The sequence below is a fragment of the Actinoallomurus acanthiterrae genome (assembly GCF_054775715.1).
Map to the genome: position 1 here is coordinate 10030496 of NZ_BAAHCO010000001.1, position 449307 is coordinate 10479802.

Annotated in this window: 420 protein-coding genes, 2 tRNA genes, 3 rRNA genes and 6 pseudogenes (2 of these 431 only partly in view); 203 read left to right on the top strand and 228 right to left on the bottom strand. The window is 70.9% G+C overall.

The genetic code is table 11. The annotated features are described in order from the left end of the window. Positions 1 to 611, bottom strand: the 5' portion of a protein-coding gene (locus ACYVF7_RS47295; RefSeq protein WP_460352699.1) for an LLM class F420-dependent oxidoreductase. It extends 232 nt beyond the left edge of the window; the window shows 611 of its 843 coding nt (coding positions 1–611); the start codon lies at positions 609 to 611; its stop codon lies off the left edge, out of view. A 108-nt stretch (positions 612 to 719) separates the two neighbouring features. Here ACYVF7_RS47295 and ACYVF7_RS47300 point away from each other — a divergent pair, with 108 nt between their 5' ends. Then, positions 720 to 1622 carry a LysR family transcriptional regulator gene (locus ACYVF7_RS47300; RefSeq protein WP_460352701.1) on the top strand — a complete coding sequence of 301 codons (903 nt, stop codon included), beginning with the start codon at positions 720 to 722 and terminating at the stop codon, positions 1620 to 1622. A 61-nt stretch (positions 1623 to 1683) separates the two neighbouring features. Here the strand turns inward: ACYVF7_RS47300 and ACYVF7_RS47305 are convergent, their stop codons facing one another. Both ACYVF7_RS47305 and ACYVF7_RS47310 read right to left on the bottom strand, forming a co-directional pair. Next, positions 1684 to 3582, bottom strand: a complete 1899-nt coding sequence (locus ACYVF7_RS47305; protein ID WP_460352703.1) for an N-acetylmuramoyl-L-alanine amidase — start codon at positions 3580 to 3582, stop codon at positions 1684 to 1686. Between the two features lie 99 nt (positions 3583 to 3681). Continuing rightward, a complete protein-coding gene (locus ACYVF7_RS47310) occupies positions 3682 to 4167 on the bottom strand; it encodes a MarR family winged helix-turn-helix transcriptional regulator (RefSeq protein ID WP_460352704.1) in 486 nt (161 codons plus the stop codon). A gap of 116 nt (positions 4168 to 4283) precedes the next feature. On the opposite strand from ACYVF7_RS47310, the gene ACYVF7_RS47315 reads away from it, so the two are divergent. From ACYVF7_RS47315 to ACYVF7_RS47335, 5 genes are all read left to right on the top strand, one after another. Beyond that, positions 4284 to 5849: an FAD-dependent monooxygenase gene (locus ACYVF7_RS47315; RefSeq protein ID WP_460352705.1), complete on the top strand. Its 1566-nt coding sequence runs from the start codon at positions 4284 to 4286 to the stop codon at positions 5847 to 5849. Positions 5850 to 5990: 141 nt separating this feature from the next. After that, on the top strand, positions 5991 to 6458 hold the full coding sequence (locus tag ACYVF7_RS47320) for a GntR family transcriptional regulator (RefSeq protein ID WP_460352706.1): 468 nt from the start codon (positions 5991 to 5993) through the stop codon (positions 6456 to 6458). Beyond that, positions 6455 to 7363 carry an ABC transporter ATP-binding protein gene (locus ACYVF7_RS47325; RefSeq protein ID WP_460352708.1) on the top strand — a complete coding sequence of 303 codons (909 nt, stop codon included), beginning with the start codon at positions 6455 to 6457 and terminating at the stop codon, positions 7361 to 7363. The genes ACYVF7_RS47320 and ACYVF7_RS47325 overlap by 4 nt, the downstream gene beginning before the upstream one ends. After that, positions 7363 to 8370: a hypothetical protein gene (locus tag ACYVF7_RS47330; RefSeq protein ID WP_460352709.1), complete on the top strand. Its 1008-nt coding sequence runs from the start codon at positions 7363 to 7365 to the stop codon at positions 8368 to 8370. Before ACYVF7_RS47325 ends, ACYVF7_RS47330 begins: the two co-directional genes overlap by 1 nt. 119 nt (positions 8371 to 8489) lie before the next feature. Beyond that, complete coding sequence (locus ACYVF7_RS47335) at positions 8490 to 9695, top strand: alpha/beta hydrolase family protein (protein WP_460352711.1); 1206 nt, start codon at positions 8490 to 8492, stop codon at positions 9693 to 9695. Between the two features lie 33 nt (positions 9696 to 9728). On the opposite strand, the gene ACYVF7_RS47340 is transcribed toward ACYVF7_RS47335, so the two are convergent. The 3 genes from ACYVF7_RS47340 to ACYVF7_RS47350 all read right to left on the bottom strand — a co-directional run bounded on the left by ACYVF7_RS47340 (position 9729) and on the right by ACYVF7_RS47350 (position 15069). Beyond that, positions 9729 to 12443, bottom strand: coding sequence for a putative bifunctional diguanylate cyclase/phosphodiesterase (locus tag ACYVF7_RS47340; RefSeq protein WP_460352713.1), 2715 nt, complete (start codon positions 12441 to 12443; stop codon positions 9729 to 9731). Positions 12444 to 12887: 444 nt separating this feature from the next. Further along, on the bottom strand, positions 12888 to 13796 hold the full coding sequence (locus tag ACYVF7_RS47345; protein WP_460352715.1) for a 2-hydroxyacid dehydrogenase: 909 nt from the start codon (positions 13794 to 13796) through the stop codon (positions 12888 to 12890). A gap of 82 nt (positions 13797 to 13878) precedes the next feature. Next, a complete protein-coding gene (locus ACYVF7_RS47350; protein WP_460352716.1) occupies positions 13879 to 15069 on the bottom strand; it encodes an ROK family transcriptional regulator in 1191 nt (396 codons plus the stop codon). A gap of 160 nt (positions 15070 to 15229) precedes the next feature. On the opposite strand from ACYVF7_RS47350, the gene ACYVF7_RS47355 reads away from it, so the two are divergent. Next, positions 15230 to 17950, top strand: coding sequence for a glycoside hydrolase family 3 C-terminal domain-containing protein (locus ACYVF7_RS47355; protein ID WP_460352718.1), 2721 nt, complete (start codon positions 15230 to 15232; stop codon positions 17948 to 17950). A 70-nt stretch (positions 17951 to 18020) separates the two neighbouring features. Here ACYVF7_RS47355 and gatB read toward each other — a convergent pair whose 3' ends face one another. From gatB to ACYVF7_RS47395, 8 genes are all read right to left on the bottom strand, one after another. Further along, the gene (gene gatB, locus ACYVF7_RS47360; RefSeq protein WP_460352719.1) at positions 18021 to 19520 is read right to left on the bottom strand and encodes an Asp-tRNA(Asn)/Glu-tRNA(Gln) amidotransferase subunit GatB; all 1500 of its coding nucleotides are present in this window, start codon (positions 19518 to 19520) and stop codon (positions 18021 to 18023) included. Between the two features lie 26 nt (positions 19521 to 19546). Next, a complete protein-coding gene (gene gatA / locus ACYVF7_RS47365) occupies positions 19547 to 21037 on the bottom strand; it encodes an Asp-tRNA(Asn)/Glu-tRNA(Gln) amidotransferase subunit GatA (RefSeq protein ID WP_460352721.1) in 1491 nt (496 codons plus the stop codon). Between the two features lie 2 nt (positions 21038 to 21039). Beyond that, entirely contained in the window at positions 21040 to 21393 is a 354-nt protein-coding gene (gene gatC / locus ACYVF7_RS47370; RefSeq protein WP_460352723.1) for an Asp-tRNA(Asn)/Glu-tRNA(Gln) amidotransferase subunit GatC, read from the bottom strand. A 185-nt stretch (positions 21394 to 21578) separates the two neighbouring features. After that, positions 21579 to 23675: a putative bifunctional diguanylate cyclase/phosphodiesterase gene (locus tag ACYVF7_RS47375; RefSeq protein ID WP_460352724.1), complete on the bottom strand. Its 2097-nt coding sequence runs from the start codon at positions 23673 to 23675 to the stop codon at positions 21579 to 21581. A 226-nt stretch (positions 23676 to 23901) separates the two neighbouring features. Then, positions 23902 to 26070, bottom strand: coding sequence for an NAD-dependent DNA ligase LigA (gene ligA, locus ACYVF7_RS47380; protein ID WP_460352726.1), 2169 nt, complete (start codon positions 26068 to 26070; stop codon positions 23902 to 23904). A 171-nt stretch (positions 26071 to 26241) separates the two neighbouring features. Further along, positions 26242 to 26835, bottom strand: coding sequence for a hypothetical protein (locus tag ACYVF7_RS47385; RefSeq protein ID WP_460352728.1), 594 nt, complete (start codon positions 26833 to 26835; stop codon positions 26242 to 26244). Further along, positions 26828 to 27676, bottom strand: coding sequence for a leucine-rich repeat domain-containing protein (locus tag ACYVF7_RS47390; RefSeq protein ID WP_460352730.1), 849 nt, complete (start codon positions 27674 to 27676; stop codon positions 26828 to 26830). Before ACYVF7_RS47390 ends, ACYVF7_RS47385 begins: the two co-directional genes overlap by 8 nt. Beyond that, positions 27655 to 30153, bottom strand: a complete 2499-nt coding sequence (locus ACYVF7_RS47395; protein ID WP_460352731.1) for an NACHT domain-containing protein — start codon at positions 30151 to 30153, stop codon at positions 27655 to 27657. Before ACYVF7_RS47395 ends, ACYVF7_RS47390 begins: the two co-directional genes overlap by 22 nt. A gap of 178 nt (positions 30154 to 30331) precedes the next feature. Here ACYVF7_RS47395 and ACYVF7_RS47400 point away from each other — a divergent pair, with 178 nt between their 5' ends. Next, positions 30332 to 30844: a GNAT family N-acetyltransferase gene (locus ACYVF7_RS47400; RefSeq protein WP_460352733.1), complete on the top strand. Its 513-nt coding sequence runs from the start codon at positions 30332 to 30334 to the stop codon at positions 30842 to 30844. Between the two features lie 58 nt (positions 30845 to 30902). Continuing rightward, positions 30903 to 31304: a PPOX class F420-dependent oxidoreductase gene (locus tag ACYVF7_RS47405; protein WP_460358507.1), complete on the top strand. Its 402-nt coding sequence runs from the start codon at positions 30903 to 30905 to the stop codon at positions 31302 to 31304. A gap of 8 nt (positions 31305 to 31312) precedes the next feature. On the opposite strand, the gene ACYVF7_RS47410 is transcribed toward ACYVF7_RS47405, so the two are convergent. Next, positions 31313 to 31855: a hypothetical protein gene (locus tag ACYVF7_RS47410; RefSeq protein WP_460352735.1), complete on the bottom strand. Its 543-nt coding sequence runs from the start codon at positions 31853 to 31855 to the stop codon at positions 31313 to 31315. On the opposite strand from ACYVF7_RS47410, the gene ACYVF7_RS47415 reads away from it, so the two are divergent. Further along, entirely contained in the window at positions 31848 to 32057 is a 210-nt protein-coding gene (locus ACYVF7_RS47415) for a hypothetical protein (protein WP_460352736.1), read from the top strand. The two genes, ACYVF7_RS47410 and ACYVF7_RS47415, sit on opposite strands and share 8 nt — an antisense overlap. Positions 32058 to 32101: 44 nt before the next feature. On the opposite strand, the gene ACYVF7_RS47420 is transcribed toward ACYVF7_RS47415, so the two are convergent. After that, on the bottom strand, positions 32102 to 33163 hold the full coding sequence (locus ACYVF7_RS47420; protein WP_460352738.1) for a methionine synthase: 1062 nt from the start codon (positions 33161 to 33163) through the stop codon (positions 32102 to 32104). Positions 33164 to 33215: 52 nt separating this feature from the next. Beyond that, a complete protein-coding gene (locus ACYVF7_RS47425; RefSeq protein ID WP_460352740.1) occupies positions 33216 to 34151 on the bottom strand; it encodes a pentapeptide repeat-containing protein in 936 nt (311 codons plus the stop codon). A 160-nt stretch (positions 34152 to 34311) separates the two neighbouring features. On the opposite strand from ACYVF7_RS47425, the gene ACYVF7_RS47430 reads away from it, so the two are divergent. Both ACYVF7_RS47430 and ACYVF7_RS47435 read left to right on the top strand, forming a co-directional pair. Further along, positions 34312 to 34656: a hypothetical protein gene (locus ACYVF7_RS47430; RefSeq protein WP_460352741.1), complete on the top strand. Its 345-nt coding sequence runs from the start codon at positions 34312 to 34314 to the stop codon at positions 34654 to 34656. Beyond that, positions 34634 to 35155: an acyl-CoA thioesterase gene (locus tag ACYVF7_RS47435; protein WP_460352743.1), complete on the top strand. Its 522-nt coding sequence runs from the start codon at positions 34634 to 34636 to the stop codon at positions 35153 to 35155. The genes ACYVF7_RS47430 and ACYVF7_RS47435 overlap by 23 nt, the downstream gene beginning before the upstream one ends. Here the strand turns inward: ACYVF7_RS47435 and ACYVF7_RS47440 are convergent. Beyond that, the gene (locus tag ACYVF7_RS47440; protein WP_460352744.1) at positions 35113 to 35514 is read right to left on the bottom strand and encodes a nuclear transport factor 2 family protein; all 402 of its coding nucleotides are present in this window, start codon (positions 35512 to 35514) and stop codon (positions 35113 to 35115) included. The two genes, ACYVF7_RS47435 and ACYVF7_RS47440, sit on opposite strands and share 43 nt — an antisense overlap. A gap of 90 nt (positions 35515 to 35604) precedes the next feature. On the opposite strand from ACYVF7_RS47440, the gene ACYVF7_RS47445 reads away from it, so the two are divergent. Beyond that, positions 35605 to 36174, top strand: coding sequence for a TetR/AcrR family transcriptional regulator (locus ACYVF7_RS47445; RefSeq protein ID WP_460352745.1), 570 nt, complete (start codon positions 35605 to 35607; stop codon positions 36172 to 36174). Here ACYVF7_RS47445 and ACYVF7_RS47450 read toward each other — a convergent pair. Both ACYVF7_RS47450 and ACYVF7_RS47455 read right to left on the bottom strand, forming a co-directional pair. Beyond that, positions 36117 to 36281 (bottom strand): DUF397 domain-containing protein, encoded by a 165-nt coding sequence (locus ACYVF7_RS47450; protein ID WP_460352746.1) that lies wholly within the window; start codon positions 36279 to 36281, stop codon positions 36117 to 36119. The two genes, ACYVF7_RS47445 and ACYVF7_RS47450, sit on opposite strands and share 58 nt — an antisense overlap. Beyond that, positions 36265 to 37104 carry a helix-turn-helix domain-containing protein gene (locus tag ACYVF7_RS47455; protein WP_460352748.1) on the bottom strand — a complete coding sequence of 280 codons (840 nt, stop codon included), beginning with the start codon at positions 37102 to 37104 and terminating at the stop codon, positions 36265 to 36267. The genes ACYVF7_RS47450 and ACYVF7_RS47455 overlap by 17 nt, the downstream gene beginning before the upstream one ends. Before the next feature lie 116 nt (positions 37105 to 37220). Here ACYVF7_RS47455 and ACYVF7_RS47460 point away from each other — a divergent pair, with 116 nt between their 5' ends. Further along, positions 37221 to 37640, top strand: coding sequence for an ATP-binding protein (locus ACYVF7_RS47460; protein WP_460352750.1), 420 nt, complete (start codon positions 37221 to 37223; stop codon positions 37638 to 37640). Between the two features lie 16 nt (positions 37641 to 37656). On the opposite strand, the gene ACYVF7_RS47465 is transcribed toward ACYVF7_RS47460, so the two are convergent. After that, entirely contained in the window at positions 37657 to 38265 is a 609-nt protein-coding gene (locus tag ACYVF7_RS47465) for a TetR/AcrR family transcriptional regulator (RefSeq protein ID WP_460352752.1), read from the bottom strand. A gap of 99 nt (positions 38266 to 38364) precedes the next feature. Between ACYVF7_RS47465 and ACYVF7_RS47470 the strand changes: the two genes are divergently transcribed. The 3 genes from ACYVF7_RS47470 to ACYVF7_RS47480 are packed head-to-tail and all read left to right on the top strand — an operon-like array spanning position 38365 to position 40041. Then, the gene (locus ACYVF7_RS47470; RefSeq protein ID WP_460352753.1) at positions 38365 to 39105 is read left to right on the top strand and encodes an HD domain-containing protein; all 741 of its coding nucleotides are present in this window, start codon (positions 38365 to 38367) and stop codon (positions 39103 to 39105) included. Positions 39106 to 39145: 40 nt separating this feature from the next. Beyond that, a complete protein-coding gene (locus tag ACYVF7_RS47475; protein WP_460352755.1) occupies positions 39146 to 39577 on the top strand; it encodes an ester cyclase in 432 nt (143 codons plus the stop codon). Continuing rightward, positions 39577 to 40041, top strand: coding sequence for a nuclear transport factor 2 family protein (locus ACYVF7_RS47480; RefSeq protein WP_460352757.1), 465 nt, complete (start codon positions 39577 to 39579; stop codon positions 40039 to 40041). The genes ACYVF7_RS47475 and ACYVF7_RS47480 overlap by 1 nt, the downstream gene beginning before the upstream one ends. Here the strand turns inward: ACYVF7_RS47480 and ACYVF7_RS47485 are convergent. Further along, a complete protein-coding gene (locus ACYVF7_RS47485; protein WP_460352759.1) occupies positions 40036 to 40419 on the bottom strand; it encodes a hypothetical protein in 384 nt (127 codons plus the stop codon). The two genes, ACYVF7_RS47480 and ACYVF7_RS47485, sit on opposite strands and share 6 nt — an antisense overlap. Further along, a complete protein-coding gene (locus tag ACYVF7_RS47490; RefSeq protein ID WP_460352761.1) occupies positions 40416 to 41777 on the bottom strand; it encodes a flavin monoamine oxidase family protein in 1362 nt (453 codons plus the stop codon). The genes ACYVF7_RS47485 and ACYVF7_RS47490 overlap by 4 nt, the downstream gene beginning before the upstream one ends. Before the next feature lie 126 nt (positions 41778 to 41903). On the opposite strand from ACYVF7_RS47490, the gene ACYVF7_RS47495 reads away from it, so the two are divergent. Continuing rightward, a complete protein-coding gene (locus tag ACYVF7_RS47495; RefSeq protein WP_460352763.1) occupies positions 41904 to 42566 on the top strand; it encodes a DUF7002 family protein in 663 nt (220 codons plus the stop codon). Here ACYVF7_RS47495 and ACYVF7_RS47500 read toward each other — a convergent pair. Continuing rightward, complete coding sequence (locus ACYVF7_RS47500; RefSeq protein ID WP_460352764.1) at positions 42553 to 43497, bottom strand: LysR family transcriptional regulator; 945 nt, start codon at positions 43495 to 43497, stop codon at positions 42553 to 42555. The genes ACYVF7_RS47495 and ACYVF7_RS47500 overlap by 14 nt on opposite strands. 73 nt (positions 43498 to 43570) lie before the next feature. Here ACYVF7_RS47500 and ACYVF7_RS47505 point away from each other — a divergent pair, with 73 nt between their 5' ends. Further along, positions 43571 to 43957, top strand: coding sequence for a RidA family protein (locus tag ACYVF7_RS47505; RefSeq protein WP_460352765.1), 387 nt, complete (start codon positions 43571 to 43573; stop codon positions 43955 to 43957). Here the strand turns inward: ACYVF7_RS47505 and ACYVF7_RS47510 are convergent. Together ACYVF7_RS47510 and ACYVF7_RS47515 are read right to left on the bottom strand one after the other, a co-directional pair. Then, positions 43936 to 44532 (bottom strand): hypothetical protein, encoded by a 597-nt coding sequence (locus ACYVF7_RS47510; RefSeq protein WP_460352767.1) that lies wholly within the window; start codon positions 44530 to 44532, stop codon positions 43936 to 43938. The two genes, ACYVF7_RS47505 and ACYVF7_RS47510, sit on opposite strands and share 22 nt — an antisense overlap. A 111-nt stretch (positions 44533 to 44643) precedes the next feature. Then, positions 44644 to 45189: a helix-turn-helix domain-containing protein gene (locus ACYVF7_RS47515; RefSeq protein WP_460352768.1), complete on the bottom strand. Its 546-nt coding sequence runs from the start codon at positions 45187 to 45189 to the stop codon at positions 44644 to 44646. Between the two features lie 51 nt (positions 45190 to 45240). Between ACYVF7_RS47515 and ACYVF7_RS47520 the strand changes: the two genes are divergently transcribed. Then, positions 45241 to 46401, top strand: a complete 1161-nt coding sequence (locus ACYVF7_RS47520) for a pyridoxal phosphate-dependent aminotransferase (RefSeq protein WP_460352769.1) — start codon at positions 45241 to 45243, stop codon at positions 46399 to 46401. 22 nt (positions 46402 to 46423) lie between these two features. On the opposite strand, the gene ACYVF7_RS47525 is transcribed toward ACYVF7_RS47520, so the two are convergent. After that, complete coding sequence (locus ACYVF7_RS47525) at positions 46424 to 46888, bottom strand: MarR family winged helix-turn-helix transcriptional regulator (RefSeq protein WP_460352770.1); 465 nt, start codon at positions 46886 to 46888, stop codon at positions 46424 to 46426. 109 nt (positions 46889 to 46997) lie between these two features. Here ACYVF7_RS47525 and ACYVF7_RS47530 point away from each other — a divergent pair, with 109 nt between their 5' ends. Then, a complete protein-coding gene (locus tag ACYVF7_RS47530; RefSeq protein ID WP_460352772.1) occupies positions 46998 to 47945 on the top strand; it encodes a quinone oxidoreductase family protein in 948 nt (315 codons plus the stop codon). Positions 47946 to 47980: 35 nt separating this feature from the next. Here the strand turns inward: ACYVF7_RS47530 and ACYVF7_RS47535 are convergent, their stop codons facing one another. The 5 genes from ACYVF7_RS47535 to ACYVF7_RS47555 form a co-directional block, all read right to left on the bottom strand. Next, on the bottom strand, positions 47981 to 49462 hold the full coding sequence (locus ACYVF7_RS47535; RefSeq protein ID WP_460352774.1) for a class II fumarate hydratase: 1482 nt from the start codon (positions 49460 to 49462) through the stop codon (positions 47981 to 47983). Next, positions 49459 to 51174 carry an NAD-dependent malic enzyme gene (locus tag ACYVF7_RS47540; RefSeq protein WP_460352775.1) on the bottom strand — a complete coding sequence of 572 codons (1716 nt, stop codon included), beginning with the start codon at positions 51172 to 51174 and terminating at the stop codon, positions 49459 to 49461. Before ACYVF7_RS47540 ends, ACYVF7_RS47535 begins: the two co-directional genes overlap by 4 nt. A 264-nt stretch (positions 51175 to 51438) precedes the next feature. Then, positions 51439 to 52476 (bottom strand): FAD-dependent oxidoreductase, encoded by a 1038-nt coding sequence (locus ACYVF7_RS47545; RefSeq protein WP_460352777.1) that lies wholly within the window; start codon positions 52474 to 52476, stop codon positions 51439 to 51441. A gap of 10 nt (positions 52477 to 52486) precedes the next feature. Beyond that, the gene (locus ACYVF7_RS47550; RefSeq protein ID WP_460352779.1) at positions 52487 to 53653 is read right to left on the bottom strand and encodes a hypothetical protein; all 1167 of its coding nucleotides are present in this window, start codon (positions 53651 to 53653) and stop codon (positions 52487 to 52489) included. A gap of 11 nt (positions 53654 to 53664) precedes the next feature. After that, positions 53665 to 54624: a 2-hydroxyacid dehydrogenase gene (locus tag ACYVF7_RS47555; protein ID WP_460352781.1), complete on the bottom strand. Its 960-nt coding sequence runs from the start codon at positions 54622 to 54624 to the stop codon at positions 53665 to 53667. Between the two features lie 520 nt (positions 54625 to 55144). Between ACYVF7_RS47555 and ACYVF7_RS47560 the strand changes: the two genes are divergently transcribed. The 3 genes from ACYVF7_RS47560 to ACYVF7_RS47570 are packed head-to-tail and all read left to right on the top strand — an operon-like array spanning position 55145 to position 57824. Next, entirely contained in the window at positions 55145 to 56032 is an 888-nt protein-coding gene (locus ACYVF7_RS47560; RefSeq protein ID WP_460358509.1) for a TauD/TfdA family dioxygenase, read from the top strand. Next, the gene (locus tag ACYVF7_RS47565) at positions 56029 to 56883 is read left to right on the top strand and encodes an HAD family hydrolase (RefSeq protein ID WP_460358512.1); all 855 of its coding nucleotides are present in this window, start codon (positions 56029 to 56031) and stop codon (positions 56881 to 56883) included. The genes ACYVF7_RS47560 and ACYVF7_RS47565 overlap by 4 nt, the downstream gene beginning before the upstream one ends. Next, a complete protein-coding gene (locus tag ACYVF7_RS47570) occupies positions 56880 to 57824 on the top strand; it encodes a threonine ammonia-lyase (RefSeq protein ID WP_460352783.1) in 945 nt (314 codons plus the stop codon). Before ACYVF7_RS47565 ends, ACYVF7_RS47570 begins: the two co-directional genes overlap by 4 nt. A gap of 1 nt (position 57825) precedes the next feature. Here the strand turns inward: ACYVF7_RS47570 and ACYVF7_RS47575 are convergent, their stop codons facing one another. The 3 genes from ACYVF7_RS47575 to ACYVF7_RS47585 all read right to left on the bottom strand — a co-directional run bounded on the left by ACYVF7_RS47575 (position 57826) and on the right by ACYVF7_RS47585 (position 62529). Beyond that, positions 57826 to 60519 (bottom strand): NACHT domain-containing protein, encoded by a 2694-nt coding sequence (locus ACYVF7_RS47575; RefSeq protein WP_460352785.1) that lies wholly within the window; start codon positions 60517 to 60519, stop codon positions 57826 to 57828. A 50-nt stretch (positions 60520 to 60569) separates the two neighbouring features. Further along, the gene (locus ACYVF7_RS47580; protein ID WP_460352787.1) at positions 60570 to 61241 is read right to left on the bottom strand and encodes a hypothetical protein; all 672 of its coding nucleotides are present in this window, start codon (positions 61239 to 61241) and stop codon (positions 60570 to 60572) included. Positions 61242 to 61713: 472 nt separating this feature from the next. Continuing rightward, the gene (locus tag ACYVF7_RS47585; protein ID WP_460352788.1) at positions 61714 to 62529 is read right to left on the bottom strand and encodes an LLM class F420-dependent oxidoreductase; all 816 of its coding nucleotides are present in this window, start codon (positions 62527 to 62529) and stop codon (positions 61714 to 61716) included. Positions 62530 to 62638: 109 nt separating this feature from the next. On the opposite strand from ACYVF7_RS47585, the gene ACYVF7_RS47590 reads away from it, so the two are divergent. The 4 genes from ACYVF7_RS47590 (at position 62639) to ACYVF7_RS47605 (ending at position 64112) form a co-directional block, all read left to right on the top strand. Continuing rightward, on the top strand, positions 62639 to 63079 hold the full coding sequence (locus ACYVF7_RS47590; RefSeq protein WP_460352790.1) for a hypothetical protein: 441 nt from the start codon (positions 62639 to 62641) through the stop codon (positions 63077 to 63079). After that, the gene (locus tag ACYVF7_RS47595; protein ID WP_460352792.1) at positions 63079 to 63243 is read left to right on the top strand and encodes a transcriptional regulator; all 165 of its coding nucleotides are present in this window, start codon (positions 63079 to 63081) and stop codon (positions 63241 to 63243) included. Before ACYVF7_RS47590 ends, ACYVF7_RS47595 begins: the two co-directional genes overlap by 1 nt. A gap of 31 nt (positions 63244 to 63274) precedes the next feature. Then, positions 63275 to 63385 carry a hypothetical protein gene (locus ACYVF7_RS47600; RefSeq protein ID WP_460352793.1) on the top strand — a complete coding sequence of 37 codons (111 nt, stop codon included), beginning with the start codon at positions 63275 to 63277 and terminating at the stop codon, positions 63383 to 63385. Between the two features lie 61 nt (positions 63386 to 63446). Continuing rightward, positions 63447 to 64112 (top strand): DUF6461 domain-containing protein, encoded by a 666-nt coding sequence (locus tag ACYVF7_RS47605; RefSeq protein ID WP_460352795.1) that lies wholly within the window; start codon positions 63447 to 63449, stop codon positions 64110 to 64112. Positions 64113 to 64149: 37 nt separating this feature from the next. Here the strand turns inward: ACYVF7_RS47605 and mnmA are convergent, their stop codons facing one another. Beyond that, the gene (mnmA, locus tag ACYVF7_RS47610) at positions 64150 to 65241 is read right to left on the bottom strand and encodes a tRNA 2-thiouridine(34) synthase MnmA (RefSeq protein WP_460352797.1); all 1092 of its coding nucleotides are present in this window, start codon (positions 65239 to 65241) and stop codon (positions 64150 to 64152) included. Between the two features lie 130 nt (positions 65242 to 65371). Here mnmA and ACYVF7_RS47615 point away from each other — a divergent pair, with 130 nt between their 5' ends. Together ACYVF7_RS47615 and ACYVF7_RS47620 are read left to right on the top strand one after the other, a co-directional pair. Further along, complete coding sequence (locus ACYVF7_RS47615) at positions 65372 to 65995, top strand: hypothetical protein (RefSeq protein WP_460352799.1); 624 nt, start codon at positions 65372 to 65374, stop codon at positions 65993 to 65995. Positions 65996 to 66228: 233 nt separating this feature from the next. Next, positions 66229 to 67230 (top strand): DUF695 domain-containing protein, encoded by a 1002-nt coding sequence (locus ACYVF7_RS47620; protein WP_460352801.1) that lies wholly within the window; start codon positions 66229 to 66231, stop codon positions 67228 to 67230. Positions 67231 to 67240: 10 nt separating this feature from the next. Here the strand turns inward: ACYVF7_RS47620 and ACYVF7_RS47625 are convergent, their stop codons facing one another. Together ACYVF7_RS47625 and ACYVF7_RS47630 are read right to left on the bottom strand one after the other, a co-directional pair. After that, positions 67241 to 68395 carry a cysteine desulfurase family protein gene (locus tag ACYVF7_RS47625; RefSeq protein WP_460352802.1) on the bottom strand — a complete coding sequence of 385 codons (1155 nt, stop codon included), beginning with the start codon at positions 68393 to 68395 and terminating at the stop codon, positions 67241 to 67243. A 64-nt stretch (positions 68396 to 68459) separates the two neighbouring features. After that, complete coding sequence (locus ACYVF7_RS47630; protein ID WP_460352804.1) at positions 68460 to 69152, bottom strand: SDR family oxidoreductase; 693 nt, start codon at positions 69150 to 69152, stop codon at positions 68460 to 68462. A gap of 70 nt (positions 69153 to 69222) precedes the next feature. On the opposite strand from ACYVF7_RS47630, the pseudogene ACYVF7_RS47635 reads away from it, so the two are divergent. Both ACYVF7_RS47635 and ACYVF7_RS47640 read left to right on the top strand, forming a co-directional pair. Further along, positions 69223 to 69809 (top strand): annotated as a pseudogene (locus ACYVF7_RS47635) (TetR/AcrR family transcriptional regulator). 32 nt (positions 69810 to 69841) lie between these two features. Then, on the top strand, positions 69842 to 70360 hold the full coding sequence (locus ACYVF7_RS47640; RefSeq protein ID WP_460352805.1) for a TetR/AcrR family transcriptional regulator: 519 nt from the start codon (positions 69842 to 69844) through the stop codon (positions 70358 to 70360). A 171-nt stretch (positions 70361 to 70531) separates the two neighbouring features. Here the strand turns inward: ACYVF7_RS47640 and ACYVF7_RS47645 are convergent, their stop codons facing one another. After that, positions 70532 to 71242: a hypothetical protein gene (locus tag ACYVF7_RS47645; protein ID WP_460352806.1), complete on the bottom strand. Its 711-nt coding sequence runs from the start codon at positions 71240 to 71242 to the stop codon at positions 70532 to 70534. 7 nt (positions 71243 to 71249) lie between these two features. Between ACYVF7_RS47645 and ACYVF7_RS47650 the strand changes: the two genes are divergently transcribed. Beyond that, on the top strand, positions 71250 to 71642 hold the full coding sequence (locus tag ACYVF7_RS47650; protein ID WP_460352808.1) for an MFS transporter: 393 nt from the start codon (positions 71250 to 71252) through the stop codon (positions 71640 to 71642). A 44-nt stretch (positions 71643 to 71686) separates the two neighbouring features. On the opposite strand, the gene ACYVF7_RS47655 is transcribed toward ACYVF7_RS47650, so the two are convergent. Next, positions 71687 to 73642 carry a LamG-like jellyroll fold domain-containing protein gene (locus ACYVF7_RS47655; protein WP_460352810.1) on the bottom strand — a complete coding sequence of 652 codons (1956 nt, stop codon included), beginning with the start codon at positions 73640 to 73642 and terminating at the stop codon, positions 71687 to 71689. Positions 73643 to 73807: 165 nt separating this feature from the next. On the opposite strand from ACYVF7_RS47655, the gene ACYVF7_RS47660 reads away from it, so the two are divergent. After that, complete coding sequence (locus tag ACYVF7_RS47660) at positions 73808 to 75334, top strand: glycoside hydrolase family 10 protein (protein ID WP_460352811.1); 1527 nt, start codon at positions 73808 to 73810, stop codon at positions 75332 to 75334. A gap of 51 nt (positions 75335 to 75385) precedes the next feature. Here the strand turns inward: ACYVF7_RS47660 and ACYVF7_RS47665 are convergent, their stop codons facing one another. The 3 genes from ACYVF7_RS47665 to ACYVF7_RS47675 form a co-directional block, all read right to left on the bottom strand. Beyond that, on the bottom strand, positions 75386 to 77269 hold the full coding sequence (locus ACYVF7_RS47665; RefSeq protein WP_460352812.1) for an N-acetylmuramoyl-L-alanine amidase: 1884 nt from the start codon (positions 77267 to 77269) through the stop codon (positions 75386 to 75388). A 157-nt stretch (positions 77270 to 77426) separates the two neighbouring features. Next, entirely contained in the window at positions 77427 to 79073 is a 1647-nt protein-coding gene (locus tag ACYVF7_RS47670) for a hypothetical protein (RefSeq protein ID WP_460352813.1), read from the bottom strand. 92 nt (positions 79074 to 79165) lie between these two features. Further along, the gene (locus tag ACYVF7_RS47675; protein ID WP_460352815.1) at positions 79166 to 80650 is read right to left on the bottom strand and encodes a DUF2079 domain-containing protein; all 1485 of its coding nucleotides are present in this window, start codon (positions 80648 to 80650) and stop codon (positions 79166 to 79168) included. A 173-nt stretch (positions 80651 to 80823) separates the two neighbouring features. On the opposite strand from ACYVF7_RS47675, the gene ACYVF7_RS47680 reads away from it, so the two are divergent. Both ACYVF7_RS47680 and ACYVF7_RS47685 read left to right on the top strand, forming a co-directional pair. Further along, positions 80824 to 81381: an RNA polymerase sigma factor gene (locus tag ACYVF7_RS47680; RefSeq protein WP_460352817.1), complete on the top strand. Its 558-nt coding sequence runs from the start codon at positions 80824 to 80826 to the stop codon at positions 81379 to 81381. Next, entirely contained in the window at positions 81378 to 82304 is a 927-nt protein-coding gene (locus tag ACYVF7_RS47685; RefSeq protein WP_460352818.1) for a hypothetical protein, read from the top strand. Before ACYVF7_RS47680 ends, ACYVF7_RS47685 begins: the two co-directional genes overlap by 4 nt. Before the next feature lie 100 nt (positions 82305 to 82404). Here ACYVF7_RS47685 and ACYVF7_RS47690 read toward each other — a convergent pair whose 3' ends face one another. Then, entirely contained in the window at positions 82405 to 83109 is a 705-nt protein-coding gene (locus ACYVF7_RS47690) for a GntR family transcriptional regulator (protein WP_460352820.1), read from the bottom strand. Between the two features lie 181 nt (positions 83110 to 83290). Between ACYVF7_RS47690 and ACYVF7_RS47695 the strand changes: the two genes are divergently transcribed. From ACYVF7_RS47695 to ACYVF7_RS47715, 5 genes are read left to right on the top strand one after another with little or no spacing between them, the layout of a single operon-like run. Continuing rightward, positions 83291 to 84574 (top strand): MFS transporter, encoded by a 1284-nt coding sequence (locus ACYVF7_RS47695; RefSeq protein ID WP_460352822.1) that lies wholly within the window; start codon positions 83291 to 83293, stop codon positions 84572 to 84574. After that, positions 84571 to 85416, top strand: coding sequence for a putative hydro-lyase (locus tag ACYVF7_RS47700; protein WP_460352824.1), 846 nt, complete (start codon positions 84571 to 84573; stop codon positions 85414 to 85416). Before ACYVF7_RS47695 ends, ACYVF7_RS47700 begins: the two co-directional genes overlap by 4 nt. A gap of 2 nt (positions 85417 to 85418) precedes the next feature. Then, positions 85419 to 86180 carry a LamB/YcsF family protein gene (locus ACYVF7_RS47705; protein WP_460352826.1) on the top strand — a complete coding sequence of 254 codons (762 nt, stop codon included), beginning with the start codon at positions 85419 to 85421 and terminating at the stop codon, positions 86178 to 86180. Between the two features lie 11 nt (positions 86181 to 86191). After that, positions 86192 to 86806 carry a 5-oxoprolinase subunit B family protein gene (locus tag ACYVF7_RS47710; protein ID WP_460352827.1) on the top strand — a complete coding sequence of 205 codons (615 nt, stop codon included), beginning with the start codon at positions 86192 to 86194 and terminating at the stop codon, positions 86804 to 86806. After that, complete coding sequence (locus ACYVF7_RS47715) at positions 86803 to 87657, top strand: 5-oxoprolinase subunit C family protein (protein WP_460352828.1); 855 nt, start codon at positions 86803 to 86805, stop codon at positions 87655 to 87657. The genes ACYVF7_RS47710 and ACYVF7_RS47715 overlap by 4 nt, the downstream gene beginning before the upstream one ends. 43 nt (positions 87658 to 87700) lie before the next feature. On the opposite strand, the gene ACYVF7_RS47720 is transcribed toward ACYVF7_RS47715, so the two are convergent. From ACYVF7_RS47720 to ACYVF7_RS47750, 7 genes are all read right to left on the bottom strand, one after another. Then, a complete protein-coding gene (locus tag ACYVF7_RS47720) occupies positions 87701 to 88651 on the bottom strand; it encodes an electron transfer flavoprotein subunit alpha/FixB family protein (protein ID WP_460352830.1) in 951 nt (316 codons plus the stop codon). A gap of 11 nt (positions 88652 to 88662) precedes the next feature. Next, a complete protein-coding gene (locus tag ACYVF7_RS47725) occupies positions 88663 to 89442 on the bottom strand; it encodes an electron transfer flavoprotein subunit beta/FixA family protein (protein ID WP_460352832.1) in 780 nt (259 codons plus the stop codon). Positions 89443 to 89642: 200 nt separating this feature from the next. Continuing rightward, positions 89643 to 91262 (bottom strand): serine/threonine-protein kinase, encoded by a 1620-nt coding sequence (locus tag ACYVF7_RS47730; protein ID WP_460352833.1) that lies wholly within the window; start codon positions 91260 to 91262, stop codon positions 89643 to 89645. Positions 91263 to 91325: 63 nt separating this feature from the next. After that, complete coding sequence (locus ACYVF7_RS47735) at positions 91326 to 91988, bottom strand: hypothetical protein (protein WP_460352835.1); 663 nt, start codon at positions 91986 to 91988, stop codon at positions 91326 to 91328. 285 nt (positions 91989 to 92273) lie between these two features. Further along, positions 92274 to 93905: a serine/threonine-protein kinase gene (locus tag ACYVF7_RS47740; protein ID WP_460352836.1), complete on the bottom strand. Its 1632-nt coding sequence runs from the start codon at positions 93903 to 93905 to the stop codon at positions 92274 to 92276. Between the two features lie 30 nt (positions 93906 to 93935). Continuing rightward, positions 93936 to 95576, bottom strand: a complete 1641-nt coding sequence (locus ACYVF7_RS47745; RefSeq protein ID WP_460352838.1) for a serine/threonine-protein kinase — start codon at positions 95574 to 95576, stop codon at positions 93936 to 93938. A gap of 55 nt (positions 95577 to 95631) precedes the next feature. Beyond that, positions 95632 to 96435, bottom strand: a complete 804-nt coding sequence (locus ACYVF7_RS47750) for a serine/threonine-protein kinase (protein ID WP_460352840.1) — start codon at positions 96433 to 96435, stop codon at positions 95632 to 95634. 195 nt (positions 96436 to 96630) lie between these two features. Here ACYVF7_RS47750 and ACYVF7_RS47755 point away from each other — a divergent pair, with 195 nt between their 5' ends. Then, on the top strand, positions 96631 to 98100 hold the full coding sequence (locus tag ACYVF7_RS47755; protein ID WP_460352842.1) for a hypothetical protein: 1470 nt from the start codon (positions 96631 to 96633) through the stop codon (positions 98098 to 98100). 68 nt (positions 98101 to 98168) lie between these two features. On the opposite strand, the gene ACYVF7_RS47760 is transcribed toward ACYVF7_RS47755, so the two are convergent. The 7 genes from ACYVF7_RS47760 to ACYVF7_RS47790 all read right to left on the bottom strand — a co-directional run bounded on the left by ACYVF7_RS47760 (position 98169) and on the right by ACYVF7_RS47790 (position 103342). Beyond that, entirely contained in the window at positions 98169 to 98696 is a 528-nt protein-coding gene (locus ACYVF7_RS47760) for a YbaK/EbsC family protein (RefSeq protein WP_460352844.1), read from the bottom strand. A gap of 77 nt (positions 98697 to 98773) precedes the next feature. Then, positions 98774 to 99616 (bottom strand): M55 family metallopeptidase, encoded by an 843-nt coding sequence (locus tag ACYVF7_RS47765; RefSeq protein WP_460352845.1) that lies wholly within the window; start codon positions 99614 to 99616, stop codon positions 98774 to 98776. 56 nt (positions 99617 to 99672) lie between these two features. Continuing rightward, positions 99673 to 100062, bottom strand: a complete 390-nt coding sequence (locus ACYVF7_RS47770; protein ID WP_460352847.1) for a hypothetical protein — start codon at positions 100060 to 100062, stop codon at positions 99673 to 99675. A gap of 13 nt (positions 100063 to 100075) precedes the next feature. Beyond that, complete coding sequence (locus tag ACYVF7_RS47775; RefSeq protein ID WP_460352849.1) at positions 100076 to 100891, bottom strand: heavy metal-binding domain-containing protein; 816 nt, start codon at positions 100889 to 100891, stop codon at positions 100076 to 100078. 5 nt (positions 100892 to 100896) lie between these two features. Continuing rightward, positions 100897 to 101754: a heavy metal-binding domain-containing protein gene (locus tag ACYVF7_RS47780; protein WP_460352850.1), complete on the bottom strand. Its 858-nt coding sequence runs from the start codon at positions 101752 to 101754 to the stop codon at positions 100897 to 100899. 92 nt (positions 101755 to 101846) lie between these two features. After that, positions 101847 to 102626: an enoyl-CoA hydratase/isomerase family protein gene (locus ACYVF7_RS47785; RefSeq protein ID WP_460352852.1), complete on the bottom strand. Its 780-nt coding sequence runs from the start codon at positions 102624 to 102626 to the stop codon at positions 101847 to 101849. A gap of 86 nt (positions 102627 to 102712) precedes the next feature. Further along, the gene (locus ACYVF7_RS47790) at positions 102713 to 103342 is read right to left on the bottom strand and encodes an HNH endonuclease family protein (protein ID WP_460352854.1); all 630 of its coding nucleotides are present in this window, start codon (positions 103340 to 103342) and stop codon (positions 102713 to 102715) included. A 193-nt stretch (positions 103343 to 103535) separates the two neighbouring features. Here ACYVF7_RS47790 and ACYVF7_RS47795 point away from each other — a divergent pair, with 193 nt between their 5' ends. Both ACYVF7_RS47795 and ACYVF7_RS47800 read left to right on the top strand, forming a co-directional pair. Beyond that, complete coding sequence (locus tag ACYVF7_RS47795) at positions 103536 to 106532, top strand: DEAD/DEAH box helicase (RefSeq protein WP_460352856.1); 2997 nt, start codon at positions 103536 to 103538, stop codon at positions 106530 to 106532. Beyond that, positions 106532 to 107335: an SWIM zinc finger family protein gene (locus ACYVF7_RS47800; protein ID WP_460352858.1), complete on the top strand. Its 804-nt coding sequence runs from the start codon at positions 106532 to 106534 to the stop codon at positions 107333 to 107335. The genes ACYVF7_RS47795 and ACYVF7_RS47800 overlap by 1 nt, the downstream gene beginning before the upstream one ends. A gap of 218 nt (positions 107336 to 107553) precedes the next feature. Here ACYVF7_RS47800 and ACYVF7_RS47805 read toward each other — a convergent pair whose 3' ends face one another. Further along, positions 107554 to 107982 (bottom strand): hypothetical protein, encoded by a 429-nt coding sequence (locus ACYVF7_RS47805; protein ID WP_460352860.1) that lies wholly within the window; start codon positions 107980 to 107982, stop codon positions 107554 to 107556. A 231-nt stretch (positions 107983 to 108213) separates the two neighbouring features. On the opposite strand from ACYVF7_RS47805, the gene ACYVF7_RS47810 reads away from it, so the two are divergent. Further along, positions 108214 to 108879: a zinc-binding dehydrogenase gene (locus tag ACYVF7_RS47810; protein WP_460352861.1), complete on the top strand. Its 666-nt coding sequence runs from the start codon at positions 108214 to 108216 to the stop codon at positions 108877 to 108879. 271 nt (positions 108880 to 109150) lie between these two features. Here the strand turns inward: ACYVF7_RS47810 and ACYVF7_RS47815 are convergent, their stop codons facing one another. Together ACYVF7_RS47815 and ACYVF7_RS47820 are read right to left on the bottom strand one after the other, a co-directional pair. Then, positions 109151 to 109423 carry a hypothetical protein gene (locus ACYVF7_RS47815; RefSeq protein WP_460352863.1) on the bottom strand — a complete coding sequence of 91 codons (273 nt, stop codon included), beginning with the start codon at positions 109421 to 109423 and terminating at the stop codon, positions 109151 to 109153. Then, positions 109354 to 110223, bottom strand: coding sequence for a serine hydrolase domain-containing protein (locus tag ACYVF7_RS47820; protein ID WP_460352865.1), 870 nt, complete (start codon positions 110221 to 110223; stop codon positions 109354 to 109356). The genes ACYVF7_RS47815 and ACYVF7_RS47820 overlap by 70 nt, the downstream gene beginning before the upstream one ends. Before the next feature lie 195 nt (positions 110224 to 110418). Here ACYVF7_RS47820 and ACYVF7_RS47825 point away from each other — a divergent pair, with 195 nt between their 5' ends. The 3 genes from ACYVF7_RS47825 (at position 110419) to ACYVF7_RS47835 (ending at position 117786) form a co-directional block, all read left to right on the top strand. Further along, positions 110419 to 111378 (top strand): GbsR/MarR family transcriptional regulator, encoded by a 960-nt coding sequence (locus tag ACYVF7_RS47825; protein ID WP_460352867.1) that lies wholly within the window; start codon positions 110419 to 110421, stop codon positions 111376 to 111378. Further along, positions 111375 to 116345 (top strand): HEAT repeat domain-containing protein, encoded by a 4971-nt coding sequence (locus ACYVF7_RS47830; protein ID WP_460352868.1) that lies wholly within the window; start codon positions 111375 to 111377, stop codon positions 116343 to 116345. Before ACYVF7_RS47825 ends, ACYVF7_RS47830 begins: the two co-directional genes overlap by 4 nt. A gap of 67 nt (positions 116346 to 116412) precedes the next feature. Next, positions 116413 to 117786 (top strand): FAD-binding oxidoreductase, encoded by a 1374-nt coding sequence (locus ACYVF7_RS47835; RefSeq protein ID WP_460352870.1) that lies wholly within the window; start codon positions 116413 to 116415, stop codon positions 117784 to 117786. A 7-nt stretch (positions 117787 to 117793) separates the two neighbouring features. Here ACYVF7_RS47835 and ACYVF7_RS47840 read toward each other — a convergent pair whose 3' ends face one another. Both ACYVF7_RS47840 and glgP read right to left on the bottom strand, forming a co-directional pair. Further along, positions 117794 to 118375: an HdeD family acid-resistance protein gene (locus ACYVF7_RS47840; RefSeq protein ID WP_460352871.1), complete on the bottom strand. Its 582-nt coding sequence runs from the start codon at positions 118373 to 118375 to the stop codon at positions 117794 to 117796. 159 nt (positions 118376 to 118534) lie between these two features. After that, positions 118535 to 121132, bottom strand: coding sequence for an alpha-glucan family phosphorylase (gene glgP / locus ACYVF7_RS47845; protein WP_460352872.1), 2598 nt, complete (start codon positions 121130 to 121132; stop codon positions 118535 to 118537). Positions 121133 to 121600: 468 nt separating this feature from the next. On the opposite strand from glgP, the gene ACYVF7_RS47850 reads away from it, so the two are divergent. Genes ACYVF7_RS47850 through ACYVF7_RS47860 form a run of 3 tightly spaced genes read left to right on the top strand, consistent with a single transcriptional unit; the run spans position 121601 to position 126766 of the window. Further along, positions 121601 to 123607: an alpha-1,4-glucan--maltose-1-phosphate maltosyltransferase gene (locus ACYVF7_RS47850; RefSeq protein WP_460352874.1), complete on the top strand. Its 2007-nt coding sequence runs from the start codon at positions 121601 to 121603 to the stop codon at positions 123605 to 123607. After that, a complete protein-coding gene (gene treS / locus ACYVF7_RS47855) occupies positions 123604 to 125343 on the top strand; it encodes a maltose alpha-D-glucosyltransferase (protein ID WP_460352876.1) in 1740 nt (579 codons plus the stop codon). Before ACYVF7_RS47850 ends, treS begins: the two co-directional genes overlap by 4 nt. A gap of 37 nt (positions 125344 to 125380) precedes the next feature. Then, positions 125381 to 126766, top strand: a complete 1386-nt coding sequence (locus tag ACYVF7_RS47860; RefSeq protein WP_460352877.1) for a maltokinase N-terminal cap-like domain-containing protein — start codon at positions 125381 to 125383, stop codon at positions 126764 to 126766. A gap of 111 nt (positions 126767 to 126877) precedes the next feature. On the opposite strand, the gene ACYVF7_RS47865 is transcribed toward ACYVF7_RS47860, so the two are convergent. After that, positions 126878 to 127096 (bottom strand): hypothetical protein, encoded by a 219-nt coding sequence (locus tag ACYVF7_RS47865; protein ID WP_460352879.1) that lies wholly within the window; start codon positions 127094 to 127096, stop codon positions 126878 to 126880. Between the two features lie 114 nt (positions 127097 to 127210). On the opposite strand from ACYVF7_RS47865, the gene ACYVF7_RS47870 reads away from it, so the two are divergent. Together ACYVF7_RS47870 and ACYVF7_RS47875 are read left to right on the top strand one after the other, a co-directional pair. Continuing rightward, positions 127211 to 127969 carry a GntR family transcriptional regulator gene (locus tag ACYVF7_RS47870; protein ID WP_460352881.1) on the top strand — a complete coding sequence of 253 codons (759 nt, stop codon included), beginning with the start codon at positions 127211 to 127213 and terminating at the stop codon, positions 127967 to 127969. A 102-nt stretch (positions 127970 to 128071) separates the two neighbouring features. Further along, positions 128072 to 128863: an AfsR/SARP family transcriptional regulator gene (locus tag ACYVF7_RS47875; RefSeq protein WP_460352882.1), complete on the top strand. Its 792-nt coding sequence runs from the start codon at positions 128072 to 128074 to the stop codon at positions 128861 to 128863. A 113-nt stretch (positions 128864 to 128976) separates the two neighbouring features. Here the strand turns inward: ACYVF7_RS47875 and ACYVF7_RS47880 are convergent, their stop codons facing one another. After that, positions 128977 to 129870, bottom strand: a complete 894-nt coding sequence (locus tag ACYVF7_RS47880) for an esterase/lipase family protein (protein WP_460352884.1) — start codon at positions 129868 to 129870, stop codon at positions 128977 to 128979. 223 nt (positions 129871 to 130093) lie between these two features. On the opposite strand from ACYVF7_RS47880, the pseudogene glgB reads away from it, so the two are divergent. From glgB to ACYVF7_RS47895, 3 genes and pseudogenes are all read left to right on the top strand, one after another. Further along, positions 130094 to 132293 (top strand): annotated as a pseudogene (glgB, locus tag ACYVF7_RS47885) (1,4-alpha-glucan branching protein GlgB). 86 nt (positions 132294 to 132379) lie between these two features. Further along, positions 132380 to 133045: a TMEM175 family protein gene (locus ACYVF7_RS47890; protein ID WP_460352885.1), complete on the top strand. Its 666-nt coding sequence runs from the start codon at positions 132380 to 132382 to the stop codon at positions 133043 to 133045. 108 nt (positions 133046 to 133153) lie between these two features. Beyond that, positions 133154 to 135082 (top strand): Xaa-Pro dipeptidyl-peptidase, encoded by a 1929-nt coding sequence (locus tag ACYVF7_RS47895; protein WP_460352887.1) that lies wholly within the window; start codon positions 133154 to 133156, stop codon positions 135080 to 135082. Positions 135083 to 135209: 127 nt separating this feature from the next. On the opposite strand, the gene ACYVF7_RS47900 is transcribed toward ACYVF7_RS47895, so the two are convergent. After that, positions 135210 to 135692 (bottom strand): hypothetical protein, encoded by a 483-nt coding sequence (locus tag ACYVF7_RS47900; protein WP_460352888.1) that lies wholly within the window; start codon positions 135690 to 135692, stop codon positions 135210 to 135212. A 348-nt stretch (positions 135693 to 136040) separates the two neighbouring features. Then, positions 136041 to 136460 carry a PIN domain-containing protein gene (locus ACYVF7_RS47905; protein ID WP_460352889.1) on the bottom strand — a complete coding sequence of 140 codons (420 nt, stop codon included), beginning with the start codon at positions 136458 to 136460 and terminating at the stop codon, positions 136041 to 136043. 79 nt (positions 136461 to 136539) lie between these two features. Between ACYVF7_RS47905 and ACYVF7_RS47910 the strand changes: the two genes are divergently transcribed. After that, a complete protein-coding gene (locus ACYVF7_RS47910; RefSeq protein WP_460352890.1) occupies positions 136540 to 137262 on the top strand; it encodes an SDR family oxidoreductase in 723 nt (240 codons plus the stop codon). A gap of 15 nt (positions 137263 to 137277) precedes the next feature. Here the strand turns inward: ACYVF7_RS47910 and ACYVF7_RS47915 are convergent, their stop codons facing one another. After that, positions 137278 to 138066 (bottom strand): NUDIX domain-containing protein, encoded by a 789-nt coding sequence (locus ACYVF7_RS47915; protein ID WP_460352892.1) that lies wholly within the window; start codon positions 138064 to 138066, stop codon positions 137278 to 137280. Between the two features lie 192 nt (positions 138067 to 138258). Here ACYVF7_RS47915 and ACYVF7_RS47920 point away from each other — a divergent pair, with 192 nt between their 5' ends. The 3 genes from ACYVF7_RS47920 to ACYVF7_RS47930 all read left to right on the top strand — a co-directional run bounded on the left by ACYVF7_RS47920 (position 138259) and on the right by ACYVF7_RS47930 (position 142569). Beyond that, on the top strand, positions 138259 to 140250 hold the full coding sequence (locus ACYVF7_RS47920) for a glycosyl hydrolase family 18 protein (protein ID WP_460352893.1): 1992 nt from the start codon (positions 138259 to 138261) through the stop codon (positions 140248 to 140250). A gap of 77 nt (positions 140251 to 140327) precedes the next feature. Next, positions 140328 to 142043 (top strand): signal peptide peptidase SppA, encoded by a 1716-nt coding sequence (gene sppA, locus ACYVF7_RS47925; protein WP_460352894.1) that lies wholly within the window; start codon positions 140328 to 140330, stop codon positions 142041 to 142043. A gap of 34 nt (positions 142044 to 142077) precedes the next feature. Continuing rightward, complete coding sequence (locus tag ACYVF7_RS47930) at positions 142078 to 142569, top strand: flavin reductase family protein (protein ID WP_460352896.1); 492 nt, start codon at positions 142078 to 142080, stop codon at positions 142567 to 142569. A 542-nt stretch (positions 142570 to 143111) separates the two neighbouring features. On the opposite strand, the gene ACYVF7_RS47935 is transcribed toward ACYVF7_RS47930, so the two are convergent. Continuing rightward, a complete protein-coding gene (locus ACYVF7_RS47935) occupies positions 143112 to 143273 on the bottom strand; it encodes a hypothetical protein (RefSeq protein WP_460352898.1) in 162 nt (53 codons plus the stop codon). 1107 nt (positions 143274 to 144380) lie between these two features. On the opposite strand from ACYVF7_RS47935, the gene lanKC reads away from it, so the two are divergent. The 4 genes and pseudogenes from lanKC to ACYVF7_RS47955 form a co-directional block, all read left to right on the top strand. Next, a complete protein-coding gene (gene lanKC / locus ACYVF7_RS47940) occupies positions 144381 to 146939 on the top strand; it encodes a class III lanthionine synthetase LanKC (RefSeq protein ID WP_460352899.1) in 2559 nt (852 codons plus the stop codon). Between the two features lie 7 nt (positions 146940 to 146946). After that, complete coding sequence (locus ACYVF7_RS47945) at positions 146947 to 147063, top strand: SapB/AmfS family lanthipeptide (protein WP_460352900.1); 117 nt, start codon at positions 146947 to 146949, stop codon at positions 147061 to 147063. A gap of 54 nt (positions 147064 to 147117) precedes the next feature. After that, complete coding sequence (locus ACYVF7_RS47950) at positions 147118 to 148809, top strand: ATP-binding cassette domain-containing protein (protein ID WP_460352902.1); 1692 nt, start codon at positions 147118 to 147120, stop codon at positions 148807 to 148809. A 1021-nt stretch (positions 148810 to 149830) separates the two neighbouring features. After that, positions 149831 to 150373: pseudogene (locus ACYVF7_RS47955) on the top strand (ATP-binding cassette domain-containing protein); the annotation flags it as partial. 279 nt (positions 150374 to 150652) lie between these two features. Here the strand turns inward: ACYVF7_RS47955 and ACYVF7_RS47960 are convergent. The 3 genes from ACYVF7_RS47960 to ACYVF7_RS47970 form a co-directional block, all read right to left on the bottom strand. Continuing rightward, the gene (locus tag ACYVF7_RS47960) at positions 150653 to 151258 is read right to left on the bottom strand and encodes a LuxR C-terminal-related transcriptional regulator (RefSeq protein WP_460352904.1); all 606 of its coding nucleotides are present in this window, start codon (positions 151256 to 151258) and stop codon (positions 150653 to 150655) included. 309 nt (positions 151259 to 151567) lie between these two features. Beyond that, positions 151568 to 152710, bottom strand: coding sequence for an imidazolonepropionase (gene hutI / locus ACYVF7_RS47965; RefSeq protein ID WP_460352906.1), 1143 nt, complete (start codon positions 152708 to 152710; stop codon positions 151568 to 151570). A 140-nt stretch (positions 152711 to 152850) separates the two neighbouring features. Then, positions 152851 to 153435 (bottom strand): TetR/AcrR family transcriptional regulator, encoded by a 585-nt coding sequence (locus tag ACYVF7_RS47970; RefSeq protein WP_460352907.1) that lies wholly within the window; start codon positions 153433 to 153435, stop codon positions 152851 to 152853. Positions 153436 to 153598: 163 nt separating this feature from the next. Here ACYVF7_RS47970 and ACYVF7_RS47975 point away from each other — a divergent pair, with 163 nt between their 5' ends. Next, positions 153599 to 155038, top strand: coding sequence for an FAD-dependent oxidoreductase (locus ACYVF7_RS47975; RefSeq protein ID WP_460352909.1), 1440 nt, complete (start codon positions 153599 to 153601; stop codon positions 155036 to 155038). On the opposite strand, the gene ACYVF7_RS47980 is transcribed toward ACYVF7_RS47975, so the two are convergent. Next, entirely contained in the window at positions 155017 to 158100 is a 3084-nt protein-coding gene (locus ACYVF7_RS47980; RefSeq protein ID WP_460352911.1) for a BTAD domain-containing putative transcriptional regulator, read from the bottom strand. The genes ACYVF7_RS47975 and ACYVF7_RS47980 overlap by 22 nt on opposite strands. Before the next feature lie 83 nt (positions 158101 to 158183). Beyond that, a complete protein-coding gene (locus tag ACYVF7_RS47985) occupies positions 158184 to 158780 on the bottom strand; it encodes a TetR/AcrR family transcriptional regulator (protein ID WP_460352912.1) in 597 nt (198 codons plus the stop codon). A gap of 95 nt (positions 158781 to 158875) precedes the next feature. On the opposite strand from ACYVF7_RS47985, the gene ACYVF7_RS47990 reads away from it, so the two are divergent. Then, positions 158876 to 159742, top strand: a complete 867-nt coding sequence (locus tag ACYVF7_RS47990; RefSeq protein ID WP_460352913.1) for an NAD(P)H-binding protein — start codon at positions 158876 to 158878, stop codon at positions 159740 to 159742. Between the two features lie 46 nt (positions 159743 to 159788). Here the strand turns inward: ACYVF7_RS47990 and ACYVF7_RS47995 are convergent, their stop codons facing one another. The 3 genes from ACYVF7_RS47995 to ACYVF7_RS48005 are packed head-to-tail and all read right to left on the bottom strand — an operon-like array spanning position 159789 to position 161801. Further along, a complete protein-coding gene (locus ACYVF7_RS47995; protein WP_460352915.1) occupies positions 159789 to 160337 on the bottom strand; it encodes a multicopper oxidase family protein in 549 nt (182 codons plus the stop codon). Beyond that, on the bottom strand, positions 160253 to 161428 hold the full coding sequence (locus tag ACYVF7_RS48000) for a multicopper oxidase family protein (protein WP_460352916.1): 1176 nt from the start codon (positions 161426 to 161428) through the stop codon (positions 160253 to 160255). Before ACYVF7_RS48000 ends, ACYVF7_RS47995 begins: the two co-directional genes overlap by 85 nt. Next, positions 161421 to 161801 (bottom strand): hypothetical protein, encoded by a 381-nt coding sequence (locus ACYVF7_RS48005; RefSeq protein WP_460352917.1) that lies wholly within the window; start codon positions 161799 to 161801, stop codon positions 161421 to 161423. Before ACYVF7_RS48005 ends, ACYVF7_RS48000 begins: the two co-directional genes overlap by 8 nt. Before the next feature lie 110 nt (positions 161802 to 161911). Here ACYVF7_RS48005 and ACYVF7_RS48010 point away from each other — a divergent pair, with 110 nt between their 5' ends. Continuing rightward, positions 161912 to 162808 (top strand): LysR family transcriptional regulator, encoded by an 897-nt coding sequence (locus ACYVF7_RS48010; RefSeq protein ID WP_460352918.1) that lies wholly within the window; start codon positions 161912 to 161914, stop codon positions 162806 to 162808. Between the two features lie 87 nt (positions 162809 to 162895). After that, entirely contained in the window at positions 162896 to 163336 is a 441-nt protein-coding gene (locus ACYVF7_RS48015) for a YybH family protein (RefSeq protein ID WP_460358514.1), read from the top strand. A gap of 142 nt (positions 163337 to 163478) precedes the next feature. Here ACYVF7_RS48015 and ACYVF7_RS48020 read toward each other — a convergent pair whose 3' ends face one another. From ACYVF7_RS48020 to hutH, 4 genes are all read right to left on the bottom strand, one after another. Continuing rightward, positions 163479 to 164804 (bottom strand): formimidoylglutamate deiminase, encoded by a 1326-nt coding sequence (locus tag ACYVF7_RS48020; RefSeq protein ID WP_460352920.1) that lies wholly within the window; start codon positions 164802 to 164804, stop codon positions 163479 to 163481. Positions 164805 to 164851: 47 nt separating this feature from the next. After that, a complete protein-coding gene (locus ACYVF7_RS48025; RefSeq protein WP_460352921.1) occupies positions 164852 to 166045 on the bottom strand; it encodes an allantoate amidohydrolase in 1194 nt (397 codons plus the stop codon). A 167-nt stretch (positions 166046 to 166212) separates the two neighbouring features. Next, positions 166213 to 167880, bottom strand: coding sequence for a urocanate hydratase (hutU, locus tag ACYVF7_RS48030; RefSeq protein ID WP_460352923.1), 1668 nt, complete (start codon positions 167878 to 167880; stop codon positions 166213 to 166215). Between the two features lie 19 nt (positions 167881 to 167899). After that, positions 167900 to 169453 carry a histidine ammonia-lyase gene (hutH, locus tag ACYVF7_RS48035; protein WP_460352924.1) on the bottom strand — a complete coding sequence of 518 codons (1554 nt, stop codon included), beginning with the start codon at positions 169451 to 169453 and terminating at the stop codon, positions 167900 to 167902. Positions 169454 to 169530: 77 nt separating this feature from the next. On the opposite strand from hutH, the gene ACYVF7_RS48040 reads away from it, so the two are divergent. Then, positions 169531 to 170298 carry an IclR family transcriptional regulator gene (locus ACYVF7_RS48040; protein WP_460352926.1) on the top strand — a complete coding sequence of 256 codons (768 nt, stop codon included), beginning with the start codon at positions 169531 to 169533 and terminating at the stop codon, positions 170296 to 170298. 208 nt (positions 170299 to 170506) lie between these two features. Beyond that, the gene (locus tag ACYVF7_RS48045) at positions 170507 to 172036 is read left to right on the top strand and encodes an RtcB family protein (protein WP_460352928.1); all 1530 of its coding nucleotides are present in this window, start codon (positions 170507 to 170509) and stop codon (positions 172034 to 172036) included. A 13-nt stretch (positions 172037 to 172049) separates the two neighbouring features. Here the strand turns inward: ACYVF7_RS48045 and ACYVF7_RS48050 are convergent, their stop codons facing one another. From ACYVF7_RS48050 to ACYVF7_RS48065, 4 genes are all read right to left on the bottom strand, one after another. Continuing rightward, positions 172050 to 173078 (bottom strand): trypsin-like serine peptidase, encoded by a 1029-nt coding sequence (locus ACYVF7_RS48050; RefSeq protein ID WP_460352930.1) that lies wholly within the window; start codon positions 173076 to 173078, stop codon positions 172050 to 172052. A 135-nt stretch (positions 173079 to 173213) separates the two neighbouring features. Further along, complete coding sequence (locus tag ACYVF7_RS48055; protein WP_460352932.1) at positions 173214 to 173630, bottom strand: glycine betaine ABC transporter substrate-binding protein; 417 nt, start codon at positions 173628 to 173630, stop codon at positions 173214 to 173216. Further along, positions 173630 to 175057, bottom strand: coding sequence for a serine/threonine-protein kinase (locus tag ACYVF7_RS48060; protein WP_460352934.1), 1428 nt, complete (start codon positions 175055 to 175057; stop codon positions 173630 to 173632). Before ACYVF7_RS48060 ends, ACYVF7_RS48055 begins: the two co-directional genes overlap by 1 nt. A 192-nt stretch (positions 175058 to 175249) precedes the next feature. Further along, positions 175250 to 175960, bottom strand: coding sequence for a TetR/AcrR family transcriptional regulator (locus ACYVF7_RS48065; RefSeq protein WP_460352936.1), 711 nt, complete (start codon positions 175958 to 175960; stop codon positions 175250 to 175252). A gap of 92 nt (positions 175961 to 176052) precedes the next feature. On the opposite strand from ACYVF7_RS48065, the gene ACYVF7_RS48070 reads away from it, so the two are divergent. Both ACYVF7_RS48070 and ACYVF7_RS48075 read left to right on the top strand, forming a co-directional pair. Beyond that, positions 176053 to 177486 carry an MFS transporter gene (locus tag ACYVF7_RS48070; protein ID WP_460352937.1) on the top strand — a complete coding sequence of 478 codons (1434 nt, stop codon included), beginning with the start codon at positions 176053 to 176055 and terminating at the stop codon, positions 177484 to 177486. Further along, the gene (locus tag ACYVF7_RS48075) at positions 177483 to 177833 is read left to right on the top strand and encodes a nuclear transport factor 2 family protein (RefSeq protein ID WP_460352938.1); all 351 of its coding nucleotides are present in this window, start codon (positions 177483 to 177485) and stop codon (positions 177831 to 177833) included. The genes ACYVF7_RS48070 and ACYVF7_RS48075 overlap by 4 nt, the downstream gene beginning before the upstream one ends. A gap of 166 nt (positions 177834 to 177999) precedes the next feature. Here the strand turns inward: ACYVF7_RS48075 and bla are convergent, their stop codons facing one another. Continuing rightward, complete coding sequence (gene bla / locus ACYVF7_RS48080) at positions 178000 to 178935, bottom strand: class A beta-lactamase (RefSeq protein WP_460352940.1); 936 nt, start codon at positions 178933 to 178935, stop codon at positions 178000 to 178002. Between the two features lie 82 nt (positions 178936 to 179017). Here bla and ACYVF7_RS48085 point away from each other — a divergent pair, with 82 nt between their 5' ends. Together ACYVF7_RS48085 and ACYVF7_RS48090 are read left to right on the top strand one after the other, a co-directional pair. Further along, the gene (locus ACYVF7_RS48085; protein WP_460352942.1) at positions 179018 to 179944 is read left to right on the top strand and encodes a LysR family transcriptional regulator; all 927 of its coding nucleotides are present in this window, start codon (positions 179018 to 179020) and stop codon (positions 179942 to 179944) included. Further along, positions 179941 to 180846, top strand: a complete 906-nt coding sequence (locus ACYVF7_RS48090) for a serine hydrolase (protein ID WP_460352943.1) — start codon at positions 179941 to 179943, stop codon at positions 180844 to 180846. Before ACYVF7_RS48085 ends, ACYVF7_RS48090 begins: the two co-directional genes overlap by 4 nt. Before the next feature lie 28 nt (positions 180847 to 180874). Here ACYVF7_RS48090 and ACYVF7_RS48095 read toward each other — a convergent pair whose 3' ends face one another. After that, the gene (locus tag ACYVF7_RS48095) at positions 180875 to 181912 is read right to left on the bottom strand and encodes a DMT family transporter (RefSeq protein ID WP_460352945.1); all 1038 of its coding nucleotides are present in this window, start codon (positions 181910 to 181912) and stop codon (positions 180875 to 180877) included. A gap of 245 nt (positions 181913 to 182157) precedes the next feature. Here ACYVF7_RS48095 and ACYVF7_RS48100 point away from each other — a divergent pair, with 245 nt between their 5' ends. After that, positions 182158 to 183339, top strand: a complete 1182-nt coding sequence (locus ACYVF7_RS48100) for a protein kinase domain-containing protein (protein ID WP_460352947.1) — start codon at positions 182158 to 182160, stop codon at positions 183337 to 183339. A 52-nt stretch (positions 183340 to 183391) separates the two neighbouring features. On the opposite strand, the gene ACYVF7_RS48105 is transcribed toward ACYVF7_RS48100, so the two are convergent. The 5 genes and pseudogenes from ACYVF7_RS48105 to ACYVF7_RS48125 all read right to left on the bottom strand — a co-directional run. Continuing rightward, positions 183392 to 184219, bottom strand: coding sequence for a helix-turn-helix domain-containing protein (locus ACYVF7_RS48105; protein ID WP_460352948.1), 828 nt, complete (start codon positions 184217 to 184219; stop codon positions 183392 to 183394). 127 nt (positions 184220 to 184346) lie between these two features. Further along, positions 184347 to 185308: pseudogene (locus ACYVF7_RS48110) on the bottom strand (ABC transporter substrate-binding protein). A gap of 4 nt (positions 185309 to 185312) precedes the next feature. Next, on the bottom strand, positions 185313 to 185990 hold the full coding sequence (locus ACYVF7_RS48115; RefSeq protein WP_460352950.1) for an ABC transporter permease: 678 nt from the start codon (positions 185988 to 185990) through the stop codon (positions 185313 to 185315). After that, positions 185987 to 186676, bottom strand: coding sequence for an ABC transporter permease (locus tag ACYVF7_RS48120; protein ID WP_460352952.1), 690 nt, complete (start codon positions 186674 to 186676; stop codon positions 185987 to 185989). The genes ACYVF7_RS48115 and ACYVF7_RS48120 overlap by 4 nt, the downstream gene beginning before the upstream one ends. Before the next feature lie 32 nt (positions 186677 to 186708). Next, positions 186709 to 187470: pseudogene (locus tag ACYVF7_RS48125) on the bottom strand (ABC transporter ATP-binding protein); the annotation flags it as partial. Between the two features lie 488 nt (positions 187471 to 187958). On the opposite strand from ACYVF7_RS48125, the gene ACYVF7_RS48130 reads away from it, so the two are divergent. Then, positions 187959 to 189398 carry an aromatic amino acid ammonia-lyase gene (locus ACYVF7_RS48130; protein ID WP_460352953.1) on the top strand — a complete coding sequence of 480 codons (1440 nt, stop codon included), beginning with the start codon at positions 187959 to 187961 and terminating at the stop codon, positions 189396 to 189398. On the opposite strand, the gene ACYVF7_RS48135 is transcribed toward ACYVF7_RS48130, so the two are convergent. The 5 genes from ACYVF7_RS48135 to egtA are packed head-to-tail and all read right to left on the bottom strand — an operon-like array spanning position 189392 to position 194788. After that, positions 189392 to 190402, bottom strand: coding sequence for a LacI family DNA-binding transcriptional regulator (locus ACYVF7_RS48135; protein ID WP_460352955.1), 1011 nt, complete (start codon positions 190400 to 190402; stop codon positions 189392 to 189394). The two genes, ACYVF7_RS48130 and ACYVF7_RS48135, sit on opposite strands and share 7 nt — an antisense overlap. Before the next feature lie 9 nt (positions 190403 to 190411). Further along, entirely contained in the window at positions 190412 to 191365 is a 954-nt protein-coding gene (gene egtD / locus ACYVF7_RS48140) for an L-histidine N(alpha)-methyltransferase (protein WP_460352956.1), read from the bottom strand. Between the two features lie 50 nt (positions 191366 to 191415). Further along, positions 191416 to 192150: an ergothioneine biosynthesis protein EgtC gene (gene egtC / locus ACYVF7_RS48145; protein WP_460352957.1), complete on the bottom strand. Its 735-nt coding sequence runs from the start codon at positions 192148 to 192150 to the stop codon at positions 191416 to 191418. Next, positions 192150 to 193439, bottom strand: coding sequence for an ergothioneine biosynthesis protein EgtB (egtB, locus tag ACYVF7_RS48150; RefSeq protein WP_460352958.1), 1290 nt, complete (start codon positions 193437 to 193439; stop codon positions 192150 to 192152). Before egtB ends, egtC begins: the two co-directional genes overlap by 1 nt. Beyond that, a complete protein-coding gene (egtA, locus tag ACYVF7_RS48155) occupies positions 193430 to 194788 on the bottom strand; it encodes an ergothioneine biosynthesis glutamate--cysteine ligase EgtA (RefSeq protein ID WP_460352960.1) in 1359 nt (452 codons plus the stop codon). The genes egtB and egtA overlap by 10 nt, the downstream gene beginning before the upstream one ends. A gap of 198 nt (positions 194789 to 194986) precedes the next feature. On the opposite strand from egtA, the gene ACYVF7_RS48160 reads away from it, so the two are divergent. The 5 genes from ACYVF7_RS48160 (at position 194987) to ACYVF7_RS48180 (ending at position 199761) form a co-directional block, all read left to right on the top strand. Beyond that, positions 194987 to 195874, top strand: a complete 888-nt coding sequence (locus ACYVF7_RS48160) for an amidohydrolase family protein (RefSeq protein ID WP_460352961.1) — start codon at positions 194987 to 194989, stop codon at positions 195872 to 195874. 5 nt (positions 195875 to 195879) lie between these two features. Next, positions 195880 to 196377: a cysteine dioxygenase gene (locus tag ACYVF7_RS48165; protein ID WP_460352963.1), complete on the top strand. Its 498-nt coding sequence runs from the start codon at positions 195880 to 195882 to the stop codon at positions 196375 to 196377. A gap of 91 nt (positions 196378 to 196468) precedes the next feature. Further along, on the top strand, positions 196469 to 197647 hold the full coding sequence (locus ACYVF7_RS48170; protein ID WP_460352965.1) for an RNA polymerase sigma factor: 1179 nt from the start codon (positions 196469 to 196471) through the stop codon (positions 197645 to 197647). A gap of 156 nt (positions 197648 to 197803) precedes the next feature. Next, positions 197804 to 198463: a helix-turn-helix domain-containing protein gene (locus ACYVF7_RS48175; protein WP_460352967.1), complete on the top strand. Its 660-nt coding sequence runs from the start codon at positions 197804 to 197806 to the stop codon at positions 198461 to 198463. Continuing rightward, the gene (locus ACYVF7_RS48180; RefSeq protein ID WP_460352969.1) at positions 198460 to 199761 is read left to right on the top strand and encodes an MFS transporter; all 1302 of its coding nucleotides are present in this window, start codon (positions 198460 to 198462) and stop codon (positions 199759 to 199761) included. Before ACYVF7_RS48175 ends, ACYVF7_RS48180 begins: the two co-directional genes overlap by 4 nt. Here ACYVF7_RS48180 and ACYVF7_RS48185 read toward each other — a convergent pair. Further along, complete coding sequence (locus tag ACYVF7_RS48185; RefSeq protein ID WP_460352970.1) at positions 199747 to 200652, bottom strand: aminoglycoside phosphotransferase family protein; 906 nt, start codon at positions 200650 to 200652, stop codon at positions 199747 to 199749. The genes ACYVF7_RS48180 and ACYVF7_RS48185 overlap by 15 nt on opposite strands. A gap of 195 nt (positions 200653 to 200847) precedes the next feature. Here ACYVF7_RS48185 and ACYVF7_RS48190 point away from each other — a divergent pair, with 195 nt between their 5' ends. The 4 genes from ACYVF7_RS48190 to ACYVF7_RS48205 all read left to right on the top strand — a co-directional run bounded on the left by ACYVF7_RS48190 (position 200848) and on the right by ACYVF7_RS48205 (position 205571). After that, positions 200848 to 201978, top strand: a complete 1131-nt coding sequence (locus tag ACYVF7_RS48190) for an RNA-guided endonuclease InsQ/TnpB family protein (RefSeq protein WP_460352972.1) — start codon at positions 200848 to 200850, stop codon at positions 201976 to 201978. Positions 201979 to 202559: 581 nt separating this feature from the next. Next, the gene (locus ACYVF7_RS48195) at positions 202560 to 203117 is read left to right on the top strand and encodes an RNA polymerase sigma factor (RefSeq protein WP_460352974.1); all 558 of its coding nucleotides are present in this window, start codon (positions 202560 to 202562) and stop codon (positions 203115 to 203117) included. Then, positions 203114 to 204280, top strand: a complete 1167-nt coding sequence (locus tag ACYVF7_RS48200; RefSeq protein ID WP_460352976.1) for a CU044_5270 family protein — start codon at positions 203114 to 203116, stop codon at positions 204278 to 204280. The genes ACYVF7_RS48195 and ACYVF7_RS48200 overlap by 4 nt, the downstream gene beginning before the upstream one ends. A 106-nt stretch (positions 204281 to 204386) precedes the next feature. Beyond that, positions 204387 to 205571 carry a hypothetical protein gene (locus ACYVF7_RS48205; RefSeq protein ID WP_460352977.1) on the top strand — a complete coding sequence of 395 codons (1185 nt, stop codon included), beginning with the start codon at positions 204387 to 204389 and terminating at the stop codon, positions 205569 to 205571. A gap of 100 nt (positions 205572 to 205671) precedes the next feature. Here the strand turns inward: ACYVF7_RS48205 and ACYVF7_RS48210 are convergent, their stop codons facing one another. From ACYVF7_RS48210 to ACYVF7_RS48220, 3 genes are all read right to left on the bottom strand, one after another. Next, positions 205672 to 206385, bottom strand: coding sequence for a rhomboid-like protein (locus ACYVF7_RS48210; protein WP_460352979.1), 714 nt, complete (start codon positions 206383 to 206385; stop codon positions 205672 to 205674). 128 nt (positions 206386 to 206513) lie between these two features. Then, the gene (locus ACYVF7_RS48215; RefSeq protein ID WP_460352981.1) at positions 206514 to 206915 is read right to left on the bottom strand and encodes a hypothetical protein; all 402 of its coding nucleotides are present in this window, start codon (positions 206913 to 206915) and stop codon (positions 206514 to 206516) included. Between the two features lie 62 nt (positions 206916 to 206977). Beyond that, complete coding sequence (locus ACYVF7_RS48220; protein ID WP_460352982.1) at positions 206978 to 208564, bottom strand: MFS transporter; 1587 nt, start codon at positions 208562 to 208564, stop codon at positions 206978 to 206980. A 224-nt stretch (positions 208565 to 208788) separates the two neighbouring features. On the opposite strand from ACYVF7_RS48220, the gene ACYVF7_RS48225 reads away from it, so the two are divergent. Beyond that, on the top strand, positions 208789 to 209376 hold the full coding sequence (locus ACYVF7_RS48225) for a TetR family transcriptional regulator (protein WP_460352984.1): 588 nt from the start codon (positions 208789 to 208791) through the stop codon (positions 209374 to 209376). 97 nt (positions 209377 to 209473) lie between these two features. On the opposite strand, the gene ACYVF7_RS48230 is transcribed toward ACYVF7_RS48225, so the two are convergent. Beyond that, on the bottom strand, positions 209474 to 210199 hold the full coding sequence (locus ACYVF7_RS48230) for an SDR family oxidoreductase (RefSeq protein ID WP_460352985.1): 726 nt from the start codon (positions 210197 to 210199) through the stop codon (positions 209474 to 209476). Between the two features lie 84 nt (positions 210200 to 210283). Between ACYVF7_RS48230 and ACYVF7_RS48235 the strand changes: the two genes are divergently transcribed. Beyond that, entirely contained in the window at positions 210284 to 211351 is a 1068-nt protein-coding gene (locus ACYVF7_RS48235; RefSeq protein ID WP_460352987.1) for a LysR family transcriptional regulator, read from the top strand. A gap of 1125 nt (positions 211352 to 212476) precedes the next feature. Here the strand turns inward: ACYVF7_RS48235 and ACYVF7_RS48240 are convergent. Then, positions 212477 to 213136 carry a response regulator gene (locus ACYVF7_RS48240; protein WP_460352988.1) on the bottom strand — a complete coding sequence of 220 codons (660 nt, stop codon included), beginning with the start codon at positions 213134 to 213136 and terminating at the stop codon, positions 212477 to 212479. After that, positions 213133 to 214380 (bottom strand): sensor histidine kinase, encoded by a 1248-nt coding sequence (locus ACYVF7_RS48245; RefSeq protein ID WP_460352990.1) that lies wholly within the window; start codon positions 214378 to 214380, stop codon positions 213133 to 213135. Before ACYVF7_RS48245 ends, ACYVF7_RS48240 begins: the two co-directional genes overlap by 4 nt. Before the next feature lie 233 nt (positions 214381 to 214613). Here ACYVF7_RS48245 and ACYVF7_RS48250 point away from each other — a divergent pair, with 233 nt between their 5' ends. The 3 genes from ACYVF7_RS48250 (at position 214614) to ACYVF7_RS48260 (ending at position 217694) form a co-directional block, all read left to right on the top strand. Next, complete coding sequence (locus ACYVF7_RS48250) at positions 214614 to 215972, top strand: cytochrome P450 (RefSeq protein ID WP_460352992.1); 1359 nt, start codon at positions 214614 to 214616, stop codon at positions 215970 to 215972. Between the two features lie 397 nt (positions 215973 to 216369). Next, positions 216370 to 217011 carry a DUF4360 domain-containing protein gene (locus ACYVF7_RS48255; protein WP_460352994.1) on the top strand — a complete coding sequence of 214 codons (642 nt, stop codon included), beginning with the start codon at positions 216370 to 216372 and terminating at the stop codon, positions 217009 to 217011. A 38-nt stretch (positions 217012 to 217049) separates the two neighbouring features. Beyond that, positions 217050 to 217694, top strand: a complete 645-nt coding sequence (locus ACYVF7_RS48260) for a DUF4360 domain-containing protein (RefSeq protein WP_460352996.1) — start codon at positions 217050 to 217052, stop codon at positions 217692 to 217694. Between the two features lie 58 nt (positions 217695 to 217752). On the opposite strand, the gene ACYVF7_RS48265 is transcribed toward ACYVF7_RS48260, so the two are convergent. Further along, positions 217753 to 218406, bottom strand: a complete 654-nt coding sequence (locus ACYVF7_RS48265; protein WP_460352998.1) for an NAD(P)-dependent oxidoreductase — start codon at positions 218404 to 218406, stop codon at positions 217753 to 217755. Positions 218407 to 218568: 162 nt separating this feature from the next. On the opposite strand from ACYVF7_RS48265, the gene ACYVF7_RS48270 reads away from it, so the two are divergent. Then, on the top strand, positions 218569 to 219801 hold the full coding sequence (locus ACYVF7_RS48270; RefSeq protein WP_460353000.1) for a hypothetical protein: 1233 nt from the start codon (positions 218569 to 218571) through the stop codon (positions 219799 to 219801). A gap of 115 nt (positions 219802 to 219916) precedes the next feature. Beyond that, positions 219917 to 220315 (top strand): winged helix-turn-helix transcriptional regulator, encoded by a 399-nt coding sequence (locus ACYVF7_RS48275; protein ID WP_460353002.1) that lies wholly within the window; start codon positions 219917 to 219919, stop codon positions 220313 to 220315. A gap of 70 nt (positions 220316 to 220385) precedes the next feature. Here ACYVF7_RS48275 and ACYVF7_RS48280 read toward each other — a convergent pair whose 3' ends face one another. Genes ACYVF7_RS48280 through ACYVF7_RS48295 form a run of 4 tightly spaced genes read right to left on the bottom strand, consistent with a single transcriptional unit; the run spans position 220386 to position 222447 of the window. Then, positions 220386 to 221078, bottom strand: coding sequence for an SMI1/KNR4 family protein (locus ACYVF7_RS48280; RefSeq protein ID WP_460353004.1), 693 nt, complete (start codon positions 221076 to 221078; stop codon positions 220386 to 220388). Positions 221079 to 221088: 10 nt separating this feature from the next. Then, positions 221089 to 221526, bottom strand: a complete 438-nt coding sequence (locus ACYVF7_RS48285; protein WP_460353006.1) for a zf-HC2 domain-containing protein — start codon at positions 221524 to 221526, stop codon at positions 221089 to 221091. A 43-nt stretch (positions 221527 to 221569) separates the two neighbouring features. After that, on the bottom strand, positions 221570 to 221662 hold the full coding sequence (locus ACYVF7_RS48290) for a DUF397 domain-containing protein (protein WP_460353008.1): 93 nt from the start codon (positions 221660 to 221662) through the stop codon (positions 221570 to 221572). Continuing rightward, the gene (locus ACYVF7_RS48295; protein ID WP_460353010.1) at positions 221659 to 222447 is read right to left on the bottom strand and encodes a helix-turn-helix domain-containing protein; all 789 of its coding nucleotides are present in this window, start codon (positions 222445 to 222447) and stop codon (positions 221659 to 221661) included. The genes ACYVF7_RS48290 and ACYVF7_RS48295 overlap by 4 nt, the downstream gene beginning before the upstream one ends. Before the next feature lie 219 nt (positions 222448 to 222666). On the opposite strand from ACYVF7_RS48295, the gene ACYVF7_RS48300 reads away from it, so the two are divergent. From ACYVF7_RS48300 to ACYVF7_RS48350, 11 genes are all read left to right on the top strand, one after another. After that, positions 222667 to 223032, top strand: a complete 366-nt coding sequence (locus ACYVF7_RS48300) for an ATP-binding protein (RefSeq protein WP_460358516.1) — start codon at positions 222667 to 222669, stop codon at positions 223030 to 223032. Between the two features lie 1018 nt (positions 223033 to 224050). Further along, positions 224051 to 224584, top strand: coding sequence for a helix-turn-helix domain-containing protein (locus ACYVF7_RS48305; RefSeq protein ID WP_460353012.1), 534 nt, complete (start codon positions 224051 to 224053; stop codon positions 224582 to 224584). Between the two features lie 12 nt (positions 224585 to 224596). After that, positions 224597 to 225175: a PIN domain-containing protein gene (locus tag ACYVF7_RS48310; RefSeq protein WP_460353014.1), complete on the top strand. Its 579-nt coding sequence runs from the start codon at positions 224597 to 224599 to the stop codon at positions 225173 to 225175. A gap of 239 nt (positions 225176 to 225414) precedes the next feature. Next, positions 225415 to 225927, top strand: a complete 513-nt coding sequence (locus ACYVF7_RS48315; RefSeq protein WP_460353016.1) for a GNAT family N-acetyltransferase — start codon at positions 225415 to 225417, stop codon at positions 225925 to 225927. 63 nt (positions 225928 to 225990) lie between these two features. After that, the gene (locus tag ACYVF7_RS48320) at positions 225991 to 226800 is read left to right on the top strand and encodes an inositol monophosphatase family protein (protein WP_460353018.1); all 810 of its coding nucleotides are present in this window, start codon (positions 225991 to 225993) and stop codon (positions 226798 to 226800) included. A 77-nt stretch (positions 226801 to 226877) separates the two neighbouring features. Further along, positions 226878 to 227795 carry a hypothetical protein gene (locus ACYVF7_RS48325; RefSeq protein ID WP_460353020.1) on the top strand — a complete coding sequence of 306 codons (918 nt, stop codon included), beginning with the start codon at positions 226878 to 226880 and terminating at the stop codon, positions 227793 to 227795. A 27-nt stretch (positions 227796 to 227822) separates the two neighbouring features. Next, the gene (locus ACYVF7_RS48330) at positions 227823 to 228473 is read left to right on the top strand and encodes a Type 1 glutamine amidotransferase-like domain-containing protein (RefSeq protein WP_460353022.1); all 651 of its coding nucleotides are present in this window, start codon (positions 227823 to 227825) and stop codon (positions 228471 to 228473) included. Between the two features lie 112 nt (positions 228474 to 228585). Then, positions 228586 to 228918 (top strand): hypothetical protein, encoded by a 333-nt coding sequence (locus ACYVF7_RS48335; RefSeq protein ID WP_460353024.1) that lies wholly within the window; start codon positions 228586 to 228588, stop codon positions 228916 to 228918. A 208-nt stretch (positions 228919 to 229126) separates the two neighbouring features. Then, positions 229127 to 229591, top strand: a complete 465-nt coding sequence (locus tag ACYVF7_RS48340) for a hypothetical protein (protein ID WP_460353026.1) — start codon at positions 229127 to 229129, stop codon at positions 229589 to 229591. Positions 229592 to 229948: 357 nt separating this feature from the next. Beyond that, the gene (locus ACYVF7_RS48345) at positions 229949 to 230755 is read left to right on the top strand and encodes a DUF6745 domain-containing protein (RefSeq protein WP_460353028.1); all 807 of its coding nucleotides are present in this window, start codon (positions 229949 to 229951) and stop codon (positions 230753 to 230755) included. A gap of 10 nt (positions 230756 to 230765) precedes the next feature. Beyond that, on the top strand, positions 230766 to 231203 hold the full coding sequence (locus tag ACYVF7_RS48350) for a hypothetical protein (protein WP_460353030.1): 438 nt from the start codon (positions 230766 to 230768) through the stop codon (positions 231201 to 231203). 56 nt (positions 231204 to 231259) lie between these two features. Here the strand turns inward: ACYVF7_RS48350 and ACYVF7_RS48355 are convergent, their stop codons facing one another. From ACYVF7_RS48355 to ACYVF7_RS48390, 8 genes are all read right to left on the bottom strand, one after another. Further along, complete coding sequence (locus ACYVF7_RS48355; protein WP_460353032.1) at positions 231260 to 231631, bottom strand: SgcJ/EcaC family oxidoreductase; 372 nt, start codon at positions 231629 to 231631, stop codon at positions 231260 to 231262. Positions 231632 to 231667: 36 nt separating this feature from the next. Beyond that, positions 231668 to 232381 (bottom strand): SDR family NAD(P)-dependent oxidoreductase, encoded by a 714-nt coding sequence (locus ACYVF7_RS48360; RefSeq protein WP_460353034.1) that lies wholly within the window; start codon positions 232379 to 232381, stop codon positions 231668 to 231670. Between the two features lie 60 nt (positions 232382 to 232441). After that, entirely contained in the window at positions 232442 to 232792 is a 351-nt protein-coding gene (locus ACYVF7_RS48365) for a hypothetical protein (RefSeq protein ID WP_460353036.1), read from the bottom strand. A gap of 136 nt (positions 232793 to 232928) precedes the next feature. Next, entirely contained in the window at positions 232929 to 234098 is a 1170-nt protein-coding gene (locus tag ACYVF7_RS48370; protein WP_460353038.1) for a lipid-transfer protein, read from the bottom strand. Beyond that, positions 234095 to 235444: an OB-fold domain-containing protein gene (locus tag ACYVF7_RS48375; protein WP_460353040.1), complete on the bottom strand. Its 1350-nt coding sequence runs from the start codon at positions 235442 to 235444 to the stop codon at positions 234095 to 234097. The genes ACYVF7_RS48370 and ACYVF7_RS48375 overlap by 4 nt, the downstream gene beginning before the upstream one ends. 10 nt (positions 235445 to 235454) lie before the next feature. Beyond that, a complete protein-coding gene (locus tag ACYVF7_RS48380) occupies positions 235455 to 236627 on the bottom strand; it encodes an acyl-CoA dehydrogenase family protein (protein WP_460353042.1) in 1173 nt (390 codons plus the stop codon). Further along, positions 236627 to 237691, bottom strand: a complete 1065-nt coding sequence (locus ACYVF7_RS48385) for an acyl-CoA dehydrogenase family protein (protein WP_460353044.1) — start codon at positions 237689 to 237691, stop codon at positions 236627 to 236629. Before ACYVF7_RS48385 ends, ACYVF7_RS48380 begins: the two co-directional genes overlap by 1 nt. Positions 237692 to 237784: 93 nt before the next feature. Next, on the bottom strand, positions 237785 to 239563 hold the full coding sequence (locus ACYVF7_RS48390) for an AMP-binding protein (protein WP_460353046.1): 1779 nt from the start codon (positions 239561 to 239563) through the stop codon (positions 237785 to 237787). 220 nt (positions 239564 to 239783) lie between these two features. Between ACYVF7_RS48390 and ACYVF7_RS48395 the strand changes: the two genes are divergently transcribed. Continuing rightward, positions 239784 to 240377 carry a TetR family transcriptional regulator gene (locus ACYVF7_RS48395; RefSeq protein ID WP_460353049.1) on the top strand — a complete coding sequence of 198 codons (594 nt, stop codon included), beginning with the start codon at positions 239784 to 239786 and terminating at the stop codon, positions 240375 to 240377. 54 nt (positions 240378 to 240431) lie between these two features. Here ACYVF7_RS48395 and ACYVF7_RS48400 read toward each other — a convergent pair whose 3' ends face one another. Both ACYVF7_RS48400 and ACYVF7_RS48405 read right to left on the bottom strand, forming a co-directional pair. Beyond that, positions 240432 to 240554 (bottom strand): hypothetical protein, encoded by a 123-nt coding sequence (locus ACYVF7_RS48400; protein ID WP_460353052.1) that lies wholly within the window; start codon positions 240552 to 240554, stop codon positions 240432 to 240434. A gap of 103 nt (positions 240555 to 240657) precedes the next feature. Then, entirely contained in the window at positions 240658 to 245181 is a 4524-nt protein-coding gene (locus ACYVF7_RS48405) for a cation-translocating P-type ATPase (protein ID WP_460353055.1), read from the bottom strand. Positions 245182 to 245994: 813 nt separating this feature from the next. Between ACYVF7_RS48405 and ACYVF7_RS48410 the strand changes: the two genes are divergently transcribed. The 3 genes from ACYVF7_RS48410 to ACYVF7_RS48420 all read left to right on the top strand — a co-directional run bounded on the left by ACYVF7_RS48410 (position 245995) and on the right by ACYVF7_RS48420 (position 247599). Then, positions 245995 to 246423 (top strand): hypothetical protein, encoded by a 429-nt coding sequence (locus ACYVF7_RS48410; protein WP_460353058.1) that lies wholly within the window; start codon positions 245995 to 245997, stop codon positions 246421 to 246423. 562 nt (positions 246424 to 246985) lie between these two features. Then, positions 246986 to 247333, top strand: coding sequence for a YidH family protein (locus ACYVF7_RS48415; protein WP_460353060.1), 348 nt, complete (start codon positions 246986 to 246988; stop codon positions 247331 to 247333). Continuing rightward, positions 247330 to 247599 carry a DUF202 domain-containing protein gene (locus ACYVF7_RS48420; RefSeq protein ID WP_460353063.1) on the top strand — a complete coding sequence of 90 codons (270 nt, stop codon included), beginning with the start codon at positions 247330 to 247332 and terminating at the stop codon, positions 247597 to 247599. Before ACYVF7_RS48415 ends, ACYVF7_RS48420 begins: the two co-directional genes overlap by 4 nt. Before the next feature lie 75 nt (positions 247600 to 247674). Here ACYVF7_RS48420 and ACYVF7_RS48425 read toward each other — a convergent pair whose 3' ends face one another. After that, positions 247675 to 248187 carry an ATP-binding protein gene (locus ACYVF7_RS48425; RefSeq protein ID WP_460353066.1) on the bottom strand — a complete coding sequence of 171 codons (513 nt, stop codon included), beginning with the start codon at positions 248185 to 248187 and terminating at the stop codon, positions 247675 to 247677. A gap of 175 nt (positions 248188 to 248362) precedes the next feature. Between ACYVF7_RS48425 and ACYVF7_RS48430 the strand changes: the two genes are divergently transcribed. The 9 genes from ACYVF7_RS48430 (at position 248363) to ACYVF7_RS48470 (ending at position 257730) form a co-directional block, all read left to right on the top strand. After that, positions 248363 to 249241: a helix-turn-helix domain-containing protein gene (locus ACYVF7_RS48430; RefSeq protein WP_460358518.1), complete on the top strand. Its 879-nt coding sequence runs from the start codon at positions 248363 to 248365 to the stop codon at positions 249239 to 249241. Then, positions 249242 to 249481 (top strand): DUF397 domain-containing protein, encoded by a 240-nt coding sequence (locus tag ACYVF7_RS48435; RefSeq protein WP_433182041.1) that lies wholly within the window; start codon positions 249242 to 249244, stop codon positions 249479 to 249481. It abuts the gene before it with no gap. 205 nt (positions 249482 to 249686) lie between these two features. Beyond that, positions 249687 to 250883, top strand: a complete 1197-nt coding sequence (locus ACYVF7_RS48440) for a steroid 3-ketoacyl-CoA thiolase (RefSeq protein WP_460353069.1) — start codon at positions 249687 to 249689, stop codon at positions 250881 to 250883. A 191-nt stretch (positions 250884 to 251074) separates the two neighbouring features. After that, positions 251075 to 252295 carry a cytochrome P450 gene (locus ACYVF7_RS48445; protein ID WP_460353072.1) on the top strand — a complete coding sequence of 407 codons (1221 nt, stop codon included), beginning with the start codon at positions 251075 to 251077 and terminating at the stop codon, positions 252293 to 252295. A 92-nt stretch (positions 252296 to 252387) separates the two neighbouring features. Continuing rightward, positions 252388 to 253263, top strand: coding sequence for an SDR family oxidoreductase (locus ACYVF7_RS48450; RefSeq protein WP_460353075.1), 876 nt, complete (start codon positions 252388 to 252390; stop codon positions 253261 to 253263). A gap of 13 nt (positions 253264 to 253276) precedes the next feature. Next, entirely contained in the window at positions 253277 to 254479 is a 1203-nt protein-coding gene (locus tag ACYVF7_RS48455) for a cytochrome P450 (protein ID WP_460353077.1), read from the top strand. Between the two features lie 161 nt (positions 254480 to 254640). Next, positions 254641 to 255873 (top strand): glycosyltransferase family 4 protein, encoded by a 1233-nt coding sequence (locus ACYVF7_RS48460; RefSeq protein WP_460358521.1) that lies wholly within the window; start codon positions 254641 to 254643, stop codon positions 255871 to 255873. Further along, positions 255870 to 256631: a class I SAM-dependent methyltransferase gene (locus ACYVF7_RS48465; protein WP_460353080.1), complete on the top strand. Its 762-nt coding sequence runs from the start codon at positions 255870 to 255872 to the stop codon at positions 256629 to 256631. The genes ACYVF7_RS48460 and ACYVF7_RS48465 overlap by 4 nt, the downstream gene beginning before the upstream one ends. Further along, entirely contained in the window at positions 256618 to 257730 is a 1113-nt protein-coding gene (locus ACYVF7_RS48470; protein ID WP_460353081.1) for a prenyltransferase/squalene oxidase repeat-containing protein, read from the top strand. The genes ACYVF7_RS48465 and ACYVF7_RS48470 overlap by 14 nt, the downstream gene beginning before the upstream one ends. Before the next feature lie 6 nt (positions 257731 to 257736). On the opposite strand, the gene ACYVF7_RS48475 is transcribed toward ACYVF7_RS48470, so the two are convergent. Further along, the gene (locus ACYVF7_RS48475; protein WP_460353085.1) at positions 257737 to 258618 is read right to left on the bottom strand and encodes an alpha/beta fold hydrolase; all 882 of its coding nucleotides are present in this window, start codon (positions 258616 to 258618) and stop codon (positions 257737 to 257739) included. Between the two features lie 11 nt (positions 258619 to 258629). Then, the gene (locus ACYVF7_RS48480) at positions 258630 to 259061 is read right to left on the bottom strand and encodes a hypothetical protein (protein ID WP_460353088.1); all 432 of its coding nucleotides are present in this window, start codon (positions 259059 to 259061) and stop codon (positions 258630 to 258632) included. Between the two features lie 240 nt (positions 259062 to 259301). On the opposite strand from ACYVF7_RS48480, the gene ACYVF7_RS48485 reads away from it, so the two are divergent. Beyond that, on the top strand, positions 259302 to 259955 hold the full coding sequence (locus ACYVF7_RS48485) for a DUF433 domain-containing protein (protein ID WP_460353091.1): 654 nt from the start codon (positions 259302 to 259304) through the stop codon (positions 259953 to 259955). Beyond that, complete coding sequence (locus ACYVF7_RS48490) at positions 259952 to 260308, top strand: DUF5615 family PIN-like protein (protein WP_460353093.1); 357 nt, start codon at positions 259952 to 259954, stop codon at positions 260306 to 260308. The genes ACYVF7_RS48485 and ACYVF7_RS48490 overlap by 4 nt, the downstream gene beginning before the upstream one ends. A gap of 43 nt (positions 260309 to 260351) precedes the next feature. On the opposite strand, the gene ACYVF7_RS48495 is transcribed toward ACYVF7_RS48490, so the two are convergent. The 3 genes from ACYVF7_RS48495 to ACYVF7_RS48505 form a co-directional block, all read right to left on the bottom strand. Continuing rightward, entirely contained in the window at positions 260352 to 260900 is a 549-nt protein-coding gene (locus ACYVF7_RS48495) for a suppressor of fused domain protein (RefSeq protein WP_460353096.1), read from the bottom strand. Between the two features lie 21 nt (positions 260901 to 260921). After that, the gene (locus tag ACYVF7_RS48500) at positions 260922 to 261770 is read right to left on the bottom strand and encodes a Hint domain-containing protein (protein WP_460353099.1); all 849 of its coding nucleotides are present in this window, start codon (positions 261768 to 261770) and stop codon (positions 260922 to 260924) included. Positions 261771 to 262146: 376 nt separating this feature from the next. Continuing rightward, positions 262147 to 262614: a hypothetical protein gene (locus ACYVF7_RS48505; protein ID WP_460353102.1), complete on the bottom strand. Its 468-nt coding sequence runs from the start codon at positions 262612 to 262614 to the stop codon at positions 262147 to 262149. 511 nt (positions 262615 to 263125) lie between these two features. On the opposite strand from ACYVF7_RS48505, the gene ACYVF7_RS48510 reads away from it, so the two are divergent. The 3 genes from ACYVF7_RS48510 to ACYVF7_RS48520 all read left to right on the top strand — a co-directional run bounded on the left by ACYVF7_RS48510 (position 263126) and on the right by ACYVF7_RS48520 (position 266295). Further along, a complete protein-coding gene (locus ACYVF7_RS48510; RefSeq protein ID WP_460353104.1) occupies positions 263126 to 263332 on the top strand; it encodes a hypothetical protein in 207 nt (68 codons plus the stop codon). A gap of 55 nt (positions 263333 to 263387) precedes the next feature. Then, on the top strand, positions 263388 to 263930 hold the full coding sequence (locus tag ACYVF7_RS48515; RefSeq protein WP_460353106.1) for an NADAR family protein: 543 nt from the start codon (positions 263388 to 263390) through the stop codon (positions 263928 to 263930). 133 nt (positions 263931 to 264063) lie between these two features. Beyond that, complete coding sequence (locus ACYVF7_RS48520; protein WP_460353109.1) at positions 264064 to 266295, top strand: MDR family MFS transporter; 2232 nt, start codon at positions 264064 to 264066, stop codon at positions 266293 to 266295. 3 nt (positions 266296 to 266298) lie between these two features. Here ACYVF7_RS48520 and ACYVF7_RS48525 read toward each other — a convergent pair whose 3' ends face one another. Beyond that, complete coding sequence (locus tag ACYVF7_RS48525; protein WP_460358524.1) at positions 266299 to 266916, bottom strand: class I SAM-dependent methyltransferase; 618 nt, start codon at positions 266914 to 266916, stop codon at positions 266299 to 266301. Between the two features lie 204 nt (positions 266917 to 267120). Here ACYVF7_RS48525 and ACYVF7_RS48530 point away from each other — a divergent pair, with 204 nt between their 5' ends. From ACYVF7_RS48530 to ACYVF7_RS48575, 10 genes are all read left to right on the top strand, one after another. Further along, complete coding sequence (locus ACYVF7_RS48530) at positions 267121 to 268119, top strand: LacI family DNA-binding transcriptional regulator (RefSeq protein ID WP_460353112.1); 999 nt, start codon at positions 267121 to 267123, stop codon at positions 268117 to 268119. Further along, positions 268119 to 269615, top strand: coding sequence for a sugar ABC transporter ATP-binding protein (locus ACYVF7_RS48535; RefSeq protein ID WP_460353115.1), 1497 nt, complete (start codon positions 268119 to 268121; stop codon positions 269613 to 269615). The genes ACYVF7_RS48530 and ACYVF7_RS48535 overlap by 1 nt, the downstream gene beginning before the upstream one ends. Further along, a complete protein-coding gene (locus ACYVF7_RS48540; protein ID WP_345439478.1) occupies positions 269612 to 270571 on the top strand; it encodes an ABC transporter permease in 960 nt (319 codons plus the stop codon). The genes ACYVF7_RS48535 and ACYVF7_RS48540 overlap by 4 nt, the downstream gene beginning before the upstream one ends. Before the next feature lie 24 nt (positions 270572 to 270595). Then, on the top strand, positions 270596 to 271546 hold the full coding sequence (locus ACYVF7_RS48545; protein WP_460353118.1) for a substrate-binding domain-containing protein: 951 nt from the start codon (positions 270596 to 270598) through the stop codon (positions 271544 to 271546). Then, a complete protein-coding gene (locus ACYVF7_RS48550; protein ID WP_460353121.1) occupies positions 271546 to 272430 on the top strand; it encodes a ribokinase in 885 nt (294 codons plus the stop codon). The genes ACYVF7_RS48545 and ACYVF7_RS48550 overlap by 1 nt, the downstream gene beginning before the upstream one ends. Further along, positions 272427 to 272816: a D-ribose pyranase gene (gene rbsD / locus ACYVF7_RS48555; protein ID WP_460353124.1), complete on the top strand. Its 390-nt coding sequence runs from the start codon at positions 272427 to 272429 to the stop codon at positions 272814 to 272816. Before ACYVF7_RS48550 ends, rbsD begins: the two co-directional genes overlap by 4 nt. Positions 272817 to 273018: 202 nt before the next feature. After that, positions 273019 to 273447: a pyridoxamine 5'-phosphate oxidase family protein gene (locus ACYVF7_RS48560; RefSeq protein ID WP_460353126.1), complete on the top strand. Its 429-nt coding sequence runs from the start codon at positions 273019 to 273021 to the stop codon at positions 273445 to 273447. Positions 273448 to 273458: 11 nt separating this feature from the next. Beyond that, positions 273459 to 273650, top strand: coding sequence for a ferredoxin (locus ACYVF7_RS48565; RefSeq protein WP_460353128.1), 192 nt, complete (start codon positions 273459 to 273461; stop codon positions 273648 to 273650). A gap of 73 nt (positions 273651 to 273723) precedes the next feature. Next, positions 273724 to 274809 carry a Zn-dependent alcohol dehydrogenase gene (locus ACYVF7_RS48570; RefSeq protein ID WP_460353130.1) on the top strand — a complete coding sequence of 362 codons (1086 nt, stop codon included), beginning with the start codon at positions 273724 to 273726 and terminating at the stop codon, positions 274807 to 274809. 340 nt (positions 274810 to 275149) lie between these two features. Further along, a complete protein-coding gene (locus ACYVF7_RS48575) occupies positions 275150 to 275326 on the top strand; it encodes a hypothetical protein (protein ID WP_460353133.1) in 177 nt (58 codons plus the stop codon). 97 nt (positions 275327 to 275423) lie between these two features. Here the strand turns inward: ACYVF7_RS48575 and ACYVF7_RS48580 are convergent, their stop codons facing one another. Then, positions 275424 to 278201: a hypothetical protein gene (locus ACYVF7_RS48580; protein ID WP_460353136.1), complete on the bottom strand. Its 2778-nt coding sequence runs from the start codon at positions 278199 to 278201 to the stop codon at positions 275424 to 275426. 222 nt (positions 278202 to 278423) lie between these two features. Between ACYVF7_RS48580 and ACYVF7_RS48585 the strand changes: the two genes are divergently transcribed. Then, positions 278424 to 278810 carry an SCO5389 family protein gene (locus ACYVF7_RS48585; protein WP_460353138.1) on the top strand — a complete coding sequence of 129 codons (387 nt, stop codon included), beginning with the start codon at positions 278424 to 278426 and terminating at the stop codon, positions 278808 to 278810. 65 nt (positions 278811 to 278875) lie between these two features. Here the strand turns inward: ACYVF7_RS48585 and ACYVF7_RS48590 are convergent, their stop codons facing one another. Both ACYVF7_RS48590 and ACYVF7_RS48595 read right to left on the bottom strand, forming a co-directional pair. Next, positions 278876 to 279616, bottom strand: coding sequence for a L,D-transpeptidase family protein (locus ACYVF7_RS48590; protein WP_460353140.1), 741 nt, complete (start codon positions 279614 to 279616; stop codon positions 278876 to 278878). Positions 279617 to 279792: 176 nt separating this feature from the next. Then, positions 279793 to 280380, bottom strand: coding sequence for a DUF1707 SHOCT-like domain-containing protein (locus tag ACYVF7_RS48595; RefSeq protein WP_460353143.1), 588 nt, complete (start codon positions 280378 to 280380; stop codon positions 279793 to 279795). Between the two features lie 234 nt (positions 280381 to 280614). Here ACYVF7_RS48595 and ACYVF7_RS48600 point away from each other — a divergent pair, with 234 nt between their 5' ends. After that, a complete protein-coding gene (locus ACYVF7_RS48600; RefSeq protein ID WP_460353145.1) occupies positions 280615 to 281286 on the top strand; it encodes a cupin domain-containing protein in 672 nt (223 codons plus the stop codon). A gap of 266 nt (positions 281287 to 281552) precedes the next feature. Here the strand turns inward: ACYVF7_RS48600 and ACYVF7_RS48605 are convergent, their stop codons facing one another. Both ACYVF7_RS48605 and ACYVF7_RS48610 read right to left on the bottom strand, forming a co-directional pair. Further along, positions 281553 to 282452, bottom strand: a complete 900-nt coding sequence (locus ACYVF7_RS48605; RefSeq protein WP_460353147.1) for an SDR family oxidoreductase — start codon at positions 282450 to 282452, stop codon at positions 281553 to 281555. 237 nt (positions 282453 to 282689) lie between these two features. Continuing rightward, complete coding sequence (locus ACYVF7_RS48610) at positions 282690 to 283355, bottom strand: DedA family protein (protein WP_460353150.1); 666 nt, start codon at positions 283353 to 283355, stop codon at positions 282690 to 282692. 121 nt (positions 283356 to 283476) lie between these two features. On the opposite strand from ACYVF7_RS48610, the gene ACYVF7_RS48615 reads away from it, so the two are divergent. The 5 genes from ACYVF7_RS48615 (at position 283477) to ACYVF7_RS48635 (ending at position 290459) form a co-directional block, all read left to right on the top strand. Next, positions 283477 to 284517, top strand: a complete 1041-nt coding sequence (locus ACYVF7_RS48615; RefSeq protein ID WP_460353152.1) for a serpin family protein — start codon at positions 283477 to 283479, stop codon at positions 284515 to 284517. Between the two features lie 264 nt (positions 284518 to 284781). Beyond that, positions 284782 to 288447, top strand: a complete 3666-nt coding sequence (locus tag ACYVF7_RS48620) for a multifunctional oxoglutarate decarboxylase/oxoglutarate dehydrogenase thiamine pyrophosphate-binding subunit/dihydrolipoyllysine-residue succinyltransferase subunit (protein ID WP_460353154.1) — start codon at positions 284782 to 284784, stop codon at positions 288445 to 288447. Between the two features lie 105 nt (positions 288448 to 288552). Beyond that, positions 288553 to 288732, top strand: a complete 180-nt coding sequence (locus ACYVF7_RS48625) for a DUF6104 family protein (protein ID WP_460353156.1) — start codon at positions 288553 to 288555, stop codon at positions 288730 to 288732. A gap of 127 nt (positions 288733 to 288859) precedes the next feature. Continuing rightward, on the top strand, positions 288860 to 289666 hold the full coding sequence (locus ACYVF7_RS48630) for a DUF4097 family beta strand repeat-containing protein (protein ID WP_460353159.1): 807 nt from the start codon (positions 288860 to 288862) through the stop codon (positions 289664 to 289666). A gap of 73 nt (positions 289667 to 289739) precedes the next feature. Further along, positions 289740 to 290459, top strand: coding sequence for a PadR family transcriptional regulator (locus ACYVF7_RS48635; protein WP_460353162.1), 720 nt, complete (start codon positions 289740 to 289742; stop codon positions 290457 to 290459). 14 nt (positions 290460 to 290473) lie between these two features. Here ACYVF7_RS48635 and ACYVF7_RS48640 read toward each other — a convergent pair whose 3' ends face one another. The 4 genes from ACYVF7_RS48640 to ACYVF7_RS48655 all read right to left on the bottom strand — a co-directional run bounded on the left by ACYVF7_RS48640 (position 290474) and on the right by ACYVF7_RS48655 (position 293502). Next, entirely contained in the window at positions 290474 to 291442 is a 969-nt protein-coding gene (locus tag ACYVF7_RS48640) for a zinc-binding dehydrogenase (protein ID WP_460353165.1), read from the bottom strand. Between the two features lie 33 nt (positions 291443 to 291475). Next, positions 291476 to 291904, bottom strand: coding sequence for a TA system VapC family ribonuclease toxin (locus ACYVF7_RS48645; protein ID WP_460353167.1), 429 nt, complete (start codon positions 291902 to 291904; stop codon positions 291476 to 291478). Continuing rightward, positions 291834 to 292172, bottom strand: a complete 339-nt coding sequence (locus ACYVF7_RS48650; protein WP_460353170.1) for a DUF6364 family protein — start codon at positions 292170 to 292172, stop codon at positions 291834 to 291836. Before ACYVF7_RS48650 ends, ACYVF7_RS48645 begins: the two co-directional genes overlap by 71 nt. Positions 292173 to 292317: 145 nt before the next feature. After that, complete coding sequence (locus tag ACYVF7_RS48655; RefSeq protein ID WP_460353173.1) at positions 292318 to 293502, bottom strand: NAD(P)-dependent malic enzyme; 1185 nt, start codon at positions 293500 to 293502, stop codon at positions 292318 to 292320. Positions 293503 to 293968: 466 nt separating this feature from the next. On the opposite strand from ACYVF7_RS48655, the pseudogene ACYVF7_RS48660 reads away from it, so the two are divergent. The 5 genes and pseudogenes from ACYVF7_RS48660 to ACYVF7_RS48680 form a co-directional block, all read left to right on the top strand. Next, positions 293969 to 294151 (top strand): annotated as a pseudogene (locus tag ACYVF7_RS48660) (transporter substrate-binding domain-containing protein); the annotation flags it as partial. A gap of 167 nt (positions 294152 to 294318) precedes the next feature. After that, positions 294319 to 294660 (top strand): type 2 periplasmic-binding domain-containing protein, encoded by a 342-nt coding sequence (locus tag ACYVF7_RS48665; RefSeq protein ID WP_460358659.1) that lies wholly within the window; start codon positions 294319 to 294321, stop codon positions 294658 to 294660. A 141-nt stretch (positions 294661 to 294801) separates the two neighbouring features. Continuing rightward, positions 294802 to 295698: an ABC transporter substrate-binding protein gene (locus ACYVF7_RS48670; protein ID WP_460353175.1), complete on the top strand. Its 897-nt coding sequence runs from the start codon at positions 294802 to 294804 to the stop codon at positions 295696 to 295698. A 7-nt stretch (positions 295699 to 295705) separates the two neighbouring features. Continuing rightward, positions 295706 to 296656: an amino acid ABC transporter permease gene (locus tag ACYVF7_RS48675; RefSeq protein ID WP_460353178.1), complete on the top strand. Its 951-nt coding sequence runs from the start codon at positions 295706 to 295708 to the stop codon at positions 296654 to 296656. Further along, entirely contained in the window at positions 296653 to 297435 is a 783-nt protein-coding gene (locus tag ACYVF7_RS48680) for an amino acid ABC transporter ATP-binding protein (RefSeq protein ID WP_460353181.1), read from the top strand. Before ACYVF7_RS48675 ends, ACYVF7_RS48680 begins: the two co-directional genes overlap by 4 nt. Before the next feature lie 6 nt (positions 297436 to 297441). On the opposite strand, the gene sodX is transcribed toward ACYVF7_RS48680, so the two are convergent. After that, positions 297442 to 297783: a nickel-type superoxide dismutase maturation protease gene (gene sodX, locus ACYVF7_RS48685; protein ID WP_460353183.1), complete on the bottom strand. Its 342-nt coding sequence runs from the start codon at positions 297781 to 297783 to the stop codon at positions 297442 to 297444. An 88-nt stretch (positions 297784 to 297871) separates the two neighbouring features. On the opposite strand from sodX, the gene sodN reads away from it, so the two are divergent. Then, positions 297872 to 298273, top strand: a complete 402-nt coding sequence (sodN, locus tag ACYVF7_RS48690) for a superoxide dismutase, Ni (RefSeq protein WP_460353185.1) — start codon at positions 297872 to 297874, stop codon at positions 298271 to 298273. 136 nt (positions 298274 to 298409) lie between these two features. Here the strand turns inward: sodN and ACYVF7_RS48695 are convergent, their stop codons facing one another. After that, complete coding sequence (locus ACYVF7_RS48695) at positions 298410 to 299513, bottom strand: cobalamin-independent methionine synthase II family protein (RefSeq protein WP_460353188.1); 1104 nt, start codon at positions 299511 to 299513, stop codon at positions 298410 to 298412. A 214-nt stretch (positions 299514 to 299727) separates the two neighbouring features. Here ACYVF7_RS48695 and ACYVF7_RS48700 point away from each other — a divergent pair, with 214 nt between their 5' ends. Both ACYVF7_RS48700 and ACYVF7_RS48705 read left to right on the top strand, forming a co-directional pair. After that, on the top strand, positions 299728 to 300147 hold the full coding sequence (locus ACYVF7_RS48700) for an ATP-binding protein (RefSeq protein ID WP_460353190.1): 420 nt from the start codon (positions 299728 to 299730) through the stop codon (positions 300145 to 300147). Positions 300148 to 300253: 106 nt separating this feature from the next. Continuing rightward, positions 300254 to 301012 (top strand): RNA polymerase sigma factor SigF, encoded by a 759-nt coding sequence (locus ACYVF7_RS48705; protein ID WP_460358526.1) that lies wholly within the window; start codon positions 300254 to 300256, stop codon positions 301010 to 301012. A 181-nt stretch (positions 301013 to 301193) separates the two neighbouring features. Here ACYVF7_RS48705 and ACYVF7_RS48710 read toward each other — a convergent pair whose 3' ends face one another. Then, positions 301194 to 301571 carry a hypothetical protein gene (locus ACYVF7_RS48710; RefSeq protein WP_460353193.1) on the bottom strand — a complete coding sequence of 126 codons (378 nt, stop codon included), beginning with the start codon at positions 301569 to 301571 and terminating at the stop codon, positions 301194 to 301196. 84 nt (positions 301572 to 301655) lie between these two features. On the opposite strand from ACYVF7_RS48710, the gene ACYVF7_RS48715 reads away from it, so the two are divergent. Both ACYVF7_RS48715 and ACYVF7_RS48720 read left to right on the top strand, forming a co-directional pair. Then, a complete protein-coding gene (locus tag ACYVF7_RS48715) occupies positions 301656 to 302186 on the top strand; it encodes a diacylglycerol/lipid kinase family protein (protein ID WP_460353195.1) in 531 nt (176 codons plus the stop codon). 650 nt (positions 302187 to 302836) lie between these two features. Continuing rightward, positions 302837 to 303091, top strand: a complete 255-nt coding sequence (locus ACYVF7_RS48720; RefSeq protein ID WP_360892601.1) for a WhiB family transcriptional regulator — start codon at positions 302837 to 302839, stop codon at positions 303089 to 303091. Positions 303092 to 303234: 143 nt separating this feature from the next. On the opposite strand, the gene ACYVF7_RS48725 is transcribed toward ACYVF7_RS48720, so the two are convergent. Continuing rightward, positions 303235 to 304737 (bottom strand): histidine kinase N-terminal domain-containing protein, encoded by a 1503-nt coding sequence (locus tag ACYVF7_RS48725; RefSeq protein WP_460353197.1) that lies wholly within the window; start codon positions 304735 to 304737, stop codon positions 303235 to 303237. A 38-nt stretch (positions 304738 to 304775) separates the two neighbouring features. Between ACYVF7_RS48725 and ACYVF7_RS48730 the strand changes: the two genes are divergently transcribed. The 7 genes from ACYVF7_RS48730 (at position 304776) to ACYVF7_RS48760 (ending at position 309831) form a co-directional block, all read left to right on the top strand. After that, complete coding sequence (locus ACYVF7_RS48730; protein WP_460353200.1) at positions 304776 to 305708, top strand: aminotransferase class I/II-fold pyridoxal phosphate-dependent enzyme; 933 nt, start codon at positions 304776 to 304778, stop codon at positions 305706 to 305708. Further along, positions 305630 to 305941, top strand: coding sequence for an aminotransferase class I/II-fold pyridoxal phosphate-dependent enzyme (locus ACYVF7_RS48735; RefSeq protein WP_460353201.1), 312 nt, complete (start codon positions 305630 to 305632; stop codon positions 305939 to 305941). Before ACYVF7_RS48730 ends, ACYVF7_RS48735 begins: the two co-directional genes overlap by 79 nt. Positions 305942 to 305956: 15 nt before the next feature. Then, the gene (locus ACYVF7_RS48740) at positions 305957 to 306709 is read left to right on the top strand and encodes a GntR family transcriptional regulator (protein WP_345439551.1); all 753 of its coding nucleotides are present in this window, start codon (positions 305957 to 305959) and stop codon (positions 306707 to 306709) included. Between the two features lie 107 nt (positions 306710 to 306816). Then, positions 306817 to 307479 (top strand): Uma2 family endonuclease, encoded by a 663-nt coding sequence (locus ACYVF7_RS48745; protein WP_460353204.1) that lies wholly within the window; start codon positions 306817 to 306819, stop codon positions 307477 to 307479. Beyond that, complete coding sequence (locus ACYVF7_RS48750; protein ID WP_460353207.1) at positions 307476 to 308108, top strand: Uma2 family endonuclease; 633 nt, start codon at positions 307476 to 307478, stop codon at positions 308106 to 308108. Before ACYVF7_RS48745 ends, ACYVF7_RS48750 begins: the two co-directional genes overlap by 4 nt. Before the next feature lie 103 nt (positions 308109 to 308211). Then, on the top strand, positions 308212 to 308949 hold the full coding sequence (bioD, locus tag ACYVF7_RS48755) for a dethiobiotin synthase (protein ID WP_460353209.1): 738 nt from the start codon (positions 308212 to 308214) through the stop codon (positions 308947 to 308949). Positions 308950 to 309060: 111 nt separating this feature from the next. Continuing rightward, entirely contained in the window at positions 309061 to 309831 is a 771-nt protein-coding gene (locus ACYVF7_RS48760) for a hypothetical protein (RefSeq protein WP_460353211.1), read from the top strand. 392 nt (positions 309832 to 310223) lie between these two features. On the opposite strand, the gene ACYVF7_RS48765 is transcribed toward ACYVF7_RS48760, so the two are convergent. Together ACYVF7_RS48765 and ACYVF7_RS48770 are read right to left on the bottom strand one after the other, a co-directional pair. After that, positions 310224 to 311993: a transglycosylase domain-containing protein gene (locus tag ACYVF7_RS48765; protein ID WP_460353213.1), complete on the bottom strand. Its 1770-nt coding sequence runs from the start codon at positions 311991 to 311993 to the stop codon at positions 310224 to 310226. Next, positions 311959 to 312312 carry a hypothetical protein gene (locus ACYVF7_RS48770; RefSeq protein ID WP_460353216.1) on the bottom strand — a complete coding sequence of 118 codons (354 nt, stop codon included), beginning with the start codon at positions 312310 to 312312 and terminating at the stop codon, positions 311959 to 311961. The genes ACYVF7_RS48765 and ACYVF7_RS48770 overlap by 35 nt, the downstream gene beginning before the upstream one ends. A 120-nt stretch (positions 312313 to 312432) precedes the next feature. Here ACYVF7_RS48770 and ACYVF7_RS48775 point away from each other — a divergent pair, with 120 nt between their 5' ends. From ACYVF7_RS48775 to ACYVF7_RS48800, 6 genes are all read left to right on the top strand, one after another. Then, complete coding sequence (locus ACYVF7_RS48775; RefSeq protein ID WP_460353219.1) at positions 312433 to 313107, top strand: response regulator; 675 nt, start codon at positions 312433 to 312435, stop codon at positions 313105 to 313107. Then, positions 313104 to 314474, top strand: coding sequence for an ATP-binding protein (locus ACYVF7_RS48780; protein WP_460353221.1), 1371 nt, complete (start codon positions 313104 to 313106; stop codon positions 314472 to 314474). The genes ACYVF7_RS48775 and ACYVF7_RS48780 overlap by 4 nt, the downstream gene beginning before the upstream one ends. Positions 314475 to 314611: 137 nt before the next feature. Further along, positions 314612 to 315220 (top strand): hypothetical protein, encoded by a 609-nt coding sequence (locus ACYVF7_RS48785; RefSeq protein ID WP_460353223.1) that lies wholly within the window; start codon positions 314612 to 314614, stop codon positions 315218 to 315220. 115 nt (positions 315221 to 315335) lie between these two features. Beyond that, complete coding sequence (locus ACYVF7_RS48790; RefSeq protein ID WP_460353225.1) at positions 315336 to 315599, top strand: DUF3311 domain-containing protein; 264 nt, start codon at positions 315336 to 315338, stop codon at positions 315597 to 315599. A 7-nt stretch (positions 315600 to 315606) separates the two neighbouring features. After that, positions 315607 to 317226 carry a monocarboxylate uptake permease MctP gene (gene mctP / locus ACYVF7_RS48795; protein ID WP_460353227.1) on the top strand — a complete coding sequence of 540 codons (1620 nt, stop codon included), beginning with the start codon at positions 315607 to 315609 and terminating at the stop codon, positions 317224 to 317226. Between the two features lie 83 nt (positions 317227 to 317309). After that, positions 317310 to 317861: a GNAT family N-acetyltransferase gene (locus tag ACYVF7_RS48800; protein ID WP_460353230.1), complete on the top strand. Its 552-nt coding sequence runs from the start codon at positions 317310 to 317312 to the stop codon at positions 317859 to 317861. A gap of 186 nt (positions 317862 to 318047) precedes the next feature. Here the strand turns inward: ACYVF7_RS48800 and ACYVF7_RS48805 are convergent, their stop codons facing one another. The 6 genes from ACYVF7_RS48805 to ACYVF7_RS48830 all read right to left on the bottom strand — a co-directional run bounded on the left by ACYVF7_RS48805 (position 318048) and on the right by ACYVF7_RS48830 (position 323681). After that, positions 318048 to 318260 carry a biotin/lipoyl-binding carrier protein gene (locus tag ACYVF7_RS48805; RefSeq protein ID WP_460353232.1) on the bottom strand — a complete coding sequence of 71 codons (213 nt, stop codon included), beginning with the start codon at positions 318258 to 318260 and terminating at the stop codon, positions 318048 to 318050. Positions 318261 to 318353: 93 nt separating this feature from the next. After that, positions 318354 to 319685 (bottom strand): acetyl-CoA carboxylase biotin carboxylase subunit, encoded by a 1332-nt coding sequence (locus tag ACYVF7_RS48810; RefSeq protein ID WP_460353235.1) that lies wholly within the window; start codon positions 319683 to 319685, stop codon positions 318354 to 318356. Between the two features lie 94 nt (positions 319686 to 319779). Continuing rightward, positions 319780 to 321051, bottom strand: a complete 1272-nt coding sequence (locus tag ACYVF7_RS48815; protein ID WP_460353238.1) for an HD-GYP domain-containing protein — start codon at positions 321049 to 321051, stop codon at positions 319780 to 319782. Between the two features lie 75 nt (positions 321052 to 321126). Next, positions 321127 to 322467, bottom strand: coding sequence for an HD-GYP domain-containing protein (locus ACYVF7_RS48820; RefSeq protein WP_460353240.1), 1341 nt, complete (start codon positions 322465 to 322467; stop codon positions 321127 to 321129). 228 nt (positions 322468 to 322695) lie between these two features. Next, a complete protein-coding gene (gene rsrA, locus ACYVF7_RS48825) occupies positions 322696 to 322962 on the bottom strand; it encodes a mycothiol system anti-sigma-R factor (protein ID WP_460353241.1) in 267 nt (88 codons plus the stop codon). Continuing rightward, positions 322959 to 323681 carry a sigma-70 family RNA polymerase sigma factor gene (locus tag ACYVF7_RS48830; RefSeq protein WP_460353243.1) on the bottom strand — a complete coding sequence of 241 codons (723 nt, stop codon included), beginning with the start codon at positions 323679 to 323681 and terminating at the stop codon, positions 322959 to 322961. The genes rsrA and ACYVF7_RS48830 overlap by 4 nt, the downstream gene beginning before the upstream one ends. A 143-nt stretch (positions 323682 to 323824) precedes the next feature. Between ACYVF7_RS48830 and ACYVF7_RS48835 the strand changes: the two genes are divergently transcribed. After that, positions 323825 to 324586, top strand: coding sequence for a class I SAM-dependent methyltransferase (locus ACYVF7_RS48835; protein WP_460353245.1), 762 nt, complete (start codon positions 323825 to 323827; stop codon positions 324584 to 324586). Positions 324587 to 324856: 270 nt separating this feature from the next. Here the strand turns inward: ACYVF7_RS48835 and ACYVF7_RS48840 are convergent, their stop codons facing one another. Beyond that, positions 324857 to 325189 carry a TraR/DksA family transcriptional regulator gene (locus ACYVF7_RS48840; RefSeq protein WP_460353247.1) on the bottom strand — a complete coding sequence of 111 codons (333 nt, stop codon included), beginning with the start codon at positions 325187 to 325189 and terminating at the stop codon, positions 324857 to 324859. Positions 325190 to 325210: 21 nt separating this feature from the next. Beyond that, the gene (locus ACYVF7_RS48845) at positions 325211 to 325933 is read right to left on the bottom strand and encodes an SOS response-associated peptidase (RefSeq protein WP_460353250.1); all 723 of its coding nucleotides are present in this window, start codon (positions 325931 to 325933) and stop codon (positions 325211 to 325213) included. A 106-nt stretch (positions 325934 to 326039) separates the two neighbouring features. Between ACYVF7_RS48845 and ACYVF7_RS48850 the strand changes: the two genes are divergently transcribed. After that, positions 326040 to 326597, top strand: a complete 558-nt coding sequence (locus ACYVF7_RS48850; RefSeq protein ID WP_460353251.1) for a DoxX family protein — start codon at positions 326040 to 326042, stop codon at positions 326595 to 326597. 25 nt (positions 326598 to 326622) lie between these two features. On the opposite strand, the gene ACYVF7_RS48855 is transcribed toward ACYVF7_RS48850, so the two are convergent. Next, the gene (locus ACYVF7_RS48855; protein ID WP_460353253.1) at positions 326623 to 327294 is read right to left on the bottom strand and encodes an ATP-binding cassette domain-containing protein; all 672 of its coding nucleotides are present in this window, start codon (positions 327292 to 327294) and stop codon (positions 326623 to 326625) included. Between the two features lie 317 nt (positions 327295 to 327611). Between ACYVF7_RS48855 and aroA the strand changes: the two genes are divergently transcribed. Both aroA and rsgA read left to right on the top strand, forming a co-directional pair. After that, a complete protein-coding gene (gene aroA / locus ACYVF7_RS48860) occupies positions 327612 to 328868 on the top strand; it encodes a 3-phosphoshikimate 1-carboxyvinyltransferase (protein ID WP_460353258.1) in 1257 nt (418 codons plus the stop codon). A 3-nt stretch (positions 328869 to 328871) separates the two neighbouring features. Then, the gene (gene rsgA, locus ACYVF7_RS48865) at positions 328872 to 329903 is read left to right on the top strand and encodes a ribosome small subunit-dependent GTPase A (RefSeq protein ID WP_460353261.1); all 1032 of its coding nucleotides are present in this window, start codon (positions 328872 to 328874) and stop codon (positions 329901 to 329903) included. Here rsgA and ACYVF7_RS48870 read toward each other — a convergent pair. Beyond that, positions 329831 to 330757, bottom strand: coding sequence for an SDR family oxidoreductase (locus tag ACYVF7_RS48870; RefSeq protein ID WP_460353263.1), 927 nt, complete (start codon positions 330755 to 330757; stop codon positions 329831 to 329833). The two genes, rsgA and ACYVF7_RS48870, sit on opposite strands and share 73 nt — an antisense overlap. Positions 330758 to 330909: 152 nt before the next feature. Between ACYVF7_RS48870 and ACYVF7_RS48875 the strand changes: the two genes are divergently transcribed. Continuing rightward, entirely contained in the window at positions 330910 to 331755 is an 846-nt protein-coding gene (locus ACYVF7_RS48875) for a helix-turn-helix transcriptional regulator (protein ID WP_460353266.1), read from the top strand. 15 nt (positions 331756 to 331770) lie between these two features. On the opposite strand, the gene ACYVF7_RS48880 is transcribed toward ACYVF7_RS48875, so the two are convergent. Then, entirely contained in the window at positions 331771 to 332454 is a 684-nt protein-coding gene (locus ACYVF7_RS48880; protein ID WP_460358527.1) for an HAD family hydrolase, read from the bottom strand. A gap of 82 nt (positions 332455 to 332536) precedes the next feature. Here ACYVF7_RS48880 and hisN point away from each other — a divergent pair, with 82 nt between their 5' ends. After that, the gene (gene hisN / locus ACYVF7_RS48885; protein ID WP_460353268.1) at positions 332537 to 333340 is read left to right on the top strand and encodes a histidinol-phosphatase; all 804 of its coding nucleotides are present in this window, start codon (positions 332537 to 332539) and stop codon (positions 333338 to 333340) included. Positions 333341 to 333354: 14 nt separating this feature from the next. On the opposite strand, the gene ACYVF7_RS48890 is transcribed toward hisN, so the two are convergent. Next, the gene (locus tag ACYVF7_RS48890; protein WP_460353271.1) at positions 333355 to 333987 is read right to left on the bottom strand and encodes a LysE family translocator; all 633 of its coding nucleotides are present in this window, start codon (positions 333985 to 333987) and stop codon (positions 333355 to 333357) included. Positions 333988 to 334145: 158 nt separating this feature from the next. On the opposite strand from ACYVF7_RS48890, the gene ACYVF7_RS48895 reads away from it, so the two are divergent. Next, positions 334146 to 334334, top strand: coding sequence for a hypothetical protein (locus tag ACYVF7_RS48895; protein WP_360892503.1), 189 nt, complete (start codon positions 334146 to 334148; stop codon positions 334332 to 334334). A gap of 46 nt (positions 334335 to 334380) precedes the next feature. Here the strand turns inward: ACYVF7_RS48895 and ACYVF7_RS48900 are convergent, their stop codons facing one another. From ACYVF7_RS48900 to ACYVF7_RS48930, 7 genes are all read right to left on the bottom strand, one after another. Then, positions 334381 to 335415 (bottom strand): glycoside hydrolase family 43 protein, encoded by a 1035-nt coding sequence (locus ACYVF7_RS48900; RefSeq protein ID WP_460353273.1) that lies wholly within the window; start codon positions 335413 to 335415, stop codon positions 334381 to 334383. Positions 335416 to 335739: 324 nt separating this feature from the next. Beyond that, a complete protein-coding gene (locus ACYVF7_RS48905; protein ID WP_460353275.1) occupies positions 335740 to 335916 on the bottom strand; it encodes a DUF397 domain-containing protein in 177 nt (58 codons plus the stop codon). 326 nt (positions 335917 to 336242) lie between these two features. Then, positions 336243 to 336359, bottom strand: a 5S ribosomal RNA gene (gene rrf, locus ACYVF7_RS48910). A 99-nt stretch (positions 336360 to 336458) separates the two neighbouring features. After that, positions 336459 to 339587, bottom strand: a 23S ribosomal RNA gene (locus ACYVF7_RS48915). Positions 339588 to 340005: 418 nt separating this feature from the next. Continuing rightward, a 16S ribosomal RNA gene (locus ACYVF7_RS48920) occupies positions 340006 to 341526 on the bottom strand. Together the 16S, 23S and 5S rRNA genes form the textbook arrangement of a ribosomal RNA operon. Before the next feature lie 683 nt (positions 341527 to 342209). Then, positions 342210 to 343742 carry a glycoside hydrolase family 28 protein gene (locus ACYVF7_RS48925; RefSeq protein ID WP_460353278.1) on the bottom strand — a complete coding sequence of 511 codons (1533 nt, stop codon included), beginning with the start codon at positions 343740 to 343742 and terminating at the stop codon, positions 342210 to 342212. A 111-nt stretch (positions 343743 to 343853) separates the two neighbouring features. Next, complete coding sequence (locus ACYVF7_RS48930; protein WP_460353279.1) at positions 343854 to 344906, bottom strand: LacI family DNA-binding transcriptional regulator; 1053 nt, start codon at positions 344904 to 344906, stop codon at positions 343854 to 343856. A gap of 265 nt (positions 344907 to 345171) precedes the next feature. Here ACYVF7_RS48930 and ACYVF7_RS48935 point away from each other — a divergent pair, with 265 nt between their 5' ends. Genes ACYVF7_RS48935 through ACYVF7_RS48950 form a run of 4 tightly spaced genes read left to right on the top strand, consistent with a single transcriptional unit; the run spans position 345172 to position 349179 of the window. After that, positions 345172 to 345681, top strand: coding sequence for a hypothetical protein (locus tag ACYVF7_RS48935; RefSeq protein WP_460353281.1), 510 nt, complete (start codon positions 345172 to 345174; stop codon positions 345679 to 345681). Continuing rightward, positions 345678 to 346475 carry an SGNH/GDSL hydrolase family protein gene (locus ACYVF7_RS48940; RefSeq protein WP_460353283.1) on the top strand — a complete coding sequence of 266 codons (798 nt, stop codon included), beginning with the start codon at positions 345678 to 345680 and terminating at the stop codon, positions 346473 to 346475. The genes ACYVF7_RS48935 and ACYVF7_RS48940 overlap by 4 nt, the downstream gene beginning before the upstream one ends. An 11-nt stretch (positions 346476 to 346486) precedes the next feature. Next, positions 346487 to 347554 carry a GDSL-type esterase/lipase family protein gene (locus ACYVF7_RS48945; RefSeq protein ID WP_460353285.1) on the top strand — a complete coding sequence of 356 codons (1068 nt, stop codon included), beginning with the start codon at positions 346487 to 346489 and terminating at the stop codon, positions 347552 to 347554. Then, the gene (locus ACYVF7_RS48950) at positions 347551 to 349179 is read left to right on the top strand and encodes a pectinesterase family protein (RefSeq protein WP_460353287.1); all 1629 of its coding nucleotides are present in this window, start codon (positions 347551 to 347553) and stop codon (positions 349177 to 349179) included. Before ACYVF7_RS48945 ends, ACYVF7_RS48950 begins: the two co-directional genes overlap by 4 nt. A 167-nt stretch (positions 349180 to 349346) precedes the next feature. Here ACYVF7_RS48950 and ACYVF7_RS48955 read toward each other — a convergent pair whose 3' ends face one another. Then, a complete protein-coding gene (locus ACYVF7_RS48955) occupies positions 349347 to 350858 on the bottom strand; it encodes an alpha-L-fucosidase (RefSeq protein WP_460353288.1) in 1512 nt (503 codons plus the stop codon). Between the two features lie 143 nt (positions 350859 to 351001). Here ACYVF7_RS48955 and ACYVF7_RS48960 point away from each other — a divergent pair, with 143 nt between their 5' ends. Together ACYVF7_RS48960 and ACYVF7_RS48965 are read left to right on the top strand one after the other, a co-directional pair. Next, positions 351002 to 353485 (top strand): glycoside hydrolase family 31 protein, encoded by a 2484-nt coding sequence (locus ACYVF7_RS48960; protein WP_460353291.1) that lies wholly within the window; start codon positions 351002 to 351004, stop codon positions 353483 to 353485. Positions 353486 to 353504: 19 nt separating this feature from the next. After that, complete coding sequence (locus tag ACYVF7_RS48965; RefSeq protein ID WP_460353294.1) at positions 353505 to 354926, top strand: glycoside hydrolase family 28 protein; 1422 nt, start codon at positions 353505 to 353507, stop codon at positions 354924 to 354926. Positions 354927 to 354974: 48 nt separating this feature from the next. On the opposite strand, the gene ACYVF7_RS48970 is transcribed toward ACYVF7_RS48965, so the two are convergent. The 4 genes from ACYVF7_RS48970 to ACYVF7_RS48985 form a co-directional block, all read right to left on the bottom strand. Continuing rightward, on the bottom strand, positions 354975 to 356030 hold the full coding sequence (locus tag ACYVF7_RS48970; protein ID WP_460353297.1) for a tetratricopeptide repeat protein: 1056 nt from the start codon (positions 356028 to 356030) through the stop codon (positions 354975 to 354977). Between the two features lie 47 nt (positions 356031 to 356077). Further along, positions 356078 to 356434, bottom strand: coding sequence for a DUF488 domain-containing protein (locus ACYVF7_RS48975; protein ID WP_460353300.1), 357 nt, complete (start codon positions 356432 to 356434; stop codon positions 356078 to 356080). A 28-nt stretch (positions 356435 to 356462) separates the two neighbouring features. Next, on the bottom strand, positions 356463 to 357308 hold the full coding sequence (locus ACYVF7_RS48980; protein WP_460353304.1) for a class I SAM-dependent methyltransferase: 846 nt from the start codon (positions 357306 to 357308) through the stop codon (positions 356463 to 356465). A gap of 422 nt (positions 357309 to 357730) precedes the next feature. Beyond that, a tRNA-Met gene (locus ACYVF7_RS48985) sits at positions 357731 to 357807 on the bottom strand. A 323-nt stretch (positions 357808 to 358130) separates the two neighbouring features. Here ACYVF7_RS48985 and ACYVF7_RS48990 point away from each other — a divergent pair. Further along, a complete protein-coding gene (locus tag ACYVF7_RS48990; RefSeq protein ID WP_460353307.1) occupies positions 358131 to 358631 on the top strand; it encodes a hypothetical protein in 501 nt (166 codons plus the stop codon). Between the two features lie 5 nt (positions 358632 to 358636). Here ACYVF7_RS48990 and ACYVF7_RS48995 read toward each other — a convergent pair whose 3' ends face one another. The 3 genes from ACYVF7_RS48995 to ACYVF7_RS49005 all read right to left on the bottom strand — a co-directional run bounded on the left by ACYVF7_RS48995 (position 358637) and on the right by ACYVF7_RS49005 (position 362490). Further along, positions 358637 to 359278 carry a hypothetical protein gene (locus tag ACYVF7_RS48995; RefSeq protein WP_460353310.1) on the bottom strand — a complete coding sequence of 214 codons (642 nt, stop codon included), beginning with the start codon at positions 359276 to 359278 and terminating at the stop codon, positions 358637 to 358639. Between the two features lie 104 nt (positions 359279 to 359382). After that, positions 359383 to 359459 (bottom strand) — tRNA-Met (locus ACYVF7_RS49000). A 112-nt stretch (positions 359460 to 359571) separates the two neighbouring features. Further along, the gene (locus tag ACYVF7_RS49005) at positions 359572 to 362490 is read right to left on the bottom strand and encodes a UPF0182 family membrane protein (protein ID WP_460353312.1); all 2919 of its coding nucleotides are present in this window, start codon (positions 362488 to 362490) and stop codon (positions 359572 to 359574) included. A 118-nt stretch (positions 362491 to 362608) separates the two neighbouring features. Between ACYVF7_RS49005 and ACYVF7_RS49010 the strand changes: the two genes are divergently transcribed. Then, positions 362609 to 363109, top strand: a complete 501-nt coding sequence (locus ACYVF7_RS49010; RefSeq protein ID WP_460353315.1) for a PPA1309 family protein — start codon at positions 362609 to 362611, stop codon at positions 363107 to 363109. Positions 363110 to 363282: 173 nt separating this feature from the next. Here ACYVF7_RS49010 and ACYVF7_RS49015 read toward each other — a convergent pair whose 3' ends face one another. The 3 genes from ACYVF7_RS49015 to ACYVF7_RS49025 all read right to left on the bottom strand — a co-directional run bounded on the left by ACYVF7_RS49015 (position 363283) and on the right by ACYVF7_RS49025 (position 366390). Next, positions 363283 to 364335 carry a YlbL family protein gene (locus tag ACYVF7_RS49015; protein WP_460353317.1) on the bottom strand — a complete coding sequence of 351 codons (1053 nt, stop codon included), beginning with the start codon at positions 364333 to 364335 and terminating at the stop codon, positions 363283 to 363285. A gap of 261 nt (positions 364336 to 364596) precedes the next feature. Next, complete coding sequence (locus ACYVF7_RS49020) at positions 364597 to 365019, bottom strand: molybdenum cofactor biosynthesis protein MoaE (protein ID WP_460353320.1); 423 nt, start codon at positions 365017 to 365019, stop codon at positions 364597 to 364599. A gap of 285 nt (positions 365020 to 365304) precedes the next feature. Beyond that, complete coding sequence (locus ACYVF7_RS49025; protein ID WP_460353323.1) at positions 365305 to 366390, bottom strand: NAD-dependent epimerase/dehydratase family protein; 1086 nt, start codon at positions 366388 to 366390, stop codon at positions 365305 to 365307. Between the two features lie 89 nt (positions 366391 to 366479). Here ACYVF7_RS49025 and ACYVF7_RS49030 point away from each other — a divergent pair, with 89 nt between their 5' ends. Beyond that, a complete protein-coding gene (locus tag ACYVF7_RS49030) occupies positions 366480 to 367787 on the top strand; it encodes a zinc-dependent metalloprotease (RefSeq protein WP_460353326.1) in 1308 nt (435 codons plus the stop codon). A gap of 111 nt (positions 367788 to 367898) precedes the next feature. Beyond that, positions 367899 to 368438: an NUDIX hydrolase gene (locus ACYVF7_RS49035; RefSeq protein WP_460353328.1), complete on the top strand. Its 540-nt coding sequence runs from the start codon at positions 367899 to 367901 to the stop codon at positions 368436 to 368438. Here the strand turns inward: ACYVF7_RS49035 and ACYVF7_RS49040 are convergent. Continuing rightward, positions 368431 to 369060, bottom strand: a complete 630-nt coding sequence (locus tag ACYVF7_RS49040) for a GAP family protein (protein ID WP_460353331.1) — start codon at positions 369058 to 369060, stop codon at positions 368431 to 368433. The genes ACYVF7_RS49035 and ACYVF7_RS49040 overlap by 8 nt on opposite strands. Positions 369061 to 369270: 210 nt before the next feature. On the opposite strand from ACYVF7_RS49040, the gene ACYVF7_RS49045 reads away from it, so the two are divergent. Together ACYVF7_RS49045 and ACYVF7_RS49050 are read left to right on the top strand one after the other, a co-directional pair. Next, positions 369271 to 370785, top strand: a complete 1515-nt coding sequence (locus ACYVF7_RS49045) for a P-loop ATPase, Sll1717 family (protein WP_460353333.1) — start codon at positions 369271 to 369273, stop codon at positions 370783 to 370785. Between the two features lie 56 nt (positions 370786 to 370841). Continuing rightward, the gene (locus ACYVF7_RS49050; protein WP_460353335.1) at positions 370842 to 371642 is read left to right on the top strand and encodes an endonuclease/exonuclease/phosphatase family protein; all 801 of its coding nucleotides are present in this window, start codon (positions 370842 to 370844) and stop codon (positions 371640 to 371642) included. A gap of 129 nt (positions 371643 to 371771) precedes the next feature. Here the strand turns inward: ACYVF7_RS49050 and ACYVF7_RS49055 are convergent, their stop codons facing one another. Together ACYVF7_RS49055 and ACYVF7_RS49060 are read right to left on the bottom strand one after the other, a co-directional pair. Further along, positions 371772 to 372221 (bottom strand): hypothetical protein, encoded by a 450-nt coding sequence (locus ACYVF7_RS49055; protein WP_460353337.1) that lies wholly within the window; start codon positions 372219 to 372221, stop codon positions 371772 to 371774. Between the two features lie 4 nt (positions 372222 to 372225). After that, positions 372226 to 373389, bottom strand: coding sequence for an FAD-dependent monooxygenase (locus tag ACYVF7_RS49060; protein ID WP_460353339.1), 1164 nt, complete (start codon positions 373387 to 373389; stop codon positions 372226 to 372228). A 148-nt stretch (positions 373390 to 373537) separates the two neighbouring features. On the opposite strand from ACYVF7_RS49060, the gene ACYVF7_RS49065 reads away from it, so the two are divergent. Next, positions 373538 to 373897: a YbaB/EbfC family nucleoid-associated protein gene (locus tag ACYVF7_RS49065; protein ID WP_460353342.1), complete on the top strand. Its 360-nt coding sequence runs from the start codon at positions 373538 to 373540 to the stop codon at positions 373895 to 373897. Here ACYVF7_RS49065 and ACYVF7_RS49070 read toward each other — a convergent pair. Genes ACYVF7_RS49070 through ACYVF7_RS49080 form a run of 3 tightly spaced genes read right to left on the bottom strand, consistent with a single transcriptional unit; the run spans position 373863 to position 375660 of the window. Continuing rightward, on the bottom strand, positions 373863 to 374405 hold the full coding sequence (locus tag ACYVF7_RS49070) for a hypothetical protein (protein WP_460353345.1): 543 nt from the start codon (positions 374403 to 374405) through the stop codon (positions 373863 to 373865). The two genes, ACYVF7_RS49065 and ACYVF7_RS49070, sit on opposite strands and share 35 nt — an antisense overlap. Next, a complete protein-coding gene (locus ACYVF7_RS49075) occupies positions 374402 to 375340 on the bottom strand; it encodes a hypothetical protein (protein ID WP_460353347.1) in 939 nt (312 codons plus the stop codon). The genes ACYVF7_RS49070 and ACYVF7_RS49075 overlap by 4 nt, the downstream gene beginning before the upstream one ends. Beyond that, entirely contained in the window at positions 375337 to 375660 is a 324-nt protein-coding gene (locus ACYVF7_RS49080) for a hypothetical protein (protein WP_460353349.1), read from the bottom strand. The genes ACYVF7_RS49075 and ACYVF7_RS49080 overlap by 4 nt, the downstream gene beginning before the upstream one ends. 130 nt (positions 375661 to 375790) lie before the next feature. Here ACYVF7_RS49080 and ACYVF7_RS49085 point away from each other — a divergent pair, with 130 nt between their 5' ends. Further along, the gene (locus tag ACYVF7_RS49085) at positions 375791 to 376075 is read left to right on the top strand and encodes a hypothetical protein (protein ID WP_460353351.1); all 285 of its coding nucleotides are present in this window, start codon (positions 375791 to 375793) and stop codon (positions 376073 to 376075) included. 3 nt (positions 376076 to 376078) lie between these two features. Here ACYVF7_RS49085 and ACYVF7_RS49090 read toward each other — a convergent pair whose 3' ends face one another. Beyond that, the gene (locus ACYVF7_RS49090; protein ID WP_460353353.1) at positions 376079 to 377131 is read right to left on the bottom strand and encodes an NAD(P)H-dependent amine dehydrogenase family protein; all 1053 of its coding nucleotides are present in this window, start codon (positions 377129 to 377131) and stop codon (positions 376079 to 376081) included. A 16-nt stretch (positions 377132 to 377147) separates the two neighbouring features. Further along, complete coding sequence (locus ACYVF7_RS49095) at positions 377148 to 377927, bottom strand: SDR family oxidoreductase (protein WP_460353355.1); 780 nt, start codon at positions 377925 to 377927, stop codon at positions 377148 to 377150. Positions 377928 to 378044: 117 nt separating this feature from the next. On the opposite strand from ACYVF7_RS49095, the gene ACYVF7_RS49100 reads away from it, so the two are divergent. After that, positions 378045 to 378683 carry a TetR/AcrR family transcriptional regulator gene (locus ACYVF7_RS49100; RefSeq protein ID WP_460353358.1) on the top strand — a complete coding sequence of 213 codons (639 nt, stop codon included), beginning with the start codon at positions 378045 to 378047 and terminating at the stop codon, positions 378681 to 378683. Positions 378684 to 378761: 78 nt separating this feature from the next. Beyond that, positions 378762 to 380291 (top strand): FAD-dependent monooxygenase, encoded by a 1530-nt coding sequence (locus ACYVF7_RS49105; protein ID WP_460353360.1) that lies wholly within the window; start codon positions 378762 to 378764, stop codon positions 380289 to 380291. A 107-nt stretch (positions 380292 to 380398) separates the two neighbouring features. Here ACYVF7_RS49105 and ACYVF7_RS49110 read toward each other — a convergent pair whose 3' ends face one another. Continuing rightward, entirely contained in the window at positions 380399 to 381064 is a 666-nt protein-coding gene (locus ACYVF7_RS49110) for a helix-turn-helix transcriptional regulator (RefSeq protein WP_460353362.1), read from the bottom strand. 321 nt (positions 381065 to 381385) lie between these two features. Between ACYVF7_RS49110 and ACYVF7_RS49115 the strand changes: the two genes are divergently transcribed. The 5 genes from ACYVF7_RS49115 to ACYVF7_RS49135 all read left to right on the top strand — a co-directional run bounded on the left by ACYVF7_RS49115 (position 381386) and on the right by ACYVF7_RS49135 (position 386567). Then, a complete protein-coding gene (locus ACYVF7_RS49115) occupies positions 381386 to 381511 on the top strand; it encodes a hypothetical protein (RefSeq protein ID WP_460353364.1) in 126 nt (41 codons plus the stop codon). Positions 381512 to 381545: 34 nt separating this feature from the next. After that, the gene (locus tag ACYVF7_RS49120) at positions 381546 to 381674 is read left to right on the top strand and encodes a hypothetical protein (RefSeq protein ID WP_460353367.1); all 129 of its coding nucleotides are present in this window, start codon (positions 381546 to 381548) and stop codon (positions 381672 to 381674) included. A gap of 89 nt (positions 381675 to 381763) precedes the next feature. Then, a complete protein-coding gene (locus tag ACYVF7_RS49125; RefSeq protein WP_460353369.1) occupies positions 381764 to 384157 on the top strand; it encodes a DUF6624 domain-containing protein in 2394 nt (797 codons plus the stop codon). Further along, the gene (locus ACYVF7_RS49130; protein WP_460353371.1) at positions 384154 to 385332 is read left to right on the top strand and encodes a hypothetical protein; all 1179 of its coding nucleotides are present in this window, start codon (positions 384154 to 384156) and stop codon (positions 385330 to 385332) included. The genes ACYVF7_RS49125 and ACYVF7_RS49130 overlap by 4 nt, the downstream gene beginning before the upstream one ends. Continuing rightward, positions 385326 to 386567 carry a JmjC domain-containing protein gene (locus ACYVF7_RS49135; RefSeq protein ID WP_460353373.1) on the top strand — a complete coding sequence of 414 codons (1242 nt, stop codon included), beginning with the start codon at positions 385326 to 385328 and terminating at the stop codon, positions 386565 to 386567. The genes ACYVF7_RS49130 and ACYVF7_RS49135 overlap by 7 nt, the downstream gene beginning before the upstream one ends. Positions 386568 to 386573: 6 nt before the next feature. Here ACYVF7_RS49135 and ACYVF7_RS49140 read toward each other — a convergent pair whose 3' ends face one another. The 10 genes from ACYVF7_RS49140 to ACYVF7_RS49185 form a co-directional block, all read right to left on the bottom strand. After that, the gene (locus ACYVF7_RS49140; RefSeq protein WP_460353375.1) at positions 386574 to 387935 is read right to left on the bottom strand and encodes a mannitol dehydrogenase family protein; all 1362 of its coding nucleotides are present in this window, start codon (positions 387933 to 387935) and stop codon (positions 386574 to 386576) included. Further along, positions 387932 to 389092, bottom strand: coding sequence for a UxaA family hydrolase (locus tag ACYVF7_RS49145; protein ID WP_460353378.1), 1161 nt, complete (start codon positions 389090 to 389092; stop codon positions 387932 to 387934). Before ACYVF7_RS49145 ends, ACYVF7_RS49140 begins: the two co-directional genes overlap by 4 nt. 31 nt (positions 389093 to 389123) lie before the next feature. After that, positions 389124 to 389864 (bottom strand): 5-deoxy-glucuronate isomerase, encoded by a 741-nt coding sequence (locus ACYVF7_RS49150; protein ID WP_460353381.1) that lies wholly within the window; start codon positions 389862 to 389864, stop codon positions 389124 to 389126. After that, a complete protein-coding gene (locus tag ACYVF7_RS49155; RefSeq protein ID WP_460353383.1) occupies positions 389861 to 390739 on the bottom strand; it encodes an ABC transporter permease in 879 nt (292 codons plus the stop codon). The genes ACYVF7_RS49150 and ACYVF7_RS49155 overlap by 4 nt, the downstream gene beginning before the upstream one ends. A 121-nt stretch (positions 390740 to 390860) precedes the next feature. Then, positions 390861 to 391781 carry an ABC transporter permease gene (locus tag ACYVF7_RS49160; RefSeq protein WP_460353386.1) on the bottom strand — a complete coding sequence of 307 codons (921 nt, stop codon included), beginning with the start codon at positions 391779 to 391781 and terminating at the stop codon, positions 390861 to 390863. Then, the gene (locus ACYVF7_RS49165) at positions 391782 to 392867 is read right to left on the bottom strand and encodes an ABC transporter ATP-binding protein (protein WP_460353388.1); all 1086 of its coding nucleotides are present in this window, start codon (positions 392865 to 392867) and stop codon (positions 391782 to 391784) included. Positions 392868 to 392907: 40 nt separating this feature from the next. After that, the gene (locus ACYVF7_RS49170) at positions 392908 to 394107 is read right to left on the bottom strand and encodes an extracellular solute-binding protein (protein ID WP_460353390.1); all 1200 of its coding nucleotides are present in this window, start codon (positions 394105 to 394107) and stop codon (positions 392908 to 392910) included. Between the two features lie 19 nt (positions 394108 to 394126). Continuing rightward, complete coding sequence (locus tag ACYVF7_RS49175; RefSeq protein WP_460353393.1) at positions 394127 to 395116, bottom strand: LacI family DNA-binding transcriptional regulator; 990 nt, start codon at positions 395114 to 395116, stop codon at positions 394127 to 394129. Between the two features lie 140 nt (positions 395117 to 395256). Beyond that, on the bottom strand, positions 395257 to 395847 hold the full coding sequence (locus tag ACYVF7_RS49180; protein ID WP_460353396.1) for a glycosyltransferase family protein: 591 nt from the start codon (positions 395845 to 395847) through the stop codon (positions 395257 to 395259). A gap of 172 nt (positions 395848 to 396019) precedes the next feature. Then, the gene (locus ACYVF7_RS49185) at positions 396020 to 396571 is read right to left on the bottom strand and encodes a M48 metallopeptidase family protein (protein WP_460358529.1); all 552 of its coding nucleotides are present in this window, start codon (positions 396569 to 396571) and stop codon (positions 396020 to 396022) included. 434 nt (positions 396572 to 397005) lie between these two features. On the opposite strand from ACYVF7_RS49185, the gene ACYVF7_RS49190 reads away from it, so the two are divergent. Then, a complete protein-coding gene (locus tag ACYVF7_RS49190) occupies positions 397006 to 398349 on the top strand; it encodes an ABC1 kinase family protein (protein WP_460353399.1) in 1344 nt (447 codons plus the stop codon). A 344-nt stretch (positions 398350 to 398693) separates the two neighbouring features. Here the strand turns inward: ACYVF7_RS49190 and ACYVF7_RS49195 are convergent, their stop codons facing one another. From ACYVF7_RS49195 to ACYVF7_RS49225, 7 genes are all read right to left on the bottom strand, one after another. Then, on the bottom strand, positions 398694 to 398852 hold the full coding sequence (locus ACYVF7_RS49195) for a hypothetical protein (protein ID WP_460353401.1): 159 nt from the start codon (positions 398850 to 398852) through the stop codon (positions 398694 to 398696). Between the two features lie 44 nt (positions 398853 to 398896). Beyond that, complete coding sequence (locus tag ACYVF7_RS49200) at positions 398897 to 399175, bottom strand: WhiB family transcriptional regulator (protein WP_460358531.1); 279 nt, start codon at positions 399173 to 399175, stop codon at positions 398897 to 398899. 492 nt (positions 399176 to 399667) lie between these two features. Next, complete coding sequence (locus ACYVF7_RS49205; RefSeq protein WP_460353404.1) at positions 399668 to 400486, bottom strand: TrmH family RNA methyltransferase; 819 nt, start codon at positions 400484 to 400486, stop codon at positions 399668 to 399670. A 67-nt stretch (positions 400487 to 400553) separates the two neighbouring features. Continuing rightward, positions 400554 to 400877 carry a type II toxin-antitoxin system PemK/MazF family toxin gene (locus ACYVF7_RS49210; protein ID WP_460353407.1) on the bottom strand — a complete coding sequence of 108 codons (324 nt, stop codon included), beginning with the start codon at positions 400875 to 400877 and terminating at the stop codon, positions 400554 to 400556. Next, on the bottom strand, positions 400874 to 401143 hold the full coding sequence (locus ACYVF7_RS49215; RefSeq protein WP_460353410.1) for a hypothetical protein: 270 nt from the start codon (positions 401141 to 401143) through the stop codon (positions 400874 to 400876). The genes ACYVF7_RS49210 and ACYVF7_RS49215 overlap by 4 nt, the downstream gene beginning before the upstream one ends. 81 nt (positions 401144 to 401224) lie before the next feature. Beyond that, a complete protein-coding gene (locus ACYVF7_RS49220; RefSeq protein WP_460358534.1) occupies positions 401225 to 401554 on the bottom strand; it encodes an SDR family NAD(P)-dependent oxidoreductase in 330 nt (109 codons plus the stop codon). Continuing rightward, a complete protein-coding gene (locus ACYVF7_RS49225; RefSeq protein WP_460353412.1) occupies positions 401512 to 401655 on the bottom strand; it encodes a hypothetical protein in 144 nt (47 codons plus the stop codon). Before ACYVF7_RS49225 ends, ACYVF7_RS49220 begins: the two co-directional genes overlap by 43 nt. A 336-nt stretch (positions 401656 to 401991) precedes the next feature. Here ACYVF7_RS49225 and ACYVF7_RS49230 point away from each other — a divergent pair, with 336 nt between their 5' ends. After that, positions 401992 to 402126: a hypothetical protein gene (locus ACYVF7_RS49230; RefSeq protein WP_460353415.1), complete on the top strand. Its 135-nt coding sequence runs from the start codon at positions 401992 to 401994 to the stop codon at positions 402124 to 402126. Between the two features lie 254 nt (positions 402127 to 402380). Next, positions 402381 to 402818: a hypothetical protein gene (locus tag ACYVF7_RS49235; RefSeq protein ID WP_460353418.1), complete on the top strand. Its 438-nt coding sequence runs from the start codon at positions 402381 to 402383 to the stop codon at positions 402816 to 402818. A 25-nt stretch (positions 402819 to 402843) separates the two neighbouring features. On the opposite strand, the gene tesB is transcribed toward ACYVF7_RS49235, so the two are convergent. Both tesB and ACYVF7_RS49245 read right to left on the bottom strand, forming a co-directional pair. Continuing rightward, on the bottom strand, positions 402844 to 403704 hold the full coding sequence (gene tesB / locus ACYVF7_RS49240) for an acyl-CoA thioesterase II (RefSeq protein WP_460353420.1): 861 nt from the start codon (positions 403702 to 403704) through the stop codon (positions 402844 to 402846). A 14-nt stretch (positions 403705 to 403718) separates the two neighbouring features. Then, on the bottom strand, positions 403719 to 405794 hold the full coding sequence (locus ACYVF7_RS49245) for an ATP-dependent DNA helicase UvrD2 (RefSeq protein WP_460353422.1): 2076 nt from the start codon (positions 405792 to 405794) through the stop codon (positions 403719 to 403721). A 133-nt stretch (positions 405795 to 405927) separates the two neighbouring features. Between ACYVF7_RS49245 and ACYVF7_RS49250 the strand changes: the two genes are divergently transcribed. Beyond that, a complete protein-coding gene (locus tag ACYVF7_RS49250; RefSeq protein ID WP_460353424.1) occupies positions 405928 to 406194 on the top strand; it encodes a mycoredoxin in 267 nt (88 codons plus the stop codon). A gap of 31 nt (positions 406195 to 406225) precedes the next feature. On the opposite strand, the gene ACYVF7_RS49255 is transcribed toward ACYVF7_RS49250, so the two are convergent. After that, positions 406226 to 407011, bottom strand: a complete 786-nt coding sequence (locus ACYVF7_RS49255; protein ID WP_460353427.1) for an amidohydrolase family protein — start codon at positions 407009 to 407011, stop codon at positions 406226 to 406228. Positions 407012 to 407109: 98 nt separating this feature from the next. On the opposite strand from ACYVF7_RS49255, the gene ACYVF7_RS49260 reads away from it, so the two are divergent. Then, a complete protein-coding gene (locus ACYVF7_RS49260) occupies positions 407110 to 407541 on the top strand; it encodes a MerR family transcriptional regulator (protein WP_460353430.1) in 432 nt (143 codons plus the stop codon). Between the two features lie 10 nt (positions 407542 to 407551). On the opposite strand, the gene ACYVF7_RS49265 is transcribed toward ACYVF7_RS49260, so the two are convergent. The 5 genes from ACYVF7_RS49265 to ACYVF7_RS49285 form a co-directional block, all read right to left on the bottom strand. Beyond that, complete coding sequence (locus tag ACYVF7_RS49265; RefSeq protein WP_460353433.1) at positions 407552 to 408556, bottom strand: quinone oxidoreductase family protein; 1005 nt, start codon at positions 408554 to 408556, stop codon at positions 407552 to 407554. A gap of 145 nt (positions 408557 to 408701) precedes the next feature. Next, on the bottom strand, positions 408702 to 409577 hold the full coding sequence (locus ACYVF7_RS49270) for a glycoside hydrolase family 16 protein (protein ID WP_460353436.1): 876 nt from the start codon (positions 409575 to 409577) through the stop codon (positions 408702 to 408704). Between the two features lie 44 nt (positions 409578 to 409621). Further along, a complete protein-coding gene (locus ACYVF7_RS49275; RefSeq protein ID WP_460353439.1) occupies positions 409622 to 410890 on the bottom strand; it encodes a ricin-type beta-trefoil lectin domain protein in 1269 nt (422 codons plus the stop codon). A gap of 43 nt (positions 410891 to 410933) precedes the next feature. After that, positions 410934 to 412349, bottom strand: a complete 1416-nt coding sequence (locus ACYVF7_RS49280) for a ricin-type beta-trefoil lectin domain protein (RefSeq protein WP_460353441.1) — start codon at positions 412347 to 412349, stop codon at positions 410934 to 410936. A 144-nt stretch (positions 412350 to 412493) separates the two neighbouring features. Then, on the bottom strand, positions 412494 to 414383 hold the full coding sequence (locus ACYVF7_RS49285; RefSeq protein ID WP_460353443.1) for a ricin-type beta-trefoil lectin domain protein: 1890 nt from the start codon (positions 414381 to 414383) through the stop codon (positions 412494 to 412496). Between the two features lie 329 nt (positions 414384 to 414712). Between ACYVF7_RS49285 and ACYVF7_RS49290 the strand changes: the two genes are divergently transcribed. Beyond that, entirely contained in the window at positions 414713 to 415474 is a 762-nt protein-coding gene (locus tag ACYVF7_RS49290) for a DeoR/GlpR family DNA-binding transcription regulator (protein WP_460353445.1), read from the top strand. Positions 415475 to 415650: 176 nt separating this feature from the next. After that, positions 415651 to 416361: a hypothetical protein gene (locus tag ACYVF7_RS49295; protein ID WP_460353447.1), complete on the top strand. Its 711-nt coding sequence runs from the start codon at positions 415651 to 415653 to the stop codon at positions 416359 to 416361. Between the two features lie 299 nt (positions 416362 to 416660). Here the strand turns inward: ACYVF7_RS49295 and ACYVF7_RS49300 are convergent, their stop codons facing one another. From ACYVF7_RS49300 to pfkB, 11 genes are all read right to left on the bottom strand, one after another. Beyond that, complete coding sequence (locus ACYVF7_RS49300; RefSeq protein ID WP_460353449.1) at positions 416661 to 418022, bottom strand: sensor histidine kinase; 1362 nt, start codon at positions 418020 to 418022, stop codon at positions 416661 to 416663. Continuing rightward, the gene (locus ACYVF7_RS49305; protein WP_460353452.1) at positions 418019 to 418696 is read right to left on the bottom strand and encodes a response regulator transcription factor; all 678 of its coding nucleotides are present in this window, start codon (positions 418694 to 418696) and stop codon (positions 418019 to 418021) included. The genes ACYVF7_RS49300 and ACYVF7_RS49305 overlap by 4 nt, the downstream gene beginning before the upstream one ends. A 12-nt stretch (positions 418697 to 418708) precedes the next feature. Beyond that, entirely contained in the window at positions 418709 to 418948 is a 240-nt protein-coding gene (locus ACYVF7_RS49310; RefSeq protein ID WP_460353453.1) for a hypothetical protein, read from the bottom strand. Positions 418949 to 419012: 64 nt separating this feature from the next. Next, the gene (locus tag ACYVF7_RS49315) at positions 419013 to 419768 is read right to left on the bottom strand and encodes a hypothetical protein (protein ID WP_460353455.1); all 756 of its coding nucleotides are present in this window, start codon (positions 419766 to 419768) and stop codon (positions 419013 to 419015) included. Positions 419769 to 419974: 206 nt separating this feature from the next. Then, complete coding sequence (ptsP, locus tag ACYVF7_RS49320) at positions 419975 to 421657, bottom strand: phosphoenolpyruvate--protein phosphotransferase (RefSeq protein WP_460353457.1); 1683 nt, start codon at positions 421655 to 421657, stop codon at positions 419975 to 419977. Next, entirely contained in the window at positions 421650 to 421934 is a 285-nt protein-coding gene (locus tag ACYVF7_RS49325; RefSeq protein WP_460353459.1) for an HPr family phosphocarrier protein, read from the bottom strand. The genes ptsP and ACYVF7_RS49325 overlap by 8 nt, the downstream gene beginning before the upstream one ends. Positions 421935 to 421946: 12 nt before the next feature. Then, positions 421947 to 422981 (bottom strand): zinc-dependent dehydrogenase, encoded by a 1035-nt coding sequence (locus ACYVF7_RS49330; RefSeq protein ID WP_460353462.1) that lies wholly within the window; start codon positions 422979 to 422981, stop codon positions 421947 to 421949. Beyond that, complete coding sequence (locus tag ACYVF7_RS49335; protein WP_460353464.1) at positions 422978 to 423424, bottom strand: PTS sugar transporter subunit IIA; 447 nt, start codon at positions 423422 to 423424, stop codon at positions 422978 to 422980. Before ACYVF7_RS49335 ends, ACYVF7_RS49330 begins: the two co-directional genes overlap by 4 nt. Continuing rightward, entirely contained in the window at positions 423417 to 423716 is a 300-nt protein-coding gene (locus tag ACYVF7_RS49340) for a PTS lactose transporter subunit IIB (protein WP_460353467.1), read from the bottom strand. Before ACYVF7_RS49340 ends, ACYVF7_RS49335 begins: the two co-directional genes overlap by 8 nt. Before the next feature lie 8 nt (positions 423717 to 423724). Then, entirely contained in the window at positions 423725 to 424861 is a 1137-nt protein-coding gene (gene mtlA / locus ACYVF7_RS49345) for a mannitol-specific PTS transporter subunit IIC (protein ID WP_460353469.1), read from the bottom strand. A 37-nt stretch (positions 424862 to 424898) separates the two neighbouring features. After that, complete coding sequence (gene pfkB, locus ACYVF7_RS49350) at positions 424899 to 425849, bottom strand: 1-phosphofructokinase (RefSeq protein WP_460353471.1); 951 nt, start codon at positions 425847 to 425849, stop codon at positions 424899 to 424901. Between the two features lie 409 nt (positions 425850 to 426258). Between pfkB and ACYVF7_RS49355 the strand changes: the two genes are divergently transcribed. After that, entirely contained in the window at positions 426259 to 427947 is a 1689-nt protein-coding gene (locus ACYVF7_RS49355; RefSeq protein ID WP_460353473.1) for a serine/threonine-protein kinase, read from the top strand. 24 nt (positions 427948 to 427971) lie between these two features. Here the strand turns inward: ACYVF7_RS49355 and ACYVF7_RS49360 are convergent, their stop codons facing one another. Beyond that, positions 427972 to 428568, bottom strand: coding sequence for a TetR/AcrR family transcriptional regulator (locus tag ACYVF7_RS49360; RefSeq protein WP_460353476.1), 597 nt, complete (start codon positions 428566 to 428568; stop codon positions 427972 to 427974). Between the two features lie 71 nt (positions 428569 to 428639). Here ACYVF7_RS49360 and ACYVF7_RS49365 point away from each other — a divergent pair, with 71 nt between their 5' ends. Beyond that, positions 428640 to 429014, top strand: coding sequence for a nuclear transport factor 2 family protein (locus ACYVF7_RS49365; RefSeq protein ID WP_460353479.1), 375 nt, complete (start codon positions 428640 to 428642; stop codon positions 429012 to 429014). A 134-nt stretch (positions 429015 to 429148) separates the two neighbouring features. After that, positions 429149 to 429430 (top strand): GYD domain-containing protein, encoded by a 282-nt coding sequence (locus ACYVF7_RS49370; RefSeq protein ID WP_460353482.1) that lies wholly within the window; start codon positions 429149 to 429151, stop codon positions 429428 to 429430. A 90-nt stretch (positions 429431 to 429520) separates the two neighbouring features. On the opposite strand, the gene ACYVF7_RS49375 is transcribed toward ACYVF7_RS49370, so the two are convergent. The 3 genes from ACYVF7_RS49375 to ACYVF7_RS49385 are packed head-to-tail and all read right to left on the bottom strand — an operon-like array spanning position 429521 to position 433035. Continuing rightward, the gene (locus ACYVF7_RS49375; protein WP_460353485.1) at positions 429521 to 430726 is read right to left on the bottom strand and encodes a GDSL-type esterase/lipase family protein; all 1206 of its coding nucleotides are present in this window, start codon (positions 430724 to 430726) and stop codon (positions 429521 to 429523) included. Between the two features lie 12 nt (positions 430727 to 430738). After that, positions 430739 to 431641: an NAD(+) diphosphatase gene (gene nudC, locus ACYVF7_RS49380; RefSeq protein WP_460353487.1), complete on the bottom strand. Its 903-nt coding sequence runs from the start codon at positions 431639 to 431641 to the stop codon at positions 430739 to 430741. Between the two features lie 14 nt (positions 431642 to 431655). After that, on the bottom strand, positions 431656 to 433035 hold the full coding sequence (locus ACYVF7_RS49385) for a dipeptidase (RefSeq protein ID WP_460353490.1): 1380 nt from the start codon (positions 433033 to 433035) through the stop codon (positions 431656 to 431658). A 45-nt stretch (positions 433036 to 433080) separates the two neighbouring features. Here ACYVF7_RS49385 and ACYVF7_RS49390 point away from each other — a divergent pair, with 45 nt between their 5' ends. After that, positions 433081 to 433362: a DUF4031 domain-containing protein gene (locus ACYVF7_RS49390; protein WP_460353493.1), complete on the top strand. Its 282-nt coding sequence runs from the start codon at positions 433081 to 433083 to the stop codon at positions 433360 to 433362. A 75-nt stretch (positions 433363 to 433437) separates the two neighbouring features. Here the strand turns inward: ACYVF7_RS49390 and ACYVF7_RS49395 are convergent, their stop codons facing one another. The 8 genes from ACYVF7_RS49395 to ACYVF7_RS49430 form a co-directional block, all read right to left on the bottom strand. Then, complete coding sequence (locus tag ACYVF7_RS49395) at positions 433438 to 434802, bottom strand: protein kinase domain-containing protein (protein ID WP_460353495.1); 1365 nt, start codon at positions 434800 to 434802, stop codon at positions 433438 to 433440. Further along, positions 434799 to 437108, bottom strand: a complete 2310-nt coding sequence (locus tag ACYVF7_RS49400; protein ID WP_460353498.1) for an AAA family ATPase — start codon at positions 437106 to 437108, stop codon at positions 434799 to 434801. The genes ACYVF7_RS49395 and ACYVF7_RS49400 overlap by 4 nt, the downstream gene beginning before the upstream one ends. A gap of 12 nt (positions 437109 to 437120) precedes the next feature. After that, entirely contained in the window at positions 437121 to 437999 is an 879-nt protein-coding gene (locus ACYVF7_RS49405) for a tetratricopeptide repeat protein (protein WP_460353500.1), read from the bottom strand. After that, positions 437983 to 441315 (bottom strand): WD40 repeat domain-containing serine/threonine protein kinase, encoded by a 3333-nt coding sequence (locus tag ACYVF7_RS49410; protein WP_460353502.1) that lies wholly within the window; start codon positions 441313 to 441315, stop codon positions 437983 to 437985. The genes ACYVF7_RS49405 and ACYVF7_RS49410 overlap by 17 nt, the downstream gene beginning before the upstream one ends. A 1-nt stretch (position 441316) precedes the next feature. Continuing rightward, positions 441317 to 442591, bottom strand: coding sequence for a tetratricopeptide repeat protein (locus ACYVF7_RS49415; RefSeq protein WP_460353505.1), 1275 nt, complete (start codon positions 442589 to 442591; stop codon positions 441317 to 441319). A gap of 391 nt (positions 442592 to 442982) precedes the next feature. Beyond that, a complete protein-coding gene (locus ACYVF7_RS49420; protein WP_460353508.1) occupies positions 442983 to 443435 on the bottom strand; it encodes a maleylpyruvate isomerase N-terminal domain-containing protein in 453 nt (150 codons plus the stop codon). A gap of 61 nt (positions 443436 to 443496) precedes the next feature. Then, positions 443497 to 444093, bottom strand: a complete 597-nt coding sequence (locus ACYVF7_RS49425; RefSeq protein ID WP_460353510.1) for an HD domain-containing protein — start codon at positions 444091 to 444093, stop codon at positions 443497 to 443499. After that, positions 444093 to 444872, bottom strand: coding sequence for an ABC transporter ATP-binding protein (locus ACYVF7_RS49430; RefSeq protein WP_460353513.1), 780 nt, complete (start codon positions 444870 to 444872; stop codon positions 444093 to 444095). Before ACYVF7_RS49430 ends, ACYVF7_RS49425 begins: the two co-directional genes overlap by 1 nt. Positions 444873 to 445154: 282 nt before the next feature. On the opposite strand from ACYVF7_RS49430, the gene ACYVF7_RS49435 reads away from it, so the two are divergent. The 3 genes in view from ACYVF7_RS49435 to ACYVF7_RS49445 are tightly spaced (each overlapping or abutting the next) and all read left to right on the top strand, a layout consistent with a single transcriptional unit that may run on beyond the window. Beyond that, positions 445155 to 446273 (top strand): siderophore biosynthesis protein, encoded by a 1119-nt coding sequence (locus tag ACYVF7_RS49435; protein WP_460353515.1) that lies wholly within the window; start codon positions 445155 to 445157, stop codon positions 446271 to 446273. Further along, entirely contained in the window at positions 446270 to 447844 is a 1575-nt protein-coding gene (locus ACYVF7_RS49440) for an IucA/IucC family protein (RefSeq protein ID WP_460353517.1), read from the top strand. The genes ACYVF7_RS49435 and ACYVF7_RS49440 overlap by 4 nt, the downstream gene beginning before the upstream one ends. Then, positions 447841 to 449307: the 5' portion of an IucA/IucC family protein gene (locus ACYVF7_RS49445; RefSeq protein ID WP_460353518.1), read on the top strand. 609 nt of this gene lie beyond the right edge of the window; 1467 of the gene's 2076 nt are visible here — the first part of the coding sequence; the start codon lies at positions 447841 to 447843; the stop codon falls past the right edge of the window. Before ACYVF7_RS49440 ends, ACYVF7_RS49445 begins: the two co-directional genes overlap by 4 nt.

Consider the following 449307-nt stretch of genomic DNA (forward strand, 5'->3'; position numbering starts at 1 on the left):
TCGGGCCCGTCACCGTTGCCGAACCAGGCGTCTCCACGGGCGACCGCCCGCCGGAAGGCCGCCGGGCTGTGACCGCCGATCACGATCCGTGGCCCGTCGGCCCGTACCGGCCGTGGATGGGCGTCGACGTGGTCGAAGGCGACGTATCGCCCCTGGTAGGACGGCGCCTCCTGGGTCCACAGCGCCCGCATCGCGTCCAGGTATTCGTCGGTCCGGGCGCCACGCTCGGCGAACGGCACGCCCACCGCGGTCATCTCCGGTTCGAGATAACCGGCCCCGACGCCGAGGTGCAGCCGGCCGCCGCTGAGCACGTCCAGGCTGGCGACCTGCTTGGCGAGCACGACCGGGTTGCGCTGCGGCAGGATCACGATGCCGGTGCCGAGTTCCAGCCGCTCGGTGACGGCGGCGACATAGGACAGGTGCACCAGCGGGTCGAGGATCGGGTCCGTCGGCTCCATCGGCGCGTCCGGCGTCCGCGGGCTCGGCAGCACGACGTGCTCGCCCGCCCACCACGAGCGGTACCCGAGTTCCTCGGCACGCCGCGCCAGCCGTACGGTCTCCGCCGGGCCGAGCGTCGCCTTGGCGTTCAGTCCTGTGACCCCGAGCTCCACGTGCTGTCTCCTCCCGTCGACGGCGTGACATCGGCGCCACGCCTCCGTGCGGAAGCGTCGGGCAGCGGGCCCGGGTCCGTCCAAGACCTGTTGTCATAACCTTCGGCTATGGACGTCCACCTGCGGGACCTGCGGTACTTCGTGGCCGTGGCGGAGGAGCTCAGCTTCACCCGGGCCGCGACCGATCGGCTGTTCGTCTCCCAGCCCGCGTTGAGCAAGCAGATCCGCCGGCTCGAACTGGGCCTCCGGACTCCGCTCTTCGTCCGTGACCGGCGGACGGTCGCGCTGACCCCCGCCGGCAGCGCCCTGCTCCCCCACGCCCGGCGGCTCATCGAGGAGTGGGAAACGGCACGACGTGCGGTGGCCGTCGCCGCCTCCGCGGAGGACGCCGTCCTGACGGTCGGCTTCCAGACGAGCATCGGGCGCGGGCTGATCCCGGCCGTGACGGCCGCGATGGGGCGGCTGCTGCCGGGCCTGCGCCTCCGGTTCCGCCAGGTCTCCTGGGCCGATCCGACGGCCGGGCTGGCGAACGGCGACGTCGACGTCGCGATCGCCTGGCTCCCGGTCCCCGGCGGCGGCTTCTCCTGGAAGGTGATCACGCGAGAGGACCGGTGGGTCGCGCTGCCCACCGGTCATCGCCTGGCCGCGCTGGAGGTCGTGCCGTTCGCCGAACTCGCCGGCGAACCGTTCATCGCCCTTCCCCCGGAGGCGGGGGCCCTCCGCGACTTCTGGCTCGCTGAGGATCACCGCGAGGCGCCCGCCCGGATCGCCGCGGTCGCGGAGACCGCCGACGAGACGTTCGAGGCGGTCGCCTCGGGTCTCGGCGTCGTGCTCCTCGCCGCGGGCAACGCCGAGATCTACCGTCGGGACGACCTCGTCTACCGGCCGGTCGGCGGGCTGTCCCTTAGCGAGCTCGCGGTCGTCTGGCGCGCCGGCGACGACCGCGAGGCCGTACGCGTCTTCACCGATGCGTGCTGTCTCTGCACGGACGCCGCGACGGCCGTCCACTGACCGAGCCGCCTCGCCGTCGCCGGGGTCCACGGCGACGGCGAGGCGCTGATCGACCCGGCCGCTACCAGGCCGGCTTGAGGTCCACGTCGCCGGCCTTGACGAAGTAGACGCGGTGGCCGAACTGGATCTCGTAGTACCTCAGGGCGCCCTTGACCACCGTCGCGCCGGTCCGGTCGAAGAGCTTGCTGTAGTAGTACTCCCCCCGCTCGGAGCCGACGACGGCGTACGCCTGGCCCGCCGCGAAGGTGTACTGCATCGGCACGAGGTCCTGGACGGGCACCCCCGCCGGGTAGGCCTCCGCCTCCGGGTAGGCGCGGCCGTACACCGGGACCGACGTCGCGCCCGGCTTGGCGACGGCCACCAGGCCACGGGCACCGACGGCCGTGGGCTGCGTGCCGGGGTTGTAGAACCAGGCCTTCTGGCCGAGGTACCAGATCGCCGTCCAGTCGCCCTGCCGGTCGGCCACGGCGTACGTCTGGCCGGTGGCGGCGCGGGCGCTGTGGTCGTACACGCTCATCGTCGCGGTGCCGCCGGTCGTCGGGTGCTTGCCGATGTCCTTGACCAGCGGCGCGTCGTCACGGGGCTCGGTGCGCAGCATGATCGAGCCGCCGCCGTGCGCGGGGCAGAGGGTGGAGGGGTTCTTGGCGTCGCAGCCGGTGTACGGCACGACGTTCTTGTCGTAGTCGGGCCGGATCATGACCTCGCCGGAGTGGCGGCCCGCACTGGCGTGCAGCGGCCGGTGCAGCAGGTCGAAGTAGTGCGCCCAGTCCCAGTACGGCCCCGGGTCCTCATGCATGCCGGAGACGGTGGACGGGATGGTCCCCGGGACGTTGTCGTGGCCGATGATGTGCGCCCGGTCGAGCGGGACGTGGAACCTGCGCGCGAGGTAGCTCACCAGCTCGGACGAGCTGCGGTACATCGCCTCGGTGAACCAGGTGCCGCCCTGCGCGAGGAAGCCCTCGTGCTCGATGCCGATGGACTTGGAGTTGATGTACCAGTTACCCGCCTGCCAGCCGACGTCCTTGGCCTTCAGGTGCTGGGCGACGTGCCCGTCGGCGGAGCGGACCGTGTAGTTCCAGCCCAGGTACGTGGGGTCCTGGACCATCTTCACGTCGTTGGGGTAGTAGCCCTCGGTGTCGTGGATGACGATGAAGTCGATCTTCTGGCTCTTCGGCCGGTCGCCCAGGTCGTGGTTGCCGTAGTCCGTCGGGCCGTTCGGGCTGATCTGCTGGTACGGCGCGGGGATCCACTCGCAGCCGAGATCGCGCGGGCACTCGGTCTCTGGGTCGTTCGCGGTCCGCGCGGCCGTCCGTACGCCCGGGTCTGCCGCGAGGGCGACCCGCTGACCGTCGTCGGTCGTACGGGACGCGCCGGTACGGATCAGGTCGTACACCTGGCCGGCGAACCAGTCGGTACCGCCGTAGCGTGCCGTCGCGGCGTACCAGGCGGCCGGGTCGGCGCTGAGCGGCTTGCGCGAGTCCTGCTGGTAGCGGGCCAGCAGCGCGGCACCGCCCCGGATGTTGGCCGCCGGGTCGGTGCGCAGCGTGCCCGGCGCGTCCCCGGTGATCCGGGCCGCCTCCTGCAGCGTCTGCGTGCTCGGCGGTGCGGCGTTCGCCGGGGCCTTGGGGTGCAGGGCCGGGCGTGAGGTGTCGCCACGGGGATCCTCGTCGCCGCCGGCGAAGTGCTCGCCGGCCGGGACCAGTGTGCCGTCGACGAGGTGCATGGGCCCGAAGCCGCCGCTGGTGCTCGGCTGCCCCTTGTTGGCGTCCCAGCGGGACTCCAGGTACGAGACGGCCAGGAGGAGGTTCTCGGGGACGTGGTAGGCCTTCGCCGCCTGGGCGTAGGCCTGCTGGCGGGTGAGGGGGACAGGACCGGCGTGTTGCTGGGCCTGGGCCTGACCGGTTCCGAGACCGGTCAGCACCAGGGTCGCCGCGACGAGGGTTCGACCTCGCAGGCTCATCGGCAGCCTCCGCGCTACGGGGGGGAATCGCCGTAACGATCTCAGAGGGGCCGAGCGCAGACAAGAACCTACGAGAACCGTGATCAAAGTGAAGAATTCCTACCGAGGTTCCTCGTCGCCCACGACGGAGTCGAGGTGGGCGTCCAGGTCGTCGACCATGCGGCCGAACAGCCGGACGAGGTCTCGCCGGTCCTGGTCGGACCACTCGGACAGGGCGTCGGTGAACCAGCCGTTCACGACCTGCAGGTAGCCGCCGATGCGCTCCCGGCCCGGCTCCGTGAGCGTGATGAGACGGGCTCTCTGGTCGTCGGGGTCGGCCACGCGCTCGACGAGCCCTCCCCGCTCCAACGTGTGCAGCTGCCTCGTGACGTGTGGACCGGCGACCTGCATGCGCGCCGCGATCTCGCCCACGCGTAGGGGGCGGTCGGCCATGTGGAGCACGAGCAGGATGGTCACGGCGGGCCGGTCGAGGGTCAGCCCGGCCGCCGCGGTGGCCGCCTCGAAGAGCCGCCCGCGGCTGAGCGTGGCACTGAGCCGTGTCATGCGAGGCAGCAGTCCGGTCAACGCGTCGCTTTCGGCCGACATGAGCACTCCCGTTGATAGATACCTAACTTAGGTATATGTTTCTCCTGGGCGATGCGGAATCCGTCGAGGGATCCGCTCGCCCACCAAAAGGATACCTAAGTTAGGTAAGGAGCATCATGAACGAGCACATCACGACGGACGTACTGATCGTCGGCGGGGGTCCCACCGGGCTCGCGCTGGCCTGCGACCTCGCACGGCGGGGAGTGTCCTTCCGCGTCATCGACGGAGCGGACGGCCCCAGCACCGCCTCCCGGGCCAAGACCATCCAGCCGCGCGCGCTGGAGGTCGCGGACGACCTGGGTGTCATCGACCGCGTCCTGGAGGCGGGGGTCGTCCACGTGCCCACGCGCCACTACGACCGCGACCGTGTCGTTTCCGAGGGTGTGGAGGTGGCCGTCGGCATGACGGCGCCCGGTGTCCCCTACGCTCCGATCTGGCTCTCCCAGCCGCGGTTCGAGGCGATCCTCCGGGACCGCCTGGCCGAGCTCGGCGGCCATGTCGAGTGGGGATCGGCCGTGACCGGTCTCCGGCAGGACGACGGCGGCGTGACCGTCGGCGTGCGCACGGCGGCGGGCGCCGGCGAGATCCGCGCGCGGTATGTGGTGGGGTGCGACGGCGGCCGCAGCACCGTGCGCCAGGAGATCGGCGCCGTGCTGGAGGGCACCTCGTACCCGGACCAGCGCTGGCACCTCGGGGACGTGCGCGTCGACGGCCTCGACCGGCACTGCCAGCACCTGTGGATGAGCCCCGAGCACGGGATCCTGTCCCTGTTCCCGCTGCCCGGCACCGACATCTGGCAGTTCCAGGCATCCATCCCCGCCGACGACCCCGAACCCGCCCAGCCCTCGCTGGAGCTGTTTCGCCACATCTTCGCCGAACGCGCGGGCGTGCCGGGGATCGACATCAAGGACGCGGACTGGCTCTCGCTCTACAAGATCAACGTTTGCCTGGCCGACCGGCACCGCGTCGGCCGGGTCTTCCTCGCCGGGGACGCGGCCCACATCCACTCCCCCGCCGGCGGGCAGGGCATGAACACCGGGATCCAGGACGCCTACAACCTGGGCTGGAAGCTCGCCGCCGTCCTCGACGGCGCGGACGCCGCACTGCTGGACACCTACGAGCAGGAGCGGCGCCCCGTCGCGCAGGCCGTCCTGGACGACAGCACCTCCCGCCTGCACACGGTGATGCGGTCCGCCGCCGACGGCGACGGCGCGACCGGCCTGCGCAAGCTCACCGGAGACTTCACCACCGGGCTCACCATCGCCTACCCCGGCAGCCCGCTCTCGCACCCCGCGCAGCACCGGGACGGCGGCGTCCAAGCCGGCGACCGGGCGCCCGACGCGACCTGCCTGGACGCCGCGACGGGCGACCGCGTCCGGCTCTTCGACCTGCTGCGCGGTCCGCACTGGACGCTGCTGTCCTTCGGCGACACGCATCCGAAGTTCCGGCACGCGGCCGCTCTGGGCGTCCCGCTGCGCGTCCACCAGGTAACCACCGGCTCCAGGGCCGCCCGTTCGGACGCGGTCATCGACGCCGAGGGCCTCGTCTGCGAGGCGTACGGCATCGGCGGGGACGAGCTCGTCCTGATCCGCCCGGACGGCTACATCGCCACCCGCGTCCCGTCCGGAGAAGCCAGCGTCGCCATGCGCCAGGCCACCGCGCTCGCGGCCCGCCGCTCCTGACCGCCTGCGAGGCGCCCGCGCCCGCCCCGCGAACGGCCTTCCTGCGCGCGTGCACGCCCGGCCCCAGGGCCGGGCGGCAGCTTGCGGGTGCGCGACCCGGGTGTTGACAGCGGCGATCAAAGCTGCTTTAACTCAATAACTATGGATATAGATAAAGATGGCTCGCCATCGCCGATCGAGTTCCGGCTCGATCCCGCCTCGGGGGTCCCGACCTATCTCCAGCTGGTCCAGCAGGTGGAGCAGGCACTGCGGCTTGGATATCTGCGGCAGGGCGATCAGCTGCCGAGGGTCAAGGACGTCGTCGCAGGGCTGGCGATCAATCCGAACACGGTGCTGAAGGCCTACCGGGAGCTGGAGCACCGGGGCCTCGTCGCCGGACGGCGCGGGCTCGGCACGTTCGTCGAGGGCACCTTGGACCGGGTGGGCCTGCGCGAACAGGCGGCGCTGCGGAAGAGCATGCTGGCCTGGATGCGTACGGCGAGCGAGGCCGGGCTGGACGAGGAGGGCATGAGCGCCCTGTTCACGGCGGCACTGCACGAGCTGCGGCAGAGCAGGGAAGGCCGGCCGGACGAGGAAGGCGGCAGCGGACGCGCGGGAGTGGTCGCGTGAGCGCCGCGATCGAGGCGTCCGGGCTCGGCAAGCGCTACGGCCGTACGTGGGCGCTGCGGGACTGCTCGCTGGCGATCCCGTCCGGTCACGTCGTCGGCCTGGTCGGTCCGAACGGCGCGGGGAAGACGACGCTGCTGAGCCTGGCGGTCGGGCTGGCCACGCCGACGACGGGACAGGTACGGGTGGCGGGTGGCAGGCCCGCGGGATCGGCCGCAGCGCTGGACGCGGTCGCCTTCGTGGCCCAGGAGGCGGCGCTGTACCGCAACCTGTCCGTCGCGGACATGCTGCGGGTCGGGCGCAGCCTGAACCGGCGCTGGGACGACCGGCGCGCTGGTGGCCGCCTGGCGGAGCTGGGCATTCCGCTGGAAAAGAAGGTCGGTACGTTGTCAGGCGGTCAGCGGTCTCAGGTGGCGCTCACCCTCGCTCTCGCCAAATGCCCGGAGTTGCTGATCCTTGACGAGCCGCTGGCCGCCCTGGATCCGCTGGCGCGGCATGACTTCACGGCGGCGTTGATGGCGGCCGTGGCGGAGGACGGCGTCTCGGTGGTGTTCTCCTCCCACGTCGTCACGGAGCTGGAGCGGGTCTGCGACTACGCGGTCGTCGTGCATGGCGGCCGGATCCAGGTGTCCGGTGAGGTCGAGGACCTGGTCGCCGGGCATCACGTCCTGACCGGGCCGGCCGATGAGGCCGACGCCGTCGCCCAGCGCCTCCCGGTGATCCGGGACCGGCGCGCGTCCGCGCAGGCGCACCTGCTGATCCGTGCCTCTGATCCGGCCGCCGCGCCGCCGGGCTGGCAGCGGCACCCGGTCGGGCTGGAGGAACTGGTGCTGGCCTACATGCGCGAACCGGCGGCCTCGGTGCTCCCCGGCCCGAGACCCGCACCCGGCGAACAGGTGGCCTGCTGATGACGACGACCTCCGTGTCGCGCGGCGGCGTGCTGCCCCGGTTCGGCCTCGCGTGGGTGACCTGGCGCCAGCACCGGTTCGCCTTCTACGCCCTGCTGGGGATGCTGGCCGGCTTCGCCGTGCTGATGGTGGCCGGTGGCCTGCGGGCCCGCTCGACCTACCACCAGCTCGGATTGGACCGGTGCGCCTCCTTCGCCGGCGACCCCTGCCAACACCTCCGCATGGAATTCTTCAGCTGGTACCCGGCGCAGTTTCCATTCCTCTTCCTCCTGGTGCTTCCCGCGGCCTTCGGCTCGATCATCGGAGGACCGCTGATCGCGCGGGAGCTGGAGACGGGCACCTACCGGTTCGCCTGGACCCAGGGGGCCGGACGCACCCGCTGGCTGCTGACCAAGCTGTGCCTGATCGCCGTCGTGCTGGCCGCGGTGGCGGAGGCCTACGGCGCCCTGTACACCTGGTACAACGCCCCCCTGGACCACGTCATGCACTTCGGGTTCGGCGACTACCTCCGCTTCGAGCTCGAGGGAATCGTCTTCCCGGTCCAGACGCTGCTGGCGTTCACGGCCGGGGTGTTCGCCGGCCTGCTGACCCGCCGCACCCTGGTCGCGGTCGGCGCGGTCTTCCTCGGCATGTCCGGCCTTGTCCTGGCGCTCGTTCTCAAGCTTCGCCGGTACTACATGACACCACTCGTCACGGCCGACCGAACCGGCCCCCGTGACTGGGTGGTCGGCAGGGCGTACGTGGATCCGAACGGGCACCTGCTCGACACCGGCAACAGCCACATCCTGTACACGAAGTATCTGGCACAGCTTCCATCGTCGAGCGACGGAATCTCTTCGGTCTCGTACCGAGACTGGCTGCTGGCCCGGCACTACACCATCGTGACGAGCTACCACCCTGCCGGCCGGTTCTGGACGTTCCAGTTCATCGAGGCCGGCTGGATGGGGCTGCTCATACTCCTGCTGGGCATCGCCACCGTCCGGCTGATCCGCCGCCGGATCGGCTGACTCGACACCCGTCCGCCGCATGTACGCGATGCGGCGTCCACACTCCCGCGCTCGTTCAGCGGCGCCGGCGTCCTGCCGGTGCCGCCGGCGACGCACGCCCTTCTGCGAACAGGAACCGGATGAAACCAGAGATCACCGACGCGTCCCGTCCGTTCGGCCGCGCACGCGCGCCACGGCTGGTCGCCGCCCTGCTGGGTCTCACCTTGGCGACGGCGGCGTGCGGCGCTTCGCCGGCCCGGCAGGTCGCGGCCGCACGAGCCGCTCGTGCCACGGCCGCGCACGCGTCCGAGTCCCCCGTACTGCCCAGCCCGACCGGCCCGCACGCGGTCGGCCGCACCACGCTGCACCTCGTCGACGGGCACCGCCCGGACCCCTGGGTGCCGTCGGCGGGCCCGCGGCAGCTGATGGTGTCGATGTACTACCCCGCCCGGTCCGGGACCGGCGGTCCCGCCCCGTACATGACCACGGAGGAGGCCCGGCTGTTCCTGCAGGAGAAGGCCCCGGGCGCCGGCTTTCCCCCCGAGACGCTCAGCGCCACCCGTACCTACGCGCACACCGGCGCACGCCCGGCACACGGCCGCTTCCCGCTGGTGCTGCTCTCACCCGGCCTCGGGTTCCCGCGCGCCACCCTCACCGGCCTCGCCGAGGACCTGGCCAGTCGCGGGTACGTCGTCGCGCTGGTCGACCACACCTACGAGAACTCCGGCACGACCTTCCCCGACGGCCGCACTCTGGCCTGTGCCGTCTGCGACAAGCCCCCCGCGGGCGGGCCCGCGGCCATCGCCCAGAGCCGGGCCGAGGACATCTCCTTCGTGATCGGCCGGCTGACCGCACACCGCCCGGCGTGGCCCTACGCCCGGCTGATCGATTCCCGGCGCATCGGCATGGCCGGGCACTCCGTCGGGGGCAACGCGGCCGCCACGACCATGGCCGCCGACCGGCGGGTCCGTGCGGGGGTGAACATGGACGGCAGTTTCAAGGCACCGGTCCCCGCCACCGGCCTGGGCCATCGCCCCTTCCTGATGTTCGGCGCCGAGCATGAGGTCCCAGGCGTGGACGACACCTGGGAGCAGGCGTGGAACAGCCTGAACGGCTGGAAACGCTGGCTGACCGTCGCCGGCTCCGACCACGGCACGTTCACGGATATGCCCGTCCTCTCCGCGTGGGCGGGCAGGCCGGGGTCCGTGATCTCCCCGCAGCGCGCGGAGGAGATCACCCGCACCTACGTCGGCGCCTTCTTCGACCTGCACCTCAAACGCATCCCGCAGCCCCTGCTCGACGGGCCCTCACCGGCCGACCCGGAGGTCGTCTTCCAGCACCCCTGATCTTCGGCGGCTGACCGGTCCGTACGGGGCCGGTCAGCCGGCGGAGAGGGCCGAGCCGTGGAGTGGGATGGAGGCCTCGCCGCGCGGGTTGGTGCGGACGATCGCCTCGATCCCGCGCGGTGCCATCGGGCGGGCGACGAGGAAGCCCTGGCCGCGGGGGCAGCCCATCTCCTTGAGGAGCTCGAGCTGCTCGGGACGCTCGATGCCCTCGGCGACGACGGTCAGCCCGAGGTCGCGGCCGACCCGGACGATCGTGCGGGTCAGGAGGGTCAGGGTCTCGTCGCGGCCGAGTCCGGCGACGAACGAGGGGTCGATCTTTATGACGTCGACCGGCAGCTGCCGCAGGTAGGCCAGTGAGGCGTAGCCGGTGCCGAAGTCGTCGATGGCCAGCCGGACGCCGAGGTCGCGCAGCGCGGACAACCGGGAGATCAGCTCGTCGCCGCCGTCGACGAGGACCTCCTCCTCGACCTCCAGGGTGAGCACCTCTGGCGGCAGGCCGCTGTTCTCCAGCGCGGTCGCCACCGACTCGACGAACCGGGGCGCGGCGATCTCCCGGGGCCTCAGGTTGATCGACAACCCGATGTCCCAGTCGGAGGCGCGCCAGCGCGCCACCTCGCAGCAGGCCTCGCGCAGCACCCAGTTGCCGAGCGGGATCATCAGGCCCGACTCCTCCGCGGTGCCGATGAACTCCTCCGGCGGCACGAAGACGCCGTCCCGCCACCACCGTACGAGCGCCTCGACGCCGGTGACGCGGGAGGTGGCGAGTTCGACGACCGGCTGGAACTCCACGGTGAACTGCTGCTCGGTGAGCGCGCGCTGCAGGTCGCCGCCGAGTTCGAGGCGGCGGACGACGTCGGCGTGCATCTTGGCGGCGAACACCTCGACCCGGCCGCCGCCGAGGTCCTTGGCGCGGGACAGCGCGACGTCGGCGTTGCGGATGAGCTCGGGGCCGCCGATGCCCGCCTCGGTGAAGGCGATGCCGATGCTGGCGGTGAGCACGATGCTGCGGTCGCCGACGCGGTACGGCTCGCTCGCGAGCACGCGGACGAGGCGCTCGCCGAGGTCGACGGCCGTCTGCACCTCGGTGGCGCTCTGCAGCAGCACGGAGAACTCGTCGCTCCCCCAGCGTGCGACGGTGTCGTCGGCCAGGACGCCCGCGCGCAGGCGGCGGGCGGCCTGGGCCAGCACCTGGTCGCCACCCGCGTGGCCGATGGAGTCGTTCACGGCGGTGAAGCCGTCGAGGTCCACGAAGATCACCGCGACGGTGCCCTGGGCGCATTCGACGACCTCGCGGGCGCGTTCTTCGAAGTAGGCGCGGTTCGGCAGGCCGGTCAGCCCGTCGTGGAAGGTCAGGTGCGTGACCTGACGCTGGAGCGCGGCCTGCTCGCTGAAGTCCCGTACGGTCACGAGGAGCCGGTCCGCGGACCCGCCGCCGGACGAGCTGTACCGGCAGATCGTGGACTCCGTCGGCAGCCAGGTGCCGTCGGCGGCGCGGACCCGGCAGGCGATGCGGACGACGTCGTTCCCGGGCGCGCGGAGCAGCCGGCGGGCCGCCACCAGCACCCTCGGCAGGTCCTCCGGGTGGACGACATCGCGCACCGAGCGGCCGAGCAGGCCCTCGGCCGTGTAGTGGTACGAGGGCTGCGCGCCCTCGCTGACGTACTCGATGACGCCGTCGAGCCCGCAGATCACCACGACGTCGTTGATGCTCTCGGTGAGCGCCCTGAAGTGCTTCTCGCTGACCTTCACGGCGCGCCGCAGCCGGTCGTTGTCGTGGACCAGCTCCCCGAGCCGGGCGAGGACGACGAGGACGGCCGACCCGGCGATGATCGGGACGATCGGCCGCAGGCCGTGTGCGCCGGTGAGCGTGTGCCCGGCCACGAAGATCGCCGCGGCGGCGGCCGTGGCGGCCGGCGCGAGGCCGGGCCCCACGAGGCGGCGCCGGGTCGCGTCGCTCGCGCGGCCGCGCAGCGTCCATGGGGCGACGCCGAGGAGCAGCAGCCCGGCCAGGCGGGCGAGGTCGGCCGCGGAGCCGTACGCGTCGCCGTCGTTCAGCCGGTCCATGAAGTACATGACGTCCGCCGCGGTGAGGACGACCAGCGCGCAGTAGGCGACCATCACGGACCGGCGGCGCCCGCGCAGGGCCCCGACCGCCATCGGCAGCAGCCCGCAGACCAGCAGGGCGTCGAGCAGCGGGTAGCGCAGCTCGATGACGAACTGCACCCAGCCTTCTCCCGACATGCGGTACAGCCGATCGAAGATCGCGACCCAGCCGACGACGAACAGGGCGCAGGCGCAGACGTACGTGTCGGCGAGATAGCGCAGCCACGGGCGGGCGCTGCGCGGCGGGCCGATCGGCGCGACGAACCCGGCCGTCACGGCGCCCAGGGCGATCAGGAAGAACAGGTCGGCCGGTGAGACCGCCACCGCCGACCGGCTGAGGACGAGCCGGGAGATCGCGTTGATCGCCCAACCGGCCGACCAGGCCATCGCCGCCAGCCCGAACCAGCGCCAGGTGTCACGGTCGACCTTCCCGGCGGGGCTCTGCGGCGCCCGCCGCGCCTTGAACAGCAGCGAGCTCGCGGCGATCGCCGCCGCCCAGGCGCTGAGCCAGGCGCCGCCGCCGTCGGTGCCCCGGCCGGTCAGGAAGGCGATCGCGTGAATGACGGCGAGCACGGCGACCGGGCCGAACGGCCGCACGGTCGCCGGTATCCCCCAGCGTCGCCGCTTCGTCCGCTCGCCGGTCATCACTTTCTCGCTCTCTGATCTTGATCAAATTGTCCCGGAGCACGACGCGCGCCGGGTGCCGAATGCATGACTTTCCGGGACGACGGCCCATGGCCGTCTCAGGTGCGGCGTATACCTGCCTGTCGAATGCCGTGTCATCCGGTACGAGTGGCGGCCGGAGTCAGGGTCGCCACCGGGAAGTTCACGCCGGGCGCGTCGTGCCGGGGTCGCCGGCAGCACCCGCGTGCGGCGCTCACTCTGGTCAGCCTTGTTGGTCAATGTACGGTCCGTAGGTCACGGAGCGATTGAGGCTGGGCGTCCACCCGGCGACAACTCGCCACGTTGCGTAATCGGACATCGAGCGCTTGCTAGCGCTTTGTCGGCGCGACCTGCCCGCCCGGCAAAGCCGGGATCGATCCGCCTCCCGCTGTGACCCAAGAAGCCGAGGGAAATCCTTTACCTGTTTCAGTAGGCGCCGGTGATGACGTTTCGCAGGGGCTCGTCGCAGGCGGCGCGCTCGAGCTGTGCGCGCACCAGCGCGATGGAGCGCCGCCGCGACGCCGGCGTCGACCCGCCGACGTGCGGGGTGATGAAGGCACCGGGCGCGGACCAGAGCGGGTGACCGGCGGGCAGCGGCTCGGGGTCGGTCACGTCCAGCACCGCGCGCAGCCGCCGCCGGGACAGCTCCGCGACCAGCGCGTCGGTGTCGACCACCGAGCCGCGAGCGGCGTTGACGAGCAGGGCGCCGTCCTTCATCCGCGCGAGGAAGCCGGCGTCGACCATGCCGGTCGTCTCCGGGGTGGACGGCACGATCAGGACCACGATGTCGGCCAGGGGCAGCAGGTCCGGGAGGGCGCCGACCGGATGGACGCCGTCGCGCGCCGTCCTCGCCACCCGTACGACCTCGGTCTCGAACGGCAGCAGGCGGCGCTCGATCGCCGCGCCGACCGAGCCGTACCCGACGATCAGCACGGAGCGGTCGGCCAGCGCGTCGGTCATGTGCCAGTCCCAGCGGCCATCGCGCTGCGCGTCGACGAAACGCGCGAAGTCCCGCTGGGCCGCGATGATGCCGCCGACCACCCACTCGGCGGTGCTCGCGTCATGGATGCCCCGGCCGTTGCACAGCACCACGCCGGACGGGACGTACGGCAGGAAGGTGTCGACGCCCGCCACCTGCAGCTGAACGATCTTCAGGCTCGTCATCCGGGCGAGAACGGCGCGACTCTGCGGGGTCGGAGTGAACGGCGGAACATAGAACTCCACCTCGCCGGGGTCGCCCGGCAGGTCGTCCCCGCCGGGATAGACGTCGGCATCCACACCGGCCACGTCCTCGACCGCCTCGGCGATCTCCTTGTCCGGGACCCAGACCTTCATCCTGCCGCCTTCCTTACCGACCAGACCGATCGTAGAGGCCGTTCCAGCGCGACCGGAACCGGGATCCCGCCCGGTTCGGCGATCAGAGGGTCAGCAGGTGCGCGGAGGTGCTGTGGGTGGCGAGTGCGATCGCGCCCAGCGCCTCGGCGCGGTCGCCGAGACGGCCGGCGGTGACGGCGATCCCCTGGCTGATCGCCGCGGGCAGCTGCCGGACCAGCATGGCGTGGACGCCGTCCAGCAAGGGGCGGCCGACCGCCGCGACGTCGCCGCCGATGATCACGAGGCGAGGTTCGAGCATCGCGCAGATGCCGACCAGTGCCCGGCCGACCATGCGCCCGGCGTCGGCGGTGACCCGTCGCGCCCCGGGATCGTCGGCCGCCAGCAGCGCCACGACGTCGGCGATGGTCGTGTTCGGGCCGCGAGCGTGGGTGAAGGCGGAGGTGAGCGCGCGGAGGCCGACGACCGTCTCCAGGCAGCCCCGGTTGCCGCACCGGCAGACGTACCCGCCGTCGACCACGGGAATGTGCCCGAGTTCGCCGGCCGATCCGGTGGCCCCCTCGTACGGCCGGCCGCCGAGGATCAGCCCGGCGCCGACGCCGTCGGACAGCATCACGTAGATGAGGTCATCGACGCTCTGGCCCGCGCCGAAGGTCCATTCGGCGAGTGCGCCGAGGTTCGCGTCGTTGCCCACGTGGACCGGTAGCCCGACGCGCTCGCGCAGGCGCGCGGCGATGTCGACGCCGGTCCAGTCGGTCAGCACGGACGGGGCACGCAGGGTGTGCGACCGCGACCGCATCGGGGCCGAGGCCGCGACGCCCACGCCGAAGACGCGGCCGACGTCGTGCCCCGCGGCCGCGACCAGTTCGAGCGCGGTGTCGGCGATGTAGGCGAGCGCGTCGTCCGGCCGGTGGTCGACGTCGATCTCCTGGTACCGCTCACCGAGCACGCCGCCGGACAGGTCGGTGAACAGAACGCGGATGCCGGCGTGGCGGAGGTGGACACCGAGGACGCCGCCGCCTACCGGGTTGAGCGTGAGCGGCGTGGCGGGACGGCCGCCGCCGGGCGAGGCGCGGTGCCCGGCGCCGTCGGCGGCCTCACTCAGGACTCCGTCGGCGAGCAGTTCCGCGACGAGGCTGGAGACCGTGGTGCGCGACAGGCCCGTGGCCCGGGCGATGCCGACTCTGCTGATCCGGCCGCGCCGCTGCACGGTCCGCACGACCAGCAGACGGTTCCGCGACCGCAATGAGGAGAGTGAGCCCGGGGCATCCGGCATAGCGGCACAGTACAGGGTTTGTCCGGAGCTCGGATTAATAGTGACCATTGTCGGTCTTTCTTAATCCTTGACGCTTATTAACCGTTATTTCTACAGTCCCGGCTGTGTCGGCGGCCGGAGTTCGGCGCGGTCGTGACCCCCGTGCATCCTGGGAGTATCCGTGCAGAGAAGACCATTCGCGCTGATCGCGACGGGAGCGGCACTGTGCTGCGCCGCCGCGACCGGCGTCCCCGCAGCATCGGCGCAGGAGAACAAGCCGCCGGCCCCCATCTACCTCGACGCCCACTACGCGCCGTCCGAGCGCGCCGCAGACCTGGTGAGCCGCCTCTCGCTCGACGAGAAGGCCCAGCAGATGAACAGCAACATCGCCCCGGCGATCCCCCGCTTGGGAATCGCGCCCTGGGGCTGGTGGAACGAGGCGTCGCACGGCGTCGCCGCGCTCACCAACAGCACCTCCAACCCGCCCGCCGTCTGGAACACGACGTCCTACCCGGTCGACCTGGCGATGGGCAGCACGTGGAACCCGGACCTGATCCACAAGGTGGCGGGCTCCATCGGTGACGAGGCCCGCGAGGTGGTCCCGAACAACACGCAGAACCTCGACTTCTACTCCCCCACCGTCAACCTCGGCCGCGACCCGCGCTGGGGACGCAACGACGAGACCTGGAGCGAGGACCCGACGCTGACCGCCGGCCTCGCCGCCCAGTTCGTCAACGGGCTGCAGGGCCAGGACGAGAACGGCCGGCTGCCGCGGTCGGCGGGCGGCTACACGAAGGCATGGGCCACGCTCAAGCACTTCGCCGCCAACAACAGTGAGTACAACCGGCGCACCGGCACCTCGGACATGGACGAGCGCACGCTGCGGGAGTACTACACCGCGCAGTTCCGCGACATCATCGCGAAGAGCCGACCCGGCTCGATCATGAGCTCGTACAACCGGGTCAACGGCGTCCCCGCCGCCGCGAACGTCCACCTGATGGACACGCTGGCCCGGCAGACCTTCGGCTTCGACGGGTACTTCACCTCCGACTGCGACGCGGTCTACGAGATCCAGGCCGGCCACCACTGGCAGCCGCCGGGCGCGCCCGCCCCGCTGGACCAGTACGGCCGGACGGCGTACGCCGTCACGGCCGGTGAGGACCTGGACTGCAACCAGGGCTACCACGACGCCTACAACTACGGGAACACGATCCCGGAGGCGATCGGCCGGCACATCACGACGCAGACCGGTGTCTTCACCGAGAACGACGTCGACGTCTCGCTCGTCCGGCTGTTCACCGCCCGCATCCGCACCGGCGAGTTCGACCAGGAGGATCAGGTCCCGTGGGTTCGGGCGGCCCGCGCCCGCCTGGCACCGGGCACCTGGGTCAACTCCGACGCCAACAAGGCCGTCACCGAGACCCCGGACCGCCTCGCGCTCGCCCAGCAGGCCGCCGAGCAGAGCCTCGTGTTGTTGAAGAACGCCCCGGCCGCCGGTGCGAAGGACGCCCTCCTGCCGCTGCGGGTGCCCGCGTCCGGCTCCTACCGCGTCGCGGTCATGGGCGCGTACGCCAACCCGTCCGCGCTCTTCCTCGGCGGCTACGCCGGCGCGCAGGGCTCCGCCGGGATCGCCAAGGAGGTCAACCCCTACCAGGGCGTCAAGGCCGCGATCCAGAAGATCGACCCGGACGCCACCGTCGACTACTACCCCGGCGTCACCGGCACCGGCCTGAACACCGTCGACCCCGCGTCCGTCGCGGCCGCCGACCGTTACGACGCCGTCATCGTCGTGGCGGGCACGAACTCCGGCGACTCCCGCGAGGACGTCGACCGCACCACGCTGGCGCTGCCCGGCGCGCAGTCATCACTGATCAGCCAGGTCGCCACGCGCAACCCGCGCACCGTCGCGTACCTGGAGACGGTGGGCCAGGTCGACACCGGCGGGTTCCAGGCGCAGGTGCCGGCGCTGCTGTGGAGCTCCTATGACGGGCAGCGGCAGGGCACCGCGCTCGCCGACGTCCTGCTCGGCCGCGCCGACCCGGGCGGGCGACTGCCGTTCACCTGGTACCGGGACGTGAACCAGCTCCCGGCGATCGGTGACTACGGCATCCGGCCCACCGGCACCAGCCACGGCCGCACCTACATGTACTTCAACGGCGACGTCACGTTCCCATTCGGGCACGGCCTGAGTTACGACCGGTTCACCTACGCGCACGTGCGGACCCAGCGGTCGGCCGACGCGAACGGCACCCTGCACGTGACCGCGGACGTCACCAATCGCGGCACGACGGCCGGCAGCACCGTGCCGCAGCTGTACGCCGCCACGCCGTTCGAGCCGGCGTCGGCGCAGCGGCCGGTCAAACGGCTGGAGGCCTTCACGAAGGTCACGGTCGGCCCGCACCAGACGAAGCGGATCAGCCTGACCGTGCCCGTGCGCAAGCTCGCCTTCTTCGACGAGGCGGCGAACCGCTACAAGGTCGACCCCGGCCGGTATGAGCTGCAGCTCGGCGCGTCCAGCGCCGACATCGCGGCACGGGCGTACGTCCGGATCGGCGGCACGCTCCGGTCGACGCCCTCGGTCGTCACCGCCAAGCCCGCCCAGGCGGGCGACGACGCACAGGGCGTCGTCCAGCGGGTGACCTTCGACAAGGGCACCACCGTCGACCCGCGCCTGACCGTCTCGATGGCCGACGAGAGCCTGTACGGCTACGTCACGAAGGGCGCGAGCCTGCCGTTGCCGGAGGGGCTGACGGTGACCTACCGCAGCGACCGGCCTCAGGTGGTCCGCGTTGACGGCGGTCGTACGATCCGCACCGTCGGATCCGGTGTCGCCACCGTCACCGCGATCGTCCATTACAGGGGCGGAACGGCCTCGACGTCCTTCGTCGTCCGGGTGGCCTGAGAGGCGGGCGCCATGAAGCCGGCGGCCCCGGACCCGCACGGGTCCGGGGCCGCCGTGGCGTGCGTCGCCGTCAGCTCGTGAGCTTCTCGATGATCAGCTCGCGGGCGCGGCCGGCGTCGGCCTGGCCGCGGGTGGCCTTCATGACCGCGCCGACGAGCGCGCCCGCCGCCGCGACCTTGCCGCTGCGGATCTTCTCCGCGACGTCCGGGTTGGCGGCGATGACCTCGTCGATGACCGAGCCCAGCTGGCCCTCGTCGCTGACGACCTTCAGGCCGCGCTTCTCGACGACCTCGTCCGGCGTGCCCTCGCCGGCGAGAACGCCGTCGAACACCTGCCGGGCCAGCTTGTCGTTGATGGTGCCCTCGGCGACCAGCGCGCTGACCCGTACGACGTCCGCCGGGGTGACCGGCAGCTCGGACAGCTCGACGCCCTGCTCGGTGGCCCGCCGGGACAGTTCGTTCATCCACCACTTGCGGGCGGCGGCGGGCTCGGCGCCCTCGCGGACCGTCTCCTCGATCAGGTCCAGGGCACCGGCGTTGACGATGTCCTGCAGTTCCTTGTCGGCGACGCCCCACTCCTCCTGCACCCGGCGGCGGCGTGCGGCGGGCAGCTCCGGCAGCCCGGTGCGCAGCTGCTCCACCCACTCGCGCGACGGGGCCATCGGCACCAGGTCGGGCTCGGGGAAGTAGCGGTAGTCCTGCGCCTCTTCCTTGCTGCGCCCGCTCGTCGTCGTGCCGGCGGTCTCCTGGAAGTGACGGGTCTCCTGGATCACCCGGCCGCCGGCGTCGAGGACGCCGGCCTGCCGCTCGATCTCGTACCGGACGGAGCGCTCGACCGAGCGGAGGGAGTTGACGTTCTTGGTCTCGGTGCGGGTGCCCCACTCGGACGCGCCCTTGGGCATGAGCGAGACGTTGACGTCGCAGCGCATCGAGCCCTGCTCCATGCGCACGTCCGAGACGCCGACCGCGCGTACGAGCTCGCGCAGTTCGGTGGCGTACGCCCGCGCGACCAGCGGCGCCTTGTCGCCCGTCGCGGCGATCGGCTTGGTGACGATCTCGACGAGCGGGATGCCGGCCCGGTTGTAGTCGACCAGCGAGAAGTCGGCCCCGTGGATCCGGCCGGTGGCGCCGCCGACGTGGAGCGACTTGCCGGTGTCCTCCTCCATGTGGACCCGCTCGATCTCGACGCGGTACGTCTCGCCATCGACCTCGACGTCGAGGTAGCCGTCGATGCACAGCGGCTCGTCGTACTGCGAGATCTGGAAGTTCTTCGGCATGTCCGGATAGAAGTAGTTCTTCCGGGCGAAGCGGCACCACTCGACGATCGTGCAGTTCAGCGCGAGGCCGATCTTGATGATGCCCTCGATCGCACTGCGGTTCGTCACCGGCAGCGAACCCGGCATGCCCAGGCAGACCGGGCAGACCTGGGTGTTGGGCTCCGCGCCGAACTCGGTCGAGCACCCGCAGAACATCTTCGTCGTCGTGCCCAGCTCGATGTGGGTCTCGATGCCCAGCACCGGCTCATATTTCGCCAGCGCCTCGTCGTACGGCACGAGCGTTTCAGTGCTCATCGGTAGTTCAGTCCCTTCGGGCCCGGTCAGAGTGCCGGGGCCTTGGCCAGGAGCGGGCCGCCCCAGCGGTCCTGCAGGGCCCGCTCTACGGCGGCGCCGACGCGGTAGACGCGGTCGTCGGCGAGGACCGGCGCCATGATCTGCAGGCCGACCGGCAGGGAGTCCTCGTCCGCCAGGCCGCAGGGCACCGAGATGGCGGCGTTGCCGGCGAGGTTGGACGGGATCGTGCACAGGTCGGCGAGGTACATCGCCATCGGGTCGTCGGCGCGCTCGCCGATCGAGAACGCCGTCGTCGGCGTCGTCGGCGAGATCAGCACGTCGACCTGCTCGAACGCCGCGTCGAAGTCGCGCGTGATCAGCGTGCGGACCTGCTGTGCCTTGCCGTAGTAGGCGTCGTAGTAGCCGCTGGACAGGGCGTAGGTGCCGAGCATGATCCGGCGCTTGACCTCGGGCCCGAAGCCCCCAGCGCGGGTGAGCGCCATGACCTCCTCGGCCGAGCGGGTGCCGTCGTCGCCAACGCGCAGGCCGTAGCGCATGCCGTCGAACCGGGCGAGGTTGGACGAGCACTCCGACGGCGCGATCAGGTAGTACGCCGGCAGCGCGTACGTGAAGTGCGGGCAGGAGACCTCGACGACCTTGGCGCCCAGCGACTCGAGCAGTTCGACGGCCTCGTGGAAGCGGGCGAGCACGCCCGGCTGGTAGCCCTCGCCGCTGAACTCCTTGACCACGCCGACCCGCAGCCCGGCGACGTCGGCGCGGCGCGCCGCCTCGACGACGGGCGGCACCGGCTGGTCGATCGACGTGGAGTCCATCGGGTCGTGCCCGGAGAACGCCTCGTGCAGCAGCGCGGCGTCCAGGACCGTACGGGCCATCGGGCCCGGCGTGTCGAGCGAGGACGCGAACGCGATCACGCCGTACCGCGACGAGCCGCCATAGGTCGGCTTCATGCCGACGAGGCCGGTGACCGCGGCGGGCTGGCGGATCGAGCCGCCGGTGTCGGTGCCGGTGGAGAGGGGCGCCTCGTACGCGGCGACCGCCGCCGAGGAGCCGCCGGAGGAACCACCGGGGATCTTGCTCAGGTCCCACGGGTTGTGCGTCGGGCCGAACGCGCTGTTCTCCGTCGAGGAGCCCATCGCGAACTCGTCCATGTTGGTCTTGCCGAGGATGACCAGCCCGGCCTCGCGCAGCCGCCGGGTGACGGTCGCGTCGTACGGCGGGCGCCAGCCCTCCAGGATCTTGGAAGAGCAGGTCGTCGGCATGTCGGACGTGGTGAAGACGTCCTTGTGCGCGATCGGGACGCCGGCCAGCGGGCCGAGCGTCTCCCCCGCCGCCCTGCGGTCGTCGACCGCGCGGGCCTGCGCCAGGGCGGCCTCGGGGTCGACGTGCAGGAACGCCTTGACGGAGCCGTCGACGGCGGCGATGCGGTCCAGGTGCGCCCGGGTGACCTCGACCGCCGACGTCTCGCCGGAGGCGATCAGCTCGCCCAGCTCGGCCGCGGTCTTCTTGATGATGTCCATGCTCACGCCTCCTCGTCGAGAATCCGCGGGACCTTGAAACGCTGCTCATCGGCGGCGGGCGCGCCGGACAGTGCCTGGTCGGGCGTGAGGCAGGGCCGCGCCTCGTCGGCGCGGAAGACGTTGGTCAGCGGGAGCGCGTGGGAGGTCGGCGGGATGTCCTCCGCCGCGACCTCCTGGATCCGCGCGACCGCGGAGATGATGTCATCGAGCTGGGTGGCGAGGTGGTCGAGCTCGTCCTCGCGCAGCGCCAGCCGGGACAGCCGGGCGAGGTGGGCGACCTCCTCGCGGGTGATGGCTCCGCCGCCGCGGGCCTGGCCCGCGGCTGCGGAGCCATGGGCGGCGTGCTCGTTAAGCATGTCGAAACCGTTTCTGCGATCGATGGGTTCCCCGCCATCCTAGAGGGCGGGCAGAACCGGCCACGACCGGTTAACGGGTGGTTTACACAGGCCTGATCACGGGACCGGAACACCGGTGATCACCGGACCACACCATGGGCGTGGGGGGCGGCTTCGTTGACGCCCCTGACCCTGGAATGCGTCCCTTAGAGGGCGGCGCCCTCGGGGGCCTGGAGCTCCGAGACGTGCTCGCGCAGCCAGGTGGTCGCCTCGACGACGGTCATCGGCGGCTGGAAGTGGTACCCCTGGGCGGCGTCGCAGCCGAGGTTGCGTAGGAGGTGCTCCGTCTCGGCGTTCTCGACGCCCTCGGCGACCGAGCGGAGGCCGAGCGTACGGGCGAGGTCGATGATCGAACGGACGATCACCGCGTCGTCGCCCGCCTCGCGGAGCCGGCTGACGAAGGAGGCGTCGATCTTGATCTCCTCGACCGGCAGGCTCCTGAGGCGTACGAGGGAGGAGTAGCCGGTGCCGAAGTCGTCGAGGCTGAGCGGGATGCCCAGGCCGGCCAGCGCGTCGACGGTGTCGGCCGCGTAGGCGGGCTCGTTCATCAGGATCCGCTCGGTGATCTCCAGCTGGAGGGCCTGCGGCGGCACCTCGTGGCGGAGCAGCCCCGACGCGATCATCTCGGTGAGCGCCGAGTCGAGCAGGTCACGGCCGGAGGCGTTGATGGCGACCTGGACGCGGAGCCCGGCCTTCCACCACCGCGCGACCTGGGTGAGCGCGGCGTCGACGACGAAGTCGGTGATGCCGCGCATGAGGTAGGTCTGCTCGGCGATCGGCAGGAACTTGTCCGGCGTGAGCAGGCCTTTCTGCGGGTGCCGCCAGCGCAGCAGCGCCTCCAGGCCGACCGGGCGGCCATCGCCGAGGAAGAGCTTCGGCTGGTAGAACAGCTCGAGTTCACGGCGGTCGATGGCGCGCCGCAGCTGGCCCTGCCGGCCGAGGCGCTCCGGGGAGTTCCGATCGCGGTCGGGTGAATAGATCTCTACCCCGGTGCGATTTTCCTTCGCCACGTACATCGCGACGTCGGCGCGCTGCAGCAGCAGCTCGAAGTCGGGCGCGTGGTCGGGGTGGAGGGCGATGCCGACGCTGGCCTCCAGATCGAACGACATCCCGTCGAGGCGCACCGGTTCGTTCAGCGCCGCGCGGAGCCGGGCCGCGACCTCGCGGGCGCCGCGCGCGTCGCGCACGGTCGGCAGCAGGACCGCGAACTCGTCGCCGCCGAGCCGTGCGACCAGATCGCCGGGCCGCACGCTGTGGGTGAGCCGGTGCGCGACGAGCTGCAGCAGGCGGTCGCCCGTGGGGTGGCCGAGGGTGTCGTTGACCTCCTTGAACCGGTCCAGGTCCAGGAGGAAGAGGCCGACGCGCCGCGGCGGCTCGCCGTCGCGGCCGCGCGCCGTGAGAGCGCGCTCGGCGTGGTGGCGGGCCTGGGCAAGCGCTTCCTCGGTCCGCATGATCAGGAGCTTGCGGTTCGGCAGGCCGGTCAGGCCGTCGTGCAGGGCCTGGTGCTCGCGGCTCACCGAGACCGAGGCGTTGACGTACACCGCGATGAACGGCAGGACGAACAGCGGCACGAACGCCGCCGACCAGCTCATCGCCAGGACCACCAGCGGCGCGAGCCCCAGCAGCGCGCTGTGCACGAGGAGCTGCAGGCCGATGTTCCAGCGCATGGCCTTCAGGACGGACGTGCGCTCGTGCAGCCCGATCGCGGCGTTGACCAGTATCAGGTTGACGAGGAAGTACGCCACGCCCGCGAGCAGCATGATCGGCAGGTCGGAGGCGTGGGGCGTCCAGGGCCGCGTCGGCGACGCCGTGATGCCGAACGTCAGCAGCACCAGCCCCGACGCGACGAAGCTCAGGGTGTACTGCCCGACGTTGAAGGCCGTGCGGTGCAGGGCGCGCCGGCGCAGCATCCCGGTCGCCACCGTCGCGATGGCCTGCAGCAGCAGTGCCGTGGGCAGGCCGGCGTAGATCATCGTGGCGAAGGTGAAGGTGGTGGAGACCGTCGCGCCGGTGGTCTCGGTAGAGCCCGGCGTGATGATCGGCTTGAGCTCGCCGGACACGATCAGGAGGGCCAGGATCCAGAAGAGGGGGCCGCCGACCAGGGTTTTGAGGTCGCCGACGCTGAGGAAGGCGATCGAGGTGGCAAGGGCCGCGACGCCGACCACCGTGACACAGACGACGTAGCCCCACAGCGGGGAACCACGCCGGGGGACCGTGTCCCGCGTGTTGTTCGGGTCCTTCATCACGTCCTCGGGGGGTTACACCCAAACCTTGCGTTTTGGGGGGAGGCGATGGTGTTTGGACGGACACATGTCGTACTGAGGGGAGACTACGACGTCCGAGCAACTTCGCGGAACCGATTGCGCACGTTGCGTTACGCCTGCACTCGACCGTGAAGCCACCCCTCGGTAATCGATCGATACCGTACAGTATCGCCTTGCAGGTCAGCCTGACCACTGTCTTGGGAGATCACTCTTCTCCGACGACCGCGACCTCGGTGGCCGCATCCGGCCCCTTCTCCAGCAGCACGCGGAACCCCGCCTCGTCCAGAAGCCGAACTCCGAGCTTGACCGCCTTGTCGTACTTCGACCCCGGGCTCTCGCCGTGCACCACGAACCCGGTCTTCTTCGACACCGAGCTGGACACCTTGCCGCCGAGATTCTGCACGGCCTCGGTCGCGGAGTCCCGGCTGAAGCCCTCCAGGGATCCGGTGATGACGACGGTGACGCCCTCGAGCGGCCGAGGCCCCTCCTCCGCGCCCTCGTCCTCCATTCGCACGCCGGCCGCGCGCCACTTCTCGATGATCTCCTGGTGCCAGTCGACGGTGAACCACTCCTTGACCGACGCGGCGATCGTCGGGCCGACGTCCTCGACCGCCGTCAGCTCCTCCTCCGACGCGGACGCGATGCGGTCGAGCGAGCGGAACTCCCGCGCGAGCGCCTGCGCGGCCGTCGGCCCGACGTGCCGGATCGACAGGGCCACCAGCACCCGCCACAGTGGCTGCTTCTTGGCCTTCTCCAGCTCCTCGAAGAGCTTCTCGACCGTCTTCTTCGGCTCCCCGGCCTTGTTCGCGAAGAAGGTGACGACCTTCTCCTCCCCCGTCTTGGGGTCGATCTTCGGCAGGCCGGTGCGCTGCTCGCGGACCACCGACTTGATCGGCAGCAGCTGCTCGACGGTCAGGTGGAACAGGTCGCCCTCGTTCTTGACCGGCGGGTCCTCCGGCTCCAGCGGCTGGGTCAGCGCGGTCGCCGCGACGTACCCGAGCGCCTCGATGTCCAGGGCATTGCGGCTGGCCACGAAGTAGATCCGCTCCCGCAGCTGCGCCGGGCACTCCTTCGCGTTGGGGCAGCGGATGTCGACGTCGCCCTCCTTCTGCGCCCGCAGCTCGGTGCCGCACTCCGGGCACGTCGCCGGCATCACGAACTCCCGCTCGGAGCCGTCGCGCAGGTCGGCGACCGGCATGACGATCTCCGGGATGACGTCACCGGCCTTGCGCAGCACGACCGTGTCGCCGATCTGCACGCCCTTGCGCTTGACCTCGTCCGCGTTGTGCAGCGTCGCGTACGCGACCGTGGAGCCGGCGACCTTGATCGGCTCCATCACGCCGTACGGCGTGACGCGGCCGGTGCGGCCGACCCCGACCCTGATGTCGAGCAGCTTGGTGTTGACCTCCTCCGGCGCGTACTTGTAGGCGATCGCCCACCGCGGCCACCGGCTGGTCGAACCGAGCCTGCGCTGCAACGCGAACTGATCGACCTTGACCACCACGCCGTCGATCTCGTACGCCGGCTCGTGCCGGTGCTCGCCGTAGTGCTCGATGTAGGCGTGGACCTCCGCCAGGCTCTCGACGACCCGGTAGCGGTCGCTGACCGGCAGCCCGAACGACCGCATGGTCTCGTACGCGTCGGACTGGCTCTCCGGTCGCCGCCCGCCCCGCCAGGTGCCGAAGCCATGCACGATCATGCTGAGCGGACGGTGCGCGGTCACCCGCGGGTCCTTCTGCCGCAGCGAGCCCGCGGCGGCGTTGCGCGGATTGGCGAACGGCTCCCGCTCGCCCGTCTCGGCCAGCCGCTCGTTGAGCTTCCCAAACGCCTCGACCGGCAGGTAGACCTCGCCGCGCACCTCGAGCAGCTCCGGGACGTCGTCGCCGTGCAGCTGGAGCGGCACGGCGTCGATCGTCCGGATGTTGTTGGTGACGTCCTCGCCCGTACGCCCGTCACCGCGCGTCGCGCCCCGTACGAGCCGGCCGTTCTCGTACGTCAGGTTGACCGCCAGCCCGTCGATCTTCAGCTCGCACAGGAAGTTGGCGACCGAGCCGACCTCCTTCTCCGCGCGCGTCAGCCACGCCGACAGGTCGTCGGTGCTGAACGCGTTGTCGAGGCTCTGCATCCGCTCGATGTGCTCGACCGTCGCGAAGTCGGTCGTGATCGGCGCGCCGACCTTCTGCGTCGGCGAGTCCGGCGTGACCAGCTCCGGGTGCTCCTCCTCCAGCGCCCGGATCTCCCGCATCAGCCGGTCGTAGTCCGCGTCGCTGATCGTCGGGGAGTCGAGGACGTAGTAGCGGTAGCTGGCCTCGTCGAGCTCCTGAGCCAGCTCCGAATGCCGCTGCTGGACCGCGTCGGGTACGCCTGTCGCCACGAGTCTCTCCCTGCCGTACGATTGCCACTGCCCATAGTGTCTCGCGCACCGCCGACACTTCTGACCTGCGGCTCGGAGTCCATCGCGGGTCTGTGCCCAGACTTTGTCCGCCCATCCGCGAGCCCGCGTCGGCCTGGACACGGACCCATCCCGCAGGAGCGCGGACCCGCGCTATCCGAAGAACGCCTGGCCGAGTGCGAGCAGTACGGCGGCGACCCCGCACAGCGCCGCCGCGGCCAGGAAACCGGCGAACGACCAGAGAAGTACGGGGATCAGCGTTCCCCACGGTCGCGGGTTCGAGCTGAGCGGCACGTCCGCCTCGACCCGGACCCGTCTCGGCATGACGCACAGCACCAGCAACGCGAGTGCCGCGAGGCTCACGATCCCGAGCACACCGGCCACGTCGAGCACGGCGTCGGCCGCGCCGGGCTTGGCGTATCCACCGTCCGCCTTGCGACGCAGCGTCGTGGGTTTGCCGACATGGACCCGCGCGTTGGTGATCCGGGCGGCTGGGTCGGCGGGCCCTCCGTTCGCCGGCGTGAACGTCCCCGTGCACACCCGTCTGCTGCCGCGCCCGGACCCGTACGTGTGACAGTGCGCGGCGGTGAACGTCCCGGGCGTCCCGGCGAGCCCAGCCGCGTACCGGAAGCCGTTGATCGGGAAGAACTCCAGCCAGACCGCCAGGACGACCACCCCGATCGCCACCAGCACACCCGCCACCGTCCGGGTCAGGCTCATCGCGACGTCGCTCTGCGGCTCAGACATGCCACTCGATCCTGGCGGTTCGGTGTAGCCGGTCGAGTCCGCGAACCGACTGGCCGACCGCGAGGTGGACCGTGAGGTGGCGAATCCGTGCGAGGGGAGACAGGTCCAACCCCTCACCGGCGCCTTGGAGGAAGAGATACCGGAGCTTGGGATGATCCCGTAGTGGCTCGAGATCGGCCACCCCCCGGTAGCTCTCCAGGTCAAGGCGTCTGAGTTCGGAGAGTCCGGCAAGCGGCCCCAGGTCGGTGACCGAGGCACCCCTGAGCGTAAGCGTGCGCAGCGCGGGAAAACGCGCGACCGCTTCGATGGACGTCACACGCTGGGCTTCCGACAGGTGCAAGGCTGTGAGCGGCAGCGTCGCGAGGACATTCAGATCGGCACACCAGTCACCGCCATCGGCCGAGAGCGTTCGAAGGTCCGGGAAGGCGTCCACCAAGGCCTCGATCGCCGCACGATCGAGGCGCGCGCCGCGCAGTGTGAGATATCGGAGTCCGCCGAGCGGACGCAGTGCGTCGATCCCCGTGATCGCCCGGCAGTTGTGCAGGTGAAGCTCACGTAGTTCACCGCACTCGGCCAGCGGGGAGAGGTCGTCGATCCCTTCCAAGTGCGTCAAAGCGAGGGATCTCAACCGTGGAATCCGGTGCATAAGGCCGAGATCGGCGGCGAACCGATCGGAGAAGAGGTCGAGTTGACTCAAGGCCGGCAGCGCGAGGAGCGGCGACAGATCGCGGAGAGTGCCGTCGATCTGCAGCGTAAGATTCTCCAGGTCCGGGTGGCTCGTGAGCAGGTGCAGGCTTCCCGGCCGGACACGGTTCGCGATCAGCTGTTTGAGCGCCGGCACTCCCGCCAGGCGTTCCAGCTCGTCCTTGGGCAGATGGACCTGAAGCCGGGTAATGCGCCGAAGTGAGTGGACGGCGGGGAGCAGATCCGGGTCCCAGACATGAGCCGGCCGTTGTCGAGCGGAGCGTCGGCGAGGACCCGTTCTGCGTACGTGTGCGGCTCGAAGTAGTCCCAGGCGGTGATCAGCTCCTCCTGGACCTTGGTTCTCGGATCGGTCGCGTAGCGGGCCAGCAGGTCCATCGCGCGCGGACCGTTGATCAGCCAGGCGGCCTGCACGGTGGCCGCCGCCTGTTTCTCCGTAAGGCCCTCAGGCGACTCAGGCAGGCGGCGCAGGATCTCCTCGCCCGCCGCGGCGAGGCGGCGGGCGTCGGCTTCGTTCCTCGGTGGGATTAGCGCCGAGACGCAGCGCTCGACGCGGTCACGCGAAGCTCCGGGCAGATCCGGGACCGTCTCCAGGCACGCCGCCACCAGCATTCGTAGCCGGTGCGCGTTTCTCGGCTCCGCGTCGGCGCGGTCGAGCAGTCCGGTGAGGAGTTCCTCTCGCAGGGGTGCGTTGGCGTGCCCGGCGGCCATCACGACGGTGTCCCGCCACTGGTCGAGGTGCGCCTTGTCCACCAGGGTCTCGACGTCGGCGTCGTCGGCGGCCTGCCTGGCGGCCAGGTACTCCTGGACCGTACGGTGCACGAAGTCGATCCGGCCCGGCACGGGCTCACGGATGACGCCGCTGCGGTGCAGCAGGTAGTCGAGGATCGCCTCCGCCGAGGCGTCGACCCGGGGCATCGCCGCCGCTCTGGCCGCGATGCGCTTCAGCGCGGTCGCCTTCGACATCTCGGCCCGGCCGAGGACGGTGAGCCGCCAGGCGATTTCCTGCAGCAGCCGTTCCTTCTGGTCGCGTTCGAGTTCGATGCCGGGGTGGCTCCGGACGCCTCGCTCGACGTCGCGGCGTTCGAGCAGCATGTCGAGAACGGCCCGGTACAGACCCATGCGGTCGCGTGGCAGGTTCGTGACCCGGTCGAGGTTGAGGGCGCACAGCATGGCGGCGAGCAGAGGTGTCGTCGCCAGCGCCCGCAGGTGCGGGCTGCTCTCCAGCCGGGCCAGCAGCGTGCCCTCGTACCCGGGAAGTTCCTCGGGAGCGCACGGGAGGCTTCCCGCGTGGCGTACCGCCGCGTGCCACTGCCGTACGAGTTCCCGCAGGTCGTCCGGCGTCATCGGCTCCAGCATCATCGGCCGGAAGCCTTCGGCGGACAGCCAGCGTGTGTCGGCCGCCGCCGGCCGGGAGGTGACGACGGCCCGTGCGCTCGGATAGACGTCGAGCAGGTCCCGCAGCCAGCGCCGAACCTCGTCACGCCGGCCTTGGGGAACCTCGTCGACCCCATCGACCAGGATCAGCCCGCGCCCTGCGTCGAGCACCCGGTGCACCCATCCCGGCGGCATCAGCCCCTGGAGGGGGCCGGTGACGAAGTCCTCCGGTTGCGGAAGGCCGCTCTCGGCACGGCTGCGGAGTTTGATGAGGAAGGGCACGCGCCCATTCCAGTCGGAGAGGTCACCGGTGAAGGCGCCGCGTGCCGCCGTCACCATGATCCAGCCCAGCAGGGTGCTCTTTCCCGAGCCCGCCTGGCCCCGCAGGAGCGTACGGGACGAGCGAGCGAGCATCGGTTCGACCCGCGTGGTCGACGGCTCGCGCCCGTGATCGCCGGTCAGCGACGCGACCTTCAAGGGCTCGACCTCGTCGCGGCGGCGGTCCTCGGCCGTCACGGTGAGACTGATGTAGGCCACGCTGAGCGTGGCGCGCGGACGGTAGTTGTCCACCCGAAGGCCGAACAGCTCGATCGCGTCCATACTCCGGGCGACGTGCTCCAGATACCGTCGCACGAACTCGGCGTCGTTCTCGGTGCCTGCGGGGGCGTCGAGCGTACGGGCCGGAAGCCTCTCCAGGACCAGCGAGACCTGATCCCCCAGACCGGACATCCGGGAGAGCGTCTCCGCGAGCGCGCGGGGCGCGAACTCCGGCAGGCCCAGCAGGATCCGCACCAGGCAGTCGCAGCACTCGTCGAGCATCACGTCGTACAGCCGGGAGGCGGCGTCGCCGTGTCCGACCGGCGCCGGCACCGACCCGCGTACGCGCCGGGCCAGCTTCACGGGGTCGGCGTCCTCGCTGAAGATCACGTCGTCGGAGAGGTCCACCCGCTCGACGGCCGCCTTGACGTCGAGCAGCACGGCCGCGCGATCGTTCTCCTCGAGCCCGCCGTACTCCTGCTCGACGAGCGCCGAGAGACGCTTCTCGACCGAGTCGGCGATGTCGGCGAGTTGGCGTTCCAGCTTGCGCCGGACGAACCGGTCCGGCAGCGACACCCTGATCAGCTCGGTCAGGTCCTTGTCGCGGTCGGATTTCGCCGCCCGCGATGCCAGCCACTCGCGCCCCGCCCGCTGTGCCACCGCCTTGGCGGCGGCAGCGGCCACCGGTTCGAGTCCCGTCACGAATGCCCCCAGCACCGACGCCTGGACAAGCCACCACAGAATCGACTCCTTGGACGCAGCCGTTACTGATCCGGTTGCGCCTGGACATCTCTACGGTTGACTTCGTGACCATGCTGAACGACACGGCGCGCAAGATCATCCTGGACAGCGGCCCGCAGGTGCGTACGGGCGTGGCGGCGTGAACGCCATCCGCGCCGAGGTCATCGCGACCCGGCGGCTGGACCTGCTGCCGTTGCTCGTCGAACACGCCGATGAGATGGCCATGGTGCTGTCCGATCCGGCCCTGCACACGTTCATCGGTGGTGCCCCGGACAGCCCGGAGGCGCTGCGCTCGCGCTACCGGCGCATGGTCACCGGCTCCCCCGATCCCGCCGTCCACTGGCTCAACTGGGTGATCCGCCTCCGCGAAGAAGCGTGCCTGGCGGGAACGGTCCAGGCGACGATCGGCCCTTCCGGTGACGGGCTCGTCGCCGAGATCGCCTGGGTGGTGGGAACTCCCTGGCAGGGGCGGGGCATCGCCGCCGAAGCGGCCCGAGGGCTCGTCGCCTGGCTCGGAGAACGGCCCGTGGACGGCGTCGTCGCACACATCCATCCTGAACACCGGGCGTCCGCCGCCGTCGCCACCGCCGCCGGACTCACCCCCACCGAAGAACAACACGACGGCGAGATCCGGTGGCGTCTCGCGCGTTGACGACGGCTCCCGGTGCCGTGCCGGGCACAGGCGCGCCCGTACGGTTGGCTCCGTGACGATGCTGAACGAGACGGCGCGCAAGCTCATCGACGACCCGAATCCGGCGATCCTGGGGACCATCAACCTCGACGGCAGCCCACAGACCTCGGTGGTGTGGGTCGGCCGGGACGGCGATGACCTGCTCGTCTCCACGGCCGCCGGTCGGCGCAAGGAGACCAATCTGCGCCGCGACCCCCGCGCCAGCCTGACCGTCATCGACCGGAACGACTTTCAGCGGTACGTCGAGGTACGCGGCACCGCCACGATCACCGAGGACGTCGGCAGGCGCCTGGCCGTCGAACTCGGCGAGCACTACGAGGGCCCCGGCGCGGGCCAGGAGTACATCGAACTCCCGCCGGAGGTCGTCCGCGTCGTCATCCGCATCACCCCGCACCGGGTGGTGGGCACCGTCGCCGGGTGACCGGTGCCTCAGACGTGGGAGAGCAGGAAGCCCACGAGGAGGGACAGTCCGGCCAGGAGCAGGGAGGCTCCGAACAGCGGGACGACGATGGTCAGCAGCGTCCCCCAGGGCGGAGGATTCTGCCGCATCCGCTTCCAGCCGCCGGCCGAGACCCGCTTCGGCGCCGCGCAGAGCAGTACGAGGAGGAACGCGGCGAGGCTGACGATCCCGAAGGCGGTCGCCAGGTCCTTCCCGGCCTTCGCCGGACCGGGCTGGACATAGCCGCCGTCGGGCTTGCGGCGCAGGGTGGCGGACGTGCCGACGTGGATCCGAGCGTCGCGGACCTGAGCGGTCCGATCGACGGATCCACCCTTGGCCGGCGCGAACGTCCCGGTGCAGACGGGCGGGCCGCCGTTGCCGGACCCGGTGGTGTGACACCGTTCGGCGGTGAACGTCCCTGGCGTCCCGGACAGCCCGGACGAATAGCGTGCGTCGTCGAGCGGAGAGGTCAGCAGCCACCCCGCGAGACCGAGGACACCGATCGCGGCCAGGACGCCGACCGCGGTGAGCAACACGCTGAGCGGAGACCCCGCCGCACCGCGCCTGCTCCTGGTGGATCTCGTCCGCCCGCCGGCGGACCTGCTCTTCCGCCCCGTGGCGCCGCTCTTCTTCCGCCCGGTGGCACCGCTCTTCCTCCCGCCCGTGGCGGGCCGGCTCCTCTGCCGCCCGGCGGCGGAGCCGCTCTTCTTCCGCCTGGCGGCGGACCCGCCCTGAGCGTGCCGTTCCGCTCGCGCCCGCGCCATCGCAGCCGCCTCTTTCTATTGGTGATGTGATCCGTCCGAGCCCTCGCCGGCTCGGACGAGCCGGCGGGTTCTGATCAGTCCTCGGCGGTCTCGGCCAGGATCTGCGCCGCCTCGCGGCAGTGCTTCAGCGCGGCGCGTACGTAGCGTGGGCCGCGCGGCCAGGCCGCAGGACGGCGTGACCACCACGCCCTCGGCGAGGACCTTCGGGGAGAAACCGAGACGCCGCCACAGCTCCTGGACGCGGGTCAGCGACTGTTTCGGCGCCGGCAGGCGGGTGTCGGTGCCGGGGACGATGCCGAGCAGGAACCCGGTGCCCGCCTCGACGGCCTCGCCGATGGCGTCCTCGTCCGCACCGCGCAGCAGTGCGGCGTCGACCGAGATCGCCTTCGCTCCGGCCGCCCGCAGCAGACCATACGGGGCGCGCGGAGCGCAGCAGTGCACGAGCGGGAAGGCGTCCGTGGCCTCGATCACCCGCCGCAGACCGTCCTCGGCCAGCGGGGCCTCGACGGCGGGGAGGCGGGAGAAGCCGCTCGCGGTCGGCACGGTCCCGGCCAGGACACCCGGCAGGCCGGGCTCGTCGAGCTGCAGCATGACCGTCGCACGCGGCAGCCGTCGGCGTACGTCCCGGACGTGCGCGGCGACGCCCTCGGCCAGTGAGGCGATCAGGTCGCGTACGGCCCCCGCGTCGCGGAGCGCGCGGTCGCCGTACTTGAGCTCGATCGATGCGGCCATCGTCCACGGACCGGTTACCTGGATCTTGACCGGCCCCTCGAACTCCCCCACCTGCTCCTCGAGCGTGTCGAGGTCCCGCGCGAGCATGCTCCAGGCTCGGGACACCTCCCGGCCCGGCCGGTCGGCGAACCTCCACCCGGAGGGCTGCAGCGCGACGGCGAGCTCCACGAGCAGTCCGGCGGTGCGTCCGACCATGTCCGCGCCGGGTCCCCGGTCCGGGAGCTCCGGAAGATACGGCAGGTCGGGGAGCTCACCGAGGACGACGCGCAGCGCCTCGGCGGGATCATCCCCGGGATGGGAACCGACGCCGGTGGCGGTCCCGATGGTCCACGGAAGATCAGGCACGGCAAAAGCTTATTGCCTGGCGACGGCAGCCTCGCATGCCGCGAGGCTCGGGTCAGAATCGGGTGGTGCCGTCGGTCCGAGCGCTCCGGCGGATCTGATCCGGTGTCATTCCCAGCACGTGGGTCAGGTCGGCGCCGCGCAGGTCCGCGCCGGTCAGCTGCGCGCCGGTCAGGTCGGCGCCGTGCAGCCGTGCGCCGTACAGCCGCGCGTCGCGCAGGACCGCCTCGCGGAGGTCGCTGCTGCCCAGGTCCGCGGCCCCCAGCGCCGCACGGCTCAGATCCGCGCCCTCCAGGTTCGCGCCCCGAAGATCCACGACGTACCAGCCCGCGCGCCGCAACCGGGTGACGGTGAGGTACGGGCCGTGGAAGTGGGTGTCCCTCCGAGCGCTGTTCGATTCGGAACTCACGAGGTACGCACCCGGTATGCGGACGCCGTGCAGATCGAGTGAGTACGGCTCGCGGGTCCGGTCGTTGCCGACCAGGACGCTGAGAGCGGCCTGGACGTCGGTGTCGGGCTCGCCGGGTGTGCCGGCGCTACGGCGAGGGGCGTGGACGCGCACGTAGGCGGCCAGCACGTTCATGATCGTGTCGTGGTCACGGTCTGAATCAGCGGCAAGCCGTTCCAGTGCGTAGATGGCACCGAGGCGAACCTCCGGGCTGCCGGCGCCCAGCTGTTCGACGGCCTTGGTGTACCGGTCGGTGATCTGACCTTCCTGGCTGCTTCGCAGGGTCAGAGCGGTGGCGATCAGACCGGCCGCGGTGAACACCACGCCGAACAGGATGCCGATGCTGTTCACACTCTGCTGCCGGTGCTGACGGCGCTGCAGGGCCAGCTCCATCCGCTCCTTCGCCGGCAGCGCGGCGAGCTCGTCCGCGGTGGGCAGCACGATCTCGGGCCGGCGACGAGGCCGGACCCCACCGAACCTCCGCCCTCCTGCTTTGAGGGGCTCGGCGGGCTGTTGATCCACTGCCTGGTCTGGCTCGGTCATGCTCGCTCCCCGCCTCGGACGATCGCTCGCGCCGGATCGGCACAGATCCCCGACCGATGAGACACGTGGTGGTGGCCGATTCGTTCCAGAACGCAGGAGCGGGCATGAGTGGCGAGCATCTCATAGCTTAGCGATTGGTATCGATTGCTAACCTATTCAGATGGAGCCGTCATCGTCGTGGCGTACCGAGCAGGTGGCCGCGGCACTACGCCAGATCAGCGCCGGCCTCGCGGCACTGGCCGATGCGATCTCGGCCGACCCGGCGGAGGCCCCGGAGGAGAGCCGTCACCGTTCTCTCATCGCCGAATGGGGGACGCGGGGCTTGACGAGAGCCGAGGCGAGTGCGCTCTTCCGCAGGCACGGCTTCTCTCCTCAGGCGGCGGGCGGCTGGGCCCGGGGCGACTGGCTCGAGGTCCGCGACGACGACCGCCGCTACTTGACCGAACGTTCGCTGCAGTGGCTGGCAGAACAGGAGCCCTCTGATGACACCGACGGTCGGCATTGAGCCGTTCAGCGTCCGGCTGGAGGTCCGCATCTCCGAGGTGGACCCGCAGCTGCACCTCAACGGGGGCTTCTACGTCCAGTACGGCGACCATGCCCGTTTCCAGTGCGTACGGGCCGCCGGGGTCTCCGTCGAGGAGCTCCTGGCCGATGGACTCGGACCCGTCAACCTGGAGACCGTCATCCGGTATCGCCATGAACTCCGCGCCGGAGACCAGGTCGACGTGTCCTGCGACTGGGAGTGGGGCGACGGCAAGACCTACCGCGTCCGGCACCTCATGAGGCACCTGGACGGCACCGTGGCCGCCGAGGTCGATCACGTGAGCGGACTGCTCGACCTCCGAGCCCGCCGGCTGATCGCCGATCCCGCCGGCGAGTGGCGGGCCCGCGCGGCCAGGCCCGAACTCCTCGGCCTCCGCCCCGCCCCTCCGACTCGGCCCGGCCCGCCTGACGTCGGCGCTCAGGCGGCCGTGAGGTCCGGCAGGGAGCCGACGCCGACGTAGTCGCGGAACAGCACGATCCGGCCGTCGCGGATCCGGAACACCTGGATGCACGGCACCTCGAACGTCTCCCCCGTCGTCGTCACTCGCCCGACGCTCACGAGTTCGATGATCACCACTTCCGGGTCCGAGGTCTGGTGGATCTGCACCGTGCGCAGGTCGATGATCTCGAACGGCATCCCGGCGGCGTGCGCCGAGAACTCACGGATCGCCTCCCGGCCTTCGAGCCGAGCGGGGAACCCGTCGGCGGCGAACGGCATCTCGATCACGCCGTCCGCCGCGAAGAGATCGGCGAACGCGTCCATGTCCCTCGTGACCAGCAGACGCCGCCGCCGTTCGAGGACCTCCAGCGGACCTTCCATCACGGCCTCCCGTTCAACGCTCGTTCAATGACTGATTCAACGACTGTAGAACGAGATGGCGACTCGGTCAACGCCCGTACAATGAACCGCGTGAGTGATTCCTCGGCGCGGCCGTCCCGGGCCGAGCAACGGCGCAACACCGAGGTCCGGATCCTGGGCCAGGCCCGCCGGTTGTTCGCCGAATCCGGCTACGACCGGACCACCATCCGCGCGGTGGCGACGGCCGCCGAAGTGGACCCCGGCCTGGTCATGCACTACTTCCGCAGCAAGGAAGAGCTCTTCGCACGGGCGACCGAGGGCGGGCCCCCGCCCCTGCCCGGTGGCACGCCGGAACAGGTCGCCGAACAACTACTCGACGTGCTCCGAGGTTCGCTGGCCGACGAACCCGTCGAGTCGCTGGCGGTGCTCCGGTCGATGCTCACCCATCCCGAGGCGGCACACGAAGCCCGGGAGGCGTCCCGCATCCAACGGGACCAGATCAGCGAAGCCATCCCGGACGACCAGGCCGACCTGCGCGCGGGGTTGATCAGCGCCGTGCTCATCGGCGTCGTCCTCGGCCGGCACCTGATCAAGCTCGACCCCCTCGCCGACGCCGACCCGGATCAGATCGTCGAGATCCTGCGCCCCTCGATCCGTTCACTCACCAAAGCCGACGACTGACCGACCCCGTCTGGCGTACCGCCGACCCCGGAAATCTTCGCAACCTCGACACACTCGGTGGTCCCGCCCCCGCCTCCGCTGTAACTGCTCTTACGCCATGAGGTCATGGTCCTCAACCATCCTTACTAGGAGGTCGCGAGTCTGGTCCTCGTTCAAAGCGCGTGCGGCGATGCGGTCGAATCTTACTGAGACGGCAGCAGCCTCTGCTTGGTCATCGATCACTCGACCGACGTCCAAGACGGTCCCCGCGAACGCCGCGAGGCGGCGGCCGGGCAGCTCGAAGAACCAGAATGAGCCGTCGACGCCGATATGCGGCGCAGCCGCGAACGGAATCACTCGCAGTGACACGTGCGGAAGTGCACTCAACTCGACCAGGTACTCGAGCTGAGCTTTCATGACGACTTGGCCGCCCATCGAGCGGAGTGCCGCCTCATCCAGGATTGTCCAGATCAGCGGCGGATTGGGACGGCGGTGCAAAATGGCGGCCTGAAGGTCCATCCGCCGCCCCACGGCGGCTTCCACGTCATCGAGCAGTCCCGCCGCGTGCCCTGCAGACAGCAGTCCACGGGCATAGTCCTCCGTCTGGAATGGAATGGGGATGAAGCCGTTGTGGAAGATCTTTAGCTGGTCCGACTCTCGCTGATAGCAGCCGACGCGGGCGGGCCAGTCGGGGTTGTGGCTGAGGCGGGCGAAGCGGCGGAGCCGTACGAAGAGGCCGCCGGTGTCCCAGGCCTTGTCGAGGCGGTCGGCCTGGATGCGGGTGAGCTTGTTGCGGCCGGCTTCGGCGTTCGAAACCCCATGTTTGTTGACGCCGATGACGGCGCCTACCTCGGTCTGCGACATACCGCGCTTCTGGCGCTCGTAGCGCAGGTGAAAGGCGATGGCGTTCCAGAGGGACTCGTCGGGGTCGAGGTTCTCGGCGGCGGTCATCGCTGCCTCCGGGGGGTTCAGAAGTCCACTTGAATCTTCCGCATCACTCAGAGTGAGGTCATTGTTACAGAACGACCACGCAACGCGCACGATCTCTGAGGAAGACGGGCGACGCCATGACCGACCGGGTATCCCCCGAAGAGGAACGGATCTTCGCTTTCCGGCAGTTGCCCACGGGGCCGACCGCCGCGGGCGAGGCACGGGAATGGTCGGCCAAGGTGCTGGCCTGCTGGGACCTGGCCGCCCTCACCGACGATCTACAGACGGTCGTCACGGAGCTGGTGACGAACTCGCTGCGCGCCGGGGCGGGCGCGATCCACGCCCTCATCGAGTGGCGGTGGAACGCGAAGGCTCTGGAGCTCCAGGTCTGGGACGACGCGCCCGGCCGGCCGCAACTTCGGCAACCCGACTTCGTCGCCGAGACCGGGCGCGGCCTGTTCATCGTCGCCGCGCTGTCCACCGCCTGGGGACATCACCCCGCCACCGACGGCGGCAAGGTCGTCTGGGCTCGCTTCGCCACGCGTGCCGCTCCGTGACGACGACGCCCGGCCGTCAGCGGGCCAGGAGCCCGTTGGCGACGATGTCGGTGGCGGTGTGCAGGAGCTTGCGAAGTTCGGGGTTGGTACGGCGCAGGCTGTCGGGCCGCCAGCCGAGGCTGATCACTCCGTTCCAGGCCGCCCACAGGACGGTGGCCGCGTCCGCGGGATCGAAGGCTCGGATCACGCCCGCTTCCATCCCACGGCGAAGGGCCTCGACCATCCGCCGGTTCTGCGCGTCGACCGAGCGGGCCAGGCGTTCGGCGACCTCGCGCCCAGCCGCGTACTGTCCCGGCTCGCCGGGGAAGGCCAGCATCCGGAAGTACTCCGGGTGGGCCAGATAGAACTCCAGGTATTCGTCGGCGGCGGCGTACAGCTGCTCGGCAGGCGTGCGCTCTCTCTTGTAGGCACGGTCCATGTAGTCGCGGTCGACATCGAGCGCCTGCTCGATGACCGCCGCGTGCAGGCCCGACTTCGATCCGAAGTGGTTGTAGATCGAGCCGACGGCCACCCCGGCCTTCTGGGCGATCTCCTCGACGGTCACCTCTTCCACGCCGCGCGTGCTGAAGATCTCCTCAGCGGCGCGCAGCAGGGCTTCGGCGGTCCGCTGTCTCCGCGGGTCCATACCACCCCTTCTTGCAATGATTGCAACTACCTGTTTCGGCTGCTACTGTATCGCCGGATCTCTTGTAATGATTGCAAGAAATGCCGGGGAGGTTGAGCGATGGCACCAGTGGGGACACGCGAGTGGGCGATCGCCACCGGGGGTGCGCTCGGATTCCCCGACAGGATCCGGCTCGCGCGAGACGCCCTTCTCGGCCAGCTCGCCGAGCTGCTCGGCAGTCGGACGAAAGCTGCCACCTTCGTCGTCGAGCGTGAACCGCCGGACAGCGCGCTCGCTCGCAGGGTCCTGGCGCTGGCGGAGGCCACATACTCCGCGCCTCTGCTCGGCCACTGTCTGCGCTGCTGGCTGTGGGCCGATCTCCTGGCCGGGCTCGACGGCGTCGGCTACGACGAGGAGCTGCTCTACGTCTCCTGCCTGCTCCACGATCTGGCGCTCATGGACCCCTACCGGCCCGGCCAGGCCCAATGCTTCGCGGTGCACGGCGGCGAGGTGGCACTGGCCACGCTGGCCTCCTACGGCGCGCCGGAGTCCTTCGCCGAAGCCGTCGCCGAGGCGATCACCTTGCACATGAACATCCGTATGCCCGCGGAGTCGGGCCCGGAGGCCCGGCTACTGCACGACGCCGCGCACCTCGACGTCGTCGGCACCCGAGCGCGCCGGCTCTCACCCGATGCCGTACGGGCGGTCCTCGCCCGGCACCCGCGCGACGACTTCGCCGCCGACTTCATGGAACTGATGCGGCGTGAAGCCGCCGAACGCCCTCGTTCGCGCGCGGGAGTGCTCTGGCGTTCGGGCATGCGCCTGCCGATATCGCTCAACCCACTGGACCGTGTCCGTTGAGCGTGGAGCCGATACCGCCCGATCTCCCCAGGAGGAAGTCATGACCGTGACCGACAACGACCTTGCGCGGATCGTCGACGACTACGGCCAGGCGTGGAACTCCCATGGCTTGGACGAAATCATGGCGATGCATACTCCGGACACCGTGTTCCGGCTGCATCTCCTCGGTTCGGCCGAGGCCGCCGGGCACGCCGAAGTCCGTGAGGTCTTCGCGGGGCTGCTGGCGTTCTGGCCGGACATTCATTTCGCCACGGACAGGCTCAGTCTCGGAGACGGCTTCTTCGTGCACCAGTGCTCGATCACCGCGACGCTGGCCGCACCGCTTCCGCTCGACGGCCTCGTCCTCCAGCCGACCGGGAAACCGATCCGGTTCAGCGGGGTCGACGTGATCAGCGTGGCCGGAGGGCTGGTGCACCGCAAGGAGACCTACCTCGACATCGCCGCCGCGATGCAGCAACTCGGGGCGCTGTGATGGCCGACTGGCACGGCGTTCACGAGAAGGTCGTCGCGGGTTTCGCCGCGAGCTGGGACAGGCCCGAGCCCCATGCCTGGGACGACCTTCTCGCCGAGGACGTCGAGCTCAACCAGCCGCTACTGCCACGCATGAAAGGACGACAGCAATGGCGGGAGGAGGCCGGACGGCTCCTCGCGCTCCTGCCCGATCTCCGCAGTGACGTGCTGAGCTGGACCGGCGACGCGGACATCCTGTTCATCGAGCACCGGCTGAGCGCCACCGTCGGACGCGTACCGGCGCGGATCCCCGCCGTCGACAAGATCTGGATCACGGATTCCGGAAAGGTCCTCCGGCGCGACGCGTTCTTCGACCCGCTCTCATTCGCACAACTCGTACTGCGGCAGCCGTCCATGTGGCTGCCGTGGTGGCGATCCGGCCTTGAGCCGCTGGCCGGCCGCCGTAGACTTGCCGGCCGGTCATGAGGTCTTCGAACCGCTCAGCCGCGCCAGCACGGCGAGTGCCACGCTGACGATCACCAACGCACCGGCCTCGAGCGGGCCGAGCGCCGCCGGACGGGCCGCGCAGATGTCCACGACGTGCGACACGGCGTGGAATCCGTTCCACAGCGCGGCGAGGGTGAGGGTCGGTGTGCGCCAGCGCCGGCGTTCGACGGCGACCAGCATCCCGGCCCCGAACGTCGCCGCGCATGCGGCGTAGTCGTGGACGAGATGGTCGTTGCGCGGCCCGAAGTCCGCGATCGTGCCCGCGAACGAGCCCGCGTCGATGGTGGCCCAGCCCGCCTGGGCGACGAAGGACATGCCGAAGACGAGCAGGGCGATGCGCCAACCACGCTCCGTCATGGGGTCACCGCCGCGCCCGTACGTGCCAGGACCTCCCGGGCGGCGCGTTGGCCGGCCGACACCGCGCCGTCCATCGATCCGTTCGCGATGACGGCCGTCTCGGCGCCGGCCCAGAACACGCGGCCGACGGGGGCACGCAGCGCGTGCCCGACCGCGGTCCACCCACCGGGTCCGAAGTAGCCGGCGTAGCAGCCGCGTGTCCATTGCTCGCTCACCCACGTCATCTCGTGGAACCGCGTGGGCTCGGCGGCCTGCGGCCCGAACAGCGCGGCCAGCCGATCCAGGACGGCGCAGCGGCGCTGCTCGGGCGTAAGAGATGCGAGAGCGCGTGCGTCCTCGGCGAGGGAGAAGGCGACGAGGGCGCCAGGACTGCCATCCGGCGGTGAGTTGTCGAAGGTCATGCTGATCGGCGCGTCGGTCGTCGTCGCGTGGCCGGACAGTCGCTGCTCGCGCCAGAACGGCGCGGGGTAGACGGCGGTGAACTTGATGACGGTGCCACCGGCCATGCGCTGGGCCAACTGGACGCGCGCCACGGGCAGGGCCGGACGGAACTCGATGGCCGCGGTCAAGGCAGGGGGCACCGCGACGACCACCGCCGCCGCGTCGATCGAATCGGTGTCCGTCCGCACCCGAACGCCGCCTTCGTCCTGCGTTATCGCGCGCACCGGCGTACCGAGGCGAACGCGCTCGCCCAGCGACGCGGCGACGCGTGCGGCTATCTCGTGCGAGCCGCCGACGAAGCGGTCCTGCTGGTAGCCGCCGTCGGTGCGGATCAGTGAACTGAGCCCGCCGCCGGTCGCGATGTAGAACAGCCAGTGCAGCAGCGAGAGCTCGGCGGGTTCGGCCGCCAGCACGGCCTTGATCGACAGGCGCATCAGGTCACGGCCCGACCGGGTGTGCATGTGCCGGTCCATCCAGCTCCGCACCGTCATCGTGTCGGCCCGGCGCGCCCACCCCGCCGTGGCGGGGGCCTGGAGATCGATACGTCGGGACAGCCGTTCGAGGCGGGCCTGAGCCACGCGGAAGTCGAGCAGGCCGAGCAGTACGCGGTGCGGGATCTCGCCGGAGTAGCGGGTGACCCGCCCGCCTCGCGCGAACAGATGACGCCCGTCGATGTGCGTGGGAAACATGTCGATCCCGACCTCGGCGGCGAGCCTGCGAATCTCGTGATGGTCCGGTCCCGCCCACTGGCCGCCCATCTCCACGACCTTGCCGGGCGCGATCTCCGCGTTCAGGGTTCGGCCGCCCACCCGATCGCGCGCCTCCAGGACGACGACGTCCGCGCCGGCCTGCCGCAGACGCAGCGCGCACGTCAGACCCGACAGCCCGGCCCCGACGACCACCACCTCGGTTCTCATCCTGCCTCCATCGAGTTCTTGCAATGATTACAACAATTCGCACGGTAGCTCCCATCAGAAGATCTTGCAATAATTACAAAATGTCTTCTGACGACACATGGCCGTACGGGCGGGGAGGGCGCTGAGGTGGATCTCGAGGAGTTCGTCACGCGCTTTCCCGTCGCGTATCACGTCACCGAGGCCGGCGCGTGGCCGTTCATCCAGCGGCACGGGCTGTTGAGCACGAGCGCGCTACTCGACCTGTTCGAGATCGACGCCCGGACCCGGGAGCAGATCGAGACACGCCCCCGCCCAGCGTCGGTGACGATCGACCACCCCGATCATGGGACGGCCGTCATCCGCGACAACAAACCGCTGCGCCCGCACATCCTCGAGCGCTGCCTGGACGGCTGCGGCGTCACCGACTGGTGCCGCGTCCTGAACTCCCGCGTGTTCTTCTGGGCCACCGAGCAGCGACTCGAGAACCATCTCCGCGCACGCGGACACCGTCACCAGGCCCGCGAACTCGTCACGATCGACACCCGCTCGTTGATGGAACGGCACGGCGCGTCGGTCACCCTTTGCGCGTTCAACTCCGGCAGTGCGCTCTACCCGAACGCTCCACGCCGCGGACCGGACACGTTCACGACGGTCGAGCACTACCCGTACGACGAGATGCGGCGCCGCCACGGCGCACGCAACGCTCTCGCCGAGATCTGCGTCCAGTGGGGACTGCCCGACATCACCGCCGTGGCGTCCTCGATCCACGCGATCACCGAAGACGGGGCTCGCCACCTCATCGGTCCCTGACCCGCCCGACACGGCCCGCGCTGCTCGGCGTCGCCGCCGCTGCTTCGCCGACGGTCTCCAGCAACCGTGCGACGAGAGGGCCGCCGTCGTCCGTACGCCATGCGACGGCGACCCTCGTACGGGCCGTGGCCGGCTCGAGCCGGCGGTACGCGACGCCGCCCAGGCGGATCCGGCGGATGCTCGCGGGGGCCACCGAGACGCCGAGGCCCGCGCCGACCAGGGCGCAGACGGTCTGCCACTCCACCGCGCGCTGCACCACGCGAGGCGTGAAGCCCGCCACCTGGCACAGGCCGATGATCTGGTCGTGAAACAGCGGGCCGGTCGCGCGCGGCAGGAGCACGAACGGTGATTCCGCCAGGTCGGAGAGGCGTACGGAGCGCCCGGCCGCCAGCGGATGCGCGGCCGGCAGGACCGCCACGAACCGCTCGGTCAGGACGGTCCGGAAGCGGAGCCCCGGTTCGTCGTCCGGCGGCTCGCGCAGGAGGCCGACGTCGATCGTGCCCTCGCGCAGGGCGTCGAGCTGCGGTGCCGTGGTCATCTCACGGATGTCCATCCGGACGCCGGGGAAGCGTTCCCGATGGGTGCGCAGCAGCTGCGGAAGGACGGTCAACGCCAGCGAGGCCGCGAACCCGAGCCGGATCCGCCCCGCCTCGCCGTCGCCAGCGGCGCGGGCCGCCGCCAAGCCGTCCGCCAGCTCCGCGATCGCCTGCCGGGCCGAGGGCAGCAGCGCCTGTCCCGCCGGGGTGAGCGTGACGCGGCCTGGCCCGCGATCGAACAGCGGATGGCCGATCCTGTCCTCCAGGCGGCGGATCTGCTGGCTGAGCGGGGGCTGCGCGATGCCCAGCCGCTCGGCCGCGTGACCGAAGTGGAGTTCTTCGGCGAGCACGGCGAACGCGTACAGCTGCTGGAGGGGAAGCTCAGGACGCTCCATACGCCTAGAGATATCAGTCGATGAGTAGACATGTATTAGACATATCGCTACTGCTCACCGTACGGTCCGGCGCATGACAGAGCGACGCGCGATCCTGAGCGGTTCCACCTTCGAGGAGCAGATCGGTTACGCCCGGGCCGTGGTCGACGGCGACTGGGTTCACGTGTCCGGTACGACGGGGTTCGACTACGCGACCATGACGATCTCTGACGACGTCGTCGAGCAGGCCGAGCAGTGCCTGCGCAACATCGAGGCCGCGCTGGCCGAGGCGGAGTGCGACTTCGGCGACGTGGTGCGCGTGCGGTACCTGCTGCCGGACCGCGCGGACTTCGAGCCCTGCTGGCCCGTGCTGCGCCGCTGCTTCGGCGAGGTCCGGCCGGCCGCCACGATGATGATGTGCGGCCTCGCCGACCCGCGCATGAAGATCGAGATCGAGGTCTACGCGCGGCGCCGCCGGTAGTAGTGCACGGTCAGCAGGCCCAGCAGGGGTCCCCAGGCGGCCAGCGGCGCGTACGCCACGGCGAAGGTGACGGCCTGCCATCCGTGCACGACGAGACCGGTGTGGTGAGTGCCGTCGATCATCCGGCCGAGACCCAGCATGACCAGCGTGTACGGGAAGACGAGCAGCGCGGCGGAACCGAGGCCCGCCGGGATGACGGCGGCGAGGGTCGGCACCCGTCGGCCGCCGATGCCGGGGATCCAGCGTGGCACCACCTCACCCCACTCGCTGACCAGCCCGAAGGCGAGGTAGGCCAGCGCTTCGCTGACGACGCTGAGCGCCACGACGTACCAGAGGCCGGTGACCAGCACGGGGCCGTGGCCCGCAGCGGGTTCCGCAGTCGGTTCGAGCAGCGGGACGTCGAAGTTGAGCGCCGCGATCCGCCAGAGGCATGAGGGCAGCACGGTCAGGGTCGTCGCGTACGCGGCCCACACCGCCCACCGAGGGACACCGGGGGCGGTCCGGCCGTGCAGCCCCGCCGCGATCCGGCGAACAGCGCCGAACCCTCCGCGTTCCCGATCGCCGTGCCTGTTCATATCCGTCCTCCCGTGGGCTGTGCCTGCGTATGACCCAAGATCACGAACAGGCATGTCCTCGCGCCTCCCTCACCGGAGGGAGCCGGATCGCCCACAGGGGGCACGTCCGGGTCAGGGTTCGGGATGCAACATCAGGAGGAGGGCACGGTTGCGGGGGCCGTGCCCCTCATAGACGTGGGGCCTCGCCGCGTCGAAGCGGATGGAGTCGCCCGCGTCGAGGGGCGTCGCGGCGTCCGCCGGTCCGGTGGTCACGCGCCCGTCCGTGACGACGACGCACTCCTCGACACCGGGTAGGTGGGCGTCCGAATGCTGCGCCGTGGCCGCCACCTCGAGGTCGTACACCTCGACGGTGCCGCGGATCCGGATGCGGTGGAGGAGGCGGGCGCCGACCGCGTCGCCTTCGACGCGGGGCCGGTCGTCCGTCGACCGTACGACCTCCACGGCCGAGGCGGGCGCCTCCAGCAGCTCGCCGAGCGGGACCTTCAGCGCCGTGGCCAGGGCCCACAGCGTGCTCAAGGTGGGGTTGGCCTGCCCCAGCTCGATGCCGTGCAGGGTGGTCTTGCTGATCCCGCCCGCCGCCGCGAGGTCGGCCAGCGAGACGCCGGCCGCGGTGCGCAGCCTCCGCAGGTTGCCGCCGACGACTTGCCCAACGTCCATGCGTATCAGCATAGTGGTACATCCATACCGACATAGCGAATCGAGGGCACCGTGACCGTGACCCGTCTGCGCGACATCCCCGGGATCGGAGTGGACGTGGTCGGCGACGCCGCCGACGCCGTCGGCGACCCCGGCTTCCTGCGGCTGGAGAACCTCGACACCGACCTCCGTCCGCCGGCGGTCGCGCTCGCCGCGACCCGGTCGGCCGTCGACGACGATGCTGCCAACAGCTACCTGCCGTTCCAGGGGCGCCGGTCGCTCCGGGAGGCGGCCGCGGCGCACGTCGGCCGGATCGCCGGCCGCTCGTACGACGCCGCCACCGAGTGCGTCAGCGTGGCCGGAGGCCTCAACGGCGTCCTCAACACGCTGCTCGCCACGGTGGAGCCGGGCCAGGAGGTCGTCCTGTGCGACCCGATCTACGCCGGTCTGGTGAACCGGGTACGGCTCGCGGGCGGGGTGCCGCGCTTCGTGCCGACGGAGGCGACGGCGGAGGGCTGGACCGTGGACCCCGAGCGGCTCGCCGCCGCCGTCGGCCCCCGTACGGCGGCGGTCCTCATGATGGGCCCGGCCATGCCGACCGGCCTCGTGCTCGACGACCGGCACTGGGCGGCCCTCGCCGACGCCTGCGAGCGGCATGACGCGTGGCTGATCTACGACGCGGCGATGGAACGCATCCGGTTCGACGGCCGGCGTCCGAGCCACCCGGCGTCCCATGACGGGCTGTCCGACCGGACGATCACCGTGGGCTCGGCCTCGAAGGAGCTGCGGATGATCGGCTGGCGCGTCGGCTGGGTCGTCGGCCCGGCCGGCATCCTCGCCGACGTCCGACTGGTCGGCCTGACCAACGTCGTGTGCCAGGTCGGCCTCGCGCAGGACGCCGTGGCCGCCGCGCTGGACGAGCCCGACGCCGACGCCGACGTGGCCGCCGCGACGGCCGAGTGGCGGCGGCGCTGCGACACGGTGCTGCGGGAGCTCGCCGCGTACCCGGTCGTCCCGCCGCACGGCGGCTGGTCGCTGCTCATCGACACCGGCCCGCTCGGCCTGACCCCGGCGGAGCTGTCCAAGCGCCTGTTCGACCGCGCGAAGGTCGCGGCCACCCCGATGGACGGCTGGGGACCGAGCGGAGGCCGCCACCTGCGCCTGGTGTTCGCCAACGAGCCGGTCGAGCGTCTGGCCGGTCTCGGCGACCGCTTCCGCCGGGCGGTCGGGTGACCGTCACGCCGCCTGACTCGGCTCAGGCGGTGGGCCGGGACTCGGGCTGCGGGGTCTGCCGGGCCAGGATGATGGTCGCGCGGTCCAAGAGCTCACAGAAGGACGCGTGCTCGGCAGGGGTGAACGCGTCGGTGAGCGCACGCTCCAGCACGATCACCTCCTGGTAGGCACGGTCCAGCAACCGCTGCCCTTCCTCGGTCAGTGCGGCGATCATGACCTTGGCGTGCACCGGGGACGGCTCACGGACGATGAGGCCCTTGTTCTGCAGACCGGTGAGCACGGTGGCCATGGTCTGCTGGGTGACACCGCAGGCACGGGCCAGTTGGGCGCCGGACATGCCACCCTCACGCGAAAGCGCCAGCAGCACCGTGTACTGCGTCATGGTGAGCCCATAGCCGCGCAGCACCGCCTCGTGGTGCCCCATCAGCGTCTGCTCGGCACGCCGGATCCGGGTGCACAGATACTCCTCGACCGGGACCTCGGTCATCACATCACCCAAACTTTCACAGCTGGCTGAGTTGACTCAGCATGCTGATACTCACTACTTTCAGCGGCGTCGATATCAGCATACTGAGTCAACTCAGGAGGTTGTCATCATGAAGGCCGTCATTCTCGACACCGACGACCAGTTCCGCCTCACCGACCTCGAGGAGCCCGTCCCCGGTCCCGGGGAGGTCGCCATCGCGGTCGCCTACGCCGGGATCCAGTACGGCGACGTACTGGTCCGAAGCGGCCACTTCCCCGTGCCACGCCCGTTCGTCCCCGGTTTCGAGGCCGCCGGGCGCATCATCGCAGTAGGCGACGGCGTCGACCCGGCCCGCGTCGGGCGGCAGGTCACCGCGTTGACCAGCGCCGGTGCCTACGCCGGCGTGGTCATCGCATCCGCCGCCCTCGCCTTGGACGCGACCGGGGTGGATCCGCGCGTCGCCGCGGGCTTCGGCTGGATCACTCCCACCGCGTACGACCTCATCAACACCGTCACCCGCGTACGGCCCGGCGAAAGCGTGCTGATCCACGCTGCCGCGGGCGGCGTGGGCACGCTGGCCGCGCAGTTCGCCAAGAACGCCGGAGCAGCCAAGATCATCGGTGTAGTCGGCAACGGTGACCAAGCCGACTACGCCGCCGGATTCGGCTACGACCAGGTCCTGACGCGCGACCAGTTCCCCGACGCCCTCGGCGACGAGCGGTTCGACGTGATCCTCGACCCCATCGGCGGCCCTACCCGCCACGCCAATCTGGAACGGCTCGCCCCCCACGGCCGGCTGGTCGCCTACGGGAACATCGCCACCTTCGAACCCGTCCAGGTCTCCGTCAACGACCTGCTCATGCAGGGCAGATCCCTACTGACCTACAACAGCAACCTGCTCAGCGAAACCCACCCCGACCGCCTCGCCGACAGCGCCCGCCAGGCACTCCGGCTCGTCGCCGACGGCCAGGTCCACATCGACATCACCGCCGAATACGAACCGGCCGACCTCGATACCGCCATCCAGCGGCTCGCCGACGGCGAGAGCCGTGGGAAGAGCATCCTCCGCATCGCTTGAGCACGACCCGGCCGCGGCGAACGGCCGGGCGCTTCTCACGTGCGGTCGTGGCCGCTCGCGGCCGTTCGTCCGTCGGCGACTCCCGGCCTGGTGAGGTTCTCGGGGACGACGACGCGTTCGAACAGTTCGCGGCTGACCCCGGATCTCAGCGCGGCGTCCTTGAGGGTCAGGTCCTCGTCGAGGGCGCGGTGGGCGATCCGGGCGGCCTTGTCGTAGCCGATGACCGGGCTGAGGGCGGTGACCATCATGATCGAGCGTTCGAGGTTGTCGCTGAGCCTTCCGGTGTTGAGCTCGGCGCCTTCGACGAGGTAGAGGCGGAAGTGCTCGATCATGTCCGACAGGATGCGCGTCGAGTGCAGGACGTTGTTGATGATCACGGGGCGGAAGGCGTTGAGCTCGAAGTTGCCCTCGCCGCCGGCGATGGAGACGGCGGTGTCGTTGCCGATCACCTGGATGGCGACCATCAGCATCGCCTCGGCCTGGGTCGGGTTGACCTTGCCGGGCATGATCGACGAGCCCGGCTCGTTCGAGGGCAGGGTGAGCTCTCCGAGGCCGGTTCGCGGCCCTGACGCCAGCCAGCGCAGGTCGTTGGCGAACTTGAACAGCGGCGCGACGAGGGTGCGGATCGCCGCGGACACGCGCACGAGCGCGTCACAGGACGCCTGGGCGGCGAACTTGTTGGGCGCGCCGGTGAACGGCCGGCCGGTCAGGTCCGCGATCTTCGCGGCGACCTCGTCGCCGAAGCCCGGCGGGGCGTTGAGCCCGGTGCCGACCGCGGTCCCGCCGATCGCCAGCCGGTACAGCCCACGGGTGACATCGCGCAGGTGGTCGGTGGCGTCGGTGAGCTGGGCGACGTAGCCGGACCACTCCTGGCCGACCGTGAGCGGGGTGGCGTCCTCCAGGTGGGTACGGCCGATCTTCACGACGTGTTCCCACGCGCGGCTCTTGGCCTCCGCGGCGTGCCGCAGCCGGTCCAGGGCGGGCAGCAGTCTGGTCTCGATCAGCTGGACGGCGGCGATGTGCATCGCGGTGACGAACGTGTCGTTGGAGGACTGGCCCATGTTCACGTGGTCGTTCGGGTGCACCGGGTCCTTGCTGCCGAGCCGCCCGTCCAGCAGCTGGATCGCCCGGTTGGAGATGACCTCGTTGACGTTCATGTTGGACTGGGTGCCCGAGCCCGTCTGCCAGACGTACAGCGGGAACTCCGCGTCGAGGTCACCGTTGATCACCTCGTCGGCGACGCGGGCGATCAGGTCGGCCTTCCACCGAGGGAGCCTGGCTGCGGCGTTGACGATCGCCGCGGCCTTCTTGACGTGGCCGTAGGCGTGGTAGATCTCCTTGGGCATGCGGTCGTCGCCGATGTCGAAGTGGATCAGCGAACGCTGCGTCTGCGCGCCCCAGTAGTGGTCCGCGGGCACCTCGATCTCGCCGATCGAGTCGGTCTCGGTGCGGGTACCGGTGCCGGTAAGGCCGACGGGCAGGTCCATGACCCGCGGTGCGGGGTCGCCGGTGGTCATGACCGCCGCCTCCTGACCGGCTTGTACTCCGGTTGCCACATCGCGTCCTGAACGGCCTGGACCGGCTCCTTGAGGTCGGCGCGGGCCAGGTTCTCCCGGGCCGCCTGTTCGGCGACCGCGACCGCGACGGTCGCGGAGACCACGCGCAGGTTCTCGACCTGGGGAAGCAGTGACGCGCCGGGACTGGCCGCGTCGACCATGCCGGCGACCGCCTCGGCGGCGGCCTGGAGCATGCCGTCGCTGACCCGCCGCGCGCGCGAGACGATCGCGCCCAGCCCCAGGCCCGGGTAGAGCAGGGCGTTGTTGGCCTGGGCGATGGAGTAGGTGACGCGGCCGTACGTGATCGGGTTGACCGGGATGCCGGTGGCGATCAGTGCCCGGCCGTCGGTCCAGTGCAGCAGGTCGTCGGGCATCGCCTCGATCCGCTCGGTCGGGTTGGAGATCGGGAAGATGACGGGCCGGTCGACGGCGTCGGCCATCGCGCGTACGACCTGCTCGGTGAAGGCGCCGTGCACGGTCGAGGTGCCGAGCAGCATGGTCGGCCGCACCCGCTGGACGACCCCGAGCAGATCCTTCTGCCAGTCGGCGACCTCGGAGGCCGGGCGCGCGTACGGAGCCTGGAAGTCCCGCAGGTCGTCCATGTCGTCGACCAGCAGGCCCTGCTTGTCGATCGGCCAGATCCGGCGGGTGGCCGTGTCGTGGTCGAGTCCGTCCCGGACCATCGCGGCGCGCAGTTGGTCGGCGATCCCGATGCCCGCGGTGCCGGCGCCGAACACGACGATCCGCTGGTCCCGCATCGGCGTGCCGGACACCCGTACGGCGCCGAGCATCGCGGCCAGCACGATCGCGCCGGTTCCCTGCATGTCGTCGTTGAAGGTGGGGATCCGGCCGGTGTACTTCTCCAGGATCCGCCGGCCGTTGGACGGCCCGAAGTCCTCCCAGTGCAGCATCGCGTTGGGGAACATGCGGGTGGCCGTGGTCACGTACGCGTCGATGAAGTCGTCGTAGCGCCGCCCCCGTACCCGCGCGTGCCGGTTGCCGACGTACCCCGGGTCGTTCAGCAGCGCCTCGTTCTCGGTCCCGACGTCCAGGGCCACCGGAATGACACGCGCGGGGTCGATCCCGGCCGCGGCCGTGTAGACCGCGAGCTTGCCAGCGGCGATCCCGGTGGCGCCGCCCACCCCCCAGTCGCCGATGCCCAGGATCTCCTCGGCGTCGGACGCCACCACCAGATCCACCTCATCGGAGTCGAGGCCGAGGTTCGCGAAGGCCCGCTCGATGCCGTCGACGTCGTCGATGGACAGGTACACACCGCGCGGCCGACGGTATTCGTGACTGTAGGTCTCGATGGCCTGCGCGACCGTGGGGTCGTAGACGATCGGCAGCATCTCCCGCAGGTGATCGGACAGCAGCCGGTAGTAGAGGACCTCGTCGCGGTCGCGCAGGGCCTCCAGGTAGACGTTCTTCAGCAGATCGGTCGCCTGCGCCTGATACTGCGCGTACGCCCGGTGGACCTGTTGGTCGATCGTCTCGACCGCCGGCGGAAGCAGGCCGTGCAGACCGAGTTCGTCGCGTTCCTCGGAGGTGAACGCCGTCCCCTTGTTCAACAGCGGCTCACGCAGGACCTCCAGCCCGCGCGCGGAGGTGACGTAGCCGCCGTCCACCTCCTCGAAGATCTGACTGATCCCCGCCGGTCGCCCGTTGCGTCGCATTGCCGCCTCCAGCGTTCACGGCCCCGAAAGGGGCGCACACGTTCGTACGCAGCCCTGCCCACGGGAACCACCGGACACGCCAGGCGCGGCCCAAGCCTTCCTCATGTCTTACCCAGCGATCGCCGAAGGTACGGGAGGCGCTGGCCAACTGTCGCCGTACTCCAGGACGTGGTCGAACGCTTCACCGGTGTCGGCGACCGCTCCCGCAATGCGATCGGCTGATCGTCAGGCCGGGTCGGCGAGCCTTCCGTTCGTATCCGTCGGTCAACCGTCGTGCGGCCGGCTCAGGATCTCGCCTTCACCGTTAAGCGTTCGTTCCCAAAGGTCGACCGCATCGATCACGGACCCCCAGCCCAGGGTCCAACCATGCGCGCCGTGTCCGTAGTTGTGTACGACGATCTTGTCCGCGAACCGCTGTATCTCTAGCCGTACGCCCGAGGTGCGAAACGGCCGGACACCGGCGACGACTTCTACCGGCTCGCGGAAGAACTCCATGACGGGCGCGAGTCCAGTGGCCGCCACGATCTCAGGCAATATCTCCGTCGCGAATCCACGAAGACGTTGATAGTAATGCGCTTGCGGCATGCATCGCTCTTCTCCCGGGACAAAGAACGAGCCAAGATAGAGGCCATAATAGGTCGACAGTGCGACGAACTCGCCAAGGCCGCAACCGAATTCAACGCCCAGCGGGCGCAGCCGGATCGCCTGGCCAAAAATGGGGAAGACGTCGGGGTCGGGAAACACGGACGTGCTTCCGAAGCCCATACAATTGAAGATAAAGCCAGCAGGAACGGCACGGGCACCGATGGCGTCCAGGGTGACTTGGTGGTATTCGACTCCGCGCACCACAAGATCGGAGAGCAGGTGATCCAGGAAGGCGACCGAGTCAACGCACGGTAGCTTGAACCGGACGTACTGACCGTACCCTAGGAAGGACTCCGGTAGATCGACCACTTCGACGCCGGGAAGGTTCGTCGCCGGCAGCCATTCGATCGGGAACGAGCCCTCCAGCAACCCGTCTCGACAGAACTCAACATGATCGACGGTGCAGTAAAATGCGCCCCGGGCGAAGCCTTCGTATAGTTCGAGCGAGGCAGAGGTCCAGCGCATACGACGACGAAACTCGACCGACTTCGGATCGAAGGGGAAAAATGGCAAAATGATGCTGCCAGCGGCCGCTGATGTTGTCGAGCGCGGCCCACTCGCCGAGTAAATCCGTACTTTGTGACCGCGGTCCTGGAGTCGCTTGGCAGTCAGCAGCCCGATGACACCGGATCCGAGTACCGCGACCTCATCCTTCATTCGGGCTTGATCAATCGTTCGCCCACCGCTCGAACTTTTCTATCAGCTCAAACGCTTTCTCTTCGCAATTGTGCACGGTGATTCCATCGGCGTCATAATCCAGCAGCCGCTTCGCGATGGCGTGCGCTTCCTCCGTGACGTTCACCCCATCAGTGGCCGAGATCGATCGAATGCCATCCCAACGGCCCGCCTGGATGTTGATCTCCACAGCGCCATCCGGCGACAGACCGGTCGGAAGGTCGAGAGAGGCGCGCCCGGCCTCGACGCGGACAGGGTAACCACCGGGTAGCCCGAGCACACCTGGGGCATGGGTGTAGTGCGGTGATCCGTCGAGTAGTGCGTTAAGAACGCTCATTGCCGAGCTGACCGTGACCGCCTGGCCAGCGGCCCCTTTCACGCGGCGGAATTTCCCGGCTACCGCAGCGAATATCGCCTCCGCGTTGAGCCGATGGGACACATCCTGCCCGCGGAGCAGGATCTGAAGTGCGAACGGGACGCCGGCACTTGTACCCGAGACCGGCATGTTGTAACTCGTGAAATGGTGTGCGACCAAGCGGATACGGACGTCTTGCACCGGCTCCCCCAGCATGGTTGCAGCCGCAAGCCGCACCCCAGGAACAGCGTTCGCTACATTTCCAATGCCGCAGATCGGCCCGATGCGTTGCCGAAAAATGATCGGATTAACGAGGTCAGGGAATGACGCGTTGATGAACGTACCGGCGAAGGAGCTGATCCGCAATGCCTGACTCAAGCGGAGCGGAAGTAACAGATCGGTCGCCGCCCATATTCCGCTTCCAGCTTGCTTTATTTGGCTTCTCAGGTCGGTCGGCAGTCGGTCGAGCATCCACCAGGGCAGCATCGACGTCGCGTTGAAGATGAGATCCGGCTGATGAGTTCGGACGGCCCCGGCGACCCGCGGCAGATCCAGGATGTCCAGGCAGAGCGGCACCACCTCAGCCATGGCATCGTAGTTCAAGGCCGCGTACCGAGCGAGGTTGATCCGCTGCTCCAGCAGGTCAGCCCTTCGTCCTACGGCAATCACGCGCAGGTCGGGATGAGCACGGACGACCTCATCAATGACACGGCCACCGAGCATCCCGTAGCCAAATATCATCACCGTCTTCGCGTTCACGCGGCTGCCTTCCTCGTGACCGATCTCGACGATCGAGCGCGCCATAGCGGCATGCGCTAGACGACTCGATGCAACGGCGTCCCAGTCTCGAGCATGCTGACGATCGATTTAACCGCGAGGATTCCCATGGCATCGCGAGCGTCGCTGGTCAACGACCCGATGTGTCCGGTGACCATCAACTGCTCCGGCATCTTGCGGCGCAACTCCTCGGTGACTGAGTTCGACACTTCGTAGAAGTCGTCAAAGGCAGCGTATGATACCTGACCCGACTGAAGTGCCTTATTCAACGCAGCGGCGGACACGATCTCGGGACGGGCCGTATTGATCAGAACGAGGCCGGGCTTGCAGGCATCCAGCAATGCTTCGTCGACCATGCCCTCCGTTTCATCATTCCCCGGCGTGAGGACCATAAGCGTGTCGACCGTTGACACCAGTTCGGCCAACGAGACGTTCGCCATCCCCAGCCTTGCCTCGAGGTCCGGCTTTCGGGTTCGCGAGAAGTAGCTGACCTGAGCACCGAAGCCACGGCGGAGGATCTCGGCGACACGGGTACCGATTCCCCCCATTCCGATGATGCCGTGATGCAAGCCAGCCAAGTCGCGCTGCTTCGCCTCATGGCCGTTTTGCCCCGTCTCATACAATTCGGCGTAGTAGTGAATCTTTCGCACGCTGTTGAGCAGGTGGCCGATCGTCAACTCAGCCACCGCGTTACTCAGTGTGTTGGGAGTATTCGTGACCACGATGCCAAGGTCACGGGCAGCCTCGGCGTCCACGTATGCTTCGTAGCCCATACCCAGGAACGCAATGATCTTGAGTTTCGACGCCTGACTCAGAGCGTCGCCGGTGGCTCGCTCGTCACCGCCCAGTAGATAGGCATCCGCGTCGGCAAGAGCGTCCTTTAGCTCAGCCTCGGCCAACAGGCCCGTGGGATTATCAACCGCCCAGCCCTTGTCCCGGAACGGCTGGAAGAGTTTGGGTCGTACACTCACACCCGTGACGAGGATCTTGGCTGTCATGGCGTTCAGGTCGCTCCTGGTCGTAGGGACGCCGCTATTCTCGAACTCCGCAGGACTTGGCGCACCGCAAGGTTATACGTCTAGCTTAATCCACTCAAGGTTTTCTCGTTGGCGCACAAGTCACCGAGGCTTCGCGGTCATCACGGCACCTCGATGCGAGTACGGCAAACGATCACCGCCGGCGATCGAAGGCTCAGCGATGACATCGCCCGAGTCACGGCGAATCCGAATAGCGCCCTTAATCGGACAGACCTATACATAGGTTAAGTGATAGGCTTAACCGCCTTGAGGGTCGAACTTCGCGGCGTAGATTGCTCTCAATTGATGCGGTACGCCATGCTTGCCGTCAGGTACTGAGAGATAAGGCCCACCGGGTTGGCGGGTAACGGGGCTCTCGCCCCGGGAGCCGGGTCCGCCCGCGGGGACGAAGCCGCCTCGTACCAGTCAGGAGGTGAGACTTGTGCTTCAGGTCGAGTTGACCCCGAGCGAGCGCGACCTCCTACGGTCCCTGGTGCGGGACGTGCTCGCCGCCGGAGGCCGAACCTACGATCTGTCATTCGTTTCACGTCTCGGGACGTATGCCCGCCGGGTCCCTGAGCGGCTGCTGGCAGAGATCGAGGCATTCCGAGTACGGGAGGAGGACGGAGTAATACTGCTTCGAGGGCTTCCGATACGTGATAGGGACCTCGGCCCGACCCCAGGACACTGGCGGGAGATAGTGACTGACTCCCCCGATTACAGCGACGTCCTGGCATTGTTGATCTCGTCTCTTCTCGGCGACGTCTTCGGATGGCGCTCCGAGCAGGACGGACGCCTCGTTCAGAACGTCGTACCTGTCCAGCATGATGAGTCCACACAGATCAACTCGGGGAGCCGGGAAGAGATCTGGTGGCATACCGAGGACGCACACCATCCATACCCCGCCGACTACCTGATATTACTCGGTCTACGCAATCTGGAGCGCGCGGCGACGACCCTCTGCCATGTCGTCGACACGGACCTGTCCCCGGCCCACCTGTCGAAGCTTAAAGAAGCGATCTTTACCTTTCGACCCGACCTGTCCCATATCGATGGCGAGTCCTCGCCAGCGACGTACCGGGTTCTGTCAGGCGAAACGACTTCCCTCCACGTACGCATCGATCCATTCTTCATGGACGTGCCCGCGGATCTCGACGCATCAGAGGCATTGAACGCACTGCGCAGTTGGATCGATGCTCGCTTGCTCGATGTGGTAGTGGAACAGGGGGATTGCCTGATCATCGACAATCTCACCACAGTGCATGGCCGTCGCTCGTTCCGGGCGGCCTACGGACCCACCGGGCGCTGGCTGAAGCGCGTCAACGTCGCTCGAGATGTGCGTCGTTCGGTCGTCGCCCGGCATGGTGCCGCAGGCCGGGTGCTGTCATGAGCTCACAATGGACCGGTCGGAGCGGCTTAACGTGGTCGCGCCGTTCGGCTCCCGGCCTGCTGGCCAGCGATGTGGACGGCACTCTGCTGCGGTCGAACGGGACCGTTTCGACGCGTACCCGAGCCGCGATAGCCACGCTGCACCGAGCATCGCTGCCGTTGGCTCTGGTCACTGGACGGGCGCCGCGGTGGCTGCCACCGGTGCTGGCCGAGACCGCGTTCGCCGGTAAGTATGTCGTCTGCTGTAACGGGGCTCTGTTGTACAGCTGCCATGAGCGGCGAGTGACCGCATCTCACCTGCTCGGTATCGAGGAGATCCGGGACCTGATCGATCGGATCGAAGCGATCGTTCCCGATGCGGGATTCGCCGTGGAGTACGGAGATCGCTTCGCCTATGAGCCGAGGTACGTTCCGCGCTGGGACATCGGTCTGCCCACGGTGACGCGGGTCCATGGCATCGAGGAACTGACCTCGCGAGCGGCAGCGAAGCTGCTCGTACGTCATCGCACCCTCACGATCGATGAATTGATGGACGTCGGCCGGTCGGCTGCGGCCGACCTGGCCATGGTGACCCATGGTTCGGGTGACGTCCGGTTGGAGATTTCAGCGCGGAACGTGGACAAGGCCACTGGCCTCGCGTTGGTCGCTTCTGAGCTGGGGGTTCCCGCCCATCGGGTCGCCGCGATCGGTGACATGCCGAACGACGTGTCGATGCTCGACTGGGCCGGATCGTCGTACGCGGTGGCGAACGCACACCCGGAAGTGCGCTGCCGTGTCGACGAGATTGTTCCCTCGAACGACGATGACGGCGTCGCGACGGTAATCGAGCGCTGGCTGGATCAGACACGATGAGCGTCGGTAATGCCGAGCTGGACGAGAGGCACCGTCACCATCAAAAGAAGATCGACCAAGCCGCCGCCCGGATTCGTGATCACATAGTCGTGACGCCATGTGAGCAGGTCACCGAGTGGCTGTGGCTTAAACGCGAGGACCTCCAGTTGGGCGGCTCGTTCAAGACGCGCGGCGTGGCCAGTGTGCTCTTGGACGCTCCCGACGATGTCCGCGCCCGCGGCGCGGTCTGCGTGTCGTCCGGCAACACGGCTCTCGCGCTGGCCCGCCTGTCGGGCTCTTGGGGCTTGCGGTGCCATGCGTTCGTGCCGGCGCATGCGGATCACCGGAAGGTTCGATCCATCGCCGAAGCCGGGGCGTCGGTCATCGTCTCTGGCGGATCCTTCGCTGATGCAACCGCAGCCGCGTACCGCTTCGCACAGGAGAAGAATCTGGTCTTCTGTTCTCCGGGCCGGACCTGGGCGTTCGCCTACGGCGTGGGAACTGCCGGCGCGGAGATTGCCCGCCAGCTCAGTGGGCTGGAGCGGGTCTATCTCCCGGTCGGCGGGGGTGGGCTGGCGACGGGCATCGGTTTGGCGCTATCGGCGCTGCCGCCTAACCGCCGGCCACGGTTGGTGGGCGTCCAGGTACGCGGGTCACCGTTCGTCTATGAGTTCTTTCATCATGGTCGGATCACCTCCACTCGAGGCGAAGAGTCAGTCGCAGACGCCCTCATCGGTGACCTGGAACCCGGGGCGACGATCCTAGAGGTGGCACGGGACGTGCTCAGCGACGTCATTCTGGTCTCCGACGCGGAGATCATCGCTGCGCAACGCTGGCTGCTCGACCGCGGCATATCAGTCGAGCCATCAGCCGCAGCAGGCCTGGCGGGTGCCATACGGACCAACGAGGGTGACCGAGGACGCTGCTGCGTGCTCCTGACGGGCACAATGGGCGACAGGTGACTCAGTGTTCTTGGTCGCGCCTGACGACGATCCGGAATCCGAGGTCCCAGTAGGCATTGCACGGTGGGTCGTCAGAGCGAAAGGAGACGTGGGTGGCCAAGGGCTCGCTGCTATACCACGAGCCGCCGCGGCATACCCGGTTCTCCAGTCCGTCGGTCGACTCGCGCTCGTCGGCGCTGTTCCAGGGGACCGACCGGCTGCTCACCCATTCCCATACGTTGCCCCCTAGGTCCTCCAAGGTCTGGGTGTCCTTACCGAAGGCGAAGAATCCGACCGGTACGGCCCCGAAATGCACGATCTTAGGCTCGGCATCGGAATCGGAATCGGCGAAGTCACGTACGACGCACTTCGAAGGCTCGAAGGAGTCGCCCCACGGGAAGGCACTACGACGTCCTGTATGGCGGGTACTGGCTGCCCACTCCCACTCCACCTCGGTCGGCAGCGAGACCATATCGGCGGCACCGAGCCTCCCCTGGAGTTTCAGCCGGTTCTCCAGCCAACGGCAATACGCTTGTGCCTCCCAATAGTTCACCCCGACCACCGGAGCGGTTGGCAGATTGAACCGCGAGTCACGCCAGTAGAGCGGGATAAACCGTTGCATGGTCCGCCGAGCGATCCGTTCCGACTGGTCCTTGGCGTAAGTGGCGAACTCGCGCTCGCCGAACTCCTTCTCGAAATGCAGGTCTTTCTGTGACTCCCAGAGCCGGATCAATTCGTCGAGGAAGACGGGATCCTGCGCCCGCCAGCGGGCCGCTGTCTCGGAGACCCACCACTGAGGGTTCATGTAACCGCCGTCCGCGACGAATGCGGCGTACTCGATGTTCATCACCGGAAACCGTGCCATCTCGAACGCCGCCGTCCTGACGTCGGCCTGGGGGCTGGAGAGCACCTGCTTTCGCCCGCGTACCGCCAGCGGCCTGGGCGTACCGACCCGGCCTCGGCCACCAGGCACCACAAGGAGCGACAGTGACTCGGATCGCAGCCTGCCATGCTCGTCGACGAAGCGTGGGTCACCAAGCCTGCTGACCGCACACAGCGCCCGCATGCGTGCGGCACTGGGCACGTTCAGGTTCGAGACGACGGCGAACAGGACGTTGACCGCCATGGTCCACAATCCGCTGAATCCCGGATCGTCCTGGTCCACAGCCGCCTTCTCATCCACGGCGGCGGCGAAGCCATACCGGCGCAACACCATGGCACCGACCTCGGCCAGCATCTCCCCGACGAGGCATGCGCCCTCTGTCGTGATCGCCAGCCGGTCTGGATCGATCACTGTCGTCAGGGAGCGCTCGGCCCGGCGCAGCAGACTCCGAGAGAGCAGCAGCATGTCGGTCAGCCCTTCGCCGGTCATCTGGGCGATGCTCGCCACGTACCCGAAGACCTCCTTCCAGGCCGACTGGAGGGCGAGTTCGGCCCGGTACGACCGATCCACATACTTAATGAGATGCTGGGCGGCGAGGTACTCTTGCAGGCTTTTGTGCGCGAAAGTGTAAGTTTGCGCTTCTCGCTGCTGGAGCAGGCCTGCCGCGTTGGTGCCGACGAGTTGCGCGACGTACGCGTCGGCCAGTTGGCCGAACTCCTCGTCACCGAGCGCTGAGCCGTCGGACTTCAGTGCCTCGCGGACATATCGCCGGAGTTGTTCCCGGGTCAGGCCCTGTCCAGTCACCTCACCCACGCCGTCCAGCATCTCGAACGCCAGTTGGCTGCCGAGTCGCTTGGCCTCATCCGCATCGACGATCGGCTCTGCGCGCCGCCCATCGGTGTCCCGCCACTGCGGATCGAGGAGCAGATACTCGACAGCGCGCTTGAGGAGAGCGGCCTTGCCGGGTTGGGTCTGCAGCGGCTGGGCTTCCACGACGCAGAGCACGGCGGCCAGTAGCGGGCTGCGGGCCAGCTCACGAAGCTCACCATGGGCGTCCAGTCGCTCGCGGGTCGCCGCCATGCGTTGCCGGGTCACACCGGGTCGACCGCTGGATGCTGAGCTGTACCAGTGCTCGACGTAAGTGTCGAGTTCGTCGTCGGTGAAGCCGGCGATCTCCAATACCGGCAGTGTCCCGAGAGACCTTTTCGAACGCTGCGTCATGTAGTCGTCGGTCCGACACGTGGCGAGTACTCGGTTACGGGTCGCCAGCACGGTGGCGTCAAGCTGACTTCGCAGCCTCTGCAGTTGGCTCGGGGCCACTTCGTCCAGACCGTCGAGGAAGAACCACAGTTGGCCCTGAACGCTCGCGGTGGCCAACACGCTCACGAGTTCCGGCGAGGACACATTGGGTAGACGGCGCAGGAGTTCCTCCATCGATGACCAAACGCCGTCCTGGTTGACCGTTGCCAGGGAAACCCGTACCGGTATCCATCCGGTGCCGCGGACGTTGGCCTCATACGCGTACAGGTGCGCCAGTCTCCGACAAAGCGTGCTTTTCCCGTAGCCGGGAGGGGCGGTGATCATCGTTTTCTTGAACATCGACATGTTGAGCGCAGCGTCAACCTGCAGGACGGATCGCTCGGACACGCTGCGACGCTCGCGTGGAGAGACGAACTTCGGCGAGCTTCCGAGGTCTGTGACGGAAACCGTCGGTGGAATCCACACGTCTTCCAGGCGCAACCGTTCGGTATTGACCCCTTGCGGATTGCCGAAGGTCAGATACTCGGTCTCGCTAATGACCCGACTAAGGTAAGCCGCGAGCTCTCGGCTCATGTCGAGACGTGGCCTGGGCTCTCGATCTGGCTCCAGGAACGCATCTTGTGTCACGGGCCCGCCCCCTCCCCCGCCGATGCCGCGATCGTCTGGCCGTTCAGGCGGATGGCATCGATGCCGACCAACGGGCCGGTCGAAAGCCGACGCCAGCAGTCACCGGCGTGATCGACGAAGTCCAGTTCACAGATCGGTTGATCGACTCCTTCGGGCGGGATCGCTGTACGAACCCGGCTGAAGCCGGGCGGGATCGGATCGAAACGACTGACATCGATCACACCGATCTCATCACCGGTGCCGGATTCTGTTACGCGAAGCGTCCACACCGAGATCGGCAGCGGTGTGAGGTTGTTGAAATTGAGATACCACCCGGGGGACGCCGTGTCGATATCATCGCGGAATGTGAGCCAGCAGTACACTCGCGTTCGTTCGCGCCTGTCCTCGCGTGTGATGTCCGCTCGCCAGGCCGCGTCCTGTTGCCGGATCTGGCGCAGCGCGACCATGATCGCCCCCACGGTGCCGATGCCCTGAACCCAGGTGGCTATGTCACCGAAGCGTTCATAGTCCACGGCACCGTATCCGAAAGGCCGAAGACCCCACAGGTTCAGCATCAGCAAAAGAATGACGATTGCGAGAAGCAGCAGCGTCCATAAGGGCGACCGCCAGTTCGCCCACTTCGGTACGTTCCGATTCCGCCGATCGGTATGGCGAACGTCAACACCCATCCACGCGACCCTTCTCGGGGACAACCGGCCGAACAGGGGAACTGAAGACGACACACGCCGTAATTCGGCTAAGCGGGTTTACGCCGATCCTATACGGACATCGCGTCGAGGCAAAGGGTACCGAGGCGATCCCTCACACCGTGACCTGCGCGCCATGGACCTTAAGCGCACTCGTCGTTCGAGTGAAGATCGAGATCTCGTCAATGCGATCTGGTTCGCGCGTCCGACGCTTGGGGAGAATCGATCAAGAGCCGCCGCATGGCGGGGGCCTCTTGATCTGTTCACGGCGGGCCCCCGCATCCGGGTGCCGGGAAGACGCACCACGGACCTTTTCCGGGTTGACCAGTTTTGTACGTACTTATCCCCGATCGCGGCTATCAGCCGAACTCCGATCCGCGCAGATAAGGGCGGTGGCCAAGGCCACCGCCCTTATCCCCAGCCGCCGGACGCGAATGCATCGTGGCGACCCCGCCTAATCGCTGATGAGCTCGGCCATCGTGTCGAGGCGGCGCAGGGTCTCGTCGGCGGGCTTGGTCGGCAGGAACAGCAGGATCTCGTCGACTCCGGCGGCGATCAGCTGGTCGACGACCTCGCGCTTGGCGGGAGTGGCGTAGACGGTGACCGGGACGTGGCGGCCGGCGCGCTCGCGTAGCTCCTTGACGCCCTCGGCGAGCCGGTCGACGTCCCCGGCGATCGGCAGCCAGCCGTCGCCGTACTCCAGGACGCGGTCGAACGTTTTCGGCCCCCAGCCGCCGACCATGACCGGCGGGGTCCGTACCGGTTTCGGCCAGGAGAACATCGGGTCGAAGTCGACGTGTTCGCCGTGGAACTCCGCCTCGTCCTTCGTCCAGATCTCCTTCATGGCGAGGACGCGCTCGCGCATGAGGTCCATCCGGGTCTTCGGGTCGGTGCCGTGGTCGCGCATCTCCTCGCGGTTCCAGCCGCCGCCGATGCCGACCGCCGCCCGCCCGCCGGAGATCAGGTCGAGCGAGGCGATCTCCTTGGCGAAGACGATGGGGTCGCGCTGCGGGATGAGCGCGATGCCGGTGCCCAGGGTGAGCCGCTCGGTGGCGACGGCCGCCGCCGTGAGCACGACGATCGGGTCGAGGGTCCGGTAGTAGACGCGCGGCAGGTCACCGCCGCCCGGGTACGGCGTCTTGCGGCTCACCGGGATGTGCGTGTGCTCGGCGACGTACAGCGACGCGAACCCGCGTTCCTCCAGCGCCCGGCCGAGGTCAACCGGTCCGATGCCCTCATCGGTCACGAAGGTCGATACACCGAATCTCATTCTCCGACCCTACGGCGATCCGGCGAGCGATCCCAGGACTCCGACTTTCCTGTGAGGAAAGTAGATGCTACTTTCCTTATAGGAAAGTAAGCCGTGAGAGGGGAAGCCGATGAACCCTGAGGACGCCCTGCGCGAGATCCGCAGCCGCGAGGACCAGACCACCGAGGCCGCCCTCGGCCCGGTGCCCCGGTGGTACCTCCTCAGCGCGACCCTCCTGCTGTGCGCCGTATGCGCCGTCCCCGACTACGTCTCCAGTCCACTGCCCTACCAGGCAGCCGGCAGCGCGCTGCTCTTCGCGCTCGGCGTGATCTCGAACCGGTCGCGTCGCGCACGGTTGCGCCGGTCCCGGTACACCAACAAGTCCGGGCTGCTGGTGCTGGCGATGATCGGCGCCATGATCGCGGTCTACGTCGTCCTGCGCGTCATCGCCGCGCTGGCCCATTTCTCGTACCCCTCCACCATCGGGGCGGTCGGCATGGCATCGACGTGGGCGCTGATGACGCCGTGGTTGAATCGGGCGATGAAGGCGACCCTGCGCCGGGAGCCGTGATGGAGGCAGGCTTCGACGAGTTCATCCACGTGCCGGCGAGACTGTCGATCGTGGCGCTGCTGGCCCCGGCCGAGTGGGTGGAGTTCCGCTTCCTCCGCGAGAAGATCGGGACGAGCGACTCGGCCCTGTCCAAGCAGATCACCGCCTTGGAGAACGCCGGCTGACGTCACGGTCCGCAAGGAGCGCTCCGGCACGGTGCGCCGGACCTCCGTACGGCTCACCGACCACGGGCGCACGGCGTTCGCGGCCCACGCCGCCGCACTGGAACGCATCGTCCGGTCCGCCCGAACTCACAGCCCGACGTGAGTGCTGGCCAGCGCCGGTCGATCTCGGCTGACTGTCGGCACGGCCTGTCACCATGGCCCGCATGACGGCAACCGACCTCTTGGCCCCGTTCCAGTGGCTCAACGTGCCCGAGAGCGAGGGTGGCGGCCGACTGGACGTGATCTTCAGTGTGGCCTTCTTCCGCGGGCTCGATCCAGCGGAGGTGGTGCGCCGCTTCAGTCTCGGCGAGGACTCCGGCCAAGAGTCGGACTTCGGCGCACTCAACGAGAAGGCCGGCGAGTTCGTCAACGAGACCGCGGGCGGGGATGGCGGCGGCTACGTAGGCGTCTTCCAGGCCGGCGAGTGGTGCGTGGCCATTGAGCCCTGTGGCTGGATGGTCACGCTCCACGAGGTGGTGACCAAGCTTTCGCGGGGTTGCGAGGTGCTGGCGGTCACCCGGCACGACTACGCCGCGGAGCACAGCTTCGAGTACGCGATCGACGGCACGATCGTCACCGGCTACCGGCTGCGGCACCCGTACGAGCGTTACGGCTCCGACCCTGACCGGCTCAACGGCTTCATGCTGGAGCTGGGCATGGGGCTGGACGAGCCGGAGAATGACGCCGCGCGGGACGCCGCCTGGGAGGACAACTACGACACCGCCGTACCAAGAGGCTTCGCCCTGGCGGCGAAGGTCACCGGGGTGCCGTTCACGCCGGACATGCTCGGCCGCCCGATGCTGGTGGGGCCTATCGAATTGCGCTCATGAGCCTGGGATCCGCCGCGCCGGCGGCGGCCGGCCTGGGTCAGGCGCTCCGCTGCAGGGCCGCGTCGGCGAACGTCGCGGTGATGGTCGCCGAGCCGAGCACGCGGTCCCCGTCGTACAGCACCGCCGCCTGCCCCTTGGCCACGCCACGCGCCGGCGCGCGCAGCGTGATCCGCAGCACGTCACCGTCCAGGACCGCCGTGCAGTCGTGCACCTCGCCGTGCGCCCGGAGCTGGACCTGGCAGTCGTACGGCGCGGTCAGCGGCTCGGCGAGCCAGACCGGCCGCTCGCCGTGGATCTCGTGGACGTCCAGGGCCTCACGGGGCCCGACCGTCACCGTGTTGTCCACCGGCGAGATGTCGAGGACGTAGCGCGGCCGGCCGTCGGGCGCCGGGCGGCCCAGCCGCAGGCCCTTGCGCTGGCCGATCGTGTACGCGTAGGCGCCGTCATGCTCGCCGAGGACCTCGCCCGACGTGTCGACGATCCGGCCCTTCTCCGCGCCGATTCGATCGGCCAGGAACCGCTGCGTGTCGCCGTCGGCGATGAAGCAGATGTCGTGACTGTCCGGCTTGTCGGCCACCGAAAGCCCACGCCGCTCGGCCTCCCGGCGCACCTCCGCCTTGGTGATGTCGCCGAGCGGGAACATCGCGTGCGCCAACTGCTCGCGCGTGCACACCGCCAGGACGTACGACTGGTCCTTGCCGAGGTCGACGCTCCGGCGCAGAACTCCGTCGGCCAGCCGCGCGTGGTGGCCGGTGCACACCGCGTCGAAGCCCAGCGCGAGGGCCTTGTCCAGCAGCGCCTGGAACTTGATCTTCTCGTTGCAGCGCAGGCACGGATTGGGCGTACGGCCCGCGGCGTACTCGGCGACGAAGTCCTGGACGACGTCCCGGTCGAACCGCTCGGCCATGTCCCACACGTAGAACGGAATGCCGATCACATCGGCGGCCCGGCGCGCGTCGCGGGCATCCTCGAGCGTGCAACACCCCCGCGCGCCGGTGCGGTACGACTGCGGGTTGGACGAGAGCGCCAGGTGCACGCCGGTCACATCGTGCCCCGCCTCGGCGGCACGGGCGGCGGCCACGGCGGAGTCGACACCGCCCGACATGGCGGCGAGTACGCGAAGAGTCATGACCTCAACGAGGGTACGCGCTCCCACCCCCTCCCCGCCCAGCCGTCCCGGACGACATACCGGGACGAAGAGGGAATGCCGACTGCGATCTGTAGCGATCCACACACGATACGTGTTCACATCGTCTACGGTGCGCCACGTGGAATCCTTTGCATACCTGGACGAGGCCGACGCCGAACCGACGCTCGCCCGCCCCGGCCTCTACCTCGTCGCGGCGGCGATCATCGAGCCCGCCCACCTCACACAGTGCGAAGCACTGCTCCGCGCCCTCGTGCGAGAAGAAGACGTGGACTCCAAGGGACATCGGCGACTGCATCTGTCGCGCATAAAAGACCGGCATCGCAAGCACGAGCTCGCGGCCCTGCTGGCGAGTCTGCGCGGGACGCGCTTCGCGGTCGGCTGGACATCGGGGTACGCCGATCCCAAATCGCGAGAGCGCATCCGCGCCAAGATCCTCTGGGAATTCCTTCCCCACCTGGCGGCGAAGGAGGATGCAGGCGGCATCTTGCTGGAACAACGTGAAGACGCGAAGCTGCGAGCCGCCGACGCCCGTACCATCGGCCGACTACGCGACGGCGGCTTTCTGGACCTCACCCTCCCGGTCGACCAGGCACCGGCGTCGACGGCTCCCGGCCTCTGGATGGCAGACGCCGCAGCGGCGGCCTGGCGGCGCGATCTCGTCGAAGGCAAGGACAACTGGTCGAGGTGGTACGCACCCCACACCAACTTGATCGAGGTGACCTGCCGGCCCTGAACGCGCGAAGCCGGGCTCCCGGCTGTGCGGGGGTTCCCGGCTTCACTTCCGAACCCCGATGAGGTCGGCTAGTAGTCATAGGTTCGCGCATAGCGGCACACCTGTCAAGTCGCTCCGTATCGAGTCAGTCACGGTGAGCGATGGCTGTCCTACCCGCGCTCCGAAGATCTCGGTGGGGAAACGGGCGTGCGTAGTCTGGAACGGTGACCGTCGGCCGTACGATTGGCCGCACCATGGGAATCTTCCGACGCTCTCCAGGAAATCCGTCGCCCAACGCCGCCATCGCCCGGTTCTGGGAGTGGTGGCCGGAGGCTCGGGAACGGCTGGACGGCGGCGTGCCCGAGGACGTCGCCGAGCAGATCACCGAGCATGTCGAGGCGATGCACGCCGACCTCGAGTGGGAGATCGGTCCGGGGCCGAGCCTGACGGTGAGCGGCGGCGGTGTGGGTGAGCTGCGCGGCATCGCCGAGCGCTGGTATCGGGCCGCGCCCGACGACGGCTGGGAGTACCGCCCGGCGCGGGCCGCCGATCCGGACATGCTGGACGGCAAGCTTCAGCTCGAAGACCACGAGTTCGACCTCACCTACGTGAAGACGGGGCTGCGGGCGGATGCGCGCCGGGCGCGCGTCGACGTCACGGCGTATCACCCGGACTTCCTGTTCGTTCCCGAGGAGACGCAGCTCGCTCTCACGTACCGCGTGCTGGACTGGGCGCTGGGCGAGGACGACGTTGCGCGGTGGGTCGGCGACGTCACGGTCGTCACCGATGAGCCGATGGACGCGCTGCCGCCGTCGATGCTGTCCGCGGTCGTCCAGCAGGTCGCGGCGCCGTTCTCCGAGCCGGCGTGGCTGACCGGCGAGGGTCGTACGCCGCTGGGTCACGCCGCCCGGGTGGCCGTGCGCTTCCCGCTGCACCGGCAGGACCATCCGCTGTGCGACCTGTACGTCGCGGTGGCGCTGCCGTACGCGCACGCCAACCCGGATCGGCTGCCGGTCGAGCCGTCGGCGTCGGCGCTGCGGGAGTTCGAGAAGTCGATCGAGGCGATGGGCGGGCGGGCGGTCCTGGCCGCGCACGAGAGCGGCGACGGGCGGCGGGTGTTCCACCTGTATGTCGATCCGGAGTCCAGCGTGGTCGCGGAGCTGGACCAGCTCGCGGCGGCCTGGGGCGAGGGCCGGGCGAAGGTCTCCTCACAGCCGGACCCGGCGTGGGAGGTCCTGGAGCCGTACCAGCCCTGATCCGTACGGCTCAGGCGGTGCCGGCGCGGCGGGCGCGTTCGACGACGGGGCCGATGGCCTCGGCTACGGCGTCGATGTCGGCCTGGGTGGTCGTGTGGCCGAGGGAGAACCGCAGGGAGCCGCGGGCGCGGGCGAGGTCGGCGCCCATGGCGAGGAGGACGTGGCTGGGTTCGGCGACGCCGGCGGAGCACGCCGAGCCGGTCGAGCACTCGACTTCCCGGGCGTCGAGCAGCATCAGCAGCGCGTCGCCTTCGCAGCCGGGGAAGGACAGGTGCGCGTTGCCGGGGAGCCGGTCCTTCGGGTCGCCGTTGAGCACGACGTCGGGCACGGCCGTACGGACGCGGTCGATGAGGTCGTCGCGGAGCCGTGCGAGGCGCTCGGCCTCGGCGGTGCGGCGGGCCACGGTGACGCGGATCGCGGCGGCGAAGCCGGCGATCGCGGCGGTGTCGAGGGTGCCGGATCGTACGTCGCGTTCCTGGCCGCCGCCGTGCAGGACGGGGACGGGGTCGAGGCCCTTGGCGAGCAGCAGGGCGCCGGCGCCGACCGGTCCGCCGATCTTGTGCCCGGTGATGGTCATGGCGTCCGCGGCGAAGGTGACCGGAAGCTGGCCGACGGCCTGGACGGCGTCGGTATGGAACGGGATGCCGTGCTCACGGGCGATCGCGGCGAGCTCGGCGACCGGCTGGATGGTGCCGATCTCGTTGTTGGCCCACATGACGCTGATGACCGCGACCGTGCCGGGGTCGCGGTCGACGGCGGCCCGGAGGGTGTCGGGCTGGACGCGGCCGTCCGGGTCGACGGGCAGGTGCTCGACGGTCGCGCCCTCGTGGTCGGCGAGCCACTGGGCGGAGTCGAGCACCGCGTGGTGCTCGATGGCGCTGACGAGGACGCGGGTCCGGGCCGGGTCGGCGCTCCGGCGGGTCCAGAAGACGCCCTTGAGGGCGAGGTTGTCGGCCTCGGTGCCGCCGCTGGTGAAGATCACCTCGCTGGGCCGGGTGCCCATCGCCTCGGCGATGACCTCCCGCGACTCCTCGACGACGCGGCGGGCTGCGCGGCCGGACGCGTGCAGCGACGACGGATTGCCGATGCGCGAGAGCTCCGCGGTCATCGACTCGATCGCCTCGGGCAGCATGGGCGTGGTCGCCGCGTGATCCAGGTACACCATGGCGAGATCAGCCTATCCGCGCCGCCGCCGGCGGGCCACGGCGGTGCGGACAGGCCTTGGAGACTCAGAGGGTGAGGCCGCCCTCGCACTTGAGCACGGTGCCGGTGACGAAGCCGGCGCCCATGAGGTAGCGGACCGCGTCGGCGATGTCCGCCGGGCGGCCGACCCGGCCGGCGGGGGTCTGCTCGGCGAAGGCGGCGAACTGCTCGCGCCGCTGCTCCTCCGGGAGGAACGACCACCAGGGCGTGTCGATCACGCCCGGCGAGACCGCGTTGACCCGGATCGGCGCCAGCTCGGCGGCCAGGGGCGGCACGGCCCGCTCCAGCGCGCCGTTGACGGCCGCCAGGCCCGCCGTGCCGGGCATCGACCCCTGGGCGCTGGCAGCGGTGATGAAGGTGATCGAACCCTTCTCGGCGATCGTGTCGAGGGCCGCCTGCGCGGCCAGCAGGTGGGGGAAGAACTTGCCCTCGAAGCCGGCGCGCAGGTCGTCCATCTTGAGGTCGCGCAGCGCTCCGCCGCCGCTCGCGCCGCTCAGCGCGAGGACCAGGTGGTCGAACCGCCCGTGCCGGGCGAAGAACGCGCGCACGTCCTCTTCGGACCGCCCGTCCACGGCCTCGGCCACGGCGACCTTGTCCGCGACCGCCTCCAGCTTCTTCGGGTCGCGTCCGGTGACGAGCACCTCGTCACCGTTCGCGGCACAACTCTCGGCGATCGCCTGCCCGATGCCCGACGTACCGCCCATCACGATAACGCGCATGATGTCTCCAAATATCTAGACGCTTCGTCTCGTAATATATTCGAGACGCTGAGTCTTGTAAAGTGAACCCATGAGCGACGACACCCGGCGGCCCGGACGTCCCCGCAGCGAGACGGCCCGGCTGGCGATCCTCACGGCGACGCACGACGAGCTTCTCGATCGCGGCTACGGCGAGCTGACGATGGCGGGGATCGCCGCGCGGGCCGGCGTCGGCAAGCAGACGATCTACCGGTGGTGGCGCTCGAAGGCGGAGGTGGCGCTCGACGCCCTGCTGAACGTGGCGTCGGAGGGCATCCCGATCCCCGACGAGGGCGACCTCGAGGCCGACCTGGACGCGTTCCTCCGCCGTACGTTCGGGCTACAGGAGCAGTCGCGGCCGATCCTGATGGGCCTGCTGGCCGAGTCGCTACTCGACCCGGAGTTCGCCGAGGCGTTCCGCGACCGCTTCCTCGCCGGCCGCGCGCGGCGCTGCGCACGGTGCTGGAGCGGGCCGTGGCCCGCGGCGAGATCTCCGCCGACGAGGACCTCGGGCTGCTGCTGGACGTGGTGTACGGCCTGCTCTGGTACCGCATGTTGTTTCAGCACGCCCCGCTGAACGACGCCGCCGCCCGGGACATCACGGCACTTATCGCGCGGTCTGTCCGTATTGGGGAATAACTGTACCGTCCGGACGGTATAGTAGAGATGTCATGAAACGAGATGCCCTCCTTGATGCCGCCGAGGCTCTGCTCTGTGAGCAGGGCACCCAGGCGCTCACGCTGTCCGCGGTCGCCGAGCGCGCCGAGGTCAGCAAGGGCGGGCTGCTCTACCACTTCCCCAACAAAGAGGCCCTGATCAGGGGCCTGGTGGAGCGGCTGATCGAGGAGTTCGACGCGCTGATCGCCTCGTACGAGACCGGCGGCCCCGGGTCGTACACCCGCGCCTTCGTGGAGGCGAACCTCGCCGTCGTCATGGACCGCGACCACTCGCGGCTGCTGCGACGATGGGCGACGGTCAGCGCGGCCGCCGCCGATCCGGCGCTGCTCACGCAGCTCCGCGAGGCGATGCACCGCTGGCACGGGGACCCCGGCGACGACCCGGATCCGGTCGCCGCCCAGGTCGCGCGGCTGGCGGCCGAGGGGCTCTGGGAGGTCGTGATGCACGACCCCGAGCTTTATGACGAGGCGCAGCTGGAGACGCTGCGCCAACGGCTGCTCGCCCTCCTGTAGCGGCCACCACCACCAACGACCGAGCCGGCGCCCGATCGGGTGCCGGTCCTTCCGTGCGCAACACGGCACACAGAATGAGGTGAAATCATGACGTCTCGCGTCCTCGTCCGGGCCCGCCTGGGCACCGTGCTGACGTTCGCCCTGGCCGGCATGCTCTGCGGAGTCTGGGTGTCACGGACGCCGGCCCTCGCGGACAAGTTCGGGATGAGGGAGGGCGATGTCGGCGTTGCCATCCTGGTCTGGGGGATCGGTGCCATCATCGCGATGCAGGGGCTGCGAGGCGTCATGGCACGACTGGGCGGCGCCGCGGTCCTGAAGGTCGCCGCGCCGCTGACGGCGGTCAGCCTGGCCCTGGTCGGGCTGGCGCCCACCAAGGCACTGCTGTTCGTCGCGGTCGCGCTGTTCGGGATGGCCTTCGGGCTCACCGACATCGGCATGAACGCCCAGGCCAGCGCCGTGGAACGGTCCTACAAACGGCCCATCATGAACGGCATGCACGCCGGGTGGTGCGCGGGCGGCATCTCCGGCGGGCTGATCGGCTCCCTCAGCGCCTCGGCCGGACTGTCGTTCGCCGAGACGCTCGTCGGCGGCGCGATCCTCGCCCTCCCCCTGACGATCGTCCTCGGCCGCACCTACATCCCCGACACCGCGGCCGCCGCCGGCGGCAAGGGCCGTGCGCGGCTGCCGCTCGTGGTGTACCTCATCGGCGTGCTGGCGTTCGTCGCCTTCATGATGGAGGGCACGATCGCGGACTGGAGCGGGCTGTACCTCAACCGCGAGCTCGGCGCGACGCAGTCGGTCGCCGCCCTCGCCTACCCGCTGTTCGAGGCCGCCATGCTCGCCGGCGCTGGTCGGCGACCGGGTCCGCGCCCGGCTGGGCACCCGGCGGATGCTGACGTACGCGGGTCTGGGCACGGCGGCCGCCATCACGGTCGTGGTCCTGGCCCCGGCGACGCCGGTCGCGCTCGTCGGCTTCGGGCTGGTCGGGCTGGCGGTCTGCACCGTGATCCCGACGATGATCTCGGTGGCCGGCTCGGTGGTGCCCGGCCGGTCCGCCGCGGCGGTCGGGCAGGTCGGCGCGATGGGCTACGGCGGGCTGGTGCTCGGCCCGGTGGTGATCGGGTTCCTCGCCGACGCGGCGTCGCTGCGGGTCGGGCTGAGCCTGGCGATCGTCCTCGCCCTGTTCATCGCGGCCAGCGCCCGCTTCGTGCCGACCCGCCGTCTCTTCGCGGTGGCGGCGGAGCGCGACGTGGAGCCCGAGCCCGTACGGCTCGCCGCCTGATCCACTGAAGCGGGTCGGGGTGGCCACCCCGACCCGCTTCTGCGCTACCGGCCCGTGCCGGCCGGCATGAATCGGCCGACCGGCAGGGCCCGGTCGACGACGCGCACGTCGCCGACCCAGCCGTGCAGGATCTGGTCGATCTTCCCGCCGTACTCGTAACCGCCCAGCAGCCACTGCAGGCCGACCGTCGCGATGCCGGTCGCCTTCGTCGACGGATTGCGGACGACCGGACAGCCGTCGACGTACATCGTCGTGTGGCTTCCGTCGTTCACGACGGCGACGTGCCACCACGTCCCCAGCGGCAGCTCATGACCCCAGTTGGTCACGGAGCCGTTCAGGTTCTGCGGGTAGATACACCACTGCAGCTCCCGGTCGGCGGACAGGCTGAGCGTCGCGACCGGCTCATCCGGGTCGCCGCCGGTCTTCTTGGCCTCACCGCTCATGCCCCACCGGCTCAGCAGGGCCGCCCAGCCGTTGCGGTCCCCGTTCCAGTCCGCGGGCAGCTTGAAGAACGCCTCGACCGTGTACCCGGACGCGAACGTGGCGGAGTTCAGCGGCGCGGACGCGGCCGTCTGGAGGTAGGAGCCTTTCAGGGGAGCCTTGTCGCCGCCGAAGTAGAGACTGCCGTGCCCCGGCTGGTCGGGGTGGTACTCGGCGGACCAGGTCAGCGCGCTCGCGGGGGTGCCGGGCACGGTGACCTTCGTCAGGTCGTTCCCGTGGCCGGAGAGGTCGGCGACCCGGTCGGAGTCGGCGAACGGGGCGCCGTCCTTGCGTGAACCGTCGAACCGCCAGTACGCCACGGTGCCCGGGATGAGCATCGCGGACGCCGGGCGCGCCGGCCGCGGCGGCACCGGCGCGAACCCGGCGAACCGCTCCGCGAAGTCGATCGGCACGGAGAAGTAGTCGTCCGCGCTGGTCAGCTCGATCTCCTGGCGCTCCAGCTCGTTCAGGTCCTTGGCCGCCTGGCCGAGGATCCACGGGGAGATCGTCTCGACGTCGATGGTGTTCCGGGCGAGGTCGAACCGGTAGAGCCGGATCATCGCGGCACCGCCGTAGTAGCGGTTCTGGTAGTTGGTGATGTGCAGGTGGACGTCGTTGCCGGCCTTGTTCTTCTGCGTGGTGCGGGCGGCGGGCCAGTAGTGCCCGTTCAGGGTGAGGAAGATCTGGTCGTTGTCGGCGATCAGGTCGTCCCACAGCCGCCGGCCGTAGTCGGAGAACCGCGCCTCCTCGCCGGGGTTGTCGGCGTAGACGATCTCGTGGGTGGTCAGGATCACCGGCGTCCGCGGATGCCGCTTGATGACCTGGCGCGCCCATTCGACGCCGCCGTCCGACGTCCGCCAGTCCAGCGCGAGGACCAGCCACTCCCGGCCGGCGGCGCGGAACACGTGGTACGTGTTGTAGCCGTCGGCGGTGGCCCCGCCGAACGTCGGCGACTTCCGGAAGCGCTGCGGACCGAACGTGTCCAGGTAGGGCGTGCTCCCCCGCTGGTCGTCGGTCGAGGACTTCACGTCGTGGTTGCCGGCGAGGACGCTGTAGGCGACGGACCTGCCGTCCAGGGTCTGGAACGCCTTGCCGATCTGCTCGAACTCGTTCTTCAGGCCGTTCTGGGTGAGGTCCCCGAGGTGGGACATGAACACGATGTTCTCGTCCCGGCCGTTGTCCAGGATGTACCTGAAGGAGGCCTCGATCGGTTCGGGGTGAATGCTCTGGTCGTCGAACAGGTACTGGGTGTCGGGCATCACGACGAACGTGAACCGCGGGTCGTCCGTGTCGGGACGCAGGGGCCGTCCCGCGTCAGTGCCCTGCGGCGCGGTCGCCGCGGCGGCGGGCGGTGCGCCGGCGACTCCGATCGCGGTGCCGACTCCGGCGAGTCCGGCGTAGTTGAGGAAGGAGCGGCGGCTGCTCCCGAGCTGTGACGCGTCGGGCCGGGGGTGGGTCTTGCACAAGGTGGTCTCCGTGGGGTCGGGCCAGTCGACGGGCACGCTATGGTCGGCCCGCAAAGGCACACCTCGATCACCCGTAACGACCGCCGAACATCCGCTGAACAGGGGATTCGCCCCTTGTGCGCCTCGCGGTCCGACCTGCCACGACGACACGCGAAGTGAATCATTTACATCGATCAACTAGTGATCGTAAGTTCTCTTCAAGAACCTGAGGAGAGCCGCATGGTCCTTCGCCACGTCCTGTCCCTCGCCACCGCCGCGCTGCTCGGCGGCGCACTCGCCGCCGGGCCCCTCGCCGCCCCCGCCGGCGCCCGTACCCGATCCTGCTCCGCGCCCGCGACGGCCCAGCGCCGGCTGCGGGGCGTCTGGATCGCCTCCGTCACCAACATCGACTGGCCGTCCTCCCCCGGCCTGCCCGTCGCCCGCCAGCAGGCGGAGTACGTCCGCCTGCTGGACAACGCCGTCGCCCGGCACCTGAACGCGGTGTTCGTCCAGGTACGGCCGACGGCCGACGCGTTCTGGCCGTCCCCGTACGAGCCCTGGTCCCAGTGGCTGACCGGCACGCAGGGCAAGGACCCGGGGTACGACCCGCTGGCCTTCCTGGTCCGCGAGGCGCACGCGCGCGGCCTGGAGTTCCACGCGTGGTTCAACCCGTACCGGGTGTCGATGAAGCCCGACCCGAGCCTGCTCACGCCGGACCACCCGGCCCGCCGCCATCCCGGCTGGGTGCACCCGTACGGCGGCAAGCTCTACTACGACCCAGGCATCCCCGCCGTCCGCCGCTTCGTCGAACGCGCGATGCTCGACGCGGTGCGCCGCTACGACATCGACGGCGTCCACTTCGACGACTACTTCTACCCCTATCCGAGCGGCACCGCGGACTTCCCCGACGACGCGACGTTCGCCCGGTACGGCTCCGGGTTCGCCGACAAGGCGTCGTGGCGGCGTCACAACATCGACCTGCTCGTACGGAAGATGGACCGCCGGATCCACGCCCTCAAGCCGTGGGTGAAGTTCGGGATCAGCCCGTTCGGCATCTGGCGGAACAGGACCTCCGACCCCGAGGGCTCGGACACGAACGGCACCGAGTCGTACACCGCGATCTCGGCCGACACACGCGGCTGGGTGAAGAAGCGGTGGATCGACTACATCGCCCCGCAGGTCTACTGGTACATCGGGTTCACGATCGCCGACTACGCCAAGCTCGTCCCGTGGTGGGCCCGGCAGGTCGACGGCACGGGCGTGCAGCTGTACATCGGCCAGGCCGACTACCGGCAGGGCGCCGCCGGGCAGGCCGCGCCCTGGCAGGACCCGGCCGAGCTGTCCCGGCACCTCACGTTCGACCAGGCGTACCCGCAGGTGGCCGGGGACATCCACTTCAGCGCCAAGGACATGGACGCCGACCGGATCGGCGCGGTGAGCCGCATGGTCGCCGACCACTACGCCCGCCCTGCGCTGGTGCCGCTCATGCCGCGGCTCGGCGGGCACGCCCCGCACCGGCCACGGCCCGCCGCCGAGGGCTCCACGGTCACCTGGCGCCCGGTCCGAGGGGCCGCGCGGTACGCGGTCTACCGGTTCGACGGCCCGGCCGCCGGATGTGACCTCGACGAGGCCCACCGGGTCGCCGTGACCGGCGGCACGTCCTTCACCGACGGCACCGCCGAGCCGGGCAGGGCGTACGTCTACGTCGTCACCGCCCTCGACCGCCTCTGGCACGAGAGCGAGGGGACGCCCACCGGGCTCCAGTGACACGAAACCGCCGTGACCTCCCGATCCGGAGGTCACGGCGGTGCGCGCGGATCAGCTGACGGTGGAGACGGTCACGTCACCGGCCTTGACGAAGTAGGCGCGGTGACCGAACTGGATCTCGTAGTACTTCGTCGAGTCCTTGACGAGGACGTGCTTGGAGACGTCGTAGTTGACCGCGTGGTAGTACTCGCCGGTCTCGCTGCCGAGGAGGGCGTACTTCTGCCCCGCGGCGACGGTGTACTTCAGCGGCTCGGCGACCCTGTCGGCCGGCGGGGTGACTCCGAGCTTGGCCGGGTAGGCCATCCCCCAGATCTGCGCCCCCTTCTTGAGGGTGACGATCTGCCCCGGCGCGGCGACCGCCCTCCGAAGGGCCTTGGAGTTGTAGAACCACGCCTTCTGCCCGAGGTACCAGATCGCCGTCCAGCCGCCCTTCTTCTCGGCGACCGCGTAGGTCTGGCCGGTCGACGCCCGCGCGGAGTGGTCGTAGACGCTCGTCGTCGCCTTGCCCCCGGTGCTGGGGTGCGCGCCGATGTCCTTGACCAGCGACGCGGTCTTGCTGGGCCCGGTGCGCAGCATGATCGACGCACCGCCGTGCGACGGGCACTTGGCCGACGGGTGTGCGGAGTCGCAGCCCGTGTACGCCCACTTGTTCTTGGCGTAGTTCGGGAGGATCATCAGCCGGCTGTGGATCGTGGCCGCGCCCTTGAGCGGCTTGCCGAGCAGGCTGAAGTAGTGCGCCCAGTCCCAGTACGGGCCCGGGTCCTGGTGCATCTCGGAGACGGCGCTCATGGCCCGGCCGGGCACGTTGTCGTGGCCGAGGATGTGCCCCCGGTCCAGCGGGACGCCGTAGGTCGCGGCCAGGTGGGCGACCAGCTTCGCCGAAGAGCGGTACATCGCCTCGGTGAACCACGTGCCCTTGGCGACGTAGCCCTCGTGCTCGATGCCGATCGACTTCGAGTTGATGTACCAGTTCCCGGCGTGCCTGGGGAGGTCCTTGACCCGCACGTGCTGGGCGATGTGCCCGTCCTTCGAGCGGATCGTGAACTGCCATGCCAGGTAGGTCGGGTCCTGCACCGACTGCACCGCCGACGCGTACGACGACTCGGTGTCGTGGATGACGATGTAGTCGATCTTCTGCTGGGCGGGCCGGTTCGCCTTGTCGTGGTTGCCGTACTTGCTGGGGTCCTTCGGGTCCAGCTGCTTGTACGGCGCGGGGATCCACTGGCACTTCAGGCTCGCCGGGCAGTCGGTGGCCGCCGCGGCGCTCACGTCCTTGGCGGCGGCCGGGGCCGCCTTCGGGTCGGCGGCGAGCGTGACCTTCTGGCCGTCGTCGGTGGTCCGGGTCTCGCCGGAGCGGATCACCGAGAAGACCTCGTCGGCGAACCAGGAGCTCCCGCCGTAGCGGGTGACGGCGGCGTACCACTGCGCCGGGTCGGCGCCGAGCGGCTTGTGCGCGTCCCGCTGGTACTTCGCCAGCAGCGCCGCGCCGCCCGCGATGTTGGCGACCGGGTTGATTCGCAGCTTCCCGACGTCGACGCCGGTCAACTTGGCCGCCTCCGGCAGGGTCTGGGGGTCCGAGGCCGCCGCGGCGGTCTTCGGCGCGGCGGCGGTGCCGAAGTCGTCACCGCCGCCCTGCTCGATGCCCTTTCCCGAGGCGGCGGCGACCTGGGTCAGGTGCATCGGGCCGTACCCGCCGCTCACGCTCGGCAGGCCGTCGTTGGTGTCCCACCGCGACTCCAGGTACGACACGCCGAGCAGCACGCTCTCCGGCACCTTGTACTTCTTCGCCGCGGCGGCGAAGGCCGCCTGCCGTGTGGGCGAGGACGAGGACTGCAGGCCCGCCGATGACGAGGACTGCTGGACATAGACGGCGCCGGCGGCGACGGCCGCCACCAGGGCGGCCCCCGCGCCGATCGCGCGACGTCGGTTGGACATCTCGGTGTTCCCCCAAGATCGAATAGACCCCGGAAGACTGCCGGAGCGGTCAGATCGCGTCAACCGAAACGTCGGAATTGGCTGGTGTTTCGCTTGCGGGCCTCGGCCGCCGGGGATCGCGCCGTACGGCCGCGATCCCCGGCGGCCGGTCGTTCCGTCAGCGGACGCCGTAGGCGCGGATCACGGTCTGGTCGACCACTCCCGCGACGGCGGTGCGCAGTGACACGTAACCGGACGACGGGTTGTGGACGGTCCCGGTCCACGCCGTGCCGTCCTTGTGCAGCGCGACGTCCTTCCAGGTCGCGCCGTCGTCATTGGAGACCCGCAGCGTCGGGGTACCGTCCGTGCCGTCGGGCACGACGGTGACGACCTGGTCCGCGCCGGCCTTGCCACGGCTGTTCTCGTCCAGCGCCGTGCGGTAGCGGAGCGCCGGCAGTGTCACCGTGGGGCTGCCGTCCACGTTGAGGTTCCAGACGTCGCGCTGCGCACTGGCGAGATCGGACCAGGGGGCGGAGCGCTTGGCCTCGACCGTGAGCGTGTACTTCCCCGGCGCGGGCGCGGTCCAGTCGCTGCTCCTGCCGGGGTCATCGCTGGTGGCCACGACGTTCCCGGCGGCGTCACGCAGGGTCGAGATGCCCGTCATGTGCGCGTACGGCGCGCTTCCGCCCTCCGCGTCGGCGGTGGACAGCATCCGCAGGACCATGGCCGGCTCCCCGTTCGGGCCGTTGGCGCTCCAGTGGATCCAGCCGGCGGACGGGCCGAGCGGCGCGGCGCTCCATGCCCGCGTGTACGACCCGGCGCGCGGGAAGCTCACGGTACGGCTCCGGAGGTCGGTCTCGTCGAATCCGAACCCGCAGTCGGTGCCGGTGACCATGTCGTCGACCGACCAGTTGAGTCCCGGCGTGAAGTACTCGGTGCGTGTCGTCGGCAGCGACCCGATTCCCGTGTAGTTGGTGACGCTGAGCCCGGTGCCCCAGTCCACCCCCGCGTGGGTTCCGCCGCAGGCCGGGCCGCCCTCCGACGCGTACGCGGTCCGCGCGGTGGCCAGCGTGCTCGTCCGGGCCCGCAGGGCCGGGTCGGCGGGAATGCCGGGCAAGGCGGCGCCGAGGTTGTACACGTAGGGGCTACCGCTCTCGGCGCCCTTCCTGGTCAGGATCGCCTGGAGGCGGTAGGTGAGCCCGCCGTCGGTCCCGGTCGGCGTGATGTAGTAGTCCGGGCCCCCGTCCAGTACGGTCACCTCCGGTCCGGATCCGAGGTCCTGGGTCAGCTGGTAGAAGAAGTCCTTCACCCCCGCGTCGGCGCGGTCCACGGACGCCGTGGCCGGCCGTCCCTGCCGGGCGTCGAGCGTGAGGGAGGTGTCCCCGGTGATGGAGACCTTCGACCGGTACACGAGGGTGGTCGACGTGGCGCCGTCCTTCTCGGGCGTCTTGACGATCACTCGCACCGCGTAGTCGCCCGCGGGGATCTCGCCCTCCAGATGCCCGTCGACCGGCTTTCCGCTGAACCAGTCTCCTCCGCCGAACGCCATGAAGGTCACCGAGAACACGTTGTCGGCCGTCGGCGCGGCACCGTTGCGGTCGAGGACGTCGACCTTCACGGTCGGCGTCGGCCCCGCGAACTTGCGGCTGCCGAGCGGGATCGCCTTGCGTATCGGCTTGCCGGTGACGATCTTGCTCTTGAGGTCGCGCGCCTTACCGGCCGGCGAGGACGTGACCGGCCGGGGCGCGGCATGGGCCGCCTGAACCGTACCGGCGGAGAGGGCGGCCATGGCTCCGAGGGCCACGGCGGCTCTGACGAGTGCCAAAAGATCTCCTTCGAGGGAGCGGGACCGTCACGGCGACGGCCTCCGTCCCATGGGTGTCCGGCACCTCGTCCGGCATTTCACCGCCTGAGCGGTCATTCCCGGCGCAGGAGGACGTGGCCGCCGGCCCTGGCGACCTCGCCATAGGCGACCCTCGGGTGAAGGGCGTGTGCGGCGCCGACGGGATCCCCGTCCCCCGGCAACCTCAGGGAGAACGTGATGTAGTCGGGTGCGATGCCCTTCGTGTCGCCGAGCCAGTACACGGTCGTACGGCGGGTGAGCCGGCTGATGGGGAGCACATCGGACTCGACGGTCGCGCCGTCGGGAATGCGGAGGAGCAGTTTCTTGACCGCGGTGGTCCGGGCGTCCACGCGGTAGACCCCCCAGTGCAGCAGGCCTCCGAGCGGGAGCGTCGTCGTGAGCGCGAGGGCGGCGACCGCGACGGCGGCGGGGAGCCGGGATGCGTAGGCACGCAGCCACGGCCGCGTGCCCGTACGGGCGCGGTCCCGCGCGACGGCGTCCACGAGCGCGAGGAGGACGATCGGCATGAGGACGGCGCTGTAGTGCCAGTCCAGTCCCCAGTAGTGGTCGTCCTTGGCGGCCAGGCGCCAGCCGATCGTCGGCAGGGCGGCGAGGAGCAGCGGGGAGCGCAGCGCGTACAGGCCACTGGTGGGCACCAGGATCCACAGCACGGTACGGACGGCGATGCCCGGCGGCACGTGCCGGGAGCCGGACACGCCATGACCGGTGAGCTTCTGCCAGTACCCGTAGTCGCCCGCCGTGCTGAACGCCGGAATGATCACTGTGAAGGCGAGGACGCTGATCACGGCGCCGAAGACGGCCAGTGCGACCGCGCACGGCAGGACACGGGAGCGCGCGGCGTCCCGCCGGGCCCGCACTGCCACGACGCACCCCATCGCGGCGGTCGTCAGCCCCATGTCCTCCTTGACGAGGACCAGCGGGAGCGCCCACGCCATCGCCGCCCACCACCGCCCGCGCAGGACGGCCTCCAGGGAGAAAGCGAGGAGCGGCATGGCGAACGCGATCTCGTGGAAGTCGAACTCGACCGCGCGCTGGACGCCCCAGGACAGGCCGTAGGCGGCACCGATCGCCACCCCCTGGCCGCGCCCGAGGAACCGGGCGGCGACGCGGGTGATCGGGACGGCGGCGAACGCGAACAGCGCGGCCTGGGCGACGAGGAGCGTGACCGGAGTGGGGAAGACGCGGTAGAACGGCGCGATCAGCGCGATGATCGGGCTGAAGTGATCGCCGAGGATGTTCGCGCCGGGGCCCTTGAGGTCGACGATCGGGGCGCGCAGATGCGCGTACCCGCGGATCGCCTGCTCGAAGATCCCAAGATCCCAGGACATCATCGCCATGCGCCGGTACCGCACGAGCGACAGCGTCGCGTACGCGACGAAGAGCACGGCGGCCAGCCAGTACGGGTCCCAGCGCGCCTCCGCCCAGCGCCGGCGGGACACGCCGGCGTCCCCAGGGGGCCGCTCCGCCGGACGCGCGTCCTCGGAGCCCTCCCACGCAGCCGCTCCCCCGCCGGCCCCCTCCCACAGGGCCGTCCCCACACCAGCTCTCCCGATCGCCACAGGTCCCCCTCTGTCACTCGGACCCACGATGGACCCCAACAGCACCTGTCCCGAATTAGGCGATCATTTCGCGAAATGCTACGGGTCGACCGGACACGTCCGAGGTGACCGCGCGCATCCGCGGGCCGGCACCGACCGAGAGGAGAGAGTCCTTGGGACCTCTCGACGAGAGAAGGCGAAGATTCGAGGAGATCTACGCCGCCTGCCATGACCCGGTCCTCGGGTACGTCATGCGCCGCACCGAGGACGGTCACGACGCCGCCGACGTCCTCGCCGAGACCTTCCTGGTCGCCTGGCGGCGGCTCGACGAGATCCCCGCCGGGGACCGGGCGCGCCCGTGGCTGTTCGGCGTGGCGCGCCGGGTCCTGGCCAACCACCGGCGCGGCGAGCGGCGGCGCACGGCCCTCGGCGACCGGCTGCGGACCGAACTCGGCGACGCCGTCCGGGCCGCCGATCACCGCATCGAGTCCGGCGCGGTCGCGGAGGCGTTCCGCAGCCTGTCCGACGACGACCGGGAGCTGCTGTCCCTGGTCGGCTGGGAAGGCCTGGACGCCGGTCAGATCGCGACCGTGCTCGGCTGCTCCCGCAACGCCGTGCGCGTCCGGCTGCACCGGGCGCGCAAGCGATTCGCGCGCGAGCTGAAGGACAGGGGCGCCAACGCGGAGTCGCATCTGCGCCGAGCGCGGATCGCGAAGGAAGAGCACGTATGAACCACGACAAGCTGATCAGGCAGCTCGCGCCGATCACCGACGAGGAGGCCGCTCGCATGGTGAGTCCGCAGGCCAGGACCGAACTGGCCGAACAGATCACCGCCACCGCCGTTCCGGCGGGACACCGGGCCCGGCGCGGCCGGAGACTGATCGTCGGCGTGCCGCTGGCCGTCGCCGCGGCCACCGCCGCGATCGCGGTCGCCGTCACCTCCGCGGGCTCCGGCGGCACGCACACGACGCCCACGCCGTCACAGCGCGCGAGCAGCGGGCCCGTGAAGGTCCAGCTGGCGGCGCTGACCTTCTCGACCCAGGGAAAGTACCTGGTGGTCAAGGTCAAGGACCCGCTGGCCGATCCGGCGCGGTACCAGAAGGAGTTCGCCGCGCACGGCATGGACATCGACCTGAAGCTGGTCCCGGCGTCTTCGACGATCGTCGGGACGGTGGTGATGGCGGACGGACCGCTCGAGACGATCACCGCGCGCGGTCGGTGCCACACCGGGGGCGGCGGTGACGCCTGCCCGGTCGGCGTGAAGATCCCGCTCGGCTTCAAGGGGCACGCCCAGGTCGTCTTCGGGCGTGCTGCCAGGCCCGGCGAGCACTACGACTCCTCCGCACCGGCCGACGCTCCCGGTGAGGTCATGCACGGGATGACGTACCGCGGGCGTACGGTCGCCGAGGTCCTGGCGATGCTGAGGAAGCGGCATGTCACCGTGCCGGAGTACCGCTACATGGGTGCCGACGGCGACAGCGCGCCGTACCAGAACGGCGTGCCCCCGAACGAGGTGAAGCCGGGCTGGTTCGTGCACGGCGCCAGCCTGTGGGCGCAGAACCAGGTCCTGCTGGTCGTCGGCCCGACGCGCGAGATCCACGACAATCGCACGCCGGTTTCGGTCTCCCCGGTTCCGACGCCGACGGCGAAGTGACGCTCCCCGAACACGGCGACGCCCCGGCGGTCCTCCGCCGGGGCGTTCCCGTGCGCGCGGCCGCTCCGCTTCGAGGAGGTACGGCCGCGGCGGCAGGCGATCAGCCGGTGAGCAGAGAGTAGGCGCCGACGAGCTGGCGTTCGGCCTCGGTGAGATAGCCGCGCAGCATCGCCTCGGCCCCGTCGTGGTCACGGGCCTCGACGAGCTTCAGGATGTCGCGGTTCCGCGCCAGATAGGGCTCGTGGAAGGTGCGTGGATCGTTCATGACATGGAAGACGAGGCGGAGCTCCGCGAGGACCTGACGCATCATCTCCTCGAGCCGGGCACTGCCGGCCAGCTCGACGACGGCCTGGTGGAAGCGCATGTTCGCGGTGCCGACGGCGAGCCAGGTGTGGTCGGCCGCGGCGCGCTCGCCGGCGTCGACCGCCTCGCGCAGGTGGCGGAGCGCGGGGGCGGGCGCGGTATCGGAGTGGCGGATCGCGGTGCACTCGACCAGCCGGCGGACGCGGAACAGGTCGACGACGTCGTCGACGCTCAGCTCACGCACGAAGACGCCGCGGTTGAGCCGGTGGTCGAGCAGCCGCTCATGGGACAGGAGCCGGAACGCCTCGCGCAGAGTGTTGCGGGACACGCCCAGGGCGGTGCCGATCGTCTCTTCGACCAGCCGGTCACCGGGCCGGAAGAGACCCTCGGTGATGCGGTCGCGCAGGATGGCCGCCACACGCTCGGTGGTGCTGATCCGGCTGAGCAGCGACCGGTCGCGGGTCAGGCTCTCCGTGACCGCGTCAACGCCTTCAGGGGGCATCCGGACCGCCCTCTCCATCGTCACCCGGACAGAAAGATCTTACCACAAGAGTCTTGTCGGATTGTTCAACAATCTCTATGTTGAACGAAACCGTCCGTCCTCGCGGGGGCCGGGACGGAGACGAACAGGGCGCCGCGTCCGGCACAGGCCCGGTGTCCGCGACATGACGGTGAGGTATGTCATGGCGACATCGTCCGCATCACAAGAAGCGACCGACCGGCGAGAACACGACCGGGGTGCCGGGGCGTTCGCCTGGTACCGCACACTCGGCACCCCCGGTCGCCGTGCCTTCAAGGGCGCCTACCTCGGCTACGGCCTGGACTCCTACGACTTCTGGGTGCTGCCTCTCGGCCTGACCGCGATCGCCGCGACCTTCGGCCTGTCCAAACCGCAGACCGGCATGCTCGCCACCACCACGCTCGTCTTCTCGGCCCTCGGCGGCATCGCGGCCGGAGTCCTCGCCGACCGCGTCGGCCGGGCGCGGACCCTCATGGTCACCGTGATCGCCTACGCCGTCTGCACCGCGCTGTGCGGGCTGGCGCCGAACTACCCGACCCTGCTGGTCTTCCGGGCCCTGCAGGGGCTGGGTTTCGGCGGCGAGTGGGCGGCCGGAGCGATCCTCGTCGCCGAGTACGCGGCGGCACGCCACCGAGGCCGGGCGGTCGCGATGGTGCAGAGCGCCTGGGCGGTCGGCTGGGGCGCGGCCGCCCTGATCTACACGGCGGTCTTCGGCCTGGTGGACGAGAAACTCGCCTGGCGGCTGCTCTTCATCACCGGCGCCCTCCCCGCGGTGCTGGCCATCTACGTTCGCCGCAGCGTCACCGACGCCCCGACCTACACCGCGGAACGGCGCACCGAGGGCCGCGGCTCCCTTCCCGCGATCTTCGGCCGGGACCTGCGGAAGAAGACCTTGTTCGCGGTCCTCATGAGCACCGGGGTCCAGGGCGGCTACTACACGCTGGCCACCTGGGTGCCGACCTATCTCAAGACCGACCGGCACCTGTCGGTGGTCGGCACGGGCGCCTACCTCGCCTTCCTCATCACCGGGGCGTACGCCGGGTACCTCACCGGCGGTCACCTGACGGACCGGCTCGGCCGTAAGCTCACCATCCGCCTGTTCGCCGTGCTCAGCGGCCTGCTCATCGTGGCGTACACGCAGCTGCCCGCCTCGGCCAACGACTACATCCTGGTCCTCGGGTTCCCCCTCGGCTTCTGCTCATCGGCGATCTTCAGCGGCTTCGGGTCCTTCCTGTCGGAGCTGTACCCCGGCCGGCTGCGCGGCACCGGCCAGGGTTTCACTTACAACGTGGGCCGTGGCGTGGGCGCGTTCTTCCCCACGGCGATCGGGTTCATCGCCACCCGGTACGGCGTCGGCGGTGCGATGGCGTTCGGCGCGCTGGCCTACGTGCTGGCGTTCGCGGCGCTGTTCGGCCTGCCGGAGACGCGCGCCCAGGAGCTGTCGTGAACCGCCTCGCCCGAAGCCGCGCGCGGAGGGACGACACGGCTGCGCTCGCCTTCACCGCACTCGAACGCGAATCCGACCCGGCGGCCGCGCGGGCACGGTTCCGCACCGGGTTCGTGGCCCCGACCGCCGGCTGGGCCCCCGGTCACCTCCAGGCCAACCTCGTGGCGGTCCCCGAGGAGCACGCCCACGACCTCCTGCTGTTCGCGCAGCGCAACCCGAAGGCCTGCCCGCTGCTGGACGTCACCGAGCCCGGGCGCCCGGAGACGGTCCTCGCGCCCGGCGCCGACCTGCGCACCGACCTGCCCCGGTACCAGGTGTGGCGGAACGGCCGGCCCGCCGAGCAGGCCGAGGACGTGACGCACCTGTGGCGTGACGACCTCGTCGCCTTCCTCATCGGCTGCAGCTTCACGTTCGAGGCGGCACTGGCCGGGGCGGGAGTGCCGGTGCGCCACGTGGAGCAGGGACGGAACGTGCCGATGTACGTGACGAACCGGGCCTGCCGCCCGGCCGGACGCATCCGCGGGCCGCTGGTCGTGTCGATGCGCCCGATCCCGGCCGGGCTGGTCGCGACGGCCGTCCGCGTGAGCGCGGCGGTTCCGGCCGCCCACGGCGCGCCGGTCCACGTCGGCCACCCGGAGGGGCTGGGCATCACCGACCTGTCCCAGCCCGACTTCGGCGATGCCGTCGACATCCGGGCCGGCGAGGTGCCGGTCTTCTGGGCATGCGGTGTGACGCCGCAGGCCGCCCTCATGCGGTCCCGGTTGCCGTTCGCCATCACCCACAAACCGGGGCACATGTTCATCACCGACGTCTCCCAGCAGACCCTGTGGGCCGAGGGGTGAGCATGCCGGATCGCGTGATCGACCTCAACGCCGACCTCGGTGAGGGGTTCGGCGTCTGGAAGAGCGACGACGACGCCCTGCTCGACGTCGTCACCAGCGCCAACATCGCCTGCGGGTTCCACGCCGGTGACCCGCCCACGATGCGGCGCGCCTGCGAGCGCGCGGTCGCCCGCGGCGTCCGGATCGGCGCCCACGTCGGCTACCGCGACCTCGTCGGCTTCGGCCGGCGGCGGATCGACGTCGAGGCGGACGACCTCGTCGACGACGTGCTCTACCAGATCGGCGCCCTCGACGCGTTCGCCCGCGCCGCCGGCGACCGGGTCCGCTACGTCAAGCCGCACGGGGCGCTGTACAACACGATCGTCTCCGACGGCTCCCAGGCCGCCGCGGTCGTCGAGGCGGTGCGCCGCCACGACCCCGCCCTCACGGTGCTGGGTCCCCGCGGCTCGCGGTGGCTCGACCTCGCCGCGGCGGCGGGGCTGGCCCTGAGCACCGAGGGATTCGCCGACCGCGCCTACCGTTCGGACGGGCGCCTGGTGTCGCGTCGGCTGCCCGGGGCGGTCGTCGACGATCCCGATGAGGTCGTCGCCCGGTCGGTCCGGATGGCCGTCGAGGGCACGGTGGCGGGGGTGGACGGCACGGCGGTGACGGTGACGCCGCGCTCGATCTGCGTGCACGGCGACACGCCGGGCGCCGGCGCGCTGGCGAGCCGGGTCCGTGACGGCCTGCGCGCCGCGGGTGTCGACGTGCTCCCGTTCACATGAGCGGGCCCGGCATGCGCGTGCTCCGCTGCGGCGAGCGGGCCGTACTGGTCGAACCCTCCGACCCGGCCCAGGTGCCGGGCCTGTGCGACTCCCTCCGGCGGGACCCGCCGGAGGGGGTGACGGAGACGGTGCCGGCGGCCTCCACCGTGCTGCTCCGCTTCGACCCCGCCGTCACCGACGCCGACCGGTTGAGCGCGGAGATCGGCGGCCGGGCCGTCGCCGTGTCCGGCCCGCGCGTCGCGGAGACGGTGACGGTGCCGGTCCGCTACGACGGGCCGGACCTGCCGGACCTCGCCCGCCTGACCGGCCTGACCGAGCGGGACGTCATCGACCGGCACACGGCGGCGGAGCACACCGTGGCGTTCTGTGGTTTCTCTCCAGGGTTCGCCTACATCGGCGGGCTACCGCCGATCCTGCGCGTGCCGCGCCACGACACTCCCCGTACGGCGGTGCCGGCCGGCGCGGTCGCGGTCGCCGACCGGTTCACCGGCGTCTATCCGCGTCCCTCCCCCGGCGGGTGGCGCATCATCGGCCAGACCGACCTGCCGGTGTGGGATCTGGAACGGGACCCGCCGATGCTGCTGCGGCCCGGCACCCGCGTCCGGTTCGTGGAGGTCCGTACGTGATCGAGGTCGTCTCCCCCGGCCCGTTCGCCACGGTCCAGGACCTGGGGCGTCCCGGCCTGGCCGAGATCGGTGTCGGCGAGTCCGGGGCGGCCGACCGGTGGAGCCTGCGGCTCGCGAACCGCCTGGTCGGCAACCGGGAGGGGGCCGCCGGAGTCGAGTTGACCTTCGGCGGGCTGGTGGCCCGGTTCCGCCGGACGACGGTGATCGCGTTCGCCGGCGCGTCGTGCCCCGTGCGTGTGGCCGGCCGGGCGACCGGCATGTTCGCGCCGATCCACGTGAGGGCCGGCGACGAGGTCCGGGTCGGCGTGCCGGCCGACGGCCTGCGCACCTACCTGGCCGTCCGCGGAGGCGTCGACGTCCCCCCGGTGCTCGACTCCCGGGCCACGGACGTGCTGTCGGGGCTCGGCCCGCCGCCCCTGGCGCCGGGCCGGATCCTGCCGGTCGGCGGACAGGCCGAGGGCCCGATCACCGTGGACCTCGCGCCGCAGCCACACCACCCGGAAGAGCCGGTGCTGTCCGTGATGCCCGGTCCGCGCGACGACTGGTTCGCTCCCGAGGCCCTCACCGCGCTGTGCTCCGCACCGTACGAGGTGTCGGTGGACAGCAACCGGGTCGGCATCCGACTTCGCGGGCCGGTCCTGCGGCGACACGCGGTCCGTGAACTGGACCCGGAGGCGATGGTGCCGGGCGCGTTGCAGGTGCCGCCCGCCGGGCAGCCCGTCCTGTTCCTCGCCGACCATCCCCTCACCGGCGGCTACCCGGTCATCGGGGTGGTCGCCGAGGCCGACCTGCGCCTCGCCGCGCAGGCCCGGCCGGGCGGGCGCCTCCGCTTCCGACTCAACCCGAGATGAGAGACGCCCCGGCGATACCGCCGGGGCGTCCGTCAGGCAGACGCTACTTGCGCTTGGTGATCTCTTCGGTGAGCGCCGGGGCGACCTGGAACAGGTCGCCGACAATGCCGTAGTCGACCAGCTCGAAGATCGGCGCCTCGGGGTCCTTGTTGATGGCGATGATCGTCTTGGAGGTCTGCATGCCGGCCCGGTGCTGGATGGCGCCGGAGATGCCGACCGCGATGTACAGCTGCGGCGACACCGTCTTGCCGGTCTGGCCCACCTGGAAGGTGTGCGGGTACCAGCCGGCGTCGGTCGCGGCACGGGAGGCGCCGACGGCCGCGCCGAGAGAGTCGGCCAGCTCCTCGATGAGCTTGAAGTTGTCGGCGCCGCCGACACCGCGGCCGCCGGAGACCACGATCGCGGCCTCGGTCAGCTCCGGCCGCTCGCCCTTCTCCTGGACGACCTTCTCGACGACCTTGGCGGCCTTGGCCGCGTCGGACAGCGTCACCGACACCTGCTCCTCGGCCGGGGTCGACGGCGCGGCCTCGGGAGCGGTGGAGTTCGGGCGTACCGCGATGATCGGTGTGCCCTTCGACACCTTGGCGTGCGAGACGATCGCGCCACCGAAGATCGAGTGCTCGCCGACGAACCCGTCCGCGACGTCGACGACGTCGGTGAGCACGCCCGAATCGATCTTGACCGCGAGGCGACCCGCGACCTCCTTGCCCTCGGCCGTCGCGGCCACGAGCACCGCGGCCGGCGACCTGTCCGCCACCAGCTGCGCCAGCAGCTCGGCCTTGGGCGCGACGACGTAGGAGGTCAGCTCCTCGTCGGCGGCGACGTAGACCTTGGCCGCGCCGTACTCGGCGAGCTTGTCCTTGGCGCCTTCGTAACCCGGGCCGATCCACACCGCCGCCGCGTCGCCGTGCCGGCGCGCGAGCGTCAGCAGCTCGAAGGTGACCTTCTTGACCTCTCCGTCGACATGGTCGACGAGGACGAGAATCTCCGCCATTTCCCCGCCTCTCAGATGAACTTCTTGGACGCGAGGAACTCGGCGACCTTCACGCCGCCGTCGCCCTCGTCCTTGACGATCTGGCCCTTCTCGCGCGGTGGCGCGTCGGCGAAGTCGACGACCTCGGTCGAGGCTCCGGCGAGCCCGACCTTGGCGGCGTCGATCTCGGCGTCCGCGACGGCGAGCTTCTCGACCGGCTTCTTCTTCGCCGCCATGATCCCCTTGAAGGAGGGGTAACGCGGCTCGTTGATCTTCTCGACGACGCTCACGACCGCGGGCAGGCTCGCCTCGACGCGGTCGAAGCCGTAGTCGGTCAGCCGCTGCGCCTTGAGGGCGGATCCGTCGATCTCCACCTTGTTGGCGAGCGTCACCTGCGGGACGCCGAGCCGCTCGGACAGCATCGCGGCCAGCACACCCGTACGGGCGTCGGTCGACTCCGAGCCGAGGATGACGAGGTCGAAGCCGATCTTCTTCAGCGTCTGGGCGAGCGCGTACGAGGTCGACAGCGCGTCCGAGCCGTGCAGCGCCTCGTCCGACAGGAACACGGCCTTGTCGGCACCCATGGCCAGGGCCTTGCGGATCGACTCCGACGCCTTCTCCGGGCCCATGGTGAGGACGGTCACCTCACCGCCGTGGGCCTCCTTGATCGTCAGGGCCTCCTCGACGGCGTACTCGTCCAGCTCGTTGATGACCCCGTCGGCGTTCTCCCGATCGAGGGTCTTGTCGTCGGACCGCAGCTTGCGTTCGGTCGCCGTGTCGGGGACCTGCTTCACGCAGACGACGATGTTCATATGGTGTCCGCCCTCCCTGCAAACTTCATCTACGCGCTCCTCCGGCACGACGGGCGCCGCCCCTGCGGGCGACGCGGGCTGATGCGTTGGACGCCCTTAGCCTGCCAAACACCCGAAGGTGATTCGGCCTCGGGGGCGTCCCATGCATCGCCCCCGATGTTACCCACGGGTAGCCGCCACGCAAACTCCGCACTCCCGGCTCACGGCGCCGTCAGCGGCCACCATGCCGGAAACGGGATCCCGACGGCCACCAGTGCCAGCGCCCCGGCCCCGAGAACGGCCACGACCAGGCGCGCCGCACGGCGCTCACTCGCGTAACGGGCGCGCAGGACGCTCGCCACGACCGCCAGCACGCCCAGCGGAAGCGCGAGGGCCCGTTCGCGCGGCACGACGGACCACCAGGTGACCACCAGCACCGCGGCGTAGCCGACGACCAGGGCCACGAGCAGAGCGATCAGCCGGATCACCGTCTGCGCCGGGACCGCGACCAGCGCGCCGAGACCGGCCCGCAGCCGTGCCAAGCGGCCCACCCTCGCCGCCGTCCGGCGGCGGGCACGGGCGATGGCGTCCCAGGTGTACCCGGCGGCGGAGCCCGACAGGATCGTCGCCACGGCCAGGACCGGCAGCGCGTAGCAGGCCGCGGGAACGCCAAGAGCGAGGACTCCGCGCAACAGCCGCCCTGACAGCCGGCGCGGCGGCTCGGCGGGCTCCTCCACCAGGGCGCCGTCCGCCGCCGCGGCGGGGACGCCCTCGCGGGCCGCGTCTCCCCGCCCCTGCGGGCCACGACCGTCGCTCGCCCTGCCCTGCTGCGCGCGCTCGCCCGGCGATCGCTCACCTGGCGACCATTCGTCCGCCGACCACTCGTCCGGCAGGCCGCCGCCCGGCGCGCGCTCCCCCGGCGCGCGGTCTCCTGGCGTGTTGTCTCCCGGTGACCGCTCGTCCGGCAGACGGCCCTCGCCCGGCAACCGGCCGGCCGCCGGGCCGCGCTCGGTAGGAGGCCGCCGGGGAGCAGTGACGGGCCTCGGGCGGCCCCGCAGGGCGGCGAGCACCTCAAGGAGATCGCCGGTCCCGGGGCGCGACTCAGGATCGAGCGAAAGCGCCTCCTCCAGCGTCGCCCGCAACTCGCCCGGCACGCCGCGCAGGTCGTGCCGGCCCCGGAGCACGCGGGAGAAGATCGCCTGCGCGGGCCCTGGACCATACGGCGACCGGCCGGTGGCCGCGAACGCGACCGTCCCCGCCCACGAGAAGACGTCGGCCGCCGGCCCCGCCCGTTCCCCGTCGAGGATCTCCGGCGCGAGGTATCCGGGCGTGCCCATCGCCGCCCCCGTGCGCGTCAGCCGCGTCGCGTCCAGCACGTGCGCCAGGCCGAAGTCGATGACGACCGGGTCGCGGTCGACGAGGATCACGTTGGCCGGTTTCAGGTCCCGGTGGACGACACCCGCCGCGTGGATCACGTGCAGGGCGCGGGCCAGTCCCCGCGCCACCATCAGCTGCGCCCCGACGCGCAACGGCCCCTCGGCGCGTACGCGGAGGTCGAGGGAACGGCCCTGGATGTACTCGGTGACGATGTACGGCCGGCGCCCGGCGAAGTCGGCGTCCACGACCTCGGCGACGTACACGCTGCGCACCCGCCGCATCGTGTCGACCTCGCGGGCGAGCCGCCGGCGGGCCAGCGCGTCGCGGGCGACCGCCGGGTGCAGGATCTTGACCGCGACCGTGCGGCGGTCCGGGGTCAGCGCGAGGTGCACCTCGCCCATGCCACCGACACCGATCTCCTCCAGGAGCCGGTACGGACCGAGACTCTCGCGCAGGGACGTCATTGGGGGGTTCCGCGGTGGACGGGCTACCGCATGATCGTAAATGTCGGCCCGGCGGGCCCGCCGTCACGACACGCGCTGCTGGATCGAGTCCTGGAAGCGGGACAGCTCCTGAGCGATGGAGTTCTCCAGCTCGTACATGGGGGCGAAGGTCGGTTTCAGCACGATCGCGGCGGCCAGGACGGCGAGCGTCACGACGCACAGCACCGCTCCGACCACGGCGATCCGGCGCGGCCCGGACGCCAGCGCGACGAACACCTGGACCAGGTGACGGCGCGGCACCCGCACACCCGGCGCCGCGAGCAGGACGTACGCCGCGGCCCCGGCGCCCCAGGCCGCCCCCACCAGCGGAGCGACCTGAACGTCGATCGCCGACGTGGCCATGATGGCCATCGGCACGACGACCGCGAACACCGCGGCGTACGGCACGGTGAGGAGCGTCCCGGCGAAGCCGCGGACGAGGTCGAGGGGCGCGGTCAGCGGGCCGACCACGAGCCGCAACAGCCCGCCGTGGTGCCGCCGCGCGTGCACCTGCCCGGCGCGCAGGTAGGACGCGCACGCGAGCGCCAGCAGCAGCCCGAAGAACGGCATGATGACGCTGAGCCCGAAGACGATCGCGACGACGAGGTACGCGAAGAGGCGTGACCATCCCTCGACGACGGCGTCGACGGTCTCATCGCCCGCGAGCGGCCGCTCGGAGACAGCCCCGGAGGTGTCATCCCACGTCATCGGTGCGCGGCGCGGCCCCGGCCGCCGGGGCCGGAGGAACGCCGTCCCTCCTCGGAATGTCGCTGTGGTCCCCGCATCGGGCGGACGTGCCAAAGGCAACGCCACACTACCGCGCCGCGCGGGTGCCTCCGGCGTGATGCGACCGGCGCCGCGCACTTTCACCGAGCACCTGCCGACGGCGCCCGACGTGCGGCCTCGGCGAGCCCTCGCGAGCCTGCCGCAACCCCATGAGCCTGCCGCACCCCCGCGAGCCTGGCGAAACCCCGCGAGACCGCGGTCCGGGCGTCACTGGTGCAGAAGCGCGGCGATCCGTTCGGTGAGCTGGACCAGGACGTCGGCCCGGTCGCCGATCGGCCACCAGCGCGGCCTCAGCGCCCACCCGGCCGCCATCGCGAGGGACGCGGCGCCGGCGAGGAAGAACCCGACCGCGGTGGCGTGCCGCCGGCTCTGGGCCACCGCCGAGAGCAGGCGGACCAGCTGGCGACGCGGGGCCATGACGCCGGGCCCGGCCAGGATCACCCAGGCGAACGCCGCCGCGCCCCACCGGATGACGGCGTCGGGCCACTGCTCGCCGTGGGTGGCGGTCCAGACGAGCAGGGCGAGCCCGGTCACGGCCGCCGCCAGGGCTGCGTAGAGCAGGGCGGGGATCAGCGCCGAGGTCGACCGTCCCAGGGATCCGGGCACGCGGAAGGGAACGAGGACCAGGTCTTCGGCCCCGCGTACCGGCACCCGCCGGGAGCGGACGGCCGAGTCCCCCGCCCGCAGGTACCAGACGGCAGCCACCACCGGCAGGCCGACGACTGGGGCGACGGCACAGGCCGCGACGGCGGTGACGATCGCCAGGTAGGCGAGCAGCTTGTACCAGCCCAGCGCCACGCGCGGCGTCCCGGAAGGGGGGACCGTCCCGTGCGGCGGGCTCGCCGGGACCGGGCGAACGCCCGTCGCGGCAGGTCCTTGAGGCGTTCCCTGTCCGGTCTGTGAGTCTCCGGCGGACCCGCCGGTCGCGGGAGCCCGGGCGGACCGGGGTGTTCCGAAGGAGCCGTGGGGTGCCCCGGCGGCATCGGGCGGCGCGACGGCCGGGCCGAGGGCGGTGGGCGCGATCGTCGGCGGCGCGCCGAGGTCGAGGGCGAGGACCCGTTCGACGAGCTCCGCCGCCAAGGGCCGGTCCTCCGGGTCGCGGGCGAGCGTCTCCCGCAGCAAGGGCTCGAGGGACGGGGGCACGCCGTTCAGGTCGGGGTTGCCGGACAGGATGCGGGCCAGCACCGACTCGATGGATCCGCCGCCGAACGGCGCCCGCCCGGTGGCGGCGAACGCGACGGTCGCGCCCCAGCCGTACACGTCGACGGCGGGGCCGGGCGGCTTGCCGTCGATGACCTCCGGGCCGAGGTAGCCGGGTGTGCCGACGACCATGCCGGTCTGGGTGAGCCGGGTGGCGTCCGTCGCGTGCGCGATGCCGAAGTCGATGACGACCGGCGCGCCGTCGACCATCATGACGTTGTTCGGCTTGAGGTCCCGGTGCACGACGCCAGCCCCGTGGACGGCGGTCAGCGCCTCGGCGAGGCCGACCGCCACGCGCGCCAGCGGGCCGCCGGACAGCGGCCCGGCCGCCCGGACGACGCCGTCGAGCGGGTGGCCGTCGATGAACCGGGTGACGATGTAGGGGCGTTCGGCGGCGACGTCCGCGTCGAGGACCTCGGCGACGTACGGGCTGCGCACCCGCCGCATCGTGTCGACCTCGCGGGCGAGCCGCCGCCGGAAGGTGGCGTCCTCGGCGTACTCCGCCCGCAGGACCTTCAGGGCCACCTCGCGGCCGGCGTCGTCGACGGCCCGGTGGACCACGCCCATGCCGCCTTCGCCGAGGGTCGCCGTCAGGCGGTACGGGCCCACCTTCTGCACCTCGGCGTCCTCCACTGGCATTCGGTTCTTTCCTTTTCGGGGCGTCCCGGATCAGCCGAGCAGGTCGCGGAGGCCGGACCGCAGGGTGCGCAGGCTGCTCGTGATCGACGGGGAGTCGAACGGCCGCAGGTCCGGCGTCTGGCCGAGCGCGAACGACACGAGCAGGAAGACGACGAATCCGATGACGGCCAGGGCGATCAGGGCCTGCGTCCTCCTCGGGAGGACGGACCCCCAGAAACGGGCGAGCTGACGGCGTGCGGGCTCGCTGCCCGGCCCGAGGCACTGGACGATCACGAACGCGGCCGTGGCGAGCGCCACCGCCCGGGGGATCGTCAGCCCGGCCTTCGCGCCGAGGCCGAACAGCAGCACGACGACGCCGGCGATGATCGCCAGCGGGCTGACCAGCAGCATGCCGAGCGCCGCCCGTACCGCGGAGAACGGCGACTTGACGATCACCGCGGCGATGTCGCCCGACCGCGGCCCGCGCCGGGTCCGCTTGGACGTGAGGTCCTGAGCGCCGCGGTCGGCGGTCCGCAGGACCAGCAGGGCGAGCAGCACGACGATCAACGCGATGGCGGGCGTCACCACGGACAGTCCCACCGCTCCGACGAGAAGCAGCAGGCTCAGGAAGCGGTAGACGCCGAACGGCTTCGGCTCGTCGGGCCGCGGCGGCTTCGGGGCGCGCTGTTCGTACCGCGCGGGCGGCGGCTGCTGCCCTTGCGGCCCGTACGGGGGCCGGGCGTACGGCTGCTGCGGCGGAGCGGGAGGCGGCGCCGGCGGCAGCTGCCCCCTGAAGTCACGCGGATTGGCCGGGCGCGCCGGCGGCGGTGCCGAGACGGCGGTGAGCCGCTTGGTCTGGGTCGACGGCGGGTCGACCAGGGTGCTGTTGACGTCGATCCGCTGGGCGAGCTGCACGAGGGCGTGCGCGGTCGGCCGCTCGGCGGGGTTGCGCGCCATGGCCGCGCGGACGAGCGGCAGCAGCGGATCGGGCACGCCGTCCAGGTCCGGCCGTCCCTCCATGATCTTGTAGAAGATCGACTCGAACGTGCCGCCGCCGAACGGCGCCCGCCCGGTCGCGGCGAAGGCGAGCGTGCCCGCCCAGGCGTGCACGTCCGCGGGCGCGCCGGCGTCATCCCCCTCGATGATCTCCGGGGCGAGGTAGCCGGGCGTGCCGATGACGAGCCCGGTCGCGGTCAGCCGGGTGGCGTCGACGCCCTGCGCGATGCCGAAGTCGATGACGACCGGCTCGCCGCTCTCCAGGAACATGACGTTGCCCGGCTTGAGGTCCCGGTGGACGATGCCGGCGTCGTGGATGGCGGCCAGCGCGGAGGCCAGCCCTCTCGCCAGCCGCTGCAGCCGGTCCCCGCGCAGCGGCCCGTTGTCGCGCACGAACTCCTCCAGCGTGCGCCCGGGGACGTACTGCGTGACGACATACGGCGGCTCGGCGGTGACGTCGGCGTCGACGATCTCCGCGACGTGCTGGCTGTGCACCCGGCGCATGGAGTCGACCTCACGGGCCAGCCGGCGCAGCGCCGTCTGGTCGGTCGCCACCCCGGGCCGCAGAACTTTCACGGCGACCTTGCGGCCCATGGGGTCGGCGGCCAGGTGCACGACCCCCATCCCGCCTTCCCCGATCTTCTCGAGTAGGCGGTATCGGCCGATGCTCTCCCCGGACGTCTCTACCCCCTCCATAGATCCGTCACGATACCTGGGCATGTGTTTCCTCATGGAATTCCCGCGGAACCGGTCACGCCGCCGAGACCGGCCGCCGCTCGGTGAGGCGGTCCACCAGCCACGACGCGGCGGGACGCGCGGCGGGGTCGCGGACCAGGGCGTGGCGTAGCAGCGGCAGCAGGCGCTCCGGGACGCCGTCCAGGTCGGCGGCGCCCCGCAGCACCCGGAAGCAAATGCCGTGCAGCGACCCGGCGCCGAACGGCGGGCGGCCCGTCGCCGCGTACGCGACCGTCGCGGCCCAGGAGAACACGTCGGACGCCTCGGTGCAGCGACCGCCGTCGATCAGCTCGGGCGCGACGTAGCCCGGCGTCCCGGTCAGCACGCCCGGCTGCGTGACCTGCTCGGCCCCCGTCTCCTGCGCGATCCCGAAGTCGATGATCTTCGGGATCCCGCCCACGACCATGACGTTGCCCGGCTTGAGGTCCCGGTGCAGCACACCGGCCCCGTGCACCGCCGCCAGACCGTGCGCGAACCGGCCGGCGAAACCCCACAGCGCCTCCTCCCACAACGGCCCGTACATCGTCACGAGATCCCGCAGGGGCACACCCGCGACGTACTCCGTGACCAGGTAGGGGCGTTCGCCGTCCAGGCAGGCGTCGAGCGCCTCGGCGACGTACGGGCTGCGCACCCGGGCCATCGTGCGGGCCTCACGCCCCAGGCGGCGGCGCACGGCCGGATCGTGCGCGACCTCCCGGCGCGGCTCCTTCACCGCGACAGTCCGCCCGAAACGGTCCATGGCGCGGTACACCACGGACGTGGCCCCCTCACCGACCCGCTCCAGCAGCTCGTACGAGCCCAGCGGCGCAAGCCCCGACACGTTCATGTCGGTTTTGACGCCGATTACGGCGCGAAGGTTCCAGCTCGGCCATGAGCGCGATCCGACCATCGGCGGAGGGCCGCCGTTCACCCGTCGGTCACCTCCGGCTCACGAGTACGCACAAATGTTTGCGGATTAGGGCGGGCTCGGCCGTCGCTCGGCGGAGGGGGCGGGAATGATCGGGGTGGTAGTGCGGTGACCACATGGGCGATGCCGGAGCCGCGCGACCTGATACGGCGTCCGGCCGCATGGCTGATCGCCGTCGCCGTGCTCCTCGCGGCGGTCGACTTCGTCGTGGTCGTACGCCACGGCGACGTCGGCTGGGACGAGGCGCTGTACATCACCCAGGTCAGCCCGCGGGTCCCGGCGGCCTTCTTCGACGCGCCGCGGGCCCGCGGCATCACGTACCTGATCGCGCCGGTCGTCTGGGTGACCGCGTCACTCACGGCGCTGCGCGCGTACCTCGCGGTCATCGGCGCCGCCGCTGTCGTGCTCGCCTACTGGCCCTGGCTGACGCTGACCTCGCGCCGCGCGGTCGTCCCGCTGGCGGCACTGCTCTTCAGCGGGCTCTGGATCACCGGCTACTACACGTCGCAGGTCAGCCCGAACTTCTGGGTCGCCGTCGGCGGGGTGGCTCTGGCCGGATGGTTCGTCCGCTACGCGGTCGCGGGCGGGCGGACCGCCTTCCTCGGGATCGTCGCCGCGGCGGCCCTCGTGGCGCTCATGCGGCCGGGGGACGCGGCGTGGGTCGCGCTGCCGTTGCCGATCGCGGCGGTGGCGGTCCGCCGGTGGCGACGCCCCGCCCTGCTCGTCGCCCTCGTGGCAGGTCTCGCACTCGGCGCCGCACAGTGGATCACCGAGGCGTACCTGCGCTACGGCGGGCCCCTGGAACGGCTGAGGGCCTCCAGCGCCATCGAGGGCGGCATCGCCTGGCATCCACGGGGCGTGCTGTACGAGCTGTACGCCGTCAACGGGCCCCTGCTCTGCCGCCCCTGCGGAGGAGGCGTCGAGCACCCCTCGCTGAGCCTGTGGTGGCCCGCGATCCCCCTGCTCGTGGCCGGCGGGCTGGTCCTGGCGGTCCGCGCCCGCGCGGCCGGGCCGGCCTCCGTCGCGGCCGCCTGCGGCCTCTCCGCGTCGGTGCCGTACCTGCTGCTCCTGGGGTACGCGGCGCCACGGTTCCTGCTGCCGGTCTACGCGCTACTGGCGTTGCCCGTCGCGGAGTTCCTGGTCAGACTGCCGACCTCCGTTCCACGGCTGCGGACGCCCCTGACCGTACTGGTGTCGGTGGCCGTCCTCGCGCAGGTCGGTTCGCAGGTGCTGCTCCTGTCATGGGAGACGCGCGACAACGCGGTCCAGCGCCTCTCGTACGTCCGCGGCGCCACCGCGCTGCGGCATCTGGGACTGCGTCGCCCCTGCCTGCTCGCCGGGCCACGCGCGGTGCCGATCGCCTTCTACCTCGGCTGCCGAACCGACGCGACGAGCGGAATCCTGAAGTCGACGACCGTGACCGACTTCCTCGACCGCGCTCGCCGGGCACCCACCGGCATCCTGGCCCACGGCACCCGGCCGCCCCGGTACGCCGCCTCCTGGGTCGCCCATCCCCTGTCGGGACTCGGCCACGGCTGGGTGGTCTACCTCCCGCCCTGGTTCCCACCCCAGCGCTGACTCCCGAAGACGCCGGAACGGGTGCGCGACCGCGGCGGGCCCCTTCCCTGGCCGCTTGAAAAGACGCCTCAGCGGGCGAGGCCCTCGATGACCTCGCTCTGCTCGATGCCCGCGAGCGCCGTCCCGGGGACGACCAGCTTGGAGCGCCGTACGCCGCTGCCGACGACCACGTACGGCGTGTCGACGACGGCCCGGTCGACGAGCACCGGCCAGTCGGCGGGCAGGCCGAACGGCGTGATCCCGCCGTACTCCATGCCGGCCTCGGCGACGGCCTGCTCCTGCGGGGCGAACGACGCCTTCCGCGCGTCGAGGCGGCGCCGGACGACGCCGTTGACGTCGGCGCGGGTGGTGGCGAGCACGACGCAGGCGGCGAGCCGTACGTCACCGCCCCGCTTGGCCGCGACGATAACGCAGTTGGCCGACGTCTCGAGCGGAGCGCCGTACCGCTCGCAGAACGCGGCCGTGTCAGCCAGCTCCGGGTCGATCTCCGTGACCTGGAAGGCGTCCTCGCCCTTCCACCCGCGGATCGCCTCGACGACGGGCGGCGCGAGCAGGTCGGTACGGTCGAGGGCGGGCTCGAGCGACAGTCCCCACATGCGACGCCACTCTACCGACCGTGATCCGTGGTGCCGCCCGGTGCGGCGGTGGGCTCCACCGTGCTGCCGGCGGGTGCTCAGCCGTAGTGCTGGCCGGTGCAGCCGACGGTGCCGCCGATCGTGGCCATGATGCCGAGGACGCCGACGATCTCGGCGTAGTCGTCGGTGGTGAACTCCACCGAGCGGGGGCCGGCCCGCTTGATGCCCGGGATCATCGCGCACGACTCCGCCATCGCCGTGGACGCCCAGTCGATGCCCAACGTGTACGGGGACGGCACGACGTACGGCCGGCGTCTGCTCAGATCGCCCAGGGCCCGGACGGCCGCCTCGCGGATCAGGGCCTGGGCGCGGGCGGGCGGCAGGAGCTGTGCCGAGTAACGGTCGATGCCCTTCTTCACCGCGACCGTCTCGACGTCGCCGAGCACCTCGCGGGCCTCCGCGCAGGCCGCCTCGTCGCCCGCCACGAGCGCGACCGGTACGCCCATCGACCCGGCCAGCCCGGCGATCAGCCGGATCTCGCCGCACACCTCCCCGTTGAGGTAGAGGTTCTGGATCTCATAGCCCATCCAGGTGTGGTTGAGCACGCCGTGCGGCACGCCGGCGCGGGCGTGGTAGCCGACGAACATCGCCGCGTCGTGGGCGGTGTCGAGGCCCTGCCCCATGCGCAGCGGGCGGTACGGGCCGCGGATCAGCGAGCACCGCTCGTCGATGAGGTCGGCCCGGAGGTTCTTCGTGCTGCCGTGCGCGTCGGTGACGATCACGTCGTCGGCGCCCGCGTCGAACGCCCCGGCCACCGCGGCGTTCGCGTCGGCGGTCATCAGCTCGCAGCCGCGTTCGTACCCGCGCCCGCCGGCCCGCATCTCATCCGGATCGGTGAGCCCGGACACGCCCTCCATGTCGACCGAGACGAACACCCGCACTGACGACTCCCTTCACGAAACGGCGTCTCGACCGTACCTCGAAGGCGTCCGGACGGTCAGCCGCCCGCGATCAGGCGGCGCAGTGCCTCGGCGGCGCGGGCGTCGGCCCGGGCCTGGGTCATGAGCTCCTCGGTGAGGGTGCTCACCCAGACGTCGAGCGTCACCTGGTCGCGGGACAGGACCACGCCGCGCACCTCGTGGTGGATCTCGGCGACCGGCCGTCCGTCTCCGGCGGTCAGGAACAGCGTGCGCTCCCCCAGCCGTACGACGATCCGGCGGGCACGGCCGTCGCGGCCCCGCAGGCGGTCGGCGAACCCGCGCTCGTGCTCCACGGTCACACAGCCGGGCGGCAGCGCGTCGGCGAGCGTTCCGGTGAGCACGCGGGCGTACGTCGCGACGTCGGCGGTGTCGCGGCGCAGCGCGGCGGCGACCATGTCGAAATCCATGGCCATCAGTGAATCAGCGGTCCAGCCCGAGCACCATCTGGGGCTTGGCGATGACGTGGTCCTCGCGCAGCGGCCGCACCGCCGTGCCGATGGCGAAGAACTCCATCGTGTGCCCGCCCCACTGGTGGTGGAACTGGTCGAGGTCCACCCCGACGATGCCTTCGGCGTGCAGGGCCTGCGCCTCGGCCTGCATGCGGGTCATGGCCAGCTCCCGCGCGTCGTACAGCGCCTGAGTGAACTCCGGGATCTCGACGTTCTGCCCGAGGCTGCCGAGCACCGAGGTGAGCCGCCGGTGCGCGACGTGGTAGACGCACGTGCCCATCACCATGCCCAGCGGGGCGTAGCCCGCCTGGATGAGGGTCCAGAAGTCCTGGCCGTTCAGGTCGGAGGTGAACGGCTGGTTCTTGTTGTTGCGCCAGTTCTGGGAGGTGTCGTCGGCCTTCACGGCGGTGCCGATCGCGATGAACTCGGCGATGTCGCTGCCGAAGTCGCGGAACTCCAACTGCAGTCGCACGCCCACGATGCCGTCGGCGCCGAGCTGGTCGGCCTCGGCCTCCATGCGGGTCATCGCCAGCTCCCGCGCGTGGTACATCGCGCCGGACAGCTGGTCGAGCTCCATGTTTTTGCTCCACCGGCCGATCTGGATGCCGACGTGGTAGATCGAACTGCCCAGGACCAGGCCGAGCGGCCGGAACCCGGCCTCGCGCACGAGCAGGAACTCGTTCACGGACAGGTCGCTGGTGAACAGCGCGCCGGGCGCGCCCGGGCGCAGCTCGGCGAGCCGGGTCATCGCGTCGGCGGGCACTCCCTGGGCGACGGGATCGGTCATCTCTGTCAGAACCTCATGATCGTCAGTGGTGGGGTGGGGCGGTGCGACGTACGGAACTCGGCGATCGCGGTACCGATGATGGTGGCCTCGACGACGTGGTCGTGCTGATGGTCGCCGATCCTGCAGTCGCGCTCGTCGACGCGCAGGTCGACGTCGGAGACCACGATGCCGTCGGCGCCGGTACGCCCGGCGTCGGCGGACAGGCGGCGGCGGGCCTTGCGCCGGGTGACCGACACGAGCTCCGTCCAGCCGCCCACCTCCTGGGCGGGGGCGAACCTCCCGGTCGACCAGTTGACCCGCCAGTCGTCGTGGCGGATGCCCACGCCGACCCCCAGGGCCAGATCGACCGGGACCCATCCGGTCTCGATGAGCTTCCCGAACTCCTGCCCGGTGACATGGGACAGGAAGGTCCGGCCCGGCCGGACGGACCCCGTCGCGCGCACGGCGGTGCCGAGTGCCTGGAACTCCAGGTGGTGCGCCGATCCCTGGAACGGCGCGATGGTGAGCTCGACGGCCACGACGCCGTCACCGCCCAGCGCCGCGCACTCGGCGGCCATCCGGTTCATGGCGGTGCGCCGCGCGTTGTAGAGGGTGTCGACGTAGTCGCGGAATCCGGAGGTCAACGTGGCCGCGAGACCGGCTCCGAAAACGCCGGGCTGATATCCGCAGTTGATCGGGCGGCGGGCCCACCAGCCGAGGTTGTGGACGGTGCTGCCCATCACCTGGCCCACCGGCTCGAACCCGACGGACCGCAGTGCCGCGAACTCGTCGACGCTCAGGCTCGACGTCCACGTGCCGGCCTGGCGGGCCTGCCCCAGACGCGCCCGCGCCGCCGGCGGCAGTGGATCGTTCGACTCGCTCACGTGTCGTCTGACGTCCCGCGGGGGCCGCCGGGTTCCCGTTCCGTCAGTGGCCTCGGTCGCCGTTGGTTGCCGGAGGTTCTGCGGCGGTCGGTTCAGCGGCCGGAGAACCTCGCCTTGCCGGGGCCTTCCTCGACGAAGCTGCGCATGCCGTTCTTCTGGTCCTCGGTGGCGAACAGGCCGGCGAAGTGCAGCCGCTCGACCTCCAGGCCGGTGGCCAGGTCGGTCTCCAGGCCCGCGTCGATCGCCTGCTTGGCGGCGCGCAGGGCGACCGCCGGGCCCGCGGCGTACCGGGCGACCAGCTTGGTCGCGGCGACGTACACCTGGCTGTCCGGAACGACCCGGTCCACCAGGCCGATGGCCAGGGACTCCCCGGCGGCGACGTGGCGGCCGGTGAAGATCAGATCCTTGGCGCGGGCCGGACCGATCAGCCGGGGCAGCCGCTGAGTGCCGCCGGCGCCGGGGATGACGCCGAGCTGGATCTCCGGCTGGCCGAGCTTGGCCGACTCGCCCGCGACGCGGAAGTCGGCGCACAGTGCGAGCTCGAGGCCCGCGCCGAGGGCGTAACCGGTGATCGCGGCGACGACGGGCTTACCGATCCCCGCGACGGCGCCCAGCGCGTCCTGCAGCGCCTGGGCGTGCCCGGTGGCCTGGGCGTACGGCAGGTCGGCCATCTCCTTGATGTCCGCCCCGGCCGCGAACACCCGCTCGCCGCCGTACAGGACGACGGCGCGAACCGCCGGGTCGGTGTCGACCGCTCGCGCCGCCTCGGCGAGCTCAGCCACCACCTGGGCGTTCAGGGCGTTCATCTTCGGCCGGTCCAGCCGGATCGTGGCAACGGCCCCCTCGGTCTCCACACGTACGAACTCGCCCACGGAACCCTCCCGCTCATCGACTGCTGCCCTGCGTCGGAGCCTAACGGGGACGAGGGGCCGCCCACCGTGGTGGGCGGCCCCTGACCTCAGCAGCCCTTGAGCATGGCCGCGAGGGCGGCCTTCTCCTTGGTGTCGACGGTGAGGCGGTACTGGTACTTCACGTCCGTCCAGGCGCGGGCGTAGACGCACCACTCACGCTTGAGCGACGGCTTCCACAGCGCCGGGTCCTTGTCGCCCTTCTCCTGGTTGACGTTGTCGGTCACCGCCCAGAGCTGGGCGTGGGTCAGGTCGTTCGCGAACGCCTGGCGCCGCGCCGTCGTCCACGCCTTGGCCCCGGACCGCCACGCCTCGGCGAGCGGGACCATGTGGTCGATGTCCACGTCGGAGGCCTTGTGCCAGGTCGCGCCGTCGTACGGGGAGTACCAGGTGCCGGACGTGGCCGCGCACTTGGCGTTGGTGTGGACGTTCTTGCCGTCCCGCTTCAGCACCACTTCCCGGGTGTTGCACTGGTGGCCCTGGTCGATCCAGTGCGGGAACTTCGCCCGGCTGTAGCCGGCCAGCGTCCCCTCCTTGGCGACCTTGAGCTTCGTGAGCTCCGTACGGGCCTTGGCCGCCGTCGGCGGCGTCGGCGGGGCCGCCGACGCCTCGACCGCGGTGCCCACCGTGAGGGGCACCGCCAGGATCAGGGCCGCCGCGAATGTCGTTCGTCGTGCCACGTGTCTCCTCACCAAGATCGACTCCGGTGAAGATCAACAATCGCGGATCATGAACGATAAGTCAGTAGAAAAGGAGAAATTTGATGACAGAAACCTGCTGAGGCGATGACGCTGCGTGCGTACGGGAAGGGCGAGAGCTGTCGGGGCCGTTTGGTAACTTCGCCTGGTCCGCAGCGCAATCCGGGGGGCGATCATGCTCGTGGCGCACGCCGCCTGGCACGGTGGCGCACTGTGCCTGTGGGCTGAGGACTCCGCGCTTCCGGCCACCACGCGGGTGCGCACGTCCCCCAAGCCGCACCCCTTCGCGACCTCCGACTTCGCCGGCACCTCCTACGCCGCCGCGACTCGGGGCGCGCCGAGGATCGAGCCGACGCTGCTGCTCCCCGGCGCCGCCACCGGGCCGTTCCCCTCCCCCGAGCTGGCGCGCGAGCCGACGTCCCGGCGGCCGGCGCCGCACCCCTGGCGGGTCCCGGCGCTCGTCCTCGACCCGTTCGCCGCGATGACGCTGCTGCACCTGGCCGGCGACGCCGAGGACGTCGTACGCGGCGCCGACCTGAGGTTCTTCGCGCACGTCGCCGAGGAGGCGGTGCACCTCGCCTCCCGGGGCCGCGTCCTGCCCGCGCTCGTACGGGAGGACGGCGACCTCGCGGCCCGCTGGCGACCGGTCGTCACCGGGGACGACGCCGCGCGGTTCCGTGAGCTCGCCGCCGCGATGCCGCCGGCCTGCCGGGCCGCCGACGAGGACCGCTCCGCGTCGGACGTCCTCCTGGACGCGCTCTCCGGCCTCGTCGACGCGGCCGTACGTGGCGTCGTTCCGCACCCGCTCCTGCCCGAGCGCGCCGGCCGGGTCCCGGACCGGCTTCCCCTGACAGAGCGCTGGGCAGCGGCGCTCACCGGACCCGACCCCGCGGTCCCCCGCGAGCCGGGCGACGACCCGGACGCGCTCGCCGCCGAGCTGGACGCCTGGGCCGCCGCGGCCCGCCGCTCGACGGGCCCGCTGCGCGTCTGCTTCCGCCTCGTCGAGCCCCCGGCCCCCGACGGGGAGACCGCGCCGCAGGGGCCGTGGACCGTCGAGTTCGCGGTGCAGGGCACCGACGACCCGAGCCTGTACGTCCCGGCCGCCGCCCTCTGGACCGGCGAGGTCACCTCCGTGCCGAACGCCGAGGAGACCCTCCTCACCGGCCTGGGCCGGGCGCTGCGGCTTTACCCCGACGTCGCCCAGGCCCTGCGGATCGCGACGCCGACCAGTGTGACGACGGACGCCGAGGGCGCGTTCCGGTTCCTGCGGGAGGCCGCGCCGCTGCTGTCCGCCGCCGGGTTCGGCGTCCAGCTGCCGCAGTGGGCGGGCCGGGCCCGGCTCGGCATGAAGCTCACCACCCGCAGCAAGACGGCGACCGAGGCGGGCGCCGCCACCTCGTCCGGTTTCGGCCTCGACAGCCTGGTCGACTTCCGCTGGGACCTGGCCATCGAGGGCGAGGACGTCACCGAGGAGGAGCTGGCCGAGCTCGCCCGGCTCAAGGCACCGCTCGTACGGCTGCGCGGCAAGTGGGTGGAGCTCGACGAGCGGCAGCTCGCGTCCGCCCTCGACTTCCTCAAGCAGCGGCGCGCCGGCGAGATGACCGCGTCCCAAGCCGTCCGCGCCGCGATCCACGCGGGCGACGACGCGCTGCCGCTGCTACAGCTCGACGCCGACGGCCCGCTCGGCGACCTGCTGTCCGGCGAGGCCGACCGCCGCCTCGAGCCGATGAGCACCCCCGACGACTTCGAGGGCACCCTCCGCCCGTACCAGGAACGCGGCCTGGCCTGGCTGTCCTTCCTCGACGGCCTGGGCCTCGGCGCGATCCTCGCGGACGACATGGGACTCGGGAAGACCCTGCAGACGCTCGCGCTGCTCGCGGGCGGGGCGAACGGCGGGCCCGCGCTGCTGATCGGGCCGATGTCGCTGGTCGGCAACTGGCAGCGGGAGGCGGCGCGGTTCACGCCGAAGCTGCGGGTCTACGTCCACCACGGCGGCGGGCGGCACCGGGGCGAGGACCTCGCGAAGGCGGCGGCCGAGGCGGACCTCGTGCTGACGACGTACGGCACCGCCGCCCGCGACCACGAGGCGCTCTCCACGATCCCCTGGGACCGCGTCATCTGCGACGAGGCCCAGGCGCTGAAGAACAGCGGCACCAGGCAGGCGCGGGCGGTGCGGAGCATCCCGGCCCGGAGCCGGATCGCGCTCACCGGCACGCCGGTGGAGAACCACCTGACCGAGCTGTGGTCGATCATGGAGTTCAGCAACCCCGGCATGCTCGGCCCGCGCCAGGCGTTCCGCGAGCGGTTCGCCGTGCCCATCGAGGCGCACGGCGACGAGGAGGCGGCCGCCGCGCTGCACCGGGCCACCGGACCGTTCATCCTGCGCCGCCTCAAGACCGACAAGTCGATCATCACGGACCTGCCGGAGAAGCAGGAGATCAAGGTCTGGTGCAACCTCACGCCGGAGCAGGCGTCGCTGTACCAGGCGACCGTCGACGACATGCTCGAGCAGATCGCGAACAGCGAGGGCATGGAGCGGCGCGGCCTCGTCCTGGCGACCATGGCCAAGCTCAAGCAGGTCTGCAACCACCCCGCCCACCTGCTCAAGGACGGCTCGCGGCTGCCCGGCCGCTCCGGCAAGCTGGAGCTCCTGGAGGAGATCTGCGCCGAGGTCGTCGAGCAGGGCGAGAAGGCACTGGTCTTCACGCAGTACGCCGAGTTCGGTGCCATGCTGCGGCCGCACCTGGAGACCAAGCTCGACCGCCCGGTGCTGTGGCTGCACGGCGGCGTCTCCAAGAAGCAGCGCGACGAGCTGATCCGCCGGTTCCAGGAGGACCCCGACCCGGCGATCTTCCTGCTGTCGCTGAAGGCGGCCGGCACGGGCCTGACGCTCACCGCCGCCAACCACGTCGTCCACGTCGACCGCTGGTGGAATCCAGCGGTCGAGGACCAGGCGACCGACCGCGCGTTCCGCATCGGACAGACCAAGAACGTCCAGGTCCGCAAGTTCATCTGCGTCGGCACCATCGAGGAGCGCGTCGACGAGATGATCGAGCGGAAGAAGGCCCTCGCCGAGCGCATCGTCGGCACCGGAGAGGGCTGGCTCACCGAGCTGTCCGTCGCCGACCTGCGCGAGATCATGCGACTCGACCCCGAGGCGGTGAGCGACTGATGCCGATCTACGGGAAGGCCCGCCCGGTCGAGGGCGGCCTCAAGGCGAAGTCCGGTGGCCGCGGCTCCATCGGCGAGCAGTGGTGGTCACGCCGCTTCATCGACATCCTGGAGTCCTTCGCCGACCACGGCCGCCTGACGCGCGGCCGCACGTACGCCCGCAAGGGCCAGGTGATGGAGCTGCGGATCGGGGCGTACGAGGTGACCGCCGTCGTCCAGGGCTCCGACCCCGAGCCGTACGAGGTGACGATCGGCATCGACCCGATCAGGGACGAGGTCTGGGCATCGATCGAGGAGGCCCTCGCCTCCCAGGCGGTGTTCCGCGCCCGCCTGCTGGCCGGGGACATGCCGCCGGAGATCGAGGACGTCTTCGCCATCTTCGGCGTCTCGCTGTTCCCGAGGTCGTCGGCGGACATGCACCTGATGTGCAGCTGCCCCGACTGGGGCGACCCCTGCAAGCACACCGCCGCGGTGCTCTACCTCCTCGCGGAGGCGTTCGACGACGACCCGTTCCTGATCCTCGCCTGGCACGGCCGTACGAAGGACGACCTGCTCGCCGGCCTGCGCCGCCTGGAGCCGGCCGAGGTCGACCCGCTCGAGATCGAGGAGAAGCCGCTGGCCGAGCGCATGGACGACTTCTGGGCACCGGCCGCCGTCCACGACCGCCCGCCCGCTCCCCCGATCCCGCCCGGCCTGCTGCTCCGCCTCCTCGACCCGCCCAAGGTCAAGGTCCGCCGCAGGGACCTTTCCGACGTGCTCAAGCCCGCGTACGAGGCGCTCCCCGACCTCGAACAGCCCGAATGACGGCCCACCGCCCAACGACCGCCAGGGATCGCGGCCGCAGCGCGAGGCTACGAGTGCGGCCTCGCACCAACGACGCGGGCGACCGTGGCCGTCGCGGCCACGGTCGCCCGTGAGCAGATCGGGGAGCGCGTCAGCGCTTACTGCGGCGATCGCACGAGTCGGCCGTGAAATCCGGCACGCGCGCCATCGCGATCACGTTCCCGTCGATGAGCCTTTGCTCAGAAGCTCTTCTGCTGGTGGCACCGCGGGTCCTTGCCCGCGTGGTTGAAGATGAAGATCACGCCGATGCCGCCGTTGCCACGCGAGTAGGCCCTACCGAAGCCGTGCGCCTTGTTGTCGCCGATCGCCCTGTCTCCGGTCCTGGTGGTCTTTGTGGGCGCAACGCCGCCGTCGCCGACGGAGACGTCGTTCTTGGTCCGGCGTCCGCCCTTCCCCAGCTTGATCTTGTACTTGAACCCGGTGATCCTGTTGTGGAGCGGGTTGCTGGTGGTGTAGATGTACACCCAGCCCTCGTCGCCCTTGCTGCTCTTGCAGTGCAGCGTCAGCGCGGGCTTGGCCGCGGCTTCGGCCGGCACGGCTCCGAAGGCGGTGACGCCGATGGCCGCAGCGGCGCCGAGCATGGTGAGGCGACGGAGTTGCGTATGCAAGGGATGCTCTCTTTCCTTTGGCTGCACGGACAAGACGCCCTCGTCCTGGCGGATCGCCATGATCGACCCCCGAAGGAAGTTCGTGCGAGGAAACGCCCGCTGCAAACGCTTGCAGCTCGCACCAGGGCACCGCGAGAGACCGTGGCACTAATGTGAGGCCGCCGGAATAGTGCCCTGGTCCTACCGCCGCCGCTCCCGGCGTACGGGCCGGCTCCGCCTCGCGGCCATGGTGTGGCAGCTCATTGGACCGCCCTGCGGATCGACAACGGAGACACTGAGGATGCTCGGATTCGTCACGAGCAGGCCGCGGCCCTCCCGATCGCCGGTATCACCGCGCTGCGCGCACTCCGGGTCGGCGGGGCGGTGCTGGGCCGCGACGTTCTGATCACCGCGGCGACCGGTGGGGTGGGCCAGTTCGCGGTGCAGCTCGCCGTCGCCGCCGGGGCCCGGGTGACCGCACTCGTGAGCGGGCCGGGGCGGGTGGCGGAGGCGCGGGATCTGGGCGCGCACCATGTCGTGACCGATCTCGAGGCCGATGGCCTGGGGCCCTTCCACCTGGTGCTGGACGGTGTGGGCGGTGACCTGACGGCGCAGGCGATCCGGCGGATGGCGCCGGAGGGCAGGCTCGCCTGGTTCGGCAACATCGGCGGGCCGGCGCGGCTGGAGCTGAGCGACTTCTTCCGGCACGCGCAGGCGTGGAACGCGCAGATCGTCGGCTTCATCAGCCCGGTCCCCGAGGAGACCCTCGGTGAGGACCTGGCCATCCTGGCGTCTCTCGTGGCGGACGGCCGGCTGCGGCCGCTCGTCGGTCTCGTCCTCGACTGGACCGAGACTCCCCAGGCATTCGAGGCGCTGGTGCGGCGCGACTTCCGCGGCAAGGCGGTCCTGACCCGATAGCTGATCGTCGCCTCGACCGGTGCCCCGGGGCGACACGACGGTAACGGCCGCCGCCCCGTTTACCGGCAAATAGGTCATAGTGGGCCACCAAGGCGGCCCTGCGAATTCCGGGTGTCTACTGAGCCGAGAAATTTGTCGTCTCAGTAGACACCCCTGGAACGGCGATGCCATCCACCGAGTCCGATTCATTCCGGATCGCGATGATGCCGACCCAACCGGGTTCACCGGGATCCCGCCGCCAGGTGCTTCGGACGGCGGGATCCGCTCGCCGCTATGACGTCGCCTTCGTGGGGCAGAACTCCGTCTGGAGTGCGTCGGTGAAGATGCCGATGGGGTCGTCCCAGGGGCCGTGGGCCCAGTCGCCGTTGACGTTGACGACGGCCAGGTGCTCGCCGTCGCGGGTGCCGTAGGCGTACGACCAGGAGCCGAAGATGGCGCCGCCCATGCCCCACACCGTGGCGCGGCACGGCAGCGTCACCGAGGAGATGCCCAGGCCGTAGGTCGTGTCGGGGATCCAGTTCTCGGTCGGGACGACGGCGAACATCTCCTCCTGCTGGGCGGGCGGGAGAGCCGGCCGCCCAGGAGTGCGCCGAAGAACCGGTGGAGGTCCCCGGTCGTGGAGATCATGCCGCCGGCCGCCCAGAACATGGACGAGTCCAGTTCCGTTCCGTCGTGGATCTCGGCGTCGGGGGCGGGGTTCATCAGTTTCGTGTAGTGCCGTGGATGCGGGCCCTGGATCGTCGGGTCGGCGCCGCTCGGCAGGTACGTCCCGTCCAGGCCGAGCGGCCGGGCGATCCGCTGGGCGATCTGGTCGGCGAGCGCCTGGCCGGTCACCCGCTCGACGAGCATCCCGGCGAGGATGTAGTTGGTGTTGCTGTAGGCCCAGCCCGCGCCCGGTTCGAAGGCCGGCGGGTGGGCCATGGCGATGTCCACGAGGAGTTCCGGAGTGTGGTTCTCGTGGCGGTTCACCATCTCCGGGTCCTCGGTGTAGCTGAAGATCCCGCTGGTGTGGTCGAGCAGCCGCCGGATCCTGATCTTCCCGCCCTGGTGACCGTGACCGTGGACCCTTCCGGGCAGCCATTCGTCCACCGTGTCGTCCAGGCTCAGCCTGCGCTCGGCCGCGAGTTGCAGGACCACGGTGGCCACGAAGGTCTTGGTCGTGCTCCCGATGCGGAACCGGTCCTGCGGCGTGCGTTCGCGCCCGGTCTCGGTATCGGCCGCTCCCGCCGAGCCGAACCACCGCCCGTGGCCGTCGCGGACCTCGGCGGCGATGCCGGGAACACCTCCTTCGGCGACCGCCCGGTCGAGCAGCCGTTGAAGGGCGTCACGGTCGGGCTGTGTCATTCCGGCTCCTCACGACGGGGTTGCGAGGTGAGGAAAGCTACGTTGCGTTCAAAAGATTGTCAATCATGTCACCGCATCGAACATGCCGTTGAACTGCGCATATTGGCACAGAGAATTGCAACAGCCTGTCGGTTATTGCAACGAGCGGAATGGCCCGTCGTAGCGATGGAGTGGTCGTGAATGCATACTGCGCGGATGCCGGGTAGCAGGCTGGATGACCAGGATCGTCGGCGCATCGCGTCGTGGCTTACGGAAGGGCTCGGCTACGCCGAGATCGCCAGACGGCTGGGCAGGCCGACCTCGACCATCAGCCGGGAGGTGGCTCGCAACAGCGGGCCCGGCGGCTACCGAGCCGACCATGCTCAGCAGGCCGCCTCGCGGCGCGCCCGCCGCCGGCCGAGCGTGCCGAGGCAGCCCACGGTGGCCCGGGTCGCCTACGGGCGTGCCCCTGAGGCGGTGCGCGCGTTCGTGGAGGACTTCGCGGCGCTGATGGTGCAGATCGGGCTGCCCCGGATGGCCGGGCGGGTGCTCGCGCACCTCATCACGACCGACTCCGGCGCTGCCACCTCCGCCGACCTGGTCCGGCAGCTGCGGGTCAGCCCGGCCTCCGTGTCCAAGGCGATCGGCTACCTCGAAGGACTGGACGTCGTCCGGCGCGAACGTGACCCCCGGCGACGCCGCGAACGGTACGTGATCGGCGACGATGTCTGGCTCCGGGCCTGGTCCGCGAGCGCCCGCAAGAACACCCAGTGGGCCGGCACCGCCCGGCGGGGAGTCGAGGTCCTCGGCGTCGCCACACCGGCCGGCGCCCGGCTGAACGAGATGGCCCGGTTCTTCGGACGGCTCAGCGCCACCATGACCGGCGGCCCGGACCAGGCCGCCGTGGGCGACATGCTGACCGTGCTCGCCGCACTCGTGCACGCCGGTGAGCCGCTCACGGTCGAGCGACTCGCCACCGCGCTGGGATGGCATCCGGACCGCGTCAGCGGTGCCCTGCGCGACGCCGAGGGACATCCGGAGATCAGTGACCCGGTCACGTTGCATACTCTCGAGTCCGGCGCCTACTCCGTCGACGCCGGACCGTACCGGCTCACCGCGGAACAGCGCGAAGCGCTCGGCGGACGGAGTCCCATGGCTGGAGTTGATGGCGCATGACGTCGGTCGACGATGCGATCTTCACCGCCATACGCCGCGCCGACGTGGACCGGCTTTCAGCCGTCCTCGATCCGTTGACGTGTCCGCCGGCCGCCCTGCGGCTTCTCATCGGGCATGAGGACCCGCGGCTGCGGGGGCTGGGCCTCGTCTGCCTGGCCGAGCGCCTCGCCGACGGACGCGCTGAAGACGCTTCCGAACAGGCCGGGTTCGCGGCGTCGTTGCCGAGCTCGCTGGATGGCCCCCCGGAGGCGACGCTGGCCCTGGCGCGCCTCCATCTCCGGCTGCGCGCCCACATCCGGCCCCGTCCATGGCCGCAGTGGCGAACGGCGGAGCTGCCGGCCCGGGTCCGGATCGCCTGGCTGGGCGCCGAGATCGCCGACCGGCCGGAAACCCTACGGGACGAGCCCGCCGGCGAACTGCTCTACCAGGCCGTCCGCGCTCTCGGCGCGGCCGATGTGGACGACCCCGGGAGTCTCGCCTGGGAGCTGGCGAACCGGCTCGACACTGTGCTCCGGTCAGAGGCTCTGCGCGTCACCCGCGAGGCCGTGCACGCCGGCCTGCTGGCACCGGCACAGGCCAGGACCCTCCTGATGGGGCTCGCCGGATCGATCGCGGGGCGATCCAGCACGGACTTCGAGGGAGAACCCGGCACGGACTTCGCGGGGCGAGCCGGCACGGACTTCGCGGGGGAATCTGGTACGGACGCCGGCACGGCCGGCCTCGCCGTGGCCGCGCTGCGTGAGCTGGCAGAGCCCTGGGCCGCTTTGGACCCGTTGCCACAAGAGCACCTGTACCGGCTTCTCGAGACCGGGGCCGTCTCCGCGGTGGCCGACGCGGCGATCGAGGTCGCGGCCCGCCACGGGCATCAGGCCGTGCTCCGGGACGTGGCCGCCGACGGGAACCGGCCTCCGGCGCTCCGACGGCGTGCGCTGGAACTGCTGGGGGACCTGGCGGGCCGCGACGACGTCCGTGAGCTCGTGGGGATCGCCGCGACCGACCCGCTCCTGCTCGCCGGGCCGGCCGTCCGGTGCCTGCGTGGGCTGCACCGGCGTGGTCACTTCCCGGCGGGCGACGACGTGCCGGCGATCGTAAGCCTGGCCATCGCCGACTACTCGGTGCCCGCGGACGGGGTCGCCGTCATCTTGTTCACGTGCCGGCGTGAGACGCTCGCAGAGCTGACGGCGGCGGCCGCAGGCGATCGGCACTGGCCGCGGCGGCTGGAGCTCCTGGTCGCGCTGGCCGGGCAGGGCACCGGCGCCCTGCCCGTGGGTGAGAGGGTCACCGACCTGCTGCGCACCGCGCCGGATCCGCGGCCGTTCCTGCGGGCGATCCGCGCGCTGCGCCACACGGCCGCTGAGGAGGCGGTCATCGCCGCGCTGCCACGGTCGCCCGCGGCGGCGCTGGAGGCTCTCGAGGCCGTGGGCGGAGCCCGCACGGTCACGGCGCTGCGGGACGGGCTGGGCCTGAGCGGACCCCACGACGGAGACGCCGCCGTCCCCGTGGCGCCCGACGGAGACACCGCCGTCCCCGTGATGCCCGACGGAGACGCCGTCGGCTCCGTGGTGCCGTACCTGCGGCCCGTGCGGCACCGGGCCCTGGAACTGCTGTGGCATCTCACCGAGGATCCGGACCAGCGGCAGTCGATCCTGGTCCGGCTCGACCCGCGGGATCTGCCGCGCCGGATCGCCGCCGATCTCGGTGGTCCGGACGAACGGGAGCTGACCCTGCTCCGCGCGGGCCTGGACCCGGACGATCCCGTGGCCGCCCTGTGCAGGCTGGCGCGCAACGGCGGCTCCAGTACGGTGCCCGTCATCGCCGACCTCCTGCTGCGGGTCGTATCCGACCTCGCGGCGTCCTGGACGCCGGAGGCGGCGGACGGCCGCGGCGAGCCGGCGGTGCCGCAGGAGGTCGTCGCCGCCATCGGTCACCTCGGCGCTCGTCTCCACGACAGGGGGAGGATCCGGCCGAGCTGTCTGCTGGACGCCGCAGACGCTCGGGAGGCCGGCGACACGCTCGTCGCGAGCATCGCGCTCGATCTGCTGGATCGGCCCGCGCTCACGGCCGCCGCGCAGATGATCCTGCTCGGTCTGCTCCAGCAGACCTCCCATCGCGGCATCCGGTCACGAGTGCATCCGCTTCTGCGCCACCGTGACCGCCACGTTCGCAAACATGTCATCGCGCTGCTCGCCCACGACGCCGGCGGGGAGGACGCGCAGGCGCTGTCGGCGAGCCTGGTCCCGCTGACCACCGCCTCCGATGTGCAGACCGTACGCCAGGCGCTGCTCGCGCTCGGGCACGCGCGCGCGTCCTGGGCCGCGGCGGCGATCGCGGGCTGCCTCGACCATCCGAACATGAACGTCAAGAAGACCGCCGCCGGCGCGCTGATCCGCGCAGGCGCCCCGGTGGCGGTGCCGAAGCTGCTGCTCTGGCTCGGCAGGCACGACAACCCGGGTCTGCGTGAGGCGCTCGTCACGGCGTTGCGAACGATCCTCGGCGACGCCTACGCCGCCACCGTCGTCGCCGCGGCCGACCGCGCCGGCGATGACCGTACCCGCGCCCTGCTGCTGAGCGGACTCGACGGCGCGCTGTCCGCGCGTGCCGTGGGCGCGCTGGCCGACCAGGGGTCCCCGGCCGGGGCCGTCCTGCTCTCGCTGGTCGCCGCGGGCCGGCTCGCCCTCGGCTCGGGTACGGCCGCGGAACTGGCCGGCCGGATGACGACTCACGGCCTCACCCCGCCGAGCGGTCAGGAACCGCCGGACGCCGACCTCGACGTTCTGCTGCGCGACGGCTGGGACACCGAGATCGCACGGCGCCTTGCGGACCGGCACGACCGGGATCCGGACGAGCCGTCCGCCGACCGCCTCAGCCGGCTCCGGCCGACCCTGGCACGCTGGCTGGAGCTGGCCGCGGAAGAGCCGGAACGTCGCGGGCCGGTCCTGCGGCTCACGCTGCGGCTGTGCCCCGCACCGTGGACCGCCGAAGAGACGCGGGCCTTCGCCCGGTCGGCGCGGGTCCTGGTCGCCGGCCTGGCCGATATCGGCGATGCTCACCGCGACCGTCTCCTCGCACTGCTCGACGACACGATCCCATCGTCGCCCGCCGCCGCGGCGTTCGACCTCGCGGCGCGGATACGCACGCTGCCGGCGGAGGCCACGGGTGGCCGGTACCCGCTGGTGCTGCTGCGCCGATGCGGCGCGGTCCTGACCCGCACCGATCTCAGGCGGGCGCTGGCCGCCGCCCGCGCCGGCGCGAACCCGTGGGAGGCAGAGAAGGACGTGTTGCGAGAGGCGTTCGGGCCGACCGGATCCACCGCCGCGCCAGACGACGGCGTCGAGGCGTCCGACCGCCCCACCGCACACCGACTCACCTCCGGGCCGACCAGAACCGCCGCCGCACCGGACGACGGCGTTGGAGCGCCCGACCGCCCCGCCGTACGGCGTTGGCATGAGGCCCTCGCCTCGGCCGCCCGCTCCCCTGCCGCCCTCCGGCGGTTCCGCGCCGCGGACCGGCCCGGCGGCGCCCGGGATCCGGACGAGGCCGCCGGCCGGCGTGCCGATCACGACGGGCGGCCAGTGGATTCGCGGGACCGTCTCAACGCGCTGATCGACGTCTTCCCCACAGCCGACGCCGACGCGCGCGACGCCCTCCTGGACTGGATGATCGAGCTGCAGCCCCTCGACGCGCCCTCCTGGACCATCGCCGAGGACGCCCGCCGGCCCGCGGCGACGGCCCGAGCCCCTCGTCCCGGTGATCGGGATCGACCCCGCTCGGCGGTCCTGAACGAGCGCCTGCTGGAGATGCTGAACGACCCCGTGCGGGACCGGCGCGACGCCGCGGCCCGCGCCTTGCTGAGCTGGCCCGAGCCCCAGGTCCGGCTCACGGTGCTCCGGGCCTTCCTGGACGGCCGGGTCGACCTCGTCGTCACCCCGGATCTCGCGCAGGCCCTGACCCTGATGAGCGAGACCGAACTGCGCGAGGCCGGAGCGCACGCCTCTGCCGGCGAGACGACCCGTGAACGGATCGCCCGTGTCGCCGCCCATCTGGACCCGCAGGACGTCGAACCGCTCATCCCCCTGCTGCTCTCGTGGTGGGAAGACGGCGGCCCCGCCCTTCACGCGCCGGCCGAGCGGGCGTTGCGCAACGCGGCCCCGGACGTGCTGGCCGCGGCCCTGTCCGGGCGCCTCGAGACCGGAGCCTGGGGCCTGGTCGATCTCATCTCCGGTGTCGCGTTGCTGCGCACCCCGGCGCTGGCACGGACGCGCCGGCGGCTGCGCGAAGACGGACGCGACGACCTCGCCGACAAGATCGTGCTGGTGGAAGGGCCGCTACGCCACCCCGACGCGGCCCGGCAGGACTCCGCGACGCTCTCGGCGCTCCGCGGCCGAACCCGTGCCCCGGAAGCGGCAGCCCGGGACCACCGGCCGCCCCGCGAGGAACTGCTCCGGCTGGCCCGAACCGGCGGCCCCGAGCAGATCCGCCGGGCGCTGACCCTGCTCGCCGAGCGTCACGACGACGCCCCCGCCCGCAGGCCCCGAAGCGATGCGGATCGGCCGGAGGACCGCGATCCCGAGCTCGAGGAACTCCTCGCCGAGTCGCTCGGCCACCCCGACGCGAGGGTCCGTCTGCACGCCCACCGGATCTCCCGCAAGGTGCTGACCCGTGGGGACTACCTGGAGCAGACCTCGCTGCTGCTGGCCGACCGGCAGCCCGACATCGTGCGCTCTGCGGTCAAGACCCTGTGCCACGCGGCATGGAAGCCGGCCATCCCGGCGCTGGTCGGCCTGCTCACGCACTCCCATCCGGCCGTCCGGAGGACCGCCACCGACGGGCTCACGCTGCTCGGCGCGCCGGCGATCCCCGCCCTCCGGCACGCCGCCGGGCGGGCACGCCCGGACAAACGACACGTCTACACCACCGTGCTGGAGAAGATCACAGCCGACCCGGAACCCACCGGCCGCCCAAGGTGACCGACCCCCTGGGCCGGGTCTCGGCCCGGCTCTGCCCGGGTAGGGCTGATCTGGGGGGGACATGCTCATGGGACAACCGATCGAACGCCTGCGAGAGCGCGTACGGGGCCCGGTGATCACGGCGGAGGACGCCGGGTACGACGAGGCGCGCAGGGTGTACAACGCGATGATCGACCGCCGGCCGTTCGTGGTCGTGCGGTGCGCCGACGCGGGCGACGCCATGGCCACCGTGGAGTTCGCCCGGGAGAACGACCTCGTCCTGTCGGTGCGCGGCGGTTCGCACAGCGTGCCGGGGTACGGCACGAACGACGGCGGGGTGGTGCTCGACCTGTCGTCGATGCGCGGGGTCCGCGTCGATCCCCGCACCCGTACGGCCCGGGCCGAGGGCGGGTGCACCTGGGCGGATTTCAACCACGCGACATACGCGTTCGGCCTGGCGACGACCGGTGGGATCATCTCGACGACGGGCATCGGCGGGCTGACGCTCGGCGGCGGCATCGGCTATCTGAGCCGCCGCTGCGGCCTGACGGTCGACAACCTGATCTCGGCGGACGTCGTCACCGCCGACGGCCGCTTCCTCGTGGCCTCGGAGAAGGAACACGAGGACCTGTTCTGGGCGCTGCGCGGCGGAGGCGGGAACTTCGGCGTGGTGACGTCGTTCGAGTACCGCCTGCACCCGGTCGAGAACATCTTCGCGGGGATCTTCTTCTACCCGCTCGACCGCGCCCGGGACGTGCTGGAGTTCTACCGGGACCACATCCAGGAGGCGCCCGAGGAGCTGGGCTGCTATCCGGCTTTCCAGATCACGCCGCCGCTGCCGTTCATCCCCGAGTCCGAGCAGGGCAGTCCGCACTGCGCGATGGTCGCGTGCTGGTCCGGTCCGCTCGAGGAGGGCGAGCGGGCCCTACGGCCGATCCGCACGGCCGCGCCGACGGTCGCCGAATTCGTCGCGCCGATGCCGTACCCGATGATCAACAGTGCGCTCGACGCGCTCGTGCCTCCTGGTCTGCAGCACTACTGGAAGACGGCGTTCGCGACGGAGCTGACCGACGGCGCCGTCGCGGCCCACCTCCAGCACGGCCCGGGGCTGCCCGCCGTGAACTCCACGGTGCACATCTATCCGATCAACGGCGCCTGCCACCGGGTGCCCGCCGGTGCCACCGCGTTCGCGGGCCGCGACATGACGTTCGCGACGGTGATCGCCGGCATGTGGCCCGACCCGTCGGCGAACCAGGCGAGCATCGCCTGGGTACGGGACTACTACCAGGCGTTGCGCCCCCATTCGGCGTCCGGCGGCTACGTCAACTTCATGTCCGAGGACGACCGCGACCACGCCCGGGACGACTACCGGGACGCCTACGCGCGGCTGGCCTTGATCAAGAAGACGTACGATCCGGGCAACCTGTTCCGGCTGAACCAGAACATCGAGCCCGCCGGCTGACGCGCGGTCAGGGGTGCCCGAGTGCGGCACCGCCCGGGGCGACGCCGGGACGGCCGCCGCCGCGGAGCTTTCTGAGCCGGAAGCTCGCCGCGATCGCCGCGAGCCCGAAGCCGATCGCGGAGAAGCCGATGAGCCAGGCCACCGCGAAGACGCCGGAGACGGGCGAGAACAGCACGATGAGCCCGAACACCACCGAGAGCGCGCCGAACAGGACGTACATCCACTCGCCGTGGATCTCCTTGCGCATCTGCAGCGCGGTGACGATCTCGCTGATCCCGGTGACGATCGCCCAGATCGCGACGAGGACGACGATGGCCAGGGCGGTGGCGTGCGGCCAGAACAGCGCGAGCAGGCCGACGATGATGCCGACCGCGCCCTCGAAGATGAGCAGCGACCGGCCTCCGCCCGGAGCGCTGAAGGCGGAGATGATGGCGGAGATCCCGTCCGCCAGGGCGAAGACGCCGAACACGACGGCCAGGACGAGGAGCGTGATGCCCGGCCAGATCACGGCCAGCACGCCGAAGATGACGGCGAGGACGCCGCGCACCGTGAGCATCCACCAGTGCCGCGCCATGTAGTCGACCCACATGAGAGGCCTCCCTGCGGAACGGAACGTTTCACAGGGGGTCTTTGCCGCTCAAATGCGACGGAAGACCAAGCTCGACCCCGTTTGCGGCAAATGACCGCAATTCTTTGACTCGTCCCTGGCCCCGCCGCGTACGGGGCGAGGCCAGGGACGATCAGGCGATCAGCGCAGGACGCCGTTGGTCATCCCGATGGGGGCCGGGGGCAGCGCGATCAGGCCGGTCTCCGCGCGGGAGGCCAGCAGGTCGTGCCGGGGCACCACCCGCACGCTGTACCCGAACGCTCCGGTCCGGTCGAGGGGGACCTCGCCGGCGAGGCGCCACCGGCCGTCGCCGAGACTCTCGGCCTGGGTGAGCTCCAGGTAGGACGGCTCAACCAGCGCGTCGGTGTCGTCGACCCGGCCGTACGCCACCTCGACCGCGACGTCGTCCGGCGTCAGGTCGCCGAGGTGGACGGTGGTGCGCACGGTCAGGCGGGTGCCGAGGTGCGGGCTCACGCCCGCGCCGGTGGACTCGACGTGCTCGACCGCGACGGACGGCCAAGCCTTGGCGATCCGGTGCTTCCAGGCGGCGAGGGCCTTCGCGGCGGCGTTGCCGTCGGCGGACAGCCGGCGGGCCGAAACGGCGGCCGGGCCGTACAGCTCGACGACGTAGTCGCGGACCATGCGCCCGGCGAGGACCTTCGGGCCGAGGGAGGTCAGCGTGTGCTTGACCATCTCCAGCCAGCGGCGCGGCAGGCCGTCGCCCGGGCGGTCGTAGAACAGCACGGAGACGTGGTCCTCGATCAGCTCGTAGAGGGCATGCGCCTCGATGTCGTCACGGCGGTCCGGGTCGGCGGCGCGGTCGGCGGACGGGATGGCCCAGCCGTTGTTGCCGTCGAACCACTCGTCCCACCAGCCGTCGCGGATCGAGAGGTTCAGCCCGCCGTTCAGCGCGACCTTCATGCCGGAGGTGCCGCAGGCCTCCAGCGGGCGCAGCGGGTTGTTCATCCAGACGTCGCAGCCCTGGACCAGCGACTGGCCCAGCGCCATGTCGTAGTCCGGCAGGAACACGATGCGGTGCCGGACCTCGGGGTCGTCGGTGAACCGCACGATCTCCTGGATCAGCCGCTTGCCGCCCTCGTCGGCGGGGTGCGCCTTGCCGGCGATGATGATCTGCACCGGCCGCTCGGGGTCGAGCAGGAGCGACTTGAGCCGCTCCGGGTCGCGCAGCATCAGCGTGAGCCGCTTGTACGACGGGACGCGGCGGGCGAAGCCGATCGTCAGGACGTCCGGGTCGAGCGCGTCGTCGATCCAGGTCAGCTCGGCCTCGCTCGCGCCGCGCTGCCGCCAGGACTCGCGGAGGCGCCGCCGGGCGTCCTCGACGAGCCGGGCGCGGAGCGTACGCCGGATGCGCCAGATCTCGGACGCGGAGACCCGCTGCACGTCCTCCCAGCCGCGGCCGAACTCGACCACGTCGGGCAGCTCGCGCCGGGCGAGGTCGATGAACTCGGGGGCCACCCACGTGGAGCCGTGGACGCCGTTGGTGATCGAGCCGATCGGCACCTCGTCGGTGTCGAACCCGGGCCACAGGCCGCCGAACATCTCCCGGCTGACCTCGCCGTGGAGCTCGGAGACGCCGTTGACGCGCTGGGACAGGCGCATGCCCATGACGGCCATGTTGAAGACCGAGGCGTCGCCGCCCTCGTACGTCTCGGCGCCGAGGCCGAGGATGCGCTCGACGGGCAGGCCGTTGTCCTCGTTGGAACCGCCGAAGTAGCGCTGGATCAGCTCCCGGGGGAAGCGGTCGATGCCGGCCGGGACCGGGGTGTGGGTCGTGAAGACCGTGCCCGACCGGGTCGCCTCGAGCGCCTCGTCGAAGGACAGGCCCTGGTCGTCGATGTACTCGCGGATCCGCTCGAGGCCGAGGAAGCCGGCGTGGCCCTCGTTGGTGTGGAACACCTCGGGGGCGGTGTGGCCGGTGATGCGGGAGTAGGCGCGGATCGCGCGGACGCCGCCGATGCCGAGCAGCATCTCCTGGAGCAGGCGGTGGTCGGTGCCGCCGCCGTACAGGCGGTCGGTGACGTCGCGGGCGGCCGGGTCGTTCTCCTCGACGTCGGAGTCGAGGAGGAGCAGCGGCACGCGGCCGACCTGGGCCACCCAGATCTGCGCGCTCAGGGAGCGGCCCTCGGGAAGGCCGACGGTGATCCGCGCGGGCGTGCCGTCGGCCCCGCGCAGGAGCCTCAGCGGGAGCCCGGCCGGGTCGATCGGGGGGTAGCGCTCGAGCTGCCAGCCGTCCGGCGAGAGGGACTGGGAGAAGTAACCGTGGCGGTACAGGAGTCCTACCCCGACGATCGGCACGCCGAGGTCGCTGGCGGTCTTGAGGTGATCGCCGGCGAGAATGCCCAGGCCACCGGAGTACTGGGGCAGCGCCGCGGCGATGCCGTACTCCGGGGAGAAGTACGCGATCGCCGAGGGGGCGTCGGACAGTCTCTGGTACCAGCGGGGGGCGGTGACGTACTCGCGGAGATCGTCGACGGCGTCGCCGAGAGCACGCAGGAAGCGCCGGTCACCGGCGAGAGCGGCGAGCCGCTCCGGCGAAACCTCCCCGAGAAGGCGCACCGGATCGTGCCGGGTCGCCTCCCACAGGTCCGGATCCACCGACTCGAACAGGTCGAGCGTCTCGGGGTGCCAGGACCAGCGCAGGTTGAGAACGAGCTCCTCGAGCGGCTGCAGCGGCTCGGGCAGGACGGAGCGTACGGTGAATCTGCGGATCGCCTTCACGTGCCGCGACACTAATCGGTCCGGCCCGGTGCTCGCGACCCTAACCCGCCCAGTGGCCCACATCTTGATCTCCGTTTGGCCCGGGAAGCCCTGCCACCAGGCCGGAAATGCGAATTTAGCCCTGACATGCGAGGATTGCTGGAGAAGCACGGCGAGGGGCGCACCCCACGCCTCCGGGAGACGAGCCATACCGGGACGCGTCGCACCCGGCGTCTCACCCGAGGCGATGAAAGAATCCGAGCGCGGACGGAACGCCGTCGCGTGCGAGGGCATCGGACGCGGTGGCACCGCCGTCGTCAGAACGCGACAAACACCCCGTTTCATACCGCGGATACCGGCAACGGAGACGTTATGCGCCAACCCTCGCCGAGCACCCCCACCCGATCCGGCGACAGCGACCCTCAAGAAAGATCAATTCTTTCCGAAGACCAGGCTGATCGCGTACCCGCGTCTGTACGCTCGCCTGCGATGATCGGACGCATTCCCATCCTCGACGTGCAGCCAGTGATCGACTGCGAGCGCTGGCCCGCCAAGGCCGTTCCCGACGAGGGCTTCGCCATCGGCGCCACCGTGTTCCGCGAGGGCCACGAACAACTCGGCGCCGGCGTCGTCCTGCGGGATCCGGAGGGCCGAGCCGGGCCCATCGTCCGCATGTCCGAGGTCACCCCCGGCACCGACCGGTACGCCGCGCAGGTGGCGGCGACCACCACCGGGCTGTGGCACTTCCGCGTGGAGGCGTGGGGCGATCCGATCGGGCACTGGCACCACGACGCGGGCATCAAGATCCCGCGCGGCCAGGACGTCGAGCTGATGCTCGAGGAGGGCGCCCGGCTGTTCGAGCGCGCCGCCGCGGGGCTGCCGAAGAAGGGCGCCGGCGTCCCGAAGAAGCAGGCGGCGCTGACCGCGCTCGCCCGTACGCTGCGGGAGAAGACGATCCCGCCGATGCTGCGGTTCGAGGCGGCGGACGCCCCGGAGGTGCACGAGATCCTCGACGAGCACCCGCTGCGGGACCACGTGACCACCTCGGAGTGGCACCCGGTGATCGTGCAGCGCGAGCGGGCGCTGTTCGGCTCGTGGTACGAGTTCTTCCCCCGCTCGGAAGGCGCGACGTACGACCCGATGGGCCGCCGGGCACCCCAGTCCGGAACGTTCCGAACGGCGATGAAGCGGCTCCCGGCCGTCGCCGAGATGGGCTTCGACGTCGTCTACCTCCCGCCGGTCCACCCGATCGGCCGGCAGTTCCGCAAGGGGCCGAACAACACCCTGCACGCCGAGCCGCACGACCCCGGCTCGCCGTGGGCGATCGGCTCGGAGGCGGGCGGCCACGACGCGATCCACCCCGATCTTGGAACGTTCGAGGACTTCGACGCCTTCGTCGCCCGGGCCCGTGAGCTGGGCATGGAGATCGCCCTCGACCTGGCCCTCCAGTGCTCGCCGGACCATCCCTGGGTGAGCAAGCACCCCGAGTGGTTCACCACGCGCGCCGACGGCACGATCGCCTACGCGGAGAACCCGCCGAAGAAGTACCAGGACATCTATCCGATCAACTTCGACAACGACCCCGAGGGCATCTACACGGAGGTCGAGCGGGTCGTCCGGCACTGGATGGCGCACGGCGTGCGGATCTTCCGGGTGGACAACCCGCACACCAAGCCGGTGGCGTTCTGGGAGCGGCTGCTGAAGAGCATCGCCGACACCGACCCCGACGTCCTGTTCCTCGCCGAGGCGTTCACCCGCCCGGCGATGATGCACACACTCGGCAAGATCGGCTTCCACCAGTCGTACACATATTTCACATGGCGCAACAGCAAGGACGAGCTGGAGGAGTACCTCCGCGAACTGTCGGGCGCGGCGGCCGCCTACATGCGGCCCAACTTCTTCGTCAACACGCCCGACATCCTCAACGAGTACCTCCAGCACGGCGGGCCGCCGGCGTTCGCGATCCGCGCCGTGCTCGCCTCGACGCTGTCCCCCACCTGGGGTGTCTACTCTGGTTACGAGCTGTACGAGGGCACCCCGGTGCGGCCGGGCAGCGAGGAGTACCGCGACTCGGAGAAGTACCAGTACCGCCCGCGGGACTGGGAGGCCGCCGAACGCGAGGGCCGCAGCCTCGCTCCATTCATCCGGAACCTCAACTCTTTGCGAAGAACGCACCCGGCGTTGCGTAGGCTGCGTAACCTACATTTCCATCATGTCGACCAGCCCGAGCTGATCTGTTATTCCAAACGAGTGTCGGATGACCCCGACCGCCTCGGAGACGTCGTGCTGGTCGTCGTGAACCTCAATCCACATCAGGTTCGCGAGGCGACGGTCCACCTCGACCTGCCCGCGCTCGGTCTCGACTGGTCGGACGAGTTCGTCGTCCACGACGAACTCTCGGACGAGTCGTTCGACTGGCGGCAGGCGAACTACGTGCGCCTGGACCCCCATAACAGGCCTGCCCACATCTTCACGGTCTCGAGAGGCGACAGTTGACCCAGTTCGATCCCCTAGCCGGCGTCGGCCCGGTCGAGCCGGTTCCCGACACGTTCACACGCGAGGCACCGAACGAGCCTCGCTGGTACAAGCACGCGGTCTTCTACGAGGTGCTCATCCGTGGCTTCTACGACTCCAACGGTGACGGCACCGGTGACATCCGCGGCCTGACCGAGAAGCTCGACTACCTGCAGTGGCTCGGCATCGACTGCATCTGGCTGCTGCCGATCTACCAGTCGCCGCTGCGCGACGGCGGGTACGACATCAGCGACTTCATGAAGATCCTCCCCGAGTTCGGCGACCTCGGCGACTTCGTGGAACTCGTCGACGAGGCACACAAGCGCGGCCTCCGCGTCATCGCCGACCTGGTCATGAACCACACCAGCGACCAGCACCCCTGGTTCAAGGCGTCCCAGGAGGACCCGGACGGGCCGTTCGGCGACTTCTACGTCTGGTCCGACAACGACGAGCAGTACAAGGACGCGCGGATCATCTTCGTCGACACCGAGACGTCGAACTGGACGTACGACCCGGTGCGCGGCCAGTACTACTGGCACCGTTTCTTCAACCACCAGCCCGACCTGAACTTCGACAACCCCGCGGTTCAGGACGCGATGCTGGAGGTCCTGCGGTTCTGGCTGGACCTCGGCATCGACGGGTTCCGTCTCGACGCCGTGCCCTACCTGTACGAGCGGGAGGGCACCAACTGCGAGAACCTCAAGGAGACCCACGACTACCTCAAGCGGGTCCGCAAGGAGGTCGACCGGCTCTACCCCGACCGGGTGCTGCTGGCCGAGGCGAACCAGTGGCCCGCCGACGTCGTGGAGTACTTCGGCGACCCGGCCACGGGCGGCGACGAGTGCCACATGGCGTTCCACTTCCCGGTCATGCCGCGCATCTTCATGGCGGTCCGCCGGGAGCAGCGCTACCCCATCTCCGAGATCATGGCGCAGACGCCGAAGATCCCGGAGAACGCCCAGTGGGGCATCTTCCTCCGCAACCACGACGAGCTGACGCTCGAGATGGTGACGGACGAAGAGCGCGACTACATGTACTCCGAGTACGCCAAGGACCCGCGGATGAAGGCCAACATCGGCATCCGCCGACGTCTGGCACCGCTGCTCGACAACGACCGCAACCAGCTCGAGCTGTTCACCGCGCTGCTGCTGTCGCTGCCCGGCTCGCCCGTGATCTACTACGGTGACGAGATCGGCATGGGAGACAACATCTGGCTGGGCGACCGCGACGGCGTGCGTACGCCCATGCAGTGGACCCCGGACCGCAACGCCGGCTTCTCCAAGGCCGACCCGGCCCGGCTCTACCTCCCGGCCATCATGGATCCGATCTACGGCCACCAGGCCATCAACATCGAGTCGCAGCAGAACAACACCGGGTCGCTGCTGCACTGGACGCGCAAGATGATCGAGATCCGCAAGCGGCACCCGGTGTTCGGCGTGGGCGACTACACCGAGCTCACCGCCTCCAACCCGAGCGTGCTGGCGTTCGTGCGGGAGTTCGGCGAGGACCGCGTGCTCTGCGTCAACAACCTCTCGCGCTTCCCGCAGCCGGTCGAGCTCGACCTGCGGCGGTTCGAGGGGGTCAACCCGGTGGAGTGCATGGGAGGGGTGCAATTCCCACCAATTGGGGAGCTCCCGTATCTTCTGACGCTTCCTGGGCATGGTTTCTACTGGTTCCTCCTGTCCCCCAAGCCCGGGGGTGATGGCGAACAGCCATGACAGGCACGCAGGAGGCACAGGCGAGGTGACATAGTCAGTGCGGCTGGAACGACTCGACGACCTGTTGGTGGACTGGCTCCCGCGCCAGCGCTGGTTCGCGGGTAAGGACCGGGAGATCGACGCGATCTCCGTCCTTTCCGACACGGAACTGGTCGAGGGCGATCCGTCGCTACATCACGTCATCATCGCCGTGCGTCAGGCCGGGGGCACCGACCGTTATCAGGTGCCCCTGGGAGTACGCAGCGAGCTGCCCGGCCGACTCGAGTACGCGGCGATCGGGCAGCTCCCCGACGAGGCTCACCTCTACGACGCCGTGCACGACCCCGAGCTGACCCGGGTCTGGCTGGAGAACATGGCCGGCAACGTCGACGTCGGCCCGCTCGCCTTCCGCTCGATCACCGGCATCGACACCGAGCTCGACAGCCTCGCCAGCCCCGCCGAGCAGAGCAACACCTCACTGATCTACGGCGACGCCTACATCTGCAAGCTGTTCCGCCGGCTCACCCCCGGCATCAACCCCGACCTCGAACTCAGCCTCGGCCTCGTCCGGGCCGGCAGCAAACACGTCCCCGAGCTGTACGGCTGGTTCTCCAGCGACCTCGACGGCACCCTGTCCACGCTCGCGATGCTGTCGGAGTTCCTGCGCAGCGGGACCGACGGCTGGCAGCTCGCCGGCACCAGCGTCCGCGACCTGTACGCCGAGGCCGACCTGCGCGCCGACGAGGTCGGCGGCGACTTCGCCAGCGAGTCCGAACGCCTCGGCGCCGCGACCGCCGAGGTCCACCGCGACCTGGCCGGCGCGTTCGGCACGAGCGAGATGCGGCCCGCCGACGTACGCGCGGCGGCCGACCGGATGCACACCCGGCTCGTCGAGACCTGCCAGGTCGTGCCCCAGCTCGCCCCGTACGCCGGACGGCTCACCGACGCCTTCGACGCCCTCGCCGAGCTGGAACGGCCCCTGACCGTCCAGCGCGTCCACGGCGACTACCACCTGGGCCAGGTGATGCGGACCGACTCCGGCTGGATGCTGCTCGACTTCGAAGGCGAGCCCGCCAAGCCCCTGGACGAACGCCGGGCCCCCGCCCACCCGCTGCGCGACGTCGCCGGGATGCTGCGCTCGTTCGACTACGCGGCCCGGCACCTGCTGGTCAGCGGGCAGGCCATCGGCGGCGACCCCGAGCAGCTGGAGTTCCGCGCCCAGGAGTGGGCCGACCGCAACCGGGCGGCCTTCTGCCGCGGATACGCCGAGGCGGGCGGCACCGACCCGGCCGCGAACGAGGTCGTCCTGCGCGCCTTCGAATTCGACAAGGCCGTCTACGAGGTCATGTACGAGGCGCGCAACCGCCCGTCCTGGCTGCAGATCCCCCTCGGTTCCATCGCCGCCCTCAGCACCCGCTCAGAGTCGGACTATCTGGCGTACTGAAATGATGGAGAAAAGGCGTCCGTAAGGTGGTTTTCGGCTCCGCAGCCTCATTTCTGAAATGCGGATCGGCCCATAGGGTTCCGGTCGGACGGAAACCCTAAGGGCGATCCGTCATCCCGCACCCTCGCCGGGATGTACTTGTTCGGCGAGAAGGAGCCGGAGGGTCTCCGGCGCCTCGGCGGCCACGGTCCTTGCGTAACCGGCTTGTATCTGCTGGTCGGTGAGATTGCCCGCCCGGGTCGCGTACCAGTGGCCCGCGTCGCTGCGCCATACGACCCAGCCGGGAAAATCGGCCTCTAATGTGGCCTTGACAACGGCGAAATCCGCCATCTTGCCCCTTCGCGCTGGAAACACAGCCTTCTGTATACGAAAGTGGGTCGTATACGTCCTGGTGTCAAGACGCCCGTAAGCGGAACGTCTCTGTATGGCTATGAGGAGGCAAGGGTGGCTATCCTCCCCGCTTACGTCCGGATCGCCGGCGAACTCCGCGAACTCATCCGTGACGGCAGCTACCCCCCTGGACGGCGGCTGCCCACGATCAGCCGGTTGTGTGACGTCCACGGCGTCTCGGAGATCGTGATCCGCCAGGCCTTCGCCCTCCTGCGGACCGAGGGGCTGATCGAGACGCGCCGGGGAGGCGGCACCGTGGTGCGCGGCCGGCCGCCCGTCCGGCGGCTGGCCATGGAGCGCTACCGCGCCGAGACGGCTCCCGCCGCGGCGCCGGCCACCTCCTTCACCGTCGACCACCAGATCACGTGGCGCGACTACCGCCTGGACCGGACCTACTCGCGGCACCGCGCCGACGAGGAGCTGTCCGCGCTGTTCGCGGTGGAGCCGGGCACCCTGTTACTGCGCCGGTACTTCGTCTTCTGGGCGCGCGGCGAGCCGCAGCAGATCTCCACGAACTACCTGCCGTGGAGCCTGGTCGAGGGCACGCCCGTGGCCGACCCGGACCGGGAGCCGTGGCCGGGAGGCACGCCGGCGCAGCTGGCGTTCCTCGGCCACCCGGCCACGCGGGTCGAGGAGGCGGTGCGGTCCCGGATGCCGACCCGGGAGGAGGCCGACACGCTGCGGATGGGCACCGGTGTCCCGGTCCTGTCCATCACGCGGCGGATGTTCTCCGGCGACAGGGTCCTCGAGGTCTGCCGTGACATCGTCCTCCCCGCGGACCGCGTCGTCCTCGACTACGCGATAGATCTGTGATCTTGGGACCGGAGACCCAAGCAAGATCCGCATGTCGGGACCGCGGCCTCTAGTGATCTTGGAGCCGAACCGCGACAGTCATTTCGGAAGCGGGGAGGCTTCATGCGTTTCAACATGCTGGGACCGGTGGAGCTGCGAGCCGACGGCCGGACGACGTACCTCCGGGCGCCGAAGCACCGTACGCTCCTCACCGCTCTGCTCCTGCGGCCGGGCAGTCTCGTACGGCTGGACTCGCTGGCCGCCGCGCTGTGGCCGTCCGGGCCGCCGGCGTCCGGAGTCGCCAACATCCGCACGTACGTCCGTGAGCTGCGGACCATCCTCGGACCGGCCGCGTCCCGGCTGGAGACCAGGGCGGGCGGCTATCTGCTGTCCGTCGAACCGGCCGAGGTGGACGCGCTGGAGTTCACCGCCCTCGCCCGCGAGGGCGACGCGGCACTGCGGTGCGGCGACGTGGAACGCGCGGCGGACGTGCTCGGCCACGCACTGACGCTGTGGCGAGGCGAGGTCTGCGAGGACGTTCCGGCGTGGGCCTCGCTGACCGCGGAGGCACTCCGGCTCACCGAGCAGCGCCTCAGGGCCGCGGTCCAGCTCGGCGACGCCTGGCTCCTCCTCGGCCGGCACGCGGAGATGATCGGCGACCTGCGGCGGCTGACGGTCGAGCAGCCGTTGCACGAGCGCCTCCACGCGCAGCTGATGCTGGCGCTGTACCGGTCGGGCCGCCAGGCCGACGCCTTCACCGTCTACCACGTGCTGCGCCTGCGGCTGATCGACGAGCTGGGCGTCGAGCCGGGGATCGAGCTGCGCCGGCTCTACGACCGGATGCTCCGCGGCGACTTCGACGGCAGGGAGGATCCGCCGCCGCGCCACGCCGAGGACCTCCTCGAGGCGGGCTGATCCCCCGCCGTCGAGCGGGGCCCTCGACACCCGGCCGGCCCCTGACGCCGCGCGCCCGCCGGAGCCGCCTGGCGGGCGGTCGGCCCGCCCCCAGGGAGCGTCCGGCGGCGTCGTCAGCCGGCCGACGAGTAGTACAGGGCGTCGCCGACGAGGCGGATCGGGCCGGCCCCCTTCGTGGTGCTCTTCCAGGTCTTCCCGTTGTCGTGGGAGTACCTCATCGTCCAGCCGGTGCCCGTGCCCGCGTGCGGGAGTTTGCTGTGCTCCAGCCCCTGGTGCGCGGCGTAGATGACCTTGTGCTTGGCGGTCATCCCGGTGGCCGCGCCGCTGGTGATCGTGTCGTCGTCGCTGGCGCCGATCAGTGTCCAGTCGGTGCCCTGGGCGGACTGCGGGTTCTGCCCGGACCACTTGAGGAAGCCGCTGCCGGGGCGCATGTCGCTGCACTGCTTCCAGCCGTAGGCGACCGTGCACGTCGTGGCCCAGTTGGTCCCGGTGAACGGCGTGCTGAGCGTGGCGACGTCCTCGACGTAGAGGCGCTTCGGCCACTTGCTCGACGTGGCGCCGTACCTGTTCACGCCGGTGATGGCCGCGCGGACGATGAGGCCGCCCATGGAGTGGGCGACGACGTCCACCGACTTGCCCTGCTTGGTGTAGTGGTCGTAGATGTCCCACGCGAGCAGGCGGCCCAGCTCCTGGATCCGCGTGTCGAGGTTCCCGTTCTGCTTACGGGTGCAGTTGGTGTCCTTCTTGTAGTAGCCCCACGTGACGAAGTCCCCGGTCCAGCCCCGCTTGCGCAGCGCGGACATCGCCGTGTTCCAGGTCCCCTTGCAGTCGTCGCCGCCGCCGTTGACGTCCGTGTGCATGGCATCGATGCCGTGGACGAAGTAGACGGCCTCGTTCTTGCTGTTGTTCCGCGGCGGCGTCGCCGCGCTCGCGACGCCCTGGGTTCCCGCCAGCACCGCCCCGACGGCCACCGTCGCGGTCAGACCTCGCATGATTCGTCGTGTCAACGCCACTACCTCCGGCCATCGGCAGCCGCGTCCGAGACGTCGGCTGTCTCCGCACTCGCGCGGCGATCATGGCCGGGGCTCATACATTGGCCGTACAGTCCGCATACAGGGCCAGTCCGCCCCCGCCGCCCGAAGCGTGGAGATCCAGCCCCGCCGGAGGATTAGTCATCGACGGTCGGGCAGGCTTAGGGAGACGTGGCACACAAGAACACCGAGGAGCGTCATGGCGCGGGTCACCCACGATGAGATCGACCGGTTGATCGGCGGAGATCACCACGACCCCCACAGCGTGCTCGGCGCCCACCCCGGGCCCGACGGCATCACCGTTCGCGCGTTGCGGCCGCTGGCCTCCGCGGTGGAGGTCGTCCTCCCGGGCGGTGCCCGCCACCCGATGCGTCACGTGCACGAGGGCGTCTTCGCGGTCACGCTGCCCGCCGACGCCGCCCTGGCCGGCGGGGAGCCCCAGGCGGTGCCCGACTACCGGCTCGCGGTCACGTACGACGGGCCCGCGATCCTGCAGGACGACCCGTACCGCCACCTGCCGACGCTGGGCGAGCTCGACCTGCACCTGATCGGCGAGGGCCGCCACGAGGAGCTGTGGAAGGTCCTGGGCGCGCACACCCGCGCGTACACCTCGGAGTTCGGCGCGGTCTCCGGCACGTCGTTCGCGGTGTGGGCCCCGAGCGCCCGCGGGGTCCGGGTCATCGGCGACTTCAACCACTGGGACGGCCGCGCGTACCCGATGCGCTCACTCGGCTCGACGGGGATCTGGGAGCTGTTCATCCCCGAGGCCGGCGACGGCACGAACTACAAGTTCGAGATCCTCGGCGCCGACCGGGTCTGGCGGCGCAAGGCCGACCCGATGGCGCGGTACGCCGAGCGGCCGCCCGCCACCGCGTCCACCGTCTTCACGTCCTCCTACGAGTGGGCGGACGACGAGTGGATGACGCGCCGCAAGTCGTACGACGCGCTGCACTCACCGGTGAGCACGTACGAGGTGCACCTCGGCTCCTGGCGCACCGAGCTGGGCTACCGCGAGCTCGCCGACCAGCTGGTCGACTACGTCACCCACATGGGCTTCACGCACGTGGAGTTCCTGCCGGTGGCCGAGCACCCGTTCGGCGGGTCGTGGGGCTACCAGGTCACCTCGTACTACGCGCCCACGTCCCGCTTCGGCAGCCCCGACGACTTCCGCCACCTCGTCGACCGGCTGCACCAGGCCGGCGTCGGCGTCATCATCGACTGGGTCCCGGGACACTTCCCCAAGGACGAGTGGGCCCTGGCCCGCTTCGACGGCACGCCGCTGTACGAGCACGCCGACCCGCGCCGGGGCGAGCAGAAGGACTGGGGCACGCTCATCTTCGACTTCGGCCGTACGGAGGTCCGCAACTTCCTCGTCGCCAACGCGAACTACTGGCTGGAGGAGTTCCACGTCGACGGGCTGCGGGTGGACGCCGTCGCCTCGATGCTCTACCTCGACTACTCCCGCGCCGAGGGCGAGTGGACGCCGAACATCTACGGCGGCCGGGAGAACCTCGAGGCCATCGACTTCCTCAAGGAGATGAACGCCACCGTCTACAAGCGCTCCCCCGGCATCATGACGATCGCCGAGGAGTCCACCGCCTGGCCCGGTGTCTCACGCCCCACCCACCTCGGCGGCCTCGGCTTCGGGTTCAAGTGGAACATGGGCTGGATGCACGACACGCTCGCGTACCTCCAGCGCGACCCGCTCTACCGCGGCTACCACCACCACGAGATCACGTTCTCGATGGTGTACGCCTACTCGGAGAACTACGTGCTGCCGCTCTCGCACGACGAGGTGGTCCACGGCAAGGGCTCCCTGCTCGGCAAGATGCCCGGTGACGAGTGGCAGCGGTTCGCGAACCTCCGGGCGCTGCTGGCCTTCATGTGGGCGCACCCGGGCAAGCAGCTGCTGTTCATGGGCCAGGAGTTCGGGCAGGGCGCCGAATGGGCCGAGTCCCGCTCCCTCGACTGGTGGCTGCTCGACGAGGCGGAGAACAACTACCACCGGGGCGTTCAGGAGCTGGTCCGCGACCTGAACCGCGCCTACACCGGATCGCCACAGCTGTGGACGATGGACGCCGACCCGGAGGGGTTCCGCTGGATCGCCGCGGACGACGTCGCGGGGAACGTCATCTCCTTCATCCGGTACGCCCCCGACGGCTCGCCGCTCGCCTGCGTCGTCAACTTCTCCGGCGTCCCGCACGAGGACTACCGGCTCGGCCTGCCCTGCCCGGGCACCTGGCGGGAGCTGGTCAACACCGACGCGTACCAGTACGGCGGAAGCGGGGTCGGCAACCTCGGTCAGGTGGAGGCGGTCGAGGAGCCCAGCCACGGCCTGCCCGGCCTCGGCCCGCCTGCGGGTGCCCCCGCTCGGCGCCGTCTGGCTCGCCCCGTTGTGAGGGGGGCCGCGGCACCGCCATGATGGAGCGGTGTTCGATGATCATTCGTCTCCTCGGGGGGCCTCACCACTGCCGGCCGGTGAGCGGTGACCTCGCTGTACCAGCGCGTCGCGGGCGGGAGCCTGGAACGCCTGTCGGCGCTGAACGACGGCGTGTTCGCGATCGTGCTCACGTTGCTCGTGCTGGACCTGCACGTGCCGGCGGAGAAGGTGATCCACCGGCAGCGGCCGCTCTGGAGCGGCGACGCGCTGTCCTCGGAGGGTGAGCTGTGGCATCTCCTCGGGGAGGTCGCGCCCAACCTGCTCACCTATCTGATGAGCTTCCTGACGCTCGGGATGTTCTACGTCGGCTCCCAGACGCTGTTCAACCACCTTCAGGGCAGCGACCGGAACTTCACCTGGCTGCACCTCACCTTCCTGCTCGGCGTCTCCCTCCTGCCGTTCACCACCGCCCTCCTGGCGCAGTTCATGACCTTCCGGATCGCCGTCGCCATCTACTGGGTGAACCTCCTGGCGCTGGGCCTGCTGCTGCTGGCCGGCGTCAGGTACGCGCGGCGGGCCGGGCTGCTCGACACCGAGCGGACGCCCGGGTTCCAGCGGGCGTTCGAACGCCGGATCGTGATCCCGCAGGTGCTGTACGCCGCCGCGTTCGCGCTGTGCGTGGTCAACACCTATGTGAGCATCGCGCTGGTCGTACTGCTCCAGCTCAACTCGGCGATCGCGCCGAACGTCCGGCCGCTCAACCGGTTCTGACCCGCGGTGCTCAAGCGTCCGTGATGAATGGGGCCACATGTGGCAATGACCTTGTGACGACGCCGCGCACTGCGAGAGATTTTCGCGCGCAACCCCAGGAGGTAGCGCGTGCGGATCTCAGCACGGCGAGGAGTCCTCGCCCCCATCGCAGTGGCGGCCGCCCTCGCGGCGGCCGGGACGCCCGCCGCCCATGCGGCGAAGAAGCCGACGATCAAGGTGTCGGGCGGGGTCACCCAGCCCGTCTTCTCGTACCAGAACGCCATCCGGGAGTTCGTCCGGGTCCAGTCGAGCGTCGACGCCGACGGTGACGGCAAGAAGGACCTGATCCGGGTCGACATCATCCGGCCGAAGGAGACGAACGCCGGGCTCCAGGTGCCCGCCATCATCGACGAGAGCCCGTACTACGACAACGCGGGCCGGGGCAACGAGTCCGAGCGCAAGGCGTACGACGCCAACGGCAACCCGGTGAAGTTCCCGCTGTTCTACGACAACTACTTCGTGCCGCGCGGCTACGCCGTCCTGAACGTCGACATGGACGGCACGACGAAGTCCGACGGCTGCCCCACCTCCGGCGGCGCCTCCGACGTCCTCGGCGGCAAGGCCGTCATCGACTGGCTCGGCGGCCGGGCCAAGGCCTTCGACGCCCAGGGCAAGGAGGTCAAGGCCACCTGGTCCACCGGCCACGCCGGCATGATCGGCAAGTCGTACGACGGGACGCTCGCCAACGGCGTCGCCGCCACCGGCGTCAAGGGCCTGGACACGATCGTGCCGATCTCGGCGATCAGCTCCTGGTACGACTACAGCCGCGTGAACGGGGTCATCTGGTTCAAGGGCGAGGAGGACGGGCTCGCGGAGTTCGTCGACACCGACCCGCCCGCCAAGTGCGCCGCCGTCCGCCAGAAGCTCGCCCAGGGCCAGGACGACGCCACCGGGAACTACAACCCGTTCTGGAACGAGCGGAACTACCGGGTCGGGCCGATCGCCGACGCGAGCACGGTGCACGCCAGCGTCTTCGCGATCCACGGGCTGAACGACCTCAACGTCAAGCCGAGCCAGTTCTCCACCTGGTGGGCGGCACTGGCCAAACGCGGAGTGCCACGGAAGGTGTGGCTGTCGCAGTACGGCCACGTCGACCCGTTCGACTTCCGCCGCGACGCCTGGGTGGACACCCTCCACCAGTGGTTCGACCACTGGCTGTGGAAGCTCCCCAACGACATCATGAAGCAGCCGCGCGCCGACGTGGAGGTGGCCCCCGACCAGTGGGCCACCCAGTCCGACTGGCCCGCGCCGCACACCCGGGCACTGAGCCTGCGCCCGCAGGCCGACGGCACACTCGGTCTCAAGGCCAGCGCCGGCACCGGCACGTACACCGACACGAAGCAGGCCGAGGGCGACGACGTGTCCGACCCCACCACGGCGAAGCCGTACCGGCTGGCCTACACCACCCCGCCGCTGAAGCAGGACGTCCGGCTGTCCGGCACGCCGGAGGTCAGCCTGAAGCTCAAGCTCGACAAGCCGACCGCCAACCTCGGCGCGCTGCTCGTCGACTACGGCACCGACACGCGGGTCAACTACCTCGGCGCCGGCTCGGGAGTGAAGACGCTGACCACCGAGGACTGCCACGGTGAGAGCACCGCCGCCGACGACGCCTGCTACAAGAAGGTGGTCACGGACACAGTGACGTCCGACGTCAACGTGGTGACCCGCGGCTACCTCGACGCGCAGAACCGGCTCTCCCTCAGCCACGCCTCACCGCTGACGCCCGGCACGACCTACTCGGTCCGCTGGAACACCCTGCCGCAGGACTACCGTTTCAAGGCCGGGCACCGGCTCGCCCTCGTCCTCATCGGCACCGACGCCGACACCCAGGACGACGACGCCACCGGCGCCGCGGTAACGGTCGACCTGGCCGGCAGCAAGGTCACCCTCCCGGTGATCGTCGGCGGCACGCCGTCGGAGTCCACCTTCTCCGCCGAACAGAAGTGGCGCGGCCCCACCCACGTGGTCCTGCCCAAGCAGCCCCACGACTTCCACTGATCACCAACTGAAGCGGGCCCCGGGACGACCGTCCCGGGGCCCGCTCACGTGCGGATCCTCAGCCGAAGACGTCCTCGATGGAGTCGGCCGTGGCAGCCCGCTTCCCCCACTCCACCAGCTGATGCCCTCAGCGGGCAGGCGCGGGGCGGTCGCGCCGGGGGGCCGGGTTCGGGAGGCTGCTCGCGCGGTGGGTCATGGCCAGTTGCTGGGCGGCGAGGGTGACGCCCAGGCCCAGCCACAGGGCGTTGAGGTCGAAGGGCTCGGCGAAGACCGCCTGGCCCAGCGCGCCGATCACGAGCCGGGTGGCGACCGTGGCCAGCCACAGCAGGAGCGTGACGCGGCCGCCGCGGCGGTAGACCGCTCCGCCCTCGCCGCGCCACATCGGCATCGTCCGGCCGCGGAGCACGCCGAAGATCGCGGAGGCGATCAGTGAGACGACCAGCAGGCTGATGCCGGCGACGGTCGCGCGGGAGGGGCCCGGCGGGACGAAGCCGCGGGCGACGCAGAGGACCACCCAGATCCAGCTCTGCCACCGTACCGGTCGCGTCGTGAACTGCAGGACGATGACGAGTACGGCGATGCCCACCGGCAGGGCCACGTTGACCGTCATGACTGTTTCCGTTCCTCCTTGTCGCGGGACACCAGCCCGGACGCCTCGGTCATGTGGCCGGCCGGGCACGGCCGTCAGGCCGGAGCGCGCGCCCCGGCGGGCGTACGGCGCCTGCGCCGCTCTCCTGCCATCCGCACTCGCCCCCGTTATTGTCAACCGTGACAATAACATCCGCGATCTTGTCCGTACACCGGTTGAGATCTACGGCAGGCGGGCGTGGGCGCCCCCTACGGCTGCCCTGCGGCTGCTCGGCGGGCGCGGCTGCGGTCGGAGTCCCGCACCCGGGTGGAGGCGGGCTGCGGAAAGACGCTCAGGACGGGCGAACCTGCCGGTCCCTCGCTTACGGGCTCAGCCGAGGCGGTCCAGGAGCCAGCGGGGTCCGACGACGGACGCGCCGGCCGACTGGGCGCGGCGGCGCAGTTCGCGGTCGGCGGTCACGACGGTCCGGTTCTCGTCCGCCTCGGGCGCGGCCAGCAGGGCGATGGTGTCGTCGCCGCTGCCCGGCGCCGCCACCACCCGTACGCCGGGAACGCTCGGCACGCCCCGCGCGGCGCCCTCGGTGACCAGGATGATCTCCGGATGGGCGATGCCCGGTCCGGCTTCCGGCAGTCCCTCCACCCCGCCGAGGGCGGCGAGGCGGTCACGCAGCCGTTCGTTGGCGCCGACCCGGTCCCGCCACCAGCCGTCGGCCCGGGAGCCCACGACGTTCGCGCCGTCGACGATGAGGATCTGCTTCGCCGACGTCGGGCCTGCCTCCCGAGACGTCATGACGCCACCATTCCCCGGTCGTGTACGACCGAAGCGACACGGTTGACTTAGAGCGCGCTCTAAATCGTTTGATCTTCCCATGGCAACGAAAGCGGCCCTGGTGACCGGGGCGAACAAGGGTATTGGACTGGAGATCGCTCGCGGGCTGGCCCAGCACGACTGTGCGGTGCTGGTGGGCTCGCGCGATCAGAACCGGGGCGAGCAGGCGGTCGCCGCCCTGAGCGCCGAAGGCGGCGAGTTCCACCACGTACGGCTCGACGTCACGGACGAATCCTCGATCGCCGAGGCGGCGCGATGGATCGGCGATCGCTTCGGACGGCTCGACGTCCTGGTCAACAACGCCGGGATCGCCGACCGCCCGGTGAGCGGTCCGCCGAGCGAGACGGACGTGGCCGCGATGCGGGCGGTCTACGAGACGAACGTGTTCGGGGTGGTGGCCGTGACGAACGCGATGCTGCCGCTGCTGAGGCGTTCGGCGGCGGGCCGGATCGTCAACGTCTCCAGCCGCCTGGCGTCGATCAGCATGCACGCGGCTCCCGACTCGGCGTTGCCGGTATTCCTGGCCTACGGGTCGTCCAAGTCGGCGCTGAACGCGATCACCGTGCAGTACGCCAAGGAGCTGCGGCAGACCGCGATCAAGATCAACGCGTGCGAGCCCGGCCACTGCGCCACCGACCTCAACGAATTCCGGGGCGCCCGTACGCCGGCGCAGGGCGCCAAGGTCGCCGTCGAACTGGCCCTCACCGGCGAGGACGGGCCCACGGGCGGCTACTTCGACGAGAACGGCCCGCTGCCCTGGTAGGGCGACGTACGGCGCTCAGGGGAGGAGGCCGCGGAGCCAGCTCGGGTCGGCGACCGCCGCGCCCGCCGCCAGCGTGCGGCGCCTCCGCTCCGGGTCGCCCGTGACGACGACGCGGTGCTCGTCCGAAGCACCTGACGCGGCGAACGCATCGGCCCGGGACACGACCCGTACGCCGTCCACGCCGGGGACGTCCGCGTCGCCGACGGCCAGGACGATCTCCGGGTAGGACAGGTCGGTGACGGCACCCGGGAGGTTCGGGACGGGGCCGAGCGCGGCGAGCCGGTCGCGGAGCCGCGCGACGCCGGCGGCGCCGTCACCGTCGAGGGCGGCGGCGTCCACGACGAGCACCGGCCGGACGAGCGCCTCGCGGAGCCGGGACCAGCCGTCGGCGAACGCGGGGAAGAGCTTCTTGCGGGGCACCTCGTCGACGTGGACCCAGGCGACGGCAGCGGTCTCGAAGGACGCGCGGCGGACGCGGGGCCGCTCGGCGACCGAGGCGATCACCGTCTCGTACGACCAGCCGCCGTGGTGTTCGCCGACGAGGCCGTGGACCCGGACGACGGACGGGTCGAGGGTGCTCTCCTCCCCCGCCTCGCGCAGCGCCCCTGTGATCGCGTCCTCATGGCTGTGGCGTGCGCCCCCGAGAATGCCCCAGGTGCCGCCGCCGATCGACAGGAGGGCGCGTTTCTGGAGGAGGACGTGCGGCTCGGGACTCCGGTGGTAGAGGAGCAGACCGGCGGCGCCGTGCCGCCCCCAGTGGCGGTGACCCGCGTCGCAACTCACCCAGCCGTCCCCGTCGCCCATACCAGTGAGGGTAACGGGCAGGTCGGGGCGGCATCCGCCGGAAACCACCCGTACGGCGGGCCTGACCAGTGGTTTTTCGGGCATTGACGCGGCTCGCCAGGGGAGTTAGCTTCCCATCAACTGGAAAGAAGGTTTTCTTTTCAGCCAGTACGGCGCCGTGCTCCTCTCCCGCCAGTCTCAGAGGAGCCGAACTTGAGACGGACCATCCTCCGGCTCGTCGTCGCGTTCGCGGCGACGGCCCTCCTCGCCCTGCCCCATTACACCCCGGACGCCCGCGCGGCCACCGCTCCCACCGCCACCTTCACCAAGGACTCCGGCTGGGGCACCGGCTACCAGGGCAAGTACACGATCACCAACGGCGGATCCACGACCCTGAACGGCTGGAAGGTCGAATTCGACGTGCCCGCCGGCGGATCCGTCGGGTCGTACTGGGACGCGCTGATGACCCAGAGCGGCACGCACTACACGTTCACCAACCGCGACTACAACGGCACCCTCGCGCCCGGCGCCTCGGCGAGCTTCGGCTGGGTCGGCGCGCCCGAGTCGGCGACCCCGCTGAACTGCAAGCTCAACGGGCAGTCCTGCACCGGCGGCGGCGGTGGCGGTGGGGGCGACACGTCACCGCCGACGACGCCCACCGGCCTCCGCGTCAGCGGCACCACTTCCAGTTCCATCAGCCTCGCCTGGACCGCGTCCACCGACGACGTCGGCGTCACGGACTACCGCGTGTACGAGGGGTCCACGGTGGTCGCCACGTCGACCACGACCAGCGCGACGATCGGCGGGCTGGCCGCGAGCAGCAGCCACACCTACACCGTCACGGCACGGGACGCGGCGGGGAACGAGTCCGCCAAGAGCGCGGCGGTCACCGGCACGACACAGTCCGGCGGCGGTGGCGGCGGCGGTTCGTACCAGAAGGTCGGCTACTACCCCCAGTGGGGCATCTACGGCCGCAACTTCTGGATCAAGAACCTCGACACGACGGGCGCGGCCGGGAAGCTCACCGTGCTCAACTACGCGTTCGAGAACCTCGACCCGACCAACCTGACGTGCATGGAGACCACGAAGAGCACGACGACCAACCCGGAGGACCCCGACCAGGGCACCGGTGCCGGCGACGCGTACGCCGACTACGGGGCATCGGTGTCGGCGGCCAACAGCGTCGACGGCGTCGGCGACACGTGGGACCAGAAACTCAAGGGCAACTTCAACCAGATTAAGAAGTTGAAGGCGAAGTACCCGAACCTGAAGGTGCTCGTGTCGATCGGCGGCTGGACGTACTCGAAGTTCTTCTCCGACGCCGCCAAGACGGACGCCGGGCGCAAGAAGCTCGTCAGCTCCTGCATCGACATGTTCATCAAGGGCAACCTGCCGGTGTCGTCCGACGGGACCGGCGGCGCCGGGACCGGTGCCGGCGTGTTCGACGGCATCGACGTCGACTGGGAGTGGCCGGGCGACCCGAACGGGCACCCGGGCAACCACTACGACCCGAGCGACAAGGCGAACCTCACCGCGCTGCTCGCGGAGTTCCGCAGCCAGCTGAACGCCCTGGGCAGCGGGCACCTGCTGACCGCCTTCACCCCGGCCGACCCGGTCAAGATCAACAACGGCTGGGACCTGTCCAAGATCTTCAACTCCCTGGACTTCGCCAACGTGCAGGGGTACGACTTCCACGGCGCGGGCAGCGACAACTCCTGGGAGCCGAACCGCACCGGTCACCAGGCGAACCTGTACGTCGACACGGACGACCCGTACTCCACCCACTTCAGCGTCGACTCGGCGGTGAAGATCTATACCGACGCGGGGGTGAGCACCCGCAAGCTGACGATCGGGATCCCGTTCTACGGCCGGGGCTGGCAGCAGGTGGCCGACGGCGGCAAGAACGGCGAGTGGCAGTCGGCGAACGGCGCGGCGCCCGGCGACTTCCCGGAGGAGGCCGGCACCCGCGGTTACAAGAACATCGCCGCGAACGTTCCGGGCTGCACGGTGTACCACGACGAGCAGGCCGTCGCGACGTACTGCTACACGGGCGCGAACGGCCAGTGGTGGACCTTCGACGACCCCTGGTCGATCGGGAAGAAGACCGACTACATCAAGAGCAAGAACCTGCTCGGCGCGATGATCTGGGAGATGTCCGGGGACACCGGCACCCTGATGAGCGCGCTGTCCTCGGGACTCGGCTGACCCATGGCCGCCCGCCCACCCGTCGGATCGTCGCCTCGGTGCGACGCGGCGGTGGGCGGGCGGCATAGGGTTGCCTCATGGTGGATGCCGGAGCAGTGGTCGACCTGTTGAAGGACGCGCGCGAACGCCGCACCGCGCCGTTGATCCTCGAACTCGATCTCACCGACGGGATCGTCGAAGGCCCGCCCGCCGACCCGGTGAGCGCGCTCGTGTCGATGCGCCGGGCACACCTGCGCGACGTCCTCGACGGGCTGCGGAAGGGTCGTTCGGACCCACGGGTGCGGGCGCTCGTCGTACGGATCGGCGGCAACCGGCTCGGGCTCGCCGTCGCCCAGGAGCTCCGGGCGGCCGTCCAGGCGTTCCGTCAGGCGGGGAAGCTGACCGTGGCCTGGGCGGAGTCGTTCGGGGAGACCGGCCGCGGCACCGTCCCGTACTATCTCGCGACCGCGTTCGAGCGGATCTACCTGCAGCCGTCCGGCGACCTGGCGCTGACCGGCGTCGCGCTGGAAGAGCCCTTCTTCAACGAGGCCCTCGAGAAGGCCGGGATCACGCCGCGGTTCGCCAAGCGGCACGAGTACAAGACGGCCGCGAACACCTTCATGGAGCGTTCGTACACGCCCGAGCACCGGGAGATGTCCGATCGCATCGTGTCCTCCGTCGGCGAGCAGGTGGTCGCGGGCGTGGCCGCCGGGCGCGGGCTGCCCGAGGAACGCGTCCGCGAGCTGGTCGACCGGGCGCCGCTCCTGGGTTCGGAGGCCCTCGAGGCCGGCCTGGTGGACCGGCTGGCCTACCGCGACGAGGTGTACGCCGAGGTCCGGAAGGCGGCGCGGGGATCCGGCGCCGACGGTGAGGTCCGGCTGCGCTACGTCGCGCGCTACAACCGCGGGCAGGGCGTCGCGAAGCGGATCCCGCGTCCGCAGCAGGACGTCGTCGCGCTGATCCAGGGGCAGGGGCCGATCCGGCTCGGTCGCAGCGGCCGCAGCCTCCTGCCCGGGCAGAGCGCGTCGATCGGCTCGGACACCGTCGCGGCGGCGTTCCGCGCGGCGGTCCGGGACGACAAGGTCAAGGTGATCGTGTTCCGGATCGACAGCCCCGGCGGCTCGTACGTCGCCTCGGACACGATCTGGCGCGAGGTCGTCCTCGCCCGCAAGGCGGGCAAGCCGGTGATCGTGTCGATGGGCAACGTCGCGGCGTCCGGCGGGTACTTCGTCGCCGCCCCCGCCGACACGATCGTCGCGCAGCCCGGCACGCTCACCGGGTCGATCGGGGTCGTCTTCGGCAAGCCCGTCGTCGGTGACCTGCTCGACCGGCTCGGCATCGGGCTGGGCACGGTCGAGCACGGGGCGCACGCCCGGATGTACGCGCCGACGCGCGACTTCACCGAGGAGGAGTGGGCGCGGGTCAACACCTTCCTCGACCGGGTGTACGACGACTTCACCGGCAAGGTCGCCGAAGGCCGGGGCATGTCCCGCGACCGCGTCCACGAGCTGGCCCGGGGCCGGGTGTGGACCGGGGCGGACGCCCACGAACGGGGCCTGGTCGACGAGCTCGGCGGCCTCGCGTACGCCGTCGACCTGGCGCGCAAGAAGGCCGGGCTGCCCGTCGACGCGCCGGTGCGAAGCTACCCCCGCGTCACGCCGCTCGATCGCCTCCGCCCGGCCGAGTCCAGCGACGACCGTACGGCGGCGGGCGCCCGAGTGGACGCCTGGGGCCCGATCACCGGGGTCGCGGCGCGCCTCGGCCTGCCGTCCGGCGGCCCGCTCCTGCTCCCGGGCACCTGGGAGATCCGTTGACGCACGCCGGCCGCCCGGCCGAGCCGTCCGCGCCGTGACCGGGGATGGGGCTCCGGCCGCCGATCTCCTCGACGCGCTCGCGACGTTCGCGACCGGCGTCGTGGTCGTCACCGTTCGCGACGGACGCGACGACATCGGCACGACGCTGACCGCGTTCTCCTCCGTCTCCCTCGATCCGCCGATGGTGCTGGTCGGAGTCGACGGCACGTCGTACCTCAGCGAGGTGCTGGCACGGTGCGAACGCTGGGCCGTGACCGTGCTGGCCGCGGACCAGCGGGCGCTCGCCGGCCGGTTCGCCGCGGCGGGCCGGCCGAGCGCCCGGTTGCTGATCGCCGGAGAGCCCCACCATCGGGGCTCCCGGTCCGGGGCACTGGTGATCGAGGGCGGAGCGGCCGCGCTGGAGTGCGAGGCCCGGCAGCAGGTCACCGCGGGCGACCATGTGCTGTTCATCGCCGAAGTCCTCGCCGTCGACTACATCGACGCCGAGCGGCCGCCGCTGATCCGCGTCAACCGCCGATACCGCTGACGAGAGCAGATCTGACGGATGCCGCTACGAAATCACTGGATCCGAATTAAAGTGGTCGCGTCCAGATGGCCGAGTAGAGCATCGATCCGGCGATCGCAGTTCCCGGCACCATTTGACAACGGATGCCGCCAATAATCTTTGCCGCATTTCAGTGACCCATCCCGCTTCCGAGCAAGATTCATATAACCGAGCCCACCAGCACCCATCGCGGCCAGCGACAACCCGACCGACCAGGTGACGAGGCGCGGAAAACACATCTGCGGATCAATATCCCCGTCTCGTCGAGTCCCCACCTATCAAGGTTTTCGCCTGGCTCGTTCAGCGGCTACGCCGATCAGTACACAGCTCGCCAGGTTGGACGATGCTCTCATGAGGCCGGTTCCATCGGCACGAGTTCCGAGGCGCTAATGATCAAGGGCGGTGCGGTCGGCCCTGGAATGCGAGACCCGGCAGCATGTAACCATGGGTGACCATGTGCAGTTCATCGTCGCCGAGGCCCTCACCATCGACCACGTCGACACCGGGCATCCGGCATTGCCGCGTCAACCGCCGATGCCGCTCGCCAGGAGGGTCAGGACCGACAGAGCGACGATCCCGAAGATCACCCGGGCGGTCTCCCGCATCCGCAGGTCGCGCATCTCGACGAGGCGGGCCTTGTACATGCCCCAGTTCCGGAGGGCCAGATGGGCGTGCTCAGAACGCACCGACGAAGAGGGCGATGAGAACTATACGACGAACGGGCACGACGGATCTTCTTCCTAAGAACAGGTTACGCGGACCGGCGGCCAGCGGTCGACGCTGTCCGACAAGGTGAGGCGGGCTGGCCGGGATCCCAGGTGGGCCGTTCGGTGAATGATACGGCGCCATGCCGGAACCGTTCCGCGCTATGACCACGACGCCGGTGCCGAGGACCACGAGCAGGAAGGCCAGCATGGCGAGGGGAGAGCGAACCACGCGGGCGCGTGGAGCAGACGGCCGCCGATGATGAAGGGCGCACTGCCGATCAGCCCGGCGACCGCCGGCTTCAGGCCAGCCGTGGCGTTCACATCGAGCTCTTCCCACGCGACACCACAGGGAGCAGGCGATGGGAAATCAGAAGAATTTTAGCGGCCCAAAATCCGCAGATTCGGATTCCCGTATATAAAAAGCGCCGTCGTCGTACTTGATCTTCTCCAGCAACGCGTAGACCTGGAGCGCGGTCAATCACATCCGTCTCGCTGTCCATGGACCCTCAGAGCGGCCGACCACGGGCGCCATTCCCAGCCCCGGCCTCCCCTCGCGCATTGCCGACCTTGGCGTCTTAGGCATGGCATCCAACCGCCTTTCGTCTCGCGGCCGGAGGATCGCGGATCGTCAGCTGACCGATGGCCGGACGACTCGCCGTACGGTCATGCCGCTAAGTCCGAGTCAAGATCGCTAGGTTCCGTCAAGGGGCGGACCGACCTGCCTCTGCCCGCCTGAACGCCAGAATCTTCTCCCGGCGCTCGCACTGCAGAGGCTCACGCCGCGGCCCACCGCACCGCCCTCGCCCGCAGCCGCACGGGTCTCGGCAGCGGCCGGCAGATGGCGCGCGCCCACCTTCACCGTCCTTGGATACTGTCGAGTAGCCATTCTTGTAACAGCGTCTATCTGCGCAGATGCTACGTGAGGCGACTTGTCCAGTTTCACGGTCACAAGATGCCATAGGACATCATCACGGGTCATTCGTGACACTTGTCCCTAGGCGATCCCATCGGCGCCCTGACATTCTCTGTTCTCGTAGCACCCGGGACCTCTCCCGACCAGCCCACTCCGAGCAGAGGACCACACCGGTGGAAAAGCAGTACGAGTTGTATTGCCAGAAAGACAGGCTCTTCTATGACGTCCTTGACGGACAGGAGCGCCCGGCTTTCTCCATCGCCGATGAGTCCCTTCCCGAGGGTTGGCAGCGGATTCGCCGCAGCGAGTGGCTCGTCTACGTCCCGCCTGCCCAGCAGATCCCCAGCCAAGGCTGGAAGATCCACGTGTCGGCGTGTCACGACAACGCCGAGGGCGTGCTGACCCGGGTGCGCGACTATTGCGTTCCGCGCGGTATTTCCTTCAAGCATCTGCGCAGTGTCGACGTCCTGCTGATGCGCAACGCGAAATACGCGCCGCGCGGTGGGAGCGGGAAGCTCGTCACCATCTATCCGCGCAACGAGGCCGAACTCCAGCGGATTCTGCGGGAGCTCGGCGAGCTCCTGGCCGGCGAGCCGGGGCCGTACATCCTCACCGATCTGCGGATCGGCGACGGGCCCCTCTACGTCCGCTACGGCGGCTTCACCGAACGCCACTGCATGGACGAGAGCGGCCGGCTCGTCTCGGCCATCGAGAACGGCGACGGCCTGCTCGTGCCGGACCGCCGCGACCCGGTGTTCAAGGTGCCGGACTGGGTGACCGTCCCCGGCTGCCTGCGGCCCCACCTCGACGCGCGCAACGCCGTCACGATGGGCGGGCTGCCGTACAAGGTCACCGAGGCGCTGCACTTCTCCAACGGCGGCGGGGTCTACGCCGCCGAGGACACCCGGACCGGCGAACGCGTGGTCCTCAAGGAGGGCCGGCCGCACGCCGGCCTGGCGGCCGACTCCGCCGACGCCGTGACGCGGCTCGAGCGCGAGCGCGACATGCTGGAGCGGCTGGCCGGGATCGACGGCGTGCCCGCGGTCCGCGACTACTTCACCCTGGGCGACCACCACTTCCTGGTGCAGGAGTTCGTCGAGGGTCGCACGCTCAACACCTTCTTCGCCGAGCGGCATCCGCTGCTCGACCCCGAGCCCGACCCCGCCCGGCTCGCCGAGTACACCGCGTGGGCCCTGAAGGTCTATGAGGGCACCGAACGCGTCGTCGAGGCCGTCCACGCCCGCGGGATCGTCTTCAACGACCTGCACATGTTCAACATCGTCGTGCGGCCGGACGACACGATCGCGCTGATCGACTTCGAGACGGCGGCGCCGGCGGCCGACGAGGGGCGGCAGATTCTCGCCAATCCCGGCTTCCTGGCCCCGCCCGACCGCCGGGGCACGGCCGTCGACCGGTACTGCCTCGCCTGCCTGAGACTCGCGCTGTTCGCCCCGCTGACGACGCTGTTCCAGCTCGACCGGACGAAGGCCGCGCACCTGGCCGACGTGATCGCCGAACGGTTCCCGCTGCCCGAGGGGTTCCTCGAGCCGGCCGTTGCGGAGATCTCCCGCGACGCGACGACGGGCACGCGGCTCGTCGGTCCCCGTCCGCGGATCACCGCCGATCCGGCGGGCTGGGAGCAGGCGCGTTCGGCGCTGAGCACGGCGATCATGGCCAGCGCCACACCGGACCGCGACGACCGGCTCTTCCCCGGCGACATCCAGCAGTTCGGCGGCGGCGCGCTCGGCCTGGCGTACGGCGCGGCGGGCATCCTGTACGCCCTCGACGTCACCGGCTGCGCGGTCGACCACGAGGACTGGCTGATCGAGCACGCCACGAACCCGCCGTCCGGCACCGGGCTCGGCCTGTACGACGGCCTGTACGGGGCGGCGTTCACGCTGGCCCACCTCGGCCACCTGGACGCTGCGGCGAAGGTCGTCGACATCTGCCTCAGCGAGCGGTGGGACCGCGTCTCCCTCGACCTGCACGGCGGGCTGCCCGGCATCGCGCTCGCCCTGGAGCAGCTGTCCGGCCCACTCGAGGCGCCGGCCCTCCGGGACGCCGCGGCGCGCGCGGCCCAGCTGGTCGCCGACCGCCTCGTGGCGGCGGGCCCGCCGGCCCGGCCCGGGCTGCTGAACGGCATGTCCGGCCCGGCCTTGATGTTCATCCGGTTCTTCGAGCGCACCGGCGACACGAACCTCCTCGACCTGGCCGCCACGGCCATCCGGCTGGACCTCGACCGGTGCGTGACCGACAAGAACGGCGCGCTCCACGTCGACGAGGGCTCACGGATCCTGCCGTACCTCGCCCGGGGCAGCGTCGGCATCGGAATGGTCATCGACGACTACCTCGCGCACCGTACGGACGAACGGTTCACCGAGGCCCGTGACGGGATCCGGTGCGCCGCCCGGTCGGTCTACTACGCCCAGTCCGGGCTGTTCAGCGGACGCGCCGGGATGCTGCTGCACCTCGCCCAGCAGGGCGATCCGCAGGCGGCCTCGCACGTCCGCGACCTGGCCTGGCACGCCGTCTCGTACGAGGGCGGCCTGGCCTTCCCAGGCGAGAACCTGCTCCGGCTCTCGATGGACCTGGCCACCGGGACCGCCGGCGTCCTGCTCGCGCTCGGCGCGGCGCTGCACGACCGGCCGGTCCACCTGCCGTTCCTGGCGGCACCAGAGCAACCCGCGAGAACCCTCGCGGGTGTCGGAGACACGAACACGGTACGGAGGTGAACCAACGATGACGCTCCTCGACATGCAGGGCATGGAGTCCACCACCCCGGGTGGCGGCGGCGAGGCGAACAGCAGCCTGAGCCTGCTGTGCCACAGCTCGCACAGCATCACTGTCTGCCTCTGATGATCCACTCATGGTTCCGGGAACCATGGCCCGGGCCATAAGGCAGGGAGACCGATGACGGCGAGTGGGCTCGTGATTCGGACGTTCCGCGACGGCGGCGTCTGGGCGAGCCTGCTCGCCGTCACCTCTTTGCTGCGCGCGGGGGCGGAGACGCTCCTGCCCGCCGTCCTCGGCCTCGCCGTGGACGGCGTCCTGCACAACGGCGGGACCTCCACCTGGCCGCTCGTCTACGCGGCCCTGGTGGCCACCGCAATGACCGGCGACGTCCTCACCGAACTCGCGATCGGCGCCAGCGCCGCCACCGCCACCGCGCGGATGCGCCACCGCTTCGTCCGCCGTCTCCTCGCACTCGGCCCGTCGCTCGGCGTCGACCGGGCCCACGGCGGTGACCGGCCCGGGGACGAGACCGCGACGGCCGTGACCACGTCGACCGGGCTCGCGGCGGGGGACGTGACCAGCCGGGCCGTCACGGCCACCGCGGACACCGGCCTCGGCCCGTCCGCGCTCGTCCTCGCCGTCACCGCGATCCTTCCCCCGATCGGCGGAGTGATCGCCCTGGTCCTGCTCGACCCCTGGCTCGCGCTGACCTTCGCCCTCGGCCTGCCGCTGATCGTCTTCGTCCTGAACGCGTTCGTCCGTGACACCTCCGCCGTGGTCGGCCGCTACCTGGCCGTCCAGGGCGCCATCGCCGCCCGGCTCGTGGAGACCCTCGCCGGCAACCGTACGGTCGCGGCCGCCGGCACGACCGACCACGAGACCGCCCGGATCCTCGCTCCCCTCCCCGAGCTCGCCGCGCACGGGCACGCGACCTGGCGGGTACAGGCCGCGACCGCCGGAAGGAGCACCCTCGCCGTCCCGCTGCTGCAGATCGCGGTCCTGGCCGTCGCCGGGTACGAACTGGCCGCCGGGCGGCTGAGCGCGGGCGGCCTGCTCGCCGCCACCCAGTACGCGGGGCTGGGCTCCGACGTCGGCCCGGTCATCACTCAGCTCGGCCGACTGGCCCGCGCCCGCGCCGGAGCGGCCCGTCTGGCCCCCGTGCTCGACCGGGAGCCGCCCGCGCACGGCTCCGCGTCGCCTCCGGCGGGACCCGGCAGCCTGGAGTTCCGCGGCGTGTCGGCCGCTCCCGTCCTCGACGGCCTGGACCTGACCGTCCCCGGCGGCCGGGCCGTCGCCGTGGTCGGCCGGTCGGGGTCGGGCAAGTCGCTGCTGGCCGCCCTGGCCGGCCGCCTCGCCGAACCGGACGCCGGCGAGATCCTCCTGGACGGCGTCGCGCTGCGCGACCTGAGCCGTACGGCCCTGCGGCAGGCGGTCGGGTACGCGTTCGCGCGGCCCGCGCTGTTCGGCGCGACCATCGCCGAGGCGATCGGCGGAGACTCCGTCGCGGCGGCGCGCGCCGCCCAGGCGGACGCCTTCATCCGCCGCCTGCCCGCCGGCTACCGGACCCCGCCCGACGCGGCCCCGCTCTCGGGCGGCGAGCTGCAGCGCCTCGGTCTGGCCCGCGCGTTCGCCCATCCCGGGCGGGTGCTGATCCTCGACGACGCGACCTCCAGCCTCGACACCGTGACCGAGGTGCAGATCGGGGACGTCCTCACCCGGGACCCGCGCACCCGCCTGATCATCGCCCACCGGGCGGCGACGGCGGCGCGCGCGGACCTGGTGGCCTGGCTCGACGGCGGACGGATCCGCGCCTGCGCCCCGCACCGCGAGCTATGGGCGGACCCGGCGTACCGGGAGGTGTTCCGCTGATGGCCCCGCACCGGAAGCAGGCCCACGCCCGCGTGCCACGCCGTGAGCGGTGGGCCGGCCCGGCGTGCCGAGAGGTGTTCCGCTGATGGCGCGGCAGCGGGTTCGTAGTGGGCGGGTGCTGCTCGCGGCCGTTCGGCGGCATCCGCGTGAGACGGTGCTGCTCGCGGTCTGGTCGGCGGTCGAGGCGGCGCCCGTCCTCGTGTTCGGCCGAGCGGTCGCGGGCGCCACGGACGCGTTCCTGGCCCACCGTACGGGGGTGGGGCTGGCCTGGCTGGCCGTCCTGGCCGCCGCCGCGGCGGTCGGCGCGGTCGGGAGCGCGCGGGCGTACCGGCCGCTGGCCGGCATCGTCGAGCCGCTGCGCGACGCCCTGGTGCGCCAGGTGGTCCGCAGTGCCGTCCGGGACGCCGTCCGTACCGGGCGTCCGGACGACGCCGCCGTCGCCCGGCTGACCCAGCACGTGGAGATCGTCCGGGACACGTTCGCGGGGTTGCTGGTGGTCGTCCGCGGCTTCGTGTTCACGCTGGTGAGCGCGCTGATCGGGTTGACGGCGCTGATGCCGGTGACGCTGCTGCTCGTGGTGCCGCCGGTCGTGGCCGGGCTGGGGCTGTTCCTCGGCATGGTGTCCCGTGCGGTGGCCCGGCAGCGGGAGCTGATCCTCGCCGAGGAGCGGATCGCCGGATCCGCGACCGCGCTGGCCGCCGGGCTGCGGGACGTCGTCGCCTGCGGCGCGGAGGACGCCATGGCGGCCGAGACGGGGCGGCTCATCGACGCGCAGGCGGCGGCCGCGCGGTCCGTGGCCCGCCTGGCCGCCGGCCGGACGATCGCGCTCGCCGTCGGCGGGCGAGTGCCGCTGCTGACGATCGTCGCGGCCGCCCCATGGCTGCTGCGCCACGGCGCGACCCCCGGCTCGGTGCTCGGCGCGCTCACGTACGTCCTCCAGGGGCTCACCCCCGCGCTGCACACCGCGATCCGCGGGCTGGGCGGCAGCGGACTGCGCCTGGCGGTCACCGTCGACCGCCTGATGGAGGTCGGCGACGTGCCGCCCGTACCCCGCCCCGGCGCGCCCGGCGGCGGGGACCTGCGGCTGTCCGGGGTGACCTTCGCGTACGGGCCGGAGGCCGACCCGGTGATCGAGGACCTGTCCCTTCTGGTGCCCGACGGCGACCACCTGGCGATCGTCGGCCCCAGCGGCATCGGCAAGTCGACGCTGGCCCTGCTCATCGCCGGGCTGCTCACGCCGAGCCGGGGAACCGCGTGCCTGGGCGGGACGCCCGCCACGGAGGTCACCCCGGACGCCCGCGCGCTGATCCCGCAGGAGGCGTACGTCTTCGGCGGCACGCTGCGGGAGAACCTGTGCTACCTGCGCCCGGACGCCTGGGACGGTGGTGCGGGTCCCGGCGACCGCACCCTCGACGCCGCCGCCGGGGCCGTCGGCCTGACTCCGGTCGCCGAACGCCTCGGCGGGTACGACGCCGTGCTCGACCCCGCCGCGCTGTCGGCCGGCGAACGCCAGCTCGTCGCGCTGACGCGCGCCTACCTGTCCCCGGCGCGGCTGGTCGTGCTGGACGAGGCCACCTGCCACCTGGACGCCGCGGCCGAGGAGCGCGCCGAGCGGGCCTTCGCCGCACGGCCTGGCTCCCTCATCGTCATCGCGCACCGGATGACCTCGGCACGGCGCGCCCGCCGGGTCCTCCTCCTCGACGGGACGCGGGACTGGCTCGGCGCCCACGAAGACCTGCTCCTCCGCTGTGCGCCGTACCGGGACCTGGACGGCCACTGGGCGGCGGGCGCGGACCGCCACCCGGCGGATGTGGCAGCCCCATCGGCAACTCCGGCCGGAGGCTCAGAGCCAGCCCGCGTCGTCGGCGATGCGAATGGCGTCGACCCGGTTGCGTGCGCCGATCTTCCCGATGATCCGCGACATGTGGTTCCGGACGGTACGGACCGAGAGGAACAGATGGTTCGCGATCTCGGCGGATGACGCTCCCTTGGCGGCCAGCCGCAGTACGTCGAGCTCCCGTTCGGTCAGCGGGCTCTCGGCGGTCTCCAGGGCGGCGAAGGCCAGCTCCGCGTCGATCACCCGCTCCCCCTGGGCGACCTGTCGGACCGCGTCGGCGAGGTCCTCCGGCGGCGCGTCGATCATGACGTAGCCCATCACCCCGGCGGCCACCGCCCGGCGCAGATCGCCCGGTCGGCGGCGGTCGGCCATGATGAGGATCCCGCAGGAGGGGAGCTCGTCGTGGAGCTCACGGGCGACCGCGAAACCGTCCCCGCCCGCCAGGCCGGCCCCGATGAGGGCGACGTCGGCGTCCATTTCCAGCGCGGTCGGCACCGCTTTGTCGGCGGACTCTAATGCGGCGCCGACTGACATATCGGTCTGGGTGTCGAGCAGGGCGACGAGCCCGCCGCGTACAAGATTTGTATTCTCGACGATGAGAACGCGTATCATTTTCGCCTCTCGGCATTTTCGATTTCGGCGAGCCATCGGCTTTTTCCGCACTCGTGAAATCTTTCCTACGCCGGGTCGTGTGATCGCGCGATCATCGCCTGGCCACGCGAGGCGGGTGAGTTGGCCATGCGCGGACATGCTTGAACATCAGGAGGCTCCCGAGGGGCTGGGGGCAGTTCCCTCAAGAGTGGATGACGATGGGTTAACAGTCAACGTCGCACTGTGGCCACCTCGGGCCGCGCGCGTCAGTAAGTATTTACCGTCCAAGATCAATTATTAAAATAATTGACGAAACAGGTTTCTGTTCGGTCATACCGGCAGTCCGGACCGCCACACCTTCGCCACCTGCGGAACACCGGGCCGGTACGCCAGGTGGATGTGCGACGGGGCGTCGAGCAGCAGCACGTCGGCCCGCGCGCCCGGCCGCAGATGCCCGACGTCGGTCCGGCGCAGCGCCCGCGCGCCGCCCTCGGTGGCCGCCCGTACCGCCTCCTCCGGCGTCATCCGCATCTCCCGGACCGCCACGGCGATGCAGAACGCCATGCTGGAGGTGTAGCAGGAGCCCGGATTGCAGTCGGTGGCGAGCGCCACGCTCACCCCCGCGTCGATGAGACGGCGGGCGTCGGGATAGGGCTGCCGGGTGGAGAACTCCACGCCGGGAAGCAGGGTCGCCACCGTCTCCGAGTCCGCGAGCGCGGCCACGTCCGCGTCGGACAGGAAGGTGCAGTGGTCGGCGGACGCGGCGCCGTACTCCACCGCGATCTGGACGCCCGGGCCGTGGCCGAGCTGGTTAGCGTGCAGGCGCGGGACCAGCCCGGCGGCCCGGCCCGCCGCCAGGATCTCCCGGGTCTGGTCGGCGTCGAACGCCCCGCGTTCGCAGAACACGTCGATCCATCGCGCGTACGGCGCGCAGGCCCGCAGCATCTCCCCCGCGACCAGCCGGACGTACTCGTCCGGGTCGGCGCCGGCCGGGACGACGTGCGCGCCCAGGTAGGTGACCTCGTCGACCAGCCCGGCGGCGATCCGTACCGCGCGCTCCTCGTCGGCGACGGTCAGCCCGTACCCGGACTTGCACTCCACCGTGGTGGTGCCCTGCCGGGCCATCTCCGCGACCAGCCGCCGTACGTTGGCGCCGAGCTCCTCGTCGGAGGCGGCGCGGGTCTTCGCGACGGTCGTGCGGATGCCCCCGGCGGCGTACGGCCGGCCGCTCATCCGCGCCGCGAACTCCTCCGCGCGCTCTCCCGCGAACACCAGGTGCGCGTGCGAGTCGACGAACCCGGGCAGCACCGCCCGGCCGCCCGCGTCGTACACCTCGTCGGCGGCCGGCGCGTCGGCGGCGGGCCCCGCCCACGCGATCCGCTCGCCGTCGACGACCAGCGCGGCGTCCGGGATCAGCCACCGCTCCTCGTCGGCCCCGGCCAGCTCCCCGATGTTCGTGATCAGAATGCTCACACGGGCCTCCCGTCGACGGCTGATCGCAGAGGCCGGCGCGGGCTCCGCTCCCTCATGTGGCCAGCATGGCATCCGGGCGACACCGCCGACGCGACCGGCGGAGCGGAGCCGTCTGACATCCGAGACGCCCCGGGACGGGCTCAGTCGCGGTGCAGCAGGACCTCGAGCACCGTCTCCAGATAGCGCTTGCGGTCGTCCCTGCCGGCCGGGAGAACGTCCGGCGCGGCATGCATCAGGTGGGTCTGGCCGAGGTGGCTGGTGTAGATCAGCACGGCGCGGCGGCGCGCCTCGTCGGCCGGGAAACCGAGGTCGGCGAGGATCTGGGTGACGTAGGCGACACGGCGCTCGGTGACCCGCCGCAGTGCGGCGGCGACCTGGGGGTGCCGGACGCTGCTCACCAGGACGACCTCGATCGGATCGCCGTCGGTGGCCGCGGGGACCGCCTTGAAGAGGTTCCGCAGGCGCCGTTCCGGGTCCGGTTCGTCGTTCACCGCCGCGATGACGCCTTCGGTGTTGAGCTCCTCCCAGCGCTGCAACACGGCTTCGATCAACGCGTCCCTGTTGGCGAAGTGCCAGTAGAAGCTGCCCTTGGTGGTCTTGAGCCGCTTCGCGAGAGGCTCGACGGCCACCGCGGCCAGACCGCCCTCGCCCAGGGCGACGAGCGCCTCGTCCACCCAGTCCCGCGCCGTCAGCCGCGCGGCGCCTTTGCCCTGATCCTTCGCCACGGCCGCAGACTACCGCAGCGACCAGCCCCTATACGCGTCCGTACGGGATGCGGCCGGACCGGCACGCGGCACCCTGTGCGATGCGCCATCGGGATGATCGACGCCGGCGGGCTGACAGCGGGATGCCGGTGGGATGACAGCGGCCCGGTCCATCGTCGGCGGCATGAACGAGACAGCGACTTACGTCCTCATCGCCGGAGCCGGCCCGACCGGCCTGACCCTGGCCTGTGACCTCGCCCGCCGTGGCGTCGACTTCCGGATCGTCGACCGGGAGCCCCGGACCGGATCGCGCGGAAAGGGCCTGCAGCCTCGTACGCTCGAGGTGTTCGACGACCTCGGCGTCGTCGACGCCGTGCTGGCGTCCGGCGCCCCCTACCCACCGATCAACGCCTACCGGGACGGGTCGGTGGTGTGGCAGGGCCGCATGCACGAACCGGCCGAGCCGACCCCCGACGTGCCCTATCCCAACGTGTGGATGGTGCCGCAGTGGCGCACCGAGGAGATCCTCCGGGACCGGCTCGCCGAACTCGGCGGGCGGGTGGAACGCGCCGAGGTCACCGGCGTCGAGCAGGACGACGAGGGTGTCACCGTCGAACTCGACGGCGGTCGCCGGGTGCGCGCCGCGTACCTCGTCGGCGCGGACGGCGGGCGCAGCCTCGTCCGCAAACGGCTGGACGTCCGGTTCGACGGGGAGACGCACGAGGCGGAGCGGATGCTGATCGCCGACGTCCGCACCGGCGACCTGGACCGGGACCACTGGCACATCTGGGGGGACATGGCCGCCCAGAAGCTGACCGTCGGACTGTGCCCGCTGCCCGGCACCGACGTCTTCCAGCTGACCGCCCCGATCGGCGAGGAGGAGACGCCGGACCTGTCCCTGGAGACGTTCCAGAAGATCGTCAGTGCGGTCGCCGACGTACGGCTCACGGGCGTCGGCTGGACGTCGGTCTACCGGGTCAACATCCGGATGGCGGAGCGGTTCCGCGCCGGCCGGGTGTTCCTCGCCGGCGACGCCGCCCACGTGCACTCGCCGGCGGGCGGGCAGGGACTCAACACCGGCGTCCAGGACGCCTACAACCTCGGCTGGAAGCTCGCCCGGGGCGGCGACACGCTGCTGGACACGTATGAGGAGGAGCGCCTGCCGGTCGCGGCCGGGGTGCTCGGCATCAGCACGAAGCTGTACCGCACGGCGGTGCGGGGCCAGGCGGACGCGTTCCGGCGCGGCGAGGAGACGCGGCAGCTCGGCATCGGGTACCCCGACAGCCCGCTGTCCGCGGGCGGCGGAAAGGCCGGCGAACGCGCGCCGGACGCGCCGTGCCACGGCGCCGGCGGACGACCGGTCCGGCTGTTCGACGTGTTCCGAGGCCCGCATGTGACCGTGCTGGGCCTCGGCGCGCACCACGCGGAGACCGTCGCCCGGATCGACGCGGCGTACGGGCCGGCGGTCCGCGCCCGCACCGTGGGCGAGGGAGGCGACCTCGTCGACACCGAAGGGCACGTCCGCGCGGCGTACGGCACCGACGGGATCGTGGTGATCCGGCCCGACGGGTACATCGGGTCCTACGGCGCGGACCCGGACGCCTACCTACGGTCCATCGCCTGAAGCAGCAGGTCCTCGGGCCGGGAGAGGACACGGCCGCGCTCCCACGCGGCGCGGAGGCGCTCCTCTCCCAGCGCGGCCTCGCACCGGCCCACGAGCCCCCGGACCCAGGGGTCGTCCGTGTCGTCGATGCCCCGGAGCGTACGGGCCGCGCTCAGGGCGGTGGCGGCGCGCTCGGCGTCTCCCTGGTCGAGGCACCACGCGGCGGCGTGCTCCACGGCGGTCGCGCGCGCCACGTCGTCCCCGGTCCCCGCGATCAGGCCGAGCGCCTCGGCGTGCAGGGCACGGGCGGCGCCGGAGTCGCCCCGGGCCGTCTCGGCGCGGGCCAGGACGCCGCTCAGCAGGGCGACGAACTGGGTGGGGGCCCGCTCCGGCGCGATCGCGAGCGCCTCCCGCAGCCACCGGACGGCCTCGTCGAGGTCGCCGCCGAGCAGCGCGAGCTCGCCCAGCGCGCCGCGGACCCGCGCCCGCCCGAGCGCGTCCCCGCCCCGGTCGGCGGCCGCGAGCGCCCGTTCCAGATCGGCCCGGGCACCGGTGTGATCGCCGGCCCGGGCCCGCGCCTGCCCCAGCTGGACGAGCAGCATCATGGGCGCGGGGATCTCCTCGACCGCGCCGATCTCGGCGGCACGCGCCCGCGCCCGTTCCAGCGCCGACGCGGCGTCGGTCCAGGATCCACGGTTCGCCAGGATCAGGGCCAGCTCGTACAGGCAGAACGCCTGCCCCCACCGGTCGCCCACCTCGTCGAACAGGTCCAGCGCCGCCCGAACGTGCGCCTCGGCCCGTGCCGCGCCGCCCGCGGTCCACTCGAACTCCACGATCCCCTCGACGAGCCGGGTCATCGCCCGCAGCCACGGGTCGGCGTGCCTGCCGAAGCGCTCGACCGGGATGCCCGGGTCGCGTGCGCCTGCGAGCGCCCAGGCCGCGAACGCCGCCGGGTGATCGCTTCGCTCGATCACCCGCAGGGCCCGGCCCAGGGCCGGGGTGACCTGCCGGACGCCGAACGGCGTGCCGCCCGACGAGGCGATCAGCACGCAGATCGCGTGGGCCGTCTCGCAGCCGGGCGGTGGTTCGGGTCCGACTGTGTCGAGGACCCTGGCCGCCCACTCGCCGGCCTGACTCCACCCGCCCCGCAGGACCCACGGCCAGACCCGTGCGAAGACCATCCGCAGCGCGGTCTCCGTCCGCCCGGACACCACCGCCCGGCCGAGCGCTGCGTCCAGGTTTCCCTGATCGGCGTCGAGCCGCGCCAGCCAGGCGAGCTGGTCGCGGCCGCGCAGCAGCGGCTCCGCGGTCTCCGCCAGTTCCAGGAAGTACGCGCCGTGCGCGCGCGTCACCGCCGCCGTCTCTCCCGCGTCCTCCAGCCGGCCGGCGGCGTACTCCCGGACCGTCTCCAGCAGCCGGTACCGCGCTCCCACGCTGTCGGCGATGACCAGGGACTTGTCCACCAGCCCGGCCAGTGCCTCGACCACGTCGCCGCCGGGCGCGCACACCCGGCGTACGGCCTCGGCGTCCGCGCCGCCCACGAACACCGACATCCGGCGCAGCAGCGCCTGCTCGGCCTCATTGAGGAGGTCCCAGCTCCAGTCGACGACCGCCCGGAGCGTACGGTGCCGGGACAGGGCCGACCGCCGGCCGTGGTCGAGAAGGCGGAAGCGATCGCCGATCCGTTCGGCGAGCTGGTCGGCGGTCAGCGACCGCAGGCGAGCGGCGGCGAGCTCGATGGCGAGCGGGATGCCGTCCAGTTCGCGGCAGACGCGGACGACGTCGTCCGTCACGGCGAAGCCGGGCCGGACCGCCGCCGCCCGATCCGCGAAGAGGCTCACCGCCGGAGCCTCCCGGGGGTCGGTGCCGGGTTCCGGCAGGCCGAGCGGCGCCACCGGGAACAGCGACTCCCCCGCGATCGCCAGGGGCTCCCGGCTGGTGGCGAGGATCCGGACCTCCGGCGCGGCCGCCAGCAGGCGTTCGGCCAGCTCCGCCGCGGCGTCGACGAGGTGCTCGCAGTTGTCGAGGAGGAGCAGGAGGCGGCGGCCGGCGAGCGCCGCCACCAGCCGGCCCAGGAGATCCGCGGGCGCGAAGGCGCTGGTCTCGCCGTCGTCCACCGCGGCCAGGACGGCCGGCGCCACGCCGCCGGGCGCGGTGACGGCTCCGAGCTCGACCAGCCGGACCGGCTCCGGCCAGCTGTCCGCGACCTCGACGGCCAGCCGCGTCTTGCCGGTGCCGCCGAACCCCGTGAGGGTGACGAGCCTGGCGTTCTCCAGGGCGGCGCGGACCGCGGCGAGTTCGCGATCGCGGCCGATGAACCGCGTCGACCGGGCGGGCAGCGCGCCGGGCCGCGCCGCGGCCTGCTCCCGCAACGCCGCCAGATGCGCCGCCCGCAGCTCCGGCCCGGGATCGACGCCCAGCCCGTCCGCGAGCGCGTGCCGCGCCCGCTCGTACGCCTCCAGGGCGTCGGCCCGGCGACCGGCCGCGCACAGGACCCGCATGAGCCGGGCCTGCAGGCGTTCCCGGGTGGGATAGGCGGCGGCCGGCTCCTCGACCTCCGCGACCGGCACCGGCACCCCCGCGGCGAGCGCGGCGTCGATCCGGTCCTCGACCATGGACAGCCGCAGCTCTTCCAGCCGCGCCGCGGGCGCGGCGGCGAAGGCCGCACCGGCCGCGTCCGCGAGGGGCGTACCCCGCCACAGGGCGAGCGCCTCGTCCAGGACCGCGACCGCGTGAGCCGGCTCGCCCGCCGCGCGTGCGTCGGCCGCCGCCCGCTCGAACGCCTCGGCGTCGACCTCGTCCGCCGGCAGGTCCAGGCGGTAGCCGGCGGGGTGGGAGGCGATCAGCCCCCGGTCCTCGCCGAGCGCGCGGCGCAGCCGGGCGACGAGACTCTGCAGGGCGCCGGCCGGATCGACGGGCGGCTCGCCGTCCCACAGGTCGTCGATGAGCCGCTCGGCCGTGACCAGGCGCCCGGGATCGAGCGCGAGCCGGATCAGCAGCAGGCGCAGCCGCGCCCCGCCGACCTCGACCGGCCGCCCGTCCCCGCCCCGCACCTGCAGCGGCCCCAGTATCCGGATACGCATGGCGGGACGAGCATAGATCTCCGATGTCCACTGCGCTCCAGGCCGCAGCGGACCCCGGATGACCTCATCGCATCAGCGGTAGGTCACGCCGGACGGCGGGTACTCGCCGGCCGCAGGCCGTCGACGACGACCGTCAGGCCCAGGCCCTCCGAACCGGGCGGGAGACGCTGCTCCATGGTGAGCACCCCGGCGATGATCGCGTGGAGCCCGTCCGCGTCGATGTCCGGCCGGACGGCCCCGGCCGCCTGCGCGCGGGAGAGGAGGACCGCCACGGCCTCCTGCAGGCCACGGCCGACCTCGAGGACGTCGCCGATGTCCGACGGGTCGGTCAGCGCGGTCGAGACGGCGAGGTTGTGCCGCGACTCGGCGGTCAGTTGCCGCAGGAAGGCGAAGAACGCCTCCCCCGGATCGGCGGCGTCGGCGAACCCTCGCGCGGCCGTCGTCAGCTCCTCCAGCCGGTCGACGATGACCGCCTTGAGCAGTTCGTCCTTGGTCGGGAAATGACGGTGCACCGTGCCGGCGCCCACTCCCGCACGGCGGGCGATGTCGTCGAGGCTGACCGACGGCCCCTCGGCGGCGAAGGCCTCACGGGCGGCGGACAGGACCCGTTGCCTGTTCCGGAGCGCGTCCGCGCGTGGTGACCTGCGCTTTCGGGCGTCGGCTGATGTGTCGTCCGGCATGGCTCCCTCAGAATGCGTTGTAAACGGGGCGAGCGCCCCGTATATTCCTAAGCGGGGCGCACGCCCCACTTTAGTCGATCCCCATGGGAGATCTCGTGATCGTTGTAACCGGTGCGAACGGCCCCCTCGGCCGCCTCGTCATCGACCATCTCCTGGCCCGGACGCCGGCCGGTGAGCTGGCCGTCAGCGTCCGCGACCCCGCCCAGGCGGCCCGGCTCTCCGAACAGGGCGTCCGGGTGCGCCACGGCGACTTCGACCGGCCCGAGACGCTCCGGGACGCCTTCGCCGGAGCCACCACGGTCCTGATCAACGCCACCAACTACGGCACCGCGTCCGAGACCCGCGCCCGGCAGCACACGGCCGCCGTCGACGCCGCGGTGACAGCAGGCGCCGGCCGCATCGTGTTCACCGGCTGGCAGGACCTGGACCGCTGTCCGCTCGACTTCGTCCGTGACTTCGCCGCGGCGGAGAAGCTCGTCGCGACGTCCGGCACCGGGTGGACGATCCTGCGCATGACGTACGGCATGGCGGCGTCCCTCGCCCGCGACGTCCGGTCGTCGATGGACACCGGCGCCCTCACCGCCCCGGCCGGCGACGCCCGCGCCACGCCCGCGGCCGTCACGGACCTCGCGGAGGCGACCGCCAACGTCCTCATCGAGGCGGGCCACGACGGCCGTACCTACGAGCTGACTGGCCCGGACGCGATCGGCTGGCATGACCTGGCGTCTCTCGCGAGCACGCTGGCCGGCCGGGAGATCCGCTACCGCCCGGCCTCGGACGAGGAGTGCCGCGCCCAGTGGACGGCGGCCGGGTGGCCGCAGGCGGCGGTCGAGATGCTGATCGCCTACTACGGCGCCTTCCGGTCCGGATGGGCCGGCACGCCCCGTCCCGACCTGGCGGACCTGCTGCGCAGACCGGCGATCTCCTCCCTCGACGCGGTCCGGCAGACGCCGCTCCCCTGACCCGCGTCCGGCACATCGGCGCCGCCGGCCGGTTCCGCGAAGCTTGTCAGATGATCTCGAGGTTGGCCATCATGCCCATGTCCTCGTGTTCGGCGTTGTGGCAGTGGAAGAGGTAACGGCCGCGGTAGCCGTCGAAGCGGGTGATGATCTCCGCCGATTCGCCCGGCCGCAGCGAGACGGTGTCCTTGAGGCCCGCGTCGTGCGGCAACGGCCTCTTCCCGCCGCGTGAGAGCACACGGAAGCCGACCAGGTGCAGGTGGACGGGGTGGTGGGCGTCGGCGACCAGCCGCCACACCTCGACGTCGCCGAGACGGGTGGTGACGTCGGAGCGGGCGGGGTCGAACGGCTTGCCGCCGATCAGCCAGCCGTGACCGCCGTGCATCCGCCCTGCGCGGAACGCGAAGTCGCGTACCCGCGTGGCGTCCGACCGGCGCCAGGCCGGCAGGTCGTTCGCGAGGGTTCGCGGGACGCGGCTGTCGTCGGCGGCCTTGCGCACGACCCGGAAGGCCATCACGTCGCGGGTACGGCCGGAGCCGAGCCGGTTGACGATCCGGACACGGCCGCCGACCGGGACGCCGGAGAAGTCGATGACCACGTCGTAGCGTTCCGCCGGCGCGATCGGCAGGGACCGGTGGGCGACCGGCGCCGCGAGCAGTCCCTGGTCGGCGCCGACCTGGACGAGATCGAGCCGGCGCCGTCGTCGGTGACCGCCTCGAGCTCGTAGTGCCGGGCGTTGGAGGCGTTCAGGATGCGCAGCCGGTACCGGGCCGCGTCGACCTCGTGCACGGGCCACGGGGCGCCGTTGACCAGGATCACGTCACCGAGCACTCCGGCGAGGTAGGCCCCGCGGACGCCCGGCCGCTCCCGCAGGGTGGGGTCGAGAGCGGGATAGTCGAGGCCGCCGTCGGCGGCGAACGCACGGTCCGCGATCATGAGCGGCAGCTCGCGCCGCCCGGCGGGCAGACCGAGCGAGTCCTCGGCGTCGTCGCGCACGATCTGCAGCCCGGCGAGTCCCCGCCAGATCGCGGGGGCGGTGAAGTCCATCCGGTGGTCGTGGTACCAGAGCAGTGTCGGCCGCTGATCCATCGGGAACGCGTAGTCCCGCGTCAGCCTGGTCACCACCGCCCGCGGATCACGCATCCCGTGCATGCCGCCCATCCCCTGCATGCCGCCCATCCCCTGCATGCCGCTCATCCCCTGCATGCCGGGCATCGTGTGGGCGGGGTCCGGCCAGCCGTCGGGCAGGACGAGGTCGGTCGGGTATCCGTCGGACCTCGGCGTGTTCCGTCCCCCGTGCAGGTGCACGACGGTCGGCACGGGCAGTTCGTTGCGGTGCGTCACGGTGATCGGCCGGCCTCGGCGCGCCTCGATCGTCGGGCCCGGGAAGGTGCCGTTGTACGTCCACATCGATGTCCTGACACCGGGCAGGATCTCCAGGGCCGCCTCGCGCTGGGTGATCTCGTACCGGTCGACGCCGCCTGCGGTGCTGACCGGCTTCAGCACGGACGGAAGCGGCAACGGCACCTGGAACGCGGGCGGCAGCGGCACCGCGCTGCGCAACTCGGCGCCGGTGACCGACGGCCGGCGGGACAGCGCGGCCGCGGTCGACAGCCCGGCGCCCGCCATCAGCCCGAGCGCCCCGCCGATGCCCAGCACCTGGCGCCTGTTCACCGTCGGCTCACGCAACGTCGGCCTCCTCAAGTGAGGCCGGCCGCCGCCAGACGGCGATGAACAGCACGACGAGCCCGACGATGGTCAGCACGCCCAGCGGAAGGTGCAGCCACAGCGCCCCGTCCATCCCGGCGAAGTACTGCACGGTCTCGGCCGCTACCAGGGCCAGTGTGGCGAGGAACGGCCACGCCTGACGCGACCGGACCCAGACCACGATCGCCGCGATCAACTGCAGATAGCCGATGGAGGTGACGACGTTCGCACCGGCCGCGTGCCAGCGCAGGCCGTCGTAGTCACCGCTCAGATACACGCCGGCGAACACGGGCTGGCCGAAGATCGCGACCACATGCGCGCTGACGAGGGCCCGCATCACCCATCCGGTGACCATGAGGCGTCCTCCTTCCGTTCTTGGTTCGCCTCCAGACGCTATGACTCCATAGTTATCTTGTCTAAGATCAATATTGCTATCCAGTTATTCTCCTGAAGGCATGAGGGGTCATGGATCTGAACTCGCTCAGGCAGTTCCTCGTGGTGGCGCGGCTGGAGCACCTCAGCCGCGCGGCCGACGAGCTCCGCATCGCCCAGCCGTCATTGAGCCGCACCATCGCCCGGCTGGAGAGCGAGCTCGGCACGCCGCTGTTCGACCGGGGCGGCCGCCTCCGGCTGAACGAGGCCGGCCTCTTCCGCGGTTACGTCGAACGCTCGCTGGGCGAGCTCGAGGCGGGCAGGCGAGCCGTCGCCGAGGCCACCAGCGAGGGTGTGCGCACCGTGCGGCTGGCGTCGGAGACCTTCCTCACCCTCACCGGGCCGCTGGCGGATTTCAAGCGCGCTCATCCCTCCGTCGAGGTCGAACTCCACTGGTCGCCGGCCGAGGACATGGCCCGCCGCCTGCGAGCCCAAGAGGTCGATCTGTGCGTCGCCTCCCAGCCGATCCGCGCCGAAGGCCTGGAACAGGTGCGGCTGCTCGATGAGGCGGTGGGGGTGGGCACGCCACTCGACCACCCGCTGGCGGGCCGTACGTCGGTGAGCGTCGACGAGCTCGCTGACCAGCCGTTCATCATCGCCCGCGAGGGGCACTGGCAACGGCGCCTGTTCGATCGGCTCTTCACCGCACGAGACCTCACACCGAAGATCGTCTGCGAAGTCGACGAGCTCAGCGCCATCGCCGGCCTGATCAGCGCGGGACTCGGCGTGAGTCTCGTCCCCGCCTTCGCCCGACGTGCGGCCATCCGCGCCCCGCTCATCTGGACCGCCGTCGACAGCCCCGACTGCCGTCGCGCGGTCACCCTGTTCTGGGGCGCCGACAGCCATCTGTCGGCCGCCGCCCGCCTGATGCGCACCACGATCACCGGTTGGAACTGGACCACCGCCGAACCACAGGAGAACGGCGGATGATCCCACGCCGCCTGACATCTCGGGGTGCTGTCTCGTCGTACTGGCGAGAAGCCAAGATTCCGCACCGGATGGAAGGGGTGGGTGGCGATGCCCACGCAACGCGAGGTCGCCGAAGCCGAGATCAGGCAGCAGGTCGGCAAGATAGTCGAGGGAATCCGCGCCAAGGATCTCGAGGGCCTGAAACAGCTTTACGCGACGGACGTCGTGTCCTTCGACGTCGAGCCGCCGCTGCAGCATGTTGGAATAGCCGCGAAATTGAAGAACTGGACGAAGGCGTTCACGTTCTTCCGGGATGTGGCTTATGAGGTTCGCGACCTGGCGGTCATCGTGGGCGATGATCTGGCGGTCGGGCACTGCTTCGGCCGGCTCAGCGGCACGCTGCAGAACGGGACGGCGACGAGCGGCATGTGGGTCCGGGCCACTTTCTGCTTCCGGAAGATCGACGGCACCTGGCTGATCGTGCACGACCAGGCTTCCGTGCCGTTCGACATCGCGAGCGGCAAAGGCGTGACAGACCTCGAGCCCTGACGGGTCGCGGAGGTCCGGGACGTCGCCCGGCGGCGCCTCCCGCCCCGCCACCGACCCGGTTTCGCGGGTCGGCGGCGCTGCCGCCGGTGACGCCCTGGTCCGTTCCGACCGGGGCGTCCGAGCAGGTCCAGGTGGCCGCGGGTCAGTCGGTCAGGGCTCTGATCGCCTGGGACAGGGCACGGGGGACGTCGTCGATGAGGAGATGGCGGCCGTCGCGGACGATCTGCTTCCCGGAGACCATGACGTGGCGGACGTCGGCCGGAGAGGCGGCGAAGACGACCGACTCGGCGAGGTGGCCGGGGGCGGCGCCGGCCAGCCGGACCGAGTCCAGGTCCACGGTCACCAGGTCGGCGTACGAGCCCGGTTCGATGCGGCCCGCCTCGGACCAGCCCAGGGCCGAGTGGCCGTTGCAGGTCGCGGCGGCCAGCAGCTCACCGGCCGTCCAGTTGCCGCGCCTGCGGGTGCGGAGCCGTTCGTCGAGCTCGACCGCGCGGGCCTCCTCGAACAGGTCGATCATCGCGTGCTGGTCGGAGCCGAGCGACAGCGGCGACCCGGCCGCGACCAGCTCGCGGGCCGGCCCGATGCCGTCGGCGAGGTCGCGTTCGGTGGTCGGGCACATGCACACGCCGCTCTGGCTGGCGCCGAGCAGGCCGATGTCATCGGCGGTGAGGTGAGTGGCGTGGACGGCGACGGTCCGGCCGCCGAGCGCACGCCGGTCGGCGAGCAGTTGCGTGGGCGTCACGCCGTACGTCTCCAGGCACGCCTCGTTCTCGGCGGGCTGCTCGGACAGGTGGACGTGCAGCGGGGCGCGGCGCCCGCGGGCCCACTGGGCGACGGTCCGGATCTGGTCGCCGGGCACGGCGCGTACGGAGTGGATGGCGGCGCCGATCCGCGCGTGGTCGCCGGCGCGCAGGTCCTCGACGCGCTCGGCCCACGCGTCTGCGGTGCCGTCACCGAACCGCAGCTGCGGCCCCTCCAGGTCCTTGCCGATCCCGCCGGTCAGGTAGCAGGCGTCGAGCAGCGTGATCCGGATGCCGGCCTCGCGGGCGGCCTGCATCAGCGCCGCGCCGAAGGCGTTCGGGTCGGCGTACGGCGTGCCGCCCGGGGCGTGGTGGACGTAGTGGAACTCGCCGACGCAGCTGATCCCGGCGAGCGCCATCTCGGCGTACACCACCCGGGCCAGCGCCAGGTAGGAGTCCGGGTCGAGCCGGGCCGCGACCTCGTACATGTGGGTGCGCCAGGTCCAGAAGTCGCCCCTGCCCGTCTGGACCCGCCCGCGCAGCGCGCGGTGGAAGGCGTGGGAGTGCACGTTGGCCATGCCGGGCAGGGTCAGTCCGGGCAGGCGTTCGGCGTCCGGCGGCGCGGGCACGCCCGGGGTGACCCGGACCAGCCGCTCCCCCGCGACCTCGAGGAGAACGTCGGCCGCGACGCGGTCGCCGAGCCAGGCGTGTTCGGCATGCAGTCTCATCCGACCAGGTCCCCCTGCGAGGCGATCACCGATCTCGGCGTGCGGTTTCATGGGGTGACCAGGTCTTCCAGGACGGCGGCGAGCGCCTCGACGCCGGCGAGGCAGTCGGCGGTCTCGGCGTGCTCCTCGGGTGCGTGCGAGACGCCCGTGGGGTTGCGGACGAACAGCATCGCGGTGGGGACGTGCGCCGACAGGATGCCCGCGTCGTGCCCGGCGCCGGTCGGCAGGACGGGGACTCCGCCGAGGGCCTTGGCGAGCCGGTCGCGCAGCTCCGCGTGGAAGTCGACGACCTGCGTGTAGGACTCCTCGGCGAGGGCCACCTCGACGCCGTGCTCGCGGGCGGCGTTCTCGGCGGCGGCGCGGATGTCGGCGACGGTCGCGCGTACGGCGGCGTCGTCCGGCGCGCGGGTGTCGAGCCAGGCCTGGACGGCCGAGGGGATGGCGTTGACGCCGTTCGGGGTGACGCGGACCTTGCCCATGGTCGCGACCGCCTCGTTACGGGCGGCGGCGTCACGGGCGGCCAGCACGGTGTGCGCGAACGGCAGCATGGGGTCCCGGCGGTCTCGCAGCAGGGTGGTGCCCGCGTGGTTGCCCTGACCGGTGAAGTCGAACCGCCAGCGGCCGTGCGGCCAGATCGCGCTCGCCACCCCGACGGGCGTCTCGAGGGCCCGGCCCTGTTCGACGTGGAGCTCGACGAAGCAGCCGACGCCCGCGAGGAGGTCGGGGTCCGGGCCGATCGCCTCGGGGTCGCGCCCGTCGGCGGACATGGCGTCGGCCCAGGTCACGCCGTCGCCGTCGCGCAGGGCGCGGGCCCGTACCGGGTCGATGGCACCGGTCAGCAGACGGGAGCCGAGGCAGGCGACGCCGAACCGGGCGCCCTCCTCCTCGGCGAAGACGGCGATCCCCAGCGGCCGGGCCGGCGTCACGCCGCGCTCGCGCAGCAGGTCGACCGCGGCCAGGGCCGACACGACGCCGAGCGGCCCGTCGAACGCGCCGCCGTCCGGCACGGAGTCCAGGTGACTACCGGTCAGCACGGCGTCGCGGCGGCCTCCGGGAACGTCCCACCAGGCGAAGAGGTTGCCGTTGCGGTCCTCCTCCACGGTCAGCCCTCGCCGGCCCGCCTCCTCGGCGAACCAGGCGCGGCACTCCCGGTCGGCGGCCGTCCAGGAGAACCGCCGGTAGCCGCCGCCGGAGACGCGCCCGATCGGGAGCAGCTCCCGCCACATCTCTTCGTAGCCCATCGCCTCTCCTCACACGATCCCCGGCCCACGCCTCCGGCCGCCTTTGCTCTGCTCACGCGGAGTATGCACCTGGATCGTTCCGATGCCTACCGGGGGTGAGCAGAGCAAAGGTCGCTGGCGGAGGGGGCCTGGCCGGGGGTGGTGACGCCTTACCGCCGCCCGTCTCCTCACTCGGGACGCGCGGTGTCCTCATTCATCGGGACACGGACGCCGCGCTCGGCCGCGACCTCGTCGGCGCGGTCGTAGCCGGCGTCGACGTGCCGGATGACGCCCATCCCCGGGTCGTTGGTCAGCACCCGCTCGAGCTTCTGCGCGGCGAGCGGCGTGCCGTCGGCCACCGACACCTGCCCGGCGTGGATGGACCGGCCGATGCCGACGCCGCCGCCGTGGTGGATCGACACCCAGGACGCACCAGAAGAGGCGTTGACCAGGGCGTTCAGCAGTGGCCAGTCGGCGATCGCGTCGGAGCCGTCGGCCATGCCCTCGGTCTCGCGGTACGGCGAGGCGACGCTGCCGGAGTCGAGGTGGTCGCGGCCGATCACGATCGGGGCGCTGATCTCGCCGGTCTCCACGAGCTTGTTGAACTCCAGGCCGGCCCGGTCGCGCTCGCCGTAGCCGAGCCAGCAGATCCGCGCGGGCAGGCCCTGGAAGTGGACCTTCTCCCCCGCCATCTTGATCCAGCGGGCGAGCTGCTCGTTCTCGGGGAACAGGTCGAGGATCGCCTTGTCCGTACGGGCGATGTCCTTCGGGTCGCCGGACAGCGCCGCCCACCGGAACGGGCCCTTGCCCTCGCAGAACAGCGGCCGGATGTAGGCGGGGACGAAGCCGGGGAAGTCGAACGCGCGGGTGTACCCGGCGAGCTGCGCCTCACCGCGGATCGAGTTGCCGTAGTCGAAGACCTCCGCGCCGGCGTCCTGGAATCCGACCATCGCCTCGACGTGCGCGGCCATCGACTCGCGGGCGCGGGTGGTGAAGCCCTCCGGGTCCTTGGCGCGCTCGTCCGCCATGTCCTCGAACGCGACGCCGCGCGGCAGGTACGACAGCGGGTCGTGGGCCGAGGTCTGGTCCGTGACGACGTCGATCGGCGCGCCCATCTCCAGCAGCTTCGGCACGATGTCGGCGGCGTTGCCGAGCAGGCCGATGGACAGCGGGCGGCGGGCGTCGCGGGCCTCCACGGCCAGGCGCAGGGCCTCGTCGAGGTCGTCGGCGCGCACGTCGCAGTAGCGGTGCTCGACGCGGCGGTCGATGCGGGACGGGTCGCACTCGACGCAGATCGCGACGCCGCCGTTCATGGTGACGGCGAGCGGCTGCGCGCCGCCCATGCCGCCGAGCCCGGCGGTGAGCGTGATGGTCCCGGCGAGGGTGCCGCCGAACCGCTTCGCGGCCACCGCCGCGAACGTCTCGTACGTGCCCTGGAGGATGCCCTGCGTGCCGATGTAGATCCACGACCCGGCGGTCATCTGGCCGTACATCGTGAGCCCGAGCGCCTCCAGGCGGCGGAACTCCTCCCAGGTCGCCCACTGCGGGACGAGGTTGGAGTTGGCGATGAGCACGCGCGGCGCCCACTCGTGGGTGCGCATGACGCCGACCGGCTTGCCGGACTGGACGAGCAGCGTCTCGTCGGCTTCCAAAGACCGCAAGGAGCGGACCATCGCGTCGAACGCGTCCCACGAGCGCGCCGCCCGGCCGGACCCGCCGTACACGATCAGCTCGTCGGGGTGCTCGGCCACCTCCGGGTCGAGGTTGTTCATGAGCATGCGCAGGGCGGCCTCCTGCTGCCAGCCCTTGGCGCTCAGCGTCGTGCCGCGCGGCGCGCGGACGGGACGAGGACCCATTCTTCTCTGTCTCCTTTACTCAGGCCAGCGGGCCGGTGACGGATTCGGCGGCGGCGACGAGGGAACCGTCGCGGACGAGGTCGACCGCGGCGGCGATCTCCGGAGCCAGGTAGCGGTCCGGTCCGGGTGCGGGCACGCGGGAGCGCAGGGCGGTGACCACCGCGCCGGTGGCCGGCCCGGGACGCAGCGGGGCGCGCAGGTCGAGGGCGCGGGCGGCGGTCAGGATCTCGATGGCGATGACGCGGGTCAGGCCGTCGACGGCCCGGCGCAGCTTGCGCGCGCCGCTCCAGCCCATCGAGACGTGGTCCTCCTGCATGGCGGAGCTGGGGATCGAGTCGACGCTCGCCGGGACCGCGAGCCGCTTCAGCTCCGAGACGATGCCCGCCTGGGTGTACTGCGCGATCATGTGGCCGGAGTCCACGCCCGGGTCGTCCGCGAGGAACGCCGGCAGCCCGTGCGACCGGGCGACGTCGAGCATCCGGTCGCTGCGGCGCTCGGAGATCGACGCGACGTCCGCGACCGGGATCGCGAGGAAGTCCAGCACGTACGCGACGGGCGCGCCGTGGAAGTTGCCGTTGGACTCGACCCGGCCGTCCGGCAGCACGACCGGGTTGTCGATCGCGGAGGTCAGCTCGCGCGAGGCGACGAGGGCGGCGTGGTCGAGGGTGTCGCGGGCGGCGCCGTGCACCTGCGGCGAGCAGCGCAGCGAGTACGCGTCCTGAACGCGGGTGCAGTCGGGGCCCCGGTGCGACTCCATGATGGCCGAGTCGGCGAGCAGGGCCCGCAGGTTGGCGGCGCTGACGCCCTGGCCCGGATGCGGCCGGAGCTCCTGCAGGTCGGCGGCGAAGACCCGGTCGGTGCCGAGCTGCGCCTCGACGCTCATCGCGGCGGCGACGTCGGCGGCCTTGAGCAGCCGGCGCAGGTCCTCGATGGCCAGCACGAGCATGCCGAGCATGCCGTCGGTACCGTTGAGCAGGGCCAGGCCCTCCTTGGCGACGAGGCTCAGCGGTTCGATGCCCGCCTCGGCGAGCGCCTCGGCGGCGGGGCGCAGCCGCCCGTCGGCGTCGCGCACCTCGCCCTCGCCGATCAGGGCGAGGGCCACATGCGAGAGCGGCGCCAGGTCGCCGGAGCACCCGAGGCTGCCGTACTCGTGCACGATCGGCGTGATCCCCGCGTTGAGCAGCGCGGCGAGGGTCTCGGCGGTCACCGTCCGCACGCCCGTACGCCCGGTGGCGAGCGTGCTCAGCCGCAGCAGCATCATCGCCCGGACGACCTCGGCCTCCACCTCCGGCCCTGAGCCGGCGGCGTGCGAGCGGACGATGTTCAGCTGCAGCTTGGCCCGCAGGTCCTCGTGGATGTGCCGGGTGGCCAGCGCGCCGAAGCCGGTCGAGATGCCGTACGCGGGCGTCGGCCGCGCGGCGAGCTCGTCGACGTGCGCCCGGGCGACGGCGATCGCCTTGAGGGCCTCATCGGTCAGCGCGATCCGCGCGCCGTGCCGGGCGACGGCCACGACCTGGTCGAAGGCGAGCGGCCCCACCCCGACGTCGACAGACGCACCATTGGTCGTATCCATGCCTCTATTGGACTCGACCCGTCCGGCGACCGGGACCCGGGGGGCCGTGCTGATGTCTGAGATGCGAGACTCTTGGAATGGCCGCCGACCAGGTCCCCGCGGCGCGGCGCGCGCTGGCCGTGCTCCGGCTGCTCGCGTCGTCCGCCCGGCCGCTCGCCGCGTCCGCGATCGCCCGGGAGCTCGCGCTGCCGCGGTCCAGCACGTACCACCTGCTCACCGCCATGGCCGAGGACGGCTTCGTCACCTACCTGCCCGAGGACCGGCTGTGGGGCCTGGGCGTGACGGCGTTCGAGATCGGCTCGGCGTACCTGCGGCAGGGCCCCCTCGAACGGCTGGCCCGCCCGCTCCTCGTCCGCCTCGTCGACCGGCTCGGCGAGATCGGCCAGCTCGGCGTCCTGCACGGCGCCGAGACGCTGTACCTGCTGAAGGAGCAGCCCCGCCACCACGCGACCCTGGTCACCGACGTCGGCGTACGGCTGCCGGCGTACCTCACCGCCAGCGGCCGGTCGATGCTGGCCCACCTGCCGGCCGCGCAGGTCCGCGCGCTGTTCCCCGGGACCTTCGTCGACCGCACCGGCACCGGGCCGAAGTCCCTGCGGGAGCTGCGCCGGCTGCTCGCCGAGGACGCCCGGCGCGGCTGGGCGATCGAGGACGGCCACGTGACCGAGGGGTTCGCCAGCATCGCGGCGTGCAGCTTCGACCACGTCGGCCGGCCCGCCGCCGCGATCACCGTGACGTTCCGCCGCGAGTCGCGGAGCGAGGACGAGTGGCCGGACATCGCCGCCCGCGTACGGGAGGCGTCCGCGGAGCTCACCCGCCGCCTGTCCGGCCACGCCCCCGAGTGATCCGCGACACATGCCCGTGACCCCGGCGCCCCCTGGATATCCGGTCGACCGCGTTGATCGCGATCGTTAGGCTGGATCCACCCTGCGGCTGCTGAACCCGGGGAGCACGTCGCCGGACGCACTCCGGCGGCATCCCGTGCGCCATCGATCGACGGATGGCGGCGCGACCTTCGTATGCCCTCACACCAGCAGTCACCAGGAAGGCCTCATGACCACCCTCAAGCGGCACGGCGCCGGCTCCCAGGACCCGCGGCTCGTCCAGGCCGACGACGACTGGCTCACCCTCCCCAACCGGTGGGACGTTCCCGTCGACATCTGCGCCGGACCGGACGTGCCCATCGAGTCCAGCGCGATCGACGAGATCCTCACCGTGCTGGAGACCGCCGGCACCCTCGAACAGCTCGCCGCGGCGACCGGCCATCCCGGCGCCGCCATCGACCGCGTCGCGCTCACGCCCGACCTGCACAAGGGCGCGGGCATCCCGATCGGCACCGTGCTGCGGACCCACGGCGCTCTGATCCCGCAGGCGGTCGGCAACGACATCAACTGCGGCATGCGGCTGGAGACGACGTCCCTGACCGTCGACGAGGTGCGCCCACGCCTGGACGCGCTGGAGCGGCGGCTCCGGCACCTGTTCTTCGAGGGCGGCCGGCGGATCGCGCTGTCCGGCGCGCAGCGCGAGGCGCTGCTGCGCGACGGCCTGCCCGGGCTGCTGGACGCGGGACGTCCGGCCGCCGACGGGGTGTGGTCGGCCCTGCGACCGGGCGACGCCGATGCCGGGCGGATCCACGCGGCGCGGTACCCGACCACGACCGCGGAGGCGTACCGGGACTGGATCGACAGCGCGGGCGGCACCAGCTACGACAGCATCATCGGCAGCGTCGGCGGCGGGAACCACTTCGCGGAGCTGCAGTACGTCGCGGCCGTGCACGACCGGCAGGCCGCGTACGCCTGGGGCTTCACGCCCGGCCAGGTGGTGCTGATGGTGCACAGCGGCTCGCTGTCCCTGGGACACCAGGCCAACGCCACCGGGCTGGAGCAGGCGAAGGCGATGTGGCCGCACGGCGTGCCGCTGCCGGACAACGGCATCCTCCCCCTGCTGCTGGACGAGCGGTCCGAGGGGGCGCGGCGGCGGTACCTCGACGCGTTCGGCAACGCGGCGAACTTCGCGGTCGGCAACCGCTTCTTCCTCGCGCTCATGCTGCGCACCGGGCTGGCCGCCGAGTGCGGGGAGCTCACGGGCGAGGCGGTGTACGACGCTCCGCACAACCTGCTCTGGCAGGGCGACGACGGTCACGTCGTCCACCGGAAGGGCGCGACGCCGGCCGGCGGGTACGCCGAGGCGGCCGGCGGGCCGTACGCGATGTGGGGCGAGCCGGTCATCGTCCCGGGCTCGATGGGCGCGGCCAGCTTCGTCCTGCGCGGGCACGGGAACCCCCGTACGCTGGCCAGCGCCTGCCACGGCGCGGGCCGCCGCGTCCCCCGCGGCGCCGCCTCCCGCGGAAGCGACGCCGACCTGGACGCCTTCCTGCGGGACTTCCGGGTCGTCACGCCGCTCGACCACCACGACCCGGCCGTGACCCACCGGTCGGACGTGATGGCCGCGTGGCGCCGCGACCTCAAGCAGGAGGCGCCCTGGGTCTACAAGGACATCGGCCCGGTCGTGTCCAGCCTGAGCCGGGCGGGCGTCGCCGACCCGGTCGTCGAGCTCCGCCCGCTGCTCACCGTCAAGGGCTGATCGGCACGGCGGCCTACTGGGACTTCACGGCGTTGAGCGCGTTGACGGCGGCGGTGCCGAGGACCGGGCCGAAGTTGATGTGGCTGGCCATGGAGTTCTGGAAGCTGTTGAGCCCGATGAGGTAACCCCAGCCACGGGAGAGCTGGAGGTCGTAGAGGGACGGCCCGCCGCTGGCGCCGTGGCCCATGTCGCAGGAGATCTCCTGGTACGCCGGCGTCGTCACCTCGCCGACGCAGAAGCGCAGGTCGTGGGCGTTCGGGTCGATGTCGGAGCGGGCGGGGTGGGTGTCCTGGGGGTAGCCGAAGGAGCGGACGTCCGGCCACAGGCGGCCGTTGTTGGAGTCGCTGAACTGGTAGCCCTGCTGGCCCACGACGTCTCCGACCTTGCTGCCGGAGTTGTTGGGGTACAGGGCGATGGCGGCCATGTCATAGGTCTTGTCGCCGCCGTCGAAGTAGCCGTTCGGGGCCGCCCAGGCCTTGCCGGACCAGGTGCCGTACGGCCACTCGGCGTCGTGGTAGTCCGGGGCGAAGAGGAACTTGGAGTACCAGTGCTTCTTGCCGTCGGTGACGCAGTGCCCGGCCGTCCAGACCGTGCTGTGGTTGTTCGACGCGATCGTGGTCGCCGTGCACCAGTGGCCCTCGCCCGAGGTGTCGGTGAAGTACAGCTTGCCGATGGTCGTCGCGGGCATCACGCCGTGACCGGACCAGACCTTGGACTGCCAGAAGTACGTCAGCGACCGCGGTGCGGCGGTCCCGGCGGCGGCACCTGCGGCCGGGCTGCCGGGGCTGCTCTGCGAGATTCCCGGCGACGGCGGGCTGGACGGAGTGGTGGAGGTGTCGGTGGGCTCGGCGGCGGGAGTGGCGGCGGCCATGCGTTCGGGCGTCCAGTAGTCGGCGCCGTCGGCCAAGCTGGGGCTCGACTTCCCGGTGCCGCCGGTGACGGCGTCCGCCGGGGAGGCGGCGTGGGCGGTTCCGGTGGCGACGGTGAGAGACAGGGCGGTCGTGGCGAGCAGGGCGCCGATGGACCTGAGTCGACGTTGCACGGTGTCCCCTTAACGATCATGGACGTGACGCACACAGTCGACTTGATCTTGATGGCGGCCCGGCGACCGGAAGATGATCATTAAGTGACTTGATCAATCAGTCAGCGCCGGTGGCACCCCGTCACGGCACCGGCCTCACTCGAGGAGGCCGGTCCGTTGCAGCCAGTCCTTGGCCACGGCCGCGGGATCGACCTCGTTGATCGAGATCTTGGTGTTCATGGCCAGCAGGTCCTCGGTGGTCAGCTTGGCCGAGACGGCGGCCAGCGCGGCCCGCCCGGCGGTGTTCAGCGCGGACCGGTAGACCAGCGGTGTCACGTTCTGCGCGCTGAAGAGGTGCTTCGGATCGGCCAGGACGACGAAGTGGTTCTCGGCGATCGCGGGCTCGGTCGTGAACAGGTTCGCCGCCTGGATGACACCGTTCCTGAGCTGCTGGATCATGGTGTCGCGGTCCCCGGTCTCGAACGGCTGGTAGCCACGGAATCCCAGTCCGTACGTTCCGCGCAGCCCGACCAGGCCCTGGTGCCGCGTCTGGAACTCCGGCGGCCCGCCCATCACGAGCCCGCGACGGGCGCGAGATCGGCGATGGTGCGCAGGTGGTACCGGTCGGCGGTCTGCTTGGACACCGTGACCGAGTCCTTGTCCTCCGCCGGCGCGGAGGCGAGCATCTCGAGCTGAGGCGGCAGCACGCGTCTCAGCACCGCGTTGACCTCGTCCGTGCCGACCGCCTCGCCGGTGTGGTCGAGCGACTCGGCGAGCGCGCCGTTGTACTCGGGCATCACCTGGATCTGTCCCGACGCGACCTGGTTGAAGTAGGTCTCCCGGTCGCCGAGGTCGAATCGCCGGATGACCTTGACGCCCTTCGCCTCGAGCGCCTGCGCGTAGATCTCGCCGAGCAGGTGGCTCTCGGGAAAGTTGGCCGACCCCACCGCGACCGTTCGCGGGGATGCCGCGGGCCGGTGGTGCCGGCCGTCGGGGCTCAGGACGAACGCCATGGCCGAGCCGCCGATGGCGGCGACGGCGACACCGGCCGCGACCAGCGCCCGGCCCCGGCCGTGCCACCACCGCCGTGGCCGTGGCACGGGAGGCGTCAACCCGCGCGTGAACCGATCCGGCCGGTCGACGGTCAGCCGGTCCGCACGCAGTGGTTCCTCCGGCGCGGCCGCCTTACTCTCCGCATAGCCGAGGAGCTGCAGCAGGACGTCGCGGGCGTCCGGCCGCCGCTCCGGGTCCTTGGCCAGGCACCGGCCGATCACGTCACGGAACGGCCGTGGAACGTCGTCGAGGCCGGGCTCGTCGTGCAGGATCCGGTTGAGCACCACGGCGACGGACTCGGTGCCGAACGGCGGTCGCCCGGTGGCGGCGAACGCCATCGTCGCCGCCCAGCCGAAGACGTCGGCCGCCGCGCCCGGTCGTTCTCCGTGCAGCCGCTCCGGCGCGGTGTACGCGGGGGTGCCGACGAGGCCGCTGCTGGTCGTCGTGTCGGTGTCCAGCGCCCGGGCGATGCCGAAGTCGATCACGCGCGGCCCGTCCGCGCCGATGAGGACGTTGTTCGGCGTGAAGTCCCGGTGCAGGACGCCGGCCTGGTGGGTGGCCGCCAGCGCCGACGCCGTGCCGACCATCAGCCGCTCGAGCGCGCCGCCGCGCAGCGGGCCGCCGGCCTCGACGAGTGTCTGCAACGACGGGCCGTCGACGTACTCGCTGACGATATAAGGGCGGTCGCCGTACATACCGAAATCGAGGACCTTCGCGGTGCAGAAGTCCGCCACCCGCCGCACCAGGGCCATCTGGTCGTGTAACTCGACCTGCGCCGCGGTGCCGCGCAGCAGCCGGGCGTGCAGGACCTTGACGGCGACCTGGCCACCATCACCGGCCACCGCGCGATAGACGACGCCCTGACCGCCCTCGCCCAGCCGCCCGGTGAGCCGGTGGTCGCCGATCCGGTCGGGATCTTCGGGGCGCAGCGGGTCGATGTCGCGCATCGCACTTCCCTTCCCCGGAATACGCGCAAGCCGGATTCGGAACCATTGTCACGCACTGAAACGGATCAGAGCTCCCCCGTCACGGCCGGGAAATCGCGCGAATTCACTCGGCCTCTCGGCCGGCGGGCTGTGAGGCTCGGTAGAGAGGCCCAAAAGGCGCACCCTTTTTGCGAGGCAAATCCGAAATTGCCGTCAGGCAGGCGGTTCCAGGCCCAGCGAGCGTACGAGGTCACGCATCTCCGCGCGGTACAGCGTCGCCGGGTCGCTGGCCAGTGGGCCGATGTGCCCGTAGATCTCCAGGGCCACGAGCCCGTGCATGCGGCCCCAGACGCGCAGCGCCAGCGCCACGGCAGCCGGGGGCAGGCCGGGGAAGTCCCGCCGGACCTCCGCGACCAGACCAGGATCGAAGTCGGACCAGTCGTAGTCGCCGTCGTGCAGGGCGGTCGCCCGTGGCCAGGCGGCGGCGACCAGGCCGGTCAGGCCGCCGCAGGCCCGGTGATGGGCCTCACGCGCCGCCCCGCCCTCGGGCGGCCGGAATCCCGGGACCGGGTCACCGTAGATGAGCCGGAAGCCCTCGGGATTGGCCAGCGCCCACTCGCGTACGGCATGGGCCCAGGCCACGACCCGGCCGCCGGGATCGGTCTCCGGGACGGCGTCGCGGGCGGCCTCCGCCCGGTCGACCAGCTCGGTATAGACGTCGGTGATCAGCGTTGTGATCAGGTCGTCGCGGGTGGCGAAGTAGCTGTAGATGGCTCCGGCGGTCATCCCCATCTCGCGGGCGATGGCGCGCAGCGAGATGGCGTCGGGCCCGCCGGCCGCCATCAGCCGGAGCGCGATCTCCTTGATCTCTCGGGTCGTCTCGGCGCGGAGCCGGGCCCGCCGGCTGATCGTCTGCTCTCCCACCCTTGACAGTCTACAGCGTTGCGCTACTGTTCGCCGTGTCAATATTGAACGCCGTGTAGTAAATGTACGGCACAGAGGAGCGTGGTCTGAACATGTCCCGTCACCGGGCCGGCCCGAGGCTGGCCCTGCTGGCATTCACCCAGCTCATCGTGGCTTTGGACTACAACATCGTGTACGTCGCCCTACCCGATATCGGCCGGGCGCTCGGCTTCACCGCCCAGTCCGTGCAGTGGGTGGTCAGTGCCTATGCCGTCGGGCTCGGCGGCCTCCTGCTCTTCGGCGGACGCGCCGTCGACCGGCTCGGCGCCCGGCGGATGTTCACGCTGGGACTCGCCCTGTACGGCGTGGCGTCCCTGGCCGGAGGCCTCGCCTCGGGGCCCGGTCTGCTGGTCGCCGCCCGGGCCGTCCAGGGAGTCGGCGGAGCCCTGCTCACGCCCGCGACGCTCGCGTTGATCTTCACCGGGTTCGCGGAGGGGCCCGAACGCAACCGGGCCATGGGCGCCTGGGGCATGGCGGGCAGCGCCGGCCTGGCCGCCGGCTCGCTGCTCGGCGGCGTCCTCACGAACTACCTGGGCTGGAAGTGGGTGTTCTTCGTCAACGTGCCGCTCGCCCTGGGCGCGGCGCTGGCCGGGCGCCGGCTGCTGACGGCCGACCCGCCGCGCAGGTCGGGCTGGGCGGGCTTCGACGTGCCCGGAGCGCTGCTGGCCACCGCGGGTTCGGCGCTTCTGGTGCTCGGCCTGGCGAGCGGCCCGGAGGCCGGGTGGGGCTCGCTGCGCGGCGCCGGCTCCCTGACCGCCGGCGCGGCGCTGCTGGCGCTGCTGCTGCTCGTCGAGTCGCGCACCGCCGATCCCCTCGTCCCCCTGCGGCTGCTGCGCAACCGCGGGCTCGCCACCACGATGGCGGTGATCGCCGTCTTCCAGGCGACGCTCGGCGGCGGCTACTACGTGCTCACCACCTACCTGCAGCCCGTCCTCGGCTACAGCGCGCTGGAGGCGGGGCTGGCCTTCCTGCCCCTCACGCTGGTCTGCATGGGCGCGGCACTGAAGGCCGCGCCGACGATGCTCGGCCGGTGGGGCTTCCGCGCCACGCTCTGCCTCGGCATGCTCGGCGCCGGCGCGGGGATCGCCGCCCTCGTCGCCGGCATCTCGGCGAACGGCAGCTTCTGGGCCCTGCTGCCCGGCAGCGTGCTGTGGGGCTTCTTCGGCGGCGTCGCCTTCGTCGCGGTGTTCGTCGCCGCCGGGTCCGGCGTGGCCCCGGCCGAGCAGGGCGTCGCGTCCGGGCTGGCCACCACCGCCAAGGAGATCGGCGGCGCGATGGGGCTGGCCGCCTTCGTCGCCGTGGCCAACGCGGGACTCGGCGCGCACCCGGCCCCGGCCCGCGTCCTCGGCGGCCTGCACGCCGCCGGCTGGACTGCGGCCGCCGTGACGGCCGCCGGAGGGCTGATCGCCCTCGTCCTCAAGCGTCCCTCGGCGCCCGCGCCGCAGGACACCACCACCATCGAGACCCTGGAAGGAATCGGCTCATGAGCGAGACCGTCGACCTCATCAAGCAGTACCTGGAGATCTGGAACGAACGCGACGGCGCCCGCCGCGACGCGCTCATCAAGGCGGCCCTGACGGAGGACTCGACCTATTCCGACCCGGACTACGCCGGCATCGAGGGCCACGCCGCGCTCTCCACCGCCATCGGCGCGGCCCACGAGAAGTTCGGCGCCCTCGTCTTCACCCTGGGCGAGGTCATCGGCGCCCACCACGACACCGTGCTGTTCACGTGGCGGCTCGGCCCGGCCGGTTCGGACGAGGCGGTGGCGACCGGCCACGACGTGATGGAGCTCGCCGGCGGCCGCGTCCGCCGGGTCGTCGGCTTCTTCTGACCGGCATCGTGATGCCGTACGGACGTCCCGTGACGTCTTCGGGACGTCTGCGGGGCGTTTTCGGGACGTCCGTACGGCGCCGGTCCGCCGCGAACCGCCGTCCTGATCGAAGGGCGACCGTACGGGACGGGGTACATCGACCGCCCGCGAGCGGCCGTACGGGAGGTCAGCTCAGCCGGCCGACAACCTTGGCGGCGGCCGCGACGAGCGAGTCGTCGGTCTTGGCGTCCTTGGTCGACCGGGTGGTGTAGACCGTGATGACGATCGGCGCGCGGTGCGGCGGCCAGGCGACCGCGACGTCGTTCCGCGTTCCGTAGTCGCCGGATCCGGTCTTGTCGCCGACGGTCCAGTCGGACGGGAAACCGGCGCGGATCAGCGCGCCGCCGGTCGTGTTCCGCCGCATCCAGTCGATGAGCATGGCGCGCTTGGGTGCCGGCAGCAGCGGGCTGAGGACGTACTTCCGCAGGTCGAGGCCCATCTGCCATGGCGTGGTCGTGTCACGGACGTCACCCGGGATGGCCGTGTTGAGGGTCGGTTCGTTGCGGTCGACGTGGGTGGTGACGTCCCCGATCCGCCGCAGCGCGGCCTGGAGGGCACTCGGTCCTCCCAGTTCCCGGAAGAGGAGGTTGGCCGCGGTGTTGTCGCTGTAGCGGAGCGCGGCGTCGCACAGCGCGCGGACCGTCATCCCCTTGTCGACGTTCTTCTCGGTGATCGGGGAATAGTTGACGAGGTCCTTCGAGGTGTACTTGACGACCGTGTTCAGCCGCTTCATCGAGTCCTGGCGCAGGACGGAGCCGGAGCTCAGGACCTTGTGCGTGGAGGCGTAGGCGAACCGTTCGCCGGCGCGCCAGCTCACGACCCGTCCCGTCCCGGTGTCGAGCGCCCAGACGCCGAGGCGCGCGTCGTGCTGCTTCTCCAGGGCCTGGAACGCCTGGTCGGTCCGCTCGGCGGCGGGCGTCGCGGTGGCACTCACCTTCGCGGACGCCGTGGTCGCGTGACCGGCCGTGCCACACGCCGTCAGAGGCACCAGCGTGAGAACGGCGAACGCCGCCACCCCGGCCCGGCGGCGAATGGACCGGTCTTCCTGTCGTGCGTAGGTCATGGCCGGAGTCTCACGGCCGCGCTCGTATGCCGTCAAAGACGGAAACCGGTTCATCGATGCTGTTCCGGCATAGACTCTGGTCGTGGACGTCCTCGGAGCCTGGCGAGCGTTCGTCAACGTGAGCGAGCACGGCAGCTTCACCGAGGGCGCGGCGGCGACGCGCATCCCGCAGTCCGTGGCGAGCCGCCGGATCGCCGCCCTGGAGAAGCATCTCGGCGAGCGCCTGCTGGACCGGTCGTCGCGCCAGGTGACACTCACGCGGTTCGGCCGCGACATGCTCCCGTCGGCCAAGCGCCTCGTCCGCCTGGCCGAGGCCATGGAGGACGAGGCCGAGCGCGCCAAGCTGAGCCCGCTTCGCCTCGCCGTCCCCGACGTCTGCGGCGTCCTCGACCTGGCGGTGCTGGACGCGGAGGCCCGCCGCAAGGGCGTCTACCTGGACTTCCATCCGGCGCCGCCGGCCGAACGGGCCGAGCTCGTCCGGTCCCGGGAGGTCCGCGCCGCCCTGACGGCGGTTCCGCCGGACGACGGGACCTGGTCGGTACGGCTCGGGCTGGCCGGCGCCGCCGACCCGCCCACCCGGACGGTCCACCTTGAGAGCCTCCGCGCGGACCGGGCGCCGCTGTCGGCGCGGCGACGCCGGATCTGGATCCAGCCCGAGGACGACGTCCCCCACATCCGGGACCGCGTGTTCCGGACGCGCGACGCGGTCGGCCTGCGGCCCGCCCAGGTCGCCGTCGCGCCATCCCTCGTCGCCGCCACGGCGGAGGTCGTGGGCGCGGGCGATCTCCTTCTATGCTCACCCAAGCAGGCGGAGGACCTCGGCCTGCACTGGCGCCCGGTCGGCGATCTCCAGGTCGCGCGCGGCTTCGAGGTGGTCGCGGCGATCGGCGACGACGCGGAGCGCGTCCGGACCCGGCTCCGGGCGGAGATCGCCCGCTGCCTGGGCGCTCACCGGCCCGACCGGGACGCGGGACCAACGGGTGAGACGACGGCTGGGGGTGCGCGGTGACGAGTGTCGAGGGCCTGATCCGTGAGCTGCGGCGGACGCTGGACGACGCGGGGCTCGGCGGCTCGTTCCTGGTCCGGGACCTGCACTCCGGCGACGAGATCGGCATCGAGCCGGACCTGGAGTTCCCGGTCGCCTCGCTCGTGAAGATCCCGCTGGCCCTCGCCACCCTCCAGCGCATCCGGCGGGGAGAGCTCGACGGCGCCACCCGGCTCCTGGTGGGGCCGGGCGGCGTCACGACTCCCGGGCCGGCCGGGCTGAGCAGGTTCCGTCATCCGGCCGAGATCGCCGTCGACGACCTGCTGCACCTCAGCATGGCGGTGAGCGACAACGCCGCGACGGACGCGCTGTTCACCCTCACCCCGCCCGCCGAGGTCGCGGCGATCCTGCACGGGCTCGGCGTACGCGGCATCACGGTCCGGCACACCATCGCCGACATCGCCGAGACCCTGGCCGGGCGCCTGCCCCGGGAAGAGGTCCACCTCGCCCACGCCCTCGCCATCGAGGCCGGAACGACCGGGCGGGGCCACCGGATCCCGCAGCTCGACGTGACGCTCGCGAACTCCGGCTCGGCACGGGCCTTCCTCGACCTGCTGCAGGCGCTGTGGACCCCCTCGAAGATCGACGCGGACGTCGCCGAGCGGGTCCGGGGCCTCATGGGCGACAACATGCTGCGGCATCGGCTGGCACCCGACCTCAGCTCCGACGCCTCACACTGGTCGTCCAAGACCGGAACGCTCCTCAACCTGCGCCACGAAGTGGGCGTGGTCGAGCACGCCGACGGCCGGATCTTCGGGGTGGCCGCGCTCACCGAGTCACGGGTGCCGGCGATGCACCAGCCCGGGGCCGAGGCGCTGATGGGCCAGGTCGCACGGACCCTCCGCGACCGCCTCCGCGCGATGTGACCCCGCGCCCCGGGGCTCAACGCGGCCGTCAGCCAGGCTCGTCGGCCGTGCCGACCAAGTCCTCGGGCGTACGCAGCGCATCAAGCGACGCATCGGACGTGCGCGGCGCATCGGACGTGCGCGATGCATTGGGCGTGCGTGGCCCGTCCGACGTGCGCGGCGCATCGGACCGGTGGACGGCGCCGGCCCCGTCGCCGGGCTCCCGGGCGGCGGCGGGACCCGCCGTCGCCAGAACCGAGCCGGCCAGGATCAGGGCGAAGGCGGTGACGATGCCGACGGTCAGCGGCTCGTCCAGGAACACCGCCCCGGCCGCCACCGCGATCGCCGGGTTGACGTACGTGATGACGGTGGCGCGGGCCGGACCCGCCTCCTTGATCAGCTCCAGAAAGGCCACGAAGGCGACCGCTGTGCACACGACCCCGAGACCGGCGAGGGCGGCCAGGACCTTGCCGGACGGCATGGCGGACGGGCCGGTGACGGCGGCCACGGGCGCGTAGACCAGGGCGGCCAGGGCCAGGCAGGCGGCCGTGAGCTGGAGCGAGGTGACGCTCTTCAGGTGGCGTGCGGCGATCAGCGGGGCCGTGGCGTAACCCACCACGGTCGCCAGCACCTCGGCGAGAGAGCGGGCGTCGCCGCCGGTCAGGTGTGGTGCGGTGAGGACCGCGACCCCCGCGAGGCCCACCGTCAGGCCCGCCGCCCGCCGGGGCCCGAGCCGGTCCGTGTCGCCGAAGAAGCGGGCCGCGGCGACTCCGACGATCGGCACGCCCGCGATCAGCAGGCCCGCCGTGGAGCTGGACAGGTGCCGCTCGGCGTCGCTGAGGGTGAACCAGGGGACGATGATCTCGATGCACGCGAAGGCCAGCAGGGGACGCCAGTGCGCCCGTACGGCACGGACGAGGCCGCCCTGCCGCAGCGCGAAGGGCAGGAGCAGCACGGCTCCGATCGCGCAGCGCGTGAACACCACCGTGGACGGGGACACCGCGTCCACCGCCACCTTGATCATCAGATAGGGGATGCCCCAAACCACTCCCATCAGGGAGAAGAGGAGCCAACCACGTGCAGTCATACGGCGAGTATCGGCCGGACGGCAGACGCCGTCTTGAACGCTGTTGCGGCAATGCGGCCCTTGCCCACGCTGCTCGGCCTACGCGCCCTGCCCTGCCCTGCCCATCCGCTCCACGACACGGCCCGTCAGGAATCGTGTGATGACCCGGCGGGCGTTCGGTCGCCGCAGGGTCACCTCTGTCCGCCGGAACCGCTCACGGAACTCAGGCTCGCGCGCACGGGTGCGGCGGTTTCGCGCAGCGGGCCGTGGGCGGAGCCGATCTCGACGCGCTCGCGGTCGGTATCGCGACGGCCCTGACCGCCATCCACCAGGCCAGGTTGATCCATCGGGACCTCAAACCCTCCAACGTGCTGCTGTCCCCGGTCGGTCCGCGGATCATCGATTTCGGTATCGCCCGCGCTCTGGACGCCACCGGGCAGCTGACGCGTACCGGGACGGTCATCGGCACCCCCGGCTACATCGCGCCTGAGCTGTTGGCCGGTGGCCGGCCGCTCCCGGCCGCCGACGTGTTCTGCTGGGGCGCCGTCGTCGCCTACGCGGGCACGGGCCGTCCTCCCTTCACCGGGGCCGGCGGCGCCGAGATCAACGACCGGGTCCAACACTCCGAGCCTGATCTGGACGGCCTTGAGCCGCACCTTCGCGAACTCGTCGCCCGTGCCCTCGCCAAGGATCCCGCCGCCCGACCGGCCGTTCCCCAGCTGCTCTCCGAGCTCACCGGCTCGCCGTCCGCTCCACCCCAGCCGTCCGCTCCACCCCAGTACGGGGACTCTCGCACCCGCCGGCTGACAACACGGTTCGACTCTCACGCTGCCCGGCGACTCGCCCCGTACGCGGGTCTGGGCGCGGTCGTACTCGTCGCGGCCGGCGCCGTCGCGCTGGCCCTGGCCGCGTCCAACGGAGATACCAGAGCGGGAAACAGCGGCCAGCCCACGACGGCGACCTCGTCCGCCACCAGCGCCACACCCTCGGCATCACCCACGAGCCCTCAGCCGGCCACCTCGTCCGCACCCGACCCGCAGCCCAGCACGCAATCGCCCCCTCCGAACCGGGGCCCGATCACCAACACCGCCAGCGGACTGTGCGTCGACACCGACGGCCCGCAGGGCTCTGGTGTCCACGTGCAGGTCCGTGACTGCGGGAACTACAGCGGCCAGCGCTGGAGCTACGACCAGGCCGCCTATCGCCTCGTCAACCCGCCCAGCGGCCTGTGTCTCGACACGGCCGGAGCCCCCGCCAGAGGAGTCAACGCCGTACTGAACCGGTGCGGGAACTACAGCGGCCAGCAGTGGCGCTACGACCCCGGCACCGGCCGGTTCACCAACCTCACCAGCGGTCTGTGTCTGGACACGGACGGGCCACCCGCCAACTACGTCGCCCTGGTGACCAACCCCTGCGGGAACTACACCGGCCAGCGCTGGCATCGGTGAGCCTCCCCCGCCCACACGAAGACCGCCATGCCGTCCTCACCACGCTGCTGCGCTATGCCGCCCTCGCCACGCTGGTGCGGTACGCCGCCGGGGTGACCCCCAGCACGCGCCGGAACCACCGGGTGAGGTGGGCCTGGTCGGCGAAGCCGACGAGTGCGGCCACCTCGGCGGGCCGCAGGCCGGACTCCAGGAGTGCGCGGGCCCTGGTCACCCGGTACTGGGCGAGCCACGCGTACGGGGGCACCCCCGTCGCCGTGCGAAAGGCGCGTAGGAGCTGGTAGCGGGACAGGCCCAGTTCGGCGGCGAGGCCGGCGAGTGAGGGTGGGGCGGTGAGGTCGTCGGCCAGGCGGTCGCGGACGGTGCGGGCGATCCAGGCGGCGCCCGGGACCGTGTCGTTCGCCGGGCGGGCGGTGGAGTGGCGTTGGGCGAGCGCGGTCAGCAGCCAGGGGAGGCGGCACTCCGTTTCCAGGGGGTCGGGGCAGCGGACGATGTCGGTGTGCGCGGTGCGCAGGGCCTCGGCGAGTTCGGGGTCGGCGAGGAGCGGTTCGCGAAAGTGCGGGAGGCCGCCACGGGTGCCGTCGGTGAACAGGGCGGGGTCGGCGTACATCGCGAGGTAGGCGTAGCCGGTGATGGGCGTGGCGGGGCCGCCGGTGTGCATCTCGCCGGGCTCCAGGACGATGACGGAGCCTGGGCCGGTACGGATGCGGCCGCCGCGGTAGTCGATGGACTCCACGCCGCCCACGCAGACGCCGACGGTGAACTCGTCGTGCGCGTGCGGGGCGTAGACGTGCTTGTCGAAGCGGGCGGTGAGCAGGTCGATCGGAGGGCCGGACGGGCCGAGCCGCGCCCTGGTCCACTGCGCCAGTTCCCGTGCGCTCACCGCATGCTCCCTTCCGGACCTAGGGCCCGTCTCAAAGCCCGGCTGTCCTACTGCGCGGCTTTGAGACGGGCCCTGGCGCGGCCCCTCGGCGATCGCCGAGGGGCCGCGGTACGTGATCGACGACGGGTCAGCCGCCGAGGCCGGCCTGCTTGAGCCAGTCCTTGGCGACGGCGCTCGGGTCCTGCTTGTCGCCGACGACCTTGGTCATCATGGCGAGCAGGTCGGCGGTGGTGAGTTTGGCCGACACCGCGTTGAGGGCGGTGCGGCCGGTGTCGTTCAGGTTGGCCTTGTAGACCAGCGGCACGACGTTCTGCGCGCTGAAGACGTTCTGGGGGTCCTCCAGCACGACGAACTTGTTCGCCGCGATCGTCGGGTCCGTCGTGAACAGGTCGGCGGCCTGGATGCTGTCGTTCTTCAGCAGCTTGACCAGCGTCGTCTGCGCGTTGGCGTCGAACGGCTGGAACTTCTTGAACTTCAGCCCGTACTTGCTCTCCAGCCCGACCAGGCCCTGCTCGCGGGTCTTGAACTCCGACGGCAGGCGATCGTGAGCTGCCCGGCGACCGGCTTGAGGTCGGCGATCGACTTGAGGTGGTACTTGGCGGCGGTCTGGGAGTTGACCGTCACCGAGTCCTTGTCCTCGGCCTTGGAGGCGTCGAGGATCTCCAGCGAGGCGGGCAGCTTCGCCTTCAGCCCGGCGTTCACCTCGTCGGTCGTCACGGCCTTGCTGGTCTTGTCGACCGAGGTGGTCAGCAGCGCGCCGTTGTACTCCGGCATCACGGTGATGGCGCCGGACTTGACCTGGTCGTAGTAGATCTCGCGGCTGCCGATGTTGAACTTCTTGGTGACCTTGACGCCCTTGGCCTCGAGGGCCTGGGCGTAGACCTCGCCGAGCAGCTGGCTCTCGGGGAAGTTGGCCGATCCGACGACGACGCCTCCCGAGCCGCCGCCACCGGCGCTCTTCTGATCGAGCGGGTTGCCGCCGCTCTTGTCACCGCTGCCTCCGCAGGCGGTGAGGGCCAGCGCGATGGCCACGCCGACGGCGGCACCACGGACAATGCGGATCATGGATGTTCCTTCCCTCTGAATCATGAACTCAGGCTTGGTTGCGCAGGCCCCGGGACACGACGGCCCTGCGGATGCCGGCGAAGGCGACCTGGACGGCGACGGCCAGGAGGACCACGAGCACCGAACCGCCGACGACCGACGGGTAGTCCTTCCGGGAGAGGCCGTCGACGATGTAGCGGCCGAGGCCGCCGATGCCGGCGTACGCGGCGATGGTGGCGGTCGCGACGACCTGGATGGCGGCGGTGCGCAGGCCGAGGAGGATGAGCGGCAGCGCCACGGGCACCTCGGCCTTGAGCAGGATGCCCGTGCCGGTCATGCCCATCCCCCGGGCGGCGTCCTTGATGTCGGGGTCCACGCCGCGGACGCCCTCGTAGGTGTTGACGAGGATCGGCGGTGTCGCCAGCGCGATCAACGGGACGATCACCGGGGTCAGGCCGATCGAGGTCACCGTCACGACGAGCAGGACCAGCCCCAGGGTCGGGACGGCACGCGCGAAGTTGGCGACGGTGACGACGGCGAACCCGCCGCGTCCGGTGTGGCCGACGAGCGCGCCGAGCGGGAGCGCGATGGCGGCGGCGATGAGCAGGGCCAGTGCGCTGTACCCGAGGTGTTCGAGCAGCCGGTGCGGGATCCCGTCGCCACCGCTCCAGTTCGCGGAGGCGGTGAGCCAGGTCCAGGCGGCCCTGATCTGGTCGGCGAGGTTCATCGGGTCCTCCTCCGGGCCCAGGGCGTGAGCAGGCGTTGCGCGGCGACGAGGACGCCGTCGCTGACCAGGGCGAGGCCGATGATCAGCACGCAGGAGACGACGAGGGGCGTGGTGAAGTCACGGGAGTAGCCGTCGATGAACAGCTGCCCGAGCCCGCCGTTGCCGATGAGCACGCCGACGCTGACCAGGCTGATCGAGGCGACGGTGGCGACCCGCGCGCCCGCGATGACGACCGGGACCGCGATCGGCAGCTCGACCTGAACGAGCCGCCGCAGCGTGCCGAAGCCCATGGCGGTGGCGGCCTGGCGGACCGGGTCGGGGACGGACCGGAGCCCGTCGACGACGTTCGGCACGAGGACCGACAGGGAGAACAGCGTCATCGGCACGATGATGGTGAAGTCGGCCTTGCCACCGGAACCGATCCCGAAGTACGGGATGAGCAGCATGAAGAACGCGAGCGACGGCGCGCCGTACAGGATGTTGGCGATACCCAGCGTCGGCGGGTAGAGCCAGCGCCACCGCACGCACATGACGCCGAGCGGGATCGCGATCACGAGGCCGAACAGGATCGGCAGCAGCGCGAGCTTGAGGTGGTGCGCGGTCAGGTCGGCGAGCTGGCCGGCGTGGTCGCCGATCCAGTCCCAGCGGATGAAGGGCTCGCCGTCCGCGGCGGCGATGACGTTCATCGCTCGGCCGCCCCGACGCCCGGCTCGTCCCGCAGGTCGAGCTCGCGGTTGAAACGCAGCCGCTTGAGCCCCTTCTCCCCGCCGAGGAACTCCTTGACGAAGGCGTCGGCCGGGTGGCCCAGCAGCTCGTCGGGCGTGGAGTGCTGGGCGAGGACGCCGCCGACCTTGAACACCGCGACGGTGTGCCCGAGCTTGACCGCCTCGTCGATGTCGTGGGTGACGAACGCGATGGTCTTGCGCAGCTCGGACTGCAGCCGGATGAACTCGTCCTGCAGGCTGCTGCGGACGATCGGGTCGACGGCGCTGAACGGCTCGTCCATCAGCATGACCGGTGGGTCGGCGGCGAGCGCGCGGGCGACGCCGACGCGCTGCTGCTGGCCGCCGGACAGCTGGAAGGGGTAGCGCTTGGCCATCTTCGGGTCGAGGCCGACGCGCTCCATCAGCTCCAGAGCCGTCGCCCGGGCCTTCTTCTTGTCCCAGCCGAGCAGGTAGGGCACGGTCGCGATGTTGTCGACGATCGTGCGGTGCGGGAACAGCCCGGCGTGCTGGATGACGTAGCCGATGCCGCGGCGCAGGCGGGCCGGGTCCTGGGCGCGGATGTCCTCGCCGTCGATCGTGATGGTGCCGCTGGTCGGCTCGATCAGACGGTTGATCATCCGCAGCGTGGTGGTCTTGCCGCAGCCGGACGGGCCCACGAGGACCGTGATCTGGCCGGTGGGTATTTCGAGCGTGAGGTCGTCGACGGCCACCGTGCCGTCGGCGTACCGTTTCGAGACGCCGTCGAATTTGATCAAGGCTGGCTCTCCCTTGCCTGCAACGTGCGCGACCCGCCCCGACGTCGACGCGTGACCGGATGGCCGTTTGGGTTCCTTATTGGACTCGACCGGCGGCGGTCACGACACCCGGCCGATCCCGCTTTCGTCTGAGATGCGAGACTCTTGGCAGAGCTTCGCGGAAAGGCGCGACGAGTGCGTTTCAGCAGCGTAACCGGCATGTGGCGAAGGCCGAACCCGCTCACTGGAGGCCCGGCGGACGATGGGCCCGGGCATCGGGGGCCCGTCTCGGCCCCGGTGACCAAAAAACCACCGCCTATCATCCGGAACACCGCTCTCCGGGCGCGCGCCAATGCGGCCGGGGTGGAGACACCCCGGCCCGCGCCCGGGTGGCGTCGGGGTGCCCCCAGAGGACACGGTCCGGTTCGATCACGAGTGGCGCAGCCTCTCATCCATCCGAGATTAAAGGTCGAAATAGTGTCTTATTCCCTTGTCGTAAGGTTTCAACGATGAACCAGACGGCCGTGGACCTCAACGGAAGCGGCCTGACCTGCGACATCGTGGGGCTCGTCGCTAGAAGCAGCGTCTTGGTCACGGTTTCGCCACAAGCTGTCGAGCGGGCCCGGCAGGCATGGGAGGTCGCCCGCGACGTGGCGGACCGGCAGCCGGTCTACGGCCGCACCACCGGCGTGGGCGCCAACCGGAACGTCGCGATCGAGGACGACGACGCGCACGGCCTGCGCCTGCTGCGCAGCCACGCCGGCGGGGCCGGTCCGTTGCTGCCCGCCGAGACCGTACGCGCGATGCTCGTCGTGCGTCTCAACCAGATCGCCGCAGGCGGCTCCGGCGTCGACCCGGGCGTGCTCGGCGCGCTGTCGGACGCGATCAACCGCTGGGCGATCCCCCCGATCCCGGTGTACGGCGCGATCGGGACCGGCGACCTGACCGCGCTCGCCGCGACCGCCCTGTGCCTCATCGGCGAACGCCCCTGGCAGGGTGGGGCCGCCGGTCCGCACTTCCCGCTGCGCCCGTCCGACGCCCTGGCCTTCATCAGCTCGAACGCCGCGACGCTCGGCGAGTCCGCGCTCGCCTGCCGGGACGTGACCGAGCTGCTGCGCGCGGCGATCCCGGTGGCCGGGCTGTCGCTGCTGGCCGTGCGCGGCTCCCTGGAGGCCTTCGCCGCGCCCGTGCACGAGGCGTGCCCCCACCCCGGCCAGCGGCGGGTCGCCGAGGCGGTGCGCGGGCTGGTCCTCGAGGTCGCCCCGGCCCGCATCCAGGATCCGTACGGCTACCGGGCGTTCCCCCAGGTGCACGGCCCCGCCGTGGACGTCGCCGAGCACGCCGAGGGCATCGTCACCCGCGAGATCAACGCCGCGGCCGAGAACCCCCTCGTCGACGTGGCGAACCGCACGGTCTGGCACAACGGCAACTTCCACACGGCGTACGTGGGCCTGGCGCTCGACGCCGTACGGGCCGCGATCTTCCAGACGGCGGCGCTGTCGGCGGCCCGCCTCGGGACGCTGGTGGAGCCGGCCTTCACCGGGCTGGAGGCCTTCCAGGCCGCGCCCGGAGAGCCCGGCTCGGGGATCATGATCCTGGAGTACGTCGCGCACTCGGCCATCGCCGACATCCGGCGGCTCGCCGCCCCGGCGGCGCTCGGCAGTGCCGTGCTGTCGCGGGGCGTCGAGGAGCACGCGGGCTTCTCCACCCAGTCGGCGCGGGCCACCACGGATGTGATCACGGCGTTCCGCACGGCGCTCGCCTGCGAGCTCGTCGCCGCCGTACGCGCGCTGCGCATGCAGGACCGCGTCCCGCCGGGCCGGATCGGCGAGGTGTACGCCCAAGCGGCCGACGCGCTCGACCCGGCGGTCGAGGACCGGCCGCTCGACGCCGACATAGCCACCGCCGCCGACCTGCTGGCCCGGATCGCGCCGTACGGGTCCTACTGAGGGCATTTCCCGGTCGATTCGCGTGGGAGGAGGCTGGGCTCGCAGACGATGCGGCGGCGGCGCGGCTTGCCGTCGATGCCGCCGACGATCACCCGGACGGCCGAGTGGACGATGCCGTCGATGTCCCAGTCGACGCTGGTGAGGGGCGGGGTGAGCAGCGCGGACATCGGGTGGTTGTCGAACCCGGCGACCGACACGTCGCCGGGCACCGCGAGGCCGAGCGCGCGGGTCGCGGCGTAGGCGCCGTAGGCGATCGAGTCGGAGAAGCAGAACAGCGCGGTCGGCCGGTCGGGCGCGTCGAGCACCGTCAGGGCCGTCTGGGTCGCGCCGGGCAGGTCCTGGGGCGAGGTGACGACGTCGACCTCGATCCCGATGCGTGAGGCCTCGGCGTGGACGTGCACGTCGGCGGGGCGGTCGGGGGTGCTGGCACGCGTCGGGGTGAGCACGGCGATGCTCCGGTGGCCGAGCTGACGCAGGTGCTCCAGGGCGAGCGTGACGCCGGCGCGGTTGTCGAACACCACCTCGCCGTACGCGTGCCCGCCGCGCAGCGAGTCGCCGACGGACACGACCGGCAGGCTCTCCCCCAGCTCGGCCCAGACCTCGGCGGCCGGGTCGACCGGCTGCACAATCAGGCCGTCGACGCGCTGGTCGCGCAGCTGCCGGGCGAGCGTCACCTCCCGCTCGGGGTCGCCCGCCGCGTCGAGGATGATGGCGTAGCGGTCGCGGGCGAACAGCGCCCGGCCGATCCCCACGGCCAGGGCCTGCTGCCACAGGTCCTCGAGGGAGCCGCAGAGCAGGCCCACCATGCCGGTGCGCCCGCTGGCCAGGGCCCGGGCGATGGGGTGCGCCTCGTAGCCCAGCTCGCGGGCGGCCTCGCGGACCCGCTGCTGCGTCTCCTCCGACGTCTGGATCCCGCGCAACGCATACGAGACCGCGGCCGGCGAAAGCCCCGTCGCCTTCGCCACCTCACGGATGGTCGCTCGCTTGCGTTGCTGCTGCGCCACGCCCCAACCCTATAGAGAGGGTCTGACAAGAGTGAGGGCGAAATCGCCGTCCGCATCCGTCCAGAATCGGTCGATCGCCATGCCCGCCGCTCCGGCCTCGGCGTCCAGGCGCTCCCGGCGGAACTTCGCGGATATCTCCGTACGCACCTCCTCCCCCTCCGCGAACTCCACTTCCAGGTCGATCACGGGCACCTGGACGACCTGCCGTTCCAATGAGCGCAACCGCATCTCGATCCACTCGTCACCCGGGTTCCACACGGCGACGTGCGCGAAGCGTTCCGGGACGAAGTCCGCGCCGAGCTCCCGGTTGATCACATTGAGGACGTTCCGGTTGAACTCCGCGGTGACCCCCTGGGCGTCGTCGTACGCGCGGACCAGCCGCTTCTCGTCCTTGACCAGGTCCGCGCCGAGCAGCAGCGCGTCCTCGTCGCCCATCGTCGCGCGCAGCGCGCTGAGGAACGACACCCGTTCGGCCGGGGCCATGTTGCCGATCGTCCCGCCGAGGAACACGATCAGGCGGCGCTCCCCGTCGGGCAGCAGGGACAGGTGCCGCTCGTAGTCGGCCACGACCGGGTGCACCCGCAGACCGGGGTGGTCCGCGGCGATCTCTCCGGCCGCGCGGGCGAGGAAGTCGCCGCTGACGTCGACGGGCACGTACGTGTGGAGGGTGCCGGACAGGGCGTCGAGCAGCATCCGGGTCTTCTCCCCCGACCCGGCCCCCAGCTCCATGAGCGTGCGCGCCCCGGTCGCCTCGGCGATCTCGGGCGCCCGCGCGGCGAGGATCGCGCGTTCGCGGCGGGTCGGGTAGTACTCCTCCAGCCGGGTGATCTCCTCGAACAGCTCGCTGCCGCGTTCGTCGTAGAACCACTTGGCGGGCAGGGTCTTCGGCCTGGAGCCCAGGCCTTCGGCGACGTCCCGGCGAAGCGCCTTCCCCAGGTCGTCGGGGGTGAGAAAGCGATCCACGATGGCCTCCCGATGTTCTCGTGTCCGTCGTCGGCCCGGCAGGGGCCTTGTCACAGTGGGCTCACACGTACCCCGAGGTGATCGACCGTCACCAGGGAACGGTCGGGCACCTCTTCCCATCCGGGCTCGTCGTCGTACGGCTCGGAGGCGATCACCGCTCCCTCGCCTCGCCGGACGAACAGCGTGTCGCCCCAGGCGGTGGCGGCCAGCGAGCGCCCGTCGGCGGCGAGGAGGTTGTAGCGGCCCGGGGCCAGCGCGGCGGTGGTCTGCGTGGCGTGCGCGAGGCCCTCCGCCAGGGTTCCGCCGGCGCGCCACCGCCCGGCGGCCAGCGCGAAGGTCAGGGCCGAGTCCACCGGCGCGCGGGCGTCGGGGATCGGCGCGAGGTCGCCGGCGAGCTCGCGCAGCTTCGCCTCGACCCCGGCGAACCCCTCGACCCGCCCGTTGTGGCTGAACAGCCGCTCGGAGTCGGTGAACGGCTGGGCGCACGACTCGTCGACCGGGAAGCCGACCGTCGCCGAGCGGACCGCCGCGACCACGCAGCCGCTCTGGACGACCTCGGCGACGTCGGCGAACGACACGTCCGTCCACATCGGCTGGGACCGGCGATACCGTACGGGCCGGTCACGGGCGGCGTCGTACCAGCCCGCGCCGAACCCGTCGGCGTTCAGGACGCAGGTGCCGTTCATGCGCGGCGCGTACGACTGCCGCTCCAGGGAGAACTCCGGGGCGTACAGCAGCTCGTGCAGGGTGCGCGGCGGGCCGAGGTAGGCGAGGTGACGGCACATCAGACGTCCCTCGCGCAGCGGAACCCTGCGAAGATCTGCCGGCGGATCGGGTAGTCCCAGTTGCGGAACGTCGTCCGGCAGGCCATCGGGTGCGTGGCCCAGGAGCCGCCGCGCAGCACCTTGTAGTCGGTGCCGAAGAACACCTCGGAGTACTCCTTGTACGGGAAGACGCGGAACCCGGGGTAGCCGCGGAAGTCGCTCGACGTCCACTCCCACACGTCCCCGAGCATCTGCCGCACGCCGTACGCCGACGCGCCCTCGGGGTACGAGCCGACCGGAGCGGGCCGCATCATCCGCTGCCCGAGGTTCGCGTGCTCACCGTCGTCCCCCCAGGGGAGGCGGCGCTTGCGGCCCGCAGCCGGGTCCCAGCTCGCCGCCTTCTCCCACTCGGCCTCGCGCGGCAGCCGCTTGCCCGCCCAGCGTGCGTACGCGTCGGCCTCGTACCAGCACACGTGCTGCACCGGCTCCTCCGGCGGCACCGGCTCGGTCCGGCCGAACCTCCGGCGCACCCACTGGCCATCCTCCCGCCGCCAGAACGCCGGGGCGCGCTTCCCGGACCGCGTGCGCCAGTCCCAGCCGTCGGGATGCCACCAGCGCGGTTCGTCGTACCCGCCGTTCTCCATGAACGCCAGGTACGCGGCATTGGACACGGGCGTGACGTCGATGAAGAAAGCGGGCAGTTCGACGGTGTGCGCGCCGCGCTCGTTGTCGTACGCCCACGGGTCGTCCGACGTCCCCATGACGAACGGGCCCGCCTCGACCAGCACCTCCCTCCCGGCCAGGGCGACGTCGCCCGCCGGAGGCACCACCGGCGACGGGTCCAGCAGGGCCGGGCCGTCCTTGCGGAGCTGGTGGGTGGCGAGCATCGTCTCGTCGTGCTGGTGCTCGTGCTGGATGACCATGCCGTAGACGAAGCCGCCCTCAGTGAGCGGGCCGCCCGTCATCGGCGCCTTCTCCAGCGAGTCGAGCACCTTGTTCCGCACCGTGTCGATGTAGGCGCGGCTCTCGGCCGGGGTGAGCAGCGGCAGCTTCGGCCGTTCGGCGCGTGGGTGCTCGAACGCGTCGTACAGGTCGTCGATCTCCGGGCGCATCGCCTCCTGGCCGGCGGCGGCGCGCAGCAGCCACAGCTCCTCGTAGTTGCCGATGTGCGCCAGGTCCCAGACCAGCGGGGACATCAGCGGCGAGACCTGCGTCACCAGGTCCGGCTCGTCGAGCGCGTCGAGCGTCAGAGCGACGCTTCGCTCGCGCGCGGCGATCAGCTCGGTCGCGATCCGTTCCTTCAGGTCCACGTGGGTTCCTCCTCGGCGGTCGTGGCGGGCGGTCCGGCGGGAACGCCCGGCACGGCCGGGTACACGTCGGGCCTCGCGGGCGTACGCCCGCCGGCCCCGTCAGCCGGTCGCCCGCCCTCGGCCCGGCCGGCGGGTCCCCCGCCGTCGGTCCGATCAGCGGGTCGCCCACCGGCTCCGTCGGCGGGTCGCCCGCCGGTCCGGTCAGCGGGTCGCCCGCCGGACCGTCGCTCGGCCTCCTCGTCGGCCGGGCTGCGGCCGCGTTCGACGAAGCGGCGGGCGTACGCCTCCACTGGCGGAACGAGCGTGTCGGCGCCGAGCCGGGGCAGGGCGTCCAGGGCGGCCTCGAAGCAGCGCCGCGCGGCGCGGGCCAGCACCGGGTCGGTGAGGGCGTCCCGTGCGGCCTGCGGCCAGCGGCCCCGGGCGGGCTCGGTGGCCTCCTCGGCGACGTCGGCCGCGAGCGGGTCGTCCAGCAGCGCGGTCGCGACGGCGAGGGGCACCGGCCAGTACGGCTCCGGCAGGGCGTCGATCATCCGCAGCTCGAGCCAGCCCTGCGGCCGGACCGGCGGGAACAGCGTCGACAGGTGGTAGGCCAGGTCCCCGACGTCGGGCCGGCCCGTGGCCGCCCACTCGCGGAAGGTCATCCCCGGCGCCGCCACCCAGCCGTCGCGGATCAGCATGAGCTGCGCGTCGAGGGCGTAGCGGGTCCACGCCTCGACGGGGTCGTCACCGCCGACGGGCGCGGTGCGCCCCTGGTCGAGCGTCTCCCACACGATCTGCCGGCTCGACCGCCCGGACGGGCCGGGCGAGTTGGCGAAGGCCGCGACCAGCACGGGCCCGAGCGCGTGCGCGAGCCGCCATCGCCGGGCTGCGTCCTTGTCGTCGGCGCCGATGTCGAGGCAGACCTGGAGCGATGCGGTGCCGCACATCATGCGCAGGCCGAACTCCCCGAAGTACTCCCGCATGCAGCGGTAGCGGCCCTCGGTCGCCTGGAACTCCGTGGGCCGGTCGTCGGTGCCGCGCCCCTCCAGGACCAGTCCCTTCTCGGCCAGGTGGGCGCCGACGTGGGCGATGTCCCGCGCGATCGCGGCGTACGCGGCGGCGGGGCCTCGCTGAGGGGACGAGCTGAGCTCGAGCTGGCCGCCGGGTTCGTACGTGATGCGGCTTCCGGCCGGCGGAGGCCCGGCCGCCTCCATCGCCCCCTGGACACGCGACAGTGGAACGCTCCGTGCCGGAGCGCTCCGGTCGATCACGAACCACTCGGTCTCCACGCCGACGAGCCCCGGTGGCCCTGTCTTGAAGCACACTCCCTTGACGTGTTCGTAGATCTCATCGATGGTCAGGCGGCTCATCGGCCCACCTCCGATCCGGCGACGAACGGAGAGCTTTCCCTACTGAACCGCATCAATAATCCGAAAAGTACTTTTCATTGCGTAAAGCCCGAGGTGTCCACCTGGTGACCTCCGAGCGGGTGAAACGGTCAACTGAACCGGTACACTGATACGGTTCAGTGAACCGGTTCAGGAGCGTTCAACGCCTAGGAGGCCCACGTGCGGATCGACGTCCACCAGCACCTCTGGGGGCCGGCGTTCGTCGAGGCGCTCCGGCGGCGTACGGCCCCTCCCCGACTCGACCACTGGACGCTCCACCTCGCCGGCGAGGCGCCGTTCGAGGTCGACCCGGCCGATCACGACGTGGCGCGCCGCACCGCCGCCCTCGAGGAGGACGGCGTCGATCTCGCGCTGACCTCCCTGTCCGCGCCGCTCGGCATCGAGTTCCTGCCTCCCAGGGAGGGCGCTCCGCTGCTCGACGCTCACCACGCGGACGTGCTGCTGCTGCCCGAGCCGTTCCGCGCGTGGGCCTCCGCGGGCCTGGCCGAGATCGACGCCACCGCCCTCGCCAGGCTCCTCGACCAGGGGTTCACCGGCCTGCAGCTGCCCGCGACGGCACTGCTCGACGCGGCGGGGTACGACCGGTGCGGGCCGCTCCTGGCGCTGCTGGAGGAACGCGGCCGGCCGCTCTTCGTCCACCCCGGCCCGGCGCCGGTGACGGACGGGCCGGGGTGGTGGCCTGCGCTGGTCCCGTACGTCCAGCAGATGCACGCCTCCTGGTTCGCCTTCCGCGCGTTCGGCCGGCCGCGCCATCCCGGGCTGCGCGTGTGCTTCGCGCTGCTCGCCGGGCTCGCCCCCCTGCACGGCGAACGCCTGGCCGCGCGCGGCGGCGGACGCGGCCAGGTCGACCCGGACGCCTACCTGGAGACGTCGTCGTACGGGCCGCGCGCCGTCGACGCCACGATCCGCGCGATCGGCATCGACACGATCGTGTGCGGTTCCGACCGCCCGTACGCGCGGGCCCCCGCCGGCTTCGGCCTCGGCGACGCCGCCGAGCACGCCATCCGCACCGCGAATCCGCATCGCCTACTCACCGGAAAGGACTGACCCCCGTGGCCTTCGAGTCCCTGCCTGCACGAAGCCTCGACCGGCATGAGCTGCGCCGCCTCGTCGACGATCTGGCCGCCCACCCCGAGACGTGGCGCGCGCTCGTGGACTTCCCCGACGGCAAGCGCCATTACGTGTCACTGCACCGGGACGAATACGTCGACGTGTGGCTGCTGTGCTGGACACCGGAGAACGACACGGGCTGGCACGATCACGACATCTCCTCCGGCGCGGTCGCGGTCGTCGACGGCGCCCTCATGGAGTGCAACCCCCGGATCGGCGGCGCGCACGTCGAGGTGGAGGTGGAGTCGGGCGCGTCGTTCTCCTTCGGCCCTGAGCACATCCACCGCCTGGTCGGGTCGGCGGACCGCAGCGTGTCCATCCACGCCTACTCGCCCCCGCTCTGGCGCCTCGGGCAGTACTCCATCGACGACGGCGGCGTCATGCGCCGCGTCTCGGTCAGCTACGCGGACGAACTCCGCCCGCTCGACGAGGTGGCATAGGGGGGAAGTCCCCCTGGCGTCACGTTTTGGCACGCTGGTAGCTTGCTCTTGACTTGGAACGAGCCACCTGCGGCCGAAACGGAGTTAGAGGGTGTCCCTGACGGAGGCGCTGCGCGCCGGCGAGCCGGAGGCCTTCGGCCTGCTCTACGACGAGCACGGCGCGCTGCTGTACGCCTGCTGCCGCCGCATGGCCGGCGACGAGGCGGCCGACGCCGTACGGGACGCCTTCGTCGCCGCCGCCCGTCACCCGGCCGGGCCGCCGCCCGACGACGAGTCGCTCCCCGTGTGGCTGTACGCGCTGGCACGCGCGGAGTGCGCACGCCGCGGCGCGCCGCCCGCGGCGGCCCCCAGAGCGGCGCCGCTGGAGCGCGCGCTGGCCCGGCTGCGTCCCGAGCACCGGGAGGCGCTCGCGCTGACCGCCGTCCTGGAGACCGAGGATCTCGCACGGATCCTCGGCGTGGCGCGCGACACCGCCGAGCAACTGGTCCGGATGGCCCGACGCCGGCTCGAGCAGGCCGTCATCGCCGTCCTGGAGGCCGGCGCCGCGGCGGACGACGAGCTGCTGACGGCACTGGCGAAGGGCCGCCTCCACGCGCTGGTGATCCGGCCGGACGACCCGCCGGCGTCGCTGCGCGAGCAGGTGCTGGCCGCCTGCGCCGCCACCGAGCGGGCGACCGGCGGCGCGCTGCTGTTCGACGCCGACGGCCTGCCCGTCCCGCTCGACACCCTGTTCGGCCCGGCCGAGGCGGACACCGGCCCCCAGCCGAAGGTCGGGCCCGCCGCGCCGCCGGCCCACCACCACCGCAAGCCCCGTGCCCGGCACGCCGTCCTCACCGAGGCGCTCACCCTCGCCGCGTGCGCCGCGACCGTCATCGGGGCGATCGTGCTCTGGCCGGCCGGCACCGACCGCGGCGCCTCCACCGTCGACGACCACACCCGGATCGTGCACCGGGCCACGTCCAGTCCCACGGCCTCGGCAGGCGGCACCATCCCGCTGAACGGCGGGTCCTCGGCCGTCGCCACGACACCGGCGCCGTCCACGGCCGGGTCCGCGTCGCCGTCCGGCACGCCCACGCCCACACACCCCTCCTCGTCGGCGCCGGCGAGCCGCCCGCCCGCGAGCCCGTCCACCCCCACGACGCCGACGCCGAAGCCGCCGACGTCCGCCCCGGCGACGCCGAGCCCGACGACCTCACTGCCCGGCCTTCCGCTCCCGGCCGTGACGTCGAGCACGACCCCGACCCCGAAGAAGACCGGCCCCAAGCACTGAGCGCGCGCGAGACCCGGCTGAGCGCGACCCTCCATCCGGCGCGTTGACCGGGCCTCGCCGTCGGCCACGGCCCTGCCGAGTCGGCGGAACGAACCGCGAAGAACTCTTCGCGAAGAACCCTTTGCAAAGATTTCTTCGCGGTTTACCGTGAAGATCATGACCGACTTCGGGGATCAGCGGCGCCCTCCGGGCGAAGAGAACGTCGTCGTCCTGGACGCGAGAGGACTGCGCGCCATCGCGCACCCCGTACGGGTGGAGCTGCTCCTCTTGCTACGGAAGCAGGGACCGTCGACGGCCACCCGGCTCGCCGAACGGTTGGGCGTCAACTCCGGCACGGCGAGCTACCACCTCCGCCAGCTCGACGCGGCGGGCTTCGTCGAGGAGGATCGCGAGCGCGGGAACGCGAGAGAGCGCTGGTGGCGCTCAGTTCACGAGTCCACGTCTTTCAACGATCCGGAGCTGGCAGAGCGCGAGCCCGAAGCCGCGTTCGCCTTCCTGCAGTCCGTCGCCGCCGCCAACACTCTGCGGGTCCAGCGGACACTCAACGAACTTCAGACGATGCCCCGGCCGTGGCGGGACGCCTTCGGTATGAGCGACTGGCTGCTGCGGCTGACCCCGGACGAGGCCCTCGCCCTGCGGAGGGAGCTGCAGGCGGTCATCGAGCGGTACCGGCGGGATACGCCCGAGACGGTGACCGGAGCTCCGGAGGGCGCCGAACAGGTCTCGCTGATCATTAATACGCTGCCGGACCTGGACGCGACCGTCACCCCCGTCGGCTCCTCGGACGCCGAGAAGCCGACGGTGGAGACATCGTGACGGACGAGATCCCGGCCACCGCGCGCGTATCCGAAAAGCGGACCCTGCGGCCGTTGGGCGGGCTGCTCACGGCGATCGCCGTGTCGTTGACCGGCACCCGGGTCTCGGCCATCGCGCTGCCGTGGTTCGTGCTCGTCACGACCGGCAGCGCCACGCGGACCGGGCTGGTGGCGTTCTGTGAGATGACGCCGTACGTGCTGGTCAAGACGTTAACCGGGCCGCTCGTGGACCGGGCCGGCCCGAGGGTCGTGTCGTGGACCACCGACCTGGTGAGCGCGAGCGCCGCCGGTGCCATCCCCCTGCTCCACTCCACGGGCCTGCTCACCTTCCCGGTGCTGCTGGCCCTGGTCGCACTGATCGGCGCGGCGCGCGGCCCCGGCGACCTGGCCAAGGAGGTCATGATCCCGGACGCGGCCGAGCGCAGCCGCGTGCCGACGGCGCGGGCCACGGGCCTGACCGGAGCGATCGAGCGGCTGGCCGCCACTGTCGGTCCGGCGGCCGGAGGCACGCTGATCGCACTGCTCGGCCCGCTGACCGGCCTCGTTCTCAACGCCGGCTGCTTCGCGCTCGGATCGGTGATCACCGCTCTGGTGCTGCCACGCGGCATGGGCGGCGCGACGGAGAAGGCTGGATCGGCCCAGGCGGAGCCGGGGTACTGGCGGCGTTTCGGCGAGGGCTTCGCCTTCCTTCGCGGCGAGCCGCTCCTGCTCACGATCTTCATCATGGTCGGCATCACGAACCTGCTGGACGCGGGCTTCATCACGGTGTTCCTGCCCGTGTGGGCTAAGGACTCCGGGAACGGAGCGGCCGCGATCGGCCTGAACAACAGCGCGCACGCGGTGACGGCCCTCGCCGGGAGCCTGTGCGCCGCGGCGATCGCCCACCGTATGCGGCGCCGCCTGGTCTTCTTCGCCGGGTTCACGATCGCCGGCGCGCCGCCGTTCCTCATCCTCGCCTCGGCCGCACCGATGTGGGTGATCGTCCCGGTGTTCGCCATCTCCGGGTTCGGGGCCGGCTTCCTCAACCCGATCATCGGGGCGGTCTCCTTCGAAAGGGTGCCGCGTCACCTGCTCGGCCGGGTCAAGGCCCTGGGCGACTCGCTGGCCTGGGGGGGCATCCCGCTGGGCGGGCTGATCGGCGGAGCGGCGGTGGCGTCGTGGGGGCTGGCGCCCGTGCTGCTGGCCGGCGGCGGCGCGTACTTCCTCACGACCAGCCTGGCCGGGCTACGACCCGAGTGGCGCGAGATGGACCGCCGGCGCGGCCGCACCGGCAGCGCCTTGGAATCAAGCGTCCAGTGAGCTCTCGCCGGTGAGAATCTCGCGGATGACGTGGCGGGCGTTGGCGGACATGACCGGGTTGGTGTGGCGGTAGTACGGCAGCTGGCTGACGGCCATGGACAGGGCCCAGCCGCGGCCGCGCGCCCAGGTCGCGTCGTCGGCGTCCAGGGCGTCCCGGAAGACCTTCCGTCCCGATGGGGGCAGGAGGTTCCACGCGACGATCAGATCGCAGGCGGGGTCGCCGAGGCCGGCGGTGGAGAAGTCCAGGACCGCGGTGAGCCTTCCCCCGGCGACGAGCAGGTTGCCGGGCATGAGGTCGGAGTGCGCCCAGCACGGCGCGCCCGTCCACGGCGGTGCGGCGAGCGACTCCTCCCAGGCCGCGATCGCCGCCTCGGCGTCGAAGGGCTCGTCGGTGTGCCGCAGCTCTTCGATCGCCGCGCGCGTCTCCGCGTCGACGGTCGCCAGCGGCACCCCGCGGTAGGCGACGGGCGCGTCGTCGAGGTCGACCTTCCGCATGGCCGTGACGAACGCCGCCAGGTCACGCGCCAGGAGTTCGGGCTCGGCGACCCTGCCCTCGACCGGGCACTCGCCCTCGATCCACCGGTGCACCGACCAGGGCAACCGGTATCCCTCGGCGGGTTCGCCCCGGCCGACCACGGTCGGAATGGTGACCGGCAGCACGGGCGCGAGCCTCGGAAGCCACCGCTGCTCCCGCTCCAGCGCCTCCACGCCTCCCGCCGTGAGCGGGAGCCGGGCGGTCAGCTCGGCGCCGATCCGGTAGACGGCGTTAACGGTCCCCCCGGAGGCGAGCCGCTCGACCGGCAGGTCCGCCCACTGCGGGAACTGCCCGCGGATCAGCCGCCCGACGAGCTCCGCGCCGGTCTCCACCTCGTCGGCATGCATCTTGACCATCCGCCGATGAGATCGCCGCGAGGCCCCGCGGGTCAATCGGTTTTGCACCTCGGGAAGCCCTGCCGGTGCCTCGTACGGTCTGCGCGGGCGGGGTTCGCGGAGAATTCTTGATCTTTCGCGTAATCCGGTGACGCCTTCTCCGACTTTTTGGCGTTCGTGTCCCGAGAAGAGAGGAGGGTCCATCGCCGGTGGGGGATGGTGAACATTCCCAAGGTCGGCCGGGTCCGGTTCCGCTGGACCAAAGACCTCCCGGTCGGTAAGCGGGCCGATGCCTGCAATCGGATCACCGGAGCGCGGCTGGTCAAAGACGCGCTGGGCTGGCACATCGCCTTCCGTGTCCAGACCCTGGAACCCGTACCCCCGCCCCATCGCGGGCCGCAGGTGGGGATCGATGCCGGGGTGAGGATTCCGCTAGCCCTGTCCGACGGCGACCACCGCGACCACGGACGGCCCCGCACCGTCGGCGGCAAGGCCGACCGGGACAAATGGCTCACCACCACTGAGAAGGCCAAGCTGGTGCGGTTGGAGCGCCGGGCCGCGCACCGCAAGTCGTTCCGCAAGCCGGGTGAGCGGTCCTCGCGCCGGTTGCAGCGGACCTATGACCAGATCCGGGCGCTCCGCGCCACAGCCAAGCGCCGTGCCCTGGACTGGCAGCACCAGACCACCACTGGCCTCGCCGACCGGTACGGGACGATCGTGGTGGAACAACTCAACATCGTCGGCATGGTCAAATCCGCCAAGGGCACGGTTGAGGCACCGGGGACGAACGTCGCGCAAAAGTCCGGGCTGAACCGCGCCATCCACCAGGAAGCGTGGGGACGAACGGTCCAGATACTGGCGTACAAGACCGCCCGCCGTGGCGGGGTCCTGCACAAGGTGCCCGCTCCGGGCACCTCCCAGGCGTGCCACGCCTGCCACACCACCACACCGGGCAGCCGCGAAGATCAGGCCACGTTCGTGTGCAAGAACCCCGAGTGCGGGTGGACCGGCAACGCCGACCTGAACGCCGCACGCAACATCCTGCACAGATATCGGACGGGCCACGCGCTCGTCCCGGCTGCCGGGAGGGCAGTCGTCAGACGCGCACGCCGCGCCAAACCCACCACCGCATCGCGCCCCAGCGGCCGAGGACGTCACCAACGAGGTGTGCACGCGCGTGACGGAAGATCGACGAGATTCCCGAGCGGGCGCTGCTGGGTGTGGCCAGGACCCTCGCCCGCCAGTCCGACGGCGCCGCCGGTCAGGCGCGCCGCCTGGTCGACCGGCTGGCCGATCTGGCCATCGACGCCGATCGGAACGCTTGGGATGCCACCGACCACGTCATAGACCGCGACCAGGCGCTGGCCCCCTGCGGACCCTGTCCGCCAAGGAGGCGGAGGCGGTCGCCCTGACCGCCTGGCACGGGCTCGAGCCCGCCGGTGCGGCCCGGGTCGCCGGCTGCTCCCGTGCCGCCTTCACCGTCTGGCTGCATCGCGGACGCCGCCGGTTGGCCAGGGCACTGGGCGCATCCCATGACCTCGGCACGCGCGCACCCAAGGCGCCCAGAAGAAGCCGTAAAGCACGACCAATCTGACCGGGTTGCGGCCGGAGTGGCGCGAGACGGACCGCCGGCGCGGACTGGCCGGCAGCGCGGAGGAGCCAGCCCGTAGCAGTCCAGACGCTGAGCGCCGCCGGGCCGGTTAGCGCGCTCTGTCAGGCGAGGATCTCGCGGATGACGTGGCGGGCGTTGGCGGACATGGTCGAGTTGATGTGGACCGGTCAATCGGTTTTGCGCGGTGGAAAGACCGCCTGGCGCCTCGTACGGTCCGGGCGGGCGGAGATCGTGAAGAATTCTCGATCTCCCGCGTAATCCGGTGACGCCTTCTCCGACTTCTTGGCGTTCGTGTCCCCCGAAGAAAGGAGGTGGCGTGGACGAGCAAGAGGCCCGATTCACCCGCCTCTACGAAATGTATTACCGCAACGTCTTCGGCTACGTCGTGCTGCGGGTCGCGCCCCAGGCGGCCGATGACGTGACCAACGAGGTGTTCACGGTCGCGTGGCGCAAGATCGACGAGGTTCCCGAGCGGGCGCTGCCGTGGCTGCTGGCCGTGGCCAGGAACCTGGCCCGCCAGTCCCACGGCACCGCCGGTCAGACGCGCCGCCTGGTCGACCGGTTGGCCGGCCTGACCACCGACGCGGACCTGCACGCCTGGGACGCCGCCGACCACGTCGTCGCCCGCGACCAGGCGCTGGCGGCCCTGCGCGCCCTGTCCCCCAAGGAGGCCGAAGCGGTCACCCTGACCGCCTGGCACGGCCTCGAGCCCGCCGACGCGGCCCGGGTTGCCGGTTGCTCCCGCGCCACGTTCACCGTCCGACTGCACCGCGGACGCCGCCGGCTGGCCAGGGCACTCGGCACGTCCCACGAGCCTGGCACGGAGACGCCCGAACGCGCCCCGCGCCCCCGAGTGATTTCGGAGAAGCAGTGAAGCAGAACGAGCTCGACAGCGTGATCAACGCCCTGAAGCCGGCGATGGTGGACGAACTCGCTGACGCGGCGTACGAGCGACGCCCCGACACGAGGGCGGTCCGGGCACACGCCGGCAAGGCCACCGTGAGCCGGGGTCTGGTCCCGGGACGGCGGCCCGTCCGGCGGCTGGCCTTCGCCACCGGCGCGACGGCGGTGGTGGCGGCCACGGCGGTGCTGGTCACAGGGCTGCTGTCCGGAGGCCGCGATGGCGATACGGCGGGGAACGGCAACGCCGAACCTAACAGGGCGCTCGACACCCGCGCGTTCCTGCTGGCCAGCGCGGAGACGGTCGCCAAGCAGCCCGCCACCCATGGGACCTGCTGGTACACCCGGACGCGGATGTGGCAGGACCTGATGCCCAACAAGCCCGGCCCGCACGCCCCGATCCCCAAGGGCAAGCGTCAGACGTTCCAGGCCCAGACCGCGAGCAGCACCGAGGAATGGGCGTGCGCCCTGCCGAGCGGCACCGGCATGCGGTTTCGTACGCACCTGCCGCTCGACATCAAGCTCACCTTCCCCGCCAAGAAGGACGAGGCGGCCTGGCGGGCTGCGGGCTCACCGCCACTGATGGTCAACGGTGGCACGACGGCATCCAAGCCGCTCACGACGACGTACGACAAGGGCTCGCATTCGGCGAACCCCGATATCGGCTCCCACGAGATCGAGTGGAAGACCATAGCGAAGCTGCCGGCGACCAAGAGCGGCCTGGAGAGCTACCTGCGGAAGCTGTGGCAGGAGGACCGCAAGGGCGGCGCGAACGGCTACGGAGCCCCCGCCGACTTCGGTCTGTACGTCTTTGAAAACGCCGGAGACCTGTTCAGGGCACCGACCACCCCCGGCACCCGGGCGGCGCTCTACCGGATCCTCGCGGAGTACCCGTCCGTCCGCGTCACCGGACGAATCAAGGACCGGGAGGGCAGGTCCGGCGTGACGATCACCGCCGAAACCCCTGACGGCGTGATCGGACGGCTGGTGGTCGACCCGGTGACCGCCCAGCTCCTCGACGTCGAGCAGCGGCCCGGCAACCGCCCCGGCACCCCGGGGGCGCACGGCGCCAGCACCTACGTCGCCTTCGAAGGCCAGGGCTGGGTGAACAAGATCGGCGCCGTCCCCACCCCCTGAAACCCCGAACCCACCAACCCACGAAAGCCTTCACATGCCTAAGAAGACAAGAACCATTCAAACCGCCGCTGCGGCGGTCACGCTCGCAGCCGCCGCGGCTGCCGCAGTGGCGACGTCCACGGCCGCCCCCACCAAAGCGGCACCCGCGGCGCAGACGGCGGCGTCCCCGAACTGGCAGTCGTTCGATGTGCCCGTTCAGGGACAGGTCAGCCTGCTCAGCGTGACCGCCACCGGACGCGACGACGCGTGGGCCGGCGGGCTCCTCCTCAAACCGAAGAACCCTCCAAAGCCCCCCGAGAACCCCGCCTACCGACGGCTCGCCAAGGACCCCTCACTCGGCTTTCAACAGCTCGCCAAGGCCGCGACCGCGTCCGACGACGACACCTGCACCTTCGCGAAGGGGATGTTCACCTCCGTCATGCTGCACTGGGACGGGCACAGCTGGCAGCAAGTGCCCGTCCCCCCGTCCGCCCGCATCAACGCCCTCAGCGCATCCAGCCCGAACGACGCCTGGGCCTCCACCGACTGTGGACTGCTGCACTGGAACGGCCAAAGCTGGACGTCCGTTCCCATCGCCCCGGTCAACGCCGAGCAGGTGGGTACCGAGGCGATCAAGGCGGTCAGCCCCACTGAGGCATGGCTCAGCGTTTGGGCGCTCGGCAAGACCGCGCGCTCGGTCATCCAGCGATGGGACGGCCAGAAGTGGCGGAAAGTCCCCCTGCCCCGACTCGGCGACAACTTCCGCCTGGAGAACATCGACGCGCTGGGACCACGGGATGTGTGGGCCGCGGGAACGCAGAACATTGACAACGATGTCCATCCCGACCCTCTGCTGATCCTGCACTGGAACGGTCGCTCGTGGAAACGGTTCCCCGCACCGGACACCGGCGAATGGACGAAGGTGCTCATGCGGGTGCGGATGGTGGCCAAAAACGACGTGTGGGTCGCGGGCTGGGGCAAACGCGCCCCCGGCATCGAGGAGATCCGCCGTCCGATGCTGCTGCACTGGAACGGCCACAAATGGACCAGCGAGAAGGTGCCGGACGAGCGCGGCGAGCTGTTCGACATGGCGGTCAGCGGCGGACAGGCCCTGGCCGTCGGCGACACCCTCACGCCGAACTACGACTACACGATGTACGCGCTGCGCCGGACCCCCGACGGCTGGCAGCACGAGCCGGTCCCGGTCGAGGGAGAGGCGAGCCTCTTCGGGATGGCGCCGATTCCCGGCGGCGGCATGTGGAGCGTCGGCGCGGCCGGTGATTATCAGCCCGTGATCGCCCGCCGGCAGTAGCCGCTCCTCCGGGCACTCAGGCCACCGCCGGGTGCCCGGAGAACCGCGGTGCGCTCGATGGCGTGACGAGTGGCCGACCAGAATGTGCGGACGGGGACGGTCAGGCCTCGCTGAGGGCGGGGACGAGCTCCGTACGCGGGCCGGTTCCGCCGGGGCCGACGCGGGTGCGCTCGCGGCTGACGAAGAGCAGTCCGACGCCCGCACCGACGAGCATCGCGACGAGGTGGCCGACGGCCGCGACGTCCAGCCGGTCCAGTCCCTTGAACAGGTGCGGTGCCAGGAACGCCAGGCCGATGGCCGCGCCAAAGCGCCACCAGCGGCTCGGGACGCGGTCGAACAGCCAGTGGCCGTGCCGGGCGGTGCGCATGAGGGGCTCGGCGCCGTAGAGGATCGTCGCGACGAGCGCGGAGGCGATCACGTAGGAGGGGCCGACGTCGTCGAGGTACCGCGCCGACGTGGGCATGGCGCCCGTCGAGATCCGCCAGGCGAGCAGTCCCTCGCTGATGAGCGTGCCGACCACCTGGGCGGCGCCGACGAGGACGAGCGTCCGTACGTTGCCGAACCGGTGCGCCACCGGGAAGAGGCCGACGATGGCGAAGGCCACCCACATCCACGGCGCGGCCTCGGCGACGAAGGCCGAGGCGATCATCGTGCCGAGGGGGTCGTTCCTCAGGTTCGCCAGGTTGGTGGCCGTGGTGGCGACGACCAAGCGCTGCTGCGCCGGCCCCAGACCGTACGCGTAGACGCCGGAAACGGCACAGAACGCCACGATGAAGAGCATGGGCAGGGGGTAACGCCTGAGGATCGAGTGCACGCGGCACAGACTAGGGGTTATTTCTGAGAGATTGATGACAACCAGATGATCGTCAGCCGCGTCTTACCGCACGGACAGCCGAGCCTGCCGATCTCGCCTGCCAACCTGACCGCGGGCCTTCCGGTGCCTTACCTGTGAGACAGCGGAGCCTGACGGAACCGCCGGACGCGGTGGGAGATCCGGCCTACCGCGGTCGTGACCTCGACGGAGCGGAACCTCCCGGGCACCTCCGCCACCCAGAACGCCCCGGCGATCGTCACGGCGGTGGCCTTCAGCGCCGACCTTCCGGCGTGGAACTCCACGAGCACCTCGCCGCCGGGCGGCAACTCGCCCCAGGCGACGGACCAGCCCCTGCCGCGTACCGCGCCGCGGATCAGCGCGGTGTCGGCGCCGCGGGCGACGGCCACGTCGATGAGCCCGTCGCCGGTGTGCACCTCGAGGGCGGGACGGCGGCGGCTGCCGCGGCCGACGCGCAGCTCCCAGCCGCTCGCGGGCAACGGTGTCGCGGGGAACGCCATCGCGTGGGACATGGTCGACCTCTTTTCCGAAAACGGGTACGAGCGGCATCGCGCCGCCCGTACCCGGGTGACACTCAGATCGCGACGCCGCCTTCGACCGGCGACTCGCCGCGTCGTACGAGGAGGGCGGCGAGCGCGGCCACGAGCGCGACGCCCGCGGCGACCGTCATGGAGGTCTGGAAACCGTCCATGAAGGCGAGGTGGCTGCCGGTGGTGATGGCCTTGGCGACCGGTCCGGGCGCACCCGCCGGGACCGGCGCGACGCCCTGGGCGATGTAGTCCTTGGCCGCGCTGAGCTGGTGGGCCGCCGGCGCGGGCAGTCCCGCTCCGGTCAGGCGGTCGATGAGGACGCTCCCGACACGGCTGGACAGGATCGTGCCGAGGACCGACGTGCCGAGCACGCCGCCGACCTGGAACGCGGTCTGCTGCAGGCCGCCCGCGACCCCGGCCAGGTGCACGGGGGCGTTGGCGACGATCGCCTCGGTGCCGGCGGTGAGGATGAACCCGAACGCCAGGCCCATGAGCACGAACCACGGCCAGATCTGGTTGTACGAGGCGTCGACCCCGATCCGGGACAGGCCGAACAGGGCGCCGGCGGTGAAGACCATGCCGAGGCCGAGCGGCACGCGGGGCCCGAAGCGCTGGGTCAGCGCCCCGCCCAGCGGCGAGGACACGATGAAGATCGCGGTCATCGGCAGCATCCGGACGCCCGCCTGCACCGGCGTCATCCCGTGGACCTGCTGCAGGTACAGCGTGATGAAGAAGATCGTGCCGAACAGGGCGAAGGCGCCGAGGACGATGAGGCCGGTCGCGGCCGACAGCGAGGCCGAGCGGAACAGGTTCATCGGCAGGATCGGGTGCGGGGTCCGCAGTTCCCAGAGCACGAAGCCGGCGATCAGCACCGCGAACGCGGCGAACGACCACAGCGGCACCTGGTCGGTGAAGCCGTACGTCCCGGCCTTGATCAGACCCCAGACCAGGGCGAACAGCGCGCCCGACAGCAGCGCGACCCCGGCGAAGTCGAACGAGCCGACCGCCTCCTCGTCGCGGGACTCGCGGATCACCCACAGGCCGACCAGCAGGGCCACGAGGCCGAGCGGGGCGTTGAGGAAGAAGACCGACTCCCAGTTGACGTGCTGAACGAGCAGGCCGCCGACGATCGGGCCACCGGCGATGGAGATGCCGACGGTGGCGCCCCAGATTCCGATCGCGGCGTTGAGCCGTTCGGCCGGGAAGGTGTTGCGGAGGATCGCCAGGCTGGCGGGCTGCAGCAGCGCGCCGGCGAAGCCCTGGACGACACGCCAGAAGATCACCATTCCGATGCCGCCGGACAGGCCGACCATCACGGACGCTACCGCGAAGCCGACCACGCCGATGAGGAAGGTGCGCTTGCGGCCGAACCGGTCGGCGATCTTGCCGGCCGGGATCAGGGTCACGGCGAGCGCGAGCAGGTAGCCGTTGGTGACCCACTGCAGACCGGTCAGGTCGGCGTGCAGGTCCTTGGCGATGGCCGGGTTGGCGATCGACACGACCGTCGCGTCGAGGCCCACCATCATGACGCCGAGCGCGACCGCGAGCAGCGTCAACCAGGGATGGCCGTGCCCGGGACGGGCCGACCTTTCACGCGCCCCCGGACGGGACGCGAGTGTCGCTTGGGACATTGAACTTGCCTCCGAGAGTTCGCGTGGATGCCAAACTGTCATGCTGTGACACTTGTCGTCAAGCGACGAACGTCTCTGTATGACGACTGTCACAAGATGAACGAACTATTGGCCGGAGCGTCCAAGGTCGGTTACCATCCGGGCATGGAGGCGACGACTGCTGTTCAGGCCTGCACACCTACGGCCTGCGGGAGCGCAAGAAGCAGCGCACCCGCGAGGCCCTCGTGGACAGTGCGTTCCAGCTGTTCGCGGAGAAGGGCTTCGAGGCCACGACCGTCGAGGAGATCGCCGACGCGGTCGACGTGTCCTCCCGGACGTTCTTCCGTTACTTCGCTTCCAAGGAAGACGTGCTCCTCACGTTCCAGGAGGAGCAGTTCTGCGCCGTGAGCACGGCGTTCAAGGCCCGGCCCGCCGACGAGCCGGTGATCACCGCGATCCGCCACGCCGCGGTCGACGTCATCCGCGCCTGCGAGGACGGCGCGTTCGGTTTCGACCCCGAGCGGTTCGGCTGCATCCGGCAGCTGATGGAGTCCAGCCCCGCCGTGTTCGGCAGCAGCCTGGAGCACGGCCAGAAGAAGCACGCGGAGATGACCCGCCTCGTCGCCGAGCGCATGGGCGTCGACCCCGACACCGACCTGCGCCCGCACGTGGTCGCGAGCGCGGTCAACTCGGTGTTCCACACGGCGTTCGAGCTGCTCAGCTCCGGCACGGTGAACGTCGAGCGGTTCTCCGACGTGCTGTCGGAGCTCCTGAGCCTCGCGGAGAAGGGCATCAACTACCCCGCCGCCGCGACGGCCGAGGCGGCCTCCTAGGGCGTGCCCGGTGGACACGCCCTAAGACCTGGAACGATGCGCGCCTAAGCGCGATGCCGGAGATGGCCGTGATGATGGGGCCGCGCCCGTCCCGGGGTCACCAGGGGACGACGCCCTCGTCGTCGAAGAAGCCGCCGCGCGGTCCGTCATCCGGCAGGGTGGCGAGCCGGATCGCGATCGCGGCACCCTGCTCGGGCGTCCGCGGCGCGTTGAAGCCGGTGAAGTCGGTCGCCACGTAGCCGGGGCAGCAGGCGTTCACAATGACGTTCGTGTCGGCGAGCCGGCGGGCGTACTGTGCCGTGACGCTGTTGAGCATTGACTTCGACGGGGCGTACGCGGCCATGATCGGGCCGGTCTGCAGCGTCAGCGAGCCCATGTTGCTCGACAGGTTGACGATGCGCGGCGAGTCCGCGCGGCGGAGCAGCGGGAGCATCGCGTTCGTCACCCGGACGACCCCGAACACGTTCGTGTCGAGGACGGTGCGGACGACGTCGAGGTCGAGCGTCGTCGGATCCTGCGCGCCACCGTCGATCCGGCCGCCGATGCCCGCGTTGTTGACGAGCACGTCGAGCCGCCCTGCCCGCTGCTCGATCGTCGCCGCCGCCGCCGCGACGCTGTCGTCGGAGGTGACGTCGAGTGCGACCCCGAACGCGTCGACGCCGGCGGCACGCAGACGCTCGACGGCCTCCTCGCGCCTGGCGTCGTCGCGCGCCCCCACCGCGACCGTGCGGCCGATCGCCCCGAGACCCTGTGCGATGGCGAAGCCGATTCCCTTGTTCGCGCCGGTGACCAGCGCGATCTTCGTGTCGTTCACTCGATCCATGCTCGCGATCCGCGCGCCCGTGGTCCAAGACCGTGTCAGTAGGCTGTGATACTCGGCGGGTATCAGGGTCGGTAGGCTCCGTCCGTGGACGATCTCGAGACCCGCGAGCTCCGCTACTTCGTCGCCGTCGCCCAGGAACTGCACTTCGGACGCGCCGCCGTTCGGCTCGGGATCGCACAACCGCCGCTCTCACGCGCGATCAGCCAGTTGGAGCGGCGGCTCGGCGTCCGGCTCCTCGATCGGGACCGTCGTGGAGTGGCGCTCACCGACGCCGGCCGGGTGCTGCTCCACGAGGCCATGGTGGCCCTCGACGCGGTGGCGGCCGCTGCGCGCCGGACGCAGCGTGCCGGGGATCCGAAGCGGCCGCTGGTGCTCGTGACGAAGGCCGGGGCATCCCACGAGCTGCTGCGACGGCTCCTCGACGCGCTCGCGAGCGAACCCGGTGCGGCACCGGTCGAGGTCCTCCTGTGCGAGGTCGGCGAGCAGGCGGGGCTGCTCCGCGACGGGCGCGCCGACGTGGCGCTCATGCACCGGCCGTTCGACGACCTCGCCGGGTTCGACACCGAGGACCTCTGCGTCGAAGGCCAGGTCGCGATTCTTCCCGCGGCGCATCCGCTCGCGTCACGCGACCGGCTCACGCTGGCGGACGTGCGCGACGTGCCGGACCTGCCGATCGCTCGATGGCCCCGGCTCGACGGGTCCTACCCGGACGGGCCCGGACCGGAGGTGCGCACCCAGTCCCAGCTCGCTCAGCTCGTGGCGCTCGGCAGGACGCTGCTCGTCATCCCGGCCTCCAGCCGTGCCTGGCAGTGGCCCGAACACGTCGCGGTGCCCGTCGTCGACGCGCCGGACGTCACCACGGTGATCGCATGGCCCTCGAGTAGTCGCTCACCGGAGGTCGCATCACTCGTCCGCTCGGCGGCCGGGCTCCGCGACCCTTCGCCCGCGGGCCGTGTACCACCCGGGCGCGCGGCAGGCCTCTGGTCACGCGCGCCGTACCCGCCGGTCCAGCAGCGCGAGGAGTACGCACATGATGACGCCGGCGACGGTCAGGCCGACCGCGTTGGCGACGGTGTGCGTGTTGGCGGCGAGGCCGAAGAGCGTGTGGGCGACCAGCGCGCCGGTCGCCGCGGCGAGCAGGTGACGCCGTGACCATGCGTCCGTGGTGCCCCATCGCCGGATGACGGACCACGCCGCGACGGCCACGGCCGCGGCCAGGGCCATCGGCACCAGAGTCCAGCCGCCGTGCGTGAAGGCGGGCCGGTGAGCGCCGCCGAAGGGGAACAGCAGCCCGAGGTAGAGCAGCGTGGCGACGCCACAGACGGTCGCGACCACGACGGGCGAAGGTGCTCGTGACCGTGAACGAGCCGGGCGTCCGAACCGGGGAACCAGCCACAGCGCCGCCACCGACAGTACGGCGATGAGCGCCAAGATGACCAGGAGAGCCGTGGCCGGCACGCTGTAGCCGGGATCCTCCTTCGGCGGCACCGATGCCCGGAGCATCAGCACGCCCAGGAGCGCCACGAACCCGGCGCCGACCAGACCGCGGCGGCGCAGGAACGGCCGGTGCGCGAGGTCGGGAAAGATGAGGTCGACCAGGACGATCGGGATCGTGACGCTGAACACGGCGTGATACACCAGGTTGAGCTCGGCGTACGCGGTGTTGATCCCGAACGGGCGCGGAGCCCACCGCGCGACGTGGTAGATGTGCGGGCTGGTCAGGGCCTGCAGGGCGACGCCCTCTTCGATCAGCCCGTAGACGATCCCCATGAGAAGCGTGGAGCCGAAGCCGCCGCCGGTTCTGCGGATCAGTTCCCGGATCGTCAGCACGCCGAAGCCGTAGATCGGGACGTACAGGAGGATCAGCCACGCCATGGTGATCGGCGTGGTGCCCAGGGTGAACTCGGCGACGAGCGGAGTGATGACCACGAGGCTCAGCGCCGCTCGCCGGCCGCGGGGCGGACGCCCGCCCCGCGACCGCTCCGCCCTCCGGCCGTCCCGCGACCGCTCCGCCCTCCGGCCGTCCCGCGACCGCTCCGCCCTCCGGCCGCCCCGCGACCGCTCCGCCGTCCGGCCGCCGTCCGTGGCTGACGGCCTCCTCCGGGACAGGTTCTTCACCTGGCCACCGCCGTCACGCGCGTGCCCTTCATCGCCATCGTCCCTCCCGGTGGTGCGTCGGTTCGCTCTGATCGGGACGCTAGGGCGGGGAGGGCACGCGGGAGTACGCCCGAAGGTTGCCGTTGCCGACCGGGGGTTGCGGATCCGGCTATCGGGGGGTCATTCGCCGTCCAGGGAGACCAGTCCGGCCTGCTGGGCGAGCAGCCCGGCCTTGGCGCGGTTGGGGAGCCGCAGCTTGTCGAGCAGCCGGGAGATGTAGCTCTTCACGGTGGCCTCGGAGAGGAAGAGCCGAGCCGCGATCTCACCGTTGCTCAGCCCGAGCCCCAGGCAGCGCACGATGTCACGCTCGCGCTCGGTGAGGCCGGCGATCCGCGCGATCGCCTCCTGCCGGGAGGCGGCGGCCGTCTCGGTCCGTTCGACGAGCCGCCGCATCGCCACGGGCGACAGCACGGAGTTCCCGTCGGCCGCGACGCGAATGAGGCGGAGCAGGTCCTCGGGCGGCGTCGACTTGACGAGGAACCCCTTGGCGCCGACCTGCAACGCCCGTACGACGTTGGCGTCCGAGTCGAAGGTGGTGAGCGCGATCACCGCGGGCGGGTCCGGTTGGCGGACGATCTGTTCGGTGGCCGTGATGCCGTCGACCGCCGGCATCCGGAGGTCCATCAGGACGACGTCCGGGGACAGCCGCAACGCGATCTCGACGGCCTCCGCGCCGTCCTCGGCGGCGCCCACCACCGTGATCTCCGGGTCGGTCTCCAGGATGGTCGTCAGGTGCCGGCGCACGATCGGGTCGTCGTCGACGATGAGCACCTCGATCACGTGTCACCTCCCGGCCGCGCCGTGGCGCCGGCCCCGATGTCCGGCAGCGAGGCCGTCACCTGCCAGCCTCCCGATTGCAGTTCCCCGGCGGAGAACTCTCCCCCGATGAGCTCGACCCGGCGTCGCAGGCCGACCAGCCCCAGTCCGGATCCGCTGCCGGCCAGCGACGGATCCGGGTGCCGGCCGCCGGAATCGCGGATGGAGACGATCGTGGCCTGTCCGCCATAGTCGATCCCCACGTGCACGGAGGCGCCGGGCGCGTGTTTGCGGGCGTTCGAGAGGGACTCCTGGACCACGCGTACAGCGGTGCGCGCGATCGCCGCCGTCATCGGCCGCCGTACACCGCGGAGCTCGAGCGTCACCGTGCCACCGGACTCGCACGCCGCCCGGACCAGGTCGCCGATGTCCTCCGCCGGGTCGGACGTGCCGGACGGCCGCGGTGCCGGCTCGGAGTCGCGCCGTCCGTCGCCGTGCAGCACCCCGATCAGCTCGCGCAGCTCACCGAGGGCCTTCTCGCCCGCGGCCCGGATCTGCTCGGCGGACGTCCGTACGTCAGTGCTCTCGCTGGTCAGTTTCAGCGCTCCCGCGTGCAGGACCATCTCGGTCACGTGATGCGTCACGACGTCGTGCATGTCCGTGGCGAGCCGCCGGCGTTCGGCGGCCACGGCCTGCTCGGCGAGCAGGTGCTGCTCACGCTCGGCCGCGGCCAGGCTCGTCCGCAGCGAGGCCATCAGCTGCACCCGTGCCCGGGCGGAGTAGGCCAGCGCCGCGGGGACCAGCGTGGCCGCGATCCCCGTCGGGGTGGCCAGCGCGCTCGGCTGCCACGGCTGGGCGCCGAGCAGGGCGAACGCGGCCGTGAACGACAACGCCTCACGGATCGGCCGCACCGTCACGATCACCCAGATGATCACGATCGCGCAGGTCGGGACGACGGTCCTCGCGAGTGGATGGACCGGCGTCAGCGTTCCGGGAGCGACGAGCTCCCCGACCGCTCGCGCGGCCGACACCGCCAGGGCGATCGAGGCCACGGCGCGCGGAGACCGGATAAGCCAGAGGACGCTGAGGTCGGCGATGAGGCTGAGGCACAGCCCCGCCGCCGGGCCCAGAATCCCGTCGGTGCGCTGACCGAGCACGAACAGCAGCACGTCGAAGATTGAGCAGACGAGAGCGGAGGCGACGGCCATCACGTGCGCGGTCCGGGCCGTGAACCTGCTCGCCGCGTCCATGGCCCCATCCCACACCATGGCGACGATCCAAGCGTCACGCCCGGACGGACGGCGACCCCCGATCGTTGCCATCAAGTCGCCGAAGGTTGCCGTTCTGGCCGCGCGGACGGCGGCGCAGGGCTGGCCGTGGAGGTTTTGGATAGTCCACAATTCCAGAACGGTATCCAGACCGATACCGACCGCTCACGGGCGAAGGCCGGTCGCCCACGGGTCGCCGGCATACCCCCGCCGGTTCGAGGAGACACGTCACGATGGGTTCAGCCCCCCAGGCCGTCCCGGTTCCCGGAGTCCGCGGCGTTCCGCTCGTCGCGCTGGCCAAGGACCCCTTCGGCTACTGCATGAAGGCCGCGCAGCAGGGCGACGGTCTCGTACGGCTCGGCGCCGGACCGGTCCGCGCCTACCTCGTCAGCCACCCGGACTACGTGCGTCACATCCTGGTCGGCAACGCGGGCAATTACATCAAGGGCAGCATCATGGACGGGATCCGCCTCGCCCTCGGCAACGGCCTGTTCACCAGCGACGGCGACTTCTGGCGGCGGCAGCGGCGGCTCATGCAGCCCGCCTTCCACAACCGGCGGATCCAGCGGATGGCCGAGACCGTCGGCGAGGCGACGGACGCCGCCATGGCGAGCTGGGCCCCGGCGATCGCCAACGGCGTGCCCGTCGACATCCTCCGCGAGTCCGTCCAGATCAACATCACGGTCATCCTGAAGACCCTCTTCGGCACCGACATCGACGAGGAACGCTCCACCCGCCTGCACGACCTGACGGACCAGGTGTTCGCGGGCATGACCCGGCGGGTGTGGACGTTCTTCGTGCCGTCGTGGCTGCCGACCCCCGGCGCGGCGGCGTACGGGCGCGCGATCGAGGCACTCGACCAGGAGATCTACGCCCTCATCGCCGCCCGGCGGGCCGCCCTGACCGGCGGCGACACCGGAGAGGACCTCCTGAGCGCGCTGATCCAGGCCGAGGACGCCGAGACCGGCGAGCGGATGAGCGACCGCCAGCTCCGCGACGAGGTCTTCACCATCTTCCTCGCCGGGTACGAGTCGACGGCGACCGGCATCGCGTGGGCCTGGCACCTGCTGTCGCAGCATCCGGCGGCCGCCGCCCGGCTCCGCGACGAGGTCGACCGCGTCCTCGGCGGCCGGCGCCCCGGCTACGACGACCTGCCCGAGCTCACGTACACCCGGCGGGTCGTCAGCGAGACGTTCCGGCTGTACCCGGCGTTCCCTATGTACTTCCGCGGCTCCGTCGAGGACGACGTCGTGGGCCCGTACGCGATCCCCGGCGGCGCGAACATCATCATCAGCCCGTACGCCACCCACCACGACCCGCGCCACTGGGACGACCCGGAGACCTTCGACCCCGACCGCTTCACCCCGGAACGCTACGACGCCCGCGCCCGCGACGCGTACTACCCGTTCGGCAAGGGCCAGCGCATGTGCATCGGGGAGCCGATGTCGCTGACCATCGCCCAGCTCCTCATCGCGACGATCGCCCAGGCGTACGAGGTGCGGGCCGTGCCGGGCGCCCAGGTCACCGGCCGCTACGCGATGACCTACCAGCCGAAGAACGGCCTCCCGGTCATCCTCACCCCGCGCGCCTGATGAGGTCGCCTCGGCGCGGGCGTGAATGAAAGACGGCGCGCCCGTATCCCGGATACGGGCGCGCCGTGAGTCCCGTCTCGGCGGAGGATCCCAGGGAACGATCCAGAATCGCCATTCCCGGGGTCAGCGGCCCACGGCGTCATGGGCCAGCGCGGAATCCATTCTGGAAAGACATATTTAATGTGCGCCGTAAATAGTCGCCCCCGGCTACGATGCGACTACCCAGAGCATTAGTTACTAATGATGAATTTTCAAGTAAAGTTATTGGTTGACGCCCTGTCAGGCCGCTCATATCATGCGTTCACCAGAGATGACCCCGCCGTAGCGGAGCACCTACCGGTCGCCCACAGGTCACCTTCTCTACCTCCCTCGCGTTTTTATAAAAAGGGGCTTCGCCATGCTCAAGAACCTGACGATCGGCGGTGCGGCCGCGGCGATTCTGATGTCTCTCGCGCCGGCTTCCCATGCTTCGGACACCGCGCCACCGACAGATCCGATCACGGTCGATGTGAAGACGGTCAACGGCTCCGGCTGCCCACAGGGAACGGCCACGGTGACCGAGCTCTCCGACAATACGGGGTTCACCGTCAAGTACAGCGACTACGTGGCCGAGGCAGGAGCCGGCGCGGACGCGACCGACTTCCGGAAGAACTGCCAGCTCAGCCTCCTCGTACACGTGCCCCAAGGCTTCACGTACGCGATCGCCCAGGCCGACTATGCCGGTAACGCCCATCTCCAAGCCGGCGCGACCGGCCTGGAGCAGGCGAGCTACTACTTCCAGGGGAATTCCGACACGGTGGCGGTCGGCCACCCGCTCAGCGGCCCGTACGACGGCGCATGGCACAACACCGACCGGACCGACGTGGCGGCGTTGGTGTACAAGCCCTGCGGCGTGGACCGGATTCTCAATGTGAACACGGAACTGCGGGTCTCGACCGGCGACTCCGACGCGGCGAATACGGCCAGCTATATGGCCATGAACACCACTTCGGGCGGAGTGAACACCATCTATCGCTTCCAGTGGAAGCGTTGTTCTTGAATTCGGCAACGTCCGTACCCCATAGAAGGGACCCGTCCATGCGCAGATTAGTGGTCGCCGCTGCGGCGATCGTGGCGTTCTTCGCCACGACCGCGACTCCGGGGCACGCTTCCCTGCCCAGCAATCCGCCTCCCGACAAGATCGTCATCGATATCGCGACGGTCAACGGCTCGGGCTGCCCGGCCGGGACGGCGGCGGTGGCCGTTTCTCCCGACAACACGGCCTTCACCGTCACGTACAGCAACTACATGGCCCAGGTCGGCGTCGGCGCATCATCGACCGACTTCCGGAAGAACTGCCAGCTCAATTTGGCCGTGCACGTACCCCAAGGCTTCACGTACGCGATCGCCGAGGCCGACTATCGCGGGTTCGCCCACCTCGAAAAGGGCGCCAGCGGCACCGAGAAGGCGAACTACTACTTCCAGGGCCACTCGCAGACCACGGCCATCAGCCACACCCTCAACGGCGCGTACGACGACAACTGGCAGAACACCGACACCACCGACGTGGCGCAGCTGGTCTACCTGCCGTGCGGCGAGTCGCGGAACTTCAACATCAACACCGAGCTGCGGGTGGCCGCCGGCACCTCGGACCCGACGAAGACCACCAGCTTCATGGCGATGGACTCGACGGACGGCAGCATCACGACCACCTACCACTGGGCCTGGAAGACGTGCCCCTGAGCCCACCGGCGATGTGACGGCGGCCCGGCCATCTCGGTGGCCGGGCCGCCGCCCTCGCTCAGGCGAACACGGACACCCGGGTGCGGTGGTGACGCGGCGCCTCGATCTCGTCCACCGCCGCCACGGCGAGATCGGCGTACGACAGGCGCGACTCGGGCAGCGCTGTTTCTCCCCCGGTCCGGTAGCGCCCCGTCCTGGTGCCCTCGGCCTCCAGCCGCGCGGGCGGGGTCAGCATCACCCAGTCGACGGCGGTGTCCGCCGTACGGAGCCGGTCCAGGCCGGCCGTGTGCGCGGCGGCGAACGGCCGGATCTCCGCCGGGAACGCCGACGGATCGTCCATCACCAGGCCGCCACCCGGTTTCCTCAGGTTGGCGAACAGGCCGATCGCGACGAGCCGCGGCACCCCGGACTCGGCCAGACCGTGCAGCAGCGCGTCGGCGGCCTTGACGAAGAACTCCGGATCGAGGCCGTCGAACCCCTGCTCCGGCCCCGAGAACGGACTCACCGCGTTCACCACGGCATCGTTGCCTCGCGTGACCTCGGCGACCGCCCGCGCGTCGGTGACGTCGCCCCGCACCACCCGTACGCCGAGATCGGTGTACCGATCCGGGTCCCGCACGACCGCCGTCACCCGATGACCCCGATCTCGGGCCTCGGCGGTGATGGCCTGCCCCGCCCGGCCGCCCGCCCCGAAGATGACGATCCCGCTCATGCCGTGACTCCCCTCCGGCGGCGCACCTCGCCGCCGCGATGGGACGGTATCCACGGGATACTGGTTACCTCAACGATACCGGGATAGGGCCCGGGAACCTGGCCGAGTGGTCCGCTGTCTTTACCGCGCGTCGTTATACCGAAGGCGTGTTATACAAGGCCGATGAAGGAGCCGAATCCCGAGGTCGTCCGTCCTGGGATGCTCGAACGCCGAGTGGATCCCACTCGTTATCGGGGTCTGGTCCGGCCGGACAAGACCGTCCGGTGGGCGAAGGACCGGATGGAAGAGGTCGAACGGCTACGCGGGCATCCCCCGGAGGCGTGGCCCACATCGACCGCATTGCCTAAGTCGTTGGGCGAGCTCGCCGAATTGCTGACGACGTTGGGATGGGAAGACCTCGCCGTGCTGGCACATCGCGAGGAACTGATGATTTATCGCGAGTTCGCCGCTGCCCGACCAGGCGCTTTCGCCGACCGGATTCGCCGCACCCTGGCCGCGCTGTTCAGCAACCTCATGGACGTCAGGCACTACGGCGAGGCGCTCGAAGTGCTCGACGAGCAGTTGCGGCTGTCGAGCATCGGCCGATCCGCGGGCGTTGCGGCTCGGGATGCCGAGTATTGGCGGATGGTGTGCCGACGGGCGGAGATCCTTACCAGGCTCGGCCGCCACGACGAGGCGGCGCAGTACACGGCCGTGGCGGTGAACGAGGTCCGTGGGCGGCTCGGGCGCCTTGGGGCCGCGTCGGCGGACCTTGAGCTCAGCCACGTATTGGCAGTTCATGCGGATCAGCTCGACAGCGTCGGCCGCGTTGCCGAGGCCGCCGAGGTGACCGCCGAAGTCGCGGCGTACTGGCGCAAGCAGCCCGACTCGACGGACAAGTACGCATCGATGGTCGACCTGCTCAGCGAGCGCCTGGTCCGGAGCGGGCGGAATGAAGAGGCGGCCGTGTGCCTCACCGAGACGATCGAAGAGATCCGGCACCGCGAAAATCGCCTCACGCTGGCACGTGTCTGGCACAGTTTCAGCACCCGCCTGCTCTCGCTGGGCCTGCCGAACGAGGCCTTGGCCGCCATTGAGGAAGCAGTGAGCGTCCGCCGTGAGAGCGTGTGCCAGTTCCGAGAAGGACACCGACGGCTGGAGGCGTTGGACGAGTGGGACTGGTACGACGACCATCGGTACAACGAGGATCCACGCGAGGAGAAGCGGCGAGAACTGGAATCCGCGCTGGAGGGCGTACGCCAGGCCGAGCGTGTTCTACACGACGAATTGCTCAACCTGAGTGCCTGCCTACGCCGGCTCGACCGCGTCGACGAGGCGAAAGCGGCGAGCGCAGAGGCCGCCACGATCGCCAAAGCACACGCCGTCTACAGCGGCCGTCCACGTGATTCACGGTAACCGCCGAGCGGGCCGGGCATGCCCTTGCCGATCGCGACGAGGTGCCGACCCCCGGTCTCGGCCAGGCCGTGCGGTAAGCGCGTCGGTGACCGATGCCGGGATAGGGTCCGGGGCCATGCCCGAGCCGCTGGACCCGGAGATGTTCGACCCCGTCTGCCCGTCGAGCGCCATGCCGATCCAGATCGGCGACAAGTGGACCGCGATGGTCGTGCTCTGCCTCGAAGGCGGCCCGCGCCGGTTCACCGAGCTACGCGGCCCGCTGCGCGGCATCACCCCGAAGGTCCTCACCCAGACCCTGCGCGCGATGGAACGCGACGGCCTGGTCACCCGCACCGCGTACGACGAGAACCCGCCCCGCGTCGAGTACGAGCTGACGGCGCTGGGCCGGAGCATTCTGACACTGATCGACTCCGCCCGCGCCTGGAGCAGGGACCACCTCCCCGCCCTGCTCGAAGCCCGCCGAACGTACGAGTCGACGCCCCGCCCGGCGCTCCTGAAGCGCCCAGAGACGTGAACGACGAGGAGGTGTCCCCTCGTCGAAGGCGGCTCACGACGGCTGAGACCATGGCACCCGGGCCACGAGCTCAGGAGAGTGCCTTCGCCTCGGCCTGCTCCAGCCACTCGAGGTACCACGTCCCGAACGTCACGCGATCTCCCTCGTCACGGCCGGAGTCGCTGCCGGTCAGCGGGAAGAGGTCCTCGTCGTCGACGCGGTGATCGGCCCAGATGTTCCCTCGCTCAGACCCGCTGACGACCAGCCATTCGCGCCGCGCGCAGCCCAGATGACACAGGCAGATGGCACCTGCGGTCCGCGCCTCGGCCCACAGCACCGCGACCCAGCGTTCATCCCATGCCTCGTACGCGGCGTCGAAGTCCTCGATGACCGGGAAATTCTCCTCTTCCGGCTGCTCGGCCAGGAGAGCCTCGAGCACGGCCGGGTCCGGTCCCTTGGCGGGGAACGGCTCGGCGAGCCTGGCCGGGTCGGCGAGATCCGCACCGTCACCGACCCAGTGCCACCGTCCCTCGCCCGTACGCCGAACGGGGAACACCCCGTACGCGGGCCCGGCACCGCCGCACCCGACGTTGAGCAGGAACTGCCGGTAGTCGTCCGGCAGGGTGACGCCGAGCTGTGACTCGAGTTCGGCGAGCTCATCGGGGCGAAGCACCGGCTCCAGCTCGAAACGGTGCCCGTGATGGCCGAAAACGCCGGAGGCACCTGGCATGCGGGCGAGGTCGGTCACCCTGCGGCGCACGTCGCCCCAGTCGATCTTGTCCACGCGGCGGAGCCTACGACACCGGCCCGACGTTCGAAATCGACGCCACGGCGGACGCCCTGCCGGAGTGGTGATGCGTCAGGTTGGTACAGCTTCGGATCACGGACAGGGTGACGATGAACAGCAGCACGAGGAGCAGTCCGACGAAACGGCGGTTCCTCGAAGCCTTCGCGGGCCCGGCGACCGATCGTAGCCGCCGTATGTAGGGCCGGCGCGGCGTCCTCTTCGGCACCGGCTCCGGTTCGGCGGTGTACCAGCGCGGCAGGGTGGCCTCCGGCGGATACTGTGCCGCGACCGCCTCCACCAGCTCCCTGCGGCACGCCTCGCATCCCCGAAGGTGCTCGACGACCTCGGCGGTCTCGCCGTCGGTGAGGTCGAACGACAGCAGCCGGGGCAGATCCGCGGCGAAATGCTCGACCGACTCCGCCCGAACCCCCTCGTCGATCTCCACCCCGGCAGCCTATTCCAAAATCCGTCCTAATTAGCGATTTCGGTCAGTCCGCAGTGATCTCGATGACGGCCAGCTCGACGCACTGTCCACCGTTTCCGGCGCTGCGACTACTCTTCCGCCAGGTGACGTCCGTCATGTCCATCGTTCCTCCAAAATCCGGCGAATCAGGTCGCGGGACATCTCCACCGGGAGTGCCCGCGAACGGATTTCATCATACGTATCCGAGAGTAGGCGAATATCATCCGATTCGCTGGTCGTGATTCCGCGCAAGGCCGTTTCCACGTACGCCAGTTCGGTGCGGTCCGGAAGGGTGGCGAGGACGAAGGCCCCGGCGCTGTCGGCTGGGCGAAGCGGACCGGGGACGACCTGGACGGAGATGCGCGGGGACGAGAGCGCGAGCAGGTGCTCGAGCTGCCCGCGCATGACGTCGCGGTCGCCGACCTCGTTGCGCAGCACACCCTCGGCCAGCAGTACGGATATGCGGGGCGGCGGCGGATCCTCTCGGGAGAGGATCGCTTGCCGCCTCATTCGCGCGGCGGTGGCGGCCTTGTCACCGCCGAGAAGGGCCGAGGCGTAATCCTCGGTCTGCAGGAGTCCGTCGACGACGAGGCACTGGTACGCCTCGAGAGAGACGGCGTCGACCTCAATCGTCGGCCAGTCGAACCAGACGGGGAAGGACGCGTCGAGGACGAGTTCGTCCCAGAGCGAGGGCAGCGTCCCCTTCGTGTCGAAGAGCTCGTCGAGCTTGACGGCGATGGATCGATCGCAGCGCGTCTCGCCGCGCTCGATCTTGCCGATATGTGAGCCACAGACGGGGATCTTCTCTCCGAGCTGGTCCTGCGACAGACCGACGGCGGAGCGGTATCCGCGCACCACCGAGCCGAACACTTTGAGCGTTCCCGGTCGTTCCTTTCCGGCCACCGTCACCACTCCTCACTCGTCTCGCGACTGTTCGCGACTCGTGTCGCCGAAGTCGGCGTGTTCGCCCCTGGATCCGACAGTCGTCACCAACGGCGTCGATATCCACAGACCATGTGACCACATGTCATCACGCGAATACAGCGAGTTTCGACGAAAGGGTGTTCGATGGACACTGCAAATCAGGAGAAATGGACTCCGCCCCCACGACTCACTCTTGAAATGCACGCATGCGCCGAGAATGTCTACCTGGTGCGTAACCTCGTCGACCAGGCCGCCGAATCCTGGGGCCTGTCGAGCGACGTCCGCCACCTCGGCCGCCTCATCCTGACCGAACTCACGACGAACGCCTGCCGGTTCTACCCCGGCAAGGTCATCCTCATCTGGGTCGCGACGCCTCGCCACCGCGTCGGCGAGGTCGGCGTGTGGGACCCCGACAGCGCCAACCTGCCGCGCATCATCGATGCCGACCAGGCCGCCGAGACGGGACGCGGCCTGTTCCTCATCAACGAACTCACCGGCGGACGCCTCGGCTGGTACCCCTCCCCCAGAGCCGGCAAGGTCGTCTGGGCCCGCTTCGGCCCATGACCGGGAAGTTCAGGATCGCCACGCCTCCTTCGCCGGGACGATGGGGGTCAGTTCCGTCGTGTCGGCGAGGGGGTTCTGGCTCAATTTCCGTAATGGACGGCACCGGAGTGGGCGGTCCTGCCTGCTCACCGGGCCGAGCGGTCCATGGCCGGCCGCAGCCGTCCCGCCCGCGCCCCCCCGCCTCCCTGCGCTGTTTGCTCTGCTTACCCCGGGTATACACCTGGAACGGTCCGATGCATACCTGAGGTGAGCAGAGCAAAGTCCTGTGGACGTTCCCGGCTTGCCCGAGGTCCGGACGCCCCGAAACGACCGCTGGCCGTGACCATCACGAATTCCGGGCCAGAACCGGCGAGGGGCCATTCGGACGGGAGTTGCATGTCCCCGTCCACCCGGGGTCGTGGAAGGTCCACCGCCGCGCCCACGTCGTAGGTGTGGTCCAGGCCGAGCGGCTCGGCGATCCGTTCGTAGACCTCCCGAGCCCGCTTCCCAACCATGTGCGCCTCCCTAGTCGGTCAATGCCGCTGTCAGCAGCGGTAATGACGCTAGAAGGCAGGAACGGCCGTCGCGTCCTTCCTTACGGCGAACCCCCGTGTCCGCCGACAGGCCGATCGTCAGGGCCAGACGCAACCATCGACGCGCCGCGCCTCCGCCGCGCGGAGGACCGCGTTCGATATCAGGTGACTGCGGTCCTCACTCCTGCTCGGCGGCACCGCGCTGCAGGCAGGGCAGGCGTCGCCGTCCCCGGTGCGCGTCCACCTCTCCGGCGCACCGGTCGCCGTGACCCGCGGATAGAAGGTCAGCGCCCTGCATCCGCCCGTGTCACAGACGGTGGCGTCTCTACGGCTCAATGCTCGATCTCCTTCGGCAAGCTGTCGGGGGAGAAGATCAGCTTCTCGCGTCGCCCGGACAGCGAAGATCGGGCCATCTCCAGCAGACCGCGCACGAGGTATCGCAGGCACGCCCTGGGCGGCCTAGACGAAAGAAACGAAATTAGGTACGGTTCTTGCGAGGAGGCGTCATGAGCCTAGCCAACCTGCAGCAAGAGACCTACCTACCGGATGCTCGTGGTCAGGTCGCCGAGATTTATGACTTCCTCAAGGCACACGAGGAGGCCGGTCGAGGCCGGCCCGCACCACGCTACTTCCTGGCAGGGTCTGCGCCGGGTGATCGGATAGAACTCCCCGCAGAGATCTACCGCGCCCTTCGTCACGTGGTCGAGGCACTTCAACAGGGGCTGGCCGTCACCGTCGCGCCGTTGACCCAGACGCTGACGACCCAGCAGGCCGCAGACCTTCTGGGCGTGAGCCGTCCGACGTTGGTCAAGCTACTCGACGAGGGCAGGATTCCCTTCGAACGAGCGGGCAGTCACCGTCGGATCCTGCTTCGCGACCTGCTCACCTATCGCGAGCAGCGACGCGCCGCCCAATACGCCGCGCTCGAGGCCACTGCGGTTGAAATAAACGACGAAGAAGACGTTGATACTGTTCTGGAACAGCTACGCGAAGCCCGAGAGGCTGTCGCGAAACGTCGTCATCGACGCCAAGCGCCCTGACAAAATGGCGACATGTTCACTGCGCTCCTGGATACATGCGTCTTGTGGCCCAGCCTGCAGCGCGACTTCTTGCTTTCTCTTGCAGTCGAAGGGATGTATCGCCCCGTCTGGAGCGCGGCGATTCTCGCAGAGCTCGAATACCACGAAACCGCCAAATTAGTACGTCAAGGCGAGAACGAGGACAAAGCTGCCGCACGTGCCAGGTTCCTGATCGAACAGATGCGCTCGGCTTTCGACGACGCAGAGATTCATGGCTGGGAGGGCCTGGAGGGGACCTACGGCCTCCCCGACCCAGACGACGAACACGTCGCTGCCGCAGCAGTCGTCGCCGGAGCCGGAGCGATCGTTACGCACAACCTAAAGGACTTTCCACAGAGCAGACTCCCGAAGGGGATCGACGTCATATCGCCGGCCGAGTTCGCCGCGAGCACCGTGGAATTGGAGCCCTTCCGAGCGTTCAATGCAATCGTAGCCATCGCCGAGCGCTCCGGCCGCAAAGGACCGCCGGTCAGCGTAGACGATGTGCTGGACATACTCGCAAAACGTTACGCCATGACCACTGCGGTCCATACCATGCAGCAGATTCGCTAATGGACCGACTCCCCCGCGCGGACGCGGACCGTGAGGTCCCGCCCGGAGGTGGCCTTGTCGCGTTGCCCGACAGAGAAGATCTTGCTACGGTCGCCGTCGGCGCGAGATACGCGTACGGCTGGATGTCGGGAGGTTGATGAATATGGCTGCCAGCAGCCCTGTTCGGCACACCCTCATCCGGTCCGCGCGAGGTTAGTTCGCGGCCCGGGTCGTTTTCAGCGACCAGGAGTTCTTCTCTCGTGTCTTCTTTCTTCTCATCGGCCGATTCCGAGCTGACCACCGACCGCCTCATCCTGCGGACGTGGTCGACCGAAGAGGTCACCGCCGTCGTCAACGGCACCCGCTCGGCGTACTGGGCGGATGACTTCCCCGCCGAAGGCGATCGCGTGATCGCCGGCTTCATCTCCGAACACCCCGACGACACGCTGGGCGAGTTCGGACACCGCCTGATCATCGAACGCGACAGCGGTCTCGTCGTCGGCTCGATCGGCCTGTTCTGGCCGCCCAGCGACGGTGTTCTCGAAATCGGCTACGGCGTCGTGGATTCTCGTCGCGGTCGCGGCTATGCGACGGAGGCCACCCGCGCGATGGTGGAATTCGGCCTCGCCGCACCAGGGGTCCACACGGTTTGCGCCGGTGTGGAACTGGCCAATCCCGCCTCGGTCCGCGTGCTGGAGAACTGCGGTTTCCAACGCTCGAGCGTGGAAGAGGAGACCACTCGGTTCCACATCACCAGGCCTGTCGCGCAGTGATGACCGGCCGGGATCGGCCGTGCTCGCCACTGCCGATCCCGGCCCCGCGGTTATGCTGCGCGAATGCTGATCGCTACGACCGGGACTGACGCTGAACTGGCCGTCGAGGCGGCCCTGGCGGGGGCGGCCGTGGTCCGGGGCATGTACGGCGCCGAACTGACCCGGGTGGACAAAGGTGCCGGTGACTTCGCGACCGCCGCTGATCTGCAGGCCGAGAAGACCATCGTGGAGATCATCACCGCAGCCCGACCCGATGACGCGGTGACCGGCGAGGAGAGCGGGCAGACCGGCACCGACGACGCTCGCCGCAGATGGCTGGTCGATCCCCTGTGCGGCACGCTGAACTACGCCGTAGGCAACATGCTGGTCGCCGTGAACGTCGCACTGCGCCAGGGATCGACCGTCACCGCCGCCGCATCGGCCGACCCGTTCACCGGCGAGGTCTTCTGGACCGACGGCCAACGCTCCTACCGCCGCAGCGACGCAACCGACACCGCGCTCACCCCGTCCTCCGCGTCACGACTCGTCGACGTCAACCTCGACCCACCGTTCCCCAACGCACCCGGGTTCCAGGCGACCCGCCTGCTCAGCGACCCCCGCTTCATCGAACGGTTCCGCCCCCGCGTCGTCTCCACCACCCTCGCGGTGGCCTGGGTCGCCGCCGGCCGCCGCGCCGCCTACGTCACCGACGGCCACCTCCACGACAGCGTCCACTTCGCCGCCGGGCTCGCCCTGTGCCAGGCCGCCGGATGCATCGTGACCGGCATCCACGGGCAACCACTGCACACCGGGCCAGGCGGACTGATCGCGGCAGCCGACCTGGCGACACACGGCGCGATCCTCGAGATGATCACCAGTCACAACCGCCCCTGAGCCCAGGTCCATCGCCGGTCCCGGGCCGCGCCCTTCTCCGGTTGCGTGGACGGAGCGCCAGACCGTACACAAGGCCGGTGGACCTCGATCACTTCGTCTACCGGCGGTTCTACGAGCGCCTGCTCGAAACGGAGCACGGCGAAGAGCGCCGTGGCCTACGTGAGTGGGTCGCCCGAGTGGCCGGATTGTTCGACGCCATCGCGCCGCTTCGCCACCGCGAGTGGCCGCCGGGGCCGTCCACCGGTGACGAGGAGTCGCGGGCGTGGCACCAGGAAGCCCTGTTCGCGCTCTACGCGGTGAGCCGGGCGAGCGACCTGCTGATCGAGAGAGGATGCCCCGCCGGCGCGCCCGCGCCGGCCCTCGGCACGACCGGCGGGCGCACGTTGAACCGCGAGGCCCTCTTCGTCCACGAGTGGTTCTTCGACCGGGTCGGCCTGGAACGCCTCCCGGCGACCGGCGCCTTCTCGCCGTTTCACCATGAGATATTCGCGGTCAGCACCGACGAAGACGCCGACCAGGTGATGGTGGAGGGCATCGTGTGGCCGGGCTTCCGGTTCGGTGACCTGTTGTTCTGCCGGGCCGGCGTCCACGTACGGGCGCCCTCTCGCCTGATCGATCCCGAAGTGGCGACCACGTCCACGCTGTACTTCGCCCACCGGCGCGAGCCGCGAAGAACCACTGACCTCGCCGACGGCTGGGGCGGCAATTCCCAATACCGGACCGCGTTTCATCGTTTCTACGACGACCGCGACGGGCTGCACCTCAATTGGGACGGTGAACGGTATCTGGGCGACGGCCACCGCCCTTCGGAGCGGGACGCCAACGCGGAACTGCCCCTCGATCGGCGCCGCGAGCTGCTCCTGAACCGCTGTTTCGTCACGGCCCCCATGCCGGCCGACGAGTGGGACTGGTTCCCTTACGACGACCGCTTCACGCTCCGCACCGCCACATGGCCCCTCGACGCCGACGCCTTGCTGCCCGATCCGAACCGATGACCACGACATGGAAGTGACCATCCGCTGATGCGCATGTACCTCTCCTCGTTCCGCCTGGGTGACCACCCGGACCGGCTGCTCGCGTTGCTCGGCGGCTCCAGACCGAAGGACATCGCGGTGGTCGCCAACGCGATCGACGCCCAGCCCGAAGAGGAACGCCAGGCCGGGGTCCGCCGGGAGATCGACGCACTGACCGGCCTCGGCCTGCGACCGGTGGAGCTGGATCTACGCGACTATTTCGATCAGCCGGGAGACGGTGTCGCGACCACGCTCGCCCGCTTCCCCGCCGTGTGGGTGCGCGGCGGGAACGTCTTCATGCTCCGCCACGCGCTCGCCCGCAGCGGCGCGGACACCGCGTTGACCGACCTCCTGCGACGGGACGCGCTGGTGTACGCCGGGTACAGCGCCGGAGCCTGTGTGCTCGCGCCCAGCCTGCGCGGCCTGGAACACTGCGACGACCCCCAGGTGGTTCCCGGCACCTACGGCGAACCGGTGACCTGGACCGGCCTCGGCGTCCTCGACCACGCCATCGTGCCGCACGTCGACTCCCCCGGACACCCCGAGAGCGAGGCACTGAACGCGGTCGCGGCGCGGTACCGCGCGGAGGGCGTGGCCCACCGGCCGCTGCGCGACGGCCAGGTACTAGTGATCGACGGCGACGACGCCCGCGTCCACTGACCGGCGGCCACTCCGCGCCCAGTACGGGATGCCGCTCAGCGGAAGTCGGCTGCGTGTTCGCGCGCCGGCCTCGGGATCGCCTGGACAGGGTTCCTCAAATAGGCTGCAGATCATGAAAGGGCGTCAATATGAAGTCATCATCGAGATCACTCGCCCAGCAGGCGACGACCCGACCGACTCGCTGGAATCACTACGACAGGCCGTTTCTTCCCGAGTCGACACGAGGCAGTGTGAATTAGTTTTCGCATCGCAGCCAGGCGGTGTCGTACGCATGGAAGCAGTTCTTCGGGCGGCAACCCCGCTGGAAGCGGCGGCCCGCGTGGATCGGCTGCTGGATGACGCCTTGATCTGGACAGGGATGTTCGAGGAGTTCGACGTAACCGGAAAGCGGCTTTGTTCGGCGCCTCTCGACATCCCTCGAAGAGGGATGGATCGCTGGATCTAGCACCGCGGGTGACGCATCGTGCGCCTTTGCGTGTCGCGACCTTAGAGAGTTACTGCACCGTGATCGCAGCTCGGTAACCCTCGACCACGGTCACCGCGTCCCCCCTCTCGCCAGGACGCCGCGAAGGCGGAGCGGGACGCGCCATGGAGCGATCCCGGCGCAAGAAGCTGCCTCTACCCGAAATCCCTACCGAAGCGGAACAATCTACGTGAACAACCGTGCCCTAACAGTGATGTCGTGCACTTTTCTGGCCCTCACCGCATGCAGCCATCCAACACCGAGAGTCGCGGTCAAGGGAAGCATCGTTGTCGAGGACAGGAATGCGCCGACAACAAAATTTCAATGGACCGATGACGGTTACTGTTACACCATGGGCCGCGACTATCTCGACATCGCTGCCGGAGCGGCTGTGACCGTCTACGACCCCAAGAGGAAAAAGGTCGGTTCCGGCACCGTCGGATCCCAAGCCCATACCGGTGGGTTCATGGACTTTGGTGGCGTTTCCCGCCACAGCCCCACGACATGTACATTCCCCTTCACCGTGACCGGCGTCCCGAAACAGAAGCTTTACGGCATCGAGGTCGCCCACCATGGCGTCGTGAACTTCACCGCCGCTCAAGTCGACGCCGGCCAGGTCAAGCTCACCCTCGGCGGTCCTGGCGGCCACAACTGACGGCCGACGGTGGACAGGGGTGCGGTCGATCTGTCACCCTTCAGGCATGATCGTTGGAAGGGCGGACGCCGCCTTCATCGGGTGAGCGCGCCGGAGCAGCGGGAAGCTGCCGAAATCCGCGAAGAATGGCTGGGCCGGCTTCTGTCGACGTCGCCCGCCGACCGTCCGGCCGCAGAGGCCGCCATCTCCGAGCTCTATCGCCTGATCGGGCTCGATCCGCCACGGTTTCACTGGGTGTCCTCGCCCGTCGCCGCGCTGACGACGGTTCCGCCGGGAGTTCGTCCCCGGCGATGCGAGGCGATCGAGAATCTGTCCGAATGGCCCGTACCCTCACAGATCAGACAGCTGAGGGGGCGATTGCGCCATGACCTCGACGAACGCTTCCGATGGACCGACCGATCCACGTACCAGCTGACCTACCGGTCCGTCCAGCTGTCGCTCCAGCAGTCCACCGGCAGGTCGCTCGACCTGACGCTGGGGGCGGCGCACGACTCGCGGGACTATCTGAGGAGTCCCTGGTACGGCCTGCGGGATGTCTCCTGGGTCGCCCGCTACGAGGCGCTGCGCCGCGTGACCGGAACGGTCTTCACGCTCGAGCAGAGTCGGCAGGTCGAGCTCTGGAAGACCGTGGCCGGCTCCTGCGGATGGTGGTGGCCGCGCGAAGACGTCTGCGTCGTCGCGGAGCGGCCCGTGGCCCTGCACACCGAGGTCTGGGGTGATGAGGGCGAGGTCCGGCTGCACTGTGCGGACGGTCCGGCCGTGCGGTACGCGGACGGCTGGGACATGTACGCCTGGCACGGGATGCCGGTGCCCGCCTGGGTCGTCGCGGATCCGACCGTCGAGCGGATCGACGATGAGACGAATGTCGAGGTCCGGCGGTGCGCGATCGAGCGCCTGGGCTGGTCCTCCTACATCGACCAGGCCGGGCTGCGCCTGATCGCGACCGCGCCGGACCCGGGGAACCCCGGCTCCGAACTACGGCTGTACGACCTGCGCAGGGACACCCGGGTGCTCCTCGCCGTCAACGGGTCCGTGGAACGCGACGGGCGGCGCCGCAGGTACGGGCTGACCGTGCCCGGTTTCCTCGACGATCCGATCGCCGCCGCCGGCTGGACGTACGGGCTGTCCGCCGATCAGTACTCCCTCCTTCTTCGACGAACCTGAGGTGATCTCCATGACCGTGACACTTGCTTCCCTGTCCCAGCAGACCGGACTCGCCGTCCTCGACCATCTCGAGACGTCGGTGACCATCCCCGTCGTCGACGGGCTTCAGGCCCAGGGCGACCTCATCGTCATCCCCTTCTCCATGATCGCGGTGGCCATGAGCTTCTGGCCCGACCCTGCCTGGGCCGACGTGCCGGCCGAGGGCGTGGAGCTGTTGCGCGGCGAGGCCGGCGGCAACCCGCACACGCTCGTCGCCGACCCGGGCACCTGCCGCTGGACCACACGCGTCTCCGACTCCGACGGGCTCGCGATCGGCGTGTTCGAGACGTCGGCCGTCGCCTACCTGCTGCATCCCGAGCACGGCGCCACCGGCTGCGCGCCCGGGACGTACGTCGTCCGGCGGCAGCGTGAGCGCGAGGGACGCCAGAGCCGCCTCGTGGCGGACTGACCCGCCTCGCGCCCGCGCCATGTCCATTGGCGCGGGCGCGACAGATCTCAATCGACCTAGTCGAGGCGGGAGACCTGGTAGTGGGTGATGTACCAGTCGCCTTCCGAACGCTTCAGCAGTACGCCGAGGTTGACGCTCAGTGTGGGCCGGTCCGTGAACGAGAAGTCGACGGCCAGGTATCCGAGCACGAGGTCGTCGGAAAGGCGCCTGCTTTCCAGAATGCGGTACGCGGCCGACAGGCCGAGGGGCTGGGATTCGTAGTAGTCGGCGACGCCCTGCCTTCCGACGCTGTACGGGTGCAGCCCCTGGAACGTCGCGTCTTCGGTGAAGAGGGAGGCGACCCGATGCGGCTCGTGGGCGCCGACGGCCGCCTTCCACTGGTCGAGGACGCCGCGCAGGATCGCCTCGGTGTCCGTCGTGCCGTCCATCACGGTTCTCCTGTCGGGTGGCTGGAAAAGCGACGCTCAGTGACCCGCGCTCACGCCGCCGTCGACGTGGAGGATCTCGCCGGTGACGAACGGGGCGTTCTCCAAGTAGATCACCGCGTCCACGATGTCGCTGGGCTCGCCCATCCGGCCGACCGGTTGCAGGGCGGCGAGCGCCCCCTGGGTCTCCACGGGGTGCATCGGGGTCTTGATGGTGCCCGGTGAGACGGCGTTGGCGCGAATGCCGCGGGTGGCGTACTCGATGGCGAGGGACTTGGTGGCGGACTGCAGCCCGCCCTTGGTCAGCGAGGCCAGCACGGAGGGGACGCGGGAGTCTGCGTTGTCGACCAGGCTGGTGGTGATGTTCACGAGGTGACCGCCGCCCTGGGCGAGCATCCGCTCGACGGCCAGCTGGGTGATCCAGAAGAAGCCGGCGAGGTTCACACCGGTCACGGTGGCGTAGTCGTCCTGGGTGTAGTCGGTGAAGGGCTTGGCGACGAAGACTCCCGCGTTGTTGACCAGGGTGTCGACGCGGCCGAACCGCTCCACAGCGGCGGCGATGACGCGCTCGGCGGTGGCCGGGTCGGCGATGTCGCCCTGGACGGTCAGGATGCCCGCCTCGTTGGAGGGGGCGATGGTGCGCGAGGTGGCGACGACGGCGTAGCCGAGCCTGCCGTAGGCCTCGACGAGGCCGGCGCCGATGCCCTGTCCCGCGCCGGTGATGATGGCGACCTTCTGGTCCTGAGAACTCATGATGGTCTTCTTTGAGATAATGCCGGTCCCGGCCGAGGACGCCGGGACCGAGCCAGGACGTCAATGGCGCTTGGCCATGGCGCATCCGGCGGAGAAGCCGGACGGGTAGCCGGCCGCGAAGCCCTCGCGGAAGGCGGCGACGCCGGTGGTCGTCTTCTGCCGTTGCGCCGCGATACCCACACTGCGGCAGGCCTTCTTGCCGTCGGCGAATCCCTCGGAGTAGCCCTGCCGGAATCCGGCGGCGTACGGCTCGCGGGCGTGTTTCTCATGATCGGGTTTCGGCTTCACCGCGGTGTTCCGCTGGGCCATCGCCGATCCGGTGTGCGCCGATGCCTGCGGAGCCTCAACCATCCCCATGATCAGACCGGTGCCCAGGACGGACGTCAGCAGAAGCGGACCGATATGACGCATCGAGCCTCCCCCCATTGATGAATAAAAGCAGCTATCTCCACTCAAGGCAGCAAGAAGGCGTGAGAACAATACAATTGCCGTTAATAGCGAGCAATGTAAGATTTACCGCGAAATGCGGTTCCAGTAGCGCGAGCGCTCACGACCGGCCGAGGATCAGGCCGCTCGTCGGGACGCCCGTTCCGGCGGTCACGACGACGTGCTCGACCCCGGCGACCGGGTTGACCGAGGTGCCACGGACCTGGCGCACGGCCTCGGCGATGCCGTTCATGCCGTGGATGTACGCCTCGCCGAGCTGGCCGCCGTTCGGGTTGACCGGCAGGCGCCCGTCCAGCTCGATGCCGCCGTCCGCGACGAAGTCCCTCGCCTCCCCGCGCCCGCAGAAGCCCAGCTCCTCCAGCTGCACGAGGACGAACGGCGTGAAGTGGTCGTACAGGATCGCCGTCCGCACGTCGTCCGGCCCGATCCCGGCCTGCCGCCAGAGCGTGTCCCCCACGCGGCCCATCGCGGGCAGGGTCGTCAGGTCCGTCTCGTAGTACCCGAACATCATCATCTGGTTCGGCCCCGCGCCCTGCGCCGCCGCTCTGATCATCGCGGGCGGGTGGGGCAGGTCGCGGGCGCGTTCGGCGCTCGTCACGACGATCGCGACGCCGCCGTCGGACTCCTGGCAGCAGTCGAGCAGGTGCAGGGGCTCGACGACCCACCGGCTGGCCTGGTGGTCGTCGAGGGTGATCGGCCGCTCGTGGAACCACGCCTTGGGGTTGGTCGCCGCGTGGCGGCGCATGGCGACCGCCACCCGGCCGAAGTCCTCGCTGGTCACGCCGTACTCATGCATGTAGCGCCGGGCGTACATCGCCACCCAGGCGGCCGGGGTCGCGAAGCCGTACGGCAGGTGGAACGAGAACTCCAGGTCGGTGGACGTGGCGGCGTGCTCCGAGCGGGGCGCGGCCTGGCCGAAGCGGCGTCCCGAGCGCTCGTTGAACGCCCGGTAGCACACGACCGTCCGCGCCTGCCCGGTCGCCACCGCCATCGCCGCGTGGGCGACGGTGCCGCAGGCCGCGCCGCCGCCGTACTCGACGCGGGAGAAGAACGACAGGCCGGGGATGCCCAGCTCCCGCGCCACCGCGATCTCGGAGTTGGTGTCCGACGAGAACGTCACCAGGCCGTCGACGTCGGACGGCGTCAGCCCGGCGTCCTTGATCGCGTCGATGCACGCCTCGGCCGCGAGCTGGAGCTCCGAGCGCCCCGACTCCTTGGAGAACTCCGTCGCCCCGATCCCGGCGATCGCCGCCTGCCCGGAGATCGTCATACTCGCTCCTTGAGTCGTACGGTCGCGACCGCGTGGTCGCCGAGGCTCACCGCGCCGCGTACTTCGACGGTGCGGTCGTCGACGACGCGGCCGGTCATCGTCAACGTGTCACCGGCGTACGCGGGGACGCCGAGCCGTACGGAGACGCCCTCCAGGACGGCGTCCGGCAGGCCCTCCAGGACGCAGCGCTGGACCAGGCCCACGGTGGTCAGGATGTTGAGGAAGATGTCCTTCGACCCCTGGGCCCGGGCGAGCGCGGGGTCGTGGTGCACCGGCGTGAAGTCGCGGGTGGCCAGCGCGGTGGAGATGACGAAGGTCGGCGTCAGCTCGACGCTCAGCCCCGGCAGCCCGCCGTCGGCCTCCGCAGCCGGTTCCGGCGCAGCCGCCGACGCCGCCGAAGCCGACGCCCCAGACGCCGATGCCCCCGAAGCCGACCCTGCGGACGCCGCAGGCGCAGGCGCTCCCGCCGGGCGCCACTGGGGCAGGGTCAGCTCGTCGTCCATCTCCTGGAAGACCAGCTCGACGGGCATGCCGACGCGCACCCGGTCGGGCGGGCAGTCGAGGAGGTTGCCGACCATGCGGACGCCCTCCTCGAGGTCGACGAGGGCGACGACGAACGGCGGTTCGTGCCCGGGGACCGGCGGGTGGTGGTGGACGACGTAGCTGTGGAGCGTGCCACGGCCGCTCGCCGCGACGTGGTCGCGTTTGGTCGCGTGGCAGCTCGGGCACATCGGGCCGGGCGGGTGGCGCAGCCGTCCGCACTCGGCGCAGCGCTGGATGCGCAGCTCGCCCTCGCGTACGCCGTCCCAGAAGTAGCGCGTGTCGAGGCCGACGGCGGGCCGCAGCGGGTGACGCCCCTTCGCCGGGCGGTCCGGGCGAGGGCGGGGGCGGAACTTCAGCACCCGGAACATCATCTCGGCGACGCGCTCGTCCTCGGAGTACCAGCTCTGGTACCAGGTGACGAAGTAGCCCTCGCCGAGGCCGGTGCGCTTCGGCCCGGTCACGCCCCCGAACCTCATGGTCGAGCGCAGCCGTTCGCCGTGCCGCAGGTACCGGTCGTAGGTCTGCTCGCAGTTGGTCGCGACGACGCCGGTGAACCCGGACTCGTTCAGCAGCGTCAGGGCGCGGTCCGCGATCGACGCGGGCTTGTCGGTGTCCAGCCCGGGCATCGACCAGACCTGGATCATCGCCGGCGGCGCGGTCTCCGCCCAGCGGTCGCCGCGGTCGCCGAGCGCCTGGGTCCAGTTGCGGATCATGGCGGCGTTCACCGGGTCCGGGCAGGGGGACGCGGGGTTCTCCCCCGCGGCGGTCAGCTCCTCGGCGAGGGCCATCAACTGGTCGTGCAAGGTGACTCCTTCACCGGGGGGCGCGCGGCAGGCCGAGGCCGATCATCGCGATGAGCTCCCGCTGGATCTCGTTGACGCCGCCGCCGAAGGTCAGCACGATCGCGCCCTTCACGCCGTGGTCGAGGCGGTCGATGAGGTCGCGGGTCTCCTCGTCGCCGGGGTCGCCGTAGCGGGCGAGCGCCTCGCCGACGACGCGGCCGACGTCCTGCATGCGCTCCGAACCGTAGATCTTGGTGGCGGACGCGTCGGGCGCGCCGAGCCAGCCGAGGTCCATGTTCGCGGCGACTTGCCAGTTGAGGAACTCGTTGACGCGCAGGTACGCGTGGACCTGCGCGACCGCGCGCCGTACGTCGGGCTGTTCGATGAGCGGCCGGCCGTCGCGGCCCTTCTTGGTACGGGCCCAGCGGACGAAGCGGTCGTAGGTGTGCCCGATGTTCCCGGCCGGGCCGAGGGTGACGCGCTCGTGGTTGAGCTGGTTGACGATGAGGTTCCAGCCCTTGTTCTCCTCGCCGACGAGCAGGTCGGCGGGGACCTTGACGTCCTGGTAGTAGGTGGAGTTCGTGTGGTGGCGGCCGTCCATGGTGACGATCGGCGTCCACGAGAAGCCGGGGTCCTTGCAGTCGACGATGAGCATCGAGATGCCCTTGTGCTTCTTGGCCTCCGGGTCGGTCCGCACGGCCATCCAGACGTAGTCCGCGTAGTGCGCGCCGGAGGTGAAGATCTTCTGGCCGTTGACGATGTAGTGGTCGCCGTCCCGGACCGCCGTGGTGCGCAGCGCGGCCAGGTCGGTGCCGGCGCCGGGCTCGCTGTAGCCGATCGCGAAGTGGCACTCCCCGGCGAGGATGCCGGGCAGGAACCTCTTCTTCTGCTCCTCGGTCCCGAACTGCACGAGCGTCGGCGCGACGGTGTTCAGCGTGATGATCGGGTACGGCACCTCGGCGCGGGCGATCTCGTTGGCGAAGATCTGCTGCTCGACGGGCCCGAAGCCGCGGCCGCCGTACTCCTTGGGCAGCGCGATGCCGAGCATGCCGTTTTGGCCGAGCCGCCGGCAGTGCGCCATGTACGCCGTGCCGAACGGGTCGTCGGCGATCCCCTCGCGCTGCTCCGGGGTCAGGCAGGAGGCGAAGTACTCGCGCAGCTCGGCGCGGAGCACCTTCTGCTCGTCGGTCAGGTCGATGAACATCAGGCCACCAGAGCTCCAATCGCGTCGAGCTGCGCCTCCGCGCCGCCCAGCAGGTGGGCGTGGTGCTTGGCCCACCCGAAGTACCGGTGCAGCGGGTAGGTCACGTCCAGGCCGAGCCCGCCGTGCAGGTGCTGACAGGTGTAGAACGCCTTCAGCGCCGGGTCGCACGCGTTGTACGCGGCGACGGCGAGGACCTCGGCGGCGTCGTCGTACCCCTCCGCGAGCCGCCACGCGCCCGCCCACACCGCCACGTCCAGGGCCCGCTTGGCGATGTAGACGTCGCCGATCTGCATGGTGACGGCCTGGAACTCGGCGAGGGGCCGGTCGAACTGCTCGCGGGTCTTGACGTGCTCGGTGGTGAGCGTGAGCGCGGCGTCGAGCACGCCGGAGACGATCGCGACCGCGCCGGCGGTGGCGTACCCGGTGAGGGTGCCGTACGCCCCGGCGTCCAGCAGCGCGTCCGCGCCGGCCCGTACGCCCTCCAGGCCGATCCGCGACAGCGGCTCGCCGGTGGCCGACGGCTGCGGGGCGATCGTCACCTGCCCGGGCTCGACGAGGAAGACGCCGATCCCGTCCACGAGACGTGCCGGGACGAGGATGACGTCGGCCTGCTCCGCGTACGGGACGAAGGTCTTGACCCCGTCGAGGACGTACGCGTCGCCGTCGCGGCGCGCGGTCGTCGTGAGGCCGGTGCCCGGCTCGCGGAAGGCGACGCTCAGGACCGGCCCGCCGTCCGCGAAGCCGGCGAGCTGCTCTCCGCCGCCGTGCCGGGCGAGCGTCATCGCCGCGACGAGGGAGGCGTACGCGGGGACCGGGGCGACGCGCGCGCCGATCTCCCGCAGGACGACCGCGAACTCCACCGCCCCCAGCCCGGCGCCGCCCAGTTCCTCGGGCAGGCAGGCGCCGAGCAGCCCGGCGTCGGCGAGGGCCTTCCACAGCGCCGTGTCGTACGGCGCGCCGGATCTCTCGTGCGCCTCCAGGCGCTCGGTCGTGACCTCGCGTTCGAGCAGGCCGGCCGCGAGGTCCCGCAGCTCCCGCGCGTTCTCGTCCAGGTCGAAGTCCATGATCCCCTTCTCACTCGGTCGCGCCGGAGGGCCACAGGCGTCCGCGGCCCCGGCTCTCGAACTCGGCGCGCAGCCGGTCGACGTCCTCGGCGGTCATGCGGCGGAACCGCGGCTCCCGGCCGGGCCGCCACCACACCGGGTCGGAGGTGTTCCAGGCCTCCGCCGCGAGCGCGCGCTTGACGACCTTGTTGGAGGCCGTGCACGGGAGCCGCCGGCGACCCGGACGTAGCGCGGCGTCCACTTGGCGCCCAGGTCCGCGCGGCCGCGCAGGAACGCGGCGAACCCGTCGGGGTCGAAGTCGCCGACCAGCGCCACCATCACCTGGTCGCCGGCCGCGACGTCCGGCACGCCGTACACCGCGAGCTCCTCCGCGCCCGGCAGCTCGCCGAGCACCCGCTCGACCTGGGCGGCGCCGAAGTTCTCGCCGTCGACGCGCAGCCGGTCGGCGTGCCGCCCGGCGAAGAACACGAAACCCCCGGCGTCCCGGTAGGCGAGGTCGCCGCTCCAGAACATGCCGTCCCGGAGCCGGTCGTCGGCCTGCTCGTGGTAGTAGCCGTCGAACAGGCCGAGCCCCTTGGTGTTCACGAGCTCGCCGATCGCCTCGCCGCCGTTGGTCACGCGGCCGTCGGCGTCCAGCCGCGCGGGCGGGCACTCCCGGGCGGTCTCCGGATCGAGGATCTTGATGCCGTCGCCGAGGCGGCCGAGCGCTCCCGGCGGCCCGGCCGGGTCGGGCGAGAAGGAGATCGCGGTCTCGGTGGAGCCGTACCCGTCGACGACCACGCAGCCGAACCGCGCGCCGAACCGTTTCTGCTCCAGCGGGGCCGCCTCGTTGCCGAACGCGACCCGGAGCGGGCTGTCCGCGTCGTCGGGGCGTTCGGGCGTGGCCAGGACGTACGACAGCGCCTTGCCGACGTAGTGCAGGTACGTGCAGCCGTACCGGCGGACGTCCGGCAGCGTGCCGGAGGCCGAGAACCGCGCGCGGAGCACGAGCTGCGCGCCGGCCGCGAGCGCCGGGGCGTACGCCGCCATGACGGCGCCGGAGTGGAAGAGCGGCATCGGGCAGTAGACGACGTCGCCCCGGCCCAGCAGGCGGCCGGCCAGGACCGTGCCCGGCACGACGACCTTCCGGTGCGTGACCCGCACCGCCCTCGGCCGCCCCGACGTGCCGGACGTGAAGATCAGCATCAGGAGGGTGTCCGGCGCGACCGGCACGGACGCGTCGAGCGGCGCGGCTGGCACGGCCGGCGCGAGCGCGTCGAGCGGCGAGGCCGGCGCGGACGCATCGAGGGGCGAGGTCGGCGCGGGCGGCGCGGGCGACGCGGGCGACGCGGGCGACGCGGGCGACGCGGCCGGCGCGGCCGGCGCGGGCGACGCGGGCGACGCGGGCGACGCGGGCGACGCGGGCGGCGCGGGCGACGCGGGCGACGCGGGCGACGCGGGCGACGCGGGCGCGTCGGCCGGTAGCGGCGCGTCGAGGGGCGGGGCCGGGCTGGGCTCGGCGAGCGGCAGGCCGGTACGGGAGGCGAGCCGGTCCGCGAGGGCCGCGTGGCGCGGTTCGGTGACGATCAGGTCGCAGTCGGCGCGCTTGGCGTCGCCGGCCAGCTCGTCGGCGGTGCGGGTCGTGTTGAGCGCGACGATCACGTTGCCGGACAGGGCCGCGCCGCCGAGCAGGAAGACGAACTCGGGGACGTTGTCGAGCAGCACGCCGACGTGCAACGGGCGCGTGGCTCCGCGCATCGTCGCCATCCAGCCAGCGCGGGCGGCGCACTCGCCGACGACCTCGCGCCAGGTCCAGGCCTCGTCGGCGAACCGCAGGCCCACGCGGTCGTCGGCGGCCCGCTCCCGGAGCAGCTCGGCCACGGTGCCGGACACCGCCTCACCTCCCGGTCGGTCTCACCCGGAAGAAAACTAGAACACATTCTAATATGTGTCCACCACCAGAGATCAACGAGGGATGTCAGACTCCGCTTACCTCGGTGAAACCTCCTCGCTTCCGCAACCCGCCGGTAATACATAACGTGTTCTCGCCGACGGTACCCTGGTGCGTGACACGCGCGGGCGGGGCACCGCGCTCCCAGCCCAAGGAGTCGTCGTGACGGCAGAGTCAACAGCCGCCAGCCACCAGGGGGTCCGCTCCCGCAGCCAATACCAGCGCCGTCGCCGCATCGTCCAGGCGGCCGCCGCCCTCGCCTCCCGCGGAGGCGTCGAGGCCATGCAGATGCGCACCGTCGCCGAGCGCGCCGGAGTGGCGCTCGGCACGCTGTACCGCTACTTCCCGTCCAAGATGGACCTGGTCGTCGCCGTCGTCAGCGAGGAGATGGACACCCTCGAGGGCAGCCTCGACCGCCGCCCGCCCCGGTCGGAGACCGCGGCCGGACGCGCCGTCGAAGTGCTGATGCGCGCCACGCGGGGACTCATGCGCGAGCCGGAGCTGGCCGACGCGCTCATCCGGTCGCTGCTGCTGTCGGACGTCAAGACCGACTTCGGCGACCGGATGGCGGGCCTGCTGGCCCGGGTGACGGCGACCGACACAGAGGGGGGGACCGACGAGAGCCGGGTTCTGCTGCGGTCGCTGAGCAGCGTATGGGTGATGGAGATGCTGGAGATGCTCCGAGGCCACACCACGAACGAGGTGATCCAGGTGCGGCTGGAGATCGCCGCGGCCCGCCTGCTCGCCGACTTCTGACGCCGACGAGGCGGACCACCGCCCGGGAGCGGGTTCACGACCCGCTCCGGACGGTCAGCCGGTCGTGAGCTGCTGGAACATCCCGGTGCGGATCAGGTAGAGGGCCACCCGGGTGAGGAGGGCCTCGAGGAGCATGACGAGCGCCTTCGCGAGGATCGTCGACACGATGTCAGGCATGGGGCACCTACGGGGTTGAGGGGGTACCGTCGCGTGAATTATGCCTGCTTGTCCGAATCAAAGCGACCGGCCAGGGTGGCGGCAGAGTGAATATTTTCCCAAGTCAGACGCTGTTTCGCCGCAGGCGCGTCAACAGCACCGCGGCCACGGCGAAGGCCAGCGCCGAGCCCAGGGCGATCGCCCAGCAGTGCGGCAGCAGGGGCCGGCTGCCGAAGAAGTGACTGAGACCCGGCACCTGCACGATGATCCCCAGCACGCCGAGTGACGCGAAGCCCGAGACGAGCACCAGCGGGTCGCGCCCGCCGGCCGCGATCGTCTGGGCCAGCTGGGTGGTGACGAGCGCGACCAGACCGGTGGTGTCGGCCTGGCCACGAGTGCCGCTCGCCCTCGCCAGCATCCACGCGGCCAGCGCGGCGCCCGCCGTGGTGCCCGCGCGTACCGTCACGTCCCGGGTGAGCGCGCCGCCCAGCGACCGGTCCGGGCCCTCCGCCAGGAGCTCCTCGTGCGTCACGCCGGACGGCGGGCGGGCCGCGAGGGCGATCGCGGGGACCATGTCGGTGAGCAGGTTGACCAGGAGCAGCTGGCGCACGTTGAGCGGGCTGCGCCCGCTGAGCAGGCCCGTGCCCACTGTGAAGGCGATCTCGCCGAGGTTGCCGCCGAGCAGTACGGCCAGGGCGTCGCGCGTGGACCGCCACATCGCCCGGCAGTCGGCGATCGCGTCGGTGATCGTCTCGATCCGGTCGTCGGTGACGACGACGTCCGCGGTCTCGCGGGCGGCGGGCGTGGCCCGCTGGCCGAGCGCGATGCCGACGTCGGCCAGCCGGATGGCGGGGGCGTCATTGGCGCCGTCGCCGGTGACGGCGACCACCCTTCCGGCCGCCCGGAGGGCCTGGACGACGCGGGCCTTCTGCGCGGGGCTGACCCGGGCGAAGACCGACACCCCGGCCAGCGCGTCGGCCAGTTCGTCGTCGCGCAGGGCGTCGAGTTCGGGCCCGGTCATGATCCGGCCGTCCAGGAGGCGCAGTTCGGAGGCGATGGCCTCCGCGGTCGTCGGGTGATCACCGGTGATCATGATGACGTCGACGCCCGCCTTGCGCAGCCGGTCGACGGCCTCGGCGGCGGTCGGCCGGACCGGGTCGGCGATGCAGGTCAGGCCGAGGAAGCCCAGCCGGTCGATGCGCGACTCGTCCAGGTCCCGGCGCCCCGACGCCTTGCGCTCGGCGACCGCCAGCACCCGGTACCCCAGACGCGCCAGCCGGTCCACCTCCTGCTCGACCTTCTCCCGCGCCTTCTGGTCGAACGGGACGGGCCCGTCGTCCCGAAGCCAGGTGTCACACCGTTCCAGGACGATCTCCGGTGCGCCCTTCACGCTCAGCAGCTGACGGCCGTCCGTCCGGCCGAGGACGGCGTGGTAGCCGCGCCCGGGTTCGAACGGCATCTCGTCGACCCGCTCCCAGGACCCCAGGCCCTCGGCCGCGGTCATGTCCAGCTTCCGGGCCGCCCTCATGATCGCCCGGTCGGTCGGGTGCGGCAGCCGGCCGCCACCGGGATCCGGGGTCGCACGAACGGCGGCCGCGATGACCCTCCGGAAGAACGGCGGCAGTCTCTTCTTCTTCACCGGGGCGGCCGCCATGCCGTCGGACACCAGCCGCAGCCGCAGCCTGCCCTCGGTCAGCGTGCCCGTCTTGTCGAAGCAGAGCACGTCGATGCGGCCGAGTGCCTCGATCGTGCGCGGGTTGCGGACGAGCGCGCCACGCCGGGACATCCGGCGCGCCGTCGCCAGCTCCGCCGCCGTGGCCACGAAGGGCAGTCCCTCGGGGACGGCGGCGACGGCGAGGCTGACGGCGGGCCCGAGCGCCTGCGCCATCGAATACCCGCGCAGCAGATCCGACAGGAAGAGGACCGCCCCCGCCCCGAGCGCGACCGGCAGCGTCACCTCCGTCAGCGCGCGCAGGCGCGTCTCGACGCCGCCCGGACGCCGTTCGTCGCCGCCCTCCCGCATCGTGCGCCCGACCTCGGTCTGGGCGCCCGTGGCGACGACGACGCCGGTCGCGTTCCCCGCCGCGATGACCGTGCCCTGGTACAGCATCGAGTACCGCTCGGCGACCGACCGGGACAGGCTCGGCCGGGGACTCTTCGTGACCAGCTGCGACTCCCCGGTCAGACTGGACTCGTCGACCTCCAGGTCCTCCGCGGCCAGCAGGCGCAGGTCGGCCGGGACGGCGTCCCCGGCGGCCAGCACGACGACGTCGCCGGGGACGAGCTCGTCGGCCGTGGCCCGCGGTTCCTCGCCGTCCTCACCGTCCTCGCCGGGCCGCCGGAGCCGGACGCGTACCGCGCTCAGGTCGACGAGCCGCCGCAACGCGCGGTCGGCGCGGACCCGCTGGAAGCCGGACATCACGGCGTTGCCCCCCAGGACCGCGCTGATCAGGGCCGCGTCCATGATCGATCCCATGACCGCCGAGACCCCGGCGCCCGCCGCGAGCGCCGGAGTGAGCGGGTTGTCGAGCTCCTCGACCGTGACGTGGGCCAGGCCCGGCGGCCGTACCGCCTCCCCCAGGTCGGAGCGCCGCCGGTCGGCCTCGTCCTCGCCGATGCCGGACATCGACGACTGCAGCCGGTTCAGCACTGCCATGGCCGGCCACGCGTGCCACGGCGTACGGTCCTGGGGCACGGGGGCGGGCCGCCGGGCCAGGGCCCGGCCCGACCAGGTGCCGACGCCGAACGCCGCGATGGTGGCGAAGTCGACCGCGAGCTGGGCGCGCCGCGCCGCCCCGGGGGACGGCCCCGCCGCGGCCAGCAGCGCCCCCGACACCGACCCGACGGCGGCGGTCTGCGCCGCCCGCGTGCTGGCCTGCTTCGCCGCCGGCATCGTCTCCAGCAGCAGGCACGCCTCGGCCAGGCCGGGGCCGCACAGCAGCTGCGCGCCCCACGGCGGCCGGCGGCCGTGGGCCAGCACGCCGATGCCGACGTCCGCCGCCGCGAGGGACTCCCCGCCGTGCGCGGCGACGAGCGCGACGGCACACCCCTCCTCCTGGCACCGCCGTACGGAGGCGAGCAGCCGGTTCCCGCCCGCGACCGTGCGGTCCACGTTCAGCCGCCGCGCCAGCGGCGCGGCGCCAGCCACCGCGACCGACCCGACTCCTCGTGCGGCGGCGATCAGCGCCTCGGCCAGGGGATCCAGCTCGGCGACCACGGAGACGAGAGCGGCCGGTTCGCCGTCGCGGGTCAGGAGGAGCACGGTCGCGCCCCGCTTCCGCAGCTCGGCCGCGCGCTCGCGAGCGTCCGCGGGCAGGCCGGATTCGGTCACGGAGTCGCCCGCGCCACGACGGCCGGCGCGCGCCCTGGCCGGCCGCACCAGGGAGACCGCCCAGGCGCCCTCCTCCCGCCGGGCGTCCGGCCGTTCCAGGTCGACCAGCGCGTGGGCGCGTTCGTAGGCCTCCTCCGCGCCGGCCTCCGGCGACACGAGCACGACGTCCTCGATCACCATGTCGCCGGTGCGCAGCACCGAGGCGTCGACGATGACGTGGTCGATCCGGTCGAACCGGCGCAGGCTCTCCGGGTTCAGCACGGCGACGTCCCGGCCGGCGGCGATCCGGCCGATCTGGGTGGCGAAGGCCTCGCGGCCCATCCGCGCCGCGCGCGGCACGCCCGCGGCGAGCACTCCCTGCGCCCGCGCGCCGTCGCGCGTGAAGAAATACGTGCCCACCGCGGCCGTGATCGCCGCCGGTATCGTCCAGGCCACCCGCTCCACGGGCCCGTACGGCAGCGGTACGGGCCGCTCCGGCAGGTGCAGGGCCGCGGCGTCGAAGGCGCCCTCATGCTGGATCAGGCGCTCCACGCGCCGGTGCCAGGCCGCCCGGTGCCCGCGCATCTCCCCCACCCGGACGCTCCGGTGCACGGAGCCGATGAGGAGGCCGACCGGCTGCTGCGCCAGCGCCTGCAGGGTCGCGAGGCCGCTGCCGACGACCACGTCGGTGGCGGCCGGCCCGATCAACCGCACCAGCCGGTCCCGCACCTGAGGCGTCGAGTCGACCATCGCGATCGCGGTGCCCAGGGCCGGGGGGATGGGGACGGTGCGCAGCACCAGCCGGCTCGTGATCGCGGTGCCGGCACCGGCCAGGTACGCGGCGACGAGGGCCGTCTCCCGCACGACCCCCTGCCGGTGCGACGGGTCGGGATGCCGGGCGAACGAGTCGCCGGCCGTGCCGTGGCGGTCCTCGACCATCTCGACCACGTCGACGAGCGCGTCGACGGGCACCTCGCCGTCCTCGATCACCATGACGGTCCCGAGAACGGCGTTGACCTCCGCCCGCGCCACGCCCGCGACCTTCAGCATCTCCCCGACGAGGTCCGCCGCCATGTCCTCACGGCCGGGGCGGTGCACGCCGCGGACCCGGATGCTCGTCCGGCCCTCGGCCCGGTGCACCCGCCGTCCCTCGACCACCTCCACGGCGACGCGCACCGCGGTCCCCGACGCCCGCGCGGCGGCACCGGGGAACCGGGCGACCGCATCCGGCAGGCGCTCGACGTCCCTCGACGCCCGTACGACGGCACCGGGAAGGTGCCCCACCGCACCCGCGGCTTCCCCCGACGCCCGCACGGCCGCACCGGGAAGGCGACTCACCGCACCCGCGGCCTCCTCCGACGCCCGTAGGGCGGCACCGGGAAGGCGCGCCAGCGCACCCGCGGCCTCACTCGAGGCCCACGCGGCGGCACCGGAAAGCCGCGCCATCACGCCCGCGACGTCCCCCGAGACCCGCGCGGCCGCACCCGCGGCCTCACCCGAGGCCCGAACGGCGGTCCCCGGAAGGCGCCTCGCCACACCCGCGGCCTCACCTGACGCCCGTACGGCGGTCCCCGAGACACGCGTCGCCGCACCTGCGGCCTCGCTGGAGGCCCGAACGGCGGCGCCCGGAAGACGCCCCGCCGTCCCTGCGGCCTCACCCGAGGCCCGTACGGCGGTCCCCGAAAGACGCGTCGCCGCACCCGCGGCCTCACCCGACGCCCATACGGCGGTCCCCGAAAAACGCCCCACCGCGCCCGCGGCCTCACTCGACGCCCGTGCGGCAGCGCCAGGAAGACGCCCTACCGCACCCGCAGCATCGCCCGACGCCCGTACGGCGGTCCCCGAAAGACGCGTCGCCGCACCCGCGGCCTCACCCGACGCCCATACGGCGGTCCCCGAAAAACGCCCCACCGCGCCCGCGGCCTCACTCGAGGCCCGTAGGGCAGCGGCACCCGAAAGGCGCGCCGCGTCACCCGACGCGCGCGCCAGCAGGCCGGGGACCCCTGCCGTTCCGCCCGATGCCCGCGCGACGGTACCGGGCAGAGTCGTCGTCGCCTGGAGCAGACCGGTCGCGGTCTGGAGGAGGCGTAGCAGCGGCATCGGTCAGGGGCCCGGCGTCATGCGCCCTGGGTCGCCCTCGACCGACCGGACGTGCTGGAGGACCCGCCGGACTGGCCCTGGGTCGCCCCCTGGCTCGCCGTCGCGGTCCTGCTCGCGGCCGTCCTGCTCGTCGTCGTCCGGCCGGCGGTCGATCTGCTCGCGGCGGTCCTGCTCGTCGTCGACTTACCCGCGGTCGTCCTGCCAGCGGTCGACCTGCTCGCGGCCGTCCTGCTCGTCGACCTACCGGCGGTCGTCCGGCCCCTGGTCGTGGTCCGGCCCCTGCTCGCCGCCGTCCGGCTCGTGGCGGCCGGCTCGCCCGCCGTTTCTCCGGCGGCCGGCTCCCGCGCGGCTCGGCCGGGCCGGGTCGCTCCGCGTCGGCCGCCGAAGGCGCGCCGTGCCACTATGGTGCCGAGGCCGACGGCGGCGGCGACCGGCCAGTCGATGATCCCGAAGATCGCCGCGGCGCCCAGACCGCCGTAGAACGCCAGCCGTTCCGCGGGCGGCAGGTGGGAGGCGGCGGCCTTTCCGGCGTCGCCGACGTAGGAGACCCCGGGCACGGGGACCTTCATGACCTTCACACGCGGCATGACCACGGGTACCGGGACCTTCGCGCCGTGCTCCTGGCGGCGCGTCGTCCGGGTCGTGGTCTCCGATCGGCCGCCTCTGGCGGCGGCCGTCGTCCGCGTCGTTCTCGACGACGCGGGCTTCGCTCTCGTGGCTTTCTTCTGCACGGCCATGCCGACCATCCCCCGCTCATGCCGGAACACCGTTTTCCGCTCTCGAAGGTCCACGTTGCTCCGCAGAAGGCCTCGACACAAGCCCACAAGAGGAGATCCGGACGGACCTTTTCCCTGGTCGAGGTCATACGGAAGGCAAGTTCAGGCGATTTGCCCCAAACGCCAGACTCGTCCGAACCGGAGACGCGGGAGCGCCCTGGCGCGCGTCTCGTGGAGTCCGGCGGCGAGCCCGGACCGCGGGAACGTGCATCATCGAGTCGGCCCCGACTCTCGCGAGAAGGGGTTCGAGTCTCGTAAGGAGGAACATGTCGGACGACGAACCCGGGCACGAGCCCGACTACCGGTTCTCGCTCGCCAACGAACGGACCCTGCTGGCCTGGGTGCGGACGTCTTTCGGGCTGGCCGCGCTCGGCATACCGCTGGCCGGCGGCATCCACGGCGTGACGCTTCCGGCCTGGCACCGCGAGATCGGACTGGGCGCGATCGCCCTGAGCGTTCTGATCGCCCCGATCGCCTACGTCCGGTGGCGGCGGGCGCAGGAGGCCATGCGGCTGGGCGTGTGCCTGCCGCGTGACCCGCTTCCGGCCCTCCTGACGGCGGGCGTGGCGATCCTCTTCGCCCTGACGCTGGTGAGCGGGATCGTGACCCGGTGAGCTCCGGCCTGCAGGCTCAGCGAACGGAACTCGCGTGGATGCGCACGACACTGTCCTGCTGGGCGGTCGGCCTGCTCGCCTTCAAGATCGCTTTTCCGGTCGGGGCGGTGGCGCTGCTCGCCCCGGTGACCCTGACCATCGTCGCGTACCGCAGGCGGCGGCTGCTGCGCGCGGACGGCGCGCCGCCCCCGATGTCGCGCGTTCAGGGCGTTCTCGCGGTCGGCACCTGCCTGGTGATCGCGATCGCCGGCGCGATGCTGCTGTGAGGGAAAGCCCCCGGGCCGGGCTGCTGTGAGGAAGGGCCAGGGCCGGGCTGCTGTGAGGAAAGGCGCCAGGGCGGGTCAGAACCCGCGCCGGATGCTGAAGATCGCCCAGACGACCTTTCCGTGGCCGTACAGCGGCGTCCAGTTCCATGAGTCGCTGAACGCGTCGACGAGGTAGAGCCCGCGTCCGCTCTGGGAGACGAAGTCGGCCTCCCCCTGGGTCGGCACCTCATCGCTGGGGTCGGCGACCGCGCACGTCAGCCGGCCGTCGGCACGCACGAGGCCGAGGGTGACCGGCGTGTCGCCGAAGGAACGGGCCGCCCCTCCGACGGCGTGCCGCACGGCGTTGGTGACGAGTTCGGAGACGACGAGCCCGACGTCGTCGTACATGCTCGCCAGGCCCCAGCCCGCCAGTCCCTTACGCGCGAAATCCCGAGCCTCCCGGACCGATTCGGGCATGGCGGCGAGGTCCAGCGTGATCGCGTTCGCGCCGAGACTCATGGCCGACAGGGCGCGGTCGGGCCATGGTCCGCCCCTCGCGATCGCCGACCACAGCCACTCATGCGCTTCGTCGACGCTCTCTCCAGTCATCCAGCGCGCTCCGTGTGCTGTCATCGCGATCCTCTGGGAAGCAGTGATCGGCGTGCCTCGCGCGCTATCCTGCTCGACATGCCTTGCAGATGCAAGGCCCGATGCACGTGCAGACGATCGTGCAAGCTCTGACATAGACGGAAGGGAGTGGCAGACTGTGCGCTGACCGATGCTCATGGAGGTAGGGGTGGACACGACGCAGCCCGCCGGAGGACCGACCGTTCTTCGCCGGCTCCTCGGTGCTCAGCTGCGCCGGTTGCGGGAAAGGCAGGGCATCACGCGCGAGGAGGCCGGATACGCCATCCGGGCCTCCGGCTCCAAGATGAGCCGCCTGGAATTGGGCCGGGTGGGCTTCAAGGAGCGCGACGTGGCCGACCTGCTCACCCTCTACGGCGTCATGGACGAGCGAGACCGGGAGACTCTTCTCGCGCTCGCTCAGGACGCCAACACTCCTGGCTGGTGGCACAGGTACGGCGACGTTCTGCCGGGCTGGTTCGAGACCTATGTGGGGCTGGAAGAGGCGGCTGCGCTGATCCGTACCTACGAGGTCCAGTTCATCCCCGGTCTGCTGCAGACCGAGGATTACGCCCGCGCCGTCATCGCCCTGGGCAACTCGGCCGCACCTCCAGAGGAGATCGAGCAGAGGGTCAGCCTGCGGATAACTCGTCAGAAGCTGCTCACCCGAGGGGACGGACCCCGACTGTGGGCGGTCGTGGACGAGGCGGCGTTGCGACGCCCGATCGGGGGACGAGAAGTGATGCGCGGCCAGATCGAGCGCCTCATCGAGGCGACGAAGCTGCCGAACGTCATTCTTCAGGTGCTGCCGTTCCGGGTCGGCGGTCATACCGCCGAGGCCGGGGCGTTCACCATCCTGCGGTTTCCCGAATCGGACCTGCCGGACGTGGTCTACGTCGAGCAACTGACCAGTGCGCTTTACCTGGACAGGCGCGATGACGTCGACGCCTACATGGAGGCCATGGAACGCCTCTGTGTGGTCAGCGCACCTCCGGACAACACCGCCGAGATCCTCAGCAGGATTCTCCAGGAGACATGAATGCAGCACCGGGTTTACAACGGCATCCCCGCCACGGATCTGGCGGACGTGCGGTGGCAGAAGAGCCACCGGAGCAACTCACAGGGTAACTGCGTCGAGCTGGCGCAGCTCCCCGACGGGAGTGTCGCCGTCAGAAACTCCCGGCACCCGTCCGGACCCGCTCTGGTCTACACGAGAACGGAGATCGAGGCGCTGATCCAGGGCGCCAAGGCCGGCGACTTCGACACGCTGATCGCCTGACCCAACCTCACACAACACCCCCGCCCGGGCACCCTCGGCCGGGGTCACCGAAGGAGCCACCACACCGGCCTCCGCGGCACGCTCCCCGACTCGAAACCGAACAGGAACAAGTTCTCTCCGACATCGACAGATGCGGACAGGCTTGCAGATCCCGTCTTAGAACGGGTTATAGTTTCGGCGAAGCGTCGTTACCGCAGGAGGCCAGATGGGCTCGCCGGTCATCGTGGAAGCCGTACGCACACCGATCGGCAGGCGCCGCGGATGGCTCGCGGGGCTCAAACCCCAGGCGGTGCTGGCCCACGCCCAGCGCGCCGTCGTCGAGCGCGCCGGGATCGACCCGGCCGATATCGGCCAGGTCTTCGCCGGCTGCGTCACCCAGGCGGGTGAGCAGGGCGGGCACGTCGGGCGACACGCCTGGCTCTACGCCGGACTTCCCTACCAGACCGGCGTCACGACGATCGACGCCCAGTGCGGGTCGAGCCAGCAGGCCGTCCACCTGGCCGCCGCCCTCATCCACGCCGGCGTTGTCGAGGCCGCGATCGGCTGCGGCGTCGAGGTGATGAGCCGCGCGCCCCTCGGCGCGAACATCACGAGCACGGGCCCCTGCGAGGAGACCGGGGGCCGGCACCCGTACGCCCGGCCTCGCCCGGATGACTGGTCGATCGACCTGCCGGACCAGTTCACCGCCGCCGAGCGCGTCGCCGCGCGCCGCGGCCTGACCCGCGCCGACCTCGACGCCTTCGGCCTGCGCTCCCAGCAGCTGGCGGCCAAGGCCCAGGCGGACGGCCGGTTCGAGCGCGAGATCGCGCCGATCGAGGCGCCGGTGCTCGACGACGACGGCGCGCCGACCGGGGAGGTCCGCGCCGTCACCCGCGACCAGGGGCTGCGCGAGACCACCCTCGACGGCCTGTCGAGGCTGCGGCCGGCCGCCGGGGACGGGCTGCACACGGCCGGAACATCCTCGCAGATCTCCGACGGCGCGGCGGCCGTGCTGGTGATGTCCGAGGAACGGGCGCGGGCGCACGGTCTGCGGCCCCGCGCGCGGATCCGGGCCCAGGCGCTCGTCGGCGCCGAGCCGTACTACCACCTCGACGGCCCGGTCCAGGCGACGTCCACGGTCCTCGCCTCGGCGGGCATGTCCATGCGGGACGTCGACCTGTTCGAGGTGAACGAGGCGTTCGCGTCCGTGGTCCTGTCCTGGGCGTCGGTGCACGAGCCGGACCTGGACCGGGTGAACGTCAACGGTGGCGCCATCGCCCTCGGCCATCCGGTCGGCGCCACCGGGGCCCGGCTCCTCGCCACGGCCCTCCACGAACTGGAGCGCCGGGACGCCTCCACGGCCCTGGTCACGATGTGCGCCGGCGGCGCCCTGTCGACCGCCACCGTCCTCGAACGCGTCTGAACGCGCCCCCTGACGCCCACGGCTCGATCACGCCGTGAGCGCACCCTGACACGCCTTCAAAACCTGTGACCATCACGCCACGAAGGGTGATGAGACGCGCGCCACGTCCCCATCGACCTCCTTCATCTTGACCCGAGCGAGCGCTTGGTTTAGAACGTGTTTCAGAGCCAGCCGCCTCCTGAGGAGCGCCGATGCGGATCGACATCATTTCGCCGGATTTGTACGAGCAGGGGGGCTTTCCGGACGAAGGCTTCCGCCGGCTCCGGCATGAGGCGCCGGTCTACTGGCACGAGGATCCGAACGAGGGTTCGCCCGGCTTCTGGGCGGTGACCAAGTACGACGACGTGGTCCACGTCTCCCGCCACCCGGAGCTGTTCTCCTCGCACGAGCGGACGTCGATGTTCGACGAGTTCACCGACGACGACATCGCGCTGTACCGGCTGATGATGCTCTTCATGGACCCGCCGCAGCACACCAGGCAGCGGAGCTACGTCAACAAGGGCTTCACGCCACGGATGATCAAGCAGCTCGAGGAGCACATCCGCGACGTCAGCCACCAGCTCATCGACGACGTGGTCGAGCGCGGCGAGGCGTGCTTCGTCCGCGACATCTCCGCGCCGTTCCCGCTGTACGTCATCTGCGAGCTCATCGGCGCGCCCGTGGAGGACCGGAACAGGCTGTTCGACCTGTCCAACGCCCTGATCGGCTTCGACGACCCGGACTACGGCACCTCGGCCGAGCACGCGCGCGACGTCTCGGCGGAGATCCTCGGCTACGCCCACGACCTGGCGGCGTACCACCGGGAGCACCCGGGCGACGACATCGCCACCAAGCTGCTGCAGCCGGACGCCGACGGCCGGGTGCTCAGCGCGGACGAGTTCGCGATGTTCATCCTCCTGCTGATCATGGCGGGCAACGAGACCACGCGGAACGGCGCGTCCGGCGGCATGCTGACCTTCTTCCAGCATCCGGACCAGTGGCGGCGGCTGCTGGACAACCGGGGCCTGATCAGGACCACCGCCGACGAGATCGTGCGCTGGGTCAGCCCCGTCAACCTGTTCCGGCGGACGGCGATGTCCGACACCGAGCTGCGCGGACGGCAGATCAAGGAAGGCGACAAGGTCGTCATCTTCTACCCGTCGGCCAACCGCGACGAGGACGTCTTCACGGACCCGTACACCTTCGACGTCGGCCGCGACCCGAACCCGCACATCGGCTTCGGCGGCGGCGGCCCGCACTTCTGCCTCGGCACGCACCTCGCCCGGCTCGAGCTGACCGTGCTGTTCGAGGTGCTCCTGGAGCGGATGCCGGACATCGAACAGGCGGGCGAGGTCAGCCGGCTGCGGTCGAACTTCATCAACGGCATCAAGGAGCTTCCGGTCCGATTCACCCCGTCCAAACCGCGCGTCTAGAACAGGTTTCACTTATATTGGGACACGGCATGTCAGCCATCCGGACGGCCACCCGGGCGGTTGACATGCCGTCGTCCGGTGGAAGGAGCCGAATGGCCGTCTCGTCCAACGGGAACGACGTATCGATCGAGGGCCGGGTCGTCGCGATCACCGGCGCCGGCAACGGACTCGGCCGCGCGCACGCGCTCGAGTTCGCCCGCCGCGGGGCACGGCTGGTCCTCAACGACCTGCCGGGCGAGGACGTCCGGCGGACCGCCGAGCTCGTACGCCGCGCGGACGCCGAAGCGGTGATCGCCGAGGGCGACGTCGCCGACTGGGCGACCGGCGAGGCGCTGCTGAAGACGGCGCTGGAGACGTACGGGACCTTCGACGTCCTGGTCAACAACGCGGGCATCACCCGCGACCGCATGATCTTCAACATGTCCGAGGCGGAGTGGGACGCCGTCGTGGGGGTCCACCTCAAGGGCCACTTCGTGATGGCCCGCCACGCGACAACGTACTGGCGGGCCCGGTCGAAGGAACAGGGCGGCCCGGTGTACGCCCGGATCGTCAACACCGCCTCCGAGGCGTTCCTGCTCGGCTCGCCCGGCCAGCCGAACTACGCGGCGGCAAAGGGCGGCATCGCCGCGCTCACGCTCGCCGTCGCCCAGTCGTGCGGGCGCTACGGCGTGCGCGCCAACGCGATCTGCCCGCGCGCCCGTACGGGGATGACGGCCGGGGTGTTCGGCCCGCCGCCCGAGGACGGCCCCGACCCGCTGGGCCCGGAGCACGTCTCGCCCCTGGTGGCCTACCTCGCCTCGCCCGCCGCCGAGGGCGTGACCGGTCAAGTGTTCGTCGTGTACGGCGGCACCGTCGCGGTCATGGCACCGCCCACGGTGGCGACGCGCGTGACGGGCGCGACCGCCGAAGCGCTCGCCGAGGCGCTGACCGAGCTTCCCGCCGGAGGATTCAAGACAGCCGAACTGTGACGGAGGTCCGTGTATGGACATCGACCTGGTCGACCCCGACCGGTACGCGAGCGGCGGCATCCCGCACGACCAGTTCCGCCGGTTGCGCCACGACGATCCCGTCCACCGGCACCCTGGTGACCCGGACTTCTGGGCGGTCACCCGCTACGACGACGTGGTGCACGTCTCCCGCCACCCCGAGATCTTCTCCTCGTACCGGAGGCTCGCGCTGTTCCACGAGCCGACCGACGAGCAGCTCGTGATGAACCGGATGATGATGCTCAACCAGGACCCGCCGGAGCACACCCGCAAGCGGGGCATCGTCAACAAGGGGTTCACCCCGCGCACCATCGGGCGGCTCGAGGAGCACGTCCGCGAGATCTGCCGGGCCCTCATCGACGAGGTCGCGGGCCGGGGCGAGGCCGACTTCGTGCACGACCTCTCCGCTCCCCTGCCGCTGTACGTGATCTGCGAGCTCATCGGCGCGCCGGTGGAGGACCGGGAGAAGATCTTCGAGTGGTCGAACCGCCTGATCGGCGAGGACGACCCGGACCTGCGCTCGACGGAGGAGGAAGAGGGCGCGGCAGCGACCGAGTTGTACGCCTACGCCAACGAACTGGCGGAACGGCGCCGCGAGGAGCCCCGGGACGACATCGTCACGACGCTGCTGCGCCCGCACGACGGCGAGGAGCTCACGGTCGACGAGTTCGACCTGTTCATGATGCTGCTGATCGTGGCCGGCAACGAGACCACCCGCAACGCCGCGTCGGGCGGCATGCTGGCCTTCTTCGAGCACCCGGGCCAGTGGCGGCGCCTGGTCGACGACCGCCGGAACGGCGGCGACCTGGCGCGTACGGCCGCCGACGAGATCGTGCGCTGGGTCAGCCCGGTCAACATGTTCAAGCGCACGGCGATGCGGGACACCGAGCTGGGCGGGCGGGAGATCCGCGAGGGCGACAAGATCGTGGTGTTCTACGCCTCGGCCAACAGGGACGAGGACGTCTTCCCCGACCCGTACGACTTCGACATCGGCCGGGACCCGAACCCGCACATCGGCTTCGGGGGCGGCGGCCCGCACTTCTGCCTGGGCTCCCACCTGGCACGGCTGGAGCTGCGGGTGCTGTTCGAGACGCTCGCCGAGCGGCTCCCGGACATCGCCCTCGCCGGGGAGCCACGCCGTCTCCGGTCGAACTTCATCAACGGCATCAAGGCGATGCCGGTCCGTTTCAGCGGGTGATCCCCTGGTGCACCGAAAGTGGCTTTCACCACCTTTTTGGACTCCGTGCCTAATACCAACCCGCCAGTAACTCTTGTCAGGCTATGGTCTAACTTCACCAGGAGTGACACTTGCGGGAGGGGCGGCGCGTGGGTGAGGTCGGCAAACCGTTGCGCGTGGCCATGCTCTCCTACCGCAGCAAACCGCACTGCGGCGGCCAGGGCGTCTATCTGCGGCACGTGTCCCGGGAGCTGGTCGACCTCGGGCATCACGTCGAGGTCTTCTCCGGCCAGCCGTACCCCGAGCTGGACCGCGACGAGATCGTGCTGCACAAGGTCCCGAGCCTGGACCTGTACGCCGACGAGAACCCGTTCCGCACCCCGGCGCTGTCGGAGTACCGCGACTGGATCGACGTGCTGGAGTTCGCGCACATGAAGACCGGCGGCTTTCCCGAGCCGCTGACCTTCAGCCTCCGGGTGCTGCGCGAGCTGCGCGGACGCCGCGACAGGTTCGACGTCGTGCACGACAACCAGGTGCTCGGCTACGGCAACCTCGCCATCCCCCGCCTCGGCCTGCCCATCGTGACCAGCATCCACCACCCGATCAGCGTGGACCGCCGGATCGAGATCGAGGCGGCCAAGGGCCTCAAGGAGCGGCTCGGCAAACGCCGCTGGTACGGCTTCGTCGCCATGCAGGCGCGGGTCGCCCAGCGCATCGGCCCGATCCTCACCGTCTCCGGGTCGTCCAAGCGCGACATCATCCGCGACTTCCAGGCGCCGCCCGAGCAGGTGCACATCGTGCCGCTCGGCGTCGACACCCGCTACTTCCACCCGCGCGGCGAGCGCGTGCCCGGCCGCATCGTCGCCGTGGCCAGCGCCGACTCCCCGCTCAAGGGCGTCGCGACGCTGCTGCGCGCCGTCGCCAAGCTCGCCACCGAACGCGACGTCCACGTAGTGGTCGTCGGCAAGCCCACCCCCGGCGGCCCCACCGACAAGCTCGTCGGCGAACTGTCGCTCGGCGACCGCGTCCGGTTCGTCTCCGGCATCTCCGACGAGGAGCTCTGCGAGCTGCTCGCCAGTGCCGAGATCGCGGTCGTGCCCTCGCTGTACGAGGGCTTCTCCCTGCCCGCCGTCGAGCACATGGCCTCGGGCACCCCGCTCGTCGCCAGCCGTACGGGTTCGCTGCCGGAGGTCGTCGGTGACGCGGCCGTCCTCGTCGAGCCCGGCGACGTCGAGGAGCTGGCGGGCGTGCTCGGCCGGCTGCACGACTCCCCCGAGGAACGCGAGCGGGTCGGCGCGGCGGGCTACGCGCGCGTGCAGGAGCGGTTCACCTGGTCCGCCGTCGCGCGGGCCACCGTAGGCCGGTACGAGGCCGCCATCGCCCGCCGGCGCGGGCACCGCCCGGAAGGAGCATGACCCTGCTGACCGTGGATTTCGACCGGTTCCGCGTGTCGCCCGGCGAGCACGTGCTCGACATGGGCTGCGGCGCCGGGCGGCACGCGTTCGAGCTCTACCGGCGCGGCGCCAACGTGGTCGCGTTCGACCGCGACGAGGGGGAGCTGGCCGAGGTGGCGAAGATGTTCGCCGCGATGGAGCTGGAGGGCGAACCGCCCGAAAGGGCGTCGGCGCGCACGGTGACCGGCGACGCGCTGAGCCTGCCGTTCCCCGACGACGCCTTCGACAAGATCGTCGCCGCCGAGGTGCTCGAGCACATCCCGGACGACATGTCGGCCATGGCGGAGCTGCTGCGCGTGCTCAAGCCCGGCGGCGAGCTCGCCGTGACCGTGCCCTCGTGGCTTCCCGAGCGCATCTGCTGGGCGCTGTCCGAGGACTACCACACCGCGCCGGGCGGGCACGTGCGCATCTACACGCGCGCCGAGCTCGAGGCCAAGCTCAAGGCGACCGGCTTCGAGGTCGGCGGCCACCACCACGCCCACGGCCTGCACGCCCCGTACTGGTGGATCAAGTGCGCGGTCGGCGTCAACAACGACGGCAACCCGCTCGCCAAGGCGTACCACCAGGTGCTCGTCTGGGACATCATGAAGCGCCCCCTCGCGACACGCCTCGCCGAACGCGTGCTGAACCCGGTCATCGGCAAGAGCGTCGTCGTCTACTTCACCAAGCCCACCGCCCCGGTCACCGAGGAGCAGGAGAAGGCGCATGCCGCGGCCTGAGGCCGTACCCGGAATCCTGACCGCAGACGACATCCTCGCCACCGCCCGCAGCATCGCCGCCCAGCAGGAGCCCTCGGGCGCCATCCCGTGGTTCGCGCCCACCGACGGCGTCCCCGGCCACGTCGACGCCTGGAACCACGTCGAGGCCGCCATGGCGCTCTCCGCCACCGGGCTCCGCGCCGAGGCGCGCCGCGCGTACGAGTGGTTGCGCGCGAACCAGCGCGACGACGGCTCCTGGCCCGCCAAGTGGGTGCTGGGCGAGATCACCGAACCGGGCGGCGAGTCCAACCACGCGGCGTACGTCGCCGTCGGCGTCTGGCACGAGCTGACGCTCACCGGGGACCTCGCCTTCGCGGAACGGATGTGGCCCACGGTGCGCCGCGCCATCGAGTTCACGCTCGGCCTGCAGACCGCCCGCGGCGAGATCATCTGGATCCGGCACCCGGACGGCTCCCCCGACGACCACGCGCTGCTCACCGGCTGCTCCTCCATCCACCAGTCGCTGCGCTGCGCCGTCGCCCTCGCCGAACACCTCGGCGAGCCCCAGCCCGACTGGGAGCTCGCCGCCGACCAGCTCGGCCACCTCGTCGCCTCCCACCCGGAGGCGTTCGCCGACAAGAGCCGGTTCTCGATGGACTGGTACTACCCCGTCCTCGGCGGCCCGCTGCGCGGCCCCGCGGCGTACCGCCGGATCGACGAGGGCTGGGAGACGTTCGTCGTCGACGACCTCGGCTGCCGGTGCGTCTCCGACCAGCCCTGGGTGACCGGCGCGGAGTCGAGCGAACTCGTGCTCGCCCTCGACGCGATGGGCGACATCGCCCGCGCCCGCGAGGTGTTCGCCGCCATCCAGCACCTCCGACACGACGACGGCTCGTACTGGACCGGCTGGCAGTTCGCCAACCGTCGCCACTTCCCCGGCGACCGCTCCACGTACACGGCCGCCGCCGTCGTCCTCGCCGCCGACGCCCTCGCCGACGCCTCCCCCGCCGCCCGCCTGTTCAAAGAGGTCGACGGCCGCCCCCTCGGCCCCTCCGAGCCCGCCGACCCGGTCGCCTGCGGCTGCGAGTCCCTGCCCGACCCGGTACGCGCGCCGCGCTGACCCGTTTCAGCCGCGCTGGTCGGCGAACGCGCCGATCAGCTTGGCCAGCTCGCCGGGCCGCTCGGCGACCATCGCGTGGCTCGCCCCCTCGACCCGGACGACGCGCACCGCGGGGTTCGCCTCCGCCGCCTCGGCCAGGCGCCTCTCGAAGTTCCGCCGGTAGGCCGCGTACAGCTCCTCGAACGGCCGCTGCTCCGGCAGGTCCTCGGTCGCGACCGCGACCAGGAGCGGGCACCTCACCCTCCGGTAGACCGGGATGACGTCGAGCGTCTCCAGCGCCGTACGGAGCCCGTCGAGGACCTCGGGCGAGGGCCGCATCCAGGTCTCCCCGTCCCGGGTGACGAGGTTGCGCCGGAAGCCCTGGACCGCCATCTCCTCGGACGCACCGTGCCGCCGCGCCATGGCCCGCTGCCCTTCCAGGGCCGCGTCGATCTGCTCGGGCGACAGCGGCCGAGCGTACGCGGCGGACACGCCGGCGAACGCCGCCCGCAGCCGGTCGAGCTCCGCCTCCGCCCGCGCGGGCTCGAGGCCGTCGAGCTGGTCCGGCCGGGCGGGCGGCGGGGTGCCGTCGACGCTCACCGCCAGCGGGCACTCCGGGTGGCGGTCGGCCCACAGCGCGGCCAGCATGCCGCCCAGCGACCAGCCGACGACCGCGGGCGCGCCCAGGTCACGGGTGGCGGTCTCGAGGTCATCGAGCACCGCCGCCCACTCCCACGGCCCGTCACCGGACTCGCCGTGACCGCGCAGGTCGACGGTGACCACGCGGAAGCGCGCCGACAGCTCCCGTGCGAAGGGCTCCATCGTCGCCAGGTTGGCGCCGGCCCCGTGCAGCAGGAGCAGGGGCGTCCCCGGCCCGCCGAAGTCGTGCGTCGCGATCGGCACGTGCATGGGAGTTCCTCTCATGGGGTCGGAGACCGCCGGTTCAGGCGGTCGCGTACGGACGCGGGCGTCACGCCGCCGTCCGGATGGCGTTCGAGCTTGCCGCGCGTCACCAGGTCGTGGACGCCCTGCCGGGTGATGCCGAGCATCGCTCCGGCGACCGAGTACGACACCGCCTGCACGGTGGGATGCCCGACCCGCCGGACGACGACCTGCCCTAGGGGCGTGCGCCACCAGTCGGCGGGCGGATCGAACGGCCCGTCACCGGGGTAGAGCGTCGCGACGACCCGCACGATCGCGTGCGTCGCGGCCTGCTCGTCGCCGTCGAGCATCCGGTCCGCCCAGGCCTCCGCCCGCGCCCGGACCGTACGGCGCAAGGCCTCCACCGCCTCGTCGCCATCGAGGAGGATCTCCAGCGGATCGAGCAGCCGGACGTCGATGAGGCGGGTCAACTGGTCGATGAGCTTGTTGCGAATGGTCGGCCTCCCGGCAACTCGGTGCGCCCGACGACTCGGTCACGTCTACTTGACGGCCATCGTCCAGTACTTGCCAGCAACCGTCAAGTAGCTGGCCTTCCAGTCACCGGAAGGCTTGCCGCTGGTGACGGCATGGCCTCGGCGAATTGCGGTGCGTGACGGCGAAGGTTTGCAATGATGACTGCGAGAGCAACGGAACAGCGAAGGGAGGGGCATATGTCGTACTCGCCGAAACTCGCCGCCGCGTTGTCGGGAGCGACCATCCGTCAGTTGGCGCATTGGCGGCGTCCCGGTCCCGGCACCGAGCCGGTGCTCATCCCCGAGCTTTCGACCGAACGGCCCATCCTTTACTCGTTCCGCGATGTCATTGCCCTCCGTGCCTGCGTTCGGCTCCGGCAGGAGACCTCACTGCAAAAGATCAGGCGCGCACTCGACTCCCTGCGCGGCGACTTGGGGTTGCGCGACCACCTGTCCGAATATCGGCTGGTCGCCGACGATTCGTCGATCTATCTGGCGGATCGGGACCACGCGGTGGATCTGGTCCGCTCGAAGGGCAACATCGTCATCCATCAGTTCGTCGACGTTCTCCGGCCGTTCTATGTCCAGGGGCGGCGGATCCCCGGCCTCCTGAACCCGCGTACCCACGTCGAAGTGGATCCGGCGGTCCGCGGTGGCGAGCCGGTGATCACCGGCACTCGTATCCCGTACGAGGACGTGGCTGCGCTCATGCGCGACGGCGTCTCCGCCGAGAAGATCCACGACTTCTTCCCTCATGTGACGGCCGACGCGGCACGCGATGCGTTCGACTTCGCCTCGTACGTCGACAGTTACGATGCTCGATCCGGCACCAGGCCCGAGGCCGTGGCGTGAAAATCCTTCTCGACGAGAACGTGCCTCAACCGCTGGCCTCCACCATCAGAACCCTGCTGCAGTGCAAGCATGAGGTCACCCACGTCATCGACCTCCCCGGCTGGTGCGGCACGAAAGACATCTCGCTATACGGCAAGGCGGCCGACACCGGCTTCACGGTCATTCTCACAAATGACGCGAAGCAGCTGAAGCGCAGACCAGAGGTCGAAGCGATCGCCCAGTCCGGGGTTCACCGCATCCAGTATGGCCGCCGCGTGGCCCAGACCGGACCACGTACACCCAGCCGAGCTCGACTCACAGGTGAGTCCGTACTGGACTCCGGAAGTTGCACCGCTTTTCTATCGAAAGAATGAGTAAGCGAGTGCCCTCACAATCCCAAAAACCAGCGAGTCAAACTTACAGCCTGATTTCACCTCTCAATGGATCCAGCAAGTCGGGATCTTGGGCGATGAGCCGCTTTTCAAAGTCCAGCCAGCCAGCCTGTGCGATATAATCCGCTTCAGCTGAAGCTATTGGCACCGCCCATACCATGACCGCTCGATTCCCGGACTCCAAATCCACACCCGAAAAATCGTCATCATAATATACCGGGATCGCTGCATAAAATACATCAAGACGACTTTGTGGAACGAGAGAGCCAGAAGATTCGATTATCTCGCCCCTGAGGATTGGTCGGCCATGATTCACTACGCGCATACCTAGTTCATATACCGCCCCAACTAGAGACTCTGAGGCATATGCCGAGTGAACGCCAATCAAAATCTCTTGATGGATCTCCTTCTCGGAATTTGAAGCCTTGAACCCATACTTACTCAAACCAATGGTGGCGTAGGTGTCGACCCCCGAGAGGACACCCTCTTGAAAGTGGCCAATCCGAAAAGGCATTCGCCTTGAATCCGGCCCCGTTGTCCAGCCTTCGGCGAGACGTCCGAGCCTGCGCTCCATGTGGTCAATTAGCCTCATCGCTCACCGTTCGAATCTCGAATCATCGTTTCCGCCACCTCGATTGCAGGGTATACATTCCAATCCAGTCCCCTCGTGATAGTTATCCAGCACCTCCTGACGGGACACGCTAGGCGGAAACCTTATGTTGGTCCATGACGGATTGTGGCTGACGTCCCAATCGCGCTGGACGTTGGGTGTCCGCGGAGGCACCATAACCTCGCCCGCGCAGTTAGGACCCTGGGTGGGACACAACCGCCCTCCATTAGGTCCAGTCTCTGCATTGTTCGATGCACCATCCTCCGTTGCCGCACGGAAGCTACCTCGGCTGGTTACCTGGCCTGTCGCGTTCGTACCTCGGAGTAGACCGTCAGGACCAGGTTGGCCTGGCTCCACTGCGTCGGGGTTAGTGGCGAACCTTCCGTCAGCGCCCCTGGGCTGCTCGGTACCACAGTTGTGAACGAGGACAGATGCTGCGCCCGCCAGCACGTAGTAGGTGTGGAGGCCGCCGACAGTGAGGTCGTAGGTGGTCGCGGTGGCGGTGTAGCGGCGGACGTCGAGGACTTCAGCCGTGCGGCCGCCTGGTTCTTGGAGTCGGTCGCCGGGTTTGAGCTGGGCGGCGTCGACGAACGCGGCCTGGGTGATGTCGTAGAACGGGTGATGTTCGGTCGTGGTGAGCTTGCCGGCCCATCCCGGCCGACCGTGTTCGTCGTGGGTGGCGATCGTCAGGTCGACGAAGTCGCGGTCGGTCTTGGTGACGATGACCTTCTCGACCCGATGCTCCTCGCTCTTGCCATCATCACCGGGAACCGCGTTCGCGACCTTGTCGCCGACCTTGATCTCACCGACCGGCTTCAAACCACCATCGGCCATCAACACCAACGTCGACGCCGTGAAGCTGTGCGTGGCCCCGCAACCAGCCGGGCTCGCCGACTCGGCATCACCGCCACGGAAACGGCCTCGTACGGCTCCGGCACCTGTGGCGATCGCGCCACCGGCGGCCCCGCCGACCGCGCCGACCGCAGCGCCACGGGCCGCCGCATCGCCCAGGCCCGACCACGAACACCCGGCCGAGCTCGACTCACACGTCAGCCCGTAATCGACCGCAGACGTCGCACCGCCCGACCAAGGTTTACTATATGCATTGCGGCAAGCCGCCGGGTCCGCATATCCGGCGTAAGAGGCGAGTACGACAACCTTACCCGCCTACCCGATAACGACACACTCCGGCGAGATGATGATCCTCACTCTAATTCTTTAAAATGACAGGTCGCCGTTCATCGTAAAGCCGGTTCAAAAAATCTACGACACTAACGCCATACATGCCGAGATACGGACTATAACCTCCGTAAATCTTCAATGCGATGCTGGCCATGAAAAAGAGGCCGTAATCTGTTTGCGCAAAAGGATAGAGAGGGCCATCGCCTGCCGCCGGCTCGTACTCTGTGCGCAAAATCGCCCAGCTCATGTTGCGAAGCGTCTTCGCCGAATCGAAGACAGTACATACGTCGATGTCTTTACTCTGAAAATGAGGATGAACCAACCTCAAGCCGTCGAATGACTCGATTAGTCTACTAACACTTGACGGGATCTCATTTCTTCCCAATTCACTACACATTGATACATAGGCATGCGGAACCTCGACCCTCCGGCCGTCCCGCCATCCTGCGACCACCAGACCGCAGTGTGCCTTTTCGCTCAATTCATCGAATCTCACTGGCGACTCCTCTCACCCTACTCGCCTCGCACCCCCACCGATAAGAATCGGGAAGCACGACTGAGCGCAGGAGGCAACACTATCGCCCGAACTCCTGTAGACGCTCGCAAATTCTACGTTCGACAGAGTCGCCGCCTCGTCGGTGTATGCGCCCGCCAACGCCCTGCTGCAGGACCTGATTTCCGCGCAGTTGTCCCATGCCCACACTTCGCCGCCTCCAAGGTGCGCGCGTTCGGTAAGGGCCGGCTCATAATGCGGATCACCATGTCCGGCGCCACTATATCCGACCTCGTATGGACCCGGCTTTCCATCACCCCGGTCGATAAGGCGGGCGACCGACACCTTTTCAACATCCTCCGGCGCCTTCTTCGCCGCCGCACGGGCCGCCGTAAAACAGGCGTCGGTATGGTCGGGAATGGAGAAAGCGTCTCTGAGGACGCGCGCGCGGGTGCAATACCTACCTGCCTTCGGGCCGAAGACGCCGGCGAATACGCAGCCTTATCTTCGTAGTTTGATTCAGCGCCGCTGTGACGTGATACTCGCCGTCGGCGCGGCACGGGTCTCCGCGGTGACGGCCGAGGCGGCCCAGCACCCGAAGACGCGCTTCGTCGTCGCCGGACCCGGCGGGGGCCGCAATGTGACCTCGGTGGAGGCCGATTCCCCAGACCTGCCCTCCGTGATCTCGGACGCCGTCGTGCAGGCGGTGCGCACCGATTGACGGTTCCGGAAATCGCATTGCGAACGGCGCCCGGCACCTACCAGCATCGGGCGGTATGCGCGTCGAGGATCTGGTCAGGCTGGAAGAGCGGGGCGAGCTGCCGGAGCTGCTGCTGTTCTGGGGGCATCGGCCGCCGAAGGGCGGTGGCGTCGGGAAGAGCTGCCTGAGCCAGTGGTATCCGGCGCCGTTCGCGGTGGGCGGCGTGCGGTACGCGACCGCCGAGCACTACATGATGGCCGGGAAGGCGCGGCTGTTCGGGGATGCCGAGGCGGAGAAGCGCGTGCTCGCCGACGATGACCCGGGCAAGGCCAAGGGCGCCGGGCGCAAGGTGCGCGGGTTCGACGAGCAGGCGTGGGCCGAGCACCGGTACGGCCTGGTCGTCGCGGCCAATGAGGCGAAGTTCGGGCAGAATTCCGCGCTGCGCGGCTTCCTGCTGGGCACGGGCGACCGGGTGCTCGTGGAGGCCAGCCCGTACGACACCGTGTGGGGCATCGGGCTGTCGGCGTCCCAGCCGGAGGCGCGGCGCCCGGCGGAGTGGCGCGGCCTGAATCTGCTCGGTTTCGCGCTGATGGACGTCCGCGCTCTGCTCGGCGGCTGACCGGCGTCCGGATCCGGTCGGATGCGGAGCGTGCCGGTATGGTCGCCGTCGGCCCGTTTCTGATAGAGATCGGATTCGGGTCTTGGCCGATGGCCCTTGGCCCATGGCCGAACGGCTCCCCTTCGGAGGACGGATGACGGCATCGCTGCTCCCGAGCGATCCCCCGCAGATCGGTGACTACGCGCTGACGGCGCGCCTCGGGGAGGGCGGCCAGGGGGTGGTCTACCTCGCGGCGGACCGGTCCGGGCGCCAGGTGGCGATCAAGCTGCTGCGCGCGCAGCTCAGCGAGGACACCAAAGCTCGTTCGCGGTTCGTCCGGGAGCTGTCGGCCGCCGAGAGGGTCCCCGGGTTCTGCACCGCGCCGGTGATCGACGCGAACGTCGCCGGCGACCAGCCGTACATCGTGAGCGAGTTCGTGCCCGGCCCGGCGCTGCAGGAGCTGGGCCGGCTCGCCGAGCCCGACCTGCTGCGGCTCGCGATCGGCACCGCGACCGCGCTCGCGGCGATCCACCAGGCCGGGATCGTGCACCGGGATTTCAAGCCCGCGAACGTCATCATGGGGCCGGGTGGTCCCCGCGTCATCGACTTCGGCATCGCGCGGGTGCTGGACTCCGACGCGACGATGACGAGCCAGGTCGTCGGCACGCCCGCGTACATGGCGCCGGAGCAGCTGGCCAACGGGGCGATCGGGCCGGCCGCCGACCTGTTCGCGTGGGGCCTCACGATGGTGTTCGCGGCGACCGGCCGCCGGGCCTTCGCGGGTGACTCGGTTCCGTCGGTGATGCACGGGATCCTGTACGGCGCTCCGGATCTGAACGGGCTGCCTCCGTGGCTGGCGGGGCTGGTCGCCGCCTGCCTGGACAAGGACCCGCGGCGGCGGCCGACCGCTGTCCAGGCGCTCGTGCACCTGCTGGGCGCGCCGCCCGGCGCCCCTCAGGGCGACGTCACGACCCTGCTCACGCAGGGAGCCGCCGTCGCCACGCAGCAGCAGGGCGCGGTTCCGGTTCCGGTCCGCGCGGCGCCCCGAGGCGTCCCGGCGCTCGCCCTCATCGGCGTGGTGCTGGGCGTGCTGGCGAGCTCACTGCCCGCGAGCGGGGTGAACCTCGCGATCCCCGCGATCCAGGCGGCCATGCACGTCAGCGTCGGCAGCCTGACCTGGGTCGCGAACGCACAGCTCCTGGGGCTGGCGCTCACGGTCGTCGTCGGCGGGTGGCTCGCTGACCGGTTCGGGCGCAAGAAACTCTTCGTCATCGGTACGGCCGCGTGCGCGGCGGTCACCTTCCTGACGGCTCTCTCGCCCGCCGTCGGGGTGCTCATCGCGCTGCGGCTCGTGGCGGGCGTCGCGGCGGGCCTGGCGCTGCCCGCCGGGCTGGGGCTCGTCCGGGAGGCCTTCTCCGGCGTCAGGCTGAACGTCGCCACCGGGATCTGGGGCGCCGTGACCGGCGGCGCGGCGCTCGCCGGCGTGTTCCTGGCGTGGCCGGTGATCTCCGGGCTCGATTGGCGGTTCGTGTTCATCCTCCCGGCGGCGGTGGGCGTCCTCGCCGCCCTGATCGTCCTGGTCGCCGGCCGGGAATCGCGCGGCGACGCGGCGGCGTCGTTCAGCGCGCCCGGGATGGTCTTCCTGTCGGCGGCGCTGTTCGTGCTGACCTTCGCGGTGATACGTGTCCGCGTGTCGAACGGCGTGGTCACGGGCGTGCTGCTGGTGGGTGCCGTGCTGCTGGTGGTCATCTTCTGGATCGTGGAGTCGCAGATGCGGCGCGGCCGTCCTCCGGTCCTGCTGGCCTCCCCGTCGCTCCCGGCGGCGATCGGCCTCACGGCGATCGGCTTCGCCGCGCTGAACGGCCTGTACTTCCTGCTGACGATCTATCTGCAGGTCGTTCTCCACAGGTCGCCGGTGTCCACGGCGGTGGGGGTGCTGCCGATGACGCTGGCGTACGTCGTCGGCGCGGGCGTGGCCGCCGCCGTCGGCGGGCGGGCCGGGCCGCGGCCTTCGCTCGTCATCGGGCTCCTGCTCACCATGGTCGCGGCGTTCGGCCTGTCCTCCCTCGGAGCGCACTCGTCCTACACCGCCGTGTGGCCGTGGCTGCCGTTCGCCGGGCTCGGTCTGGGCCTGGTGATCCCCACCGCCGCCGCAGCGGTCCTCGGGCACTCCCCGACACGCCTCGCGGGCGCCGCGGGCGGGCTGCACCAGGGCGGGCAGCTCATCGGCGGCGCCGTCGGAACGTCCGTCCTGTACGCCCTGGCGCTTCCCTCTGGCGCCGACGGCTCGCTGATCGCCGGGATGCACACCCAGCTCGTCGTCATCGGTGCGATGGCGATGGTCACCGCGGTGTTCGCGGTGTTCGTCCGGCGCGCGCAGAGCTGAGGGTCAGGACCGCTCGAGGACGCGGAGGGAGCCCTCGACTCGGCGTTCGGTCCACTGCCCGGTGGCCAGGGCCCGCTGGTAGACACGGTACGGCGCCTGACCGCCGTCGGTGGGGTCGGGAAAGATGTCGTGGAAGGCGAGGGCGCCGCCCGGCATGACGTGCGGCGCCCAGCCGTCGTAGTCGGCCTGGGCGAGGTCCTCGGCGTGGCCGCCGTCGATGAACACCATGGCCAGTGGCCGCGTCCACAGCGCCGCGACGGCGCCGGACTCACCGACGATCGCGATGACGTGGTCCTCGAGGCCGGCGGCGGCGATCGTCCGGCGGAACACCGGGAGGGTGTCCATCCGGCCCGTCGTCGGGTCGACGAGGGCGGGGTCGTGGTACTCCCAGCCCGCCTGGTTCTCCTCCGAGCCGTGGTGGTGGTCGACCGTGACCACCGTGGAGCCGACCGTACGGGCGGCGGCGCCGAGGTAGACGGCCGACTTCCCGCAGTAGCTGCCGACCTCGAGGATCGGCCCGCGCGCGCCGTACTTCAGGGCCGTCTCGTACAGCGCGAGCCCTTCCGGCACCGGCATGAAACCCTTGGCGGCCTCGGCGGCACGCCGCAGGTCGGCGGGCATCGGCACGTCGGTCACGGGCGGTCGCTCGCCGGTCGTCGGCAGCGGCACGTCGTTCGTCGCCTGGCTCGTCATCCCGGGCACCCTATCCGCCGTGACCGACGGTCCCCCATCCAGGCCTCATGTGGCCCAGGTCACATATCGATCATGTAATCGTTTCCATATAGTCCCGTGTAATCGTTTCCACACCGCTGATCAGGAGGGTCGATGGCCGGCATCAAAGACGTCGCCGCACGCGCCGGCGTCTCCGTCGCCACGGTGTCGCGCGTACTCAACGACAGTCCGCGGGTCAGCGAGGAGACCCGGGAGAAGGTCGTGGCGGCCATGCGGGCGCTGCGCTACACGCCGAACGGCGTCGCCCGCTCGCTGCGCACCGAGGCCACCCGGACGCTCGGGCTGATCATCGGCGACATCCTCAACCCGTTCTTCGCCGCGATGGCCCGGGCGGTCGAGGACGAGGCGCGGGCGGCCGGGTACACGGTCGTCATCGGCAACGCCGACGAGCGCCCCGAGCAGCAGGACCACTACGTGCGCACGCTCCTCGAGCAGCGGGTCGACGGCCTGCTGATCTGCCCGACGGCGGAGGCGACCCCGCTCGTCGAGGACTGCGTCCGCGCGGGCAGCCCTCTCGTCTTCCTCGACCGCACGCTCCCCGGCCTGGACGTGCCGGCCGTGCGCGCCGACGGCACCGCGGCCATCCACGACCTCGTCCGGCACATCCACCGGCTCGGCCACCGCCGGGTCGCGTTCATCTCCGGGCCGGAGCTGCTGTCCACCGGCCGGGAGCGGACGCGGGCGTTCCTGGACGCGATGCGAGAATGCGGTCTGGACATCCGCGACGAATACCTCGAAACGGGTGACTTCCAGGCGGCCAGCGGCCGGGCCATCGCGGCCCGCTTCCTCGACCTGCCCGAACCTCCCGAAGTGATCTTCGCGGGAGACAACCTCATGGCGCTCGGCGCCCTGGACGAGATCCGGGCGCGCGGGCTGCGGATCCCGGGTGACGTCGCGCTGGCCTCGTTCGACGACGTGGCCTGGTTCGTGCACCTGGACCCGCCGATCACCGCGATCACCCAGCCCGCTGAAGAGCTCGGACGGCGTGCGGTCCGCGTGCTCCTCGAACGCGTCGAGCGCCGCCCCGTCGAGTCGGTGGTCCTGCCGGCCCGGCTCGTGGTCCGCCGCTCCTGCGGAGAAACGGAGACCTGATGACAGAGGAGATCCTGCGGGTACGCGGGCTGCGCAAGCGGTTCCCCGGGGTCGTGGCGCTCGACGGCGTCGACTTCGACCTGCGCCCGGGCGAGGTGCACGTCCTCCTCGGCGAGAACGGCGCGGGCAAGAGCACGCTGATCAAGATGCTGTCCGGCGCGTACCACCCGGACGAGGGCACGATCTTCGTGGACGGCCGGGAGACCGCGATCCGCACCGCCGAGGACGCCCAGCGGCTCGGCATCGCCACCATCTACCAGGAGTTCAACCTGGTGCCCCAGCTGACCGTGGCGGAGAACCTCATGCTCGGCCGGCCGCCCCGGCGCTTCGGATTCGTCGACAAGAAGGCGATGTTCGCCCACGCCCAGGAGCTGCTCGGCCGGGTCGGCGTGGACGCGGACCCGCGCGTGCCGCTGGAGAGCCTCGGCATCGCGCGGATGCAGATGGTGGAGATCGCCAAGGCGCTCGGCCTCGACGCCCGGGTGCTGATCATGGACGAGCCGACCGCCGTGCTCACGACCTCCGAGGTGGAGCGGCTGTTCACGATCGTCCGCCAGCTCAAGGAGCAGGGCGTGGCGATCATCTTCATCACCCACCACCTGGAGGAGATCGCCCAGATCGGCGACCGGGTCACGGTGCTGCGGGACGGCGCGTCGGTCGCCGAGGTGCCCGCCGACACGCCCGAGGACGAGCTCGTACGGCTGATGGTCGGCCGCTCCATCGACCAGCAGTACCCACGGGAACGTTCCACGCGGGGCGCTCCGCTGCTGGAGGTCCGCGGCCTCACCCGTACGGGCGTCTTCGAGGACGTGTCCTTCGAGGTGCGCGCCGGCGAGGTCGTCGGCCTGGCCGGACTCGTCGGCGCGGGCCGTACCGAGGTGGTGCGGGCGATCTTCGGCGCGGACCACTACGACTCCGGCGAGGTCCTCGTCGACGGACGGCCGCTCCGCCGCGGCGACGTCACCGCCGCCATGGAGGCGGGGCTCGGCCTGGTGCCGGAGGACCGCAAGGGCCAGGGGCTCGTCCTCGGGGCGGACATCCGGGAGAACCTCGGCCTGGTCACGATGCGCCACGCGACGCACGCCGGGTTCGTCGACCGGGCGGGCCAGGCCAAGGCCGCCACCAAGGTCGCCGAGCAGCTCGGCGTGCGGATGAGCGGCCTCACCCAGGAGGTCCGCACGCTGTCCGGCGGCAACCAGCAGAAGATCGTCATCGGTAAGTGGCTGCTGGCCGAGGCGAAGATCCTCATCCTCGACGAGCCGACGCGAGGCATCGACGTCGGCGCGAAGGTCGAGATCTACCAGCTCATCAACTCGCTCACCGCCGCCGGCCACGCGGTGCTCATGATCTCCAGCGACCTCCCCGAGGTGCTGGGCATGAGCGACCGGGTGCTCGTGATGGCGCGCGGCAGGCTCGCCGGCGAACTCAGCGCCGCCGACGCGACCCAGGACTCGGTGATGGCACTCGCCGTCGGCGAATTGGAGGAGACAGCATGACAACGGGAGTCCTGCGCCTGCGCAAGGGCGGCTCCGTACTGAGCGAGAACGGCTCGCTCATCGGGCTCATCGTTCTCGTCGTCGCCCTGACGCTGCTGTCCGGCGACTTCCTCACGGTGACGAACCTGCTCAACGTCGGCGTCCAGGCAGCGGTCACCGCGATCCTCGCCTTCGGGCAGACCTACGTCATCATCTCGGCCGGCATCGACCTGTCGGTCGGCGCGGTCGCGGCCCTGTCGGCGGTCGTCCTCGCCTGGACCGCCACCAGCAACGGGATGCCCTGGCCGCTCGCCACCGGCTTCGCGCTGCTCGTCGGCATCGCGTGCGGCCTCGTCAACGGCGCGCTGATCACGTACGGGAAGCTGCCGCCGTTCATCGCCACGCTCGCCATGCAGGGCGTGGCGCGCGGCCTCGGCCTCGTCATCTCCCAGGGCAGCCCCATCGCTCTTCCCGACTCGGTGTCGCACCTCGGCGACACGATCGGCAGCTACCTGCCCGTGCCGGTGATCGTGATGCTCGTGATGGGCGTCATCACCGCCGTCGTGCTGAACCGCACGTACGCCGGGCGGGCGATGTACGCGATCGGCGGCAACGAGGAGGCCGCCCGCCTGTCCGGGATCAAGGTCACCCGGCAGAAGCTCATCACGTACGCCCTGGCGGGCGGCTTCGCCGCCGTCGCGGGGATCGTGCTCGCGAGCCGGCTCGCGTCGGCCCAGCCGCAGGCCGCCCTCGGCTACGAGCTGGACGCGATCGCCGCGGTCGTCATCGGCGGCGCCAGCCTGTCCGGCGGCAAGGGCAAGGCCCTCGGCACCTTCGTCGGCGCTCTCATCCTCGCCGTGCTCCGCAACGGCCTGAACCTCCTGTCGGTCTCCGCCTTCTGGCAGCAGGTCGTGATCGGGGTCGTCATCGCCCTCGCGGTGCTCCTCGACACGCTGCGCCGCCGCCAGGCCCGCTGAAGAATCAAGAAAGGTCTCACCATCATGCAGTTCATCAAGCCGGCCGCGGTGGCGGCCGCCGGAGCGGTCCTCGCCCTCGGCCTCACGGCCTGCAACAAGAGCTCATCCGCCGGCGGCAGTGGCGGCGGCGACATCAAGCTCGGCCTGTCCGTCTCCACGCTGAACAACCCGTACTTCGTGCAGCTGCGCCAGGGCGCCGAGGCCGAGGCGAAGAAGGAGGGCGTCAAGATCACGGTGACGGACGCCCAGAACGACGCCTCGCAGCAGGTCAACCAGGTGCAGAACTTCGTCAGCCAGAACATGAAGGCGATCATCATCAACCCGGTCGACTCCTCGGCCGCCGCGCCGGCGGTCAAGGCCGCCGACCGCAGCAAGATCCCCGTGATCGCCGCCGACCGCGGTGTGACCGGCGCGGACGCCGCCCAGACCGTCGCGTCCGACAACGTCGCCGGCGGCAAGCTGGCGGCGCAGGAGCTCGGCAAGGCGCTCGGCGGCAAGGGCAAGGTCGCCGTCCTGCAGGGCACGGCGGGCACCTCGGCCGCCCGGGACCGGCAGCAGGGCTTCGCCGAGGGCATCAAGGCGTTCCCCGGCATCCAGGTCGTCGCGCAGCAGCCCGCCGACTTCGACCGGACCAAGGGCCTCGACGTCATGACCAACCTGTGGCAGGCGCACTCCGACATCACCGGCGTGTTCGCGGCCAACGACGAGATGGCGCTGGGCGCGATCAAGGCGCTGGGCGGGAAGGCCGGCAAGCAGGTCAAGGTGGTCGGCTTCGACGGTACGCCGGACGGGATCAAGGCCATCCAGGCGGGCACGCTGACCGCCGACGTCGCCCAGCAGCCGGTGCTCCTGGGTCAGCTGGCCGTACAGTCCGCCGTAAAGGCCGCGAAGGGCGGCAAGATCGAGGCGAACGTGGCCGTTCCCGTGAAGGTGGCCACGAAGGACAACGTCGCCCAGTTCACGAACGGAGCCTGATGCCGGACAAGACCTACGACGTGCTGGTCGTCGGCTCGGTCAACGCGGACCTCGTGGTCCGCGTCGACCGGCGCCCGGCGGCCGGGGAGACCGTCCTCGGCTCGGACCTGGCGACCTATCCGGGCGGCAAGGGGGCCAACCAGGCCGTCGCCGCCGCCCGGCTGGGCGGCCGGGTGGCCTTCCTCGGTCGCGCCGGCACCGACGGCCAGGGCGTCTTCCTGCGAGACGCCCTGCGCGAGGACGGCGTGGACATCGCCCACCTGCTCACCACACCGGGCCCGAGCGGGGTCGCGCTGATCACGGTGGACCCCGACGGTGACAACAGCATCATCGTCGCCCCCGGGGCGAACGGCCGGATCACCGAGGACGACGTCACGGCGGCCAGACCGCTGATCGCCGACGCCTCGGTGGTCTCGCTCCAGCTGGAGATCCCCCTCGAGGCCGTGCTGGCCGCCGCGCTCGCCGCCGACGACGCCGGTGCCCGCGTGGTGGTCAACCTGTCGCCGCCCACCGAGGTCCCGGACGAGCTCCTCGCGCTGTGCGACCCGCTCGTCGTCAACGAGCACGAGGCCGCCTTCCTCGGCGCGAGCGACCCGGCCGGGCTGCTGGCGCGCGGCCCGCGCTCCGTCGTGATCACGAAGGGCGCGGACGGCGCGGTCGTCGCCGACGACAGCGGCGTGACCGAGGTCCCGAGCCCGCGCGTCGACGCGGTGGACACGACGGGGGCCGGGGACGCGTTCACCGGGGCCCTGGCGTGGCGGCTGGCGCAGGGCGACGACCTCGCGGAGGCCGCGCGCTTCGCGGCCCGCGTCGGCGCGGCCGCCGTGCGGGTGGCCGGCGCGCAGAGCTCGTTCCCGCGCCCTGGGGATCTGGAGGACCTGTGAAGCGCGCGGGAATCCTCAACGGCGCCCTCTCGGGCGCCCTGGCCCGGCTCGGGCACACCGACCAGATACTGATCTGCGACAGCGGCATGCCGATCCCGGCCGACGTCGAGGTCGTGGACCTCGCGTTCCTGCCGGGCATCCCCGGCTTCGCCGAGGTGCTAGACGGGATCCTGACGGAGCTGGTCGTCGAGGGCGCGATCGCAGCGGAGGAGGTCGTCGGCGGCAACCCCGCGTGCGACGCCCTCCTCGACGACCGGCTCCCCGCCCTGACGTACGTGCCGCACGAGGAGCTGAAGCTGCTCGGGCACGCCGTCAAGCTCGTGGTCCGGACGGGCGAGGCGACCCCGTACGCGAACGTGATCCTCCGGTGCGGCGTGGCGTTCTGACCGGCCGCGCCGTTGAACCCGTATCCGCCCGGGTTCTGACCCGCCGCGCCGTTCGCGGGTGCGATCGGCCTGTGTGCGCCCGGGTACGGCACGACCGGCGGGGGGCGCGGTGCGACCGCTCGGGTCCGGTCGCATCGCCCCTTGCCGCCACTTACTGAAACGTGTTCTACTTTCTGGCGTGAGTCAGCGCTCCCGTGTCGCGATGACGGACGACGAGGTCGCCACGCTCCTCAAGGAGCAGAAGAAACTGCAGTTGGCGACCATCAACCGCGACGGCACCCCCCATCTGGTCACCATGTTCTACGGACTGGTCGACGAAAAGATCGCGTTCTGGACCTACCGAACCTCGCGAAAGGCGCACAACCTGCGCCGTGACCCTCGGGTGACCTGTCTCATCGAGGGCGGCGAGGAATACTTCGAGCTGCGTGGGCTGATGCTGTACGGCACGGTCCGGGCCCTTACCGAACCGAACGACGTTCGGTATGTTGGCACCGAAGTGGTCCGCAGAATGATGGATCTGGAGGATGACGACGCCATCGCCCCGTTCGTCGAGCAGACCGCGGCCAAGCGCCACGCCTACATCGTCGAGCCGACGAGCGTCGCGACCTGGGACCATCGCAAGCTCACCTGAGCGAGGGAGCAATGGAAGTACGAGTCGATCCGCTGGTGTGCGAGGCCAACGGCGTGTGCGTGGGGCTGGTGCCCGAGGTGTTCGACCTCGATGACGACGACGTCCTGCACGTCGTCGAGCCGCACCCGCCCGCCGAGCTGCTCGACCGCGTCCGGCACGCCGTACGGTCCTGCCCCAAGGCCGCGCTGACCCTCGAGGAGTAGCCCCGGCGCCCGACCCCCGGGCGCCACATCGTCGGCCGGCGCACCCGTCGGCCCTGCCATGGAGGTGTGCACGGTGCGAGCCGCGGTCCTACGCCAGGTCGGCGACGAGGAGCTCGATCTGCGCGACGACGCCACGACGACCGAGCCCAATCCCGACCAGGTCAAGGTCAAGGTCAAGGCGACGGGCGTCTGTCACTCCGACCTGTCGGTCCTGTCGGGCGTGCTGCCGATGCCGATCCCGTGTGTCATCGGGCACGAGGGCGCGGGTGAGGTCGTCGAGGTCGGCGACCGGGTGACGAACGTCCAGCCCGGCGACCACGTCGTCATCAACTGGACTCCGGACTGCGGCACCTGCGCCGAGTGCGTGCGCGGCGAGCCGTACCTGTGCATGACGTTCATCGCCCTGACGTTCGGCGACCCGAGGTTCCGGCTGGGCGGCGACGCGCCGGCGTTCGGCATGGCCGGATGCGGCACCTGGGCGGATGAACTGGTGGTGCCGTGGCAGGGCGTCATCAAGGTCGCCGAGGACGTTCCGTTCGAGTACGCCGCCCTGCTCGGCTGCGGCATCCCGACCGGCGTCGGCGCGGTGTTCAACACCGCGAAGGTCCGGCCCGGGTCGAAGGTCGCCGTTGTGGGCGCGGGCGGGGTGGGCCTGTCGGTGATCCAGGGCGCCCGGATCGCCGGCGCGGCGACCATCCTGGCGATCGACCCGAACGAGGCGAAGCATCCGATCGCCAAGCAGTTCGGGGCGACCCACACGGCCACGCTCGACGACCTGACGGAGACGAACGGCCTGCTGACGGGCGGCCAGGGCTTCGACTACGTCTTCGAGGTCGTCGGGAAGGCCGCGGCCATCCAGACGGCCTGGCAGACGACCCGGCGCGGCGGTGACGTCATCGTGGTCGGCGCGGGGGCGGCCGACGACAACTTCCAGATGAACGCCTTCTCGCTGCTGTTCGACGGCAAGACCCTCAAGTCCTCGCTGTACGGCGGCAGCGACCTCAAGCGCGACATCCCGCTCTTCGTCGACCTGTGGCGCGCCGGCAAGCTCGACCTCGAGGGCCTGATCACGCGGCGGATCCGCTTCGAGGACCTCAACGACGCCATCGCCACGCTGAAGCGCGGCGACGCCATCCGGCAGGTCGTGCTCTTCGACTGAGGCCCGGCTTCCGCGCGGACGTACGACTCGAGCATCGTGCGCCCGCGCCTCGAGTGACCCGGCCCCCAGGGATGAAAGGGGCGGCCGGCGGGCGCCGCCCGGCCGCCGGCCGCCCCGCCGCGACCCGTGCTCCCTGACCCAGTGAGGGGAGCGCGGGTCACGCCGTGATGAGGGTGTCCCGGACCAGAACGCCGGTCACCCATCCTCGGTGACTCGCCTGTACATCGCCGCGAGTGGCGAATTCGCTACACCATTCCCCACGGCCCTCAAGTGGCGAAAGTTTTAATTCCCCCATATCGGGCATCTGGCGGGCGTTCAACCCCGGGACCAGGAGGCTCCTATGCGGATACGGGGCGGCATCAGCTTCGTCGGCCTGATTTACATATTGATCGGCATCTTCGTGGCGTGGGACCGCCACTACATCACGATCAGCCTGCTCAAGCACGTCCTGAGCGCGCTTCTCGCCATCTTCCTATGGGTTCTCATTCTCCTCGGCGTCGACCTCCACGTGAGCTGACGCCGTCCCCGCACCGTCATTGCGGCCACCCTTCGGCGAGGGCGGCCGCAGTGACGTTTTCGCCCGGCCGAATCGACGCTCCGGGCCGATGCGAGCCTCAGGGAATGGGCCTGCGCCACAAAGTCGGGACGTCCCCGGACGCGTCACCCGTGAATCCGACGCCGACCAGCGTGCCGCCGGTGACGGTCAGCCCGGTGAGCCGCTGCGTCCCGAGCCCGTTCAGCCCCAGACCGGCCGGCCGCGACGACCGCCACGTACGGCCGTCCGCCGAGGTCCACAGCACCACGTCCGAACCGGCCGCGCCGGCGAGCACGAACCCGTGCGCCGTCACCGTCGCCGCCGTCACCGCCGTGCCCTGGCCCGCCCCGGGCAGCGAGACGGGCTGCCAGGTCCGGCCCCCGTCCGCCGAGACGGTGGCGAAGGCGGCCGATCCGGGGGCGTCCGCGGCCGGCGGGCCGGTCACGTCGGCGGCGCCGGTCACGCCGGTGGCGACCAGCACGCCGTTCCGCGCCACGACCGACGTCAGCGAACCGGCGGCGGCGCCCTGCGGCAGCGCTGGCGCGGCCGGGGACAGTGCCCACTTCTTGCCGTCCGGTGAGGTCCACACCGCCGGCTGCGCCGCCTTGTTCTTCGTCTGACCGCCGACCGCGACGAACCCGGTGGATCCCGCCGTCACGTCGCCCATCCACTTGGGCGCGTCACCGGTGCCGGCCAGGTCGCCCTTGCCCGCGCTTCCGGCCCCCGCCCAGTTCTTCAGGTCCGTGGAGGACCAGGCGCCCGCGCCGTCGCCGGACCGGCCCACGACGACGTACGCGCCGCCGTTCGCGGCGGCGGCCACCGGCGCGAGGCCGGACGTGTCGAACGCCTTGCCGCCCTGGACGTTCTGCCAGGATCCGCCGTCCGCCGACATCAGGACCAGCGGGCGGCCACCGGCACGCCCGACCGCGAGCCAGCCCGGGGTCCCGTGAACGGCGTCGAGGACCTGCCGGGGAGGCGCACCGGCCGGGAGCGTGGCCCGGGTCCACGTCGAGCCGTCCGCCGACGTCCACAGCGCGGCGTCGCCGTTGGAACTGCCGACCGCGAGGATCCGGCCCGCGTCCGCGACCAACCCGGAGAGCGTACGCTCCGGATGCACGGCGTCCGGGACAGCGGTGAGGTTCACGTCGCCGGCGCCCGCCACCGTGAGGTAGGCGTCGGCCGTGCCGGTCCGGCCGGTGACCACCGGACCGGCGGTCGCCGGCGCCACGTCGGTGAGGATGTGGCCCGGCGGCACGTCGCCGACGCGCCGCCAGCTCTTGCCGTCGGCGGTGTTCAGCACGGCGTTCCGGCCGCCGCCCACGGCGGCGAGCGCGGCCAGGCCGCCGTCCGCGCCGCGCAGCGCGACGAGGTGGGAGTAGCCGTCCGTGCCGAGCTGACCGACCGGCGCCCAGGTCTGCCCGTCGGCGGAGCCGAAGATCACCGCGTACGAGGTGGTCTTGCGGTTCTTCTTCGAGCCCGTGGTCCGGGACGCCTCACGGGCGGCGAACAGCCCGGAGCGCGTCGCCGCCAGCGCCACGGCGTTCCCCGACGACCCTTGGGCCTGCGGAACCGTCACCGGCGCCCAGCTGCGCCCGGAGTCCGGCGACCGCCAGAAGGCCTCCCGGTCCGTCGTCTGCTGAACCGTCTTCTTTTTCTTCTTGACCTTCTTCGTGACCGTCACGGTCGTCCGCAGTGTGCCCTCGGCGACGACCGTGTCGCCGTACGCCGCGACGCCGTAGATCCGCAGCGGCGTGCCCGCCGACGCCGGGCTGAGCTGCTCGGGGCCGAGGCGCGACCACGTACGGCCGTCGCGGGAGGTCCAGACGATGGCCTGCGTACCGTCCTTCACCGCCGCCGTGCCGGCCGCGACGAATCCCGAACGCGTACGGACCAGGCGGTCGATCTTGTCACCGGGGCCGAACGCGCCGGCGACCGCGGTGCGCGTCCACGACCGGGCGTCACGGCTCGTCCACGACACGACGCCCGAGGACGTCACGCCGAGCGCCGCCCAGGCCCCGCCCCCGCCGGCGACCAACTGCGGGTACTCCCCCGCCGGCGGGTCGCCGCGGTCGTCGCCGCGGACGCGCGCGGCCCGCCAGGTGCGGCCGCCGTCGGACGAGCTCAGGAACTGCGCCCGGGAGTACACGCCGCCCTGCTCGGAGCCGATCGCCACGACGGTGTCACCGGCCGCGGCCACACCGGCGAGCGCGTGCGCCCGGCCGCTGGTCTTGGCCGCAGGGTCCAGGGCGAACACGCGGTCCGCGGCCACCGCCGCGGGGACCGCCGGCTTCTTCGGCTTGTCGCCACCGCCCGTTCCGACCAGGGCGTACGCCCCGCCGCCGAGGACGACGACCGCGGCCGCGGCGATCGCCACGGGCCGGATCGGCACGGCGGGAAGGCGGCGCGCCCGCTGCGGGGGCGTCCACGGCTCAGCGTCCGCCGCCGGCGACTCCGCAGGCGGCTTGGCCGGCGGGGCGGGCGACGCGGGCGGTGCTGCCGGGGGCGAGGCGGGCGGCGCGGGCGGCGCGCCGCCCGGATAGGCCGCGGCGCTCACCGCGACGGGGACGCCGGCGGGAGGGGTCGGGCGGGGCTCCGGCTCGCCTCGGCTCCAGTCGATGCCGGCCCGGTGCCACACCGCGTTGGAACGCTGCCAGGGCGAGGAGGTCGGCACGCCGGGGACGCGGCGGCCGTCCGGCGCGGACTCCTCCGCCGCCTCCGCGAGCCGCTCGCTGATCCGGCGGCGCTCGTCGCGGCCGGAGCGCCGGGGGGTGCCCGGCCGGGGGTTCTTGGGGTCCGGACGGACGGCACTGCCGCCGAAAGGCTCCCCGGGGGGCGCTCCGCTTCCGGGAGTGGTCACGCTCACCTCTTGTCAAAAGACCGTTCGTGCAGGACCTATCAAACCGCTATTCCGACCGCAACGGGGCCCGGGAGCAGAGCATCCCGGATGGAATCTCACCACGGAAACGGCCTGTGACCGGCCCATTCCCATCCGTCGACGGCAACGCGGAGACGGTCCTCACCATCGGGCCAATAGACGCCTCCAGTACGGCCCGCCTACCGTCCCGTCGGAGGTGGTGACATGTCCCTGACCGTATCCCCCGAGCTGATCGAGCGCGCCCGCCGGGACGACGTCGACGACGCGGCCTTCGTCGACTGCGTCCGTACGTCCCTGCCGTACGCCTGGCAGGTCGTCGCCGGGCTGATGGATGAGCTCCGGACGGACGGCGCCGACTTCGCGGCCAACGAGGTGCCGCCGCCCGACGAGACCGCCCGCGGTCAGCTGCTGCGCATGCTGGCCAGTGACGCGATGCGCGGAGCGCTGGAACGGCACTTCGGGGTGCGCCTGGCGTTCCAGAACTGCCATCGCGTCGCGGTGTTCCGGCCGGGCGCCGACGAGGCCTACCGGGAGTTCGTCACCCCGCGCGCCCAGATCCTCAACCAGCGTCCCGAGCTCGTCGACTGCTGAGGAAAAAGCCCCAGAACGGCGAACGGAGCCGCACGCGTTCGCGTACGGCTCCGTTTTCATTCAGATCAGGCCGGCGCCTTGCCCCGGAGGTAGACCCTGGTGCCGATCGGCAGCAGGTTGGCGACGATGTCCGCGGTGTGCATCGGCGTCCGCACGCAACCGTGCGAGGCCGGGTACAGCGGCACGTCCGGCTCGCCGTGGATGGCGTAGCCACGGAGGAAGTAATTGCCCTTGTACAGCTTGCCGAGCGGACCGGTCTCCCAGCCCTTGGCCTTCCGGTAGACGCTGTAGTTACCGGTCGGCGTACGCGCGTCGATCTTGTGGCCGTTCTGGTAGTAGTACGGCCTGCCGCTCGAGACGTGGCTGATGAGGGTCAGCCTGCCGCCCTTGTAGATGAAGAGCAGCTGGTGCGTGAGGTCGACCTCGGCGCGGTTCGACGCGCCACCCTTGACGATGGACTTCGGCGTCCGGGGCTTGGCCAGCGCGGCCCAGGTCTTCGTGCCGACCGGCGCCGCCTGCGTCGGGTGCATTCCCTGGACCTTCTGGAACGCCCAGACGGCGAAACGGGTCTGACTGCCGTACTGGCCGTCGACCGTCCCCGGGTCATAGTGGAGGGCGGCCAGCCGCTGCTGCAGACGCGTGACCGCAGGGCCCTTGTCACCGAAGTGGAGCGTCGGGTTGGCCTGCGCCGAGACGGGGGATGTGGCGGCGACGGCGTACGCCGTCGCGGGGGTGGCCACAGCCGGGACGAGGGCCATTGCCGACAACGTCCCTATGGCGGCGGCCTTCCCCAGGCTTTTTCGCATACAGGTCTCCCAAACATTGACAGATGGCACAGCCAACCTGTTTTACCTCATGCGGGCAATCTTTACGATGCCTTTCCGGTCGCAGAGGTTCGTTCGGGTTGTGTGGGAGTTGTCACTTCTGCCGGAACGCGGAGGTGGCACCTGGGAGCGGCGGTCAGTGCTAAGGACGGAAGACCTCAGCGTTTGGGCATGGTGCGGGTCTCGACCAGGCCTTTATAGGCGAACGCCCGAATGTGCACGATCGGGGCGTCGGCCGCCAGGTCGCCCACCCAGTCCTCGTCCCGGGTGACGCCGAAACCGTTCACCTCGACGCGGATGCCGGGCGGCACGATGACCTGGATGTCCGACTTGTAGGCGACGGCGAGGATGGTGGTGACCGGCTCGGTCAGCTCCGCCGCCCGCAGGTCGAGCACCCCGCTGCCCTTGTAGACGAGGGCCCGGAACTTCCCCGGCACCCGCCAGCGCCCGGCGTGACGCACGCCGTTCTTGTAGGCGACCGTGTAGCGGCCGGGCTTGGGACCGGCGACCGGGGTCGAGGATCGCGGCACCACTGGAGCGGTGGCCGCCGGCAGGTCGGTGAGCAGCGTGGCGAGGTCGGCGTGGGTCCGGGCGGCCAGGGCCCCGCGCATGCGCTCGTCGAACTCCCCGTCGGTGAGGCGTCCCTCGGCGAAGGCCACCTGCAGCCGCTGGACCGTCTCGTCGCGCTCCTGGTCGGAAGCGCGGATGCTCGGCCGGTTCGGCGTCGCCCCGTCGTACGGCTCCATCGATACCCCCTTCAAATCGAGATGTATCGTAACTTATCTTCTCTCTAACTCCGAGGGGGTCCGGCGGACGACCTTCGGACGCACGTCTCGCGGACGACTTCACGTGCGCGAACAGCCTCCGGCGCACGACTTCACGTGCCGAGCGGCCTCCGGCTCACGCCCGGTGGACGACTTCCGGTGCGCGGACGGCCCGGGATCCGCGGGTGAGATCACTCCGCGCACTACCGTGGAACCGTGCTCCTACTCACGACACTCGACGCCTGGCGCGCCCGGCCGGACGAGCCGTTCCGCAGCGAGGCCGCCGCGTACGCGCCGGAGGAGGACGCCGCCGCCCTCGCGACCGACGCCTTCGCCGGCGACCAGCAGGTCATCGCGCTGGTGTTCGACCACCCGCCGCTGACGCTGCCCGGCGCCGTCAACCGGTCGACCGTCACGGAGATCCGGTACGCCCGCCGCGATCCGAGCGGGCGGGTCACCGGCCTCCACGCCAGGCCCACGATCGCCGAGGCCCTCGACCTGATGCCGCACCCGGAGGGCGGCTGGTTCCGCGAGACGTGGCGGACGTCCGTACGGGTGGCGGCGCACGGCGGCGAGCGGGCGACCGCCACCGGGATCTACTTCCTGCTCGGGCCGGGCGAGGAGTCGATGTGGCACGCGGTCCGCTCGGACGAGGTGTGGCTGTGGCATCGCGGCGGCCCGCTGGAGCTGACGCTGGGCGGGGAGGCCGACACGCCCGGCCGGCAGACCGAGACGATCATCGTGGGGCCGGACGTCGAGGACGGCCAGCGTCCGCAGGCGCTCGTGCCGGCCGGCGTCTGGCAGGCCGCCCGGCCCGCGTCGGACCGGGAGGTCCTGGTCAGCTGCGTCGTCTCCCCCGGCTTCGACTTCGCCGACTTCCGGGTGTGACCCGGCCGGGCCGCCCCCAGCCGCGCCCGCGACCGGGCCGCCCCCGGCCGCGGAGCGACGCGGGACGGCCCGCTCACCGCCGGCCCGCGGGTACCGGGGGCGGCAAGGCCGACCACCGGCCCGCGGCTGCCGCGACCGGGCCCTGAGCGCTCGCCGAGCCCGCGACCGGCCCCCAGGGCGGGCCTGACGAATCCGCTGTCCGGCGGCGCGGCGCCCAAGCGGCGCCTGGACGCCGCTCGCTACGAGCGGGATTCGTCGGACACGCCCTACTGCAGCGCCTGGAACAGCGCCGTCGTCTGCTCGCCGATGTTCTTGGGGAGCAGGTACGGCTCGGTCTCGTTGATCTGCTGCCAGTTGTCGCGGACGTCCTCGACGCTCAGCCCGTCCTTCTTGGTGAAGCCGGGGCCCTCGGCGACGAAGACCCGGGACACGCGCCCGCCGCCGACGGAGTACGTCTCGCCGCTGGCCTCGTTGCTCTCGTGGGCCAGCCAGACGACGACCGGCGTGACGTGTTCGACGCTGAGCCGGTCCTGGAATTCGGCGGGGAACAGGTCCTCCGTCATCCGGGTCCACGCGACCGGCGCGATCGCGTTGACCTTGATGCCGTACTTGGCGCCCTCGGCCGCGAGCGTCTTGGTCAGGCCGACGAGGCCCATCTTCGCCGCCGAGTAGTTCGCCTGCCCGAAGTTGCCGAACAGACCCGCCGGCGACGACGTCATGACCACCCGGCCGTACGCCTGCTCGCGCAGGTGCGGCCAGGCGGCGTGCGTGACGAGGAACGACCCGCGCAGGTGCACGGCGATGACCTGGTCGAACTCCTCCGGAGACATGTTCTTGAAGGACTTGTCCCGCAGGATGCCAGCGTTGTTGACGACGATGTCCACGCGGCCGAACGCGTCGAGGGCGGCCCGTACGATCGCCTCCGCGCCCTCGGCGGTGGCCACGTTGTCGGGGCTGGCGACGGCCTCGCCGCCGTTCTTCTTGATCTCGGCGACCACGTCGGCGGCCGGGCCCGTGGAGGCGCCGGTGCCGTCGAGCGCGCCACCGAGGTCGTTCACGACGACCTTCGCGCCGCGCGCGGCGAGCTCGAGCGCGTGCTGCCGCCCGAGGCCGTGGCCCGCGCCGGTGACGATGGCCACCCGTCCGTCAAACCGCAGTTCCGCCATTCTCCGTACCCTCCTCGCGACCTGATCTCCTGGACCCTGGGTCCGCCTTGCGGACAGTCTCCATCACTCGACCGAATCCCGCTCGGCCGGGACGGCCTGGCCGGGAAAGTGGGGCCGAAAAGACCGGCCCGCGATCCGTGACGGATCGCGGGCCGTTGAGTGGGGCCGGGTCAGCCGCAGTGCGCGTAGCCGGAGACCCAGACGTTCCAGCCGGGATCGACGCCCGCGCCGCGCCCGTCAGGGGCCGAGGTCGGGGACCGGCTTGGGCTCGTCGGCCGGCGCGTTCTCTTCTTCCGCGCCGTTCTCCCGGCGCTTGCGGCGCACCGACCAGACGATGAACGCCACGACGACGATGGCCGCCACCGCGATCGCCAGGACCCGCCCCGCCCACTGCGCCGCCTGCTCGAACGCGGCGCCGGCGAGGAAGCCGCCGGTCGTGTAGCCGACCCCCCACGCGATCCCGCCCAGCGCGTTGAACGCCAGGAACCTGCCGTACGGCATCTTGGCGCTGCCGGCGAGGGCGGGCATCAGCGCCCGGAGCAGGGCGGTGAAACGGCCGAGGAAGACGGCGACCGCGCCGCGCCGGCGCAGCAGCCCGTGCGCCTTGTCGACCTTCGGCCGATGTTTGTGGAGCACCTTCATGCCCAGCAGCCGGTCGCCGTAGCGACGGCCGATCTCATAGCCGACCGAGTCGCCGATGACCGCCGAGAGCACGATGACCACCATGAGGACGGGGAGGGAGACCCGGTGCTGGCTGGCCAGCACGCCCGCCACGACGATGGCGGTCTCCCCGGGGAACACGAAGCCGAAGAACAGCGCCGCCTCGGCGAAGACCAGCGCCGCGACGACGCCGTAGATGACCGGGCCGTGCAGGTTGAGCAGAGCGTGCGTGATCTGGCCCACAGGGCATCAACATCCCGTTTCCGGCGTCGTCATGTCCGTCATCGTATGAGCCCTGCTCACTGCATGAATCGTCCTCTGGTCTGAGACCGGTCATTACTTTGGATACGGGAGGGAGCCGTACATGGACGACTTCACGCTGAATCTGCACCGCCGCCTGCCACCGGAGGGGAACCTCGTCTGGTCTCCGTACTCGGTGGCGTCGGCCCTCGCGATGGTCGCCGCGGGCGCGCGCGGCACGACCCGGGAGGAGCTCACACGGGTGCTCGGCGCGCCGCCGGAGCGGCTTCGCCTCGCCGAGGCAGCCGCGCTGGAGGACGCCGAGATCGCGGTGGCCGACATCCTCTGGGCCCGCGACGGGCTCGCCTTCGAGGACTCCTACCAGCGGGCGATCGCGGATTTTCCCGGGTCCTCGGTGCGGGTCGCCGACTTCGCCGCCGATCCGGAGGGCGCGCGCCGGGCGATCAACGCGGAGGTGGAGAAGGTCACGCGGGACCTGATCCAGGATCTGCTCCCGCCCGGCGCCGTCGACCGGCGCACCGCCGCCGTCATCGCCAACGCCCTCTACCTGAAGGCCGCCTGGCGGCACGAGTTCGCCGAGCGGGACACCCGGCCGGAGCCGTTCCACGGCGCGCTGGGACGGCGCGAGGTGCCGATGATGCGGCGGACCGGGCGGATGGCGTACGCGGAGGCCGACGGCTGGCGGATGGCGACGCTGCCGGCCGGCGGCGAGGTGGCGGTCGAGGTACTGCTCGGGCCGGGTTCCGAGGCCGCGCCGCCCGAGCCGGGCCTCCTGCGGAGGCTGCGCGGGTCCGCGCGGCAGGTGAGCGTGGTGCTGTCCCTGCCGCGTTTCCGGCTGGAGAGCCGGATGAGCGTGGGCGACGCCCTCGCCGCGCTGGGCGCCGGCACGGCCTTCACCGGTGACGCCGACCTGTCCGGCATGACCGCCGAACCGGTCCGCCTCGACCGGATCGAGCACAAGGCCGTGCTGGACGTGGACGAGACCGGGTTCGAGGGCGCGGCCGCGACGGCCGTGGTGGTGGCCCTGTCGGCCATTACGTCCGGGCGTTCCGTGGAGTTCCGCGTCGACCGGCCGTTCCTGGTGTTCGTCCGCCATCCCGGCAGCGAGGCCGTCTACTTCGCGGCGCGCATCACCGACCCGTGAGCAAACGCTCGATGCCGTCACCGCCGAGTCTTCCCGACCAACCGGCCCCGACCGACCTCCCGGGAATGAGACAGGCATCACATCACGGGCGCCCAAAAGGGCTTGTCTTACCCTGATTCTGCCGAAATATGCCGTCGGCTTTGGCGGAGATCTCCGAAGACCGCCCAGCCCGTCCCGGGCTTTGCCCCGCTTCGGCCGTCGGCCCGGTAGCCTTGTCACGGTTACTGATCCACCTGCGAGCCGCGGAAGAGGGCGATCGCCGCCGTGTCGACCCAGTCGTCGCGATCCGCCGCCGACCTGAACACTCCTGACTTCGGTCCCAACGAGTGGCTGGTCGACGAGCTGTACCAAAAATATCTAGAAGACCCCAACTCGGTTGACCGAGCCTGGTGGAATTTCTTCGCCGACTACCAGCCGGACCGGCCGGCCAAGGCGCCCGCCGGCGCCGACGGGACGGCCGCGCCCCCCACGGCTCCCCCCTCTCCCGCCCCCACGCCGGAGCAGACGCCCGCCGCCCCGGCCGCCGCCGAGAAGCCGGCCGCGCCCGCGAAGAAGGCCGCGCCCGCCCCGCAGGCCCCGGCCGGCGCCGAAGAGGTGCGGCTGCGCGGCGTCGCCGCCCGCACGGTCACCAACATGGAGGCCAGCCTCGCCGTGCCGACCGCGACGAGCGTGCGCGCGGTCCCGGCCAAGCTGCTGATCGACAACCGCATCGTCGTCAACAACCACCTCAAGCGCGGCCGCGGGGGCAAGGTCTCCTTCACGCACTTGATCGGCTACGCCATCATCCGGGCGCTGCAGGCGATGCCGGAGATGAACGCCTCGTACGCCGAGGTGGACGGCAAGCCCACTCTGATCCGGCCGGAGCACGTCAACTTCGGCCTGGCCATCGACCTGAAGAAGGACGACGGCCAGCGGCAGCTCGTCGTGCCCAACCTCAAGGCGGCCGAGACCCTCGACTTCCGCCAGTTCTGGGCGGCGTACGAGGAGCTCATCCGCAAGGCGCGGGCGAACAAGCTCACGATCGACGACTACGCGGGCACCACGATCAGCCTGACCAACCCGGGCACCATCGGCACCGTCCACTCGGTGCCGCGGCTCATGCCCGGCCAGGGCAGCATCATCGGCGTCGGCGCGATGGAGTACCCGGCCGAGTACGCCGGCACCTCCGAGGAGGCCCTCGCCCGGCTCGGCATCAGCAAGGTCATGACGCTGACGTCGACGTACGACCACCGCATCATCCAGGGCGCCCAGTCGGGTGACTTCCTGCGCATGGTGCACCGGCTGCTGCTCGGCGAGGACGGCTTCTACGACGAGATCTTCGAGGCGCTGCGGATCCCGTACGAGCCGGTCCGCTGGGTGCGCGACATCAGCGCCACGCACGAGGACGACGTCGCCAAGGTCGCGCGCGTGCACGAGCTGATCCACGCCTACCGCGTGCGCGGCCACCTCATGGCCGACACCAACCCGCTGGAGTACACCCAGCGCCGCCACCCTGACCTCGACGTCCTCAAGCACGGCCTCACCCTCTGGGACCTCGAGCGCGAGTTCGCCACCGGCGGCTTCGGCGGCCAGTCGACGATGAAGCTCCGCGACATCCTCGGCGTGCTGCGCAACTCCTACTGCCGCACCGTCGGCATCGAGTACATGCACATCCAGGACCCGGGCGAGCGCGCCTGGATCCAGGAGCGGGTCGAGGTCCCGCACGACAAGCCCGACCGCGAGGAGCAGCTGCACATCCTCGGCCGGCTCAACACCGCCGAGGCGTTCGAGACGTTCCTGCAGACGAAGTTCGTCGGGCAGAAGCGGTTCTCCCTCGAGGGCGGCGAGTCGCTGATCCCGCTGCTCGACTCCGTGATCACCGCGGCCGCGCGGGACCACCTCGACGAGGTCGTCGTCGGCATGGCCCACCGCGGCCGGCTCAACGTCCTGGCCAACATCGTCGGCAAGTCCTACGGCCAGATCTTCGGCGAGTTCGAGGGCAACCTCGACCCGCGCAGCGCGCAGGGCTCCGGCGACGTGAAGTACCACCTCGGCGCCGACGGCGACTTCGTGACCCGCGACGGGTCGAAGATCCGCACGTCCCTGGTGGCCAACCCGAGCCACCTGGAGACCGTCGACCCGGTCGCCGAGGGCGTCGTCCGCGCCAAGCAGGACCTGCGCGACGTCGGCGAGGGCGGCTTCACCGTCATGCCGATCCTCATCCACGGCGACGCGGCCTTCGCGGGCCAGGGCGTCGTGGCCGAGACCCTCAACCTCTCGCAGCTGCGCGGCTACCGCACCGGCGGCACCGTGCACATCATCGTCAACAACCAGGTCGGCTTCACCACGGCGCCGGAGTACTCCCGCTCCAGCGTGTACGCCACCGACGTGGCCCGGATGATCCAGGCGCCGATCTTCCACGTCAACGGGGACGACCCCGAGGCGTGCGCGCGCGTGGCCCAGCTGGCGTTCGAGTACCGGCAGGCGTTCAACAAGGACGTCGTCATCGACATGATCTGCTACCGGCGGCGGGGTCACAACGAGAGTGACAACCCGTCGTTCACGCAGCCGCTGATGTACGACCTCATCGACGCCAAGCGGTCGGTCCGCAAGCTGTACACCGAGGCCCTGATCGGCCGCGGCGACATCACGGTCGAAGAGGCCGAGCAGGCGCTGCGCGACTACCAGCAGCAGCTGGAGCGGGCGTTCAGTGAGACCCGTGAGGCCACCAAGCAGCAGCCGCCCGCGGGCTTCGACCGGCCCGACGTCGAGCGCATCCCGGTCGACCACGCGGGCGTCGCGACCGCCGTCTCCGACGAGACGATCAAGCGCATCGTCGACACCCAGCTCAACCTGCCGGAGGGCTTCACGCCACACCCGCGCGTCCAGCCGCTGCTGGCCAAGCGCGCGCAGATGGTGGAAGAGGACGCGATCGACTGGGCGACCGGCGAGATGTTCGCCTTCGGGTCGCTGCTGATCGACGGCCGTCCGGTGCGCGTCGTCGGCCAGGACACCCAGCGCGGCACCTTCGGCCAGCGGCACGCCGTGCTCTTCGACCGCAGGACCGGCGAGGAGTACACCCCGCTCAAGCAGTTCGGCCAGGGCACCTCGAAGTTCTACGTCCACGACTCGCTGCTCAGCGAGTACGCCGCGATGGGCTTCGAATACGGCTACTCCATGACCCGCCCGGACGCGCTGGTCTGCTGGGAGGCGCAGTTCGGCGACTTCGCCAACGGCGCGCAGTCGGTCCTGGACGAGTACATCTCCTCCGGCGAGCAGAAGTGGGGTCAGCGCTCCAGCGTGGTCCTGCTGCTGCCGCACGGCTACGAGGGCCAGGGTCCGGACCACTCGTCGGCGCGCATCGAGCGTTACCTGCAGACCTGCGCGCTGGACAACATGACGGTGGCGCAGCCGACCACCCCGGCGAACTACTTCCACCTGCTGCGCTGGCAGGCGCTGTCGCCGCGGGAGAAGCCACTCATCGTCTTCACGCCGAAGTCGATGCTCCGGCTGAAGGCCGCCACGTCGGCCACCTCGGACCTCACCTCGGGGTCCTTCCAGCCGGTGATCGGCGACCCGGCGCAGCCGGGTCAGGTCCGCCGGGTGGTCCTCACGAGCGGCAAGCTGTACTACGACCTGGCCGCCGCCCGGGAGAAGTCCGGCGACACCTCGGTCGCGCTCATCCGCGTGGAGCGGCTCTACCCGCTTCCCGTCGACGAGATCAAGGCGGAGCTGGCCAAGTACCCGGCCGACGCGGAGCTGATCTGGGCGCAGGACGAGCCCGCGAACATGGGGGCGTGGACCTTCATGGCGCTGAAGCTGCCGCCGTACCTGGAGGGCCGGGAGCTCAAGCGGGTGTCCCGCCGGGCGAGCTCCTCGCCCGCCGTCGGGTCCGCCAAGATCCACACGCTGGAGCAGCAGGGTCTGGTCGCCGCCGTATTCGGCGACTGACCACCGGGCCCCTGGGGCGTGTCCACTGGACTCGCCCTGGCGTCACGGCGCTCCGCACGTTCGTGTGCGGGGCGCCGTTCCGCTCCGTCGGATAAGAGGTTGAGCATGTACTTCACCGATCGGGGGATCGAGGAACTGACCGACCGGCGCGGCGAGGAGGAGGTCTCCTTCGTCTGGCTCGCCGACCGGCTGCGGGAGTTCGTCGATCTCAATCCGGAGTTCGAGACACCGGTCGAACGGCTGGCCACATGGCTGGCGCGGCTGGGCGACGAAGACGACGACTGACGGATCGGCCCACCCGCCGGCCTCGGCAGGTGGGCTCCCGCCCCGTAGACGCGATACATCTTGACTTTCCCCGAACACGACATATCTTGTGAAGGGCGAAAGCGTCTTGACGGAAGGGGACCGTGCCGTGGCGCGCTGGACCGTGGATGAGCCCAAGACCATCGACTTCGACGGCGTGGTCGCCCTCAGGGCGAACATCGTGGCCGGCAGCATCTCCATCCTGGCGAGCGACGAGAAGCCCACACTGCAGATCGGCGAGATCTCCGGGCAGCCGCTCGAGGTGATCCACGAGGCCGGGATGCTGACCGTCAACCACAAGAGCGGCGGCTGGGACGGCGTCCTCAAGTGGCTGCAGAACACCCGGGGCCGGGTCGCCGTCACGATCACCGTTCCGCCCGACTGCCCGGTCACCCTCAACCTCGTGACCGCGAACGCGGTCATCACGGGCCTGTCGGGCCGGGTGTCCGTCAAGACGGCGTCGGGCGCCGTCACCCTCGACGGGGTCACCGGATCGATCGACGCGAACACCGCGGCCGGCGACATCGAGGCGCAGGGCCTCGCCGGCTCGGTGACCTTCAAGTCCGTCTCCGGGAACCTCGCCCTGGCCGGAGGCAGCCTCGACCGCCTCACGGCGCACTCGGTCACCGGCAAGGTCACCACCGACGTCGACCTGCGCGCCGACGGCCGCGCCCAGGTGAACACCGTCTCCGGCGAGGTGACGATGCGGCTGCCCGAGTCGACCTCCGCGACGGTGTCCCTGACGTCCCTGACCGGCCGCGTCGACGCGGCGTTCCCGGAGCTCGGCCGGCAGGACCGCCCGATGGGCAAGGACGTCACCGGTACGCTCGGCGACGGCGAGGCCTCCCTCTCCGTCAACTCGGTCTCCGGCGCCATCGCCCTCCTCAGCCGACCGGGCCCGGAGGAGCTGACATGATCGGCGGGGAGTATGAACCGGACACCCCTAGGACGGGACCGATGGTGAAGCGCGCGAGGAGGGATGGCCAGAGATGAGCCCCGTGTTCGGTCATGGCCGGCTGCGGCTGTACCTGCTGAAGCTGCTCGAAGAGAGCCCACGGCACGGCTATGAGGTCATCCGCCTGCTCCAGGACCGCTTCCTCGGCGTCTACTCCCCCTCCCCCGGAACGATCTATCCGCGGCTGGCGCGCCTCGAAGAGGAGGGCCTGGTCACCCACGAGGTCGTCCAGGGCAAGAAGGTCTACCGCCTGACCGACGCGGGCCGGGCCGAGCTCGAGCGCCGGATGGACGAGCTGGCCGAGCTGGAGGAGGAGCTCACCGAGTCCGTACGCGACATCGCCCGCGAGGTCCAGGAGGACGTACGCGACACGGTGCGGTCGCTGCGTGAGGAGCTCACCCAGGCCGCCCGCGAGGTGCGCAAGCAGGGCACGGCCGGCGCGGCGCAGAACTTCAAGGAGACGAAGCGGCGGCAGAAGGACGAGTGGCAGCGCCAGAAGGACCACTGGCGGGAGCACAAGCGCGTTATGAAGGAGGAGTGGCGGCAGACCTGGGACGACGCCTGGGCGACCGCCACAGGCACCGCCGAGGACGCGGCGCGCGTCAAGCTCGACCGGGCCCTGAGGAAGTTCGTCGAAGAGATCCGCGGCGCGGCGCGGGACGGCGTCGATGAGGAGCAGGTCGCCGCTGTACGCGCCCTGCTCACCGAGACGTCCACGCGCCTGCGCACGGAGATCCTGGGCCAAGACGAGTAATGAGCCGCGCCCCGTCAGGGGTTAAAGACGATCTTCCCGAAGACGTCTCCGCCGATCATCGCGGCGAACCCGTCCCGGGCCTCCCGCAGCGGGATCGCGCGGTCGATCCGGGGGCGCACCCCCGTCTTGTCGAGGAAGCGGGCCAGCCGTACGAGCTGGTCCCGGGTGCCCATCGTGGAGCCCACGACCGAGAGCTGAAGGAAGAACACGCGGTTCAGCTCGGCCGGCGGCACCTGGCCGCTGGTCGCGCCGGAGACGACGATCCGGCCGCCGGGGCGCAGGGACTTCAGCGAGTGCGACCAGGTCGCCTCGCCGACGGTCTCCATGACCGCGTCGACCCGCTCGGGCAGCCGTGCCCCGGACTCGAAGACCTGGTCCGCACCGAGCTCGAGCGCCCGCTTGCGCTTGTCCTCGCCGCGGCTGGTTGCCCAGACGCGGTAGCCGGCGGCCGACCCGAGGGCGATCAGCGCGGTGGCGACGCCGCCGCCCGCCCCCTGGACCAGGATCGTCGACCCGGGCTCCAGCCCGGCCTTGTCGAACAGCATCCGGTAGGCGGTCAGCCACGCGGTCGGCAGGCAGGCAGCCTCGTCGAACGACAGCGAGGCCGGCTTGGGCACGAGGTTGCGGCGCGGCACCGCGACCTTCTCCGCGAAGGTCCCGTCGTACGTCTCCGAGAGCAGGGAGCGCTTCGGATCGAGCGTCTCGTCGCCCCCGCCCCGCTCCGGATCGCCGATCACCGAGTGGACGATGACCTCGTTGCCGTCCTCGTCGACCCCGGCCGCGTCGCAGCCGAGGACGATCGGCAGCCGGTCCTCGCGGATCCCGACGCCGCGGAGCGTCCAGACGTCGTGGTGGTTGAGCGCGGTCGCCCTGACGGTGACGGTCGTCCAGCCCTCGGGAACGGCCGGCTCGGGACGGTCACCGAGCTCCAGCCCGTTCAGCGGATCGTCGGTATCGATGCGTGCGGCAGTGACGGCGAACATGCTTGGCACTCTAACCCGGCACCCCGCGGAGGATCAGTTGAGGGGATGCCGCCACCGCAGGCCCGGGAACCGGGCGAAGTCCCGATCAGCCGTGATGAACTCACACCCGTGCTCGATCGCGAGAGCCGCCAGATAGGCGTCCGGCACGAGCTTTCCTTTGGCATCGGCCTGTCGGCACAGTCGACCGAAGATGCTCCAGAAGCGCTGGCCTGGAGCGATCACAACGGCATGCGATTGATTCCGTACCACCGCGCCGAAGCGCAACGCCTCCTCGACCGGGGTCGGCGGCCTCCAGATCCGCTGGTTCGTCACTACCCGCATGAATCCGTTGATGACGAAGTCGGACACCGCGTAGGCCTCATCCCCCTGCAAGAGATCATCGAGGAAGGCCTTATACGCCTTGTGCTCCACCGCCTCCCGCCGGTTGGCGTTGACCAGCACGTTGACGTCGAGCAGCCTCATCACGCTCTACCCTCAGATACCGTTCGCTGTCCTCGTCGAGCAGGAATTCCTTAAGGCCGTCGGGGCTGACGTCGATGAGAGGCCGACCCCCCTCTTCGCCGCACACCGGCAGCTCGACCTGCGGCCGCTCACCGGCTTCTTCCGTCCGGTTCAGCATCTGACGCAAGGCATCCTCCACGACAGAGTTGAGACTCCGGCCATGCTGGGCTGCGAACGCCTTGGCGTCCGCAAGGAGCTGATCGTCGATCCGCACCGTCGTCCTCCGCATGCCTTCAGTGTCGGCAGCATGACATAAAAATGTCAACGATCACAATGCGTTTCGTAGTGAACACTGTCCGCACCCGCACGGTGGCAAAGAACGCCGCAGCCCGCACACGCTGAGCGTGTGCGGGCTGCGGCTGTGAGCGTACGGGTCAGAGGCGGGCGACGCCTTCCTTGCGGGCCTGGTCGGCGACCGCCTGGGTGACGGCGGGGGCGACGCGCTCGTCGAACGGGCTGGGGACGACGTAGTCCTCGGACACGTCGTCGCCGACCACGTCGGCCAGGGCGCCGGCCGCGGCCAGCTTCATGCCCTCCGTGATGGTGTGCGCGCGGACGTCGAGGGCCCCGCGGAACACGCCGGGGAACGCGAGCACGTTGTTGATCTGGTTGGGGAAGTCGCTCCGCCCCGTGGCGACCACGCGGGCGTGGCGGCGGGCGATCTCGGGGTGGATCTCCGGGTCGGGGTTGGACAGCGCGAACACGATGGCGTCGTCTGCCATCACGTCGAGGCAGTCCTCGCGGACGGTGCCGCCGGACAGGCCGATGAAGACGTCCGCGCCGTGGAGGGCGTCCTCGGTCGAGCCCTTGAGCCCGGCGCGGTTGGTGTCGCGTGCGAGCAGCTGCTTGATCGGGTTGAGTCCGTCGCGGCCCTCGTGGATCAGGCCCTTGCTGTCGGAGACGGCGATGTCACCGATCCCGGCGTTCAGGAGGATGCGGGACACGGCGACTCCGGAGGCCCCGGCGCCGGCCACGACCGCCCGCATCTCCGCCAGCGGCTTGCCGGTGAGGCGGGACGCATTGCGCAGCGCCGCCAGCGCGACGATCGCGGTGCCGTGCTGGTCGTCGTGGAACACGGGGATGTCGAGGGCGGCGCGCAGGCGGTCCTCGATCTCGAAGCAGCGCGGCGCGCTGATGTCCTCGAGGTTGATGCCCCCGAAGCTGGGCGCGAGCCGGGTGATGGTCTCGACGAGCTCGTCGGTGTCGGTGCAGTCGAGGCAGATGGGGACGGAGTCCACACCGGCGAACTCCTTGAAGAGGAGGGACTTGCCCTCCATGACGGGCATGGCCGCGGCCGGGCCGATGTCGCCGAGGCCCAGCACGGCGGTGCCGTCGGTGATGACGGCCACCACCTTGGACGTCCAGGTGTAGTCGTAGGCGAGCTCCGGGCTCTCGGCGATCGCGCTGCAGACGCGCGCCACACCCGGGGTGTACGCGAGGGCGAGGTCGTCGTTGTCCCGGACGGGGACGGTCGAGCGGACCTCGAGTTTGCCTCCGCGGTGCAACGCGAAGGCCGGATCGGCATCGTAATCGTGCTGTTCGACAGGCTCAACGGCCACAGCGACCCCTGCTACTAGTGAGAAAAACGGGCAGACGACCGCTTTCGCCTCCGGGTCAATGGACAGCACGCGGTCGTCTCTCGATGTACGGGGGTCACCCGTCGACCAATTATCCCACACGCTGCGGCGGGCGGCAGTCAGGGGGTCGGGTGCCCGCCGTAACGGCCTCGGCCGTTATCCATTCGTATCATTGTTGATCACTTCTCGGGCCGGAGTAGGCCAAGATGTCGTCTGACTTCCCCCTTCGTCCCAACCTCCGCCCCGAGGAGGAACACTGCGTCCCCGTCCACTCGTCCGCCGCTTGGCCGCGGCGGGCCTCACCGCGCTCACCACGACGTTCGTCCTGCCCGGCTGCCGGGACTCCGACCCGGCCACCGCGCTGGGCCGGGTCAAGGAGGCCGGAAAGATCGTCATTGCCACCGACGCCCTGTACCCGCCGAACGAGTTCAAGCAAGGCGAGCACATCGTGGGCTTCGACGTCGATCTGGGCGATGCGATCGCCCGGAAACTGGGCGTCAAGGCCGAGTTCCAGGACGTGAAATTCGAGTCGATCATGCCCGCGCTGAGCGAGGGCAAGTACGACATCAGCCTCTCCTCCTTCACTGACACGACGGAAAGGGAGAGCCGGTTCGATTTCGTCACCTACCTGTCTGCGGGCACGATGTTGCTGGTCCGAAAGGGCAATCCGAAGCACCTGCGGCCCGATGATCTGTCCCTGTGCGGGCGGCGGGTCGCCGTCGAGAAGGGCACGACCCAGGAGGACGAGCTCACGCCGGAGAGCGCGGCGAATCCGAACGCCGGAGCGCGCCTGAAGGCGTGCGGGAACGCCGGCCGGCCCCCATCCGCCTGTCGTTCGACGACCAGGCCGCCGCCAACGAGGCGCTGGCCAAGGGGCGCGCCGATGGCGTGCTGGCCGACACCCCGTCCGTCGTCTACGGCGCGAAGCAGTCCGCCGGCCGCTTCGAAGTGTCCGGGCAGGCCTACGGAACCGCGCTGTACGGGATCGCGGTCCCCAAGCATCACGAGGACGTACGGGACGCGGTGTTCAAGGCGGTCAAGGAGCTGATGAAGGACGGCGCGTACCAGGGGCTCACCGACAAGTGGGGGATCTCCGCGGGCGCCGTACGCGAACCCAGGATCAACGCGGCGAGCGGCTGATCCACGGGCCAGAGATCATCTGGCCGTTGCGGGATTGTTTCAAGGCAGTAATCGCACTTGAGACGGGGTTGCGCCAAGATGTCCCAAAACTACCGAGCAATCGACCGGGGCGTTACGCCCTGTCATTAGGAGGAGGACGCCGTGCACAGCGGTCTTCGCGGTCGCGCCCTAGGGGTGGGCATCACAGTCCTGGCGACGGCCCTCGCCATGTCCGCCTGTAACGCCAAGACGACGACGCGAGGCAGTAAGAGCGCGCTCGACACGATCAAGAAGAACGGCAAGATCGTGATCGCGACGGACGCGTCGTACGCCCCCAACGAGTTCAAGCAGAACGGCCAGATCGTCGGGTTCGACGTCGACCTCGGCACCGCGATCGCCAAGAAGCTGGGCGTGAAGGCGGAGTTCCAGGACGTCAAGTTCGACAACATCCTGCCCGCGCTGCAGAGCAAGAAGTACGACATCAGCCTCTCCTCCTTCACCGACAACAAGCAGCGGGAGGCGGCCTTCGACTTCGTGACGTACTACACGGCGGGCACCGGCCTGATGGTGAAGGCGGGCAACCCGCAGAAGCTCTCGCCGGACGACCTGTCGCTGTGCGGCAAGAAGGTCGCCGTCGAGAAGGGCACCACGCAGGAGGACGAGCTCACGCCCAAGTCGGCGGCCAAGCCCAACGCCGGCGCCCGGCTCGACAAGTGCAAGCAGGGCGGCAAGCCCGCCCCGACCAGGATCTCGCTGGACGACCAGAACGCCGCCAACCTGGCGCTGGGCAACGGCCGCGCCGACGCGGTCCTGGCCGACTCGCCGGTCGCCGCGTACGCGGCCAAGGAGTCCGGCGGCAAGTTCGTGATCTCCGGTAACGCCTACGACACCGCGCCGTACGGCATCGCGATCCCCAAGAACGAGAACGACCTGCGGGACGGGATCCTGAAGGCCGTGAAGGACCTGATCTCGGACGGCACGTACAAGCAGCTGACCGAGAAGTGGGGCATCTCGCAGGGCGCCGTCACCGACCCGAAGGTCAACGGCGCGGGTGGCTGAGGCTGACGTGACACAGATCGACGACACCACCGGACCGGCGCGGCCTGAGAGCATCAAGGCCGTGCCGGTCCGGCACCCCGGCCGGTGGGTGAGCGGCGCGGTCATCCTGGTGCTGGCCGCGATGTTCGTCCACATGCTGTTCACCAACAAGCAGCTGGACTGGTCGACGTTCCGGCAGTTCTTCTTCGACGGCGGGATCGTCAAGGGCCTCGTCGCCACCCTGGAGCTGACGGTCATCGCGATGGCGATCGGCATCGTGGGCGGCATCGTCCTGGCGCTGATGCGGCTGTCCTCGAACCCGATGCTGTCGTCCGCGGCCTGGCTGTACATCTGGTTCTTCCGCGGCACGCCGGTCCTGGTCCAGCTCATCTTCTGGTTCAACATCAAGTCGCTGATGGGCGACATCTCGCTCGGCATCCCGTTCGGCCCGGTGTTCATCACCTGGGACGTCAACAGCCTGGTCACCACGTTCGTCGCGGCGATCCTGGGCCTCGGCCTGAACGAGGCCGCGTACATGTCCGAGATCGTCCGGGCGGGCATCCTGTCGGTGGACGAGGGCCAGACGGAGGCGTCCCAGGCGCTGGGCATGCGACGCCTGCAGATCATGCGGCGCATCGTGCTCCCGCAGGCGATGCGAGTGATCATCCCGCCCACCGGCAACGAGACGATCTCGATGCTGAAGACCACCTCGCTCGCCTCGACCGTGGCGTTCACCGAGCTGCTCAAGGCCGGCGAGGACATCTTCAACGCCAACTACAAGACGATCCCGCTGCTGATCGTGGTCAGCGTCTGGTACATCATCGTGACCTCGATCCTCTCGGTCGGGCAGTACTACCTGGAGCGTCACTACGGCCGGGGTTCCTCGCGTGAGCTGCCCCCGACCCCGCTGCAACGCCTGCGGCGGAACCTGACGACCTTCCACGCCAAACCCCCGGCCGTACGGGAGGGGTCCGCATGACCGAGAACGCACCCGCGGGCGACGTGATGGTCAAGGCCGAGGGCATCCACAAGTACTTCGGCCGGCTGCACATCCTGCGCGGCATCGACCTGGAGGTCCGGAGCGGTGAGGTGATGTGCGTCATCGGCCCGTCCGGCTCCGGGAAGTCGACGTTCCTGCGCTGCATCAACCACCTGGAGAAGATCGACTCCGGGCGGCTCTGGGTCGACGGCCACCTCGTCGGCTACCGCCAGCGCGGCGACAAGCTGCACGAGATGCGGGAAAAGGAGGTGGCCGCGCAGCGCCGGGACATCGGCATGGTGTTCCAGCGGTTCAACCTGTTCCCGCACATGACGGCCGTGCAGAACATCATGGAGGCGCCGACCCGGGTCAAGGGCGAGTCCCGCCAGGTCGTACGCGAGCGGGCGCTGAAGCTCCTCGACCAGGTGGGCCTGTCCGAGAAGGTGGACAGCTACCCGGCCCAGCTGTCCGGCGGGCAGCAGCAGCGCGTCGCCATCGCCCGGGCCCTCGCCATGGAGCCCAAGCTCATGCTCTTCGACGAGCCGACCAGCGCGCTCGACCCGGAGCTGGTCGGCGACGTCCTGGACGTCATGCGGCAGCTCGCGGTGGACGGCATGACCATGGTCGTGGTGACCCACGAGATGGGCTTCGCCCGCGAGGTGGGCGACTCGCTGGTCTTCATGGACGAGGGCGTCGTCGTGGAGGAGGGCGACCCCCGCGAGGTGCTCACCGACCCGCAGCACCGCCGTACGCAGGACTTCCTGTCGAAGGTGCTCTGAGCCGGATCAGTCCCGCATCCGCGCGCTCCGGCCTCGCCGGGGCGCGCGGAGTCGTACGGAGGGCCGGGGCCAGTACCGCGCGATCACCCGCCCGACGATCAGGTCGTCGGGTACGGCGCCGAAGTCCCAGCTGTCCTGCCGGCCGGAGGCCCGCTGGTTGTCACTCTCCAGCCACCACCCGTCGCGCCCGCGCCAGGCCACCCGTTTGACGATCAGCCGGGCCTCGCGCGGATGACGTGCCACCACGATGTGGCCGGGCGCGAGACGGGCACCACGCCGTACGAGCAGCCAGTCGCCGGGCCGGAGCACCGGCAGCATCGACTCGCCCGTCACCTCGACCGTCTGCACGTGGCATACCTCTCTGCGAGCGGGAAGGGGTATCAGGAGTAGTGTCTGCTACCGGAGCATGATCCGAAACAACGGAAGGGACACGCAGGTGCTTGCACGACTTCTGCGCCCCAAGACCACGGTGTCGGCCCACTGTGACCTGCCCTGTGGCGTGTACGACCCGGCACAGGCGCGGATCGAGGCCGAGTCGATCAAGGCCATCGTCGAGAAGTACGAGGCCAACGACGACCCGATCTTCCGCGCCCGGGCCCTGATCATCAAGGAGCAGCGCTCCGAGCTGGTCAAGCACCACCTGTGGGTGCTCTGGACCGACTACTTCAAGCCGCCGCACTTCGAGAAGTACCCGCAGCTGCACCAGCTGTTCAACGAGGCGACCAAGCTCGCGGGCGCCGCGGGCACCAAGGGGACCCTCGACAAGGGCAAGGCGGACGATCTCCTGGCCAAGATCGACGAGATCGCCAAGATCTTCTGGGAGACCAAGAACGCCTGATCCGGCCTGTCCCGTCTGCAGGATCGGACGGTGGCGGGCCGGTCGGTCCTCACGGGACCGACCGGCCCGCCATACGCGTTTTCAGGGTGTGTCCGGTGGATCTCCGGCTGCGCGAACAAGACCCACCGGACACTCCCTAACCCCAGACGCGCTGTGCGACGGACACGACGAGATCAAGCTTGCGGCGCTGGTCGTCCCAGGTCAGCGGGTTGCCCTGCACCTCCGACGCGAAGCCGCACTGCGGGCTGATCGCCAGGTCCTCCAGCGGCTTGAAGCGCGACGCCTCGTCCACGCGCCGCGCGAGCTCGTCGGGGTCCTCCAGCGCTCCCGTCTTGGTGGTCACCAGGCCCAGGACAGCGGTCGTACCGGCCGGAACATGCTTGATCGGATCCAAGCTCCCCGCGCGTTCGGTGTCGTACTCCAGCAGCCAGTGGTCCACGGGGATCCGGCCGAACACGTCTTCGGCGATGCCGTCGTAGGCGCCCTCGTTGAACCACTGGCCCCGGTAGTTGCCCCGGCAGATGTGCATCCCGACGACGACCCCGGCGTCGCGCAGGCCGCCGACGATCGCGCGGTCGGCCTCGACGCACCGGTTCAGGAGCTCTCGCGGGTCCAGACCCTCCGCCTCGAAGACGGGGATCAGCCGGTCGTTCACGAAGCTCGTGAAGCACGGCGCGTCGATCTGGACGTGCCGGACGCCGTCCCGCGCGAGCGCCTCCGCCTCCGTCCGTACGACCGCCGCGAGATCGTCGACGATGTCGGCCCTGGTGGGGTACGCGCCGTCGCTCACGCCTCGCTGCCAGTTGGCGACGACGAAGTTCGTGACCTCGGGGATCGCCAGCTTCCACGGCCCCGGCGCGTGGCCGTCCAGGAAGGCCGCCTCCCGGTCGGTGAACCGGTCCCGGTGCCGCAGCCTCCCGCCGATGAGGTTGAGGATCGCGTCGTCCTCGGTCCGCTCCTCCCCTTCGGCGTTCCAGTCCAGCACGGGCGCCTGGCTGACGAAGCCGTCCGTGGCCGCGGTCAGGGGGCTCATGAAGTCGTTCCTGCGGTACTCGCCGTCCGTGTACACGCCGATGCCGCTGTCCCGCTGCAGGGCGAGTGCTTCGAGGATCGCCCGGTCCTCGGCCTGCCGCAGTTCCTCTCCGTCCATCTCCCCGGCCGCACGGCGTTCACGGGCCTGGAGGAGGATCGGAGGGCGTAGCAGACTGCCCACGTGCAGGGCCTTGCTGGAGAAGTCCATCGGCACACGCCTCTCTGCCGGACCACTGATGATCTTCCGGTGGATCCAATAACCTACGATCCCTTGACCCTGACCGAAACCCGTTGACCTGACCGAAACCAGGCCGCCTCACCTCTACGATCATCACTTCGACGACCGAGCGCGCCGGATGCGCGCCCAGGTGCGTTGAGGCGGTAGTTTCGACAGCAGCGGGTAGCCCCAACGAGGGAGTGACGTGACCGAGGAAACCGCGGCCATGCCGGCGAGTGTGTCCGACGTGCGCGACGTCGTGACCGTGCGGCTGCCGGCCGACAGCGCCTACCTTTCCGTGCTGCGCACGGCCACGGCCGGCCTGGCGGCACGCCTCGACTTCAACCTCGACGAGATCGAGGATCTGCGTATCGCGATCGACGAGGCGTGCGCGATGCTCCTCGCCCAGGCGGTGCCGGGCACGGATCTGACGTGCGAATTCCAGCTCAATGACGACGCGATGAGCATCTCGGTGTCGGTCCTGACCGTCGACGGTCTGGAGCCGAGCCGCGACACCTTCGCCTGGACGGTGCTGAGTTCGCTCGCCGGCGACGTCGACGCCGAGGTCGGCGCCGACGACCGGGTGACCATCGTGATGAACAAGCGGCGCGGGAAGACGTCGTGAACGCCGCGATCCCCACGGCTCTCGACCACCGCCCACGCGGCTTCGGGCCGCTGAGCGAGGTGGACGCGTGACCGAGAAGACCACGGTGGCCGGCAACGAGCACGGCGTGCCCGACCGAGCGCGAGCACGTCTGCTGTTCGAGCGGCTCGCCACCCTGCCCGAAGGCGACCCGGAGCGGCAGCGCATCCGCGATGAGCTCGTGGAGCTGCACCTGCCGCTCGTCGAGTACCTCGCCCGCCGGTTCCGCAACCGCGGCGAATGGCTGGACGACCTGGTGCAGGTCGCGACGATCGGGCTGATCAAGTCGATCGACCGGTTCGACCTGGAGCGGGGCGTGGAGTTCTCCACGTACGCCACGCCGACGATCGTCGGAGAGATCAAGCGGCACTTCCGCGACAAGGGCTGGGCCGTCCGCGTTCCGCGCCGGCTCCAGGAGCTGAAGCTGTCGCTGACCAAGGCGATCAGCGACCTCGCCCAGCGCGAGGGCCGCGCGCCGACCGTCAGCGAGCTGGCCGAGCACCTGCAGATGAGCGAGGAGGAGGTGCTCGAGGGCCTGGAGTCGGCCAACGCCTACTCCACCGTCTCCCTCGACGCCCCCGACTCCGGCGACGAGGACGCTCCGGCGGTCGCCGACTCCCTGGGCATCGTCGACGACGCCCTCGAGGGGGTCGAATACCGCGAGTCGCTCAAGCCGCTGCTGGAGAAGCTCCCGGCCCGGGAGAAGCGCATCCTGCTGCTGCGGTTCTTCGGCAACATGACCCAGTCGCAGATCGCCGCCGAGCTCGGCATCTCCCAGATGCACGTGTCCCGGCTCCTGGCCCGTACGCTCGCCCAGCTCCGCGACGGCCTCACCGCCGACGACTGAGCGGGCGCGCGTCGTCTGGACTGAGGAGCGCAGGGAGCGAAGCGACCAGAGCGACGAGGGAAGACGGCGCGTTGGGCGCCCGCTCCCGCGCTCGCGGAGCGAGCGCCATCGAGCACTGAGCGGGCACTGAGCAAAGGATCAGCACCCCCTGCCACGTGGCGGGGGGTGCTTCGTTTTCCGGCTAGTCGTCGATCAGCGCGCGGGTCGTGGGCGGGCTGAGCAGCGCGGCGGCACCCGCGACGGCCACCACCACGAGGACGATCCCGAGGGCCGCCCGGTGGCTCTGGAACATCGACACGGCGATGATCAGAGTGAAGATCTGGGTGAGCAGGGCCGGGGCACGCCCCCAGCGGCGTACCTGCCACAGTCCCCAGCCGACCGCGATGATGCCGGCGCCGCCGAGGACAGCCATGAGGGCGAGGGCGACGGCGCTCGCGAGGTCGTGGGGACGGCCGATGACGGCCTCGATGCCGACGTACAGGCCGACGGCCAGCACGGCGACCCCTTCCAGGGCCTCGACGGCGGCGGCGGCGCTCAGGGTGGCGGGACGTGTGGACACATCCAGGAACACTAGTAGGGCACGCCCGCCCGTGATGCCCAGGCCGCGCCTTCCCCTGTTCTGCGGTGAACTACCCTTTTGGTCGTGCGCGCACTCTTGATCGCCAATCCGAAGGCGACCACCACGTCACGGCGAGCCCGGGACGTGCTCATGCGCGCGTTCGCCGGTGAGGTGCGGCTGGAGCTCGCCGAGACCCAGCGGCGCGGGCACGCGACCGAGCTGGCCGAGCAGGCGGTCGGCGAGGGCTACGACGTGATCATCGCGCTGGGCGGCGACGGCACCGTGAACGAGGCCGTCAACGGGCTGCTCGCGAACGGCCCGTCGGAGGATCTGCCGGCTCTCGCGGTCGTCCCGTCGGGCAGCGCGAACGTCTTCGCGCGTTCGCTGGGCCTGCCCAACAACGCGCTCGACGCCGCGGGCCAGGTGCTGGAGGCGCTGCGGGCCGGCACCGGACCGTGGGGCTCGGCATGGCCGACAGTCGTTACTTCACCTTCTGCGCCGGCCTGGGGCTGGACGCGGAGGTGGTCCACGCCGTCGAGCAGCTCCGGTCGGCCGGGTCCCGCGCCTACTCCACGCTGTACATCCGGACGGCGCTGCGCCAGTTCTTCGTGTTGACGGACCGCCGGCGTCCGGCGCTCACGCTCGAAGTGCCCGGCAAGCCTCCGCTCGGGCATATCTTCCTGACCATCGTGTCGAACACCTCGCCGTGGACGTACGCCGGGCCGTGGCCGGTCGACCCGAACCCGCGGGCGGCGTTCGCGACCGGCCTCGACCTGTTCGGGTTGCGACGGCTGGATCTGCTGTCCACGCTGAGCGTGCTGCCGCAGATCCTGCCGCCGCTCAAGCGGCAGCCGCGCGGGGGCCATGTCGTGAGCGTGCACGACCTGCCGGAGTTCACGCTGCGGTCGCACCGGCCGATCGCCTTCCAGGTCGACGGGGACTACCTCGGTCAACGCGAGGCCGTGACCTTCCGGTCCGTTCCCAAGGCGGTTCGCATCGTGATCTGAGTCACGAAGCGACGTTCATGTTTCGGTCATGTGACACACACGACAGCCATACTTTGAGAAAGTTTTCTCAAAGGTCTTGCGCCCTCTCTGACGCCCTGGGAATCTCTAAGTGGCGCGCGGCATTCGGGTATCGCCCCTGGTCGAGACCGCCATGAACACTCCCCGGACCCACACCCAAGGTCCACGGACTGTTCGCGACATCGTGAAACCGTTCACAAGTGGAGTCGACACTTCACGCGCTACGAAGGAGTGGACCGCATGGACTGGCGCCACCGCGCTGCCTGCCGTGACGTGGACCCCGAGCTGTTCTTCCCGATTGGGAACACCGGCCCCGCGCTGGTGCAGATCGAGGAGGCCAAGCAGGTATGCCGCCGCTGCCCGGTGACCGACGCCTGCTTGCGCTGGGCCCTGACCTCCGGTCAGGACGCCGGCGTCTGGGGTGCCCTGAGCGAAGACGAGCGACGCGCCCTGAAGCGCCGGAACGCCCGCGCCCGCGCTCGCGCCCACGCCTGAACACAGACGACGCCGCATCGTGGTTCGCAGGTCGGTCCACGACAGCGGACGGCATCGACGCCCACGGCCCAACGGCCGCGGGCGTCGGTCGTTTCCGGGCCCTGGACCGCTGATCAACTCGTTTCCGGGCCCCAGACCGCTGGTCAGCTCGGCGGCGCGGTGCGCGGCCCCTGGTCCAGCGGGATGTCCAGGACCACCTCCGTGCCCCCGCCCGAACGCGGGCGCAGGTCGATGACCCCGCCCAGCTCCCCCACGATCAACGTCCGCACGATCTGCAGGCCCAGGCTCGAGGCCGACTCGACGTCGAAGTCGGCCGGCAGCCCGCTCCCGTCGTCGGCGACGAGGACCTTGAGCCGCTCCTCGCCCCGGGTCACCACCACCTCGAGCGATCCGGCGCGGTTGGCCAGCCCGTGTTCCAGGGCGTTCTGCAGCAGCTCGGCCAGGACCATGGCGAGCGGCGTGGCGATCACCGCGGGCAGCACCCCGAAGCCGCCGACCCGCCGCGGGCGCACCCGGGTCTCCGGCGCGGAGACCTCCCCCGCCATGGCCATCACCCGGTCCGCGATGTCGTCGAAGTCGACCAGCTCGTCGGGCGTGTGCGACAGCGTCTCATGGACGATCGCGATCGAACCGACCCGGCGCACCGCCTCCTCCAGCGCCTCCCGCCCCTCCGGCACCCGCAGCCGCCGCGCCTGAAGGCGCAGCAGCGCCGCGACGGTCTGCAGGTTGTTCTTCACCCGATGGTGGATCTCCCGGATCGTCGCGTCCTTGCTCATCAGCGCCCGGTCGCGCCAGCGCAGCTCGGTGACGTCCCGCAGCAGGACCAGCGCGCCGGTCCGCTCGCCGTCGACGATCAGCGGGATGGCCCGGAGCTGGACGATCGCGCCGTTCGCCTCGATCTCGGTCTCGCGGGCGGCGCGCCCGCCGGCGACCACCGCCAGCGAGTCGTCCACCGGGGCGCTGACGAGCAGCGCCGTGGTGTCCCGCAGGAGCGTGCCCTCCAGGTCGGTGGCCAGCCCCAGCCTGCGGTACGCCGACTGGGCGTTGGGACTGGCGTAGAGCACCCGCCCGTCGTGGTCGACCCGGACCAGGCCGTCGCCCACGCGCGGCGACCGCGCGAGGTTCGGCTCCTCGCCGGGGAACGGGAAGCGCCCCTCGTTGATCATTTTCGCCAGGTCGCTGGCGCTCTGCAGATACGTCAGCTCCAGGTGGCTGGGCGTACGCGCGGAGCTGAGGTTCGTGCTGCGCTGGATGATGCCGAGGATCCGGTCGCCCCGGCGTACGGGGATGGCCTCCTCCCGGACCGGGATGCCGCTCCCCCACTCGGGATCGCCCTCCCGCCAGATCCGTTGCTCCGCCCACGCCACGTCGATGAGGCCGCGTGTCCCGGGATCGGCGACCATGCCGACGAGGTCGTCCGGGTAGGCCGTCGGGCCCGTCGTCGGCCGGATCTGGGCCACCGCCACCCAGCCGTCCACGGTGCCGTTCTTCCGGGGACGATGCGAGGTCAGCGGGACCCAGAGCACCAGGTCGGCGAAGGACAGGTCCGCGAGCAGCTGCCAGTCCGACACGAGGGCGTGGATCCATTCGAGGTCCGCCGCGTCGAGATCGGTGTGCTGCCGGGTCAGGTCGGTCAACGTGGGCACCTCTGCATAATCGCAGGCGGGGCTGGAATGATTTCCGGGTGGACCCTCTTCTGCGGCTGACGGCCGCGACACGCGAACGCACGGCCGCCGGGCTGCACCGTACGCTCCGTCCCCGCCCGGCCGTCCCCCGGCTCCTCGACCTGGCCTCCAACGACTATCTGGGCCTGTCCGGCGACGCGCGGGTCATCGAAGGGGCCGTCGAGGCCGTACGGACGTGGGGCGCGGGTTCGACCGGGTCCCGGCTGGTCACCGGGACGACGGAGCTGCACACCGAGCTGGAGCACCGCCTCGCGGAGTTCACCGGCATGCCGTCCGCGCTCGTGTTCTCCTCGGGCTACCTCGCCAACGTCGGTGCCGTCACCGCGCTGCGCCCCCGCGTGATCGTGTCCGACCAGGGCAACCACGCGTCGCTGATCGACGGCTGCCGCCTCTCCCGGGCGGCCGTCACGGTGTCTCCGCACGGGGACATCGCGGCGGTCGATGCCGCCTTGGAGGGCGCGCGTGACGCGATCGTCGTCACCGACGCGGTGTTCTCCGTGGACGGCGACATCGCGCCGCTCCGGGAACTGCACCAGGTCGTACGGCACCACGGCGCGATCCTCGTGATCGACGAGGCCCACGCACTCGGCGTCGTCGGGCCGGACGGCCGCGGCGCCGCGTACGCCGCCGGTCTCGCCGGACAGCCCGACGTCGTCCTCACCGCCACCCTGTCCAAGTCGCTCGGCGCGCAGGGCGGCGTCGTCCTCGGCGCCCCGGAGGTCGTCGAGACCCTCGTGGACACCGCGCGGTCCTTCGCCTTCGACACCGGGCTGGCGCCGGCGTGCGCCGGCGCGGCCCTGGCCGCCCTCGACGTGCTCGCGGAAGAGCCGGACCGGCCCGAACGCGCCCGCGAATGCGCCCGCCGCTCGCCGGCATCGCGCGGGAACTCGGCCTGGAGACCACGTCCCCGGCCGCCGCCGTCGTCCCGGTGATCATCGGCGCCCCCCACGACGCCGTCCGCGCCGCGGAGCTGTGCGCCGAACAAGGAGTGCGGGTCGGCTGCTTCCGGCCACCGTCGGTGCCGGAAGGACGCGCCTGCCTGCGGCTCGCCGCCCGCGCCGACCTGAGCGAGGCAGATCTCACAGTAGCCTGCGAGGCCCTGGCTACTGTCAAGGAAGATTCCAGACCGTACCCTGCTCCTAACGCCGGAGCGACGCGGCGATGAACGTTAGGAGAGCGCGTGACGGCTGAACGGGCACCTGAGCTAGGGATCGAACCCCGGGTCCCGAAGTACTACCGGCTGAAGAAGCGCCTCATCGAGCTGACCGAGGCCCTCACCCCCGGTAGCCCCCTGCCGCCCGAACGCACCCTCGCCGAGAAGTACGGCACCTCCCGCACGACCGTCCGGCAGGCCCTCGCCGAGCTCGTGATCGAAGGACGCCTGCAGCGCATCCAGGGCAAGGGCACGTTCGTCGCCAAGCCGAAGGTCGCCCAGGAACTGCAGCTCGTCAGCTACACCGAGGACATGCGGCACCACGGCCTCAGCCCCGAGACCCGCATCCTCGACATCGACTACGTCACCGCCGACGAACGCGTCGCCGGCCTGCTCGGCATCCGCCCCGGCGGCCGCGCCCTGCGCATCCACCGCCTCCGCCTCGCCGACGGCGAGCCCATGTCGATCGACACGTCCCTGCTGCCCGCGCGCCGCTTCCCCGGCCTCCGCAAGGAGCTCCCGCGCCACGGCTCCCTGTACGAGACACTCGCCACCGCGTACGACGTCCACCTCGCCGAGGCCGAGGAGACGATCGAGACCGTGCTGGCCACCCCCGACGACGCCCAGCTCCTGGGCGTCGACGTCGGCCTGCCGCTGCTCCTGCTGTCCCGGCACGCCTTCGACCTCGACGGCCACCCCGTCGAATGGGCCCAGTCCTTCTACCGCGGCGACCGCTACAAGTTCATCACCCGCCTCCGCCGCCGCGACCAGACTCCCTAGCCTCACCTCCCGACAACGAACGCCGGGGAATGTACGGTTCCAGGTACGGACAGTGAGCAGGTTCCCTACGATGACCGGAGCTGATCGTGAGGGAGGAGTCACACAACGTGAGCGCGGTGGCCCATTACTACACGCTCCCGGACACCCCGTACGACCTCTGGGTGCGCGGTGAACTGACCGACTTCCTCCACCTCCCTGACGACGGCACCAGAGTCGAGGTCATCGGAGGGGAAATCGTCGTGTCGCCGGGTCCGACCTTTGGCCATAACGGCATCGTGCAGGACATCGCCGACTGCATGGTCGAAGCAAGAATCGCGGATCCGACCTTCCGCTGGCGTTGCGTGCAGGTAACCGACCTGAATCTGAGCGATATCCGCGACGGCTATATTCCGGATCTCATCGTCCTGGACGTCGACATGCATGACGAAGCGCGAAAGGCCGATGTCCGGCACCTTCTTCCAGATCAGGTGAGTCTGGTCGTCGAGGTCACCTCGCGTTCCAACGCCGCATGTGACCGTCAGCCGGGGCCGAGACGCGGCACCGCCACCAAGTGGAGCGGCTACGCCCAGGCCGGAATCCCCAATTACCTTCTGGTCGATCGCGACCCCCGTGCCGCACAGACCCTGTTCTTCTCCAATCCGGACCGGAGCAGCGGCATGTACCGGCACCTTCAATCCTGGGAGTTCGGGGAGACCATCCGCCTACCGGATCCATTCGGATTCGCGATCCCCACTGACAAGTGGGAGCCCTGGGACGAACTTCCCCGTTGAGGTCGTTCCCGGACACGCCGTACGACCTGTGGGTCCGCAGAGAGCTGGCCGACTTCCTCCGCCTCCCTGACGACGGCACCAGGGTCGAGGTCATCGGGGGAGAGATCGCCATATCGCCCGGACCGACGTTGACGCACGGCCTGGTCATCGGCGACATCAATGATCGCTTTGCGGAGGCGCGCGCGACCCGAACAGAATTCTCCTGGCGCTGCGTCCAGACGACCGACCTGAATCTCATGCGGCTCGGCGACGGATATGTTCCCGACCTTCTCGTGATCGATGTCGAGGTCGCCCGCGAAGCACGGCAGACAGGCGCCCGGTACCTGCTGCCTCCTCAAGTCGATCTCGCGGTCGAGGTGACGTCTCCGTCGAACGCTGCCAACGACCGGGAACCGGGTCAGCTGCGCATGAAGCCCACGAAATGGGGCGGGTACGCCGCGACCGGAATCCCGTACTACCTGCTCGTCGATCGTGACCCCCAGATGCCTCGTACAACGCTCTACGCCAGGCCGGACGTGCACGCGGGGACCTACGAGACGCTGACGACCTGGAAGTTCGGGGAGACGATCCACCTGCCGGAACCGTTCGGGCTGGACATCCCGACCGACGACTGGGAGCCCTGGGACTGAGCTCCGGGCCGTTCGCGCCGAGGGTGTTCGTGGTCAGAGGCGCGACGAGCCGCGGCGATGAGCCTCCGACACTCGGGCGCCGTGACTGGTTAGAGTCACGAGGGTGAGTGTGCTCGTGGTCACCGGGACGGACACCGGAGTGGGCAAGACGGTCGTCACCGCGGCGGTCGCGGCGTTGGCGCGGGCGCGGGGGGCGTCGGTCGCGGTGGTCAAGCCCGCGCAGACCGGGGCGCGGCCGGGGCTGCCGGGGGACCTGGACGAGGTCCGGCGGCTCGCGGGCGTCGGCGACCTGCACGAGTTCGCCCGCTACACCGACGCGTTGTCCCCGGCCGCGGCCGCCCGGCGGGCCGAGCTGCCGTCTCCCGACCTGGTCGCCGCCGCCGAGCGGATCCGTGCGCTCGATCGTGACCTGGTCATCGTCGAAGGGGCCGGCGGGCTGCTGGTCCGGTTCGACGATGACGGGGCGACGCTGGCCGACCTCGCGCACTCGCTGCGGGCGCCCGTCCTGGTCGCGGTACGGCCGGGGCTGGGCACGCTGAACCACACGGCGCTGACCCTGGAGGCGATGGCGAACCACGGCCTGGAGCTGGCCGGCGTCGTCATCGGCGCCTGGCCGCACCGGCCCGGCCTGGACGACCTGTGCAACGCCCGGGACCTGGAGACGATCGCCGCCCGTCCGCTGTCCGGGGCGCTGCCCGAGCGGTCGGGGCGGCTCGACGGCCCGGAGTTCCTGCTCGCCGCCCGGGACGGTCTCGCCCCGCATCTCGGTGGCGTCTTCGACGCGGCAGCCTTCCGGGAGGACTGCGCCGCCCGCGCCCGCACCTGGGATCTCATCCCGTGACCTCCACTCCCCCTCCCAACGACCCGCTCCCCCCGACCTGTCAGGGAACCGCGCGGCCTCGGAGCACGTCTGACTTCTGGGGACGCGCCACGCACTGAGGAGCGATCGCCTATGAAGGCCATGATCGTGGTGGCATGCGCCGGAGCCGTTCTGGCGGCGGCCGGCTGTTCTGGACGTTCGGAGGCCAAGCTCGATCCCTCGTCGCCTCCGGCGCCGTCTTCGGCGCCCGTGACGCTGGGCCGGGGGCTGGTCCTGCGGACGAGTACCAGCGGGGGCTTCGCCGGGCTCGGCGGCCCGGGGAGCCTGCCGGACTTCTCGCTGTACGGCGACGGGCGGGCGATCGCCGGGTCCGGCCCGCTGACGGAGTACCGGCTGACGCCCCAGGCGTTGCGCGGGCTCGTGGCGGCGGCTCAGGAGGCCGGGCTCGCCACGCCGCGGACGGTGGCGAGTCCGCACGTGGCGGATGCCATGTACAAGGTCATCACCTTCGTCGTGGACGGGCGGCCGCGTACGACGAAGGTCGTTCAGCCAGCCACCGACGCCAGAACGGCGGCGTTCCTGGCCCGGCTCGATCCGGCCAAGTGGCCGCGCGGCGACCTGGCGGCCTCGCCGCGCCCGTACCGCCCGGCCAAGGTCGCGGCACTGGCGGTCCCCGGGGCCGCGGCCGGGGCGCGGAGCTGGCCGTTCACCGCTCCCCTCGGCTCGGGCACCCGGGTGGGCACGAAGATCTGCACCCTGCTCACGGGTGCGGACGCCCGTACAGCCGTGCGGCTGTCCTCGCCGGCCGGCCGGTGGAGCGACTGGGAGGACCACGGCCGGCCCTACCGGGTGCAGTTCCGGCCGCTCCTTCCCGACGAGGCCAGCTGCTCCGCCCTCGCCTAGATCCGGTGGATCTCCGCCCGGCTGCGCGGCGTCCAGAGCGCGCCTCGCCGCGTTGTCTTCGGTCTGCAGCCAAAAACTCAGGCGGCCGGCCCCCCGGATGCGGGGCCGGCCGCTGCCAGGTCGTTCGGGCCTTACGGCCAGCCGATGTCGTTGCGGGTCATCGCGCGCCTCCTCTCGTCACCGCGCGCACCTGGTCGCTCGATCACTTTGCGGTGCGGCGATGGCTTAAGCATCCTGCGAGGTCAGAGCCATGATCAACAACTGTCTCGGCAACGCATCGGTAAGCGCTGGGTTCACGATCCCGGCCGGCCACCCCGGAACTCGTGATCCGTCGCCGATGCCGGAAGCGGCATCGGCGACGGATCAACGGGGACGAGCGGTCGGTCAGGCCCTCAGGGCGACGCCTTTCCGACGGGCGAGTGGGCCCTCTTCGCCGCCTGTTTCTGCTTGCGCACGTCCGGTGGCTCGAAGGGCTGCGTCGGCTTGGGCGCGACGCCCGCGGGGATCCCCTTGGACGGCTGTGCGGTGGGCGACGAGACGGTCGGCGTGGGGCTCGGGCTGGGCGTCGCGAACCGGCGGGTCTTCCCGACCCAGACGGGCGGCGGGAACTCTTGGCCGGGGTCGGCGGCGACGGCCGTCGTCATGAACGCCTGCCAGATCGCGGCCGGTGTGTTCGTGGTCTCGCGCAGGGGGGCGTCACCGCGATTGATCAACGGAAGGTTGCTGTCGCGGTACGTGACCACGGCGGTGGCGACGTTCGGCGTGTAGCCGCAGTACCAGGCCGCGGCGTTGTGGTCCGTCGTGCCGATCTTGCCGGCCATCGGCCGGTCGAGCAGGACGGGTCGCAGGACGGACTTCTTCGCATCGGCGGCTCGCGGGTCGGCTTTCTTCGCGTCGGCGGGTAGTCCGGCGCCTGTGACCACGGCGGGGAAGCGCAGGGCGAAGGTGACGTCCGCCGCCGCGCCCGCCGAGATCGCCCGGCGGACGCTGGGCCGTACGGCCAGCAGCGTCTTCCCGGAGGAGTCCTTGACGCGGGAGATGATGTGCGGCGCCGCGTACCGGCCGTCGACCAGGGCGGCGTACGCCGCGGCCTGGTCGACGGCGTGCACCCGGGGCGGCGATGACCGTGCCGGCAGACCGAGGCGGCCCGCCGCGGACGCTCCGGTCTTGGCGCCGAGGCGCGCGAACGCCGTGTTGTACGAGCGGCCGAGGGCCGGCAGGAGGCCCATCGCGCCGCCCTTGTCATCGTCGTCGTTGAGGACGCCCTTCATCGGCGAGGCGTCGACGGTGCTGCGCAGCCCGATCCCGTTCTCCAGCGCCGTGGCCAGGATGAAGGGGAAGAACGACGACCCGGAGGGCAGGTCGGCGAGGAACGCGTTGTCGAACTGGTGCTTGAGATAGTCCCGCCCGCCGTACGCCGCGAGGATGTCGCCGGTGCCGGGCCGCACCGAGACGAGCCCGGCCTCCAGGTCCTTGTCCTTGCCGAGCGCCCCGGCCACCGCGCGCGGCGCCTCCGCCTGCATCGCGGGGTCGAGGGTCGTGGTCACCCGCAGGCCGCGCCGGTAGATCGCGTCGTCGTCGAAACCGCGGGCGTGCAGTTCGCTGGTGATCCGCTCGATCAGGTAGCCGCGCTGCCCGCCGTACAGCGGGTCGCTGTGGGCGGGCGCGACCTTCGGGAATGCCGGCCGCGGTCCCTTCGGCAGCACACCCGTGGTCATCATGCCGTCGATGACGTACCGCCAGCGGGCCTGCGTCTTGGCGGTGTGCCCGAGCGCCGGGTCGAGGTACGACGGCGCCTGGATCACCCCGGCCAGCAGCGCGCTCTCGGCGGGCGTGAGCGCGCCGACGTCCTTGCGGAAGTACGCCTGCGCGGCCGCCTGCACCCCGTACGCCCCGCGCCCGAAGTAGACGGTGTTGAGGTACTGCTCGAGGATCCAGTCCTTGGACCGGGACCGGCTCAGCTTGACCGCGATGGCCAACTCCTTGACCTTGCGGGTGAGGGTCTGGCGCGGGTCCAGGTAGGCGACCTTGACGTACTGCTGGGCGATGCCGGATCCGCCCTGGCGTGCTCCGCCGGACACCGCGGCCCACACCGCGCGGCCCATGCCGACCGGCGAGACGACCGGGTCACGGTAGAAGCCGCGCTGCTCGGCGGCGAGCACGGCGCCGCGCAGGTGCGCCTGGCACGGCGCTCAGCGGCACGGCGACGCGGTTGAGCCGCCCGACCTGGGCGAGCTGAGTGCCGTCCCGGTAGTAGAGGATGCTGGCCTCCGCCCGCGCCGCGGCACTGACCGGGGGCACCTTGACCTGCGTGTACATCACTCCGATGGCCACCCCGAGGATGAGGAGGAGACCTCCGAACACGTATCCGGTCCGCCGGACCAGGCGCCACCTGCGGCCCCTGCGCGGGATGAGGCTGCGCAGCCCCAGCACCGCGTACCGGACCCACCGGTTCCGTTCGCGTCTTCGTCTTCCCACCATGTCTGACAACCCTGGACACGGAAGATCATCAAGCTGTCGGGGTGTCGTCTCACTTCCCGGAAAATGTCTTGATTCCGTGACAGGAGCACGCCGCCGGGCCGGTATCTCGATAATGGGCGCGTGGTAGCGATCTTGCTCGTCGAGGATGATCCGTCGGTTCGTACGGGTCTGGAACTGGCCCTGAGCCGTCAGGGACACTCCGTCACCGCCCGGACGACGGGTGAGGAGGCGCTGGAGTACGCACGGGCGCGCCGCCCGGAGATCGTGGTGCTGGACGTCATGCTGCCCGGGCTCGACGGGGTGGAGGTGTGCCGTCGCCTCCGCAAGGCCGACCAGATCCCGATCATCCTGCTGACCGCGCGCGGAGAGAGCCTGGACGTGGTGGTCGGGCTGGAGGCGGGCGCCGACGACTACGTGGTCAAGCCGGTCGAGCCCGCCGTGCTCGACGCGCGGATCCGCGCGGTCCTGCGCCGCGCGGAGAACAGTCCGATGGTCCGGTCCACGTTCGGCGACCTGGTCATCGACCGGGCGGCGCTGCGCGTCACGAAGGCCGGCGTGGACCTGCACCTCACCCCGACCGAACTACGGCTGCTGCTGGAGCTGACCCGTCATCCCGGGCAGGCGCTGACCCGCGGGCACCTGCTGCGGGAGGTGTGGGATCACGGCTACGCCGGGGACTCGCGGCTGGTGGACGCCTGTGTGCAGCGCCTGCGCGCCAAGATCGAGCCGGACTCCGCCGCGCCGACGCTGATCCAGACGGTGCGAGGCTTCGGCTACCGGTTCGCGGCACCGTGATCAGCGGACTGCGCGGGCGCCTGTTCGTCGCGTTCGTCGCCGCGTGTCTCGCCTCGACCGCGCTCGTCGCCGGCATCGGCTACGTCTTCGTCCGCCGGGCCATCCTGCAGCGGGCCCAGGACGCCGTCCTCGTCGACACCCGGGAGACCCTCGCCCACAACGTGCCCGGCGACCTGACCGCTCCGGTGCCGGAGAAGACCCTGCGGGACGTGGCCGCCGCGCTGGTCCGCCCCGACCGGTACGTCGTCGTCACCGACGGCACCACGGTGATCGCCACGGGCGAGTTCGGCCTGAACGACGTGCCCACCGGCCTGGCGACCCACGTCACCAAGGGGCTCTACTTCCAGCGCGTCGTCCTGCGCGGGACGCCGTGGCTGGTCGTCGGCACCCGCGTGCAGGCCCGCGGCGGCGGGCCGCTGCCGCTGACCGTCGTCGTGTTCGCCTCACTGGCCAAGGAGAACGCCGACCTGCACCGCATCCAGAGCGCGCTGACGCGCGCGGGGGCGCTGACGATCGTCCTGGCCGTGGTGCTCGCGGCGCTGCTCGGGCGCAGCGTCCTGCGGCCCCTGCGGCGGCTGGCCCGGGCCGCCCGGTCACTCGGCGCGGGAGACCTGGGCGCCCGCGTCCGCGTGCGCGGCCGCGACGAGCTGGCCGACGTCGCGCGCATCTTCAACGAGAGCGCGGCCTCCCTCGAGGACACCGTGCGCGAGCTGCGCCGCCTCGAGGCGACCGCGCGGCGGTTCGCGGCCGACGTCTCGCACGAGCTGCGCACCCCGATCGCCGCGATGACCGCGGTCACCGGCCTCCTCGAGGAGGACACGGCCCGGCTCCCGTCCGACACCGGCACGGCGGCCCGGCTGGTGGCCGACCAGACCCGCCGCCTGGGCTCCCTCGTGGAGGACCTCCTCGAGATCAGCCGGATGGACGCCGGGACGGCCGACCTCACCCTGGACGACGTGCCGCTCGCCGGGCTCGTCCGCGAGTGCGTCACCACGCGCGGCTGGAGCGACCAGGTCGTCATCGAGATCCCGCCCGGCCTGCGCGTACGGCTCGACCCCCGGCGGTTCGACGTGATCATCGCGAACCTCGTGGCCAACGCGCTGCGACACGGCGCCCCGCCGGTCCGCATCACGGGCCGGCCCGGACTGGAGGTACGCGTGATCGACCACGGCCCCGGCATCCCCGAGGACGTGCTGCCGTACGTCTTCGACCGTTTCTTCAAGGCGGACCCGGCGCGGCCGGCGGGCAAGGGCACCGGGCTCGGCCTGTCGATCGCCCAGGCCAACGCGGCCCTGCACGGCGGCACCGTCGAGGCCGCGAACGCGCCGGGCGGCGGCGCGGTCTTCATCGTCCGGATCCCGGCATGATCCGCCGGAGCCTGGGGCGTGTCCGGCCGATCTTGTTCGCAGCCGGACGTGGATCCGCCGGACACGGCCTACGCGGGGTCGTGCCGGCAGCGGCGCTGTGCGCCCTGGCCGGCTGCGGAGTACATCCGACCGGCGTCGTGAGCGCCGGGGAGGCGCCCACCGCGACCGCCACCTCGCTGCCGCATGCGCAGGTGTACTTCCTGCTGCACGGCGCGCTGACGCCCGTGACGCGGACGGTGGCGCCCTGGGACACCCAGGCCGTCTTCGACGCTCTCCTCGCCGGCCCGACCGCCCAGGAGAGCGCCCACGGCCTGCGCACTCAGCTGACGCCGGACGTGACCATCCGCGTGCTCGGGCCGAGGTCCGTGTTCGTCGAGTACTCGAAAGCCTTCGTCTTCGCGAGTCGGCCGGCGCCCGGGTACATCCAGGTCTATTGCACGGCGCTCCTCCTGCCCGGCGCGCCGATCGTGAAGACGCCCGGGATCCTGGACCAGAAGCTCCAGGCGGAGATGAACCAGAAGGCCCGGGACGGGTCGGTGGTCTGCCCTGGAGCGCCGTCGGGGGCGAACGGCCTGCCGCCCGCCGTGGGCGAAACGCCGACACCGACGCCGGGCGGGCTCTTCCCGAGTGAGGCACCGAGTCCGACCGGTCCCGTCTCCGTGACGAAGCCGTCTCTCGCCCCCCACGTCAAGGGCGTGTCCCCCGAGAAGCCGCAGTACGTCCCGAAACCAGGCCGATCGGGTTAGTGCGAGGTTCCCGGAGTTGCCGTTTCGTTATCAATAGGCGTCATGCCGAGATCAGAACGTGACCGTGCGCGTTCACAGTGGCCACCAGCGAAACTTTGTTTCGAAAGGGCCCCACATGCCGCACAAAACTGCGCAACCCACCCGGCCCGTCGTACGGGTGGTGGTAGCCGTCCTCCTCATCGCGCCGTTCGTCATCTACCTCGCCGTCCCGAGCTACGCGAAGATCAAGCCCCGGCTCGCCGGCTTCCCCTTCTTCTACTGGTGGCAACTGCTCTGGGTGATCCTCACCGCGGTCTTCATCGGCATCGCCTACGCGCTCACCCGCAGTGGCGGCGGCCGGACGCCGGCCCGCGGCCAGGCCGACGAGAAGGGCGAGTGAGGTCCCCATGGACAACGTCAACGGCGTCGAACTCGGCGTCTTCGTCTTCTTCGTCGCCCTGGTCACCGTGGTCGGCTTCGCCGCCGCGCGCTGGCGGCGCGGCCAGACCATCCTGCACCTGGACGAGTGGGGCCTCGGCGGGCGCAGCTTCGGCACCTTCGTGACCTGGTTCCTCCTCGGCGGCGACCTCTACACCGCGTACACCTTCATCGCGGTACCGGCCGCCGTCTTCGCCGGCGGGGCCATGGGGTTCTGGGCGCTGCCGTACGCGGCGATCGCGTATCCGATCGTGTTCCTCATCGGACCTCGCCTGTGGTCGGTGTCGCACGTCCACGGATACGTCACGCCCGCCGACTTCGTCCGGGGCCGCTTCGGTTCCAAGGCGCTCGGCCTGGCCGTCGCGGTCACCGGCATCCTGGCGATGATGCCCTACATCGCCCTGCAGCTCGTGGGCATCCAGGCCGTCCTCACCGTCATGGGCGTGAAGGGCTCCGGCCTGGCCCGGGACCTGCCGCTGTTCATCGCCTTCGCCCTCCTGGCCGCCTACACCTACACCTCCGGCCTGCGCGCCCCCGCGCTCATCTCCTTCGTCAAGGACACGCTGATCTACCTCGTGATCATCGTGGCGGTCCTCTACATCCCGACGAAGCTCGGCGGCTGGGGCCACATCTTCGACACCGCCCAGGCGGCCCTCACCAAGACCAACCCGGTCACCCACAAGCCGTCCGGTTCGATCATCACCGGCGACCTGAACCACTGGGCGTACGGCACGCTGGCGCTGGGATCCTCGCTGGCGCTGTTCATCTACCCGCACACGGTGACGGGAGCGCTCGCCGCCGGCCGCCGCGACGTGATCAAACGCAACGCCGCTCTGCTCCCCGCCTACTCGCTGCTGCTCGGCCTGCTCGCCCTCCTCGGCTACATGGCCCTGGCCAAGCCCGACGTCGCCGCCGCCGTCAAGGCCGCCAAGAACCCGCAGCTCGCCGTCCCGACGCTCTTCGACCACGTCTTCCCCAGCTGGTTCACCGGCGTCGCCTTCGCCGCGATCGGCGTCGGCGCCCTCGTCCCGGCGGCGATCATGTCCATCGCGGCCTCGAACCTCTTCACCCGCAACGTCTACAAGGCGTTCTTCCGGCCGGAGGCGTCGCCGGCGGAGGAGACGCGGGTGTCGCAGTTCGTGTCCCTCCTGGTGAAGGTCGGCGCGCTGGTCTTCGTGCTGGCCTTCGACAAGACCCTCGCCATCAACCTGCAGCTGCTCGGCGGCATCTGGATCGTGCAGACCTTCCCGGCGCTCGCGCTGGGACTGTTCACCCGGTGGTTCCACCGCTGGGCGCTGCTCGCCGGCTGGGCCGTGGCCATGGTGTACGGCACCGTCACCGCGTACGACCAGTCGTCCCCGACGCAGAAGCACTTCGGGCAGTCGATCGCGAACATCCCGTTCATCGGCCACACCGGGTACATCGCGCTGACCGCCTTCGTGATCAACATGCTCGTCGTGGTCGTGCTCACCGGCCTGCTGAAGGCGCTGAAGGTCCCCGACGGCACCGACGAGACCAGCCCGGCGGACTTCCTCGCCGACGCGGACGACCCGCGCGCCCAGGACATCCCCGAGCTCACCACCGGCTGACCGGTCCGCGGTGGCCTCCCCCACGCGACCTGGGAGGCCACCGCAGGTCTTCGTCCCTTTTTGGGGTGTTCTAAGCTTCCTCCGTGAGCCAGGACACGCCTCCGGCGATCGGTTCGCCGGGGCGACCGCCCTCCCGGGGGATACCGGACGACATCGAGATCCATGTCGCCCGCCCCGAGGAGCTGCGCGCGATCGGCGAGCTCACCGCGGCCGTCTACGTCGCCGCCGCGTACATCAGCCCGAACGGCAGCTACGTCCCCCACCTCCGCGACGCCGTGTCACGGGCCCGCGATGCGGAGCTCATCGTCGCGCTACAGGACGGCGAGCCGATCGGCACGGTGACCTACTGTCCGTACGGCAGCTCCCTCGCCCAGCTGGCCGGGCCGGGCGAGGCGGAGTTCCGGATGCTCGCGGTCAGCCCCATGGCCCGCGGACGCGGCCTCGGCGAGGCCCTGGTCCGCCTCTGCGTCGACCGCGCCCGCGAGGACGGCTGCACCACTCTCCGGCTCTCGACCGAACCGGTCATGCACGCGGCCCACCGCATCTACCGCCGCCTCGGCTTCATCCGGACCCCGGACCGCGACTGGAGCCCCACCAAAGGCGTCGACCTCCTGACCTACGCCCTGGCACTCTGAGCCCCGAAAAGCAGTAACCCCGGCGGCTTGCGCTGCAGAGGCCATCCGGGGTCTTCATCGCAAAGTTTACCCAGACTCCACTGGAGTGTTGTGCCCGGTGAAGACGGATTGCCCCGAGGCACGACCTGCCTGGTGTCGAGGGAGCGGACCGGCGACACGTAGGGCCGCCGGTGTCTCAGGCCACGCCTACTCGATGACGGCGATGAGGTCGCCTCCCTGGATGACGTCGCCCTCGGCGACCTTGAGGCTCGCGATCGTGCCGGAGTCCTCGGCGAGCACCGGGATCTCCATCTTCATCGACTCGAGGATGACGAGGGCGTCGCCGTCCTCGACCTGGTCGCCCTCGCTGACGAGCACCTTCCACACGTTCGCCACCATTTCCGCGCGGACCTCGGCCACTGCGGCTCCTCTCCTCAAGACGCCGGCGTCGGCCGGCGCGCGTTTCGATCAGTGTGAAGGCTCCGGTCACGCATCATCGCAGCGTGCCGTCCGTCACCGGGCCCGCATCCGGTCCACGAGGCCGGTGTCGTACTCGCCGGAGACGAAGCCCGAGTCTTCCAGCAGTTCGGTGAAGAACGGCAGGTTGGTCTTGAGGCCCTCGACGCGGAACTCCTCGACCGCGCGGCGGGCGGCGGCGAGGGCCTCGGCGCGGTCCGGGCCGTACACGCACAGCTTCGCCAGCAGCGGGTCGTAGAACGGTGTGACCTTGTTGCCCGCACGGTAGCCGGAGTCGACGCGGACGACGTCGCCGGACGGCTCCTCCCAGACGGTGATCTGGCCCGGGCTGGGCAGGAAGCGCTGGGGATCCTCGGCGTACACGCGGAACTCGATGGCGTGTCCGCGGGGCTCGACGGCGGTGAAGGAGATCGGCTCGCCGGCCGCGATCAGCAACTGCTGTTCGACGAGGTCAAGGCCGGTGACGAGCTCGGTGATCGGATGCTCGACCTGGAGGCGGGTGTTCATCTCCAGGAACACGAAGTCCTGTGCGACCGGGTCGACCAGGCACTCGACCGTGCCGGCGCCGCGGTAGCCGACGGCCTCGCCGGCGCGTACGGCGGCGGCGAGCATGCGGGCGCGCAGCTCAGGGCCCACGCCGGGTGACGGGGTCTCTTCGACGACCTTCTGGTGGCGGCGCTGGACGGAGCAGTCACGCTCGCCGAGGGCGACGACCGTGCCGTCGGCCAGGCCGAGGATCTGCACCTCGACGTGGCGGGCGCGTTCGACGTAGCGCTCCAGCAGGATGTCCGGGTTGCCGAAGAACCGCTCGGCGCGGGTGCGGGCCGTCTCGAACGCCTTGCGCAGCTCTGCCTCGTCGTGGGCGACGCTCATGCCGATGCCGCCGCCCCCGCCGGCCGCCTTGACCATGACGGGGTAGCCGATACCCGCGGCCACCGCCGCGTCGGCGTCGGGTACGGGCTCGCGGGTGCCGGCGGCGACGGGCACGCCCGCCTTCTCCATGAGGTTCCGCGCGTTGATCTTGTCGCCCATCGCGGCGATCGCCTCGGGCGGCGGGCCGATCCAGATCAGTCCCTCGGCGATGACCCGCTCGGCGAAGCCGGCGTTCTCGGCCAGGAAGCCGTACCCGGGGTGGACCGCCTGCGCGTTGGTGCGCTTGGCCGCCTCCATCACCGCGTCGATGTCGAGGTAGCTCCGCGCCGGCTGGGCGGGGCCGATGAGGATCGCCTCGTCCGCCTCGTCGACGTACGGCAGGTCGGCGTCGGCCTCCGAGTAGACCGCGATGGCCTTGATCCCGAGGGCGCGCACGGTGCGGATCACCCGACGGGCGATCTCGCCACGGTTCACCACCAATACGGACTCGAACACCGATCCTCCTCATTCGCACTCGGCCCAGCGAGAATAACCACGCGTTGCCCGGTGTACCGCCGCGCACAGCGACAAAACCCGCGGGGTCGACTTGTCAGCGCATGCGGTCGACAACGTGGCCGAGCGCCTCGATCACCGTGGGGTCGTACTCCGCCGCGGAGTCGAGCCGCAGCCGCTCCAGCACGGCCGCCGACCGGTCGCGATCAGGAGAGTCACCGACGAGGTCATCGTAGGCGTTCGCGACCTTGATGACACGGCTCGCGAGTGGTGGCGGCGATCCGTCGCTCACGCGGTACGGGTCGGACTGGCGGCGTACGATCTCGGCGACCTCGTCGAGAACGCCGGTCTTGGTGATCACACCGGCGCCGAGTTCGGCGATGCGGCGCTGTTCCTGGGGCGAGGCGAGGACGGTCGCGCCGCCGGGAATCGGGTCGCGCAGTGACAGCTGCCCGATGTCGTGCATGAGCGCGGCGTACTCGAGCTCGAGGAGCTCCTCCTCGGTCATGCCGAGCTCCCGGCCCATCGCGACGGCGAGGCGGCTGACGCGGCGCGAGTGGCCGGCCTCGACGTACCCGCCGACCTCGGTGACCTGGGACAGGGCGCGGACGGTCTGCAGGTAGGTCGCCCGGATGCCGGCGAAGCGCCGGAAGGCGACCTGGGTGACGAGGATCGGGGCGGTGAAGACGAGCAGCGCGGCCGGGCCCATCACGAAGGTGCTGACCGCGAGGAGCATGCCCGTCGCGCCGGAGGCTGCGCACAGCGGCCCCTTGGCCCGGATCTCGTCGCCGAGCGCGATGCCGAACCGCGCGCGTACGGCCTCCGCCCGGATGGCCGCCGCGGTGGTGACGTCGATGACACACGAGAGGATCACCGTCAGGACCATCACGGTGATGAGCGCGGGCCAGTGGTCGCGCAGCGGCGAGTGCATGATCGGCCGGAAGATGAACGCCACGATGGAGGGCGTGAGGATCCGCCGGGCCAGCGCGTCGAGCTTGGGAACACGTCCGACCGCGATGTGCGGCAGCGCCCCGGCCAGCGTGCCGCAAGCGGTGACGGTCACGACCTGGAAGGCGGAGTGGGCCGCCGAGTCGGCCCCGACCTTCAGCAGGAGCGCGTAGCCAAGGGCCCCCGCGCTAGCGATCGGCGCGACCTCGCGGTTGCCGGGGACGACCATGCGGAGCAGCTCGCCCACCGCGATCAGCGCGCCGAACAGCACCGCCGTACGGGAGTCGACGACCCCGACCGCGGCGACCTGGGTGACCGAGCCGATGACGAGCAGCCCCGCCACCGCGATCAGCAGGAGCTGCGCGGAGTCAAGCGACTGGCCGATGGTGCGCCGCCGGGCGGGCGCCGGTGCGGTGCTCATCGCTCGCTCACCCTCGTCTTCCGGTCATGCGGACCTCCCGGTCAGGGGTGCATTCCGGTCCTCGGAGTCGTCGGCTCACGGGCGGACGCCTTCGCCGGCGACGCGCAGCGGGGCGCTCGGGTCGTCGTGGTCCTGCTGTGCCGTCTCCTCGCCCTCGGGCGGGACGACCGGGTCGGGGCGCCTCCAGCCGTTCCGCTCGATCGCGGCGATGAACGCCTCGACCAGCGCCGGGTCGAAGTGGGTGCCGGCGCAGCGCCGCAACTCGGCGATGCCGGCCTCGTTCGGCATGGCGGGCCGGTAGGACCGGGTGGAGGTCATCGAGTCGAAGGCGTCGGCGACGGAGATCACCCGGGCGAACTCCGGGATCTCCGACCCCGCCAGGCCCATGGGGTATCCGGTGCCGTCCATCCGCTCGTGGTGGTGCATGATCCCGGCGAGAGCCTCGTCGAGGAAGCCGATGTCGCGGACGATCTCCAGGCCGCGCATCGGGTGCAGCTGGATGGCGGCGAACTCCTCCTCGCTCAGGGCGCCGGACTTCTGCAGCACCCTCGTCGGCACGCCGAGCTTGCCGACGTCGTGCAGCATGCCGGCGTACCGCACCGCGCCGACCCGCTCGGGCCGCATGCCGATCTCGCGGGCGATCATCGTCGCGCCCCGGGAGACCCGTTCGCTGTGGCCGCGCGTGTAGTAGTCCTTGGTCTCCACCGCCTGGCACAGCGCCGCGATCGTCGCCGCCTGGGCCTCCCGCTGCCTCCGGGTCTGCTCGAGGGCCCACCGTGCGATGAACATCGGCAGCAGCACCAGCACGGCGGAGAACGGGCCGACGACGCGCCACGGCGCGGCGATGAGCAGCCCGAACATGCCGTACGCGAGCTGGCCGACGGTGAGCTGACCGACCGGCGCCCAGCGGAACCCCCACATGGGCGCCTTCTTGGTCAGTATGAGGATGACGGCGACCAGGGCGAGGTTGACCGCGACGTAGGTGATGACCGCCGCGACGTAGGGCGGGATGATGCCGGGGAAGGAGCCGTCGGTCGGCTTGCCGACCGTGCCGCCGGCCGTCTGGTAGACGACGCCGGCGAGATATCCGGAGAGAGCGAACTGCGCGCTGTTGAACAACCGCTTCACGAGGGCCACGTCGCGCCGGCCGGTCACCACGGCCGACGCGCCCACCAGTGCCGCCCCCACGGGACCGAGCAGCACGACCGAGGCCAGGCCGGCCGAGTAGCTCAGCGAGACGCGTGCGTTCGCGCTGCTGAGCAGCGCCGGAACCGACTCACAGACCACGGAGAGCACCGCGAGCACCGCGAGCGTCGTCCAATCGATGCCGTCGAAGGACGACAGAGCGATGCACGCGATCCCGAGCGTGACGACCGTACAGACGTATGCCCATGCGGCCGGGGGTAGTCCACGCATTGCCGCCCCTACGAGGTAACTGGGCTAAGCCCAGGACACGCCTTTTCGCATGTGTTTCCGCCTCCCCTGACGAGCCTGGACACCTGAGCGGTGCGGTGGCTCGCCTACCGACTTGCCGGTCCCCGGATGATCGGGGGTAAGCCTAACCCGACGGGGACAGGTCACGCAGACGAGCGCGGAAACGTGAGCAAAGCGTGAACCAATCGTCACCTACGGTCCCGATCCGCCTTACTCGGTCAGTGAGGCCCGGACCTGTTCGATGCGCCCCATGACCTTCGACCGCAGGTCCTGGGGCACCGGGTCGCAGCCGCACGACTTGTGCACGAGCTTCTTCACGGCCTCCTCCAGGCCGTACTCCCGGAGGCAGGGGCCACACTCATCGAGGTGCTGCCGGATGTCGGAGCATCCGCCCTGGTCCAGCTCACCGTCGAGGTAGTCATAGATCCGGCCGAGCACCTCAGAGCAGGGGGTCTCGTGCGGCTTACCGCAGCTCATGACTGGTCCTCCCTACGCTGGCCGCCGTTCGCGCGGGCGAGGCCGCGGTCGCGCGCGTAGTCCTCGAGCATCGACCGCAGCTGACGCCGTCCGCGGTGCAGCCGGGACATCACCGTACCGATCGGAGTGCCCATGATGTCGGCGATCTCCTTGTACGAGAAGCCCTCCACGTCGGCGAAGTAGACCGCCATGCGGAAGTCCTCGGGCAGCGCCTGCAGGGCCGTCTTCACGTCGGAGTCGGGCAGGTGCTCGAGCGCCTCGGCCTCCGCGGACTTCAGCCCGGTCGAGGTGTGGGACTCGGCCCGCGCCAGCTGCCAGTCCTCGATCTCCTCGGCGGCGGACTGCTTCGGCTCCCGCTGCTTCTTGCGGTAGGAGTTGATGAAGGTGTTCGTGAGGATCCGGTAGAGCCAGGCCTTGAGGTTCGTGCCCTCCTGGAACTGATGGAAGGACCCGAACGCCTTGGCGAAGGTCTCCTGGACCAGGTCCTCGGCGTCGGCCGGGTTCCGCGTCATCCGCAGCGCGGCCGAGTAGAGCTGATCGAGGAACGGCAACACGTCGCGCTCGAAGCGCCTGGTCCGATCCTCTAGTGTCTCCACTGCCTCGGGAACCTGACCCACCTCCTCCGTCCGGCCGTCGTCGGCATCGAAACCGTACGCACCAGACGATAGCGGGTCCGCCGGCGACACCTGCCGACGGTCCGTGAGCAGAAGGCTCATCATCACCTCGAACTAATCGCAGTCACTGGCCGTTATGACGCAGTGCAACACCTCGCATGGCCGCGTGATTCCCGGGAAAGAGGAATGCTCGGTCACCAGTACGCGACGGGTGAAGCGGTGCCGTCGACAGGGAAGGATTGGGATAAATGCATCCCCGAGGAGCCGCCGTGCTGTCGATTCCGGCGAAGCATCCCGCTGTTGGCGAGTCCGAGACGCTCGCGAGCTACTGGACCTTCTACTGGGCCGTCGCCGCCGCCCAACTCTCCCGATGGCTTCCCCACCGGCCGTCCCGCGTCCTCGATCTGTCGGGTCCCCAGGCACGCTGCGCGTCCCAGGCGGCGGCGGCCGGCCACACGGTCGTCGAGGTCCAGGAGACGCCGAGGAGCGGGCCGCGCTCCCGGAGGGTACGGCCGGTGGTCGCCGATCCCGCCTCCCTCGGCTTCCTCGCCGACGGGTGCTTCGACGCGGTCGTCGCCGAAGGCCGCATGCTCTCCCGGCATCTCGTCACCGAGAACGTCGTCGCGGAGATCTCACGGGTGCTCCGGCCGGGCGGCCGGGTGCTGATGTGCGTCGACTCGCTCGTGCTCGGCATGGCGATCCTCGCCGAGCAGAACTTCTGGGCGCACCTGTCCGACGTTCCGCGCTCGGAGGTCGTCCTGGTCCCCTGGCCGGACGGGTCGATCACCCGGTGCTTCGGCGCCGAGCAGCTGCGCGAACTGCTCACCGACAGCGGCCTGGAGCTGGAGTGGATCCGGCCGCGCACGACCCTGTCGCCGTCGACGGTCGAGCACGTCCTCACCACGAGCCCGCAGGCGCTCCCCCGGCTGGTCCGCGCCGAACTGACGGCGCCGCTCGGCGACGAGCCGGTCGGGATCCACCTGGTCGCCAGCGCGATCAAGAGCCGCTGACACGCGCTCGCCCCTCCCGGGCCCCAGGTCGCCCGGGAGGGGCGGACGCAGCCCGGAGTGGGGGAAGAGCGACGGAGGGCGCGCAGCGCGGGCACAGGCCCTCTCAGCGCCGGAGGACCCCGTCAGTACGAGCAGGGGCTCATGGCCGGAGCGCGGACCGGGACCCCTCTCCGTACGGGCAGGGCTACGGCCGGAGCGCGCGGACCGGGACCCTCTCCGTACGGGCAGGGGCTCCGCGTCGGGCAGGACTCTCGCGGTGCCGGCAGCGGCTCAGCGCCGAACCCGGTCGTGCTTCGCCTGGCAGGTGACGCAGCGGGCGGCGGCGGGCCGTGCCTCGAGGCGGCCATCCGGCACCGGCAGCCCGCAGTCGACGCACTTGCCGTAGATGCCGGCACGCGCCCGCTCGAGGGCCGCGAGCACCTCCGCGCGCTCGCGGCGCATCGCGTCCAGCGCGGCCTCGGCCCGGTCGGTGGCGAAGAGACTCGCGCCGGCATCGGCGGTGTGCTGGTCGGCCTCCGGGTGCTCGCTCCGCAGAACCGTGATCGCGCGATCGAGATCGGCGAGCATGTCCTCCAGGCGCCTCTGCGCCGTGTCCACGACCATGCGTACCTCCCGGCGAGGCGGTCAGAACAGCGTGGGGGTTTCGTTGGAGGAGATACCCATTTCCGGCAGTGGTTTTACCAGGTCAGGTCCGTTATTTCGGACCTTGTTCACCGCCGTGGAGACGGGGTAGGCCTCCAGGCTCCCCGCGGCCGCCGGCACCAGCAGCGAGCGGATCTCGTCGGGGACCGTCAGCGCCGGGTCGAGCCACGCGCCGAAGCGCTCCGGCTCCACCAGCATCGGCATCCTCTCGTGGATCCGGCCCACGTCGTCGGTCGCCTCAGTGGTGATGACCGTGCAGGTCACCACCCACTCCTCCTCGGGCCCGTCTTTCTCGGGCCGCCAGACCTCGTAGAGGCCGGCCATGGAGAGCATGCCGCCGTCGGAAGGCCGGATGAAGAAGGGCTGCTTGCCGCCGTCCTCCCGGGCGTACCACTCGTAGTAGCCGTCGGCCGGCAGCAGGCAGCGCCGCCGGACGAAGGCCCGCCGGAAGGCCGGCTTCTCGTGGACGGTCTCGACCCGTGCGTTGATCATCCGGGCGCCGATCGACAGGTCCTTGGCCCACGAGGGCACCAGGCCCCAGCGCGCCACGTGGAGCTCGCGGACGTCGCGCGTCAGGATGATCGGCACGGGTTTGGTCGGGGCGACGTTGTAGTCGGGTTCGAGCGCGTCGGTCGTGTCGCGCTCGACGTCGAAGGCGTCGATGATCTCCTGGCGCCCGCGCGCCGTGGCATACCGCCCGCACATGCTCCGCGCGTCCCCTTCCGGTCCGTACGGCGCGCCGCGCGCCGGACGCGCCCAAGCTTGCCAAAGAGGTGGGCTTGGTCGCGCCTGCGGTGGGCATGACGGGTTCATGCGACCCATCAGGACTCTCGCCCGTCCCCTCATGGCCGCGCCGTTCGTGGTGACGGGCATCGAGACGCTGCGCGATCCCGGCGACCGGGCCGAGCGGATCGCTCCCGTGATCAAGCCCCTCGCCGACCGCGTGTCCTGGCTCCCCTCCAAGGACCCCGAGACTCTCGTCCGGATGCAGGGAGCGCTGAGCGTGGGCTCCGGCGCTCTCCTGGCCATGGGCCGGTTCGAGCGGCTGTCGACGCTCGTGCTCGCCGGTCAGCTGGTTCCGAGCCTGCTGGCCGAACACCGGTTCTGGGCCGAGGACGACCCGGAGCGGCGCGCCGCGGAGCGGTCCCAGTTCTTCAAGACCGCCGGGCTGTTCGGAGCGCTGCTCGTCGCCGCGACCGCCCCGAGCCGGCACCGCCCGGTCAAGGCCGCCCGCACCAGCGCCCACGAGGCGCGGCTCCAGGCGGCGCTGGCCCGAGCGGAGGCCGGCCGCAGGGCCGAGCGCGCGCGGCGCAAGGCCGCCAAGCGCGTCGAGGGAGCCCGCCGGAAGGCCGCCAAGGTCGGGCACTGACGCCCGCCCGGCCGCCGTACGGCGCTCAGATCTCCAGGACCTCGTCGACGTGACGGAGGACCGGCGCGGCGCCCGGGACGACCGTCCGGTGCATGATCAGCAGGAGCGTGCGGCCTTCGGCGGCGTCGATCAGTTCGGCCAGCGCGGCGTCGGCGGCGTCCTCGTCCGGCCGGACGTCCGGCTCGTCGACGATCAGGACCGGCAGGTCGGCCAGCAGGGCGCGGGCCAGCGCGATGCGCTGCCGCCCGGGGCCGGCCGCGACGCCGTGATCGTCCACGTGGGTGTCGGGCGGGAGGTCGACTCCCGCCCGGCCCAGCGCGCGGGTGACGTCGTCGTCGCCGGCGTCCGGGCGGGCCACCCGAACGTTCTCGGCGATCGTCGTGTCGAAGAGGTGGGCGTCGTGCGCGCACAGCCCGATGACCGTACGGACGTCCTCGTCGGCGAGATCGCGCAGTTGCACGTCGTTGAGGGTGGCGACGCCCTGGTAGTCCAGGAACCCGAGGAGCACGGCGGCGAGGGCCGAGGTGCCGACGCGGCTGCGCCCCAGCAGCGCGACCCGGCGTCCCTGCGGCAGCACGAGGTCCGTGTCACCGAAGCCGATGACCTCACCGCCGGGCCACCGGGTGCGCAGGTCCGCGAGGCACAGCTCGTACGGGCCCGACGGCAGCGGGGCCGGTCGCCGTCCGTCCGCGGGCATGGCCGGACCGGCCGGTGCGCGGCGGGCCCGGTGCCGTGGCCGTGGCGATGCCTCCACAGTCGTCCCCCTGTCATCTGGTCGCTCGGCCGTCCCCCACGACCTCCACGGGCGGCCGGCGTCGGGCTCGCTCGTGAGGCTGACGAGGCGATTCCCGAGTCGTGTGGTCCGGGATCCGCGACGGAGCCGAGTGCCGCCAAGGTAGCGACCGATCAGGGCCGTCGCCGGGGGATCTACCGGCGCATTCACGATCCGCCATCATCTCCGCACCGGCGTTTTACACGCGGTTCGCGTGCCCCTGGGACCGGTACCCTTCAGTCATGCCTCCTCTGTGGTCCGCACCCGCCGCCGACGGGCCGGTCGACGCCGCCGTCGCGCTGCCGGGATCGAAGTCGATGACCAACCGCGCGCTGGTCATCGCCACGCTGGCCGGCGAGCAGTCGATGATCCGGCGGCCGCTGCGCAGCCGCGACACGCTGCTCATGGCGGGCGCGCTGCGCGCGCTGGGAGTGGCCGTCGACGACGCGGACGAAGGCGCCTGGCGCGTCACCCCGGGCGAGCTTCGCGGCCCGGCGACGCTCGACGTCGGGCTGGCCGGCACGGTCATGCGGTTCGTGCCTCCGGTCGCCGCACTGGCGGCCGGCGAGATCTCCTTCGACGGCGACCCGCACGCCCGCAAGCGGCCGATGGGCCCCATCCTCGCCGCCCTGCGCGCGCTCGGCGCGGAGGTGGAGGGCGACGCGCTCCCGTTCACGGTGCGCGGCACGGGTGCGGTGGCGGGCGGCTCGGTCACGATCGACGCCTCCGGGTCGTCGCAGTTCGTCTCCGGGCTGCTGCTCGCGGGCCCCCGCTACGCCAAGGGCATCGAGGTGCGCCACGAAGGGCCGCCGGTGCCGTCGGCGGCGCACCTGGCGATGACCATGCGGATGCTGGCCGACGCCGGCGCCTCCGTCGAGAGCGGCCCGGACGTCTGGCGGGTGCAGCCGGGCACGCTGCGCGGCGGTGAGGTCGACATCGAGCCGGACCTGTCGAACGCCGCGCCGTTCCTGGCGGCGGCCCTGGTGACCGGCGGCCGGGTCACGGTGCGCGGCTGGCCGGCCGAGACCACCCAGCCCGGTGACGCCCTGCGCCACCTGCTCGCCGACATGGGGGGTTCCGTCTCGTACGAGGAAGGCGACCTGGCCGTGCGCGGCGGCGGCACGATCCGCGGCATCGACGTCGACCTGGGTGACGTCAGCGAGCTGAGCTGCGTGATCGCCGCGCTGGCCGCCTTGGCCGACGGGCCGTCCCGGCTGCGCGGCATCGCCCACATGCGCGGTCACGAGACCGACCGGCTCGCCGCGCTGACCGCGGAGATCAACGGCCTGGGCGGTGACGTGCGCGAGCTGCCCGACGGCCTGGAGATCCGGCCCAAGCCGCTGCGCGGCGGCGTCTTCCACACCTATGACGATCACCGGATGGTGATGGCCGGGGCCGTCCTCGGCCTGGCCGTGCCCGGCGTCGAGGTGGAGAACCTCCCGACCGTCGGCAAGACGCTCCCCGAATTCGGCGAGCTCTGGACGGAGATGCTTCGGTAACCGATGGCGCGCGACTGGGGCAGACTCGACGAAGACGATATTCGCGTGCGCCCGGGGCGCGGCTCCCGGCCGCGCACCCGCCGGCGCCCCGCCCACGAGGACGCGGTCGTCGGGTTCGTCATCGCGGTGGACCGCGGCCGCTACACCTGCCTGGTCGGCGCCGAGGGCGCCGGGCGCGCGGCGAAGCGGAAGGGCGAGCGGCCCCGCAGGGTCACCGCGATGCGCGCCCGGGAGCTCGGCCGCAAGAGCGTCGTCGTCGGTGATCGGGTGCGCCTCGTCGGTGACGTGTCGGGCCGCGCCGACACCCTCGCTCGGGTGGTCGGGATCGAGCCCCGCGGCTCCACCCTCCGCCGAACCGCGGACGACACCGACCCGGTCGAGCGTGTGATCGTCGCCAACGCCGACCAGCTCGTCATCGTCACGGCCCTGGCCGACCCGCCGCCGCGCTCCGGGATGATCGACCGCTGCCTGGTCGCCGCGTACGACGCGGGCCTGGACCCGCTGCTGTGCCTGACCAAGTCCGATCTCGCGTCCCCGGAGTCCCTGCTGGAGACGTACGCGCCGCTGGACGTCCCGTACGTCGTCACCCGCAAGGACGAGCCGGTCGACGACCTCGGCGAGCGGCTGTCCGGGCGGATCAGCGTGCTCGTCGGCCATTCCGGCGTCGGCAAGTCCACCCTGGTGAACGCCCTGGTCCCCGACGCCGAGCGCGCCGTGAGCGAGGTCAACCCGGTGACCGGACGCGGCCGGCACACCTCGTCCTCGGCGATCGCGCTGGAACTGCCCTCCGGCGACGGCTGGATCATCGACACTCCCGGCGTCCGCAGCTTCGGGCTGGCCCACGTCTCCCCCGAGGACATCCTGGGCGCCTTCCCCGACCTCCTCGAAGGCACCGTCGAGTGCCCGCCGCACTGCACCCACCTGCAGAGCGACTGCGCGCTCGACGCGTGGGTCGCCGCCGGTCACGCGAGCACTTCCCGCCTCGAGTCGGTACGGCGCCTGCTCGCGGGCCGCGAGGGCGACGACGCCGACTGACACCCCGGGCCGCCTGCGGTCTCCGAGCGGGTCGAGCCGACGGCGCAGCGGGCAGAACTCGTTGCCTTCCATGGGCGGTGCCTTTCCCGTCTCCGGGCGCGGTCAGGCCTGGCGGGTCGGGAGGATGACGATCTGGCGCAGGTTGACGTTGCGGGGCCGGCGACGTACGCGACGAGGTCGGCGATGTCGTCGGCGGCCAGCGGGCCGAGCGCGTCGTGCATCTGGTCGAGCTGGCCGCGCAGGTCGGTGTTGTCGATCTGCTCGCCGAGCTCGCTCTCGGTCAGTCCCGGCTCGACGTTGGTGACCCGGACGTCCTTGGGCCCGAACTCGGTGCGCAGCGAGGCGGACAGCTGCGTCAGCGCCGCCTTGGTCGCCCCGTAGACCGCGTAGTTCGGGAACAGCACGTGTGCGCCGATCGAGGAGACGTTCACCAGGTCCGCCGTGCCGCCCGCGGCGGCCGCCTCGGTCAGGTCGGCGGTGAACGCCCGGATGACGCGCAGGACGCCGGTCACGTTCGTGTCGATCATGCGGGTCCACTCGTCGACGCGCCCGTCCTCGATCGGGTTGGGCAGCATCACGCCGGCGGCGTTGACGACGAGGTCGACCCGGCCGAGGGCCTCGTGGACCCGCTCCGCCGCCGCGGCGACCGACGCGTCGCTCGTCACGTCGGCGGAGACGGCGATCGCCCGCCCGCCGTTCGCCTCGATCTTGCCCGCCAGGTCGGCCAGCCGCTCCTCGCGGCGCGCCAGGAGCGCGACCCGTACGCCCTCGTCGGCGAGGCGGCGGGCGATGGCCGCGCCGATCCCGCTGGCGGCTCCGGTGACGACGGCGGTACGGCCCTGAAGCTCGGTCATCGTGTTCTCACTTCCGTGGTGTCCTTCGTGACAACACTGATCCTGGGGCCGGCCGAAGGGGGTACCCAGGGCTGCGTCTTACCGGGGGTACGGCGTTGCCTGGGTCCAGCAGAACCACCCTTAACGCCGCGAACTCCCCAATACTGGGCGGCATGGAGAAGCGAGCCGAGCTGACGGAATTCCTGCGCACGAGACGCGCGCGGCTGCAGCCGGAGGACGTGGGTCTGCGTCCGTACGGCGGCCGCCGGCGCGTCCCGGGGCTGCGCAGGGAGGAGCTGGCCCAGCTCGCCGGGGTGAGCGTGGACTACTACGTGCGCCTGGAACAGGGCCGGACCAACAACGTGTCCGAAGAGGTCCTGCAGGCGGTCGCCCAGGCCCTCCGGCTGGACGACGACGAACGCGCGTACCTGCGCAACCTCGCCAAGCCGACGCGGTCCCGCCGCCGGCCCCCGCGGACCGAGCGCGTACGACCCGGGGTCCGGCGGCTGCTCGACATGGCCGAGGGCGTCCCGGCGTACCTCATCGGGCGGCGCGCCGACGTCCTGGCGTGGAACCGCATGGCCGCCGCCGTGTTCGCCGACTTCGGCGCCCTCGAACCGGCTCAGCGCAACTGGGGCCGCATGATCTTCTTCAACGAGGACGTGCGGGCGCTGTTCGACGACTGGACGATCAAGGCCCGGGAGACCGTCGCCTTCCTGCGGCTGAGGGCCGGGGAGTACCCCGACGACCCGGAGCTGGCCGCCCTCGTCGGCGAGCTGTCGGTAAAAAGCGAGGACTTCCGCCGGTGGTGGGCCGACCACAACGTCAAGGACAAGAGCAACGGCCGTAAGGTCATGCACCATCCGCTGGTCGGCGAGCTGGTCATGGACTACGAGTCGCTGCGGTTCCCCGACGACCCCGACCAGGTCCTCGTGACCTACACCGTCGAGGCGGGCTCCACCTCGGAGGCGAACCTGCGCCTGCTCGCCTCCTGGAACACCGAGGCGCCGGTCCGCTGACCGGCGCCCCGTGGGTCAGATGGTCTGGCGCAGTCCCAGCTCGTCGATGCGGGTCAGCATGTCGGCGGGGTCGGCGTACACGCGGAAGGCGCCGGTCCGTTCGAGCTCCTCGCGGCCGTACCCGCCGGAGAGCAGGCCGATGCCCAGCGCGCCCGCGCGGCGTGCCGCCAGGAGGTCCCACACGCTGTCGCCCACCACCATGGCGTGGCCCGGTTCGACCCCGAGCAGCGCCGCGGCGGCGAGGAACAGGTCCGGATCGGGCTTGGCGAACCGCACCATGTCACGGGTGATCATCGGGGTGTCCTCGGGCAGCCCCAGCATTCCCAGGGCACTATGCGCCGTCTCCATCCGGCCGCTCGTCGCGATCGCCCACGGCACTCCGCGCTCGGTCAGGAAGCCCAGGAGCTCCGCCGCCCCGGGCAGGGCACGCACGGATCCGACCTGCTCGAGGTAGGCCCGGGCGTGCAATTTCTGCAGTTCCTCGACCTCGGCCGGGGTCAGCGACACCCCGGTCTCGCGCAGCAGCGCGGACACGAACAGGCCACCGCTCATGCCGATCCGGCGGTGGATCCGCCACACCGACAGGTCGATGCCCACGCTGGTCAGCGCGTTACGCCAGGCGATCACGTGCTGGTACACGCTGTCGATCAGAGTTCCGTCCAGATCGAAGAGCAGAGCAGGCGTCGGCGGCTCTGCCAGAGGCCTGGACTCGGAAGATATTGGTGTGTTCACGCCGTCTAGTGTGTCTGCGGTGGGTCCTGTCGCGATACCGTTGCCCTTCGTGGCGGACTATTCGGATGACCTGCGGCTGGCTCACGTGATGGCGGACGCGGCCGACGACGTCTCCACACGCCGGTTCCGGGCCCTCGACCTGCGTGTCGAGACCAAGCCTGACCTCACCCCGGTCAGCGACGCCGACCGGGCGGTCGAGGAGTCGTTGCGCAACACGCTGAAGCGTGCCCGGCCGCGTGACGCGATCCACGGCGAGGAGTACGGTCGCACCGGCTACGGCCCCCGGTGCTGGGTCATCGACCCGATCGACGCGACCAAGAACTACGTACGCGGCGTTCCCGTGTGGGCGACCCTCATCGCCCTCATGGAAGGCGACGAGGTCGTCGTCGGCCTGGTGTCCGCCCCGGCCCTCAACCGCCGCTGGTGGGCGGCACGCGGCGGCGGCGCCTGGACCGGCCGCAGCCTCGCCAAGGCCACCCGCTGCCGCGTCTCGGGCGTGACCGACATGGAGGACGCCTCGTTCTCCTACTCGAGCCTGGGCGGCTGGGAGGCGCAGGGCCGGCTGGACAAGTTCCTCGACCTCAGCCGTACGGTGTGGCGCAGCCGGGCGTACGGCGACTTCTGGTCCCACGTCATGGTCGCCGAGGGCACCGCGGACATCTCCGCCGAGCCCGAGGTCTCCCTGTGGGACGTCGCCGCCCTCCAGATCATCGTGGAGGAGGCGGGCGGCATCTTCACCGACCTGTCGGGGGTGCCGAGCCCCGACGGCGGCAGCGTCGTCTGCAGCAACGGCCTGCTGCACGCGCAGACCCTGGAGCAACTGGGCGGCGGGCCGCTGACGCTGCGCGTCTGACGCGGCCCGGCCGGTCATCGCTCGACCGCGAGGCGCACCCCCAGCCCGATGAAGACGCCACCGACCGCGACGTCGAGGCGGCGACGGGCCGTACGCCGCCGGCGCAGCCACCGCCCGATCCGCCCGGCGAGCAGCCCCACCGTGCCGTCGACGACGAACTCGAAGGCGATGAGGATCGCCCCCAGGATCGCGAACTGCGCCCAGACAGGCCCGACCCGCGGGTCGACGAACTGGGGAAGGAAAGCGATCGTGAACGTGACCATCTTCGGGTTGAGGAGATTGGTCGCGAGACCGTTGAGGTAGGCCCGGCGGCCGGACATCCCCCCGGCCACGCTGGGGACGTCGCTCGCGTCGTCCCCGCGATGACGGATCGTCCGCACACCGAGGTAGATCAGGTAGACGGCGCCGACGATCCGTACGACCGTGAAGGCGATCGGCACCGCCGTGAAGAGCGCGGCGAGGCCCGCGGCCGCGACGGCGACGTGAACGGCCTCGCTCGTCGCCACTCCCGCCGTCGCCAGCAGGCCGACGCGGGGCCCGCCGCGCATTCCGCATCCGAGGACGAACAGCATGTCGGGCCCGGGCACCACCATCGCGACGATCGTGGTGAGGGCGAACAGGGCGAGCAGATGTTCGTTGATAGGCACGCACCGATCATCACACGGCCGATCCGCGCGTGTCGGCAGGGGTGTACGCGAAGCGGCGACGGCTCTCGCGACTCGGAAAGAAGATATATCGCGGTTTGCGGAACACCGGTCGCGGCGGTAGGCGTTCTCCTAGCGAGGTCCTCGGGATGGAGGCTGTCATGGGACGGACCGGATACGTCGTGGGCGGAGTTGCCGTGGCTCTGATCGCCTGGTGGCTGCTGCCCGGGTGGGTGACCCTCCTGGTCGTGCTCGGCCTCGTGGCCGCGCCGATCGTCGGTTACCTCATGCTCGACCCGTCGCAGCGGCGGCGCGTTCGCGGGCAGGCCCGCAAGCGCCTCGGGAGCTGAGAGCCGGCCTCAGGGACGGGTGGTCCCTGGGGCGGCTCTGGTCGTCCTACGGGACGTACGGCAGGCCGCCCTTGGACCACCGCAGGTCCGCCTCGTACATGCCGCGTGTGAGCGGCTTGGGCTGAGGTGAGGGATCCGGCTTCGGCGGGGGGCCTACCAGGATCGCGCCGTGGAAGAAGACGCGCCAGTTTCCGGCGTCCGGCACCACGACGGCACCGCCCGGCCCGTTCACCTTCCGCCCCAGGCCGGCCGTGGTCATCAGCGGCTTCGCCGCCTTCTTGTACGGCCCGCCCAGCGAGGACGCGACCGCGTACCGCGTCTGGTAGTTGTCCTTGCTGAACACGCCGGCGGAGTAGAACAGCACGTACTTGCCGCCTCGATGGACGAGGTAGGGCGCCTCGACCGTGTACGGCTCATCGGTCTGCTTGAGGATCACCTTGGGCTTGCCCACCCGGCGCAGACCGTCGGCACTCATTCGCTGGAGAGCCAGGAACGACGGCTTGTGGTACTGGTTGTAGCCGACCTTGTAGAGCAGATAGCGCCTGCCGGCCTCTTCGTAGCCCGCGGCGTCGATGATCTCCGGGTTGAGCTTGCCCTGCTGGGCCCCGGCCGGAGCGTCGCACACCAACGGCTTGGTGCCGTACGGCGCGAACGGCCCCGCCGGCGATGACGCGACCGCGACACCGACGCACTGCCGGTCGAGCGACGCGTTGTGCGCCGCGTAATAGAGCAGGAATTTGCCGTCCTTACGGCGTGAGACGTCCGGCGCCCAGGTCTTGCCGGCCTTCGCCCATTTGCCGAGGTGCGGTAGCCCGTCCGCGGCGAGGATGCTCCAGGGGCCACGAGCGGACCGCGCGGACGCCACCGGCATGTTCTTGCCGTGCGAATTCGTGGCGTAGGCGTAGAAGGTCGAGCCCACCTTGACGACGCCCGGGTCGGGGAAATTGGAGGGGATGACGAGCTTCGGACCGGCGGCCGCCTGCGCCGAAGCGGCCGCAGGTACGGCCGGTCCGGCAGAGTCCGAATCGGTGGCCGCCCAGACGACCGCAGCGCCGATCGCGACGACCGACGCGACTGCCAAGGATGCGACGACAGGTCTCACCATTTCCCCCTGGGGCGTAAGAGGCTTCGGCGAAACTAGCAAACCTGGCAATGGGCGTCAAAGAACCATTTATCTGGATGCCCCAGAAAGGGGACGGAGTGGACGGACGCGCCTTTCTCGAACATCGATGACGCTGGTGCTCGTTCCTCGGCGAGGCCGTCGGAACGGGGCCGCCCCGGACGCGCCGGACAAGCCTCCTGTGAAGGAGCCGTCCTTCTGAGCCCGTCGTGCGGCCCCGGGAGCTGGTCTCCGTGGGCGACGGATGCCGGCTCTACTGCCGCGGTGCGCGCTGTGTCGGCCGGCTCAGCGGGCGAAGCGCTCGTCGAGACCCTCGCGCATGTCCTCCGGCAGGTCGTGCTTGCCCGCCTTGATACGGTCGAGGAAGTCCCTCCACGCGCTCACGCTGAAGAGCTTAGGACCCTCAGGGTCCTTGCTGTCGCGAACCGCGATGACGCGCTCGCCCTGGGCCTCGTTGGACACCACGCACCTCAGTTCCCCGGTGGGTCTCACGACCAGTTGTGCGCCGACTGCCGTGCGGCACGACTACAACGTAGCAGGCCTTGACCGTGCTCAACTGATTGTTGCAAGTTCCGGACAACCCGGAATCGTGGAATTCAGCACAGCCCTTGATCAACGCCGCCCCAAAGGGCGCGTCCAGCACCATGCTCAGCTCGGCTCTCGGTTCGTCTCCGGAACCGCCATTCTGGCGGTCAGGGGCTCACTGAATGCTTGTTACGGAAAATGTCCGGAAACGCAGGAAAGCCCGCCGGCGTGTGGCCTGGCGGGCTTTCCTGATATATGTGAATGTCCGGCGGTGTCCTACTCTCCCACACCGTCTCCAGTGCAGTACCATCGGCGCTGAAGGGCTTAACTTCCGGGTTCGGAATGGGACCGGGTGTTTCCCCTTCGCCAAAACCACCGAAACGCCTTACGGGATTCCGGGGGATGTTCCCGGCCGTGTCCCGGGAACCGCATAGTGAACGCGAACATCTCTTGCTTAACGCAGCTCTTGAAAGAAAGTGTGTGTCAAGCCACTCGGCCTATTAGTACCGGTCAACTCCACACCTTGCGGTGCTTCCATCTCCGGCCTATCAACCCAGTCGTCTAGCTGGGGGCCTTACAACCACAAAGGGTTGGGAGACCTCATCTAGAGGAAGGCTTCCCGCTTAGATGCTTTCAGCGGTTATCCCGACCGAACGTAGCCAACCAGCCATGCACCTGGCGGTACAACTGGCACACCAGAGGTTCGTCCGTCCCGGTCCTCTCGTACTAGGGACAGACCCTCGCAAGTCTCCTGCGCGCACAGCGGATAGGGACCGAACTGTCTCGCGACGTTCTAAACCCAGCTCGCGTGCCGCTTTAATGGGCGAACAGCCCAACCCTTGGGACCTACTCCAGCCCCAGGATGCGACGAGCCGACATCGAGGTGCCAAACCTTGCCGTCGATATGGACTCTTGGGCAAGATCAGCCTGTTATCCCCGGGGTACCTTTTAGCCGTTGAGCGACACCCCATCCACACGGTGGTGCCGGATCACTAGGCCCTGCTTTCGCACCTGCTCGACATGTCTGTCTCACAGTCAAGCTCCCTTGTGCCCTTGCACTCGACACCTGATTGCCAACCAGGCTGAGGGAACCTTTGGGCGCCTCCGTTACTCTTTGGGAGGCAACCGCCCCAGTTAAACTACCCACCAGGCACTGTCCCCCACCCGGATACACGGGCGCGGGTTAGACGCTCGAAACGACCAGAGTGGTATTTCACCAACGACTCCACCACCACTGGCGTGATGGCTTCACAGTCTCCCACCTATCCTACACAAGACGCTCCAAACGCCAATGCCAAGCTATAGTGAAGGTCCCGGGGTCTTTCCGTCCTGCTGCGCGTAACGAGCATCTTTACTCGTAGTGCAATTTCACCGGGCCTGTGGTTGAGACAGTGGGGAAGTCGTTACGCCATTCGTGCAGGTCGGAACTTACCCGACAAGGAATTTCGCTACCTTAGGATGGTTATAGTTACCACCGCCGTTTACCGGCGCTTAGGTTCTCAGCTTCGCCCCGAAGGACTAACCGGTCCCCTTAACGTTCCGGCACCGGGCAGGCGTCAGTCCGTATACAGCGTCTTACGACTTCGCACGGACCTGTGTTTTTAGTAAACAGTCGCTTCCCCCTGGTATCTGCGACCCCCACCAGCTCACGAAGCCAGTTCGGTCACCAGCAGGGGCCCCCCTTCTCCCAAAGTTACGGGGGCAATTTGCCGAGTTCCTTAACCACAGTTCACCCGATCGCCTCGGTATTCTCTACCTGACCACCTGAGTCGGTTTAGGGTACGGGCCGCCGACACACTCGCTAGAGGCTTTTCTCGACAGCATGGGATCACTCACTTCGCCTAAATCGGCTCGGCATCACATCTCAGGCACATGTGCCACGGATTTACCTATGACACGCCCTACATGTTTACCCCAGGAACAACCATCGCCTGGGCTGAGCTACCCTCCTGCGTCACCCCATCACTTGCCTACTACCACCTCAGGTCCACCACTCGCCCACGCAAGACCCCCGAAGGGATCGAACAGGGTCTGCGATGTTAGTGTCAGTGGGTTCAGCATGGGCGCGTGTCAGCGGGTACGGGAATATCAACCCGTTGTCCATCGACTACGCCTCGCGGCCTCGCCTTAGGTCCCGACTTACCCTGGGCGGATTAGCCTGCCCCAGGAACCCTTGGTCATCCGGCGGAGGGGTTTCTCACCCCTCATTCGCTACTCATGCCTGCATTCTCACTCGTGTGGTCTCCACGACTAGCTCACGCCGCCGCTTCACAGCCCACACGACGCTCCCCTACCCATCCCAACCCCTGGACACCTTACGGTGCCTGGGTATCGTTGAGATGCCACGGCTTCGGCGGTGTGCTTGAGCCCCGCTACATTGTCGGCGCGGAATCACTTGACCAGTGAGCTATTACGCACTCTTTCAAGGGTGGCTGCTTCTAAGCCAACCTCCTGGTTGTCACGGCAACTCCACATCCTTTACCACTTAGCACACGCTTAGGGGCCTTAGCCGGTGATCTGGGCTGTTTCCCTCTCGACTACGAACCTTATCGCCCGCAGTCTCACTGCCACGCTTCACTTACCGGCATTCGGAGTTTGGCTGACTTCAGTAAGCTTGTCGGCCCCCTAGGCCATCCAGTAGCTCTACCTCCGGCAAGAAACACGCAACGCTGCACCTAAATGCATTTCGGGGAGAACCAGCTATCACGGAGTTTGATTGGCCTTTCACCCCTACCCACAGGTCATCCCCCAGGTTTTCAACCCTGGTGGGTTCGGTCCTCCACACGGTCTTACCCGCGCTTCAACCTGCCCATGGGTAGATCACTCCGCTTCGGGTCTACAGCATGCGACTAAAAACGCCCTATTCAGACTCGCTTTCGCTACGGCTCCCCCACACGGGTTAACCTCGCCACACACCATAACTCGCAGGCTCATTCTTCAAAAGGCACGCCATCACACCACACCCCAAAGAGATGCGGGAGCTCTGACGGCTTGTAAGCACACGGTTTCAGGTACTCTTTCACGACCCCTCACCGGGGCACTTTTCACCTTTCCCTCACGGTACTAGTCCGCTATCGGTCACCAGGGAGTATTCAGGCTTACCAGGTGGTCCTGGCAGATTCACACGAGATTTCACGGGCCCCGTGCTACTCGGGAAACACCTAATGAAGACAACAAGATTTCGCCTACCGGACTCTCACCGACTACGGTCGACCATCCCAGATCATTCGACTATCCTGTTGTTTTTTGACTCCACGTCCCAGCGGCGGCCGGAACAAAGGCACTCCCACAACCCCACACACGCAACACCCGCCGGCTATCACACGCGCATGGTTTAGCCTCATCCCCTTTCGCTCACCACTACTCAGGGAATCACTATTGTTTTCTCTTCCTGCGGGTACTGAGATGTTTCACTTCCCCGCGTTACCACCAACCGCCCTATCAATTCAGACGGAGGCAACACCCCATGACAGGTGCTAGGTTTCCCCATTCGGAAATCCCCGGATCAACGCTCGGTTGCCAACTCCCCGGGGCATATCGCAGGCTCCCACGTCCTTCATCGGCTCCTGGTACCAAGGCATCCACCGTGTGCCCTAAAAAACTTGAACACACTCGACAAGAACAAAGATGCTCGCGTCCACTATGCAGTTCTCAAAACACGGACAGAACCAACCCCCAGCCACCACCAAACCACCAGCAGATCCTCAACGAGGAACAACGGTGTGGTATGGCGACCAGATCAGCCTGTGTGCGAAGGCCCCGGAACCCGGGACCCCGCCTGAGAAGCCCAAGCGTGTGAACGCCCGTTCCCTCAGGACCCAACAGTGTGCCCGGCCCACCAGCCCCCGATCCCCTGCTTTCCTGAACCCGCACGCGGGCAGTACTAACAAAGAACCATGAACCGGTAAGACCGAATAGCCAGTGCTCCACAACCTATGAGCAGACCCACCCACGAGACATTCGCTCGTGACAGCAGGCCAGCCACCGAACCCGTGGAACCCACGAGCTGGTGGTAGTGCTCCTTAGAAAGGAGGTGATCCAGCCGCACCTTCCGGTACGGCTACCTTGTTACGACTTCGTCCCAATCGCCGGCCCCACCTTCGACCGCTCCCCCCACAAGGGTTGGGCCACGGGCTTCGGGTGTTGCCGACTTTCGTGACGTGACGGGCGGTGTGTACAAGGCCCGGGAACGTATTCACCGCAGCGTTGCTGATCTGCGATTACTAGCGACTCCGACTTCATGGGGTCGAGTTGCAGACCCCAATCCGAACTGAGACCGGCTTTTAGGGATTCGCTCCACCTCACGGTTTCGCAGCCCTCTGTACCGGCCATTGTAGCATGTTTGCAGCCCAAGACATAAGGGGCATGATGACTTGACGTCATCCCCACCTTCCTCCGAGTTGACCCCGGCAGTCTCCCATGAGTCCCCAACCACCCGAAGGTGTTGCTGGCAACATGGAACGAGGGTTGCGCTCGTTGCGGGACTTAACCCAACATCTCACGACACGAGCTGACGACAGCCATGCACCACCTGTCACCGGCCCAAAAGGACCCCGCATCTCTGCGAGTTTTCCGGTGATGTCAAACCTTGGTAAGGTTCTTCGCGTTGCGTCGAATTAAGCAACATGCTCCGCCGCTTGTGCGGGCCCCCGTCAATTCCTTTGAGTTTTAGCCTTGCGGCCGTACTCCCCAGGCGGGGCGCTTAATGCGTTAGCTACGGCACGGAATCCGTGGAAAGACCCCACACCTAGCGCCCAACGTTTACGGCGTGGACTACCAGGGTATCTAATCCTGTTCGCTCCCCACGCTTTCGCTCCTCAGCGTCAGGTAAGGCCCAGAGAACCGCCTTCGCCACCGGTGTTCCTCCCGATATCTGCGCATTTCACCGCTACACCGGGAATTCCATTCTCCCCTACCTACCTCTAGTCTGCCCGTATCCACCGCAGGCCCGAGGTTAAGCCTCGGGTTTTCACGGCAGACGTGACAGACCGCCTACGAGCTCTTTACGCCCAATAATTCCGGACAACGCTTGCGCCCTACGTATTACCGCGGCTGCTGGCACGTAGTTAGCCGGCGCTTCTTCCCCACCTACCGTCACGTTAGCTTCGTCGGTGGTGAAAGAGGTTTACAACCCGAAGGCCTTCATCCCCCACGCGGCGTCGCTGCGTCAGGCTTCCGCCCATTGCGCAATATTCCCCACTGCTGCCTCCCGTAGGAGTCTGGGCCGTGTCTCAGTCCCAGTGTGGCCGGTCGCCCTCTCAGGCCGGCTACCCGTCGTCGCCTTGGTAGGCCATCACCCCACCAACAAGCTGATAGGCCGCGAGCCCATCCCCAGCCGAAAAACTTTCAACACACCATCATGCAAAAGTGTGTGATATCCGGTATTAGACCCAGTTTCCCGGGCTTATCCCAGAGCTAGGGGCAGGTTACTCACGTGTTACTCACCCGTTCGCCGCTCGAGTACCCCGAAGGGCCTTTCCGCTCGACTTGCATGTGTTAAGCACGCCGCCAGCGTTCGTCCTGAGCCAGGATCAAACTCTCCGTTAAGGCCAAACGACAACCACCCTCACGAGCAGTCGCCAAACCTTGAAGAAAATCCCGGCAAGAATCATACTTGCCAAAGGAATCCAAACCCGACCAGACCAACCCCGAAAGATCAGCCCAGCCAAGCGAGGACCAAAAGGCACTGGCTTTTAGCACACTGTTGAGTTCTCAAGAAACGGACACACACCGTCCGGAACCCGACTCTCGCCGGACCCCGTCTGGGGCAACCCTTCTATCTTACCGTTCCCGCCCCGCTTGTCAACCCCCAGATCCGAAGATCTTGAAATCAACCAGCAGAACCAGCACGGCCCCTCCAGACAAGCCTCACCCCGACCGGCGGAAACCGGCCGCAGCAGACCACATCCAGAAGTTCCCCCACAGGCCGACCACCGCTCTCAGCGATGTTCCGCATCCCGTCTCGGGGCGACCACACCATGCTACCCCGGTCCAGACACCGTCCAGACCGAGCAACCTCAGTGTGGGTTTCCCCTCGGGCCGGCCACCTTTCGGTGTCCCGCTCCCCTGGGGGCGAAGAGAACATTACGGCCGCTTGGAAACACCGTCAAATCAAGCGATCCAGCAGGCGAACGCCCGGAGACGTCGAGCGTGGACGCGATGCCGGCCGCCGTCGCGTACCGCGTGCCGGGCGGACGCCGTCCGCCCGGCACGCTCACACTTCATGGCGGTCAGAGTTTGGGGAACGCCGGGAAGGTGCACGTGGGCACCGAGCCTCCACCGCTGACCGAGGTGACGGTCACGCCCGTCCCGGAGGGGGCGAGGTCGGTGTTGTAGACACCGATCGCGGCGTACTGCGCCGTCGTCTTCGTCGCGTCGAGCTGGACGTTCCGCAGGGTGAGGCCGAGCGGGTAGGACGCGCTGTAGCCGTCGAGCGTGGACACGGTCCCCGACGGGGAGCTCACCGCCCGGGCGCCGTCCACGAGGATGCCGGTGAAGTTCGGGATCAGCGAGCCGGTGCTGCTCGAGTAGTACGGGTCGAACACCAGCGGCTCCTTCACGCCCGTCATGCAGGTGTTCTGATACGTCACCTGGCTGACCTTGCCGCCTCTGCTGGAGTCGCTCTTGATGCGGATTCCGTTGTTGCTCGTGCTGACGTTGCCGGCGCTGTCCTTTCCGCTCACCGTGTTGTTGAGGAAGAGGATGTTGCTCGCGCCCGCGTTGGTCTCGCTGCCGATCGACATTCCGTGCGTGCCGTAGAAATGGCTGTTCTCGATCGTCATGTTCGTGGCCGATGACGATCCCGCCTTGATCGCGATTCCGTCGTCACCTGCCTCGATGTAGGAGTCGTTGATCGTGACATTGCTGCCGCTCGGATCGATGCCGTCGGTGTTCTTGGCGGTGGCGGGTGTCTTGATGCGCAGGCCCCAGACGGTGAATCCGTTGCCCTTGTAGGCGATGTGGAAATTCGGCGAGTTGATCAGGTTGAGGTCGTAGACCGTGAAGTCGTCGCCGGCGGCCTGCACCATGCGCGGGTTGTTCTGCTTCTTTCCGCTGTTCTTGGCCTGGAGGGCGATGTCCCACCAGCTGGCGCTCTGGCCGTACAGCGGCAGGTCGCCGCGCGCGTCGACGGTGCCCTGGTGCCCGGACGAGTCACGGACGCCCATCAGCCCGGCGTGCGCCCCGCTCACGGTGATCAGCGGCTTGCATCCACCGCTGTCGTCGGCGACGGTCCCGCACGTCGGCTTGCCCGACACCTGGTATCCGGCCGGGTTCAGCGAGCCGTACAGCGTGACGCCGCTGTCGACGAGGAGGGTGACGCCGGCGCCGATGGTCAGCGGCCCGGTGAGGAACGCCGTGCTCGTACCGCTCGTGGTCAGTTCCACCGCCTTGCCGGTGCCCGCGCACTGGGTGAGCGCGGCCTGGACGCGGTCGGTGTCGGGCGGACTCGCCTCCTGAGCGGAGGTGAACTTCCGGTTCGACGCGGTCAGCCGGGCCGGCAACGCCGTACAGGTCGCCGGCCGGACCGGTTCACGGACGGTACGGCTGTCGCCCGTCGCCGCCGTGACCGCCCGCGTGGCGACGTCGCCGGCGGCAGTCGCGTCCGCCCGCGTGGCGACGTCGCCGGCGGCAGTCGCGTCCGCCCGAGGCGCGACCGCGCCCCGGGACGAGGCGGCCGGAGCCGCCGCGGTCGCCGGCGTCAGAGTGAGGACGACCAGGCCCGCGGCCGCCAGGCCGGTGGCCGGTATGAGTGATCTCCGCATGACGGCCCCTAACGGGAAATGCTTTTCCGGACCGCGTCACCGTACGCCCGGGCCGTGACTCACGCCAGAGATCTTTCGCCGTCTTTCACGACGGCACGGACCCCGAATCGGTCACCGGTCGGCCGCGGTCCTCGGCAGAGAACCGGCCACGTCGGCGGGTGCGGACGTCGAGGCGCGTACGACCAGCTCCGGCGTGACCGTGACGACCGGGCCGTCCTCGCCGTCGGCGCCGGTCTCGACGAACAGATCCCAGGCCCGGCGGCCGAGGTCCTGCTTGTTCACCGTGACCGTGGTGAGGCGGGGAGAGACCAGACGGCTCAGCGAGATGTCATCGAACCCGGTCAGCGATATCTCGTCGGGGACGGACACGCCGAGCTCGTCGAACCGGGCGAGGGCGCCGAGGGCGACGTAATCGCTGAAGGCCATGACGGCCGTGGCCCGGGTCGCGAGGGCCGCGTCGGCGGCGCGGTGCCCGTCGACGCTGCTCGAGCCGCAGGGGATCTGCACGATCTCCAGATCCGGCCCGGTGGCCGCTCGCAGCGCACGCTGCCGGGCGCGTTCGGACCAGGCGCGCGCGGGGCCGCGCAGGTACGCGACGCGGCGATGACCGAGCTCCCGCAGGTGGCGGCAGATCGACGCGACGCCCGCCTCGAAGTCCACCGCGACCGCGGGGATCGACGTGCGGCTGAGCCGGTTGACGCAGACGAGCCGGGGCACGGCCTCCGCGAGCTCGGTGAGCTCCCACTGGCTCATCCGGGGTGAGCACAGGACGACGCCGTCGGCCCACCGGGAGAGCTCGAGCGCGGCGTCGCGTTCGGTCGCGGCCTTCTCGCCGGTGTCGGCGACGAGCGTACGGAAGTCCGCTTCCTGGGCGGCGTTGGTCACCCCCTTGAGCACCTCCGCGAAGTAGGGGTTGCTCAGGTCGGGGACGACCACGCCGACCGCGGAGGTCGTGCCGCGCAGCAGTCCCTGCGCGGCCGGATTCGGCCGGTAGCCGAGCCGGGCGACGGCCGCGCGCACCCGCTGCTCCGGCCCTGCCGACACCGGTTTGGACCCGGTGAGGACGCGCGAGACCGTCGCGGGAGAAACGCCGGCCTCCCGTGCCACGTCAATGATCGTCGCCCGGGGCGGCCGCGCCCCCGTGCCGGTCTGCGCCCTGCCCATGGCGGCATTGCACCATACGAACACGCCTTGCGGCGCATCGGATCCGCCGTGAAACGCGGAGAAAGCGGTCTTGACGTCCCTGGACTGCCGTGTGATTTTCGGAAAAGGTTTTCCGCTCGGCCTCCCCCGGTGCCGGCGCGGCGGTCGTCGCCGCGCACCCGCCATCGCGGCCGGAGAAGGTCGCGAGGCGACGGGAGGCGGGCATGGTCCGATCGGCGGCTCGACGGCAATCACCCGGATCGGCCGCCGTGCGGTCAGCACCGCGATGGGCGCTTTGGTCGAGATCGACGCCGTCCCACGGACCGACGGCCCAGGGGCCGTCCGGCCGGTCGCCGGCCGGGGGCGATCCCCCCGGGCGGCGGCCGTGGCCGTCTCCGCTGCCGTGGTCGCTTCGACGGCCGTCGGCGGCGCCCCGCGGGCCCTGGCCGTCAAGCCGCAGCCCGCCGGTGTCCCACGGACGTGGGTGGGCGCGTGGAGCGCGGCGCCCGTCGTCGGCACCGGGAGCGGGTTCGGCGACCAGACCCTGCGCGAGGTCGTCCACACCACCATGGGCGGCGACCAGGTGCGGATCCGCCTCACGAACTCCTTCGGCACGGACGGTCTCGTCATCGGCGGGGCGACGATCGGGGTGCGCGTCACCGGCGCGACGGTCGCCGCGGGCACCGAGCGTCCGGTCACGTTCGGCGGAGCCCGGACGGTGGTCCTGCCGGCGGGCTCGGACGTGCTCAGCGACCCGGTGCCGCTGGCGGCGCCGGCGGCCAGGACCTGGCGGTGAGCCTGTACCTCCCCCGATCCACCGGCGTGGCGACCCGGCACCCCCTCGCCATGGCGACGTCGTACCTCGCGACCGGTGACCACGCGGCCGACGCTGACGGCGGCGCGTTCACCTCGAAGGCCTCCTCCTGGTACCTGATCGACGGGCTCGACGTCCGCGCCGCACCGGGCACGCGGGCGGTCGTGACCTTCGGCGACTCGATCACCGACGGCGCCCAGTCCACCGTCGACGCGAACCGGCGGTACCCCGACGATCTCGCGCGCCGGCTCCACGGCCGGGGCCTGTCCGTGCTGAACGAGGGCATCTCCGGCAACCGGGTCCTCACCGACGCCGGTGGCTCCGGGGTGAGCGCGCAGGCCCGGTTCGACCGCGACGTCCTCGGCCAGACCGGCGTACGGGACGTGCTCTTCCTCGAAGGCATCAACGACATCGGCCACAACGCCGGTCCGGTGTCCGGCGAACCGGTCACGGCCGGCGACCTCATCGCGGGGATGACGAACCTCATCGCCCGCGCCCACGCGCACGGCCTGCGGATCATCGGCTGCACGCTGACGCCGATCGGCGGCTCGAAGTACGACACGCCCGAGGCGGAGCAGAAGCGGCAGGCGGTGAACGCCTGGATCCGTACGTCCCGCGCGTTCGACGGCGTCGTCGACTTCGACGCCGTCACCCGGGATCCGGCGGACCCGACGCGCTACCTCCCGGCGTACGACAGCGGCGACCACCTGCACCCCGGCGACGCCGGATACCAGGCGATGGCCGACGCGATCGACCTACGACTGCTCTTCCGCTAGCAGGAGGCCCGATGCCCGTATCCCTGAAGATCGCCTCGCTGGTGCTGCTGGGCGCGGCGGCCCTGGCCGCGGCGCCCGCCCCCGCGACGGCGGACTCCGTCGTACGGCCCGGCGATCCGCGGCTGCGGTACATGGGGCACTGGGGTCACGTAGGAGGTGCGGCGATCACCGTCAACTCCGGGTCCGAGCTGACCTTCCGGTTCACCGGGCACACGCTCACCGGCCTGTTCGACGCCTCCACGATCACGGTGCCGTCGCAGATCTACGTCTCGATCGACGGCGGCCCCCGCACGCTCTACAAGGTCGACCGCGGCGAGATCGACTTCACGCCCGCCGCGCTGCCGGGCCGTCGGCACAGGGTGACGATCGCTGTCAAGGACGTCGACGAGTACGAGAACCGGTGGATCCTGCCGCTGCAGTCCGGCATCGTGCTCACGGGCTTCCGGCTCGGGCCGCGCGCCCGGGTGCTTCCCACGCCCCGACCGCGCGGGCCGCGCATGGAGTTCTACGGCGATTCGATCACCGAGGGCGTGGCCGCGCTGTGTGACCACACCGGAGTGGACTGCGCCGACGGCACGGTCGACTACGCCAACCTGACCGGGCGGGCGTTCCACGCCGACTTCGACCAGGTCGGGTTCGGCAAGCAGGGCATCATCCAGCCGGGCCACGGCAACGTCGGGACGGCCGCGCAGTCGTTCGGGTGGAACTTCGCCGGCTCCCCCGCCGACGACCGGTTCCGGCCGGAAGCGGTCGTCGTCAACGAGGGCACCAACGACACCCCGTACCCCAGTGCCGACTTCGAACCCGGCTATCTGGCCTACCTGCGGGAGATCCGCACCGCGTACCCGCGTGCCTGGATCTTCGCGATGCGGCCGTTCGGCGGCTACCACGCCGACGACATCGCCACGGCGGTCCGTTCGATGGACGACCCGCGCGTGGTCTACGTCGACACCACCGGCTGGCTGTCGGCGGCCGACGGTGACTACAACGGCGGCCATCCGAACGTCCAGGGTCACCGGAAGGCCGCCGACCGCCTCATCCCGCTGATCGCGGCGACCACGGGGTGGCGGACGCGATGAGACCCCCGACCGCTTCTCTCCGCCCGCCGGCCGCCCTGGCCGTCGTCCTCATCGCCGCGCTACTCGGCACTCCCTCCGCCGCCGACGCCACACGACGCGTCACCCCCGCCGCCGGCGGACACGTCGTCACCGTCGGCGCTCCCCACGCCGCCGGGCACTTCGCGCCCATCGGTGCCGCCTCCACCGAGGCCCGGTACGTCACCCCGACCAGTGCTCGCTCCGCCGGGACCGGTCACGTCGCCCAGGCCGGTGCTCCCTCCGCCGCGTCCGGGCGGCTCTCGCCCGGCGGGCGGCGCCGCGGGGTCTGCGTGGACGCGCCGCTGCGGCTCACCGCGGACCGGCCGCTCCAGATGGGCGCCTCCGGGCGCATCGAGGTGCACCGTGCGGACGGCACCGTCGCGGACACGATCGACCTGGCCGACCCGCGCTCGTACCATCGCACGATCGGCGACGCGGTCTCCGACACCGGCGTCCCCCACTCCTTCGCGTACCACCCGGTGGTCGTCGACGGGAACACGGCGACCATCCGGCTGCACCGTCGGCTCGACTACGGCCGGGCGTACTACGTCACGGTCGATGCCGAGGTGTTCCCCGGGTTCCCCGGCATCGAGGACCCGGCGACGTGGCGGTTCCGGACCCGGGCCGTCCCGCCCCGTACCGGGTCGCGGCGGCTGACGGTCGCCGCGGACGGCACGGGCGACTTCTGCACGGTGCAGGGCGCGATCGACTTCGTCCCGGAGGGCAACACGCGGCCGGTGCTGATCGACGTCCGCCCCGGCACGTACCAGGAGATCGACTACGTCCGTGCCGACCGTCCGCACCTGACCGTGCGCGGCGCGGGCCGGGACCGGACGGTCATCGAGTACGACAACAACAACAGGCTCAATGGGGACACCGCGCTGGCCGGGTCGACCGACCCGGCGGACGTCTGCCCGCGTCAGGTGCTGCCGGGCCATGACAAGTTCAACTGCTGGCGGTCGCTGTTCGGCGTGGAGTCGGACGACTTCCGGTTGCGGGACATCACGCTGCGCAACACCACGCCGTACGGCGGATCGCAGGCGGAGGCGTTCCGGGGGAACGCGGACCGGATCACGCTGAAGCGCGTGAACCTGGAGAGCTTCCAGGACACCCTCCGCCTGCAGGGGCGCGGGTTCGTGACCGACAGCCTCATCGCGGGGGACGTGGACTTCGTGTGGGGCACCGGTTCGGTGTTCGTCCGGCGCACCGAGCTGCGGTCCCTGCACGGCGGCTACGTCACCCAGGCGCGGAACGACGCCGCGCACCCCGGCTACGTGTTCGTCGACGACCGCCTCACGCGCGGGCCGGAGGCACCGGACGCGTCGGTGTACCTCGGGCGGGTGGACCCGACGGTGTACCCGGCCAGTCAGGTGGTCTTCGTCCGGACGGCGATGGACGCGCACGTCCGGCCCGACGGCTGGCAGCTCAACAACGCGGATTGCGACAGGGCACCGGACGTGCGCTTCTGGGAGTACGGCAGCACCGACCTCGCCGGGACGCCGCTCGGCACCGGCGCCCGCCTGCCGTGCTCACGGCGGCTGACCGACGCCGAGGCGGCCTGGTGGAGCGACCCGGCGCACGTGCTGGGCGGCTGGCGACCCCGGTGAGCCCACCGTCGCTGAGGTCGCCGTCTGCGAACGCGCCCTCGGTGGGCCCGCCCGCAGTGAGCCCACCGTCGGTGAGTTCGCCCTCGGTAAGCCCGCTCCCGGCGAGCGCGCCCCCGGCAAGTCCGCCCACCGCGAGCGCGGCCCCGGTGGGCGTGGACTCCGAGAGCTCAGTGGACGGCGATGACGCAGGGGTGGTCGGGGCCGCGTCCCGGGGCGCGCGACGGAAGCGTGATCACGATCGAGCCGTCCTGGCGGGTCCACTCGAGCGGCCGGCCGTGGTGGCCGAGGAGGCGCATCCGCGCGCCGTCGGCGACCGGCAGGTCGCCGGGCACGGTCAGTGTGGCGCCGGGCCAGCGCAGCGGGATGATGTTGAACGCCCCCGGGGAGACCGTGTAGCGCACGTCGCCGTCCTGGGCCCGCTGCCACGGCGTCGTCCCGTAGATCGCCGATCCGTTGACCCGGAGCCAGTCGCCGACGGCGATGAGGCGTTCGCCCTGCCAGTCGGCGATGGTGCCGTCGTGGCGGGGGCCGATGTTGAGCAGCAGGTTGCCGTTCTTGGCGACGATGTCGACGAGCAGCTGGACGAGGGCGGTCCCGGACTTGATTCGGGCCGGGTCCTCGTGCGTGTCGTACCCCCACGACCGGCCCATGGTGAGGCACGCCTCCCAGGGGGTGGAGCGCAGCTTGTAGCTCGACTTGTCGCCCTCGGAGACGGCGAAGTCGGCGTGGCCGGCCCGAAACCGGTCGTTGACCATGACGTCGCGGCGACGCTCGACGGCGCGGTTGTAGTAGTACGCGAGGACCTCGCCGCTGCGCCAGTCGAGGTCCTTCGGGCAGAAGATCGAGCCCGCGCCGAGGTCCTCGTGCCAGTTCTGGCCGTCGGCCCACAGCAGGTCGGGGTCGTAGCGGTCGATGAGAGTCCGCAGGTGGACGTGCTCGTAGCCGGCGACGTAGTCCTCGACCGGGACGTAGCCGGTGTACGGGATGGGGGCGCGGGTGTACGGGTCCCAGGGCGGGGTGCCGAGCGCCGGGTTGTAGAACTCGCCGAGGGAGTAGTACAGGCCGCGCCGCAGCCGCGAGTGGCGGGCGGCGGCGAACAGCTCGCCGACGAGGTCGCGGCGGGGCCCGAGCACGGCGGCGTTGCGGCGCGAGACCGCGTTGGGGAACAGCTGGAACCCGTCGTGGTGCTTCGACGTCAGCACGAAGTAGCGCGCCCCGGCCCGCTCGAACAGCCGGATCCACGCGTGCGGGTCGTAGCGCTCGGCGGTGAAGCGGGGGATGAAGTCGTCGTAGGCGACGCCCGGCCCGTACGTGCTCAGGTGGTGCTGGTAGGTGCTGTCCTTGCCGGCCGCGCTGATGCGCATCGCGTAGAAGTACCACTCGGCGGCGTGGTAGTCGACGGTGTCGCCCCAGGCGGGCACCGAGTAGACGCCCCAGTGGATGAAGATCCCGAACTTGGCGTCGCGGTACCACGGCGCGACCGGGTGCGTGTTGAGGGAAGCCGGCGTCGGGTCGTACGGTCCGGTGGCCGTTCCGGCGAGCGCCGCCGGTCCGCGCAGTGGGGTGAGCGCGGCCGCCCCGGCCAGGGCGGCGCCGCCCAGGAACGCCCGCCGGTTCACCCCTGGGCGGGGCCCGCCGCGGTCCCGGCCGTCTCGGTGACTCGCTGCTGCGTCGGTCACGATTCGCGTCCCCTCCCGGTTGACGGGCGAGCAGGAAAAGGATTTCCTGCCCTCAGAACGAACAGTACGACGCCACCGCCCGTTCGGGAAGACGCGGGCGCGACCACCGGACCCGCCTTCGCCTCCCCAGGAGGAAGCTCCTCGTGATCCACCGCCGAACGCCCGCCCGGCTCCGCCGCCGCGCGATCGTGCCGCTTCTCGGTCTCCTTCTCCCGCTCGCGTTCGCCCCGCCGGGCGCGCGGGCCGCCGAACCCCCGGCGTCCTGGCGGGTCACCGCCGCGCCGTTCGCGCTGACCTTCCTCGACCACGGACGGGCGGTCACCGGGGAAGCGGGCGGAACGTCCACCGGCCCGGGCGGGCGGCTGTCCTACCAGGTCGGCGGCTCGGCCACCTCCCAGGAGGGCGCGACGTACCACCGGCTCACCGACCTCGTGGCCCGGCGCCCCGTACGCGGCGGCACGGCGTACACCGTCGGGACGGACGAGCCCGGGCGGACCGCGACCGTCACCGTCACGCGGACCTCGCAGGGCGTGCGGGTGCGCTGGTCGTTCGCCCCGTCGAGCGACGTCACGGCCGTGTTCGAGGCGCTGACGGCGCGCGGCGACGAGCACTACCTCGGCGGCAGCTCGGCCGCGTACGTGGACCTGCGCGGGCACATCCGCGGCTGGAGCCCCGGCAAGGAGGGCAACGAGGCCGGCGACTACTGCCAGAACCAGGAGCAGGCCGCGAGCACCTTCTACCTCAGCTCGGGCGGGTACGGGCTGCGGGCCGCCACGGACCACGTGGGCCGGTTCGCGTTCCCCGGCGCCACCCAGCAGAGCGACGGTCCGACCTGTGCCAAGACGCCGAAGCCGCCGACCGGCGCGGCCGAGCCGTACCCCTGCCCGGTCGCGGCCACCGCGCAGCCCGACCGCGTTCAGATCTGTGTGAAGGACGCCGAGCTGACCTACGACGTCTACACCGGATCACCGGCCGCGGTGACGGGCGCGTACTACCGCACGGTGGGGCTGCCGGGCATGCCACCGGCGAGCCAGTTCGCGCTGATGAAGTGGCGTGACGTCAACGCCGACCAGGCGCAGGTGCTGGACGACGTGGCGCAGATGAAGAAGCTGGACATCCCGCTCGGCACCATCTGGATCGACAACCCGTGGGAGCGCCAGCCGGCCGGGAACACCCACCGGATCAACGGCAGCGCCTGCACCAACACCGGGGAGTTCGACCCGACGTTCTTCCCCGACCCGCAGAAGATGATCGACACGATCCACGCGCAGGGCGTGCGGTTCGGGCTGTGGGTCACCTCCCACGTCGTCAGCGCTCCGTCCTCGTCCCAGGGCGGCGGCACGTGCGCCGGTCTCAACGACATCTGGGCGAAGAACGGCTGGCTCGTGCCCGGCACCAACTACATCGACTTCACGAACCCGGCCGCGCGCGAACGCTACGTCGAGCAGCTCACCCGCATCTTCCGGATGGGCGTCGACATGGCCAAGGAGGACCGCGCCGAGGAATATCGCCTGGAGACGACGCAGTTCGCCGGCGGCTCGGGCGCGGGCCTGTACCTGCGCTATCCGGACCTGTACCAGTCGGCTGTCACCGAGGCGATGCGGCGAGCGCATGGCAACGACTTCGAGACGCTCGTACGGGCCGGGGTTCCCGGCACCGCGCAGCACACGCACGGCATGTGGGGCAGCGACGTGTTCGAGACGTTCGCGGGGCTGCGCACCTCGGTCCGGTACGGCACGAGCGAGTCGCTGACCGGGCACTTCGCCTGGGGCTCCGACACGGGCGGCATCGACCCGCAGTCGCCCGCGGACGCGACGAACAGCCCGACGCCGTCGCTGTTCACCCGCTGGGCGCAGTTCAGCGCGGTAAGCCCGGTGTTCGAGGTCGGCGGGGCGGGACTGAACGCGACGCCGTGGAAGTACGACGCGGACACGGTCCGGCGGTTCCGCGACGCGGTCGTGCTGCACTACGAGCTCTTCCCCTACCTGTACGGGCTGGCGCGGAACGCCGCGCGCACCGGCGTGCCGATCCTGCGGGCCGTCGGCTTCCAGTACCCCGGCGACCAGGCCGCCTGGGCCCAGGACCAGGAGTTCATGGTCGGCCCGGACCTGCTGGCCGCCCCGGTCACCGCCGACCGGGCCGACGCGGACGGCGCGGCGGGCCGGCCCACGCCGGTCGAGGTGTACCTGCCGGCCGGGCGCTGGGTCGACCTGTACAGCGGCGAGGTCGTCGACGGCGGGCGCACGGTCACGCGGCCGACGAGCCTGGACGAGTTCCCGCTCTACATGCGGGCGGGCGCGACGATCGGCTTCAACTCCCGCGTCCTCGGCGGCTGGCGGACCGACGAGCTGTCCAAGCCCGGCCTCACCGGGTGGCTGTACGCCCCCGGCCCCGGCCGTACGGCCCGGTTCCGGGTGCCGGCGACGACCGGCCGGGCGCAGGTCGTCGTGCCGCTGCGGCAGCCGCCGCGCTCGGTCACCGTGGACGGCCGCACGCTGCCCCGCGCGGCGGACACCACGGCGCTGCGCTCCGCGGGCGACGGGTGGACCTTCACCTCGGGGCCGTTCGGCGGAGTCGTCCTCACGCTGACGTCGCAGGGCCGCCCCGCCGACGTGACCATTCGATGACCACATTCCAGGAGGAACAATGACGGGACCTTGGCCCAGGCGGCGCTTCCTCGGCGTGAGCGGCGCCGTCGTCGGCGGCGGGCTGCTGGCCGCCGCCCTCGGCGGACCGGCCCTCGCCGATACGGACCCCTGGCGGACGGCCGACAGGATCCGGCGGCGGGTGCGGGCGCCGCGGTTCCCGCACCACCGGTTCCGGGTCACCGACTTCGGGGCGAAGGGCGACGGGACCACCGACTGCTCGCGGGCCTTCGAGGCGGCGATCAAGGCGTGTTCCCGGCGCGGCGGCGGCCACGTCGTCGTCCCGCCCGGCCGCTACCTGACCGGGCCGATCCGGCTGCGCAGCCACATCGACCTGCACGTCGAGGAGGCCGCGACGATCGCGTTCAGCACCGACCCGGCGAAGTACCCGCCCGTGTACACGCGCTGGCAGGGCGTCGAGTGCTACAACTACTCGCCGTTCATCTACGCGTACGAGGCCCGGAACATCGCGATCACCGGGAAGGGCACGCTCGACGGGCAGGCGAGCAACACCGCCTGGTGGCCGTGGTCCGGCAGCACGAAGTACGGCTGGAAGCCCGGCGACCCGCAGCAGGGCCCCGACTGGACGCTGCTGCAGCAGTGGGCCGACCAGGGCGTCCCCGTCGCCGAGCGCGTCCTCGGCGCGGGGCACTACCTGCGCCCGAACATGATCCAGCCGTACCGCTGCGAGAACGTCCTCGTCGAGGGCGTCACCATCGTGAACTCCCCCATGTGGGAGATCCACCCGGTGCTGTCGCGGACCGTCCTCGTCCGCGACGTCACGGTCGACAGCCACGGCCCGAACAACGACGGCTGCGACCCCGAGTCCTGCACCGACGTCGTCATCACCGGCAGCACCTTCGACACCGGCGACGACTGCATCGCCATCAAGGCGGGCCGCAACGCCGACGGCCGCCGCGTGAACGCCCCCAGCCGGAACATCCTCGTCGAGGACTGCGAGCTCCGGGACGGCCATGGCGGCGTGACCATCGGCAGCGAGATGACCGGCGGCGTCAGCTCCGTCTTCGCCCGGAACCTGCGGATGACCAGCCCCAACCTCAACAGCTGCCTGCGCCTGAAGACCAACTCCATGCGCGGCGGCTACATCCACGACGTCCACATGAAGGACGTCGAGGTCGGCCAGCTGGCCGTCGCCGCGATCCAGATCGACTTCTACTACGACGAGGGGCCCGGTCACCCGTACAACCCGTCGGTGAGCGGGATCCACGTGGAGAACCTGCACGTCGGCACCACGAAGTACGTGCTGGACATGCGCGGCTACCCCGACGCCCCGATCAAGGACGTCACGCTCGCGCACTGCCGGTTCGACAAGGCGACGGACACCGACATCGTGGAGAACGTCCAAGGCCTCGTTCTCACCGACGTCACCGTGAACGGCTCCCCAGTGGGTGTGCACGCCTGACCGGTGCGCGTACGGCGGGGGTGCCGTAGGCCCGGGCATCCCCGCCGTTCAGCGCTGCTTCAGCTGCCGCAGCACGTTCGACGCCATCTCCTTGACCTGACGGTCGCCCTGCTTCATCGCCGCACGCAGGTGGCGTTCCGCGGCGACCGCGTCGGTGTCGGCGAGGACCACGCCGACGTAGCAGTGTCCGAGCGCCGCGACGTTCCGGTCCGGCGAGCCGGTGGCCGTCTCGAAGCACGTGAACGCCTCGCGCACGCGGTTCGCCTCCATGTAGATGATCCCGAGGTTGACCGCGGCCTTCGGGGCGAACTCGGGGTCTCCCGTGGCGTAGGCCGTCTCGAGGGCGTCCCGGGCGCCCTCCACGTCCCCCGTCCCACTGAGGATCTCGCCGAGGTGGAACGCGGCGCGGGGCGCCGCCGACGGGACGCCGGACTCCATCGCCTCCCGGTACAGCGGTATCGAGCCCTCGACGTCGCCCCGGCGGTCGCGGATGAGCGCCAGTTGGAGGGCCGCCTGGGGCACGACGTGCGCCACCCCGCACTCGAACGCCACGGCCAGTATCTCGACCGCCCGCTCGTCGTGGCCGGCGGCGGTCAGCATCTCCGCCAGGGCCAGCGCCGCCAGGCCCGCGCTCCTGGGCCGCTGCCAGCCGATCGCCTTCTCGTACTCCGCGGCCGCCTGCGCCTGCTTCCCCCGGGCCTCCAGGATCACGCCGCGCAGGTAGGCCGCCTCCGCGACCACGTCGAGATCGGGATTCGCGAGCTCGACCGCGCCGTCGGCCTCCGAAAGGGCCTTGCGGTGCTTGCCCCGCGACAGCTCGATCCAGCCGAGTGCCAGCTTCCCGGCGGCCATCATCTTGACGTCGCCGTCGGCGAACGCGCTCACGGCGACGAGCTGCGCGGTGTCGTGGGAGCCGAGCGTGGCGAGCCCTCCGCTGAGGTCCAGCACCAGGTCGAAGTCGAGCCGCAGCGCATCCCGCTCGATCAGCGCCTCGACCTGTTCGGGCGAGCGGATGAGTTCGGCCAGCCGCGCCTCGTGTTCGGCCTCGAGGATCGCCGCCACCAGAGCCTCATCCGGGTCCTCGCCGGTCGCTTCCGCGGACATCGACTTACCGCCCTTTCAGCGAAATGCTGGGAGATCAACGGAAAATATCACCGGCCGAGCTGGTCCAGGAGATGGTCGCGGAGGACCACCGCCTGGTTGTGGTCGGGGTCGCGCGCGGAGTACAGGAGGGTCACCGGTCCCTGCCGGGCGGCCTCCAGCAGCGGGCGTACGACGTCGGGGTGCTCGCCGAGCTCACGGCGGTAGCGCTCGGCGAACTCCGCGAAGCGCTCGGGCCGGTGCCCGAACCAGCGACGCAGATCGTCCGAGGGCGCGACGTCGCGCGGCCAGCCGTCGAGCTTGAGGTCGCTCTTGCGCACCCCGCGCGGCCAGATCCGGTCCACCAGGAAGACCGTCCCCTTCGCGTCCTCCGCCTCGTACACCCGGCGAATCTCTATCGCGCCCACAGCAGGGTCGTACCCACCTCGAGCGCCGTCACTTCGAGGCGGCGAAGCGGGCGGTCATGATGGGCAGGCCGGTGACGCCGAGCTCACGGACGGCGCGGAGGCGGTTCAGCGCGGGGAACACGGCGCCGTACAGCGGTCCGCGACCGCGTGGAGGACGGAGGTCGCGGAGTTCGGCGATGTTCGGCAGGGCGCGGAGCCTGGCCTTCTCGGCCGCGTCCACGGCCCACGGCATCGGGGGCGCCTGGTAACCCTGCGCGGTCGTCATCTGCCCGCTGAGCGTGCGCCGACTGAACCACGGCGGCACGCCGTCGAACACCATCGTGGCGCCGGGGAACCGTTCCGCGCACCCCGCGATGAGCCGGTGGACCTCGTCGGGCTGGAAGTACATCAGGAGGCCCTGCGCTGACAGGAGCAGGCCCTCGGCGGGGTCCACGTGCGACAACCACTCGTCGTCCAGCGCCGAGCCGGCGAGGGTCCGGCGGCGGGGCGGATCGTCGGGGAGCAGGCGCGTGCGCAACTCGACGGTCTCGGGAAGGTCGACGGTGAGCCAGCGGACCCGACTGTCGTCGACCCGCCAGAACTGCGTCTCCAGCCCCTCGCCGAGCGCGACCACCTGCCCGCCGGGGTGCTCGGTCAGGAACCGCCGGACCTCCTGGTCGAAGCGGAGGGCACGCAGGGCCTGCCACTGCCCGAGGCTCCCCGTGCCGAAGCGGTCCGCGAAGGGATAGTCCAGGGAGTCGACGAGCTCGACCGCCTTGGGATCACGGAGGACCGCGTCCGGCCGCCTGGCCTCGGTCGCGCGCTGATAGAGGTTCCACAAGAGCGTCTCGGGGACGCCGTCGAGGTCGACCCTCGACTTCTCACGGTCCGGCATCGCCCTCCTCGGCTCGGCGCTCAGGTGTCGCCTGATACGACGAACCCCGGCACCGGTCGGTTCCGGATGCCGGGGTTCGCAGTGACGGCACGACCACCGGTCGGGCGGACGGCGTCACGGGGGCGGCGCCACGGGGGCCGGCGCCGCCGAGAACGGCGGGCGAGCGTTCCGCTCACCCGCCACAGGGTGCGAAGGTCAGAACTTGATCACGCAGCGCTTCCTCGTTCCGCCGATCCGCGCCGGTGGCGCCGGCACGGGTGCGCAAAGAAGCGCCGATTCATCGATAGTCCCAGGCCACGGCCGAACGCCGCGAGAGCCCACGGTCCCCAAACCGCCGCCCTCGAGCCGGGACCATAGGCCCAATCACGAGGAATGGCGTCGAGTACGAAAGAGGCCCGGAGACGAATCTCCGGGCCTCTCCTTGGTAGCGGGGGCAGGATTTGAACCTGCGACCTCTGGGTTATGAGCCCAGCGAGCTACCGAGCTGCTCCACCCCGCGTCGGATGTCCCAACCGTATGCGGATCCGTGTCCTTGCGCAAATCGATATCCCGCCACCGGGCCGGCGCGACCGCACCCTCGCCGCTCCGACGTGGGCGGACGCCCTGATGAGCGGCGGGCCGCGACCGAGGTGACGGGCGGCGGGCGGGTGCCTCCGAGCGGCGCGGCACCGGGGGGCCGGCTGCGAATACGCGGAGATGGCGAGCGCCTACCGACCGCCCATTGAGGCCGATTCCCGGCAGAACCTCAAAAGTCACAGAAAAGAAGCTGAGTAAAACCCTAATATGAGCGCTTTCGTCACCCCTCGAACGAAGGAATGGTTCATGAAGCTTGCCCTGCGTGTTATCGCGGCCGGCGGTATCGCCACGGCGTTGGTCGGGACCATGAGTGCCGCCGCCGACGCCTCGACGACCGACTCCACCGTCACCATCACCGCGACCCGTGCGGCCGGACCCGGGCTGCGGGCCGACGTGATCACCTGCAAGATCACGACGCACAACCCCCACTACTCGCACCACGCGCACGCGAAGAACCGCGACATCGTGAACGTCACGGCCGACATCACGTGCAGCAAGAAGGTGTCGGGGCTGGCCATCCAGGTGGCCCTGTACAAGGGGAACTCGCTGTACAAGAAGAGCGGCGTGAAGAAGGCCTACGGCAAGAACAGGATCAGCCAGAACGCCGCGCGCCGCTGCGTCAAGAAGCAGAATTACACCGGCGTCGCCGCCGGGACGGTCGTCTTCCCCGCCGGGTACACGCCGCCGTCCAAGAACGTCCGCTCCCAGAGCAAGACCGTCTACATCGCGGCCTGCAAGAAGAAGTGACGCGGTCAGCCGAGCGGATCGGAGAGCTCGGCCGATAGCGCCTCGATGCGTGCTCCGCCCGTCAGGTCCTCGACCAGGCGGGCGGTTCCGCCCACATAGGTGGCGTCCAGGTCGACGTCGGTCGCCACGCACCAGGCCCGGTCCGCCGGCCAGAAGAGGTTCGGGGACTGGGGAAAGAAGTAGCCGTCGCCTCGGTCCCCCATCTCCGTCGCGGCGTCGAGCGGGCCCTCGAACAGCAGGTAGTCGCGCCCCGGCAGGTGGACCTTCGGGCCGTCGGCGTCGATCCAGCCCCAGCCGTCCCACAGGCCGAAGTAGCACTCCCGCGGCGTGGTCGTGTGCGCCGCCAGGATCTCGCAGAGGACCGGCAGCAGCCCCGCGGGGAACGACCCCGCCCACGGCTCCCCGTCCTCCGGGCCCGCGATGTCCGTGAACCGCGTCCGGGAGCCGACGACGCTCCCCGACCGCTCCGCCACCTCGCTCCAGCGCAGCAGCCGTCCGTCCGCGGACTCCACGGGATGCGGCAGCCGCGCGTACGCCTCGAACCCTCCGGGGAGCAGGGCGTGCACGCCGGAGTCGAAGTCGCCGATCCCGTCTTCGATCCACGCGGCGGGCGAGACGTCGGTGAGCGGGCGCAGCCGAGAGACCATGCGTCCAGCCTCCGGCCCGGCCCGGGGGAGGCGCAAGCGGATCAAGGAAGAAGCACGATCAAATGACAAGAGGCCCAGAGGATGATCCTCTGGGCCTCTCATCGTGGTAGCGGGGGCAGGATTTGAACCTGCGACCTCTGGGTTATGAGCCCAGCGAGCTACCGAGCTGCTCCACCCCGCGGCGATGTCTTAACCTTATGGGTCCCGTGGGCCGCGTGCAAATCGACGGTGTTCCCCCGCCGTCGCCCGCCGTTCCCAGTCCGTTTCCCCGGGTCCGTTTCCCCGGGTCCGTTTCAGCGGGTCGGCTTCGGGGTCGGCGTGGGCGCCGCGGGCGGGGTGGCCGGGACTGTCGGCTTCGGCGTGGCGGGTGGGGTCGTCGGCGCCGGCTTGGCGCCGCTCTGCTTCTGCAGCCTGGCCAGCTCGTCCAGCGCCGCCTTGAGCCGCTTCTGCGCCTCGCCGTACGACGCCCAGTCGCCCTTGGTCAGGGCGGTCTGCGCGTCGGCGTAGGCCCGGTTGGCCGCCTCGATCGCCGCGCGGATGTCCGCGCTGGACTGCAGCGGCGGGCCGGAGGGCGCCGCCGCGCCGCCGCCGAGCACCTGGCTCAGCGCGTCCTGGAGCGTGGCGCCGAAGCCGATGTCGTTGCCGTACGAGACGAGGACCCGTTTCAGCAGCGGGTAGGCGCCGGCTCCGGCGTTGGCCTGCAGGTAGACGGGTTCGACGTACAGGAAGCCGCCGCCGAACGGCAGCGTCAGGAGGTTGCCGCTGACCGTCTTCGAGCCGGGGCCGCGCAGCAGGGTCAGCTGCTGCGACACGGTCGGGTTGTTCTCGAAGGTGTTCTGCACCTGCTCCGGGCCGGGGGTCACCTGGCTGCGCGGCACCTGCAGGATGCGGATCTGCCCGTACGTCGTCGGGCTCGTCGGCACGCTGTCGACGGCCATGAACGCGGTGAGGTTGGTGACCTTGCCCTTCGGGGTGAACGTCGAGGTCAGCGAGAAGCCGGCGGTGTTCTGGCCGGGCATCTTGACGCTCAGGTAGTACGGCGGCTCGACGGTGCCCTCACCGGTCGGGTCGTTGGGAATCTGCCAGAAGTCGCCGCCGCCGTAGAACGCCTGCGGGTTCTCGACGTGGTAGCGGGCGAGGATCTGGCGCTGGACCTTGAACAGGTCCTCCGGGTACCGCAGGTGCGTCAGCAGGTCGGCCGGGATCGCCGACCGCGGCTGCACGGTGCCGGGGAAGGCCTTCATCCAGGTCTGGAGCACCGGGTCGGTCGCGTCCCAGGCGTAGAGCGTCACCGTGCCGTCGTAGGCGTCGACGGTGGCCTTCACCGAGTTGCGCATGTAGTTGACGCGGTCCCCGGCCTGGGCCGCGACCGACACGCGGCTCTGGGTGTTGGTGTCCCGGGTCGCCTCGTCGAGGCTGGTGCGCTCGGAGTAGGGGTACTCGGAGGCGGTGGTGTAGCCGTCGACGATCCACACGACCTTCCCGCCGACGACCGCGGGGTAGGGGTTGCCGTCGACCTTCAGCCACGGCGCGGCCTTCTGCACGCGCTCGCGGGGTGTGCGGTCGTACAGGATGCGCGACTCAGAGTTGATCGCTCCGGACAGCAGGAGGTTCTTCTCCTTGAACCGCAGGGCGTACATGGTCCGGTTGAACAGCGAGCCGATCGGAACGCCGCCCTTGCCGTCGTAGGAAGTGTTGGTCTGCCCGGTGGGGCTCTTGTCGTTGGGGTAGTCCAGCTCCCGCTGCCTGGTGCCGCCGACGATGGAGTAGCTCGGCGAGCGCTCGCCGAAGTAGACGCGTGGCTCGGTGACGTTCAGCGTGCCGGTCGGCGGGATGTCCTTCTCGGTGAAGACCGGTGCGCCCTGGACGTCGACCTGGTTGCCGGGCGCGGCGACGAAGCCGTACCCGTGCGTGTAGACGAGGTGGCTGTTGATCCAGTTGACCTGCCCGGACGGCGGTCCCTCGATCTCCCGTACGGCGACGACGGTGTCGCGCAGGCCGCCGCCGTCCGCCGGGTACCGGTCGATGTCGAGCGGGTTGGGGAACTTGTAGAAGCCCTTGATCTGCTGTAGTTGCTGGTAGGTCGGCGACACGACGGCGGGGTCGAGCAGGCGCACGTTGGGCAGGGTCGAGGTCTCCTGCTTCGCCTGTTCCGGCGACAGCTTGGTGTTCGGCACGTAGTCGGTGACCTGGGTCTTCTCCACGCCGTACGCCTGGCGGGTGGCGACGATGTTGCGGCCGATGTACTTCGACTCCTTGTCGACCTCGTTCGGCTTGACCTGGAAGGTCTGAATCAGCAGCGGATAGACGCCGCCGATGAGGATGGCCGACAGCACGAGCAGGCCGAACGCCATGCCGGGCAGCATGGCGCCGCGCCGGACGAGGGTGGCGAAGAACATCAGCGCGCAGATCAGCGCGATCACCGCGAGGATCGTCTTGGCCGGCAGCACGGCGTTGACGTCGGTGTACGACGGGCCGGTGACGACTCCGCGCTGGGAGTCGGCCAGGCCCCACCGGTCGAACCAGTACGCGACGGCCTTCAGCAGCACGAAGACGCCGAACAGCACGGACAGGTGGGCCCGCGCCGCCGTGCCGACCCGCTCCCCCGGCCCCTGGAGCCGCAGCCCGCCGTACAGGTAGTGCACGATCAGCGCCGCGATGAACGCCAGGATCACCGCGGCGAACAGGAAGCCGAGCACCAGCCGCAGCAGCGGATACGTGAAGACGAAGAACGAGATGTCCTTGTGGAACTGCGGGTCCTTGATGTGGAACGGCCGGCGGTTCAGGAACGCCAGCCAGGTGCGCCACTGACCCGCCAGCGACGACCCGGCGAGCAGGCCGGCCAGCGTCAGCACCCCGGCGACGATCAGCCGACGGTGGGGGTCGAGCGCCGCGCGGTACCGGTCGAGGCCCTGCTGCTCCACCGACACGGGCCGGTACGGGGGGCGCACCCGGTAGGCGATGACGATGTTGACGCCCAGGATGAGGACCATGAGCACACCGGCGCACAGGAAAAGCGTGAGACGCGTCGTGAGCTGCTTGGTGTACACCGAGGAGAAGCCGACGGAGCGGTACCACAGCACGTCGGTCCAGATGGCGGTGAACGCGATGAAGAGCGCGACGAGGATCGCCAGGATCACGATCACGCGCAGCAGCAGCCGTGATCGGCCCACGCGGATCCGGCCGCCAAAGCCGGGGCTTCGGAAGGTCACGGCCACTCCCCTTCGCCGGGTGTCTCTGAAGGCAACTTACCGAGGCCGGTCCGGGTTCCCGCGCCCGGCTGTACGCCTGTGGCCGAAAGCGGGCCGGCAAGGGTGAAAAAATGGGCGGATGACCCGACTGGAAGAGGTCGTGCGCGATCTCGAACGGCACGCCGCCACCGCCGGCTGGGACGCCGCGCCCCGGCTGTACGCCCTGGTGGACGCCCCCGAGCTCAACCGGACCGAGCCGGAGCTCGCCCGTCAGCTCGGCGTCCCGGACGAGCCCGACGGCATCGCCGCCCTCGAACAGCCCGACCTGCCCCTCGATCGGCCGATAGAGGACGTCCTCCACGGCATCGAGTGGCCAGAGCAGGTCGCCGGCTGTGTGCTGATCCTCGAGCGCATCCTCCTGCCGGAGGGCGCCGAGGACGAGGTCCCGGACGACGATCCGGTGGCCTGGGCCGCCCGGCATCCCGGCCGCGAGGACGTACGGCTCGTGGTGGGCGTGCTGCGGGACGGCTCCCGTCACTCGGCCATGCGCCTTCGCGGGCACGACAGCGACGACGAGGTGCTGACCGGCCCGGAACTCGTCCCCGGCCTGACCGACACCCTGGCCTCGACCCTCACGTGACGGGACGCCGTGGCCACGGCCCTGGTCTGACGGCCGTCCTGGCCTCGACCCTCACCTGACGGGACGCCGTGGCCACGACCCTGACGGACGCTCTGGCCCCGGCTCTCGTCTGACGGACGCTCGGGCCTGAGGGTCGCGCCTGGTCTCGGCCCTGATCTGCGGGGCGCGCCCGCCTACTTGACCGGGCAGGCGGGGATGTTCCCCTGGCCGGTCCGCAGGGCGGTCAGGGCCTTCAGGGCGCCGTCCATGGTGTCCACCCGGACCAGCCGCAGGCCCTTGGGCTTGGCGCCGACGGCGTCCGCGCAGTTCTGTGTGGGCGTGAGGAAGATCGTGGCCCCGGCGTTGCGGGCGGCGACCATCTTCTGCTGGATCCCGCCGATCGGCCCGACCTGGCCCTCCGGCGTGATCGTCCCCGTGCCGGCGATGAACTTGCCGCCGGTGATGTCCTCGGGCGTCAGCTTGTCGTAGATGCCGAGCGAGAACATCAGCCCGGCGCTGGGACCGCCGATGTCACCGACGCTGATCTTCACGGTGACGGGGAACTGGTACTTCTCCTTCAGGATGACGCCGACGACGGCCTTGCCCGTCTTCTCCGGCGAGGCCACCGTGGTGACGGGGACCTCGGTCTCCTTGCCGTCCCGCTTGACGGTGAACTTCACCGTCTGGCCCGGCTTGCGGCCGCCCACGGTCGCGGTGACCCCGGCGATGTCCTTGATCTTCGCGCCGTCGATCGCGGTGATCTGGTCGCCCGGCCGGAGCCGGCCCTCCGCCGGCAGTCCCTTCTGCACGGAGTCGACCAGGACGGAGGTGGTCGTCGGCAGGTGCAGCTCGTGCATCGCGGCGGCGGTGGCGGACTCCTGGGAGTTCGACATCTCCTGGGTGTTCTCCTGCTCGACCTTCTTGGTGGAGACGTTCTTCGGGAAGATCGTCTCCTCGGGGACGACGGAGACGTCCGGGTCGAGCCAGCCGCGCAGCGCGGTGAGCAGGTCGATGCGGTTGCCGGGACCGCCCTGGTAGGCCACCGTGACGAAGTTGAGGTGCCCTTCGGTCGGGTAGGTCTTGGCACCCGAGATCTGGATCAGCGGCGCCTTGCCGAGCTTGCCCAGGGTGTCCGAGGTGGGCCCGGGGCGGAGCGCGACGTACGGGACGGGCAGGAGCGCCGCGCCCAGCCCCAGCAAGAGGATGAAAAGGCTCGCGACGACCAGAGTGGCAGCACGGCGGGACATGCCCGGAAGCCTACGCGGTCGAGCGTGGCCTCCGTCGCCCGGTCCGGCCACGCGGCCGCTCCATGGCGTCCCGGAACCGCTGGAAGTGTTCGATCTCCTCGAACGACCTCCGCACAGGCGGCCGGCGCCCCCGTAAGGTCAGCACGGCACCCGTGAGCAGAGCCACGGCCACCGGGATGGCCCACCACGCCAGAATGGACATGCGCGTCACCTCGGTACGAAGCGTTGTACCCAGGGTAACCCGCGTCGCTCAGTCGCAGGTCATTCCGCTCCGACCCATTCGTCGCCCCCATCGGTGAAGAGCTGATGCTTCCAGATGGGAACCTGGGACTTGAGGTCGTCGATGAGCATCCGGCAGGCCGCGAACGCCTCGGCGCGGTGCGGGCAGGCGGCGGCCACGACGACGGCGAGATCGCCGATCTCCAGGTCGCCGACCCGGTGCACCGCGGCGACCGCGCGCAGGGGGAACTCCGCGGCGACCTTCTCCAGCACGGTGCGCAGCACGTCGACGGCGCTCGGATGCGCGGAGTACGACAGCCCGGCCACCGCGCGCCGATGATCCTCGTCGCGCACGGTGCCGACGAACAGCGCCGTGCCGCCCGCGCCCGGATCGGCGACGGCGGCGAGCACCTCGTCGACGGACAGCGGGGTATCACGGAGTTCGGCGAGCCGGATGACGTCCACGTGACGAACGGTACCCGCTGGTCCGGAGGCGGCCGTGGGGCCCGCGCGCCGGAACCACGAGGGCGAGCGCGCCATTCCGGCCGCATCCGCGAGGCGTTTCAGCCGCCGCCCATGGCAGATGCGAGGGCCGAGATCTCGCTCCCGACCTCGGCTCTTCCAGCCGAGCCGACCTCGGCCCTTCCAGCCGAGTCGACTCCGGTCCTTCCGGCGGAGCCGACTCCGGCGCTTCCAGCCGAGCCGACTCCCGCGCTCCCGGCGGAGCCGACTCGGATCCTTGCGGCGGAGCTAGCTCCGGCGCTTCCGGCGGGCGCGGCGGACGATCGCGGCGGTGCCGATGACGGCGACCGTCGCGCCCGCGGCCGTGGCCATCGTGGCCTCCTTCCGGGCCAGCCGGCGCCCGACCACCGCGTGCCGTCCGGCGACCTCCTCGAGCAGCGCCGTCAGCGCCTCGGCGTTGTCGTACGCCGGTTTCCAGCCCGCCGCGCGCAGCGTCGCGCAGTCAGCCACCCAGGGGTAGACGACGTAGTGCAGGTCGGTGGCCGGCGCCGGGGTGACGCCGATGCGGTGCAGCCGCTGCGCGGTGCCGAAGGTGATCGCCGCCGGGAGCTCGAACCGCCGCCGCCCGGTGACCTCCTCGACGTCGTCCTGTTCGAGCCAGCCTTCGGAGCCGACGGCGAGGCGGCCGCCGATGTCCCCGGTGATCGCGAGCTCGAGCGCGCTGACCAGGTCGTCGACGTGGCAGAACTGCCAGCGCTGGGCGGTGCCCTTCACGGTGAGCAGGCGCGGCGCCTCGAAGTGCCGGGTCACCACGGTGTCGATGCCGGGACCGACCAGCGCGGCGGGCCGCAGGACCGTGACGGTCATGCCGGGGTGCGCCACCGGCGCCATCGCCGCGAGATCCTCGATCTCCAGGAGGTCGCCGACGATCCCGTCGTCGGGCTCGGCGGCGAGCGGGGAGTCCTCCGGAAGCGGCACCGCGTTGTCGGCCTGCGCGCCGTACACCATGGCGCTGGTCACGACGATCACCCGGCGGACCCGGACGGCCGCCGCGGCGGTGATCACGGTCTGCGCGCCGCGGACGTTGTACGCGCGGCGCTCACGGTGATCGGTGTCCGGGGACAGGTCCATGTCGAGGTGGACGATCACGTCGACGTCGGAGATCCGGTTGGCGAGCTGGGGATCGCGGATGTCGACCACGCGCCACGTGATTCCGGACACGTCTCCCCGGTGGTCGTCGAGCCCGACGACCTTCTTGATGTCCCCCGAGTCCGCCAGCCTGGCGACCAGGGCACGTCCGATGCCGTCGGCCGCTCCCGTGACGGCGACGACCGGCCCCGTACTACGCCGTGGGCGAACCTCTCGTGTACTCAAGTCGAGCGAGTCCTCCTAACGCACACCCCCGGCCGTCGACCGGCTAACGTGAAGGTTGTGACCCATTCATCCTGCCTGAGGTCGAGCCTGTGAGCGACATCCCCTTCGGGTTCAACCGCCCGGGAGAGCCCGGCGATGAGAACAATCCCGGAAACCAGGACCCCTTCGGCGCGGGTGGCATGCAGGATTTCGCCGCCATGCTCCACCAGTTCGCCGACATGCTGTCCGGTCAGTCGGCGAGTTCCGGCCCGCTGAACTGGGACTTGGCCAAGGACATCGCCCGGCACGCGGTCGTCGAGCGAGGTGACCCCTCGGTGGTCGACGCCGAGCGCCGTGCGGTCGTCGAGGCACTGCGGCTGGCCGACCTCTGGCTGGACGAGGCGACCACCCTCCCGGCGGGCATCCGTAACCCGCAGGCGTGGAGCCGGTCGGAGTGGATCGAGAACACCCTGCCGGTGTGGTCGAAGGTCTGCGACCCTATCGCCGCGCGGATGGTCGACTCGATGGGCGACGCGATGCCCGACGAGATGAAGGCCGTCGCCGGCCCGCTCGTCGGCATGATGCGGCAGATGTCCGGCGCGATGGTCGGCGGGCAGGCCGGGCAGGCGCTCGGCGGGCTGGCCCTGGAGGTCGTCGGCTCCGCCGACGTCGGGCTGCCGCTGGCCCCCGAGGGCGTCGGCGCGCTGCTGCCGGCCGGGGTGGCGGCGTTCGGTGAGGGCTTGGAGGTGAGCGCCGATGAGGTGCGCGTCTACCTGGCGCTGCGCGAGGCGGCCCACCAGCGGCTGTTCGGGCACGTCCCGTGGCTGCGCGCCCACCTGCTCGGCGCGGTCGAGGACTACGCGCGCGGCATCACCGTGGACCTGTCCAAGATCGAGGAGGCCATCTCCGGGGCCGACCTGACCAACCCCGAGGCCCTGCAGGAGGCGCTCGGCGGCGAGCTCGCGCTCACCCCGGAGGAGACGCCGCAGCAGAAGGCCGCGCTGTCCCGCCTGGAGACCGCGCTGGCCCTGGTCGAGGGCTGGGTCGACACCATCGTCACGGCCGCCGCGGCCGGTCGGCTGCCATCCGCCGACAAGCTCGGCGAGGCGGTTCGCCGCCGCCGCGCGACCGGCGGTCCGGCCGAGCGCACGTTCGCGACGCTCGTCGGCCTGGAGCTGCGGCCCCGGCGGCTGCGGGAGGCGGCCGCCCTGTGGAAGGCCCTGGGCGAGGCGCGCGGCAACGACGGGCGCGACGCCGTGTGGGCGCACCCGGACCTGATGCCGACCGCCGACGACCTGGAGAACCCTCAGGCGTTCGTCGAGGGCGCGGGCGCCGACTTCGACATCTCCCAGTTCACCGAGCGGGAGGACGACGACTCCGACGGCTCCGGCGAGGACTCCCCGGGCTCACGCGACTGACCCGCTGAACCGGACGGCGCCGGTTCCGGCATGCCTTCGGCGGCCTCGGCGCCGCCCGGACGTACCCGGCGCGCGGCCACACGACACCGCACGCCGACGCATGAGGTGACGATGACACTGCACGCCGACGCCGTACGCGCGCTGTCGGACTGGGACGCGCCCGACGCCGGGCAGGACCTGCTGCGCGAGGACTTCCTCGCGCACCTGTCGGCGCACGAGAACGCCATGTGGCGCGAATGCGTGCCCGGTCACCTGACGGCCAGCACGATCGTGCTCGACCCGTCCGGCGAGCGCGTGCTGCTGACCCTGCACCCCAAGGCGGGCCTGTGGCTGCAGCTGGGCGGCCACTGCGAACCGCGGGACACCACCATCTCCGACGTCGCGCTGCGCGAGGCGACCGAGGAGTCGGGCATCGACGGCCTGCGCCTGCTGCCCGGCCCGGTGCACCTGGACCGGCACCGGGTCTGGTGCCACGGCGGGTCGTACCACCTCGACGTGCAGTACGTCGCTGTCGCCCCGGCCGGCGCACGAGAGCGGATCAGCGAGGAGTCCGACGACCTGCGCTGGTTCCCGGTCGACGCGCTCCCCGACGAGACCGACGACGCCCTGCGCCGTCTGGTCGCCCACACCCGCCGGCAGGGCATCAGCTGAGGATCAGCGCGACGAAGATGAGGCAGGCGATCACGTTGACCAGCCAGCTGTGGGAGTCCAGCCAGTCGCGGACCTTCGGCATGGCGTGCTCCGCGCGGCGGCGGAAGACGAGGTAGGCCAGCAGCGGCAGCGCGGCGATCACCAGGGTGGCCGCCACGAACGGCACCGCGTCGACCAGGCCCGCGTTGCTCCGCTTCAGATCGAGCCCGACGGTCAGCAGGACGATGAGGTCGGAGGGCATGGCGAGGATCACGAGCAGGCCGGTCGCCAGGGCCCGCAGGGGCGTCGCCGTCAGCAGGGTCGTGAGCCAGCGCGGCGGCTCGGCGGTCGCGCGCCCCAGGTAGTTCTTCACCGCCAGCAGGAGCAGGAGAAGGACGAGGATCAGCTCGATGATCCGGCCGACCCCGCCCTTGTGCTGCGAGTCGCCCATCGAGACCGCGGATCCCAGCAGCTCGGCGACGCCTCGCATGACGGCCACCCCGGCCACCGTCGCCGCCAGCACCCCGGCCAGGAACGCCAGCGACAGCCGGATCGGCCTCCCGGCCGTCACGAAGATGATCGCCGAGATGATCTGCGGCCCCGCCATCATGGTGATCGCGAGGGGCAGGACGTGAATGGTCATGGTCTCCGGACGTCGTTCCGCCTCGTCCCAGGGCCGCCCATGCCGTCGGATGGAGCCTTACCCGTCGTACGGGCGGCTCACCCCGGACGCACCGCTTCCCCCTTGCACCGGATCGCCGAGGTTCCGGGCGTACGCCGGAGATATCGCTCTCCTCACTTCCGTCCGCCCGTGCGAAGATCTCCATTGATGTCCTCGGGCGGTGGAGGAGTCATGGCGCGACTGGTCCTGTCCCCCAAGATCCTCGACGGCCTCGACTTCGGCGCGCCGTCCGCCGAGCGCGACATCGGGCGCGGCCTGGAGAAGTGCTTCGTCGAGTCCGCCGCGTACCACCGCGTCCACTCCGGCGCCAAGACGGTGCTGCTCGGCAACCGCGGGTCGGGCAAGAGCGCCATCTTCCAGGTGGTCGCCAAGCGCGAGCGCACCGCGGGCAACCGGGTCATCGAGCTGTCCCCGGAGGACTACTCGTACGAACTGCTCAGCTCGACGATGGCCGCCGAGAACGCCGGGTCGTGGGCCAAGCACGGCGCGTACGCCGCCGCCTGGAAGTACCTCCTCTACGTCCTGGTCATGAAGGAGATCGCCCGGAAGGGCATGAGGCTGGCGAAGGGAGCGGGCGCGGAGATCCACGGATACATCCGCAACAACCACGCCAACGTCCAGATGGGCCGGTTGTCGGTCCTCGTCTCGTACCTCAAACGGCTGGAGAACATCAAGCTCGGCCCGATCGAGGCCGGCGCGAAGACCCGGGAGCTGGACCGGCTCTACAAGCTCGAGGAGATCAACTCCCTGCTGCCCGCGCTGAGGAAGGTCCTCGACAAACAGCGCGTCACCATCGTGGTCGACGAGCTGGACCGCGGCTGGGACTCCTCCGAGGACGCGAAGGCGTTCGTGGCCGGGCTGTTCCAGGCCTGCGTCTCCGTCAACGCGCTGCACCGGAACCTGTCGGTGTACATCTCCCTGCGGCGGGAGCTGTACGACGACATCCCGGCCCTGTACGAGGACGCGCAGAAGTACCGGGACCTGCTCGAGACGATCCGGTGGAGCGAGGACTCCCTCCTCGAACTCATCGCCAAGCGCATCCGGTACTCCGCGCGGGAGATGGGCTACGACGCGCAGGTCCTCGACCGCGCCGACGACCTGACGTGCTGGAACGCCGTGTTCGCCCCGCTTCCCGGAGCGCCGGAGGACAGCTCGTTCCGCTATGTCGCCGACCGCACCCTCTACCGGCCGCGCGAGATCATCGAGTTCTGCACGACGGTGCTCGAGGTCGCCCGGGACCGTACGCCGACCCTTCCGCTGCCGTACGAGGCGATCCGCTTGGCCGAGCGCGGCTACTCCGAGGAGCGCACCAAGGACATCGCCGCGGAGTACCGCTTCCAGTACCCGGGCCTGCTCGGCGTGTTCGAGGTGTTCCGCGGGCGGGACCACGCCTTCGAACGGGAGGACCTGCAGCTGCTGTGCCTGGAGCTGGTGCTGGGCGAGATCCCGACGAACGGCGCCTCCTCCTGGCTGCCGCTCTGTGACCCGGACGGCCTGATCGAGATCCTCTGGCAGACGGGTTTCCTCACCGCCCAGCCCGTCGGGGACTCCGACGCGGACGGCGGCCAGAGGGCGTTCATCGGCGTCCACCAGGTGCAACACCTCAACCTCGCCGCGGTGCAGCGTTTCCAGGTGCACCCGATGTTCCGCGCCTACCTCGGCGTCCAGCGCCGCAACGGCGATTAGAGCTCCGCCGTACGGTGATGATCCCTGCCTCGCCGGCATCGAGGACAGGGACGGGCATGGAGGACATCGCGCAACCGTACGGACCGCTCGTGGAGACCACACTGCGGGTGGTCACCTGGAACATCTGGGGTCGTTATGGGCCCTGGGAACGTCGCGAAGGAGCCATCCGCGCGACCCTCGCGAAGCACGATCCGGACATCGTCGCGCTGGTCGAGGCGTGGGGCGGGCAGGAGAAGCGGTTCGGAATGCCACACCACGTCTTCGGCGGAGACGTGCTGGTCGACGGGGTGCCCGCCGGGATCGCCGTGCTGTCCCGCTGGCCGATCACTCGCCAGGAGTGGCGCAGGTTCTCCGGCTCGGGCGAGACCGGCGGCGACGTGCTGTACACCGAGATCGACGGGCCGCGCGGCCCCGTGCGGCTCTGCCTGGCCGCGCTCGCGTGGCGGCTGGAGGACGGTGCCGTGCGCCAGGTGCAGGTACGGGAGATCGGCGCCCTCATCGCCGGGACGCAGGACCGCCGGCACCCGACGATCCTGTGCGGCGACTTCAACGCCGACCCCGACAGCGACGAGATCCGGATGCTGACCGGCAAGCGCGAGACGGCAGCGCCGGACCTGGTCTTCTACGACGCCTGGGCCACGGCCGGTACGGGTGGCCCCGGGTACACCTGGGCGCGCACCAACTCCTGGGCGGTGCCCCTGCTGTGGCCCGACCGCCGGATCGACTACGTGTTCTCCGCCTGGCCGCGGCCCGGCGGCGCCGGCCATCCCGTGCACTGCGAGGTCATCGGCACCGAGCCGGTGGACGGCGTCCTGCCGTCGGACCACTACGGCGTCCTCGCCGACCTCCGCTACTGAGCCACTACCGGCGTCGTCACCGCCGGTCGGGGGGCGCCACGAACCGCCTTCGCCTTTCTCCGCCTCGAAGGCGGGGCGTGGACGGTGGGCCACCGGATCGCGGCCCGCGGCCGGGCGGTCGCGTATCGGTCAGCGCCCTTCGAGGGTCCAGGCCGCGATGCGTTCGTGGATGAGGTCGATCTGGTCCCAGGCCTGCCGACAGGTCGCCCGGAGCCGGGGGAACTCCGAGGGGGGCAGGTCGGCCAGCCGGTGCCGCCCGATCCGACGGTGATCGTCGTCCGCCACGGCGTGCAGGGCGAAGAAGTCGTCCTCGCCGGCGTCCGGTCCGTGAATGTCGGCGGCGGCCGCCCCGAACAGGTGACCGCTGGTCTCGACGACCATGTGCACCAGGACGACCTTCTGCGCCTCGTCCAGCTGGTACATCTGCGCCACGAACCAGGTGCAGGCGGCCTCGAGAACCGGGTCGTCGACCTCGGTGGTGACGCCGTAGTGGCCGCGCGGCAGCCACACGTACAGCGCGGCCACGAAACGGGCACGCAGGCGCTGCGGGAAGGCCGTCGGCTCAGGCAGGAAGGCCATCGGCTCAGACGGGGAGGCCGGTGTTCCAGTCGAGCAGGCGCGTCAGGTCGTCGTCAGTGCGGACCGCGGATGGGCGAGAACCCTGTCCGGCCCCGCCGGGTCGCGGCGTGCGGGCGCCGGTCATGCGGGCGCTGGCGGCGATGTTCTCGTCGGTGCGTGGCCGGCGCAGTCGTTCGTACGCCTCCAGCGCCGTGTCCATCGTGTCCGCGTCGCGCAGCGCCTTGGCGAGGACGACCGCGTCCTCGAGCGCCATCGACGCGCCCTGGCCCGTCGCCGGGGACGCGGCGTGGGCGGCGTCCCCGATGATCAGCATCCGGCGGGTGTGCCACCGCCCGACGGCCGGGAGGTCGTGGGCGTTCGTCGCCATGAGGCGGTCGCCGGTCGCGGCGACGATGTCCGCGGCGGGCGTGGCGTCGGGCCGCAGCAGCGGAACGAGCTCCTGCTTCCACCGCTCGGCCGTGCCCGCCTCGATCGCCTCGGCGGGCAGCTCCTCATCGGTGACGCGGGCGAACCAGTACGTCTCTCCGGCCGGCGACACGGCGTAGCCGAACGCGGCGGCGCCGCCCCGGACCATCTCGAACGTCTCCGGCCGCGCCGAGCCCGGCGTGTGGGCCGCGTACCCGTAGAAGACGCGCTGGCCGGCGTAGCGCCGCGGACCCGCGGCGGGGTCGATCAGCGTCCGCACGGTGGAGTTCAGCCCGTCCGCGCCGATCAGCAGATCGCCGTGGGCGGTGTCACCGTCGCCGAATCGCGCCGAGACTCCGGTCTCGTCCTCGGCGGCGGAGATCAGCCGCTTCCCGTGACGGACCGGGATCCCCCTGCGCAGCACCTCCGACCGCAGCTCCGCGCACAGCTCCGCGCGGAGCAGGCAGCGGTACCTGGTCAGCGGAGCGCCGTGATCCCCCATCGGCCGGACGGCGACCTCGGCTCCCGCGGCATCGACCAGGCGCAACGTGGTGAGCGGGAACCCGGCGTCGGCGACTGGGCTCGCGGCGTCGACCTGTGCGAGCGCGAGCATCCCGTTGCTCGCGAGTGTCAGGAACGCGCCGATGTCCGCGTCGGCGTCCGGATGCGCCTCGTACACGGTGACCGCGAACCCGGCCTTGTCGAGCGCGAGCGCCGCCGCCAGCCCGCCTATGCCCCCGCCGACGATCAGAACCGATGTCATCCCCGTATCCCGTCCCCGCCCGACACGCACGGCTCCATGATCGCTCATTGAGCCGCATCGAGCAGGGCACGGGTCGGATCCCGAAAGTCGGTGTTAACGTCCGGTTACGCATTGCGGAACATTTCGCCGATAACCGTAGAATCTTCGCATGGAGTTCGGACGGCAGCTGTTCGAGGAAACGATGCGTGACCTGCAGTCACGTGTCCGTGACGCGTCTCGCGCCCAGGAGGCCCTGCAGGACCTCTCGGTTCAGGTGGAGAGCGAGGATGGACTCGTCAGCATGACCGTGGGACCGCCCGGCCGCATCCGGGAACTGCGGTTCGACCCGCGCGCCAAACGACTCGACCTCGGAACGCTCGCCGAGCGGATCACAGAGATGGTCAACAACGCCTCCGACATCCTCGCGGAGGAGCAGTCCCGGCAGATTCAGTCGCTGATGCCGGACTTCGCCGCAGATGAGATCATGGCGGACTTCATGCGGATGAACGCCCCTCGCGACGCTCGCTGACCGCTCCGGGACGACGACCGCGGAGCGATCCACGACCGACGTGGATCGCGACCACCGCGAAGAAGACCAGGACGAGGAAGGCGAAGGCGTTCGAGATCCAGTCGTGGCTCCCGGGGCGGTAGGCCGTTCGGGCGTTCGGCCGCAGCCGCACCGGGATCCGTTCGCCGGCCGCCCGGCCGCGCACCGAGTCCAGCCGTAGCGTTACGCCGGGGACCGAGGATCCGCCGCCATCGAAAACGAACGTCCCCGCGCACGTCATCGTGGGCCGGTCCCCGCCGGACGGATGCGAGGTCCGGCACCGCGCGACGGTCAGCGTCCCCGCCCGGCCAGGGTTCCCCCACGGGCCGGGCGTCGTGCTCACCGTCCAGACGCCGAACCATCCCGCCGCCGCCAGCAGGACGACGCCGCCGGCCAGGGCGACGGCACCGGCCGCCCGGGGGACGGTGCGGACACGCCCCTGCTCTGTACCGGGACCGCCGTCATCCGGCCGGCCCGGCCCGCGACTCACGGCCCCGACCTGCCGGACCCGATCGGCCCCTTCGCGGGGTTCTTCGCCATGCGGGTGCCGTGAATGATCAGCTTGTCGACCTCCTGCTGCCAGGTCGGCAACCACTCGTCGGGCCGCTTGCCCTGTTCCATGTTGCCGACCACCGTGTAGACGTTCGAGCCGACCATCCGTCCGCCGAACCTCACCACCCGCTGCCCGGCTCCGCTCGACATGAACCGTCCCAGCGGGCCCACCCTGCCGGCGGCGCCGACGGTCAGGTCGGAGGCGGCGTCGAAGGCGAAGTTCGCGCCGACGGCCTGCACGAACTGCACACCATTCGCCTTCAGCGAGTACGGGTCGTACCCGATCATCTTCTTGGCGTCGTCGTCGTAGTCCCCGAAGCGGTCCATCACGCCGAAGACCCCCATCTGCAGCAGTTGCTGTCCCGCGGCGTAACCGATGCTGTCGAACAGGTACTCGAGGAGCCTGATCATGATCCGCTGGAACAGCGTCCGCTGCGCCACCGCCTGAATAGCCGCCCGGTCGCGGATGACCGCGAGCTCCGCCAGCGTGCCCATCCACCCGGTGATCCACCCGTAGGCGATCGTGAAGAGGATGTTGAGGTAGGTCTGGATGGCCAGGACGGTGAGCACGAACCGCATCTTGTCCACCGCGTCGGCATAGCCGTTGCACACCGTCTGGATTCGGCGGCAGTACGCGGCGAGCTCGTGCGGGTACGGCGCGAACTCATTGCCCCAGAACTTCTTGAACGCCTCGAACCCGGGCCCGAAATTGTGCGACAAGATGTCCGAGGCCATCGGGTCGGCGGCCCTGATGCTCGCCTCGATGCGATCGGCGATCTGTCCCCAGATGACAGCGGCCTCTCGCGCCTTGCCGGAGTCCCCCTTCGGCATCTCCACGCCGCCGATCCACCAGAGGATCTCCTCGACGGTCACTTCGGCACCTTCGGGAGGGAGACGATGATGTTCCACTCGCCGGTGTCGACGTTGTCGGCCATCTGCACCAGGCGCGCGGCGATCTCCTGGTAGGCCGTCACGGCGGCGAGCGCGTCGGTCAGCGCGCCATCGTGACGGTCACGGTATCCCGGCCGTCCCTCGGCGCCGTCGTAGAAGGTCCGACCGGCTTCATCGTCGCCCCAGAAGTTCCCCAGGCCCTCCAGTGACCGTACGAGGCCCACGAGATCGGTCGCCAGGTCGGTGCCCTCCTTGCCGATCCTTTCGGCCTGCCGTTTGAGGCCGGCGGAATGGATCTTCATGTCCGGCGCGGACGGCCGCGGACCGGGCGTAGGGGACTTCGACGGCGCCGGACGCGTCGGCGTGGCGCTCGGGGACGGGATCGGAGCCGGTGGAGCGTACGTCGGCGTCGGGGTCAGGGTGGGTGACGGAGTGGGCGATCCGGTCGGCGACGGGCTCGCGGACGGCGTCGTGCTCGGCGGCGGCGTCGTGCTCGGCGGCGGTGTCGTGCTCGGCGGCGAAGTCGGAGTGGGGGATCCGGTCGGCGAGGGGGTACCGGTCGGAGTCGGGACGGGTGTCGCGGACTCCGTCGAGGTGGGTTCTGGCCCTGGCCTCTCGGTCGGTGACGTGGACATCCGATCATTATCCCGTCCACCTCGTACGGTGGGCGAAACCGGTCATTTCACTGCTGTTCCAATTCAGTTTCCGCAGTGTTAATGCTCAGGCGAGCAGTCCCCTGCCGGTGATGAGGGGCAGGTCGAGGGCGGTCAGCAGGCCGGGGCCGGCCTCGACGACGGTGGGGACGGCGTTGACGAGGCGCATCGCGGTGGCCTTCAGTCCCGCCGTGTTGTGGTCGCCGTCGCTGCCGAGGAGCTGCAGGTCGACGGTGTAGTTCGGCTCGCCGCGCACCTCGACGCGGTAGCAGCCCTTGCCCGCGGGCTGCGGCCAGTCGGGGGCGAGGTCGTCGCGCAGGCGGGTGACGTGCTCCAGCACGATGACCGGACGGCCCCCGCGCATGCCGCGGACCTCGAAGCGCAGCGCGGCGGCGGTGCCCTTCTCGATACGGCCCGCGTCGACGTCGAACGCCTCCGGAGCGGGCAGGCGCGTGTGCCACTCCTCCAGGCCGTCCAGCTCGACGTCGAGCCCGGCGGCGAGCTGGCGTACGACGCTGCCCCAGGCGAGGGACAGGACACCCGGCTGGAGCAGCATCGGCGGGTCGTCCATCGGACCGCCGAAGCCCATGATGTCGAACAGCACCGTGGCCTGGTCGTACGTCGCGTAGTTGAGGATCTCCAGGCAGCGGACCTCGGTGATGCGCTCGCTGATGCTCGTGACGGTCAGCGGGAGCCAGTCGTTGGCGAAGCCGGGGTCGACGCCGTTCACCCAGATCGACGCGCCGCCGTCGAGGGCGGCCTGCCGGATCGGCGAGCCCATCGCCTCGTCGGGGAACTGCAGGAACACCGGGCTGCTGGAGACGACGTTCACGCCCGCGCGGAGGATGCGCTGCAGGTCGTCGAGGGCCTCGGCGAGCCGTACGTCCGCCATGGAGGTGTAGACGACGCAGTTGGGGCGGAGCGCGAGGACGGCGTCGGCGTCGTTCGTGGCGGTGACGCCCAGCGGCTGGAGGCCGGCGAGCTCCCCGGCGTCGCGGCCGACCTTGGCCGGGTTGGAGACCCACACGCCGGCGAGTTCGAGGTCGGGACGCGCGGTGATGCCGATCAGGGCGTTGCGGCCGACGTTCCCGGTGCCCCACAGCACCACGCGATAGGTCATGCGCCTACTCCTCAGGTCACAGGTCGGGGAGGCCGAGGTCCAGGGTCGGCTGGTCGGTGCCGCCGTCGACCTCCAGGACGCGGCCGGTGACGAACGCGCCCGCCGGCGAGGCCAGGTAGAGCACGGTCGCGGCGATCTCCTCCGGGTCGCCGATGCGGCGGAGCGGGGTGTTGTTCTCCATGGTCGTCCGCAGCCCGTCGTCGCTCGTCACGATCTCCAGGGCGGAGGTGGCGACCGAGCCGGCGGCGATGGCGTTGACGCGGACGCGCGGCGCCAGGTCGCTCGCTGCCAGCCGGGTGTAGTGCGCGAGGGCCGCCTTGGCCGTGCCGTAGGCCAGGAAGCCGCGGCCGGTGATGCGGCCCATCACGGAGGAGATGTTGACGATCGAGCCCTCGGTCATGTGCGGCACGGCCGCGCGGTTCAGGGCGTGCGCGATCCCGACGTTGAAGTGGAAGGCGTCGGCCAGGAACTCATGCGAGGTGTCGAGGAAGGCGCGGGGCATCGTGCCGCCGACGTTGTTGACGACCACGTCGATGCGGCCGAAGGCGTCCATCGCCGAGGCTGCCAGCCCGGCGGCCGCCGTCAGGTCGGTCAGGTCGGCGGGGACGACCACGGCACGCCGCCCCGCGTCCTCGATCTCGCGGGCGACCTTGCGGAGCTGGTCCTCGCTGCGGGCCGAGATGAGCACGTCGGCGCCGGCCTGGGCCAGGGCCACCGCGGTCGCGGCCCCGATCCCGCGCCCGGCACCCGTGACGATGGCGGCCCGGTCGGTCAGGCGAAAACGGTCCAGGATCACGACGCGAGCCTAAGCAGAACTAGAACACGTTTCAATAGTCCGCCAATCGATGCCAGATCGGCAAACTTTCCGGCTCGGCATCTTTTCCGGCTCGGAAAGATCCGGTACGGTGGTCGCATGGCCGCCGATGAGACGGCTCCCCTGGGGTTGCGGGAGCGCAAGAAGCAGGAGACGCGGGCCGCGCTGAGCTGGGCGACGATCCGACTGAGCGTCGAACACGGGTGGGACGGCGTGACGGTGGAGGACATCGCCGCGGAGGCGAACGTGTCCGTACGCACCTTCCGCAACTACTTCTCCAGCAAGGCCGAGGCGTTCGTCGCCCGGCATCTCGACCGCATGCTGCACGTCGCGGACGACCTGCGCGCCCGCCCCGCGGACGAGCCCCTGCCCGAGGCGATCAGGCACGCGTTGCTGGCACGCTTCGCGCCCGAGCCCGGAGACGACCGGTCACCACGGAGCCGGGAGTGGCTCGACCAGTGGGTCAAGGCCATCCGCCTCATGATCACCGAGCCGGACGTGCAGGGCGAGTTCCTCAAGGCCAGCGTGATCGTTCAGAAGGAGCTGGCCGAGGCGATCGCCGAGCGCACCGGCACGGACGCGACCCGGGACCTCTATCCCACCCTCGTCGCCGGCGCGACCGGCGCTGCCACCACGGCCGCCATGGACCAGTGGCTGCGCTCCGACCCGACAGTCCCGGTCAGCGCGCTCCTGAACGACGCGCTCGACCGGCTCTGGGCCGGCCTGCCCGTCCCCTGATCCCAGCCCTGCATCAGCCCCGCGTGCTCCGGAAGCCGCCGGGCCATTCCGTCATGCCTTCTCACCAGGAAGAACACAATGATCAACGACGTCGTCATCGCCGGAGGCGGGCCCAACGGGCTCATGCTGGCCTGTGAGCTCAGCCTCGCCGGAGTACACCCGATCGTGCTCGAGCGGCTGCCGGAGCCGAGCCGGGAGCCCCGCGCCAACGGCCTGGTCGGCCAGGTCGTGCGCATGCTCGACCGCCGGGGCCTGTACGAGCGCCTCAGCGGGAGCGAGGTACCGCCGCGGCCGACGCCCGCGTACATCTTCGGCGCGCTGCGCCTGGACCTGGCGATGCTGGAGGACAACCCGATCTCCCTACTGCCGGTGCCGCAGGTGCGCATCACCCAGGTTCTGGCCGAGCGCGCCGCCGAGCTCGGGGTGGAGATCCGGCACGGTCACGAGCTCGTCGACCTCGACCAGGACGATGAGGCGGTGACCGCCACCGTCGCGGGCCCGGACGGCTCCTACCGGATCAGAGCCCGCTACCTCGTCGGCGCGGACGGCGGGCACAGTGTGACGCGCAAGCGGTCCGGCATCGACTTCCCGGGCGTCACCAGGGACGACACCGTCTCCCGCACCGTGAACGCCTACCCGCCGGCCGCCTGGGTGGATCCCGCGGCCGGGACGCTCGACGTCCCCGGCTACGGGGTCATTCCCCTGGTCATGCACCACCGCACCGAGCGCGGCATGTTCGCCTTCGCGCCGCTCCCGGGGCGGGAGCCGCTGGTCACCACCATGGAGTGGGGCGGACCGGAAGACGGCGACCGGCCGATGAGCCTGGAGGAGATGCGGGAGAGCATCCGCCGGGTTCTCGGCGTCGACATGCCGCTCAGCCCGCCGAACGGTGACGGGCCCCACCTGCTGCGGCGGTTGACGGGCGGCAACACGCGGCTGGCCGAGCGGTTCCGCGACCGGCGGGTCTTCCTCGTCGGCGACGCCGCGCACGTGCACTCCGCGATCGGCGGGCCCGGGCTCAACCTCGGCCTGCAGGACACCGTCAACCTCGGCTGGAAGCTGGCGTCCGAGGTCCTCGGGCACGCCCCGCCCGGACTGCTCGACACGTACGAGACCGAGCGGCGCCCCGTGGCCGAGCGCGTGGTCATGCACACGCAGGCGCAGTCCGCGCTCATCGCGCCCGGCGGCGAGGTGACCGCGCTGCGCGAGCTGTTCACCGAGCTGCTCCGCGACCAGAGCACCGTGCAGCGCGTCGCGGACCTGATGGCGGGCGCGGACATCCGGTACGACATGGGGGTACCGGACGCGCATCCCCTGGTCGGACGGTGGGCGCCGGATCTCGTGGTGCGCACCGAGACCGGGACGGTCCGGCTGGCGGAGCTGACCCGGGCCGCCCGACCGCTCCTGCTGGACCTGACGGAGGACGCCTCCCTCGTACGGGCCCTGTCCCCGTGGGGCGATCGGATCGACCTCGTCGCCGCGCGCCCGCACGGTCCCGAGCCGTCGGCCACCGCGCTGCTGCTCCGGCCGGACGGCTACGTCGCCTGGGCGGGCGACATGGAGGCGGAGGGTCTCGAGGCGGCCGTACGGCGGTGGTTCGCACTCTGAGATGCCTCTGGGAAGTGCTTCTTACGCTGACGCCGTCCGTAAATGATCTTCCGGGAGCCCCCGCCGGGCGGGGGCTCCCGCTCCGTACGGGGCCAGGCCCGGCGTGATCAGCGCCAGAGCACGGCGAACTGCGTCCGGCTCGTGCACCTCGTCTTCCGGAGCACATTGCTGATGTGCTTCTTGACGGTGTCCACCGTCACGTGGAGATGTTCGGCGATCTCCTGATTGGTCAGACCCGTGGCGACGAGATCGGCGATCTGCAGTTCACGCTGGGTGAGAGGCTCATGGTCCAGGGCACGGGAATCGCCGGAGAAATACTGCCGGAGCGACGGGATCAGCAATCGCCCGAGTTGGTATGAGATCAGCCTTTCCCGGAGCCCCGCATATCGGCTGCCCGCGAACGGAATGGTCAGCGTCGCGTGATCGACCGGGCACGCCGGGATGAGGACCTTCACCATTTCATGGCCTTCTCGCGGCGCCGAGGTCGGAGGGAAGGCGTTCTTCAGGTGCCAGCGGGCGATGAACTCCTCGACGAAGGCGCGCGGGAAACGGCCGTGCGGCCGTCCATCCCGCCCCTCGCCGCACACCGTGGTGCCGTCCGACCGCCCGACCACGAATGCGTGCGGCCAAGCGAAATGACGCGCCAAAGAGTCCAATAGTCGGTTACAGAGGTCCGGACCGCTGGTCGCCTCGACCACGCTGTCCAGAACATGGAATATGCGGCGGAAATCGTCGATTCCCAGACCATCATCGCAAGCCGGCAGTATCGTCATCGCGCCCCCGAAGGTGCACCGGGAAGACAGGTCTACGTCCGGTCAAGTTGATCAACAACCAACGTTAACCCACAACGACGATCATGGCGAGAAACTTGACGATCTTTTGGGAATTCGCCCGCTCCCGTACCGGCTGCGGCACCGGTACGGCGGCCACCGCGACGGCGATCCGGCCACGACGGGAACGGCCGCCTTCCACTTTTGGGCCATGACATAAGAGGCGGCCAAACTTAACATCGGCAGGGCCGCCGCCGGAGACACCGGCCGGCGGAGCGCAGCCACTCCCCACCGGGACGCGCCTCGATCATGGGAGGTTTCGTCATGCAGCACGACACCATCGGCAGCGGTCAGGCACTCGACCTCATCGTCGGCGACCTGGAGAAGGACATCCCCACCGGCGACTCCGCCGTGGTCAGCACCTGCTTCCGGACCGAGTACTGCATCTGATCTGGCACGACCACCTGCCTTGAAGGGATTCGTCATGCAGCACGACACCGTCCTCGCCGGCAGTGAGCAGGCACTCGATCTCGTCGTCGGCGACCTCGAGAAGGACATCCCCACCGGCGACTCCGCCGCGATCAGCACCTGCCACCGCATCTACTGCATCTGAGCCGGCTCGAGCAGCGCCTCGATGGCGCCGGGCGCGGAGCGGAACGGCGGCACGACGCCCGGCGCCGGGACCACCAGAGGGTTGCGCGTATGACCGACGTCCTGTGGGCTCCCGTGGCGTCGTCGGAGACCCCGGAGCCAGGCACACTCGATCTCTCCCCCGCCGTACGAAGGGTCATCGCCGCCGTACGCGCCGGCACGGCGGGCGGCATGTTCCCTCCCGTGGCCCGGAGGCACCCCGAGGGCGTCCTCGCGGTCGACCGGCACCTGGCCGGTGACGCCGACGCACGGCTTCTCGCACGCGCCTTCGGCGAGGCGCGGTTCGCCCCGGTGCTCGACCTGCTCGACCGCATCGACGCCTGGTGCCGGCCGGCGGCGGGCCGCCTCGCCGCGGTCATCGCGCCGGACGTGCTGAGCGTGACCAACGCCGAACTGTTCGGCCCCGTCGTCGCGGAGGCGTTCACGCTCTGCGCCGCCAGGCGGGGGACCGACGTCGTTCCCGGGCGGTGGGCGTGGTTCGCCGCGTTCCTGGACCTGTTCGGCGAGCGGCTCGAGGGGGATCTGCGCGGGTCGTGGTTCGAGGAGCCGGAGTTCGCGCCTCCGGTCACCGCGTTGTGGGCGCACGACGCGGAGACGCACAACGGAGGTGCGCGCGTGCTCCGCCTCCGGATGGAGGGCGGCGGGCGTGTCGCCTACAAAGCACGGCCGACGGGCGGCGAGGCGCTGTTCCTGGCCGAGTGCCGGACCGGCGAGGGCGGCTTCCCCGAAGGCCCGCCCACGTCGGTGTTCGCGTTGCTGAACGAGCTGCCGCCCGCGTCCGGCGAGATCCGCCTGCCGGTCCTGCGCTGCCGAAGCGACGGGGACCGTGCCCATTCCTGGCAGGAGTGGATCGAACCGCCCGCGCAGTGGGGCACGATCCGCCGATCCGAGGACGACGACCTCCGTCTCGACGGGACGCTCCTGGATCCGGCCGAGGCGCCGCGCTTCTGGCATCGTGCCGGTTCGCTGACCGCGGCCTGTTTCGGCTTCGGGATCGGCGACCTCGGCGAGGGCAACATCCTGGCCGGCGCGCGCGCCGCCGCCGACGAGCCGTTGCTGTACCCGGTCGATCTGGAGGTCTTCTTCGCGCCCGTCGCGCGGCTGTACGACACCGGCCTGGTGCCGGACACCCTCCACGGCGGCACCCACCACGCGGGGCTGGAGAACGTCGCCCGCTGGTGCGGCGTGGACGGCCCGGCGGCCTGCTTCCTCCCGGCGCCCGGAGGCGGGCTGCGGCTGGTCCTCCCCCGTGAACCGTTCGCGCGCGCACGGACGCGCTCGGTCGTCGCCGACCGGCTGGGGAACACCGGATACGGCCGGTACCTGCCCGCGTTCCTGCGCGGCATGTTCGACGCGTGGACGCTGATGTGCGTGCACCGCGACCGGGTCCGGCGTGTCCTCGCGGACGCGAGTGCCGGGCGGTTCGTCCGGGTCCTCACCAGGCCGACCGCCGAGTACGCCGAGGCGCTGAACTCCTGGCCGCCGGCCGGTGAGAACGTCTTCGGCCGGGAGGAACTCGAGCAGCTGGCCCGGCTCGACGTCCCCTACTTCTTCCGCGCGGCCGACGGCGGACCGTTGCTCGTCGTCGACCCGCCGTCCTCCGTCCGCGAGGTGGAGTCCACGATCGGCGAGCTCCGGCCACCGGCGGTGCGCGGTGGTGAGAACCTCGACCTCGCCGGCCTCGGCGTCGCCCTCCGGGACGCCGTCGAGCACGTCTTCGGGGACGTCGCCGAGCACACCGTCTCCGACTCCCGGTACGGCGTCCGGCTGCGCCTGTCCGGGCCGGACGCCGGCGAGGTCGGATTCGACTGGCCGCAGGCCGGCCGCCGGGTCACCTATTCCTGGGATCGGGCGAAGGTCCGGCTGCGGCTCGATCCGCTGGAGACGCCGCCCACGCCCGCGGACGCCGCAGAGGAGATCCGCCGCCGGCTCCTGCGGCTCGACCGTGTCGACGCGGCGTTGCGGAGCCGGTGGGCCGACGACGGATTCGCCGACACCGCGCTCGACGAACGGCTGGCCGCGCTCACCGGCACGGCCATGACCTGGTTGCGCGACGTCGTGGCGCGGTACGGCTGGCCCGGCGAGACCCTCGTGGGGCGATCGGCGGCCGGGGCGGCGTGCCGTCTCGTCCAGCACGCCGACGGGCCCCGCGACTTCCAGGACCGCTGCCTCGCCCTCATCCGCCGTGCCGCGACGGTCGGCGACGTGCCCTGGCGGCAGGTCGCGTACGTGACGGACGCGCTGTGCGTCCGTGACGGCCGGCCGCAGCTCTTCGGCACCAAGTTCCGCGCCGTCGAGGGCAGGCTCGAGCCCTTTCCCATCGAACGACCCGAACTGGTCGACGAGCGCCGGAGACGCATGGGCATGGAGCCGCTGAACCGTTACGCGGCGCGCCTGCGGCGACGCTTCCCGCTCACCGGGACAGAGGAAGGCAGGGCCTCGTGACCACCGATGCGACCTCCGACGCGACCGATGCGACCGCCGATGACGGCGCCGTGGACTGGGACGCCCTCGCGGACCGTCACTGGGACAGGACCCCCGTCGTCCTGCCCGGGCGGGAAGAGGAACCCCCGGTGGACGCGGGCCGCGCCTTCGACGTGGTCGTCGCCGCCGCCGCGCCCTTCCGCGCCGGCACGAGGTTCCGCGCGCTGCCGGACGTGCGGTTCTTCACCGCCGCCGGCCGGATCCGCGCTCCCGGCGACCGGCTTCCCTGCCCGGACGACCCGACGGTGGATCACTATCTGAAACGCCTCGACGGCGAGCCGAGCCTGCTCGGCGTCGAGCAGCCGCTGATGCTGGACTTCGCCCTCTGGTCCCGGATACGCGATCTGATCCGGCCGTTGTGGCAGCGGGTGGGGTTCCCCGTGCTGCCCGTCGTGGCGGAGCTGACGGTCGGCGACGGCCTCGGCCGGGACGGCGGCGCGGCCACGCACGCGGTTCTGACCTGGGTGCTCCGTGGGCACATGGAGGTCCGGGTGGAGGACGGCGCCGAGACGCTGCGGGTCCGGCCGGGAGATCTGCTCTATCGGCCTGGCCACCGGTGCCGGGAGAGCCACGAGAACGGCTGTCTCGCGCTCCACCTCCGGATCCCGATGGATCCGCGCCTGCCGACCGCGGCGGTGACCGGCCTGATCGCCGACCTTCTGCAGGCGCGGCGCGCCGACGGCGGGCGGGTGCCGTACCTGCCGTTCCCGCCGCCACGCGACCCCGACGGCGTGGTCACGCCGATCGCGCCGCTGGTCTCCGCGGGTGAGGAGCTGAGCGGCGCGGCCGGCGACCCCGAGCTGAACCGCGTCCTGCGCGTCCAGTGGGCGCGGCGGGTCAGCGCCTGCGGCCTCGAACCCGTCCCCGAGCCGGGCGCGCCCGCCGCGCTGACGCCGGATCATCTGATCCGGCTCACCGGCGAGGTCATCCGCATGCCGGACGGGCCCGGTGCCGCGCTCTGGGCGGTCAACGGTCACGTGTTCGCCGTGCGCGGGACGTCGGCCGACGGTCTCCTCGACCGGCTGCGGACCCCGGTCACCGTCGGCGAGCTGACCGCAGGCGGCGACGGCCTCCTCCCGCTTCTGCACAGGCTGTCCGCCCTGCGCGGCATCGAGGTCCTGGAAGGCTCATGCTGACGATCGAGAAGAGCTTCGACTGGGCGACGTTCGCCGCCCGCTACTGGGACCGGCGGCCCGTCCTCTACAAAGCGGTCCTCGACAAAGCCGTCCACGACAAGGCCGTTCTGGACGAGGCCGTCGTGTCGGCGCCGTTCGCCGAGACGGAGGTGTTCCGCGCCGCCGTACGCGCGTCGCAGCCGCCTCACACGACGGTGCAGTTCACCGTCGAGCGGTCGCAGCGGCCGGATCCGGGCGATCTCCTGCCGCGGGGCGACGACGGGTCCTTCGACGGGTACGACGCGCGGCTGACCGCCCGGCTGGGCGGCCGGCGCTACGCGCTGATCGTCAACGGCTTCCACTCTTTCGACCCCGGGCTGTGGACGCGCGAGCGCGCGTTCTACGCGGGCCTGTGGGAACAGGTCGGCCTGCCGCTGACCGGGGCGATCACCACGCTGTTCCACGGCACGTACGAGCACAGCCCGGTCGGTGTGCACAAGGACCGCTTCGCGACCTTCATGTTCGGGCTCCGGGGGCGCAAGCGCATGCGCTTCTGGACGGAACGGCCGTGGTCCGAGCCGGTGTCCACAGTCCTGGACTACCAGCCGTACGTTCCGGAGTCCTTCGCGGCCGAGGTCGAACCCGGGGACCTGCTGTACTGGCCGGCGAGCTACTACCACGTCGGGGAGAGCGGCGGGAGCGGACCCGCCACCAGCGTGAACGTCGGGGTGCCCCGCGAGGAGCACCATGCCGAATACGACCTGCAGGACGTCCTCGTCGGCGTCGGCGCGGCGCTCATGGGCGGCCGCGACGGCGCGCGCCGCCTGCCGCCGGTGGACGCAGCGCTGACCGCTCCCGGCCCGGACGGCACCGGCCGGCTCGCGCCGGACCTCCCTCCTGCGCTGCGGCACGCCGTCCCGGCGGTTCCCGCGGACCGGGTCGGTGAGGTGTCGCTCCGCCGCTGGACGGCCTGCGGGTTCGAGCCCGTCCCGGCACCGGCGCCGCACCGTCCGGTCCGCGACGACACGGTCGTGCGCGGGGACGCGAGGTTCCCGGTGCTGTGGGACGGCGGCGGCATATGCGCCGTCAACGGGCACGCGGTCCGCACGCCGTTCTCCCCACGCGAGCTGCGGACGATCCTGTCGCCGCTGGCCTCTGGTGACCCGGTGCGCGTGGGCGACCTGCCCGGCGGCGACGAGACACGACGGCTGCTCACGGCCTTGGAGGGCTTCCGCGGCATCACGCGCGTCGAGTGACCCGCCTCAGTAAGGCGACGCTCCGGAGGTCAGCCACGCCAGGTGCTCGACCAGCAGGTCACGGAACACCCGGGACTCGCGGAGGTCCGGGCCGAAGACCTCGGTGATCCCCAGCAGCGCGTCCACCACCTCGTCCGGCCGCACCGCGCGAGCGACGGCCATGCGCAGGTGGTCGGCGAGCGGGTCGTCGAGCGGCTTGGCCGTCCAGACGTGCCGCATCCAGGCCGCGACGGCCAGCGCCGCCCAGCGCGGCTCCGCCCCGGCCGCGAGCCGGTCGCGGACGACGCCGAGCAGGCGCTGCGGGAGCTTCTGCGAGCCGTCCATCGCGATCTGCGCCGTGCGGTGCTTGAGCGCCGGGTTGGCGAAGCGCGTCAGCAGCGACGCCTTGTACTCCTCCAGGTCGAACCCGGTCGGGACGGTGAGCGTCGGGGTCGCGTCCTCGTCCATGTAGAGGCGCAGGGCGTCGCCGAGCACGTCGACCGCGTCGGAGACGTACTCGAACCGCGCGCCGAGGTAGGCCAGCATCGAGTGCGTGCCGTTGAGCAGCCGCAGCTTCATCAGCTCGTACGGCGCGACGTCCTCGGTGAAGATGGCTCCGGCCTTCTCCCAGGCGGGGCGGCCCGCGGCGAAGGAGTCCTCGATCACCCACTGCGTGAACGGCTCGGTCACCACCACGCCTTCGTCGCGGACCCCGAGGAGGCGCTCGGCCTCGTCCAGGTCCTCGGCCGTGGTCGCGGGGACGATCCGGTCCACCATCGTGGCCGGGAACGCCGTGTCGCAGGTGATCTTCACGCCCGCCCGCTCGGCGTACTCCTCGACCAGTCCGCGCAGCGTCGCCCCGTTGGACGTCAGGTTGTCGCAGCACAGCACGGTCACCGGCGCCTCACGCCGGGCCAGGCCGCGGACGAGCCGGCCGATGACCGTACGCGGCTCGCGGCCGGTGATGTCCAGGCAGATCTCCGGGTCGTCGAGACGGAGCCGCCCGGTCGCCGGGTCGTGCCGGTAGCCCTTCTCCGTCACGGTCAGCGAGACGACCCGCACCTCCGGATCGGCGATCCGGTCGGCGGTCGCGTCGCCGGTGAGCACCTCCCGGACCGCGCCGATGATCCTCGCCGACACGCCCTCGGGGCCGCGTTCGAGCACGCTGTACAGCCCGTCCTGCGGGGCGAGCCGGTCGGCCACCGCCGCGCTGCGCTGGGTGATGCCGCAGATCCCCCAGCCGTCGCCGGCGTCCTCGGTGTAGACCGCCTGGTGCGCCCGGTGGAACGCGCCGATTCCCAGGTGCACGATCCCCACCGACGACGGCACCTGCCGCGGCCGGGTCGTCAGTGACAGCCGCATGGTGTCCTCCAGTTGATCGGTACTCACATCACCGCCCCGATCTGCCAGGGCGCGAACTCCTCGTCGCCGGGGCCGAGCTCCTCGCCCGCCGTCCGGCGGCCCGAGGCGACCTCCAGCACCAGCCGGAAGATCCGCTCGCCCATCATCGCGGTCTCCCCGGCCGAGACGTCAAGGTCCATGTCCTCGGCCATCGCGCGGTAGGCCTCCGGCGTCGCGGCCAGGTTCAGGCCGGGCACCGGCCGGCAGCCGTCCGCCGGGCCACCGCCGGTCGTGACGCACATGACGGTCGCGCCGCCCGCGATCTGCCCGGTCGCGGCCACGGCGACCTGCCCGGGAGTGTCCATGAAGACGAGCCCGCGTTCGGTCACGGGCTCGGCGTACTCGTAGACCGCGGTCAGCGGCGACGTACCGCCCTTCGCCACCGCCCGCTCCGGCGCGTCCGGCTCGCTCGGCGACGGGAGGCCGACGTGCCGCTCCCACCAGCGGATCCGGTCGCCCAGCCGCTCCGCCACCGCCGGTGCGGCGGCGCGGCGCTTCAGCAGGTGCTCGGCGCCGTGCGTCTGCGGCGTGCCGGCCAGGACGGCGGTGCCGCCGTGCCGGACGAGCAGGTCGGCCGCCGCGCCGAGCGCCGGGTTCGCGGGCCCGCCCGTGCCGGTGTCGGCCAGGCCGAGCACGAGTCTCGAAGCGGGTACCGGCGTGCGCTCGGCCCGATCCGCCTCGGGCAGCAGTTCGCGGACCACCTCGACGCCGTGCCGTACGGTCGCCGCCGTGCCGCCCATCTCCTGGATCGTCATCGTCGGCGTGCCCTCGGGCAGGTCGAACCCGGTGAGCTGGGCCACCTCGCAGCCGAGCCCGACCACGAGCAGGGCCGCGAAGTTCGGGTGCCGGGCGTAGCCGTTCAGGGTGCGCCGCAGCAGCCGGATGCCGTCGCCGTCGGCGGCCATCCCGCAGCCCGTGCCGTGCGTGAGGGCCACGACGCCGTCGACGTTCGGGAACTCCTCCGCGAAGGCCGCCGACCGGCTCGCGATCATCTTCGCGACCGTCGCGGAACAGTTCACCGACGTGAGGATGCCGATGTGGTTCCGGGTGCCGACCCGCCCGTCCGGGCGGACGATCCCCTGGAAGGTCGCCGGCGAGGCCTCGCCGGACGCGTGCTCCCGCGGGCCCGCACCGGCCCGCGCCACCGCGACATCCTCACGCCGAGCCATCATCCCGTCAGCCGTTCTGCACCCAGGCGTGCTCGGGATCGAGGTAGGGGATCATCCGCCGGCCCTCGCCGGCCATGAACCACAGGTAGCACATCGAGTAGCCCGGGGCGGCGACGACCGGGTGGTACCCGGCCGGGATCGCGGCGACGTCGCCGTCGCGGACGGTGAAGCACTCCTCGCCCTCGCCGTCGTAGCGGATCTGCACGCCGAAGCCGTTCCCCGGCTCGAACTTGAACAGGTAGACCTCCTCGAGCCTGACCTCACGGGGCGGCTCGTGGGTGTCGTGCTTGTGCGGCGGGTAGCTCGACCAGTTCCCCGGCGGGTTGATCGTCTCCCCGAACAGCATCCGCCCGGCGTCGTCGCCCGGGCCGAGGACCGTCCGGACCGTACGGGACCAGTTGCCCTCACCGCGCTCGTCGACCTGCTGGTCGTCCGGGCCGATGATCCGCGCCCGACCGGGCGTGCCGTCGCCCAGCGGGGCGCTCGCGATGACGAGCTGCGCAGGGCCGCCGGTCGCCCGGAACGTCAGCGCGTGTCCCGGCGGGGCGTACACCGTGTGGCCCGGCCCGTCGAACACGCCGCTCCGGCCGCCGGCCGTGCCCAGCCCGTCGACGTCGACGACGCCCGTGAGGACCACCGCGACGATCTCCTCCTCGCGGTTCAGCTCCAGGGTCTCGCCCTCGGCCAGGTCGGCCAGGTCGAGGCCGATCAGCTCGGTGTCCTTGCCCGGGGTCAGCAGGGTCTTCAATCTCTCTCCTTGATCTGGGTGACCAGCTGGGTGGGGTTGACGAAACGCAGTGCCGCGACGAGCAGCACGAGCATGGACAGGGTGTAGATGACCGCCATCGCGTCGATCTCCTGCTGCGCGCGGATGCCCGCCGCCGAGACCGAGTAGTACAGCGCGACGACGAGGGTCTGGCTGTCGGCCCCGGCGGTGAGGAAGGTCAGCTCGAACATGCCGACCGTCCGCACGAGGACGAGGATCGCCGCGGCGAGCATGCCGGGGATCAGCAGCGGGCCGAGGATCCGCGTGAAGATCACCCAGGTCTTGGCGCCGCACATGCGGGCCGCCGCCTCGATCTTCGGGTCGATCTGCTCGATGAACGGCGTCATCACGAGGATGACGAACGGCACCGCCGGCACCAGGTTGGCCAGGATCACGCCGCTCAGCTTCCCGGCCAGGTGGAACTTGTAGAGCACGGTGGCCAGCGGCACGCCGTACGTGATCGGCGGGATGAGGATCGGCAGCAGGAACGCGACCATGAGCACCCGTTTGCCGGGGAAGTTCCGGCGGGCCAGCGTGTACGCGGCGGGGACGCCGACGATGACCGAGATCACGACCACGGCGATCGCGACCTCCAGCGTCACCGTGAGGACGCTGCCGAGGTCGAACTCCTTCCACGTCGCGCCGTACCAGTGACGCGTCCAGCCCTTCGGCAGCCAGCCGCCGAACCACTTGGTGCCGAACGAGTTGACGACGACCGAGCCGACGATGCCGACCAGGATGAGCAGGAAGAAGACGACCGCGCCCCAGACGATCCAGGCCCCGGGCCGCAGCGCGACCCGCCTCGGCGCCTTCTCCTCGGCGACGCGCGGCGCTTCGGTGCTGATGGTCGCGCTCACCTCCTCACTCCCTCCGCGGACGGCTCGTACCTCGCCGTCCACATGCTGGTCTCCAGCCCCCTGTCGGGGGCCCACCCCCGACCTCCTGCTCGCTCGTCGGCTCGCCGCTCGGTCAAAGTGGTCATCCCTTGCCTCCCGTCGCTCCGCGGTACAGGCGGGCGCGCCAGCCGAGGACGAGACCGATCACGATCAGCTCGACGGCACCCATGATCATCGCGATGGCCGAGGCCATGGAGTAGTCGTACTGCTCGAAGGCGGCGTGGAACGCGGCGATGGAGATCACCCGCGTCTGCCGCGCGGGCTCACCGACCATGATCGCCGAGGGGAACACCGAGAAGGCCAGCACGAACGACAGGCAGAACGTGATGGCCAGGCCCGGCGCCAGCAGCGGCAGCGTGATGGTCCGGAACCGCTGCCACCAGCCCGCCCCCAGCGTCGCCGCCGCGCGCTCCAGCGTCGGGTCGATCCCGGTGAGGTACGACAGCGTGAGCAGGAACGCGAAGGGGAAGCCGGTGATGACGAGCGAGAAGACGACGCCCCAGTAGTTGTGCGTGAGGCGCACCGGCTGGTCGACGATCCCGACGTCCATGAGGATCCGGTTGAGCCACCCCGTCGGTCCCATGAAGGCGAGCAGGCCCTCGGCGGTGAGCACCGTGCCGAGCGTGATCGGCACGACGAGGATCGTCGTGATGGTGCGCTTGCCGCGGAACCTGCCCCGCATCCGGTACGCGATCGGCACCGAGGCCAGGACGTTGAACAGCGCCGCCGGCAGGCCGATCTTCAGGGTCGTCCAGATCGTGTCGCGGAGGTACGGGTCGCCGAAGAAGTTCCGGTAGTCGGCGAGTGGCCCGGACCCGTACTTGCTCACCGCCTCCGAGCCGGGCTGCGGCTGGAACGACAGCTGCAGCCCGTACACGAAGGGGTAGATGAACAGCGCGACGACGAAGACGACCGCGGGCAGCAGGAGCAGCAGCGTACGGTCGACGCCGCGCTCGGCGAGCCGGTGCCGCAGCGCGATCCGCGGCTGCGCGACCGTCGCCACCTACGCCACCTCCTCGGGCGCCGCCGGGCTCTCGGCGGCGAACACCAGCACCCGCTCCGGCGGCACCGACACCGTCACCCGATCGCCGGGCGCCAGGCGCGTCCCGGCCCGCAGGTGCAGCTCGACGCCGTCGTCCGTACGGGCCTGGATGGCCTGCTCGCGGCCCTGGTACTCCACGACCTCGACGGCGACCTCGGTGGCGTTCGGGCCGGCGCCGACCGTGAAGTCCTCGGGCCGGATCGCGGCGACCGCCCGTTCGCCGAGGTCGTCGCGCCGGACGCCGGTGAGCCCGCCGTCCCCGAGGCCGCCGAGCACGACCGTCTTCTCGTTGACCTGCGTCACCGGCAGCTCGAGCTCGTTGCGGTAGCCCATGAAGCCGGCGACGAACCGGTTGGCCGGCTCGGTGTAGACGTGCTCGGGCGAGCCGATCTGCTGCACCTTGCCCTGGCGGAGCAGGACGAGCCGGTCGGCCAGAGAAAGCGCTTCCTCCTGGTCGTGCGTGACGTAGATGGTGGTCAGGCCGAGCGTCTGGTGGATGCGCTTGATCTCGGTGCGCATCTCCAGCCGCAGCTTGGCGTCGAGGTTCGACAGGGGCTCGTCCATCAGCACGAGCGGCGGCTCGAGGACGATGGCGCGGGCGATCGCGACGCGCTGCTGCTGGCCGCCGGACAGCTGCCCGGGGAACTTGTCGGCGTGCTCCGTGAGCTGGACGAGGTTGAGAGCCTCCTCGACGCGGCGGCGCGCGTCGGCCTTGGGGACCTTGGCCATGCGCAGGCCGAAGCCGATGTTGCCGCGCACCGACATGTGCGGGAACAGCGCGTAGTTCTGGAACACCATGCCGAACCCGCGCTGCTCCGGCGGCAGGCCGTCGATGCGGCGGTCGTCGAGCGAGATCGCGCCGCCGGTCAGCGGCAGCAGCCCGGCCAGGCAGTTCAGCGCGGTCGACTTGCCGCAGCCGGAGGGACCGAGCAGGGCCACGAACTCGCCGCCCGTGATGGTCAGGTCGAGCCCGTCGAGGGCGCGCACACCCCCGAACTCCCGGGTGACGTGGTCGAGCCGCAGCTCGGAGATCTTGGTCTGGCTCACTTCCGCTCCTCGCGGGTGCCGCGCCGGTCGGACGCCCGGCTCACTTGTGCACCTTTCCGCCGCCGACGGTCCGGTCCCACTGGTCGAAGGCCGCGGTCTGCTGCTCGGCGGGCAGCGACGTCTCCATGGGGAACTGGGTGAGCCACTTGTCGTACTCGGGTCGGCCGAACTGCTGGATCACCTGCTGGGACTTCGGCGGGGCCATGGAGATCGTGACGCCGTTGACCGCCGGGCCCGGGTAGAAGTAGCCGGTGTCGTACGCCTTGGCCTGCTGCTGGGGAGTGAGCATCGACTTGATCAGCTGGATGTCCGCGGAGAGGACGTCGGCGGAGACTCCGCGCGGGATGACGGCGTACTGCGCGTCGTTCACCCAGTGCATGCCCTTGAGGTAGGTGACCTTGACGCCCGGCGGCACCTGGCCGAGCGCCCGCGGGTTGATGTCCCAGCCGGTCATGGTGGCGACCATGTCGGCCGACCCGTTGGCCAGGTTGGTCATCGTCTCGGACGTCTTGGACGGGTAGTAGTCGACGTACTTGCCGAGGTCCTGAAGGTAGGCCCAGGTCTTGGTCCAGCCTGCCTTCGGGTCCTTGGGGTTGCTGTCGCCGAGGAGGTACGGCAGGCCCATCAGGAACGTACGGCCGGGGCCGGAGTTGGCGGGCCGGGCGTACTGGAACTTCTTCGGGTGCGCCTTGGCCCAGGCGAGCAGTTCCTGGGTCGTCGTCGGCGGGTTGGGAACCTTCTGCGGGTTGTACTCGATGAGCGGGCCGGCCGGGCTGTACACGAGCTCCATCCCGTGCCCCTGCGCCAGCTCCTGCATCTTGGCGGCCGGCGCCTGGTAGTTCGGGTTGCCGATGCGGCTGGAGTAGTCGTCGGTCTTGACCCACAGGTTCTGGTCGATGCCGGCGGACAGGCCGTCGGTGCCGGTGAGGACCAGGCCGATCTGCACCTGACCGGCGCTCTGCTGCGCCTTGATCTTGCCGGGCAGCTCCGGGGCGGTGGCCTTCGTGTAGGTGACCTTCTTGATCACCTTGGAGTGCGTCTTGACGAACTCGTCGATCATCCCCTGGGTGAGCTGCAGGTTGCCCGCGACGTCGATGATGTTGAGGGTCACCGGGTTCTTCGGGTTGTCGGGCACCTTGTCGGGGGTGACATCCTTGGCCGCGCCCCCCGAGTTCGGCGAACCGCAGGCGCCCGCCACGAGGACGAACGCCGTCGCGAGGCACCACTTCTTAGCGCGCATGAGGGATCTTTCCTTCCGGTCACGATCGGGCGGCGACGCTGGTCGAGGCCCGCACGATCAGCTGGCAGTCGAGTTCCCGGCGGAGATCCCCCGCTTCGGCGCCGGAGACGGTCAGGAGGTTCACGAGCAGGTCGACGGCGGCGCGGCCGGCCCGTTCGTTCTGCATGGCGACGGTGGTCAGCGGCGGGGTGGCCATGCCCGCCATCGGGATGTCATCGAAGCCGACGACGCTCATCTCCCCTGGCACCGAGACGCCCCGGTCGGCCAGCCGGGACATCACCCCCAGTGCCAGCAGGTCGTTGAAGGCGATGATCGCGGTGACGCCCTCGGCGATCGCCAGGTCGGCCGCATGCGGGCCGGCCTCGAAGCGCGGGGCGAACGGCCCCAGCTCCACGATCTCCATGTCGTGCCGGGCGCTGTGGCGCAGGCCGCGCCGGCGCTCCCGGTTCGACCAGGACGCCTTCGGACCGTTCAGGAACGCGACCCTGCGGTGCCCGAGCGCCGCGAGATGGTCGATGGCCTGGCGCATCCCGCCGGCCGCGCCCATCAGCACGGTCGGGTGGTCGCGCACCTGGCGGTTGATGAATACGAGGGACGTCGTCCCCACCACGCGTTCGAGCTGGCTCGGTGACATCCGCGACGAGCAGAGGATCACGCCGTCGACCTGTTTGGCCATGGCCTGGACGAGGGCGATCTCCTCGGTGGCGTTCTCGTCGCAGTCCGCGAGGAAGACGGCGTAGTCCGCCTCGCGGGCCCGGGCCTGGACGCCCTTCAGCACGGTGGGGAAGAACGGGTTGGACAGATCAGGAACGATCACGCCGAAGTTTCCGGTCTTGCCGGTGATCAGTCCCCGGGCGGCGCGGTTCGGGCGGTAGCCCAGCCGCTCCGCGGTGTGGAGCACGTGCTGCCGGGTCTCGTCCTTGACCAGGTCGGGAACCGTGAAGGCCCGGGAGACGGTGGAAACCGAAACTCCCGCCTCACGGGCGACGTCCTGGATGGTCACCGGCACCGCGACTCCTTGGGGTGGGTCGGATGCATGAAACTCTGCAATCCTTTGCAGAGTCGGTCAATGTAACTTTCCAGACATAAAGCCGTAACCGGGTCAGTGACCTGCGAGCGCCCGGGTCAGTGAGCCGCGAGTTGATCGGATCAGTGACCCGCGAGGAGCGCCCGCGTGTTGTCCCAGCCCTCCAGGCCGGGGTCGAGGAGGGAGACGTCGGCGGGTGTGCGCAGCCGGTGCCAGCCCGGCGCGGAGCGTACGGCGCCCTGGGTGCCGGCGGCGGCGCGCAGCCGGGCGGGAGCGTCGAGGGTGTCGAGGCCGATCCCGGCGATCCAGGACGGCGCCGGCAGCCGGGCCGCCAGCGCGACCAGCCCGCCGCCCGCCGCCGGGCAGACGGCGACCTGCCCGCTGCCGAGGGCACGGAACAGCTTGCCGAGAAGCAGGGCCGGCAGGTCCGGCGCGTCGGGCGCGACGACGGCGGCCTGCTCGGCGCCGAGATCGTGCAGGGCGCGCAGCAGCTCCTCGAGCCCGGAGACACGGAGAACGGGCGTGCCCGGCCAGGTCACGGCCTCCGCCGCCGGATCGGGGGCGGTCAGCGCGAGCACCGGAGTGACGAGCTCCAGTCCGGCGACCACCTCGTAGGTGTCCTCCAGCAGGGCGAGCCGGTATTCGTCGGGGTCGGCGCCGGGCGGCGCCGCGGCGTCCGTACCGGCCAGGACGGCGGTGAACCGGCTTGTCACGTGCTGGAGCCCCCGTCCAGGAGGGCGGTGAACCGGCTTGTCACGTGCTGGAGCCCCCGTCCAGGAGGGCGGTGAACCGGCTTGTCACGTGCTGGAGCCCCCGTCCAGGAGGGCGGTGAACCGGCTTGTCACGTGCTGGAGCCCCCGTCCAGGAGGGCGGTGAACCGGCTTGTCACGTGCTGGAGCCCCCGTCCAGGAGCAGGTCTCCGTCGAAACCCCGTCCCGCCTCGTCGGCCTCGGCGAGCCGGTCGCGGGGTGGGTCGCCGTCCATCAGGGGCAGCCCGGCCGTGGCGGCCACCCCCTCGAGGTAACCGCGCGCCCGCTCGGTCCGGGGATAGCGGTTGACCAGCTTCCAGAACGGCGAACCGTGCCCGGGGACGATCAGGTGGGCCAGCTCGTGCAGCAGGACGTAGTCGACGACCCAGCCCGGCATCCCCCGCAGCTGCGCCGACAGCCGGATGGTGCCGTCGTCCGGGGTGCACGAGCCCCAGCGGCTCCGCTGATTGGTCACCCATCGGACGCTGGCGGGAACGGCCCGGTCGTCGAGGTAGCGCCGCGACAGCTCGCGCGCGCGGTCGAAGAGCGCGTCGTCGTTCGGGTGCCTGCGCCGCTCGCGAGCGGCCAGGCGTTTGAGGACAGTGTCGATCCATTCGCGCTCTTCGGCGGCACTCAGCCCAGCGGGCACCATCACGACGGTCTTGTCGCCGTCTCGGCGTGCGGTGATGGTCCGCCGGCGCCGGGCGCTGCGACGCACCTCGATCTCGCCAGTGGGGGGCACGCTAAGCACCGTACCGAAAACTTCGATTTCTCCACAGGGGGTGGGTCACGTTTTCGCTGGTAGACGCGGCGTAATTTGGGGATCCCCAGGCTCATCCACAGGCTTTGCGCAGGTTTTCCACAGGTCCGGAGTGTCCTGACCGGTAGCCTGTGGAGCCGGGTGCCGGGCGCCCCCGTGCGGTCGGGCCCGACGTGAGAAAGCACACACTTACCCGTTTGCGCTGGTCACCACCCCTCGCGTACGACCGGCCGGGCGGACGGCGCGAGATGCGCCGCCTGCCGATGTGGTACGCACGCCGCGCCTCGCCGAGAATAGGGTGACGTGCGGAGCGAACCGGCATTGCACGGCCGCCTCGCGGATGCGCTGAGAGCAGGTACTCAATGAGCGATCTCCCCCGCCGCGCTGTGACGCGGACCGCCAAACTGGCGTCCCTCCCCATCGGCTTCGCCGGGCGGACCGCCCTCGGGTTCGGCAAACGGACGATCGGCCGCCCCGCCGAGCTCGTCGCCACCGAGATCCAGCAGCGCACCGCCGAGCAGCTGTTCAAGGTGCTCGGCGAGCTCAAGGGCGGCGCGATGAAGTTCGGCCAGATGCTGTCGATCTTCGAGGCCGCGCTGCCACCCGAGATCGCCAGCCCCTACCGGGCCACCCTGACCAAGCTCCAGGAGGCCGCCCCGCCGCTGCCCGCCGCGACCGTGCACCGGGTGCTGGCCGAGGGGCTGGGCCCGGACTGGCGCGACAGCTTCGCCGAGTTCGACGACCGGCCGGCCGCGGCCGCCTCCATCGGCCAGGTGCACAAGGCCGTCTGGCACGACGGCCGCACCGTCGCCGTCAAGGTGCAGTACCCCGGAGCGGGCAAGGCGCTGCTCAGCGACTTCAACCAGCTGGCCCGGCTCAGCAAGCTGTTCGCCGTCCTCGCGCCGGGACTCGACGTGAAGGCGATGCTGGCCGAGCTGAAACGACGGATCGCCGAGGAGCTCGACTACACGATCGAGGCGGAGTCGCAGGCGACCTTCGCGGAGGCGTACGCCGACGACCCCGACTTCCTCATTCCGGACGTCGTGGCCCAATCCGGCCACGTGCTCGTCACCGAGTGGATCGACGGCACACCGCTGTCGGCGATCATCAGCGACGGCACGCAGGAGCAGCGCGACCACGCGGGCCTGCTGTACTGCCGCTTCCTGTTCTCCGGGCCGGCACGCTGCGGCCTGCTGCACGCCGACCCGCACCCCGGCAACTTCCGGCTGCTCGACGACGGCCGGCTCGGCGTCATCGACTTCGGCGCCGTCGACCACCTTCCCGGCGGCTTCCACCGGCGGATCGGCGTCCTGATGCGCATCGGCACGATCGGCGACGTCGACCAGATCGTCAAGGCCCTCCGCGAGGAGGGCTTCATCCGCGAAGGCGTCGAGGTCGACCCCGAGTCGCTGCACGCCTTCATCGCCCCGATCGCCGAGCCGCTGATCGAGGACACCTTCAAGTTCAGCCGTGAGTGGCTGCGCCAGGAGGCCGCCCGCGTCGCGGACCTGCGCCCGACCAACGTCGTCCGCCAGCTCAACCTGCCGCCGTCGTACGTGCTGATCCACCGCGTGGTGGCCGCCGGCACGGGCGTGCTGTGCCAGCTCGAGGCCGAGGGAAGGTTCCGCGACGAGGCGCTGACCTGGGTGCCCGGCTTCGCCGACGACGACCCCGACGACCTCACCGACGACGAGATCGCGAGCTGAGGGCCCGGCCTACCAGTAGACGGGGTCGAGACGGCCCTCGATCGAGCGGAGGTTGTCCCGGCTGCAGCGATCGCACAGGTAGCGCGGGCCCCGCTCGGTCACCTCGGTCATCCATCCCAGTGGTGCCTCGGCGGTGGCTCCGCACGATGAACAGCTGACCATCCCCCATGCCCCCTCAATCGGTTCTCCTCACAGGATCCCCGATCCGGGAGGCACGCGAAAGCCGAACGCGCCGTCCGAGAGCCACGCCACACTCCGCGTGACGAGACGACGACGGGCCCCCGGCCGTGATGGTGCCGGGGGCCCGTCTCTTCGGGAGGCGCGTCAGCCCGTTGGGGAGGCGGTCAGCGCGTGGTCAGGAGACGCCGGAGGCGGACCGCGGTCGCCTCGTCGCGCCGGGCCCTGCGCATGGCGCGGACCTGGGCGACGTCGCGGCGGCGCGTGGCCTCACGCTCGGCGTCCCGTATTCGTTCCTGGGACAGTTCGATGCTGAGCAAGCTCATCTGCTGCTCTTTCTCCATATCTATGCGAGGTTCCGGCCGGAGCGTCATGCCGCCACCACGGCGTTCTTACGCGGGCGGCCACGCGGCCGCTTGCGAGGAACGACGACGCCCCGTACGAACAGCTCCCCACCCCAGACGCCCCAGGGCTCCCGGCGCTCCTTGGCACCGGCGAGGCAGGTGCGCCGGATCGGGCACTCGGCGCACAGCGCCTTGGCCAGCTCGACGTCCTGCGGCGACTCGGCGAAGAACAGCTCAGGCTCGGTCCGGCAGGGAAGATCAAGGTTCTCGCTGATCGCGGTGAACGCGGTGAACGCGAGTTCCAAGGTCTCCACCCCTTTCTTGATTTGGTCTCGTTGGCTCGGTCGGTTCTGGCCAAACAAAAAGGCCGCGGTTCCCGGTTGGGATCCGCGGCCTGGAGGCCTGCTCGGAGCTATTGCTCCGGTGGTCTCCAGGGGTACGGACCCACTGCGGCGCGCTTACGGGCAGCGCCCTTGACCTGGGCATTCGTCTGGGTAGCCGGGAACATCCCAAGGACATGCCACGTCTGCAGATCCACGCCGCCAGGCCGCACACGTCCGGATTCGACGGACGCATAGCGGATCGACTCGAGGCTCGGCAGGGACGCGGCGGCAACGGTGGAACCGCTGGGGGACACCATCGCCGGACGCGCGCAGGCGGCGGCCCAGGTCGAAGAGATCGATGTGTTACTCACCGGACTGCCACCTCCACTCATCCGTCGGGGCTCCGCGAAGCGGAGCCGTTCAAGTGCTCGCGAGAAGCGTACGATCGCCCGCAGGATCGGGGCAACGTATTTTCTACCTGCGACTTCTTATTTTTTCTCGCACCGTCTCGGCGGCCACTCCGCGTTGCCGGGCGGCCTCGTAGAGGAACACCGTCGCGGCGGAGGCGGCGTTCAGCGAGCTCGCCGCTCCCACGATCGGGATGCGGACGACATCATCGCAGGCCGCAGCCCAGGCGCCGCTCATACCCCGGGTCTCGTTGCCGATGACGAGCAGCACCGGACCGCGCAGGTCGTGATCGCCGACGTCGACGGTGCCGGTCTCGTCCGTCCCGACGACGCGCAGCCCGCTCTCCCGCGCCCACTCGATCACCGAACGGGGCGCGGCGGCCCGTACGACCGGCAGGGCGAACAGCGAGCCCGTGCTGGCCCGCACGGACTTCGGATCGTACGGATCGGCGGCGTGGCCGGTCACGATGACACCCGAGGCGCCGAACGCGTCGGCGGAGCGGACGACGGTGCCGATGTTGCCGGGCTCGGCGGCCCGGTCGAAGACCACGACCGGCCCCTCCGGCGTGATGCGCGCCAGGTCGTCCGGCGGCAGCGCGGCGACCGCGACCAGCTCCGCGTCCTCCTTGTCGGCCAGCTCGTCCAGCAGCGCCGGCGCCATCTCGACGCACTCGGCGGACGTCTCGTCCAGCGTCTTCTCGGCCCAGGACGACAGCCGCCGCCCCTGGGCGTACAGCAGGGCGCGGATCGGCCACCCGGTCTCGACGGCGAGCGTGATCGGCCGGACGCCCTGCACCAGGAACTCCCCCGACCGCTGCCGCTTCGTCCGGTTGGTGAGCAGCGCCGCCCACTGCTGAAACCGCGCGTTCCGCGTAGTGATCCGCATCAGAAGCCCAACCGTACGCCACAGACCCCCGGCCCAGGTCCGGGCTCATCGGAACGGGCGATGGGCGTCAGCGCAGAAGGCCGAAGTAACGCGACAGGCCATGCTCGACCTGCGCCATGTCATCGCGCGTGAGATAGTCCACGAGTTCGCCGGTAACGTACGCGACGTCGATCGTGCGGACCTGGTCGATCAAAATCTTGGTATCCCGTCCCGCGATGACGACCTCCGGCCTGAAGACCGACGCCTGGGCGCTCGTCGAGGTCGGGATAACGGTCACCGTGGACCAGGCGTTCTGCTCGATGCTGATGACGAGCCCGAGGCGCCGGCCCCGTTGTTCGTGGCCGCGTTTGGCATCGCCAAGGTCTACTGGGTAGACCGCGCCTCGGATCACGCGCGATCCTGCGACCTCGCCGGAACGGTGAGGTCGGTGCCAGTGATGCGGATGTTGCCGTCGGCGTCGTACTCCCACGCGTCCGCTTCAGCGGAGAGGTCTTCGTTCCTCAGCCGGTGCATGTCCGCGCGAGCACGCTCTTCCCATGCCTCACGGTCCAGCAGCCGCAGCGCGCGGCGGATGACGTCGCTGGTCTTCTCATCCGTGCGGCGGTTGGCTTCGATGACCCGAAGGTCCTCTTCGGTGGGACGGAATCCAACGCTCATGGACCCAGCGTACAACAATTGTTGGACGCCTGTCGCCCGCCGCCGCTTCGTCCGGCTGGGTGCGCCGACGGACTGAGGCGCTTACCAGGGCAGGGGGTGGCCGTCGCGGAAGAAGCCCCCGCTCGGGCCGTCATCGGGGAGAGTGACGGCCCATACGATCCCGGCGGCGCCCTCGGCGATCGGACGGCCGCCGGGGCCTCCCATGTCGGTGGCGACCCAGCCGGGGCAGATCGCGTTGACCAGGATCCCGTCGCCGCGTAGTTCCGCCGCCAGCATTCGGGTCAGCGCATTGAGCGCGGCCTTGGAAGCGGTGTAAGCGGGCGTACCAGCGCCCATACCGGTCAGCGATGCCGCCTCGCTGGAGACGTTCACGATGCGCGGATGATCGCCGGCGCGTAGCAGCGGAAGCAGCGCCTCCGCACCACGAACTCCCCCGACCGCTGCCGCTTCGTCCGGTTGGCGAGCAGCGCCGCCCACTGCTGAAACCGCGCGTTCCGCGTCGTGATCCGCATCAGAAGCCCAACCGTACGCCAGCGGCCGCCGGGACCGCGCATTGGTCCTCAGGTCCCGGCTCGGGCGGCCGTGATTAAGCCGCAGGACTCATTGACAGAGCGAATTTCCGTCATCACGTGTTCCGGCATGCAAGTATTTCAATTATGACTATGCCATTACCGGCGGGAGGTGTAGGCGGTCATGAAAAGGATTTCTTCCGGTGAGGGGAGCGTTAGCAGGTCAACGGCCGTTTCCTTCGACTCCCTGCCGTCCAAGGCAGGTCTGGGGACTCATTCGCCGGTGGACGGAATGGTTCTCGAGCCCCTACCGTTCCCGACTCACGGCCCGAGATGATCTTGGCTCGATTCGATCGCCTCGGTGTCCGCGGCTACGTCACCCACCCGACGGTGCCGGACAAGATCAACAAGTGGGCCGCCAACAAGACGTGGGGGACCTTCGCGGCCAACATCGGCATGAAGATGGGCGGCTGACCGAGGAAAGGCCGGTCCTGGCGAATGTCCCCGGGGGGCGGGCCTGGTCATGCGCACCAGGCCCGCTACCGCGGGCCTCGCGCATCGGTCCTCAGGTCCCAGGTCGGGCGGCTGCGATTAAGCCGCAGGCCTCATTGACGTGATCGGTTTTTCAGCCGAGTCTTGGCCCGTCGTTAATTTCCGCGATCATGACCGCCTTATTCCGAGCGGCATGTTTCGCGCCAAGAGAGGGTTTCCCGATGACGAGGACTACAATGGCGATAGCGGCCGCCGCCATCGCCGCCACAGTGATTCCGGCAGGCGCCGCGAACGCGGTGCCTGCCGCCTCCCTCCAGGCCGCCCAGGCTCCGGCGAGCGGCGATCCCGTCTACGCGACGATCGCACTGCGGCTCAAACCGCATTCGAACGCGACGACCCCCCGCACCTTCCACGTGCATAACGATGGTGAGGATCATGGCCGCAAGGGCCACATCTCCCTGAACAGTCGCAGCGGTCCCCCGGTTAAGCTGCGCGTCGTCAGCTGCGACAAAAAACACAAGGAAATGAGCGACTGGCTAAAGCCGCCGCGGTCGCCGGGACAGTACGCGGGTGTCAAGCACAACGGGAGGGCCGCGACGTACGCTGTCAACACCTGTTTCCGCGTCCAGGCATGGAAGGGCAACGGCGTAATCCGCGGCGAAGCGTATTCCTGACCCTTCGCGGGGTCCGTCTTCGGGTTCAGGATTCGGTGACGCGAACGAGGCCCTCCTGGACGACGGAGACGACGAGTTCGCCGTCCTGGGTGAAGACCTGGCCGCGGGCCAGGCCGCGGGCGCCGGAGGCGTTCGGGGTGTCCTGGGCGTACAGCAGCCACCGGTCGGCGCGGAACGGCCGGTGGAACCACATCGCGTGGTCCAGGCTCGCGCCCATGGTCTTGCGGTCGCCCCAGGCCAGGCCGTGGTTGAGCAGCACGGTGTCCAGCAGCGTCATGTCCGAGGCGTACGTCATCAGGCAGACGTGCAGCAGCGGGTCGTCGGGCAGTTCGCCCGCCACGCGGAGCCAGACCAGCGACTCGGGGCCCATCAGCTCCGGGTCGCGGGCGGCCTCCCAGGTCAGCGGCGTCACGTGCCGCAGGTCGATGGGCCGCTTGCGCAGGAACTCGTTGTCGAGCTTGCCGAACAACCGCTCCATCCGCTCCTGGAACGTCGGCAGCGACTCCGGCTCGGGCACCTCCGGCATCGGCGCCTGGTGTGACGGGCCGTCCTCGGTGATCTGGAACGACGCCGACAGGGTGAAGATGGTCTTGCCGTGCTGGATCGCGGTGACGCGGCGGGTGGTGAACGACCGGCCGTCGCGGACGCGCTCGACGGTGTAGACGATCGGCACGCTCGGGTCCCCGGGGCGGATGAAGTAGGCGTGCAGCGAGTGCACGTGACGGTCGTCGGGGACGGTGCGGCCGGCGGCGACCAGCGCCTGGCCGGCGACCTGTCCGCCGAACACCCGCTGCTGGCGTTCCTCCGGGCTGCGCCCGCGGAAGATGTTGACCTCGATCTGCTCGAGGTCGAGCAGGTCGAGCAGCTCCTTCAGCGCGGCGTTCATCGCTTCCTTACTCCTCAGGCTTCCAGCGTCTCGCCCCGGCACAGGGCGAGAACGGCCGAACCGTAACGGTCCAGTTTGACGGCCCCGACGCCGGGGATGGCGGCCAGTTCCGACTCGGTCGCGGGGGCGCGCTCGGCGATGGCCTGCAGGGTGGCGTCGGTGAAGACGACGTAGGCGGGGACCTTCTGCTCCTTGGACGCCGTCAGGCGCCACTCCTTCATGCGGGTGAGCAGATCTTCATCGTAGTCGGCCGGGCAGGTCTCGCAGCGGCCCAGCTTGCGCTCGATCGCGGCGGTGAGCGGGCGTCCGCAGATCCGGCACGGCTGCGGTCCCGTGGCCGGGGGCCGGCGCTTGGACCGGTCGACGCGGGGCGGGCCGGCGCTCTGCGGGGCGAGGCCGTCGAGGAAGCGCGACCGGCGGCGTCCCTTGCGGCCGCCCGGCGACCGGGCCAGCGCCCAGGACAGGGCGAGGTGCTCGCGCGCCCGCGTCACGCCGACGTACAGCAGCCGGCGCTCCTCCTCGATCTGCTCCGGGCTCTTCTCCGCGTAGATGATCGGCAGTGTGCCCTCGACCAGGCCTGCGAGGAACACCGCGTCCCACTCCAGGCCCTTCGCGGTGTGCAGTGTGGCCAGCGTCACGCCCTCCAGGGCCGGGGCGTGCTGGGCGTTCGCGCGTTCTTCCAGCTCGGTGACGAACTCCGGCAGGCCCGCTCCCGGCCGGTCGGCGGCGACGTCCTCGGCGAGCTGTCCGAGCGCGGCGAGGGACTCCCAGCGCTCCCGCGCCGCGCCGCGTCCCTCCGGCGGCCGGTCGGTGAGCCCGGCGGAGGCCAGCACGTCGCGCACGGCCCGTACGAGGGGCTCGCCGTCGTTCACGGACCGGGCGGCGCCGCGCAGGAGCACCACCGCCTGGCGGACCTCGGCGCGTTCGAAGAACCGCTCCGCGCCCTTGAGGACGTACGGCACGCCGGCGTCGGCGAACGCCTGCTCGTACGGCTCGGACTGGGCGTTGATGCGGAACAGCACCGCGATCTCGCGGGCGGGCACGCCCTCCTCGATGAGCGCCCGCGCCCGCTTGGCGACGGCCTCGGCCTCGGCGACCTCGTCGTCGTACTCGTGGAAGGTCGGCTCCGGGCCGTCGGGCCGCTGCGCGACCAGCTCCAGGCGGTGCTTGCGCGCCTCTCCCCGCGCCTGCGCGAGCACGCCGTTGGCGAGGTGCACCACCTGCGGCGTCGACCGGTAGTCGCGGACCAGCTTGACGACCTTCGCCTCGGGGTGCTCGACCGTGAACCGCAGGAGGTACGCGGGGCTGGCGCCGGTGAAGGAGTAGATCGTCTGGTTCGGGTCGCCGACGACGCAGATCTCGTCGCGCTCGCCCAGCCAGACATCCAGCAGGAGCTTCTGCAGCGGGTTGACGTCCTGGAACTCGTCGACGACGAAGTAGCGGTACTGGTCGCGCACCTGGTTCGCGACCTCCTGATGCTCGGTGAGCATCGCGGCGGTCAGCTCCAGCATGCCCTCGAAGTCGAGCAGGTTGCGCTCGCGCCGGAGCTCCTCATACGCCTCGTAGAGCCGGGCGAAGTCCGGCGCCTCGGTGGGCGGGGTGCGCCCGGCCTTGGCCGCCGAGGCCGGATAGTCCTCCGGCCGGGTCTGGGTGACCTTCGCCCACTCGATCTCGGCGGCGGCGTCGCGCAGCTCCGTACGGCCGAGGGACAGGCGCAAGGCCCGCGCCGCCTCCATGACCAGGCCGAACTTCGACTCGATGAGCGTGGGCGGCTCCCCGCCGATCACCTTCGGCCAGAAGTAGGAGAGCTGTTTGAGCGCCGCCGAGTGGAACGTACGGGCCTGCACGCCCGGCGCGCCGAGCTGCCGAAGCCGCCCGCGCAGCTCGCCGGCGGCGCGGGTGGTGAAGGTCACGGCCAGCACCCGCTGCGGGGCGATGACGCCGGTCAGCACCGCGTACGCGATCCGGTGGGTGATCGCGCGGGTCTTGCCGGTGCCCGCGCCGGCCAGCACGCACACCGGCCCCCGGGTCGCCTCGGCGACCGCGCGCTGGTCCGGGTCGAGCCCGGCGAGAATCTGCTCGGCCTCCATCGCCCCTCCTGTCACTCCCCTCCATCCTCGCAGGACCGGCACCCGGCCGTGGCCGACCCGGCGGCCCGGGAATGCGGTTCGGGGGCCGGGTGTTGGCACTGCTGATCGCCGTCGACCCAGGACTAGGAGAGCCATGACCGCGCCCGTGACGGGTGAGCTGACGATGTACACCACCACGTGGTGCGCCTTCTGCCGTCGGCTCAAGACTCAGCTGGCCCGCGAGGGCATCCACATGGTCGAGGTCGACATCGAGCGCGACCCGGCGGCGGCCGAGTTCGTCATGAAGGTCAACGGCGGAAACCAGACGGTTCCGACCGTGGTCTTCCCCGACGGCACGGCGGTGACCAACCCGTCGGCCAAGGAGGTCAAGAAGCGCCTGGCCGCCATCGCCGCTCTCTGAGCCTCGCTGTCATCTCTCTGAGTCGTTCCGCTCAGAGGCCCAGGAGCCGGGCGAGGTTTCCGCCCAAGACCAGGTCCCGTACCTGGCCGGGGGCGGTGACGCGCTCCACGGTGGCGCGTGCGAGCACCGGGTCGCCGTACGGCGCGTCCGAGCCGAAGAGCGTGCGCTCCGGAAGCTCCTGGACGGCCAGTCGTACGGCGAAGACGATGGGCGCGGTGGACAGCTCCAGGTACATGTTCGGCGTCTCCCGTACGAGTTCGATCGCCGTCATCCAGTGGAGACCGCCGAGCTGACTCACGATCAGCGGCACCGAGGGATGGCGTGCCGCCAGTACGGCGAGCGCGCGCAGGTCCTCCGCCGTCGTCGGGGCGAACCCGTGCACGACGACGGGCAGGTCGCCGTGGTCGTGCGCCGCGGCGAGCACCGGCTCCACCCGGGCGGCCTCGCCGGGAGGCGGGGTGAGCTCCCCGACACCGCGCAGTCCGCGCCCCGCGATCTCCCGCTCGACGAACGCGCCGATCTCATTCTCGGGAAGGTGCAGCGGCACGGAGCCGAAGCCGATGAACCGGTCCGGATGGGCGGCCAGGGCGTCGTCCAGCTCCCGCCACGCCGTGGCGTGACCGTCGCCGCTCGTACCGCGTCCGTCCAGGGCCCGTTCGAGCACGCTCATCTCCCGGCGGAGCGAGTCCAGGTCGGTGGCCCGCTCGGGGTGCGGCCGGGTGGGGAAGAGAACCGTACGGTCCGCTCCCGCGTCGTCCAGTAGGCGAAGGTGTCCTGCCACCGGGTCGTGCACATGGCTGTGGGCGTCGATGATCAATTTCGGCCTCCTTCCGGCGCCGGCCGCCGGAATGCGGCCGGTGCGCCCACTGTTGCCCCCTGACACAGTTGGAAGGTCAAGCCGGAGGGACGGGCACCGTGCTCATCGGGGAGCTGGCCGCGCGGACCGGGACGAGCGAACGCCTGCTCCGCTACTACGAGCGAGTGGGGCTGCTCCGCCCGGAGCGCGGGCCGAACGGCTACCGCGTCTATGACGGGACGGCCGTCGAGACGGTCGGGCGGATACGGGCGCTCCTGGCGGCGGGACTGCCGACCCGCGTCATCCGCCAGGTCCTCCCCTGCACGACGGCCGAGGCCACGGTCGCGCCGTGCCCCGGCGTCCTGAACGCCCTCCGGAAGCAGCTGGACGCCCTCGATCGGCGTTCCGCCGAGATCGCCGCCGCGCAGACGCTGCTGCGCCGGACGATCGCCGCGACCGAGGCCTCGCTCAACGGGCCGGGCGAACGCCCCGTGACGCCGACCGAGGCCTCGCTCGGCGGTCCGGACGAACGCCCGGTGACGACCGCCTGAGACCGCGTCGTCAGCGCCGGGGCGTGGACAGACCGGTGATGACGACCTTCCCGACGGGGCGGTCCTCGACCAGGTGGCGCAGCGCCTCCCCCACCGCCTCCAGTGGGTAGATCGAATCGATGACCGGGCTGATCCGCCCGGCCACCAGCAGTTCGGTGATCTCGATCCAGGCGGCCCTCGCCTGCGCGGACGTCGCGGCGCGCAGCGAGAACCCGTGCAGCGTGGTGCGACGCTCGATGATCTCTTCGAGCGGCAGCTCGGTGCTGCGGCCGCCCGAACAGCCGACCAGGACCAGGTGACCGCCCGGCGCCATGGCCGCCGCGATCTGCGCGGTCACGTGGCCGCCGACGCCGTCGACGGCCACGTCGGCGCCCGCGGCGAACCCGTCGCCGAGCCCGTCCCGCAGCCGGTCCTGCTCCAGGTCGACGACCTCGATCCCCCGGGCCCACGGCGCCGTGCGGATCGCCTTCGCCTTGGCCGTCGTTCCCACACCGCCCGCGACGGCGCCGGCCCCGAGCGCCCGCGCCAGCTGGACGGTCGCGTTGCCGACGCTGCCGCCGACGCCCGGCGCGAAGACGGAATCGCCGGGTTCGAAGGCGCCCGTCCGCAGGGCGAGCAGGCCGGTGAGGTACGCGATCGGGACGGCCGCCGCCACCTCGTCGGACACGCTGACCGGGATCGCGGCCAGGTTCCGGGCCGGCACCACGGCGAACTCGGCCATCGTCCCGTCGGCGGTGACGCCGCCGTCCCCGGCGAAGAACATCACCCGCGTGCCGGCCGGCCAGCGCCCGCCGGGGTCGGCGACGACGAGGCCGGCGCCCTCACCGCCCAGCGTGAGCGGCAGCAGCCCCACCGTGGAGGGACCGCCCGCCGCCACGGAGTGGTCCAGCGGTGTCACGCCCGCCGCGGTGATCTGGACGAGGACCTCGCCCGGGCCGGGGGCCGGTATCTCCACCTGCTCGATCCGCACATCCGTCGTGTGCGCGGTGATCGGATAAGCGCGCGCCGCCTTCACGTGTGTCGTCCCCCCGAAAGTCCCTCATACCCGGACGGGGAGGACGGCACGCCCGGTGCCGTCCTCCCCGCGTGAAGAGAGGCGAGTCTCAGCTCCAGAACCCCCGCTCCGGAGCCGCCTCGGGCGGTCCCGAGGCTGGTGGCGCTCAGCTCGTCGTGACGTGCACGTAGTCGACGACGAGCTTCGCCGGGAACGGGGTGCTGCCGTTCGGGTCGCCCGGCCAGTAGCCGCCCACGGCGAGGTTGAGGATGATGTAGAACGGGTGGTCGAACACCCAGCGGTTGCCGTGCAGGTCGGACGGCGTGCGGGTCTCGTAGACGTGGCCGTCGACCGACCACTTGATCGAGTTCGGCGACCAGTCGACGGCGAAGGTGTGGAAGTTGTCGTAGAAGTGCGCCCCGCCCGGGAGGGTGTACCCGGCGCCGATGCCGTTCGAGCCGGAGTAGCCCGGCCCGTGGATGGTGCCGTGCACGGTGCCAGGTTCGAACCCGACGTTCTCCATGATGTCGATCTCGCCGCTGTTCGGCCAGCCGACGCTTCCGATGTTGTTACCGAGCATCCAGAAGGCGGGCCACATGCCCTGACCCTGCGGGATCTTCATCCTCGTCTCGAAGTGACCGTACTTCTGGGTGAAGGTGGAGGCGGTCGACAGCCGGGCCGAGGTGTACTGGCAGGTCCCGTACCAGCATTTGTACCCGCTCGGGTTGTCCTTGCGAGCGGTGATGACCAGGTGGCCCTGGCCGTCCAGAGCGGCGTTGTGCGTGCCGCTCGTGTAGTACTCCCGCTCGTGGTTGTTGACGTTGTCGCCGGTCTCCGGCCGCCACCTGCTCGAGTTGACGGCCGAACCGGAGGCGCCGTTGAAGTCGTCGGTGAAGGTGGCGGTGGCGGCCTTCGCCGCGGCCGGGACGATCGCGGCGTGGCCGCCGCCCGCGGTCACGGCGGCGGTTGCGCCCACGCCGGTGACGAGCAGGGCTGCCAGCAGCAGCCGGCCCGGCCTGAGCCGGCGGGATGACAAGGACATCAATTTCCCTTTCGTGGTGGGGAGCGGCCGAATGGAATGCCGGGTCAGCTCGGGAGGGTCCACTTCTGGTTGGCGCTGCCCGCGCAGTCCCAGATCTGCAGCCGCGTGCCGTTGGCCGAACTCGGGCCCGTGGCGTCCAGGCAGCGCCCGGAGTTCGTGTTCACCAGCGAGCCGTTCGAGCCCGCCTGCCACTTCTGCGCGCCCGTGCCGTTGCAGTCGTACAGCTGCACCTGCGTGCCGTTGGCGGTACCGGCGGCGGTCACGTCCATGCACTTGCCCAGGGCCCGCAGGGTCTGGTCCGAGCCGACCGTCCACTGCTGCGCCGTCGTGCCGTTGCAGTCGTACAACTGCACCGCCGTGCCGTTCGCGCTGTTCGCGCCCGCCACGTCCACGCACTTGCCGCCGTAGCCGGTGATCTGACCGCCGGTCCCGCCGCCGGTGTTGCTCGTCGTGACGTGCACGTAGTCGACGACGAGCTGCGCCGGGAAGGGCGTGCTGCCGTCCGGGTCGCCCGGCCAGTAACCGCCCACGGCGAGGTTGAGGATGATGTAGAAGGGGTGGTCGAACACCCAGCGATTGCCGTTCAGATCGGCGGGCGTCCGGGTCTCGTAGACGTTTCCGTCGACGGACCACTGGATGGAATTCGGCGACCAGTCCACCGCGAAGGTGTGGAAGTCGTCGTAGAAGTGCGCGCCGCCCGGCAGCGTGTATCCCGCGCCGATGCCGTTCGAGCCGGAGTAGCCCGGCCCGTGGATGGTGCCGTGCACGGTGCCGGGCTCGAACCCGACGTTCTCCATGACGTCGATCTCGCCGCTGTTCGGCCAGCCGACGCTGCCGATGTCGTTGCCGAGCATCCAGAAGGCGGGCCACATGCCCTGGCCCTGCGGGATCTTCATCCGGGTCTCGAAGTGGCCGTAGGCCTGGGTGAACGTGGACGCGGTCGACAGCCGGGCCGAGGTGTACTGGCAGGTCCCGTACCAGCAGTTGTAGCCGCCCGGGTTGTCCTTGCGGGCCGTGATGACCAGGTGGCCCTGCCCGTCGAGGGCGGCGTTGTGCGTGCCGCTGGTGTAGTACTCCCGCTCGTGGTTGTTGACGTTGTCGCCGGTCTCGGGGCGCCACTTGCTCGAGTCGACGCCCGATCCGGCGGCGCCGTCGAAGTCGTCGCTGAAGGTGGTGGTGGCGGCCGCGGCGGCTCTCAGGGCCGTCGAGTGGGAGCCGCCCGCGACCACGGTCGCGGTGCTGCCCAATCCGGCGAGCGCCAGTGCGGCCAGGAGCAACCGCCCGGTCCGTCGTCGGCGGGGTGACGGGGACATCGCTTCTCCTTTTCTCGGTTCGAGCTGGAATGGGGGCGCCGGGTCAGCTCGGGAGGGTCCACTTCTGGTTGGCGCTGCCCGCGCAGTCCCAGATCTGCAGCCGCGTGCCGTTGGCCGAACTCGGGCCCGTGGCGTCCAGGCAGCGCCCGGAGTTCGTGTTCACCAGCGAGCCGTTCGAGCCCGCCTGCCACTTCTGCGCGCCCGTGCCGTTGCAGTCGTACAGCTGCACCTGCGTGCCGTTGGCGGTACCGGCGGCGGTCACGTCCATGCACTTACCGAGCGCCTGCAGCGTCTGGTCCGAACCGACGGTCCACTGCTGCGCCGTCGTGCCGTTGCAGTCGTACAACTGCACCGCCGTGCCGTTCGCGCTGTTCGCGCCCGCCACGTCCACGCACTTGCCGCCGTAGCCGGTGATCTGGCCGGTGGAACCGGTGGGCGGGGGCGTGCCGCCGCCTCCGGTGATGGCGTTGAAGGTGCGGGCGAACTGATAGGCGCTCTGCGAGGTCCCGCTGCAGGTGTCCGACAGGGTGCCGTTGCTCGCGCAGGCCTTGTCCCGGCCCAGCGCCCAGTAGGCGAGCTCCTGGATGCCGTTGCTCGCGGCGAAGCTCTCCAGGGAGGAGGCGTTCGCGGTCGTGAAGACCTCGTTCGTGGAGTCGTTCACCCCGATCATCGGGGTGTTGCCCTCCATCGCCCACAGCTGGGCGGAGGTCTTCGACGTCCAGATCTGACCGAGCTGGCCGTGCAGCGCGGTCGCCGCGTTGATCGCGGCCTGCCCCATGTCCATGGACGGGCCGTAGTCCATCGTCATGATGTTGACGGCGTTGACGGTGACGCCGCGGCTCTTGGCGTTGTTCAGCAGGCTGAGCGAGTCGGACAGCAGGCCGGAGGGGTCGACCGGGAGGGTGTAGTCGACGTCCAGGTGCTTGCCCGCGGCCGCGTACTGCTGCTGGAGCGCGGCGAGGGCCTGGTTGCGGCGGTCGTTCGCGGTCGTGTCGTCCAGCGCCGCGCCCTCGATGTCGAGGTCGATCCGCGTCAGGTTGAGCGTGTCGATGGCCTTCTTGTACTGCGCCTCCAACGTGGACACCGAGCCGCACGCCTGGCCGAGTTCGGTGCCCGAGGCGCCGCCGAAGGAGGCGATGACGTCGCCGCCGGAGGCGCGCAGGTTGTTGATGGCGGTCAGCCAGCCGCTGTTGTCGATGGCCGTGTCGCCGTTCCAGGTGGCGTTGCAGCCGCCTCCGCCGATGACGAAGGCGAGCGTGTAGTACTTCAGCCCGGTGGCCGACTGGGCGGTCGCCATCGCCGACGTCGACCCCCAGGTCTCGACGTACGGGGCGGCGTAGTGGGCGGGGAAGCCGGGGCCGGGGTTCGCCGAGGCGGCGTATGCCGGGCTCGTGCCGAACAGCAGGCCCGCGACCGGTATCGCGGCCGCGATCAGTGCTTTCAGGCGGGGACGGGACATGCGGGGATCCTCCTGATGGGGTCTTCGGCGTACGCCGACGGAGGGGTCACGGGCGGGCGCCCGGGACCGTGGCCCCCGGGCGGTCGCCCGGGAGCCCGTGCGGAGAGGTTCAGGTGGGGCTCAAGGTTCGGGTTCAGGTGGGGCTCAGGAACCGGGGAGCGTCCACTGCTGGTTGGAGCCGCCGGAGCAGTCCCAGATCTGCAGCCGGGTGCCGTTGGCGGAACTGACGCCGGTGGCGTCCAGGCACCGGCCCGAGGCGGGGTTGACGACGGCCGACCCGGATCCGCGGGTCCACTGCTGGGCGCCGGTCCCGTTGCAGTCGTAGAGCTGGACCTGGGTGCCGTTGGCCGTGCCGGCCGAGGTGAGGTCCATGCACTTGCCAAGGGCCTGGATCGTGCCGTCCGAGCCGACCGTCCACTGCTGCGCGGTGGTGCCGTTGCAGTCGTACAGCTGGACGGCGGTGCCGTTGGCGCTGTTCGCGCCGGCGACGTCGACGCACTTGCCGCCGATGCCGGTGATCTGGCCGGTGGTGCCACCGCCGCCGCTCTGGGTGCCACCCCAGGTGAAGGTCGCGGTGGTGTGGGCGGGCAGCGTGTAGACGAAGGACTGGCCGCCCCAGTTCACCTTGACGGACTGGGAGGCGCCGCTGTCGTTGTAGGCGATCAGCGCCTTCGACCCGTCCGGGTTCTGCCAGGCGACGTTGGGCACGGAACTGTTCGCGGTGGAGGCGATCCGGTACGCGCCGGGCCGGACGAACTTGGTCAGGTGGCCCATGTCGTAGTACTCGATGTTGTAGTCGACCTGGCCGCTTCGGGAGTCGCCGTTGTGCACGGTGATCAGGCCGGTGCAGGTGCCGCAGCCGCCGTTGTGCGGGCCCATGTTCTGGTCGACGGCGAGGGACCACTTGGTGACGCTCTTCCCCCAGTTGCGGGTGTAGTCGACGATGTTGTGCATGTCCTCCTTCTGCTGGTCGCCGACCCACGTGCCGCCGGAGTGCTCGGTGTCGTAGGCGTCGACGCCGGGGTACTGGTCGTGCACCGTGGTCTGCTCGCCGACGTCGCCGCCGTAGCCGTGCCAGGCGATCCCGCCGAAGAGGGAGTCGTTCCGGATGGTGGAGTCGTCGACGACGGGTGCGCCGTAGCCGCTGTAGGTGTCCCAGTTCCAGTCGAGAGCCAGGACCTTGGTGGACAGACCCGCCGCGTGCAGCGCGGGCAGCAGGTTCGTCTTGGTGAAGTAGTTCAGGCCCGAGCCGTTCCAGCTCATCGACGGGTAGCCGTTGCAGCAGGTCGGCTCGTTCTGCGCGGTGACGAAGTCGATGTGCACGCCCTGCGCCTCGTACGCCTGGAGGTACTTCACGAAGTACTGGGCGTAGGCCGCGTAGTACTGGGACTGCAGCCAGCCCGGGTTGTTGAAGTCGCCGTTGTCCTTCATCCAGGCCGGTGCGCTCCACGGCGTGCCCATGACCGTGAGGTTCGGGTTGAGCTGCCGGGCCTGCTTGGTGAGGGGCAGGACGTCGGCCAGGTCGTGCGCGATGGAGAAGTGCGCGAGCGTGGGGTCGGTCTGGCCGGCGGACATGTCGTCGTAGGAGTAGCTGTAGCGCGCCAGGTCGGAGGCGCCCATCGGGTTCCGCAGGAAGCTGAGCCCGATCCCGGCGGACGGGTCGAAGAGCTTCTGCATGACCTGGGTACGGGTGGCGGAGCTGAGCGCGCCGCTGCTGTTCATGAGCCAGGCGGCCGTGTCGGTGAACGACGCGCCGCCACCGGTGAACCGCTGGTACTTCGTGTTCTCGTCCACGGTGATGGTCTGGTTCGCGCTGCCGCCGGTGCCGAAGGTGACCGGCGTCTGCTGCTGCAGGCCGCGGGTGACGTGGCGTCCGCCGGAGTCGTCGGTGGTGGTGAGCCAGATGTTCACGGACTCGCCCGCGGCCCTGGCGGGGGCCGGGCCGCTCACCAGCGCGGCGATGAGGACGAGGAGCGCGCAGAGGGGCAGGGTGATGGACCGGTGCGAACGCGCGGGGTCGACGCGATGGAGCACGGTGCTTCCCTTCGGTCCGGAGCGGAGTGTGGCAGCCTCCCCCGAAGGCAACTGACAGGAAGGCTTCCTATCAGTCATCCCGGACACTAACCGCCTTAAAACAAGGTGTCAACAAAGTCGTTGTGCCTGGACAACCCGCCGGGGAGGGCGGCCGATCCGTTATACCGAGCGGACCGCCGCCCCACCCTTATGCGCGCCTTAACGGATGCTTATGCCACGGAGCAGGCCGCCCCGGGAGAGGCGACGACCCGGCCGGCGCGGCTTGACGACGCACATCGATGGCGATACCAAAAGGAAAACAACGTAGAAACAGGCAGCGGACCAACATCATGTACGCCGAAGAACGCCAGCAGGAGATTCTCCGCCGCACCCGTGAGGCCGGCCGGGTCGACGTCGTGACGCTCGCGGAGGACTTCGGCGTCACGATGGAGACCATCCGCCGGGATCTGACGGTCCTGGAGCGGGCGGGCACGCTGCGCCGCGTGCACGGCGGGGCGATCCCCGTCGAGCGGCTCGGCTTCGAGCCGGCGCTCGCGGCCCGCGACGCCGTGCTGACGGCCGAGAAGGAGCGCATCGCCAAGGCCGCTCTCGCCGAGCTGCCCGACGAGGGATCGGTCATCATCGACGCCGGCTCGACGACCGGGCGTCTGGTCGAGGTCCTGCCGAGCGACCGGGAGCTGACGGTCATCGTCAACTCCCCGCCTCTCGCGACGGTCCTCGCGACGCGCCCGAACCTGAACGTGATCATGCTGGGCGGCCGGGTCCGCGGGCGTACGCTCGCGACGGTCGACGACTGGGCGATGCGGCCGCTCGACCGGCTTCGCGTCGACGTGGCGTTCATGGGCACGAACGGATGCTCCGTGGAGGCCGGGCTGACCACACCCGACCCGGCCGAGGCCGCGATGAAGGAGTCGATGATGAAGGCCGCGCGGCGCACGGTCGTCCTCGTCGATCACACCAAGGTCGGCAACGACTACCTCGCGCGGTTCGCCGCGTTGTCCGAGGTCAGCATCCTGATCACGGACACCGGCCTGGACGCCGGGCTCGCCGCGGACCTCGCCGCGGAGGGCCCGGAGGTCATTCGCGTGTGACGCGGATCACACGCTGAACCTCCGCAGCCTTGGGTTGCGTATTACCGATTACCTTGCGGCGACTGACGACGCCGTTGACAGCCCACATAAAAGGCGCTAAACAAAAGTAGAAGCAACCGGGAAGACAGCCAAACGGGCATCGACCGGTGGCGCCTACGCGGAAGCGGAGGCCGAACATGACGCGTTCCCCCCGGCCCGGCCACAGACGTCGCAGCCGGCCACTCGGCGGAAAACGGAAGTACGCCGCGGTCTGGCTGCTCGTCACCTCCGGCGCCGTCGTGACCTCCTACTGCGGCATCCAGGAGATCTACGCGGCGGGGACCGAGACCCACCAGGCCCTGCCGGTGGTCGTCCCGCTGTCGCCGGCGCCGCCGAGCACCACGCCCGCCGCCGCGAATCGCACGCCCACTCCGAGGCCACCGCGGGCGTCGGCCCGTCCCCGTCTCACGCCGACCCGTCCCACGCCGACCCGGTCCGCTCCCTTACGGACGCCGACGGCCGCCCCGGCCGTCACGATCACCTCTCCCCCGGATCAGGCCAAGGTCAACGGCCGGGCCGGAGTGCTGGTCCACGGACGCGTCGGCGACCTCCGGGGCGACGTCCTGCGCATCTTCGTCTACGCCCCGGACGGGCGGTTCTACCTGACCGACGACGGCCCGGTGCGGGCCCAGGGCGGCCGGTGGAGCTCGTCGATCCAGCAGATCGGCGACGGCACACGCGACGTCGGCCGGTTCTTCAAGATCACGGCGATCCGGGCGGACGCGGCCTGCCAGGACACGATCCAGGGACGCACCCGGGACGCCAACGGCAACATCGCCTTCCTGGCGGTGCCACCGGGCTGCTCGATCGCCGACGCGGTGGCGGTCCTCAAGACGGCGTGGAGCTGAGGCGGTGCCGGCGACCAGGGTCGCACCGGCCAGGCTCACGACGACGCGCGACCGACCGACGAGACTCCGGCGCGGTGGCGGTCCTCAAGACGGCATGGAGCTGAGGCGGTGCCGGCGACCAGGCTCGCACCGGCCAGGCTCACGACGACGCGCGACCGACCGACGAGACTCCGGCGCGGTGGCGGTCCTCAAGACGGCATGGAGCTGAGGCGGTGCCGGCGACCAGGCTCGCACCGGCCAGGCTCACGACGACGCGCGACCGACCGACGAGGCTCCGGCGCGAGACCGGCCGACGGGGCTCACGACGACGCGCGGTCGGCCGGGCGGCCTGGAAGCAGTCGCGCCGCCCGGCTCCGCCTGCGGCGCCTCCGCCGTACGACGGTCGTGCGCAGCCAGACACCCACCTGCGCGCCTCCCAGGGTGGATCGGTCGATGCGCAGCTCACCGCCGGTGGACTCCGCCAGCCGGCGCACGATGTCCAGGCCCAGACCCGTCGAGCCGCCGCCGGACCTCCCGCGCTGCAGCATGAGCTGGGGATCGGCGATCCCGGGACCCGCGTCGGAGACCAGGACGCCGACCCGGTCGGGGCCGGTCCGCATCGTCACCGCGAACTCCGTGCCCTCGGGCGTGTGGTGGAACAGGTTCCCCAGCACGGCGTCCAGGGCGGCCGCGAGCTCACCGCGGCCGACCGGCACCGGCACGGGGCGGTCGAGCCCGGTCAGCCGCCAGCGGCGGCCCTGGTCCTCGGCCAGCACCGACCAGAACGCGACGCGGTCGCGTACGACCTCGGTCGCGTCGCACGTCGTCGTCGCGTGCTCCCCGCCGGGGCGCTGCGCTGTCTTGATGACGATGTCGATCTCCTGCTCCATGCGGGTCATCGCCAGGCGCGCCTTCCCCATCTCCGGTCCCTGGCCGAGACGGTCGATGTTCAGGCGTAGGGCGGTCAGCGGCGTGCGCAGGCGGTGCGACAGGTCGGCCGCGAACTGGCGTTCGGCCGTCAGCCGCTGCGCGATCTGATCCGCCATGGCGTTGAAGGCGTACGCCGCCTCCTCCAGCTCGGGCGGCCCTTCCGGGCGGATGCGGACGGTCACGTCGCCGGCGCCGAGCCGGGCCGCCGCGCCGGCCAGCCGCCGCGCGGAGCCGACCACTCTGCGGCCCAGCCGGTCCGCCGCGAGGATCGAGCACGCCACCAGGAACACGGCGACCAGGGTCATCACGATCCAGGCCGGCACGACCCCGGGCGGGAGGCGGCCGGCGCCCACGTCGACCTCCACCACGGCCAGACCCGCGTTCCCGGCCGGGACGGGCTGCAGGACCACCCGCCGCTCGTCGGCGCTCGTCTCCAGCGCCTGCCCCTGGTCGCGGACCCGCGCGATGACCGCCGGGGACACCGCCGGCGGCTCCCCGATCCGCGTTCCCCCCGGCATCGTCACGCCGATGCGGTCCCGGCCGCCGGCGGACGCGCCCGCGATCGCCCGGCTCACCGCGACCGGATCGCCGGAGGCCACCACGGCCGGGAGGACCGCGCCGACCCGGCGCTGGGCGCGGATGACCGCCCGGTCGGCCGCCGCCTCGCGTACGACCAGGGCGGACGGGATCAGGAAGGCCAGCGCGACCATCGAGGTCACCGCCAGCGCGACCAGCGCGAGCGATCGCCTCACGTCGGATCCACGAGCTTGAACCCGACGCCGCGCACCGTGTGCAGGTAGCGCGGGGCGGCGGCGGTCTCGCCGAGTTTGCGGCGCAGCCAGGACAGGTGCACGTCGATGGTCTGGTCGTCGCCGTACGGCTGCTGCCACACCTCGGACCGCAGATCGGCGCGCGGGACGACCTCCCCGGCCCGCGAGGCCAGGAACGCCAGCAGGTCGAACTCCCGCCGCGTCAGCTCGATGGGCCGCGAATCGAGCTTCACCTCCCGCCGGACGACGTCGATGCGCAGCCCGCCGACCTCGATGACCGTGGACTCGCCGCCACCGCGCGCACGCCGCAGAACCGCGCCGAGCCGCGCCTCCAGCTGGTCGATCGTGAAGGGCTTGACGACATAATCGTCCGCCCCGGCGTTCAGCAGCCGGACGACTTCCTGATCGTCATCGCGAGCGGTCACCACGATGACCGGAACCTCGGATACCGCGCGCAGCATCTTGAGCAATTCGAAACCGTCGAGATCGGGGAGCCCGAGATCCAGCAGAACGGCGTCGGGCGGCCGGTCGGAGATATCGCGCAGCGCCTCCCAGGCGGCCCCGACGCTGCGAACGGAGTGACGGCGTTCGGTCAGGTCGTGTACAAGTGCGGTCCGGACATCGGCGTCGTCTTCCACCACTAATACCTTCGCCATGACGAAACTGTACTACCGGCCTTCTCGCCGGATCCGCTTTCTCGTGGCCGAATAATCGGCGATGACCTGCGAGATCTCGTCGACGTTGACGCTCTTCGCGTATTCGGCGTGCCGTTCGGAACGATGGGCCCTGGTGCCGTGCGACGCGGTCGCCGGCAGGGCGACGACGGCCGTGGTGAGGGTGGCGACGTTCGCGGCGGCGATGACGAGGATGGTCACCGGCCGCGGCTTTCCGGCCATGCGGATGCTCATTTCGGTCTCCATTCCGCGAGCGCGCGAAGGGGCCGGGCGGCCGTGGCCGCCCGGCCCCCGGCGGTCACTTGCGCACGTTGCCCGCCGCGTCCTGCGTGACCACCATGTTCTGGACCTCCTTGCGCAGGCCCGGCGAGCCCTCGCCGGGGCCCTGGCCGTTGTCGCCGCAGACCCGGTTCTTCTCCTCGTCGGTCATGGGGCGTTCCTTGAACGTCACGTTGTGCGTGCCGGCGTCCTTGTCGTCGGTGACCGAGCCGCCGACGTACCACTCGAAGTGCGGGTCGCCGTCGTCCGAGGTCTTCACCCGGTCCCCGTAGTTGATCTGCCAGTGGCCGTTGACCTTCAGCATCTCCGTGGAGAGCTCGAGCCAGCCGACGTTGCCGGGCTGGACGTGGTGGGTGTCGCCGTTCCAGGTCCAGTGGCCCTTGTTCCAGACGTGGCCGTAGCTGGCCTCCACCCCGATCTCGATGGCGTCCGTCAATTTGAACTTGGGGCCGCCGCTGATCCCGAAGCTGTTCGACTCCTCGACGGTGTCGGTGATCTGGTACTGGTGGTCCTGCGGGGCGGTCGTGCAGTTCCAGGCGTATTCGTCGTTCTGCGGCACATGGAAGTCCGACTGGAACGACTCCTGGCTCTCCGGGACGAACTTGCACCGGTCGGCCTTGTAGGGGACGGTCACACCGGAGTCGGGGCAGGTGTCGAGCAGATCACCCGTGACCGTGACCGTCTTCGCGGTCGCCGACCCGGCCGGCAGAAACACTCCGGCGCCGACCATCGCGACCCCCGTGAGTGCGACCAGACCCGCACGTACTCGGTTCATCGAATTCCTCCTCGATGAGTTTTGCTGACACCTCCTTTATAGTCGGAAATCAATGGTGATACTTTAGCTGCCACTTAAGAGCCGCATAACGAACGTTGAGGACGTGCATTTCTGGTCCGTTAATTTAAGCCGCCCTAATGAAATGGCGGCCGAGCGCAAAAAGAATGCCCCCCGCGACGGCGGGGGGCATTCTTTCGAGGCCGGCGTCAGGGGCCCGCGGAGAGCACGGACGCCCGGGCCGCGGCGGCGTCGGCGGCGTCGAGCGCGAGCCGGGCCAGCTCCTCGCATGCGGCGCGCTCGTGCGCGGCGAGGCGTGCGCGTACGGCGGGCACGCTGCGCGGGCTCATCGACAGCTTCGTGACGCCCAGGCCGACCAGCACCGGCGCGAGGGCCGGGTCGGCGGCGGCCTCACCGCACACCCCGACCGGCCTGCCCGCGCGCCCACCGGCGGCCGCGCAGGCCCCGATCAGCTGCAACAGGGCCGGTTGCCATGGGTCGAGCAGGTCGGCGAGGGCGCCCGACTGCCGGTCGGCGGCCAGGGTGTACTGGCTGAGGTCGTTGGTCCCGATGCTGAGGAAGTCGGCGACCTCGAGCAGGCGCTCGGCCCGCAGGGCCGCGGCCGGCACCTCGACCATCACGCCGGCCGTGCGCAGCCCGTACGCCCGGGCCCGCGTGACGAAGTCCGCCGCCTCCACGGGGGTCGACACCATGGGGGCCATGACCCAGACGTCCGTGGTCGTGCGCTCGGCGGCCCGCGCGATCGCCTCGAGCTGGGTCTCGAGGATGTGCGGCTGGTCCCGGGCCACCCGCAGGCCGCGCACGCCGAGCGCCGGATTCGGCTCCTCCGGAAGGCCGAGGAAGGGCAGCGGCTTGTCCGCGCCGGCGTCCAGCGTCCGTACGACGACGGTGCCCTCCGGGAAGTGGGCGAACACCTCGGCGTACGCGGCGACCTGTTCGTCCAGGCCGGGCGCGTCCCCGCGATCCAGGAAGAGGAACTCGGTGCGGAACAGCCCGACCCCGGTGACCCCGTCCAGGTCCGCTCCCCGCAGGTCGGCGGCGGACCCGATGTTGACCATGAGGTCGACCGAATGCCCGTCCGCCGTGCGCCCGGGGCCCCGCCCGCCGGCGAGCCTGGCCCGCTCGTCGTCCGCCCGCGCGCGTACCTCCGCCGCCTCCTCGTCACCGACGCCCACGCGGACTCCACCGCCGGTGCCGTCCACGGTCACCAGCGTGCCGTCCGGCACGTCGAGGATCCCGGCGCAGCCGACGATGGCGGGCAGGCCGAGCGCCCGCGCGAGGATCGCGGTATGGCTGGTCGGCCCACCGCGCTCGGTGACCAGGGCGAGCACGGTCTCCGGGTCGAGCCCGACCGTGTCGGCGGGCGCCAGGTCGTCGGCGATCAGGACGAACGGGTGCCCGGGCGCCGGCAGGCCGGGCATCGGCAGGCCGAGAGCGGCGGCGATCGCCCGGTGCGCGATGTCGTCGAGGTCGGCCGCGCGTTCGCCGAGGTAGCCACCGAGCCCGGCGAGGATCTCCCGGTGCCGGTCGAAAGTGGTCCGCAGCGCGTGCGAAGCGTCCTCGCCGGCCCGTACGCGCTCGGCCACGCCGTCCCGCAGGGTCGGATCCGCGGCGATCATCGCCTGCGCGGCCAGGATGTCGCGGGCCTCGCCGGTGGCCGCGTCGGCGCGGGCCCGCAGGTCGGCCTCGGTGGCCTCCAGCGCCCGTACGGCATCGGCGAGTTCACCGTCCGGGTCTGTGACAGGCCGGGCATCCGGAAGCGCCGGCGGGGCCGCCATCCGCGCCATCGGGCCGGCGGCCAGGCCGGGGCCGACGCCGATGCCCTGGAGGGGCCGCGGCGGCGCGCCGACCGGGACGTCGAGGTCAGGCATCGGCCGCTTCCTCGGCGTCCAGGTCGCGGGCGAGCAGGGCCGCGAGCGTGTCGAGGGCCGCGTCGGCGCCCGGCCCGTCGGCCTCGATGGTGACCTCGGTGCCGTGCCCGGCGCCGAGGGACAGCACGGCGAGCATGCTGGCGGCCGGTACGGCCGGGCCGTCCCCGACGCGGATGCGCACGGGCACGTCCTGGTCGGCGGCGGCCTTGACGAACAGGGCCGCCGGCCTCGCGTGCAGGCCGGTGCGGGAGGCGATGGCCACGGTACGCGTCGACATGTCTGCTCCTCGTCAGGGCTCGATGGTGACCTTGATCGCGGTGCCTTGGGACACGATGTCGATGCCCTTCAACACGTCGGTCAGGGGGAGGTGGTGGGTGATCAGGTCGGTGACGGGCACGGCGCCGGTGGCGATGAGGTCCAGGGCGCGGGCGTTGTGGGCGGGGCTGGATCCGTTGGCGCCCACGATCGTCAGCTCCCGGTAGTGCACCAGGTTGGAGTCGAGGGCGATGATCGGGTTGTCCTTGGGCAGCCCGCCGAAGAAGCTGATCCGGCCCTGGCGCGCGGTCATCTGCAGGGCCTGTTCCTGGGCGGCGCCGGAGGCCGCGGCGGTGATCACCACGTCGGCGCCCCGGCCGTTCGTCAGCTTCAGCACCTGGTCGACGACGTCGGTGCCGGTCAGCGCGGCGTCGGGGTGCACCCGTTCGGCGGACATGGCCAGGCGTTCGGCGTTGAGGTCGGCCAGGAAGATCCGCGCGGCTCCCCGGGAGCGGGCCAGGCGGACGTGCAGGCAGCCGATCGGCCCGGCGCCGATCACCACCACGTCGTCGCCCTCCCCCACCCGGGCCAGCTCCTGGCCGTTGAGGACGCAGGCGAGCGGCTCGGCGACGGAGGCCTCGGCGAAGCCGACGCCGTCGGGGATGCGGTTCAGGCCGTCGACGGCCAGGACCTTGGCGGGCACGATGGTGTACTCGGCGAAGCCGCCGTCGTAGTGGTAGCCCATCGACTCCTGGTTCGGGCACACCGTCATGTGCCCGCGGCGGCATTCCTCACAGTGCCCGCAGGGGATCGCAGCGATCACCTGCACCTGGTCCCCGGGCCGCCACCCGGTCACGCCGTCGCCGACCTCGGCGATCTCGCCGGCGATCTCGTGGCCCATGACGCGGGGCGGGCGGATGTGATGGTGGCCGTACTTGGAGATCTTGACGTCGGTACCGCAGGTGGAGCAGTTCCGCACCCGGATCTTGACCTCACCGGGCCCCGGCGACGGCTCGGGCGCATCCTCCAGGCGGATGTCCCCGGGGGCGTGGAATCGGGCGACCTTCACTGAGTAACCTCCTGTGCGGCCGGCTGCAGCAGCCGGACCACTTCTTCGACGTTCGCGCTTTCTCGCAGCGCGCGGGCACTGTCCGGATCGAGCAGGATCTGGGCCAGCTCCGAGAGCAGCCGGACATGCCCGTCACCTTTGGCGGCGATCCCGACGCACAGCTTCACCAGGTGCCCGTCCCAGTCGACTCCCTCGGGGAAGCGCAGCACGCAGATCGCGTCGTGGCGGACGGCGTCCTTGCCCTCGAGCGTGCCGTGGGGGATGGCGACGCCCTCCCCCACGTAGGTCGGGACCGAACGCTCGCGTTCGACCATCGTCTCGACGTACGAGGCGTCGACCGCCCCCACGTCCACGAGTGCGTGTCCGCACTGGCGGATCGCCTCGTCCCGGTCGGCCGCGACCGCGTCCAGGCGTATCGCGGCGCGATCGAGCAGGTCAGGCATGGATCTCGCTCCCGTTCTTGATCGCGGTCACCAGGCGGGTCACCGCCGGGTCGCCGAGGAAGACCTGGAAGGTGATGATCGGGGTCTCGGGGGCCGAGGCCTTCGCCCGCGCGCCCAGACCGGCGTGGCAGACCACGACGTCGGCGTCGCCGGGGATGGAGTTGACCGGGGTGTGCTCCACCTCGACCGAGAACTTCCGCAGCTCCTTGCGCAGCTGGCTGGCCAGCATGACGCTGCTGCCCATTCCCGCGTCGCAGGCCACCACGAGCTTCTTGACGTCCTTACCGTTCATTTCCGTCCTCACGCTTCCTGGGGTTCGGTGCGGGCCGCCGGCCGCTCGACGACGGTTTCATCTTCGGTGGTCTCCTCCGCGGACTCGGACTCGGACTCGGCGAGCCGGCCGAAGCCCAGGAGTGCCGAGCCGACGGCGAAGGACACGGCGGCGGCGACGAACACACCCGCGAAGACGCCGAACCAACTGCCCTTCGGAGCCTCGGCCGCGTACGCGAAGATGCTGCCCGGCGACGGAGTGGCGACCAGGCCCGCGCCGGTGACCATGAAGGTTCCGATGCCCGCCGCGCCGCCGGCGATGGAGGCGAGGATGAGCCGCGGCTTCATCAGCACGTACGGGAAGTAGATCTCGTGGATGCCGCCGAGGAACTGGATGACGATCGCGGCGGGCACGCTCGGCCGCAGCGCCTTCGGGCCGAAGAACAGGTAGGCCAGCAGGACGCCCAGGCCCGGGCCGGGGTTGGACTCCAGCATGAACAGGATCGACTTGCCGTGCTTCAGGGCCTCGGCGACGCCGAGCGGTCCGAGCACGCCGTGGTTGACCGCGTTGTTGAGGAACAGCACCTTGGCCGGTTCGATCAGCACCGAGGCGAACGGCAGCAGGTGATGATGGATCAGCCACTCGACGCCGTGGCCCGCCGCCGTCGTCACCTGGCGGACGATGGGGGCGACGCCCCAGACGCCGAAGACGGCGAGGGCACCGCCGATGATGCCCGCGGTGAAGTTGTCCACCAGCATCTCGAAGCCGGACTTGGTCCGGTCGGCCGTGAACTCATCGACCTTCTTCAGCACGTACGCCGCGAGCGGGCCGAGGATCATCGCGCCGAGGAACATCGGGATCTTGGCCCCGACGACCACGCCGACGGTGGCGACCGCGCCGACGACGGCACCACGCTGGCCGTGGACCATCCGGCCGCCGGTGTAGCCGATGAGCACGGGGAGAAGCAGCGTGATGATCGGGTCGACGAGGGCGGCGAACTGCTTGTCCGGCAGCCAGCCGGTCGGGATGAACAGGGCGGTGATGAGACCCCAGGCGATGAAGGCCCCGATGTTGGGCATCACCATCCCGGCCAGGTAGCCGCCCAGGCGCTGGATATGGGCCTTGGCGCCGGTTCCGGTGACGGCGGGGGTGTACGCAGTGGCCATGAGGGCCTCCTAATAATCGAGATCTGCGTAACGTCGATCAGGCGATGAGCGACCGGCCGAGGTCCGGACGCGTATGGATGCGGACGATGTCGCGCCGGATGTCCTCGGGACGCGGCATACGGCTGGCGGGCAGGCTCACGGCGGCGGCCCCCCACGCCAGCCCTTCGGCGAGCGCCGGTGCCCCCCGAGCTCCGGCGGCCAGGAAACCGGCGAGCAGCGCGTCGCCCGCGCCCACGGTGCTCCGCGGCGCGGCGACCGGCGCCTCGCCGATCGTCACTCCTTCCTCTTCGACGAGCACGGCGCCGTCCGCGCCGAGGCTCGCGAGCACGGTCCGGGCGCCGCGATCGCGCAGCTCCTCCGCCGCCTCGATGACGTCGCCCAGGCTGCCGACCGGGCGCCCGACGGCTTCGGCCAGTTCCTCGCGGTTGGGTTTGACGAGAACGGGCTTCGCCTCCAGTGCCGCCAGGAGAGCGGGGCCGCTGCTGTCGACGGCGACCCGCACTCCGGCGGCGGTGAAGAACTCACACAACCGGGCGTAGATCTCGGTGGGAACGCCCGGCGGCAGGCTGCCGCACGTCACCACCCAGCTCGCGCCCTCGGTCGCGGCGAGCACCATGTCGGCGACGGCGTCCAGCTCCGCCGGAGACAGGGGCTCGCCCGGTTCGTTCAGCTTGGTGACGACGCCGTCGGGCTCGACGATCGTCACGTTCGAACGGGTCCGGCCGTCCACCGGCACCGCACGGAGCGGTATGCCGTCGACTTCCAGCAGGTGGACGAGCTGGTCCCCGTCCGCCCCGCCGGCGGTCACGACCGCGACCGTCGGCACGTCGTTCGCGAGCAGCGCACGGGAGACGTTGACCCCCTTGCCGCCCGGGTCGAGCCGTACGGAGGTGGCACGGATCACCGCACCGGTGACGAGACGGTCCACCTCGATCGTGCGGTCCAGGCTCGGGTTGAGCGTCAGCGTGACGATCACGTGTTGGTTCACCGCCGTTTCGTCTGTGTTTCCATGTGTTTACGCCCAACTGCGTGGGGTCGTCAAGGGGTCAGGGCATACGTCTTCCCACGAATCACCCCCCGTGGCGGGGCGACGGCGCATCCAGCCCGGGGCATGTCACCTGCAGGTCTTCGCGGAGACAGGGGGTGCCCACCCCCAGGGAGGCGTCATCGCGCTAGGACGTCGGGGCCACGACCGGCGCGCTCCCGTCGAGAAGGCGTGCGCGATCCCGCGGCGACCGAAGGGCCGGCGCACGGTTGTCGAACTGCGGCGAACTCCGGCAGCGTTCGACCTCGTGCCCTGGTTGGCCGGCCGCACGCTTCCACAGGTGGCCCATCGCCTGAGATGATCTCAACCAGTTGAGTAGACGCGGATGTTCCTTTGAGGGAGGTATCCCCGTATGGAGTCGCTGCGCTCAGGTGATCCGCGGGTGGTCGGGCCGTACCGGCTGGAGGGAAGGCTGGGCGGGGGCGGGATGGGGCAGGTGTTCCTGGGCCGCTCCCGGGGCGGGCGGCCGGTCGCGGTAAAGCTGGTGCGCCCGGAACTCGCCGAGGACGCGGGGTTCCGGCGCCGGTTCGCCCTGGAAGTGGAGGCTGCTCGCCGGGTCGGCGGGTTCTACACCGCGCAGGTGGTCGACGCCGACACCGACGCCGACCCGCCGTGGCTGGTCACCGCCTACATCCCCGGCCCCTCGCTACAGGAAGCCGTCGACCAGCACGGGCCGTTGCCCCAGGCGGCGATCAGCGTGCTGGGGCAGGGCCTAGCCGAAGGACTCACCGCCATCCACGCCTGCGGCCTGGTGCACCGCGACCTCAAACCGTCCAACGTGGTCCTCGCCGACGACGGGCCGCGCGTCATCGACTTCGGCATCGCCCGTGCGCTGGACGCCACCTCGCAGACCGCGTCCCGAACCGTGATCGGAACACCGTCGTACATGTCCCCCGAGCAGGCGCGCGGGCACGCGGTCGGCCCACCCAGCGATGTGTTCTCCCTCGGGGCCGCGCTCGCCTTCGCCGCGACCGGCCAGAGCCCGTTCGGGATCGGCTCCGTCCAAGCGGTCATCTACCGGGTCGTCCACGACGATCCCGACCTGACCGGCCTACCCGCACCTCTCGCGGACCTGCTCACCGCCTGCCTCGCCAAGGACCCCGCCGACCGGCCCGCCGTCAGCGACATCCTCGACCGGTTCGCCACGCCCACCGAAACCGCCACACGATGGCTCCCGCCCGGCATGACCACGATGATCACCGAACGGGCAGCGGCGGTGGGAACCCTGACCGCCGTCCCACCTGAGACGAAACCGGCCACGCTCCGGAAGGCCCCGTCACCGCCTGCGGCAGACGCATCCCCGGACCAGGCGAACCTGATGGTCGGGAACCTCAGCCAAGGCGAACTGGACGTCATCCTCGACGACACCATCCTGGACACGGTCCACGCGAGCGGCAGCAGCACCTTCCACCTCGCCCCGGGTGTCCACTCCGTGCAGGTGAAGACCGGCCCACAGCGCAGCGCACTCCGGCGGATCGAGGCAACCCCCGGTGCCACCATCAGGATCGCCTACGACGTCCCCCACCCCGGCGCCGGCCCGGCATCGGTCGACACGGCGGCCTTCACGGCGAAGAGGACCTCGTTGGCGATCAGATTTCTTGTCAGCACTGCGCTAGTGGGGGCTGTGTGCAGCGCGGTGCTACTGCTGGTGGCCCCTTCGGGTGTGGGTGTGATGATGCCGCCGGTCTTTCTGGGCCTTGTTGTTCTGGTCACCCTATGGGGGCTAGCGTCGTCTCCCCGGCGCCTCACCCTACGGCCCAACGGCTTCACCTATGATCCCGACCGTTGGGATGCGGATTTGGGTTCAGCGAAAATATCGATCGACTGGGACACCCTCGAACAGGTCAGCGTGATCGGTGACGGGCCTGACGCCAAGCTCGTCGTCTGGTTCCGCGAGAAACACCGCCCAGCGACCGGCACCGGCTTCCAGGGCACCGTCGTATGCAAAGCCCGGACACTGACCGGCAGGCAAGGCCATGCCCAGATCCGCGCAGCGCTGAGGTGGTTCGCCGGTGACATCTACGTCGAACAGCCGACGTGACCAGCACTCACTCCCCCTTGCCGATCAGCGCTCACGGACGCCGTACACGCGGAGGATGCTCTGGCGGAGCGCCGCCGCCGTCTGCTCTGTGGTCATGCGGCCGGCGGCGACCTCGCCGCCCGCCGCGTGTCCGAGCGCGACGGTCGCGGAGACCAGCCAGGCCGGGTCGAGGGCACGGTCGAACTCGCCCGCGCCCTGACCACGCCTGATCAGCCGTTCCAGTCGCTCGACGACCGGGAGATGCCGGCGGTCGGAGTCGGCCTCGCCGATGGCGGTCACCGAGGGGTGCAGGAGCAGCGGATACCGGTCGAACAACCGCCACGTGACGTCCAGCCAGCCCAGCAGCGCGTCGGTGACGGTACCGCCAGCCGCGTCGGCGGCGTCGAGCGCGGCGACGGCTTCGGCGGTGATCCGGTCGACGACCGCGGCGACCAGCAGCGGCCGGGACGGGTAGTGGGCGTACACGGTCTGGCGCGTGACACCGGCCGCCTCCGCGACCTGCTCCACCTTCGCGTCCGGATGCCGGCCGAGCACCTGGACGGCGGCGTCGAGCACGGCGGCGGCGCTGCGCTCGGCGTCCGAACGCCGCCGACGGCGCCGCTCACCGTTTTTCTCTGACACGTTGTCTAATCTACCGCCCCCGCGTTAACGTAGACACGGTGTCAAAAATAAGCTCGACGGAGGGAGATCCGATGACGCCTCGTACCGATCTGGCCGGCTATCTGACCCGCTATCCGCAGGAGGCAGGGCTGGGCGACGAGGATCCGGCCACCGTGCTCGACCGCTACCACACGCCGGACTACGTGCTGGTCAACGACGGTGTGCCGCTGGACCGGCAGCAGCTGCTGGACCACATCCGCCCGGCCCGCAAACGGGCCGCCGGCCTCCGTGTCGAGGTGGACCAGGCACTGGTGGACGGCGACCACGTCGCCGCCCGCTACCGGCTGATCGCGGAGCTGCGCAAGGGCGGCACCATCAGGACGGAGATCTACCTGTTCGGCGAGCTGGCCGCCGACGGCCGGCTGCGCCGCGCCGTACAAGCCACGCGGACCATCCCGTCCGAATAGGCCCACGCCCTAGGAAGAAAATGGCGTGCGTGCCGCGGAGCGCATATCGGGATCAGGCCGGGTCCCTCGCCGGGTTGGCGGTGTCGGGGGCGGGAATGTGACCTGGTGAGCGCATTGATCGGGGGATCATCGTCATGGCTACGTACATGCTGCTCTGCAAGTGGACGGACCTGGGACGCCGCGAGGTGGCGACGCTGCCCGACCGGGTCACCGAGGTCACCAAGGGTTTCGAGGAGATGGGCGGGAAGGTCCTGGGCGCCTACCTGAGCATGGGGCGGTACGACCAGGTCGTCCTCATCGAGGCACCCGACGATGAGTCCGCCGCCAAGTTCGCGGTCGTCGTCGCCGGGCGCGGCTTCGCCGAGACCGAGACGTTGCGCTGCTTCTCCATGAACGAGATGCGTGGCCTCATCTAGACCAATCGGCGGCCGGAGGGCTTGCGGCGGCGCTCGCGCCTCGCCGGGCACAAGTCGCCATGTACGGTCGGGCAGGTCGACGCGTGTGGTTCAGGCGCGCTGGGTAGCGAACGGGCCGCCGGTGCCGAAGGCCAGGTCGGCGAAGCGTTCGCCCATGCGGCGGTGCGTGGCGGCGTCCGGGTGGAGCTGGTCGGGCAGCGGCAGCTCGGCGAAGTCCGCCTCGCCGTAGAGTTCGCGGCCGTCGAGGTAGTGCAGAGCCGGATCGTCGGCCGCCCGCTGCTTCACGATGCGGGCGAGTTCCTCGCGGATGACGCCCAGGGTCAGTTTGCCGGCGACGATCTCCGCGGGGTCGCCCGCGGCCCGCAGCCGCAGTCTCCCCTCGCCGAGGCCGCTGAGGTCCGGGACGGTGGGGCCGGGGGTGTCCTCGTGGATGGGGCAGAGGATCGGCGAGACCACGAGCAGAGGCGCGGTGGGGTGGCCTTCGCGGATGGTGTCGAGGAAGCCGTGCACGGCGGGGGTGAACGCGCGCAGGCGCATCAGGTCGGTGTTGACCAGGTTGATGCCGATCTTGACGCTGATCAGGTCCGCGGGGGTGTCGCGCATCGCGCGGGCGGTGAACGGATCGAGCAGGGCGCTGCCGCCGAAGCCCAGGTTGATCAGTTCCGCGTCGCCGAGGGAGGCGGCCAGCGCCGGCCAGGTCGTGGTGGGGCTCTCGGCGTCCGAGCCGTGGCTGATCGAACTGCCGTGGTGCAGCCACGCCCTGCGGCTCACCTGCGGCAGGGCCGCGACGGGGGCGTCGGTGCGCAGGGCGACCAGCAGGGTGATCTCGTTGTACGGCAGCCAGATCTCGACGTCCTTCACCCGGTCGGGCAGATCGGTGAACCGGACGGTGCCGGCCGGGCCGGGCCGGGTCTTCGCGGATCTGGTCGCCATGTCGACCATCATGACGTTGCCGCCGGTCACGCCGGCCCGGCCCGCCAGGCGGCCGTCGACGAGCAGGTCGTACACGCCGTCCGGACGGGGCGGGGCGCCCTCGTAGGCCATCTTGGTGCGGAGCGCGTCCAGCTCGATGACGGTGGCCCGGGTGCGGAACACCACCCGTACGCCGGAGGGCTGGGCCTCCGCCATGGCCAGCTGCCCGTCGGCGCTCTGCGCGCGAGCCCGGGCGGGCAGCCGGTGCGGCAGCACCCCGTGCTCGGTACGCTCCAGCTCGAGCACGCCGCGCACGAACTCCGCGGTGACGGGCGTGGTGATCCAGTCAGTGTCTCCGGACGCGGCGTCGTCCTGACGGTTCACGAGTTCCGCCTCTCACCAGTCGCCGGGGAGCCGTCCGCCGTACCAGCGTTCGATGAGCTGGCGGGCGATCGAGACCCGGCCGGGAAGGCGGATCTCCTCCGACTCCGTCGCGGCCTTCAGCTCCTCGCGGGTGTACCAGCGGGCGCCGCTGATCTCGTCCTCGTCGATGCGGATCTCCTGCCCGGGGTCGGCCGTCGCGAAGTAGCCGATCATCAGGCTGCGGGGCAGCGGCCAGGGCTGGCTGCCGAGGTAGCGGCAGTCGCGCACGGTGACGCCGACCTCCTCCCGCACCTCGCGGGCGACCGCCTGCTCCAGCGACTCACCGGGCTCGACGAACCCGGCGAGGATCGACACGCGGTCCGCCGGCCAGCGGGTGCCGCTCGCGAGCAGGATGCGCTCGCCGTCGTGCACCAGCATGATCACGGCGGGGTCCGTGCGCGGGAAGTGCTCGGATCCGTCGACCGTGCAGATCCGGGTATGGCCCGCCGAGGCGAGCGTCGTGAGCGCCCCGCAGCGCGGGCAGTGCGTGTGGGTCGCGTGCCAGTTCTGCAGGCCGACGGCCTGGGTGAGCAGCCCGGCGTCCCGGTCGCTGAGCGCGGCCCCCACGCGCCGCAGGTCGGCGGGGTCGGTGCCCTCGATCGCGGGCAGCGGGGCGGACACCGCGAAGTAGGCGACCCCGTCGGCGTCGACCCCGAGCAGGTACCGCTCCCCCTCCGGGGCCTCCCCCGGGCCGAGGAGGACCAGGGCGGGCCCCGGCCGGACCAGCGCGGTACCGCGCTCGACGACCAGGACGCGAGTCCCCGGGTCGGCCCACGCGGCGGCCAGCCAGGGCTCGTCGCGGCGGCGCTCCCCCACCCGGTCGAGCGTGCTGCGGGAGAGCGCCAGCCAGTCGAGTGCTTTTAGGGGTTCGGTCACGGCGGGGCCCTCTCTCAGAGGCTGGTGGGGAACTCGTCCCAGAGGTACGCGGCGGCCTCCGCGCCCTTGAGCAGCAGCGGCATCTCGACCTTCTCGTTGGGCGCGTGGATGCGGTCGTCGTCCAGCCCGACGGCGACGAACACGAGCGGCGCCTCCAGGATGTCGGCGAGGTCGGCCTCCGGGCCGCTGCCGCCCTCGCGGGTGAACAGCACCTCCGTGCCGAACGCCTTCTCCATCGCCCGCTTGGCCGCCAGCACGCCGGGCGAGTCGATCGGCGAGAAGCACGGCCGCACGCCCGGGCCCGGAACGCGGACCTCCGCGCGGACGCCCGGCGGGGTGTGCTCCGCGACGTACGCGCGGAACGCCTCGTGCACCTGGCGCGGATCCTGCCCTGCGACGAGCCGGAAGGAAAGCTTGGCGTGCGCCTCGCGGGGCACGATCGTCTTGCCGCCGGGGCCGGTGTGGCCGCCCCACATGCCGTTGATCTCGGCGGTCGGCCGGGCCCAGATGCGCTCCAGGGTGGTGAAGCCCTCCTCTCCGTGCGCGGCGCCGGACCCGCCTGCCGTCGCGAGCCACTCCTGCTCGTCGAAGGGCAGCTTGGCGAACAGCGCCCGCTCCTCCTCGGTGAGCTCCACGATGCCGTCGTAGAAGCCGTCGAGGGTCACGCGGTCGCCCTCGTCGTGCAGGCCGGCGAGCAGCGCCGTCATGGCGTGCAGGGGGTTCGGCACCGCGCCGCCGAACGAGCCGGAGTGCAGGTCGATCGACGGGCCGTACAGCGAGACCTCCACCTCGGCGAGGCCGCGCATGCCGGTGCACATCGACGGGACGTCCGCGGACCACATCGTGGTGTCGCTGATGACGATCGCGTCGCAGGCCAGGCGGTCCTTCTTCGCCGTCAGCAGGTCGGCGAAGTGCGGGGAGCCGGACTCCTCCTCGCCCTCGATCAGCATCTTGACCGTGACGGGCGGGGCCGTACGGCCGCTCGCCGCGAGGTTCGCCCTCAGCCCGAGCGTGTGGAAGAGGACCTGGCCCTTGTCGTCGGACGCGCCCCGGCCGATCAGCTGCTCGCCCTTCTCCACCGGGGAGAACGGCGCGGTCTCCCACTCCTCGAGGGGCTCGACCGGCTGCACGTCATGGTGCCCGTACACGACGACCGTGGGCGCGTCCGGGTCCTCGGCCGGCCACTCGGCGAACACCGACGGCAGGCCCCCGGTCTCCCAGATCTCCACGGTCGGGAAGCCGGTGTCGCGCAGGTGCTCGGCCAGCCACTCGGCGGAGCGCCGTACGTCGTCGCGCCGCTCCGGGTCTCCGGAGATCGACGGAATCGCCAGCCACTCCTTCAACTCGTCGAAGAACCCGCTCGCGTTGGCATCGATGTAGGCACGTACGTCCATGTGCAGCTTTCTGGCAGGAAGAAGGTCCTCTGGCACTCTAGTCCGGTGACCGTCTACATCGATCGCCCCCTCTGGCCCGCGCGTGGTCGGCTCTGGTCGCACATGGTCAGCGACCTCTCGTACGAGGAGCTGCACGCATTCGCCGATCGGCTGGGCGTGCCGCGCCGGGCGTTCGATCGGGATCACTACGACGTCCCGGCGGAGGTGTACGACGCGGCGATCGGCCTGGGCGCGACGCCGGTCGGCTCGCAGGAGCTGGTGACCCGCCTCATCGGGGCGGGGCTGCGCCGCCGGAAGTCGCAGGTCAGGCGCGGCCCAGCAGCATGAGCTCGGTCTCGAGGTCGTGGCGGACGGCGGCCTCCCTCGGGTGTCACGCCGAGCCTCGAGCCGCAGCACCTGTGGTCACGAGCTCAGGGCGTCGCGCAGCTCGGCGGCGGTTTGGAAGCCGATCGCGGGCCGTTCCTGGAGCGCGTGGTCGATGACCTCGGCGAGTGCCCGCGGAATGCCGGGATCGTGTCGGCGGATCGGGGTCGCCGGCGTTTCCAGGACGACCCGCCAGGGATCCTTGCCGCGCGGGAACTCCCGAGGCCGGTGCCCGCTGATGACCTGGTACAGGCACGCGGCGAGCGCCCAGGTGTCCACTGCGGGAGAGGCGGCGCGGAAGTTGATCACCTGCTGACGCGGGATGTACCACGGCTTGCCCGCGGCCGTGCCGGTGCGGGTGAGGCCGCTCAACCCTGCCTGGTCGAAGGCCTTCGCGAGACCGAAGTCCGCCACCTTGGCGACCGGTGAGCCGACCTCGTTCTCGCTCAACAGGATGTTGGAGGGGCTGAGGTCGCGATGTACGACACCCTGCCCGTGCGCGTGGGCGAGACCGTCCAGGGCCTGGAGGAAGATCGGAACGGCCTCCTCGACCGGCAGCCTGCCACCCCGGCGGCGCACCATCCCGTCCAGCCCGCCACCGGGGCAGTACTCCAGGGTGAAGAAGAACGTCCCATCGGCGAAGCCGGCATCGCGCAGGCTCACGATGTTCTGATGCCGCAGTGCCCGGGTGAGCCCGATCTCGCGGAGGAAGCGTGCACACGCCTCCTCGCTCGCCGCCACCTTGGGCAGCATCACCTTCAGCGCCACCTCCTCGCCCGTCCTCCGGTTCCTCGCGAGATGGACCGCGCCCATTCCACCCCGGCCGAGCTCGCGGAGCGGCTCATAATCGCTGATGGCGGCGAGGTCGGTGCGACCGTTGCGCGCGACCTCCAGCAGCACGCGGAGCACTGCGGACGGGTCGGACTGACACGCGGCGCACACGTACTCTCCGGTGCGTTCCCCGACCTCGTCGTCCACCTCCCGGCCGCACCGGGCGCACCGGGCGAGTCGGCTGGTTCCGCCATCCCGGGCGGGAGCGTCGATCGCGACACGGAAGACGGTCTCGCCGATGCGGATCTCGTCGCCGTCGGTCAGGTCGTGCTCGGGATGGCTTTCCGCCATCCCCTCCGCGGGTGTCTGATGCGCCTGACGCTGGCCGATCTTCGTGCCGTTGACATAGGTCCCATTGAGACTGCCGAAGTCGCGGATGCGCGCATCGGGCGGGTTGATGTCGAGGAGGCAGTGGTGCCGGGAAACCGTCCGATGGTGCTCGTCGTCGGGCAGCCGGGGGTCGCAGTCGGCCGCGCGTCCGAGCACACATGTGGTGCGCTCGGCGAAGACGTGCTCGGTCCCCTCCTTCCGTCCCTTCACCACCCTCAGCGTCACGGTCGCGGGTCGCATCATGATGACGGCGCTCCTTTCGGCCCGTCGACGCGTGCGAAGGTGAGGGCATCTCCCGCGGCCCCGACCCGCACCGTCGTGTCGTCGGTGAGCCGCCCGGCCAGCAACGCTCTGCCGAGCGGCTGGACGAGCAGCCGCTCGACGGTCTGTTCCAACGCCCGGGCGCCCGACCGCGCGGTGTCGGCGTGCCGGAGCAGGAACTCATAGGCCTCGCCGGTCAGGACGAGTGTGATCGCCCGATCGGCGAGACGTTCCTGGACGCGGTCCACGAGTGTGTCGACGATCCGCCGCACCGCCGCCGGGGGAAGTGGTTTGAAGACGACGACCCGCCCGATACGGCCGAGCAGTTCGGGCCGCAAGGTGGTGCGCAGCGCCGCCATGACCCGTTCGGTGGGATCGTCGCCCGTTGCAGGCGCCGGATCCTCCGCCCCCGCCGCTCCGAACCCGATCGCTCTGTGCGCCGCTGCGGGCATTGCGCCGAGGTTGGAGGTGAGGATGACCACCGCGTCGGTGAACGAGACTCGGCGGCCCCGCGCGTCGGTGAGCGACCCCTCGTCGAAGATCTGCAGGAACAGGTCGAGCACCTCCTCATGGGCCTTCTCCACCTCGTCGAAGAGCACGACGCTGTGCGGGTGGTTTCGGAGGGGGCCGCTGAGCTGCCCCTCACGGTCGTGCCCGAGATAGCCGGGCGGTGCTCCGAGCAGTCGCGAGATCGCGTGCCGCTCCTTGTACTCCGACATGTCGATGCGGATCAGCCGCCGCTCGTCATCGAAGAGCAGTGCCGCGAGCGCCTTGGCCAGCTCGGTCTTGCCCGTGCCGGTCGGCCCCGCGAAGAGGAACACCCCGATCGGCCGCCGCGGATCGCCGAGTCCCGCGCGGGAGGTCCGGACCGCCTCGGCGACGACCTCCACCGCCTCGTCCTGGCCGATCACCCGCTGCCGCAGCCGTTCCTCCAGTGTGAGCAGCCGCTTCGCCTCGCCCGCCGCGACCCGCTCCACCGGGAGCCGGACGCGTTCGGCGACGACGGCGGCGAGTGCGGCCCGGTCCACCCCGATGGCCGGAGGGGCTCCCGGGCTCAGGGTGCGGATCCGGGCCGCCGCGCACGCCTCATCCAGCAGATCGATGGCCTTGTCCGGAAGCCGTAGGTCCGGGAGGAACCGGATGGCGAGGTCGACTGCTGCCTCGACGGCCTCCCACGCGATCTCCACCCCGTGGTGATCGGCGAGCCGTTCCCGCAGCCCGGCGAGAATCTCCACGGCCTCGGCGCGCGTCGGTTCCTCCACCCAGATCACCTGGAACCGGCGGTCCAGCGCGGGGTCGCTCTCGAGGTAACGGCGATGCTCGCCGGGCGTCGTGGCACCGATGCAGCGAATCTCGCCCCGGCCGAGCGCGGGCTTGAGAATGTTGGCGGCGTCACTTGCCGCGCGGCCACCGGCGCCGAGCACCGTGTGAAGCTCGTCGATGAACAGAATCAGCTCCGGGTTCTCACCGGCCTCTCTCAGCACCGCCTGGACCCGTTCCTCGAACTCGCCCCGGTAACCGGCCCCGGCGAGCAGCGCGGTCATCGACAGTTCGACAATTCGGCTTCCGGCCAGATCCGCGGGGGCGTCGGGCGCGGCGAGTCGCCGTGCCAGCCCCTCGACGATTCCGGTCTTTCCCACCCCGGCCTCGCCGACCAGCACCGCATTGGTCTTGTGCTGCCGCACGAGCACCCGGGCCAGGGCACGCAGCTCCGCGCGCCGTCCGATCAATGGGGGAAGCCTGCCCGCGCGGGCCAGCTCGGTCAGGTCCCGGCCGTACTCATCGAGAAACGGCGTCTCTCGCCGCTCAGGCCGTGGGAAGAAGGCGGCGAGCGGATCATCGATGCCCAGGTGGGCCAGAACCTGTTCGCTGGGGGACGTGAGGTTCTCGAATACCGCCCGCAGCAACGCGACGGCATCGACGATGTCCTGGCCTGCCAGATCGTCCGCGCGGCGGAGTACAGTACGCCCGAGCCGGAGCTCGGTGGGCGAGGTCAGCCGCGGGCCCACCACGTGGACGGCGCGAAGCCGGCGGCGCAGCCGGTCCGGGTCCACACCGGCCGCGGCGAACCGCCAGCGCAGCCGCTGGGACTCCTCTTGCACGGCCTGAAGATCCGAGCGTTGCGCCACGGTGCCCGCCCGCTGGAGAACCTCGCCGATGTCGGCGCGGCACAGTTTCGTCAGACCCATCAGCAGATGCCCGGCCTCGATCTTCGTCGAGCCGCCTGCCATGGCCTCCAGTCGGGCCAATTCGATCGCGAGAAAGAAACCGGTGCTCCGATTCGCCACGCGCCCGCCCGGTCAGCGTTCCTGGAGCCGTCGCAGCCGCTCCGCGGCCCTGGAAAGACCCGCGTCTGCGGCGCGCCGGTACCACTGGGCGGCCTGGTGAGGATCGCTGCTCTCCAGCATTCCACCGAGATTGAGCATCCCCATGGGCTCACCGGCCTCGGCCGAACGGCGATACCACTCAAGCGCGTCGGCGGCGCGGCCGGTGTCGGAGAGGATGTTACCGAGGTTGTTCATCGCCTGAGGGTTGTCCGCCTCGGCGGCCCTGCGATACCACTGCTCCGCCTCCGGCAGACGCCCACCCGCCTCCATGAGCTGGGCGAGGTTGTACATGGCGCTCGAATCGCCGGCGTCGGCGGCACGGCGAAGCCACCGCTCGGCCTCGGCCGTACGGCCGCTCTGCAGCAGGAGCGTGCCCAGCACGAGCATGCCCGTCGGGTCGCCCTGATCCGCGGCGGCGCCGAGCCACTTCTCGGCCTCGGGCAGGTCGTCCCTGTCGACCGCGTCGAACGCCACGGCGACCATGGAGGGCGCGTAGCCGCGCTCGGCGGCCCGCCGATGCCACGTTCGCGACTCCTCCTGGTCGCCCGCCTTCACCGCGAGCACGGCGAGGTTGTGCATCGCGACCGCGCTGCCCGCGTCCGCGGCGCGACGGAACGACTCCGTGGCCTCGGCGGTGCGCCCCTCCGCGAGGAGGCTCGCACCCTGGCGGATCATGGCATCGGTGTCGCCGGCCTCGGCCCCATGATGATCTTTCGCCGCGGCGGTGTCGAACTGCGGGTTCGCGGTCATGTCGAGGATGGTCCGGATGAGCGGTCCCATCCCCGGCACGCTCGGGACCGCGGCAGCGCCGGAGTCGGTCACGGCCTGGTCGTGCTTACGGAACAACGGCATGGCCGCCTCCCTTTCCGTCGGAATCGGTCTTCGGGCCGGCACCGGAGGGTCCGCGCACGGCCAGGTTCCAGTCGAACTCCCACGCCCGGACGGTCCCGTCGGCTCCGGCGGAGAACGCGACGGTCTCGCCGGGGCCCAGCACAACGTCGTTGACGCTCCCGGTGTGCCCGGTGAGCGCACGGAGGCATCGGCCACCGGTGACCCCCCACACACGGATGGTGGAATCGTCCCCGCACGAGACGACGAAGCGGCCGTCGCTGGTCGGCCGGGCCGCCCTCGCGTTGCCGCCGGGAGATTCCAGCACCCTGACGCACTCGCCCGTCGCGGTGTCCCAGACGCGGATCGTCCGGTCGTCGTACCAGCCGGTCGAGAGCAGGAACCGCCGGTCGGCGCTCGCCTGGAGCGCGTGGATCGCGTGCGTGTGCCCGCGGAACACCCGCGGGCGCCGCCGGTCATCGAGGTCCCACAGGCGGATGGCGTTGTCGGAGCCGCTCGTCGCGGCGAGGCGGCCGTCCGGATCGAGCCACAGCGTGGTGGTCAGGTCGTGGTCGGCGTCGAGGGATCTCAGACACTCACCGGATTCCATGTCCCACAGCCGGACGGTGTTGTCGCCGCCCCTGACCAGGGCCAGCCGTCCATCTGCCGTAAAGCGCGCCGAGCCGGCGCCGAGCGTGAGCCGGAGCGAGGCGAGGCGGTCGCCCGTCGTGACCGACCACACGTCGAGGGAGCCGTCCGGGTTCGCCAGCAACAGGCGCCGTCCATCGGGGGTCAGCTCGACCGGTCCCCACGAGTTCGGCAGATCACCGATGATCAGGTGGCTCTCGCCGGTGCCGGCGTCGAGGACGTGGCCGGTGCGGTCGCCCAGTCTGACCGCCAGCGCCGTCCCGTCGGCCGAGCAGGCGAGGCCGACGACGGCGGCATCGTAGGACGCGACGACCCGCGGCGACCAGCCCGCGCGCAGCCCGGTGCGGACGACGCCGGCTTCGCGCCCCAAGGCCCGCCACGCCGCCAGGACCTCCGGTGTCCGCTCGTGGCCCTGTGTCGCGCGCGCCCGGGTCAGGACGTCGAGGGCCTCGTTCAGGCGCCCTGTGGCCCTGGCGCGTTCGGCCTCGCCGACCATCGCCGTCACCCTGCGCTGGGAATCGGTGAGCTCGGCGTGCCGGCGTGGCCGGCTGAGCCGGGGCGGAGCGGTGTAGGGGGCGGGCAGCCGCCACCACCGCGCCGTACCGTCCTCACCCGCCGACAACGCCCGGCCGCCGCCGGGCGGCAGCACGACGGCGGCCACCCTGCCCGCGTGGCCCCGGTAGCTGCGCAGGCACCGGCCGGTCGCGACCTCCCACAGCCGGACCACGCCGTCGCGTCCCCCGGTCAGCAGCAGCCGCGCATCGTCGCTCAGCGCGAGGCTCTCCGCGGAGCAGGCGATGGCGCGGACGCACTCGCCGCTCTCCACGTCCCACACGCGAACCTCCCCGACGTGGGCGGTGGCGGCGGTTCTCCGGTCGGCGGCGAGGTGGATCGGGACGTCCAGCTGATCGTTGGCCGGCAGAACCCGCCGGTCGCGGCCGGCGGCCGCCTTCGGCACGCAGGCGATCCCCTCCTGCGTACGGAAGAGCATGAGGCCGCCGTCGGAGCTCACCTCGACCGGCCCCCTCAGATACCCCTCGACGACGTGTCGGGCCTGGCCGTTGCCGACCGCCCACACCACGACCGTGCCGTCGCTGGTGCCCGCGGCGACGCTGCCCGCGTCCAGTGCCAGGCGCAGCGACCGTACGACCGTGTCGCCCGAGCGATAGTGCGGTGTGAAGGTCCGAAGCTCGCGGCCGTTCCTCAGATCCCAGAGCCGGACGAGCTGGTCCGAGCCGACGCCGGCCGCGTAGCGGCCGTCGGCGCTGATGTCGACGGCATGGGTCACCCCCGCAAGCTCCAGCAGGCATCGGCCGGTCGCGACCTCCCACAGCCGCACCGTCCCGTCGCAGGCCGTCAGCGCCAGCCGCCCGTCGGGGGTGAGACGGATCTCAATGCCGGGCGGCGACCGGCGGACACGCTCACCCCGTCGCTGCTCCGCCCACTGCTCGTAGACGTACCAGGGGATGCGGCGGATCTCGGGCCCGCCCGACGGAGTTTCGCCGCGTTCGCGATGAACCTCGGTGAGCAGATCCAGCCGGGCGTGACCCGTGTCGGCGTGGACCGCCTCGAGGTCGGCGACGAGGTCCTCGTCGGTGATGGCGCCGCGCCGCCATCGGAGCAGGCCCAGGTTGTAGATGGCCTCGGGGTGTCGTGGGTCGGCGGCCAACGCCGCCGCGAACGACTCCTCGGCCTCGGCCGGCCGCCCGAGGTCGAGCAGCGACAACGCGCGATTGTTGAGCTCGCCCGCCCGCAGGTCCGCGGGGTGTGGTTCCGGGCGCGGGTGGTCGTGACCGGCGATCCGGCGGTAGAGGGCCCGCAACTCGGCGGCGACGTCGGCCATGGAACGCGGGCGATCCTCCGGCCGCTCCGCGAGGCAGTGTTCGAGCAGCTCCGCGACGCCCTCGCACATCTCCGGCAGGCCTGCCTCGCCTGCTCCGCCTGCCCGGTAGGCGGCGAGCGCCTCACCGGCGGCCGCCCCCATCATCCAGGTCACTCCGCCGGTGAACATCTCCAGCACCGAGACCGCGAAACTGTAGACGTCGGTCCGCCGGTTCAGCGGCAGCCCTTCGGCTTGCTCCGGCGACGCGTACGCCCTGGTCATCCCGCCGGTCGACACGAGCACGCTGGCATCGGCGCGGTCCGGTCCGTCACCAGCGCCCGCAGCCGCGGTGCGGGCGCGGGCGAGCCCGAAGTCGGTGACCTTCGCGGTCCCGTCATCGTCGATGAGGACGTTGGCGGGCTTCACGTCCTGGTGGACCAGGCCACGGTCGTGTGCGTGCTGCAGCCCCCATGCGGTCTGGATCGCCAGGTCCAGGATCCGGATCTGAGCCCGGCGATCGTCACCGGTGTAGAGGCTGTGATCGTCGATGCGGTCCCGCAGGCTGCCGCCGGGGACGTATTCGGCGAAGACCCGTGGGATGCCGCCGAGCACGCGCACGTAGTGGCAGGAGCACACGTTCGGGTGCAGGCCCAGCGACACCCAGGTCTCAGCCTCCGTGACGAACAGGCTCCGCCCTCCCGGGGTGCGGAACATCTCGGGCCGGGGGCACTTCACCGCCAGGTCCGTGTCCCATCGCAGGTGCCGAACCCGGTAGACCAGGCCCATCCCACCGCTGGAGTGGACGTGCGTCACCTCGTACTGGTCCGCGATGACGTCCCCGACTCGCCAGACCGGCGGAACCTCGCCCATGTCAGGCGGCGCGGAAGTCGTCCAGCGCCGCGAAGTCACGGTCGACCACCGCGGACGCGATGACGCTCCGTACCCATTCCCGAGCCTTCGTCAGCGGGTGGCTCGGAATCAGGGAATCCCACTCGGGCGCGTCGCTGGGCTCGTAGGGGAGTTCCGGGGCGTAGGGATGCGGCGTCCGGCCGGTGGCAATGCCACGCCGGATCAGCACCGTCGTCTCACGTATGCCGCTGATGTCCCACTCCTCGAACTGCCCCCGCAGGATCACCGTACGAGACGCCTTGGCCAGCACGAACGACGCTCGGAAGAGCCGTCCGGTGGGAGAGGAAGGCAGGGGCTCGGCGACGAGCGAGTACAGGGTTCGCACCCCGTCCAGGGAGACGATGTCCGCTTCCACCAGCCGCGGCGATCGGCTTCCCCGCCCGTCCCCCGTCGCGGCGTGCGCGCGCGCCAGTTCACGGCGGAGCGTATCCAGGTCCTCAAGCCAGACCGGGGTGGGCGGCAGCGCATCCCGGACGTTCAGCACGACGGCGTCACGCGTTTGCGGGTCGAACCATCGGCCTTTCTCATGCGACTCGAACCCGGACGTGTCGAAGGTGATGACGGGGGCGGACCCGGCGGGAGCGGCGGGAGCGGACGGGGCAGAACGCTGCTCCAGAGCCTCCCGCGTGCGGGCGAGCTCGGTTCGCGCCTGCTCGTCGCCCGTGTCGGCGGCCTTCTGGAACCACTGCGCTGCCTTAGCCGCGTCCCCTCCCTTCCGCAGCAGGAGCCCGAGGTTGAACATGGCGTCGACGTTCCCTTCGTCGGCCGCCTTGCGATACCAGTGCTCGGCCCTCTCCGCGTCTCCCTGACGCTCCATCGAGCGTCCGTAGCGATTCATCGCGGGCACGTTCCCGCTCCTGGCCGCCCTGTGGTAGAGGCCCTCGGCCTCGTCGGGCCTGCCCAGGTCCGAGAGCGTGCGGGCCAGTCCCCACACCGCGTCCTCGTCGCCACCATCGGCGGCCTTGCGGTACCACTCCTCGGCCTCGGCATGGTCCCCGCGCTGCCCCAAGGTGTAGGCGACGTTGTAGGCGCCGAGGACGTCCCCCGTGGCGGCAGCCTTGCGATACCACTCCTCGGCTCCCGCGGAGTCATCCCGCTTGCCCAGCAGGACGCCGCACCAGTTCATCGCCTCGACGTTCCCCGCCTCGGCTGCCGCGCTGAAAAGCCTCTCCGCCTCGGAGAGATCGCCCTGCTTGTTGCGTTCGATCCCCAGGCGCAGCATCTCCTCAGGTGTCACGAGCCACAATCTAACAGACGAAGATGTCTTTATAGGCGACCCCAGGCGCCGCTCGGGACAGCGCGGGCGCGTCGAGCAGGCCGGCGCGACGCCGGTCAATCGCCGTTATCGTGGCCAGTACCGTGGGTGTGACCGGCACGGGTCGACCAGGTCGTATCGGTGCCTGCTTCCCGGGTTCAGATCCTTGATGTGGACCAGGCGCCGACTGTCCGCCTCGTCGAGTTCACCGACTATCAGCGGCATGGCGGCGACCACAGCCCCCATTGCCAGGCCCAGCCCTGCCATACCTCTCTGTCCCTGGCTGAACCGGATGTGATGCATCCCCGACTTCTCGATGGCATCGGTCTCCGACGGATCCTCCAATTGACGCGCGCCCCTGGTAAGGAAGGCGTCAAAACCCTTCTTTGCCGCATCGGGGAGAAGCGCGAGATCCTTCTTTCCCGCCCACTTGATCTCGCTGACGTGCCGTTGGGATGTAGAAGGTGCAGGACCACGACACCGGCCCGGGGAGCGAATTCCTGGAGGATGTCGGCCATAGTGGCGATAACTCGCTGCCCGGGACGCCTGACGAGATCGGTGGCGTGGTCGTCGTCGCCCACCAGGACGATCGAGTCGTTGTCGGCGACCAGGGAATAGCCGGACACGTGGGGAATGCCTCGCCGTCGCGCGGATGCAGCACCTGGAAGCCGTCGCGATGGATGGACAGTCGTCCGATGTGGTCGCCGAGCACGTGCGCGGCGACATCTTTGACGCTCCATCCCGGACAGATCGTCGGCTGGGACCACTCGCCTGGGTCGAGGCAGCGCAGCAGGTCGATGAACGCGACCTGCTGCTCGGCGAGCACGGGCCGGACGTCGATGGGCGGTCCCGATCAGGAGGTGTCGGTCATCGTGCCCTTCTGAGAGTTAGCGAGCCGCCAGCAGCATGAGTTCGGTTTTGAGGTTGTGGCGGGCGGCGGTCTCCCAGCGCTCGCGGCCCGGCGCCGTACGGAACAGCGCGGGCGCGTCGAGCAGGCCGCGCAGCACGTCGGCGCGGCCCTGCCGGAACGCCTCGTCCGGGATCGCGGCGTACTCCTCGCGCACGGCCGCGGCGTACGCCGCGTAGCGCTCCGGGTCGGCGGCCAGGATCGCCAGGTCGGCGTCGCTCAGGACGGCGCCGTTGCGGTCGCCGGGCTCGGGGTCGTGCGCCGCGGTCATCCGGACCAGCCGGGCGACCTCCGCCACCGTCTCGGCCGGCAGGTCGGTGTCGGCGAGCATGCGCTCGGCGAGGACGGCGCTGCGCTCCTCGTTGTCGGCGTGCAGCGGCTGGTAGACCGCGTCGTGGAACCACGCCGCGAGGCGTACGACGTCGGCGTCGTCGGCCTCGCCGGCCAGCTCGTCGATCCGGTCGAGGACCTCGGCGAGGTGCTCGGCGGTGTGGTAGCGGCGGTGCGGCTCCTCGTAGCGGCGGATCAGGTCCGCGCCGAGGACCTCGGGGCCGGGCCAGCGGGTGAGCAGGCTCATCAGACCGCCCTCGCGGTCCAGCGTCCGCCGGACCTGTCGATGGTGATGGGGTGGTCGAAGCACGCGCTGATCAGGTCGGTGGTCAGCACGCCGTCGGCCGGTCCGGAGGCCAGCACCCGCCCCCCGCGCAGGAGGATCGCGTGGGTGGTGCTGGCGGGCAGCTCCTCGAGGTGGTGCGTGACGAGGACGCTGGTCAGCGACGGCTGCGCGCGCCGCAGCTGGTCGATGGAGGTCAGCAGCTGCTCCCGGGCGGCGACGTCGAGGCCCGTGGCCGGCTCGTCGAGAAGGAGCAGGCTCGGCCGAGGCATGAGGGCCCGGGCGATCAGGGTGCGCCCGCGTTCGCCGTGCGAGAGCGTCGGCCAGCGGGCGTCGCGGCGGGCGGCCAGGCCGAGCAGGTCGATCAGCTCCTCCGCGCGGTCCAGCTGCTCCGGCGCGGGCTTCCAGTGCGGCACGAGCTCGATGGAACCGGTCGCGCCGGTCAGGACGACCTCGTGGACCGTACGGGCGGACCGGAGCGGGTGGTGCGGGTTGACGTGGCCGATCCAGGCGCGCAGCTCGCGGACGTCGATCCGGCCGAGCCGGTGGCCGAGGACCTCCACCTGCCCGCTCGTCGGATGCTGGTAGGCGCCGACCAGGCTGAGCAGCGTGGACTTCCCCGCGCCGTTGGCGCCGAGGAGGGCCCAGTGCTCGCCCTCGTGGACGGTGAGCGACACGTCGTCGAGCAGCGCCCGGTGATCCCGGACGAAGCGCACGTCTTCCACACGCAGCACAGGAGTCATCGAAAGCGAGCGTACGGCACCCCCGATGCGTCGCGCCTGGCGAGGGGACGGCCGACGGCCATTGCGCCGGAGGCTGTCGCACCCCCGATGCGTCGCGCCGGCGGGCGTTGCGCCAGCGCGGCCCTCGCACCGGAGGCCGTCGTGCCAGTGGCCGTCGCACCGGCGGGCGTCGCGCCAGCGGCCGACACGCGCGGGGGCGGCTTGTTGCGCCCGGGGGCCGGCCGCGCCACTATGGTCACTCGATTGACTTAGGTAAGCCTAACCTCACTGCTCGGGAGACTCGTGCGGCTCTACATCGTGGCGGGCAAGCGGACCGACTCTGTCGTCCACGGCTTCCTGCCCGCGGCGGCCTCGCTCGGCCTCGACGTCACCCTGCTCACGGACCGATCGTGGCCGGAGGAGACGGTGCGGTGCGACGTCACCGACTTCCGGGCCGTCATCGACGCCGTCTCCCGGCGCGAGGCCCCTGCCGCGATCTTCTCCAACAGCGACCACCTGCAGGCGCCCACCGCCCTGGCCGCCGAGTACTTCGGGCTGCCGGGCAAGGACTGGCGCGCCGCGCTCCGCACCAAGAACAAGGCGCTCATGCGCCGCGCGCTGGGCGGCGTCTTCGCCGTCGAGCTCCTGCCCGGCCAGGAGTCCCCCGCCCTCGCCGACGCCCCGTACCCGCTCGTGGTCAAGCCGCGCGAGGGCGTCGCCAGCGAGGACGTCTTCCTCGTCGGGGACGCGGCCGAGCTCGCCGCGCGCTGCCGCGAGATCTGGGACCGGCGGCCGGACGCGCTCGTCGCCGAGGAGTACCTCCCGGGTGACCTGCACACGCTGGAGACGCTGAACGGCCGGGTCCTCGGCGGGTTCCGTACGACGCTGTCGCCACCGCCGCACTTCGTCGAGGAACGCCTCGACTGGGCGCCGCCGCCGTACTCCGGCCAGGTCCTGGACGCGCTCTGGCGGCTCGGGGTCGGGTTCGGCGCCTGCCACACCGAGTACGTCGCCCAGGAGGGCCGGGCGCGGATCGTCGAGGTGAACTACCGGATCATCGGCGACCACTGCGACTTCCTGCTCGGCGAGCTGCTCGGTGTGCCGGTCTTCGAATGGGTGATCCGCGCCCACCTGGGCGAACCGACGCCCGAGCCGCCGGCCCCCACCGGGAACGCGGCGGTCGACTCGGTGATCGCGGACCGGTCCGGCAGGCTCACCGCGGCGCCCGTACGGCAGGAGTTCGAGGATGATGGCGTGCGGGTGGCCTACTGGCCGGTCCGCGAGCCCGGTGACGTCATCGCGCGAAGCCGCACCAACCGGGACTATCTCGGTACGATCCGCGCCGTCGGCCCGGACGCCGCCCGCGTCGACGCCGCGATCGGGCGGTTCCGCGCGCGGCATCGCTGGGAGATCGACGCATGAGCCACCCGTCCGCGCCGAGCCGTGTCGTCGCAGCGGGACGTTCCGCCCAGGAGGGCAATCTCGCCGCACGAGTGCTGGACGCGCTGCTGCGCGAGGACTACGGCGGGCTCGCCCGCCGTGCCGACGGCGACCGGCTGACCCTGCCCGGCGGCCGGTCCGTCGCGCTGAGCGCGACGGCGCCGGGAGATCCGGGCCGGTGGGGACGGTGGCCCGGGTTTCTCGCCGAGCGCGTCGTGGACGACGCCGTCGGGCTGGAGGAGGTGCTCGGCGTCGTACGCGCGCTGGCCGATCCGCGCGACGACGTCGCGGCGTTCGAGCGCGAGTGCCGGGAGGCGCTGCGGGCCCTGCGCCTCCACGAGGCCGTACGCACGCGACCGGCCGGGATCACCCGGTACGACGCCCTCGCCGCGGCCCTCGACCACCCGGTCTATCCGGCCGCCCGATGCCGTCTCGGCCTGGACGAGCGCGACCTGCTGGCGTACGCGCCGGAGTTCGGGCCGTCGTTCCGGCTCGCGTGGACCGCCGTGGCCCGCTCGGAGCGGCACGGCGACCGTCCCGCGTGGTGGCCCGCCCCGGGCGACCTGGGCCTGCCCGCGGGACACGACGTGTTCCCCGTGCATCCGCTGACCGCCCGCCTGGTCCCGACCGTGCCGGGGCCGGCCGTCACGGTACGCCCGACGCTGTCGATGCGCACGGTGGCGGTGGACGCCCGCGAGCATCTGAAGCTCCCGTTGCCGATCAGCACGCTCGGGCTGCGCAACCGGCGGGTGATCATGCCGGGCACGCTCTCCGACGGCGCGCTCGTCGAGCGCGTGCTGCGCGCCGTGGCCGAGCGAGAGAAGGCCCCGATCCTGCTCGCCGACGAGCAGACGTACGGTCACGCGGACGACGACCCGCTGCGCGGATACCTGGTGCGGCGGCTGCCCGCCGACGGCGTCCCGGTCGCGGCGCTGCTCGCCCGGACGCCGGAGGGCCCGTACGTCATCGAGGAGCTGACCGACGACGTCGCCGGCTTCTTCGGGGCGTACCTGGGCGTGCTGTTCGACTGGAACGTTCTCCTCGCCACGCGGTACGGCATCGCGCTCGAGGCCCACCAGCAGAACGTCTCGATCGTGCCCGGCGACCCGCCGCACCTGATCATCAAGGACAACGACGGGGCGCTCATCGACCTGGACCGGCTCGCCCGCGCGCTGGGCCGTGCCCCGGGTCCGGAGGAGTTCGCCGACCCGCGCCTGCTCACCTCCGACCCAGAGGCCCTGGCCCGCGTCTTCGTCACGATCACCGTGCACCTGTGCGCCGGCGCGCTCGCCTTCGGCCTCGCCGAGCGCGGCCTCCTCGACCTGGACACCGGCCTCGGTCTCGTCCGCGACCGGCTCGGCGTGGCGCTCGACGCGTACGACGACACCGGCTTCCTGCGGGCGCGCACGCTCGACGCGGACCGGCTGCCCGTCAAGGCGATGATCACCGCCGGGACCCTCGTCGGCAAGGACCGCACCGGCGCCCAGGACATCAACAAGCACTACGGCCCGCCCGGGCCGAACTACCTCAACGCGAAAAGGTCGGCCACGTGACACCGCTCGCCCCGCCCCCCGCCTCTGCCCGCTCGTCCGACCAGGCGACCCGGCGAGTCGACGCGAACGAGGCCACCGCCCCGGTCTCGCCCGCCTCATCCGACGCGGCGATCCGGCGGACCGACGAGGACGAGGCCGCCGCCCCCGACTCGTCCGATCCGGCGGCGCGGCGGGTCGACACGAACGAGGCCACGACCCTCGACTCGCTCGATCCGGCGGCGCGGCGGGCTTACGCGAACGAGGCCACCACACCCGTCTCGCCCGGCTCAGCCGACGCGGCGATCGGACGGACCGGCGCCACCGCCGCTGTGTCGCCCAGCTCATCCGACGCGGCGAACCGGCGCACCGACGCCACCGCCCCTTCGTCGCCCGACTCGCCTGGCTCGCCTGGCTCAGCCGACGCGGCGATCGGGCGGACCGGCGCCACCGCCCCTGTGGCGCCCAGCTCATCCGACACTGCGAACCGGCGCACCGGCGCCACCGCCCCTGTGGCGCCCGGCTCGTCCGACGCGGACGAGGCGACCGCCCTCGCCCTGCTCAACTGCGCGGTCCGCGAGCTGTGCGCGCCCGAGCAGCAGGTCCGGGTCGGCGAGCCGTACCTCACCGCCCGGCTGCCCCGCGTCGGCGTCACCCTGCGCGCCCGCCTGCGCCGGCCCTCGCTGATGAGCCCCCGCCTGGCCGGCCCGATCGAGGAGCGGCGCGACGGCTGGATGCCCGTGGACTGGCGGCGGCTCACCGACCTGATCGCCGGGGAGCTGGAGCTGACGACCGGGACGGCGAACCCGGAATTCACCGCGCAGGTGGCGGCCAGCCACGACGCCATGGAGCTCATCGCCCGGCAGCGGCGGCCGGGCGACGCCGACCCTTTCCTGCGGTCGGAGCAGTCCCTGATGGCCGGGCACCGCTTCCACCCCTCCCCCAAGTCGCGGCAGGGCGCCGACTGGCCGGCGTACGCCCCCGAGACCGGAGCCCGGTTCCCGTTGCACTGGCTCGCCGTACGAGAGGACGCCGTCGCCGAGGAGGGCGACGTCTCCCTCCTGGACCGGCTGGGCCCCTCCGTCCGCGCCGGCTACCGGGTCCTCCCGGCGCACCCCTGGCAGCTCGCGCTGCTCCGGCCGGACTCCGACGCGATCGTCGATCTCGGACCGTACGGCCCGGAGGCGGTGCCGACGTCGTCCGTGCGGACGGTGTACGTCCCGGACGCCTTCCTGAAGTTCAGCCTCGACGTCCGCATCACCAACTGTGTGCGCAAGAACGCCTGGTACGAGCTGTCCGGCGCGGTGGCGCTGACGCGGGCGCTGCGGCCGGTGTTCGACGGGCTGCCCTGCGAGCTGCTCACCGAGCCCGGCTACCGGACGGTGTCCGTCGGCGGCACCCGCCTGCGGGAAGGGCTCAGTGTGATCGTTCGGGAGGGCGTGCGCGGCCTGCCGGGCACCCCGCTGCTGGCCGCCGCCATCGCCGAC

What these genes read in the sequence shown, in the direction of transcription:
- ACYVF7_RS48070 (WP_460352937.1), top strand. Translation starts at nt 176,053, where the DNA reads ATGTCCCGTCACCGGGCCGGCCCGAGGCTGGCCCTGCTGGCATTCACC.
- ACYVF7_RS49280 (WP_460353441.1), bottom strand. Translation starts at nt 412,349, where the DNA reads ATGTCCCGTCCCCGCCTGAAAGCACTGATCGCGGCCGCGATACCGGTC.
- ACYVF7_RS49205 (WP_460353404.1), bottom strand. Translation starts at nt 400,486, where the DNA reads ATGCGGATCACTACGCGGAACGCGCGGTTTCAGCAGTGGGCGGCGCTG.
- ACYVF7_RS48550 (WP_460353121.1), top strand. Translation starts at nt 271,546, where the DNA reads ATGCCGGACAAGACCTACGACGTGCTGGTCGTCGGCTCGGTCAACGCG.
- ACYVF7_RS47510 (WP_460352767.1), bottom strand. Translation starts at nt 44,532, where the DNA reads ATGAACAGGCACGGCGATCGGGAACGCGGAGGGTTCGGCGCTGTTCGC.
- ACYVF7_RS47470 (WP_460352753.1), top strand. Translation starts at nt 38,365, where the DNA reads ATGGCACCAGTGGGGACACGCGAGTGGGCGATCGCCACCGGGGGTGCG.
- ACYVF7_RS48335 (WP_460353024.1), top strand. Translation starts at nt 228,586, where the DNA reads ATGAAAGGGCGTCAATATGAAGTCATCATCGAGATCACTCGCCCAGCA.
- ACYVF7_RS48515 (WP_460353106.1), top strand. Translation starts at nt 263,388, where the DNA reads ATGCGCGTCGAGGATCTGGTCAGGCTGGAAGAGCGGGGCGAGCTGCCG.
- ACYVF7_RS47915 (WP_460352892.1), bottom strand. Translation starts at nt 138,066, where the DNA reads ATGGGCGACGGGGACGGCTGGGTGAGTTGCGACGCGGGTCACCGCCAC.
- ACYVF7_RS48475 (WP_460353085.1), bottom strand. Translation starts at nt 258,618, where the DNA reads ATGCACGTGCCGATCGCGACGCACGACTTCGGCGGGCCGGGGACGCCC.
- ACYVF7_RS47590 (WP_460352790.1), top strand. Translation starts at nt 62,639, where the DNA reads ATGAACCCTGAGGACGCCCTGCGCGAGATCCGCAGCCGCGAGGACCAG.
- ACYVF7_RS47345 (WP_460352715.1), bottom strand. Translation starts at nt 13,796, where the DNA reads ATGAAGGTCTGGGTCCCGGACAAGGAGATCGCCGAGGCGGTCGAGGAC.
- ACYVF7_RS48465 (WP_460353080.1), top strand. Translation starts at nt 255,870, where the DNA reads ATGACCCTGCTGACCGTGGATTTCGACCGGTTCCGCGTGTCGCCCGGC.
- ACYVF7_RS47865 (WP_460352879.1), bottom strand. Translation starts at nt 127,096, where the DNA reads ATGGCGGATTTCGCCGTTGTCAAGGCCACATTAGAGGCCGATTTTCCC.
- ACYVF7_RS49040 (WP_460353331.1), bottom strand. Translation starts at nt 369,060, where the DNA reads ATGACCATTCACGTCCTGCCCCTCGCGATCACCATGATGGCGGGGCCG.
- ACYVF7_RS47630 (WP_460352804.1), bottom strand. Translation starts at nt 69,152, where the DNA reads ATGCGCGTTATCGTGATGGGCGGTACGTCGGGCATCGGGCAGGCGATC.
- ACYVF7_RS48440 (WP_460353069.1), top strand. Translation starts at nt 249,687, where the DNA reads ATGGGCTCGCCGGTCATCGTGGAAGCCGTACGCACACCGATCGGCAGG.
- ACYVF7_RS47550 (WP_460352779.1), bottom strand. Translation starts at nt 53,653, where the DNA reads ATGGCGCGCTCGATCGTCGAGATCGGTCACGAGGAAGGCAGCCGCGTG.
- ACYVF7_RS48095 (WP_460352945.1), bottom strand. Translation starts at nt 181,912, where the DNA reads ATGACTGCACGTGGTTGGCTCCTCTTCTCCCTGATGGGAGTGGTTTGG.
- ACYVF7_RS49065 (WP_460353342.1), top strand. Translation starts at nt 373,538, where the DNA reads ATGGAGTTCGGACGGCAGCTGTTCGAGGAAACGATGCGTGACCTGCAG.
- ACYVF7_RS49270 (WP_460353436.1), bottom strand. Translation starts at nt 409,577, where the DNA reads ATGTCCTTGTCATCCCGCCGGCTCAGGCCGGGCCGGCTGCTGCTGGCA.
- ACYVF7_RS48980 (WP_460353304.1), bottom strand. Translation starts at nt 357,308, where the DNA reads ATGCCGGACCGTGAGAAGTCGAGGGTCGACCTCGACGGCGTCCCCGAG.
- ACYVF7_RS49335 (WP_460353464.1), bottom strand. Translation starts at nt 423,424, where the DNA reads ATGCCTGACCTGCTCGATCGCGCCGCGATACGCCTGGACGCGGTCGCG.
- ACYVF7_RS47335 (WP_460352711.1), top strand. Translation starts at nt 8,490, where the DNA reads ATGAAACCAGAGATCACCGACGCGTCCCGTCCGTTCGGCCGCGCACGC.
- ACYVF7_RS48565 (WP_460353128.1), top strand. Translation starts at nt 273,459, where the DNA reads ATGGAAGTACGAGTCGATCCGCTGGTGTGCGAGGCCAACGGCGTGTGC.
- ACYVF7_RS47660 (WP_460352811.1), top strand. Translation starts at nt 73,808, where the DNA reads ATGGTCCTTCGCCACGTCCTGTCCCTCGCCACCGCCGCGCTGCTCGGC.
- ACYVF7_RS47900 (WP_460352888.1), bottom strand. Translation starts at nt 135,692, where the DNA reads ATGACGGTCAACGTGGCCCTGCCGGTGGGCATCGCCGTACTCGTCATC.
- ACYVF7_RS48935 (WP_460353281.1), top strand. Translation starts at nt 345,172, where the DNA reads ATGGGCGCTTTGGTCGAGATCGACGCCGTCCCACGGACCGACGGCCCA.
- ACYVF7_RS48850 (WP_460353251.1), top strand. Translation starts at nt 326,040, where the DNA reads ATGCGACCCATCAGGACTCTCGCCCGTCCCCTCATGGCCGCGCCGTTC.
- ACYVF7_RS48995 (WP_460353310.1), bottom strand. Translation starts at nt 359,278, where the DNA reads ATGGTCTCTCGGCTGCGCCCGCTCACCGACGTCTCGCCCGCCGCGTGG.
- ACYVF7_RS47685 (WP_460352818.1), top strand. Translation starts at nt 81,378, where the DNA reads ATGAACCACGACAAGCTGATCAGGCAGCTCGCGCCGATCACCGACGAG.
- ACYVF7_RS48270 (WP_460353000.1), top strand. Translation starts at nt 218,569, where the DNA reads ATGAAGGAGCCGAATCCCGAGGTCGTCCGTCCTGGGATGCTCGAACGC.
- ACYVF7_RS48595 (WP_460353143.1), bottom strand. Translation starts at nt 280,380, where the DNA reads ATGGAGCCGTACGACGGGGCGACGCCGAACCGGCCGAGCATCCGCGCT.
- ACYVF7_RS47945 (WP_460352900.1), top strand. Translation starts at nt 146,947, where the DNA reads ATGACGCTCCTCGACATGCAGGGCATGGAGTCCACCACCCCGGGTGGC.
- ACYVF7_RS48525 (WP_460358524.1), bottom strand. Translation starts at nt 266,916, where the DNA reads ATGCCCGCCGACCTGCGGCGTGCCGCCGAGGCCGCCAAGGGTTTCATG.
- ACYVF7_RS48540 (WP_345439478.1), top strand. Translation starts at nt 269,612, where the DNA reads ATGACAACGGGAGTCCTGCGCCTGCGCAAGGGCGGCTCCGTACTGAGC.
- ACYVF7_RS49305 (WP_460353452.1), bottom strand. Translation starts at nt 418,696, where the DNA reads ATGGCGAAGGTATTAGTGGTGGAAGACGACGCCGATGTCCGGACCGCA.
- ACYVF7_RS48520 (WP_460353109.1), top strand. Translation starts at nt 264,064, where the DNA reads ATGACGGCATCGCTGCTCCCGAGCGATCCCCCGCAGATCGGTGACTAC.
- ACYVF7_RS47605 (WP_460352795.1), top strand. Translation starts at nt 63,447, where the DNA reads ATGACGGCAACCGACCTCTTGGCCCCGTTCCAGTGGCTCAACGTGCCC.
- ACYVF7_RS47730 (WP_460352833.1), bottom strand. Translation starts at nt 91,262, where the DNA reads ATGACGTCCCTGCGCGAGAGTCTCGGTCCGTACCGGCTCCTGGAGGAG.
- ACYVF7_RS47535 (WP_460352774.1), bottom strand. Translation starts at nt 49,462, where the DNA reads ATGACCACCGGCGACCCCGCACCGCGGGTCATGGACCTGCCCGTCGGC.
- ACYVF7_RS47330 (WP_460352709.1), top strand. Translation starts at nt 7,363, where the DNA reads ATGACGACGACCTCCGTGTCGCGCGGCGGCGTGCTGCCCCGGTTCGGC.
- ACYVF7_RS48615 (WP_460353152.1), top strand. Translation starts at nt 283,477, where the DNA reads ATGGACGACTTCACGCTGAATCTGCACCGCCGCCTGCCACCGGAGGGG.
- ACYVF7_RS49080 (WP_460353349.1), bottom strand. Translation starts at nt 375,660, where the DNA reads ATGAAGATCCATTCCGCCGGCCTCAAACGGCAGGCCGAAAGGATCGGC.
- ACYVF7_RS48020 (WP_460352920.1), bottom strand. Translation starts at nt 164,804, where the DNA reads ATGAGACTGCATGCCGAACACGCCTGGCTCGGCGACCGCGTCGCGGCC.
- ACYVF7_RS49010 (WP_460353315.1), top strand. Translation starts at nt 362,609, where the DNA reads ATGACCCGACTGGAAGAGGTCGTGCGCGATCTCGAACGGCACGCCGCC.
- ACYVF7_RS47490 (WP_460352761.1), bottom strand. Translation starts at nt 41,777, where the DNA reads ATGAGAACCGAGGTGGTGGTCGTCGGGGCCGGGCTGTCGGGTCTGACG.
- ACYVF7_RS48720 (WP_360892601.1), top strand. Translation starts at nt 302,837, where the DNA reads ATGGACTGGCGCCACCGCGCTGCCTGCCGTGACGTGGACCCCGAGCTG.
- ACYVF7_RS47580 (WP_460352787.1), bottom strand. Translation starts at nt 61,241, where the DNA reads ATGGGTGTTGACGTTCGCCATACCGATCGGCGGAATCGGAACGTACCG.
- ACYVF7_RS48845 (WP_460353250.1), bottom strand. Translation starts at nt 325,933, where the DNA reads ATGTGCGGGCGGTATGCCACGGCGCGCGGGCGCCAGGAGATCATCGAC.
- ACYVF7_RS48790 (WP_460353225.1), top strand. Translation starts at nt 315,336, where the DNA reads ATGCCGCACAAAACTGCGCAACCCACCCGGCCCGTCGTACGGGTGGTG.
- ACYVF7_RS48175 (WP_460352967.1), top strand. Translation starts at nt 197,804, where the DNA reads ATGACCGACTTCGGGGATCAGCGGCGCCCTCCGGGCGAAGAGAACGTC.
- ACYVF7_RS48875 (WP_460353266.1), top strand. Translation starts at nt 330,910, where the DNA reads ATGGAGAAGCGAGCCGAGCTGACGGAATTCCTGCGCACGAGACGCGCG.
- ACYVF7_RS48485 (WP_460353091.1), top strand. Translation starts at nt 259,302, where the DNA reads ATGTCGTACTCGCCGAAACTCGCCGCCGCGTTGTCGGGAGCGACCATC.
- ACYVF7_RS48950 (WP_460353287.1), top strand. Translation starts at nt 347,551, where the DNA reads ATGAGACCCCCGACCGCTTCTCTCCGCCCGCCGGCCGCCCTGGCCGTC.
- ACYVF7_RS49250 (WP_460353424.1), top strand. Translation starts at nt 405,928, where the DNA reads ATGACCGCGCCCGTGACGGGTGAGCTGACGATGTACACCACCACGTGG.
- ACYVF7_RS49120 (WP_460353367.1), top strand. Translation starts at nt 381,546, where the DNA reads ATGCAGCACGACACCGTCCTCGCCGGCAGTGAGCAGGCACTCGATCTC.
- ACYVF7_RS48230 (WP_460352985.1), bottom strand. Translation starts at nt 210,199, where the DNA reads ATGGATCGAGTGAACGACACGAAGATCGCGCTGGTCACCGGCGCGAAC.
- ACYVF7_RS49245 (WP_460353422.1), bottom strand. Translation starts at nt 405,794, where the DNA reads ATGGAGGCCGAGCAGATTCTCGCCGGGCTCGACCCGGACCAGCGCGCG.
- ACYVF7_RS49315 (WP_460353455.1), bottom strand. Translation starts at nt 419,768, where the DNA reads ATGAACCGAGTACGTGCGGGTCTGGTCGCACTCACGGGGGTCGCGATG.
- ACYVF7_RS49170 (WP_460353390.1), bottom strand. Translation starts at nt 394,107, where the DNA reads ATGCGCGCTAAGAAGTGGTGCCTCGCGACGGCGTTCGTCCTCGTGGCG.
- ACYVF7_RS49290 (WP_460353445.1), top strand. Translation starts at nt 414,713, where the DNA reads ATGTACGCCGAAGAACGCCAGCAGGAGATTCTCCGCCGCACCCGTGAG.
- ACYVF7_RS47545 (WP_460352777.1), bottom strand. Translation starts at nt 52,476, where the DNA reads ATGAAGGATGAGGTCGCGGTACTCGGATCCGGTGTCATCGGGCTGCTG.
- ACYVF7_RS47625 (WP_460352802.1), bottom strand. Translation starts at nt 68,395, where the DNA reads ATGGTGTACCTGGATCACGCGGCGACCACGCCCATGCTGCCCGAGGCG.
- ACYVF7_RS47620 (WP_460352801.1), top strand. Translation starts at nt 66,229, where the DNA reads ATGGGAATCTTCCGACGCTCTCCAGGAAATCCGTCGCCCAACGCCGCC.
- ACYVF7_RS48250 (WP_460352992.1), top strand. Translation starts at nt 214,614, where the DNA reads ATGGGTTCAGCCCCCCAGGCCGTCCCGGTTCCCGGAGTCCGCGGCGTT.
- ACYVF7_RS48040 (WP_460352926.1), top strand. Translation starts at nt 169,531, where the DNA reads ATGGCCGCCGACCAGGTCCCCGCGGCGCGGCGCGCGCTGGCCGTGCTC.
- ACYVF7_RS49060 (WP_460353339.1), bottom strand. Translation starts at nt 373,389, where the DNA reads ATGACATCGGTTCTGATCGTCGGCGGGGGCATAGGCGGGCTGGCGGCG.
- ACYVF7_RS47905 (WP_460352889.1), bottom strand. Translation starts at nt 136,460, where the DNA reads ATGACGTCTCGGGAGGCAGGCCCGACGTCGGCGAAGCAGATCCTCATC.
- ACYVF7_RS48645 (WP_460353167.1), bottom strand. Translation starts at nt 291,904, where the DNA reads ATGAGGCTGCTCGACGTCAACGTGCTGGTCAACGCCAACCGGCGGGAG.
- ACYVF7_RS47815 (WP_460352863.1), bottom strand. Translation starts at nt 109,423, where the DNA reads ATGTTCGCCGTCGTCCCGACCGAGAACTGGATCCCCGACACGACCTAC.
- ptsP (WP_460353457.1), bottom strand. Translation starts at nt 421,657, where the DNA reads ATGCCTGACCTCGACGTCCCGGTCGGCGCGCCGCCGCGGCCCCTCCAG.
- ACYVF7_RS48380 (WP_460353042.1), bottom strand. Translation starts at nt 236,627, where the DNA reads ATGTTCATCGACCTGACCGACGAGCAGAAGGTGCTCCGCGCCGAGCTG.
- ACYVF7_RS47745 (WP_460352838.1), bottom strand. Translation starts at nt 95,576, where the DNA reads ATGGAGGGGGTAGAGACGTCCGGGGAGAGCATCGGCCGATACCGCCTA.
- ACYVF7_RS48365 (WP_460353036.1), bottom strand. Translation starts at nt 232,792, where the DNA reads ATGCGTCATATCGGTCCGCTTCTGCTGACGTCCGTCCTGGGCACCGGT.
- ACYVF7_RS48305 (WP_460353012.1), top strand. Translation starts at nt 224,051, where the DNA reads ATGAGCCTAGCCAACCTGCAGCAAGAGACCTACCTACCGGATGCTCGT.
- ACYVF7_RS48970 (WP_460353297.1), bottom strand. Translation starts at nt 356,030, where the DNA reads ATGTCCGCGGAAGCGACCGGCGAGGACCCGGATGAGGCTCTGGTGGCG.
- ACYVF7_RS49410 (WP_460353502.1), bottom strand. Translation starts at nt 441,315, where the DNA reads ATGGGCGAGGTTCCGCCGGTCTGGCGAGTCGGGGACGTCATCGCGGAC.
- ACYVF7_RS47300 (WP_460352701.1), top strand. Translation starts at nt 720, where the DNA reads ATGGACGTCCACCTGCGGGACCTGCGGTACTTCGTGGCCGTGGCGGAG.
- ACYVF7_RS48430 (WP_460358518.1), top strand. Translation starts at nt 248,363, where the DNA reads ATGGAGGTAGGGGTGGACACGACGCAGCCCGCCGGAGGACCGACCGTT.
- ACYVF7_RS47350 (WP_460352716.1), bottom strand. Translation starts at nt 15,069, where the DNA reads ATGCCGGATGCCCCGGGCTCACTCTCCTCATTGCGGTCGCGGAACCGT.
- ACYVF7_RS47830 (WP_460352868.1), top strand. Translation starts at nt 111,375, where the DNA reads ATGACGTCGGTCGACGATGCGATCTTCACCGCCATACGCCGCGCCGAC.
- ACYVF7_RS48925 (WP_460353278.1), bottom strand. Translation starts at nt 343,742, where the DNA reads ATGCGGAGATCACTCATACCGGCCACCGGCCTGGCGGCCGCGGGCCTG.
- ACYVF7_RS47760 (WP_460352844.1), bottom strand. Translation starts at nt 98,696, where the DNA reads ATGTGGGGACTGTCGCTCGAGCCCGCCCTCGACCGTACCGACCTGCTC.
- ACYVF7_RS47505 (WP_460352765.1), top strand. Translation starts at nt 43,571, where the DNA reads ATGACAGAGCGACGCGCGATCCTGAGCGGTTCCACCTTCGAGGAGCAG.
- ACYVF7_RS49105 (WP_460353360.1), top strand. Translation starts at nt 378,762, where the DNA reads ATGATCAACGACGTCGTCATCGCCGGAGGCGGGCCCAACGGGCTCATG.
- ACYVF7_RS48245 (WP_460352990.1), bottom strand. Translation starts at nt 214,380, where the DNA reads ATGGTGTGGGATGGGGCCATGGACGCGGCGAGCAGGTTCACGGCCCGG.
- ACYVF7_RS48355 (WP_460353032.1), bottom strand. Translation starts at nt 231,631, where the DNA reads ATGGACGGCACGACGGACACCGAGGCGATCCTGCGCGGCGTCCTCGAC.
- ACYVF7_RS48625 (WP_460353156.1), top strand. Translation starts at nt 288,553, where the DNA reads ATGTACTTCACCGATCGGGGGATCGAGGAACTGACCGACCGGCGCGGC.
- ACYVF7_RS49190 (WP_460353399.1), top strand. Translation starts at nt 397,006, where the DNA reads ATGAGCGATCTCCCCCGCCGCGCTGTGACGCGGACCGCCAAACTGGCG.
- ACYVF7_RS47835 (WP_460352870.1), top strand. Translation starts at nt 116,413, where the DNA reads ATGGGACAACCGATCGAACGCCTGCGAGAGCGCGTACGGGGCCCGGTG.
- ACYVF7_RS48060 (WP_460352934.1), bottom strand. Translation starts at nt 175,057, where the DNA reads ATGCGCGACATCGACCCGCTGCGCCCCGAAGATCCCGACCGGATCGGC.
- bla (WP_460352940.1), bottom strand. Translation starts at nt 178,935, where the DNA reads ATGACCTACGCACGACAGGAAGACCGGTCCATTCGCCGCCGGGCCGGG.
- ACYVF7_RS47320 (WP_460352706.1), top strand. Translation starts at nt 5,991, where the DNA reads ATGGATATAGATAAAGATGGCTCGCCATCGCCGATCGAGTTCCGGCTC.
- ACYVF7_RS47985 (WP_460352912.1), bottom strand. Translation starts at nt 158,780, where the DNA reads ATGCCGGACGACACATCAGCCGACGCCCGAAAGCGCAGGTCACCACGC.
- ACYVF7_RS49100 (WP_460353358.1), top strand. Translation starts at nt 378,045, where the DNA reads ATGGCCGCCGATGAGACGGCTCCCCTGGGGTTGCGGGAGCGCAAGAAG.
- ACYVF7_RS47665 (WP_460352812.1), bottom strand. Translation starts at nt 77,269, where the DNA reads ATGTCCAACCGACGTCGCGCGATCGGCGCGGGGGCCGCCCTGGTGGCG.
- ACYVF7_RS49365 (WP_460353479.1), top strand. Translation starts at nt 428,640, where the DNA reads ATGACGCCTCGTACCGATCTGGCCGGCTATCTGACCCGCTATCCGCAG.
- ACYVF7_RS48605 (WP_460353147.1), bottom strand. Translation starts at nt 282,452, where the DNA reads ATGGCGGAACTGCGGTTTGACGGACGGGTGGCCATCGTCACCGGCGCG.
- ACYVF7_RS47500 (WP_460352764.1), bottom strand. Translation starts at nt 43,497, where the DNA reads ATGGAGCGTCCTGAGCTTCCCCTCCAGCAGCTGTACGCGTTCGCCGTG.
- ACYVF7_RS48385 (WP_460353044.1), bottom strand. Translation starts at nt 237,691, where the DNA reads ATGGACTTCGACCTGGACGAGAACGCGCGGGAGCTGCGGGACCTCGCG.
- ACYVF7_RS48545 (WP_460353118.1), top strand. Translation starts at nt 270,596, where the DNA reads ATGCAGTTCATCAAGCCGGCCGCGGTGGCGGCCGCCGGAGCGGTCCTC.
- ACYVF7_RS49090 (WP_460353353.1), bottom strand. Translation starts at nt 377,131, where the DNA reads ATGACCTATCGCGTGGTGCTGTGGGGCACCGGGAACGTCGGCCGCAAC.
- ACYVF7_RS47800 (WP_460352858.1), top strand. Translation starts at nt 106,532, where the DNA reads ATGCCGATCTACGGGAAGGCCCGCCCGGTCGAGGGCGGCCTCAAGGCG.
- hutU (WP_460352923.1), bottom strand. Translation starts at nt 167,880, where the DNA reads ATGGGTCCTCGTCCCGTCCGCGCGCCGCGCGGCACGACGCTGAGCGCC.
- ACYVF7_RS47695 (WP_460352822.1), top strand. Translation starts at nt 83,291, where the DNA reads ATGGCGACATCGTCCGCATCACAAGAAGCGACCGACCGGCGAGAACAC.
- ACYVF7_RS48360 (WP_460353034.1), bottom strand. Translation starts at nt 232,381, where the DNA reads ATGAGTTCTCAGGACCAGAAGGTCGCCATCATCACCGGCGCGGGACAG.
- ACYVF7_RS48930 (WP_460353279.1), bottom strand. Translation starts at nt 344,906, where the DNA reads ATGGGCAGGGCGCAGACCGGCACGGGGGCGCGGCCGCCCCGGGCGACG.
- ACYVF7_RS47950 (WP_460352902.1), top strand. Translation starts at nt 147,118, where the DNA reads ATGACGGCGAGTGGGCTCGTGATTCGGACGTTCCGCGACGGCGGCGTC.
- hutH (WP_460352924.1), bottom strand. Translation starts at nt 169,453, where the DNA reads ATGGATACGACCAATGGTGCGTCTGTCGACGTCGGGGTGGGGCCGCTC.
- ACYVF7_RS47980 (WP_460352911.1), bottom strand. Translation starts at nt 158,100, where the DNA reads ATGCGTATCCGGATACTGGGGCCGCTGCAGGTGCGGGGCGGGGACGGG.
- ACYVF7_RS47710 (WP_460352827.1), top strand. Translation starts at nt 86,192, where the DNA reads ATGCGCGTGCTCCGCTGCGGCGAGCGGGCCGTACTGGTCGAACCCTCC.
- ACYVF7_RS47485 (WP_460352759.1), bottom strand. Translation starts at nt 40,419, where the DNA reads ATGACGGAGCGTGGTTGGCGCATCGCCCTGCTCGTCTTCGGCATGTCC.
- ACYVF7_RS49015 (WP_460353317.1), bottom strand. Translation starts at nt 364,335, where the DNA reads ATGTCCCGCCGTGCTGCCACTCTGGTCGTCGCGAGCCTTTTCATCCTC.
- ACYVF7_RS47740 (WP_460352836.1), bottom strand. Translation starts at nt 93,905, where the DNA reads ATGCCAGTGGAGGACGCCGAGGTGCAGAAGGTGGGCCCGTACCGCCTG.
- ACYVF7_RS48445 (WP_460353072.1), top strand. Translation starts at nt 251,075, where the DNA reads ATGCGGATCGACATCATTTCGCCGGATTTGTACGAGCAGGGGGGCTTT.
- ACYVF7_RS47705 (WP_460352826.1), top strand. Translation starts at nt 85,419, where the DNA reads ATGCCGGATCGCGTGATCGACCTCAACGCCGACCTCGGTGAGGGGTTC.
- ACYVF7_RS49055 (WP_460353337.1), bottom strand. Translation starts at nt 372,221, where the DNA reads ATGGCCTTCCTGCCTGAGCCGACGGCCTTCCCGCAGCGCCTGCGTGCC.
- ACYVF7_RS48840 (WP_460353247.1), bottom strand. Translation starts at nt 325,189, where the DNA reads ATGGTCGTGGACACGGCGCAGAGGCGCCTGGAGGACATGCTCGCCGAT.
- ACYVF7_RS47405 (WP_460358507.1), top strand. Translation starts at nt 30,903, where the DNA reads ATGCTGAACGAGACGGCGCGCAAGCTCATCGACGACCCGAATCCGGCG.
- ACYVF7_RS48835 (WP_460353245.1), top strand. Translation starts at nt 323,825, where the DNA reads ATGCATCCCCGAGGAGCCGCCGTGCTGTCGATTCCGGCGAAGCATCCC.
- ACYVF7_RS48815 (WP_460353238.1), bottom strand. Translation starts at nt 321,051, where the DNA reads ATGAGCACCGCACCGGCGCCCGCCCGGCGGCGCACCATCGGCCAGTCG.
- ACYVF7_RS48310 (WP_460353014.1), top strand. Translation starts at nt 224,597, where the DNA reads ATGTTCACTGCGCTCCTGGATACATGCGTCTTGTGGCCCAGCCTGCAG.
- ACYVF7_RS47555 (WP_460352781.1), bottom strand. Translation starts at nt 54,624, where the DNA reads ATGACAGCCAAGATCCTCGTCACGGGTGTGAGTGTACGACCCAAACTC.
- ACYVF7_RS48965 (WP_460353294.1), top strand. Translation starts at nt 353,505, where the DNA reads ATGACGGGACCTTGGCCCAGGCGGCGCTTCCTCGGCGTGAGCGGCGCC.
- ACYVF7_RS49395 (WP_460353495.1), bottom strand. Translation starts at nt 434,802, where the DNA reads ATGATGCGACCCGCGACCGTGACGCTGAGGGTGGTGAAGGGACGGAAG.
- ACYVF7_RS47460 (WP_460352750.1), top strand. Translation starts at nt 37,221, where the DNA reads ATGACCGACCGGGTATCCCCCGAAGAGGAACGGATCTTCGCTTTCCGG.
- ACYVF7_RS48650 (WP_460353170.1), bottom strand. Translation starts at nt 292,172, where the DNA reads ATGCGGAGGACGACGGTGCGGATCGACGATCAGCTCCTTGCGGACGCC.
- ACYVF7_RS48045 (WP_460352928.1), top strand. Translation starts at nt 170,507, where the DNA reads ATGACCACCCTCAAGCGGCACGGCGCCGGCTCCCAGGACCCGCGGCTC.
- ACYVF7_RS47530 (WP_460352772.1), top strand. Translation starts at nt 46,998, where the DNA reads ATGAAGGCCGTCATTCTCGACACCGACGACCAGTTCCGCCTCACCGAC.
- ACYVF7_RS49125 (WP_460353369.1), top strand. Translation starts at nt 381,764, where the DNA reads ATGACCGACGTCCTGTGGGCTCCCGTGGCGTCGTCGGAGACCCCGGAG.
- mnmA (WP_460352797.1), bottom strand. Translation starts at nt 65,241, where the DNA reads ATGACTCTTCGCGTACTCGCCGCCATGTCGGGCGGTGTCGACTCCGCC.
- mctP (WP_460353227.1), top strand. Translation starts at nt 315,607, where the DNA reads ATGGACAACGTCAACGGCGTCGAACTCGGCGTCTTCGTCTTCTTCGTC.
- ACYVF7_RS47575 (WP_460352785.1), bottom strand. Translation starts at nt 60,519, where the DNA reads ATGAGCCGAGAGCTCGCGGCTTACCTTAGTCGGGTCATTAGCGAGACC.
- ACYVF7_RS49425 (WP_460353510.1), bottom strand. Translation starts at nt 444,093, where the DNA reads ATGAGCCTGCTCACCCGCTGGCCCGGCCCCGAGGTCCTCGGCGCGGAC.
- ACYVF7_RS47690 (WP_460352820.1), bottom strand. Translation starts at nt 83,109, where the DNA reads ATGCCCCCTGAAGGCGTTGACGCGGTCACGGAGAGCCTGACCCGCGAC.
- ACYVF7_RS48575 (WP_460353133.1), top strand. Translation starts at nt 275,150, where the DNA reads ATGCGGATACGGGGCGGCATCAGCTTCGTCGGCCTGATTTACATATTG.
- ACYVF7_RS48255 (WP_460352994.1), top strand. Translation starts at nt 216,370, where the DNA reads ATGCTCAAGAACCTGACGATCGGCGGTGCGGCCGCGGCGATTCTGATG.
- ACYVF7_RS49115 (WP_460353364.1), top strand. Translation starts at nt 381,386, where the DNA reads ATGCAGCACGACACCATCGGCAGCGGTCAGGCACTCGACCTCATCGTC.
- ACYVF7_RS47910 (WP_460352890.1), top strand. Translation starts at nt 136,540, where the DNA reads ATGGCAACGAAAGCGGCCCTGGTGACCGGGGCGAACAAGGGTATTGGA.
- ACYVF7_RS48895 (WP_360892503.1), top strand. Translation starts at nt 334,146, where the DNA reads ATGGGACGGACCGGATACGTCGTGGGCGGAGTTGCCGTGGCTCTGATC.
- ACYVF7_RS49385 (WP_460353490.1), bottom strand. Translation starts at nt 433,035, where the DNA reads ATGGACGTACGTGCCTACATCGATGCCAACGCGAGCGGGTTCTTCGAC.
- ACYVF7_RS48120 (WP_460352952.1), bottom strand. Translation starts at nt 186,676, where the DNA reads ATGAACGTCATCGCCGCCGCGGACGGCGAGCCCTTCATCCGCTGGGAC.
- ACYVF7_RS48530 (WP_460353112.1), top strand. Translation starts at nt 267,121, where the DNA reads ATGGCCGGCATCAAAGACGTCGCCGCACGCGCCGGCGTCTCCGTCGCC.
- ACYVF7_RS47450 (WP_460352746.1), bottom strand. Translation starts at nt 36,281, where the DNA reads ATGACCTCATGGCGTAAGAGCAGTTACAGCGGAGGCGGGGGCGGGACC.
- ACYVF7_RS48015 (WP_460358514.1), top strand. Translation starts at nt 162,896, where the DNA reads ATGCCCACGCAACGCGAGGTCGCCGAAGCCGAGATCAGGCAGCAGGTC.
- mtlA (WP_460353469.1), bottom strand. Translation starts at nt 424,861, where the DNA reads ATGGCCACTGCGTACACCCCCGCCGTCACCGGAACCGGCGCCAAGGCC.
- ACYVF7_RS48025 (WP_460352921.1), bottom strand. Translation starts at nt 166,045, where the DNA reads ATGGGCTACGAAGAGATGTGGCGGGAGCTGCTCCCGATCGGGCGCGTC.
- ACYVF7_RS47435 (WP_460352743.1), top strand. Translation starts at nt 34,634, where the DNA reads ATGACACCGACGGTCGGCATTGAGCCGTTCAGCGTCCGGCTGGAGGTC.
- ACYVF7_RS48585 (WP_460353138.1), top strand. Translation starts at nt 278,424, where the DNA reads ATGTCCCTGACCGTATCCCCCGAGCTGATCGAGCGCGCCCGCCGGGAC.
- sppA (WP_460352894.1), top strand. Translation starts at nt 140,328, where the DNA reads ATGGTGGATGCCGGAGCAGTGGTCGACCTGTTGAAGGACGCGCGCGAA.
- ACYVF7_RS48425 (WP_460353066.1), bottom strand. Translation starts at nt 248,187, where the DNA reads ATGACTGGAGAGAGCGTCGACGAAGCGCATGAGTGGCTGTGGTCGGCG.
- gatA (WP_460352721.1), bottom strand. Translation starts at nt 21,037, where the DNA reads ATGGACATCATCAAGAAGACCGCGGCCGAGCTGGGCGAGCTGATCGCC.
- ACYVF7_RS48415 (WP_460353060.1), top strand. Translation starts at nt 246,986, where the DNA reads ATGTCGGACGACGAACCCGGGCACGAGCCCGACTACCGGTTCTCGCTC.
- ACYVF7_RS49370 (WP_460353482.1), top strand. Translation starts at nt 429,149, where the DNA reads ATGGCTACGTACATGCTGCTCTGCAAGTGGACGGACCTGGGACGCCGC.
- ACYVF7_RS47480 (WP_460352757.1), top strand. Translation starts at nt 39,577, where the DNA reads ATGGCCGACTGGCACGGCGTTCACGAGAAGGTCGTCGCGGGTTTCGCC.
- ACYVF7_RS48470 (WP_460353081.1), top strand. Translation starts at nt 256,618, where the DNA reads ATGCCGCGGCCTGAGGCCGTACCCGGAATCCTGACCGCAGACGACATC.
- ACYVF7_RS48830 (WP_460353243.1), bottom strand. Translation starts at nt 323,681, where the DNA reads ATGATGAGCCTTCTGCTCACGGACCGTCGGCAGGTGTCGCCGGCGGAC.
- ACYVF7_RS47305 (WP_460352703.1), bottom strand. Translation starts at nt 3,582, where the DNA reads ATGAGCCTGCGAGGTCGAACCCTCGTCGCGGCGACCCTGGTGCTGACC.
- ACYVF7_RS48265 (WP_460352998.1), bottom strand. Translation starts at nt 218,406, where the DNA reads ATGAGCGGGATCGTCATCTTCGGGGCGGGCGGCCGGGCGGGGCAGGCC.
- ACYVF7_RS47735 (WP_460352835.1), bottom strand. Translation starts at nt 91,988, where the DNA reads ATGACGTGGGATGACACCTCCGGGGCTGTCTCCGAGCGGCCGCTCGCG.
- ACYVF7_RS48275 (WP_460353002.1), top strand. Translation starts at nt 219,917, where the DNA reads ATGCCCGAGCCGCTGGACCCGGAGATGTTCGACCCCGTCTGCCCGTCG.
- egtC (WP_460352957.1), bottom strand. Translation starts at nt 192,150, where the DNA reads ATGTGCCGTCACCTCGCCTACCTCGGCCCGCCGCGCACCCTGCACGAG.
- ACYVF7_RS48215 (WP_460352981.1), bottom strand. Translation starts at nt 206,915, where the DNA reads ATGTCCCACGCGATGGCGTTCCCCGCGACACCGTTGCCCGCGAGCGGC.
- ACYVF7_RS47475 (WP_460352755.1), top strand. Translation starts at nt 39,146, where the DNA reads ATGACCGTGACCGACAACGACCTTGCGCGGATCGTCGACGACTACGGC.
- ACYVF7_RS49045 (WP_460353333.1), top strand. Translation starts at nt 369,271, where the DNA reads ATGGCGCGACTGGTCCTGTCCCCCAAGATCCTCGACGGCCTCGACTTC.
- ACYVF7_RS48855 (WP_460353253.1), bottom strand. Translation starts at nt 327,294, where the DNA reads ATGCCCGCGGACGGACGGCGACCGGCCCCGCTGCCGTCGGGCCCGTAC.
- ACYVF7_RS48680 (WP_460353181.1), top strand. Translation starts at nt 296,653, where the DNA reads ATGACCGAGAACGCACCCGCGGGCGACGTGATGGTCAAGGCCGAGGGC.
- ACYVF7_RS47840 (WP_460352871.1), bottom strand. Translation starts at nt 118,375, where the DNA reads ATGTGGGTCGACTACATGGCGCGGCACTGGTGGATGCTCACGGTGCGC.
- ACYVF7_RS49295 (WP_460353447.1), top strand. Translation starts at nt 415,651, where the DNA reads ATGACGCGTTCCCCCCGGCCCGGCCACAGACGTCGCAGCCGGCCACTC.
- ACYVF7_RS48695 (WP_460353188.1), bottom strand. Translation starts at nt 299,513, where the DNA reads ATGGACTTCTCCAGCAAGGCCCTGCACGTGGGCAGTCTGCTACGCCCT.
- gatB (WP_460352719.1), bottom strand. Translation starts at nt 19,520, where the DNA reads ATGAGCACTGAAACGCTCGTGCCGTACGACGAGGCGCTGGCGAAATAT.
- ACYVF7_RS49050 (WP_460353335.1), top strand. Translation starts at nt 370,842, where the DNA reads ATGGAGGACATCGCGCAACCGTACGGACCGCTCGTGGAGACCACACTG.
- ACYVF7_RS48735 (WP_460353201.1), top strand. Translation starts at nt 305,630, where the DNA reads ATGCGCCCGCCGCTCGCCGGCATCGCGCGGGAACTCGGCCTGGAGACC.
- ACYVF7_RS48115 (WP_460352950.1), bottom strand. Translation starts at nt 185,990, where the DNA reads ATGAACCTCGCCGACCAGATCAGGGCCGCCTGGACCTGGCTCACCGCC.
- ACYVF7_RS49340 (WP_460353467.1), bottom strand. Translation starts at nt 423,716, where the DNA reads ATGAACGGTAAGGACGTCAAGAAGCTCGTGGTGGCCTGCGACGCGGGA.
- ACYVF7_RS48500 (WP_460353099.1), bottom strand. Translation starts at nt 261,770, where the DNA reads ATGGCCGATGGTGGTTTGAAGCCGGTCGGTGAGATCAAGGTCGGCGAC.
- gatC (WP_460352723.1), bottom strand. Translation starts at nt 21,393, where the DNA reads ATGCTTAACGAGCACGCCGCCCATGGCTCCGCAGCCGCGGGCCAGGCC.
- ACYVF7_RS47515 (WP_460352768.1), bottom strand. Translation starts at nt 45,189, where the DNA reads ATGGACGTTGGGCAAGTCGTCGGCGGCAACCTGCGGAGGCTGCGCACC.
- ACYVF7_RS48460 (WP_460358521.1), top strand. Translation starts at nt 254,641, where the DNA reads ATGCTCTCCTACCGCAGCAAACCGCACTGCGGCGGCCAGGGCGTCTAT.
- ACYVF7_RS47820 (WP_460352865.1), bottom strand. Translation starts at nt 110,223, where the DNA reads ATGACACAGCCCGACCGTGACGCCCTTCAACGGCTGCTCGACCGGGCG.
- ACYVF7_RS48495 (WP_460353096.1), bottom strand. Translation starts at nt 260,900, where the DNA reads ATGGAGCGCAGGCTCGGACGTCTCGCCGAAGGCTGGACAACGGGGCCG.
- ACYVF7_RS49135 (WP_460353373.1), top strand. Translation starts at nt 385,326, where the DNA reads ATGCTGACGATCGAGAAGAGCTTCGACTGGGCGACGTTCGCCGCCCGC.
- ACYVF7_RS47770 (WP_460352847.1), bottom strand. Translation starts at nt 100,062, where the DNA reads ATGGATTTCGACATGGTCGCCGCCGCGCTGCGCCGCGACACCGCCGAC.
- ACYVF7_RS47570 (WP_460352783.1), top strand. Translation starts at nt 56,880, where the DNA reads ATGAGCGTCGGTAATGCCGAGCTGGACGAGAGGCACCGTCACCATCAA.
- ACYVF7_RS49355 (WP_460353473.1), top strand. Translation starts at nt 426,259, where the DNA reads ATGGAGTCGCTGCGCTCAGGTGATCCGCGGGTGGTCGGGCCGTACCGG.
- ACYVF7_RS47315 (WP_460352705.1), top strand. Translation starts at nt 4,284, where the DNA reads ATGAACGAGCACATCACGACGGACGTACTGATCGTCGGCGGGGGTCCC.
- ACYVF7_RS49110 (WP_460353362.1), bottom strand. Translation starts at nt 381,064, where the DNA reads ATGACGATACTGCCGGCTTGCGATGATGGTCTGGGAATCGACGATTTC.
- ACYVF7_RS48260 (WP_460352996.1), top strand. Translation starts at nt 217,050, where the DNA reads ATGCGCAGATTAGTGGTCGCCGCTGCGGCGATCGTGGCGTTCTTCGCC.
- ACYVF7_RS48770 (WP_460353216.1), bottom strand. Translation starts at nt 312,312, where the DNA reads ATGGTGGGAAGACGAAGACGCGAACGGAACCGGTGGGTCCGGTACGCG.
- ACYVF7_RS48640 (WP_460353165.1), bottom strand. Translation starts at nt 291,442, where the DNA reads ATGTTCGCCGTCACTGCCGCACGCATCGATACCGACGATCCGCTGAAC.
- ACYVF7_RS49310 (WP_460353453.1), bottom strand. Translation starts at nt 418,948, where the DNA reads ATGAGCATCCGCATGGCCGGAAAGCCGCGGCCGGTGACCATCCTCGTC.
- ACYVF7_RS47960 (WP_460352904.1), bottom strand. Translation starts at nt 151,258, where the DNA reads ATGATACGCGTTCTCATCGTCGAGAATACAAATCTTGTACGCGGCGGG.
- ACYVF7_RS49225 (WP_460353412.1), bottom strand. Translation starts at nt 401,655, where the DNA reads ATGCGGATCACGACGCGGAACGCGCGGTTTCAGCAGTGGGCGGCGCTG.
- ACYVF7_RS49275 (WP_460353439.1), bottom strand. Translation starts at nt 410,890, where the DNA reads ATGTCCCCGTCACCCCGCCGACGACGGACCGGGCGGTTGCTCCTGGCC.
- ACYVF7_RS47650 (WP_460352808.1), top strand. Translation starts at nt 71,250, where the DNA reads ATGCTGACGTACGCGGGTCTGGGCACGGCGGCCGCCATCACGGTCGTG.
- ACYVF7_RS47585 (WP_460352788.1), bottom strand. Translation starts at nt 62,529, where the DNA reads ATGAGATTCGGTGTATCGACCTTCGTGACCGATGAGGGCATCGGACCG.
- ACYVF7_RS48945 (WP_460353285.1), top strand. Translation starts at nt 346,487, where the DNA reads ATGCCCGTATCCCTGAAGATCGCCTCGCTGGTGCTGCTGGGCGCGGCG.
- ACYVF7_RS49405 (WP_460353500.1), bottom strand. Translation starts at nt 437,999, where the DNA reads ATGCCGTTGTTCCGTAAGCACGACCAGGCCGTGACCGACTCCGGCGCT.
- ACYVF7_RS49035 (WP_460353328.1), top strand. Translation starts at nt 367,899, where the DNA reads ATGACACTGCACGCCGACGCCGTACGCGCGCTGTCGGACTGGGACGCG.
- ACYVF7_RS48990 (WP_460353307.1), top strand. Translation starts at nt 358,131, where the DNA reads ATGAAGCTTGCCCTGCGTGTTATCGCGGCCGGCGGTATCGCCACGGCG.
- ACYVF7_RS48330 (WP_460353022.1), top strand. Translation starts at nt 227,823, where the DNA reads ATGCGCATGTACCTCTCCTCGTTCCGCCTGGGTGACCACCCGGACCGG.
- ACYVF7_RS48185 (WP_460352970.1), bottom strand. Translation starts at nt 200,652, where the DNA reads ATGGTCAAGATGCATGCCGACGAGGTGGAGACCGGCGCGGAGCTCGTC.
- ACYVF7_RS49195 (WP_460353401.1), bottom strand. Translation starts at nt 398,852, where the DNA reads ATGAGCTTGCTCAGCATCGAACTGTCCCAGGAACGAATACGGGACGCC.
- ACYVF7_RS47875 (WP_460352882.1), top strand. Translation starts at nt 128,072, where the DNA reads ATGCGTTTCAACATGCTGGGACCGGTGGAGCTGCGAGCCGACGGCCGG.
- ACYVF7_RS47725 (WP_460352832.1), bottom strand. Translation starts at nt 89,442, where the DNA reads ATGAACATCGTCGTCTGCGTGAAGCAGGTCCCCGACACGGCGACCGAA.
- ACYVF7_RS47850 (WP_460352874.1), top strand. Translation starts at nt 121,601, where the DNA reads ATGATCGGACGCATTCCCATCCTCGACGTGCAGCCAGTGATCGACTGC.
- ACYVF7_RS47465 (WP_460352752.1), bottom strand. Translation starts at nt 38,265, where the DNA reads ATGGACCCGCGGAGACAGCGGACCGCCGAAGCCCTGCTGCGCGCCGCT.
- ACYVF7_RS48190 (WP_460352972.1), top strand. Translation starts at nt 200,848, where the DNA reads ATGGTGAACATTCCCAAGGTCGGCCGGGTCCGGTTCCGCTGGACCAAA.
- ACYVF7_RS47540 (WP_460352775.1), bottom strand. Translation starts at nt 51,174, where the DNA reads ATGCGACGCAACGGGCGACCGGCGGGGATCAGTCAGATCTTCGAGGAG.
- ACYVF7_RS47440 (WP_460352744.1), bottom strand. Translation starts at nt 35,514, where the DNA reads ATGGAAGGTCCGCTGGAGGTCCTCGAACGGCGGCGGCGTCTGCTGGTC.
- tesB (WP_460353420.1), bottom strand. Translation starts at nt 403,704, where the DNA reads ATGAACGCCGCGCTGAAGGAGCTGCTCGACCTGCTCGACCTCGAGCAG.
- ACYVF7_RS48010 (WP_460352918.1), top strand. Translation starts at nt 161,912, where the DNA reads ATGGATCTGAACTCGCTCAGGCAGTTCCTCGTGGTGGCGCGGCTGGAG.
- ACYVF7_RS47455 (WP_460352748.1), bottom strand. Translation starts at nt 37,104, where the DNA reads ATGACCGCCGCCGAGAACCTCGACCCCGACGAGTCCCTCTGGAACGCC.
- ACYVF7_RS48870 (WP_460353263.1), bottom strand. Translation starts at nt 330,757, where the DNA reads ATGACCGAGCTTCAGGGCCGTACCGCCGTCGTCACCGGAGCCGCCAGC.
- ACYVF7_RS47310 (WP_460352704.1), bottom strand. Translation starts at nt 4,167, where the DNA reads ATGTCGGCCGAAAGCGACGCGTTGACCGGACTGCTGCCTCGCATGACA.
- ACYVF7_RS48400 (WP_460353052.1), bottom strand. Translation starts at nt 240,554, where the DNA reads ATGCCTGACATCGTGTCGACGATCCTCGCGAAGGCGCTCGTCATGCTC.
- ACYVF7_RS47795 (WP_460352856.1), top strand. Translation starts at nt 103,536, where the DNA reads ATGCTCGTGGCGCACGCCGCCTGGCACGGTGGCGCACTGTGCCTGTGG.
- ACYVF7_RS48450 (WP_460353075.1), top strand. Translation starts at nt 252,388, where the DNA reads ATGGCCGTCTCGTCCAACGGGAACGACGTATCGATCGAGGGCCGGGTC.
- ACYVF7_RS49235 (WP_460353418.1), top strand. Translation starts at nt 402,381, where the DNA reads ATGGCGATAGCGGCCGCCGCCATCGCCGCCACAGTGATTCCGGCAGGC.
- ACYVF7_RS48130 (WP_460352953.1), top strand. Translation starts at nt 187,959, where the DNA reads ATGAACCAGACGGCCGTGGACCTCAACGGAAGCGGCCTGACCTGCGAC.
- ACYVF7_RS48455 (WP_460353077.1), top strand. Translation starts at nt 253,277, where the DNA reads ATGGACATCGACCTGGTCGACCCCGACCGGTACGCGAGCGGCGGCATC.
- ACYVF7_RS48220 (WP_460352982.1), bottom strand. Translation starts at nt 208,564, where the DNA reads ATGTCCCAAGCGACACTCGCGTCCCGTCCGGGGGCGCGTGAAAGGTCG.
- ACYVF7_RS47720 (WP_460352830.1), bottom strand. Translation starts at nt 88,651, where the DNA reads ATGGCGGAGATTCTCGTCCTCGTCGACCATGTCGACGGAGAGGTCAAG.
- aroA (WP_460353258.1), top strand. Translation starts at nt 327,612, where the DNA reads ATGCCTCCTCTGTGGTCCGCACCCGCCGCCGACGGGCCGGTCGACGCC.
- ACYVF7_RS47775 (WP_460352849.1), bottom strand. Translation starts at nt 100,891, where the DNA reads ATGACCGATCCCGTCGCCCAGGGAGTGCCCGCCGACGCGATGACCCGG.
- ACYVF7_RS49440 (WP_460353517.1), top strand. Translation starts at nt 446,270, where the DNA reads ATGAGCCACCCGTCCGCGCCGAGCCGTGTCGTCGCAGCGGGACGTTCC.
- ACYVF7_RS49430 (WP_460353513.1), bottom strand. Translation starts at nt 444,872, where the DNA reads ATGACTCCTGTGCTGCGTGTGGAAGACGTGCGCTTCGTCCGGGATCAC.
- ACYVF7_RS48005 (WP_460352917.1), bottom strand. Translation starts at nt 161,801, where the DNA reads ATGGTCACCGGATGGGTGATGCGGGCCCTCGTCAGCGCGCATGTGGTC.
- egtA (WP_460352960.1), bottom strand. Translation starts at nt 194,788, where the DNA reads ATGAGCCGCCTGACCATCGATGAGATCTACGAACACGTCAAGGGAGTG.
- ACYVF7_RS47525 (WP_460352770.1), bottom strand. Translation starts at nt 46,888, where the DNA reads ATGACCGAGGTCCCGGTCGAGGAGTATCTGTGCACCCGGATCCGGCGT.
- ACYVF7_RS47375 (WP_460352724.1), bottom strand. Translation starts at nt 23,675, where the DNA reads ATGAAGGACCCGAACAACACGCGGGACACGGTCCCCCGGCGTGGTTCC.
- rsgA (WP_460353261.1), top strand. Translation starts at nt 328,872, where the DNA reads ATGGCGCGCGACTGGGGCAGACTCGACGAAGACGATATTCGCGTGCGC.
- ACYVF7_RS48350 (WP_460353030.1), top strand. Translation starts at nt 230,766, where the DNA reads ATGACCGTGACACTTGCTTCCCTGTCCCAGCAGACCGGACTCGCCGTC.
- ACYVF7_RS48435 (WP_433182041.1), top strand. Translation starts at nt 249,242, where the DNA reads ATGCAGCACCGGGTTTACAACGGCATCCCCGCCACGGATCTGGCGGAC.
- ACYVF7_RS47430 (WP_460352741.1), top strand. Translation starts at nt 34,312, where the DNA reads ATGGAGCCGTCATCGTCGTGGCGTACCGAGCAGGTGGCCGCGGCACTA.
- ACYVF7_RS47595 (WP_460352792.1), top strand. Translation starts at nt 63,079, where the DNA reads ATGGAGGCAGGCTTCGACGAGTTCATCCACGTGCCGGCGAGACTGTCG.
- ACYVF7_RS49325 (WP_460353459.1), bottom strand. Translation starts at nt 421,934, where the DNA reads ATGTCGACGCGTACCGTGGCCATCGCCTCCCGCACCGGCCTGCACGCG.
- ACYVF7_RS48560 (WP_460353126.1), top strand. Translation starts at nt 273,019, where the DNA reads ATGACGGACGACGAGGTCGCCACGCTCCTCAAGGAGCAGAAGAAACTG.
- ACYVF7_RS47565 (WP_460358512.1), top strand. Translation starts at nt 56,029, where the DNA reads ATGAGCTCACAATGGACCGGTCGGAGCGGCTTAACGTGGTCGCGCCGT.
- ACYVF7_RS48535 (WP_460353115.1), top strand. Translation starts at nt 268,119, where the DNA reads ATGACAGAGGAGATCCTGCGGGTACGCGGGCTGCGCAAGCGGTTCCCC.
- ACYVF7_RS48635 (WP_460353162.1), top strand. Translation starts at nt 289,740, where the DNA reads ATGAGCCCCGTGTTCGGTCATGGCCGGCTGCGGCTGTACCTGCTGAAG.
- ACYVF7_RS48055 (WP_460352932.1), bottom strand. Translation starts at nt 173,630, where the DNA reads ATGGGCGGGCCGCCGGAGTTCCAGACGCGGCACCAGGGCCTGGTCGGG.
- ACYVF7_RS47640 (WP_460352805.1), top strand. Translation starts at nt 69,842, where the DNA reads ATGAAACGAGATGCCCTCCTTGATGCCGCCGAGGCTCTGCTCTGTGAG.
- ACYVF7_RS48300 (WP_460358516.1), top strand. Translation starts at nt 222,667, where the DNA reads ATGCACGCATGCGCCGAGAATGTCTACCTGGTGCGTAACCTCGTCGAC.
- ACYVF7_RS47340 (WP_460352713.1), bottom strand. Translation starts at nt 12,443, where the DNA reads ATGACCGGCGAGCGGACGAAGCGGCGACGCTGGGGGATACCGGCGACC.
- ACYVF7_RS48075 (WP_460352938.1), top strand. Translation starts at nt 177,483, where the DNA reads ATGAGCGAGACCGTCGACCTCATCAAGCAGTACCTGGAGATCTGGAAC.
- ACYVF7_RS48290 (WP_460353008.1), bottom strand. Translation starts at nt 221,662, where the DNA reads ATGACGGACGTCACCTGGCGGAAGAGTAGTCGCAGCGCCGGAAACGGT.
- ACYVF7_RS48320 (WP_460353018.1), top strand. Translation starts at nt 225,991, where the DNA reads ATGCTGATCGCTACGACCGGGACTGACGCTGAACTGGCCGTCGAGGCG.
- rsrA (WP_460353241.1), bottom strand. Translation starts at nt 322,962, where the DNA reads ATGAGCTGCGGTAAGCCGCACGAGACCCCCTGCTCTGAGGTGCTCGGC.
- ACYVF7_RS47825 (WP_460352867.1), top strand. Translation starts at nt 110,419, where the DNA reads ATGCCGGGTAGCAGGCTGGATGACCAGGATCGTCGGCGCATCGCGTCG.
- ACYVF7_RS47425 (WP_460352740.1), bottom strand. Translation starts at nt 34,151, where the DNA reads ATGACCGAGCCAGACCAGGCAGTGGATCAACAGCCCGCCGAGCCCCTC.
- ACYVF7_RS48370 (WP_460353038.1), bottom strand. Translation starts at nt 234,098, where the DNA reads ATGACGATCTCCGGGCAGGCGGCGATCGCCGGGATCGGGGCGACGGAG.
- ACYVF7_RS48590 (WP_460353140.1), bottom strand. Translation starts at nt 279,616, where the DNA reads ATGCGAAAAAGCCTGGGGAAGGCCGCCGCCATAGGGACGTTGTCGGCA.
- ACYVF7_RS47385 (WP_460352728.1), bottom strand. Translation starts at nt 26,835, where the DNA reads ATGTCTGAGCCGCAGAGCGACGTCGCGATGAGCCTGACCCGGACGGTG.
- ACYVF7_RS49215 (WP_460353410.1), bottom strand. Translation starts at nt 401,143, where the DNA reads ATGAGCGTTGGATTCCGTCCCACCGAAGAGGACCTTCGGGTCATCGAA.
- ACYVF7_RS48820 (WP_460353240.1), bottom strand. Translation starts at nt 322,467, where the DNA reads ATGCGTGGACTACCCCCGGCCGCATGGGCATACGTCTGTACGGTCGTC.
- ACYVF7_RS48760 (WP_460353211.1), top strand. Translation starts at nt 309,061, where the DNA reads ATGAAGGCCATGATCGTGGTGGCATGCGCCGGAGCCGTTCTGGCGGCG.
- ACYVF7_RS47975 (WP_460352909.1), top strand. Translation starts at nt 153,599, where the DNA reads ATGAACGAGACAGCGACTTACGTCCTCATCGCCGGAGCCGGCCCGACC.